The organism is Ensifer sp. EB106-05-01-XG146 (assembly GCF_058791875.1).
In genome coordinates, this window is record NZ_JBYTDX010000001.1 from 1,617,942 (window position 1) to 2,061,414 (window position 443,473).

General features: G+C 63.1%; 441 protein-coding genes, 2 tRNA genes, 4 pseudogenes and 3 riboswitches (2 of these 450 only partly in view). Of the genes and pseudogenes, 194 read left to right on the forward strand and 253 right to left on the reverse strand.

Features of this window, described 5'->3' with window-relative positions:
• The 4 genes from AC3WVQ_RS07975 to AC3WVQ_RS07990 all read left to right on the forward strand — a co-directional run.
• On the forward strand, positions 1-110 hold the final stretch of the coding sequence (locus AC3WVQ_RS07975; protein WP_090293847.1) for a DUF2259 domain-containing protein. The gene continues 634 nt to the left of window position 1, outside the view; only the last 110 of its 744 coding nucleotides appear in the window; its start codon lies off the left edge, out of view; its stop codon occupies positions 108-110.
• Entirely contained in the window at positions 107-667 is a 561-nt protein-coding gene (locus tag AC3WVQ_RS07980; RefSeq protein WP_110819181.1) for a hypothetical protein, read from the forward strand. The genes AC3WVQ_RS07975 and AC3WVQ_RS07980 overlap by 4 nt, the downstream gene beginning before the upstream one ends.
• 63 nt (positions 668-730) lie before the next feature.
• On the forward strand, positions 731-2,032 hold the full coding sequence (purB, locus tag AC3WVQ_RS07985; RefSeq protein ID WP_060585098.1) for an adenylosuccinate lyase: 1,302 nt from the start codon (positions 731-733) through the stop codon (positions 2,030-2,032).
• Positions 2,033-2,186: 154 nt separating this feature from the next.
• Entirely contained in the window at positions 2,187-2,492 is a 306-nt protein-coding gene (locus tag AC3WVQ_RS07990) for a PilZ domain-containing protein (protein ID WP_034794416.1), read from the forward strand.
• Positions 2,493-2,590: 98 nt separating this feature from the next.
• Here AC3WVQ_RS07990 and AC3WVQ_RS07995 read toward each other — a convergent pair whose 3' ends face one another.
• Positions 2,591-3,406, reverse strand: coding sequence for a DUF2189 domain-containing protein (locus AC3WVQ_RS07995; protein ID WP_034794419.1), 816 nt, complete (start codon positions 3,404-3,406; stop codon positions 2,591-2,593).
• 260 nt (positions 3,407-3,666) lie between these two features.
• On the opposite strand from AC3WVQ_RS07995, the gene AC3WVQ_RS08000 reads away from it, so the two are divergent.
• Positions 3,667-4,221, forward strand: a complete 555-nt coding sequence (locus AC3WVQ_RS08000; RefSeq protein WP_034794640.1) for an RBBP9/YdeN family alpha/beta hydrolase — start codon at positions 3,667-3,669, stop codon at positions 4,219-4,221.
• A gap of 178 nt (positions 4,222-4,399) precedes the next feature.
• Positions 4,400-6,922, forward strand: coding sequence for a sensor domain-containing protein (locus tag AC3WVQ_RS08005; protein WP_090293851.1), 2,523 nt, complete (start codon positions 4,400-4,402; stop codon positions 6,920-6,922).
• Between the two features lie 59 nt (positions 6,923-6,981).
• Here AC3WVQ_RS08005 and AC3WVQ_RS08010 read toward each other — a convergent pair whose 3' ends face one another.
• Positions 6,982-7,296 carry a DUF1476 domain-containing protein gene (locus AC3WVQ_RS08010; protein WP_034794424.1) on the reverse strand — a complete coding sequence of 105 codons (315 nt, stop codon included), beginning with the start codon at positions 7,294-7,296 and terminating at the stop codon, positions 6,982-6,984.
• 332 nt (positions 7,297-7,628) lie between these two features.
• Here AC3WVQ_RS08010 and purC point away from each other — a divergent pair, with 332 nt between their 5' ends.
• The 4 genes from purC (at position 7,629) to AC3WVQ_RS08030 (ending at position 9,955) form a co-directional block, all read left to right on the forward strand.
• On the forward strand, positions 7,629-8,393 hold the full coding sequence (gene purC, locus AC3WVQ_RS08015; RefSeq protein WP_034794646.1) for a phosphoribosylaminoimidazolesuccinocarboxamide synthase: 765 nt from the start codon (positions 7,629-7,631) through the stop codon (positions 8,391-8,393).
• A 17-nt stretch (positions 8,394-8,410) separates the two neighbouring features.
• The gene (purS, locus tag AC3WVQ_RS08020; protein WP_034794427.1) at positions 8,411-8,653 is read left to right on the forward strand and encodes a phosphoribosylformylglycinamidine synthase subunit PurS; all 243 of its coding nucleotides are present in this window, start codon (positions 8,411-8,413) and stop codon (positions 8,651-8,653) included.
• 168 nt (positions 8,654-8,821) lie between these two features.
• Positions 8,822-9,493 carry a phosphoribosylformylglycinamidine synthase subunit PurQ gene (gene purQ, locus AC3WVQ_RS08025; protein ID WP_060600734.1) on the forward strand — a complete coding sequence of 224 codons (672 nt, stop codon included), beginning with the start codon at positions 8,822-8,824 and terminating at the stop codon, positions 9,491-9,493.
• Positions 9,494-9,547: 54 nt separating this feature from the next.
• A complete protein-coding gene (locus AC3WVQ_RS08030; protein WP_090293853.1) occupies positions 9,548-9,955 on the forward strand; it encodes a hypothetical protein in 408 nt (135 codons plus the stop codon).
• Positions 9,956-10,049: 94 nt separating this feature from the next.
• Here the strand turns inward: AC3WVQ_RS08030 and AC3WVQ_RS08035 are convergent, their stop codons facing one another.
• On the reverse strand, positions 10,050-10,256 hold the full coding sequence (locus tag AC3WVQ_RS08035) for a DUF1127 domain-containing protein (RefSeq protein ID WP_034794438.1): 207 nt from the start codon (positions 10,254-10,256) through the stop codon (positions 10,050-10,052).
• Between the two features lie 130 nt (positions 10,257-10,386).
• Here AC3WVQ_RS08035 and AC3WVQ_RS08040 point away from each other — a divergent pair, with 130 nt between their 5' ends.
• Positions 10,387-11,805: an aminotransferase-like domain-containing protein gene (locus AC3WVQ_RS08040; RefSeq protein ID WP_060600737.1), complete on the forward strand. Its 1,419-nt coding sequence runs from the start codon at positions 10,387-10,389 to the stop codon at positions 11,803-11,805.
• A gap of 92 nt (positions 11,806-11,897) precedes the next feature.
• Positions 11,898-12,479 carry an acyloxyacyl hydrolase gene (locus AC3WVQ_RS08045; RefSeq protein WP_034794442.1) on the forward strand — a complete coding sequence of 194 codons (582 nt, stop codon included), beginning with the start codon at positions 11,898-11,900 and terminating at the stop codon, positions 12,477-12,479.
• A gap of 43 nt (positions 12,480-12,522) precedes the next feature.
• Here the strand turns inward: AC3WVQ_RS08045 and AC3WVQ_RS08050 are convergent, their stop codons facing one another.
• On the reverse strand, positions 12,523-12,690 hold the full coding sequence (locus AC3WVQ_RS08050) for a hypothetical protein (RefSeq protein ID WP_156400741.1): 168 nt from the start codon (positions 12,688-12,690) through the stop codon (positions 12,523-12,525).
• On the opposite strand from AC3WVQ_RS08050, the gene purL reads away from it, so the two are divergent.
• From purL to AC3WVQ_RS08080, 6 genes are all read left to right on the forward strand, one after another.
• Positions 12,677-14,908 carry a phosphoribosylformylglycinamidine synthase subunit PurL gene (gene purL / locus AC3WVQ_RS08055; RefSeq protein WP_090293854.1) on the forward strand — a complete coding sequence of 744 codons (2,232 nt, stop codon included), beginning with the start codon at positions 12,677-12,679 and terminating at the stop codon, positions 14,906-14,908. The two genes, AC3WVQ_RS08050 and purL, sit on opposite strands and share 14 nt — an antisense overlap.
• A 225-nt stretch (positions 14,909-15,133) precedes the next feature.
• Positions 15,134-15,367 carry a BolA family protein gene (locus tag AC3WVQ_RS08060; RefSeq protein ID WP_034794447.1) on the forward strand — a complete coding sequence of 78 codons (234 nt, stop codon included), beginning with the start codon at positions 15,134-15,136 and terminating at the stop codon, positions 15,365-15,367.
• 6 nt (positions 15,368-15,373) lie between these two features.
• Positions 15,374-15,619: a hypothetical protein gene (locus tag AC3WVQ_RS08065; RefSeq protein WP_060520740.1), complete on the forward strand. Its 246-nt coding sequence runs from the start codon at positions 15,374-15,376 to the stop codon at positions 15,617-15,619.
• 131 nt (positions 15,620-15,750) lie between these two features.
• Positions 15,751-16,089 carry a Grx4 family monothiol glutaredoxin gene (gene grxD / locus AC3WVQ_RS08070; RefSeq protein WP_034794485.1) on the forward strand — a complete coding sequence of 113 codons (339 nt, stop codon included), beginning with the start codon at positions 15,751-15,753 and terminating at the stop codon, positions 16,087-16,089.
• Positions 16,090-16,564: 475 nt separating this feature from the next.
• Positions 16,565-17,803, forward strand: a complete 1,239-nt coding sequence (locus AC3WVQ_RS08075; protein ID WP_090293856.1) for a multidrug effflux MFS transporter — start codon at positions 16,565-16,567, stop codon at positions 17,801-17,803.
• An 81-nt stretch (positions 17,804-17,884) separates the two neighbouring features.
• The gene (locus AC3WVQ_RS08080; RefSeq protein ID WP_034794494.1) at positions 17,885-19,177 is read left to right on the forward strand and encodes a multidrug effflux MFS transporter; all 1,293 of its coding nucleotides are present in this window, start codon (positions 17,885-17,887) and stop codon (positions 19,175-19,177) included.
• 78 nt (positions 19,178-19,255) lie between these two features.
• Here the strand turns inward: AC3WVQ_RS08080 and AC3WVQ_RS08085 are convergent, their stop codons facing one another.
• The 5 genes from AC3WVQ_RS08085 to AC3WVQ_RS08105 form a co-directional block, all read right to left on the reverse strand.
• Complete coding sequence (locus tag AC3WVQ_RS08085; protein ID WP_034794509.1) at positions 19,256-20,080, reverse strand: inositol monophosphatase family protein; 825 nt, start codon at positions 20,078-20,080, stop codon at positions 19,256-19,258.
• Complete coding sequence (ttcA, locus tag AC3WVQ_RS08090) at positions 20,077-20,958, reverse strand: tRNA 2-thiocytidine(32) synthetase TtcA (RefSeq protein WP_034794511.1); 882 nt, start codon at positions 20,956-20,958, stop codon at positions 20,077-20,079. The genes AC3WVQ_RS08085 and ttcA overlap by 4 nt, the downstream gene beginning before the upstream one ends.
• Positions 20,959-21,087: 129 nt before the next feature.
• Positions 21,088-22,035: a glutaminase gene (locus AC3WVQ_RS08095; RefSeq protein ID WP_034794526.1), complete on the reverse strand. Its 948-nt coding sequence runs from the start codon at positions 22,033-22,035 to the stop codon at positions 21,088-21,090.
• 153 nt (positions 22,036-22,188) lie between these two features.
• Complete coding sequence (rpsD, locus tag AC3WVQ_RS08100; RefSeq protein WP_034794529.1) at positions 22,189-22,806, reverse strand: 30S ribosomal protein S4; 618 nt, start codon at positions 22,804-22,806, stop codon at positions 22,189-22,191.
• 227 nt (positions 22,807-23,033) lie between these two features.
• Complete coding sequence (locus tag AC3WVQ_RS08105; protein ID WP_034794535.1) at positions 23,034-23,561, reverse strand: MarR family winged helix-turn-helix transcriptional regulator; 528 nt, start codon at positions 23,559-23,561, stop codon at positions 23,034-23,036.
• 117 nt (positions 23,562-23,678) lie between these two features.
• Here AC3WVQ_RS08105 and AC3WVQ_RS08110 point away from each other — a divergent pair, with 117 nt between their 5' ends.
• Positions 23,679-24,014, forward strand: coding sequence for a cupin domain-containing protein (locus AC3WVQ_RS08110; RefSeq protein ID WP_034794649.1), 336 nt, complete (start codon positions 23,679-23,681; stop codon positions 24,012-24,014).
• A 77-nt stretch (positions 24,015-24,091) separates the two neighbouring features.
• Here the strand turns inward: AC3WVQ_RS08110 and AC3WVQ_RS08115 are convergent, their stop codons facing one another.
• Positions 24,092-25,609, reverse strand: coding sequence for a helicase HerA domain-containing protein (locus AC3WVQ_RS08115; RefSeq protein ID WP_090293858.1), 1,518 nt, complete (start codon positions 25,607-25,609; stop codon positions 24,092-24,094).
• 276 nt (positions 25,610-25,885) lie between these two features.
• Between AC3WVQ_RS08115 and AC3WVQ_RS08120 the strand changes: the two genes are divergently transcribed.
• On the forward strand, positions 25,886-26,098 hold the full coding sequence (locus AC3WVQ_RS08120) for a hypothetical protein (RefSeq protein WP_090293861.1): 213 nt from the start codon (positions 25,886-25,888) through the stop codon (positions 26,096-26,098).
• A 36-nt stretch (positions 26,099-26,134) separates the two neighbouring features.
• Here the strand turns inward: AC3WVQ_RS08120 and murI are convergent, their stop codons facing one another.
• The 3 genes from murI to AC3WVQ_RS08135 all read right to left on the reverse strand — a co-directional run bounded on the left by murI (position 26,135) and on the right by AC3WVQ_RS08135 (position 29,838).
• Complete coding sequence (gene murI / locus AC3WVQ_RS08125) at positions 26,135-26,980, reverse strand: glutamate racemase (protein ID WP_034794546.1); 846 nt, start codon at positions 26,978-26,980, stop codon at positions 26,135-26,137.
• On the reverse strand, positions 26,967-27,797 hold the full coding sequence (locus tag AC3WVQ_RS08130; RefSeq protein ID WP_034794549.1) for an RNA methyltransferase: 831 nt from the start codon (positions 27,795-27,797) through the stop codon (positions 26,967-26,969). The genes murI and AC3WVQ_RS08130 overlap by 14 nt, the downstream gene beginning before the upstream one ends.
• A gap of 64 nt (positions 27,798-27,861) precedes the next feature.
• Positions 27,862-29,838 (reverse strand): FUSC family protein, encoded by a 1,977-nt coding sequence (locus tag AC3WVQ_RS08135; protein ID WP_492382689.1) that lies wholly within the window; start codon positions 29,836-29,838, stop codon positions 27,862-27,864.
• Positions 29,839-30,116: 278 nt separating this feature from the next.
• Between AC3WVQ_RS08135 and AC3WVQ_RS08140 the strand changes: the two genes are divergently transcribed.
• On the forward strand, positions 30,117-31,331 hold the full coding sequence (locus tag AC3WVQ_RS08140; protein WP_090293862.1) for an NADP-dependent isocitrate dehydrogenase: 1,215 nt from the start codon (positions 30,117-30,119) through the stop codon (positions 31,329-31,331).
• 151 nt (positions 31,332-31,482) lie between these two features.
• Here AC3WVQ_RS08140 and AC3WVQ_RS08145 read toward each other — a convergent pair whose 3' ends face one another.
• From AC3WVQ_RS08145 to recA, 4 genes are all read right to left on the reverse strand, one after another.
• Positions 31,483-32,478 (reverse strand): carbon-nitrogen hydrolase family protein, encoded by a 996-nt coding sequence (locus tag AC3WVQ_RS08145; protein WP_090293864.1) that lies wholly within the window; start codon positions 32,476-32,478, stop codon positions 31,483-31,485.
• A gap of 209 nt (positions 32,479-32,687) precedes the next feature.
• Complete coding sequence (locus AC3WVQ_RS08150; RefSeq protein WP_060585072.1) at positions 32,688-33,539, reverse strand: AraC family transcriptional regulator; 852 nt, start codon at positions 33,537-33,539, stop codon at positions 32,688-32,690.
• Between the two features lie 302 nt (positions 33,540-33,841).
• The gene (alaS, locus tag AC3WVQ_RS08155; RefSeq protein WP_034794561.1) at positions 33,842-36,505 is read right to left on the reverse strand and encodes an alanine--tRNA ligase; all 2,664 of its coding nucleotides are present in this window, start codon (positions 36,503-36,505) and stop codon (positions 33,842-33,844) included.
• 231 nt (positions 36,506-36,736) lie between these two features.
• Entirely contained in the window at positions 36,737-37,825 is a 1,089-nt protein-coding gene (gene recA, locus AC3WVQ_RS08160) for a recombinase RecA (RefSeq protein ID WP_043614579.1), read from the reverse strand.
• A gap of 319 nt (positions 37,826-38,144) precedes the next feature.
• On the opposite strand from recA, the gene AC3WVQ_RS08165 reads away from it, so the two are divergent.
• The 3 genes from AC3WVQ_RS08165 (at position 38,145) to AC3WVQ_RS08175 (ending at position 40,407) form a co-directional block, all read left to right on the forward strand.
• Entirely contained in the window at positions 38,145-39,092 is a 948-nt protein-coding gene (locus AC3WVQ_RS08165) for a carbohydrate kinase family protein (protein ID WP_090293867.1), read from the forward strand.
• Between the two features lie 31 nt (positions 39,093-39,123).
• Positions 39,124-40,053 (forward strand): pseudouridine-5'-phosphate glycosidase, encoded by a 930-nt coding sequence (locus AC3WVQ_RS08170; protein WP_034794581.1) that lies wholly within the window; start codon positions 39,124-39,126, stop codon positions 40,051-40,053.
• Between the two features lie 75 nt (positions 40,054-40,128).
• Positions 40,129-40,407 carry a hypothetical protein gene (locus tag AC3WVQ_RS08175; protein WP_090293868.1) on the forward strand — a complete coding sequence of 93 codons (279 nt, stop codon included), beginning with the start codon at positions 40,129-40,131 and terminating at the stop codon, positions 40,405-40,407.
• Positions 40,408-40,468: 61 nt separating this feature from the next.
• Here AC3WVQ_RS08175 and cckA read toward each other — a convergent pair whose 3' ends face one another.
• Complete coding sequence (gene cckA, locus AC3WVQ_RS08180) at positions 40,469-43,087, reverse strand: cell cycle histidine kinase CckA (protein ID WP_090293870.1); 2,619 nt, start codon at positions 43,085-43,087, stop codon at positions 40,469-40,471.
• 267 nt (positions 43,088-43,354) lie between these two features.
• Between cckA and AC3WVQ_RS08185 the strand changes: the two genes are divergently transcribed.
• Positions 43,355-44,344, forward strand: a complete 990-nt coding sequence (locus tag AC3WVQ_RS08185) for a flagellar biosynthetic protein FliO (RefSeq protein WP_090293872.1) — start codon at positions 43,355-43,357, stop codon at positions 44,342-44,344.
• Between the two features lie 174 nt (positions 44,345-44,518).
• Here AC3WVQ_RS08185 and dksA read toward each other — a convergent pair whose 3' ends face one another.
• On the reverse strand, positions 44,519-44,938 hold the full coding sequence (gene dksA / locus AC3WVQ_RS08190) for an RNA polymerase-binding protein DksA (protein ID WP_034794589.1): 420 nt from the start codon (positions 44,936-44,938) through the stop codon (positions 44,519-44,521).
• 403 nt (positions 44,939-45,341) lie between these two features.
• Between dksA and AC3WVQ_RS08195 the strand changes: the two genes are divergently transcribed.
• The 3 genes from AC3WVQ_RS08195 to AC3WVQ_RS08205 all read left to right on the forward strand — a co-directional run bounded on the left by AC3WVQ_RS08195 (position 45,342) and on the right by AC3WVQ_RS08205 (position 48,571).
• Entirely contained in the window at positions 45,342-45,845 is a 504-nt protein-coding gene (locus AC3WVQ_RS08195; protein ID WP_060520725.1) for a SixA phosphatase family protein, read from the forward strand.
• Between the two features lie 147 nt (positions 45,846-45,992).
• On the forward strand, positions 45,993-47,489 hold the full coding sequence (locus AC3WVQ_RS08200) for a YcjX family GTP-binding protein (RefSeq protein WP_090293873.1): 1,497 nt from the start codon (positions 45,993-45,995) through the stop codon (positions 47,487-47,489).
• The gene (locus tag AC3WVQ_RS08205) at positions 47,486-48,571 is read left to right on the forward strand and encodes a YcjF family protein (RefSeq protein ID WP_090293875.1); all 1,086 of its coding nucleotides are present in this window, start codon (positions 47,486-47,488) and stop codon (positions 48,569-48,571) included. Before AC3WVQ_RS08200 ends, AC3WVQ_RS08205 begins: the two co-directional genes overlap by 4 nt.
• A gap of 15 nt (positions 48,572-48,586) precedes the next feature.
• On the opposite strand, the gene AC3WVQ_RS08210 is transcribed toward AC3WVQ_RS08205, so the two are convergent.
• Positions 48,587-49,378 (reverse strand): molybdopterin-binding protein, encoded by a 792-nt coding sequence (locus AC3WVQ_RS08210; RefSeq protein WP_090293877.1) that lies wholly within the window; start codon positions 49,376-49,378, stop codon positions 48,587-48,589.
• Positions 49,375-50,239 (reverse strand): annotated as a pseudogene (locus AC3WVQ_RS08215) (cytochrome b/b6 domain-containing protein). The gene AC3WVQ_RS08210 and the pseudogene AC3WVQ_RS08215 overlap by 4 nt, the downstream one beginning before the upstream one ends.
• A 237-nt stretch (positions 50,240-50,476) precedes the next feature.
• On the opposite strand from AC3WVQ_RS08215, the gene AC3WVQ_RS08220 reads away from it, so the two are divergent.
• A complete protein-coding gene (locus AC3WVQ_RS08220; RefSeq protein WP_034794604.1) occupies positions 50,477-51,028 on the forward strand; it encodes a hypothetical protein in 552 nt (183 codons plus the stop codon).
• A 78-nt stretch (positions 51,029-51,106) separates the two neighbouring features.
• Here the strand turns inward: AC3WVQ_RS08220 and folK are convergent, their stop codons facing one another.
• The 3 genes from folK to folP form a co-directional block, all read right to left on the reverse strand.
• Positions 51,107-51,631 carry a 2-amino-4-hydroxy-6-hydroxymethyldihydropteridine diphosphokinase gene (folK, locus tag AC3WVQ_RS08225; protein ID WP_090293878.1) on the reverse strand — a complete coding sequence of 175 codons (525 nt, stop codon included), beginning with the start codon at positions 51,629-51,631 and terminating at the stop codon, positions 51,107-51,109.
• The gene (folB, locus tag AC3WVQ_RS08230; RefSeq protein ID WP_034794609.1) at positions 51,621-51,989 is read right to left on the reverse strand and encodes a dihydroneopterin aldolase; all 369 of its coding nucleotides are present in this window, start codon (positions 51,987-51,989) and stop codon (positions 51,621-51,623) included. Before folB ends, folK begins: the two co-directional genes overlap by 11 nt.
• 114 nt (positions 51,990-52,103) lie before the next feature.
• A complete protein-coding gene (gene folP, locus AC3WVQ_RS08235; RefSeq protein ID WP_090293879.1) occupies positions 52,104-52,955 on the reverse strand; it encodes a dihydropteroate synthase in 852 nt (283 codons plus the stop codon).
• Positions 52,956-53,062: 107 nt separating this feature from the next.
• On the opposite strand from folP, the gene AC3WVQ_RS08240 reads away from it, so the two are divergent.
• The gene (locus tag AC3WVQ_RS08240; RefSeq protein ID WP_034794616.1) at positions 53,063-53,692 is read left to right on the forward strand and encodes a DUF922 domain-containing Zn-dependent protease; all 630 of its coding nucleotides are present in this window, start codon (positions 53,063-53,065) and stop codon (positions 53,690-53,692) included.
• Between the two features lie 435 nt (positions 53,693-54,127).
• Here AC3WVQ_RS08240 and AC3WVQ_RS08245 read toward each other — a convergent pair whose 3' ends face one another.
• Complete coding sequence (locus tag AC3WVQ_RS08245) at positions 54,128-54,448, reverse strand: 2Fe-2S iron-sulfur cluster-binding protein (protein WP_034794619.1); 321 nt, start codon at positions 54,446-54,448, stop codon at positions 54,128-54,130.
• A gap of 247 nt (positions 54,449-54,695) precedes the next feature.
• On the reverse strand, positions 54,696-55,064 hold the full coding sequence (locus tag AC3WVQ_RS08250; protein ID WP_034794621.1) for an Hpt domain-containing protein: 369 nt from the start codon (positions 55,062-55,064) through the stop codon (positions 54,696-54,698).
• Positions 55,065-55,601: 537 nt separating this feature from the next.
• Between AC3WVQ_RS08250 and AC3WVQ_RS08255 the strand changes: the two genes are divergently transcribed.
• Positions 55,602-62,273: an apolipoprotein A-IV repeat region-like domain-containing protein gene (locus tag AC3WVQ_RS08255; protein ID WP_492382690.1), complete on the forward strand. Its 6,672-nt coding sequence runs from the start codon at positions 55,602-55,604 to the stop codon at positions 62,271-62,273.
• Positions 62,274-62,583: 310 nt separating this feature from the next.
• Here AC3WVQ_RS08255 and AC3WVQ_RS08260 read toward each other — a convergent pair whose 3' ends face one another.
• Positions 62,584-62,967: a hypothetical protein gene (locus AC3WVQ_RS08260; protein WP_090293882.1), complete on the reverse strand. Its 384-nt coding sequence runs from the start codon at positions 62,965-62,967 to the stop codon at positions 62,584-62,586.
• 182 nt (positions 62,968-63,149) lie between these two features.
• Between AC3WVQ_RS08260 and AC3WVQ_RS08265 the strand changes: the two genes are divergently transcribed.
• A complete protein-coding gene (locus tag AC3WVQ_RS08265) occupies positions 63,150-63,716 on the forward strand; it encodes a GrpB family protein (protein ID WP_110819183.1) in 567 nt (188 codons plus the stop codon).
• Positions 63,717-64,012: 296 nt separating this feature from the next.
• Here AC3WVQ_RS08265 and AC3WVQ_RS08270 read toward each other — a convergent pair whose 3' ends face one another.
• The 5 genes from AC3WVQ_RS08270 to AC3WVQ_RS08290 all read right to left on the reverse strand — a co-directional run bounded on the left by AC3WVQ_RS08270 (position 64,013) and on the right by AC3WVQ_RS08290 (position 70,995).
• Positions 64,013-64,882, reverse strand: coding sequence for a cytochrome c1 (locus AC3WVQ_RS08270; RefSeq protein WP_090293885.1), 870 nt, complete (start codon positions 64,880-64,882; stop codon positions 64,013-64,015).
• Positions 64,883-64,914: 32 nt separating this feature from the next.
• Positions 64,915-66,195, reverse strand: coding sequence for a cytochrome b (locus AC3WVQ_RS08275; RefSeq protein WP_034794990.1), 1,281 nt, complete (start codon positions 66,193-66,195; stop codon positions 64,915-64,917).
• Between the two features lie 14 nt (positions 66,196-66,209).
• The gene (gene petA / locus AC3WVQ_RS08280; protein ID WP_034794992.1) at positions 66,210-66,788 is read right to left on the reverse strand and encodes a ubiquinol-cytochrome c reductase iron-sulfur subunit; all 579 of its coding nucleotides are present in this window, start codon (positions 66,786-66,788) and stop codon (positions 66,210-66,212) included.
• 367 nt (positions 66,789-67,155) lie between these two features.
• Positions 67,156-69,021: an ABC transporter ATP-binding protein gene (locus tag AC3WVQ_RS08285; protein ID WP_090293887.1), complete on the reverse strand. Its 1,866-nt coding sequence runs from the start codon at positions 69,019-69,021 to the stop codon at positions 67,156-67,158.
• 120 nt (positions 69,022-69,141) lie between these two features.
• Entirely contained in the window at positions 69,142-70,995 is a 1,854-nt protein-coding gene (locus tag AC3WVQ_RS08290) for an ABC transporter ATP-binding protein (RefSeq protein WP_089044122.1), read from the reverse strand.
• Positions 70,996-71,407: 412 nt separating this feature from the next.
• Here AC3WVQ_RS08290 and AC3WVQ_RS08295 point away from each other — a divergent pair, with 412 nt between their 5' ends.
• Entirely contained in the window at positions 71,408-71,980 is a 573-nt protein-coding gene (locus AC3WVQ_RS08295; protein WP_090293889.1) for a GNAT family N-acetyltransferase, read from the forward strand.
• 6 nt (positions 71,981-71,986) lie between these two features.
• Positions 71,987-72,448 carry a tRNA (cytidine(34)-2'-O)-methyltransferase gene (locus tag AC3WVQ_RS08300; RefSeq protein ID WP_060600804.1) on the forward strand — a complete coding sequence of 154 codons (462 nt, stop codon included), beginning with the start codon at positions 71,987-71,989 and terminating at the stop codon, positions 72,446-72,448.
• Between the two features lie 75 nt (positions 72,449-72,523).
• Here the strand turns inward: AC3WVQ_RS08300 and AC3WVQ_RS08305 are convergent, their stop codons facing one another.
• Positions 72,524-73,099 carry an NADPH-dependent FMN reductase gene (locus AC3WVQ_RS08305; protein WP_034795007.1) on the reverse strand — a complete coding sequence of 192 codons (576 nt, stop codon included), beginning with the start codon at positions 73,097-73,099 and terminating at the stop codon, positions 72,524-72,526.
• 77 nt (positions 73,100-73,176) lie between these two features.
• Here AC3WVQ_RS08305 and soxR point away from each other — a divergent pair, with 77 nt between their 5' ends.
• Positions 73,177-73,647 carry a redox-sensitive transcriptional activator SoxR gene (gene soxR, locus AC3WVQ_RS08310; protein ID WP_034795010.1) on the forward strand — a complete coding sequence of 157 codons (471 nt, stop codon included), beginning with the start codon at positions 73,177-73,179 and terminating at the stop codon, positions 73,645-73,647.
• Between the two features lie 52 nt (positions 73,648-73,699).
• Positions 73,700-73,939 carry a hypothetical protein gene (locus AC3WVQ_RS08315; RefSeq protein WP_089044124.1) on the forward strand — a complete coding sequence of 80 codons (240 nt, stop codon included), beginning with the start codon at positions 73,700-73,702 and terminating at the stop codon, positions 73,937-73,939.
• 85 nt (positions 73,940-74,024) lie between these two features.
• Here the strand turns inward: AC3WVQ_RS08315 and AC3WVQ_RS08320 are convergent, their stop codons facing one another.
• Positions 74,025-74,285: a hypothetical protein gene (locus AC3WVQ_RS08320; RefSeq protein ID WP_089044125.1), complete on the reverse strand. Its 261-nt coding sequence runs from the start codon at positions 74,283-74,285 to the stop codon at positions 74,025-74,027.
• A 211-nt stretch (positions 74,286-74,496) separates the two neighbouring features.
• On the opposite strand from AC3WVQ_RS08320, the gene hemF reads away from it, so the two are divergent.
• Entirely contained in the window at positions 74,497-75,408 is a 912-nt protein-coding gene (gene hemF / locus AC3WVQ_RS08325; protein WP_060585032.1) for an oxygen-dependent coproporphyrinogen oxidase, read from the forward strand.
• A 143-nt stretch (positions 75,409-75,551) separates the two neighbouring features.
• Here hemF and AC3WVQ_RS08330 read toward each other — a convergent pair whose 3' ends face one another.
• Positions 75,552-75,728 carry a hypothetical protein gene (locus AC3WVQ_RS08330; RefSeq protein ID WP_156400740.1) on the reverse strand — a complete coding sequence of 59 codons (177 nt, stop codon included), beginning with the start codon at positions 75,726-75,728 and terminating at the stop codon, positions 75,552-75,554.
• A 153-nt stretch (positions 75,729-75,881) separates the two neighbouring features.
• Here AC3WVQ_RS08330 and AC3WVQ_RS08335 point away from each other — a divergent pair, with 153 nt between their 5' ends.
• A complete protein-coding gene (locus AC3WVQ_RS08335) occupies positions 75,882-76,154 on the forward strand; it encodes a BON domain-containing protein (RefSeq protein ID WP_060585030.1) in 273 nt (90 codons plus the stop codon).
• 16 nt (positions 76,155-76,170) lie between these two features.
• On the opposite strand, the gene AC3WVQ_RS08340 is transcribed toward AC3WVQ_RS08335, so the two are convergent.
• From AC3WVQ_RS08340 to AC3WVQ_RS08355, 4 genes are all read right to left on the reverse strand, one after another.
• On the reverse strand, positions 76,171-76,785 hold the full coding sequence (locus AC3WVQ_RS08340; protein ID WP_034795038.1) for an ABC-type transport auxiliary lipoprotein family protein: 615 nt from the start codon (positions 76,783-76,785) through the stop codon (positions 76,171-76,173).
• 86 nt (positions 76,786-76,871) lie between these two features.
• Positions 76,872-78,242, reverse strand: a complete 1,371-nt coding sequence (locus AC3WVQ_RS08345) for an MlaD family protein (protein WP_034795040.1) — start codon at positions 78,240-78,242, stop codon at positions 76,872-76,874.
• 82 nt (positions 78,243-78,324) lie between these two features.
• The gene (locus AC3WVQ_RS08350) at positions 78,325-79,134 is read right to left on the reverse strand and encodes an ABC transporter ATP-binding protein (RefSeq protein WP_060520788.1); all 810 of its coding nucleotides are present in this window, start codon (positions 79,132-79,134) and stop codon (positions 78,325-78,327) included.
• 22 nt (positions 79,135-79,156) lie between these two features.
• The gene (locus AC3WVQ_RS08355) at positions 79,157-80,284 is read right to left on the reverse strand and encodes an ABC transporter permease (protein ID WP_051659332.1); all 1,128 of its coding nucleotides are present in this window, start codon (positions 80,282-80,284) and stop codon (positions 79,157-79,159) included.
• A 260-nt stretch (positions 80,285-80,544) separates the two neighbouring features.
• Here AC3WVQ_RS08355 and dgcA point away from each other — a divergent pair, with 260 nt between their 5' ends.
• Positions 80,545-81,528: an N-acetyl-D-Glu racemase DgcA gene (gene dgcA, locus AC3WVQ_RS08360; RefSeq protein ID WP_034795044.1), complete on the forward strand. Its 984-nt coding sequence runs from the start codon at positions 80,545-80,547 to the stop codon at positions 81,526-81,528.
• On the opposite strand, the gene AC3WVQ_RS08365 is transcribed toward dgcA, so the two are convergent.
• Together AC3WVQ_RS08365 and AC3WVQ_RS08370 are read right to left on the reverse strand one after the other, a co-directional pair.
• Positions 81,480-82,700 carry an MFS transporter gene (locus AC3WVQ_RS08365; protein ID WP_090293891.1) on the reverse strand — a complete coding sequence of 407 codons (1,221 nt, stop codon included), beginning with the start codon at positions 82,698-82,700 and terminating at the stop codon, positions 81,480-81,482. The genes dgcA and AC3WVQ_RS08365 overlap by 49 nt on opposite strands.
• Before the next feature lie 97 nt (positions 82,701-82,797).
• A complete protein-coding gene (locus AC3WVQ_RS08370; protein ID WP_090293892.1) occupies positions 82,798-83,637 on the reverse strand; it encodes a UDP-2,3-diacylglucosamine diphosphatase in 840 nt (279 codons plus the stop codon).
• A gap of 173 nt (positions 83,638-83,810) precedes the next feature.
• Between AC3WVQ_RS08370 and AC3WVQ_RS08375 the strand changes: the two genes are divergently transcribed.
• From AC3WVQ_RS08375 to AC3WVQ_RS08390, 4 genes are all read left to right on the forward strand, one after another.
• On the forward strand, positions 83,811-86,123 hold the full coding sequence (locus AC3WVQ_RS08375) for an NADP-dependent malic enzyme (protein WP_034795048.1): 2,313 nt from the start codon (positions 83,811-83,813) through the stop codon (positions 86,121-86,123).
• A 270-nt stretch (positions 86,124-86,393) separates the two neighbouring features.
• Positions 86,394-87,131, forward strand: coding sequence for a helix-turn-helix transcriptional regulator (locus AC3WVQ_RS08380; protein ID WP_034795050.1), 738 nt, complete (start codon positions 86,394-86,396; stop codon positions 87,129-87,131).
• Positions 87,132-87,271: 140 nt separating this feature from the next.
• The gene (locus AC3WVQ_RS08385; RefSeq protein ID WP_034795052.1) at positions 87,272-87,916 is read left to right on the forward strand and encodes an acyl-homoserine-lactone synthase; all 645 of its coding nucleotides are present in this window, start codon (positions 87,272-87,274) and stop codon (positions 87,914-87,916) included.
• 164 nt (positions 87,917-88,080) lie between these two features.
• Positions 88,081-89,151: a DUF2865 domain-containing protein gene (locus tag AC3WVQ_RS08390; protein ID WP_492382923.1), complete on the forward strand. Its 1,071-nt coding sequence runs from the start codon at positions 88,081-88,083 to the stop codon at positions 89,149-89,151.
• A 12-nt stretch (positions 89,152-89,163) separates the two neighbouring features.
• On the opposite strand, the gene bluB is transcribed toward AC3WVQ_RS08390, so the two are convergent.
• The 3 genes from bluB to AC3WVQ_RS08405 all read right to left on the reverse strand — a co-directional run bounded on the left by bluB (position 89,164) and on the right by AC3WVQ_RS08405 (position 92,308).
• Entirely contained in the window at positions 89,164-89,859 is a 696-nt protein-coding gene (gene bluB, locus AC3WVQ_RS08395; RefSeq protein WP_060600813.1) for a 5,6-dimethylbenzimidazole synthase, read from the reverse strand.
• Between the two features lie 46 nt (positions 89,860-89,905).
• A riboswitch (cobalamin riboswitch) is annotated at positions 89,906-90,117 on the reverse strand.
• 96 nt (positions 90,118-90,213) lie between these two features.
• Positions 90,214-91,026 carry an SDR family oxidoreductase gene (locus tag AC3WVQ_RS08400; RefSeq protein ID WP_090293893.1) on the reverse strand — a complete coding sequence of 271 codons (813 nt, stop codon included), beginning with the start codon at positions 91,024-91,026 and terminating at the stop codon, positions 90,214-90,216.
• Between the two features lie 88 nt (positions 91,027-91,114).
• Positions 91,115-92,308, reverse strand: a complete 1,194-nt coding sequence (locus AC3WVQ_RS08405; protein WP_090293894.1) for a phytanoyl-CoA dioxygenase family protein — start codon at positions 92,306-92,308, stop codon at positions 91,115-91,117.
• A 103-nt stretch (positions 92,309-92,411) separates the two neighbouring features.
• Here AC3WVQ_RS08405 and AC3WVQ_RS08410 point away from each other — a divergent pair, with 103 nt between their 5' ends.
• Positions 92,412-93,431, forward strand: a complete 1,020-nt coding sequence (locus AC3WVQ_RS08410; protein ID WP_034795061.1) for a LacI family DNA-binding transcriptional regulator — start codon at positions 92,412-92,414, stop codon at positions 93,429-93,431.
• Between the two features lie 26 nt (positions 93,432-93,457).
• Here AC3WVQ_RS08410 and AC3WVQ_RS08415 read toward each other — a convergent pair whose 3' ends face one another.
• The 5 genes from AC3WVQ_RS08415 to AC3WVQ_RS08435 form a co-directional block, all read right to left on the reverse strand.
• On the reverse strand, positions 93,458-94,960 hold the full coding sequence (locus tag AC3WVQ_RS08415; RefSeq protein ID WP_113080104.1) for a diguanylate cyclase domain-containing protein: 1,503 nt from the start codon (positions 94,958-94,960) through the stop codon (positions 93,458-93,460).
• Between the two features lie 236 nt (positions 94,961-95,196).
• Positions 95,197-96,933: an ankyrin repeat domain-containing protein gene (locus AC3WVQ_RS08420; protein WP_090293898.1), complete on the reverse strand. Its 1,737-nt coding sequence runs from the start codon at positions 96,931-96,933 to the stop codon at positions 95,197-95,199.
• A gap of 165 nt (positions 96,934-97,098) precedes the next feature.
• A complete protein-coding gene (locus AC3WVQ_RS08425; protein WP_034795067.1) occupies positions 97,099-97,926 on the reverse strand; it encodes a TolB family protein in 828 nt (275 codons plus the stop codon).
• A gap of 24 nt (positions 97,927-97,950) precedes the next feature.
• Positions 97,951-98,286: a hypothetical protein gene (locus AC3WVQ_RS08430; RefSeq protein ID WP_090293900.1), complete on the reverse strand. Its 336-nt coding sequence runs from the start codon at positions 98,284-98,286 to the stop codon at positions 97,951-97,953.
• 3 nt (positions 98,287-98,289) lie between these two features.
• On the reverse strand, positions 98,290-99,972 hold the full coding sequence (locus AC3WVQ_RS08435) for an NAD+ synthase (RefSeq protein ID WP_110819187.1): 1,683 nt from the start codon (positions 99,970-99,972) through the stop codon (positions 98,290-98,292).
• A 268-nt stretch (positions 99,973-100,240) separates the two neighbouring features.
• Here AC3WVQ_RS08435 and AC3WVQ_RS08440 point away from each other — a divergent pair, with 268 nt between their 5' ends.
• The 5 genes from AC3WVQ_RS08440 to AC3WVQ_RS08460 all read left to right on the forward strand — a co-directional run bounded on the left by AC3WVQ_RS08440 (position 100,241) and on the right by AC3WVQ_RS08460 (position 106,373).
• Entirely contained in the window at positions 100,241-102,169 is a 1,929-nt protein-coding gene (locus AC3WVQ_RS08440; RefSeq protein WP_176960251.1) for an LTA synthase family protein, read from the forward strand.
• Positions 102,170-102,284: 115 nt separating this feature from the next.
• Positions 102,285-102,833, forward strand: a complete 549-nt coding sequence (locus AC3WVQ_RS08445; RefSeq protein WP_034795080.1) for a DUF1003 domain-containing protein — start codon at positions 102,285-102,287, stop codon at positions 102,831-102,833.
• A 281-nt stretch (positions 102,834-103,114) separates the two neighbouring features.
• The gene (locus AC3WVQ_RS08450; protein ID WP_034795083.1) at positions 103,115-103,537 is read left to right on the forward strand and encodes a TadE/TadG family type IV pilus assembly protein; all 423 of its coding nucleotides are present in this window, start codon (positions 103,115-103,117) and stop codon (positions 103,535-103,537) included.
• 1 nt (position 103,538) lies between these two features.
• Positions 103,539-105,272: a TadG family pilus assembly protein gene (locus AC3WVQ_RS08455; RefSeq protein WP_246812717.1), complete on the forward strand. Its 1,734-nt coding sequence runs from the start codon at positions 103,539-103,541 to the stop codon at positions 105,270-105,272.
• Between the two features lie 183 nt (positions 105,273-105,455).
• Positions 105,456-106,373, forward strand: a complete 918-nt coding sequence (locus tag AC3WVQ_RS08460) for a hypothetical protein (protein WP_060585014.1) — start codon at positions 105,456-105,458, stop codon at positions 106,371-106,373.
• 3 nt (positions 106,374-106,376) lie between these two features.
• On the opposite strand, the gene AC3WVQ_RS08465 is transcribed toward AC3WVQ_RS08460, so the two are convergent.
• The 3 genes from AC3WVQ_RS08465 to AC3WVQ_RS08475 form a co-directional block, all read right to left on the reverse strand.
• The gene (locus AC3WVQ_RS08465; protein ID WP_060520690.1) at positions 106,377-106,775 is read right to left on the reverse strand and encodes a GFA family protein; all 399 of its coding nucleotides are present in this window, start codon (positions 106,773-106,775) and stop codon (positions 106,377-106,379) included.
• Between the two features lie 185 nt (positions 106,776-106,960).
• Positions 106,961-108,334, reverse strand: coding sequence for a class II 3-deoxy-7-phosphoheptulonate synthase (locus tag AC3WVQ_RS08470; RefSeq protein WP_034795289.1), 1,374 nt, complete (start codon positions 108,332-108,334; stop codon positions 106,961-106,963).
• Positions 108,335-108,700: 366 nt separating this feature from the next.
• Entirely contained in the window at positions 108,701-108,964 is a 264-nt protein-coding gene (locus tag AC3WVQ_RS08475) for a hypothetical protein (RefSeq protein ID WP_060585013.1), read from the reverse strand.
• A gap of 153 nt (positions 108,965-109,117) precedes the next feature.
• On the opposite strand from AC3WVQ_RS08475, the gene AC3WVQ_RS08480 reads away from it, so the two are divergent.
• Positions 109,118-109,981 (forward strand): LysR family transcriptional regulator, encoded by an 864-nt coding sequence (locus tag AC3WVQ_RS08480; RefSeq protein ID WP_060600832.1) that lies wholly within the window; start codon positions 109,118-109,120, stop codon positions 109,979-109,981.
• Between the two features lie 6 nt (positions 109,982-109,987).
• Here the strand turns inward: AC3WVQ_RS08480 and gor are convergent, their stop codons facing one another.
• The 4 genes from gor to AC3WVQ_RS08500 form a co-directional block, all read right to left on the reverse strand.
• Positions 109,988-111,376, reverse strand: coding sequence for a glutathione-disulfide reductase (gene gor, locus AC3WVQ_RS08485; protein WP_090293905.1), 1,389 nt, complete (start codon positions 111,374-111,376; stop codon positions 109,988-109,990).
• A gap of 191 nt (positions 111,377-111,567) precedes the next feature.
• Positions 111,568-112,116, reverse strand: coding sequence for a DUF2059 domain-containing protein (locus tag AC3WVQ_RS08490; protein WP_034795099.1), 549 nt, complete (start codon positions 112,114-112,116; stop codon positions 111,568-111,570).
• Between the two features lie 119 nt (positions 112,117-112,235).
• Positions 112,236-112,931 carry a ribose-5-phosphate isomerase RpiA gene (rpiA, locus tag AC3WVQ_RS08495; protein WP_034795102.1) on the reverse strand — a complete coding sequence of 232 codons (696 nt, stop codon included), beginning with the start codon at positions 112,929-112,931 and terminating at the stop codon, positions 112,236-112,238.
• A 44-nt stretch (positions 112,932-112,975) separates the two neighbouring features.
• Entirely contained in the window at positions 112,976-113,143 is a 168-nt protein-coding gene (locus AC3WVQ_RS08500; RefSeq protein ID WP_162733015.1) for a hypothetical protein, read from the reverse strand.
• A gap of 12 nt (positions 113,144-113,155) precedes the next feature.
• Here AC3WVQ_RS08500 and AC3WVQ_RS08505 point away from each other — a divergent pair, with 12 nt between their 5' ends.
• Positions 113,156-113,830, forward strand: a complete 675-nt coding sequence (locus AC3WVQ_RS08505) for an HAD family hydrolase (protein ID WP_034795292.1) — start codon at positions 113,156-113,158, stop codon at positions 113,828-113,830.
• Between the two features lie 40 nt (positions 113,831-113,870).
• On the opposite strand, the gene AC3WVQ_RS08510 is transcribed toward AC3WVQ_RS08505, so the two are convergent.
• Positions 113,871-115,760, reverse strand: coding sequence for a L,D-transpeptidase family protein (locus AC3WVQ_RS08510; RefSeq protein WP_110819188.1), 1,890 nt, complete (start codon positions 115,758-115,760; stop codon positions 113,871-113,873).
• Between the two features lie 510 nt (positions 115,761-116,270).
• Here AC3WVQ_RS08510 and fumC point away from each other — a divergent pair.
• Together fumC and AC3WVQ_RS08520 are read left to right on the forward strand one after the other, a co-directional pair.
• Positions 116,271-117,662, forward strand: a complete 1,392-nt coding sequence (fumC, locus tag AC3WVQ_RS08515; RefSeq protein ID WP_034795294.1) for a class II fumarate hydratase — start codon at positions 116,271-116,273, stop codon at positions 117,660-117,662.
• Between the two features lie 192 nt (positions 117,663-117,854).
• Complete coding sequence (locus AC3WVQ_RS08520; protein ID WP_034795108.1) at positions 117,855-118,925, forward strand: GGDEF domain-containing protein; 1,071 nt, start codon at positions 117,855-117,857, stop codon at positions 118,923-118,925.
• Between the two features lie 97 nt (positions 118,926-119,022).
• Here the strand turns inward: AC3WVQ_RS08520 and AC3WVQ_RS08525 are convergent, their stop codons facing one another.
• The 3 genes from AC3WVQ_RS08525 to AC3WVQ_RS08535 all read right to left on the reverse strand — a co-directional run bounded on the left by AC3WVQ_RS08525 (position 119,023) and on the right by AC3WVQ_RS08535 (position 121,507).
• Positions 119,023-119,808: a M15 family metallopeptidase gene (locus AC3WVQ_RS08525; RefSeq protein ID WP_110819189.1), complete on the reverse strand. Its 786-nt coding sequence runs from the start codon at positions 119,806-119,808 to the stop codon at positions 119,023-119,025.
• A gap of 54 nt (positions 119,809-119,862) precedes the next feature.
• Positions 119,863-120,471: a pyridoxamine 5'-phosphate oxidase family protein gene (locus tag AC3WVQ_RS08530; protein WP_034795114.1), complete on the reverse strand. Its 609-nt coding sequence runs from the start codon at positions 120,469-120,471 to the stop codon at positions 119,863-119,865.
• Positions 120,472-120,598: 127 nt separating this feature from the next.
• Positions 120,599-121,507 carry an alpha/beta fold hydrolase gene (locus tag AC3WVQ_RS08535; RefSeq protein WP_060520681.1) on the reverse strand — a complete coding sequence of 303 codons (909 nt, stop codon included), beginning with the start codon at positions 121,505-121,507 and terminating at the stop codon, positions 120,599-120,601.
• 47 nt (positions 121,508-121,554) lie between these two features.
• On the opposite strand from AC3WVQ_RS08535, the gene AC3WVQ_RS08540 reads away from it, so the two are divergent.
• A complete protein-coding gene (locus tag AC3WVQ_RS08540) occupies positions 121,555-122,037 on the forward strand; it encodes a MarR family winged helix-turn-helix transcriptional regulator (RefSeq protein WP_034795119.1) in 483 nt (160 codons plus the stop codon).
• A gap of 57 nt (positions 122,038-122,094) precedes the next feature.
• On the opposite strand, the gene AC3WVQ_RS08545 is transcribed toward AC3WVQ_RS08540, so the two are convergent.
• Positions 122,095-122,469, reverse strand: coding sequence for a gamma-butyrobetaine hydroxylase family protein (locus AC3WVQ_RS08545; protein ID WP_090293915.1), 375 nt, complete (start codon positions 122,467-122,469; stop codon positions 122,095-122,097).
• A 215-nt stretch (positions 122,470-122,684) separates the two neighbouring features.
• Between AC3WVQ_RS08545 and moaA the strand changes: the two genes are divergently transcribed.
• On the forward strand, positions 122,685-123,734 hold the full coding sequence (gene moaA, locus AC3WVQ_RS08550; RefSeq protein ID WP_110819190.1) for a GTP 3',8-cyclase MoaA: 1,050 nt from the start codon (positions 122,685-122,687) through the stop codon (positions 123,732-123,734).
• Positions 123,735-123,973: 239 nt separating this feature from the next.
• Here moaA and AC3WVQ_RS08555 read toward each other — a convergent pair whose 3' ends face one another.
• On the reverse strand, positions 123,974-126,517 hold the full coding sequence (locus tag AC3WVQ_RS08555) for a methyl-accepting chemotaxis protein (protein ID WP_090293917.1): 2,544 nt from the start codon (positions 126,515-126,517) through the stop codon (positions 123,974-123,976).
• Positions 126,518-126,971: 454 nt separating this feature from the next.
• On the opposite strand from AC3WVQ_RS08555, the gene AC3WVQ_RS08560 reads away from it, so the two are divergent.
• The 3 genes from AC3WVQ_RS08560 to mobB are packed head-to-tail and all read left to right on the forward strand — an operon-like array spanning position 126,972 to position 129,073.
• The gene (locus tag AC3WVQ_RS08560; RefSeq protein ID WP_060528791.1) at positions 126,972-127,880 is read left to right on the forward strand and encodes a DMT family transporter; all 909 of its coding nucleotides are present in this window, start codon (positions 126,972-126,974) and stop codon (positions 127,878-127,880) included.
• Positions 127,881-127,889: 9 nt separating this feature from the next.
• Positions 127,890-128,555 carry a molybdenum cofactor guanylyltransferase MobA gene (mobA, locus tag AC3WVQ_RS08565; protein WP_090293918.1) on the forward strand — a complete coding sequence of 222 codons (666 nt, stop codon included), beginning with the start codon at positions 127,890-127,892 and terminating at the stop codon, positions 128,553-128,555.
• Positions 128,552-129,073: a molybdopterin-guanine dinucleotide biosynthesis protein B gene (gene mobB, locus AC3WVQ_RS08570; protein ID WP_090293920.1), complete on the forward strand. Its 522-nt coding sequence runs from the start codon at positions 128,552-128,554 to the stop codon at positions 129,071-129,073. The genes mobA and mobB overlap by 4 nt, the downstream gene beginning before the upstream one ends.
• A gap of 22 nt (positions 129,074-129,095) precedes the next feature.
• On the opposite strand, the gene AC3WVQ_RS08575 is transcribed toward mobB, so the two are convergent.
• From AC3WVQ_RS08575 to AC3WVQ_RS08585, 3 genes are all read right to left on the reverse strand, one after another.
• Complete coding sequence (locus tag AC3WVQ_RS08575) at positions 129,096-130,694, reverse strand: tetratricopeptide repeat protein (RefSeq protein ID WP_162731913.1); 1,599 nt, start codon at positions 130,692-130,694, stop codon at positions 129,096-129,098.
• 222 nt (positions 130,695-130,916) lie between these two features.
• On the reverse strand, positions 130,917-131,660 hold the full coding sequence (locus tag AC3WVQ_RS08580) for a polysaccharide deacetylase family protein (RefSeq protein ID WP_110819192.1): 744 nt from the start codon (positions 131,658-131,660) through the stop codon (positions 130,917-130,919).
• Between the two features lie 168 nt (positions 131,661-131,828).
• Positions 131,829-134,162, reverse strand: a complete 2,334-nt coding sequence (locus tag AC3WVQ_RS08585; protein ID WP_492382691.1) for an OmpA family protein — start codon at positions 134,160-134,162, stop codon at positions 131,829-131,831.
• 418 nt (positions 134,163-134,580) lie between these two features.
• On the opposite strand from AC3WVQ_RS08585, the gene AC3WVQ_RS08590 reads away from it, so the two are divergent.
• From AC3WVQ_RS08590 to AC3WVQ_RS08605, 4 genes are all read left to right on the forward strand, one after another.
• Positions 134,581-135,363, forward strand: a complete 783-nt coding sequence (locus AC3WVQ_RS08590; RefSeq protein ID WP_034795139.1) for an ABC transporter substrate-binding protein — start codon at positions 134,581-134,583, stop codon at positions 135,361-135,363.
• A gap of 169 nt (positions 135,364-135,532) precedes the next feature.
• The gene (locus tag AC3WVQ_RS08595; RefSeq protein WP_034795142.1) at positions 135,533-136,336 is read left to right on the forward strand and encodes an ABC transporter permease; all 804 of its coding nucleotides are present in this window, start codon (positions 135,533-135,535) and stop codon (positions 136,334-136,336) included.
• The gene (locus tag AC3WVQ_RS08600) at positions 136,333-137,163 is read left to right on the forward strand and encodes an ABC transporter permease (RefSeq protein ID WP_060520672.1); all 831 of its coding nucleotides are present in this window, start codon (positions 136,333-136,335) and stop codon (positions 137,161-137,163) included. The genes AC3WVQ_RS08595 and AC3WVQ_RS08600 overlap by 4 nt, the downstream gene beginning before the upstream one ends.
• A gap of 166 nt (positions 137,164-137,329) precedes the next feature.
• A complete protein-coding gene (locus tag AC3WVQ_RS08605) occupies positions 137,330-137,596 on the forward strand; it encodes an usg protein (RefSeq protein ID WP_034795148.1) in 267 nt (88 codons plus the stop codon).
• Between the two features lie 69 nt (positions 137,597-137,665).
• Here the strand turns inward: AC3WVQ_RS08605 and AC3WVQ_RS08610 are convergent, their stop codons facing one another.
• Positions 137,666-138,391 (reverse strand): DUF2270 domain-containing protein, encoded by a 726-nt coding sequence (locus AC3WVQ_RS08610; RefSeq protein ID WP_034795151.1) that lies wholly within the window; start codon positions 138,389-138,391, stop codon positions 137,666-137,668.
• 204 nt (positions 138,392-138,595) lie between these two features.
• Here AC3WVQ_RS08610 and AC3WVQ_RS08615 point away from each other — a divergent pair, with 204 nt between their 5' ends.
• The 3 genes from AC3WVQ_RS08615 (at position 138,596) to AC3WVQ_RS08625 (ending at position 141,097) form a co-directional block, all read left to right on the forward strand.
• A complete protein-coding gene (locus tag AC3WVQ_RS08615; RefSeq protein ID WP_034795154.1) occupies positions 138,596-139,423 on the forward strand; it encodes a class I SAM-dependent methyltransferase in 828 nt (275 codons plus the stop codon).
• A gap of 112 nt (positions 139,424-139,535) precedes the next feature.
• A complete protein-coding gene (locus AC3WVQ_RS08620) occupies positions 139,536-140,405 on the forward strand; it encodes an NAD(P)-dependent oxidoreductase (protein ID WP_110819194.1) in 870 nt (289 codons plus the stop codon).
• A complete protein-coding gene (locus AC3WVQ_RS08625; protein WP_181432607.1) occupies positions 140,402-141,097 on the forward strand; it encodes a DNA alkylation repair protein in 696 nt (231 codons plus the stop codon). The genes AC3WVQ_RS08620 and AC3WVQ_RS08625 overlap by 4 nt, the downstream gene beginning before the upstream one ends.
• Positions 141,098-141,112: 15 nt before the next feature.
• On the opposite strand, the gene AC3WVQ_RS08630 is transcribed toward AC3WVQ_RS08625, so the two are convergent.
• The 3 genes from AC3WVQ_RS08630 to AC3WVQ_RS08640 form a co-directional block, all read right to left on the reverse strand.
• Positions 141,113-141,601 carry an Lrp/AsnC family transcriptional regulator gene (locus tag AC3WVQ_RS08630; RefSeq protein WP_034795162.1) on the reverse strand — a complete coding sequence of 163 codons (489 nt, stop codon included), beginning with the start codon at positions 141,599-141,601 and terminating at the stop codon, positions 141,113-141,115.
• A 65-nt stretch (positions 141,602-141,666) separates the two neighbouring features.
• On the reverse strand, positions 141,667-142,302 hold the full coding sequence (locus AC3WVQ_RS08635; RefSeq protein WP_090293927.1) for a uracil-DNA glycosylase family protein: 636 nt from the start codon (positions 142,300-142,302) through the stop codon (positions 141,667-141,669).
• Entirely contained in the window at positions 142,295-142,882 is a 588-nt protein-coding gene (locus AC3WVQ_RS08640; RefSeq protein WP_492382692.1) for a thermonuclease family protein, read from the reverse strand. The genes AC3WVQ_RS08635 and AC3WVQ_RS08640 overlap by 8 nt, the downstream gene beginning before the upstream one ends.
• 305 nt (positions 142,883-143,187) lie before the next feature.
• On the opposite strand from AC3WVQ_RS08640, the gene AC3WVQ_RS08645 reads away from it, so the two are divergent.
• Positions 143,188-144,723, forward strand: coding sequence for a sensor histidine kinase (locus AC3WVQ_RS08645; RefSeq protein ID WP_090294420.1), 1,536 nt, complete (start codon positions 143,188-143,190; stop codon positions 144,721-144,723).
• Positions 144,724-144,726: 3 nt separating this feature from the next.
• The gene (locus AC3WVQ_RS08650; RefSeq protein ID WP_110819195.1) at positions 144,727-145,269 is read left to right on the forward strand and encodes a GNAT family N-acetyltransferase; all 543 of its coding nucleotides are present in this window, start codon (positions 144,727-144,729) and stop codon (positions 145,267-145,269) included.
• 4 nt (positions 145,270-145,273) lie between these two features.
• On the opposite strand, the gene AC3WVQ_RS08655 is transcribed toward AC3WVQ_RS08650, so the two are convergent.
• Positions 145,274-145,687 carry a diacylglycerol kinase gene (locus AC3WVQ_RS08655; protein WP_034795175.1) on the reverse strand — a complete coding sequence of 138 codons (414 nt, stop codon included), beginning with the start codon at positions 145,685-145,687 and terminating at the stop codon, positions 145,274-145,276.
• A 228-nt stretch (positions 145,688-145,915) separates the two neighbouring features.
• Positions 145,916-146,932: a nicotinate-nucleotide--dimethylbenzimidazole phosphoribosyltransferase gene (gene cobT / locus AC3WVQ_RS08660; RefSeq protein WP_034795180.1), complete on the reverse strand. Its 1,017-nt coding sequence runs from the start codon at positions 146,930-146,932 to the stop codon at positions 145,916-145,918.
• Positions 146,933-147,179: 247 nt separating this feature from the next.
• Here cobT and AC3WVQ_RS08665 point away from each other — a divergent pair, with 247 nt between their 5' ends.
• From AC3WVQ_RS08665 to AC3WVQ_RS08680, 4 genes are read left to right on the forward strand one after another with little or no spacing between them, the layout of a single operon-like run.
• On the forward strand, positions 147,180-147,968 hold the full coding sequence (locus tag AC3WVQ_RS08665) for an adenosylcobinamide-GDP ribazoletransferase (protein ID WP_060600886.1): 789 nt from the start codon (positions 147,180-147,182) through the stop codon (positions 147,966-147,968).
• A gap of 35 nt (positions 147,969-148,003) precedes the next feature.
• A complete protein-coding gene (locus AC3WVQ_RS08670) occupies positions 148,004-148,225 on the forward strand; it encodes a DUF1289 domain-containing protein (protein ID WP_089044154.1) in 222 nt (73 codons plus the stop codon).
• Positions 148,222-148,923: a retropepsin-like aspartic protease family protein gene (locus AC3WVQ_RS08675; protein ID WP_060520665.1), complete on the forward strand. Its 702-nt coding sequence runs from the start codon at positions 148,222-148,224 to the stop codon at positions 148,921-148,923. The genes AC3WVQ_RS08670 and AC3WVQ_RS08675 overlap by 4 nt, the downstream gene beginning before the upstream one ends.
• Positions 148,924-148,979: 56 nt before the next feature.
• Positions 148,980-149,669 (forward strand): hypothetical protein, encoded by a 690-nt coding sequence (locus tag AC3WVQ_RS08680; protein ID WP_060584982.1) that lies wholly within the window; start codon positions 148,980-148,982, stop codon positions 149,667-149,669.
• Positions 149,670-149,682: 13 nt separating this feature from the next.
• On the opposite strand, the gene AC3WVQ_RS08685 is transcribed toward AC3WVQ_RS08680, so the two are convergent.
• From AC3WVQ_RS08685 to AC3WVQ_RS08720, 8 genes are all read right to left on the reverse strand, one after another.
• Positions 149,683-150,444 carry an ABC transporter permease gene (locus AC3WVQ_RS08685; RefSeq protein WP_034795209.1) on the reverse strand — a complete coding sequence of 254 codons (762 nt, stop codon included), beginning with the start codon at positions 150,442-150,444 and terminating at the stop codon, positions 149,683-149,685.
• Positions 150,441-151,367 carry an ABC transporter ATP-binding protein gene (locus AC3WVQ_RS08690; protein ID WP_034795212.1) on the reverse strand — a complete coding sequence of 309 codons (927 nt, stop codon included), beginning with the start codon at positions 151,365-151,367 and terminating at the stop codon, positions 150,441-150,443. The genes AC3WVQ_RS08685 and AC3WVQ_RS08690 overlap by 4 nt, the downstream gene beginning before the upstream one ends.
• A gap of 106 nt (positions 151,368-151,473) precedes the next feature.
• Positions 151,474-151,959: a YeeE/YedE family protein gene (locus AC3WVQ_RS08695; protein WP_090293932.1), complete on the reverse strand. Its 486-nt coding sequence runs from the start codon at positions 151,957-151,959 to the stop codon at positions 151,474-151,476.
• Positions 151,956-152,363: a YeeE/YedE family protein gene (locus tag AC3WVQ_RS08700; protein ID WP_089044156.1), complete on the reverse strand. Its 408-nt coding sequence runs from the start codon at positions 152,361-152,363 to the stop codon at positions 151,956-151,958. The genes AC3WVQ_RS08695 and AC3WVQ_RS08700 overlap by 4 nt, the downstream gene beginning before the upstream one ends.
• Positions 152,360-152,692 carry an ArsR/SmtB family transcription factor gene (locus AC3WVQ_RS08705; RefSeq protein ID WP_034795232.1) on the reverse strand — a complete coding sequence of 111 codons (333 nt, stop codon included), beginning with the start codon at positions 152,690-152,692 and terminating at the stop codon, positions 152,360-152,362. The genes AC3WVQ_RS08700 and AC3WVQ_RS08705 overlap by 4 nt, the downstream gene beginning before the upstream one ends.
• 614 nt (positions 152,693-153,306) lie before the next feature.
• Positions 153,307-154,542 (reverse strand): extensin-like domain-containing protein, encoded by a 1,236-nt coding sequence (locus tag AC3WVQ_RS08710; protein WP_110819196.1) that lies wholly within the window; start codon positions 154,540-154,542, stop codon positions 153,307-153,309.
• Between the two features lie 326 nt (positions 154,543-154,868).
• The gene (locus AC3WVQ_RS08715) at positions 154,869-155,420 is read right to left on the reverse strand and encodes a Kazal-type serine protease inhibitor family protein (RefSeq protein ID WP_034795236.1); all 552 of its coding nucleotides are present in this window, start codon (positions 155,418-155,420) and stop codon (positions 154,869-154,871) included.
• Positions 155,421-155,658: 238 nt separating this feature from the next.
• The gene (locus AC3WVQ_RS08720; RefSeq protein WP_090293935.1) at positions 155,659-157,473 is read right to left on the reverse strand and encodes a methyl-accepting chemotaxis protein; all 1,815 of its coding nucleotides are present in this window, start codon (positions 157,471-157,473) and stop codon (positions 155,659-155,661) included.
• 273 nt (positions 157,474-157,746) lie between these two features.
• On the opposite strand from AC3WVQ_RS08720, the gene AC3WVQ_RS08725 reads away from it, so the two are divergent.
• From AC3WVQ_RS08725 to AC3WVQ_RS08735, 3 genes are all read left to right on the forward strand, one after another.
• The gene (locus AC3WVQ_RS08725; protein ID WP_043626011.1) at positions 157,747-158,136 is read left to right on the forward strand and encodes an acyl-CoA thioesterase; all 390 of its coding nucleotides are present in this window, start codon (positions 157,747-157,749) and stop codon (positions 158,134-158,136) included.
• Between the two features lie 11 nt (positions 158,137-158,147).
• Complete coding sequence (locus tag AC3WVQ_RS08730; RefSeq protein WP_162731911.1) at positions 158,148-158,738, forward strand: hypothetical protein; 591 nt, start codon at positions 158,148-158,150, stop codon at positions 158,736-158,738.
• A 120-nt stretch (positions 158,739-158,858) separates the two neighbouring features.
• Positions 158,859-159,494 carry a TerC family protein gene (locus AC3WVQ_RS08735; protein ID WP_034795244.1) on the forward strand — a complete coding sequence of 212 codons (636 nt, stop codon included), beginning with the start codon at positions 158,859-158,861 and terminating at the stop codon, positions 159,492-159,494.
• 86 nt (positions 159,495-159,580) lie between these two features.
• Here the strand turns inward: AC3WVQ_RS08735 and AC3WVQ_RS08740 are convergent, their stop codons facing one another.
• Positions 159,581-159,934, reverse strand: a complete 354-nt coding sequence (locus AC3WVQ_RS08740) for a DMT family protein (protein ID WP_034795307.1) — start codon at positions 159,932-159,934, stop codon at positions 159,581-159,583.
• A 483-nt stretch (positions 159,935-160,417) separates the two neighbouring features.
• Here AC3WVQ_RS08740 and AC3WVQ_RS08745 point away from each other — a divergent pair, with 483 nt between their 5' ends.
• Positions 160,418-160,861, forward strand: coding sequence for a TIGR02594 family protein (locus tag AC3WVQ_RS08745; RefSeq protein WP_034795245.1), 444 nt, complete (start codon positions 160,418-160,420; stop codon positions 160,859-160,861).
• A 67-nt stretch (positions 160,862-160,928) separates the two neighbouring features.
• Here AC3WVQ_RS08745 and AC3WVQ_RS08750 read toward each other — a convergent pair whose 3' ends face one another.
• Positions 160,929-161,444, reverse strand: a complete 516-nt coding sequence (locus tag AC3WVQ_RS08750) for a GNAT family N-acetyltransferase (protein ID WP_090293937.1) — start codon at positions 161,442-161,444, stop codon at positions 160,929-160,931.
• Positions 161,445-161,517: 73 nt separating this feature from the next.
• On the reverse strand, positions 161,518-162,042 hold the full coding sequence (locus AC3WVQ_RS08755) for a GNAT family N-acetyltransferase (RefSeq protein WP_090293938.1): 525 nt from the start codon (positions 162,040-162,042) through the stop codon (positions 161,518-161,520).
• A gap of 109 nt (positions 162,043-162,151) precedes the next feature.
• Here AC3WVQ_RS08755 and AC3WVQ_RS08760 point away from each other — a divergent pair, with 109 nt between their 5' ends.
• On the forward strand, positions 162,152-163,906 hold the full coding sequence (locus tag AC3WVQ_RS08760) for an adenylate/guanylate cyclase domain-containing protein (protein ID WP_090293940.1): 1,755 nt from the start codon (positions 162,152-162,154) through the stop codon (positions 163,904-163,906).
• Between the two features lie 6 nt (positions 163,907-163,912).
• Entirely contained in the window at positions 163,913-166,084 is a 2,172-nt protein-coding gene (locus tag AC3WVQ_RS08765) for a CHASE2 domain-containing protein (RefSeq protein ID WP_060584971.1), read from the forward strand.
• Positions 166,085-166,252: 168 nt separating this feature from the next.
• Here AC3WVQ_RS08765 and AC3WVQ_RS08770 read toward each other — a convergent pair whose 3' ends face one another.
• Entirely contained in the window at positions 166,253-167,257 is a 1,005-nt protein-coding gene (locus tag AC3WVQ_RS08770) for a FecR domain-containing protein (protein WP_090293942.1), read from the reverse strand.
• A gap of 251 nt (positions 167,258-167,508) precedes the next feature.
• Here AC3WVQ_RS08770 and uvrB point away from each other — a divergent pair, with 251 nt between their 5' ends.
• From uvrB to tyrS, 4 genes are all read left to right on the forward strand, one after another.
• Complete coding sequence (uvrB, locus tag AC3WVQ_RS08775; RefSeq protein WP_492382693.1) at positions 167,509-170,535, forward strand: excinuclease ABC subunit UvrB; 3,027 nt, start codon at positions 167,509-167,511, stop codon at positions 170,533-170,535.
• 103 nt (positions 170,536-170,638) lie between these two features.
• Positions 170,639-171,601 carry a P-loop ATPase, Sll1717 family gene (locus AC3WVQ_RS08780; RefSeq protein WP_492382694.1) on the forward strand — a complete coding sequence of 321 codons (963 nt, stop codon included), beginning with the start codon at positions 170,639-170,641 and terminating at the stop codon, positions 171,599-171,601.
• Positions 171,510-172,151 carry a P-loop ATPase, Sll1717 family gene (locus AC3WVQ_RS08785; protein WP_492382695.1) on the forward strand — a complete coding sequence of 214 codons (642 nt, stop codon included), beginning with the start codon at positions 171,510-171,512 and terminating at the stop codon, positions 172,149-172,151. Before AC3WVQ_RS08780 ends, AC3WVQ_RS08785 begins: the two co-directional genes overlap by 92 nt.
• Before the next feature lie 377 nt (positions 172,152-172,528).
• Positions 172,529-173,791: a tyrosine--tRNA ligase gene (tyrS, locus tag AC3WVQ_RS08790; protein ID WP_090293947.1), complete on the forward strand. Its 1,263-nt coding sequence runs from the start codon at positions 172,529-172,531 to the stop codon at positions 173,789-173,791.
• Positions 173,792-174,380: 589 nt separating this feature from the next.
• On the opposite strand, the gene AC3WVQ_RS08795 is transcribed toward tyrS, so the two are convergent.
• Positions 174,381-174,731, reverse strand: a complete 351-nt coding sequence (locus AC3WVQ_RS08795; RefSeq protein ID WP_226020687.1) for a winged helix-turn-helix transcriptional regulator — start codon at positions 174,729-174,731, stop codon at positions 174,381-174,383.
• Between the two features lie 166 nt (positions 174,732-174,897).
• On the opposite strand from AC3WVQ_RS08795, the gene AC3WVQ_RS08800 reads away from it, so the two are divergent.
• Complete coding sequence (locus tag AC3WVQ_RS08800) at positions 174,898-175,779, forward strand: NAD(P)-dependent oxidoreductase (protein WP_060600926.1); 882 nt, start codon at positions 174,898-174,900, stop codon at positions 175,777-175,779.
• A gap of 135 nt (positions 175,780-175,914) precedes the next feature.
• Here the strand turns inward: AC3WVQ_RS08800 and AC3WVQ_RS08805 are convergent, their stop codons facing one another.
• Both AC3WVQ_RS08805 and AC3WVQ_RS08810 read right to left on the reverse strand, forming a co-directional pair.
• Positions 175,915-176,646: an LssY C-terminal domain-containing protein gene (locus AC3WVQ_RS08805; protein ID WP_090293949.1), complete on the reverse strand. Its 732-nt coding sequence runs from the start codon at positions 176,644-176,646 to the stop codon at positions 175,915-175,917.
• Positions 176,647-176,864: 218 nt separating this feature from the next.
• Positions 176,865-177,452 (reverse strand): J domain-containing protein, encoded by a 588-nt coding sequence (locus AC3WVQ_RS08810; protein WP_034788490.1) that lies wholly within the window; start codon positions 177,450-177,452, stop codon positions 176,865-176,867.
• Between the two features lie 677 nt (positions 177,453-178,129).
• Here AC3WVQ_RS08810 and AC3WVQ_RS08815 point away from each other — a divergent pair.
• Positions 178,130-178,342: a cold-shock protein gene (locus AC3WVQ_RS08815; RefSeq protein WP_034788487.1), complete on the forward strand. Its 213-nt coding sequence runs from the start codon at positions 178,130-178,132 to the stop codon at positions 178,340-178,342.
• Between the two features lie 327 nt (positions 178,343-178,669).
• On the opposite strand, the gene dusA is transcribed toward AC3WVQ_RS08815, so the two are convergent.
• Together dusA and AC3WVQ_RS08825 are read right to left on the reverse strand one after the other, a co-directional pair.
• Positions 178,670-179,761, reverse strand: coding sequence for a tRNA dihydrouridine(20/20a) synthase DusA (gene dusA, locus AC3WVQ_RS08820; RefSeq protein WP_090293951.1), 1,092 nt, complete (start codon positions 179,759-179,761; stop codon positions 178,670-178,672).
• A 175-nt stretch (positions 179,762-179,936) separates the two neighbouring features.
• Positions 179,937-181,139, reverse strand: coding sequence for a glycosyltransferase family 25 protein (locus AC3WVQ_RS08825; protein WP_090293953.1), 1,203 nt, complete (start codon positions 181,137-181,139; stop codon positions 179,937-179,939).
• On the opposite strand from AC3WVQ_RS08825, the gene AC3WVQ_RS08830 reads away from it, so the two are divergent.
• The 7 genes from AC3WVQ_RS08830 (at position 181,138) to AC3WVQ_RS08860 (ending at position 184,698) form a co-directional block, all read left to right on the forward strand.
• Positions 181,138-181,260 (forward strand): hypothetical protein, encoded by a 123-nt coding sequence (locus AC3WVQ_RS08830; protein WP_255380892.1) that lies wholly within the window; start codon positions 181,138-181,140, stop codon positions 181,258-181,260. The genes AC3WVQ_RS08825 and AC3WVQ_RS08830 overlap by 2 nt on opposite strands.
• A 187-nt stretch (positions 181,261-181,447) precedes the next feature.
• Positions 181,448-181,840: a hypothetical protein gene (locus AC3WVQ_RS08835; RefSeq protein ID WP_060584956.1), complete on the forward strand. Its 393-nt coding sequence runs from the start codon at positions 181,448-181,450 to the stop codon at positions 181,838-181,840.
• Between the two features lie 110 nt (positions 181,841-181,950).
• Entirely contained in the window at positions 181,951-182,187 is a 237-nt protein-coding gene (locus AC3WVQ_RS08840) for a hypothetical protein (RefSeq protein ID WP_252160559.1), read from the forward strand.
• A gap of 193 nt (positions 182,188-182,380) precedes the next feature.
• Positions 182,381-182,617, forward strand: coding sequence for a DUF982 domain-containing protein (locus tag AC3WVQ_RS08845; protein ID WP_082566472.1), 237 nt, complete (start codon positions 182,381-182,383; stop codon positions 182,615-182,617).
• Positions 182,618-182,944: 327 nt separating this feature from the next.
• A complete protein-coding gene (locus AC3WVQ_RS08850; protein ID WP_034788476.1) occupies positions 182,945-183,151 on the forward strand; it encodes a hypothetical protein in 207 nt (68 codons plus the stop codon).
• A gap of 254 nt (positions 183,152-183,405) precedes the next feature.
• The gene (locus AC3WVQ_RS08855; RefSeq protein WP_060520644.1) at positions 183,406-184,092 is read left to right on the forward strand and encodes a fumarylacetoacetate hydrolase family protein; all 687 of its coding nucleotides are present in this window, start codon (positions 183,406-183,408) and stop codon (positions 184,090-184,092) included.
• A 75-nt stretch (positions 184,093-184,167) separates the two neighbouring features.
• Positions 184,168-184,698: a gamma carbonic anhydrase family protein gene (locus AC3WVQ_RS08860; RefSeq protein ID WP_060520643.1), complete on the forward strand. Its 531-nt coding sequence runs from the start codon at positions 184,168-184,170 to the stop codon at positions 184,696-184,698.
• A 50-nt stretch (positions 184,699-184,748) separates the two neighbouring features.
• Here the strand turns inward: AC3WVQ_RS08860 and AC3WVQ_RS08865 are convergent, their stop codons facing one another.
• From AC3WVQ_RS08865 to AC3WVQ_RS08875, 3 genes are read right to left on the reverse strand one after another with little or no spacing between them, the layout of a single operon-like run.
• Positions 184,749-185,144, reverse strand: a complete 396-nt coding sequence (locus AC3WVQ_RS08865; RefSeq protein WP_034788467.1) for a Fur family transcriptional regulator — start codon at positions 185,142-185,144, stop codon at positions 184,749-184,751.
• A complete protein-coding gene (gene znuB, locus AC3WVQ_RS08870) occupies positions 185,144-185,974 on the reverse strand; it encodes a zinc ABC transporter permease subunit ZnuB (protein ID WP_034788464.1) in 831 nt (276 codons plus the stop codon). The genes AC3WVQ_RS08865 and znuB overlap by 1 nt, the downstream gene beginning before the upstream one ends.
• Positions 185,967-186,872 (reverse strand): ATP-binding cassette domain-containing protein, encoded by a 906-nt coding sequence (locus AC3WVQ_RS08875; RefSeq protein ID WP_060584952.1) that lies wholly within the window; start codon positions 186,870-186,872, stop codon positions 185,967-185,969. The genes znuB and AC3WVQ_RS08875 overlap by 8 nt, the downstream gene beginning before the upstream one ends.
• A 183-nt stretch (positions 186,873-187,055) precedes the next feature.
• Between AC3WVQ_RS08875 and znuA the strand changes: the two genes are divergently transcribed.
• The 3 genes from znuA (at position 187,056) to AC3WVQ_RS08890 (ending at position 189,792) form a co-directional block, all read left to right on the forward strand.
• Positions 187,056-188,057 carry a zinc ABC transporter substrate-binding protein ZnuA gene (znuA, locus tag AC3WVQ_RS08880; protein ID WP_090293954.1) on the forward strand — a complete coding sequence of 334 codons (1,002 nt, stop codon included), beginning with the start codon at positions 187,056-187,058 and terminating at the stop codon, positions 188,055-188,057.
• 320 nt (positions 188,058-188,377) lie between these two features.
• Complete coding sequence (locus AC3WVQ_RS08885) at positions 188,378-189,580, forward strand: GTP-binding protein (RefSeq protein WP_492382696.1); 1,203 nt, start codon at positions 188,378-188,380, stop codon at positions 189,578-189,580.
• Positions 189,580-189,792, forward strand: a complete 213-nt coding sequence (locus tag AC3WVQ_RS08890) for a hypothetical protein (protein ID WP_060600944.1) — start codon at positions 189,580-189,582, stop codon at positions 189,790-189,792. The genes AC3WVQ_RS08885 and AC3WVQ_RS08890 overlap by 1 nt, the downstream gene beginning before the upstream one ends.
• Positions 189,793-189,827: 35 nt before the next feature.
• On the opposite strand, the gene AC3WVQ_RS08895 is transcribed toward AC3WVQ_RS08890, so the two are convergent.
• Together AC3WVQ_RS08895 and AC3WVQ_RS08900 are read right to left on the reverse strand one after the other, a co-directional pair.
• Positions 189,828-190,229 (reverse strand): RcnB family protein, encoded by a 402-nt coding sequence (locus AC3WVQ_RS08895; protein WP_089044173.1) that lies wholly within the window; start codon positions 190,227-190,229, stop codon positions 189,828-189,830.
• Positions 190,230-190,353: 124 nt separating this feature from the next.
• Entirely contained in the window at positions 190,354-191,973 is a 1,620-nt protein-coding gene (locus AC3WVQ_RS08900) for a glycoside hydrolase family 43 protein (protein ID WP_459070778.1), read from the reverse strand.
• Positions 191,974-192,327: 354 nt separating this feature from the next.
• Between AC3WVQ_RS08900 and AC3WVQ_RS08905 the strand changes: the two genes are divergently transcribed.
• Together AC3WVQ_RS08905 and AC3WVQ_RS08910 are read left to right on the forward strand one after the other, a co-directional pair.
• Positions 192,328-192,903, forward strand: coding sequence for a TRAP transporter small permease subunit (locus tag AC3WVQ_RS08905; protein ID WP_034788445.1), 576 nt, complete (start codon positions 192,328-192,330; stop codon positions 192,901-192,903).
• Positions 192,900-194,720 (forward strand): TRAP transporter large permease, encoded by a 1,821-nt coding sequence (locus AC3WVQ_RS08910; RefSeq protein WP_034788443.1) that lies wholly within the window; start codon positions 192,900-192,902, stop codon positions 194,718-194,720. Before AC3WVQ_RS08905 ends, AC3WVQ_RS08910 begins: the two co-directional genes overlap by 4 nt.
• A 149-nt stretch (positions 194,721-194,869) precedes the next feature.
• Here the strand turns inward: AC3WVQ_RS08910 and istB (AC3WVQ_RS08915) are convergent, their stop codons facing one another.
• From istB (AC3WVQ_RS08915) to AC3WVQ_RS08985, 15 genes are all read right to left on the reverse strand, one after another.
• Positions 194,870-195,661: an IS21-like element helper ATPase IstB gene (gene istB, locus AC3WVQ_RS08915; RefSeq protein WP_089046329.1), complete on the reverse strand. Its 792-nt coding sequence runs from the start codon at positions 195,659-195,661 to the stop codon at positions 194,870-194,872.
• Complete coding sequence (gene istA, locus AC3WVQ_RS08920) at positions 195,658-196,902, reverse strand: IS21 family transposase (protein ID WP_246807031.1); 1,245 nt, start codon at positions 196,900-196,902, stop codon at positions 195,658-195,660. The genes istB (AC3WVQ_RS08915) and istA (AC3WVQ_RS08920) overlap by 4 nt, the downstream gene beginning before the upstream one ends.
• 261 nt (positions 196,903-197,163) lie before the next feature.
• Positions 197,164-197,940: an IS21-like element helper ATPase IstB gene (gene istB, locus AC3WVQ_RS08925; RefSeq protein WP_060521043.1), complete on the reverse strand. Its 777-nt coding sequence runs from the start codon at positions 197,938-197,940 to the stop codon at positions 197,164-197,166.
• An 18-nt stretch (positions 197,941-197,958) separates the two neighbouring features.
• Positions 197,959-199,512 carry an IS21 family transposase gene (gene istA / locus AC3WVQ_RS08930; RefSeq protein WP_492382697.1) on the reverse strand — a complete coding sequence of 518 codons (1,554 nt, stop codon included), beginning with the start codon at positions 199,510-199,512 and terminating at the stop codon, positions 197,959-197,961.
• 158 nt (positions 199,513-199,670) lie between these two features.
• Entirely contained in the window at positions 199,671-200,102 is a 432-nt protein-coding gene (locus AC3WVQ_RS08935; protein ID WP_492382698.1) for a cupin domain-containing protein, read from the reverse strand.
• A gap of 149 nt (positions 200,103-200,251) precedes the next feature.
• Positions 200,252-201,358, reverse strand: a complete 1,107-nt coding sequence (locus tag AC3WVQ_RS08940) for a TRAP transporter substrate-binding protein (protein WP_034788435.1) — start codon at positions 201,356-201,358, stop codon at positions 200,252-200,254.
• A 275-nt stretch (positions 201,359-201,633) separates the two neighbouring features.
• Complete coding sequence (mgrA, locus tag AC3WVQ_RS08945; protein ID WP_034788432.1) at positions 201,634-202,662, reverse strand: L-glyceraldehyde 3-phosphate reductase; 1,029 nt, start codon at positions 202,660-202,662, stop codon at positions 201,634-201,636.
• Between the two features lie 129 nt (positions 202,663-202,791).
• Positions 202,792-203,970, reverse strand: coding sequence for a Gfo/Idh/MocA family protein (locus tag AC3WVQ_RS08950; protein ID WP_090293959.1), 1,179 nt, complete (start codon positions 203,968-203,970; stop codon positions 202,792-202,794).
• 15 nt (positions 203,971-203,985) lie between these two features.
• Positions 203,986-204,747, reverse strand: coding sequence for a sugar phosphate isomerase/epimerase family protein (locus tag AC3WVQ_RS08955; protein ID WP_090293960.1), 762 nt, complete (start codon positions 204,745-204,747; stop codon positions 203,986-203,988).
• Between the two features lie 69 nt (positions 204,748-204,816).
• Positions 204,817-205,506 carry a D-lyxose/D-mannose family sugar isomerase gene (locus AC3WVQ_RS08960; RefSeq protein WP_090293962.1) on the reverse strand — a complete coding sequence of 230 codons (690 nt, stop codon included), beginning with the start codon at positions 205,504-205,506 and terminating at the stop codon, positions 204,817-204,819.
• Positions 205,507-205,511: 5 nt separating this feature from the next.
• Positions 205,512-207,986, reverse strand: a complete 2,475-nt coding sequence (locus AC3WVQ_RS08965; RefSeq protein WP_090293964.1) for a beta-mannosidase — start codon at positions 207,984-207,986, stop codon at positions 205,512-205,514.
• Positions 207,987-208,075: 89 nt separating this feature from the next.
• The gene (locus AC3WVQ_RS08970; RefSeq protein ID WP_034788421.1) at positions 208,076-209,170 is read right to left on the reverse strand and encodes an ABC transporter ATP-binding protein; all 1,095 of its coding nucleotides are present in this window, start codon (positions 209,168-209,170) and stop codon (positions 208,076-208,078) included.
• A gap of 4 nt (positions 209,171-209,174) precedes the next feature.
• The gene (locus tag AC3WVQ_RS08975) at positions 209,175-210,002 is read right to left on the reverse strand and encodes a carbohydrate ABC transporter permease (protein ID WP_370689664.1); all 828 of its coding nucleotides are present in this window, start codon (positions 210,000-210,002) and stop codon (positions 209,175-209,177) included.
• Positions 210,003-210,117: 115 nt separating this feature from the next.
• The gene (locus AC3WVQ_RS08980) at positions 210,118-211,026 is read right to left on the reverse strand and encodes a carbohydrate ABC transporter permease (protein WP_034788417.1); all 909 of its coding nucleotides are present in this window, start codon (positions 211,024-211,026) and stop codon (positions 210,118-210,120) included.
• Positions 211,027-211,226: 200 nt separating this feature from the next.
• On the reverse strand, positions 211,227-212,462 hold the full coding sequence (locus AC3WVQ_RS08985; protein ID WP_492382699.1) for an ABC transporter substrate-binding protein: 1,236 nt from the start codon (positions 212,460-212,462) through the stop codon (positions 211,227-211,229).
• On the opposite strand from AC3WVQ_RS08985, the gene AC3WVQ_RS08990 reads away from it, so the two are divergent.
• The 5 genes from AC3WVQ_RS08990 to AC3WVQ_RS09010 all read left to right on the forward strand — a co-directional run bounded on the left by AC3WVQ_RS08990 (position 212,461) and on the right by AC3WVQ_RS09010 (position 216,830).
• A complete protein-coding gene (locus tag AC3WVQ_RS08990) occupies positions 212,461-212,847 on the forward strand; it encodes a hypothetical protein (RefSeq protein ID WP_492382700.1) in 387 nt (128 codons plus the stop codon). The genes AC3WVQ_RS08985 and AC3WVQ_RS08990 overlap by 2 nt on opposite strands.
• Before the next feature lie 134 nt (positions 212,848-212,981).
• Entirely contained in the window at positions 212,982-214,037 is a 1,056-nt protein-coding gene (locus AC3WVQ_RS08995) for a LacI family transcriptional regulator (protein ID WP_060520634.1), read from the forward strand.
• 112 nt (positions 214,038-214,149) lie between these two features.
• Positions 214,150-215,772, forward strand: coding sequence for an ABC-F family ATP-binding cassette domain-containing protein (locus tag AC3WVQ_RS09000; protein WP_090293970.1), 1,623 nt, complete (start codon positions 214,150-214,152; stop codon positions 215,770-215,772).
• A gap of 234 nt (positions 215,773-216,006) precedes the next feature.
• Positions 216,007-216,462, forward strand: coding sequence for a hypothetical protein (locus AC3WVQ_RS09005; protein ID WP_143034190.1), 456 nt, complete (start codon positions 216,007-216,009; stop codon positions 216,460-216,462).
• Between the two features lie 179 nt (positions 216,463-216,641).
• Positions 216,642-216,830, forward strand: a complete 189-nt coding sequence (locus AC3WVQ_RS09010; RefSeq protein ID WP_113079769.1) for a hypothetical protein — start codon at positions 216,642-216,644, stop codon at positions 216,828-216,830.
• Between the two features lie 82 nt (positions 216,831-216,912).
• Here AC3WVQ_RS09010 and gnd read toward each other — a convergent pair whose 3' ends face one another.
• From gnd to ccoG, 5 genes are all read right to left on the reverse strand, one after another.
• Positions 216,913-218,343 (reverse strand): NADP-dependent phosphogluconate dehydrogenase, encoded by a 1,431-nt coding sequence (gene gnd / locus AC3WVQ_RS09015; protein WP_090293976.1) that lies wholly within the window; start codon positions 218,341-218,343, stop codon positions 216,913-216,915.
• Between the two features lie 180 nt (positions 218,344-218,523).
• Positions 218,524-218,682 carry a cbb3-type cytochrome oxidase assembly protein CcoS gene (gene ccoS, locus AC3WVQ_RS09020; RefSeq protein WP_043615060.1) on the reverse strand — a complete coding sequence of 53 codons (159 nt, stop codon included), beginning with the start codon at positions 218,680-218,682 and terminating at the stop codon, positions 218,524-218,526.
• Complete coding sequence (locus AC3WVQ_RS09025; RefSeq protein WP_090293978.1) at positions 218,679-220,967, reverse strand: cation-translocating P-type ATPase; 2,289 nt, start codon at positions 220,965-220,967, stop codon at positions 218,679-218,681. The genes ccoS and AC3WVQ_RS09025 overlap by 4 nt, the downstream gene beginning before the upstream one ends.
• On the reverse strand, positions 220,964-221,476 hold the full coding sequence (locus tag AC3WVQ_RS09030; RefSeq protein WP_034788399.1) for a FixH family protein: 513 nt from the start codon (positions 221,474-221,476) through the stop codon (positions 220,964-220,966). The genes AC3WVQ_RS09025 and AC3WVQ_RS09030 overlap by 4 nt, the downstream gene beginning before the upstream one ends.
• Positions 221,473-223,047, reverse strand: a complete 1,575-nt coding sequence (gene ccoG / locus AC3WVQ_RS09035) for a cytochrome c oxidase accessory protein CcoG (protein ID WP_034788396.1) — start codon at positions 223,045-223,047, stop codon at positions 221,473-221,475. The genes AC3WVQ_RS09030 and ccoG overlap by 4 nt, the downstream gene beginning before the upstream one ends.
• Before the next feature lie 227 nt (positions 223,048-223,274).
• On the opposite strand from ccoG, the gene AC3WVQ_RS09040 reads away from it, so the two are divergent.
• The 6 genes and pseudogenes from AC3WVQ_RS09040 to AC3WVQ_RS09065 all read left to right on the forward strand — a co-directional run bounded on the left by AC3WVQ_RS09040 (position 223,275) and on the right by AC3WVQ_RS09065 (position 227,425).
• Entirely contained in the window at positions 223,275-224,753 is a 1,479-nt protein-coding gene (locus tag AC3WVQ_RS09040) for an alanine/glycine:cation symporter family protein (protein WP_089044184.1), read from the forward strand.
• Positions 224,729-225,559: a helix-turn-helix domain-containing protein gene (locus AC3WVQ_RS09045; RefSeq protein WP_244546687.1), complete on the forward strand. Its 831-nt coding sequence runs from the start codon at positions 224,729-224,731 to the stop codon at positions 225,557-225,559. Before AC3WVQ_RS09040 ends, AC3WVQ_RS09045 begins: the two co-directional genes overlap by 25 nt.
• A 64-nt stretch (positions 225,560-225,623) precedes the next feature.
• The gene (locus AC3WVQ_RS09050) at positions 225,624-226,034 is read left to right on the forward strand and encodes an SRPBCC family protein (protein ID WP_090293980.1); all 411 of its coding nucleotides are present in this window, start codon (positions 225,624-225,626) and stop codon (positions 226,032-226,034) included.
• A gap of 4 nt (positions 226,035-226,038) precedes the next feature.
• Positions 226,039-226,113 (forward strand): annotated as a pseudogene (locus AC3WVQ_RS09055) (VOC family protein); the annotation flags it as partial.
• Positions 226,085-226,390, forward strand: a complete 306-nt coding sequence (locus AC3WVQ_RS09060) for a VOC family protein (RefSeq protein WP_492382701.1) — start codon at positions 226,085-226,087, stop codon at positions 226,388-226,390. The pseudogene AC3WVQ_RS09055 and the gene AC3WVQ_RS09060, both read left to right, overlap by 29 nt.
• A gap of 138 nt (positions 226,391-226,528) precedes the next feature.
• The gene (locus AC3WVQ_RS09065) at positions 226,529-227,425 is read left to right on the forward strand and encodes a hypothetical protein (RefSeq protein ID WP_176960253.1); all 897 of its coding nucleotides are present in this window, start codon (positions 226,529-226,531) and stop codon (positions 227,423-227,425) included.
• A 34-nt stretch (positions 227,426-227,459) separates the two neighbouring features.
• Here the strand turns inward: AC3WVQ_RS09065 and AC3WVQ_RS09070 are convergent, their stop codons facing one another.
• Positions 227,460-228,263: a helix-turn-helix transcriptional regulator gene (locus tag AC3WVQ_RS09070; RefSeq protein WP_090293984.1), complete on the reverse strand. Its 804-nt coding sequence runs from the start codon at positions 228,261-228,263 to the stop codon at positions 227,460-227,462.
• 104 nt (positions 228,264-228,367) lie between these two features.
• Between AC3WVQ_RS09070 and AC3WVQ_RS09075 the strand changes: the two genes are divergently transcribed.
• Positions 228,368-229,921 (forward strand): MFS transporter, encoded by a 1,554-nt coding sequence (locus AC3WVQ_RS09075; protein ID WP_110818606.1) that lies wholly within the window; start codon positions 228,368-228,370, stop codon positions 229,919-229,921.
• Positions 229,922-230,300: 379 nt separating this feature from the next.
• On the opposite strand, the gene ccoP is transcribed toward AC3WVQ_RS09075, so the two are convergent.
• From ccoP to ccoN, 4 genes are read right to left on the reverse strand one after another with little or no spacing between them, the layout of a single operon-like run.
• Positions 230,301-231,164, reverse strand: coding sequence for a cytochrome-c oxidase, cbb3-type subunit III (gene ccoP / locus AC3WVQ_RS09080; RefSeq protein ID WP_034788383.1), 864 nt, complete (start codon positions 231,162-231,164; stop codon positions 230,301-230,303).
• A gap of 4 nt (positions 231,165-231,168) precedes the next feature.
• The gene (locus AC3WVQ_RS09085) at positions 231,169-231,321 is read right to left on the reverse strand and encodes a CcoQ/FixQ family Cbb3-type cytochrome c oxidase assembly chaperone (RefSeq protein WP_034788377.1); all 153 of its coding nucleotides are present in this window, start codon (positions 231,319-231,321) and stop codon (positions 231,169-231,171) included.
• A gap of 12 nt (positions 231,322-231,333) precedes the next feature.
• Positions 231,334-232,065 (reverse strand): cytochrome-c oxidase, cbb3-type subunit II, encoded by a 732-nt coding sequence (ccoO, locus tag AC3WVQ_RS09090; RefSeq protein ID WP_034788367.1) that lies wholly within the window; start codon positions 232,063-232,065, stop codon positions 231,334-231,336.
• Positions 232,066-232,078: 13 nt separating this feature from the next.
• Positions 232,079-233,707 carry a cytochrome-c oxidase, cbb3-type subunit I gene (ccoN, locus tag AC3WVQ_RS09095; protein WP_034788365.1) on the reverse strand — a complete coding sequence of 543 codons (1,629 nt, stop codon included), beginning with the start codon at positions 233,705-233,707 and terminating at the stop codon, positions 232,079-232,081.
• Positions 233,708-233,894: 187 nt separating this feature from the next.
• On the opposite strand from ccoN, the gene AC3WVQ_RS09100 reads away from it, so the two are divergent.
• Positions 233,895-234,395, forward strand: coding sequence for a hemerythrin domain-containing protein (locus tag AC3WVQ_RS09100; protein WP_051659130.1), 501 nt, complete (start codon positions 233,895-233,897; stop codon positions 234,393-234,395).
• Between the two features lie 106 nt (positions 234,396-234,501).
• Here AC3WVQ_RS09100 and AC3WVQ_RS09105 read toward each other — a convergent pair whose 3' ends face one another.
• The 8 genes from AC3WVQ_RS09105 to hemN all read right to left on the reverse strand — a co-directional run bounded on the left by AC3WVQ_RS09105 (position 234,502) and on the right by hemN (position 242,681).
• Complete coding sequence (locus AC3WVQ_RS09105) at positions 234,502-235,212, reverse strand: PAS domain-containing protein (RefSeq protein ID WP_034788334.1); 711 nt, start codon at positions 235,210-235,212, stop codon at positions 234,502-234,504.
• A gap of 371 nt (positions 235,213-235,583) precedes the next feature.
• Positions 235,584-236,513 (reverse strand): lipid A biosynthesis lauroyl acyltransferase, encoded by a 930-nt coding sequence (locus AC3WVQ_RS09110; protein WP_034788563.1) that lies wholly within the window; start codon positions 236,511-236,513, stop codon positions 235,584-235,586.
• Positions 236,514-236,524: 11 nt separating this feature from the next.
• Positions 236,525-237,553: a zinc-binding dehydrogenase gene (locus tag AC3WVQ_RS09115; protein ID WP_034788322.1), complete on the reverse strand. Its 1,029-nt coding sequence runs from the start codon at positions 237,551-237,553 to the stop codon at positions 236,525-236,527.
• A gap of 274 nt (positions 237,554-237,827) precedes the next feature.
• Positions 237,828-239,111, reverse strand: a complete 1,284-nt coding sequence (locus tag AC3WVQ_RS09120) for a beta-ketoacyl-ACP synthase (protein ID WP_060520623.1) — start codon at positions 239,109-239,111, stop codon at positions 237,828-237,830.
• Between the two features lie 12 nt (positions 239,112-239,123).
• Positions 239,124-240,326 carry a beta-ketoacyl-ACP synthase gene (locus AC3WVQ_RS09125; RefSeq protein WP_034788318.1) on the reverse strand — a complete coding sequence of 401 codons (1,203 nt, stop codon included), beginning with the start codon at positions 240,324-240,326 and terminating at the stop codon, positions 239,124-239,126.
• A gap of 1 nt (position 240,327) precedes the next feature.
• Entirely contained in the window at positions 240,328-240,813 is a 486-nt protein-coding gene (locus tag AC3WVQ_RS09130) for a 3-hydroxyacyl-ACP dehydratase FabZ family protein (RefSeq protein ID WP_034788315.1), read from the reverse strand.
• A gap of 115 nt (positions 240,814-240,928) precedes the next feature.
• On the reverse strand, positions 240,929-241,213 hold the full coding sequence (locus AC3WVQ_RS09135) for an acyl carrier protein (RefSeq protein WP_089044188.1): 285 nt from the start codon (positions 241,211-241,213) through the stop codon (positions 240,929-240,931).
• A 118-nt stretch (positions 241,214-241,331) separates the two neighbouring features.
• A complete protein-coding gene (gene hemN, locus AC3WVQ_RS09140) occupies positions 241,332-242,681 on the reverse strand; it encodes an oxygen-independent coproporphyrinogen III oxidase (RefSeq protein ID WP_492382702.1) in 1,350 nt (449 codons plus the stop codon).
• Positions 242,682-242,897: 216 nt separating this feature from the next.
• Here hemN and AC3WVQ_RS09145 point away from each other — a divergent pair, with 216 nt between their 5' ends.
• Positions 242,898-243,635, forward strand: coding sequence for a Crp/Fnr family transcriptional regulator (locus AC3WVQ_RS09145; RefSeq protein ID WP_051659129.1), 738 nt, complete (start codon positions 242,898-242,900; stop codon positions 243,633-243,635).
• A 232-nt stretch (positions 243,636-243,867) separates the two neighbouring features.
• Here the strand turns inward: AC3WVQ_RS09145 and AC3WVQ_RS09150 are convergent, their stop codons facing one another.
• The 6 genes from AC3WVQ_RS09150 to AC3WVQ_RS09175 form a co-directional block, all read right to left on the reverse strand.
• A complete protein-coding gene (locus AC3WVQ_RS09150) occupies positions 243,868-244,296 on the reverse strand; it encodes a L,D-transpeptidase (RefSeq protein WP_034788308.1) in 429 nt (142 codons plus the stop codon).
• 129 nt (positions 244,297-244,425) lie between these two features.
• Positions 244,426-245,397 carry an adenosylcobinamide-phosphate synthase CbiB gene (cbiB, locus tag AC3WVQ_RS09155; RefSeq protein WP_090293989.1) on the reverse strand — a complete coding sequence of 324 codons (972 nt, stop codon included), beginning with the start codon at positions 245,395-245,397 and terminating at the stop codon, positions 244,426-244,428.
• Position 245,398: 1 nt separating this feature from the next.
• Positions 245,399-246,400 carry a threonine-phosphate decarboxylase CobD gene (gene cobD / locus AC3WVQ_RS09160; protein ID WP_090293991.1) on the reverse strand — a complete coding sequence of 334 codons (1,002 nt, stop codon included), beginning with the start codon at positions 246,398-246,400 and terminating at the stop codon, positions 245,399-245,401.
• Positions 246,397-247,701, reverse strand: a complete 1,305-nt coding sequence (locus AC3WVQ_RS09165; protein WP_110818608.1) for a cobyrinic acid a,c-diamide synthase CobB — start codon at positions 247,699-247,701, stop codon at positions 246,397-246,399. Before AC3WVQ_RS09165 ends, cobD begins: the two co-directional genes overlap by 4 nt.
• Entirely contained in the window at positions 247,698-248,537 is an 840-nt protein-coding gene (gene cobA / locus AC3WVQ_RS09170) for a uroporphyrinogen-III C-methyltransferase (protein WP_176960267.1), read from the reverse strand. The genes AC3WVQ_RS09165 and cobA overlap by 4 nt, the downstream gene beginning before the upstream one ends.
• A gap of 130 nt (positions 248,538-248,667) precedes the next feature.
• A complete protein-coding gene (locus AC3WVQ_RS09175; RefSeq protein ID WP_090293995.1) occupies positions 248,668-249,132 on the reverse strand; it encodes a cobalamin biosynthesis protein in 465 nt (154 codons plus the stop codon).
• A gap of 454 nt (positions 249,133-249,586) precedes the next feature.
• Between AC3WVQ_RS09175 and AC3WVQ_RS09180 the strand changes: the two genes are divergently transcribed.
• The 3 genes from AC3WVQ_RS09180 (at position 249,587) to AC3WVQ_RS09190 (ending at position 251,505) form a co-directional block, all read left to right on the forward strand.
• Positions 249,587-250,372 carry a TSUP family transporter gene (locus AC3WVQ_RS09180; protein ID WP_110818609.1) on the forward strand — a complete coding sequence of 262 codons (786 nt, stop codon included), beginning with the start codon at positions 249,587-249,589 and terminating at the stop codon, positions 250,370-250,372.
• A gap of 225 nt (positions 250,373-250,597) precedes the next feature.
• Positions 250,598-250,822: a hypothetical protein gene (locus tag AC3WVQ_RS09185; RefSeq protein ID WP_110818610.1), complete on the forward strand. Its 225-nt coding sequence runs from the start codon at positions 250,598-250,600 to the stop codon at positions 250,820-250,822.
• A 329-nt stretch (positions 250,823-251,151) separates the two neighbouring features.
• On the forward strand, positions 251,152-251,505 hold the full coding sequence (locus AC3WVQ_RS09190; protein WP_090293998.1) for a hypothetical protein: 354 nt from the start codon (positions 251,152-251,154) through the stop codon (positions 251,503-251,505).
• An 800-nt stretch (positions 251,506-252,305) separates the two neighbouring features.
• Here the strand turns inward: AC3WVQ_RS09190 and AC3WVQ_RS09195 are convergent.
• Complete coding sequence (locus AC3WVQ_RS09195; RefSeq protein WP_090294000.1) at positions 252,306-253,778, reverse strand: hypothetical protein; 1,473 nt, start codon at positions 253,776-253,778, stop codon at positions 252,306-252,308.
• A gap of 413 nt (positions 253,779-254,191) precedes the next feature.
• Between AC3WVQ_RS09195 and AC3WVQ_RS09200 the strand changes: the two genes are divergently transcribed.
• A complete protein-coding gene (locus tag AC3WVQ_RS09200) occupies positions 254,192-254,785 on the forward strand; it encodes a methyltransferase family protein (protein ID WP_090294002.1) in 594 nt (197 codons plus the stop codon).
• Between the two features lie 198 nt (positions 254,786-254,983).
• On the opposite strand, the gene AC3WVQ_RS09205 is transcribed toward AC3WVQ_RS09200, so the two are convergent.
• From AC3WVQ_RS09205 to cobU, 5 genes are all read right to left on the reverse strand, one after another.
• Positions 254,984-255,409: an EamA family transporter gene (locus AC3WVQ_RS09205; protein WP_090294004.1), complete on the reverse strand. Its 426-nt coding sequence runs from the start codon at positions 255,407-255,409 to the stop codon at positions 254,984-254,986.
• Positions 255,409-256,053: a cob(I)yrinic acid a,c-diamide adenosyltransferase gene (cobO, locus tag AC3WVQ_RS09210; protein WP_043617391.1), complete on the reverse strand. Its 645-nt coding sequence runs from the start codon at positions 256,051-256,053 to the stop codon at positions 255,409-255,411. The genes AC3WVQ_RS09205 and cobO overlap by 1 nt, the downstream gene beginning before the upstream one ends.
• 146 nt (positions 256,054-256,199) lie before the next feature.
• The gene (gene cobN / locus AC3WVQ_RS09215; protein WP_090294005.1) at positions 256,200-260,030 is read right to left on the reverse strand and encodes a cobaltochelatase subunit CobN; all 3,831 of its coding nucleotides are present in this window, start codon (positions 260,028-260,030) and stop codon (positions 256,200-256,202) included.
• Positions 260,031-260,133: 103 nt separating this feature from the next.
• On the reverse strand, positions 260,134-261,198 hold the full coding sequence (gene cobW / locus AC3WVQ_RS09220) for a cobalamin biosynthesis protein CobW (RefSeq protein WP_034788267.1): 1,065 nt from the start codon (positions 261,196-261,198) through the stop codon (positions 260,134-260,136).
• Between the two features lie 3 nt (positions 261,199-261,201).
• On the reverse strand, positions 261,202-261,726 hold the full coding sequence (gene cobU, locus AC3WVQ_RS09225) for a bifunctional adenosylcobinamide kinase/adenosylcobinamide-phosphate guanylyltransferase (RefSeq protein WP_034788264.1): 525 nt from the start codon (positions 261,724-261,726) through the stop codon (positions 261,202-261,204).
• 369 nt (positions 261,727-262,095) lie between these two features.
• Positions 262,096-262,317: riboswitch (cobalamin riboswitch) on the reverse strand.
• 202 nt (positions 262,318-262,519) lie between these two features.
• Between cobU and AC3WVQ_RS09230 the strand changes: the two genes are divergently transcribed.
• Positions 262,520-263,101: a cation efflux transmembrane domain-containing protein gene (locus AC3WVQ_RS09230; protein ID WP_090294006.1), complete on the forward strand. Its 582-nt coding sequence runs from the start codon at positions 262,520-262,522 to the stop codon at positions 263,099-263,101.
• 38 nt (positions 263,102-263,139) lie between these two features.
• Here AC3WVQ_RS09230 and AC3WVQ_RS09235 read toward each other — a convergent pair whose 3' ends face one another.
• Complete coding sequence (locus tag AC3WVQ_RS09235; RefSeq protein ID WP_090294426.1) at positions 263,140-264,597, reverse strand: cobyric acid synthase; 1,458 nt, start codon at positions 264,595-264,597, stop codon at positions 263,140-263,142.
• Between the two features lie 250 nt (positions 264,598-264,847).
• On the opposite strand from AC3WVQ_RS09235, the gene AC3WVQ_RS09240 reads away from it, so the two are divergent.
• The 4 genes from AC3WVQ_RS09240 to AC3WVQ_RS09255 all read left to right on the forward strand — a co-directional run bounded on the left by AC3WVQ_RS09240 (position 264,848) and on the right by AC3WVQ_RS09255 (position 269,016).
• The gene (locus AC3WVQ_RS09240) at positions 264,848-264,991 is read left to right on the forward strand and encodes a hypothetical protein (RefSeq protein ID WP_089044242.1); all 144 of its coding nucleotides are present in this window, start codon (positions 264,848-264,850) and stop codon (positions 264,989-264,991) included.
• Between the two features lie 783 nt (positions 264,992-265,774).
• Positions 265,775-266,773, forward strand: a complete 999-nt coding sequence (locus AC3WVQ_RS09245) for an ABC transporter substrate-binding protein (RefSeq protein ID WP_034788254.1) — start codon at positions 265,775-265,777, stop codon at positions 266,771-266,773.
• Between the two features lie 292 nt (positions 266,774-267,065).
• Complete coding sequence (locus AC3WVQ_RS09250) at positions 267,066-267,977, forward strand: ABC transporter permease (protein WP_110818613.1); 912 nt, start codon at positions 267,066-267,068, stop codon at positions 267,975-267,977.
• Positions 267,970-269,016 (forward strand): quaternary amine ABC transporter ATP-binding protein, encoded by a 1,047-nt coding sequence (locus AC3WVQ_RS09255; protein WP_060520608.1) that lies wholly within the window; start codon positions 267,970-267,972, stop codon positions 269,014-269,016. Before AC3WVQ_RS09250 ends, AC3WVQ_RS09255 begins: the two co-directional genes overlap by 8 nt.
• 292 nt (positions 269,017-269,308) lie before the next feature.
• On the opposite strand, the gene AC3WVQ_RS09260 is transcribed toward AC3WVQ_RS09255, so the two are convergent.
• The gene (locus AC3WVQ_RS09260) at positions 269,309-270,175 is read right to left on the reverse strand and encodes a D-alanyl-D-alanine carboxypeptidase family protein (RefSeq protein WP_089044198.1); all 867 of its coding nucleotides are present in this window, start codon (positions 270,173-270,175) and stop codon (positions 269,309-269,311) included.
• A gap of 365 nt (positions 270,176-270,540) precedes the next feature.
• On the opposite strand from AC3WVQ_RS09260, the gene AC3WVQ_RS09265 reads away from it, so the two are divergent.
• Both AC3WVQ_RS09265 and bmt read left to right on the forward strand, forming a co-directional pair.
• Positions 270,541-271,899: an O-antigen ligase family protein gene (locus AC3WVQ_RS09265; RefSeq protein WP_110818614.1), complete on the forward strand. Its 1,359-nt coding sequence runs from the start codon at positions 270,541-270,543 to the stop codon at positions 271,897-271,899.
• 65 nt (positions 271,900-271,964) lie between these two features.
• Positions 271,965-272,981 carry a betaine--homocysteine S-methyltransferase gene (gene bmt, locus AC3WVQ_RS09270; protein WP_060520605.1) on the forward strand — a complete coding sequence of 339 codons (1,017 nt, stop codon included), beginning with the start codon at positions 271,965-271,967 and terminating at the stop codon, positions 272,979-272,981.
• Between the two features lie 88 nt (positions 272,982-273,069).
• Here bmt and AC3WVQ_RS09275 read toward each other — a convergent pair whose 3' ends face one another.
• From AC3WVQ_RS09275 to AC3WVQ_RS09285, 3 genes are all read right to left on the reverse strand, one after another.
• Positions 273,070-275,037 (reverse strand): acyltransferase family protein, encoded by a 1,968-nt coding sequence (locus tag AC3WVQ_RS09275; protein ID WP_090294011.1) that lies wholly within the window; start codon positions 275,035-275,037, stop codon positions 273,070-273,072.
• Between the two features lie 168 nt (positions 275,038-275,205).
• Positions 275,206-276,336 (reverse strand): aminotransferase class I/II-fold pyridoxal phosphate-dependent enzyme, encoded by a 1,131-nt coding sequence (locus tag AC3WVQ_RS09280; protein WP_090294014.1) that lies wholly within the window; start codon positions 276,334-276,336, stop codon positions 275,206-275,208.
• 104 nt (positions 276,337-276,440) lie between these two features.
• Positions 276,441-277,076, reverse strand: coding sequence for a helix-turn-helix transcriptional regulator (locus AC3WVQ_RS09285; RefSeq protein ID WP_090294015.1), 636 nt, complete (start codon positions 277,074-277,076; stop codon positions 276,441-276,443).
• Between the two features lie 205 nt (positions 277,077-277,281).
• Between AC3WVQ_RS09285 and AC3WVQ_RS09290 the strand changes: the two genes are divergently transcribed.
• Positions 277,282-277,629: a hypothetical protein gene (locus tag AC3WVQ_RS09290; protein WP_110818615.1), complete on the forward strand. Its 348-nt coding sequence runs from the start codon at positions 277,282-277,284 to the stop codon at positions 277,627-277,629.
• 257 nt (positions 277,630-277,886) lie between these two features.
• Here AC3WVQ_RS09290 and AC3WVQ_RS09295 read toward each other — a convergent pair whose 3' ends face one another.
• The 6 genes from AC3WVQ_RS09295 to AC3WVQ_RS09320 form a co-directional block, all read right to left on the reverse strand.
• On the reverse strand, positions 277,887-279,929 hold the full coding sequence (locus AC3WVQ_RS09295; RefSeq protein ID WP_420828988.1) for a vWA domain-containing protein: 2,043 nt from the start codon (positions 279,927-279,929) through the stop codon (positions 277,887-277,889).
• Positions 279,930-279,931: 2 nt separating this feature from the next.
• Positions 279,932-280,459 carry an RNA polymerase sigma factor gene (locus AC3WVQ_RS09300; RefSeq protein WP_090294020.1) on the reverse strand — a complete coding sequence of 176 codons (528 nt, stop codon included), beginning with the start codon at positions 280,457-280,459 and terminating at the stop codon, positions 279,932-279,934.
• A 134-nt stretch (positions 280,460-280,593) separates the two neighbouring features.
• Positions 280,594-281,343: a phosphodiester glycosidase family protein gene (locus AC3WVQ_RS09305; RefSeq protein ID WP_090294023.1), complete on the reverse strand. Its 750-nt coding sequence runs from the start codon at positions 281,341-281,343 to the stop codon at positions 280,594-280,596.
• 90 nt (positions 281,344-281,433) lie between these two features.
• Entirely contained in the window at positions 281,434-281,985 is a 552-nt protein-coding gene (locus AC3WVQ_RS09310) for a hypothetical protein (protein WP_134886575.1), read from the reverse strand.
• Positions 281,986-282,114: 129 nt separating this feature from the next.
• Positions 282,115-282,819, reverse strand: a complete 705-nt coding sequence (locus tag AC3WVQ_RS09315; protein WP_090294024.1) for a 4Fe-4S dicluster domain-containing protein — start codon at positions 282,817-282,819, stop codon at positions 282,115-282,117.
• A gap of 107 nt (positions 282,820-282,926) precedes the next feature.
• Positions 282,927-284,501, reverse strand: a complete 1,575-nt coding sequence (locus AC3WVQ_RS09320) for a trimethylamine methyltransferase family protein (protein WP_034788211.1) — start codon at positions 284,499-284,501, stop codon at positions 282,927-282,929.
• A gap of 334 nt (positions 284,502-284,835) precedes the next feature.
• Between AC3WVQ_RS09320 and AC3WVQ_RS09325 the strand changes: the two genes are divergently transcribed.
• Positions 284,836-285,531 carry a corrinoid protein gene (locus AC3WVQ_RS09325; RefSeq protein WP_034788208.1) on the forward strand — a complete coding sequence of 232 codons (696 nt, stop codon included), beginning with the start codon at positions 284,836-284,838 and terminating at the stop codon, positions 285,529-285,531.
• A gap of 96 nt (positions 285,532-285,627) precedes the next feature.
• Here the strand turns inward: AC3WVQ_RS09325 and AC3WVQ_RS09330 are convergent, their stop codons facing one another.
• Complete coding sequence (locus tag AC3WVQ_RS09330; protein WP_034788206.1) at positions 285,628-285,786, reverse strand: entericidin domain-containing protein; 159 nt, start codon at positions 285,784-285,786, stop codon at positions 285,628-285,630.
• Positions 285,787-285,825: 39 nt separating this feature from the next.
• Between AC3WVQ_RS09330 and AC3WVQ_RS09335 the strand changes: the two genes are divergently transcribed.
• The 5 genes from AC3WVQ_RS09335 to AC3WVQ_RS09355 all read left to right on the forward strand — a co-directional run bounded on the left by AC3WVQ_RS09335 (position 285,826) and on the right by AC3WVQ_RS09355 (position 288,875).
• Positions 285,826-286,446, forward strand: coding sequence for a DUF1638 domain-containing protein (locus AC3WVQ_RS09335; protein WP_090294026.1), 621 nt, complete (start codon positions 285,826-285,828; stop codon positions 286,444-286,446).
• 99 nt (positions 286,447-286,545) lie between these two features.
• On the forward strand, positions 286,546-287,535 hold the full coding sequence (dmeF, locus tag AC3WVQ_RS09340) for a CDF family Co(II)/Ni(II) efflux transporter DmeF (protein ID WP_110818617.1): 990 nt from the start codon (positions 286,546-286,548) through the stop codon (positions 287,533-287,535).
• Positions 287,536-287,562: 27 nt separating this feature from the next.
• On the forward strand, positions 287,563-287,838 hold the full coding sequence (locus tag AC3WVQ_RS09345) for a metal/formaldehyde-sensitive transcriptional repressor (RefSeq protein WP_034788200.1): 276 nt from the start codon (positions 287,563-287,565) through the stop codon (positions 287,836-287,838).
• 385 nt (positions 287,839-288,223) lie between these two features.
• Entirely contained in the window at positions 288,224-288,460 is a 237-nt protein-coding gene (locus tag AC3WVQ_RS09350; RefSeq protein WP_110818618.1) for a hypothetical protein, read from the forward strand.
• A 112-nt stretch (positions 288,461-288,572) separates the two neighbouring features.
• Complete coding sequence (locus tag AC3WVQ_RS09355; protein WP_089044209.1) at positions 288,573-288,875, forward strand: hypothetical protein; 303 nt, start codon at positions 288,573-288,575, stop codon at positions 288,873-288,875.
• A gap of 30 nt (positions 288,876-288,905) precedes the next feature.
• Here AC3WVQ_RS09355 and AC3WVQ_RS09360 read toward each other — a convergent pair whose 3' ends face one another.
• From AC3WVQ_RS09360 to AC3WVQ_RS09370, 3 genes are read right to left on the reverse strand one after another with little or no spacing between them, the layout of a single operon-like run.
• Positions 288,906-289,121 carry a hypothetical protein gene (locus tag AC3WVQ_RS09360; protein ID WP_034788194.1) on the reverse strand — a complete coding sequence of 72 codons (216 nt, stop codon included), beginning with the start codon at positions 289,119-289,121 and terminating at the stop codon, positions 288,906-288,908.
• Entirely contained in the window at positions 289,121-289,279 is a 159-nt protein-coding gene (locus AC3WVQ_RS09365) for a hypothetical protein (protein WP_156400735.1), read from the reverse strand. Before AC3WVQ_RS09365 ends, AC3WVQ_RS09360 begins: the two co-directional genes overlap by 1 nt.
• 44 nt (positions 289,280-289,323) lie before the next feature.
• Positions 289,324-289,497, reverse strand: a complete 174-nt coding sequence (locus AC3WVQ_RS09370; protein ID WP_089044211.1) for a hypothetical protein — start codon at positions 289,495-289,497, stop codon at positions 289,324-289,326.
• A 414-nt stretch (positions 289,498-289,911) separates the two neighbouring features.
• Between AC3WVQ_RS09370 and AC3WVQ_RS09375 the strand changes: the two genes are divergently transcribed.
• The 15 genes from AC3WVQ_RS09375 (at position 289,912) to AC3WVQ_RS09445 (ending at position 300,235) form a co-directional block, all read left to right on the forward strand.
• Positions 289,912-290,217, forward strand: a complete 306-nt coding sequence (locus AC3WVQ_RS09375; protein WP_492382703.1) for a hypothetical protein — start codon at positions 289,912-289,914, stop codon at positions 290,215-290,217.
• A gap of 42 nt (positions 290,218-290,259) precedes the next feature.
• Positions 290,260-290,382, forward strand: coding sequence for a hypothetical protein (locus tag AC3WVQ_RS09380; RefSeq protein WP_034788190.1), 123 nt, complete (start codon positions 290,260-290,262; stop codon positions 290,380-290,382).
• Between the two features lie 47 nt (positions 290,383-290,429).
• Positions 290,430-290,693, forward strand: a complete 264-nt coding sequence (locus AC3WVQ_RS09385) for a DUF1488 family protein (RefSeq protein ID WP_110818707.1) — start codon at positions 290,430-290,432, stop codon at positions 290,691-290,693.
• A gap of 274 nt (positions 290,694-290,967) precedes the next feature.
• Positions 290,968-291,741, forward strand: coding sequence for a pyrroline-5-carboxylate reductase (locus AC3WVQ_RS09390; protein WP_034788187.1), 774 nt, complete (start codon positions 290,968-290,970; stop codon positions 291,739-291,741).
• 378 nt (positions 291,742-292,119) lie between these two features.
• Positions 292,120-292,299 (forward strand): hypothetical protein, encoded by a 180-nt coding sequence (locus AC3WVQ_RS09395; protein WP_034788185.1) that lies wholly within the window; start codon positions 292,120-292,122, stop codon positions 292,297-292,299.
• 45 nt (positions 292,300-292,344) lie between these two features.
• The gene (locus AC3WVQ_RS09400) at positions 292,345-293,148 is read left to right on the forward strand and encodes a formyl transferase (RefSeq protein WP_089044214.1); all 804 of its coding nucleotides are present in this window, start codon (positions 292,345-292,347) and stop codon (positions 293,146-293,148) included.
• A 237-nt stretch (positions 293,149-293,385) separates the two neighbouring features.
• Positions 293,386-293,688 carry a virulence factor gene (locus AC3WVQ_RS09405; protein ID WP_060520592.1) on the forward strand — a complete coding sequence of 101 codons (303 nt, stop codon included), beginning with the start codon at positions 293,386-293,388 and terminating at the stop codon, positions 293,686-293,688.
• A complete protein-coding gene (locus AC3WVQ_RS09410; protein WP_110818619.1) occupies positions 293,681-294,283 on the forward strand; it encodes a methylenetetrahydrofolate reductase C-terminal domain-containing protein in 603 nt (200 codons plus the stop codon). The genes AC3WVQ_RS09405 and AC3WVQ_RS09410 overlap by 8 nt, the downstream gene beginning before the upstream one ends.
• Positions 294,280-295,371 (forward strand): methylenetetrahydrofolate reductase, encoded by a 1,092-nt coding sequence (locus AC3WVQ_RS09415; protein ID WP_034788174.1) that lies wholly within the window; start codon positions 294,280-294,282, stop codon positions 295,369-295,371. The genes AC3WVQ_RS09410 and AC3WVQ_RS09415 overlap by 4 nt, the downstream gene beginning before the upstream one ends.
• A gap of 89 nt (positions 295,372-295,460) precedes the next feature.
• Positions 295,461-296,426: a methyltetrahydrofolate cobalamin methyltransferase gene (locus AC3WVQ_RS09420; RefSeq protein WP_034788171.1), complete on the forward strand. Its 966-nt coding sequence runs from the start codon at positions 295,461-295,463 to the stop codon at positions 296,424-296,426.
• Positions 296,427-296,465: 39 nt separating this feature from the next.
• Complete coding sequence (locus tag AC3WVQ_RS09425; RefSeq protein WP_034788169.1) at positions 296,466-296,768, forward strand: hypothetical protein; 303 nt, start codon at positions 296,466-296,468, stop codon at positions 296,766-296,768.
• Positions 296,769-296,815: 47 nt separating this feature from the next.
• Complete coding sequence (locus AC3WVQ_RS09430) at positions 296,816-297,148, forward strand: hypothetical protein (protein ID WP_060520591.1); 333 nt, start codon at positions 296,816-296,818, stop codon at positions 297,146-297,148.
• A gap of 157 nt (positions 297,149-297,305) precedes the next feature.
• Entirely contained in the window at positions 297,306-299,378 is a 2,073-nt protein-coding gene (locus AC3WVQ_RS09435; RefSeq protein ID WP_051659127.1) for an ASKHA domain-containing protein, read from the forward strand.
• Positions 299,379-299,514: 136 nt separating this feature from the next.
• A complete protein-coding gene (locus AC3WVQ_RS09440; protein ID WP_060601072.1) occupies positions 299,515-299,718 on the forward strand; it encodes a hypothetical protein in 204 nt (67 codons plus the stop codon).
• Between the two features lie 199 nt (positions 299,719-299,917).
• Positions 299,918-300,235, forward strand: coding sequence for a hypothetical protein (locus AC3WVQ_RS09445; protein WP_034788160.1), 318 nt, complete (start codon positions 299,918-299,920; stop codon positions 300,233-300,235).
• A gap of 74 nt (positions 300,236-300,309) precedes the next feature.
• On the opposite strand, the gene AC3WVQ_RS09450 is transcribed toward AC3WVQ_RS09445, so the two are convergent.
• Both AC3WVQ_RS09450 and AC3WVQ_RS09455 read right to left on the reverse strand, forming a co-directional pair.
• The gene (locus AC3WVQ_RS09450) at positions 300,310-300,435 is read right to left on the reverse strand and encodes a hypothetical protein (RefSeq protein WP_255380900.1); all 126 of its coding nucleotides are present in this window, start codon (positions 300,433-300,435) and stop codon (positions 300,310-300,312) included.
• A gap of 36 nt (positions 300,436-300,471) precedes the next feature.
• Entirely contained in the window at positions 300,472-300,918 is a 447-nt protein-coding gene (locus AC3WVQ_RS09455) for a helix-turn-helix domain-containing protein (RefSeq protein WP_210187425.1), read from the reverse strand.
• A gap of 127 nt (positions 300,919-301,045) precedes the next feature.
• Between AC3WVQ_RS09455 and AC3WVQ_RS09460 the strand changes: the two genes are divergently transcribed.
• Positions 301,046-301,300 (forward strand): acyl carrier protein, encoded by a 255-nt coding sequence (locus tag AC3WVQ_RS09460; RefSeq protein WP_034788158.1) that lies wholly within the window; start codon positions 301,046-301,048, stop codon positions 301,298-301,300.
• Between the two features lie 336 nt (positions 301,301-301,636).
• Here AC3WVQ_RS09460 and AC3WVQ_RS09465 read toward each other — a convergent pair whose 3' ends face one another.
• From AC3WVQ_RS09465 to AC3WVQ_RS09485, 5 genes are all read right to left on the reverse strand, one after another.
• Positions 301,637-302,494 (reverse strand): transporter substrate-binding domain-containing protein, encoded by an 858-nt coding sequence (locus tag AC3WVQ_RS09465; protein ID WP_034788156.1) that lies wholly within the window; start codon positions 302,492-302,494, stop codon positions 301,637-301,639.
• Positions 302,495-302,558: 64 nt separating this feature from the next.
• Positions 302,559-303,335 carry an ABC transporter ATP-binding protein gene (locus AC3WVQ_RS09470; protein WP_090294039.1) on the reverse strand — a complete coding sequence of 259 codons (777 nt, stop codon included), beginning with the start codon at positions 303,333-303,335 and terminating at the stop codon, positions 302,559-302,561.
• Positions 303,336-303,337: 2 nt separating this feature from the next.
• On the reverse strand, positions 303,338-304,060 hold the full coding sequence (locus AC3WVQ_RS09475) for an ABC transporter permease (RefSeq protein WP_060528781.1): 723 nt from the start codon (positions 304,058-304,060) through the stop codon (positions 303,338-303,340).
• Positions 304,060-304,779, reverse strand: coding sequence for an ABC transporter permease (locus AC3WVQ_RS09480; protein ID WP_089044217.1), 720 nt, complete (start codon positions 304,777-304,779; stop codon positions 304,060-304,062). The genes AC3WVQ_RS09475 and AC3WVQ_RS09480 overlap by 1 nt, the downstream gene beginning before the upstream one ends.
• 33 nt (positions 304,780-304,812) lie before the next feature.
• Positions 304,813-306,237, reverse strand: coding sequence for a M20 family metallopeptidase (locus tag AC3WVQ_RS09485; protein WP_060601087.1), 1,425 nt, complete (start codon positions 306,235-306,237; stop codon positions 304,813-304,815).
• Positions 306,238-306,530: 293 nt separating this feature from the next.
• Between AC3WVQ_RS09485 and AC3WVQ_RS09490 the strand changes: the two genes are divergently transcribed.
• Entirely contained in the window at positions 306,531-307,187 is a 657-nt protein-coding gene (locus AC3WVQ_RS09490; RefSeq protein WP_034788143.1) for a GntR family transcriptional regulator, read from the forward strand.
• Between the two features lie 28 nt (positions 307,188-307,215).
• On the opposite strand, the gene AC3WVQ_RS09495 is transcribed toward AC3WVQ_RS09490, so the two are convergent.
• Complete coding sequence (locus tag AC3WVQ_RS09495) at positions 307,216-307,860, reverse strand: VIT1/CCC1 transporter family protein (RefSeq protein WP_060601091.1); 645 nt, start codon at positions 307,858-307,860, stop codon at positions 307,216-307,218.
• An 83-nt stretch (positions 307,861-307,943) separates the two neighbouring features.
• A complete protein-coding gene (locus tag AC3WVQ_RS09500) occupies positions 307,944-308,834 on the reverse strand; it encodes a LysR substrate-binding domain-containing protein (protein WP_110818620.1) in 891 nt (296 codons plus the stop codon).
• A gap of 112 nt (positions 308,835-308,946) precedes the next feature.
• Here AC3WVQ_RS09500 and AC3WVQ_RS09505 point away from each other — a divergent pair, with 112 nt between their 5' ends.
• The 4 genes from AC3WVQ_RS09505 to AC3WVQ_RS09520 all read left to right on the forward strand — a co-directional run bounded on the left by AC3WVQ_RS09505 (position 308,947) and on the right by AC3WVQ_RS09520 (position 312,076).
• Positions 308,947-309,225, forward strand: coding sequence for a hypothetical protein (locus tag AC3WVQ_RS09505; RefSeq protein ID WP_051659126.1), 279 nt, complete (start codon positions 308,947-308,949; stop codon positions 309,223-309,225).
• Between the two features lie 99 nt (positions 309,226-309,324).
• The gene (locus AC3WVQ_RS09510) at positions 309,325-309,528 is read left to right on the forward strand and encodes a DUF1127 domain-containing protein (RefSeq protein ID WP_034788135.1); all 204 of its coding nucleotides are present in this window, start codon (positions 309,325-309,327) and stop codon (positions 309,526-309,528) included.
• 793 nt (positions 309,529-310,321) lie between these two features.
• Positions 310,322-311,326: a GlxA family transcriptional regulator gene (locus AC3WVQ_RS09515; RefSeq protein WP_034788530.1), complete on the forward strand. Its 1,005-nt coding sequence runs from the start codon at positions 310,322-310,324 to the stop codon at positions 311,324-311,326.
• A gap of 150 nt (positions 311,327-311,476) precedes the next feature.
• On the forward strand, positions 311,477-312,076 hold the full coding sequence (locus AC3WVQ_RS09520) for a YdeI/OmpD-associated family protein (protein ID WP_090294043.1): 600 nt from the start codon (positions 311,477-311,479) through the stop codon (positions 312,074-312,076).
• A 275-nt stretch (positions 312,077-312,351) separates the two neighbouring features.
• On the opposite strand, the gene AC3WVQ_RS09525 is transcribed toward AC3WVQ_RS09520, so the two are convergent.
• From AC3WVQ_RS09525 to AC3WVQ_RS09550, 6 genes are all read right to left on the reverse strand, one after another.
• On the reverse strand, positions 312,352-312,798 hold the full coding sequence (locus AC3WVQ_RS09525; protein ID WP_143034191.1) for a DUF805 domain-containing protein: 447 nt from the start codon (positions 312,796-312,798) through the stop codon (positions 312,352-312,354).
• A 200-nt stretch (positions 312,799-312,998) separates the two neighbouring features.
• Positions 312,999-313,475, reverse strand: a complete 477-nt coding sequence (locus tag AC3WVQ_RS09530; RefSeq protein ID WP_492382704.1) for a VOC family protein — start codon at positions 313,473-313,475, stop codon at positions 312,999-313,001.
• Positions 313,476-313,598: 123 nt separating this feature from the next.
• Positions 313,599-314,891 (reverse strand): diguanylate cyclase, encoded by a 1,293-nt coding sequence (locus tag AC3WVQ_RS09535; protein ID WP_371813577.1) that lies wholly within the window; start codon positions 314,889-314,891, stop codon positions 313,599-313,601.
• 291 nt (positions 314,892-315,182) lie between these two features.
• Positions 315,183-316,016, reverse strand: coding sequence for a response regulator (locus AC3WVQ_RS09540; protein ID WP_034788121.1), 834 nt, complete (start codon positions 316,014-316,016; stop codon positions 315,183-315,185).
• Positions 316,017-316,201: 185 nt separating this feature from the next.
• Positions 316,202-317,275, reverse strand: coding sequence for a cyclic nucleotide-gated ion channel (locus AC3WVQ_RS09545; protein ID WP_492382705.1), 1,074 nt, complete (start codon positions 317,273-317,275; stop codon positions 316,202-316,204).
• Positions 317,276-317,405: 130 nt separating this feature from the next.
• Entirely contained in the window at positions 317,406-317,816 is a 411-nt protein-coding gene (locus AC3WVQ_RS09550; protein WP_110818623.1) for a GFA family protein, read from the reverse strand.
• A 181-nt stretch (positions 317,817-317,997) separates the two neighbouring features.
• Here AC3WVQ_RS09550 and AC3WVQ_RS09555 point away from each other — a divergent pair, with 181 nt between their 5' ends.
• Both AC3WVQ_RS09555 and AC3WVQ_RS09560 read left to right on the forward strand, forming a co-directional pair.
• Entirely contained in the window at positions 317,998-318,414 is a 417-nt protein-coding gene (locus AC3WVQ_RS09555; RefSeq protein ID WP_034788108.1) for a nuclear transport factor 2 family protein, read from the forward strand.
• A gap of 120 nt (positions 318,415-318,534) precedes the next feature.
• Positions 318,535-319,944, forward strand: coding sequence for an adenylate/guanylate cyclase domain-containing protein (locus tag AC3WVQ_RS09560; RefSeq protein ID WP_034788105.1), 1,410 nt, complete (start codon positions 318,535-318,537; stop codon positions 319,942-319,944).
• 41 nt (positions 319,945-319,985) lie between these two features.
• On the opposite strand, the gene AC3WVQ_RS09565 is transcribed toward AC3WVQ_RS09560, so the two are convergent.
• From AC3WVQ_RS09565 to AC3WVQ_RS09615, 11 genes are all read right to left on the reverse strand, one after another.
• Positions 319,986-321,743: an adenylate/guanylate cyclase domain-containing protein gene (locus AC3WVQ_RS09565; protein WP_110818624.1), complete on the reverse strand. Its 1,758-nt coding sequence runs from the start codon at positions 321,741-321,743 to the stop codon at positions 319,986-319,988.
• Positions 321,744-321,915: 172 nt separating this feature from the next.
• Complete coding sequence (locus AC3WVQ_RS09570) at positions 321,916-322,677, reverse strand: MBL fold metallo-hydrolase (RefSeq protein ID WP_034788518.1); 762 nt, start codon at positions 322,675-322,677, stop codon at positions 321,916-321,918.
• Between the two features lie 156 nt (positions 322,678-322,833).
• Entirely contained in the window at positions 322,834-324,390 is a 1,557-nt protein-coding gene (locus AC3WVQ_RS09575) for a caspase family protein (protein WP_090294049.1), read from the reverse strand.
• A gap of 314 nt (positions 324,391-324,704) precedes the next feature.
• On the reverse strand, positions 324,705-324,983 hold the full coding sequence (locus AC3WVQ_RS09580) for a hypothetical protein (protein WP_034788099.1): 279 nt from the start codon (positions 324,981-324,983) through the stop codon (positions 324,705-324,707).
• Positions 324,984-325,151: 168 nt separating this feature from the next.
• Positions 325,152-327,959 carry a mechanosensitive ion channel family protein gene (locus AC3WVQ_RS09585; protein ID WP_176960255.1) on the reverse strand — a complete coding sequence of 936 codons (2,808 nt, stop codon included), beginning with the start codon at positions 327,957-327,959 and terminating at the stop codon, positions 325,152-325,154.
• Between the two features lie 126 nt (positions 327,960-328,085).
• Positions 328,086-328,646, reverse strand: coding sequence for a DUF924 family protein (locus AC3WVQ_RS09590; protein ID WP_060601111.1), 561 nt, complete (start codon positions 328,644-328,646; stop codon positions 328,086-328,088).
• 93 nt (positions 328,647-328,739) lie between these two features.
• Positions 328,740-329,723, reverse strand: coding sequence for a FecCD family ABC transporter permease (locus tag AC3WVQ_RS09595; protein WP_060520775.1), 984 nt, complete (start codon positions 329,721-329,723; stop codon positions 328,740-328,742).
• 87 nt (positions 329,724-329,810) lie between these two features.
• A complete protein-coding gene (locus AC3WVQ_RS09600) occupies positions 329,811-330,764 on the reverse strand; it encodes an ABC transporter substrate-binding protein (protein ID WP_034788092.1) in 954 nt (317 codons plus the stop codon).
• On the reverse strand, positions 330,761-331,564 hold the full coding sequence (locus AC3WVQ_RS09605; protein WP_110818625.1) for an ABC transporter ATP-binding protein: 804 nt from the start codon (positions 331,562-331,564) through the stop codon (positions 330,761-330,763). Before AC3WVQ_RS09605 ends, AC3WVQ_RS09600 begins: the two co-directional genes overlap by 4 nt.
• A gap of 22 nt (positions 331,565-331,586) precedes the next feature.
• Positions 331,587-332,000, reverse strand: a complete 414-nt coding sequence (locus tag AC3WVQ_RS09610) for a DUF1636 family protein (protein WP_034788085.1) — start codon at positions 331,998-332,000, stop codon at positions 331,587-331,589.
• Positions 332,001-332,105: 105 nt separating this feature from the next.
• Positions 332,106-332,321, reverse strand: a riboswitch (cobalamin riboswitch).
• 177 nt (positions 332,322-332,498) lie between these two features.
• Entirely contained in the window at positions 332,499-332,975 is a 477-nt protein-coding gene (locus AC3WVQ_RS09615; protein ID WP_210207566.1) for a RidA family protein, read from the reverse strand.
• A 481-nt stretch (positions 332,976-333,456) separates the two neighbouring features.
• On the opposite strand from AC3WVQ_RS09615, the gene aspT reads away from it, so the two are divergent.
• The 3 genes from aspT (at position 333,457) to AC3WVQ_RS09630 (ending at position 338,715) form a co-directional block, all read left to right on the forward strand.
• Positions 333,457-335,145, forward strand: coding sequence for an aspartate-alanine antiporter (gene aspT / locus AC3WVQ_RS09620; RefSeq protein WP_226020693.1), 1,689 nt, complete (start codon positions 333,457-333,459; stop codon positions 335,143-335,145).
• Between the two features lie 58 nt (positions 335,146-335,203).
• Complete coding sequence (locus AC3WVQ_RS09625) at positions 335,204-336,856, forward strand: bifunctional aspartate transaminase/aspartate 4-decarboxylase (protein WP_051659121.1); 1,653 nt, start codon at positions 335,204-335,206, stop codon at positions 336,854-336,856.
• Between the two features lie 179 nt (positions 336,857-337,035).
• The gene (locus tag AC3WVQ_RS09630; protein WP_110818626.1) at positions 337,036-338,715 is read left to right on the forward strand and encodes an aspartate:alanine exchanger family transporter; all 1,680 of its coding nucleotides are present in this window, start codon (positions 337,036-337,038) and stop codon (positions 338,713-338,715) included.
• A 177-nt stretch (positions 338,716-338,892) separates the two neighbouring features.
• On the opposite strand, the gene AC3WVQ_RS09635 is transcribed toward AC3WVQ_RS09630, so the two are convergent.
• The 3 genes from AC3WVQ_RS09635 to AC3WVQ_RS09645 all read right to left on the reverse strand — a co-directional run bounded on the left by AC3WVQ_RS09635 (position 338,893) and on the right by AC3WVQ_RS09645 (position 341,632).
• A complete protein-coding gene (locus AC3WVQ_RS09635) occupies positions 338,893-339,372 on the reverse strand; it encodes an SRPBCC family protein (RefSeq protein ID WP_060584836.1) in 480 nt (159 codons plus the stop codon).
• Between the two features lie 120 nt (positions 339,373-339,492).
• On the reverse strand, positions 339,493-341,268 hold the full coding sequence (locus AC3WVQ_RS09640; RefSeq protein WP_090294054.1) for an SLC13 family permease: 1,776 nt from the start codon (positions 341,266-341,268) through the stop codon (positions 339,493-339,495).
• A gap of 208 nt (positions 341,269-341,476) precedes the next feature.
• Positions 341,477-341,632, reverse strand: a complete 156-nt coding sequence (locus tag AC3WVQ_RS09645; protein WP_156400733.1) for a hypothetical protein — start codon at positions 341,630-341,632, stop codon at positions 341,477-341,479.
• A gap of 858 nt (positions 341,633-342,490) precedes the next feature.
• Between AC3WVQ_RS09645 and AC3WVQ_RS09650 the strand changes: the two genes are divergently transcribed.
• Positions 342,491-342,790, forward strand: a complete 300-nt coding sequence (locus AC3WVQ_RS09650; protein WP_034788071.1) for a putative periplasmic lipoprotein — start codon at positions 342,491-342,493, stop codon at positions 342,788-342,790.
• An 18-nt stretch (positions 342,791-342,808) separates the two neighbouring features.
• Here AC3WVQ_RS09650 and AC3WVQ_RS09655 read toward each other — a convergent pair whose 3' ends face one another.
• Positions 342,809-343,702, reverse strand: coding sequence for a LysR substrate-binding domain-containing protein (locus AC3WVQ_RS09655; RefSeq protein WP_034788068.1), 894 nt, complete (start codon positions 343,700-343,702; stop codon positions 342,809-342,811).
• A 142-nt stretch (positions 343,703-343,844) separates the two neighbouring features.
• On the opposite strand from AC3WVQ_RS09655, the gene AC3WVQ_RS09660 reads away from it, so the two are divergent.
• Together AC3WVQ_RS09660 and AC3WVQ_RS09665 are read left to right on the forward strand one after the other, a co-directional pair.
• Positions 343,845-344,237: a RidA family protein gene (locus tag AC3WVQ_RS09660; RefSeq protein WP_060584830.1), complete on the forward strand. Its 393-nt coding sequence runs from the start codon at positions 343,845-343,847 to the stop codon at positions 344,235-344,237.
• 1 nt (position 344,238) lies between these two features.
• Positions 344,239-345,351 (forward strand): NADH:flavin oxidoreductase, encoded by a 1,113-nt coding sequence (locus tag AC3WVQ_RS09665; RefSeq protein ID WP_090294058.1) that lies wholly within the window; start codon positions 344,239-344,241, stop codon positions 345,349-345,351.
• Positions 345,352-345,423: 72 nt separating this feature from the next.
• Here AC3WVQ_RS09665 and AC3WVQ_RS09670 read toward each other — a convergent pair whose 3' ends face one another.
• Positions 345,424-346,389 carry an MBL fold metallo-hydrolase gene (locus AC3WVQ_RS09670; RefSeq protein ID WP_090294060.1) on the reverse strand — a complete coding sequence of 322 codons (966 nt, stop codon included), beginning with the start codon at positions 346,387-346,389 and terminating at the stop codon, positions 345,424-345,426.
• A gap of 74 nt (positions 346,390-346,463) precedes the next feature.
• Positions 346,464-347,480, reverse strand: a complete 1,017-nt coding sequence (locus AC3WVQ_RS09675) for an alpha/beta fold hydrolase (RefSeq protein ID WP_110818627.1) — start codon at positions 347,478-347,480, stop codon at positions 346,464-346,466.
• 119 nt (positions 347,481-347,599) lie between these two features.
• On the opposite strand from AC3WVQ_RS09675, the gene AC3WVQ_RS09680 reads away from it, so the two are divergent.
• Complete coding sequence (locus tag AC3WVQ_RS09680; protein WP_234824412.1) at positions 347,600-348,628, forward strand: GlxA family transcriptional regulator; 1,029 nt, start codon at positions 347,600-347,602, stop codon at positions 348,626-348,628.
• 20 nt (positions 348,629-348,648) lie between these two features.
• Here AC3WVQ_RS09680 and AC3WVQ_RS09685 read toward each other — a convergent pair whose 3' ends face one another.
• The 6 genes from AC3WVQ_RS09685 to AC3WVQ_RS09710 form a co-directional block, all read right to left on the reverse strand.
• The gene (locus AC3WVQ_RS09685) at positions 348,649-349,038 is read right to left on the reverse strand and encodes a phage adaptor protein (protein WP_090294065.1); all 390 of its coding nucleotides are present in this window, start codon (positions 349,036-349,038) and stop codon (positions 348,649-348,651) included.
• Positions 349,035-349,358: a hypothetical protein gene (locus tag AC3WVQ_RS09690; RefSeq protein WP_090294067.1), complete on the reverse strand. Its 324-nt coding sequence runs from the start codon at positions 349,356-349,358 to the stop codon at positions 349,035-349,037. Before AC3WVQ_RS09690 ends, AC3WVQ_RS09685 begins: the two co-directional genes overlap by 4 nt.
• A gap of 3 nt (positions 349,359-349,361) precedes the next feature.
• The gene (locus tag AC3WVQ_RS09695; RefSeq protein WP_176960256.1) at positions 349,362-349,529 is read right to left on the reverse strand and encodes a hypothetical protein; all 168 of its coding nucleotides are present in this window, start codon (positions 349,527-349,529) and stop codon (positions 349,362-349,364) included.
• 323 nt (positions 349,530-349,852) lie between these two features.
• On the reverse strand, positions 349,853-350,392 hold the full coding sequence (locus AC3WVQ_RS09700; RefSeq protein WP_244546690.1) for a hypothetical protein: 540 nt from the start codon (positions 350,390-350,392) through the stop codon (positions 349,853-349,855).
• Positions 350,393-350,431: 39 nt separating this feature from the next.
• Positions 350,432-350,557 (reverse strand): hypothetical protein, encoded by a 126-nt coding sequence (locus AC3WVQ_RS09705; protein ID WP_255380904.1) that lies wholly within the window; start codon positions 350,555-350,557, stop codon positions 350,432-350,434.
• A 643-nt stretch (positions 350,558-351,200) separates the two neighbouring features.
• Positions 351,201-352,256: a hypothetical protein gene (locus AC3WVQ_RS09710; RefSeq protein ID WP_492382706.1), complete on the reverse strand. Its 1,056-nt coding sequence runs from the start codon at positions 352,254-352,256 to the stop codon at positions 351,201-351,203.
• A gap of 341 nt (positions 352,257-352,597) precedes the next feature.
• Between AC3WVQ_RS09710 and AC3WVQ_RS09715 the strand changes: the two genes are divergently transcribed.
• From AC3WVQ_RS09715 to AC3WVQ_RS09730, 4 genes are all read left to right on the forward strand, one after another.
• Positions 352,598-352,966: a tetratricopeptide repeat protein gene (locus AC3WVQ_RS09715; protein WP_051659282.1), complete on the forward strand. Its 369-nt coding sequence runs from the start codon at positions 352,598-352,600 to the stop codon at positions 352,964-352,966.
• 617 nt (positions 352,967-353,583) lie between these two features.
• Positions 353,584-353,754 carry a hypothetical protein gene (locus AC3WVQ_RS09720; protein ID WP_156400691.1) on the forward strand — a complete coding sequence of 57 codons (171 nt, stop codon included), beginning with the start codon at positions 353,584-353,586 and terminating at the stop codon, positions 353,752-353,754.
• A gap of 233 nt (positions 353,755-353,987) precedes the next feature.
• Positions 353,988-354,119 carry a hypothetical protein gene (locus AC3WVQ_RS09725; protein WP_255380915.1) on the forward strand — a complete coding sequence of 44 codons (132 nt, stop codon included), beginning with the start codon at positions 353,988-353,990 and terminating at the stop codon, positions 354,117-354,119.
• Positions 354,120-354,495: 376 nt separating this feature from the next.
• Entirely contained in the window at positions 354,496-354,795 is a 300-nt protein-coding gene (locus AC3WVQ_RS09730) for a hypothetical protein (protein WP_090294073.1), read from the forward strand.
• A 113-nt stretch (positions 354,796-354,908) separates the two neighbouring features.
• Here AC3WVQ_RS09730 and AC3WVQ_RS09735 read toward each other — a convergent pair whose 3' ends face one another.
• Both AC3WVQ_RS09735 and AC3WVQ_RS09740 read right to left on the reverse strand, forming a co-directional pair.
• A complete protein-coding gene (locus AC3WVQ_RS09735; protein ID WP_090294075.1) occupies positions 354,909-355,457 on the reverse strand; it encodes a BA14K family protein in 549 nt (182 codons plus the stop codon).
• 191 nt (positions 355,458-355,648) lie between these two features.
• Positions 355,649-356,731, reverse strand: coding sequence for a D-alanine--D-alanine ligase family protein (locus AC3WVQ_RS09740; protein WP_034793469.1), 1,083 nt, complete (start codon positions 356,729-356,731; stop codon positions 355,649-355,651).
• Between the two features lie 186 nt (positions 356,732-356,917).
• Between AC3WVQ_RS09740 and AC3WVQ_RS09745 the strand changes: the two genes are divergently transcribed.
• A complete protein-coding gene (locus AC3WVQ_RS09745; protein WP_090294077.1) occupies positions 356,918-357,499 on the forward strand; it encodes a dienelactone hydrolase family protein in 582 nt (193 codons plus the stop codon).
• A gap of 71 nt (positions 357,500-357,570) precedes the next feature.
• Here the strand turns inward: AC3WVQ_RS09745 and AC3WVQ_RS09750 are convergent, their stop codons facing one another.
• Positions 357,571-359,223, reverse strand: coding sequence for an arylsulfatase (locus AC3WVQ_RS09750; protein ID WP_051659281.1), 1,653 nt, complete (start codon positions 359,221-359,223; stop codon positions 357,571-357,573).
• A 512-nt stretch (positions 359,224-359,735) separates the two neighbouring features.
• Between AC3WVQ_RS09750 and AC3WVQ_RS09755 the strand changes: the two genes are divergently transcribed.
• Positions 359,736-360,692: a hypothetical protein gene (locus tag AC3WVQ_RS09755; RefSeq protein ID WP_090294080.1), complete on the forward strand. Its 957-nt coding sequence runs from the start codon at positions 359,736-359,738 to the stop codon at positions 360,690-360,692.
• Between the two features lie 34 nt (positions 360,693-360,726).
• Here the strand turns inward: AC3WVQ_RS09755 and AC3WVQ_RS09760 are convergent, their stop codons facing one another.
• From AC3WVQ_RS09760 to AC3WVQ_RS09795, 8 genes are all read right to left on the reverse strand, one after another.
• Positions 360,727-360,933 (reverse strand): hypothetical protein, encoded by a 207-nt coding sequence (locus AC3WVQ_RS09760; protein WP_034793461.1) that lies wholly within the window; start codon positions 360,931-360,933, stop codon positions 360,727-360,729.
• Positions 360,934-361,432: 499 nt separating this feature from the next.
• Positions 361,433-361,651, reverse strand: coding sequence for a hypothetical protein (locus tag AC3WVQ_RS09765; RefSeq protein WP_090294081.1), 219 nt, complete (start codon positions 361,649-361,651; stop codon positions 361,433-361,435).
• A gap of 10 nt (positions 361,652-361,661) precedes the next feature.
• Positions 361,662-361,943: a hypothetical protein gene (locus AC3WVQ_RS09770; RefSeq protein WP_034793452.1), complete on the reverse strand. Its 282-nt coding sequence runs from the start codon at positions 361,941-361,943 to the stop codon at positions 361,662-361,664.
• 554 nt (positions 361,944-362,497) lie between these two features.
• Positions 362,498-362,671, reverse strand: coding sequence for a hypothetical protein (locus tag AC3WVQ_RS09775; protein WP_156400690.1), 174 nt, complete (start codon positions 362,669-362,671; stop codon positions 362,498-362,500).
• Positions 362,668-363,273 (reverse strand): hypothetical protein, encoded by a 606-nt coding sequence (locus AC3WVQ_RS09780; RefSeq protein ID WP_060583349.1) that lies wholly within the window; start codon positions 363,271-363,273, stop codon positions 362,668-362,670. The genes AC3WVQ_RS09775 and AC3WVQ_RS09780 overlap by 4 nt, the downstream gene beginning before the upstream one ends.
• Before the next feature lie 86 nt (positions 363,274-363,359).
• Positions 363,360-363,953 carry a helix-turn-helix domain-containing protein gene (locus AC3WVQ_RS09785; protein ID WP_176960258.1) on the reverse strand — a complete coding sequence of 198 codons (594 nt, stop codon included), beginning with the start codon at positions 363,951-363,953 and terminating at the stop codon, positions 363,360-363,362.
• A complete protein-coding gene (locus AC3WVQ_RS09790) occupies positions 363,943-364,455 on the reverse strand; it encodes a hypothetical protein (RefSeq protein ID WP_176960259.1) in 513 nt (170 codons plus the stop codon). Before AC3WVQ_RS09790 ends, AC3WVQ_RS09785 begins: the two co-directional genes overlap by 11 nt.
• Before the next feature lie 44 nt (positions 364,456-364,499).
• Positions 364,500-365,234, reverse strand: a complete 735-nt coding sequence (locus tag AC3WVQ_RS09795) for a hypothetical protein (RefSeq protein ID WP_090294083.1) — start codon at positions 365,232-365,234, stop codon at positions 364,500-364,502.
• A 777-nt stretch (positions 365,235-366,011) separates the two neighbouring features.
• On the opposite strand from AC3WVQ_RS09795, the gene AC3WVQ_RS09800 reads away from it, so the two are divergent.
• Positions 366,012-366,698 (forward strand): S24 family peptidase, encoded by a 687-nt coding sequence (locus tag AC3WVQ_RS09800; RefSeq protein ID WP_244546691.1) that lies wholly within the window; start codon positions 366,012-366,014, stop codon positions 366,696-366,698.
• A 706-nt stretch (positions 366,699-367,404) separates the two neighbouring features.
• Here the strand turns inward: AC3WVQ_RS09800 and AC3WVQ_RS09805 are convergent.
• Complete coding sequence (locus AC3WVQ_RS09805) at positions 367,405-367,653, reverse strand: hypothetical protein (RefSeq protein WP_034793442.1); 249 nt, start codon at positions 367,651-367,653, stop codon at positions 367,405-367,407.
• A 241-nt stretch (positions 367,654-367,894) separates the two neighbouring features.
• On the opposite strand from AC3WVQ_RS09805, the gene AC3WVQ_RS09810 reads away from it, so the two are divergent.
• From AC3WVQ_RS09810 to AC3WVQ_RS09820, 3 genes are all read left to right on the forward strand, one after another.
• Positions 367,895-368,326: a hypothetical protein gene (locus AC3WVQ_RS09810; RefSeq protein WP_060516136.1), complete on the forward strand. Its 432-nt coding sequence runs from the start codon at positions 367,895-367,897 to the stop codon at positions 368,324-368,326.
• Positions 368,323-368,514: a hypothetical protein gene (locus AC3WVQ_RS09815; RefSeq protein ID WP_060516135.1), complete on the forward strand. Its 192-nt coding sequence runs from the start codon at positions 368,323-368,325 to the stop codon at positions 368,512-368,514. Before AC3WVQ_RS09810 ends, AC3WVQ_RS09815 begins: the two co-directional genes overlap by 4 nt.
• A gap of 101 nt (positions 368,515-368,615) precedes the next feature.
• Positions 368,616-369,020, forward strand: a complete 405-nt coding sequence (locus AC3WVQ_RS09820; protein WP_060601179.1) for a heme-copper oxidase family protein — start codon at positions 368,616-368,618, stop codon at positions 369,018-369,020.
• 35 nt (positions 369,021-369,055) lie between these two features.
• On the opposite strand, the gene AC3WVQ_RS09825 is transcribed toward AC3WVQ_RS09820, so the two are convergent.
• The 3 genes from AC3WVQ_RS09825 to AC3WVQ_RS09835 all read right to left on the reverse strand — a co-directional run bounded on the left by AC3WVQ_RS09825 (position 369,056) and on the right by AC3WVQ_RS09835 (position 370,568).
• A complete protein-coding gene (locus AC3WVQ_RS09825) occupies positions 369,056-369,208 on the reverse strand; it encodes a hypothetical protein (protein WP_060601181.1) in 153 nt (50 codons plus the stop codon).
• Between the two features lie 323 nt (positions 369,209-369,531).
• Positions 369,532-369,945, reverse strand: coding sequence for a hypothetical protein (locus AC3WVQ_RS09830; RefSeq protein WP_090294087.1), 414 nt, complete (start codon positions 369,943-369,945; stop codon positions 369,532-369,534).
• 137 nt (positions 369,946-370,082) lie between these two features.
• Positions 370,083-370,568: a hypothetical protein gene (locus AC3WVQ_RS09835; protein ID WP_492382707.1), complete on the reverse strand. Its 486-nt coding sequence runs from the start codon at positions 370,566-370,568 to the stop codon at positions 370,083-370,085.
• A 241-nt stretch (positions 370,569-370,809) separates the two neighbouring features.
• Here AC3WVQ_RS09835 and AC3WVQ_RS09840 point away from each other — a divergent pair, with 241 nt between their 5' ends.
• The gene (locus tag AC3WVQ_RS09840; RefSeq protein ID WP_162731833.1) at positions 370,810-371,796 is read left to right on the forward strand and encodes a glycosyltransferase family 2 protein; all 987 of its coding nucleotides are present in this window, start codon (positions 370,810-370,812) and stop codon (positions 371,794-371,796) included.
• A gap of 223 nt (positions 371,797-372,019) precedes the next feature.
• Positions 372,020-372,262, forward strand: a complete 243-nt coding sequence (locus AC3WVQ_RS09845; RefSeq protein ID WP_090294089.1) for a hypothetical protein — start codon at positions 372,020-372,022, stop codon at positions 372,260-372,262.
• Between the two features lie 111 nt (positions 372,263-372,373).
• Here the strand turns inward: AC3WVQ_RS09845 and AC3WVQ_RS09850 are convergent, their stop codons facing one another.
• From AC3WVQ_RS09850 to AC3WVQ_RS09870, 5 genes are all read right to left on the reverse strand, one after another.
• Positions 372,374-373,177 (reverse strand): FkbM family methyltransferase, encoded by an 804-nt coding sequence (locus tag AC3WVQ_RS09850; protein WP_110818630.1) that lies wholly within the window; start codon positions 373,175-373,177, stop codon positions 372,374-372,376.
• Positions 373,178-373,182: 5 nt separating this feature from the next.
• Entirely contained in the window at positions 373,183-373,914 is a 732-nt protein-coding gene (locus AC3WVQ_RS09855) for a class I SAM-dependent methyltransferase (RefSeq protein ID WP_051659275.1), read from the reverse strand.
• On the reverse strand, positions 373,911-375,482 hold the full coding sequence (locus AC3WVQ_RS09860) for a GMC oxidoreductase (RefSeq protein WP_162731828.1): 1,572 nt from the start codon (positions 375,480-375,482) through the stop codon (positions 373,911-373,913). The genes AC3WVQ_RS09855 and AC3WVQ_RS09860 overlap by 4 nt, the downstream gene beginning before the upstream one ends.
• Before the next feature lie 174 nt (positions 375,483-375,656).
• Positions 375,657-376,025: an Imm8 family immunity protein gene (locus tag AC3WVQ_RS09865; protein WP_090294094.1), complete on the reverse strand. Its 369-nt coding sequence runs from the start codon at positions 376,023-376,025 to the stop codon at positions 375,657-375,659.
• A 6-nt stretch (positions 376,026-376,031) separates the two neighbouring features.
• Entirely contained in the window at positions 376,032-376,571 is a 540-nt protein-coding gene (locus AC3WVQ_RS09870) for a hypothetical protein (protein ID WP_143034192.1), read from the reverse strand.
• A 69-nt stretch (positions 376,572-376,640) separates the two neighbouring features.
• Between AC3WVQ_RS09870 and AC3WVQ_RS09875 the strand changes: the two genes are divergently transcribed.
• On the forward strand, positions 376,641-376,841 hold the full coding sequence (locus AC3WVQ_RS09875) for a hypothetical protein (protein ID WP_060516129.1): 201 nt from the start codon (positions 376,641-376,643) through the stop codon (positions 376,839-376,841).
• A 73-nt stretch (positions 376,842-376,914) separates the two neighbouring features.
• Here AC3WVQ_RS09875 and AC3WVQ_RS09880 read toward each other — a convergent pair whose 3' ends face one another.
• Positions 376,915-377,181, reverse strand: a complete 267-nt coding sequence (locus AC3WVQ_RS09880) for a DUF1127 domain-containing protein (protein ID WP_034793390.1) — start codon at positions 377,179-377,181, stop codon at positions 376,915-376,917.
• 614 nt (positions 377,182-377,795) lie between these two features.
• Here AC3WVQ_RS09880 and AC3WVQ_RS09885 point away from each other — a divergent pair.
• Positions 377,796-378,227 (forward strand): GFA family protein, encoded by a 432-nt coding sequence (locus AC3WVQ_RS09885; protein ID WP_060516128.1) that lies wholly within the window; start codon positions 377,796-377,798, stop codon positions 378,225-378,227.
• A 284-nt stretch (positions 378,228-378,511) separates the two neighbouring features.
• Here AC3WVQ_RS09885 and AC3WVQ_RS09890 read toward each other — a convergent pair.
• Positions 378,512-378,587, reverse strand: a tRNA-Lys gene (locus AC3WVQ_RS09890).
• A 296-nt stretch (positions 378,588-378,883) separates the two neighbouring features.
• Here AC3WVQ_RS09890 and AC3WVQ_RS09895 point away from each other — a divergent pair.
• Both AC3WVQ_RS09895 and AC3WVQ_RS09900 read left to right on the forward strand, forming a co-directional pair.
• On the forward strand, positions 378,884-379,453 hold the full coding sequence (locus AC3WVQ_RS09895; protein WP_210187426.1) for a hypothetical protein: 570 nt from the start codon (positions 378,884-378,886) through the stop codon (positions 379,451-379,453).
• 134 nt (positions 379,454-379,587) lie between these two features.
• Positions 379,588-379,663 (forward strand) — tRNA-Lys (locus AC3WVQ_RS09900).
• A gap of 55 nt (positions 379,664-379,718) precedes the next feature.
• Here the strand turns inward: AC3WVQ_RS09900 and AC3WVQ_RS09905 are convergent.
• The 3 genes from AC3WVQ_RS09905 to AC3WVQ_RS09915 form a co-directional block, all read right to left on the reverse strand.
• Positions 379,719-380,636 carry a PhzF family phenazine biosynthesis protein gene (locus AC3WVQ_RS09905; protein ID WP_110818631.1) on the reverse strand — a complete coding sequence of 306 codons (918 nt, stop codon included), beginning with the start codon at positions 380,634-380,636 and terminating at the stop codon, positions 379,719-379,721.
• Positions 380,637-380,887: 251 nt separating this feature from the next.
• Complete coding sequence (locus AC3WVQ_RS09910) at positions 380,888-381,628, reverse strand: NUDIX hydrolase (RefSeq protein ID WP_090294099.1); 741 nt, start codon at positions 381,626-381,628, stop codon at positions 380,888-380,890.
• A gap of 2 nt (positions 381,629-381,630) precedes the next feature.
• The gene (locus tag AC3WVQ_RS09915; protein ID WP_034793373.1) at positions 381,631-382,737 is read right to left on the reverse strand and encodes an endonuclease/exonuclease/phosphatase family protein; all 1,107 of its coding nucleotides are present in this window, start codon (positions 382,735-382,737) and stop codon (positions 381,631-381,633) included.
• On the opposite strand from AC3WVQ_RS09915, the gene AC3WVQ_RS09920 reads away from it, so the two are divergent.
• On the forward strand, positions 382,709-383,104 hold the full coding sequence (locus tag AC3WVQ_RS09920) for a hypothetical protein (RefSeq protein ID WP_176960260.1): 396 nt from the start codon (positions 382,709-382,711) through the stop codon (positions 383,102-383,104). The two genes, AC3WVQ_RS09915 and AC3WVQ_RS09920, sit on opposite strands and share 29 nt — an antisense overlap.
• A gap of 143 nt (positions 383,105-383,247) precedes the next feature.
• The gene (locus tag AC3WVQ_RS09925) at positions 383,248-384,705 is read left to right on the forward strand and encodes a CYTH and CHAD domain-containing protein (protein WP_244546693.1); all 1,458 of its coding nucleotides are present in this window, start codon (positions 383,248-383,250) and stop codon (positions 384,703-384,705) included.
• A 48-nt stretch (positions 384,706-384,753) separates the two neighbouring features.
• On the opposite strand, the gene AC3WVQ_RS09930 is transcribed toward AC3WVQ_RS09925, so the two are convergent.
• From AC3WVQ_RS09930 to AC3WVQ_RS09955, 6 genes are all read right to left on the reverse strand, one after another.
• Positions 384,754-386,301 carry a DUF1254 domain-containing protein gene (locus tag AC3WVQ_RS09930; protein WP_090294105.1) on the reverse strand — a complete coding sequence of 516 codons (1,548 nt, stop codon included), beginning with the start codon at positions 386,299-386,301 and terminating at the stop codon, positions 384,754-384,756.
• Positions 386,302-386,677: 376 nt separating this feature from the next.
• Positions 386,678-387,595: a 4-hydroxy-tetrahydrodipicolinate synthase gene (dapA, locus tag AC3WVQ_RS09935; protein WP_110818632.1), complete on the reverse strand. Its 918-nt coding sequence runs from the start codon at positions 387,593-387,595 to the stop codon at positions 386,678-386,680.
• Between the two features lie 463 nt (positions 387,596-388,058).
• Positions 388,059-388,700 carry a hypothetical protein gene (locus AC3WVQ_RS09940; protein WP_060583317.1) on the reverse strand — a complete coding sequence of 214 codons (642 nt, stop codon included), beginning with the start codon at positions 388,698-388,700 and terminating at the stop codon, positions 388,059-388,061.
• 2 nt (positions 388,701-388,702) lie between these two features.
• A complete protein-coding gene (locus AC3WVQ_RS09945) occupies positions 388,703-390,856 on the reverse strand; it encodes a xanthine dehydrogenase family protein molybdopterin-binding subunit (protein WP_090294108.1) in 2,154 nt (717 codons plus the stop codon).
• 4 nt (positions 390,857-390,860) lie between these two features.
• Positions 390,861-391,316 (reverse strand): (2Fe-2S)-binding protein, encoded by a 456-nt coding sequence (locus tag AC3WVQ_RS09950; protein WP_034793355.1) that lies wholly within the window; start codon positions 391,314-391,316, stop codon positions 390,861-390,863.
• Between the two features lie 240 nt (positions 391,317-391,556).
• Positions 391,557-391,952 (reverse strand): Ohr family peroxiredoxin, encoded by a 396-nt coding sequence (locus AC3WVQ_RS09955; RefSeq protein WP_034793353.1) that lies wholly within the window; start codon positions 391,950-391,952, stop codon positions 391,557-391,559.
• A gap of 150 nt (positions 391,953-392,102) precedes the next feature.
• Between AC3WVQ_RS09955 and AC3WVQ_RS09960 the strand changes: the two genes are divergently transcribed.
• The gene (locus AC3WVQ_RS09960; protein WP_090294111.1) at positions 392,103-392,588 is read left to right on the forward strand and encodes a MarR family winged helix-turn-helix transcriptional regulator; all 486 of its coding nucleotides are present in this window, start codon (positions 392,103-392,105) and stop codon (positions 392,586-392,588) included.
• A gap of 127 nt (positions 392,589-392,715) precedes the next feature.
• Here the strand turns inward: AC3WVQ_RS09960 and AC3WVQ_RS09965 are convergent, their stop codons facing one another.
• The 3 genes from AC3WVQ_RS09965 to AC3WVQ_RS09975 all read right to left on the reverse strand — a co-directional run bounded on the left by AC3WVQ_RS09965 (position 392,716) and on the right by AC3WVQ_RS09975 (position 395,972).
• Entirely contained in the window at positions 392,716-393,747 is a 1,032-nt protein-coding gene (locus AC3WVQ_RS09965) for a DUF3095 family protein (protein WP_090294113.1), read from the reverse strand.
• 198 nt (positions 393,748-393,945) lie between these two features.
• Complete coding sequence (greA, locus tag AC3WVQ_RS09970) at positions 393,946-394,428, reverse strand: transcription elongation factor GreA (RefSeq protein WP_090294115.1); 483 nt, start codon at positions 394,426-394,428, stop codon at positions 393,946-393,948.
• Between the two features lie 167 nt (positions 394,429-394,595).
• Positions 394,596-395,972: a phenylacetate--CoA ligase family protein gene (locus AC3WVQ_RS09975; RefSeq protein ID WP_252160571.1), complete on the reverse strand. Its 1,377-nt coding sequence runs from the start codon at positions 395,970-395,972 to the stop codon at positions 394,596-394,598.
• A 443-nt stretch (positions 395,973-396,415) separates the two neighbouring features.
• Between AC3WVQ_RS09975 and AC3WVQ_RS09980 the strand changes: the two are divergent.
• Positions 396,416-396,949, forward strand: a pseudogene (locus tag AC3WVQ_RS09980) (glutathione S-transferase family protein); the annotation flags it as partial.
• Between the two features lie 63 nt (positions 396,950-397,012).
• On the opposite strand, the gene AC3WVQ_RS09985 reads toward AC3WVQ_RS09980, so the two are convergent.
• Positions 397,013-398,170: a M20 aminoacylase family protein gene (locus AC3WVQ_RS09985; protein WP_110818633.1), complete on the reverse strand. Its 1,158-nt coding sequence runs from the start codon at positions 398,168-398,170 to the stop codon at positions 397,013-397,015.
• Between the two features lie 157 nt (positions 398,171-398,327).
• Between AC3WVQ_RS09985 and AC3WVQ_RS09990 the strand changes: the two genes are divergently transcribed.
• Positions 398,328-398,861, forward strand: a complete 534-nt coding sequence (locus AC3WVQ_RS09990) for a putative immunity protein (RefSeq protein ID WP_110818634.1) — start codon at positions 398,328-398,330, stop codon at positions 398,859-398,861.
• A gap of 7 nt (positions 398,862-398,868) precedes the next feature.
• Here the strand turns inward: AC3WVQ_RS09990 and gcvA are convergent, their stop codons facing one another.
• Entirely contained in the window at positions 398,869-399,813 is a 945-nt protein-coding gene (gene gcvA / locus AC3WVQ_RS09995; RefSeq protein WP_110818635.1) for a transcriptional regulator GcvA, read from the reverse strand.
• A 124-nt stretch (positions 399,814-399,937) separates the two neighbouring features.
• Between gcvA and AC3WVQ_RS10000 the strand changes: the two genes are divergently transcribed.
• Entirely contained in the window at positions 399,938-400,642 is a 705-nt protein-coding gene (locus AC3WVQ_RS10000) for an SDR family oxidoreductase (RefSeq protein WP_034793321.1), read from the forward strand.
• 70 nt (positions 400,643-400,712) lie between these two features.
• Here AC3WVQ_RS10000 and AC3WVQ_RS10005 read toward each other — a convergent pair whose 3' ends face one another.
• The gene (locus AC3WVQ_RS10005) at positions 400,713-401,915 is read right to left on the reverse strand and encodes a sensor histidine kinase (protein WP_110818636.1); all 1,203 of its coding nucleotides are present in this window, start codon (positions 401,913-401,915) and stop codon (positions 400,713-400,715) included.
• A gap of 249 nt (positions 401,916-402,164) precedes the next feature.
• Here AC3WVQ_RS10005 and AC3WVQ_RS10010 point away from each other — a divergent pair, with 249 nt between their 5' ends.
• The 3 genes from AC3WVQ_RS10010 (at position 402,165) to AC3WVQ_RS10020 (ending at position 403,763) form a co-directional block, all read left to right on the forward strand.
• Complete coding sequence (locus AC3WVQ_RS10010) at positions 402,165-402,308, forward strand: hypothetical protein (RefSeq protein ID WP_034793319.1); 144 nt, start codon at positions 402,165-402,167, stop codon at positions 402,306-402,308.
• Between the two features lie 294 nt (positions 402,309-402,602).
• Entirely contained in the window at positions 402,603-403,100 is a 498-nt protein-coding gene (locus tag AC3WVQ_RS10015; protein WP_110818711.1) for a GNAT family N-acetyltransferase, read from the forward strand.
• A 246-nt stretch (positions 403,101-403,346) separates the two neighbouring features.
• Positions 403,347-403,763, forward strand: a complete 417-nt coding sequence (locus tag AC3WVQ_RS10020) for a hypothetical protein (RefSeq protein WP_246812720.1) — start codon at positions 403,347-403,349, stop codon at positions 403,761-403,763.
• A gap of 38 nt (positions 403,764-403,801) precedes the next feature.
• Here AC3WVQ_RS10020 and AC3WVQ_RS10025 read toward each other — a convergent pair whose 3' ends face one another.
• The gene (locus AC3WVQ_RS10025; RefSeq protein WP_060601308.1) at positions 403,802-404,704 is read right to left on the reverse strand and encodes a LysR family transcriptional regulator; all 903 of its coding nucleotides are present in this window, start codon (positions 404,702-404,704) and stop codon (positions 403,802-403,804) included.
• Positions 404,705-405,002: 298 nt separating this feature from the next.
• Between AC3WVQ_RS10025 and AC3WVQ_RS10030 the strand changes: the two genes are divergently transcribed.
• The 5 genes from AC3WVQ_RS10030 (at position 405,003) to AC3WVQ_RS10050 (ending at position 410,087) form a co-directional block, all read left to right on the forward strand.
• A complete protein-coding gene (locus AC3WVQ_RS10030) occupies positions 405,003-405,776 on the forward strand; it encodes an SDR family oxidoreductase (protein WP_034793314.1) in 774 nt (257 codons plus the stop codon).
• A gap of 227 nt (positions 405,777-406,003) precedes the next feature.
• Complete coding sequence (locus AC3WVQ_RS10035) at positions 406,004-408,301, forward strand: mechanosensitive ion channel family protein (protein WP_143034193.1); 2,298 nt, start codon at positions 406,004-406,006, stop codon at positions 408,299-408,301.
• Positions 408,302-408,541: 240 nt separating this feature from the next.
• Positions 408,542-408,673 carry a hypothetical protein gene (locus tag AC3WVQ_RS10040; RefSeq protein ID WP_255380500.1) on the forward strand — a complete coding sequence of 44 codons (132 nt, stop codon included), beginning with the start codon at positions 408,542-408,544 and terminating at the stop codon, positions 408,671-408,673.
• 416 nt (positions 408,674-409,089) lie between these two features.
• Positions 409,090-409,212 carry a hypothetical protein gene (locus tag AC3WVQ_RS10045; RefSeq protein ID WP_255380501.1) on the forward strand — a complete coding sequence of 41 codons (123 nt, stop codon included), beginning with the start codon at positions 409,090-409,092 and terminating at the stop codon, positions 409,210-409,212.
• Positions 409,213-409,694: 482 nt separating this feature from the next.
• Positions 409,695-410,087 (forward strand): hypothetical protein, encoded by a 393-nt coding sequence (locus AC3WVQ_RS10050; protein ID WP_089043580.1) that lies wholly within the window; start codon positions 409,695-409,697, stop codon positions 410,085-410,087.
• 175 nt (positions 410,088-410,262) lie between these two features.
• Here AC3WVQ_RS10050 and AC3WVQ_RS10055 read toward each other — a convergent pair whose 3' ends face one another.
• From AC3WVQ_RS10055 to AC3WVQ_RS10070, 4 genes are all read right to left on the reverse strand, one after another.
• Positions 410,263-411,063: a nucleotidyltransferase domain-containing protein gene (locus AC3WVQ_RS10055; RefSeq protein WP_309139225.1), complete on the reverse strand. Its 801-nt coding sequence runs from the start codon at positions 411,061-411,063 to the stop codon at positions 410,263-410,265.
• Between the two features lie 82 nt (positions 411,064-411,145).
• Positions 411,146-412,186, reverse strand: a complete 1,041-nt coding sequence (gene ftsZ, locus AC3WVQ_RS10060; protein WP_034793296.1) for a cell division protein FtsZ — start codon at positions 412,184-412,186, stop codon at positions 411,146-411,148.
• Positions 412,187-412,646: 460 nt separating this feature from the next.
• A complete protein-coding gene (locus AC3WVQ_RS10065) occupies positions 412,647-413,255 on the reverse strand; it encodes a glutathione S-transferase family protein (RefSeq protein ID WP_034793282.1) in 609 nt (202 codons plus the stop codon).
• Positions 413,256-413,422: 167 nt separating this feature from the next.
• Positions 413,423-414,220 (reverse strand): aminoglycoside phosphotransferase family protein, encoded by a 798-nt coding sequence (locus AC3WVQ_RS10070; RefSeq protein ID WP_090294127.1) that lies wholly within the window; start codon positions 414,218-414,220, stop codon positions 413,423-413,425.
• A 151-nt stretch (positions 414,221-414,371) separates the two neighbouring features.
• Here AC3WVQ_RS10070 and AC3WVQ_RS10075 point away from each other — a divergent pair, with 151 nt between their 5' ends.
• The gene (locus AC3WVQ_RS10075) at positions 414,372-414,668 is read left to right on the forward strand and encodes a hypothetical protein (protein WP_063891143.1); all 297 of its coding nucleotides are present in this window, start codon (positions 414,372-414,374) and stop codon (positions 414,666-414,668) included.
• A gap of 12 nt (positions 414,669-414,680) precedes the next feature.
• Here the strand turns inward: AC3WVQ_RS10075 and AC3WVQ_RS10080 are convergent, their stop codons facing one another.
• From AC3WVQ_RS10080 to AC3WVQ_RS10095, 4 genes are all read right to left on the reverse strand, one after another.
• Positions 414,681-415,721 carry an ABC transporter ATP-binding protein gene (locus AC3WVQ_RS10080; RefSeq protein WP_110818637.1) on the reverse strand — a complete coding sequence of 347 codons (1,041 nt, stop codon included), beginning with the start codon at positions 415,719-415,721 and terminating at the stop codon, positions 414,681-414,683.
• Positions 415,709-417,415: an ABC transporter permease gene (locus AC3WVQ_RS10085; RefSeq protein ID WP_090294441.1), complete on the reverse strand. Its 1,707-nt coding sequence runs from the start codon at positions 417,413-417,415 to the stop codon at positions 415,709-415,711. The genes AC3WVQ_RS10080 and AC3WVQ_RS10085 overlap by 13 nt, the downstream gene beginning before the upstream one ends.
• A 74-nt stretch (positions 417,416-417,489) precedes the next feature.
• A complete protein-coding gene (locus AC3WVQ_RS10090; protein ID WP_110818638.1) occupies positions 417,490-418,470 on the reverse strand; it encodes an ABC transporter substrate-binding protein in 981 nt (326 codons plus the stop codon).
• Between the two features lie 157 nt (positions 418,471-418,627).
• The gene (locus tag AC3WVQ_RS10095; RefSeq protein ID WP_034793270.1) at positions 418,628-419,554 is read right to left on the reverse strand and encodes a peptidoglycan-binding domain-containing protein; all 927 of its coding nucleotides are present in this window, start codon (positions 419,552-419,554) and stop codon (positions 418,628-418,630) included.
• Positions 419,555-419,787: 233 nt separating this feature from the next.
• On the opposite strand from AC3WVQ_RS10095, the gene AC3WVQ_RS10100 reads away from it, so the two are divergent.
• Positions 419,788-420,258, forward strand: a complete 471-nt coding sequence (locus tag AC3WVQ_RS10100) for a carboxymuconolactone decarboxylase family protein (protein WP_034793267.1) — start codon at positions 419,788-419,790, stop codon at positions 420,256-420,258.
• The gene (locus tag AC3WVQ_RS10105; RefSeq protein WP_110818639.1) at positions 420,258-421,115 is read left to right on the forward strand and encodes a sigma-70 family RNA polymerase sigma factor; all 858 of its coding nucleotides are present in this window, start codon (positions 420,258-420,260) and stop codon (positions 421,113-421,115) included. Before AC3WVQ_RS10100 ends, AC3WVQ_RS10105 begins: the two co-directional genes overlap by 1 nt.
• 27 nt (positions 421,116-421,142) lie before the next feature.
• On the opposite strand, the gene AC3WVQ_RS10110 is transcribed toward AC3WVQ_RS10105, so the two are convergent.
• Positions 421,143-421,550 carry a RidA family protein gene (locus AC3WVQ_RS10110; protein WP_034793253.1) on the reverse strand — a complete coding sequence of 136 codons (408 nt, stop codon included), beginning with the start codon at positions 421,548-421,550 and terminating at the stop codon, positions 421,143-421,145.
• Positions 421,551-421,720: 170 nt separating this feature from the next.
• On the opposite strand from AC3WVQ_RS10110, the gene AC3WVQ_RS10115 reads away from it, so the two are divergent.
• Positions 421,721-422,317, forward strand: a complete 597-nt coding sequence (locus AC3WVQ_RS10115; protein WP_034793250.1) for a TetR/AcrR family transcriptional regulator — start codon at positions 421,721-421,723, stop codon at positions 422,315-422,317.
• A 35-nt stretch (positions 422,318-422,352) separates the two neighbouring features.
• On the opposite strand, the gene AC3WVQ_RS10120 is transcribed toward AC3WVQ_RS10115, so the two are convergent.
• The 7 genes from AC3WVQ_RS10120 to AC3WVQ_RS10150 all read right to left on the reverse strand — a co-directional run bounded on the left by AC3WVQ_RS10120 (position 422,353) and on the right by AC3WVQ_RS10150 (position 431,185).
• Positions 422,353-424,257, reverse strand: a complete 1,905-nt coding sequence (locus tag AC3WVQ_RS10120; RefSeq protein ID WP_110818640.1) for an adenylate/guanylate cyclase domain-containing protein — start codon at positions 424,255-424,257, stop codon at positions 422,353-422,355.
• Between the two features lie 146 nt (positions 424,258-424,403).
• The gene (locus AC3WVQ_RS10125; RefSeq protein WP_034793244.1) at positions 424,404-425,009 is read right to left on the reverse strand and encodes a deaminase; all 606 of its coding nucleotides are present in this window, start codon (positions 425,007-425,009) and stop codon (positions 424,404-424,406) included.
• Between the two features lie 191 nt (positions 425,010-425,200).
• Positions 425,201-426,700, reverse strand: coding sequence for a nucleobase:cation symporter-2 family protein (locus AC3WVQ_RS10130; protein ID WP_371273165.1), 1,500 nt, complete (start codon positions 426,698-426,700; stop codon positions 425,201-425,203).
• 387 nt (positions 426,701-427,087) lie between these two features.
• Complete coding sequence (locus AC3WVQ_RS10135; RefSeq protein ID WP_060516099.1) at positions 427,088-427,426, reverse strand: hypothetical protein; 339 nt, start codon at positions 427,424-427,426, stop codon at positions 427,088-427,090.
• A gap of 159 nt (positions 427,427-427,585) precedes the next feature.
• Positions 427,586-428,224, reverse strand: coding sequence for a glutathione S-transferase family protein (locus AC3WVQ_RS10140; RefSeq protein ID WP_110818641.1), 639 nt, complete (start codon positions 428,222-428,224; stop codon positions 427,586-427,588).
• An 85-nt stretch (positions 428,225-428,309) separates the two neighbouring features.
• Positions 428,310-428,657, reverse strand: a complete 348-nt coding sequence (locus tag AC3WVQ_RS10145) for a hypothetical protein (RefSeq protein ID WP_034793228.1) — start codon at positions 428,655-428,657, stop codon at positions 428,310-428,312.
• Positions 428,658-428,749: 92 nt separating this feature from the next.
• Entirely contained in the window at positions 428,750-431,185 is a 2,436-nt protein-coding gene (locus tag AC3WVQ_RS10150; RefSeq protein WP_090294138.1) for an arylsulfatase, read from the reverse strand.
• A gap of 309 nt (positions 431,186-431,494) precedes the next feature.
• Here AC3WVQ_RS10150 and AC3WVQ_RS10155 point away from each other — a divergent pair, with 309 nt between their 5' ends.
• Positions 431,495-432,508: an aldo/keto reductase gene (locus AC3WVQ_RS10155; RefSeq protein ID WP_090294139.1), complete on the forward strand. Its 1,014-nt coding sequence runs from the start codon at positions 431,495-431,497 to the stop codon at positions 432,506-432,508.
• A 285-nt stretch (positions 432,509-432,793) separates the two neighbouring features.
• Here AC3WVQ_RS10155 and AC3WVQ_RS10160 read toward each other — a convergent pair whose 3' ends face one another.
• The 4 genes and pseudogenes from AC3WVQ_RS10160 to AC3WVQ_RS10175 all read right to left on the reverse strand — a co-directional run bounded on the left by AC3WVQ_RS10160 (position 432,794) and on the right by AC3WVQ_RS10175 (position 436,739).
• Positions 432,794-433,735, reverse strand: a complete 942-nt coding sequence (locus AC3WVQ_RS10160) for an HlyD family secretion protein (protein WP_089043567.1) — start codon at positions 433,733-433,735, stop codon at positions 432,794-432,796.
• Positions 433,732-434,018, reverse strand: a pseudogene (locus AC3WVQ_RS10165) (DUF3302 domain-containing protein). Before AC3WVQ_RS10165 ends, AC3WVQ_RS10160 begins: the two are co-directional and overlap by 4 nt.
• Positions 434,019-434,156: 138 nt before the next feature.
• Positions 434,157-435,659, reverse strand: coding sequence for a M81 family metallopeptidase (locus AC3WVQ_RS10170; protein WP_492382708.1), 1,503 nt, complete (start codon positions 435,657-435,659; stop codon positions 434,157-434,159).
• Positions 435,660-435,950: 291 nt separating this feature from the next.
• Complete coding sequence (locus tag AC3WVQ_RS10175) at positions 435,951-436,739, reverse strand: transporter substrate-binding domain-containing protein (RefSeq protein ID WP_244546695.1); 789 nt, start codon at positions 436,737-436,739, stop codon at positions 435,951-435,953.
• Between the two features lie 243 nt (positions 436,740-436,982).
• Between AC3WVQ_RS10175 and AC3WVQ_RS10180 the strand changes: the two genes are divergently transcribed.
• Positions 436,983-437,894 (forward strand): LysR substrate-binding domain-containing protein, encoded by a 912-nt coding sequence (locus AC3WVQ_RS10180; protein ID WP_051659269.1) that lies wholly within the window; start codon positions 436,983-436,985, stop codon positions 437,892-437,894.
• Positions 437,895-437,979: 85 nt separating this feature from the next.
• Here AC3WVQ_RS10180 and AC3WVQ_RS10185 read toward each other — a convergent pair whose 3' ends face one another.
• Complete coding sequence (locus tag AC3WVQ_RS10185; protein WP_089043644.1) at positions 437,980-438,963, reverse strand: aldo/keto reductase; 984 nt, start codon at positions 438,961-438,963, stop codon at positions 437,980-437,982.
• A 71-nt stretch (positions 438,964-439,034) separates the two neighbouring features.
• Between AC3WVQ_RS10185 and AC3WVQ_RS10190 the strand changes: the two genes are divergently transcribed.
• Entirely contained in the window at positions 439,035-439,430 is a 396-nt protein-coding gene (locus tag AC3WVQ_RS10190; RefSeq protein ID WP_492382709.1) for a MerR family transcriptional regulator, read from the forward strand.
• Here AC3WVQ_RS10190 and AC3WVQ_RS10195 read toward each other — a convergent pair.
• The 3 genes from AC3WVQ_RS10195 to AC3WVQ_RS10205 all read right to left on the reverse strand — a co-directional run.
• On the reverse strand, positions 439,378-440,448 hold the full coding sequence (locus tag AC3WVQ_RS10195; RefSeq protein ID WP_090294145.1) for an NAD-dependent epimerase/dehydratase family protein: 1,071 nt from the start codon (positions 440,446-440,448) through the stop codon (positions 439,378-439,380). The genes AC3WVQ_RS10190 and AC3WVQ_RS10195 overlap by 53 nt on opposite strands.
• 27 nt (positions 440,449-440,475) lie before the next feature.
• A complete protein-coding gene (locus AC3WVQ_RS10200) occupies positions 440,476-441,054 on the reverse strand; it encodes a TetR/AcrR family transcriptional regulator (protein WP_034793213.1) in 579 nt (192 codons plus the stop codon).
• Positions 441,055-441,556: 502 nt separating this feature from the next.
• Positions 441,557-443,473, reverse strand: the 3' portion of a protein-coding gene (locus tag AC3WVQ_RS10205; RefSeq protein ID WP_060516089.1) for an elongation factor G. 42 nt of this gene lie beyond the right edge of the window; the window shows 1,917 of its 1,959 coding nt (coding positions 43-1,959); its start codon lies beyond the right edge, outside the window; its stop codon occupies positions 441,557-441,559.

Here is a 443,473-nt window from a genome sequence, read left to right on the forward strand (position 1 = left end):
ACGACGACGGTTCGGAAACCCATGTGATCATGGTGCTTGTGAAGTCGCTCGGCTTTGAAGGCACGACGGACGGGCGCTGGATCGCGGTCCCGACGCGGATCGCGAAATGAACGAAGCGGCCGCCAGCGTCGAAGCGAAAGCAGGGCCTGCGGCGGTCGGTGCCCGGAAGCGGACCCGCCTTGCCCGGTCCGTGCCGAGCGTTCCGTTGCTGCTCCTTGGCGCACCCTTGTGGAGCGCGTCGATGACGCTATCGGCGTGGTTTGCGCTGTGGCTGCGGGAACGGGACGTGACCTTTCATCTGGCCGAACTTCTTTGGGTCTTCGGGGCCGGCGCTTTGCTCGCCTGGCCGCCGGCGCTGTTTCTCGCCCGCTTCGCGGCGATCGGACGCGGAGTAGAAACGCGTTTCGCGGCCTATCTCTTCTTCCTTTCGCTCGGCACGATCGGGATGACGGCATTGCTCTTTGCCCTCGACTACCGCGAGTTCTATGCGCAGTGGCACGCCCCGATCGGAACCACGACCTGGCTCTTCCAGTTCGCCTTTACGACGCTGATCGCCTTTTACCAGTTTCTCGTCATGGGCCTTCGCCTCTATTTGCCGATCGGCGGTGTTATACTGCTCGCCGTCTGCCTGTGGCTGGCAAGCGATCGCCGTGCGCAACGGCGTTGAGCTTCGCGGCTATCTTTGCTAGAGGCACGACCATCCCTCCACTGACGACGAAAGCTTAAGCCCATGATCCCCCGTTACTCCCGACCGGAAATGGTGGCCATCTGGTCGCCGGAAACGAAATTCCGCATCTGGTTCGAGATCGAGGCCCACGCCTGCGATGCGCTTGCCGAAATCGGCGTGATCCCGAAGGATGCTGCGCGCACGATCTGGGAAAAAGGCGGCGCTGCCACTTTCGACGTCGCCCGCATCGACGAGATCGAGGCCGTCACCAAGCATGACGTCATTGCCTTCCTGACGCATCTCGCCGAATTCGTCGGCCCGGACAGCCGCTTCATCCACCAGGGCATGACCTCGTCCGACGTTCTGGATACCTGCTTCAACGTGCAGTTGGTCCGCGCGACCGACCTGCTGCTGGCCGACCTCGACAAGCTGCTCGAAGCGCTGAAACGCCGCGCTTTTGAACACAAGGATACTGTGACGATCGGCCGTTCGCATGGCATCCATGCCGAGCCGACCACCTTCGGCGTCAAGCTGGCGCTCGCCTATGCCGAGTTCGACCGCTGCAAGCAGCGCCTGCTGGCCGCACGCGAAGAAGTCGCCACCTGCGCGATCTCCGGCGCCGTCGGCACTTTCGCCAACATCGACCCGCGCGTTGAAGAACACGTAGCCGAGGCGCTCGGGCTGAAGCCGGAACCGGTTTCGACCCAGGTCATCCCGCGCGACCGCCATGCCATGTACTTCGCCACCCTCGGCGTCATTGCCTCGTCGATCGAGCGCCTGGCGACGGAAGTCCGTCACCTGCAGCGCACCGAAGTGCTCGAAGCGGAGGAGTATTTCTCGCCGGGCCAGAAGGGCTCGTCGGCGATGCCGCACAAGCGGAACCCGGTTCTGACCGAAAACCTCACGGGTCTCGCCCGTATGGTTCGCGCCTTCTCGATCCCGGCCATGGAAAACGTTGCGCTTTGGCATGAGCGCGACATTTCGCACTCCTCGGTCGAGCGCATGATCGGCCCGGATGCAACGGTGACGCTCGACTTCGCGCTCGCTCGTCTGACCAGCGTTATCGACAAGCTGCTCGTCTACCCCGAGAACATGATCAACAACATGAACAAGTTCCGTGGGCTCGTGCATTCGCAGCGCGTGCTGCTGGCGCTGACGCAGGCCGGCGTGTCGCGTGAGGACGCCTACCGCCTCGTGCAGCGCAACGCCATGAAGGTCTGGGAACAGGGCAAGGACTTCCTCGAAGAACTGCTCGCCGACGCGGAAGTCCGTGCGGCCCTTTCTGAAGAAGATATCCGCGAAAAGTTCGATCTCGGCTATCACACCAAGCACGTCGACACGATCTTCAAGCGCGTCTTCGGCTGAGGTTCTGCGCTGAGCGGACGGCCGTAGGCCTTTGGTTTTTGTTGCCATGCCCGCATTTGGAGCACATCGCTCAAATGCGGGCATTTGCGTTAGCAGGAAATTCACGCATTGCGTGCAAAGCTCAGGGCCTGTCAATCCAGGTTCTGAGGATCACATGGCCTACAAGGACAGTGTCGAGCGGGCGACGCAGCGCACGCAAACGAAAATTACAGGTACGGTGACCGTCAAGTCCGGCTCCAGCAGCGGCATCGTCAAGGACCTTTCTGCCGAGGGCATCTGCTTTCAGCTGCTCTTCGACATTGGCGCCAAGACGGGACAGGAAGTGACGATCAGAAGCGAGGAACTCGGCTTCCTGACCGGCATGGTGCGCTGGTATCGCGGCGACAAGATCGGCATCAAGCTCAACCTGTCGTCCAACACCGCGGCGCAGATCTCATCTTACTACAAGCATTTTCGCTAGGCCGAGATTTTCGGCAACACGCCACAAGCGCCGCAGGTCGATCGACGTGCGGCGCTTTTTTTATGAGCGGTTACATTCGCGCCTTCGGCTGTCGGCGATCAGTGTGAACGCGCGCGCGGACCGGGCTCCACCATTTTGCGATAAAGGTGCCAGGTGGCGTGTCCGAAGATCGGCATGATGACGGCGAGGCCGACGAAGACTGGGATCGAGCCGATGACCAGGCCGGCGGCGATAATGAAGCCCCAGACGGCGACGGGCACCGGGTTGACGAGCGTTGCGCGAATGGAAGTCTCGACCGCCGACACGGCGCCGACGTCCCGATCGATCAGCAACGGAAACGACACGACGGATGTCGCCAGAACGATGACGGCGAAGACGAAGCCGACAGCGTTGCCGACGAGGATCAGGTTCCAGCCCTGGTCAGTGCCGATGATACCGTTCCAGAAGGCTGCAATCGAATCCGGCGGTTCCGCCCCGAAGATCTGCACATAGAGCGCCTGGGCGACGAGCAGCCAGATGATGAAGACAACGAACAGCATGGCGGCGACGGCCATGATCGACGGCAGCGCCGGAGAGCGGTGCAGGCGAAGGGCGTGCGGCCAGGAGTAGTCCATGCCGAGTTCTCGCCGTCGGCTGATTTCATAAAGCCCGATCGCAGCGACTGGGCCGATCAGAGCGAAGCCGGAGACAAGAGGATAAAGCAGCGGCAGCATGTTGGCGCCAGCGCTCCAGGTGATCAGAACGACACCGGCGATCGGGTAGATCAGGCAAAGAAAGACGTAGTGCGATGGTTTCTCGCGAAAATCGTCAAAGCCCAAGCGTAAGGCGTCGAATACATCCGCGACGCCAATCTTTTTTATTCCGGGATGGGCGACACTCGCGTCCGCTCCCGACAGGACATGGAATGTTGTCATGGCTCACACTCCTCAACGAACCAGAGCGGCCACGGAACAAAGATGCGACGAACCAAGCCGCACCATCCGCGACCGTCCCTTCGATTATACAGAAAATGCGACCGCTGTCGCCTGCCGCCTCTCGCAACGTTAAGCGGCCTATTGGAACGCGAACATCGGGCTCGTCGGGCAGGCTCCCATGGGTGGCTTCGAGGCCCTGACGCACGGGTAATGCTGAAGGTCTTGACTTCCGCGCCTTTCAGCGCCACATCGCGGCCACCATGAAAGTATCCGACGCTCATATCCTCATCGTTCCAGGCTACACCAACTCCGGACCGGAGCACTGGCAGACCCGCTGGGAGCGCAAGATGTCGACCGCACGCCGCGTCGAGCAGGCGGAGTGGGCAAAGCCTGTCCGCGAGGATTGGGTGGCGCGCATGATCGAAGAGGTCAATGCGGCGGAAAAGCCTGTGGTCATCGTCGCCCATTCGCTTGGCGTCGCAACCGCCGTGCACGCGCTGCCCCATTTCACCAAGCCGATCGCCGGCGCCTTCCTGGTGGCACCTCCGGATGTTGCCAATCCGGCGATCCGTCCGAAGCATCTGATGACCTTCGGTCCCTACCCGCGCGATCCGCTTCCCTTCCCGTCGCTGATGGTCGCCAGCCGCAACGATCCGTTCGGTTCCTACGAGCATGCGGACGACATCGCCAACGCCTGGGGTTCGCTGCTCGTCGATGCCGGAGAGTCCGGCCACATCAACACCGAGTCCGGCCACGGGCCGTGGCCGGAGGGAACGATGGTGTTCGCCCAGTTCTTGAGCCGGCTTAAACCCTGACGCGCCCGATCAACCTGTCGACGCCTTATTAATCCGACGTTCATTGTCCGCGGTCATCATCGCCGGCACGACGCGACTCGTATCATGATGGTGACGAGCGCTGTCGAACCTTGATCTGCGCCGGCATTGACCGGATCGTTCCGCTTGGTTGCTCGGCCGCAGATACTGGACATGGGAAGTGGCCGTAAACGAACGTCTCACCAAAGGTGCGCAAGGCGCACCGGCGCATCCGGATGCTCTGACGCAGGCCAACCTGGAACGGTTGCCGGCAGGCGCCGTCATTGTCGATGCGCACGGACGGATCCTGGCCGCTAACGTCCTTGCCGGAGAAGTGTTCGGCCGCACGCTTGTACAATTGCGACACGCCTTTCTGAATGACTTCGTGGCGGAAGAGGACCGGTCGCGCGTGCCGCCGCGCGCCACATCGACGGTCGCCGAGACGATCCATTTCCTTGGTCCCGACAGCTCCGTGCCGATGCTCGTTGCCTGTTCGCCGGTACGGTTCGCGGATGAAGCCGCCTCGCTGCTTCTGATGTTGCCGGCCGATGACTTCGTCAACGAGATCGCCGGATTGCGCAACGACGAGACCCGCTGGAAATATGCCCTCGACGGCGCGCTTGAGGGTGTCTGGGATCACGACTTCGAAACCGGAGACCTGTTTTACTCGGCCACCTGGAGGCGGCTTCGTGGGTTGTCCGAAGACGCCCAGGTGGATGGTACCCTTGAAAACTGGATCCAGAACGTTCACCCCGACGATCATGCGCATGTGCGCGCCGCGATCGAGCGGCAGGATTCCGGCGAGGCGATCTTCAACACTTTCGAGTATCGAGAGCGTCACGCCGACGGTCACTGGATCTGGATCGAAAGCCGCGGCGCCTCGGTTGCCTACTGGCCGGATGGCAGGCCGAGCCGCATCATCGGGACGGATACCGACATCACCGCCCGCAAGGAGGCAGAGGCCCGGCTCGAGGAGGTCTCCCGCCGACTGAGGCTGGCGCTCGGCGTCTCGAAGATCGGCGTGTTTGACTTCAATCTCGATGCACTGCGCGACGACTGGGACGAGCGCATGTTCGAGATTTATGGTCTCGACCCCGCCGATGGCGCACCAAGCTCTGAGACCTGGGAAAACTCCCTTCACCCCGACGATCGCGATGCCGTGGTCCTCAGAACCAACGAAGGCATCGCCTCGGGTAAACCCTACAGCAATGCTTTCCGTATCGTGCGCCCGGACGGTTCCGTCCGCCACATCCGCTCCAATGCCGCGACCTATGTCGATCATCTCGGAACGCGCAAGCTCATCGGCGCCAACTGGGACGTTACCGAGGACATCGCGCTGCAGGAAGAACTGCGCCAGGCGAAAGCCTCGGCCGAAGCGCGCAACCGTGAACTCGAGCAGGCGCGGATCAGGATCGAGTACAACGCGCTGCACGATTACCTGACCGACTTGCCCAACCGTCGCTACCTGGATCAGATGCTGACGGAGAATGTCGCCGTCAACGCGATCTTGCATATCGATCTCGACCGCTTCAAGCAGATCAACGATACGCTCGGACACCAGGCCGGAGACGCGATGTTGACGCATGCGGCCGCGATCCTGCGTGCCCACGCCCGCCACGACGATTTTATCGCCCGCATCGGCGGCGACGAGTTCGTCATCCTCTGCCGCCGGGACCGCGACCTGCCGCAGCTGACCGAGCTTGCCGAGCGCATCGTCCATGCCTTCCGCCGCCCCATTCCCTATGACGGTCAGCTCTGCCGCCTGGGCGCAAGCATCGGCATCGCCTTCAAGGGGGGCGAAGACATCGACGCCAAACAGCTGCTGATGAATGCCGACATCGCCCTCTATCGGGCAAAGAGCGTCGGGCGCGATCGCGTCGAAGTGTTCTCCGAGCTCATTCAAACCCAGATCCTCAACGCCAAGCGCATCGGCGACGATATTCGCCAGGCGATCGAGGAAGGGCAGTTCACCGTCTATTACCAGCCGCAGTTCCATGCGCGCTCGCTGGAGATATCCGGCGTCGAGGCGTTGGTGCGGTGGAACCACCCGGAGCGTGGCATCCTCACCCCCTTCCATTTCCTGAAGGTGGCCGAAGAGATCAACGTCCTGCCGGCGATCGACAGGAAGGTGGTCGAGCTCGCCTATCGCGACTTTCAGTCCTGGCAAAACGAAGGGCTCGGCGTTCCCAAGATCTCGGTCAACATGTCGTCGCCGCGGCTGCGCGACCCAGGATTGATCGCCGATCTGCGCGACATGCGGATCCCGCCGGGCATCCTTTCCTTCGAGCTGCTCGAGTCCATCTTCCTCGATGACCCGGAAGACGAAATCGCCGGGACCATTTCAGCTCTCGGCGACCTCGGCATCGAAATCGAGATTGACGATTTCGGCACCGGGCATGCCTCGATCATCGGCCTGCTCAACCTCAATCCGGCCCGGCTCAAGATCGACCGGGCGCTCGTTGGACCGATGACCGAAGGTGCCAAGCAGGCAAAGCTGGTGCGGGCGATCGTCGACATCGGCCACTCGCTCAACATCGCTGTCGTCGGCGAAGGCGTGGAGACCTGGGAGCACGCGGCGATGCTGCGGGACCTCGGCTGCGACGTGCTGCAGGGCTATGCGCTTGCGCGGCCGATGGATCGGCTGGAGCTGGAGCAGCGTTTGCGTCGCGGCTGGAAGCCGGTGTTCGGCGGTCCGGACAAATAAAAACCGCCCGGCCAGATGGACGGGCGGCGCTTCAATGAATGCGGCAACAGCCTTTCGGCTTACTTGCTCTGGAGCTGCTGGACGGCTTCGCCGAGCAGTTCGAGCATCCGCACGCGGATCTGCTCTTCGGTCTGGGCAACGCCTGCCGCGTCGAAATCCGCCTTGATCTTGCGAACGACGTCTTCATGGCCGGCTTCTTCGAAATCGGCAGCCACCACTTCGCTGGCATAGGCGTCGGCGTCGGCCTTGCCGAGCAGGCCGGCGGCCCACAGACCGAGCAGCTTGTTGCGACGCGCTTCAGCCTTGAACCTAAGCTCTTCGTCCATCGCAAACTTTGCTTCGAAGGCCTTTTCGCGATCCTGCATCGACGTCATCAATCAATCTCCCTGAGAATTCCATGTCTGAAATCAGTTTATCGCCATAAATCAAAACGCGGGTCAAACTGCAATGTGAACTTTTCCGGTTTGATGACTTTCATGTTACCCTTTGTGCGGTTCCTCAGATCGCATTTGATCAAGGATCAGGACATCGCCGCTTCGTGAGGCGGCAGCAACTTTGGCGCACTTTGAGAAGGCGCGCGGCGCCCCATGCAAATCAGGGGAACGGGCAGATACGCCGATTGTGAAATCGGTTCTTTTCGGCTATGGACCCCGAGAGATGTTCCACGCGCGTCCCGAGAGCGCCAACAACTACAGAGACAAAATCCATGAATCGTCGCCGCCGTATCTACGAGGGCAAGGCCAAGATCCTCTATGAGGGTCCAGAGCCGGGCACGCTCATCCAGTTCTTCAAGGACGACGCGACCGCCTTCAACAAGAAAAAGCACGACGTCATTGACGGCAAGGGTGTGCTGAACAACCGGATTTCCGAGTACATATTCACGCACCTCAACAAGATCGGCATCCCCACGCACTTCATCCGCCGCCTCAACATGCGCGAGCAGTTGATCAAGGAAGTCGAGATCATCCCGCTTGAGATCGTCGTGCGCAACGTCGCCGCCGGCTCGCTGGCCAAGCGTCTCGGCATCGAGGAAGGCACGGTCCTTCCCCGCTCGATCATCGAGTTCTACTACAAGGCCGATGCGCTCGAAGACCCGATGGTCTCCGAAGAGCACATCACCGCGTTCGGCTGGGCAAGCCCGCAGGAACTCGACGACATCATGGCGCTCGCCATCCGCATCAACGACTTCCTCTCGGGCTTGTTCCTCGGCGTCGGCATCCAGCTCGTCGATTTCAAGATCGAGTGCGGCCGGCTGTTCGAAGGCGACATGATGCGCATCGTGCTTGCCGACGAGATCTCGCCGGACAGCTGCCGTCTCTGGGACATCGAGACGCGCGAGAAGCTCGACAAGGATCGTTTCCGCCGCGACCTCGGCGGCCTCGTCGAGGCCTACCAGGAAGTCGCCCGCCGTCTCGGCATCATGAATGAGAACGAACCCGTGCGCGGCACCGGTCCGGTTCTCGTGAAGTAACTTCGGGGAAAATCAAAGTGATCAAGGCACGTGTAACCGTGACGCTGAAGAACGGCGTTCTCGATCCGCAGGGCAAGGCAATCGAAGGTGCGCTCGGCGCACTCGGCTTCGACGGCATCGGCCAGGTTCGCCAGGGCAAGGTCTTCGACCTGCAGATCGAATCCGCAGACAAGGCCAAGGCCGAGGAAGACCTCAAGGCCATGTGCGAAAAGCTGCTCGCCAACACGGTGATCGAGAACTACAGCATCTCCTTCGCCTGATCCTGCAGGCGACGGAATCGTTCCGCGTCTTCGGGCGCGGAACCAGACGTTACGAAATGCCGGAGCAGCCGCTGGTTCCATCGGGAACGCCGCTGCCATAGTCGCAGCAGATGCCAGCTCTTCGGAGCGCGCCATCAAGATTGATCTCGCCGTATCGGAGACAGAGATATGAAGTCAGCCGTCGTCCAGCTTCCGGGCCTCAACCGCGACCGCGACATGATCGCGGCCCTCACCAAGATCTCCGGCAAGGCGCCTGTCACCGTCTGGCAGACCGAGACCGATATTCCGGATGTCGACCTGATCGTCATTCCCGGCGGTTTCTCCTATGGCGACTACCTTCGCTGCGGCGCGATCGCTGCGCGCATGCCGGTCATGCAGGCGATCAAGGCCAAGGCGGAAAAGGGCGTGAAGGTTCTCGGCGTCTGCAACGGCTTCCAGATCCTCGTCGAGGCCGGCCTCCTGCCCGGCGCGCTGATGCGCAATGCCTCGCTGAAATTCGTCTGCCGCGAGATCAAGCTCGAAGTTGTCAACGCCGACACCGACTTTACCCGCGCCTATTCCAAGGGCCAGGTCATCCGTTCGCCGGTCGCCCATCACGACGGCAACTACTTTGCCGATGCCGAGACGCTGAAGACGATCGAAGGCAATGGCCAGGTGGTCTTCCGTTACGCCGAAGGCACCAATCCGAACGGTTCGATGAATGATATCGCCGGCGTCATGAACGCTGCGGGCAACGTTCTCGGCATGATGCCGCATCCGGAAAACCTGATCGAAGCCGCCCATGGCGGTTCCGACGGCCGCGGCCTCTTCGCGTCTGCGCTCGAAGTAATCGCCGCTTAACCATCCGGCTGTAGAAGGCATCCGACCCATCCCCATTTGCGAACGAGACCGTCGATGCCTTCATTTGCCCCTGCACGCCTGACCGGCCTTGCCTGCACGGCCTTCGGCCTAACGCTTCTGGCCTCGTGCCAATCGCCGAAGCCGCCGGCCCCGAGCCCGAACACGGCGGCGCTGCCGACCATGGAGCGCGTGGCGCTCGGCGCCAACAGCTGCTGGTTCAAGTCGGGCGATGCGGAATTCAAGTCTTATCGCCTGGCGCCCGAGCTCAATTCCTTCTCCGGCCGTCCGCGCATCTTGATCGTGCCGCGCAAGTCGCCGGAGGCACGCCCCCTCGCCGTCGTTCAGGCCGAGGGCAATCCGGCCCGCCTGCAGGCCTTCGGGCCGCTGATGAGCGAGCCGACGGGAACGCGCATGGCCGCAGACATCAAGCGCTGGGCCGCTGGCGGACAGGGCTGCAAATAGCCCCAAGCTGAACTTGTCGAATTGATTAAAGGGCCGGTTGACCTCAAGGTTGCCGGCCCTTTTGCATTTCGGACAGTCGTTCCGATCCGATCCGTTAACGCCAGAACGGGACAGTCGATTCCTGACGCGCGTCCTTTTCCGAAACGCCGATATCCTTGAGCTGCCACTCGCTCATCTCCTCGAGCGCCAACCGGCCGCGTCGCTTCGCCGCCAGCTCGCAATAGCGGGTCCAAAGCCGCTTCAGCAGACCCTCGCGTTCGTCCGAATAGTCGCCGCCCAGTAATGTGCCGGTGCAGCCCACGGACGTCGCTTCCAAGCGGGACAAACAAATTGTATCCATTGTACTCATTGACAACCCCAATGCAGCGATTGCTATCGTTGTCTTGGTGATAATTGACATATTTTCCGCTGTAATCTAAAGAATTGTCACTATGACAAATTGGCTCCCCGACATTCAGCAGGGTCACGGTCCGCTCTACGCACGGATCGCCGATCAAATCGAACTGGCAATTGGCAACGGGGCCTTGCCCGTCGGCGCCAAATTGCCACCGCAACGCAACCTCGCCTACGATATCGGGGTGACAATCGGCACGATCGGGCGCGCCTACAATATTGTCCGCGAGCGCGGGCTTGTGAGCGGCGAAGTCGGGCGCGGCACCTATGTGCTCGACCATCCGGAAAGCCGGCCGCCGGAGCAGTCGGACCCGCTGACGACGTCCCTTGCCGGCACCCGGCCCCTGGTCGCGCCCGTTGGCAAGCTCAGGTTCGACAGCACCGCCGCGCCGGATATCGGCCAGGGAACGGTGTTGAGCGAAGTGTTGAGCGAAATCAGTCACGAGCATCACGCCGATATTGCCAGCTACGCGCGGAACTTCCCGGATCATTGGTTCGAGGCAGGCTGCCAATGGCTGGCGCGCGGAGGGTTTCGTCCTAAGCCCGAAAACATCGTGCCGACGCTCGGCGCGCATGCGGCCGTCGTGGCCGTGATCGCGGCGGTGACCGCCCCAGGCGACCGCATCGCCTTCGAGACGCTCACCTATTCGCAGGTCAGCCGCAGCGCCGGCCTGATTGGTCGCCGCACGACGCTGGTCGAATCCGACGCCTTCGGCATGATCCCCGACGACTTCGAGCGCGTCTGCGCGCAGCAGCATCCGAAGCTCGCCTTCCTGATGCCGAGCGCGCAGAACCCGACAGTGGCCGTCATGCCGCTCGCCCGCCGCCAGGCGATCGCCGATATCGCCCGCAAATACGGCGTCTGGCTGGTGGAGGATGATCTTTACGGCGCCATGACCGGCGATCAAACGCCGCTGCTCGCCGAGCTTGCGCCCGAACGCACCTTCCTCGTCGGCGGTCTTTCGAAGTCGGTTGCCGCAGGCGTTCGCGGTGGCTGGGTCGCCTGCCCTCCGCATTTCGGCCAGCGCATCCGCATCGCCCACAAGATGGTCAGCGGCGGCCTGCCGTTCATCCTGGCGGAACTCTGCGCCCGGCTGGTGCTCTCCGGCTCGGCTGCAGCCTTGCGCAGCCAGGGCATCGAGGAGGTTCGCGCCCGCGAAGCAATGGCGCGCGAGGTCTTTGAGGGTATCGAGTTCGCGTCCCATCCCTGCATTCCGTTCCTCTGGATGAAGTTGCCTGACCCCTGGCTGTCAGGAACCTTCAAGCAGGCGGCTCTTCAGGAAGGCGTGCTCGTCGACGACGAGGACGAGTTCAAGGCCGGCCGTACCGATCGCGTCTTCCATCGGATCCGCATCGGCTTTTCCTCGCCACCGCAGCGCGCCGAGGTGAGAGCCGGATTCCAGACGCTGAAGCGGCTGCTCGACAGCGGCCGAGCCGGCTACGACAGTTTCGAGTGACGATCGAAATCGACGGGGTGACTTTCGCGCAAGCTTCCGCATCATACTGTTTTAGCAGTCTTGCGTAGATGATTCGCCCTCAAGGATTTCGCATGCCGCTATCGCTTCGCCCGGTTCCGTCCCGCCTGATTGCATCCCTTCTTTTCGTCACGACCACCTCCGTCATCGCCGCGCCGGCGGCGGCTCAAGATGGTGTCTTTGACGAAATGCGCTTCGGCGTGACGACATCGATCGCCAGCGGCGGCAAGCAGGAAGACGGCGTGTTTCCGTCGTTCACGCTCTACTTCGATCCGTTCAATGCGGACGGCGCCGCGGATCTCGGCGAAAAGCTGCTGCGTCCACGCGTCTATACCGGTGCTGCCGTGGCCACGTCGTCGAACGGCGTCAACCAGGCCTATGCCGGCCTGAGCTGGACCTTCGACATGACGCAACGCCTCTTCGTGGAGTTCGGCGCGGGCGGCACGGTTCACGACGGCGATCTCGACGATCCCAACGGTTCCGGTCCGCAACTCGGCTGCCGCGTCCTCTTCCGCGAATACGCCGCCGCGGGCGTGCGCCTCGACGAACACTGGAACGTCTCGGCGACCGTTGAACATGCGTCGCATGCCAATCTCTGCGACGGTCCCAACAACGGCCTGACACGCGCAGGCCTCGCCCTCGGCTACAAGTTCTGACGCAGGCCTGCGCAGTCGCGCTCAACAAAGCTTCATACGGGCATCAACCGCTGTTGATCGCCCGTATTTTTCTGTCGCGCCGCGCCGCAGCATAGGTTAAAGAAGCCGCAAAGCGCCCCCTGTTTCTGTTGCGGTTCGCACGCGCCATATTCCTCATTAGTGGATTGCGCGCCGCCCGAAGGATTTGACGGTCGACGATGACGATTTCCAACACCCGCCCCATCACCCCGGACCTCATCGCATCGCACGGGCTGAAGCCTGACGAATACGAGCGCATCCTCGGCCTGATCGGGCGCGAGCCGACCTTCACCGAGCTCGGCATCTTCTCGGCCATGTGGAACGAGCACTGCTCCTACAAGTCTTCCAAGAAGTGGCTGCGCACGCTGCCGACCAAGGGGCCGCGCGTCATTCAGGGCCCGGGCGAAAACGCCGGCGTGGTCGATATCGATGACGGCGACTGCGTCGTCTTCAAGATGGAAAGCCACAACCACCCGTCCTATATCGAGCCCTACCAGGGCGCGGCAACGGGCGTCGGCGGCATCCTGCGCGACGTCTTCACCATGGGCGCCCGTCCCGTCGCAGCGATGAACGCGCTGCGCTTCGGTTCGCCCGACCACCCGAAGACCCGCCACCTCGTTTCCGGCGTCGTTGCCGGTGTCGGCGGCTACGGCAATTCCTTCGGCGTTCCGACCGTCGGCGGAGAAGTCGAGTTTGATTCCCGCTACAACGGCAACATCCTCGTCAACGCCTTTGCCGCCGGCCTCGCCAAGAGCGATGCCATCTTCTACTCCAAGGCCGAAGGCGTCGGCCTTCCCGTCGTTTATCTCGGTGCCAAGACCGGCCGCGACGGCGTCGGTGGCGCGACCATGGCGTCTGCCGAGTTCGACGAGTCGATCGAAGAAAAGCGCCCGACCGTTCAGGTCGGCGACCCCTTCACCGAAAAATGCCTGCTCGAAGCCTGCCTCGAGCTGATGACGACCGGCGCCGTCATCGCCATCCAGGACATGGGTGCAGCCGGCCTCACCTGCTCGGCCGTCGAAATGGGCGCCAAGGGCGACCTCGGTATCGAGCTCGACCTCGACACCGTTCCGGTGCGCGAAGAGCGCATGACCGCCTATGAAATGATGCTGTCGGAAAGCCAGGAGCGCATGCTCATGGTGCTCGAGCCCGCCAAGGAAGAGGTCGCCAAAGCGATCTTCGTCAAGTGGGGCCTCGATTTCGCAATCGTCGGCAAGACGACCGACGACCTGCGCTTCCGTATCCTGCACCAGGGCGAAGAGGTCGCGAACCTGCCGATCAAGGAACTGGGCGACGAAGCTCCGGAATATGATCGTCCCTGGACCCCGGCCAAGACCGCGGCACCGCTCGCAACCAACGACATTCCGGCAGCCGACGTCGCCGACTCGCTCGTCAAGCTCGTCGGTTCGGCCAACAATTCGTCGCGCCGCTGGGTCTACGAGCAGTACGACACGCTGATCCAGGGCAACTCGCTGCAGCTGCCGGGCGGCGACGCCGGTGTCGTGCGCGTCGAAGGTCATGCCTCCAAGGCGCTTGCCTTCTCCTCCGACGTGACGCCGCGCTACGTCGAAGCCGATCCTTACGAAGGCGGCAAGCAGGCGGTCGCCGAATGCTGGCGCAACCTGACGGCAACCGGATCGCTGCCGCTGGCAGCCACCGACAACCTCAACTTCGGCAACCCGGAACGCCCTGAGATCATGAGCCAGCTGGTTCATGCCATCAAGGGCATCGGAGAAGCCTGCACTGCACTCGACTTCCCGATCGTGTCGGGCAACGTCTCGCTCTACAACGAGACCAACGGCCAGGCGATCCTGCCGACCCCGACCATCGGCGGTGTCGGCCTGATCAAGGACTGGTCAAAGATGGCGCGCATCCGCTTTGCCGCTGAAGGCGAAACGATCCTCGTCGCCGGCGCGCCGGCCGGTCTCGGCTCGCACATCGCCCAGTCGGTCTATATGCGCGACGTTCACGGCCGCACCGATGGCCCGGCGCCCCATGTCGATCTGGCGCATGAGCGCAAGGTTGGCGACTTCGTCCGCGGCCTGATCGTCGATGGTCTTGTAACCGCCGTGCACGATTGCTCGTCGGGCGGCCTGGCACTTGCCGTTGCCGAAATGGCGATGGCTTCGGGCATCGGCGCCTCGGTCGACGCTGTTGCCGGCCATGATCCGATCGCTACCTTCTACGGCGAAGACCAGGGTCGCTACGTCGTGACGGTTGCCGCCGGCGCGCTCGACGCGGTTGCCGCTCGTGCCAAGGCTGCCGGCGTCTCGCTCCCCGTCATCGGCAAGACCGGCGGCGACGCCGTCAAGCTTGGCGACGCCAAGGCCGTCTCGGTTGCGGATCTCCGCGCCGCCCATGAAGGCTGGTTCCCGGATTTCATGCAGGGCGACCTCGCGCCTGAAAACTGAGAGATCGATGACGGGAGCCGCACTTTCTGCGGCTCCCGTCACCCCTATTGCGTGCCTGCTTGCAGGCGCTGCCGACGGCGATCATTTGATCGTGTCGGCGCTGGCAACTACCCTCCCTCACCCAATTCAGCAATTGCGTTCCGCCCCTGAATCGTGGTTCCCTTGTTTCATGGACAACGTCGGCAGGCTGCTGACGTTGCAGAATAAAAAGGGAGTTGGCGTATCATGCCCATGACACCAGGCGACATCGAAGACATGATCAAGGCGGGGATTCCCGGAGCCAAGGTCACGATCCGCGATCTGGCCGGTGACGGCGACCACTATGCCGCCGAAGTCGTGGCCGAGGCGTTTCGTGGCAAGAGCCGCGTGCAGCAGCACCAGATGGTCTACAACGCACTGAAGGGCAATATGGGCGGCGTGCTACATGCCCTGGCACTTCAGACGAGCGCGCCGGAGTAAGCTGGCGTGGCTGACCTGATCAAGGAACTCGTCAGCGGCGTCGTTGACAGCGCGCTCAAGGAAATTCTGAGGAAGACCGGCGTCAAGCGCACGACCACCAAGCGGACGAAGCGCCGGACGCGGCCGGCGGCCTCTGGCGGCGGCATCCTCGCGGATATCCTTGAAGCCGCCATCCGCAAGCCGGCGAAGAAACAGGTCAGCCGGCGGAAAACCTCGGCGGCGCGCAGCAAGACGCGGCGCCGCACGGCTTGAGTGGTATTAAAACCACATCTTGAGGCCCATCAATATTTGTTGCGATTGGGTGGTGAAAATCACCAATATGCATGCTATCTAAGACCCAATCGATATCCGGCCCTTGAAGCCGGCGCAGGAAGGAAGACAGGATGAGCGGAATTCACGAATTCATCGACAACGAAGTCAAGACGAACGATGTGGTGCTCTTCATGAAGGGTACGCCGCAGTTCCCGCAGTGTGGCTTCTCCGGTCAGGTGGTCCAGATTCTCGACTACATCGGCGTCGACTACAAGGGCATCAACGTGCTCGCCGACGCGGACCTGCGCCAGGGCATCAAGGACTATTCCAACTGGCCGACGATCCCGCAGCTCTACGTCAAGGGCGAATTCGTCGGCGGTTGCGACATCGTGCGTGAGATGTTCCAGGCCGGCGAACTTCAGTCCCACCTTTCGGAGCAGGGTATCGCCGTGAAGGGCGCTGTCGCCTAACTCAAGGACGCCTTGTCCCGATCCATCGGAGAAGGCGGGCAACCGCCTTTTTTGATTCGGACGTCTCGTCCGGATCTCGATTTTCGTTGTCTTCCCAAAGGCTTTGCGCGCTTGGTTCGCGCAATGACCGTTTGAATGTTTGTGAAAGCAGGCTTCCTTCCTGAAACGTTTCCGGCGTTCTGCAGCGAGGCCTGGGGCCGCATTTTCGGCCTGTCATGAAGCAGTCGCGATCGTTCGGCATAAGCAGCAGCGGTTCCCGCTCCGGCCTCCCGGCACGGAAATGACCCCGTCGCTGCCGATCGATGCTCCCGCCGCTTCCTGCAGGCCCGGTCCATGTGGTGCGGCTTCCCGGTCGCTCCCGCCTGACATCCCTGTGCCGACCGGCATTTAGCCAGCCGACATCCTTCTTTTTCCGGAGCGGTCCGGACCCAGACCTGTTTCGCTTGGCGCCCACCGCGCCGCTAGGACTTTTGAAATGACAAGCACGACCAACGACGATGCCCTGCCCGGCCTCACGAAATTCCAGTTCATCGCGCTGATGGCCACACTGATGGCGACGAACGCGATTTCGATCGACATCATGCTGCCGGGCCTCCAGGAAATCGGGGCCAGCCTGGGCGTGGCGTCGGAAAACGAGCGGCAATACATCATCACCGCCTACCTGCTCGGCATGGGCGTGGCGCAACTGTTCTTCGGCCCACTGTCGGACCGGTTCGGGCGCAAGCCGCCGCTTCTGGCGGGCCTTGCCCTTTATGCCGTCTGTGCGGTGGCAATTGCCATGGTGCCGACCTTCGGCCTCATGCTCGCCCTTCGCTTCATGCAGGGCGCGGGTGCGGCTGCCACGCGCGTCATCACCATCTCGATCGTCCGCGACGTCTATGGCGGCCGGCAGATGGCCGAGGTGATGTCGCTGGTCATGATGGTGTTCATGATCGTGCCTGTGATCGCCCCGTCGATCGGCCAGCTCATCATCAGCTTTGCCGAATGGCATATGATCTTTATCATCGTCGCGCTTTATGCGGTTATGAACATCGCGATCGTGCTGTCGAAGCTCGGCGAAACGCTTGATCCGGCCCACCGCCGCGCCTTCACGCCGTCGGTAATCCTCAGCGGTTTCCGCATCGTGCTGACCAACCGGTTGTCGCTGCTTTATACGCTCGCGACCTCGGTTATCCTTGGCGCGCTCTTCGGCTTCATCAACTCGGCGCAGCAGGTGCTGGTCGGCGTCTACGATCTGGGCGTGTGGTTTCCGCTTGTCTTTGCGGCTTTCGCGAGTATGATGGCGGTCGCTTCCTTTACCAACTCCCGCCTCGTCCGCCGCTTCGGCATGCGGCCGTTGTCCCATGCGGCCCTCTGCGGCTTTACGCTCGCAAGCTTCATCTGGATGTCGGCCTCGCTCTATGCGCCGCTGCCCTTCCCGGCCTTCGTGGTCCTCTATTGCGCCACGATGTTCCAGTTCGGGCTGATCGCGCCAAACTTCAACGCCATGGCCATGGAGCCGCTCGGCCATGTCGCCGGCACGGCGTCCTCGGTTCTCGGCTTCATGCAGACGATCGGCGGGAGCGTGATCGGAGCCTTCATCGGCCAGTCCTTCGACGGAACGGCCACCCCGCTTGCCACCGGCTACTTCACCGTCGCGGCCATCGGCCTCGTCTTCGTGCTCATCGCCGAACGCGGCAAGCTGTTCAAACCGCACCATCAGCCGGCCGGCTGATCTCTAAAGCGCCAACTGTCGCTGTCGCGTTCTAAACCGCCGGCCAGCCTTTTCCAAAGATTGAATTTACGGGTTTTCCCAATGTCCACCATCACCAATCAATCCGAACATGTCGACGGGGTCTCGGGGGCCGAGCGCCTCAACATGGGCATCGTCGAATTCATCATCACCATCGCCGTCATGACGGCGAGCGTCGCCATCGCCATCGACAGCATGCTGCCGGCTCTGCCGGCAATCGGCCAGTCGCTGAACGTCGCCAACACCAACGACAGCCAGCTGGTGATCGGCGTCTTCTTCCTCGGCTTCGGCATCTCGCAGATCTTCTTCGGCAGCCTGTCTGATGCCTTCGGCCGCCGCAAGGTGCTGCTCGGCGGCCTCGCCTTCTTCACCGTGTCGATGTTTGCCGCCGCCCTCACCCAGAGCTTCGAGACGCTGCTGATCCTGCGCTTCATCCAGGGCATCGGTGCTGCGGCCATCCGCATCACCACCATGGCGATCGTGCGCGACTGCTTCGGCGGCCGCGAAATGGCGCGCGTCATGTCCTATGTGATGATCGTCTTCATGATCGTGCCGATCGTCGCCCCCTCGATCGGCCAGCTCGTCATCCTCTATGCCAACTGGCACTGGATCTTCATCCTGATCGGCGTCATCGGCGCGATCCTCTTCGTCTGGGCCTTCTCCCGCATGAAGGAGTCCCTGCCGCGCGAAGAGCGCATGCCGCTCTCCGTCGGTGCCGTCGCGTCGGGTTTCAAGACCGTTCTCACCAACCGCATCACTTGCGGCTACATGATCGGCATGACGATGTTTACCGCCGTCATCTGCGCCTACATCGTCACGGTCCAGCAGATCTTCGGCGAGGTCTACGGCCTCGGTGACTGGCTGCCGATCGCCTTTGCAGGTACGGCCGGCGGGATTGCTGTCGCCAACTTCGCCAACGGCTTCTTCGTCCGCAGTTTCGGCATGCGCCGTATCTCGCACGTCTCGATGATCCTGTTTACGCTGATCTCGGTCGCGGGCTTCGTGATGTCGCTCTCCGGCACGCCGGCCTTCGTCGTCAGCTATCTGATGTTCTCGGTGCTCCTGATGTTCTTCGCCGTCATCGCGACGAACTTCACCGCGATCAGCCTGGAGCCGATGGGCCACCTTGCCGGCACCGCTACGGCGATCACCGGCTTCGTCTCGACGACCGGTGGCGCGCTCATCGGCGGCGCAGTCGGCCAGCTCTTCAACGGCACGCTGCAGCCGCTGTTCGGTGGCTTCGCCCTCTTCGGGGCCCTGACGATCCTGGCAACGCTCTGGGCCGAGAAGGGCAAGCTCTTCACCCATCCCGGCGACAAGGACGTCAGCATGGATCACGGTGGCGGCCATATGTAACCGGCCGCCGTAAGGCAAACAAAAAGCCCGCCCGGAGCAATCCGGGCGGGCTTTGTATTTTGGGCTGCTTCGAACGGCTCAGACCGTGAAGACCTCGCGGCGCAGCGTCTCCCAGCTCTCCTTGTCGGTGGCAAGCAGCAGGCCGCCATTGAGATGCGACGGCAGATAGGGCGAGCCGTCGAAGCGGGCGGCATAGGCGCCGGCTTCCTGCGAAATCAGCGTGCCGGCCAGGTGATCCCACGGCATCAGCTTCTGGTACATCAGGAAGTGGATGTGACCGCCGGCAAGCATGCGATATTCATGCGCGGCGCAGCGGTAGCTGGTGGCGATGCGAACCTTGGCCATGTTGGCCATGACTTCGCGGCGTGCTTCCTGCTTGTAAAAACCGGTCGAGGCACCGCCGACCATGGCCTCGAGCGGCACGCCTGCGGTGACCGACAGGCGCTCCTGCGATCCATTGGCGCGGCACATCCAGGCGCCGGAGCCCTTCTCGGCGATCACCCAGTCGTTGCCGAGCGGATCGTAGATGATGCCGGCAACCGTCTCGCCCTTGGCGACGACGCTTGCCATAACGCCGAAGAGCGGCACGCCGGCGGCGAAATTGAAGGTGCCGTCGATCGGGTCGACGACGACGGCGAGATCGGCATCGGCGAGCTTGTCGAGCAGCGCCGGGTCGGCCGCAACCGATTCTTCGCCGACGAAAAGTGCGCCCGGCGCGACGTCTTCGATGCGTGCCTTGATCAGCCGTTCGGCCGCCTCGTCGCCCTCGGTCACGAGGTCGATCGCTTCCGATTTCACCCTGACGTCGCCGGCTTCAAGATTGCGGAACCGCGGCAGGATCTCTTTGACCGCCGCTTCCTGCAGCAGATTGGCAAGGCCGGCAATGTCGACGGAATGGCTCATTCTTTGGGCTCCGGTGTGAGGGACTGGAAATCGAACAGCTTGGGATCGAGCAGGTGCGACGGGTTCACGTGGCCAAGCGCCCGCAGCATCGTGTCCTTGCGGCCCGGCATGCGTCGCTCAATATCGGCCAGCATCGCCTTCATCGCATTGCGCTCGAGGCCGTCCTGCGAGCCGCAGAGGTCGCACGGGATGATCGGAAACTCCATTGCCGCCGCGAACTTGGCGAGATCGTCCTCGGCCGCATAGGCGAGTGGCCGAAGCAGCATCAGGTCGCCCTCGTCGTTCAAGAGCTTTGCCGGCATCGAAGCCAGCCGGCCGCCGTGGAAGAAGTTCATGAAGAAGGTTTCGAGAATGTCCTCGCGGTGGTGGCCGAGCACCAGCGCGTCGCAGCCCTCTTCACGGGCGATGCGATAGAGGTTGCCGCGGCGCAGCCGCGAACAGAGCGAACAGTAGGTCGCCCCCGTCGGCACCTTCTCTTTCACGATCGAGTAGGTGTCGCGATACTCGATGCGATGCTTGACGCCGATCGATGCCAGGTATTCCGGCAGGATGTGCTTGGGGAAGTTCGGTTGGCCCTGGTCGAGGTTGCAGGCAATGAGCTCCACCGGCAGCAGCCCGCGCCATTGCAGGTCCATGAGCAGCGCCAGCAGGCTGTAGCTGTCCTTGCCGCCGGAAAGGCCGATCAGCCAGCGCTTGGCGCCCTTCAGCATGCCGAAGTCGTCGAGCGCCTGGCGGGTCTGGCGAAGAAGGCGCTTGCGCAGCTTGTTAAACGAGACGGAGGACGGCATGCGGCTGAACAGCGGATGCGCGCCGGCGTCGATTTCGGTCTCAAAAATGGTTTCGGCCTGGTCTTGCGACGCGTTGAGCGAAAGGTCCATGGCGGGGATCCTGTGCGGCAGGCAGGCGCAACCGGCGCCCGGCTAATCTTGGGCCAGCACTTGCCCGCTCCAGCCGTCAAGATCAAGGGAAATCGGCCGCACAGTGCAGATCGCCCTTGTCGGAGGAGTTCAGGGACCGAAGACCGACCAGCCAGTGCGCGCCGCGAGCATTTCGAGCGCCAGCGATCCGAGCAGCGAATTGCCGTTTTCGTTGAGGCCAGGCGACCAGACGGCAACCGACGCCTTGCCAGGCGCCACCGCCAGAATGCCGCCGCCGACGCCGCTCTTTCCCGGCAGGCCGACGCGATAGGCAAAATCGCCTGAGCCGTCATAGTGGCCGCAGGTCAGCATCAGTGCGTTGATGCGCCGCGCCCGCTGGCGCGAGACGACGTTATGGCCGGTCAGCGGATTGCTGCCGCCGGCGGCCAGAAACAGCCCGGCTTTCGCAAGCTGGCTGCAGGTCATGGAAAGCGCGCAGTGATGGAAATAGACGCCGAGCACGTGGTCGACGGGGTGGTCGAGCTTGCCGAAGGAGCGCATGAAATTGGCAAGCGCGAAGTTCCGGTAACCGGTGGCCGTCTCCGAACGCGCGACCTCATGGTCGATGACGATCTGGTCGTCGTCGGCGAGATAGCGGACGAACTGCACGATCTCGCCGATCAGTTCCCGCGGCGTATGGCCGGCAAGGATCAGGTCGCTGATGGTGATGGCGCCGGCATTGATGAAGGGGTTGCGCGGCTTTCCGCCCTCTTGCTCGAGCTGGACGATCGAGTTGAAGGCGGAGCCTGAGGGCTCGCGGCCGACACGGTGCCAGATGTTCTCGCCGTGTTTGCCGAGCGCCAGCGTCAGCGTGAAGACCTTGGAGACGCTCTGGATCGAGAACGGCACCTCGGCATCGCCGACGCGATAGATCTGGCCGCCTGTGGTCACGATCGCCATGCCGAAATGCTTGGCGTCCACGCGCGCGAGCTGTGGAATGTAGTCGGCGACCTTGCCCTGGCCGAACCGCGGGCTCAGCTCCCGATGAATGTCGTCGATGATCGCCTGCAGATCCTGCGGCTTCTGCTCTTCGGGCATCGGGCTTCCCTCTTGGTCATCGCCTTCGGATCGAGGCGACGATAAGGCGCTTATTCGCTGGGATCCGCGGTAGCGCGGATGCTGCTCGGCACTGACAAAAAAGCCGCCCGTTTCCGGGCGGCTTTCGAAACGTCACAAGGCGAGAGCCTCGGATTAACGCGAATAGAATTCGACGACCAGGTGCGGTTCCATGACGACGGCGTAAGGCACGTCGGAGAGAACCGGTACGCGGACGAAGGTCGCGACCATCTTGTTGTGATCGGCTTCGATGTAGTCCGGAACGTCGCGTTCAGCGAGCGAAACCGATTCGAGAACGGTTACGAGCTGCTTGGACTTTTCCTTGACTTCGATGACGTCGCCCGGCTTGCAACGGTAGGAACCGATGTTGACGCGGACGCCGTTGACCTTGACGTGGCCGTGGTTGACGAACTGACGGGCAGCAAAGACCGTCGGAACGAACTTGGCGCGGTAGACGATCGCGTCGAGGCGCGATTCGAGCAGGCCGATCAGGTTTTCCGGGGTGTCACCCTTGCGGCGGTCAGCTTCGGCGAAGATCGCGCGGAACTGCTTCTCGCGGATGTCGCCGTAGTAGCCCTTGAGCTTCTGCTTGGCGCGCAGCTGTACACCGAAGTCCGAGAGCTTGGACTTGCGGCGCTGGCCGTGCTGGCCCGGGCCGTATTCGCGGCGGTTTACCGGGGACTTCGGACGGCCCCAGATGTTTTCGCCCATACGGCGGTCAATTTTGTACTTGGACGATTCGCGCTTGCTCATCGCATTTCCTTTCAAACAGTTACACCGGCCTGTTTCCAAACCGGATCAAGGAAACACGCCCTCCTCTGAACCCATTTTCGGGGCTCTGACAGGTTTCTCACGATCACGCAGACGGAGAAGCCACGGGACATGTCAAATGAAACACCGGACATTTCTGCCCGGCGTTGGGGCGGCTTTAGTGGGTCCGGCTGCTGTTGTCAAACGAAATCGTGACAAACAGCCGTTGATCAGGCCGGATCACTCGGTGGCGCTTGCTCCAACGAAATCAGCAGTTTCCTGAGGAGCGCCGCCAGCGCCGTGCGGTCTTGCTTGCTCAGCACCTCGAGGTAGCGCGACTCGCTCGCCATGTCGGCGCGAAAGGCGGTTTCCGCAAGGGCTATTCCCTTTTCCGTCAGCCCGACGACGCTGCTGCGGCCGTCGGACGCCGAGCGTTCCCGCTGGATCAATCCTGCCTTCTGCAGCCGATCGAGGCGGTGCGTCAGTCCACCGGACGAAATCATCAGCAGCGTATAGAGATCCGTCGGCGTCAGCCGGTAAGGCGGGCCGGATCGCCGCAGCGTCGAGATCACGTCGAACTCGCCGCGGTCGATGCCGAAAGAGGCGAAGGTCTCCTCGATCGAGGGGCGCACCAGATTGGAAAGCCGGTAGGCGCGCCCGAGGATGGCCATAGGCTCGGTATTCAGGTCGGGCAGTTCGGCCGCCCACTGCGCTTGCAGACGGTCCACATGGTCCCTTCCCTCATTCTCATTCTGCATCGTTCACCTCGGCATCGGTCAATATATCTTGACGAGAAGATAGTTTCGAGTAATATCTTCTCGTGAAGATAAAACATTCCCATTGGGAAGCCAACCCGGACGACGATGGAGGCCAGCATGTTTCATGTCATTCCCCTTACAGAACAGAAGCAGAGCCCAAACCGCACGATCCTGTTTGAAGGTGGGCAATTCGGCACGCCGATCTCGCTGTTCCTGATGGATGCCGAGCCTGGCCAGGGGCCTGCCCTTCACGTTCATCCCTATCCGGAAACATGGATCGTGCACTCGGGCGAAGCGGAGTTCACCGTCGGAGAGCAGAAGATCATGGGTAAGGCCGGCGATATCATCGTCGTCGATCCGGAGACGCCGCACCGCTTCGTCAATACCGGCACCGGCCGCCTGCAGATGACCTGCATCCACGCGTCCGATCACGTCATCCAGGAATGGGTCTGACGCCACGATACCGTAACGCGCCAGCGCCGTCTGAGCGTGGTCGGAATAGCTGATGCCTTTACGCGAAAGGTCGAGGTTCACTCCGCCGCAGCGGCAGCCGCAGCCGTCACATCCGGCCCGTTGGCGTCGCCTGGAGCGGTCTCGCTGCCAAGGTCCGGGAACGCGACGATGCGCTTTCCGGCAAAATCCGCATGGATGACGATCAACCCATGCTCCTCGAAGTAGCCGAGCAGACGGCGGGCCCGCCTTGCGGAGTGCGTGCCATAGGCGCGCGCGATCATCGCGTCGGAAGGGCACGGCAGGCCGCGGACGGCCGCCTGCGCCATCATCAGGAACACGGCTTGCAAGTCCTCGGTAACGCGATCGGCAAGCTGCAAGGCCTGCGCCCAGGTTTCCGTTGCCGCCGTCTCCGCGTCGATGCCGGAGCGCGCGACGGCCATCTTGCGGCGGAAGGCGCTCAGCGACAGGGCTGCACCGGATGGCAGCCGGCGAATACGGCATCGCACCAGAAAATCCTGGAACAGTTCTGCATCGGGGCGGAAGGCTGCTTCCGGATTGCTGAGGATTTCGACAAAGACGCTGTCGAGCAGGCTCTCTTTTTCCTCGGCGGAAAGTTCCGGCTGTGCCTGCCTTGCCTCGACCGGCGCGGCAGGCTCGGGCCGCGGGCGGGAGAGCTCGGCCAGGATGTCGGTCGTCGGGCGCGGCGGCGCAACCGCGCGGCGCACGATCGGCCGCGTCAGCTCCTCCGGATCCGGCGTGAAGATCAGATCCTCGACGTCCTGCGGCGCCTCCGGCAGCGGCATCAGCTTCGGGCTCGTCGAGCGCGCCGATGTCTCGACCGCGCCGATCGTCACCTTGAGCGGCCGGCGCGACAGCGCCGGGCCAAGCGCGACGAAGGAACCGCGCTTGAGGTCGCGGAACATTTCCGCCGTGCGCCGGTCCATACCGAGCAGATCGGCTGCGCGCAGCATGTCGATGTCGAGGAAGGTGCGGCCCATCAGGAAGTTCGAGGCTTCCGCCGCCACGTTCTTGGCGAGCTTCGCCAGGCGCTGCGTGGCGATCACTCCGGCAAGGCCGCGTTTACGGCCGCGGCACATCAGGTTGGTCATGGCGCCGAGCGAAATCTTGCGCACCTCTTCGGTGACGTCGCCGGCAACCGACGGCGCAAACATCTGCGCCTCGTCGACGACGACCAGCACCGGATACCAGAACTCGCGATCCGCATCGAACATGGCGTTCAGGAACACGCCGGCATTGCGCATCTGCTGCTCGATATCGAGACCTTCAAGCGAGAGCACGCAGGAAACACGATGCTGGCGGATGCGGTTGGCAATGCCGATCAGCTCGGCGTCGGTGCGCTCACCCTCGACAACCACATGGCCGAACTTGTCGGCGAGCGTGACGAAATCGCCCTCGGGATCGATGATGCATTGCTGCACCCAGGGTGCGGATTGTTCCAGCAGCCGGCGCAACAGATGCGACTTGCCCGAACCGGAATTGCCCTGCACCAAGAGACGGGTGGCCAGAAGCTCCTCGATATCGAGCGAGGCCGATGTCCCTTCGGACGTCGCTCCCATGTCGATGCCGACCTTCATTTCCACCTCGTCATGTTAAATCTTACGCAGGTCCGGATGCGATACCGTTGCGCACTGTGCCTGAATACTCTTGATTGATTCGCGATCACGCGGAGACCGCCTATCGGGCGACACCTAGCACGGATTTCCCGGAAATCCTGCCGTCGGCGCACATAACCCACAGGGAATACGCTTAGGAAAGTCTCCTCGGAAAAGAACCGGATGTAGAATCTGGCGGTCACAATAAAAAGTTGAATATCGTACTTTTGCGAGAAGGCACGGACGCCCATATGCGATTTGGTCGAAGCGATTTGCCGGGGCAGAATGCAGCACCACGAAACAGCGCAGCAGATGGAACTGAACAATCTCGATCGCCGTATGCGCGATGCTTACAAGGACACGCAACGGGTCGCCTCGAAAGACGACGCCGAACGCGCCAGCCGCATGCGCTTTCGCGCCGCCTGCGTGCTAGCTGTTCTGATCGGCCTGTTGCTGGCGATCTTCTTTTAAAGTGCCGTGCCGGCCATAGGAACGCATGAACGGGCACTACCCGATCGCTTCGGCATGCCCTGCTCGCTTTTCCCCGATGGCATCAAGTGCCACCGTCAGGCCAAAGCCCTGCATCAGCCGCCGCGTGGCGAAATCCGGTTTGCCGGAGGTGAAGATCGCCGGGTCCTGGCCGTTGAGCGGTTCGAAGCCGTTCGGTTGCGGCACGAGCGAACGCGCCCGTCTGGCAATCGCTTCGGCCGGATCCAGCCAGTCGACCGGCCAGGGTGCCAGCCTGCGGAAGACGTTCGCCATGAAGGGATAGTGGGTGCAGGCAAGCACGACGATATCGGTCTTCCTGCCGTCCATCTCGACGAAACACGGTGCGATCTCGGCTAGTACCGTTTCGTCGTCCAGTTTCTCGCCGCGGATATAGGCCTCCGCCATCTTGGCGAGGTTTTCGGAGCCGACGAGCCGCACATGGCATTGGCTGGCGAAGGACTGGATGAGATCGCGCGTATAGGCCCGCTTGACGGTACCCGGGGTCGCCAGCACCGAAACGAGGCCGGAGCGTGTGCGCTCTGCCGCCGGCTTGATCGCGGGCACCGTGCCCACAAAGGTCATTTGAGGAAAGGCCGCGCGCAGATCGGCGCCCACCAGCGTGAAGGCGGTGTTGCAGGCGATCACGCAAATTTCCGGATCATGCTCGGAAAGCAGCCGGCCGAAGAGCGCGATCACGCGCTCTTTCAGCGCCGCCTCTTCCCAGCCGCCATAGGGAAAGCCGGCATCGTCGGCGACATAGATGAAATGCCGCTCGGGCATCAGCACCCTCGCCTCTCGCAGCACGGTCAAGCCACCAATGCCGCTGTCGAAGACGAGGATGGGTTTCAGTTCACTCGCTGTCACCTTTGTCTCGCGCTTTCCTGCTGTGTTCGCCCGGAGCGCCGGAGCCGCGCGGGTTTTCCCGCGTGAACCGGTCGAGCGAAGAAATGACGCCGCGCAGCACCTGGATTTCGGATTCGGTAAAGGACGGCCTGGTCAGAACCGCGCGCAGGTTCTCGACCAATTTCGGCTTTTTGTCGGCGGAACGGAAGTAGTTGCGCGCCTCAAGCGCTTCCTCGACATGCTCGAACAGACCCTGCAGGTGTTCCTTGGTCGCCGGCCGCTGCGAGATCGCCTGGAACGAGGTCTGGTCCTCAGACTCCATGCCGGTCTTCAGCCATTCATAGGACATCAGAAGCACGGCCTGGGCGAGATTGAGCGAGGCGAAAGCGGGATTGACCGGAAAGGTCACGATCTCGTCGGCCAGAGCCACCTCTTCGTTGGTGAGGCCCGTGCGCTCGCGTCCGAACAGGATGCCGGTTTTCTCTCCGGTCTGGAAGCGCTGGCGGAGTGTGCGCGCCGCGACGATCGGCGAACGCACCGGCTTGTAGCCATCGCGGTCGCGGGCGGTCGTCGCATAGACGAAGTTGAGATCGGCGATCGCCTCTTCGACCGAACCATAGAGCTTGGCAGCGTCGATCACGTGGTCGGCACGGCTTGCGGCTGATCGTGCCTTTTCGCTCGGCCAGCCGTCGCGCGGATTGACGAGCCGAAGCTCCGCCAGGCCGAAATTCGCCATCGCGCGGGCGACCATACCGATGTTTTCGCCGAGCTGCGGATAGGCGAGAATGATCGCCGGTCCTTCCGCCAGAAGTTCGCGCTCGCTGTTCGTTCCTGCCATTTCCTTAGCCTTCGCCTTTCGTTCGGCGTTTCCCTTGCACAAATGCGGGCGAAATTAAAGTCCACTACAAATGAAGCCGGTTGAGAGACACCCCGATCATTTCCAGACCAAGCTCCGCATCGTCCTTCGAAATCGGCAGGTGGCGATCGACCGGCGCACCGATCCGGCCGACCTGGTAGAAATAGGCCGAGGCCTTGTCGCGCACCGTCTGGACGAGCGCGAGATTGGCGTCGATGTCCGCCTTGAAATCGGTTCCTTCCAGCGCCGCATCCGTGCCGACACGCCGCGCGAAAACCCGTGCCCAGTAGGTGCAGGCCATGAAGATCGCCAGCGCCTGGCGCACATGACCGGGACGCGTCACCAACTGCCAGGGAAGCCCGAGCGGCTTTGCGGCGGCGGCCAGGTCACGATAGGCGCGGTCGAGCGCCTGCGAGCGGGTAATGAGCACCAGACCCGATGCCCCGTCCCGCGCCGCCTGCAGCAGGCCCTTGAGTTCGTCGCACCAGGTTGCGACGGCGGCATCGAGCGTCGTGCGGATGCGCGTCGGAAACACGACGAAGGCGACCGCCGCACCGGCGATCGAGCCGATCATGGTTTCCTCCAGGCGCAGTTGCAGCAGATGCGGGCTCAGCACGCCCATCAGGCTATAGACCAGCGACAGAACGACGGAGATGAAGAAGGTCATCGTCGCATAGGAGACGGCGAGGAAATAGAAGGCGAGAAAGACGCAAAGTGCGCTGAGCGGCAGCACCAGGTAGATATTGCCGGCTACCAGCGTGCCGACGATGATGCCGACCACAATGCCAAACAGTGTGCCGGCCGAGCGCTGCAGCGCCTTGACCGCCGTATCGCCACGCGAGCGCGTGTTGGTGAAGACGAGAAACGCAGCAAGCACCGCCCAGAACCAACGCTCCCGCGACAGCATCAACCCGAACACCATGGCGATGCCCGAAGCGAGCGTGATCTGGATCGCCGCCTTCAAGGCGGGATCGTTCAGCGACGGCCTCCAGCGGGCGGCAACGCCGCTCAAGTGCAGTGGCGGCTCTTCCAGATCGGCCGGCGTCAGCTTTGCAAGGCTTCGGGCGAGCCTTTGCCGGACGTTGCGCAGCCACAGCAGCGCCTTCACCGTTTCTTCGCGGCGCGGAGCGGCATCGCCGAGCCGCGCGATCTCCGCGTCGATCCGTCCGCCGTCGCGCGCCACCATCGCCTCCACCAGTGCCGGCGGCGGCATCGATTGGAAGCTGACGACCATCACGCTTTCGGCCGCAAGATGCAGGTCGAAGAGGTTGATGACGAGGTCGGAGGTCGTAAGGCCGGGCTGCGGTTCCGGCCGCCGGTTTTCCGTCGGAATGAAGCTTTCCGCCATCAGCACCGCTTCCTTCAGACGCTCTTCGGCCGCATGCAGCTGACGACGATCGGCCGGTGACAGAACGGGCTTGCGGGCGATCTCCGCCAGTTGCAGCAGCATCTGGTCTACGCGACGCTGCACGCTTGCGGTGGCGCGCAGGAGGTCGCGATAGCGATCATCCGGCAACAGCCGCGTGCGGACGAGATGCGCGACGGTGGCCGAGACGGCCGCTCCGAAGAACAGGGCTGGCAACTGGTCGAGCGTGGGCCTCAGATAGGCGCCGGTGAAATAGGACATGAAGGCGAACATGCCGACGGCAAAACCGCGGGGGCCGAAGGAGCGGCCATAGACCGCGAGAAAGATGATCAGCAGGAAGACGACGTCGGAAACGTAGCGGTGATTCTCGAGAACCGACGCAAGCCCCACCATCGAAACGCCGACGAGGACGGCGATGATGCGGGTGAGCCGCTGGCCGGCAATGGTGCGATCGCGCACCGCCAGTCCCCCTTCGATCGACAGCGACGCCGCAAGCCCGAAGGCGGCCGGCGGCAGCGGTGCGACGAGGTAATGAAACGCCATCAGCAGCAGGATGGAAACGACGATGGTCGCGGTGATGCGCGAGGCCTGCCGCAGGCGGGAGAAGGCCGGATCGTTGGCAAGAAGCCAATCGCGCATACGGGAACGAAGTGCCATCGGAAGCCTTTGCTTGTCCCGCGGCCGCCTGTGGACGCGCGCCGCCTTCGCCGGTTCTTCCTGCATAGCGGCAGATGCGATCTTTGCAAGGCCGGCGCGACGAAAGCAGGCGTCGAAAAGCGGTGGCGAAGAGCCGTCCGAGGTCCGTCTCCACCTCCATCCAAAGTTTCAGCCAAGCATGCTTTGCCTTGTCGGTTCTGAGTGCTATAGGGCACAGGATTTTTCAGAGAGGAAGGGACATCGCTCCCGCTGTCCCGCATAAGCTACGAGGCATATTCATGGCAAAGATCAAGGTCGCCAATCCGGTCGTCGAACTCGACGGCGATGAGATGACCCGCATCATCTGGCAGTTCATCAAGGACAAGCTGATCCATCCCTACCTCGACGTCGATCTGGAATATTACGACCTCAGCGTCGAAAACCGCGATGCTACTGAAGACCAGGTAACGATCGACGCTGCCAACGCGATCAAGAAGCACGGCGTCGGCGTCAAGTGCGCCACGATCACGCCGGATGAAGCCCGCGTCGAGGAGTTCAAGCTGAAGAAGATGTGGAAGTCGCCGAACGGCACGATCCGCAACATCCTCGGCGGCGTCATCTTCCGCGAGCCGATCATCTGCAAGAACGTTCCGCGCCTGGTTCCGGGCTGGACCAAGCCGATCATCGTCGGCCGTCACGCCTTCGGCGACCAGTACCGCGCCACCGACTTCAAGTTCCCGGGCAAGGGCAAGCTGACGATGAAGTTCGTCGGCGAAGACGGCAAGGAAATCGAATACGACGTCTTCGACGCACCGTCGGCCGGCGTTGCCATGGGTATGTACAACCTGGACGATTCGATCACCGAATTCGCGCGCGCTTCGTTCAACTACGGTATCCAGCGCAAGGTTCCGGTGTACCTGTCGACCAAGAACACCATCCTCAAGGTCTATGACGGTCGCTTCAAGGACATCTTCCAGCAGGTCTTCGACGCCGAATTCGCCGAGAAGTTCAAGGAACTGAAGATCTGGTACGAACACCGCCTGATCGACGACATGGTCGCCTCGGCCCTGAAGTGGTCCGGCGGCTACGTCTGGGCATGCAAGAACTACGACGGCGACGTGCAGTCGGACATCGTCGCCCAGGGCTTCGGCTCGCTCGGCCTGATGACCTCGGTCCTGATGACGCCGGATGGCAAGACGGTTGAAGCCGAAGCCGCGCACGGCACGGTTACCCGCCACTACCGCCAGCACCAGAAGGGCGAAGAAACCTCGACCAACTCGATCGCCTCGATCTTTGCCTGGACCCGTGGTCTCGCTCATCGCGCGAAGCTCGACGGCAATTCCGAACTCGCAAAGTTCTCCGAAACGCTTGAGAAGGTCTGCGTCGACACCGTCGAAGCCGGCTTCATGACCAAGGACCTGGCGCTCCTCATCGGTCCCGATCAGCCGTGGCTCTCGACCACCGGCTTCCTCGACAAGATCGACGAGAACCTGCAGAAGGCCATGGCTGCCTGATAGGCTCCAGTCCCAGAGACAACGAAACCCGGCCTCGCGCCGGGTTTCTTTTTTGGACCAATGAAAATTCCGGAACGCGGATTGGCGCCGGACTGCAGCCGGTACTCGCACGACTTCAAGGCGAGCGCGGCCATGCTACCGGCAGCGACTGCTAGAACATGTCGCGGCTGCTGCTGCGCGGATCGTCGCTGACGATATGCGGGTCGTAGATCCCGCCTCTCGCGCTCCGGCGCCATGGCCGGGCCGGATCGACGGGGTCCCTGCCGATATCCGCCACGACGATCGATGGTCCATCCCCGCTGCATCGGACCGCCCATTGCCCGTCGGGCGAAACAATCCCTGAAGGAGCCGTCAGGCCGGGCTGCGCGAGAACCGCAAAACTCGCCCAATAGCGATTGATTGAAGCATGCCCCTGCACCTCGGCGGCAAAGGCAATGTCGTTCGCCAGAGCGCCGCCGGAGGTCGAAAACAGCACGCAATCGACGTTCAGCTGTTCGTATTCGATGAAAAGCTCGGGAAAGTGGCACTCGATGCCGAGCGCGCAGCCGAAGCGGACGCCGTCGATCTCGAACGCCAAAGGGATCGTTCCGGGCGTGTACATGAACGAGACCTTGGTGTTCGACAGCATGCGCTCGTCGTAGCGTGTCGCGACCGCCCCCTTGTCCGAGATCACATAGAGGCTGTTGTGCGGGCGATGCGGTTCGGTGAGCTTGTGAACGGATCCAAGGACCGTCCATAGGCCGAGGTCCCGCGCCAACGTCCGTATGGTATCAAGCTCTTTGCGCAGAACCGTCCACTCGAAACGGCGCCAATCGGACTGGCCTATTTCGCGCGGACCGATCGTCGACATGATGCGCTTGTTCGGAAAGCACGTCGCGCCCTCGGGGAAATGCAGCACCCGCGCCCCGGCCCGATGCGCCTCCCGCATCAGGTGTCGGATCCCTTCGCCGGCATGGTGAAGGGCCGCCGCATCGCGGGGATCGTCGAAATAGCCGGATTGCGCCACGGCCAGGCGCAGCAATCTTGGTTGCGCCACCAAGTCTTCCGCCGACGCCTGGCGAAGATGCATGAGTGCAGTTGTATAGGATTCGCCGGTCTTGGCGGCACGGGCGCGAACGCGCCGTTTGAAATTTCGGTTTTCAGTCATCACAGGGCCTTTCGCGTCTCGGGCAAGTTCCCCAACAACCGGACCCGAAACGGTGGGACCTAGATTGCGACCCGAGACTGAAGTCCCTTTGCCTCCGTGAAAGGATCGTGCTGGGGACGATCTTTGGAGGTTCGGCGCAGGCCACGCCGAACCAAAAGGTGCCGCTCGGACACTGATTCGTCAATTGCGGGTGTGTGCTCGGGTGTCTGTCACTTCAAAGGCAGATAGATCTCGCTCAAGAGTTCGGTCGGCGCAACTTCGCGGGGATTGTTGAGATATTTCTCGAACATCAGGCTGTCGCGGATATCGCGGCCGGACTGCGGCAGCCATGTGCCGTAGAGCCATTGGTAGGCCTTCGGCATATCCGCGTAAGGGCCTTTGTGGCGAAGCACCGCATAGCGGCCGCCGTCGAGATGCTGCGGGGTCAACGGCGCCTCCGCCGGCATCGGTCCGCGCGCGCTGACGCAGGCAAAGGAGCGCAGTTTTTCCGCGGGCACCAGTTCCGGATCGTCGAGGTAGATGCCGATCATCTCCATGTCCGGCCGGAACAATTGCCGTGAAAAGAGGGTGCCATAAAGCGTCTCGAACGCCTTGCCGATCTCCATATAGGAGCCGGTGTGGGCGACGCCGACGAGGTCGAAGGCTTCGACGTCCTTCAGGGTGACTTCATACATGTCTGGAATTCCTTCCGTTGAAGCGGTTTCAAAGGCGACATGGCTCCCCTCCTTGCGGTATCGCGCCGGCGGCAGCCCATAGGCGGCCTTGAAGGTGCGGTTGAAGGATTGCAGATTGGGATAGCCAGAGCGCTGCGCGATCGTTTCGACAGGAAGATCGGTCTGGGCGAGATCGGCCGCTGCCCGCTGCAGCCGCAGCCGCTTCACCGTTCCTGCCAGCGTCTCGCGGTGAACGGCCCGGTAGATCCGGTGCCAATGGTGCGGCGACAGACAGGCAATCTCGGAAAGGCGATCAAGGTCGAGATCGCCGTCGAGATGACCGTAGATGTAGTCGCTGACCCGGTGCAGACGCCGTTCATAGGTCGCCCACGCTACCCGCTCTTCCATGTCCAACCTTTCGCGCTTTGCTCACGGATGGGTAGACCATAGATCAATTTGACAAATCCTGCGGAGTTGCGGGCGTGCTTCGACTGAGATTTGTACGAGCCTTCCGCGATATAGGACCCCGGTTTGACCGTCCGAGGCGCCGAGGCTCTGTTCGTGTGGGCTGGTGATCCGGCGGGGTATGACACGCACGACCGGAGGGGGCTCGCGGGACCGCGAGCGTGAAGCTACACAAGCCCTGCCCGATGCAAACAAAAAGGGCGCCGCAACGGACGCCCCTTTTCCTATTCTGCTGCGGGTACCAATCAGCCGGCGAGTGCGACGGCCACCGCTTCGATCGCTTCGGCCGCCTTGTCGCCATCCGGACCGCCGGCCTGGGCCATGTCGGGACGGCCGCCGCCGCCCTTTCCGCCGAGAGCGGCGGATGCGACGCGAACGAGGTCAACGGCGCTGAGCTTCGAGGTCAAGTCGTCGGTCACGGCAACGACCGCGCTTGCCTTGCCATCGCCGGAAACGCCGACGAAGGCAACGACGCCGGAGCCGAGGCTCTTCTTGCCGTCATCGGCCAGGCTCTTCAGATCCTTGGGCTCGACGCCCGAAACGACCTTGCCGAGGAAGCGAACGCCGGCGATTTCGCGGGCGGCATCGGCCGAACCCGCTTCGCCGCCACCACCGAGTGCCAGCTTCTTCTTGGCCTCAGTCAGCTCGCGTTCCAGCTTGCGGCGCTCGTCGAGCAGCGCCTCGACGCGGCCGAGCACGTCGCCCGGCTGAACCTTCAGCGTGTTGGCGAGCGTCTTCACGCGCTCGTCCTGCTCGTTCAGATAAGCGCGTGCCGCTTCACCGGTCAGCGCCTCGAGGCGACGAACGCCGGCGCCGACGGCGCTTTCCGAGACGACGCGCACCAGGCCGATGTCACCGGTGGCAGACACGTGCGTGCCGCCGCAGAGTTCGACGGAATAAGCGCGGTTGGCCTTGGAGCCGTGGATGCCGCGACCCATCGAGACGACGCGAACCTCATCGCCGTACTTCTCGCCGAAGAGCGCCATCGCACCTTCGGCAATCGCATCATCGACGCTCATCAGACGCGTGGTCACCGGCGTGTTCTGGACGATGATCTCGTTGGCCATCTCTTCAACGACCTTCAACTCCTCCGCCGTCATCGGCTTCGGATGAGAAACGTCGAAGCGCAGGCGTTCCGGCGCTACCAGCGAGCCCTTCTGGGCCACGTGGGTGCCAAGCACTTCGCGAAGCGCCTCATGCAGGAGGTGCGTGGCCGAATGGTTGGCGCGCAGGCGCGAGCGGCGGGCGTGATCGACGTCGAGCTGGGCGGCGTCGCCGGTCTTGACCGTGCCTTCGGCCACGGTCGCGAAGTGGACGAAGAGCCCCTCGCCGCGCTTCTGCGTGTCGGTGACGGTGAGCTTGCCGCTTTCCGTCGTGATCGTGCCGGTATCGCCCATCTGGCCGCCCGATTCGCCGTAGAACGGCGTCTGGTTGAGCACCACCTGGACCGTGTCGCCCTTGGCGGCGGTTGCTACGACAGCGCCATCGCGCACGATCGCCTGGATCACGCCCTCGGCGGTCTCGGTGTCATAGCCGAGGAAATCGGTCGCGCCGTGCTTTTCCTTGAGCTCGAACCAGATGGTCTCGGTCGCAGCTTCACCGGAACCGGCCCAGTTGGCGCGGGCTTCGGCCTTCTGGCGCTCCATGGCAACCGAGAAGGCGTCGGTGTCGACGGTGATGCCCTTGGCGCGCAGCGCGTCCTGGGTCAGGTCGAGCGGGAAGCCGTAGGTGTCGTAGAGCTTGAAGGCGGTTTCACCGTTGAACTGGTCGCCTTCAGACAGATCGGCAGATGCGTCGGACAGCAGATTGAGACCGCGCTCCAGCGTCTTGCGGAAACGGGTTTCCTCAAGCTTCAGCGTCTCGGAGATCAGCGCTTCGGCGCGCACCAGTTCCGGATAGGCGCGGCCCATCTGGCCGACGAGTGCCGGCAAGAGCTTCCACATCAACGGATCCTGGGCGCCCAGCAGCTGCGCGTGACGCATCGCACGACGCATGATGCGGCGAAGCACGTAGCCGCGGCCTTCGTTCGACGGCAGCACGCCGTCGGCGATCAGGAAGGCGGACGAACGCAGGTGGTCGGCAATGACGCGATGGCTGGCGCGACGGTCGCCCTCAGCCTTGACGCCGGTCGCTTCTTCCGAAGCCGCGATCAGCGCGCGGAAGAGGTCGATGTCGTAGTTGTCGTGTTCGCCCTGGAGAACGGCTGCGAGACGCTCGAGGCCCATGCCGGTATCGATCGACGGACGCGGCAGGTTGACCCGCTCTTCCTTGGTGATCTGCTCGTACTGCATGAAGACGAGGTTCCAGATCTCGATGAAGCGGTCACCGTCTTCGTCGGCCGAGCCCGGAGGTCCGCCCCAGATATGGTCGCCGTGGTCGTAGAAGATTTCCGAGCACGGGCCGCAGGGGCCGGTATCGCCCATGGCCCAGAAGTTGTCACTGGTCGGGATGCGGATGATGCGGTCGTCGGAGAAACCGGCGATCTTCTTCCAGAGATCGAAGGCCTCGTCGTCGGTGTGGTAGACCGTGACCAGCAGGCGCTTGGCGTCGAGGCCATACTCCTTGGTGATCAGGTTCCAGGCGAGCTCGATCGCGTTCTCCTTGAAGTAATCGCCGAAGGAGAAGTTGCCGAGCATTTCGAAGAAGGTGTGGTGACGCGCGGTGTAGCCGACATTGTCGAGGTCGTTGTGCTTGCCGCCGGCGCGAACGCACTTCTGTGCCGTAACGGCCGTCGAATAGGGACGCTGCTCCAGGCCGGTGAAGACGTTCTTGAACTGCACCATGCCGGCATTGGTGAACATCAATGTCGGGTCATTGCGCGGCACCAACGGGCTCGACGACACGACCTCGTGACCGTTCCTGCGGAAATAGTCGAGAAAGGTCGACCGGATTTCATTCACGCCGCTCATCTTGCGTCCTATTCTTAAGCACCGATTCCGGCCCGGGTCCGGCCCACGCCGCGCCACTAAGCCATTGTCCCTAAACCCTGCGGCCACCCGTGGTGACCGCACCCTCCAACGCGCTGGGTCGCCGGAACCAAAGGCTTTTATCGCTCACATATCCGACTGTCCAGACGCCAGCAAAAAACCGGCCGCCCACGGGACGACCGGTTTTCTGGTAACCTCAGTGGACCGAGCGGCTTATGCTTCCGGCGGCTCGTCACCGTCGTCCGCTTCCGGACCGCCATTCTCGAGGAACCGATCAGCGATCAGGCCGGCGTTCTGGCGCAGCGCCGTCTCGATTTCGCGCGCGAGATCCGGATTGTCGCGCAGGAACGTCTTGGCGTTCTCGCGGCCCTGGCCGAGACGCTGGCTGTTGTAGGAGAACCAGGCGCCAGACTTTTCGACGATGCCGGCCTTGACGCCGAGGTCGACCAGTTCGCCGGTCTTCGATACGCCCTCGCCATACATGATGTCGAATTCGACCTGCTTGAAGGGAGGGGCCATCTTGTTCTTGACGACCTTGACGCGGGTCTGGTTGCCGACGACCTCTTCGCGCTCCTTGACCGAGCCGATGCGGCGGATGTCGAGGCGAACCGAGGCGTAGAACTTCAGCGCGTTGCCGCCGGTGGTGGTTTCCGGCGAACCGAACATGACGCCGATCTTCATGCGGATCTGGTTGATGAAGATGACCATGCAGTTCGACTTGGAGATCGACGCCGTCAGCTTGCGCAGCGCCTGGCTCATCAGGCGGGCCTGCATGCCCGGCAGGCTGTCGCCCATTTCGCCCTCGATTTCGGCGCGCGGCACGAGCGCTGCAACCGAGTCAACGACGAGAACGTCGATCGCGCCGGAGCGCACCAGCGTGTCGGTGATCTCAAGCGCCTGTTCGCCGGTGTCGGGCTGCGAGATCAAGAGGTTTTCGAGATCGACGCCGAGCTTGCGGGCATAAACCGGGTCAAGCGCGTGTTCAGCATCGACGAAGGCGCAGATGCCGCCCTTCTTCTGTGCTTCGGCGACGGTCTGCAGCGCCAGCGTCGTCTTACCCGAGCTTTCCGGGCCGTAAATTTCAACGATGCGGCCCTTCGGCAGGCCGCCAATGCCGAGCGCGATGTCGAGGCTGAGAGAGCCGGTCGAAACCGTCTCGATCTCAATGATGCTGTCCTTCCCACCGAGCTTCATGATCGATCCCTTACCGAACGAACGTTCGATCTGGGAAAGTGCCGCTTCAAGCGCCTTGCTTTTATCCACCGATTTGTCCTCTACGAGCCGCAAAGAGTTTTGTGCCATTTGGTCCACCTTTAGGTTATTGAAGCTACCGAGGCAATGAAGCCGCCGCAGGAGTTTTTGTACATGTTTTGTTCCGTATTTGCAAGAGCGCGACAACACATTGAAAAACAATAGCTTTCAACGATACGTTCGATTCTTGTTCACGGAACGAAACCAGAGTTTTCGAATGTTGGCGCAAGCCCTTCGAACCTGCCCGGCAAGGCTCGGCCGATTCGCCTGCGCATGAGACTTTGAGCAGGTCGGGCGCGTGGCGCTTCGCGACGCGGCATTGCAGGATGCCAACAGATATTCGGCCGATCGGCCAAGCAGAGGAACATTCATGACGCAAGCTGACATCGCCGTTTTCGGTGGCGCGCATATCGACAGGCGCGGCCGTATATCGGGAACGACAGCGCCCGGGTCGAGCAATCCGGGAAGCTGGTTCGAAGAAGCGGGCGGCGGTGGTTTCAATGCCGCGCGCAACCTGGCGCGGCTTGGCCACAGCGTGCGCATGATCAGCACCCGCGGCGGTGATGCGGCCGGCGAGATGGTGACCGCAGCCGCGGCCGCCGCTGGCGTCATCGACAGTCCCCTCACCTTTCTTGACCGCCAGACGCCGAGCTATACGGCGATCCTCGAAAACGACGGCAATCTGGTGATTGCGCTCGCCGACATGGAACTCTACCGGCTGTTCTCGCCACGGCAGTTGCAGCGGCGGGCGCTCCGCGAGGTCATCGCCGCGAGCAAGCTGGTGCTGACCGACGCCAACCTGCCGGAAGAAACGATCGCCGCACTTGCCCAGTCGGCTGCCGGCAACGGCCGCCTCGTCGCCGGCATCGCTGTTTCGCCGGCCAAGGTCATCCGCTACCGGCCGTGCCTCTCGCATCTCTCGTTCCTGTTCATGAACGAATCCGAGGCGCGGGCGCTGACCGGCAAGGAGGCGGCCGAGGCGGAAGAATGGCCGGCCCTGTTGCGCGGTCTCGGCATCAACGGAGGCGTCGTGACCCGGGGCGGCCGTGCGGTCGTTGCCTTCGAGGGCGATAGCGCCTGTGTCGTCGTGCCGCCGGCCCTGCCCGCCCTTGCCGACGTCACCGGCGCCGGCGACGCGCTCGCCTCCGGCTTCCTTTCCGCCCGCCTTGCCGGCCGCGATATCGCCGATTGCCTGCGGCACGGCATCGCAGCCGCCGGTTTGACGTTGCGTTCTCCCTTGGCCGCATCCGAAGAGATGTCCGCGGCCAATCTCGAACAGGCGCTGGCCCTTGTGCCCACGCCCCAAATGCTGTCATGACATTTGCCAGCAGAACTCCCAAGGAAAGACCATGACCAAACCCGCTTCCCCCTTCCTGCCGATGGAATATTCCGACGAGGTCGCAGCCGCCAAGGCGCGTGGCGCGCCGATCGTGGCGCTGGAATCGACCATCATCACCCATGGCATGCCCTACCCGGGCAACCTGAACATGGCCCGCAGCGTTGAAGCGATCATCCGCGAACAGGGTGCCGTGCCGGCGACCATCGCCGTCATTCATGGCGTACTGCATATCGGCCTTGACGATGCCAAACTCGAAGAACTGGCCAAGACCCAGGGCGCGATGAAGGTCTCGCGCGCCGATCTCGCCTTCGCGATCGCCGAGCGCCGCACCGGCGCGACCACCGTCGCCGCGACGATGATCGCTGCTGCCCGCGCCGGCATCCGCGTCTTTGCGACCGGCGGCATCGGCGGCGTGCACCGTGGCGCCGAGCTCTCCTTTGACATCTCCGCCGACCTCGATGAACTCGCCCGCACCGGTGTCATCGTCGTCTGCGCCGGCGCGAAGGCGATCCTCGACATTCCGAAGACGCTCGAAGTGCTCGAGACCCGCGGCGTTCCGGTCGTCACCTATGACAGCGAAATCTTCCCGGCCTTCTGGTCACGCGACAGCGGCCTCAAGAGCCCGCTGATGCTGAACAGCCCGGCCGCGATCGCCAACTTCCAGACCATGCGCGAGCTGCTCGGCGTCGAAGGCGGCATGCTGGTTGCCAATCCGGTTCCGGAAGCTGCCGAGATCCCGCGCGAAGAGATGGAAATCTATATCGCCCGCGCGCTCGACAATGCCGAGAACGACGAGATCACCGGCAAGGCGGTCACGCCCTATCTGCTCAGCAACCTCTTTGAAATGACCGAGGGCCGCAGCCTCGAGACCAACATCGCGCTGGTCGAGAACAATGCCCGGCTTGCCGGCGAGATCGCCGTCGCGTTGAACGTGAAGTAATCCGGTAAGAAACGGCGAGAAATAGAGAAGCCCGGCCCGCAAGCGCCGGGCTTTTTACATTGGCGAAGGCTGACGATGCGTTGGAAGTTTGATCAAGCACCTGATGTTGCCTGCGTTACCTGCCGCTCGGTGCTCGCGGGGCACCCGGTTCTCGTCGCAACACATCATGAAGACGATCATTCATGGGCGTTTACAGATGGCGCACCGATCGACATGCCGAAAGTGCTCGTGGTCGCGATGGCGGAGGTCGTCGAGCGCCACACCGACCTTGACGAGATCGCCGATCTTCCTCCCGGCTGGTCGGCAACGCGCGGCTCGGCCAATGGGCCTTGGTCAAGGCAGCAGAACGACTAGGGGCGGAAGCCTAACGTACCCAGCGCCGACCCCGGTCGATATCCCCTGGCGTTCAACGGCTCTAGGAATCGAGCATTTCGCGCACGGATACCGCCAGCTGCTTCAGCGAGAACGGTTTCGGCAGGAAGCCGAACTTGGCATCCGCCGGCAGGTTGCGGGCAAAGGCGTCTTCGGCATAGCCCGAGACGAAGATGAACTTCAGGTCCGGGTACTTCTTGCGCAGTTCGGTCAGGAGCGTCGGTCCGTCCATTTCCGGCATCACCACGTCGGATACGACGATATCGACGGCGCCGTTGAGCTCGTCCATGATGTCGAGCGCCTCGACGCCGGAGCCCGCTTCGTAGACGGTGTAGCCGCGCGTTTCCAGCATGCGCTTGCCGCCGCGGCGAACAGCCTCCTCGTCCTCGACGAGCAGCACGACTGCCGAATCTCCGGTGAGATCGGTCGGCTCCTCGGTCTTGACCACGGGAGCCGCTATCGTCTGCACCACCGGCGCAGCAACGGTTCCGGTGCCTGCCTGCGCGGGCTCCTCGGGCGCAACCGGCACCTCGATATGGCGCGGCAAGAGGATGCGGAAGGTCGTGCCCTTGCCCACTTCCGATTCCGGATAGATGTAGCCGCCCGACTGCTTGACGATGCCATAGACCATCGACAGGCCGAGACCGGTGCCCTTGCCCACTTCCTTGGTCGTGAAAAACGGCTCGAAGATTTTGTCGAGGATTTCGGGCGCAATACCTGTTCCCTGGTCGGAAACTTCCACCATCACGAAGTCTTCGTCCGGCAGCTCACGGCGTCCGAAGGCCGAAACCTCCGCCGCCGGCAGATTGCGGGTGCGAAGTGTAATGATGCCGCCTTGGGGCATGGCGTCGCGGGCGTTGACCGCGAGGTTCAAAAGCACCTGTTCGAACTGGCCGAGATCGGTCCGGACCGGCCAGAGATCGCGACCATAGTCGACCTCGACCTTGACGTTCGTTCCGGTCATGCGGTCGACCAGCATGCGCAGGTCGCCGATCACGTCGGTCATGTTGAGCACCGTCGGCCGCATCGTCTGCTTGCGCGAGAAAGCAAGCAGCTGCCGCACGAGAACAGCGGCACGGTTGGCGTTGCGCTTGATCTCCATCAGGTCGGCGAAGCTCGGGTCGGCCGGCCGGGCAGACAGAAGCAGGTGGTCGGACGACAGCAGGATCGCCGTCAGCACGTTGTTGAAGTCGTGCGCGATGCCGCCGGCAAGCGTGCCCACGGCGTTCATCTTCTGCGTCTGCGCCATCTGGTTTTCGAGCGCTTTCTGCTCGGTAATCTCCAGCGCATAGATGATCGCCGCTTCCTCCGGCGCCTGATCGGTCTGGTCGATCACGGCATTGACGTAGAAGCGGAAATGGCGCTCGCCATCGGTCGGGTGCAGCGCGTCGATCGGCGCGATGTCGCCCTGCCGGTCCTTGGCGGCCGCCAGCGCGTCGTGCAGGCGAAGCTTCTCGGTTTCGTGCACCACTGCATCGATCAGCGCGCCGCGCTCGACGTCGTCCTGCGAGACGAGACCGGAAAACAGCTTCAGGAACGGCGCGTTGGTGCGCAGGATCCGGCCATTGCCATCGACCGAGGCGATCGCCATCGGCGTATTGTTGAAGAAGCGGGTAAAACGCATCGCTGCGCTCGACGCCGACTGGTCGCTGTCCTCGCCGCCCTCGCGCGACATGACGATGGTGCGGCTTTCGCCGGGCGCGCCGTCGCGGGTCGAGGAGACACGGTGGATCATGCGCACCGGCAGGCTCTGGCCGTTCAACTTGCGCAGGTCGAGGTCGAGCATCTTGGTCTTCTTCAGACCCGGTTCGGCCTGCACCGCCTGGACGAGCGTCAGCCCCTCGCCTGCCACCAGATCGCCAATACTTATCGAGCCCGGCTGGAACTTGGTGAGATCGATGCCGAGCCAGTCGGCAAGCGTGGCGTTGATATAGAAGATCTCGCCCTTGCGGCCGGCGGAGAAGAAGCCGGCGGGTGCGTGATCAAGATAATCAATCGCGTTCTGCAATTCCTTGAAGAAGCGCTCCTGGTCGTCGCGTTCGGCGGTGATGTCGGCGATCTGCCAGAGATAGAGCGGATTGCGCTCGCTGTCTTCGAGCGGCAGCACGCGTGCCTTCAGCCGGAACCAATGGGCGCCGGAGCCGGTGGCCGCACCGGTCGCAAGCGGCTTCAGCAGGCGGAATTCCTCATGCCCCTGCTTGCCCTCGTGCAGGCCGTTGGTCAGCCGGTAGATTGCTTCCGTCGCCTCGCGATTGCGCGACAGGATCGTTTCGAGCGATTGGATGCCGGCAGCGTTCCTCGCGCCCGTGAGCGCGCCATAGGCGGCGTTGGCGTAGATGATCCGGCCCTTCCGGTCCGTGACGATCGTGCCGTCCTCATGCGCATCGAGAAAGGCGCGCGCCAGCTCGTCCGGGCGCGATTGCGGCATCACCTCGATGAAGCCGATGACCGAGGACACGAGAAAGAAGATGCCGACCATGGCGAGAACGCCGAGGATGCCGAGCACGATCTCGTTTTCCATCTGGTTCCGGAAGATCACGAAGGCGATGGCCGAGACGGTGAGGACGATCGCGAGCAGCACGATCCGCAGCACGGTTCCGGGCCTGACGCCACGGTCAACAACCGGCATCTGGTAGTCGCCTGACTGCCGCAATTTCGTCATCGGGTCCTCTTACGCGGCCGGCGCCGCGCGCGGCGCGGCCCAGCCCTTCCGGCCGGCATCCGCTCAAACCGCCGGGCAAAATCGGCCATAGCCGACACGCCCTCGATCATTCGGACAAGAATCATCTTTAACAATCAGAGATAACAGCAAAAAGCACCTGTGCGGAAGCATTCGAGCCAATTCACAGGGAATGTCGGCGAAGTGCTTGTCCGAGCCCGAAAAAAGCCGTCAAATACTGCCACTCGAAAGGCAGAAGGAGTTCACCCTATGATGGAAACGATCATCGCCGACAACGGCAGCCGGTTCGTCGTCGCCGCTGCAGCGGTCGCGATTGGACTTTTGTGCCTCGTGGCTGTGCTCTGGATCATGCGCAACCGTCCTTCCTCGCCATTCATCCGTGGCGGCAAGAACCGCCAGCCGCGCCTGGCCGTGCTCGATGCTGCCGCTGTGGACACCCGGCGCCGTCTCGTGCTCGTGCGCCGCGACGATGTCGAGCACCTGATCATGATTGGCGGGCCGACGGATATCGTCATCGAAAGCCGGATCGTCGCCGGCGGCGACGAGCGCCCGGCCGTCAGCGAACGCTCAGCTGTCATCGAACGCAAGGTGGCTGAAAGCCGTCCGGCAGCCAGGGAACCCGTTCAGCAGCCCGCGCCGACGATGCAGGCCGAACCCGTCGTCGCGACGCCGGTTCGCCCCATCACCCGGACAGAGGAACAGCCGGTCGCTCGCGTCGAGCCGGTGGCGCCCATGCGCGTTACGGCCGAACAGCGCCCGGTGGCAGCACCTGCCCTTGCTGCAGAGCAGCGCCCTCTCGCTCGCCCTGTCGCCCAGCCCGCACCCGAGAGCCCGTCTATCACCTCCGTCGCAGCACCCGCGGTCAACGTCGATGCAGCCATGAACCGCCCTGTGGAAATGGCGCAGGCTGTACAGCCGCAACCCATTCAGATGCAGCCGGCCCAGCAGCTTCAGCGCCCCGCAGCGATCATCCAGTCGCAGCCTCAGCTACAGCCGCAGCCGGCTCCTGCGACCGCCCTTTCTGATTTCGAGCGCCTTCTCGACGCGGAGATCACCGGCGACCTGCAGCGCCTGGGTCCGGCAACATCGGTCACTCCGGAAAACCGTGCGCCGGCCCATTCCGGCCGTCAGGAGCCGACGCTTGGCGCGCCTGTCGCCGACGGCGGTCATAAAGAGCCGACAATCGAAGAAGAGATGAACCGCATGCTGGCCGACATCTCCGCCGGGCGGAAGCCCTGATTGCCGCATTGGCCTGACGGCGACGTCAGGCATCGCGACGGCAGCGAGATACTTGTCTGAGCCCAGGCATCGAAGCGAAGAGCCGCTTCGTTGCTTCGGAAGAAATTCGGGACAACGGAAAAAGGCGCGGTTTGACCCGCGCCTTTTTTCAGATTGTTACGAAAGCCCGAAAGCTTATTCGTCCCGGTAGACCTTTTCCCGCCGCTCGTGGCGCTCCTGCGCCTCGATCGAGAGGGTCGCGATCGGACGGGCGTCCAGTCGCTTCAGGCCGATCGGCTCGCCTGTTTCTTCGCAGTAGCCGTAGGTACCTTCGTCGAGACGCTGCAACGCCGCATCGATCTTGGAGATCAGCTTGCGCTGGCGGTCCCTGGCTCTGAGCTCGATTGCCCGATCAGTTTCGGAAGAAGCCCTGTCTGCGAGATCCGGATGATTGGCGCTCTCCTCTGCCAAGTGATCCAGTGTCTCGCGTGCCTCGCGAAGGATGTCGTTTTTCCAAGCGTTCAACTTGGCCCGGAAGTACGCCCGGTGGTTGGCATTCATGAATTCATCGTCCTCGGAAAGGACGAAGGTACTAAGATCGATCTTCTCACTCAACGCGATTCTCCTGAAGAACATCTCATTGCGGCGGTGTATAGACCTATGGAAGCTGTGATTCAAGCCTCGCAACAGACACTCAACCGTATTTTAATGTTGCTAGCGTTTCAGGCTAACTGACGAATATTTCATCAAAATTACACATCGGATCTTGATTTCCAACTTGCGCCCACCGAAGCCGCCGCCTCTGCTCGCTGAAAAGTGACAATGACGTGTTTGCGCCATTTTACCGTCCATTCACGACCGCGGCAAAGCGCAGCACCGGCAGTCCCCGAAAAAATCACGGCGGCCAGCTTGATCTTTATGGTGCGTGCGGGGAAAGGTGACGGTCTGCCGGCCGACATGAAAGCCGGCAAAATTCTACCCTGTCGCTGCAACCGGCAGGCAACGCCGGAACCGATCGATGCAAGACAGCGCCCCCAAGGCTCTCCGCCTCTACCTCCTGCGGCACGCCCGTTCCGGCTGGGCCCTGCCGGGCCAGCGCGATTTCGATCGGTCGCTGGACGAGGTCGGCTACATCGATGCGGAGCGGCTTGCCCAGACGGCCGCAGACCAGGGCATCCGCCCCGACCGCATCCTCTGTTCGACGGCGGTGCGCTGCCGCGAAACGGCCGAGCCGTTCTTCCGCACGGTCAGCGAAGAGCTGGATATCCGCTACATCGATGCGCTCTACTCCGGTCCGACGAGCATCTATCTCGACCTCATCGATGCGCACCGGCATGTAAACGCGCTGATGCTCGTCGGCCACAATCCGATGATCGAACAATTGCTCTGCAGCCTGGTGGGCGACGAGGCCGCCCGCGAAGCGCTTCCCGATGGATATCCGCCGGCTGGCCTGGCCATTCTGGATCTGCCGTCTGACGCTGCCTCCGCCCGCCTGATATCGCTGCTGTTGCCGACGCCATGAAGGCGCACCGTAAGAAGAATTGACACGTGCGCGTTGCGGCGCCGCAATTAGTGCCTATATCGCGGAGGCAGCCCGCAGCCGATCGTCGTTCGGCGGGCTTGACGATGCGAACGACCCCGGGAAACACGCCGCAAGAAAGACCAAGACTTGGCGCCTAACCTGACCAGCTTCAAAGACGACGCGCTGATCGCGCTCGACAACCTCACCGACCGCGCCTCCGGCCTCGTCAATCCCTCGATCCGGCTCGGCGTTACCGGCCTGTCCCGTTCGGGAAAGACCGTCTTCATCTCGTCTCTGGTGCACAATCTGCTGAACGGCGGGCGCCTGCCGGTGTTCGAGGCGGTGCGTTCGGGCCGGGTCTCGAAGGTCAGGCTCGAGCCGCAGCCCGACGATGCCGTGCCGCGTTTCCAGTATGAGGATCATATCGCAGCCCTGGTGCGCGATCGCATCTGGCCAGACTCCACGCGCGCCATCTCGCAGCTGCGCATAACCCTTGAATATGAGAGCGCCAGCGGCTGGAACCGGCTGTTCTCGCCGGGCCGGCTGTCGCTCGACATCGTCGACTATCCCGGCGAATGGCTGCTCGACCTGCCCCTGCTCGCGCAGGACTTCCGCGAGTTCAGCAACAATTCGGTGGCGCGCGCCCGTGCACCTGGCCGTGCGAAGTTGTCGGCCGAATGGCTGACGCTTGCGTCGTCGGCTGGCTCGACGGCGACAGCCGACGAAAGCAGCGCCCGCCGGCTCGCCGAGAGCTTCACCGGCTATCTCAGGGCCTGCAAGGCGGACGAACGCTCGCCCTCAACTCTGCCGCCTGGACGTTTCCTGATGCCGGGCGACCTCGAAGGTTCGCCGGCGCTCACCTTCTCGCCGCTTCCGGACCTACCCGAGGGCCGTGCACCAAAGGGTTCGCTCTGGGCGATGATGGAGCGGCGCTACGAAGCCTATAAGAAACATGTAGTCAGCCCGTTCTTTCGCGAGCATTTTGCGCGCCTGGACCGGCAGATCGTGCTCGTCGATGCCCTGCAGGCGATCAACAACGGCCCTGAGGCGCTGCTCGATCTCGAGCAGGCGCTGGCCGACGTGCTTGCCTGCTTCCGTCCGGGGACCAACAGCTGGCTTTCGTCCTTGCTGACGCGACGGATCGACAAGGTGCTGATCGCAGCAACCAAGGCGGATCACCTGCATCACGAAAGCCACGACCGGCTGGAGCGCATCGCCGCGCGCCTCGTCGATCGCGCCGCCGAAAGCATCGGATTGAGCGGCGCCGGCCTCGAGGTCACGGCGCTTGCATCGGTCCGGGCCACCCGCGAAGCGACCGTCAACCACGACGGCCATGCGCTGCCGGTCATCGTCGGCACCCCGATTGCCGGCGAGAAGATCAACGGCGAAATCTTCGACGGAGAAAGGAAAACAGCGATATTTCCCGGTGACTTGCCGGAAGATCCTGAAGTTCTTTTCAAGACGTTGGAGACCCGGTCCGGCGCGACGACCTATATCGAAAGCGCTCATCCGCTGCCGGAACTCAGCTTTGTTCGCTTCCGCCCGCCACATCTTGAGGAAACCGGCGGCGGCTTGAAACTGTCGGTGCCGCATATCCGCCTCGACCGGGCCATGCAATTCCTGTTCGGAGACCGGCTCGCATGAGTGACGACAGCAACGGTCGCAGCCGCCGTCCCGGCGCCTTTTCAGTTGGCGAAGACAAGCCCGCCGAGGCCCGTCCGCAGCTGCGCGCGCGGCGCGCGCCCGCAAGTTTCGACGACAATGTGGTGCTGACACCCGATGCGGAAGACCCTTTCCGTGAGACCACGCTTGCGGTGGAGGCCCTCGCCTTGCCCGAAGCAAGTCCTCGCAAGCGCCGCCTGTCAGTTGGCAAGATCGCGACCGGCGCACTCGGCATCATCCTGTCACTGGCTGCCGGCCTCTGGGTCGACCGCCTGCTTCGCGATCTCTTCGCGCGTGCCGATTGGCTCGGCTACGCCGCGCTTGTTGTCGTCGCGATCGGTCTGCTGGCGCTGCTGATCGTCGTCGGCCGCGAATTTTCGGGGCTAATGCAGCTCACGGCGATCCAGAAGCTGAAAGCGGAAACGGAAGCGGCGGCCGCTTCGGCCAGTGCGAAACCCGCGCGCGCGGCGCAGGCAAAGCTCGTCCACCTGCTGGCCAGCAATCCGCGGACGGCGCGCGGGCGCACACGGCTGAAGGAAAGCGAAGGCGAGATCATCGACGGTCCGCACGTGATCGAACTCACCGAGCGCGAGCTGCTCAGCCCACTCGACCGCGAGGCGCGGCGCCTCATTCTCGCGGCTTCCAAGCGCGTGTCGATCGTCACGGCGGTCAGCCCGCGGGCGCTCGTCGACCTCGGCTACGTCCTCTACGAATCTGCCCGCCTGATCCGCGCCATGGCCGAACTTTACGGCGGTCGCCCCGGCACGCTCGGCCTCTTGCGGCTGATGCGCGACGTGATCGCTCATCTGGCCGTCACCGGCTCGATCGCCGCCGGCGACAGCCTGATCCAGCAGGTGCTCGGCCACGGGCTGGCTTCGAAGCTCTCGGCGCGCCTGGGCGAAGGCGTCATCAATGGCCTGATGACCGCACGCATCGGCATCGCCGCGATGGACCTTTGCCGCCCGATGCCGTTTCGCGCGCTGAAGCGTCCCGGGATCGGTGATTTTCTCGCCGACCTCAGCCCCGGCGCCGGACGCGTGATTGGCGAAAGCGGCGAGAAATAGCGCGGTCACGCGAAACTAGATCCCCGCATACCAGTCGTAGCCGAGATCTTCCCAATAGCCGCCGCGCCCTCGACCGAAGGGCGCGAGATCGGCAACGACTTCGATCGCCTTGATGTACTTCGCCATCTTGTAACCCAGCTGGCGCTCGACCCGGACGCGCAGTGGAGCACCGTTGGCGACCGGCAAAGCCGCGCCGTTCAGGCCATAAGCGAGGATCGTTTGCGGGTGATGCGCATCGAGCATATCGATCGATTCGTAATAGGCGACCGAGCCGCCAAGGCCGAGCGGCATGCTGTCGAAGCAATGAAAGACCACGTAACGCGCCTCGGGCTTCACCCGGGCTTCATCGAGGACGCGAGTAAGGGCAACGCCGCTCCACTTGGCGATGCAGCTCCAGCCCTCGACACAGTCGTGTCGAGTGATCTGGGTGCGCGACGGCATGTTTCGCAGCTCTGCAAGCGTCAGGTGAAGCGGTCGCTCGACCAGGCCGGAAACGCGAAACTGGTATCCGGAAAAGCCGTCCTGCTTCAGCGCGAGATAGGTCGCATCACCCGGGTCGGTGGAGCCGTTCGGTCGTTGCCCCTGCCGGATCTCGCTCTCGGCAAATTCCGGCGCCAGCCGATCAGCCGGCACCAGCAGCCGCTGTGCTCGGTAAGTAAGGCTGTTGGCGGATGCGAGAAAGTCGCGCACGCGACTGCCACTGCCAACGAGGCCGTCGAGTGCGTCGCACCCGGCAAGCGGCAACGACGAGGCCGTCGCCCCTGCCGCCGCCAGGAAGCGCCGGCGACTGAGGAGGAACGCGCTCATGTCCTTCCTCCCCGGTCCACCGAACGCCTGATGCGATAACGCCCAGTAATCATCGACCGCATCTCGTTGATCGGACCGGCGGCAAAAACCATGGCGATGTGCACAGTGAAGAAGCCGACGAGCAGCAGCATCACGACGAAATGGATCGTGCGGGCCGTCTGCCTGCCGCCAAAGAGTTGAACCAGCCAGGGCCAGCCGGCGTCCATGCCCGGCGACATCGTCAGCCCTGTCGCGATCATGAGAGGAAAAAAGACCAGGAGAACAATGCCGTAGGAGAGTTTCTGCAAGCTGTTGTAACGCCCGTCATGTTCGAAGCGCAACCGCAGATGCGCGATGAAGGTCGCGGGCAAGGCGCGGATGTCGGCCAAAGCGGGAAGAATGTCCCGCCGCAGGTGACCGTTGATCGCGCTTGCGACCAGCCAGATGGAATAGACGACGGCAAACATCCAGGCGAAGAAGAAGTGCACGACGCGGCCGGTGGCGAGGTCCTGGTAGGACGGCACGGTCAACCAGGCCGGAAAAGCCCGGTAGGCCCTCTCCTGTTCCGGCCCGCTGACGCCCAGGACACCGGTGGTGTCAACGCTCAGCCCCAAGACTGTCGTCAGGCCGCGAACCTCGCCGCTTCGTTCATGCACAGGCCCAATCGACAGGATGCTGTTGTCGAAGGCAAAACCCGACTGCTGCCCGACATAGAGTGCCGGGTGCGCGTTGAAGATCTGCAGGCCGCTGAGAAACAGAAAAGAACAGCGCGCCGGCCCATCCCCAATGGGTAAGCCGGGTTGTCAGCCGGTGCAGCGATATCACCAGGCTCTGCTGTGCGTCTGACGCGGTCGATTCGGAATCATGTCCTGCTATAGCCATGGGAAATCTCCCGTTTCCCATGGTTATACGTAGCGCGATTGGGGCAAGTTTCATGTCCCCGCACAATGCTCGCCGAAATCCGCCAACCCACTGTATTTCCTAAGCCAAAAATGCTGTGGTCAATCCGCTTTTCGGCCACAAAGAAGCCGCGCCGCGCACCGCGCAGAAACCGTCCGTTAACCATTTGCGCGCAAATGTGGCTTTCAGTTTCGGACGTTGACCCATCAAGGATCGTTTATGTTCTCGCGCCCTTCTTTGATCGCTCGCGGCGCTGCCGCCTTCGCGCTTGCAGCCACCGTCGGCCTTGCGACACCGGCTTTTTCCGGCGCCAAGGACAAGGTCTTTTTCGAGAAGGTCGCGGGCCAGTGGAAGGGCCCGGGCGAGATCGTCGCGGGCAAGTACAAGGGCACCAAGTTCACCTGCGATCTCTCGGGCGAACCGGTTGCGGGCGATGACACCGGCATCAAGCTCGACGGCTTCTGCCGCGTCGGCGTGTTCAAGCAGCCGATGTCGGCGCTGATCACACAGAAGGGCAACACCTATACCGGCAAGTTTCTCGACGGCGCCGAGGGCAAGGGCCTGGATATCATTTCCGGCAACGTCGCCAAGGACAAGGTCGTCGTCGGCATCAATCGCAAGAAGCTGAATGGCGCCATGATCGCCCGTCTGCAGGACGACCAGACGATGAACATCACCATTTCGGTCAAGGTCGAAGAAACGATGGTGCCGGTCATCGGCGTCAGCCTCAACCGCCAGATCGACGCGATCGCTGTCGGTTCGATCAAGTAACGTTCAACACCCGAATAAACGACGAAGCCCCGGCATCGACCGGGGCTTTGTCGTTTGTGGATTATGTTGCGGTCCTGTTCAGGCGCCTGCGCGCCACCAGCTCATGTCACCATCCGCAACCTCGATGCCTGCGACGTCAGCCTGCTGCAGCCAGTCGCCGACCGGACGGCCGCCAACAGCCATGTCGGCGGCGAAATCGGCAAGCGGCATCAGTACGAAACCGCGCTCGGTCATCCTCGGATGCGGCAACTCCAGTCGCCCGCCCGCTTGCGCCATGCCCTCGAAGGTCAGCACATCGATGTCGAGCGTGCGCGGCCCCCAGCGCTCGTCGCGAACCCTCTTCATCGACCGTTCGATATCAAGGCAGGCGTCGAGCAGGGCTTCGGGCTCGAGCGTCGTGTCGACCTTGGCGCAGGCATTGTAGAACCAGGCCTGGTCCGTCTTGCCCCAGGGCGGCGTGCGATAAAGGCGCGAGACGGCCTTGACCACGCAGTCGTCGCGGGCATCGAGCAGGCGAAGCGCTTCGGCCATCGCCTTGCGGGGATCGCCGAGATTGCCGCCAAGCCCGAGTGTCGCTGCCCGCCAGTTCACCTCAGACGACATGCTCGACCGTCACTTCGACATAATCGAGCACACCCGGAACCGGCGCATTCGGCTTACGGATCGACACCTTGGCGCGCTTGATCTGCGGGAAGCGCACGCAGAGCGTCTTGGCCACTTCCAGCGCCAGCGCCTCGATCAGATAGCGACGGCGGCCGGTGACGATGCGCTCGATCTCCTGGAAGGCGATGCCGTAATGCACGGTGTCTTCGATCGAGTCGTCGACCAGCGCCGTTCCCTGTTCGACTTCGAGCTCGGCATCGACGAAGAAGCGCTGACCAAGAAGCTCCTCCTCGTCGAAGACGCCGTGGCGCGCGAAGAAGGCGCAGTTCTTGAGGGTGATGATATAGGTCGCGCTCATGCTTCTCAGTCCCATCGGCTTTCTTGGATCGCCATGATTGCGCGGTCGAGCCGCTCAGCAGTCATGCGCGTGATTGGTAGTCACAGGTTCAGGCGGAATGCGGACGAGAAAATCTCACCTCGCTCTGGCGTGCAGCATAGCATCCGCCATCACCAGTGCATCCTTGCTGTTTGCGACATCGTGTACGCGGAAAATTGAGGCGCCGGCAACGCGCAAAAGCGCCGTTGTCGCGGCCGTCGCCATGTCGCGATCGGCCGCCTCTCGGCCGCTGACCGCGCCGACGAAGCGCTTGCGCGACGTTCCGACCAGGAATGGCAGCTCGAAACGGTGCAACTCTGCGAAGCGCGCCATCAATTCCAGGTTCTCATCCGTGTCCTTGGCGAAGCCGAAGCCCGGATCGAGAATGATGCGATCCCGCTCCACGCCGGCAGCTGCCGCGATCTCGAGCGACCGGTCGAGAAAATGAAACTGATCGGCGATCACGTCTGCGAGTTTTTCACGGCCCCGGCCCGTATGCATGACGCAGATGCCAGCGCCGCTCTTGGCGGCGACAGTGGCAATGTCGGGTTCGCGCTGAAGGCCGTGCACATCGTTGACGATATGCGCGCCGGCGTCGACCGCAAGCTGGGCGGTCGAGGCTCTGTAAGTGTCGACGGAAATCAGCGCATCGGTATCACGGGCAAGCGCTGCGATGACAGGCAGGATCCGCGCCTGTTCTTCCTCGGCGCTGACGGGCGCCGCATCGGGGCGTGTGGATTCACCGCCGATATCGAGGATCAAGGCGCCCTCCTCCAGGCAGCGCATCCCTTGCGCCACCGCGGCAACGGCATCGATAAAACGGCCGCCATCGGAAAAAGAATCCGGGGTAACATTGACGATCGCCATCAAAACGCCACGCGGCCCCAGTTCGAGGCTGCGTCCATGCGCCAGCTTCCAGCTAAATTTCTGAAATGGATTGTAAGTCATTTTCCCTCACCATCCGCATACGGCCGGGAGCCATCGTTTTGCTGTTGCGCCGGCGCTGGCTATGCCCCAAGCTTGATTGAAGTTCAACCGAAGAGAACCACGCATTGATGTCCCGAGTACGCGTCCCGTTCAAAGTCGCCCTTCTTGCTCTCCTGGTTGCCGCCCCGCTTGGCACGGCCTCGGGCGAAACCGTGGTGAACAAGAGCTTCTCCTATTTTTCGATCGGCGGCCGGACTGCGGAAGAACTGGACAAGGCACTCTCGGCCAGCGGCCCGATGATGAAATCGACCGGCGCACGGCATCCGGGCGCGACCCGCATCAAGTTCGGCGGCTCGATCACCTATGTCAGCCGCAACGGACGCTGCGCCGTCGGCTCGGCCCGCGTCACGCTCAACACGCGCATCATTCTGCCCAAATGGAAGTATCGCCGCCAGGCCGGACGTGACCTCGCCCTCGTGTGGGACACGCTGTCAAGCGACATCAAACGCCACGAGGAGCGCCACGCGGAAATCGCCCGCAATCACGCGCGGCGGATGGAGAAGATGTTCCTGGCGTTGAAGCCGCAGGACACGTGCGAAGAGATGCAGGAAAGCGTTGCCCGCGTCAGCGCAACCGCGATAGAGGCGCATGACAAGGATCAGGCTCGCTTCGACCGCACCGAAGCCGCCAACTTCGACAAGCGCATGATCCGTCTTCTGCAATACAGGCTGGAGACGCTGAAGAAAGCGCAACAGTAGATAGCAAAGCCGGAACCCCGAAGAAGAGCCTGACTATAGTCACGGATAGGGCCATTTCAGCGGCAATACCCACAGTATTTTATTGGTGAAATATAACGATGGCTGCCGGCCGGCGACTCATCTATATTCAAACCAATGAGAGAGGGGCCGGGACAAAGACTAGCCCCACAAATAGAGTAGGTTATGCGCGACGCGATTGCGGCGCGAAAAGCTTAGATGTTGCCTTTACTTTGAATTGCGCAACGTTGTTCACTTGAAAAGAAAAAGAAGAATCGAACAGCGGAGCCGGAACGGGTTCTCCTGGCGTGTCTTGGTGCAGCAGATGTTCCCTCCCTCATCTGTATGCGATGCGCCCTCCTCGCCTCGCTTGTCCAACGACCGGCGAGGCGCTTTTTTTGTGCGGAGGTCTGAAAGAAGGGGCGTGGGACGCAGGCGTTAGGCCTGGCGCTCCGGCACGTGCACGACGAGACCGTCGAGCGCATCGCTCATCTTGATCTGACAGGAAAGCCGCGACGTCGGGCGGACGTCGTAGGCAAAGTCCAGCATGTCTTCTTCCATGGCTTCAGGAGCGCCGACGGTTTGAGCCCAGGCATCGTCGACATAGACATGACAGGTCGCACAGGCGCAGGCTCCGCCGCATTCCGCTTCGATGCCGGGAACCGAATTGCGAACGGCGTTTTCCATGACCGTCGAGCCGTTCTCGACATCAAGTTCGTGGCGCGCGCCATCAAAGGCAACGATCGTAAGTTTTGTCATGTCTCTTTCCGGAATGAACTGGTGGATTGGCCGGGCGCAAGGCCTGTTGAGAAAAGAACCCCGCGGGCGCAAATTCAGGGAAAGTTCTTCCAACAAATCGGCCGGCCAGTCAACAACGGCCGTCATTCTGTGCGTCGCCGCAGATCGTGCCGGTAGCAATGGCTGCCGGCACGGCGCCCTCTATGCGAGGCGCGGGCATCGTGCGACAGACAGGGGTCGGTTAGGCCCCCTGTCTGCTCGGTAGCCGCTAGCGGCAGAGCTTCAGAATGAAGAGCTCGGCTTCGAGCACGGCCGATGCGAGCTGGTCGCAGAGCGAAGCTTCGGCCGGATTGTGTTCGATCGCGCCGGCAACGCTTGCAACGTCGACGGCACCAACCGCAAGGGCTGCGCCCTTTAGCCGGTGGGCTGCCTGGGCACGGGGCGTGCCCTCGCCTTCGGCGATTTCCTTCAAGACCTGGCGCGCCTGGCGCGCAAAGAGTTGCAGCACTTCGATTTCGAGCGCCTTGTCACCCATCGTCTGGACGGCGAGGTGAGCAAAGTCGATCGGCTTTTTGCCTGACGCAGAAGAGTTTCCCGGACTATCCGGGGCTTCAAAGGCAATCCTGAGGGCCGCCATGAGCCAATTTCCCTATTGTTTGTTTGATGTTGGCCTGTTTCCGGCATCGCTTCATCGGGAGCGGTGCCGCCGCCCGCACTGTTCAGACTTCCATCTTCGGCGGGCTCCGGCACCTATTGGCTCAAATCCGGGCGCAATATAGGCAGTATTTTGGGAAAATGGTTAACGTCCGTTAAACTCTCTGATTTCCTTATCTTTTCCGGCTTTTAGACCTGCACCGCATTAAGATTTCATTAGGATTTTAATCAACCCCAAGCGCTCTTAATTGTAAGAACCCAGCTAATGTGTCACTACGATACGCTTAGGAACGGACCCGCGTACGAAAATGGCAACCGTTCCGGTGGATAAGCTCGACGCGTGGTCCCATTCGGCCACAAATGCGACTATCCGTCGAGGCAATGCAGTGGGTGATCAGTAGGGTATTGCGTAGATCCGATGCGCGTATCTTGCCGTCACCGCCCATGAGGAAGAGACCCTGCCCGCTAACGGGCCAGAGGCGCTTTCCGTTCTGGGCAAAAGGTAATGAGGCGTATCCCTATGGCGACGAAAAAGAGCAATGAGTCGATCGACGAAAAGGCGTTCCAGGCTCTGGAAGCTGCCCTGAAGATTGATTTCGACGAGCTTGCATCGAGCCCGAATGACAAGACTTCCTTGGATGATCCGGAGGAAAATGTGTCTCAGCCCACCAATCAGGCGGCGACGCCCGATCAGAATAAGAAAGCACGGCCTCAGCCGGAACAGTCCCGCGGGGCACGTGCTGCAGAAGCGGCCAAGACGCTCGCTCCGGAACCTGCGCCCAAGTCCCCGTCCCTTTCCGCCGCCAACGACGATGGTCGCCGTTCGCCGGCTGCGATGCTGCGTGCGCTCGACGTGCGCTCCAATCGCGCCGCGATCCGCGTTGCTGCGCTGGTGTCCGTCATCTGGGCGGTTGCCGGCCTCGGTGTCGCCAACCTTCTTTACGGGCCGCAGATCTGGCAGATCCGTTCGCTGAGCGACCTTGCCGCCACCCCTGGCGCCGTCGGCGTCGCGATCGGCATCGTGCTGCCGATCATGCTCTTCTTCTCCTTTGCCATCATGATCGCCCGCGCGCAGGAACTGCGCAACGCCGCGCGCTCGATGGCGGAAGTCGCCCTGCGCCTTGCCGAGCCGGAAACGGCTGCTGCCGATCGCGTCATGACGGTCGGCCAGGCCGTCCGTCGCGAAGTCTCGGCGATGAACGAAGGCATCGAACGCACGATTGCCCGCGCCACCGAACTCGAAACGCTGGTTCATTCCGAGGTCAACGCGCTCGAACGCAGCTACAGCGAAAACGAACTGCGCGTGCGCACGCTGGTGCAGGAACTCGGGCTTGAGCGCGAAGCCATCATCGGGCATTCGGAGCGTATCCGTTCGGCCATCTCCGGTGCGCATGGCAAGCTGAAGGACGACCTGGAACAAGCGAGCGAAGACATTGCTTCGCGCATTGCAATCTCGGGCGAAGCCTTTGCCTCGCTTATCGACACCCGCGCGGCTGCCCTTAGCGAGAAATCGGACGGCGCCTTGCAGTCGATCGGCAGCATGCTGACGACCCGCACCGATGCGCTGCTTTCGGGCCTGACCGCTGCCGGCCTCGGTCTCAGCACCGAATTTGACACCCGGCTTGACCAGCTCAGCGACACGCTGACGAAGCGCGGCGAAGACCTGCTCAGCCAGTTCGAAACGCGCGCCTCCTCGCTTGACGCCAGCACCGAGAAGCTGAATGCGGCGCTCAACGAACGCGCCCGCCAGCTCAACGAAACACTGATCGCCCGCACCCGCGACCTCAACGAAAGCCTGAGCGTCGGCCAGCACGCCATCACCGGTGGCCTCGACCACGTGCTCGCCTCGCTCAACGCCACGCTCGACGAAAAGGGCGCGAGCTTCCGCCAGAGCCTGCGCTCCAGCGCCGACGACGCGATCATGGACCTCGACCTTCGCGGCGGCTTCTTTGAAGAGAAGCTGCAGACGACCGTCGGCCAGCTCGCAACCGCCTTCGACGAGCGGTTCCACGAGTTTGCCTCCGCCTTCGACAAGCGTGCGAGCCTGCTCGACACCAAGCTCATGGAAAGCCTGCACCGCATCAACGAGACCGTCTCCGGCGGCTCGGAGGCGATCGGCGGCGCGCTCGACAGCAGCATCGAGAAGATCGGCTCGGCCCTTTCCGACCAGTCGCTGACGCTTGCGACCACGCTCGGCGCGACCCAGGACTTCATCGAAGAGACGATTGCGAGCCGTACCACCGAACTCGGCAACATGATCGGCGATGCGCACACCCGCATCGACAGCGTGCTCTCCGAAAAGACCAGCGGCCTCATGGGTGCCCTCACCCAGGCACAGGACCGCATCGAAAACGGCTTCGGCCAGCGTGCGGACGCACTTTCGAGCGCACTGACGACGAGCGAACAGCGCCTGACCGAAGGTCTCGACAGCCGTACCGCTGCCTTCGTCGACGGCCTGCAGGCCGCGCACGCCCGCATCGAGCAGACCCTGCACGGCTCGACCGACGAGATCACCAGCGCCATCGCTGCCAGCCAGCACCGCCTCGACAACACCCTGTCGGAACGCACGCTCGCGCTTTCGACGATCCTCTCCATGGGCGCGGACTCGATCGACACCGCCGTCAGCGGCACGGCCGACCGGCTGGAGCGCGTCCTTTCCGAACGCGGCGAAGCGATCTCCGACGCGCTCACCAACCAGACGACGGCGCTTGACGGCGTACTCGCCGAGCGCGCCGCCGCCATCACCTCGACGATGTCGTCGCGTGCCAACGAGATGGCCAATACGCTGAGCCGTCACGCCGAAGACGTGGCCGACAGCCTGACCTTCCGGGCAACCGCCGTCGCCGAAACCATGACCGATCGCGTCGGTGATATCGAGCAGAAGCTCTCCGAGAGCGTCAACACGATCGCCGAAAACCTGGGCGGCCGCGTCAGCCTGATCTCCGATACGCTCACCCAGACGAGTGCCCGCATCGCCGAAGATCTGAGCGGCCGTGTCAGCAAGATCTCCGATACGCTGACCGAGACCAGCGCGCACATCGCCGATGCGCTGACCGCGCGCACCACCGAAGCGACCGCGTCGCTTGCCGGCAAGGCAGCGGAAATCGAGGAGACGCTGAGCGGCCGCGCCGAGCACTTGCGCGATACGCTCTCGTCCACGCACGAACAGATCCGCGTCACGCTCGACGACCGCATCAACGCCATCAACCTTGCCGTCGGCCAGGGCCGCGAGCAGCTCGAAGGCATGCTTGCCGATCAGTCGACCGCGATCGCCACGACGCTCGCCACCAGCGCCGGCATGCTGGAAATGTCGCTCGAAGAGCGTCAGTCGGCACTCGCCAGCGCCATCGACCGCAGCGGCGAAGTGCTCGACAGCCGTATGCGCTCGACCACGGGCCATATTGCCGAGCGCCTGGCCGAAACCGCCAACCAGATCAGCCTGGCGGCCGACAGCCTCACCAACCGCGTTGACCTGTCGATCAACGGCCTCAACGATCGCCTTGACGATACCGGCATGCGCGTTGAAACCAGCCTCGGCGCACTCGAAGAGCGCATGCGCGAGAGCGCCGGCAACATCAGCTCGATCGTCGACGAAACCGGCATGCATCTCGAGAACCGCGTTGGCGTCCTCGAAGACCGTATTCGTGGCACCGTCGGCAATGTCGGCGCCGTGGTCGACGACACCGGCGCACGGATCGAGAGCAATCTCGGTGCCCTCGAAAACCGCATTCGCGGCAGCGTCACCAATGTCGGCTCCGTCGTTGATGATGCGGCGGCCCGTGTCGAAGGTGGCCTCAGCGCGCTCGAAGACCGTATCCGTGGCAGCGTCAGCGGCGTCAACGCGATCGTCGGCGAGACCGGTGCACTGATCGAAAACAGCCTCGGCGTCCTTCAGGACCGCATCCGCGGCAGCGTCAACGACGTCAACACCCTGGTCGACGATACCGGCCTGCGCCTGGAAGTCAGCCTCAGCTCGCTGGAAGATCGGGTCCGCGACAGCGTCGGCAGCGTCAACCAGATCGTCGACGGCGCCGGACAGCGGATCGCCGACAGCCTTGGTGACCGCGCTGGCGACATCGACCGCATGAGCGAAGTTGCGGCAACCCGGATCACCGGCGCCATCGAGTCCGGTGCGGAACGCATCGCCGAACGCCTCGGCACCATGGATCGTGCCCTCAACATCGGCCTAGATAACGTCAACCGCACGATCGAGGGCAAGGCGGCCGTTCTGGTCACCAGCCTGCGCGGCGCCGTTCACGAGGCAACGCAGGATATCGACGCTGAAGCCAATCGCCTGGAAGGCAAGACGTCCGACATCGTCGCCAATCTGCGCAGCGCAGTCGGCGGCGTGGCTGAGGACTTCGATGCCGAAGCCGTGCGCCTGGAAGACAAGGCAGCCGGTCTCGCAAACACGCTCCGCAGCGCCGTTGGCGATGTCGCGCAGGAACTCGACGCAGAAACGCTGCGCATGGAAGACAAGGCTGCCGGCCTCGTCAACACGCTTCGTAGCGCCGTTGGCGACGTCGCCCAGGAACTCGACGCAGAGGCACTGCGCATGGAAGACAAGGCCGCCGGCCTTGTGAACAGCCTGCGCGGCGCCATTAGCGGTGCAGCTCAGGAAATCGACGCGGAAGCTGTCCGCTCGGCCGGGCTGCTGTCGAAGGCAGGCGACGATTTCGCCTCCGCACTTGCTGCTCGCCAGGCAGACTTCGCCAACACGATCGACCAGACGGCAGCCGCCACCGCCGCGCGCCACGCCGAGCTTGCCAACTCGATCGAGCAGAAGGCGGCAGCGACCGCTGCACGTCATGCCGAGCTTGCCCGCTCGATCGCCGACGCGGCCGACACCGCAAGCGCACGGCTGGCCGCAACGCACAGCCAGATCGCCAACCACGCCGACAACATCCACCAGGGCCTCAGCAATACGGAGAAGGCGCTGGAAGCCCGTGGCGAAGCAATCCGCACCACGCTCGACGAGCGCACCCGCGAACTCAACTCGATGCTCGCCGGCCGCTCGATGGAGCTGTCGCGCCTGATCGACGAGCAGGCACGCCCTGTCATCGACCAGTATGCCGCCACCGGCCGCGAGGCAGCCGAGCGCATCGCTGCCGTGACACAGGAAAGCGCCGACCGCCTGCGTGCGGAAAACGCCGCCCTCGTCAACGCCATCGCCGAGCGCACGGGCGAGACGCTGAACGCGATCTCCTACCGCGCCGAAGAGACGGCAAAGGCGATGAAGATGGTCGAAAACCGTCTGCAGTCGACCGCCCTTGGCCTGATCGACCAGCTCGCCAACAACAATGCGGCCATTGCCACGGTCATCGACCAGGCGAGCAGCAACCTCGGCGAAATGGACCAGCGTCTGGAATCGACGATCGCCCGCGTGTCGGAATCGACCCGTCAGGCCTCCGACATGCTGTCGACCTCCACCCGCCTCATCGAAGGCAAGGTCGACAAGCTCTCCGATATCTCCGCCTCGACCCTGTCGCAGATCGGCGGCATTGTCGGCCGGTTCGAAGACCACTCGCGCGTTCTCGGCCAGGCCTCCGACCTGCTCGGCGCGGCCCAGTCGAACCTCGTCAGCACGCTCGAGGAACGCCAGGATGCGCTTCGCACCCTGTCGGTCGGCCTCGTCCAGCGCTCGGAAGAGATCGAACGCACGATGCGTGCGCTCGAAGGCTTCGTCGACGGCGCCTTCCAGCGGGCCGAAGAACGCTCGGGCCACGTTGCCGGAAACCTGCGCAGCGGCATCCAGCAGTCCTTCGCCGATGTCGGTCGCCTGCTGACGAGCGCCGAACAGCGCGCGGCGGAAGCTGCTGAATCGATGCGCAACACGCTCGCCCAGGCCGGTGACGAAGCCGGCGCCTCGGTCGAGCAGGTCTTCAGCCGTGCCGAAGAGCGTTCGCGCCAGATTGCCAACACGCTTCGCTCGGGCGTCGAGACCTCGTTTGCCGACGTCAACAAGACGCTCTCCTCCGTCGAGGGCCGTGCGCTCGGCGCATCGGAAGCCCTTCGCCAGGCGATCGCCAAGGTCGGTGAAGATGCCGGTGCCTCGATCGAGGGTGCCTTTGCCAATGCCGAGGAGCGCTCCAAGGAAGTCGCCTCGCGTCTGCGCGGCAGCGTTGCGGCCTCGGTGTCCGACATCGAGCGCATGCTTGCCGAAAGCGGCAAGAAGTCCGATGGCGTCGCAGACCAGCTGCGTGACGCCGTTCGCGTCGCAATCGACGAGGCGATCGGCCGCTTCAGCGGCGCGACTGACGAGATCCGTCGCTCGGCTGGCGAGATCCGCAAGGAACTCGACATGACCCGCGAAGAGCTGAAGCGCGGCGCCTTCGACCTGCCGGAAGAAGCCAAGGAAAATGCGGCCGTCATGCGCCGTGCCGTCGGCGAGCAGATCAAGGCGCTGCAGGAACTGTCCGACATCATCGGCAAGTCCTCGACGCAGCTCGAAGTGGCCCAGCCGCTGCGCCAGCAGCCGGCCTCCGCTCCGGTCGCCCGTCCCGTGCAGCAGCAGGCAGCCCCGCAGCCGCAACCGGTCGCACAGCCGCAGCCCCAGCCAGTGGCACAGCAGCCAGTGGCACAGCAGCCGGTAGCGCAGCAGCCCGTCATCGAGCAGCCGCGCCGTCAGGAACCGGCGCCGGCGCTGCGCGGCAGCCTCGGTATCGAGCAGCCCGCCGTTCGCCAGCCGGCGCCGACGCAGGCTGTGAGCAACGAGGTCGCCGAAGGTGGTGGCTGGATGCGTGACCTGCTCCGTGCGGCGTCGCGCGAAGAGGCACCCTCGTCCGCGCCGCAGCGTCCGGCCGAGGCTCAGCCAACGGCACGGGCCGGCGACAGCCGCAACCCGCGCCACGTGGTTGAATCGCTGAACTCGCTTTCGGTCGATATCGCCCGCGCCATCGATCATGATGCGTCGGTCGATCTGTGGCGCCGCTACCAGCGCGGCGAGCGCGACGTCTTTACGCGTCGCCTCTACACGCTGAAGGGCCAGCAGACCTTCGACGAGATCAAGCGCAAGTACGACCGCGAGCCGGAATTCCGCACCGCTGTCGACCGCTACATCGCAGATTTCGAAAAGCTGCTCGCCGATGTCGCCCGCAACGACCCGGACAAGCGCATCACCCAGACCTACCTGACGTCGGATACCGGCAAGGTCTATACGATGCTCGCCCACGCCGCCGGTCGCTTCAGCTAAGCGAGCCCGGATAGAAACAATCAAAACGGCCCCGTCTTGCGAAGGGGCCGTTTTCGTTTGCAGGGATATCAGAGAAGAAAAGCGACGGATCACTTCCGCTAAGATACTAGCGATCCCTTATGATGCAGTGCGCTCCTTAAGGCGCTCCCGGCACGCGTACGACCGGACTCTGCCCCTTCTCGCAAGTTCGGGCCACTACCCGCTAATCACGGCTGCGCGAACGGGATTTGGGTTCGTAGGCGGGTGTCGTGAACAACGGGCTGTCGACATGCTTTAGCCGCGCCTGGCGACGCGTGCTGACTGGACCGGCTCAACGCAGTGGCGAACAGCCGCCGACATTGGCGGGCTTGACCCGGCCCGCCTGCAGATCCTTCAGGTAAGGCTTGTTCGGGTCCGGTCCGCCGAGCGCGTCGTCGTAGGTCGCACGGTCGATCTTGAGCATGCGGCCGGTTGCGGTGAAGCTCACCATCTCCTTCTTGTTGACATAGGCAGAAGCGACGTTCAGCCGGCAAAAGAACGTCTTCTCGCCGTTGCCGACCACCCAGCCCCAGGCGCCGGACTTGCCCCTGGAGAGCTTGCCGGTGGCGTAGCCTTGCTTGGTGAGCGTCGCGTAACTCTCGGCCTGTGCAATGCCGGGAACAAAGGCAAGAGCTACCACGGCGACCGCCGCCAGGCGCTTGAAAGAAATAGACATCGAGATTCACCCCTCTGAAGAAACAATAACGCAGCCTTCTAGGCGGGCGCCAACGGTCGATGCAGCCATAACATGCAGTCGTCCTTAACGGCATCCGGACGGCCAGACACTCAGCCAGCCAGACAGGTGGAACGCAGGAATGAATGTTGACATCATCGCGCTCTGCATCTGAAGTTCGTCCGATGGATAGGGAGCTGCCTTGCACGACACAGCCGATTGAAATCTGCGATTGGTCCTCCGATTGGGCGGAGCGGTTTGCCACCAAGGCGAAGACGATCCGCCAGGTTTTGGGCGATCATGCCTTGCGTATCGACCATATCGGCTCCACCGCAATCCGTGGTCTGGCTGCCAAGCCGATCATCGATGTTCAGATTTCCGTTGCCGATCTGGAGCCCCTCGACGTCCTGGCGGAAAAAATGGCGGCGATCGGCTACCTGTGGCGGCCGCAGAATACCGATCTGACGAAACGCTACTTTCGTGAGCGCCCTGGCGACGAACGCACGCACATCCATGTGCGCCGAGCGGGAAGCTGGCAGGAACAATGGTCGCTGCTGTTTCGCGACTACATGCGTGCCCATGCCGCGGAACACGGCCCATACGTCGAGCTGAAGCGGGCATTGGCAAGCCGACATCGCCACGACCGGGCAGCCTATACCGAGGGCAAGTCGGAACACTTGTGGCAGGTCATTCGACGCGCGGATCGGTGGGCTGCGGCAAGCGGCTGGAGACCAGGTCCTTCCGATGCGTAGGCCGGTCTTCCGCTGCCCCGGCACAGCCTTAATCCGAGATCGGTGCGGTGGCCAATGATCGGCCGAATACGGTAGCTGCTGTCTGCATCGCAAGCCTGTCCTGCGAGCGACTGGTGTTTAGCCGCCTGCCCTTCGCCAAAGGAATGCGTGAAGCATCACGAACTTGCTGCATGTCGGCCAAATTCCTCGCCCAAGGTCAACGGTGTCGGGACGCACGGTGGTAAACGAAAAAGGCCCCGGACGAACCGGGGCCTTTTTCGTTGGGTCTTGGTCGTACCGGCCTGAGCCGGAGCCGATCAATGTTCCTTGTTGGCGTAGACCGACTTCTTGGTGAGGTACACCAGGCCGGTGAAGATCAGCAGGAACACCATGACCATGAAGCCGGTGCGCTTGCGCTCTTCGAGGTGCGGCTCGGCGGCCCACATCAGGAACGCCGAAACGTCCTTTGCGTACTGGTCGACCGTCTGCGGCGTGCCATCGTCATAGGTGACCTGGTCGGCGGAGATCGGCTGAGCCATCGCCAGCGCGGCAGCGTTGGCGAAGTACGGGTTGTAGTGCGTGCCTTCAGCCACTTCGACGCCCTGCGGCGGATCCTGGTAGCCGGTCAGCAGCGCGTGGATGTAGTCCGGGCCGCCTTCCTGGTAGGGCCAGAACATGTCGAAGATGAACTGCGGGAAGCCGCGCTCGATGCCGCGAGCCTTGGCGATCAGCGAGAAGTCCGGCGGAGCTGCACCGTTGTTCGATGCGGCAGCCGCTTCCTTGTTCGCGTAAGGCGACGGGAAGTGGTCGGAGGCGACAGCCTTGCGGGTGAACATCTCGCCGTCGGCGTTCGGGCCGTCCTGAACTTCGTAGTTCGCCGCAAAGGCCTTTACCTGGCCTTCCGAATAGCCCAGGCCTTCCAGCGTGCGGAAGGACACCAGGTTCATCGAGTGGCAGGCAGAACAGACTTCGGCGTAGACCTTCAGGCCGCGCTGAAGCTGACCCTTGTCGTAGTGACCGAAGGGACCGGCAAAGCTCCAGTCCTGCTGTTCCGGCTTGTGGATCGGATAGTGGGGCGTACCGCCGCCATGCTCCTCGCCGCCCTTCGCCTCTTCGGCAACAGCCGCACCGAGACCGAGACCAGCGACGACAGCGAGTGACAGAATGCCTGTAACAAGCTTTTTCATTGTTGTGGGTTCCTTATCAATCGCTGTTCTGATCAGGCGCGCGCGGCAGCCGGCTGCGCCTTGGCATTCTGCTTTTCCAGCACCGCTTCGGTGATGGAGTTCGGAATGCGCTTCGGCGTCTCGATCAGACCGAGGACCGGCAAGATGACGAGGAAGAAGCCGAAGTAGTACAGCGTGCCGATCTGCGACATCACGACGTACAGGCCTTCCGCCGGACGCGAGCCGAGCCAGCCGAGCAGGATGGCGTTGGCCACGAAGACCCAGAAGAACAGCTTGTACCACGGACGGTAGACGGCCGAGCGGACCTTGGACGTGTCGAGCCAGGGCAGGAAGAACAGGATGATGATCGAGCCGAACATCACCAGAACGCCACCGAGCTTGGAGTCGATCGGGCCGACATTGAAGGTGATCGCGCGCAGCATCGCGTAGAACGGCAGGTAGTACCATTCCGGAACGATGTGAGCGGGCGTCTTCAGCGCGTCAGCCGGAATGTAGTTGTCCGGGTGGCCGAGGAAGTTCGGCTGGTAGAAGACGAACCAGGCATAGATGATCAGGAAGACGGAAACGCCGAGTGCATCCTTCAGCGTCGCATAGGGCGTGAAGGGCACGGTGTCGGTCTTGGACTTGACTTCAACGCCGGTCGGGTTGGTCTGACCCGTTACGTGCAGGGCCCAGATGTGCAGGACGACGACGCCGGCGATCATGAAGGGCAGCAGGTAGTGCAGCGAGAAGAAGCGGTTCAGCGTCGGCTGATCAACGGCGAAGCCGCCGAGCAGGAACTGCTGGATCCACTCACCCACCAGCGGGAAGGCGGTGAAGAAGCCGGTGATAACGGTCGCGCCCCAGAAGGACATCTGACCCCAGGGCAGAACGTAGCCCATGAAGCCGGTCGCCATCATCAGCAGGTAGATGACCACGCCGAGGATCCAGAGGATTTCGCGCGGAGCCTTGTACGAGCCGTAGTAGAGACCACGGGCGATGTGCAGGTAGACGGCGATGAAGAAGAAGGATGCGCCGTTGGCGTGCATGTAGCGCAGCAGCCAGCCGTGATTGACGTCGCGCATGATCTTCTCGACCGAGTTGAAGGCGACGGTCGTTTCAGCGGCGTAGTGCATGGCCAGCACGATACCGGTCAGGATCTGGACGATCAGCATGACCGAGAGCATGGCACCGAAGGTGTAGGCGTAGTTCAGGTTCCGGGGAACCGGGTAGCTGATGAAGCTATCGTGAACGAGACGCGGCAACGGCAGACGGGAATCAACCCATTTCTCAATGCCAGTCGTCGGCGTGTAGGTTGAATGTTCAGCACTCATTATCAGTAGTCCCCTCAACCGATCTTGATAACTGTGTCGGATACGAACGAGAAGGTCGGCACGTGAAGGTTCTCCGGCGCCGGACCCTTACGGATGCGGCCGGCCGTATCGTAGTGCGAACCGTGGCAGGGACAGAACCAGCCACCGAAATCACCGGCCTGGCCAAGCGGCACGCAACCGAGATGGGTGCAGGAACCGATCATGACGATCCAGTTTTCCTTGCCTTCGCCGGCGGAACGATCGAGGTCGCTCGCGGAAGCGTCGGCCGGAAGGTTGGCGTTGCGCGCAACCTGGTCCTTAAGCTCGTCCAGCTTGACGGCCTTTGCCTCCTCGACTTCCTTCTCCGTACGGTTGCGGATGAAGATCGGCTTGCCGCGCCATTTCGCCGTCAGCGACATACCGGGCTGAAGGCTCGATACGTCGACCTCGATCGAGGCGAGCGCGAGCGTCGATGCGTCCGGACGCATCTGGTCGATGAACGGCCAGGCGACGGCACCAGCGCCGACGACGCCTGCCATACCGGTAGCCAGATAAAGGAAGTCGCGGCGAGTGGGCTCGCCCAAGGCCTCGCTTGAAGTGTCGTGTTCGCTCACGGCTAAACCATCCTCTCACGCAATATTGCGGAAACCGCATCCGCCCCCGGCGAAATTCCTGCCCCTTGCGGTTTGATCCAGGTCAAGGAACCACGCCCTATTCATAGTGCTGTCGCCCCATCGCCTTGCGGTTGCAAATGCGACATCGGCACAGAATCCGAAAAGAATCGGCGCGCGCACAGCACGCAGAATCCCCGTCAATCCGGCGCGTTCTATGCTTGATCGCAAATTATGTCCAGCCTTGACAAGGGCATGTGGGCAGATTGTCGCGGGGAAAAGCGCGGCCAATTGGCACAAGGACTTGACGGCCATCAGTTGGGCGGAATTTGCGCCCGCCGGATGTGCTTGAAGGCGTCCGTAAAGCGCCCTACTCCGCCGCCTCTTCCCGGGCGAGAAATCCGCCGGACTGTCGTGACCAGAGCCCGGCGTACAGTCCGCCGCGGGCAACAAGTTCGGCGTGCGTTCCCTGTTCGACGATCCGCCCCTTGTCCATCACCACCAGCCGGTCGAGCGCGGCGATCGTCGACAGCCGGTGCGCGATCGCGAGCACCGTCTTGCCCTGCATCAGGCGGTCGAGATTGGACTGGATCGCCGCTTCGACTTCGGAATCGAGCGCCGAGGTCGCCTCGTCGAGCACGAGGATCGGCGCATCCTTCAGCATCACCCGGGCGATCGCGATGCGCTGCCGCTGTCCGCCCGAAAGCTTGACGCCGCGCTCGCCCACATGGGCGTCGAGCCCCTTGTGGCCGCGCTGGTCCTGAAGGTCGGCGATGAAGTCGTAGGCTTCGGCTTTCCGAGCCGCAGCGATCAGTTGCTCCTCGTTCGCGTCGGGACGGCCGAAGAGGATGTTGTCGCGGATCGAGCGATGCAGAAGCGAAGTATCCTGGCTGACCATGCCGACCTGGGCGCGCAGCGACTCTTGCCTGACGGACGCGATATCCTGGCCGTCGATCAGGATGCGCCCGCTCTCAAGATCGTAGAAGCGCAACAGGAGATTGACGAGCGTCGACTTGCCGGCGCCCGAGCGACCGACGATGCCCACCTTCTCGCCCGGGCGCACCACGAGCGAGAAATCGTCGATGACGCGGTCGCCCTTGCCGTAGTGGAAGCGGACGTGCTCGAAGCGGATTTCCGGCTTGCTCACGGCCAGTTCCGTCGCGTCGGGCCGATCGACGAGACCGATCGGCAGAGAGACCAGTTCGGCCGAGTTCTGGATCGTGCCGATGTTGCGCATGATCGAGTTGAACTGCGTCATCATGCGGCCAAGCAGCATGTTTAGCCGGAGCACCAGTGCCAGCGTGAAGGCGACCGCGCCGGAACTGATCGAGCCTGCGAGCCAGAGATGGATGGCGTAGACCGCGATCGCCGTGATCATTAAGCCGGAAAGCAGTGCCAGTGAGGCGCGCACGGCCGTCAAGAGCCGCGTGAACGGGATGACCGCGCGCTGGAACCGGTCGAAGCCGCCGCGGATATAGCGGTCGTTCTCCTCGTCGCGCCCGAAGAGCTTCAATGTCTGGATGTTGGAATAGGCATCGACCATGCGACCGTTCAGCATCGACGCCATTTCGGCGGTATCGCGGGCGTGCTTGCGGATGCGTGGAACGAAAAAGCGCGCCAGCACCAGGAAGACGACGATCCAGAAGCCGACCATCGCGGCCAGACGCCAGTCGAGCTGCGCCACCAGCGCCATGGTGGACGCCGTGTAGATGACGATGAACCAGACGACCTGCAGCAGCGAGACGAGCAGGTCGCTCGTTGCCTGCGCGCCGGCCCAGACCTTGGTGACGATGCGGCCGGAAAAGTCATTCTGAAAGAAGGTCAGCGACTGCCTGGCGACGTGCACGTAGGATTGCCAACGCACCAGGTTCAAAAAGCCTGTCGTGATCGCCTGTTCTTCGACGAGCGCCGCCAACGACACCGCGATGAAACGGAAGACCATGACCGTCAGGAGCATGAACAGAAGCTCCGGGCCATTGGCGGCGATCAACCCGCTCCAGCCAGCTTCCGGCTTCACGGTGTCGAGCAGATCGACGAGCCGCCCGACGAAGTAGAAAAGACCCGCCTCCAGCATGGCGACGAGGCCACCCAAGACGGCCATAGCGATGAACGGTCCCTTGGCCTGTCTGGCGTAGAACCAGGCAAACCCCCAGAGCGATTTCGGCGGCTGCAGGCGCTCGCGCGGTGCGAAGGGCTTGATCCAGTTCTCGAAGAGGCTGACGATGGCGCTGAGCATGGTTCCGATATAGGCGGTTCGGCAGGAACAGCAATCGGTTTCGACACAATTGCAGATTACAAATGCGTAACGTCTAACAAAGAGGCCCGCCGCTCTTTCGAACGGCGGGCCTCAGGTTGCTTACTCTGCGGCCTCTTCCTTCTCGACGTCGTCGGCGATGAAGCCACCCGATTGGCGAGACCAGAGGTCGGCGTAGAGACCGCCATGGGCAACGAGCTCGGCATGCGAGCCGGTCTCGACGATGCGGCCGGCCTCGAGGATCACCAGCCGGTCCATCTCCGTCAGCGTCGACAGGCGGTGGGCGATCGCGATCACCGTCTTGCCGGCCATCAGCGCGAACAGGTTCTCCTGGATCGCCTGTTCGACTTCGGAATCGAGCGCCGAGGTCGCCTCGTCGAGGATCAGGATCGGCGCGTCCTTCAAGAACACGCGCGCGATCGCGATACGCTGGCGCTGGCCGCCGGAGAGCTTGACGCCGCGTTCGCCGACCTGGGCGTCCAGGCCCTTGCGGCCCTGGTTGTCCTCGAGCCCCTGGACGAAGTCCCAGGCGTTCGCCTTCTTGGCCGCCGCAATGATCGCCTCGTCGTCCGCTTCCGGATGGCCATAGGCGATGTTGTCGCGAATGGAGCGGTGCAAGAGCGAGGTGTCTTGCGTCACGACGCCGATCTGCGAGCGCAGGCTGTCCTGTGTGACGGTGGAAATATCCTTGCCGTCGATCCGGATCGCACCGTCCTCCAGGTCGTAGAAGCGCAACAGCAGGTTCATCAGCGTCGTCTTGCCCGCACCCGAGCGACCGACGAGGCCGATCTTCTCACCCGGCTTGATGTCGAGCGACAGGTGATCGATGACGCCCTTGGCCTTGCCGTAGTGGAAGCGGATGTTGTCGAAGGCAATCGCCCCCTTGTCCGCTGTCAGCGCCTTGGCGTCCGGCTCGTCGACGATGTCGTGCGCCTTGGTCATCATGCCGATGCCGTCATAGACCGTGCCGATATTCTCGAACAGCGCCGAGACTTCCCACATGATCCACTGCGACATGCCGTTGATGCGCATCGCAAGGCCGACGGCGATCGCGATCGCGCCGACGGAGATCGCACTCGTCAGCCACAGATGGATGCCAAGCGCTGCGATCGCAAAGAGCGCGATACTGTTGTTGGCATAGACCAGCACGTGGAACAGCGTCACCTTGCGCATCTGGCGATGCACGGTGTCGAGGAAGCCGTCCATGCCGTCGCGCGCATAGCCTTCCTCGCGGCCGGCATGCGAGAACAGCTTGACCGTACCGATATTGGTGTAGCTGTCGACGATCCGGCCGGTCATCATCGAGCGCGCGTCCGCCTGCTCCTTGGAGATCTTCTGCAGCCGCGGCACAAAATAGCTGACGATGCAGATGTAGATCGCCAGCCAGATGCCGAGCGGGATCACCAGCCGCCAGTCGGCGGTGGCGACGACGGCGAGCATCGTGACGAAGTAGCTGACGACATAGACGAAGACGTCGAGGATCTTCATCACGGTTTCGCGCACGGCTAGCGACGTCTGCATGACTTTCGTTGCCACGCGTCCGGCGAACTCGTTGGCAAAGAAGGTCATGCTCTGGCGCAGCAGGTAGCGGTGCATCTGCCAGCGGGCGATCATCGGATAGTTGCCGAGCAGCACCTGATGCATGATCAGCGAATCGATCGCCACGAGGCCCGGCAGGCCGATGAGGACGAGCGCACCCATCCAGAACAGCCGTCCGCCTTCGGCGGCGAGGAAGCTCTCGCGGTCGGCGCTCGACAGCCAGTCCACCATGTTGCCGAGGAACTGGAACAGCGCCACTTCGCCAATGGCGATCAGCGCCGTACAGACGGACATGATGATGAGCCACGGCGCAGCCGGCTTGGAGTAGTGCCAGCAGAAGCCGAACAGAGTCTTCGGCGGAACCGTCGGCTCCTCCGGCGGATAGGGATTGAGGCGGGATTCAAACCAGCCAAACATAACATTGCTCCTTCAGAGTATTTTGAAGGAAAGCGGGATTTCGCCCCGCATTCTTATGATGAAAAAGTCAGTCCGGAAATGCAGCCCGCAAAGGGCTTCGTCTTCCGGAGTCCCGGAAGCGCGTCGATCTCGGTTAAAAGATAGGTCGCGGAACCGGTCAGGCCAAACGGTGGCCCACTACTCCAGGAAGGCGTGTCAACATCAATACATTCATGTTTGCCTCCGTCGGTTCGCGTTGAAGAGGTCCGATCTCTACCCTTATTCGCGCTCGCATGCCAGATTGTCGCAGGCACTTTCTTGCCCAATTTTTCATCGCTCCGACCGCTGTTGCCGTTTCGGCACAGATTAGCGCAGGCAATATGAGCGACCTCAAAAGCAAGCAGCGCCGGACGTTTCGCGGCGGAGAACAAGGATGATCGCTTCATCGGACACGCCTCCTGACCTTCAAAGTGTCGGCTTTCTCCTGCGGCGCCCCCGCGAGGGTGACGCAGACGCGCGCCCGAGGCTCGGCCGCCATCCGGATATCTACCGGATGTTCGGTGCGGGCAGGTCGTTTCCCGGCCTCTTCGGCCACGGTGAAGCGGCCGCCTGGGTAACGCGCATCGCCGAACATCCGGCCGCCTGGATCATCGATCAGGACGGCCTCGTCGGCGAAGTGCGGCTCGACAACATCAACCGCGCCGATCGCCGCGCGAACTTCGCCATCGGCATTTTCGATCCGTGTCGCCTTGGCAAGGGTCTTGGCACGGCGGTCATCAAGCGGGTATTGGCCTATGCCTTCGACGAACTTGCCCTTCATCGGGTCTCGCTGAGGGTCCTCGCCTTCAACGAGCGGGCGATTACGGCCTATCTCAAGTCCGGTTTCTCGATCGAGGGCCGCGAACGCGAATCGGCGTTGATCGACGGTGAGTGGCACGACGACATCATGATGGGCATCCTGGCTGCGGATTTCGATACGCGGCGCAACGCCCCCGGAAACGAGTAACCTGACGTGAGCAATCTGCGCATCGCCCTCTACCAGCCCGATATTCCCGGCAATACCGGCACGATCCTGCGCATGGCCGCCTGTCTCGGGCTTTCGGTCGATGTGATCGAGCCGGCCGGCTTCGACCTCTCCGACCGAAACCTGAAGCGCGCCGGCATGGACTACATCGCGTCGGTGGCGCTCACTCGTCACGTCAACTGGGAGCGCTTCGAAGAGTGGCGCTCGGCGAGCGGACGTCGGCTGGTGCTCGCCTCCACCAAGGCTGCCCTGCCCTATACGCGCTATGATTTCCGCCCAGACGACATCCTGCTTTTCGGGCGGGAAAGCGCCGGCGTGCCCGATCACGTGCACGAGCGCGCCAATGGCCGCATCCTCATTCCGATGGCCGACGGCCAGCGCTCGCTGAACATCGCGATCTCCGCCGCGATGATTGCGGGCGAAGCGATCCGGCAGGTTTCGCCGATTTGATACCGTCTCCATAGCCGTCTCCTTGGCGGCAGGCCGAGCCTTTGAGGGCCCGGCCGAGAGCCCTCGTCTCCAACGTTACGCCGCGACTTCGTTGTAAGGTTTGCTCTTGCGCGCCTGCTTCAGCACCCGCGCCCACCAGGTCAGGCGATCCATCATCAAAAACAGCGGCGCGCGGAGCTCCTCCGGTTTATAGAGGTTGCCGGCAGCATCGAACTTCGACCACGCCTTCGGGAAGGCCACGCCGTCGCGCAGTGTCACCGTGTGCAACTCTCCAAACACCTGGCGCAATTGCTCGACCGCGCGAATGCCGCCCGAGGCGCCGCCGTAAGAGACGAAGGCGACCGGCTTTGCGTGCCAGGGCTCGTAGACAGAGTCGATCAGTTCCTTCAGCGCCGCCGGGTAGCCGTGGTTGTATTCGGGCGTAACGACGATGAAGGCATCCGCCTCGGCGATCTTGCGCTCCAGCCATTCGCCGGGATTGACCGCCGCGCCAAGGCCGCGCGACGTTCTGAGCCGCGCCGGGTCGATGATCGTCAGCGAGAAGGTGTCGGAAGCCGATAGTTCCCGGATCAGCCAATTGGCGACCGTGTCGCAGAAGCGACCCTGCCGCGCGCTGCCATAGATCACGGCGAGGGTCATTTTCTCAGTCATGGGGATCAAGCTCCTGTTGTCTCAGTCATGGAGCCAATGCTATAAAACCTCAAGATTAGTTGAGGTCAATAGCCGTTATGACGATTGTGAAACAAAGCGAATTGCGCCGCGAACTGACCGTGGGCGAAGTGGCGGAGCGCAGCGGCGTCGCCGTCTCCACCCTGCATTTCTACGAGGCCAAGGGCCTGATCCGCAGCAATCGCACCCGCGGCAACCAGCGCCGCTATCCGCGCGGCGTGCTCAGGCGCGTCGCCGTCATCAAGGTGGCGCAGCGCACCGGCATTCCATTGTCGGAGATCCAGGACGCTTTGTCGGTTTTGCCGGACGATCGTCCGCTGACGGTCGAGGATTGGGGCAGATTGTCCGAAAACTGGCGCGAACAGCTGAACGAACGCATCGCCAGCCTGATGGCGTTGCGCGACCATCTGACGAGCTGCATCGGCTGCGGCTGCCTGTCGCTGCGCGAATGTCCTCTGCGCAATCCGCACGACGTGCTGTCGATGGAAGGCGCCGGCCCAAGGCTCATGGATGAAGACAGCCACCCTTGAGCGGCCGCCACGACCAAAGGTGCCTACACATGGTCATTGTGCGGAAAAGAAGATGAAGTCAGAACTAAGAGGTCGAGTTGCGATAGTCCTTCCTCTTCTCGCTCTCATCCTGTTCTCATGGTTCTATTATCTTGACGATCGCGCATGCGCCGCAGGGGATCAGCAATGCGTCGTCAATACATTCCTGGCGCTTGCCCTGGGGACCGTGATACTCGGGCTTGTAGCCATCATTAATCTATTGATTCTTCTCGGAAAAACTCTGATTTATATTCAGGATCGAAATCGAGGTTGAGCGCTGTGCTACCTTGGCTCGCAGGGAATCTGGCGCGTTTGTTGACGTGACCGGTGATCTCTGAAAAAGCGGCAGGGGCGATGGATCAATCCGCGGTCGGCAGGCGGCGCATCGTAAACTCGATCTCGTCGCCCTCGAGCTGGCGCCAGCTTTCCACCTCGGTCCAGTAGGCGGCCTTCGGCCAGGTGTCGAACCATTCCCGCGCTTTTGCACGGGCAGCACTGCGATTGAGCCGAAAGGTTTCCCGCACGAAAAGGCCGTCGCCTCGTGTCGGATTTTCCCGGCGATGCCGGGCGATCTGCCGCCGCAATCCATCGAGCGGCGGGCCTGCAGGTATTCTTGCCATGGGCTATACCTCTGGATTGTAAGATAGTGAGGCAAGCCTGCCTTTGCCAGAGCTTTGTGTAGGCGGGTTTCGCCGGGGCCAAGGACACGCCGCGACCGAGTGGCCGAAGCGCTGGACCGCCGTTGCCATCAGCGCCAAAGTGTGAACTGTGGCGACTTCAATCGAATCGGCGGCATCTCATCGGGAAATCCCGCCAACAGGACGTAATTTCATGGAACGACCGCAGCTACCCCAGGGGCTCCCCGCAGACATCGAAGATAAGAAGGCGGAGGCGCGTGCATGGTTCGAAGGGCTGCGCGACACCATCTGCGCCGCCTTCGAGGCGGTGGAGGATGAGCTGACCGGGCCGCTATCTGACCGCGCCCCCGGCCGCTTCGTTGCCAAGGACTGGAGCCGTGAGGATGGCAAGGGCGGCGGTGGCCGCATGTCGATGATGGAAGGCCGCGTCTTCGAAAAGGTCGGCGTGCACACCTCGACCGTCTACGGCGAGTTCTCGCCCGAATTCCGCAGCCAGATCCCGGGTGCAGCCGAAGATCCCCGTTTCTGGGCTTCGGGCATTTCGCTGATCGCCCATCCGGTCAATCCCAACGTGCCGGCCGTTCACATGAACACCCGCATGGTGGTGACGACCAGCAACTGGTTCGGCGGCGGCGCCGACCTCACTCCGGTGCTCGATCGCCGTCGCGTCATGACGGATCCCGACACGCAGCTCTTCCACCGCGCGATGGAGATCACTTGCGGGCGCCATGCGGTCGCCGACCATGCCAAGTTCAAGAAGTGGTGTGACGACTACTTCTTCCTGCCCCATCGCAATGAGGCGCGCGGAACCGGTGGCATCTTCTACGACTGGCTGCATTCCTCGGAAGAGCAAGGCGGCTGGGACGCCGATTTCGCCTTCACCCGTGATGTCGGCAAGGCGTTCGCCATCGTCTATCCGAAGATCGTGCGCACCAATTTCAATGCGCCCTGGACCGAAAACGACCGCGACGAACAGCTGGTGCGCCGCGGCCGCTATGTCGAGTTCAACCTGCTCTACGATCGCGGCACCATCTTCGGCCTGAAGACCGGCGGCAATGTCGAGTCGATCCTGTCGTCCCTGCCCCCGGTGGTCCGCTGGCCGTAATCTCGCCGGCAGTCCACAAAATGAGAGAAGCGCTCCACCGCGCAGACGCGCTTCTCTCCGGACCATTCACAGCGTGTCCGAACCTATGAGTGGCTCACTGACCACGGTCGTTCCGAACGAAGATCTTTGGACCTTCCCTGACGTCACTTGCAGATCCGCACCTTCTTCCAGAAGACCTTACCGTCGGCGCCATAAGCCCGTTCGGTTTTGACGACGCAGCTCGGTTTGCAGCCGTAGCTATAGTTCGCGGCCTTCGCCGGCATGGCCAAGGCAAGTGCCATCGTCGTCGCCAGAGCCATGGCGAAGCAAGAACTGCGCATTTTGTATATCCCCGTGTAATCCGACCGCGACGGAGCCGCCCGTCGCCTGAAACGAGCCATCGCACGGATCAGTCCCACCCCGCTGTTTCGAATGAAACAGGCGAACAAAGCCCGCTATCAGGCGTTTCACCTTCGTCGAGCGAGGTGAAAACAATGATCTTCAAGAAACGGACATTTTACGGAGATGAACCGGAGCGGCAGGTGGCCGATCACCCGGCCGAACTGGAGCGCCGCGTCGCCCATCTCCTGGCGGTCACGCCCGGCCTCGATGCAGCCGATGTCACTGTTACCGCCAAAGGCAACACCATTGTGCTTGCCGGTTTCGTGGCGACCGAAGGCGAAGTTTTCCGCGCCGAAGAGGCGGCAAAACAGGTGCAAGGCGTCGCGGAAGTGATCAACCGGATCGAGACGGTCACCGCAAGATAGAAGCGTCCTCGGCTCCTCAGATGGAGCCGAGCGTCCAGCTGACGATTTCTGCCGAAACATTGGCGAAGGCCTGATCCATGGCCTTGATGAAGGCCGTGTTGCCCGTGCCCCTGACCGCGGCCGTGGCGCGAAACGCCTTTTGCGCCAGCACCGTGCCGTTGCGATCGTTGAGGATCTTGGCGAAGATTTCGACATTGGCCGTGTCGGCGCCCTCGGTCGAAATCTCGAAGGCGCGGATTTCGGTGATGACCTGGTAGTCGATCGCCAGGCCCTGGCCGGGTTTGCCGACGCCGCCGATCTTGCCCGTGTCCTCGAAGGCCTGCACGAGCTTCGCCTGTACCAGCTTCGGCAGGCGGTCGCTCCACTGAGCCTTGGCGAGATATTGCAGTTCCGCGCCGGAGAGGCGGATGACGACCTGATCGCTGTCGAGTGCCTTCAGAGCCGTCGGCTCCGGCACGAGGATCTGCTTGCCGGTCGATGCGCGACCTTCGACGGCCGGCCTTGCCGAAAGACTGTAGGTGTCGTTGACCGCTTTGGTACCGCAGCCAGCAAGTCCTGCTGCCAGCATGATCATCAGGGCGGAGCGCCACGCTCCCGCTACTCGCACGCCCACCAGCCCTGGAAAACTCATACTGCCGTTACCTTTGTCCCACACAACTTCGGTGCATTCCCGATCGAAACACACCACCCGGCCCCACGCCGGCTGTGCCCACCGACTCAGCGTCGGGTGCGGCCATCATATTGCTTTACCGTCTCGCCGCCAAAGAGAAGGCGTTGCGGATCCTTGTCGAACGTCGAGATCGTGTTCTCGAGGCTCTGCACCGTGCGGCGCGTATCTGTGACGAGCGCCTCGACGTCGCGCAGCCCCGAATTCGAGAAGCGCTTGAGGTTCTCCGCAATCGGGCCGATCTGGGCGTTCAGATTGTCCGCCATCTTGCGGAACGAGGCGAGCGTCGCGCGGGCGTCAGCCGAAAGCGACGGCGCGTCCGCATCGCCGAGGAAACCGTCGACCTTCACGAGAATGCTGTCGACCCGGTTGGCCGAAGCGTTCAACTTGCTTGCCAGCTGCGTGACGTCGGTGATCGTGCGGTCGATGTCCTGCTGGCGCGCCGTGATCTTGTCGGCGAACTGCGAGATGTTGGCCACCGTCTTGCGGGCGTCCGCCGTCGCCGCTGTGATGTCGTTGACGACGAGCTCCACCTTCTGCTTGTCGACCGAGGCGACCAGCGTATCGACCCGCTCCAGCGTCTTCTGGGCGTTCTTGCCGAATTGCTCGTAGGTTTCGACCGTGCGCCGGAAGGCAGCGATGGTTTCGGAAACGCCGCCCGAGGCAGCCTTCAGGTCGGTGCTGATCTGCTCGACGTTCGAGACGATCTGATCGATCTTCTTCGGATCCACCGATTTCACCAGAGTTTCGGCAGATTCCAGAGTCGAATCGAGCTTCTTGGACGCAGCACTCACCGAACCGGAGAGTTCCGTCACGCTCTTCAGGAAGTCATCGATCGCGCCGGAATTGTTCGCGAGCGCATTCGAAAACGTCTCGGCATTGCCGATCGTCTTGGTCAGCGGACCGCGCACGTCAGTGACGAAGCCCTGGATGTCGGTGATGGCGCTGTTGGCGCGGTCCATAATCTGGTCGGCCGTCGCGAGCAGGCTGGTGACGCTCGACTGGTCCGCAAGGATACGCGCCTGCGTACCCTTCTCGATCGCAGTCTTCAGGATGTTTTCGTCGCCCTTGTGGCCACCGCTGAGTTCGATATAGGCCGCACCGGTCAGGCCTTGCACTTCCAGCGTCGCCTTGGTCGACTTGAGCACCGGCGCGTCGACCGAAACCTCGGTCAGCGCGATCGAATAACGCGGATCGTTGGCATCGATCGCGAGGTTGCGAACCGTGCCGACGGGAATGCCGTTGAAGCGCACCGGAGAGCCGACCGAAAGGCCGTTGGCCGACCCCGGAATGTTGACCACCAGCTCGATCATCTCGCCGCTACGGCCATACTGCGACATCCAGTAGACGAAGCCGAATGCGGCTGCGACCACGAACACCGTGAAGAAACCGACAATGGCGTAGTTCGCTTTCGTTTCCATTCGTACCGACTACCTTCGTGGCCGCTTCACCGGCTCTACCTCCGATCTCGACGCCTGGGCATCAAAATCGGCTTCTCAAGATTCATTGATCGTTCCGCACGATCGATCGTGCCCGCTTGCCACGGAAATAGGACTGCACCCACGGATCGTCGCAGGCCAGCATGTCTTCCACCGTGCCTTCGACCAGGACCTTCTTCTTGCCGAGAACCGCGATGCGGTCGCAGACCGAAAAGAGGCTGTCGAGGTCGTGAGTCACCATATACACGGTCAATCCCAGCGTGTCGCGCAGCTTGGCGATCAACTCGTCGAACTCCGCCGCCCCGATCGGATCGAGCCCCGAGGTCGGCTCGTCGAGGAAGACCAGGTCCGGATCGAGCGCCAGCGCGCGCGCAAGTGCGGCGCGCTTGATCATGCCGCCCGAAAGCTCCGACGGGTACTTTTCCGCCGCCTCCGGCGCAAGGCCGACCAGCTCGATCTTCACCCGCGCCAGCTCGTCCATGAGGCTCTGCGGCAGGTCGAGATATTCGCGCATGGGCACCTGGATGTTCTCGCGCACCGTCAGCGCCGAAAACAGCGCTCCGTGCTGGAAGAGAACGCCAAGACGCATGTCGAGCGCGATGCGTTCGCCCTCGGTGATGTTATCGTAGTCCGCGCCGAGGATTTCGATCTTGCCGGACCGCTTCGCAAGCAACCTCAGAACCGTGCGCATCAGCACCGACTTGCCGGTGCCCGACGCTCCGACGAAGCCGAGGATTTCGCCGCGGTAGATCTCGAGGTTCAGCTTGTCGAGCACGATGTTGGAGCCGAAACCGACCGTCAGGTCGCGAACGGAAAGCACGGCCTCGCGCCCGTTCGCCTCGGTCGGTTGGTACCCCTCGTGACTCTTTTCGATTGGGTTCACGCTGTTCTCCGCATCAGAAATCAATGGCCGCGTAGAACATGGCGAAGAGCCCGTCGATCAGGATCACGACGAAGATCGACTTGACCACCGAAGACGTCACGTGGCGGCCGAGCGACTCCGCGCTACCGCCAACCTTCAAGCCCTCGACGGCTGCCACGACCCCGATGATGAGCGCCATGAACGGCGCCTTGATCATGCCGGCGGCGATCGACGAAAAATCGATGGCTTCCTGCAATCGGGCAAGGAAGGTTGGGATCGTGATGCCGGAATAGCCCCAGGCAACGAGCGCCGCACCGACGAGCGCCGCGAAGTTTGCGATGATCGTCAAGAGCGGCAGCGCGACGGTCAGCGCCACGAGGCGCGGAAATACGAGTACGCCGACCGGGCTCAGCCCCATCACCTTCAGCGCATCCACCTCTTCACGCATCTTCATCGAGCCGATTTCGGCGGTGATCGCGCTGCCGGAGCGGCCAGCGATCATGATCGCGGTCAGCAGCACCCCGATTTCACGGAGCTGCAGGATGCCGACGAGATCGACGACGAAGACCTCGGCGCCGAAATAGCGCAGCTGGAACGCGCCCTGCTGAGCGATGATGGCGCCGATCAGGAACGACATCAGCGTGATGATCGGCACAGCCTTCACGCCCATGCGGTCGATCTGGTGAACGATCGCCGCCGGCGAGACGCCGCTGTGCCGTCCAAGCTTAAGCTGGGCGCCGCGCACCGCGGACCCCAGGATGTACATCGCAGCGACGATATCTTCCCACGTCGCCGCCATGACCTCGCCGACCGGGGCGAAGATTCGCTGAAACAGCGGCAGCCGTTCGCCGTTCTTTTCCGGCGAACGCAGTTCAGCCGGCAGGGCGTCGATCAGCTCGACATAGCGCTGTCCGCCTTCGGCGAAATGAACGTTGTCGCGCGACGGGCCGACGACACGGGTCATGAAGCGGCGGATGATCCAGGCGCCTGCGGTATCCATCGCCGTCACGCCGGACAGATCGAACTGCGCGGCTCCGTCGCCCTTGCGCGCAAGGCCGTCGAGCTTTGCTGCCATCGCTTCGGCCGTCTCGTGCCGCCAGGTGCCGGTGAAGACATAGCTTCGCCCGCCGCCACTCTCGGACAGCGCGACATCGGCGGTCATCTTGCGGGCGGCTTGCGACACGTGTCTTCTGTTATCCCGATTTGCCTCTGCAAAACTCGTCCAATCTCGATAGATTTGAGGACAAGATTGTGCAGCAGACCTAAAGTGTTACCACGACTGTTGCGCGTCCGACCGGAGGCAACGACTGTGTAAAGATTCGTAAATCCTTCCACCGTCATAACGGCTCGCACCTTTGCTGTCACCCGAACGTTGCGGCGCTATGACGCCGGGCCAACAGATTACCTGCCGGAGACGCTTTCATGTCACTTTCCCTCGATGCCACCGTGGAACATTTCCCGATTGCGGGCACGTTTACGATCTCGCGCGGCTCCAAGACGACGGCAAGCGTCGTCACTTGCCGCATCGGAGACGGTGTCCATACGGGCTCCGGCGAATGCGTTCCCTACGGCCGCTACGGCGAGACGATCGACACGGTGCTCGCCGAAATCGCCGCCATCCGCCACCACATCGAGGCCGGGCTCAGCCGCGCCGATCTGCAGCGCGCGATGAAGCCGGGTGCTGCCCGCAACGCCGTCGATTGCGCGCTGTGGGATCTGGAAGCAAAGCAGAAAAACAAGTCGGCCCATGTTCTTGCCGGCATTTCTTCACCGGAAGCATTGACCACGGCCTATACGCTTTCGCTTGCCGAGCCCGACGCGATGCGCGAGCAGGCCGCCAAATATGCCCACCGCGCGCTCCTCAAGGTCAAGGTGGGCACGTCGGATGATGCTGCCCGCATCCGTGCGGTGCGCGCCGGCGCACCGGAAAGCCGCATCATCCTCGACGCCAACGAGGGCTGGACGCCCGAAACGCTTGCCTATCACTTTGCGATCTGCGCCGAGGAACGGATCGACCTGATCGAGCAGCCGCTTCCCGCCGGCCGCGACGAGGCGTTGGCAACGATCGCCCGTCCCGTTCCGATCTGCGCTGATGAAAGCGTGCACGCGACCGGCGACCTCGCTGCTCTCGTCGGGCGTTACGACGCCGTCAACATCAAGCTCGACAAGACCGGCGGCCTGACCGAGGCACTGCGCATGCGCGATGAGGCGGTCTCGCTCGGGCTCAAGGTCATGGTCGGCTGCATGGTCGGCAGTTCGCTCGCGATGGCGCCGGCGATCCTGGTGGCTCAAGGCGCGGATTTCGTCGATCTCGACGGGCCGCTGCTGCTGGCGCAGGATCGCGAGCCCGGCCTGCGCTACGAGGCCTCGCTTGTCTTCCCGCCGGAGCCGCGCCTCTGGGGTTGAAGATACCAGGCAGCGACGGCAAAGCAGCAGCCGGCAAAGGCGACGACCGACATCGAATAGAAGCCGTTCACCCCGTACCAGGCATAGAAATAGCCGGACAGGAACGTGAAGATCGCGGTGAAGATACCGGTATAGAAGAAGTAGAGCCCCTGCGCCGACGCTTCCTGTGATTCCACCACCCGCTCGACCAGCTTGTGCTGCATGCCGGTGTGCATGATCGCATAGGTGAAGGCGTGGAAGCACTGCAGGATGAAATAGCCGCTGAAGCCGAGATCCATCGGGAAGATGATCCAGCGCACCACGGCGAGAAAGCAGCCGGACAGGATCATCACCCAGACGCTGAAACGGCGGCTGATCGCCTTGGCGAAGATGAACATCGTCACTTCCGCCGCGACGCCCGCGCTCCAGAGCAGGCCGATCTCGGTACCGCTGTAGCCGATGTGCTGCCAATAGATCGCCGAGAAGGCAAAGAGCATCGCGTGGCTGGCGTTGACCAGCGTCACCCCGATCAGCAGCAGCTGCAGGTCGAGCTGCCGCAGCGACTTCGGCGGCGGCTCCGTCAATGCCGTGATCGGTGACGGCCGCCGCGGCTTGCCGACCCGTGGCGCGGCATAGGCCATGATGATCGTCAGGCCGAAGCCGATCGCCATCGCCGGCAGTACCATGTCGCTGCCGAAGATGCCCACCATCCAGCCGCCGAGCATCGTCGCGCCGATGAAGGCGACCGAGCCCCAGAGCCGCATATGGGCGTAGTCGAAGCCCCAGCGCCGCACGCCTGAAAGCGCGATCGCCTCGACGATCGGCACATAGGGAGAATAGACGGCCGACTGCAGCGTATAGATCAGCAGCACCGGCCAGAATTCGCGGAAATAGAACAGAACCACGGCCGTTGCGAGCGACAGGAAACCGGACCAGATCAGGACGATCGCCCGCTCGCCGAGCCTATCGGCAATGACGCCGGCGATCGGCGCCGTGATGACGCGCACGAACATCGGCAACGCCAGAACGACGCCGATCTCGAAGTCGCTCATCGACAGCGTGCTCAGCCACATCGGGAAATATGGCATCGCGAAGCCGTTGACGATCAGCGGCGCACAGAAGAGCAAAGCAATGCGAAGCGCAAAATGGCGCGGCGGAGGGCCCACATAGGCGGGCGCTTGGAAGGGAATCATCGTCTGACCTGATGGCTGTGCCCGATCTCTAGCACGAGCCGGGCGCCCCTCGCCATAACCTAGTTTTCGCGACAGGAATATCGCTGCGCCGCGAAGGTCAGGCCGCGCGCTGGGTCAGCAGTTGGGCGAGCAGTTTGTCCGCTTCGCCAGAGGCTTCGCCTTCGCTGGCGCCACCGCGCATCTGGTGCCAGGTGATCAGTTCCATCGTGCCGTCGTGGTGCTCGGCAATCGCCGTGCAGCTTTCCACCCAGTCGCCGGTGTTGATGTAGCGGATGTCGCCGATCTCCTCGATGACAGCATGGTGGATATGACCACAGATCACGCCCTGCGCATCGTGACGGCGCGCCTCCTCGGCGACCACCTTCTGGAACTCGCCGATGAAGTTGACGGCGTGCTTGACCTGGAGCTTCGCCCAGGACGAGAACGACCAATAGGGCATGCCGAGACGTCGGCGGACCGCAGCAAGCCCGATATTGATGGCGATCGCCGTGTCGTAGGCCCAATCGCCGAGATAGGCGAGCACGCGGGCGTTGCGCACGACGACGTCGAATTCGTCGCCGTGCAGCACGAGATATTTACGGCCGTCGGCCCCCTCGTGCATGTAGCGTTGCGCCACCTCGATGCCGCCGAAATGCACGCCCGGAAAGTCGCGCAGGAATTCATCGTGATTGCCGGGGATGTAAACGATGCGGGCGCCCTTGCGCGCCTTGCGCAGGAGCTTTTGCACCACGTCGTTGCAGTTCTGCGGCCAGTACCAGCTGCGCTTCAGCCGCCAGCCGTCGACGATGTCGCCGACCAGAACGATCGTCTCCGCTTCATGATGCCGCAGGAAGTCGAGCAGGTAGTCGGTCTTGGCGGCCTTCGAGCCGAGATGGATGTCCGAGATGAACAACGTCCTGAGCTTTCGTACGGAGTTGTCTTGCTGCGCCGCCATCATGCGAGCCTCGTCTTCAGGTTATGCTTTCTGCCTTCGTGAAACCAGACTCGTGTTTCAGGAAGATGACATCAACATTGCGTCACCGGTCCCCCCGCTGAAATCAGCACTGCAAAACTGTACCTCGCTTCGAATTCATGCCAAAAGGCACGACCACGAATGAGGAATGTGAGAGCATGAATACGGGCGACAAGACGAAATCCCATACCGGTCCGGCCAGCGGCGACATCGACCAGCAGGCCCTTTTCTTCCACCGTTACCCACGCCCGGGAAAGCTCGAAATCCAGCCCACCAAGCCGCTCGGCAACCAGCGCGACCTGGCGCTTGCCTATTCGCCAGGGGTTGCAGCCCCCTGCATCGCCATTCGTGACAATCCGGAAACAGCCGCCGATTACACAGCGCGCGCCAACCTGGTCGCGGTCATCTCCAACGGCACGGCCGTCCTCGGTCTCGGCAATATCGGTCCGCTGGCTTCCAAGCCCGTCATGGAGGGCAAGGCCGTCCTCTTCAAGAAATTTGCCGGCATCGACGTCTTCGACATCGAAATCGACGCGTCGAGCATCGAGCGCATGGTCGACGTAATCTCGGCGCTCGAGCCGACCTTCGGCGGCATCAACCTTGAAGACATCAAGGCGCCCGAATGTTTCGAGGTGGAGCGGCGCCTGCGTGAAAAGATGCAGATCCCGGTCTTCCACGACGACCAGCACGGAACTGCGATCATCGTCGCCGCCGCCATCCTCAACGGCCTCGAACTCGCCGGCAAGGACATCGCGACCGCCAAGATCGTCACCTCGGGCGCAGGTGCCGCCGCACTCGCCTGTCTCAACCTTCTCGTGACGCTCGGCGCCAAGCGCGAAAACATCTGGGTCCATGACCTCGAAGGCCTCGTCTACAAGGGCCGCGAGGTACTGATGGACGAATGGAAGTCCGTCTACGAGCAGGATAGCAGCAACCGCGTGCTTGCCGACAGCATCGGCGGCGCTGACGTCTTCCTCGGCCTTTCCGCCGCCGGCGTCCTGAAGCCGGAACTGCTGGCGCAGATGGCCGAAAAGCCGCTGATCATGGCGCTCGCCAATCCGACGCCGGAAATCATGCCGGAAGCCGCCCGCCAAGCCCGTCCGGACGCGATGATCTGCACCGGCCGCTCGGACTTCCCGAACCAGGTCAACAACGTTCTCTGCTTCCCGCATATCTTCCGCGGCGCGCTCGACTGCGGCGCAAGCACGATCAACGAAGAAATGAAGATGGCGGCCGTACGCGCCATCGCCGGTCTTGCCCGCGAAGAGCCTTCCGATGTTGCCGCCCGCGCCTATTCCGGCGAGACCCCGGTCTTCGGCCCGGACTACCTGATCCCCTCGCCGTTCGATCAGCGCCTTATCCTGCGTATCGCGCCGGCGGTTGCGAAGGCAGCCGAGGAAAGCGGCGTCGCCACCCGTCCGATCCAGGACTATGACGCCTATCTCGACAAGCTGAACCGCTTCGTCTTCCGCTCGGGCTTCATCATGAAGCCCGTCTTTGCCGCCGCCAAGAACGCCCAGAAGAACCGGGTTATCTTTGCCGAAGGCGAAGACGAACGCGTGCTGCGCGCCGCCCAGGTGTTGCTCGAAGAAGGCACGGCCCGACCGATCCTGATCGGCCGTCCGCAGATCATCGAGACGCGCCTGCGTCGCTATGGCCTGCGCATCCGTCCGGATGTCGATTTCGAGGTCGTCAACCCCGAAGGCGATCCGCGCTACCGCGACTATGTCGAGGACTATTTTGCCCTCGTCGGCCGTCTCGGCGTCATCCCGGAAGCCGCCCGCACGATCGTGCGCACCAACACGACCGTCATCGGCGCGCTCTCGGTCAAGCGCGGCGAAGCCGATGCGTTGATCTGCGGCGTCGAAGGGCGCTACAGCAAGCACCTGCGCGACGTATCGCAGATCATCGGCAAGCGCGACGGCGTGCTCGATTTCTCGGCCTTGAGCCTGCTGATCTCGCAGCGCGGCGCAACTTTCTTCACCGACACCTATGTGAGCTACTGCCCGAGCGCCGAAGAGATCGCCCAGACGACGGTCATGGCGGCACAGGAAATCCGCCGCTTCGGCATCACTCCACGCGCCGCCCTCGTCTCGCATTCGAACTTCGGTTCGCGCGATTCGGAGAGCGCCACCAAGATGCGCACGGCGCTGCAGCTCGTGCGGGAACTCGCGCCCGATCTCGAGGTCGACGGCGAAATGCACGGCGATGCGGCGATCTCGGAAGCGTTGCGCCAGCGCGTCATGCCGGACAGCAGCCTGTCGAGCGAAGCCAATCTGCTGGTTTTCCCCAATCTCGATGCCGCCAACATCACGCTCGGTGTCGTCAAGACCATGACCGACAGCCTGCATGTCGGCCCGATCCTGCTCGGCTCGGCGCTTCCGGCCCATATCCTGTCGCCGTCCGTCACCTCACGCGGCGTCGTCAACATGGCGGCTCTGGCGGTGGTCGAAGCCAGCCATCCGGGTTGAGATGGCAACGCGGAGATCGCCACCGGTCTTCGCTGCATTCGGGCGCCATGCCGGCGCCGGCAAAACCGTATCCGGATGTCGCGCCTGCTTCAGGCGCGGCATCGCTGGTTTTGCAGATCACCCGCGAATCAGCCCCTGTCACGCGGCCGATCGACGACCACAATCAAGGCGTGCGCAATTGGTCTTATACACCAATCGGGAAAGTTTGCGCTGGACAAAAGGTGAACCTCTAACCATGCTGGGGCCTCGGACGAGATTCGGTGTTGTGGCATGACTGAGCAGCAGGCTGTCCTCGACATGCTGGAAATCCTGGAATGTGGCGGCTGCGTCGAGCCCGCTCATTTCTTCACATTGATGCGTCGAACCTTCCGCATTGCCCATCTTCTCTATCTCGAAGCGGAGCCCTATGCGGACGAGCTCAAGGTTTGCCGGCTGCATCACACCTTCGGCGCCTACGCTGCCGAGATCTACCATGCCCGCAGCCTTCACCGGATCGATCCGATCCTGAAGCTGGCGCTTGGCGGCGTGCGGCCGGTGGAATGGACGATGGCGCGGCATCGCTTCCCGGAATGCGAACCGTTGTTCCAGGCAGCCCAGGAAATCGGCATATCCACTGAGGGCGTCGCCTTGCCATTGCCCTCGCCCGCCGGGCGCATGGCGTTGCTCGCAATCAACGTCAACATGACAGCCGGCGAATGGACGACCTATCGCCGCCATCACCTGCGCGATTTCCAGCTGGCCGCCAATCTCTTCCATGCCGCCATGCTGGAGCACGGCGCCATGGCCGGCAGCATTTCGACCCGAGAGATGCGGTTGACCGGCCGCGAGACCGAGGTCCTGACCTGGGCCGCCGCCGGCAAGAGCTATTGGGAAATCGCCACGATCCTCGGCATTTCCGAGCGCACCGTGCGCTTCTTCATGACCAATGCGCGACGCAAGCTGAATGTCGTTTCCAACACTCAGGCTGTGGCACAGGCCGTACGACACGCTCTGATACCCTCCGTTTGACACCCGACAATACGCCTCCACCGAAACCCCTCGAAATCTAGTGGCAAATATCGCGCATTTGAACTGTCGCTAGCGACAGTTACGCAACCGCCGCGAGCCTGACAGCATCGCCCCATCCCCAAACTCGGATGGAGAAAACGATGATCAGGATCCTGAACGGAAAGACCCGCGCACAACACCCGGCGGCCGTCGACGACATGTTCCGGTTGCGCAAGCGCGTCTTCCACGACTTCCTGAAATGGGACGTGCAGACCGAAGGCGACTGGGAAATCGACAACTACGACCAGGCAAACCCGCTCTACGTCCTGTCCTATGCGCCCGATACCGGCCGGCTGCGCGGCGCGCTTCGCCTCCTGCCGACACTCGGCCCAAACATGCTGGACGATACCTTCCCGATCCTGCTCGGCGATAATCCGGAAATCCGCAGCGCTTCGGTCTGGGAATCCAGCCGCTTCTGCATCGAGCCCGAGATCTCGCAGGACCGCGCCTCGAACCAGGTGACGGTCGCGGCCGCCGAACTGATGTGCGGCGTCGGCGAGCTGGGCCTTGCTTCCGGCATCAGCCACATCGTCACGGTGACGGATGTGTTCCTGGAGCGCATGTTCCGGCGCATGGGATGCCCGGGCGAGCGTATCGCCGAACCGCATCGCATCGGCTCCGTTTTCGCGGTTGCCGTCGCCTGGGAAGTAACGCCGGATCTGCTCACGCGGATGAAGGCGGTCGCTGCCATCGAAGGTACCGTGCTCGAACGTCCGATGTCGCTGGAAACCGCCCGCGCCGCCTAAGCGCATCAGTCGATCTGCGCTGTTAACGCAAACCGTCGCTTGTCGTTGCACGATCACCGACAAGCTCTATGATGGAGGCGAAACAGGAATGCCGCTGGCAGCCACCCGCAGAAGGTCGGCGCCGACCTGGCAACAGGAAGAGACTTTCGCCCGTGTTCACGCGCATGAAACACGTCGCTGCGGCCCTTGTGCCTCTGGTTGTGATCGGTGCCGGTCCGTCACTGGCATCGACGGCCTGCGACCGACTGAACGCGCGGCTCGTGCAACTGCCTGACTACGTCGCCAGCAATGCCGATGCGCGCGACTACGCAAGCGCGATCTCGCGGCAGAATATCGAGCTGCGGCGGGCAAAGAACGACCGCCGCCGCGCGGGTTGCAGTGGCGGCAACGCCATTGGCTTCGACGGCGGCGACCCCGACACTTGCTACGGCCTCAACAGCCTGATCGCCGAGATGGAAGACAATCTGCGCATGCTGAAGTCCGAGCGCGAGCAGATCGTCGCCGGCGGCAGCGACGACAGCCGGCGACGCATCCTCGCCGCGCTGGAGATCAACGGTTGCTATGGCGACCGCGAGGAGTTCGCAAGCGTGGAACCGGACGTGCCGGAAAGCCACCGCAACATCGTTGCCGACCTGCCGCCGGAAGACGCCTACGGCCCGATGCTCGGCCGAGGCGAAGACGGCTACGCGCCGCAGGAGCGCTACTATAGCGGCACGCTCAGAACCATGTGCGTGCGCACCTGCGACGGCGCCTTTTTCCCGGTTTCTTCGGATGCGACGCCGGCCGATTTCCCGCGCGACGAGCAGGCCTGTCGGGCGCGCTGCCCGGGGGCTGAGACCGAGCTCTATTTTCACGACCTCAACACGGAAGAGAGCGACAAGATGGTCTCGGCCGTGACCGGCCGTCCCTATACCGAAATGCCCAACGCCTTTGCCTATCGCACCCGCGCCGTCGGAAAACCCGGCCAGTGCGGCTGCCAGATACCCCAGACCGCCTCGACCACACCGAAGGCAAACGGAACGAAGATCGGTGACGACCAGTCGTCGATCATCGTCATCGAGACCAAGAAGCCGGAAGCGGCGAGCAATACCGCCAAGGCGCCGGCCGAAGAGCGGCCTTACGATCCGTCGAAGAACAAGGTTCGCGTCGTCGGCCCGACCTACCTGCCGCAGGAAGAAACCGCCATCGACCTCAAGCATCCGAAGGGACCGGCCTATCAGCCGGTCCAGAATTGATCGGACGAGGCCTTACGCCTTCTCCTTGCTGCGTCCCCATCCGTCTTCGAAAACCAGCTCGTCGAGCGGCAGGCGCTGGCGCCAGCCCTTCACGGCGAGTTCCGGCTGCTGATAGAGGCGATCGACATAGCCGAGGCAGAGCCAGGCAACGATCTCGATATGATCTGGGATGCCGAGAATCGCCTTGATCTCGGCCTCGTGGAAAATGCTCACCCAGCCGACGCCCACCCCTTCGGCCCGCGCCGCAAGCCAGAGGTTTTGCACGGCGCAGACGGTGGAATAGACGTCCATCTGCGGATTGTGGGTGCGCCCGAGTACGACGGCACCGCCGCGCGTGCGGTCGCAGGTGACACAGATGCTGAGCGGCGCCTTGCGGATGCCTTCCAGCTTCAGCGCACGGTACTTGGCCTGTTGTTCCGCCTCGAACATCAGCGCGGCCTCGTCATTGGCGCGGCGAAACGCCTGCCAGACGCGCTCACGCGTTTCTTCCGCCCGCACCAGCACGAAGTTCCACGGCTGCATGAAGCCCACGGACGGGGCGCTGTGCGCAGCGGCCAGCAGGCGCCCGATCAGATCATCCGGCAATGGCGCGGGCAGGAATTCATCGCGCACGTCGCGACGTGTCTCGATGGCACGGTAGACGGCCTCCCGCTCTGGCAGCGAAAAGGCGCCGGCAGCCGCAAGGCCGCCCTTCGGTTCAGTCAGCATCGTTCGATCCCCAACAATGCGAAAACCTCCCGCCGTCCACGCGGGGTTCGGTCTATCTCGCCAGGCCGGTCTTCTGACTTCGGTTCAACCGATCACCTCGCCTTCCCAGATCGATTGAAGATCCAGTGGCAAAACCTTGAATCAACTCAAGGCTCTCTTAGAGGCGATCGTCCCCGTCACAGCGTTGGGCACGTTCCGGAATGACACCGGATTCCCGATTCTCCCGCTTTCGCGGGCACCTGACGACGGCACTAAGTGCACAGCCGTTTGAGAAAGACAAGCGCGCCAACCCGGTCGAGACATGGCGCGCCACTTTCCGCCGGCTACTGTCGAGCTTAGTCGTTTGCCTCCGCCTCAAAGCGGAGCGACCGGATGCGGCGAGTCGTCATAGGCGCCCCAGACCGACTGATCGAAGCAAATCACCGATCCGGTTATCAGCCCGGACTCGGCCGACGACAGATAGGCGCAGGCCCGCGCCACTTCAGCCGGATCGACGAGCCGACCGAAAGGCTGGTCGGCCGCCACCTTTTCGAGCCAATCGGCAGCCGCGCCATGAAACTCGCGCTGGATGCGGTCTTCGCCTTCGGACGCCATCCAGCCGATATTCAGCCCGTTGACGCGAATGCGGTTGCGAAGAAGCGCATAGGCCGTGTTTTTGGTCAGCGTTTCGAGCGCGCCTTTCGACGAACAATAGGCGGCAATGAACGGCTGGCCGGCCATCGCCGACATCGAGCCGATGTTGACGATCGTGCCCTCGGTCTTCTCCCGCCGCATGATCTTCACCGCCTCCTGCATCAGGAAGAACGGCGCGCGCACATTGGTCGCGAACATGCGGTCGAAGAGTTCGGGCGTGGTGTCGAGGATCGTGCCACGGTCGGTGATAGCTGCGGCGTTGACCAGCGCATCGACCCGTCCGAATTCCGCGTCGCAAGCGGCGACCACCTTGCGGGCGTCCTCTACTTTTTCCAGATCGGCCTCGACATAGACGACTTTCGCGCCGCTTGCCTTGCCGATCTGCTCGGCCTTCGCCCGCCCCTTGGCGGCGTTGCGGCCGCAGATGACGATGCCTTCAGCGCCGCGCTCGGCGAAAAGGCCAGCAATCGTCGCGCCCAGTCCCTGCGTACCACCGGTGACGATGGCGATCTTGCCTTGCAATTGTCCACTCATCGAATTCCTCCCTCGGAAATGATCGTTTGAAACGGCTGCGGCTCCCGGCTGAAACACACCGGGAGCCTGTCAAATTGTAACTCGCTCGTCAGCTCAGCTTGCGCTTCGCCTGCGCCTCCAGCACCGAGAGAAACTCTTGTTCGCCCGTCCCCGCAGTGAGAGCCTCGCGCATCAACTGCGCCTGCGTCTTCGGCGCCAACCCGCCGAGTGGCGGATCCCGGTCGAGATTGGTGGGGAACGAATAGCCCTCGGCACAGGAGGAGATCGCGTTGGCCGCTTCCGCCTGCGTCAGCGTCCCGCCCGCCAGCAAGGCCCGCAAGGCCGGATAGAGCGTCGCGCTCATGGTCAGTCGGTCAACGGTTTCCATTGCGCGACCGAAGGCCGAAGACACCTGCAGCAGGTTGGCCACGCGGCGGATATCCCGGGAGTGGTTGGTGCCGGCGGCATGGAAGAGCGCCGGGTTGAAGAAGACAACGTCGCCCTTTTCAAGGGGAAGCTGCACGTGGTGTGCGTCGAAATAGGCGCGGAATTCCGGCCGGTTGAGCGCCAGATAGCCCGGCACATAGGTTTGGCTATAGGGCAAGAACAGCGTCGGTCCGCTTTCGAGCGGCATGTCGCAATGGGCAACCGCCCCCTGCAGCGTCAGCACCGGTGAAAGCTTGTGCACATGCGCCGGATACTGCTCGATCACGGCCGCGGTCTGGAAGCCGAGGTGATAATCCCGGTGCGCCGATTGCGCCGCACCGCCAGGATTGACGCGATTGACCTGCGCCGTCATCTGGTAGTTCGGCCCGAGCCAAGCCTCGCTGACGAGCGCTATGACGGCATTGCCGTAATAGGAGGCGAAATTCTCCGGCGCGTTCAGGCAGTGCTTTTCCAGCGAGTTCCAGATGCGGTCATTGGCGCCGGGTTTGGCGAAGTGATCGCCGCCGCCGCTGTTGCTGCGATGTTGCTCTTCGATGATAGCGTCAAAGACCCCGCTTGCGACGTCGATTGCTGTCGTATCGGCAAAGGCGCGCTTGAAAACCGCCACGCCAGGCCCGGTCGCCAGTACCTCGCAGATCTCCGCCAGAACAGAACGCCGCGCCTCGGCATCGCCGCACGCCGCAATCAGCGCGGCGCTGTCATAGATCAGGATATTCTTTTCGCAGCCGGAAGCATGGGGGTAGTCGGACAGGCTGGTTTGGCGTTCGACTTCCGCCCGGAACGATTCGAGATCGCAAGCCTCTTCGGTGAGCCAGACGCGGTCGATCCGCTGGCGCGCTTTGTTGTCGGTCTTCATCGCGTTTCCTCCTCTGGAACATCCTGATGAACACGACTATAGGCGGCGGCAAAACATGATATAGAGCAAGAATCCATCAAAAATCCATCAGGAGAGCAAGGCGATGGCCCATCCGTTTCTGGTCAAGGACATCGCCTTTCAGGCCGGGCTCAGCACCGCGACCGTCGATCGCGTGCTCAACGAGCGGCCGGGCGTGCGCCGCCAGACGGAGGCCCGGGTTCGCGCAGCCATCGAGGAATTGGAGAAGCAGCAGGCCGGCCTCGACATCCAGGGGCGCAAGTTTGCGATCGATATCGTCATGGAGTCGCCGCAACGCTTCACCGATGCGGTGCGTCGCGCCTTCGAGAGCGAGGCGATGACCTTCGCGCCCACCGTCTTTCGCTGCCGGTTCCACTTCGCCGAGACGATGCGCCCACAGGAGATCGTGCAACTGCTCGACCGAATCCGGCTGCGCGGGACCGACGGCCTGGTGTTGAAGGCGCCGGACGTGCCCGAGATCGTCGCCGCAGTCGCCCGTTTCGAGATGGGCGGCACGCCCGTCGTGACGCTGGTAACCGACCTGCCCCATTCCCAGCGGACGGCCTATGCCGGCGCCGACAACCGGGCGGCGGGCGAAACGGCCGCCTACCTCCTCGGGGAGCGCTTTTCCGGCGCGCCGGCAACTGTGCTGGTGACCCTTTCGAGCGGCCGCTTTCGTGGTGAGGAGGAACGCGAGATCGGCTTTCGCCGGGTGTTGCGCGAGCGCTATCCGGCAATCCGGATCGTCGAGATCAGCGAAGGCCACGGCCGCGACAGCGAAACCGGCCGCCTGGCTCACGCGGCGCTCTCGGCCAATCCCGATATCAACGCGGCCTATTCGATCGGTGGCGGCAACCGCTCCGTCCTTGCAGCCTTCGAGCGCCTCGAACGTCACTGCGCGCTCTACATCGCCCATGATCTCGACGAGGACAATCTGGCGCTGTTGCGGGAACGGCGCATTCACTTCGTGCTGCATCACGACCTCAGGACCGATGCGCGCACCGCCTTTCGCACGATGATGCTGCGGCCCGGCGCCCAGGCGCCGGCAATCGGCCCGCAGCTCTCCGCCGTGGTGGTGATCACGCCCTACAATGTCCCGGAGTAACGCTGCTGCCGATCCGCGGGTAACGTTCAGGCCGCCGACTGGCCGTCGTTCTTTTCGGCCGGTAACACCATGTCGTCCGCCGTTTCGAAGCGGTTGCGGCCGCGCCGCTTGGCCAGATAGAGCGCTTCGTCCGCAGCCAGCAGCAACTGGCGTGCCGTCAGGCCATGCCGCGGCGCAAAGGCGATGCCGGCGCTGCCGCCGACAACGAGCATTTGGCCCTCGAAAGCGACCGGCGTCTGCGCGTCGGCGATCAGGCCGGCCGTCAGGCTGCGGGCGTCGGCCTCGCTGCAATCGCCGAGAATGACCGCGAATTCGTCACCGCCAAGCCGCGCGACCGTGCCCTTCGGGCCAGCCCGGTTGCGAAAGCGTTCGGCCATGGCCACCAGCACGGCATCGCCGGCGGCGTGGCCGTGGCGGTCGTTGACCTCCTTGAATTCATCGAGGTCGGCATAGACGAGCGTGAACGGATGCGTCGATGCCCGCAACAGGGCTGCCGCCAGCATATCGTCGAAGCCGCTGCGGTTCATCAGCCCCGTCAGGCGATCGTGCTTGGCAAGGTGCCGGTTCAGCGCCTCGCTCTGCTGCAGGGCGGCAAAGAGCGTCGAGAACCGCAGCGCCACGAAGGCCATCAGCAGTGCTGCGACGATCGCCATGATAATGACGCTCGGCAACAGCTCCGCGCGGACGAACCCACCGGGCGATTTCGGCACCCAGGCGGCCACGAGACAGGACGAATCGGAGCAGCGCCCGACAGACGCATAGGCACTGCCTGCAGGCCGCTCGTTGAGCGGAACAAAGGCCAGCCCGCGAATACCCAGCCGTGCCGCGATCTCGCGCGTCATTTTCGGCGTGACCGGCCGAACGGCGACCATGAGCACCGGATCGCGCCGTTCCGCCGGAACCACCAATGTCTCGGGGATGACCGCCTGCACCACGGCAACACTCATGCGCCCACCGATCTCGCGCAGGTCCACCGCGTGGATGCCGGGCACGGCCGGCATCACGGACTGCGCATCTGGCGTCGTGACATCGAGATTGTAGGTGCCGTCGTTGTTCCTGAGCGCATTGTCGTAGCGGCGCTTGGCTTCGTCTACGAGATCATCGACCTCGTCGAGCGGCACGCGGGCCACCTCTGCCGGAACCGATGCGCCGTCCTTGAGCGCCGTCGAAACGGTGCGGGCCGGATCCGTGAAGATGATCCAGGAGAAGCCGTAGTCTTCCCAAAGCCAGCCCGAAAGCTCGTCGGCGACGAAACTCTCGCTGACATGCCCCGTCGCCAGCTCCTCGTAGGTCTTGTCCCAGAAGGACACCTGCGCCTGGAACTGAACGACCGCATCCATCTGGTGGCGCAGCTCGTTTGCGACAAGCCGACGCTCGGCCGAAAGGCCGAAGCGATCGGCCTCGGTGACGGACCGGTCGAGGACATAGATGAGGCTTGCAATGATCAGGACCGCGACCAAGGTACAGGCGGCATGGATCGCCCAGACCGTCTTGTCCCGCTTTGCCTGCCGCAACGCCTTTTCCACCACGCCAGTCCCCCTCGTCCGTACCGGCCCTGCCGGGCATACTAGCACTTGTGGAGGTGCGATGCGCAACGATGGCAGCCGATACTGCCGGCACCCTAGCGACCAAAATCGAAGTTTGGCTTAAATAAGCTGGTGATAAAATACTTAACGATTTCAACCGGCTGAATCGCCCGACAATCAGCGGTCGCAGCGGGGATCAGGAGAACGCGGGCGACTGCCCGCGCCTCCCTCTGCGCATCCTATTGCGGCGCGGCCGCCGAAGCGCGCAGCAAGGCGACGATCTCCGCATTGCCTTGCTCCAGGGCAAGATCGCGTATCGACGGGCCGGCGGCGCCATCGCGCACGCGTGCATTCGCGCCCCTTTCGAGAAGCAGCCGCACCGTTCCTGCCTGCCCGTTGATCACGGCAAAGGCAAGCGGCGTCATCCAGTCGTACTGTGGCTCCGGCCTGCCGCGCCCGCGGAACGTGCCGAACGGCGTTTCGATCAGATCCGGCTGCCGGTCGAGGATGTCGGCGAGGCGCGCGGCCACGCCAAAGGACGCAGCTGCGAAGATGTCGAGCGGCTGATCCTTCAGGAAAGTGACCATCGCGTCCTTGCCGTTGTATTTGGCCCAGCCGATCGGCGGTGCATGATGGTAGGGGTCGCGGGCTAAGGCATCGGCGCCGTGATCGAGCAGGCGCCTCGCCATCGCGACATGTCCATGCAACGCCGCCTCGTGCAACGGCGTGCGCGAGGTCATGCGGTTGACGTCGAAGCCGAGTGAGAGCATCAGCGCCACGGCGTCATGCCGGTCCTCACCCGCCGCCTCGTGCAGAATGGCGGGGTGTGCAGCCTGGGTTCGAGCGACAAGTGTCGGATCCCTATCGACAAGTTCCCTCGCCTCGTCGGCCTTCACTTCCCCAACGGCACGGGCCAGCCGGTCGACATCCTCCAGCGGCGCTTCGGTCGCGCCGCGCGACACGAGGTATTGTGCCAGTGCCGGATCGCCGCCGAGCTCCGCCCATTGATAGGGCGTGCGCCCCTTGATCGGGCGATTGACGTCGGCGCCGTGCGCAACAAGCAGCCGGACGCGATCGGAGATGCGTTTTTCCAGTGCCCAGGCAAGCTGATAGTCGAAGACGCGTTCGCCATTTTCGACCAGGCCGCCATCGTTGCGCACCAGCCAGTTGTTGCGGTCGTCGGCATTAAGGCCATGGTCGAGAAGCAGCTGGAGGCAGGAATTGTCCGGTTCGAACATCCGGTTGTAGAGCGCCTGGCTGTCATTGGCTCGGGCACCGGCATTAAGCAGGAGCCGCGCAAAGGCAAGGCAATCCGGGTGCGGTGGCTGCCGCTCCGGTCCCGCCTCGCCCTCGCCGAAGACGCCGGTCAAAGCCGTGAAACGATACTGGCCGTCGTCGAGCCAGTAGACGTTCGGATCGGCCCCGCGCGCAATCAGGCGGGCGCCCGCCGGCAGCGACGAGCTGCCGGGAACGCGGGCATATGCGGCGTAGAGCAACGGCTCCCAGTCGAACGGACCGCCGCGCTTCTCTGCGAGTTTCGGGTCGCGATCGAGAAAGCGGTCGATCGCCGCGGCGTCGCCGAGCGCAGCGGCCACGTGAATGTTGTCCCCGGCAATCTCAGGATGGTCCTTGAGAAGGTCGAGTGCCTGAGCGAACCGCTCGGGATCGGCAGCGACGTCGCCGAAATAGGAGACTGTCGCCAGAGCGAGAAAGCGGTTTGCGACCTGTTCGGTCGACGGCGTGCCGGTCTCGGCTTTCTCCAGATGCCGCTTCAGCCGTGTCCAGCTGGCAAAGCCGAATTCGCGGGCAAGCACCAGCTGGGCATCCTGAAGGCCCATTGCGGTCGGTTCGGAGAAATAGGGAAGCGCCCGCTGTCTTGCGCTGGCATCGCCAGCCTTGACGGCCTTCAAAAAGGCCTTGGCCTGCTTGCGGATCGTATCGAGGGTAATGTTCGCGGAAAGATCGCGCGTGATCATGAAAGACCTCCTTTCATTCACGTCCGGTATCCGCGCCCACAGACTGAAAAGAGGTGTGGCAACCAAGTTCAGTGAAACAGGTGGGCCTTGCCCTTCCCGCGGATCGGATGCGCCCTGCGAACGACCTCATCGCTAGCATGGCCTCGATATACTTGTCCAGCGCGGTCAGCTTTCCCGTTCGTAGCGGACGAAGGCGAAACGATCGCCCGTAGGCGCCCAGTTGGGAACGTTGATCGTTCCCTGCCCGCCGAAGAGCTCGAACAGGATGCGGGCATTGCCGCCGTCCAGGTCCATCAGCCTCAACCGGACATCGAGATCCCTCGGATGATCGAAGACGTCGCCGTCATAGGAAAGCACGAGCAGATGCTTACCGTCAGGCGACGGATGCGGAAACCAGTCGCCATAGGGGCTGTCGGTGATGCGCGTGACGTCGCTACCGTCCGGGCGGATCCGCCAGATCTGCATCTGGCCGGTACGGCTCGAGTTGAAATAGATCCATTCGCCGTCTGCCGACCAATCGGGCCCGTCGTTGCGGCCCTCCCCATGGGTGAGCCGCCGCTCCTCGCCGCCGTCGACGGAGATCGTATAGATGTCGAAGACCTGGTCGCGGATGCCGCAATAGGTCACCGTGTTCCCGTCGGGCGACCAGCCGTGCCAATAGGAAGGCAGGTTGCGGGTGACGAGCCGCGGCGTGCCGCCTTCGGCCGGCAGCAGGTAGATCGCCGATTTCCCGAACTCGGTCTTGTCGCTGATCGCGATCGTCGTGCCATCCGGGGAGAGGCCGTGGTCGTTGTTGCAGAGCGTCGCAAAACCGGTATCGATCTCCACCGGTTCGGAACCATCAAGGCCAAGCCGATAGAGCCTGCCGTCACCGTTGATGATCAGATGTGAGCCGTCCCGCGACCAGTTCGGTGCCTCGACCAGCCGGTCCGTCTGCCAGACAACCCGCGTTTCACCTGTTGCGATGTCATGGATTTCGACGGAACTGCGCATGCTCTTCTCTCCCGGACGAGGCCGCTATTTCTTGTCTTCACCCGCCGGCAGAGTCGCCAGAACCTTGGAACAGACCGATTGCATCAGAACGGAATCGCGTCGGTCCCGCCAGGTGGTGACCAGACCCCAGGCCAGCAGGAGCAGGATGCAGATGAAGGCAACGCCGACGACGGTGAGGCTTCCGGTCGCAAGGCCATAGACCCCAAAGACCGCAGGCGTCGCGAAATAGCCGATCTGCGCCGAAAGCTGCCGGCCGGCGGAAACGTCGCTTGCCGACCACAGTCGCAGGAGCCGGATTTCCTCGTCCGTAAAATCTGCACGGCCCTGTCGGCCGTCCGTCTCTTCGGAGAGGATATCCATCGCCTAGCCCCGGTCGCGGAAGCGGTTGGTGATCGGGTAGCGGCGGTCGCGTCCGAAGTTCTTCTTGGTGATCTTGACGCCCGGCGCCGATTGCCGGCGCTTGTATTCGGCGATGTAGAGCAGATGCTCGACCCGGTGAACGGTCACCTCGTCATGGCCGCGGGCGACGATCTCGTCCGTCCCCATTTCCTTTTCCACCAGGCATTCGAGAATGTCGTCGAGCACCGGATAGGGCGGCAGCGAATCCTGGTCCGTCTGGTTGGGACGAAGCTCGGCCGAAGGCGCCTTGTCGATAATGTTCTGCGGAATGACGATGCCGGAAGGACCAAGCGCGCCCGGAGGAACCGTGGTATTGCGCCAGCTCGAGATGGCATAGACCTGCATCTTGTAGAGGTCCTTGATCGGGTTGAAGCCGCCGTTCATGTCGCCATAGAGCGTGGCATAGCCGACCGACATCTCCGACTTGTTGCCCGTCGTCACCACCATCGAGCCGAACTTGTTGGAGATCGCCATCAGGATCGTGCCGCGGGTGCGGCTCTGCAGGTTCTCCTCGGTGATGCCGGATTCCGTGCCTTCGAACGTATCGGAGAGTGCGCTGAGGAACCCTTCGACCGGCTCGGAGATCGGCACGATGTCGTAACGGCAGCCGAGGGCCTCGGCGCATTCCTTGGCGTCCTTCAGCGATTCGTGCGAGGTGTAGCGGTAGGGCAGCATGACCGTGCGCACCCGCTCCTCGCCGAGCGCATCGACGGCGAGCGCTGCGCAAATGGCGGAATCGATACCGCCGGAGAGGCCAAGCACGACATTCTTGAAGCCGTTCTTGTTCACATAGTCGCGGAAGCCGAGCATGCATGCGCGGTAATCCGCCTCCTCCCGCTCCGGCAGGCGCGACTTCAGGCCGTGCTCGCAATGCCAGCCGCTCTCGCCCTTCTTCCACTCCACGATCGAGATCGCCTCTTCGAACTGGCTCATCTGGAAGGCGAGCGACTTGTCGGTGTTGAAGGCGAAGCTGGCGCCGTCGAAGACCAGTTCGTCCTGGCCGCCGAGCTGGTTGGCATAGATCATCGGTAGGCCCGTCTCGATCACCTGCTTCAGCACGACCTGATGGCGCACGTCGACCTTGCCGCGATAATAGGGCGAACCATTCGGCGACAGCAGGATTTCAGCACCGCTTTCGGCCAGCGTCTCGCAGACGCCGAGATCGCCCCAGATGTCCTCGCAGATCGGAATGCCGATGCGCACACCGCGGAAATTGACCGGTCCCGGCATCTCGCCCGGATCGAAGACGCGCTTCTCGTCGAACTCGCCGTAGTTCGGCAGATCGACCTTGTCGCGGATCGCGATCACCTTGCCATCGTCGAGTACTGCCACGGCGTTATGTCGGCCGGTCTTCGACAGGCGCGGGAAGCCGATGATGACGCCCGGGCCGCCATCGGCCGTCTCGGCGGCCAGCTTTTCGACGGCCTGGAGGCAGGCCTTGAGAAAGGCCGGCTTCAGAACAAGGTCTTCCGGCGGATAGCCCGAAATGAACAGCTCCGTCAAAAGCAGGAGATCGGCGCCCTGTCGCGCCGCATCGGCGCGCGCCTCACGCGCCTTGGCCAGGTTTCCGGCGATGTCGCCCACGGTCGGATTGAGCTGGGCAACGGCGATACGAAGGAGCGAGGGGGCGTTTTTATGGGCGGTCATGAGCGGGCCTGTCGGTCTGTCCTGAACGATTGCATCTGACTTTCGCAATGTTCTTTAGCGCAATCTGCGGAAAAATACCCACAGCCAATCGCAGCCACGCGAAAAAAACCCAAAACTTCTGTTTTTCCCGGTCCTTATACTGGGCCGTTCGTGCGGCTTCACGCCACGAAAAGCCACCCTCCATTCCCGTTAAGAAACCATTCATCCCCTGTTCAAAATGACGGGCGTATGACAGTTACACGACGCATTTATGAAATTGGAGAATATGTTGGCCAGTATCGATTCCGCTGTCGCGCGAGGCTCACGTGTCTATGCCGACCGACCCGGCTTCGCCGCACGGCACGCCAAGACGCTCGCTTCCACGCGCAGCGCCCTGTTCTCCCTGTTCGTTGCAACTGCCCTTGTCTTCGCCGTTGAACTGATCGTCCGTCAGTCGCTGACCGACACCCTTTCCTACGTCCTCGACCCGACGCGCCCGGCGCTGACGACCATCGGCATATTCTTTCTCATTCTGCTCGCTGTCGACGGTATTTTCGGCCGCGAGCACAAGTCCGCCGTGGTGATCGCGCCGCTGGCACTTCTGCCGGCCGTCATCTGCCAGCAGAAGCAGGTGTTCCTGTCCGATCCGCTCTATCCGACCGACTTCCTGTTCGGCCGCCAGATCATGGAGCTGATGCCCGTGCTGGTAAAGGACCGTCCGTGGACGGCGCTCGGCATCGCCGTCGGCCTGGTTGCCACCGTCGTCGCCATCGCCCTCCTGTTGCGCTTTGCCTGGCGGACCTTCCCGAAGCTGACGACCCGCGAGCGTGTCGCCCGCCTCGCCTTCGCGCTGCCGCTGCTCGTCGCCTTCTGGAACATCATGGATTACAACCAGTTTTCCTGGATCCGTGATCGCCTGAAGGTCATCCCGATCATGTGGGACCAGACCGAGAACTATAAGCACAACGGCTTTGCGCTCGCCTTTGCGATCAACCTGCCGATGGCCAATGTCAGCGCGCCCGCCGGCTACATGGCCGACGCGATCGACCGCATTCCGGTGAAGCCGCTTCCCGCCGGCACCTCGCACCGCGGCAAGCCCGACGTCATCGTGCTGATGAGCGAATCCTTCTGGGATCCGACCCGCCTGCCGAACGTCAAGCTGTCGCCCGACCCGATGCCGACGATCCGTGAAATGCAGTCGGGCAACGTCTTCTCGCCGGAGTTCGGCGGCATGACCGCCAACGTCGAGTTCGAGGCGCTGACCGGCTTCTCCAACGCGTTCCTGCCCTATGGCAGCATCCCGTACCAGCAGTACATCCGCAATCCGATCCCGTCGCTTGCCACTTTCTTCCGTGGCGAAGGCTACGTCTCGCGCGCCATCCATCCGTTCCAGAGCTGGTTCTGGAACCGCACCGCCGTCTACAAGGCCTTCGGTTTCGACATGTTCAAGTCGGAAGAGAACATGCCACCGATGCAGAAGCGCGGCATCTTCGCCTCGGACGACTCGCTGACCAACGAGATCATCCGCCAAGCCGACGCGATGGACGACCCGTTCTTCTTCTTCGCCGTCACACTCCAGGGCCATGGCCCCTATGAGGCCAACCGCTACGCCAACAACACCATCAAGGTCGAAGGCGATCTGCCCGAGGCCGACCGCCAGGTTCTTGCCACCTACGCGCAGGGCATCAAGGAGGCTGACGACAGCCTGAAGAAGCTGATGGACTGGGCCAAGAACCGCGATCGCGAAACGGTTATCGTGCTCTTTGGCGACCATCTGCCGCCGCTTAACACCGTCTATACCAGCACCGGTTTCATGAAGGGTGTGACGGCGGAGCGCAAAGGTTCGAAGGAGCAGATGAAGGCGCAGCATGAAACGCCGCTCGTCGTCTGGTCGAACAAGACTGGCCCGAAGAAGAACGTCGGCACCATCAGCCCGGCCTTCCTCTCCTACCAGATCCTCAAGCAGTCCGGTTACGAGCATCCCTACTACACCGGCTTCCTCGGCAAGGTGTATGACCAGTACCGCGTCGTCGACCGCTACATGCTGATCCGCAAGAATGGCAAGGAAGTCGCCGAGTGGTCGCGCCAGCCGAAGGTGCCGGCACTCCTGCGTGACTACCGCTTCCTGCAACACGACATGATGTTCGGCGACCGCTTCTCGACCGACCGGTTCTTCAAGTCACACGCTGATCTCTTCGCCAGCGTCGAAACCCACTGATCGAAGACCGGAGCGGCCAGCAACCGCTCCGGTCCTTGCGGCATTTTCGCGTACCGCGTGATTTCCTTGCGGCGCTGACGCGCTAGATTGTCTCCGGCCAACTCCGGAGATCGCCATGCCGCACTTCAATGACATATCGAAACAGCTTTTCGGCAAGCCGCTCAGCGAGCTCGGAGAGATCGAGCGCCGCATTCTTACCCATGCCCGGGACCGACGCACGCTCGCCACCGATTCACATGCCGCCTTCACGGCACGGCTCTCCTTCGGCGACAGGCTCGCAGACAACATCGCCCGCGTCGGCGGCTCCTGGAGCTTCATCATTGGCTTCTGCGGCTTTCTCGTCTTCTGGGTTTTGCTGAACACCATTCTGCTCGCCACCGGCGCCTTCGATCCCTACCCTTATATCTTCCTCAACCTGATGCTTTCGATGCTCGCCGCGCTGCAGGCTCCGGTCATCATGATGTCGCAGAACCGCCAGGCGGAGCGCGACCGCTTCGCTGCCTCGAAGGATTACGAAGTCAATCTCAAGTCGGAAGTCGAACTGATCGCACTGCATCACAAGGTCGACGACGTGTTGCTGCGCGAGATCTCCGAATTGCGCGCGGACCTGGCGACGCTCAACCGGCAGCTCGAACGCTATCGCACGCCCCCCGGACAGGAGTGACCGGCCCCCGGCCGAACCGGGACGATGCGCTGGCGATACGCAAGCCTGCCCTCGCGCGGATTCGGCGCCCGGACGCGGGCGCGCAGCCGCCGCGACAGGGCGAAAACTAGCTAATTTTCATAAATACTAATTCAACTGTGAATACACATTTTGCAACATTTGCGAAATGCATTGGGATTCAACAACTTATCGGAGTATGAAAAAATTAATATTTGAGGATCACGTTATGGGTGCAGGGACATTCGAGAAATACAGCAACGTGGGTACGCGGAGATGCTGCAATGTCCAACTTCAAGCGCCTGTTAGGCGGCCGGGACGGGGCCGCTGCGATCGAATTTGCAATAATAGCACCACTCTTCTTCATGTGCGTGCTGACCCTGATCGCCTATGGCGTCTATCTCAGTGCCGCCCATTCCATTCAGCAGATTGCTGCCGATGCCGCCCGCACAGCCATCGCCGGCCTCTCCCAAACCGAGCGTGAACGGCTCGCGACCGACTATATCCGTCGCACGACGATGGATCAGGCCTTCATCAAGTCGTCGCGCATGACCGTCACCGTCAGGGACGACGCCAACAACGCAAACCAGTTCACCGTCCGGATCAAATACGACGCCGGCGACCTGCCGATCTTCAACCTGTTCACATTCGCCATGCCGAGCGAACAGATCGAGCGCTTCGCAACCATCCGCATCGGAGGGGTCTGATATGCTGTGGAAACCCATGCGCTCCCTCGCCCGAGCCCGTAGCGGCAATATCGGTATCTCGGCCGCCCTGGCCATGCCGTTGGTGATCACGTCCATGGCCCTTGCGATCGACTACGGCTACCTGACCGTCCAGAAGCGTGAAATGCAGTCTTCGGTCGATCTCGCTGCGATCGCGGCAGCGGCCAACGTCTCCGCCGCCGAGAAGGCCGTGCTCAACCACTTCGCCAACAATGGCCTGAACTACGGCGTATCGACGCCGAACGGTTTGTTGACCATCGACGGCAAGACCCTGCCGCCCGGTGACATCAGCACCGCCAAGCTTGATGGCGTCGCGACCGTAGCGCGCGGGCGCTACGTCCCCGATCCGTCGGTCGATGCCGGCCAGCGCTTTATCAAGGACGCCACGCCCACGGACGCCGTGCAGGTGATGCTCGAAAGGAAGGGCGACATCTTCCTCGCCTCGATCTTCAGCGCCCCGCCGGACCTCAGCGTCTACGGCACGGCGGCGAGCTCGAAGATCGCGGCCTTCTCCGTAGGCTCCCGTCTTGCAAGCCTCAATGATGGGCTGCTCAACTCCATCCTCGGGCAGATGCTCGGAACGACGATCTCGCTCAAGGTCATGGATTACCAGGCGCTCATCGACGCCGATATCGATATCCAGCCCTTCCTGAAGGTCATTGCGACCAGGCTCAACCTGACGGCTGCGTCCTATGAAGACGTGCTCAAGGCAAACCTGACGATGCCGCAGTTGCTTGCCTCCATGCGGCTCGTCCAGGGCCTGTCCGGAACGGTCACGGCCGCACTCAAGAGCATCGAACTTTCGACCTCGAACGACAAGCGCACTTTCACCTTGGCGCAGATCCTCAACCTCGATCCGAAGAAGAGCCTGCAGGTCGACGCCGGCTCCGATTGGGCGATGCGCGTAAGCGCGCTGCAGATCGTGTCGGCGGCTGCAGCCATCGCCAATGGCGAAAACCAGATCGCCCTCAATGCCGTGGCCGGCCTTCCGGGCATCGCATCTGCCAAGGTCAAGCTTGCGATCGGCGAGCCGCCCGTCGAAACGCCAAGCCACCGCCTCGGCACGCCCGGCGCAGCAATACGCACCGCCCAGACCCGCCTTGCCGTCGAAGTCAACGTCGATGGCCTGGCCGCCCTTGCCGGCATTCGCATCCGCCTGCCGATCTATGTCGAACTCGCCTATGCGGAAGCCAAGCTCGCCGACATCAGGTGCTATGGCGGCACGCCCGAAAATGCTTCGGTCAGCGTCGATGCGGTGCCCGGCATTGCCGAAATCGCCATCGGCGACGTCGATCCGGCGGTCCTGTCCAACTTCTCGTCAGACGCGCGGGTACAAAGAGCCAAGCTCGTGGACGCCCTGGTGGTCAAGATCGATGCGCTAGCCCATGTCGAGGCGCAAAACCTCAAGCCGACGCGCCTGAGCTTCAGCCCGTCCGAGGTCGCGGCCCGGTCGATCAAGACGGTCTCGACCAAGGACATCCTGACCTCGACGACGCAAACGCTCCTCAACAATCTCGACCTGAACATACAGGTCCTGTTCCTGACGCTCGGCAGCCCGACCATCGTGCAGCAGGCATTGGCCCAAACGCTCGGAGCCGTTACCAAGCCGGTCGACGATCTGCTCTACAACCTTCTGCTGCTCGTCGGCGTACGGGTCGGCGAGGCCGATGTCCGCGTCACCGGCGTCAAGTGCCAGTCGCCGGTCCTCGTGCAGTAGACCCGTTCGAACGGGGCGTTCGACGGCCACCGTCAACGCCCCGTTGAACAAATTCGGTTGCTGACACGTTATGCACAAGGTAGCCCTAGTAAAAGGAATGCAGCTGAGCGCGGCTGGCCGGCGGGGCACCGAGTGTGCCCTTCACTTGGCGGGCCGCGCAAGCATTGGGGGTGTGCGCAGCAGATGCATGTGATGGCAGAGCAGGAAGGCGCAGCGCGGGATGGCTCGCTCGCCTTCACCGCGGAAGGTTTTCTTTGTCATCCGGAGTTACGCAACGTGCTCCAGGCGAGCGCGCGCGATCTGATGGCGGCCTACGACATGTTCCCCCGCATCGCTCGCCTTGTCGCCTCCCACCAGAAATGGACGCTCAGCCAGGCCGTCTACGCCCTGCACCTCGAGCGTGAGCCCGGCAATCCCGAAACGGGGGTTACGACCGCCCGCCTTCTCAAGTTCATCCATGAGACCGGCGGCGCCAGCCGCAATACCGCCGCTGCCTTCATCGCCGAACTGCTGACCTACAAGCTTTTGCGCGACGCGGAGGGCGGCCGGGGTCGCAAGAAGATCCGTCCGCTAGAGCCGACCGAAATCAGCGAAGGCGCCATGCTGCGCTGGTTCATGAGCCAGATGGGAACGCTCGATCGCTTCGACGGCCAAGGCCGTGTCGCACGCGTCGAAGCCGACCGCACCGTTTTCGAACGGGCTCAGCCAATCGCCGCCCGCCTGCTGCTTTCGGATCGCCGGTGGACCCAGCCGCCGGAAGGTGTCGCGGCTTTCGTCTGGACCGAGTGCGGTGGCCTCCTGCTCGACGATCTCATGGCGCGGCCGAAGAGCCTTGAGCCTGTGGACGGCAAAGTCTGGCTGGAGGCGAACCTCTCGGATCTCGCCACGCATTACATGATCTCGAACACCCATATCCGGCGCATCTTCACGCGGGCCCAGGACCTGGGCTTGCTTGGAAGAGCCGATGAGGGGCAGCGCGGCCTGTTCTGGTTGAGTGAGCGGCTGATCGAGGAATATTGCCAATGGCAGGCAGTTAAGCTTGCCGGCCTTGCCAATGGCTTCGAGCAGGCCGAGCGACAGGCGGCAAACCCGCCGGCCTGAACCTCAGACGCGGCCGGCTGCGAATTTCGGCAGGTCGTCCTTGATCTCGTAGAAATCGCCCTGATCTTCGCAGAAGATATGGTAGCCCGGCTTCAGCACCGTCGGCTTGTCAAAGGCGCCCGCGAGGATCGAGGTGTAATCCGAACCGTCCGCCTTCCAGAACAGCGCTGACCCGCATTGACGGCAAAAGCCCCGGCTGGCGCTGTCACTGGCCCTGTACCAGGTTACGTTTTCCGCGCCCTTCAGCTCGAAGTCCTGGTCCTGCACGTTGGTGGCGGCGTAATAGAGCCCGGTCTGCTTCCGGCATTGGCTGCAGTGGCAGAAGATCAGCTCGCGCAACTCGCCGCGCGCTTTGAAGCGAATGGTGCCACAAAGGCAGCCCCCGTGATGAATGTCCTGCATTGCCCCTCCCCAAGTTTATGACCCCTCGATCCTGCCATGGAGCGTGCCGACGCAAGCCACAGCCCGCGCCGCGCCCTGCTCCAGACACGAAAATGCCGGGCCAGCTTCCAGAGCCGGCCCGGCATTGTCAAATTCAAAGCATCCAAGCGACGTTCAGAAAACCTGAACAATGCCAGAGATTTAGATCAGCCGTTGACGACCATCTTCTTCTCGTCGCGGCCGCCCTTCATGCGTTCGGCGAGCAGGAAGGCGAGTTCCAGCGCCTGGTCCGCGTTGAGGCGCGGATCGCAATGGGTGTGGTAACGGTCGGCGAGATCGTCGCCCGAAAGCGCACGCGCACCGCCGGTGCATTCCGTCACGTCGTTGCCGGTCATCTCGATATGGATGCCGCCCGGGTGCGAACCCTCGGCGCGGTGGATCTGGAAGAAGCTCTCCACTTCCGACAGGATCCGCTCGAACGGACGGGTCTTGTAGTTGTTGAGCGTAATCGTGTTGCCGTGCATCGGGTCGCAGGACCAGACCACCTTCTTGCCTTCGCGCTCGACCGCACGGATGAGGCGCGGCAGATGCTCGGCCACCTTGTCATGGCCGAAACGGCAGATGAGCGTCAGGCGGCCGGCTTCGTTGGCCGGGTTCAGAAGGTCGATCAGCTCCAGCAGGCCATCGGCCGTCAGCGACGGGCCGCACTTGAGGCCGAGCGGGTTCTTGATGCCGCGGCAGTATTCGATATGCGCATGGTCGGGCTGGCGGGTACGGTCGCCGATCCAGATCATGTGGCCGGACGTGGCGTACCAGTCGCCCGAGGTCGAGTCGACGCGCGTCAACGCCTGCTCGTAGCCGAGCAGCAGCGCCTCATGGCTGGTGAAGAAATCGGTCTCGCGCAGGCTCGGGTGGTTTTCCGAGGTGATGCCGATCGCCTTCATGAAGTCCATGGTCTCGGAGATGCGGTCCGCAAGCTTGCGGTAGCGTTCCGCCTGCGGGCTGTCCTTGACGAAGCCGAGCATCCACTGGTGCACGTTGTCGAGGTTGGCATAGCCGCCCATCGCAAACGCGCGCAGAAGGTTCAGCGTCGCAGCCGACTGGCGGTAAGCCATGATCTGGCGTTCCGGGTTCGGAATGCGCGCTTCCTCGGTGAACTCGATGCCGTTGATGATGTCACCGCGGTAGGACGGAAGCGTCACGTCACCCTGCTTCTCGATACCCGAGGAACGGGGCTTGGCGAACTGGCCGGCGATACGGCCGACCTTGACCACCGGCTGCTGCGCGCCGAACGTCAGAACGACGGCCATCTGCAGGAAGGCGCGGAAAAAGTCGCGGATCGTGTCAGCGCCGTGCTCGGCAAAGCTCTCGGCGCAGTCGCCGCCCTGCAGCAGGAAGCCGCGGCCTTCGGCGACATTGGCGAGGGCACTCTTCAGACGACGGGCTTCGCCCGCAAACACCAGCGGCGGATACTTCGCGAGGCGCGCTTCGGTCGCCTCAAGCGCTGCCAGGTCCGGATATTCCGGCACCTGCTGGATGGGTTTCTGCCGCCAGCTGTTTGGAGTCCAAGTCTGTGCCATTTCGATCACCTGTTGTCTGCCGCGGATCCAACCGCGCGGGTCACGCCCTGACGGCCAATGGCGGCCGCCCGGTATTCTGAAATTTCACTCAACATCCGCTCGCCCTGCCCCGGTCACTTAGCCAAGCCTCGTGCCCGCCCAGCCGGAAACGCCGCGGAATGCGGGCTTATAGACGTTAAGGAAACGCTTGGAAAGCCATCCTACCAGAATTCATTGCTTTGCAGGGCGCCCGGGGCGCAACGATATTTCCGCGGAGCGCACGATCCCGAAAGTCTTACTCCCTATATCGAAAGAACGATACGCAGTTTCAATGGGATAGTGGCATCCCTGATGCTACAGCCGCCGCCAAGATAGGCGACAGATTGTTCAGCGATCGTGCCCGGCGGCTTGCGGCCGGCAATGGCTGGCCCTCACGTCCCAGCGCGCGCCTGTGCGTTCGGTGAGTGGCGCATCGGAACGCGTCAAGCGCGCGTCCGATCTGCGCCGGTTAAGCAGAAAAGAGAAGGCCGGCAGCACCCAGTGCAGGCCACGCCACTCCGGTCCGTCGAGCGGATCATCCAAGCCGTTGCGTGACCCGCGGCGACGTTCACGCTGCAGAACCGTCCACATGACCGCCCAATGTTCAAACATGGTCTCGCCTCCTTTGCCTTGAGACAATGGGAGACCTAATGTCTTCGCCGGCAGCGTTGTAGGCGCACCGTTGAAAGACGTCTTTCATCCGCGAACGGAAGTCAGGGCGGACGACCCGCGCTACTACGAGACAATGACCGCCATGGAGTGCTTATGGCCGAGGCAGCCTGGGACGATTTGAAACTGTTTTATCACGTTGCGACCGAGGGTGGCTTGAGCGGGGCTGCCACGCGAACGGGGTTGAGCGCGCCGACCATCGGCCGCCGCATGCTCGCGCTCGAGCGAGCGACCGGCAGGGCACTCTTCATCCGCAGTCAGCAAGGCTATCGCCTCGCCCACGATGGCCAGATCCTCCTCGAACATGTCCGTGCCATGCGGAATGCCGCCGCAAATATCTCCGACTGGCACCGCGACGCCTTCGCCCTGCCGATCGTGTCAGTCGCAAGCGACGCCTGGGTCGCAGGTTTCGTCGCCGATCATTCAACCGATATCCGCGCCGCTGGCGACAGTTTTCGCTTCTGCTGCAAGCATGCGCATCGCGGCCTCGACTTGACCTTCAGAGAGGCCGATGTGGCCGTCCTGTACGAACAGCCCCGCTCCGGCAACGTGGCCGTGCGCCGCTCGGTGAACATCGCCTATGCCGTCTATCGCGCCGGCAACATGCCGGAGCGCGAGGACTTTCCCTGGATATCGATTGGCACCGAAGTTGCCAGCTCGCCGGCTGAAAAATGGGTCTTTGAAAACCGCGAGCAGCAGATCCATACGTGGACCGACAGTGCCGCCCTTCTCGTGCGGCTGATCCGCAATGGCGCCGGCCGCGGCGTCCTGCCCGCCTTCGTCGGCGAAGGTGATCCATTCCTGAAGCGCGAAGGCGAATTGATTGAGGGCCTGACGCATCCGTTGTGGATCGCGGCAAACGACGACGACCGGCGCCGTCCGGAAGTCCGGACGGTCATCGATCGCCTCGCCGATCTTTTCAAACGCGAGGAGGCGCGGTTTGCAGGAGCTTCCGCCTGAGGCGGCTCAGACCCGCTCGCCCTTGCGGATGCGATAGGACGGCGAATACATCGTTACCAGCTCTTCCGCCGCCGTCGGGTGCACCGCCATCGTCCGGTCGAAATCGTCCTTGGTGCAGCCGGCCTTCAGCGAAATACCGAGCAGCTGCGCCATTTCGCCAGCGTCATGGCCAAGGATGTGAGCGCCGAGCACCTTGCGGTCGGCGGCATTGACGATCAGCTTCATGATCATCTTTTCCTTGCGGCCCGAAAGGGTCGCCTTCATCGGCCTGAACTCGGCGCGGTAGACTTCGAGTTCGTCGAACCGGCGCGCCGCTTCCTCTTCGGTCAGACCGACAGTACCGATTTCCGGCTGCGAGAAGACGGCAGTCGCGATCAGATCGTGGTCCGGCGACACCGGATTGTTCTTGTACTCGGTCTCGATGAAGCACATCGCCTCATGGATCGCGACCGGCGTCAGCTGAACGCGGTCCGTCACATCGCCAAGCGCATAGATGCCGGGCGCGCTGGTGCGCGAGAAGGCGTCGACGATGATGGCGCCGCGCTCGTCCGTCTTGACGCCGGCGGCCTCCAGGCCGAGACCTCTGGTGTTCGGCACACGCCCGAGCGCCAGCATGACCTGGTCGGCGACGATGTCGCCGTGCTTCATCGTGTGCGCGACGCGCTTGCCGTCGGCGTCGAGCGTGACGGACTGGATAATGTCCTCGCAAAGGATGCGGATGCCCTTCTCCTCCATAGCGACGTGCAGCCCGCGGCGCAGGTCATGGTCGAACCGCGAGAGAATTTCCTTGCCGCGATAGATCAGCGTCGTCTCGACGCCGAGGCCGTGGAAGACATTGGCGAACTCGACGGCGATGTAGCCGCCGCCGGCGATCAGGATCGACTTCGGCAGTTCCGCAAGGTCGAAGGCTTCGTTGGAGGAAATGCAGTGCTCGTGGCCGGGCAGCGCGTCATGCGGGGTCGGATGACCTCCGACGGCAATGACGATGCGTTCGGCCGTTACCGTCTTGCCGCTGTCGAGCAGGCGAACCGTGTTCGGGCCGACGAGCTCGGCGCGCGTATGCAGGATTTCGGCGCCCGCATTGTTGAGGCCCTTCTGGTAGAGCCCTTCGAGCCGGGTAATTTCCTGCTCCTTGGCGGCGACCAGCTTCTTCCAGTCGAACGTGCTTTCGCCGACCGTCCAGCCGAAGCCCGCTGCATCTTCGAAGTGCTCGGAAAACTGCGACGCGTAGACATAAAGCTTCTTCGGAACGCAGCCGCGGATAACGCAGGTGCCGCCATAGCGAAACTCTTCCGCGATCGCGACCTTCTTGCCGAGGCTTGCTGCAAGACGCCCGCTGCGCACGCCGCCCGAACCGCCGCCGATTACGAAAAGGTCATAGTCGAAAGCGGGCATGGGCAGTCTCCTGAAAGCAAGCGGGCCGAAATGGCGATCTGAAAAGCGCGCCGAACGATCCTGGGCCGACACGCAACCGGGCGCAGCCGATGGCCGCGTCGCAGGCACATATAGTGGAGCCTCCGGGCAAAAGAAAAGCCCGGATCGCTCCGGGCTCCTCGAAACGTGATGAAGGCGCTCGGCGCCGCGGCTTATTGTGCCGGCGCCTGAACTGCACCTTCGGCTGCTGCCGGCTGGGTGGAGCCGACCTTCTCGTCGAGCGACTTGGTGGCTTCCTGGGTCAGGTCGCGCGATACGCCCGATGCCCAGATGTCTGCGGCCTTCAGGAGTTCGCGGGATGCGATCGGGCCGTCGTTCAGGAGCTTCTTGCCGGCGGCCGAGTTGTAGAACTCGGTGATCGCGTTCAGCTCTTCGAGCGAAAAGGTCTTGGCGTAGATCGTCGCGGCTTCGTTCTCGAGATCGGCGCGGCGGGCGGCAAGGCTCAGCGCCTTGTCGTCGACGGTCGCAGTGATCAGTTCCTGATGGTTCGGCGATGCCTGGATCAGCGTGTTCTTCAGACGCTCGGCAAGGTTCGGCAGAATGTTGTCGAAGCTGTTGGTTACGCCGAGAGCAGCGATCGTCGCGCGCGCCGCCTTGATCTGGTCTTCGGAGACGTCCTGGGCCTTAACCGCCGGAACGGACGCGGACAGCAGAACCGCGGTGGCAGCGAAAGTGCGGACAAGACCTGCGAGTTTGTTCATTTTTACCCTTGCTCCTGTGTTTGTCGCATGCTGCCCGGGCGATTGCCGCCGCCAGGCCCGCATGTATGGAAACCTGTTGTCTTCACCGCTCCTGCCCCTGACGGGGCAGCGAAGCCGGCTCAGGACGCAGTCAGCGTGCGTGCCCCTTGCGGCCCGGCAATGATTGCCAGCGAAGCGATGCCGATGAAAAGCCCGTGCTCGACGACGCCGGGAATGGCATTCAGCTCCCCGGCGAGCGCATCTGCATCAGGAATACGGCCAAAAGATGCATCGAGAATGAGGTGCCCGCCGTCCGTCAGAAAGGCGCCGTCATGGGACTGGCGGACCGTGATGTCGCCGGAAAGTCCGAGGCGCGAGGCAACCTTTTCGATCGCGATCCGGGTTGCCACCTGACCGAAAGGATTGACCTCGATCGGAAGCTTGAAGGCGCCGAGAACGTCGACCACTTTCGTCTCGTCGGCAATCACGATCATGCGCTTGGACGCAGCCGCAACGATCTTCTCGCGCAGTAGCGCGCCGCCGCCGCCCTTAATCAGACGCAGCTGACCATCGACCTCGTCGGCGCCGTCGATCGTCAGGTCCAGTTCGGGCAGCTCGTCGAGCGACTTCAGCGAAACGCCGAGTTCGAGGCAGAGCCGCGCCGTGCGCTCCGAGGTGGGAACGCCTTCGATGCGAAAGCCCGCTGCAACCTTCTCGGCCAGGAGCCGCACAAACTCCTCGGCCGTGGAACCCGTGCCGATGCCGAGACGCATGCCGTCTTCGACATATTCCAGCGCCGCGGCCGCGGCTTTGATCTTCATTTCGCGGGCGTCCATGCGCCGGTCGCTCCCTTGTGATTCGCACGGGCAGCAGGCCGCAATCAGCGAACGGCCGCCCGTTTTTCCGCTGTGACACTTACACGCCCGACGACGCAAACAAAAGTCAAAATGAAATCGGCACTCAGGATTCCGTGTGCTTGCCGGCGCCGCTTGCCATTGCAATCGCCGATGAGTTCGCCTACCCGATCAACAACGGTTTTCAGCGCCAAGAGGTTTTCTCCTTGTCTTCTCCCATTGTCGTCTTCGATCTCGACGGAACGCTCGTCGACACGGCGCCAGACCTGGTCGCCAGCCTCAACCATGCGGTTACCCAGGCCGGCGTCGAGCCGGTCACCTACGGCGACCTCACCCATCTCGTCGGCCACGGTGCCCGCGCCATGATCGAGCGCACCTTTGCGATGCGGCAAAAGCCGCTGGCCGAAGACATGCTGGAATGGCAGCTGAAGGAATTCGTCGATTTCTACCACGGCTCGATGCCGGGCGATTCGCTGCCCTATCCGGGCCTGGTCGACGCGCTCGACCGCCTATCCGGCGCCGGCTTCAAGCTCGCGGTCTGCACCAACAAGCCGGAAAAGCTCGCCACGCGTCTGCTCGAACGGCTCGGCCTGATCGAGCGCTTCGCCGCGATATCGGGCGGCGATACCTTCGAAGTGCGCAAACCGGATGCTGCCCACCTGCTGCGCACGGTGTCCAATGCCGGGGGCCTGGCGACCCGCGCCGTGATGGTCGGCGACAGCCTCAACGACTTCCTCGTCGCCCGCAATGCTCAGGTACCCTCGATCGCCGTTCCCTTCGGCTATTCCGATGTTCCGGTCGAAAGCCTCGACCCCACCGTTGTCATCAGCCACTTCGACGAACTGACCCCGGATCTGGTCTCGGGCCTGTTTTCCAAATAGCAGACAGGAAAAAGGCCGCTCGAAGCGGCCTTTTTCTTGCTTATCCTTCTGCCCGGCGTGCGCCGCGCGTCGCCTCGAAGGCCCGGTTCATATACATGTCGCGCTCATAGACGTCGTTGAAGTACTCGACCACGCCGTCCTTGTTCGGCCAAGCCGTGAAGTAGGCGACGTAGACGGGAACCTTCACCGGAACCTGCAGCGCCTTGTTGCGGCCGCCGGCGATCTCCTTGCCGACATCGTCGACGCTGGTGCCGAGCACGGCCGCCGCCATCAGGCGCGGATCGGCAAGCCGCACGCAGCCATGGCTGAGCGCGCGATTGTCACGCTTGAAGAAGCTCTTCGACGGCGTGTCGTGCATGTAGATCGCGTGACTGTTGGGGAACAGGATCTTCAACTCGCCAAGCGCATTGTCGCTGCTCGGCGGCTGACGCACGGCAACCGATGCGGTCGAGCCGTTCCAGTTGACCGATGCGGACGGGACCGGGCGACCACCGACCTCGACCTGGTAGCCCATCCGGTCGAGATAGTTCGGGTCGCTCCTGAGCTTCGGCAGCATCTCGTTAACGATGATCGACTGCGGCACGCCCCAGTAGGGGTTGACCTCGACCGTCTGGATCTCGTCCTGGAAGAAGTAGGTCTGGTTCGCCTTGGACCCGACGACGACGCGCATGGAGAACTGCTCGGCGCCCTTGTCGGCGTAGGTGGCGGTAAAGGCCGGCTGGTTGATGAAGACGTAGCGGTCGCCGAGACCATCCGGCAGCCAGCGCGCCTGCTCCATGGCGATTTCGAGCTTGTTGATCTTGGAGGCGACCGTGTCGCCGCCCGTCAGGATGCGAAGCGACGCCTGGCCGACGACACCGTCGGCCTTGAGCCCGTGCTCCTGCTGGAAGGCCTCCACCACAGCAACCAGCTCCGGCGTGTATTCCGGCGTGCCCTGGTAGGCGGCAAGAACCGTGGCATGATCGGCCTTCAGCTTCTCCGAGCCCTTGAGGCGGATACCTGCGATGATGTTGGCCAGCTCGGGATTGCTCTGACCCGGCTTCAGCAGCGTGCCGGGCGCGATTTCGACGCGCTGCTCGACGCTCTGCTCGGAGCGCAGCTTCACCAGTTCGGCAGAGAGAGCGGCAAATTGCGCGCTCTTCGGGTTCTGCTCATTGAGAAGCGCGGTCATGTCGCTGCTTGCCGACATCTTGTCGAGAAGCGGTAGCAGATCCACCGTCTTGCGCTTGAAGTCGTGATAGCCGGAGATCTTGTTCGGGTCGATGCGACCGCGCACCGTGTCCTGCACGTAGCTGAGCGTCGCTGCCGAAAGCGCGATCTCGAACTGCACAAGCTCTTTCTCGCGGGCGATCATGTCGCCGCGATCGAACGTATCGGAGGGCACGCTGACGGCATAATCCTGCGGATCGAGGCCGACCTTGGCGGCGTCGGCAAGAACGGCAACCGCCGCCTTCGCCTTGGCGTTGACGCCTTCGGCGCCAATCCAGATGTAATCCATGCGGGCGCCGTAATGGGCTTCGACCGCCTTTGCCACGTCAGCCGAGGCGCGCACATTGATGCCGGGAAGGAATTGCCGCGCGTCAGCCAGCGGCATGCGCAGCACCGGCGGCAGCGCGTCGTTGCGCACGGAGCCGGTGACCAAGGGATCGAGCAGCTTGTCGGTTGCGATCCGACGCAGCGGCTCCGCCTTGTAGGTATAGTATTTCGGGCCGGTGATCTTCGGCAGCGGCTTGGCCGCCTGCTGCGGGTCAGCCATCGTGCCGACGCCGGGGAGCGGCTGGGTCGGTTGCACCTGCTGCGCCTCGGGCTTCTTTCTGCCTGCCCGAATGAAATCGCCGAACGTGAAGGCCGAAGCCGGCCGCGCGTCCATGGTCGCGATCGCACAGCCGCTCATGAGCGCCACGATCGCTGCCGTCTTAAGAACTCTCATATGAAACTACGTCCCCGTATCGCGTTGTCGCCGAATTCGGCTGAAGCCAGATTCTCGCCACGCCCTCGTGCGCTAAAAGTTATAGAAAAGGATGGTGAATGAAAAGGAAACGCGCCGATAACGATCGTCGTCGAACCTCCGTTTAGAATCTCCCCAACGCCTCATTTGCAGGACGTTCAGCGAGCGATAAAAATTTGATCCCACTGGATTTTATTTCGGTGCGCGCGTTGGCACGGGCGGCGGCCGGCGATCGGCGCTGGAAAAGAAGATGGCGTCTGTGACCGAAACATCACAACGCCGCCAAACGCCCGGCAAGGACCGAATCACGGTGACGCGGCATGCGCCCGCCACGCCCAAGGGGTTTCAAACGATTGTAGCATGGCCAGCCATGGACCGCCCCTTTACAAGCTCCAGCCGTCGGGGCAGAGAGAGGCCCGGCACCCTGGAGAGATCGGCCACACGGCCCCTCGCCCAGGCTTGATGAACCGCATGATCAAGGCAGGTATCACGATGACATCGACGCGCACGGAAACAGATACGTTCGGCCCCATCGAAGTGGCAAACGACCGCTATTGGGGCGCCCAGGCCCAGCGTTCGCTCGGCAACTTCAAGATCGGCTGGGAAAAACAGCCGGCCTCGATCGTCCGGGCGCTCGGCATCGTCAAGCAGGCGGCCGCCCGCACCAACCAGGCGCTCGGCCGGCTGGATTCGACCGTCGCCGATGCCATCGTCAAGGCTTCCCAGGAAGTGATCGACGGTAAGCTCAACGACCACTTCCCGCTCGTCGTCTGGCAGACCGGCTCCGGCACGCAGTCGAACATGAACGCCAACGAGGTTATATCGAACCGCGCCATCGAACTGCTCGGCGGCGTCATGGGCTCGAAGAAGCCGGTGCATCCGAACGACCACGTCAACATGAGCCAGTCGTCGAACGACACCTATCCGACGGCCATGCACATCGCCTGCGCCGAGCGCGTCATCCATGATCTGCTGCCGGCGCTGAAGCACCTGCACAAGGCGCTCGAAGCCAAGGTCAAGGCGTTCGACCACATCATCAAGATCGGCCGCACCCACACCCAGGACGCAACGCCGCTGACGCTCGGCCAGGAGTTCTCCGGCTACGCGGCGCAGGTCGCCTCCTCGATCAAGCGCATCGAAATGACGCTGCCGGGCCTTTGCGAACTCGCCCAGGGCGGCACGGCCGTCGGTACCGGCCTCAACGCGCCTGTCGGCTTTGCCGAAAAGGTCGCCGAAGAGATCGCCAAGATCACCGGGATCGCGTTCACCTCGGCGCCGAACAAGTTCGAAGCGCTCGCCGCGCACGATTCCATGGTCTTCAGCCATGGCGCGATCAATGCGACAGCCGCCGCCCTCTTCAAGATCGCCAATGACATCCGCTTCCTCGGCTCCGGCCCGCGCTCGGGTCTTGGCGAACTGTCGCTGCCCGAAAACGAACCTGGCTCGTCGATCATGCCCGGCAAGGTCAACCCGACCCAGTGCGAAGCCCTGACCCAGGTCTGCGTCCAGGTGTTCGGCAACCACGCCGCACTCACCTTCGCCGGCAGCCAGGGCCATTTCGAGCTCAACGTCTTCAACCCGCTGATGGCCTACAACTTCCTGCAGTCGGTGCAGCTGCTGGCCGATGCGGCCGTATCCTTCACCGACAATTGCGTCGTCGGCATCGAGGCACGCGAAGACAACATCAAGGCGGCACTCGACCGCTCGCTGATGCTGGTGACGGCGCTTGCTCCGAAGATCGGCTACGACAACGCCGCCAAGATCGCCAAGACCGCCCACAAGAACGGCACGACGCTGCGCGAAGAAGCAGTCGGCGGCGGCTATGTGACGAACGAAGAGTTCGACGCGGTCGTTCGTCCGGAAACAATGATCAGCCCGGCCTGATCCATTTTGATACACCACGGCGCCTCCAAGGCGCCGTGGCTTTGATGTCGCGAACGCACTGTCGATCGGCAAAATCTGCCGTGATCGGTCATGATGCGGCGGCGCGACGGCGGCAAATATTAAGACTTCGCAAATCATTTGCCCCTAAAAATAATGACCGGTAAGCAGCGTTTCATATTAGGGGGTTTGCAGATGCAAACGGCAAGCTCGGGCAAGGCTCAGACGCCCGATATCGCAGCGCAGGTAACCCATGCGATGCGCATGATGGGCGTGGCGCCCATCCCCCGCAACTACGAGCTCTATTACGAAGCCTATCTCGGCTCCAACCCGCAATTGTCGAAGGAGCTGGCAGCGCTCGGCAGCCGCGCGACCCAGGAAGAACTGGATGCAATCGGCGCGCAGTACTTCAGCCACATCCATCGCTCCACCGGCATCGAACGCGCCCACACCACGCTTGCGGCCAAGCTTGCCGAACTCGTCACCCTGTTGCGCGACGAGCAGTACGCGCTCGAGAACTACAACAAGGTTCTCGACGAAGCCTATGTCAACATCGTCAGCAAGAGCGCGTCGAGCGCCGATATCCTGCGCCACGCAATCGGCATCCTGACCGACGCCACGGCCGAGACGATGAGCCAGGGCAAGGAACGCGTCGAGACTGTCGTGCAGAAGTCCTTCGAGATGGAGGTCATTCGGCAGGAACTCGACGAGTACAAGCGTATCGCCAACACCGACTCGCTGACGCGGCTCGCCAACCGCCGTGCCTTCGACGACAATCTGGCGGCCGTCTACAACAACGAGCACCTGCGAAACTTCACCGGCCTGCTCGTTGCCGACATCGACCATTTCAAGAAGGTCAACGACACCTTCGGCCATCCGGTCGGCGACAAGATCCTTGCGACCGTCGGCGGCGTACTGCGTGCCAACCTGCGCCGCGAAGCCTTCGTCGCGCGCACCGGCGGCGAGGAGTTCGCCATCATCCTCGGCGACAGCAGCCAGGAAGAATGCCTCCAGATCGCCGACCGCATCCGCACCGTGCTGGCCGCAACGCCCTTCCGCAACTCCAAGACCGGCGTCAATTACGGCCCGATCACGCTGTCCGTCGGCGTCTGCATGGCGACGGCCGCCGAAGACCCGGTCGACCTCTACAACAAGGCCGACATCGCGCTCTACTCGGCCAAGAACGCCGGCCGCAACAAGACGGTTCTCTTCGAAGACGGCATGCGCAAGGAATCCGGCCGCAACTGGCTGATCTACCGCCGCTGAGACCGCAGTGCCTACCTGAAATGAAACCGACAACGGGCGCCTTCACGGGCGCCTTTTGCGTTTCATGGGCAACGAGCCCGCTTTCCGCTCAAATGCGTTACCGGCGGCAGGAATCGGCGCCTGCGGCGCGAGCGATTGCGATGATCTCCGGCCGGTACTCGAAGTGCATCGTGTCGAAGTGATACCAGCGGCCGCCCCAGATGAAGCCGTGTTTCTCGAAGGCTTGGACGATGTCCAGCGGATAGCGGTTGCGATAGCCGCCCCTGGCTTTTCCCGCCCAACGCCAATAGTCGGCAAAGCGCGTGTTGATATCGATGGCCGCACCGAAGCTGTGGACCGACAGCGTCGCAGCGCCGGCAATTGGCCGCCAGTTGAAGGTACCGGCACTCGGGCTGAGATAGCGCTTGAGTTCGGCTTGCCGCGAAAGGTCAGCAGCAACAGCCTTCAGCGCCGCCGCCATCCCGTGCTTCCTCGTCACTTGCAGCCGTTCGCCGAACCAGTCCACGCTCACGAGATCCCGCCGGACGGCTGCAGCGCTGCCGCCATAGAGCCGTTTCAGCAGCGCTTCGCTGCGGATGCGCCCCGGGTCGAAATCGACCGCCGGTGGCGTCGCACAGGCGCCGAGCGGATAGATCTGCGACAGGCTGTCCTCGACGTCTCCTGCCGCGAGTTTCTCGGCATGCCTTTTCGCTCGGCCGTCGTCGATGATGATCGGCGGTCCGCCATCCCTGAGGACCAGGGCATTATTCTCGATGCGCTCGATGGCATCAGGGTAGCGGGCTGCCAGCAGCCTGAGCTTCTCCGACAGCAACGGCTCGGTGGCAGACGCCTTGCCGATTAGGAGAGCGAGCAGGAGTGCACCTGTGATTGCTTGCCGCAGCACCCTCGCCTCCAGCCTCTGTGCTTGGCCAATCGTGCCGATCAGCCGGGACGCAGCCTACCACATGGTCTTGGCGGCGCGCTCCGGCCATTCGCGGTCATAGGTGTCACGGTCGAAATCCGCCTTGGCGGCCTTCAGAAGCGTGCCAGGCGTCGGCAGCGATGCCGGATCGAGGAAGCGGTCTGGGTTCCAGAGCTGGGCGCGCATGACGGCGCGGGCGCATTGGAAATAGACCTCACCGATCGTCACGACGATAACGCTGCGCGGATGTTTGCCGTCGACCTCGAAGCTTTCCGTCAAGCCAGGATCGACACTGAGGACCGCCGTGCCGTTGATTCGCATCGTCGTGTTCGAGCCGGGGATCAGGAACATCAGCGCCACGCGCGGATCGCGCACGATATTGGCGAGCGAATCGACGCGGTTGTTGCCGCGCCAGTCCGGAATCAGCACCGTCCTGTCATCGGCGATCCGCACGACGCAATCATCGTCCCCGCGCGGCGAGCAATCCAGGCCCTCCGGACCGACGGTCGCGAGCGCGCAGAAAGGCGATGCCTCGATCATCAGCCGGTATTCAGCCGTCAGCGTCTTGGTGACCTTGGCCACCGATGCTTCGCTGACGCCGCCGTAGAGCGCGTTGAGTTCCTCGACCGAGGCGATGATCGACATACCGTCCTCCAATGCTGCCAAATTTTCCCGGGGAACGATCAGGGCGCTGATCTGCGCGCCGAATCCCGGGCCAGTGACCCTTCGGCCGATAGCATGACAGACTGATGACGAGGTCAACGAAAAATAGTCAGGCGGCGGCTTTTTGATCTTCCGCGTGTATGAAGGCGTTGATCCGCGCAATCACGGGTGCGGCCGAAACAATGCGCCTGTGGCCAAAACCGTTTGCCCAGTGCATCTCGACATTCGGCCCGGCCGCCGCATAACGGCGCGCATGGTCGGCGGAGACTTCCTTGTCGTCTTCCGCATGGATGATGAGCGTCGGCACGGCACGCGCCTGGATCACCCGCGCGGCATCGAAATCATCAAGGCGCCGTCCGGACAGACGCTCGACCACGCCTTCGAAAGCCGCCTGCGCCTTTGGCGACAGGCGAAGGATTTTTCCGAACCCTTTGAAAAGCCAGGTCATCTCGCTCGGCGCGCCGATCAGCACCAGCTTTCTCGGCATATGGCTGTGCACGTCGCAGACGATGCCGCCGGCCGCACAGGCCAGGCTGCCGCCGCCGAAGGAATGGCCGACACAGACGTCGAAATTGCCGAAATGCCGCCAGGCCGCGTCGATCGCTCGAACCGCCGCCGGCATCGTCAGCGTGCGCCCCGGCGAAGCGCCGTGCCCTGGCCAATCGAGCGTCACCACCTCGGCGCCGCCCTTGACCAGGCCGTCGATCATCGCCGCCAGATAGTCGCTGCGCGATCCCCAGCCGTGCACGAGGAGAATGCGCTTGGTGTTGGCAGCCTCGCGCGGTGCGGCGAACTTGCGCGCCAGCACCCAGCCGCCGGCATAGGAGAGCGTCACCGGCTGCCCCCTGGCGATCACCGGGGCTGCAGCCGCAAGCGCCGCCCTTTCCTTGGCATTCTTCGGCCTTCTGCCGGGCGTGAGGGTGAACAGCCTGAAAGCGAGCCGCCCGGCCGCCTCGGGTGAAAACGCGTCGACGCCTTTCAGCGCGTTGCGGATGACCTTGATCGCAAAGGATGCCATAGTGAGAATCTCTAAAAATGTTCAATGCTGAACATAATTGTACAACGATGAACAAAAATCAAGTGACCACAGAACATCATTTTCCCTGGGACCACCCTCGCTTCCGCAGCTGGATCGCGGTTGCCCGTGCCTGCCAATTGATGCAGCAGACGGTAACCCGCGAGATCGCCCATCTCGATATCAAGCCCCCGCATCTCGACATCCTGATCAATCTCTACCGGTTCGACGGCATCTCGCAGCAGGAACTGGCGCGCAAGCTCCTGGTCGGCCGCTCCAACATGAGCATGCTGCTGCCGCATCTGGAAAAACGCGGCCTGATCCTGCGTCGCGGTGACGAGAAGGACAAACGGGTGCTCAGGCTATCGCTGACGCCCGAGGGCCGCACGCTGACGGAGGCCGCGATGGAGATCCACACGGCGCTGATCGAAAGATTGCTCGACGATGAGTCGATCGATGACTGCCTGGTGGTCACCCGCTCCATGGAGCGGCTGATCGGCCTGCTCTTGCGGGAGGAAGGCGAATTGGCCTGAGGTGGGCGCCACGCGGCCGTAGCGCCCCTGAAACCACACGCGGGCGCACGGTCGTCGTCAGCGAGGCTTCTCGGCCTTGTCCCGTGACATGCCCTTCTCCACGAGCTCCTGCTCGTAGCCGGCAAACAGTTCCGCACCCTTTTCGCCGAGTTCGCGCAGGTAGTTCCAGGTGAAGATGCCGGTGTCGTGGAAGTCGTCAAAACCGATGCGCACCGCATAGTTGCCGGTCGGCTGCACCGAAATGATCTGCACGTTGCGCTTGCCGGGCACGGTCACCCGCTGACCGGGACCATGGCCCTGCACTTCGGCCGACGGCGAAAGCACCCGCAGCATCTCGGCCGAGAGATCGAAGGAGGCTCCGTCGTTGAACGTCACCACAAGCCGGTGGCGATCCTTCGACACCCGCAATTCCGTCGGCCAGAATTCGCTCATTTTGCTGCTTCCTTTCGCGTACGACAAACCGGATGCCGGCCATTCGCCGTAATCTGCGTCCCCCGATGCGGCATTGCTCTGAAGGACAACAATGCACTAGCGCAGAAATCGGCGCGCGAGAATTACCCGTCTCTTCCGATCAACACTTTGCGACAGTATGCGCCTTGACGCGACGATCTTCGACGACGACATTGAAGGGGCTGGGAGAAAGACGCTTGAACACAGCAACGATAGACAGATCTGGCGCTCTGCCGCTGGAGCAGAAGACAGCCCCGATGATCGACCCATTCGGCCGGGCGATCACCTATCTGCGCGTGTCCGTTACCGACCGCTGCGATTTCCGCTGCACCTATTGCATGGCCGAGCACATGACCTTCCTGCCGAAGAAGGATCTGCTGACGCTTGAAGAATTGCAGCGTCTCTGTTCCGCCTTCATCGAGAAGGGTGTCCGCAAGCTCAGGCTCACCGGCGGCGAGCCGCTGGTGCGCAAGAACATCATGTTTTTGGTGCGCGAACTCGGTCGCGAGATCGAGGCCGGCCGGCTCGACGAACTGACGCTGACGACCAACGGCTCGCAGCTTGCGAAATATGCCGCCGAGCTTGCAGACTGCGGCGTCAAGCGCATCAACGTCTCGCTCGACACGCTCGACCCGGCAAAGTTTCATCAGATCACCCGCTGGGGCGATCTCTCCAAGGTCCTGGAAGGCATCGACGCAGCCCAGGCGGCCGGCCTGAAGATCAAGATCAATGCCGTTGCGTTGAAAGGCTTCAACGACGCAGAGATTCCCGATCTCATGCGCTGGGCCCATGGCCGCGGCATGGACCTGACCTTGATCGAGACCATGCCGATGGGCGAGATCGAAGAAGATCGGACCGACCACTACATGCCGCTGTCGGAAATGCGCCGGCAACTGGAAGAGCAGTTCACCTTCTCGGAGATTCCCTATCGCACCGGCGGCCCTGCCCGTTACCTCGAGGTGGCGGAAACCGGCGGAAGGCTCGGCCTGATCACGCCGATGACGCATAATTTCTGCGAGAGCTGCAACCGCGTCCGTCTCACCTGCACCGGCACGCTCTATATGTGCCTCGGCCAGAACGACGCGTCCGACCTGCGTACAGCGCTGCGCGCTTCCGAAGACGATGCCTATCTCAGCCAGGTGATCGACGAGGCGATCGGCCGCAAGCCGAAGGGCCACGACTTCATCATCGACCGCGAGCACAACCGCCCGGCGGTTGCCCGCCACATGAGCGTCACCGGCGGCTGATCTTTCATCAGGATACCAATTTGGAAGAACAACCGGCAGGCGGCCCCTCAACCGCCTGCCGGCACCTTCTCCGCGCAGGTGGGGAGAAGGGAATGTGGGGCACACCTTCGTGTCCCCACGTATTCCGCGTGTAAGTGGATAGCGCCTGTATGGGCGCACTTGCCCCTCCGGCACGTTCCCTCGCCCCGCCTGCGGGGAGAGGGTTGGTCAGCGGGTGCCCAAGCCGCCCGCCCGGACACTTAAGCCGCGTAGCTTCGATGCCCCTGTCCGCGGGCGCCGATACCGTCCGTCCCGGTACGGAAGCGTTCGATCTTGTCGTTGAGCGCTTCCACCTGCCGGCGCAGGCCATGGATCTCGGCGGTGTTTTCCTCGACCATCGCGGCGTTCTGCTGGGTGATCATCTCGACCTGATGCACCGCCGAGTTCACCTCGTTGAGACCGGTGTACTGGTCGGCGGCCGAAGCCTCGATGTTGCTGACGAGGTCGTGGATCGTGCCTATGTGGCTGTTGATCACTGTCAGCGCGTCGCCGGTTTCCTGGACGAGAGCGACGCCGCTTCTCACCTGTGCCGAGCTTTCGGAAATCAGCCCCTTGATCTCGCGGGCAGCCCCGGCACAGCGCTGGGCGAGTTCACGCACCTCCTGCGCGACGACGGCAAAACCCCGGCCCGCCTCGCCTGCCCGCGCCGCCTCGACGCCGGCGTTGAGCGCAAGCAGGTTCGTTTGGAAGGCGATCTCGTCGATGACGCCGATGATGGTGCTGATCTTCTCCGAGGAGCGGTTGATCTCGGCCATGGCATCGATCGCCTTGGCGACCACCTGGCCGGAATGCTTGGCGTAGGAGTTGGTCTCGCCGACCGAAACCGTCGTCTTGCGGGCGCTTTCGGCCGTCGCGCGGACGATATCGGTCAATTGACGCAGCGCCCGCGAGCTTTCCTCGAGGGCTGCCGCCTGCTGCTCGGTCCGGCGCGCCAGATCGTCAGCCGACGCGGCGAGATTGCCGGTGCCGCCGGTGATCTCGCCGGTGACAACGCGCACGTCGGCAAGCGTCGCCCGCAGCGCCTCGACCGCATTGTTGTAGGTGCGGGCCATGATCACGTAATCGGCGGGCAGATCCTCGGACATGCCCTCTTCGAGATCGCCATCGGCAAGTGCTGCGAGCACGTCGGAGAGCGCGTTCAGCGCCTGCATCTGCTCGGCCTCGATGCGGGCGCGCTCAGCAGCCCGGCGCGTTTCCTCTTCTGCAGAAAGCGCGCGCGCGGCCTCGGCCTCACGACCAAGCCGGACATTCTCGACCGCATTGTCGCGGAAGACGGCAACCGAGCGCACCATGTCGCCGATCTCGTCGCCGCGGTTGCGGCCTTCGATGGCAACGTCGAGGTCACCATTGGCAAGCCGCGTCATCGTTTCGGTCACGCGCTTCAGCGGACCGCGCAGCGTCTCGACCAGCATCAGGCCACCGATGATGGCGAGCAGCGTGCCGGCGATCATCGCCACGATCGAAACGTCGGCCGAACGCTGGCTGTCGACCTTGCCGGCCTCCTGGGCGCTGCTGACGAAGCTTTCGAGCGTCGTGCTGGCGGCTGCGACCATCGTCGCCGCTTCGCTCTTTGCCGTTTGCCAGCGGCCGCCGACGTCGATCAATGCAGCGGTGTCCTTGTCGATGTTGTCGAGCGACGGGCCGAGCTTACCCGGAAGGTCGCGAAGGGCAGCGTTCTTGCCGCCGAGTTCGCCGAGCTTGGCTGAGGTTTCGCGAACCGCCAGGATGTCGGCCATGACCGGCTCGCGGCCGGCGGCATCGAGCTTGCGATGCAGTTCGCTGATGTGCAGCCGCGTGCTGTCGAGGCCCTTGAAGGTGTCGCCCATCAGCGCGATCAGGGTCTTCAGCTGCGAGATCTCGGCATCCATGCCGACGAAGCGCTTGGCGGCCGTGTCGGAATTCTTCGCGGCCTCCTTGGCAAAGTCCGCTTCGTATTTCGAGAACTTGCTGAGGATCGGCACCAGCGCGTTCTTCTTCGCCTCGTTGTCATCGCCGCCGGCAAGGGTCGCCTGCACCTTCGTTGCCTGATCCTTCAGTTCGGCAATCGGCGCCTGCACCTTTTCCGAGGCGATCTTTTCCGCCTCTTCGATCTGCTTCATGAGATGCGGCAGAAGCTTGTTCGCCTGGTCGATCTTGGCGTCGGGGTTGACGGCCATGGTTACCGGCAGGCGGAATTTCTTGATGCGCTCCGCAAGGCCCTGATAGGCGGCGGCATCGAACAGCAACGCCTTGGCAAAGGCCTCCTTTTCACCCGATTCCTTGCGGATGATGTCGATCTGCTTGTAGGCGCCATTGCCCTGTTCGGTCATGTCGGCAAGAGCCTTGTCGAGCGACGCCGTCACCTGGTCGCGCTCGAGCTTGGTCGCCCAGAGCTTGTCCGTCTGGCTGCGCATGGCTTGACCAAGCGTAAGCACCGAAGCGATTTCCGCCTTGTCCTCGGCACGGGTCAACAGGCCGTCGAGCGTCTTCACGCCGCTTTCCTGTTCGTCGATCTGGGCCGACAGTGCCGTGCGCGTTTCCTCGCTCGGCGCATCGGCAAAAGCCTGCAGCGCGCCGCGCAGCGCCTGGAAATCCGAGAGATTGTTGATGGTTTCCCGCGTCACGGTCATATGGCCGTTGAGCGTGCGGGCAGTGAAGAAGCCGATGAGACCAATGCCGGCGATAAGCGCCACGAGCGGAACCACGAAAAGCAGCACCTTGGTGACGATACGCAGCCGTTGCAGCAAGCGATCGATGAAAGACATTGCGCACCCCTGATTATTCTTATGGGAAGCAGGCCCGCGCGGCGGTTTTTCTTGGCGGAAACACCGATGGGCCATCGGCCGGAGGCTCTCCCAAGCCTCAAGCAAACGTCCCTGGAATGGCCACCCTGCAAGGTTTATTGCGGCGCCACCCCGCCGATCGCGTCATGCGAATGGATGCGGAATTGTGGCGACGATAGGCAGCGAAACTTAAGATTCCGCGAATGAGCTTATGTTCGAACACACCGGCTTTACCGGCATGCGACAGTCTTTCCGGCAAAGGTTCTCCCTCGAAGGCATCTCTTCTACTTGCCGGACAAGAAAAGTCGGGGCGGCATGCGATCCCGTTTGCACAACCCGGCAGCCAATGCTTAAACATTAGGCGATCCATTCACGGATTCGCCTCCCCATCCGCCGGCAGCGCAGGCCGCTTGCCCGGCGTCGCAGGACAGCCAGCATGCAAGCCTCCACCAATTTCCGCGGCATTCTTTTCATGTGCCTGGCGATGGTCACGTTCTCGTGCAACGACGCGCTCGTCAAATCCGTCACCGGCGCAATGAATGTGGGGCAGATCATCTTCGTGCGCGGTTTGCTGACGACGCTGATGGTCGTGCTCGCGGCCTGGCATTTTCGCGCCTTCCGGCCGATCGGAACGCTGATGCGGCCGGTGATCCTCTTGCGCATCGCCATGGAGGCGTTGGCCTCGGTCACCTATATTTCGGCCCTCGGCCAGATCCCGCTCGCCAACGCCTCGGCAATCATGCAGGCGCTTCCCCTGGCCGTCACGCTCGGCGCCGCACTCTTCCTCGGCGAACCGGTCGGCTGGCGCCGCTGGACCGCGATCATCGCCGGCTTCATCGGCGTGCTCATCGTGCTCCGGCCGGGCCCCGAGGGCTTCACGCCGGCGGCGCTGACCGTGGTTGGGTGCGTCTTCGTCACCGCCACCCGCGACCTCTGTACCCGCCGCATCGGCCACGACGTGCCGGCGCTCTACATCACCGTGTCGACTTCGCTCGTCACCACCCTCGTCGGCGCCTTGCTCATCCAGCCGATGGGCGGCTGGCAGCCGATGTCGACGACGACCATCAGCCATATCGCTGCGGCAAGCGTTCTGCTGATGCTCGGCTACCAGACGATCGTGCTGGCGATGCGGGCCGGCGACATTTCGGTGATCGCCCCCTTCCGCTACACCAGCCTGATCTGGTCGATTGCGATCGGCATCTTCTTCTTTGCCGAGGTGCCGGATCACTGGATGCTGGTCGGCGTCGCGATCATCATCGGTTCGGGTCTCTACACCTTCTATCGCGAGACGCTGCGCGGTCGCAAAGCCGTCGCCCAGCGCTCGCTGACCGGCCCACTGGAATAGGAGTCGACAATGCCCGAAAGCCGTCCCTCGCCCCTGATCAGCGCATCCCTGCCCGCCGTCGTCCTTGGCGGCGGATTGTCGCGCCGTATGGGCAGCCCGAAGTTCGGCCTTCAGCTGGGCGGTCAGACGATGTTGACGCGCATCGTCGCCCGGCTCCGGCCTCAGGTGACGAGCGTCGCCGTCAACCTCAACGTCGATCCGGCTGGCGCCATCGACAGAGGCGTGCTCGTCATCGCCGACACAGTCCCCGGTTTTCTCGGCCCGCTTGCTGGCGTGCTGACAGCCATGCGCCATGTCGCGGCGACCAATCCGGCAGCAAGCCACGTCGTCGTTGTTCCGACCGATACGCCGTTCTTTCCGGATGATCTCGTCACCCGAATGGTTGCCGGCCTGACAGAGCACCAGCAGATTGCCGTTGCGGCATCCAACGCGCAGATGCATCCGTTGTTCGGGCTCTGGCCGGTCGCCCTTGCGGACGAGCTTGAGACCTTTCTGACAAGTGACCCGAAGCGCCGCGTCCGCGCCTTCATCGAACGCCACCCTTCGGTAACGGTCGATTTTCCGCTTATCGCGACGGCAGAAGGCGCATTCGATCCGTTCTTCAACGTCAACACGCCCGAGGATCTGACCGACGCGGAGCAATGGTTGCGTTTCTTCGAGGATGACAAAACATGAGCGCCATGAAGATCTTCGGCATCGCCGGCTGGAAGAATTCGGGCAAGACTGGCCTGATGGTACGGCTCGTCACCGAGCTAACGCGGCGCGGCTACATCGTCTCCACCGTCAAGCACGCCCACCACGACTTCGATATCGACAAGGTCGGGGCCGACAGCTACCGTCACCGCGAGGCCGGCGCCCATGAGGTGACGATCGTCTCCGGCACGCGATTTGCCATCATGCACGAATTGCGCGGCGCCCCGGAGCCAGGCTTCAAGGAGATCCTGGCGCGGCTCGCGCCTTGCGATCTCGTCCTCATCGAAGGCTACAAGCGCGAACCGATTCCGAAAGTCGAGGCTCGCCGTCTGGAGTCAGCGAACCGCGAGCCGCTGGCGCCCACCGACCCCCACATCTGCGCAATCGCTGCCGATCATCCGGTAGAAGGCTCCGATCTGCCGGTGTTCGAGCTCGACGACACGGCGGCAATTGCCGATTTCGTCGAGAAGGTCACAGGGTTACAGCGCAAAGGCGTCTGAAATGCGCGAAGGCGCTGCAGGCTCAACGCTGTGAGGCACGGCGATACTCTTCAGGCAGCTTCGCCAGCAACTCCTGCGCTTTCTGCATCCCTTGCGCGGCCGCCTTGGCATACCACTCGGCCGCGGCTGAAAGATCCTGCTCCACCCCATCGCCTCTCGCATAGGCGATACCGAGAAAGAATTGGGCGTCGGCATTTCCTTGCTCCGCCGCCTTGCGGAACCACCTGACGGCAGCCGGAGCGTCAATCTCCACGCCGATGCCATTGAGATAGGCGATGGCGAGATTGAACTGCGCCAAGGCATAACCCTGGTCAGCCGAAAGCTTGTAGAGCCGCGCCGCCTCCTTCGCGTTCTTCTCGATACCTTGGCCATTCGCATACATGACCGCCAGGTTGAATTGCCCTTTGGGATCTCCGCGATCGGCAAGCATCAGGAACCAGCGGTGCGCCTCGGCGTAGTTTTCATCGACGCCGGCACCCGTCAGGTACATGGCGCCGACATTCATCTGCGCTTGCGGGTTTCCCTGTTCTGCCGCCTTCAGGAACAGCTCGAATGCCTGAGCCTCGTCCTTCGCGACACCGCGACCCAGCATGTAGAAGATTGCCAGATCCACCTGCGCCGAGACCATGCCCCGGTCCGCCGCCATGCGGCACCACTTCACCGCCTCCCGATCGTCACGCCCGACGCCGAAGGCGCGCGCGTAGATCGTGCAGAGGAGATTCTGTGCCTGCCCGTTTCCGGCATTCGCAGCAAGCCGCAGCCAGCGATCGCCCTCCTTGGTATCGACCCGCCCGGCCTCGCTGTTGAAATAGAGCCTGCCGGCATTCACCTGCCCTTCGATGTTTCCCTGCTCGGCTGCTCGCACATACCAGTTGAGCGCCTCGGGAACGCTGCGTTCGACACCGGTGCCTCTCTCATACATAACGCCGAGATTGTACTGGGCGCGGGGTTCCCCGCCGACCGCGGCGCGCGACTCCCAGCGGTAGGCCTCCGCGTCATTCCTCAGCGTGCCGTTGCCCTGCAAGTAGGCGACGGCAAGATTGTGCATGGCCGCAACCAGCCCCTGGTCCGCAGCCTTCCGATACCATTCGAAGGCCGCGGCCGGATCGCGCGCCGTTCCGCGCCCCTCCTGAAGCATGTAGCCGAGATTGTATTGGGCCGCGGCATAGCCCTGCTCCGCCGCCAGCCGGTAGTAGGCAACGGCCTGCGCGTCATCCTTGGCGACACCCAATCCCTGTTCGTAGTGAACGCCGATATTGTACTGGGCGGCCGGCGTCTTCTGATCGGCTGAAAGCCGAAACCAGCGAAGCGCCTCGACATAGTTCTGCTTCACACCTTCGGCACCGTTGAAGTAGATCGAGCCGAGCAGGAACTGGGCTTTCGCGTTGCCCTTCGCTGCAGCCCTCCCGTACCAGCCGATGGCTTTCATGAGATCGTGGGCAACACCTTCGCCGGTCTGGTAGCGCATGCCGAGATCGACCTCGGCCTCAACGTCACCGGCCTCGGCGCGGTCCAGCACCTGCTCGAATGGTGGCAGAGCCGTGCCTGCGCCATAGGCACGCGTAGGCAAGGAAGCCTGCACGAGCAGTGCGATAACGAGCCCGAAGACGACACGTTTCATCCACCCCTCCAGAACCAGTCGCATAGGGAGAGAAGCCTAGGGGGACGAACCGGCAACGGAAAACGGATTTCGACGGGCCGCTACTTTGCGTCGAGCAGCGGCCTCGTGGCCGACGAGACATGAACCGCCGCGGAGGGCGCGCCGCATTCACGGCCCACACTTGCGGCTTACGCCAACGGCCTCGGCGTGCGGATATTTTCCGGTATCAGCCGTTGCTGGCGGTCAGTTCGTCGCGCCGACGGTCATTTCGTCCGGAGTGTCGTTCAGTCGCACGAAGCTGTAGCCCTTCGCCTTGAGGTCGAGGATGCCGCGGGCAACGCCGGCGCCGGCGGAATGGGTCGGTTGGTTGATATGGGCGATGATGACGTCGCCGTCCTTGGCGGCGCGAATGCGCTTCTCCGCCATCGCCGCACCCAGCAGCGAGCCACCATCACCGTTCACCGAGTAGCCGGCGATGCGGTAGCCCATGGCGCGGATCTGGCTCATCGACGAATGGGTGTATTTGGCCGTCGCGCCGCGAAACCACTTCGGCGCCGGCAGGCCATGCGCCTTGATTGCGACAGCACCGCCATCGACTTCGGCGGCGACTGCCGCCTCGGAGCCGGCTGCCGCGATGCCATAGACGGAAATCTTCACGTCGATCGGCGGCACGTGCATGGCGCCGTGGTCCTCGATCTCGAATAGATCCGGATGCGCCTTCATCACCTCGACGACGAGGCCGTTGCGCTTCAGCCAGCGCGCGGTGACGAAGATCGTGGCGGGGATGCGGTTTTCGATCAGTGTGCCGAGGATGCGCATGTCGGTGGCGCCGCTGCAGGCGTCAAGCGTCAGCGCCACCCGCGGCGCTCCGCCCTTTCCCTCGGGATTGGCGGGCAGACGCAGATCCGGCTCGACGAGCCCGGGCGCGGCGATGGCCGAATGGGCGAGCGTGGTGGCGGCAACAAGCGCGAGGGAAAAGGCTTTCATGGCAATCCGAGGAAGAAAAATCTGGGAAGGAATGTCAAACGACAGAAACCCGCCTTTTGCGAGGCGGGTTTCCTGCTCTTATCCGGGCAGTCCTGCCCGAAGCTTGATCCGCGCAGCGCCAATCATTTTGGCGCTGCGCGCGCCTTGTTAGCGCTGCGCGAAGCCCTGTTAGCGCTGTGCGACCGGGCGAACCAGCGGGGTCACACGGCGAATGGTGACGCGACGGTTCTGCTGTTCGGCGTCCTGGGTGCGAACCTTCAGGAAGCGCTCGCCATAGCCCTGGGTCGCCAGGTTTTCCGGCGGAATGCCGTAGACCTCGGTCAGCAGCGAGGCAACCGATTCGGCGCGCTTGTCGGAGAGCACCAGGTTTGAGCGGTCCGAGCCGACGGCATCGGTGTGGCCTTCGATGAAGAAGGTTTCACCCGGATCCTTGGCGAGGATCTTCTCCATCGCGGCTGCGACCTTGCGCATGGTCTTGGCCTGCGACATCGACACTTCGGCGCTGCCCGTCGGGAAGGTGATCGTGTCGAGGTCGACGCGGCGCACCTTGTCACGCAGGCGGGCGGAGTGGCGGACTTCGTCCATGGTGTAGACGCGCTCGACACGCTCGACCGGCGGCTCGGCCAGGAACTCGTAGTAGTCGCGATCCGGATCGTCGGAAACGTCGGCGATGTAGTCACGAACCGGGATGCGCAGGCGCATCGGCGGCAGTTCGTAGCCGACGTCGATGATCGCCGGACGCGGACCCTCGTCACGCTCGGGCGCATAGATCATCAGGTATTCGTTGCCGTCGCGGTCGACACGCGAGCGCTGCAGGATGTCGCCGTAACGGTTGTAGACGGTGACGATCCGGTAGCCGCCCGGACGCACGATGGTTTCGCGGGTACGACCGCGCGGAAGCTGATCGTAGTAAGTCTCTTCCGCATCGTAACGCAGGCGCGGACGGTCGTCGCCACGCACGAAGATCTGGTCGCCGACACCGAGGATCACCCGGTTGTCGACCTGCTCGACGATCTTTACCTCGGTGATGTTGTTGGTGATGTTGTTGACCGTCGTGTTGTTGTTGATCACCGTGTTGTTGATAACAGTGTTGTTGACGATGTTGGTCGTCTCCGGAACCACGAAGACCGGAGCCTCATCGACGCGCGTCCCCTTTTCGTTGAGGTTCGCTTCGATCTTCTGCGGTAGGTCGGCCGGCATCTCGGCAGCAATCGCAGCCTGCGCTGCGGCATCGTCGGCCGGCGGAGGGGCGTCCTCTTCCTTGGCGCGCAGTTCCTCACGCAGCTTCTGGCGCTCTTCGCGCGCCTGGTTGCCGCCGGCATTGTCGGCGTCCTTGTCGCTGTCGAGCACGGCAGCACCGTTTTCGACCGGCAGCACGACGGTTTCGTCGGTCGCGGCCGGATCATCGGCGATCTTCACCTTCTCTTCTTCCGTGCGGGTGTCGACCACTTCCGGAGCCGGCTGCTGCACCTGTGGCTGCTCGGCCGTTACCGGCTGCTCCGTGCCGGGCACGGGCTGACCTTCGCCGGTCTGCGGCTGCTCGGTACCCGGGACCGGCTGTCCCTCGCCCGTCTGTGGCTGTTCGGCACCAGGCACCGGCTGGCCCTCGCCAGTCTGCGGCTGCGGCTCGACGGCGGGAGCGGTTTCGCCACCAGCCTTCGGCTCTTCGGCAGCCTTCTGCTCGTCAGCAGCCTTCTGCTCGTCAGCGGCCTTCTGTTCGTCAGCAGCCTTCTGTTCGTCAGCGGCCTTCTGCTCTTCAGCGGCCTTCTGCTCTTCAGCGGCCTTCTGCTCGTCGGCGGCCTTCTGCTCTTCAGCGGCCTTCTGCTCGTCGGCGGCCTTCTGCTCTTCAGCGGCCTTCTGCTCTTCAGCGGCCTTCTGCTCTTCGGCGGCCTTCTGCTCTTCGGCAGCCTTCTGTTCGTCAGCGGCCTTCTGCTCGTCGGCGGCCTTCTGTTCCTCTGCAGCCTTCTGCTCTTCGGCCGCCTTCTGCTCTTCAGCAGCCTTGCGGGCAGCCTCTTCCTCAGCAGCCTTCTGCTGCTCGGCAGCCTGACGTGCGGCTTCTTCTTCAGCAGCCTTCTGCTGTTCGGCAGCTTGGCGTGCGGCTTCTTCTTCAGCAGCCTTCTGCTGCTCGGCAGCCTGGCGCGCAGCTTCTTCCTCAGCGGCCTTCTGCTGCTCGGCGGCCTGGCGCGCTGCCTCTTCTTCAGCGGCACGCTGCTGCTCGGCGGCCTGACGGGCAGCCTCTTCCTCAGCAGCACGCTGCTGCTCGGCAGCTTGGCGTGCAGCTTCTTCTTCAGCGGCGCGCTGCTGTTCGGCAGCCTGGCGCGCGGCTTCTTCTTCCGCCTGGCGCTGCTTCTGCAGCAGCAGTTCCTCGTCGGATTGGCCACCGCCCTCCTGTGCAACCTCGAATGGCTTCATCAGGCTGTCGGCCACCGCGGGCGGAACCGCCACGGACACCGACAGCACCGGCAGCGCGACGGTCGCGAACAGCTTGGATCGAATCGACATTTTGTCTTCCTTCCTCTTCCTGGGAGGTCCTGGCCCGCATCCTCTCGTCAACCTGTGACACGCTGAAGAAGAGAATGCGAACACGAATACTTACGGGGCCTTGACCCAAGGTTTCGGCTTTTTTGTGTTGGCCGCGAGACGCGCGGTCCAATGCAACGCCCAAACCGCGAACCGGTTCCTTGACAAGGGCTAGCGGAGGCAAGATTAACCGCCGCTGAACGCCCCGTTCATGTTTCTCCCGCGCGGAAAACCACAATCATCGGTCGAAACTTGATTCCCGTTGAGCGCCTTCGCTTTCCTGTTGATTTTTAGTGGAAAAGAGTACGAATATCGCCACAACCGGCGGCAGACGCCCCGGCTGAAATTGGCATCCGCGAAAAACAACAATGCCGGATGTCGACCAACAGAGAGGACTATCATGCGTATTTCCAAGCGGCTGGCAGCCGCCGCATCGGCTGCCGTTTTCGTGCTCATGGCAGGCTCGGCCATGGCCGACGGCGAAAAGGTCGTGATCGGCACGGAAGGCGCTTACCCGCCCTTCAACAACCTGGAAGCGGACGGCACGCTGACGGGCTTCGACATCGACATCGCCAAGGCGCTGTGCGTGGAAATGAAGGCCGAGTGCACTTTCGTGACGCAGGACTGGGACGGCATCATTCCGGCGCTCATCGCCAAGAAGTTCGACGCCATCATCGCGTCCATGTCGATCACCGCCGAGCGCAAGGAAAAGGTCGACTTCACCAACAAGTACTACAACACCCCGCCGGCAATCGTCGTGCCGAAGGATTCGCCGATCACCGAGGCAACCGCAGCCGCCCTTCAGGGCAAGGCGCTCGGCGCGCAAGGCTCGACCACCCATTCCAACTATGCCGAAGCGCATATGAAGGGTGCCGAAATCAAGCTCTATCCGACGGCTGATGAGTACAAGCTCGACATCGCCAACGGCCGTATCGACGCAGTCATCGACGACGTCGTCGTGCTCTCGGAATGGCTGAAGACCGCTGACGGCGCCTGCTGCAAGCTGCTCGGCACCCTGCCGATCGACCCCGTTATCAACGGCGACGGCGCCGGTATCGCGGTCCGCAAGGGCGACGATGCGCTGCGCGAGAAGTTCAACAAGGCGATCGAGGCGATCCGCGCCAACGGCAAGTACAAGGAAATCAACGAAAAGTACTTCCCATTCGACGTTTATGGCAGCTGATTGACGGTTTCCGGTGCGAATCCATAGTGAATCATGCCGGAAAAACGTCGGTTGATGCGAAAATTGCAACGGCGGATGGCTTGCCCTTCCGCCGTTTTTGTTTGACAAGTGCCTAAAACAAAGCGCGATCGATACGCATAAAAACAGCGCAAAAGGGGAAATCTCTGACATGAGCGGGTTGTTTGCCGGCTTCTATTCCATCCTCTCCTGGATCGGATCGATCGTCGATCCATTCTGCGGCCCGGTCGGGGTCTTTACCTGGCTCGCACCTGGCACGCTTCTCGCCTGCGGTGACACCGGATGGGGCGACGATATCGCCCACGGCTTCGTCATTACCGCGAGCCTTGCCATCGCAACGCTGCCCGTCGGCCTGTTGATCGGCTTCTTCATCGCGCTGGGCAAGCAGTCCGAAGAGCGCACGGTTCGGCTCGCGTCGAACATTTACACGACGATCTTCCGCGGCCTGCCCGAACTGCTGACGCTCTTCATCGTCTATTACGGCTTGCAGATCCTCGTTCAACAACTGCTGGCATCGCTCGGCTACGACGGTCCGGTCGAGATCAATGCCTTCTTCGCCGGCATGATCGCACTCGGCGTCGTCTTCTCCGCCTATTGCTCGGAGGTGCTGCTGTCGGCTTTCAAGGCCATCCCGCATGGACAATACGAAGCCGGTGACGCCCTTGGCTTGCATCGCGGCCGCACCATGCGCCTCATCATCCTGCCGCAGCTCGTGCGCATCGCCCTGCCCGGTCTCGGCAATCTCTGGATGGCGCTGCTCAAGGACACCGCCCTCGTCTCGGTCGTCGGCCTGACCGACATCCTGCGCCAGACCGGCATTGCCGCCCGCGTGACCAAGCAGGCCTTCGAATTCTACGGTGTTGCCTGCGTGCTCTTCCTGATCCTCGCGATGATTTCCTCGATCGTCTTCTCCTACATTGAACGGCGAACCAAACGTGCGGAGATGGGCCGATGAGTGTCGTTGCAACGATGATCCCGCCGCAGGCGCCGCCGCCGGTTCCGCCGAAGCCCTACACGCTCACCCGCTTCGTCGGCAGCGTTGCGCTCGGCATCTGGCTGGCACTCGGCGTCGGTATCTTCCTGACCGTGGTCGGCGGCTGGGATCCGGACAAGTTTGCCAAATACGGCCCGCGCTTCATCAACGGCCTCGGCGTCACGTTGATGCTGGTCGGCCTTTCGATCGTCATGGGCGCCATCCTTTCGCTGCCGATCGCCTTTGCCCGCATGTCGAAGAACAAGGTCCTGTCGTGGTTCGCCTACGGATACGTCTACTTCTTCCGCGGCACGCCGCTGCTGGCACAGCTCTTCCTCATCTACTACGGCCTCGGCAGCTTTCGCCCGCAGCTGGAAGCGGTCGGCCTGTGGTGGTTCTTCCGCGACGCGTGGAACTGCGCGATCTTCGCTTTCACGCTCAACACTGCGGCCTACCAGGCGGAAATCCTGCGCGGCGCGATCGAGAGCGTGCCGCGCGGCCAGCGCGAAGGCGCTGACGCGCTTGGCCTTCCCCAGCGCGTCGCCTTCTGGAAGATCATCCTGCCGCAGGCAATGATCGTGGCGCTGCGCCCCTACGGCAACGAGATCATCCTGATGATCAAGGGCTCGGCGATCGTCGCGATCGTCACCGTCTTCGATCTCATGGGCGAAACCCGCTATGCCTTCTCGCGTACCTTCGACTTCCAGATGTATATCTGGGCAGCCATTCTCTACCTCATCATGGTCGAGATCCTGCGCAACATCTGGAGCCTGCTGGAAGCGCGGCTGACCCGCCATCTGAAGCGATAGGCTTTCTACGTCGGTTTCGAACAAAGCTTGGCAGCACTCCCTAAGAGAGGCTGCCAAGCTTTTGTTATTTCACGAGAAAGTTTCACTTCGGGACAAATATTAGCCCTTGATTAACAAATCAGGCGTTTCATCATAGGGACCAACCTTTGCGAGAAGTGAGGTCCACATGACGAACGAGATGGAACTTCAGCTCAAGGGCTACGGACTGACGACGGCGCAGATCCTCTACCACCTGCCCGACCATCCGGCCTTCCTGCAAACCTATATCTGGCAGCACTACGACATTGCGCCGGACTTCCCCGAAATGCGCAGCTTCCTGAAATTCTGGGAAGAGAAACTGGACGGGCCGCTGCATTCGGTGCGCTACGTGCACCGCAAGCTGATCTCGGCCACCGAATGGCGCGCACTGAAGGGCGAGCTCATTCTGCACTGAGAGCCGCCGACGGCGACCGCTCTCTGTCACCAGGAACCCTGGATCGGCGAGGCGTGACGCCCGGCGCCCTCAGACATGCACCTCCCCATGCGCGAGTTCGCCTTCGCGCGGCTCCTTGTGCAGCGAGCCGTAGAGCACCAGCCCGTAAAACACGATGACACCAACAATCACCGGCCAGCCGGGCAAGGGACCGAGGGCCGCATTCTGGGCGACGTCCATCCAGGAGCGCACGTGGCCGAAGGGCTCGCCATTGGTGGAGATCTTCGGCGAGGAAATCTTCAGCGCCCACGCGAGCAGCAGGATCAGATACATCCAGCAATAATTGCGCTGCAGCCGGCGGCAAAGCGCCTCGCGGTAGCTCATCAGGAAAGCGGGCTTGCGCAGGCTCTTGGCGATCGACGCCGCCCAATTGAGGTTCGGCGTGCCATCGGGCGCCAGGATCTGGGCGAAGTAGCCGCGCTCCAATTGCCGTACCCGGGCGCGATAGACGTCGAAGAAGCGATAGCGCCGGGCTTCGATCAGGAGCAAGAGCGTAATCAGCAGCATGGCGAAGAGCAGCACGCCATGATGCGACGACGGTGTCGACAGCGAGACCGAGAGCAGCGCCGCAACGACGGTGATTGCCCAGTTGGAGGTCCGGTCGATGCGGTCGCGCCAGCCGGCCATGCGCCCCATTTCGCCGCGATAATAGTGTACCACCGCGTTGATCTGCTCCTGCGACGTCTGCGGCAAGGGCGGGCCTTTCGGCTCCTTCGTTTCGGCGCTCAAGATCAGCGGCCCAAGCTCGGCGGACATCGGCATTCCTCCCGTCTTTTCTTATGCTTGCGATGATGACTCCTTTCCTGTCGCCGATAAATCCCGATGGCGCCGCATGGCGACGTTTTTCGTCCGGAAGGCCAAGGAAATCCTGCCACTGACCGCCAAAACGCCAGATCCACGCCCGCAAACCTTTCGCCGACGGCGATTGCCAAAAACCGGCTGCGGACGTAAGAAGCGCCCATGACCCAGAAAAGCACGAAAATCGACGAGGAAGCGCTGGCCGAGGCCTATAACCGCGCCCTCTCCCTGGAAAAGTCCGGCAAGTTCGATGCCGCGGCGCAAGCCTATGCCGAAGTGCTGGCGCTCGATCCGGAAGACCACGGCGGCGCTGCCGTGCGACTGGCCTCGATGGGACGCGGCGAAACGCCGGTGAAGGCGCCCGATGCCTATGTCGCCACGCTCTTCGACCAGCATGCCGAAGTCTTCGACAACGTGCTCGTCGACCAGCTCGGCTACTGCGTGCCGCTCCTCGTCCGCCAGCGCCTGCAGGCGCTTGAACTCGGGCCCTTCGACCGGGTGCTGGATCTCGGCTGTGGCACGGGCCTGACCGGCGGCGCGCTCCGCGACATGGCCGAAGACATCACCGGCGTCGACCTCTCCGAAAACATGGTCGAGATCGCCCACGAAAAAGACCTCTACGAGACGCTTTACGTTGCAGAGGCGGTCGACTTTCTCGACGACAACGACGACGAGCCCTTCGACCTTATCGTCGCCACCGACGTGCTTCCCTATATGGGCGCGCTCGAAGCGCTGTTTTTCGGCGCGGTCGACAACCTCGTCCCGGGCGGCCTGCTGATCTTCTCCAGCGAAACCCTGCCCGCAGAGACCTTCGCCGGCCGCAATTTCATGGTCGGCCCGCACCAGCGCTTTGCCCATGCCGAGAGCTACCTGCGCGACCGTCTCGCCGCCACCGGCTTCGAGATCGTCGAAGTCGGCGACATCACGGTGCGCCTGGAAGAAGGTGAACCGATCGCCGGACATCTGGTGGTCGCGCGCTTCAAGCCCTGATCGGGCCATGACAGCATCATGAGAAGGGAGCATCGCACGATGCTCCCTTCTCTCTTTTCCGCACCCGCGCCATCGGCTACACCAAGGCGAAAGCAATGGGAGTATTCGGAAAATGGCAAAGGTTGCATTCATCGGTCTCGGCGTCATGGGCTACCCCATGGCCGGCCACCTCAAGGTCCGCGGCGGTCACGAGCTGACGGTCTATAACCGCACCTTCGCCAAGGCCGAAAAGTGGGCGGCCGAGTTCGGTGGTCGCGCGGCGCGTACCCCGGCAGAGGCCGCCGATGGCGCCGATTTCGTCTTCTGCTGCGTCGGCAACGACGACGACCTGCGCTCTGTAACGACGGCCAAGGACGGCGCCTTCGAAAAGCTGGAGGCCAACGCCGTCTTCATCGACAACACCACGGCCTCCGCTGAGGTCGCCCGCGAACTCTACGAAGCGGCCAAGGCCCGCAATGCCCACTTCGTCGATGCCCCGGTCTCCGGCGGCCAGGCAGGCGCCGAAAACGGCGTTCTGACGGTGATGTGCGGCGGCGACGAAGCCGCCTTCGATCGCGCCAAGCCGATCATCGAAGCCTTTGCCCGCATGGTCGGCCTGATGGGTCCGGCCGGTGCCGGCCAGATCACCAAGATGATCAACCAGATCTGCATCGCCGGCCTCATCCAGGGGCTCGCCGAAGGCATCCACTTCGGCAAGAAGGCGGGTCTCGACATCGAGAAGGTCGTCGACGTCATCTCCAAGGGGGCAGCCGGCTCCTGGCAGATGGAAAACCGTCACAAGACGATGAATGCCGGCAAGTACGACTTCGGCTTCGCCGTCGACTGGATGCGCAAGGACCTCGACATCGTGCTCGCCGAAGCCCGCCGCAACGGCGCCAAGCTGCCGGTGACCGCGCTGGTCGACCAGTTCTACGGCGATGTGCAGGAAATGGGCGGCAACCGTTGGGATACGTCCTCGCTCCTCGCCCGCCTCGAAAAGTGAGCCTTAGCCCGTCCTCGACCGCGGGCGAGATCATCGCTCACCTGCGGTCTCTCGGCTCCGAAGACAATCTCGCCGGCATGGCGCGTTTCGGTATCGTCACCGACGCCGCCATCGGGCTTTCCAACGTCGAGCTGCACAAGATCACCCGGCTGGTGAAGACCGATCACCGCCGGGCGCTGGCGCTCTGGCAAACCGGCATTCGCGAGGCGCGCATCCTGGCCGCCTTCACCGCCGATCCGAAAGTACTGACGCTCGACGACGCGCGCCGTTGGGCGGAAGATTGCAATTCCTGGGAAGTGGTCGATACCGTCGCCGACCTTTTTATTGCCGCGCGCTTCGAGCGCGAACTGATTCCGGAATTTTCAGCCGACGAACGGGAATTCGTCCGCCGCATCGCCTTTGCGATGATCGCGACGGCAGCGGTTCACCTGAAGAAAGAACCGGACGCAGCGCTTCTCGCCTGGCTGCCGTTGATCGAGCAGCATTCCGGCGACGAGCGCAACTTCGTGAAGAAAGCGGTCAACTGGGCGCTCCGGCAGATCGGCAAGCGCAACGCCGCCTGCCACGGCCCGGCCCTTGCACTTGCGAAGCGACTGGCGGAAAGCTCGAACCGCGCCGCCCGCTGGACGGGCAAGGACGCGGTTCGCGAACTGTCGAACGACAAGATTCTGGCAAGGCTTGGCCTCCCCTGAGTCTGCTAGCTGAGGTCAGTCCTCGCTGGACTTCGCCTGGTCGATCATCATGTAGTCGAGCGGCAGCTCGGTCGTATACTTGATCTGCTCCATGGCGAAGACGGAGGAAACGTCGCGGATCTCGATCTTGGCGATCATGCGCTTGTAGAAGGCGTCATAGGCTGCGATGTCAGGCACGACGACACGCAGCAGATAGTCCACGTCGCCACTCATGCGGTAGAACTCGACGACTTCCGGAAATTCGGACACGACCTCGGAGAAGCGGCGCAACCACTCCATCGAATGGGAGTTCGTACGGATCGACACGAAGACCGTGACCTTGGTGTTGATCTTCACCGGATCGAGCAGCGCGACGCGGCGGCGGATGACGCCGTCCTCTTCCATCTTCTGGATACGCCGCCAGCACGGCGTGGTCGAAAGCCCGACCTTCTTGGCGAGGTCGGCAACGGCCAGCGTGGAATCCTCCTGCAGCAGGCGCAGGATTTTGCGGTCTAGGCGATCCATAAAAGTCCCTCTCGAATTATTTTTCCCTCTATAGCGCGAAATTGATGAAGATAAAGAAAATTGTTTCAGTTCGTGAGAACGAAAACACGTTCGCGCAAGAAGGGCAGCACCGCTTCGAACCAGGGATTTCGCTTCAGCCAGCCGGTGTTGCGCCAGCTCGGATGCGGCAACGGCAGGATCGCCGGCACGGCGTTGCGCATCGCGTAGCGCCGCCAGTTCTTCACCGTCTCGGTCATCGATTTCGGACAGTCCGGGCCGATATGCCAGCGTTGCGCATAGTGGCCGATCGCCAGCACCAGCTCCACCTGCGGCATCTGCTCCATCACCCGGTGGCGCCAAAGCGGCGCGCATTCGCGCCGCGGAGGCAAGTCGCTGCCATGGGCGTCATAGCCCGGAAAGCAAAAACCCATCGGCACGATCGCGAATTTCTCCGGATCGTAGAAGCTCTCGCGATCGACAGCCAGCCATTGCCGCAGCCGATCGCCGGACGCATCGTTGAACGGCAGACCGCTGTCATGCACGCGCAGTCCGGGCGCCTGCCCGGCGATCAGGATGCGCGCCGCAGTGGAGATCACCGCCACCGGCCGCGGCTCGTGCGGCAGCCGGTCGGCCTCGCCGCGCAGCGGGCTGTCGCGACAGATGCGACAGGCCGAAATTTCCGCCCGCAACCGATCGAGTTGAGCAATGCGGTCGTCAGGCATCGGCGATACCGGAAAAAAGTGCGGTCAGGCGTTCGAGCAGCCAGCTGCGGATCGCCGCAAGCCAGCCATCGATGAGGTGCGGCCCCTCGTCGGGATGACCGTTCGTCCGGCGCCACTCCTGCGGTTTCACGAACTCGCCGGCCCAGAGCCCGCGCTGCTCCCGTTCTGCCCTTGCCTCCTCAGCCTCATAGCGCCCGTAGCTCACCGCATAGCCCGAAAGCACCATCTCGCGCCCGACATCGCGGTTGGCCGCATCGCAAACACCGAGCTCGCGGCCGTATTTGTCGCGGCCGTGAAACCGACAGCGCACATCACCCGCCGAGACGAGCGCCCGCAATCGGCCGCGCGCCTCGCGGCCGCAGTCCCAGGCGACGCCATCGCGCCTGCAGGTCTGGTCGAGCTCCGGCGCGTCGATGCCCTCGATGCGGACGCGTTTACCGTCGATCCGCAGGCTGCCGCCGTCGCTCGCGATCGCCGCGCCCCGTGCCGAACCGGTCGCAGATCGCTCTCCGACGGGCAGCCTGTCGGCGACAAAGGCGCCGATCGCCAAGAGGATGAGAATGATCCATCCGCCGGCCATGCCGCCACGTCCGCCGGACGGCGCATGACCGCGGGACCTGCCGCGGCCCTTGGGAAACCGATATGTCGTCCGTCCGAATTTCACGCCTGCCCTAACCTCGATTGCCGCGGGACTGCCTCGCAGACCAGCGCGTCATAAACATGGTCGATTCCAAAAGATTAGAGAAGGAACCTCACATGCAGCGCGATCCATCACGACCTGAGCACGGCTGCGCCACAATGGTTGTCGAATCCTTCACGCACCGCAGCAACTTCTTAAGGATTGCTCACTAGACTGCAACGCAATCGCAACCGTCGCATATGAGCATGAGTATCGCTGCCAGCACATCGACCGATAAGATTATCGTCGACAAATCGCGTAGCCATCGAAACAAGGCCGTTTCGAGGACGGTCCGCGCGACGCGTGAGCGGCTGCAGACAGGCTCGTCGGTGCCCTCGGGCTTCGAGCGCGAGATGCTCAATCTCTACATCGACAGTGCTCTGCATGGCGCGATCGCCATTCCGGTGCTCGTTACGCTGATTGCGGCGGTCGGCATCTATCTCTCCGGCAATCTCGGTTTCGTCCTCTGGGCGGTCATGACGCTCTCGGCCCATGCCGTCACGCTCTTCTTTGCGCGCAAGGCACGCCGGGAAGACATCAGCGCCGAGAAGGTTCCGGTCTGGCGCCGCCGCTTCCTGCTCGGCCAGGTGCTGATGGGCCTCTGCTGGGCGACCTTCGTCGCACAGGATTGCGCGAGCTGCGGCAACGTGCGCTTCGGCTTCTTCGAGGGCACGGTACTGCTGGTCGCGCTTGCTGCGACCGCTATGGGCACGTTCCTGCTGCGCAATGCGCTCCTTTACACTTTCGCCCCGGTCGTGGCAGCCCTCGCGTTTGCATCGCTCACGACCGGCGACGTGATCTATATGGGGCTCACCGGCGTCATCTCGCTGTCGCTGCTCTTTCTGGTGCTGATGACGGACCGCATGAACCGCGCAAGCGTGCACATCCTCTCCGTTCAATCGGAAAAGGACGACCTGATCGCGGAACTCGAAGTTGCAAAGTCGATGTCCGACGAAGCCCGCCGGCGTGCCGAAGAGGCAAACCTCGCCAAGTCGCGCTTCCTCGCATCCATGTCGCACGAGCTGCGCACGCCGCTGAACGCCATTCTCGGCTTCTCCGAGGTGATGTCGACAGAGGTTCTGGGCCCGCTCAGCAACCCGACCTACAAGGAATACACCAACGACATCCACCGCTCTGGCGAGCACCTGCTGAACCTCATCAACGAGATCCTCGACCTGTCGCGCATCGAGGCCGGCCGCTACGACCTCAACGAGGATTCGGTCAGCCTGGTCGATATCGCCGAGGATTGCATCGGCATGGTGCAACTGAAGGCCCGCGCCAAGAACATCACCATCCACCAGCAGTTCGAACACGGCATGCCCTCGGTCTGGATCGACGAAAAGTCGATGCGCCAGGTCATTCTCAATCTGCTGTCGAATGCCGTGAAGTTCACCAATACCGGCGGCGAAGTCACCTTCAAGGTCGGCTGGACCGCGGGCGGCGGCCAGTATCTCTCGATCAAGGACAACGGCCCCGGCATTCCCGAGGAAGAAATCCCGATCGTGCTCTCGGCCTTCGGCCAGGGCTCGATCGCCATCAAGAGTGCCGAACAGGGCACGGGTCTCGGCCTGCCGATCGTCCAGGCCATCCTCGCCAAGCACAATGGCGAATTCATCCTGCGCTCGAAGCTGCGCGAAGGTACAGAGGCGATCGCCATCCTGCCGGCGCGCCGCGTGCTCGAAAGCCTGCCGGCGATTGAGGATGTCGCAGCCCCGGTTCGCCGCCGCAAGAGCTTCGCCTGATCCATGCACATCGAAACGCAGCGCCTCAGGCTTCGGCCCTGGGAAGAACGCGATATCGCGCCTTTCGCGCTTGCCAATGCCGATCCCGAAGTCCGGCGCTACTACTATCCGGCCATTCTGACGCGCGACGAAACGGCAACGATGATTGCCGACTGCGTCCGCCATCTCGCCGACCGCGGCTTCGGCTTCCTCGCCGTTGAACGCAAATCCGATGGCGCGCTGATCGGCGGTCTCGGCCTTTCTGAGGCTGGAGACGAAATCCCCGACGGACCGCATGTCGAAATCGGCTGGATCCTTGCCCGCCCCTACTGGCGGCAAGGATACGCGCTGGAAGCGGCGAGCGCCTACCTGGACCATGCATGGCGCACACTCGGCCTTGCCGAGGTAATCGGCTATACCTCGCGCATCAACCAGCCTTCGCGGGCACTGATGGAAAGATTGGGCATGCGCTCGGATCCGGCCGATGATTTCGACGACGTCACGGTGCCCGGGGGCAACCCGCTGCGTCCGCATGTGCTTTATCGGGTGAAGGCGCCGGCCCGCTAGCCGGTCAGTTCATGAAGCCGTCGAAGATCACGACATAGGCGGCATAGACACCGTTGGCGACAATCAGGCAGAGGCAGGCGAAGGAGCCGAGATCCTTGGCGTTCTTACCCATTTCCGAGATTTCGGGAGAAACGCGATCGACAATTTCCTCGATTGCCGTGTTGATCGCCTCGAAGGCCATCATCAGTAGGAACAGGATCGCCATCGCCACATATTGGAAGAAGGTTGCGCCGACAATGATGAAAGCGATCATCGCGGCCGCAAAGGCGATCAACTCGTGGCGAAAGGCAGCCTCGCCGATCAGCCGCTTGGCGCCGCCGAGCGAATAGCTCGCAGCGGCAAAGAGATGCCGAATGCCGGTCTGCTTCTCGACAGGACCCGTCTGTCCAATGCGGTGCGTGGTGTTCTTGGCGTCCATTTCGTCTCGACAGGGCTTGAAACTGTGCTTGCTTCGACATCGTGATTGAGGCGAATGCAAGGCGGTCTCGGTTGCAGGCACCCAAGACTATAGCTAGGGCGCGCATTTGCGCTTTGGATAGGCGAGAAGGACGCATCCATCAAGGCCCGGCACGCGACAGCTTCGCGCCCGTGACAGGCCTTGGACAGAAACCGGCCGGCCTTCCTGCAAAGCCCGGCCGGAACTTCACTATTCCTTGTTGCTGACGCCGGCCTGGGCAAAGGTCGCCATGCCGCTGTGGCAAGCGGCCGCCGCCTTGACGATACCGGCGGCAAGGGCCGCGCCCGTGCCTTCGCCAAGCCGCATGCCGAGTGCCAGCAGCGGCGTCTTGCCGAGCTTCTCGATCGCGCGCAGATGCCCCGGTTCGCCCGAAACATGGCCGATCAGGCAATGGTCGAGGGCCGACGGGTTGGCCGCCTTCAGGATCGAAGCCGCAGCGGTCGCCACGTAGCCGTCAATGATGACAGGTACCTTCTGGACGCGGGCGGCCAGGATGGCGCCAGCCATGGCCGCGATCTCACGACCGCCGAGGCGACGCATCAGTTCGAGCGGATCGGACAGGTGATCGCGATGCAACGCCACGGCCTTTTCGACCGCGGCGATCTTGCGCTTCAGCACCTCGCCTTCGGAGCCGGTACCCGGACCGACCCATTCTTCGGCCGTGCCACCATAAAGGCCGAGATTGATCGCGGCCGCGATCGTGGTGTTGCCGATGCCCATTTCGCCGATGCACAGAAGATCCGTGCCGCCAGCAATCGCCTCCATGCCAAAGGCCATGGTCGCGGCGCAATCGCGCTCGGACAGCGCGGCTTCCTCGGTGATATCACCGGTCGGGTATTCGAGTGCGAGGTCGAAGACCTTCAGCCCGAGGTCGTGGCTGACGCAGATCTGGTTGATCGCAGCGCCACCGGCGGCAAAATTCTCGACCATCTGTGCGGTGACGGATGACGGGAACGGGGTCACGCCCTGGCGGGTGACGCCGTGGTTGCCGGCAAAGATCGCCACCAGCGGCCGGTTGACCACCGGCGCCTTGCCCGTCCAGGCGGCGAGCCAGAAGGCGATTTCCTCGAGGCGGCCGAGCGCGCCCGGCGGCTTCGTCAGCTGGGCGTCCCGCTCCCGCGCGGCAACAAGGGCTGCCGCATCCGGGCCCGGCAGGTTGCGCAACAATTCGCGAAAATCATCAAACGGCAGGCCGCTGGCACTCATGGGAGGAATCCTTGCATCATCGTGAAGCTCTAACTACGCCCCTCATAGAGGGCGCCGAAAATTCGGGCAACGACATTTGCGCCAATCGGCGTCGCCGTCTCGATCCGCGAGCGGTCGCAGACGGCCTATGAAAGGTCTGGGAAAAGTGTGCGCGGCCCTCGCGGGTGCGCCCGCCCGGCTTGCGAGACTCGCCGCAGTCGGCGAGTTTGGCAGCGGCCGGGTCAATGGCCGCAACCTTGGAGGAGCCATGGGCTTCGTTGGCGATTTCTGTGACGATGTGGCGCGGTCGATCGGCTTTCTCAGCCGCATCCCGATGCCTGCGCGCCATTTCGAAGGTTATGACGGGCGCTTGAGCCGTGCCGTGCGCGCCTTCCCGCTAGCCGGCCTGGCGATCGCACTGCCATCGGCGGCCGTCGCCATGGCCCTCATGGCGCTGCAGGTGAGCTCGCTCTTTGCCGCCTTTGTCGTCGTCGCCATCCAGGCGCTTGTCACCGGCGCACTGCACGAAGACGGGCTTGGCGACACGGCCGATGGCTTTGGCGGCGGTCGCGACCGCGAAGCGGCGCTTGCGATCATGAAGGACAGCCGCATCGGCACCTATGCGGCCGTCGCCCTCATCCTCTCCTTCGGCCTGCGCGTCTCGGCGCTCGCCTCGATCCTGCCGCTCTTTTCGCCGCTGGGCGCCGCCATGGCGATCCTTGGCGCAGCGTGCCTCAGCCGCGCCGCCATGGTTTGGCACTGGTCGTCGCTTCCGCCGGCGCGCAGCGGCGGCGTCGCGGCCTCGGCTGGCGAGCCGGAACCGGCGGCCACGCGCTTCGCGCTTGCCTTCGGACTTCTTGTCGCAATGCTGCTCTTCTATCTCGCGCAGGTCCCGGCGCTCGGCGTCATCGCGGCGCTCGTCGCATTCCTTGCCACGGTCAAGGGCTTCGCTCGGCTGGCGATGCGCAAGATCGGCGGACAAACGGGCGACACGATCGGGGCGACGCAGCAACTGACCGAAATCGCCGTGCTCGGTGCCCTTGCGCTGACGGTTTGAAACATCGATATATCAAGGGAAAACTGAGCACGCCCATGGAATCTCCCTGCATTCTCGTCTGTTCGATCGATGACAAGACCGGCTACTGTTTCGGCTGCGGCCGTACCCGCGACGAAGTCGGACGCTGGACGCTCTATACCGATGCCGAACGCCGCGCGATCATGAGCGTGTTGCCTGCGCGGCTTGAGACCGTCGAACGCAAGCCGCGGCGCGAAACCCGACGCACGCGCATGGCGAGGGAACGCGGCGAAGCATGACCCGTCTTGCCATCCTGCTCTCGATCCTGGCCATCGGCCTCATCCTGCTGATCATCAACCACGACACCGGCCGCACCATGGGGCTCGCCAATGACCAGTTCGGGCAACTGGTCTCGCTCGGGGCCATCGCCACGCTGATCGGCGCCGGCATCCTGCAGAGCCGCCACCGCTTCGGCGAAGGCCTGCGTCAGATCGCCATCTGGCTCTTCGTCGTTCTGGCGCTGGTCTCGGCCTATGTCTACCGTTTCGAGTTGGAGGGCTTCGGCAACCGCCTGCTCGCCGGCCTCATCCCCGGCCGCGCCACCATCATCACCGACAGCGAGGGACAGCAGGAAGTGGTGCTGCAGAAGATGTTGAACGGTCATTTCGAGACCACTGCGACGGTCGACGGCAAGGACATCAGCATGCTGGTCGATACCGGCGCCAGCAACATCGCGCTCACCTATGAAGATGCGGAAAAGATCGGCCTCGACCCGGCCAACCTCAACTATATCGTTACGGTCATGACAGCCAATGGCCGGGCCCAGGCAGCCCCCGTGATGCTTCAGGAGATCTCGATCGGCCCGATCACCCGCCGCAACATCGGCGCAACGGTCGCAGCCAAGGGCAAGCTCGATCAGAGCCTGCTCGGCATGAGCTTCCTGTCGACGCTGGAGATGCTGCAGATGCGTACCGACGAGCTGCGTCTGCGCGACTGACCGGCATCGGCCCCGGCGCGCGGTCGTGCCACGCATAGAAGCAAGGGGAGCACGGCATGGATTTCATGCGACTGCTGAAGTCGATCGAGGAACTGCTCTATGAGCTCGTCTGCTGGCTGCTGTTTTATCCGCTCACCCTGTGGCGCACGCTGCGCCACCCGCAGGCGATGATGCGCTATGCCGACGTCGAGCTCGGCGACGACCTGCCGGAGCAGTACTCGGATGCGCTGAGCCCGCCGCTTTTTCTGCTGATCACGCTGCTCTTGGCGCATGGGCTGGAGCTCGGCCTCGTCAGCCGCGCAGTTCCCTGGGCGCCGACGTCGCTGCTTGCCTCCGACTCCAACCTGCTGATGTTTCGGGCTGTCGCCTTCAGTATTCTGCCTCTGCTGATGGCCGTGAAGCTCCTGCGCAACAAGGGTGCCAAGCTGACACGCGAGACGCTGCGTCCGCCCTTCTTCAGCCAGTGCTACGTCACGGCACCCTTCGCTTTTGCCATCAGCCTCGGTGGCCAATTGCTCTTGGCCGGGCACAACGCCTTCACCACTGTCGGCGCCGCCTTCGTGGTCGCTTCGATCGTCTGGTACATCGTTGCCGAAACGCGCTGGTTCATGGCCGACCTCGGGCTCTCCGCCGTGCGGTCGCTCCTCCACGTCGTGGTCACGATTCTTCAGGCGCTGCTCGCGATGGCCGTCGCCAGCACGATCATCGCCTATGCCAGTGGAGCCGTGCCGGCGCTAGCACCCTGACGACCGATGGAAGTCAGTTACGCAGGCGGTAGCCGGTGCGGAAGATCCAGGCGAGCACCGACATGCAGACAGTCAGGAAGGCAATGATGATCACCGCGCTGAAGATCGGGTTGACGTCCGACACCTCGAAGAAGCTCCAGCGGAAACCGCTGATGAGGTACAGCACCGGGTTGAAATGGCTGACGGCCTGCCAGAAGGGCGGCAGCATCTTCACCGAATAGAAGCTGCCGCCGAGGAAGACGAGCGGCGGGATCACCAGCATGGGGATCAGGTTCAGTTGCTCGAAATCCTTGGCCCAGATGCCGATGATGAAGCCGAACAGGCTGAAGGAAATCGCCGTCAGCACGAAGAAGAAGACCATGACGAAGGGATGAGCGATCGTCAGGTCGACGAAGAGCGATGCCGTCAGGAGAATGATCGTGCCGATCATCATCCCCTTGGTCGCCGCGGCGCCGACATAGCCGAGCACGATCTCCACCATCGAGACCGGCGAGGAAAGCACCTCGTAGATCGTGCCGGTGAATTTCGGGAAATAGATGCCGAAGGACCCGTTACCGATGCACTGGGTCAGAAGCGTCAGCATCATCAGGCCGGGCGTGATGAAGGCGCCATAGGAAACGCCGTCGATCTCCTGGATGCGGCCGCCGATCGCCGCGCCGAAGACGATGAAATAGAGCGACGTGGAGATAACGGGCGACACCACGCTCTGCAGAAGTGTGCGGCGTGTGCGGGCCATCTCGAAGAAATAGATCGATTTGATCGCTTCGATGTTCATCGCCCTGCCCCCACGATTTCGACGAAAATGTCTTCCAGCGAGCTCTGTCGCGTGGAAATGTCCTTGAGCCTGATGCCGGCCTCCGCCAAGGCGGCGAGCAAGGTGGTGATCCCGGTCCGCTCGGCGCTAGTGTCATAATCGTAGATCAGACAATGGCCGTCGCCTTCGAGCGTCAGGTTGTAACCCGAGAGCACGTCAGGCACGCCATCCAGCGGATGGGCGAGATCGACGCGCAACTGCTTGCGCCCGAGCTTCGACATCAGCGCCGCCTTGTCCTCGACCAGCAGGATCTCGCCGCCGTTGATGACGCCGATGCGGTCGGCGATTTCTTCCGCCTCTTCGATGTAGTGTGTCGTCAGGATGATCGTCACGCCCGAGGCGCGCAGCCGCTCGACCACGTCCCACATGCTCTTGCGCAGGTTGACGTCGACGCCGGCCGTCGGCTCGTCGAGGAAGAGGACCCGCGGCTCATGCGACAGCGCCTTGGCGATCAGCACGCGCCGCTTCATGCCGCCCGAAAGCTCGCGCAGCATGTTGTCCTTCTTGTCCCAGAGCGACAGGTCCTTCAGCACCTTTTCGATATGGGCGGGGTTCGGTTTCTTGCCGTGCAGCCCGCGGGAGAAGGTGACCGTGTTCCAGACGGTTTCGAAAGCGTCGGTGGTCAGCTCCTGCGGCACGAGCCCGATCATCGCGCGGGTCTCGCGGAAATCGCGCACCACGTCGTGCCCCCCGACCATCACCGTTCCGCCGCTCGGATTGACGATACCGCAGATGATCGAGATCAGCGTCGTCTTGCCGGCGCCGTTCGGCCCGAGCAACGCCAGGATTTCGCCTTCCTCGATATCGAGGCTGACGCCCTTCAGCGCCTTGAAGCCGGAGGCATAAGTCTTCGACAGATTGGAAACGGAAACGATTGGCGCCATGAAAACTGATCCGGAAGGAGGGGCAGAGTCTTGAGGTCCCGCCCTATATGGGACAATTCATTCCGATTTGCAGCCGGCTGGAATGAAAAAACAAGATGACTGTGCGTCAACGCGGCTGAGACAGTCCCGTATCGGCGCCCGCTCCGGCCGATGTCTGCCTCGGGAGCTTGCGGTCAACCAGCCGGTCATGGACAAGCATCCCGGCCAGCATTGCCACCACGAAGAGGACCGTTGCCGGCAAGCCAAGCGACAGCGAGGCGAGCGCCGGGCCCGGGCAAAGCCCGACCAGCCCCCAGCCGACGCCGAAGATCGCCGAGCCGACGATCAGTCGCCGGTCGATGACCTGATTGTTGGGCAGATGAAAGGTCCCGTCGAACAGCGGATGTTTCAACCGGCGCGTCACCAGAACTCCGAGCGCCGAAACGAAGACAGCGCCGCCGAGCACGAAGGCAAGGCTTGGGTTCCAGTTGCCGGTTATGTCAAGAAAAGCCCGCACGCGGGCCGGATCGAGCATTCCCGACAGCGAAAGACCGAAACCGAATACGACGCCGGAGACGAGCGTCGCGGCAAGGCGGAGCAAGGCGCTGTTCATCCGAAGAAACCCGCAACGAAGACCGTGACGATCGCCGCTCCCATGAAGGTGGCGACCGCGGCGATCGAGCGGCGCGACAGCCTTGCAAGCCCGACAACGCCATGACCGCTGGTGCAGCCCGAGCCCATGCGCGAGCCGAAGCCCACCAGCAGGCCCCCAACCACGAGAAGCGGCCAGGAGGCCGTCACAGTCACCGACGGCCAGGCATCGAAAATGAGGCGGTACAACACCGGTCCGGCAATCAGCCCCAGTACGAACAATGCGCCCGACGAAGCCTGTACGCCCTGCAGCAGGCGCCCTGCGATGCCACTGATGCCGGCCACCCGGCCAGTGGCCACCATCAGGATCGCCGCCGACAGGCCAATCAACAGCCCGCCTACCAGCGCATTCCCGTATTCATTCATGCTTTTGAACCATCTCGACAGAAGATCTGATAGAGCGAGCCGACGAGGCGCGCCACCTTGTCGTGGCTGAGCCGATAGAAAACCTGCTTGGCCTGCCGACGGGTCGCGACAATGCCGGCATCCCGCAAGACCGTCAATTGCTGTGAAAGCGTGGGCTGGCGAATGCCCAGCATTTCCTCGAGCGCCGCGACAGAATGCTCGCCTTCGAGCAGCGCGCTCACGATCAGCAACCTGTTGCGGTTGGCAAGTGTCCTGAGGATTTTAGAAACTTCGGCGGCATGCACAGCCATATCGCTGCGCATCCCCGGAAATTGCATGACCGTTCCCATTTCGTCCTCCTGTGGCGTCAAGGAGTGAGTAGGGCCCCCAATGCTTGTAGCGGCCAACCAGACACTATCCAAGATTGTTATACGAAATAATATAATATCGTATTACTTATTACAAAACCAGACGAAACGGAGAGATCGGCACGGCCTCGCCAACCCAAGGTTTTCTCATACGCAGAAAAACATATAGAAAATTCAGTCTGTTACAATTGGATCCGAAAATGCCGGGAATCGCCATATTTGGGGCAACCGTTCGGAACGCGACCCGGACGAGTAAAACCTAAAGTATAATACTACTTATTTAGGGAATCAGGTCGATTCGCAGATCTTCGCCGACAGCCGGCCAGGAACGCACTCGAACGAAAGCCGGCGCAGGATTTGCTCGGCCGACCACAGCAATTACGCCCAGCTGTCACGAAACCGTGACGCTCTTCGATCAGTTTGCATCGCGCGGGCCGCAACATCGCCCTTTGATTTGCGCTCGTGATTTGCAGGCCGGAGCCTCCCCCTTTTGCTCCGGTCGTTGGGCCGGCCTCCCCGCCGGCCTCTTTTTTTTGCCGGCTCCCGAGCTTCGATAGCCGGCAGCTGGAAACCACTGGTGCCAACCGGCTGAACACCTAATCGCAGTGCCGATAACCGGTCTTGCGCGTCCTCAGGTCGAAGTGGAAATGGTCCTTGTGGAAGGGGTCGCTGCCCGGGCCGAGCACGGTGTTGAAGTACTTGCAGCTGTCGGAACGCACGGCCTTCAGCAACGCCTTCTCGCGGAAGGCGAAGAAGCCCTTCTTGCGCACGTCGATTTCCTTGCCGTTCTTCAGCACGAACTTGCCGACATCGATGGCGTTGCCGCGCGCGTGTTCCGACATCGGATTGCCGCGACGCGAATTCATCGTGCGGCAGGAGTAGCCGCCAAGCGGCTTGATCGTCTTGATGCCGGACCAGTAGCGGTAGCGTGACGACGGGGCGAGTTCGTACTTCACCCACTTCGCGAAAGCCTCGGTCACCTCGCAATTGAGCTTGACCGCCGGCTTCACACCGATGCCGCCGGACAGCCCGTTGAGTTCGATCGGATAGTCGATGCCGCAGGACGGACCGTTGCTGATGCGCGGAATGTCGCGGAAGGTGACGCCGAGCTTTTTCAGGCGCTGGCGGCAAGCAATCTCGGAACCGGGCATCGCGCCGGTATATTCGGGCGTCGACATCGGATTGTTGGCGCGCGGCAGGAAGGCGACCTGCTGCGGCTCCTGCGTGCGCTGAAGGCGCTGCTGTTCCATGGCGCGGGCGCGCTGCGCCTGTTCGGCGGCCATCTTGTCCGGCGACAGCGGCGGCAGATCCGGGTCATAGCCAAGGTTCGCTTCGGCCGGCGCGGCGCTGTTTGCGCCGCCGAGCTGGCGCACATTCTCGTCACCAATACCGCCGACCACCGGCTGGCTGGCATTGCCCTCGGCAATGTCGTTGCTCTGCTCCTCCGCAAGCCCCACCACCGGCTGCTCCACGCCGAGCATCGCATCCATGTTGACGCCCTCTTGGGGAATAGCGCTCGAGCCGGCGCTTGCCGGCTGCGCGCCCGTCGCCACCGCCTCGTCGCTATCGAGCATCGGAAGCGCGCGGCGCGTCTGCTGAGGCGCCGCGTGCTGCGGATTGGTCTGGAAGGTCGAGGGCTGCGTGGCGGCCGGATAGGCGGCCACCTCCTCTGCCGGCACGGCATCGACAGGAACCGGCCCGATCGACCCGACCCGCGCCCCGCCATCGATGCGGCCGGGCGGCGAAAGCGCGTCATCGGTGGAGCAGGTGACGAGCGAAAACGAAAGAACGAGCGCCGTCAGCGGGCGATGGAGACGAGTAACATAGGCCATACCGAACTGCGCCTTCCTCCAGGCGGTCCGAAAAAGACCACCGTCATCGCCCCGCTGCCCCTGCCGCCGCCACCGCGTTCAATTGGCACGCAATGGTTGCTACAGCACCTGCAATTGCTGCCTTTTGCCTGTGTCGCAAACCGGGCACAGCGGACAAAAAGCCTGATTTGCCTGGCATTTTATTCAAATACGGTAAACGAAGGCTTGCGCGCCAACCGCTGGAAATGGGGTGTCCGCGCTGCGAATGGTCCATCCATACCGACAAAAAAGAGCCCGCGTCCTCGTCGGACACGGGCTCGCATGCTAAAGGCTTGATCGCTTGGGCCCTAGCGGCACTCGCCGCGATGGACGATCTGGAAACCGGCACCACCCGCCTCGCAGGCGTTGGAGAAGGTTTCGATGCGGCTGCCACGCTGGCCGCAGACCGGGGCATATTCGCGGGTGCAGAACTGGCCCTCGGATGGACGGTCGTCCTCCCTGCGGCATTCGCCGCGGCCGATCACCTGGAAGCCCTCGGAACGCGCCTGGCAGGCGTTCGAGAAGGTCTGCGTGCGGCGGCCGCGCTGGCCACACACCGGATTGTATTCCATCGTGCAGGCCTGCGGCTCGCGATCCGGCGGGCGATAGTCCGGACGGCACTCGCCGCGGTGGATGACGTTGAAGCCGTCAGCGCGCGCCTGGCAGGAGTTCGGGAAGCTGCGCATACGATTGCCGCGCTCGCCACAAACCGGCGCATATTCCATCGTGCAGGCCTGCGGGCGCGTGGGCCTCGGCCCCGGCCGCGGCTCGTCGACGACGACGGTACAGGCGGAAAGAAACCCGAGCGCCAGCATCATGAGCGCGATCGGCCGGGTCAGAAGTAGTTTGAGAAGTGCCATGGTGTCCCCTCTGGTGCAGCGGCCGGCAACCGGAGCGACGCCCCGTCGAACACCTCCCGCTTCTCGCGTATCTATCCCCGGCGGTGCTGAGGTCAAGACAGAGAATGTCTCCGTGCACGACAACCGGTGTGACAACGGCGGCGCCTAAACGCGTATCCTTGCGACAGCATTGCGGCCGACCCCGAATGAAAAACCCGCGCGGCGTAGCGCGCGGGTCGCAATCGACAAACCTGTGGCGTCAGGCGGCGCGGCCGTAACCCGCGTGCGAGCCTGAAGGCTGCAGCCGGAACTTCGTCAGCAGCGACTTCAGCTCGCGGCTTTCGGCCGCCAGCGTCTGGCTCGCCGCCGTGGTTTCCTCCACCATCGCCGCGTTCTGCTGGGTCATCTGGTCCATGCTGTTGACGGCGACATTGACCTCCTGCAGCCCGGTCGCCTGCTCCCGCGCGGCCGTGGCGATCGACGCCACCTGCTCGTTGACCCGGTTGACCTGCGCCTCGATCTCCGAGAGCGCCTCGCCTGTGGAGCGAACCAGATCGACGCCGGCGCCGACCTCGCGCACCGAGGCGCCGATCAGTTCCTTGATCTCCTTGGCGGCTCCGGCCGAACGCTGCGCCAACTCGCGCACTTCCTGTGCGACGACGGCAAAGCCGCGGCCCGCCTCGCCGGCGCGCGCTGCCTCGACCCCGGCGTTGAGCGCCAGCAGATTCGTCTGGAAGGCGATCTCGTCGATGACGCCGATGATCTGGCCGATGCGGCCGGACGAGCTTTCGATCCGCCCCATGGCGTCGATGGCATTGCGCACGATGCCGCCGGACTTTGCGGCGCTGGTCCTGGTCCGGTCGACCATCTCACGCGCTTCGTTTGCCCGTTCGGAGGCATGGCGAACCGTCGAGGTGATTTCGTCCAGTGCCGCGGCCGTCTCTTCAAGGGCGGCTGCCTGCTGCTCCGTCCGGCGGGAGAGATTGTTTGCCGCTTCGGAAATATCGCCGGCGCTGGCGGTGACGATCTCGGTCGAATGCGAGATCGAGCCGATGACATCGCGAAGGGCTGCGACGGCGGTGTTGAAGTCGTCCCGCAGCTTGCCGTATTCCGGCGCGATATGGCCGATCTCGGCGGTGAGGTCGCCACTCGCCAGGAGTTCGAGCGCCGCACCAACGGTTTCCATCGTCTCGGCCTGCGCCTCAGCCGTCGCCCGCTGGCGCTGCTCGTTGCCGCGCCGCTCGGAACTCAGTCGCTCCTGCTGTTCTGCCTCACGCGAGCGCAACTCCAGCCGTTCGCGCACCGAGTCACGCAGGACAACGAGGACCTTGGCCATCTGGCCGATCTCGTCGCCACGGTCGGTTTCCGGCACCTCCGAAGACAGATCTTCGTCGGCGATCGCCCGCATCGAGGCCTTCAGCTTTTCGACCGGCTTGACGACGCTGCGCACGATCGCCAGTGCCGCCATCAGGATGGCAAGAGCGGCGGCGGCAAGAATGCCGGCAACCTGCCAGGCGCGGTCGCGGAACATCGCCGCCAGGTCGTCGGCATAGACGCCGGTCCCGACCACCCAGCCCCAGGGCTTGAAGCCGGCAACGTGCGAATACTTCAGCACCGGCGCGTCGGCACCGGGCTTCGGCCAGTAGTAGTCGACGAAACCCTGGCCGCTCTTTTCGACGGTCTTTACGAACTCGACGAAGAGCTGCTTGCCGTTGGGATCCTTGTTTTCGGTGAGGTCCTTGCCGTCGAGCTCCGGCTTGATCGGATGCATGATCATGGTCGGATGCATGTCGTTGACCCAGAAATAGCCGCTGCCCTGGTAGCGCATCGCCTTGATCGCTTCGAGCGCGCGCTTCTGCGCCTCCTCGCGCGGCAGCGTGCCGGCCACTTCCAGCTTGTGATAGCCGTCGAACACGGCGATCGCGTTCTCGTCCATCGCCGCAAGCATCGCCTTTCGTTCGCCGACGAGCTTTTCCTGCGCCTGGAACAGACCGAAGGTCAGCGCCGCCGCCATGGTCAAAAGCGCGAATGCCACCAGCGCGTAGAGACGCGCCGAAATCCTGAATTTCTTCATTGCCAATCCCTTGCCCCTCGGCGCTCCCCGCGCCGCCCCAAATCCTGGCGCCGCGGCATAGCCGGCAGGCACTCCCAGAGCCTGCAGGTTAGGATGAGGTCTTTGCAAAGCTCCTAACGAGGAACCCCTAAATTTGGCATTCCTCATTCACCCCCTGCGAAAGTATAACGAGCCGGCACCTCAAGGACGTTGCCGGCATTTGTGCGGCAGCGGGGTCTTCCCTCCACAAGTGCGCTCGGGTTACATCTTGTCTCCAACAGGGAGACAGGCTGCATGACCGAACAGACGAGACCGACCGGCGAACTCACCTTGCGCACGCTCGCCATGCCGGGCGATGCCAATGCGGCGGGCGACATCTTCGGCGGCTGGGTGATGGCGCAGATGGACCTGTCCTGCGGCATCCGCGCGGCAGAACGCGCCCGCGGCCGCGTCGTGACGGCGGCTGTCAAGGAAATGGCCTTCGCGCTGCCCGTCAAGATCGGCGACACGCTCTGCATCTATACGGACGTGGTCAAGGTTGGCCGCACCTCGATGACGCTCAAGGTCGAAGCCTGGGCGCAGCGTTATCTCTCGCATCTGATGGAAAAGGTGACGGACGCGATCTTCGTGATGGTCGCGCTCGACGAGAACGGCAAACCGAAGCCGGTGCCGGCGGAAGAATAGGAGCGCGGCGCATGGAGCCTGCCCATACCGACCCGGAGATCTTCTCGCATATCCGCGTCGTCATGGGCATGATCGTCAGCCTGAGCCTCGCTCGGCTCTTGAGCGGCATTGCACTCTTCGTCCAGCATCCCGGCAAGACGCGCGTCTACTGGATCCACCTCGGCTGGGTCCTGTTCATGTTCGTCTTCCTCGTGCACTTCTGGTGGTGGGAGTTCCACCTGCATTCGCTGGCGGTGATCGATGTCAGCGTCTACCTCTTCGTCGTCCTCTATTGCTGCGTCTTCTTCTTTCTCTGCGTCATGCTGTTTCCAACGACGCTCGACGACTACAGCGACTACGAACACTATTTCATGTCGCGCCGGGTCTGGTTCTTTGGTGCCCTGGCGCTTGCCTTTGCCGTCGATCTCGTCGACACCGCGTTGAAGGGAAAGGCCTATTTCGCGTCCTACGGCTTTGAGTACCCGGCGCGCAACGCCGCCTACATCCTGCTCTGCATTGCCGCCGCCTGGACCCCGAACCGCCGCTTTCACGCGGTCTTCGTCGTCGCAGCCGTCGCCTACCAGCTCGTCTGGATGTACCGGGCTTTCGATCTTCTCGATTGAGACGCGGCAGGGCCGTCGTTGAGGATTTCCGTCCAGTGGTCTTGATCCAGCGGCACGGCAGTGCTTTATCCGTTAGTCATATCTATATCTCGCATATGCAGGTCGGGGGACTGTTGCATCATGGAAATCTTTACCGCTGCCGGCCTGGCGGCGCTTCTTCAAGTCATCGTCATTGACCTCGTTCTCGCCGGCGACAACGCCGTCGTGATTGGTCTTGCCGCCGCTGGCCTGCCGACGGACCAACGCAAGAAGGTCATTCTCGTCGGCATCATCGCCGCCACGGTTCTGCGCATCGCGCTCGCCAGCGTCACGGTGCAACTGCTCGAAATCATCGGCCTGCTGCTCGCCGGCGGCATCCTGCTGCTTTGGGTCTGCTGGAAGATGTGGCGCGAAATTCGCGAACAGCAGGCAGCAAACGCTGCGGGCGAAAGCGGCCAAGGCTCCGAGGCGCCCAGGAAAACCTTCATGCAGGCGGCCATCCAGATCGTCGTCGCCGACGTCTCGATGTCGCTCGACAACGTGCTCGCTGTTGCCGGCGCTGCCCGCGAACATCCGACGATCCTGGTAATCGGCCTTGCGCTTTCGATCGCCATGATGGGCATCGCCGCCGGCTTTATCGCCCGGCTGCTCAACCGCTATCACTGGATCGCCTATATCGGTCTCGTGATCATCCTCTATGTCGCGCTCGACATGATCTATCGCGGCGCAGTCGAGGTCTGGCCGCATCTGGCCCCGGCCGTGGCGGCGGTGATGTAGTTACCGCAACGCCGACGACAAACCGCTTTTCGCTGAAAAGGCAGGGTTTACGCCCTGCCTTTTTCTTTGCGTCCGTTGGGGGTGCGTCAGCCCTTGAAGATGAAGGAAGCACCGGCCGCGATCAGCGCGAAGCCGACCAGATGGTTCCAGCCGATCGACTCCTTCAGCCAGAAGACGGAGAAGGCTGCAAAGACGATCAGCGTGATCACCTCCTGCATCGTCTTCAACTGGGCCGCCGAATAGACCTGGTGGCCGATGCGGTTTGCCGGCACCGCCAGGCAATATTCGAAGAAAGCAATGCCCCAGCTGGCGACGATCGCCATGTAAAGCGGCGACGACGTGTACTTCAGGTGCCCGTACCAGGCAAAGGTCATGAAGACGTTGGAGATCAGGAGCAGAAGAACGGGCCAGAGATAGGCCGGAGAAAGGGTGAACGACATGAAGAACCTCGGCGTGCGAATCACGCTGAGACGATGCGCCGCCGCCCCGTAGGCGCGCAAGTGCCGCCGCTTCTCCGGCGTAAAGACCTGCCTTGGAAGGCACCGACCCACTATTTTTTTGATGTCTGACGCGGCGAATCGCCGTTTCGCATCAGCTATTTCGGCGATTAGCAATCCCTGCCCTAATATTTTACGGGTTTTGCCACAATTTTGCACCGGCGCATGGTGAATGAAGCTTTGCTGCCCGACGGGGCAGACAGGGGAATACCACACTTCGAAACGGCAGTTGCCGTGAAGCTGGCTCCGCGTTTTGCCGCGGTTCGCCGACGTGCCCGATGCGGCGTTTTTCAACGCCTGCACGCGCGCGTCCGCTGATATCTCCCCGCCCAACATTGGAAACCGTTGAGCAACCGGGTGCCATGCCGGCGATTGCCAGGCCGCCCCGACCGTTCGCACCAAGCAACTTGTCAAGGAGACCTGACCATGAAGGTCCTGGCGTTTCTTGCGGCTGCCTATGTCGCGCTACTGACACCTGATTTCGCCAATGCGGGCATGCTTGCCCAGGCGCAGCAATACAAGGGCCTGCACGAGGTCAAGAACAACAAGACCCTTCGTGCAGCGCTCGGCATCAACCCGGCCCGCACCCCCTGGTGCGGCCATTTCATGGGCATGGTCGCCCGCAAGGCCGGGCGCAGTCCGCCGCAGAGCTTCGGCATCGCCCGTTCCTGGCTGCGTTTTGGCGCGCCCGTGAAGCTCTCCTATGCCCGTCCCGGCGACGTCGTCGTCGTGCGCACCGGCCGCGGCTATCACGTCGGCATCCTGTCCATGCTGTCGAAATCGACGGCCCAGCTGATCGGCGGCAACCAGTCCGGCGGCGTCAGGGTATCGCAGTTCGCACGCGGCCAGGTGGTCGCCATCAGACGGTAGCGCGGCCACAACCGCGCCCGAGCGAGCTTCTTTCAGCGCCGGCTTTCCGGAATGCTGGCTTGCGCCCTCAAGCGAGCTTCAGCCGCATGGCACAGCGCCGCTCTGCCGGCAGCCCGTGCGCAGCCTCGTTGGCAAGGATTTCGGCAAGACGCGGATCGAGTTCGCCCGCATCGAGCGTCACAAAGCCGAGCTTGCGATAGAAGTGCTCGTTCCAGGCAAGATCGCGGAACGTCGTCAGCGTGACGGCGGCGCATGACGTCACGCGCGCATGCGCGATTGCCGCCAGCATCAGCGTGCGCCCAAGCCCCTGCCCCTGACGTTCCGCCTCGACGGCAAGCTGCCAGATGTGCATGGCATCGTCAGCAACCGTAGCGCAAAGAAAAGCGATCGGCCGATCGGAGGCGTCGACCATTACCACCGATAGTCCGGTGCGCAGGAATTCGCGATGAGCTTCTGCCGATTGCACGTCGTCATCGGCAATCCAGGCAAGCTCGGGGACGGTGCGGAACACCTCGCCGGAGGAGCGCTCGATGGCGGGCAGAAGAGAAAGGTCGCTTTCGCGTGTGGGTCGAATCAGCGGCATGGTGGCGCCATCCTACCGCTGCACAGCGCCGCGTCGACCCCGCTGCGTGTTCCCTGGCTGACCGCCACGCCGCTTAAAGCGACAACGCCATCAACATCTCGTCGAAATAGGCATCGTCGACCCGCAGCGCGCGCTGTTCCAGGCCGTATTCGACAAATCCCGCCTTCCGGTAGAGGCTGAGGGCAGCGGCGTTCGACGAGACGACTGTCAGCAACAGCCGCTCCACCTTGCCCCGCGCTTCGGCGATAATCCCGCCGACGAGCAAACGCGATAGCCCGGTTCCTCGTGCCTCCGGCAAGACGTACATGCCCCAGAGGGTCCCCTTGTGCTTTGCCTTTGTCGCCGTCTGGATCGCGAGGCCAGCAACACCCATGAGCTTTTCATCGCTATCGAAGGCGCCGAGGACGAAGCCGCTATCAAGCCGTTCCGCTGTGACCTCGATCGGCCGGCTGGCCTCATCCTCGTAGGATGAACCGAAGGCTTCAGGATGCTTCAGCAGGCCGTCTAGCCGAATTGCCCGATAGGCCTCGGCATCACTCCGCGGAAGCACCGGCGAGTACAATCTCGCGTAGAAGCCGCGCGGAGCATTTTTACGCATTGTGCAGCGTCTTCAGGCCCGATCAGGGCGATTTACGCTTCTCGGACTTTCTAATTTAAGTTACGCTTAATTTCCTTCTGACCAGATGCCGCAGGAGGGGCCCGCCGCCTTGGAACGGAAGCTCGCCGTGATCCTTGCTGCCGATGTCGCTGGTTACAGTCGCCTTGTCGCGACCGACGAGGAAGGCACGCTTGCGACCCTGGCCACCTACTGCGAGACGATTTCCGGCCTTGCTGCGGAGCACGGGGGCCGCGTCTTCGGCGCGGCCGGCGACAGCCTGGTCGCGGAATTCCAGAGCGCCGTGCAGGCCGTGCGGGCGGCGGTCGCCATCCAGCGAACCCTTCAGCGCCGCAATGCCGACCTACCGCCAGAAAGGCGCATGGAGTTCCGCATCGGCCTCAATCTCGGCGACGTGGTTGTCGACGGCGGCAATTTGCTCGGCGACGGGGTCAATGTCGCCGCCCGGCTCCAGCAGGTGGCGCAGCCGAACGACATCTGCATTTCCGGCGCGCTCCACGACCAGATCGAAGGCAAGCTCGAGTTTCCGATGCAGCGCCTCGGCGAGCGCGCGCTGAAGAACATACCGCGTCCGGTCCTGGTCCACCGCGTCGAGTGGCGCGAGAACCCCGCGGGCGGCGACTTGCCCGGCATGCCGCTTTCCCTGCCCGACAAGCCATCGATTGCGGTGCTGCCCTTCGTCAACATGTCCGGCGATCCCGAGCAGGATTTCTTCGCCGACGGACTGACTGAGGACATCATCACCGCACTGTCGCTTTACCGCTGGTTCTTCGTCATCGCGCGCAACTCCTCCTTCGCCTACAAGGGCCGCGCCGTCGACGTCAAACAGATCGGCCGGGATCTCGGCGTGCGCTACATCGTCGAAGGCAGCGTGCGCCGGTCCGGCTCCCGCGTGCGCGTTACCGGCCAGCTGATCGAGGCCGAGACCGGCAACCACCTCTGGGCACAGCGCTACGAGCGTGAATTCGCCGACCTCTTCGCCATTCAGGACGAAATCACCCAGCATGTGGTCGCGGCAATCGAGCCGGAGATCCTGATCGGCGAAAACCGGCGCGCGCAATTGCGGGGAACCGACAATCTCGGCGCCTATGAATGCCACATGCGCGGCACCCTGCTGCACAATGCGCAGGATTCCGCCGCGCATTTCGACGAGGCGATCGAATGGCAGCGCCGCGCCATCGCCCTCGATCCGGAATTCGGCCGCGCGCACATGATGCTCGCCCGCTCGCTCTTTGCCCGCTGCTTCTTCGGCTTCAGCAAGGACATCGACCGCGACAGCGCCGAGCTGCAGGCGGAGGCCGCGCGCGCGGTGGTGATCGACGATCACGACCCCTATTGTCACTATGTCATGTGTCTCGCCAACTTCGCGGCCCAGCGGCCGCACGCCGCGGTCGAGGAAGCGCAACAGGCGATCGACATCAACTCCAACTTCGCGCTCGCCCACATGGCGCTCGGCTGGGCGCGCATCTATATCGGCCGCTTCGCCGAGGCGCTGGACCCGCTGCACAAGGCGCTGCGGCTGAGCCCGCACGATCCGCTTACCTATCTCTTCCTCAACCGCATGGCGCTCGCCCACTACCATCTCGGCAACTACGACGAAGCCCTGCGCTGCGCCGAACGGGCGCTGCTCTTGCGCCGCACCTATTTCAACCTGGTGATGCTGATCACCTGTCTCGGCCAGCTCGACCGCATCGATGAGGCGCGCAAGCTTCTTCCGGAAGCGATCGCCAACGCACCGAACGACGTGCCGCGCTACTGGCGCTTCTTTACCGCCTATGTCGATCCTGCCGACCACGCGCATTTCAACGACGGGCTCGTCAAGGCGGGCCTGCCCATGGTTCCGTAGGCCGCCATGACACGATCGCAACTGTTCGGGGTTCTGATCGGCATGACGGTGGTGGCGTTCTTCACCATTCTGCGCGCCCAGGATCCGCAGTTGCTGCGCCAGGCGCGCGACGTCACCTTCGACGAATACCAGCGCATTGCGCCGCGCCGCTTCGAGCCCATGCCGGTCAAGATTATCGACATCGACGAGGCGTCGCTGCGCGAGCTCGGCCAATGGCCCTGGCCGCGCGATCGGCTGGCGAAGCTGACCGACCGCTTGAGCGAGATGGGTGCGGCCGCGATCGCCTTCGACGTGCTCTTTGCCGAGCCGGACAGATTGTCGCCGCGCACGGTCGTGCGCGATGTCGGCGGCGTCGATCCCTCCTTCCTTGCCGCCCTGCCGGACAATGACGAGATCTTCGCCGAGGCGATCCGCGACAAGCCCGTGGTTCTCGGCTTCGGCCTGACCAACGAGGGCAGCTACCTGCCGCCGGTCAAGGCCGGCTTTGCCCTGACCGGCGAAAGCGCCAACGAAGCGCCGCCGCGCCTGCGGGCCGCGACGCCGCTCAGGCCGCAGCTCGAGGCCAATGCCGCCGGCCTCGGCCACATCAGCCTCAATCCCGGCTCGTCCTCGGCGGTGGTGCGCACCGCCCCGCTATTCCTGAGCGACGGCCAGCAGTTCTATCCGAGCCTGGCCATGGAGGCCCTGCGGGTGGCCCAGGGTGCTTCGACTTATGTCCTGGCGGCCGCACCAGACGTCGCCAACACGCTGACCGCCGTCAAGATCGGCGACTTCGTCGTACCGCTGATGTCGACCGGCGAGGTCTGGCTCTATGTCACACCGGACACGACGGAACGCTATATCTCGGCGCGCCGCATTCTCGCTGACGGCGAGCCTTCGCCGGATATCCGCGCCGGCATCGAAGGCAGCATCGTCTTTATCGGCACTTCGGCGGCCGGACTGCAGGATGTGCGCACCACCGCGCTCGGCCAGAACGTGCCCGGTGTTTCGATCCACGCGCAGATCGTCGAGCAGATCCTGTCGGGTCGCTATCTTTCGCGCCCGGATTGGGCGAACGGGCTCGAAATCCTCTCGATCGCGCTCGCCGGAACGCTGCTGGTGCTGCTCACCACCTTCGTCAGCCCCGTGGTCGCACTCGTCTGCGGCATGGCAGTGACGGCGCTGGCGCTCGTCGCCTCCTGGATCGCCTTCTACTATGGCGGACGGCTTTTCGATCCGCTGGCGCCGATCCTCGCGGCCTCGATCACCCATTTCGCGGCCACTGCCTACCGCTTCCTGGTGACCGATCGCGAACGCCGCGAGGTGCGGCAGGCCTTCGGCCGCTATCTCTCGCCGTCGCTGCTCTACCGCATCGAGCATACCCGCAATGCCCTCAGCCTCGGCGGCGACGATCGCGAGCTCACCGTGATGTTCGTCGACGTGCGCAGCTTCACCGAAATGAGCGAGCGCATGACGCCGACCGAGGTCGTCGCCTTTCTCAACACGCTGCTCGATGCGCTGAGCCGGCATGTGCTGGCCAACGAGGGCACGCTCGACAAGTTCATCGGCGATTCGATCATGGCCTTCTGGAATGCGCCGGTCGACGTCGCCAACCATCCGCAAAAGGCAGTGCGTGCAGCGCTTGGCATGCGCGAGACGCTAGCGCGGCTGAACGCCGACAATGCCTTCGGCTTCGGCGCCGATCAGGAAGTGCGCATCGGCATCGGCATCCATACCGGGCTTGCCTGCGTCGGCAACATGGGCGCCGAGACGCGGTTCAACTATTCCGCCGTCGGCGACACCGTGAACATCGCCGCGCGCATCGAAGCGGCCTGCAAGGACGTCAACATCGACATTCTGGTGTCCGAGGCGACCGCCCAGGCTCTGCCGGACCATGCCATGCTCGACGCCGGCTCCCTCGGGCTCAAGGGCAAGACGACGCGAACGCGGGTCTATGCCGTCGCCGGCGACGAAAACCTCGCTGCCTCGCCCGCCTTCGCGGATCTGCGCGGCCTGCACGATCGGCTGGTCGCCGCACTCGGCGCTCGGACGCAGACCAGCCGCAGCATCGTCAACGCCGCCAAGCTGAAGGCAGCGGCGCTGACGCCGGCACTCGCCGGTTTCTACGCCCGGATCGGCCGCCGCGCCGACCATTTCGCGCAGACCACCGACGAGAATACCAAGCGTCCTGCCGAATGATCTTGCCCACGGCAGCCGAAAGCCACCTCACAGAGCACATGCGGAAGCGACCGCAGCCTACTGATTCAGTGCAGTTTTCAAGAAACACAGCTCGCCAGAGGAAGGCGGCAAGGCGCACCGGCTCGGCTTTGAGATCAGGCGCGCGCCAGCAAAGCCTTCGCCGCCCCTTCAATCGTGGCTTGGGGCCTGATCCTGCGTCCCCTGATCCTGGCTCGGTTGATCGCCGCCACCGCCGTCTTGCGGCCCTGGGTCGCCGGGGTTGTTCGGCTGCGGCCCGGGATCACCCGGGTTTTGCGGCTGCGGCCCGGGATCACCCGGGTTTTGCGGCTGCGGGCCGGGATCGCCCGGGTTCTGGGGCTGCGGTCCGGGATCGCCGGGGTTCTCCGGCTGCGGGCCCGGATCCCGGGGCTTTTCTTCCGGCGGCGGCTTCTCTTCACGCGGCTTTTCTTCAACGCGAGCCGGTTGCTCTGGGATGGTACGGGTGGTGCCCTCGAACTGCGCCGCGCGCAGCCCGCAACCGCCGCCCACCCAGCCGATCGCTCCGGACAGGCGTTGACCTCCGGAGAGGAACGGCAGCGCCTGGGCATTGCCCAGGGATTTCAACGTCGTGCGGCTTACCCGTTTCGGTTCGGTGGCCCTCCGGCCAGGCTTGGCGACAACGCAATCGCAGCGCTGCGTCAGCTGCCGGCAGCCGCCTGGACCGCAGAAATCCGCCGCGCCGCTGAGCAGCACCACAGCGGTGGTGCCATCCGGGCCGACAAAGAAGTCGAAGGCGGTGCCGCGCACCCCGATGGTGCCGGCCGGCGTAACGATTTCATAGGCGGAATGGCCGGATTTGCCGCTGATCCAGCGGAACGTGCCCTTGGCGGCCATGATGGTCAGCTTCTTCACCGACTTCTTGTCGTCATAGACGAACTTGTCGATGACGACGGAAGACCCCCAGCCGACGGCAAGCTTGGTGCCGTCCTCAAAGACGAACTGCCCGAGCCCGGACTTCGATGTCGATATCCGTTCGTTCTTGTAGACAGGGTCTCTGACCGCAATCGCACCCCGCGCACCGTTGACCGCTGTCCGGATCTCCACTGCCTTGCCGACCGGTTCGGTGGCAAACAGGGACATCGGACCAAGGACCACGGCACAAAGCCCAAGTGCGGCACCACGCAAGCAGAACATGGCACCCTCCAAAGAACTATTGTTATCACGCGGCAGGCTTGGCTGTCTTCTCGCCCAATCGGGGTAACGCTGCGTCAGGCCCGCAACCGTAAGGGTTACAATGCGACAGCAATCCGACCCGTCTCGGTTGAAGCCCGCGATTCAAGGCGCAAACGGCGCCGGAATCGACTTCGGCAACCGGGGCGAAATGTTGCCCTTTTGTACTCCCTCGCCTCTTCACTTTCGGCCGGACTCTCTCCATATTCCCCGCCATGACCAAAGCTCCGAAGAATGCCCCGCCGAAGCCCTCCACCCCGTCCGGTTTCGAAGAAGCGCCGCAGGCGCCTTTGTCAGGCACGCCTCTATCCGGCAATGTTTCCGACTGGGTGAAGCAGCTTGAGGCGGACGCGGAAGCCTCGGCCTTCGAAACCCAGCGCCAGATCGCCTCCAAGGCCGGCAAGCACCGCAAGACGGTGGAGATCGCCGCCTCCAAGGCGGCGCGCAAGGCAGCGGGCGCCGATGATGAGGCGCAGCCGAAGAAGGCGGGCAAAAAGGGCAAGGTCGAGATCGTCGGCAGCAAGTCGGCGCGCGGCACCTCCATGGGCGGTTCGACCGACCCGAAGACCCGCGCCGCCGCCGGCCTCAATCCGGTGGCCGGCCTCGACGTCTCGCTGGAAGACGCCGCCAAGCTGACCTCCACCTCGGGCGTCACCGCCACCGTCGAGGCGCTTTCGGCGCTGATCGAGAGCGGCAACCCGCTGTTCAAGGACGGCAAGCTCTGGACGCCGCATCGCCCTGCCCGGCCGCCGAAATCCGAGGGCGGCGTCGAAATCCGCATGGCGTCGGACTACCAGCCGGCCGGCGACCAGCCAACGGCGATCGCCGATCTGGTCGAGGGCCTGAACTCCGGCGAGCGCAGCCAGGTGCTGCTCGGCGTCACCGGCTCGGGCAAGACCTTCACCATGGCCAAGGTGATCGAGGCGACGCAGCGCCCCGCCGTCATCCTCGCGCCGAACAAGACGCTCGCCGCCCAGCTCTATTCCGAGTTCAAGAACTTCTTCCCGGATAACGCGGTCGAGTACTTCGTCTCCTACTACGACTATTACCAGCCGGAAGCCTACGTGCCGCGCTCGGATACCTTCATCGAGAAGGAATCCTCGATCAACGAGCAGATCGACCGCATGCGCCACTCGGCCACCCGCTCGCTGCTGGAGCGCGACGACTGCATCATCGTCGCCTCGGTCTCCTGCATCTACGGTATCGGCTCGGTCGAGACCTATACCGCCATGACATTCCAGATGAGCGTCGGCGACCGGCTCGACCAGCGGCAGCTGCTCGCCGACCTGGTGGCGCAGCAGTACAAGCGCCGCGACATGGACTTCCAGCGCGGCTCTTTTCGCGTGCGCGGGGATACCATCGAGATCTTCCCGGCCCACTTGGAAGATGCGGCGTGGCGCATCTCCATGTTCGGCGACGAGATCGACGCCATCACCGAGTTCGACCCGCTCACCGGCCAGAAGACCGGCGACCTGAAATCGGTCAAGATCTACGCCAACTCGCACTATGTCACGCCGCGCCCGACGCTGAACGGCGCCATCAAGGCGATCAAGGAAGAGCTGGTGCATCGCCTCGCCGAACTGGAAAAGGGCGGCCGCCTGCTCGAAGCCCAGCGCCTGGAGCAGCGCACCCGCTACGACATCGAGATGCTGGAGGCGACCGGCTCCTGCGCCGGCATCGAGAACTATTCGCGCTACCTCACCGGCCGCAATCCCGGCGAGCCGCCGCCGACGCTGTTCGAATATATCCCCGACAACGCGCTGCTGTTCATCGACGAGAGCCACGTCTCCGTCAGCCAGATCGGCGGCATGTATCGCGGCGACTTCCGCCGCAAGGCGACGCTGGCCGAATACGGCTTCCGCCTGCCCTCCTGCATGGACAACCGCCCCTTGCGCTTCGAGGAATGGGACGCAATGCGCCCCGACACGATCGCCGTTTCGGCGACGCCCGGCAGCTGGGAGCTGGAGCAATCCGGCGGCGTCTTTGCCGAACAGGTCATCCGCCCGACCGGCTTGATCGACCCGCCGGTGGAAGTGCGCTCGGCGAAAACCCAGGTCGATGACGTGCTTGGCGAAATCCGCGAGACGGCCGCCGCCGGCTACCGCACGCTCGTCACCGTGCTCACCAAGCGCATGGCCGAAGACCTCACCGAATACCTGCACGAACAGGGCATTCGCGTGCGCTACATGCACTCCGACATCGACACGCTGGAGCGCATCGAGATCATCCGCGACCTGCGTCTGGGTGCTTTCGACGTGCTCGTCGGCATCAACCTTTTGCGTGAAGGCCTCGACATTCCCGAATGCGGCTTCGTCGCCATTCTCGACGCCGACAAGGAAGGCTTCCTGCGTTCCGAAACCTCGCTGGTCCAGACCATCGGCCGCGCGGCGCGTAACGTCGACGGCAAGGTCATCCTCTATGCCGACCAGATCACCGGCTCGATGCAGCGCGCCATGGACGAGACCAGCCGCCGCCGCGAAAAGCAGATGGCCTATAACGAGGCCAACGGCATCACGCCGGAATCGGTGAAGGCGAAGATCTCCGACATCCTCGACAGCGTCTACGAGAAGGACCACGTCCGCGCCGACATCTCCGGCGTCGCCGGCAAGGGTTTCGCCGACGGCGGCCACCTCGTCGGCAACAACCTGCAGGCGCACCTCAACGCGCTGGAAAAACAGATGCGCGACGCCGCCGCCGACCTCGACTTCGAAAAGGCCGCGCGCCTGCGCGACGAGATCAAACGCCTCAAGGCCGCCGAACTCGCCGCGATGGACGACCCGATGGCGCGGGAAGAGGCACGGTCGCGGGAGGGTGGACGCGGCACCCAGGGCGGCAAGCGCTCCGGCAAGGGCGAGCCCAGCGCAATCTCCCCCCCTGTGGGGGAGATGTCCGGCAGAACAGAGGGGGGTAAGCCCTCCTCATCCGAAACCTACTTCCAGAAACCCTCCCTCGACGACATGGGTCCGGGCACCGACACGGAAACCCCACTGTTCCGCAAACCCGACCTCGACGAAATGGGCCGCGACGTCGCCACTCCCGCCGGTGCGGACAAATCGCTGTTCCGCCGGAACACCCTCGACGAAATGACCGTCGGCCGCACCGAGAAGCCGGTCATCGGCCATGTGCCGGAAAAACCGATCCTGACGCGGGCGAAACCGGGTGTCGGGTCGTATGAGGACTCGGCAGACCAAAAGCGGCAGAAGGGTCGGACGAAGGGGAAGACCGGGCGCCCGGGGCGGTAGAGAACGGAACATTAAGGGCCAACATCGCAATCAGAAGGGGATTGCCAAATCTGAGATGCATCTTAAATTGCATCTCACGAAACAGAATTTGGTGGGGAATCAGTTGACTCTAAAAAGCATCCATTTTGGCGACGTAGACGCCAAGAACGAAATCCTTAAGAACTCCAGAACCGGAGACAGAACGTTCTCCGATTCATACTCAATTCCTGAAAGAATAGATATTGAAAAGTACTTAAATGGAGAGAGGTATTTTATACTTGGGCTGAAAGGCACAGGGAAGACTGCTCTTCTAAGGTATTTACATGACAAAGTAACCAGAGAAGGAGATCATTCCGAGCTAATACTGTTCAAGACACACGTAACCGAGGAAGACAGGCAAAAACTTTCTGCAAGCGCAGGGTATCAAATAGTAAGCGTGAATGATGTGTCTGCATTCATTCAAGACTTCAAGGAACCTTGGAAATGGTTCTTGTATCAAAAGATAGCAGCAAAATTAAGAGATACTGGTTATAATGACGCGCTTTCTATAAAATTATACAAATTAACCGGATTAACTGAGAACAAAATTGGTGGCGCAATCGGAGCAATGTTCTCCAAACTTTCGTCAGGAACGCTTAAATTCTCGGGAGACGCGCTTGGAATAGCACTTGAACTCGGCGTGGAGATAGTATCAAGTTCGGGAGACACAGGAAAGGCGTCACTTTCTGATATAAACAGGGCATGTTCTGAGATACTGAAGAACCTAGAACAACGCCAGAATTTATATGTATTCTTTGATGAACTTGAGCTATTTTATCAAACTCCAGAACAATTCAATCGAGACCGAAGAATCATTAGAGACTTAATATATGCAATCTCTCACATAAACGCCGAATCTGCAGAATATGGCAGGCGTATATTCCTCATTTCATCCCTCAGAACTGAGGTTCTTCATTCAGTTTTGGAGCTTGGGCATGAAATCGGTCGTGACGTTGATGACCGACGGCCCAGAGCATCCTCTTTTGAAGATTGTAGCTCGGAAGATAGCCGTTTCGTCAGAAACGGAGGTAGACGATGTCTGGAATAAATTCTTCCCAGAAAAAATCAACAACCAAGACTATTTTAAATTTATACTCAATTCATCCTACTACAGACCACGGGACATCGTTAGATTGCTCCGAGTTGCGCGGGACTACAACAATGAATCCGATTCATTTACAACAGCCCACTTTGACCAAACGTCCTTGGAGTATTCTAGGCAAACATGGCTTGAAATTACAGAGGAGCTGTTAGCCTCTTACCGGCCAGAACAAATTGCCGCCCTCCAAAGGTTCTTCCTGGGTTTCAGTACTCATTTTAGAAGAAACGACATTGAACAGAGAGCAACCATAAAGTACAAGAATGATATAGAGATAAATGAATTATTCAACAAGAGAGATATAAGTAGGACACTTTCCGATCTTTATCGTATCGGTGTTCTTGGAAATGACTTCGTCGTCAAGAACAATATGGGAAAAGTAAACCATAGAAATCGTTGGATATTTAGGGGAAACACGACGCTAAACGATGCGGAAAGAATGACAATACACAAGTCACTTTGGAAACATTTGTCGATGGTGCCTGGAAGTGCAACTTGAGGTCCCTGACTAGCTGCTGCCTAGCTTAGGTTGGCCGTATTCTCACCAATACGAGAGCACGCGAGCGAATATAGACATCCCGAGGCGAGGGGCGGCAGTTGGCGGTGCCGGCTGGCAAGCTTGGTTCGATCTGGAGTGATTGTACTTGCCCGAGTCGGGTTTGCCGCTGAAGAACTTCCAACGGCGACACGCCCTTGCCGCCTCCCCCATTCCCCGCTACAACCTCCCGCATGATCAAGACCGCGCTCATCGCTGCCAACTATTATGCGACGTCTCCATAGGGAGCGGCGCGTTTCGATCATGTCTTGAAACAAGCCGCCGTCAGGCGGCTTTGTTTTGTTCAGTGCTCCCTGGCGGCATAGCCATGGAGAGTACCGATGACCCATTCCGACATTCCCACCGATGCCTTTGAGCCACGCTCCGCGATCACACGGACGCTGGTCGAGCGCGGTTATATCAACCAGGTGACCGATCTTGCGGGCGTCGACGGCGCCTTTGCGGCCGGCGTCGTGCCGGTCTATGCCGGTTTCGATGCGACGGCGGACAGTTTGCATGTCGGCCATCTCATGCCGATCATGGCGCTGCGGCGGATGCAGCAGGCCGGTCACAAGCCGATCGTGCTGATCGGCGGCGGCACCACGCGCATCGGTGATCCGAGTTTTCGCTCGGCAGCAAGGCCGATGCTGTCGGAGGAGGAAATCGCGGCCAATGTCGCCGGCATAAGGAAAGTGTTCGAGCGGCTGCTGACCTTCGGCGACGGCCCGACCGATGCTGTCATGGTCAACAATGCCGACTGGCTGGACCGGATGGCCTGGATCGACATGCTCCGGGATGTCGGCAAGCATTTCTCCGTCAACCGCATGCTCTCCTTCGACAGCGTGAAAACGCGGCTGGAGCAGCAGGAGAACCTGAGCTTCCTTGAGTTCAACTACATGATCCTGCAGGCGGTCGATTTCCTCGAACTGTTCCGCCGCACCGGCTGCCGGCTGCAGCTCGGCGGGGGCGACCAGTGGGGCAATATCGTCGGCGGCGTCGATCTCTTGCGCCGGATCGAGGGCGCGGAAGTCTTCGGCATGACCACGCCGCTCCTGACCACCGCCTCGGGCGTCAAGATGGGCAAGACGGCGGCCGGCGCGGTCTGGGTCAACGAAGACCGCCTGTCGCCCTACGACTACTGGCAGTTCTGGCGCAACGCCGAGGATGCCGACGTGGTGCGCTTCCTCAAACTCTTCACCGAACTGCCGATCGACGAGATCGAAAGGCTCGGTCGCGCCGAGGGTGCGGAACTGAATGCGGTGAAGGAGCGGCTTGCCAACGAGGCGACGGCACTGGTGCATGGGCGGCAAGCGGCCGATCATGCACAGCAAACGGCGCGGCAGGCTTTCGGGCGAGGCGAAGCCGCCGCGGGCTTGCCGACCGTCGAACTCGACGACGCCGAGCGCACTGCCGGCGTGATGCTGATCGACCTGCTCGTCCGGGCCGGGCTGGCGGCATCGAAGAGCGAAGCGCGGCGGGCGATCTCAGGCCGCGGCGTCCGCATCGACGGTGAGGTCGCCGAGGATGGCGACGGACTGCTGACCGTCGACGGGCGCCCGCGGCGGCTCTCGCTCGGCAAGAAGCGCCATGTGGTGGTGAAGTAGCGGTTCTCCGCGACGACCACAGCCTCACCGCCCTCAACCCGGCGCTTGTTTTGGACCCTCCTCGCGCCACATCTGCGGCGCGGGGGATGCGTCGGCAAACCAAAGCGCCTGTGTGCGCTGGCTCGGCATCTCCTGCCGCGCCGACGCGCGGCGGCTGGGTCTCTGTGACAGGCACAGAGATGAGGGTGTAAGGGACGCAGCCGCAGAGATCGTGGCTGCATGGGCGTGACGACGGTAACCGGCGGCGCTCTCATGGAAGCGGGTCACGCGTCACCACCGTTGCCGAAGACGTGCCGGGATTACCCTACCGCCCTCATTCCTGTGCCTGTCACAGGAGTCCAGCAGCGCCGCATCTGCGGCGCGAAAGGCCTACTGCCAAAAAGTTTGCCGGAACGAGCCGCCGCAGTTTTCCGCCGTGCGGCCGCATTGGTACGGGATCCCTGTGACGAGCAGAGATGGACGGGGCTGCAGCCGCCAAGATCGCGGCTCCGACGGCCCGGACAACACATCGGGGCTGTGGCGGGCGACATCGTGGCACCAACGCCGCTCGAAAGTGAGCCCGCCCACGGCCACGCCGACGTCGCGGCGATCAGCCCACCGCAACCGCCCTCGCCTCGACCTGCCCTGCGTCGTCGCCAAACTCCTCGCCCCACTTGCAGAGCGCATCCGCCGCCACGTTCAGCGCGGCACCGCGTTTGGTCAGCGAATAGACCACCTTTGGCGGCGTTTCCGGATAGGTGGTGCGGCTGACGAGGCCATCGGCTTCCAGTTCGCGCAGTTGCTGCGCCAGCATCTTCTCGCTGATGGCGGGCATCGCCTGACGCAGGCGGCCGAAGCGGCGCGCGGCCTTGCCGAGTTCGCAGAGGATATCGACCTTCCACTTGCCCTCGATCGCCCGCAGCGCGGTCATGAAACCGCAGTTTTCCATGGCATCCGTCACGTCATCCTCCCTTACGCCGGGGTAACCACTTACCCGCGGGTGCGTATTGCGACCCGATTGTCCCGTCTTACGTCTCAGCCGCGACGACAAATGCGTCGCCTCGAACAATCGAAGCGGGATGCGCGTAGCGAGCGCCGATCCCGCACCAAGGATATGGAGACTGGATATGCAACCTGCAATCAGCGTTTTGGGAATGGGGCGGATGGGGTCGGCATTGGCGCATGCGCTGCTGAAGGCCGGGCACCCGACGACGGTGTGGAACCGTACGCCGGCAAAGGCCGCGCCGCTCGCCGCAGCCGGAGCCGAAGTGGCGGCCAGCGTACGCAACGCCGTCACAGCCTCCGACATCGTCATCGTCAATGTCAGCGACTACCAGGCGACGCAGAGCCTGCTGCGCGACCCTGACGTCACTGGCACCCTCAAGGGCAAGCTGATCATCGAGCTGACCTCCGGCACGCCCGACGGCGCCCGCGAGGTGCAGGCTTGGGCCGGGCGGCATGGCATCCGCTACCTCGACGGTGCAATCCTGGCGACTCCCGATTTCATCGGCACCGAAGCGGGTACGCTGCTCATCTCCGGCCCGGCCGCGGCGTTTGAGGAAAGCCGCGCAGTGCTCGGCGCGCTCGGCGGCAATGTGCAGCATATCGGCGCTGATCCGGGCCTTGCCAACGCGCTCGACAGCGCGGTGCTCGCCCTGATGTGGGGCGCGCTGTTCGGCGCGCTGCAATCGATCGCCGTCTGCCGCGCCGAGGCGATCGATCTCGAAACGCTTGGCAAACAATGGTCGGCGACGGCGCCTGTCATCGATGGCCTCGTCGCCGACCTGATCAAGCGTAGCGCCGCCGGGCGCTATACGGCCGACGACGAGACGCTTTCCTCGGTCTCGCCGCACTATGGCGCCTTCCACCATCTGGTCGAGCTGATGGCCGCCCGCGGCATCGACCGGACGATCACCGACGGCTACGAGGCGATCTTCCGCCGTGCCATCGACGCCGGCCACCTGCACGACGATTTTGCATCGTTGTCGCTGTTCATGGGGCGTCCGTAACGCGTAGGTGACGGGGCGCGCGCCGTCCGCTGTGCCGCCCCGCACCACGATCTTTCAGATTTGCGCTTTAAGCCTTTGATCCATCGCCGCGTGCTGCGCCTGCCGCGCCCTTGCGCCGAGTACAGCGGTGGGCACTCACTTCGCGGCCTCCGCACCGCCCCCTTCGCCTGCCGGCTTGAGTACTCCGACCAAGGTCTTGCCGTCGGTGAAGTAAGGATCGCCGCCGCCGTTGCGGCCCGATGTGGTAGCGCCGACGCCGGGGATCTCATAGGTCGATGCCACCTGCCCGGCCTTGTCGAGGTCGTCGATGACCAGATTGCGTTCGGCATCGAGATCGGGGCCGATGTGGTGGGTGATCTGGCCGGTATCGTGGCTGAGGCCGACGCCGCGGTCGAAGCTGGCCGAACCGAGCCAGAGCGGGCCGCTGCCCTCCACAGGCTTGGTCGTCTGCCAAAAGCGCACATGGTTGCGCTGGTCGGCGCTGTGGCCGACCGGCTTCTCGAAGGCCAGGTCCTGCTTGCGCCCCTCATAGAACAGCGGGCTGACGGGCGCGTCGAGATCCGGCCGGTCGAGCACGACGCTGAGGCCGATATCGACCGAGGACCTGAGCGTCACCTTGTCGGCGGCGTCCCATCCGGCCGCGGCGAAGGCGCGGATGATCTGCTCCTTGGAGCCGACCAGCCCGACATTGATCGGGTCGCCGGGAATGCCCTGCTCCGTGGACGTTACCATGGGATTGAGCGGAGCCCTGCGCCTGGAATCATGGAAGACCCAGAGTTCCGGGACGAGAAAATAGCTGACCGCGAGATAGGCGGCGAGCATGGTCGCCAGCAGGAAAACGGCTGCACGCATGTGTGAGCGGCTCATGCCACTCTCCTTCGCTCCAGACGATGGCAGAGGTCCCGGCTATCGGACACAGACGAAGACTATGGCACCGATGGAGGCGACTGCACAGCGGTGCCACAAAGGCGAACGCCGGTGATATCAACGCCGCCGATCGCGCCGGCCGAAAGCCAGGTGTCCGGATCGCGGGTGTCGTCGTCGTCCCGGCGTACTTACCACAGGCAAAGTCGAGACGGCGCCGCCTACTCCGCCGCGTGCGCCTTCACCTCCAGCGCCTCAAGCTCGTAGGAATACCCCTCCAGCATTTCATAGGCCTGCTCGATCGTCTTGATCTGCTCGTCGGTGCTCTTGATCGCCTCGGCGATCGAGCGCGAGCGGGCGCGCAGCATCGAGCCGAGCACGTCGGTCTCCGGCCGGCGGCCGAGGCGGTCGAGGTGCTTGCGCACGCGGGCCCGGTGGCGCTCGAGTTCGAGGATATGGAAGCGGCTCTTGACGATATCGTCCGAAAGCTTGCGGCGCATGGCGGCGACAGGATCGAAGCTGCCGGGCTCGCGCTCGTCGAGGATGAACTCGTTGACCAGCGTTTCCAGCATCATCAGGCCCTTGAGATCGCGCGCGTCGGCCAACTGCGGATCGTAACCGGTGTCGTCATAGACCTTGCGGCGCACCGGATCCTTGAGCAGCTCATAGGCCACCTGCAGTCGCGCGAACTGTTCGGGATCGCCGCCGGAATCCGGATGCGCGGATTTCGCCGCCTTGCGATAGGCGTTGCGGATCGCCTGATTGTCGGCGTCGCGTTCCAGTCCAAGCAGTTCGTAAGGGTCGATCACGCTGTCCCTCTCCGTATGTCACTCTCGCCACCAGCAAGACCTGGCCGGCGCACTCTCACCAATTCAGCCCCGGCGATACTTCGTCCGCACGGCGACACCTCGTCCGCACGGCGATACTTCGTCCGTCCTCGCGGCCGCCCGTCTGCGCCACTGGCTACGCCATCGGCGGCCAAGACGGAACCAACCTTCGGTAAAACCTGCGCGTTATCCCGGGGATGCGCAAGTGTTATGGAGAGGCGCAAGCCTTCCCCCCGGCAGTCCGCCCCCAAAACGCAAACGCCCGTTGGCGGCGCGCACGTTCGGTCGCGGTCGGGACGAAATTGTGTCCGGAAACCGGCCGTCCCCGATTTTTCTCCCTGCCCGGAAAGCGACGGTCGAGAACGGGCCAAAGCCCTGCAAAGACAGAGGCTGGACGGCTTCCCGCGGCGCACAAGGCGCTTGCCTTTTTCTGCAAATCCTGTCACTTCTTGCCCCGTTCGGGCGATTTCTATCCCGGAGACTGGACTTTCAACTGCGCCCGGCCTTGTGTCGGGACCGCCGGCAGCGGCACCGTAGACGTCTTTTCCCCGATATCGTGACCACTCGACGCCTTTCCGCTTGCAAGCGGAAGACGAGATGCCCACATCCCCCAGGGGGCGCGGGCAACGCAAATTGACTGAAGGAAAAGGACTTCTTCCATGGCCACCAAGGGCATCGTAAAATTCTTCAACCAGGACAAGGGCTTCGGCTTCATCACGCCGGATGGCGGCGCGAAGGACGTGTTCGTACACATCTCCGCCGTTCAGGCCGCTGGCCTCGCTACGCTCAAGGACGGCCAGCAGGTCACCTTCGACACCGAGCCGGATCGCATGGGCAAGGGCCCGAAGGCCGTCAACATCCAGGCTGCCTAAGCCGGATCGTCCAGTCGGACATTCATTTGGAAACGGCGCTCCGCAAGGGGCGCCGTTTTCGTTTGGGGGGCGCCTCAGCCCCCACGGATCCGTTCCTAAACCCGGCCTTATAGGCAGCGGGTCTCCAGAAGCAGCTCCAGCCCCTCCGCCATGCTTGCGCTCGACCCGAGCATCCAGAACCAGAGGCGCCATCTTCTCTCGACGCAGCAAAGCCTGCGCCGGACGCGCTGCCCAATGAGCGCTCGGGCGAACTCGAGGACGACAAACGGAGAGGTCTGCGGCACTTACCCTCGAACGCCCCGCGGCGCCCGCACACTCGGCGACCGCCTACTCCGCCGCCTGCTTGGCCGCCGTCGCCTCGAAGACCGCGTCGAAGGCCGCGTAGATAACGTCCGGCCCCGCGCCCTGGCGGGTCGCATCGGAGGACAGGATCTGGCGATAGCGTCGCGCACCCGCCCAGCCCTGGAACAGGCCGACCATGTGGCGGGTCACGTGGATCAGCCGGCCGCCATTGGCGATATGCGCAGCGGCGTAATCGGCCATGGCGTCGCGGACCTCCGCCCAGAAATCAAGATCGAGACGATGGCCGCGCTCTGAGAAGGTGGCGCCGTCTTCGACGATTGGCTTGGCGCCAGTCAGCGGATGCGGGAAATGGCGATCGGCCGCTGTCAGCATGGCGCTGTCGTGATAGGCAGCACGGCCGAGCATGACGCCGTCCAGATGCGGAAGCTGCTCAAGCGCCTGATTCAGGGTCTGAAGACCGCCGTTGATACCAATGAAAAGATTGGGATTTTCCTGCTTCAGCCGATACACAAGGCCATAGTCGAGCGGGGGGACCTCGCGGTTCTCCTTGGGGCTCAGGCCCTGTAGCCAGGCTTTGCGGGCATGCACCCAGACGGCGTCTGCGCCGGCATCGATCACCTGCGCGACGAGCGTGCGCAACGCCACTTCCGGATCCTGGTCGTCCACACCGATACGGCACTTGACCGTAACCGGGATTTTAACCGCCGCCTTCATCGCCGCCACGCAGGCGGCCACCGTTTGCGGCTCCTGCATCAGACAGGCGCCAAACGTTCCGGATTGCACCCGGTCCGACGGGCAGCCGACATTCATGTTGATCTCGTCATAACCGAAGCCTTCGGCGATCCGTGCCGCCTCCGCCATCTTCGCCGGATCGTTACCACCGAGCTGCAGCGCCACCGGATGCTCGGATACGTCAAAACCGAGCAGCCTCTGCCTGTCCCCCCGCAGGATCGCCTCGGCGACGATCATTTCCGTATAGAGCAGCGCATGCTTCGATAGCTGCCGCGCGAAAAACCGATAGTGCCTGTCCGTCCAGTCGATCATGGGCGCAACGGCGAAGACCGGTGCGTTGAAATACGCCTTTGTGCGCGCAGCTTTTCCTGCGGTCTCAGTCATCTTTCGTGCGTCTCTTGTTCAATGGCCGCGGCAAGGGCAGCGCCGAATATTCGCGCATGCCGCCAGCAGGCATTATCTAGTGTTGCCGGGCTTATATAACGCGACGCCGAAGAAAGCGAGCTTTAGACACCTACGGCAATGAGAGGCAACGAGGAGGCCTCAGCAACGCGACCCGTCAGCCAAAGGGAACGGTCGTCCAGCGGTAGCGAATGCTGCGCAAGAGGAACGGCGGCAACGCCGCCACCTGCAGTGACAGTCGCTTGCACTCGCGCCAGAGCTTCTGATGTATCTTGAGCCTCAACTTCACGCGAGCCGCTGCTCCGGCCGGCTTGCGGATCGTGCTTCCATGCGCCGGGTCGGCGCTGTCGAGAAGCATGCCCTGGATGCAGACGGCCGGATAGAGCTGATGAATGCGGCAGTCGTCCGGCCGCGGCACCTCATCGTCGAACATAAAATGATCGACAGGGCATGGAAACGCCCCTTCCGAAAGCTCAAGCAGTCTTTTTGCATAGTCCCGAGAGATGACATAGCCGCCCGTGCCGACATGGCATCCCCGCAATGCATGGATCGTGCGCCCGGCATCGGCGAGCACACGGGCACGGCTGAGAAACACCTTCTGCCGGAAAGTTTCGATCTTCAGCAGGCCCACCTCGGCCGGGATCCAATCCGATGACGACAGCGCCTGGGTTGCGCTCGGCGAAAAGAAGACATCGTCCTCGATCACCGCGCCATAGGCATCGCTCCCTTCCGCGATGATGGCCCAGCACTTCCGATGGCTCATGAAGCAGGCGATTTCAGCCTTGTTCATCCTCTTCCACTGCTTCGACACCGGCTGCATCGCGAACACGGCGTCATCGAGCTCTCGCCCGTCAACGGCAGCCACGCGCTCAAAATTCAGGCCGAAGGTGGAAAACTGGCTTCCGATGTGGATCAGTCGCTCAGGAGAACGGTCGAGATTGATCACCAGGCAGCGCATGGATACCCCCTGCTTCCTTCCATCTTGACGTGTGTGGGCCGAAGGCGCACGCCGCTTGGTCAGCCGATCGCGCCCGATCCTCGGAACTGCGAAAAAACGCTCCGAAATCAACGGCAGGGTAACCGAACCCATCGTCGGGATTCGTACAACTGCGCGACGAGCTACCACGGATCGCACGGCGTCACAACGATCAGCGCTGCAGCGACAAGCGCCTGCGTTGCGACAACTCCCCTGAGCTCCTCGCGATACGGCACTGACGGGGCCACCAGCAAGGTGCCGGCAACACGGCCGCCGCCGATAGCCTCCTGCCGACGGCGGCTCCGCGCCGGGCATGGTTTCCACTTTGTTAAGAAGAATCGCACATCTTGCCGCCTCGACTGGATCGTCATCGGAGCGAAACATGAGCTACGATTGGAGCGGCGCACGGCGCCGACGGACAATAGCGACCGTCATCGGCGCCGCATTTCTGCTGCTGGCGCTGGCGGCCACGGTCGCTGCCGCGGTTGGCACAAGCCTTTTTTGAGCGACAAGCGCTTTTTGCGCATTCGTTTCACAAAGGACGAAACTCGCAATTGCCAACGGAAAGAAGGCAGATGATCGGCTCGCCTCAGCCCCGCCGCTACGCACAGCACGGGGTTGACGGCGACCGCGGACAGGACTAGGGCAGCGTTCCTGTATCGTTACCGGTCACAGGAATAAGGACAGACGGCATGAAACGCGCGATCGCGGCACTTCTCACGCTTCTCTTGGCCGGGTGCCAATCGATGGAGTTGGAGGCGCCTGAGGTCGCAAAACCCCGGCCGACCGCCCCGTCCGTTCCGACGCTTTCGGGCGATGCGCTCCAGGCCTTCCTCGTCGGCAAGACGCTGCGGTATAATCTCAACGGCGTCAACTCCACCTTCTTCCCCGACGGCCGCTACGGTTATCGTGACTACGAGGTGCGCGATGGCGGCAGCTACACGATCACCGGCGACGAGGTCTGCATCACCTTCGAGGATGGCGGCCGGCGCTGCGACCAGTATGCGCAGATCGGCTCCGACTATTACCGGATCGAGGAAGGCGGTCGCCGAACCAAGGTGGACCGCGTCGTCCCGGCGGCCTGACAATTCCGACGGCAACGGGCGTGCCCGTATAACCCCTCATTCCCGAGGGGTTCAATTCGCCGGCCTTCTGCCATAGTGCGCGCGGGAATGCGGCCTTGTGGGAGGGACGGGTGGCCCCATTGCGAGCGACACAATGCCTGGCGCTGTCGAAGGCCGACATGGAGCGGTTGCAGCGCGTCTTTGACGCGCTTTGCATCGAACAGGGCTGGGCGCGAGACGGGGAGCCTGCGCGGCGGCATGCCAGGATGCTGATCGACGACTATCTCGCAGGCAATACCAGCGAAGGACGCCTGCTTATTGCCGGTCGCGCCTTCGCCGAAAGCTTTCAGCGTGGCATCCCCAGATAACGCCAATCGCGGCACTCGCGCCAGGCGGAGCGGCCGCCGGCGGCAGCCTGTCCTGCCATAACCGAAAAGCTGCTTACAAAACCGAACTCCTGCGCTACATTAGCAAGATCGACTGCCGACCTTCTCGAGAGGAGCCAGAGGCCGGCGGTCGCAAATGCCGATGTTCATTGAGATGATCTCGAGGAGGAGACGCATGCAATTAGTCTGGAAACAGCCGATCGAACTCGACTTCGTTAGCGGCGATTGCCGCACCGTCAAAGGCCCCTCAGACGCCCTCGCCTGCCTTGCAGACCACTGGCCTCGCCGCGGACCATTCTATGTGGCCGCCCGCAGTGCCTGCCGCGCCGCCATCGACGGCCGTCGCACCGCAGAAGAGGCCCGATCGCTGTTCATCTCGGCCGCCGAAGAAGCCGAGTTGCCTACGCACTAACGCGCCTACCGGCGCTGAACGAAAGGTGCCGCTGGAAGGCGGCGAGCGTTTGCCATCGGGCAAGCGACACGATGACTTTTTTGATTGAAACCTTCGGCCTTTGACGGCCGCGTACGATTATTCAGGCTCCGGGCATTCGCCCAGCAAACGCATCATTTCAGCACATTACTGCCCAATCTCGGGTGATTTTTCCAGAAATGGCCCGATTTCTGTCGTGAAGCATTCATTTCTTTCTACTATATTCTGAGGTGCCTCACAAAAACCAATTTCGGAGCGCCTTAGTCCCATTAAGGGAATTCAAGAAAAACGATATACGGGAGAGAACATATGAGCGAGAGCAATCTCTATCGCATCGTTGAAGTCACCGTGAAGCGTGAAGGTGGCCGTCGTGATCTCGGCATCATGACCGTGCGCCAGGCCCTTGAGCTTCCCCAGGTCCCCAGCCTCGAATACAGCCATCCTGAACTCAACTCGCGTTCGGACGGTCGGTTCCTGACCCGAGACCAGCTTCAGGCCTACGCTCATTGCGCCTGACTTTGCCGACGATGGCATCCTTTCGGATGCCGTGATCGCGCGCGCCCAGGCGGGCGCGCCTTAATCAAAATCTTCGTCCCCAATCCTTGTTCTTAATTTTTCTGCGGATCGATTCCGATTCGCGGATTTATGCAGTAACGTCCGGATTCTCTCTTGCCTCGCCTCAACCGAAATCGGCCAACGGCGAACGCCCAACAAACGCGCGGTGCTCTTCCTGTCGGTTGCGACAGGCGGACGCCCAAGACCGGACGATCATGGAAACAATCATCCCCCCACCGCTTCCCGTGCTGCTGCCGATTTCCGGCAGCCTCGTCGGCTTTCCGGTTCGCCGGGTCTATTGCGTCGGCCGCAACTATGCAGCCCACGCGATCGAAATGGGCCACGACCCGGACCGCGAGCCGCCGTTCTTCTTCCAGAAGAACCCGGACAACCTGCTTGCAGCCGGTAGCGCCTTCCCCTACCCGCCCTTGACCACCGACGTTCATCACGAGGTCGAACTGGTCGTCGCCCTGAAACGTGGCGGCAGCAACATCGCCGTCGAGGACGCGCTCGATTGCGTCTACGGCTATGCCGTCGGCATCGATTTCACCCGCCGCGACCTGCAGGCGGAGGCGAAGAAGGCTGGCAAGCCCTGGGCTGCAGCCAAGGCGTTCGAGCATTCCGCCCCGCTCTCGGCGATCGCATCGGCCGAAACGATCGGCCATCCGCTCAACGGCAATATCTGGCTGAAGGTCAACGGCGAACTCCGCCAGCAGGGCGATCTCGACCAGATGATCTGGAAAGTGCCGGAAATCATCGCCGAACTCTCCAAACTCTTCACGCTGGCCCCCGGCGACGTCATCATGACCGGCACGCCCTCGGGCGTCGGACCGGTCGCGCGCGGTGACGAGGTCACCTGCGGCGTCGATGGGGTTGCGGCGCTCGCCGTCAGCGTCGTCTAACCGGCTCACTTCCGGCAGGCGGCCCGCCGCCTGCCGGCCGGCCCCGATCGGGCATGTTGCGAAAGGACAGAATGGATGCCGCTTTACGCCCTTGGATCACTTCGCCCACAGACGCCGCCGAAGGGCAGCTATTGGGTGGCCCCGGACGCCAATGTCATCGGCCAGGTCGAGATCGGCGAAGAGGTCGGCATCTGGTTCGGCGTAACCCTGCGCGGCGACAACGAGCCCATCCGGCTCGGGGCGCGCACCAACATCCAGGAAAACGTCGTCATCCATGTCGATCCCGGTTTCCCGGTGACGATCGGCGAAGGCTGCACCATCGGGCACGGCGCCATCATCCATGGCTGCACCATCGGCGAAAACTCGCTGATCGGCATGGGCGCGACCGTGCTTAACGGCGCCAAGATCGGCCGCAACTGCCTGGTCGGCGCCAATGCGCTCGTCACCGAAGGCAAGGAATTTCCGGATAATTCGTTGATCGTCGGCGCGCCGGCCAAGGCGATCCGCACGCTGGATGATGCGGCGGTCGAAGGCTTGAAACGCTCGGCAGCGCATTACGTCAAGAACTGGCGGCGTTACGCCGCCGACCTCACCCGGCTGGACTGAGCGCCAAACACCTCAAGGTAGGCTTTCCACGGGCTCTGAAGGAGTTGCCCTTATGCGCAGCTCTGGCAATGGCCGCGGATCTCGATCGTCGTCTTCTCGGTCTTGAAGTTCTGCGCCCGCGTCAGCGTCGAAAGCCGCTGCTCGATCGCCTCGTCATGAAACTCGGTCACCTGGCCACAGCCTTCGCAGATGGTGAAGGCGGTGACGCCGTGATCGTGTTCGTGGTCATGCGGGCAGGAACAGGCGACGAAGGCATTCAGGCTTTCCAGCCGATGCACGAGGCCATATTCGAGCAGTTTGTCGAGTGCGCGGTAAACCTGCAGCGGGGCGCGGAAGCCGTGATCGCGCAGCTTGTCGAGAATGGTGTAGGCGCTCATCGGCCCTTCGGAGTGGCTGAGCGCATCCATCACCAACGTCTGGTTCTTGGTCAGTTGCGGCGTAGCCATTAGTGGTGCCCTCCAGGCGTGGAATGATGCGCCGCCTCGAGCGGGCGGCGGCCGATCGGTAGCAGACTCAGAACGAAAAGCCCAACCGCGGCAACAACGATAGACGGTCCCGACGGGGTATCCCAGTGAAGCGAGCCGAAAAGTCCGCCGGTGACGGCGAGCGCGCCGATGACCGATGCGAGTACCGCCATCACTTCCGGCGAGGTCGAGAAGCGCCGTGCCGTTGCCGCCGGGATGATCAGCAGCGAGGTGATGAGCAGAATGCCGACGATCTTCATGGCGATCGCAATCACCAGCGCCATCAAGAGCATGAAAAAGAGCCGCGTGCGTTCTGGCTTCAGACCCTCGGCTTCCGCCAGTTCCGGATTGACGGTGGAGGCCAGGAGCGGCCGCCAGAGATAGACAATCGCGAATATGACGAGGATGCCGCCGCCCCAGATGATGTCGATGTCGGACTCGGAGACCGCCAGAATGTCGCCGAAGAGGAAGCCGACGAGATCGATGCGCACCCAGGTCATGAAGGCAACGATGACGAGGCCGAAGGAAAGTGCTGAATGGGAGAGGATGCCGAGCAGCGCATCGGTCGACAGCGCCCCGCGCCGCTGCAGGAAGAGAAGCAGTACCGAGACCACGGCCGCGACGATGAAGACGCTGAGCATCAGGTTGAGCTCGAGCAGCAGCGATAGCGCCACGCCGAGCAGCGCCGAATGGGCCATGGTGTCGCCGAAATAGGCCATGCGCCGCCAGATGACGAAGCAGCCGAGCGGCCCGGCCATGACGGCAATGCCGATGCCGGCGATCAGCGCGCGCACGAAGAAATCGTCAAGCATCGCGCTTCTCCTTCACGTCATAGCCGTGCAGCCGCGAATGGTGGCCGCAGCCGCAATCCTCACCGTGGTCGTGCACGTTTTCCTCATCGTCGTGGTGATGGCCGTCACCGGGATAGCAATGTTCGGTGATCGAACCGTCCGCATGCAGCACCCGGCCGTCGGGCAAATGGGTGTGGTCGTGGTGGTGGCTGTAGACCGCAAGCGTATTGGCGGCACGCCTGCCGAAAAGCTTCTGATATTCCGGGCTCTGGCTGACCGCCTGCGGCGTGCCGCGGCAGCAGACATGGCCGTTGAGACAAACGACCGTATCGGTCTCGGCCATGACGATATGCAGGTCGTGCGAGATCAGGAGAATGCCGCAGCCTGTGCGGTTGCGGATCTGCTTGATCAGTTCGTAGAGCGCAATCTCGCCGCTGAAATCGACGCCCTGCACCGGCTCGTCGAGCACCAGCAGGTCCGGCTTGCGGGCAATCGCGCGGGCGAGCAGCGCGCGCTGGAACTCGCCGCCGGAGAGATGCTGCACCTCGGATTTCGCCAGATGCAGCACGCCGGTCGCCGACAGCGCCTCCTCGATCTCCCGCCCCTTCAAGGGGCCGGTCAGCGTCATCAGTCGTTCGACCGTCAAAGGCAGCGTCCAGTCGACGGCAAGCTTCTGCGGCACGTAGCCTACTTTCAGGCCCGGCTTGCGCTCGACATAGCCCTCATCCGGCTTCAAAACGCCGATCGCCGCCTTCGCGGTCGTCGATTTGCCCGAGCCGTTCGGGCCGATCAGCGTGACGATCTCGCCCGGGCTGATCGAGAATTCGACGCCACGCACCAGCCAGCGACCGTTGCGGCGCACGCCGGCATTGCTGAGATTGACCAGCGGCAGCGCTTCTGGGGAACGGAAATTCAGCATGAAAAAATTCCGGATTGCATGGTTGCCACTGGCTATCGCACACGTTATAGCATAACGCAATTGATGTAATAACATTACATGGCGACTTCAAGGCTGGCAACGGCCCGTTGGAGTAACAGTTTTGCATGCCCGAAGCGCGCCTGGCCGATGTGGCAGGCACGCCAATCAAGCCCGGAGAACCCGATGAAATCGACATCCGCCCTGCTTTTTGCCTCTACCATGCTTCTTGCGGCACCCGCCGCAGCGGACAGTCCCAATGTGGTGGTTTCGATCAAGCCGATCCACTCCCTTGTCGCCTCGATCATGCAGGGTGTGGGCGAGCCGTCGCTAATCGTCGAGGGCGCCGCCTCGCCGCACACCTACAACATGAAGCCTTCGAACGCCTCGGCCCTGCAGGCGGCAAAGGTGGTCTTCTGGGTCGGTCCCGGCCTCGAAGCCTTCCTCGACAAGCCGCTCGACGCCTTGAGCAGCGGCGCAAAGGTGGTGGAGCTCAGCGAAGCGCCCGGCATCGAGAAGCTGAAATTCCGCGAAGGCGGTGCATTCGAGGCGCATGACCACGGCGACGAAGGCCACAGTGAAGAAGGCCATAGCGAGGAAGGCCACAAGCATGCCGAGGGCGAAGCGGGGCACGATCACGGCCATGACCACGATCACGGCCACGGCGATGCCGATCTGCACATGTGGCTCGATCCCATGAATGCCAAGGCGATGGCCGCCGAGATCGAAAAGACGCTCACTGAGGCCGATCCTGCCAATGCGGGCGGCTACAAGGCCAATCTGGACGCCCTGAACAAGCGCCTGGATGCGCTCGACGCCAAGCTCACGGAAACCGTGGCACCGGTGAAGGACAAGCCCTTCGTCGTCTTCCACGACGCCTACCAGTATTTCGAGCACCGCTATAAGGTTCGCGTCGCCGGCTCGATCACCGTCAGCCCTGAGGTCCTGCCCGGCGCGGATCGGGTGTCGCAGATCCATGCCAAGATCAAGGAACTCGGTGCCACCTGCGTCTTTGCCGAGCCGCAGTTCGAGCCGAAGCTGATCAATGTGGTGATCGAGGGAACGCCGGCGAAATCCGGTACGCTCGACCCGGAAGCCGGCACGCTGGAGGCCGGCCCGGATCTCTATTTCCAGATGATGGAAGGGATCGGCACCTCGCTGAAGACCTGCCTCGCCTCGGCAAGCTGACCCGACCTCCCAAGGCGGTCTCGGTGGGCGCTCGCTTGGCTCGGCTATACGGGCGCCCGCCCCTCTCTCTATCATTCTCGGGATTGGCCATCCTCGGCGAGATGGGTGCAGAACCGGGCCGCCTGCTGGAACCTCGGGTCAAGGAGGATTGACGGAAAGACTAGCCACAGGCGACCGAGAGATTGGAACGGCGACCTGCCGGCAAGTTGGGTTCAGCCCAGAGGTCCGGTGCCAAACTTCGCACTCGTATCAGGCGAGCAAACGCGCTCGCCTTTTTAACCGACGGTATTCGTAACGATATAACATACAGGAACCAATCGATGGAAAAGCTCCCTGTCACCGTTCTCTCCGGCTTTCTTGGCGCCGGCAAGACGACACTGCTCAACCACGTGCTTTCCAACCGCGACGGGCTGCGCGTCGCCGTCATCGTCAACGACATGAGTGAGGTCAACATCGATGCGGCGCTGGTGCGTGATGGTGGTGCCGGTCTGTCGCGCACGGAAGAGCAACTGGTGGAAATGACCAATGGCTGCATCTGTTGCACGCTGCGCGACGATCTCCTGAAGGAAGTCCGCAACCTCGCCGAACAGAACCGCTTCGACTATCTGCTGATCGAATCGAGCGGCATTTCCGAGCCCCTGCCCGTCGCCACCACCTTCGATTTTCGCGACGAGGACGGTGAAAACCTGGCCGATGTCGCGCGGCTCGACACGATGGTGACGGTGGTCGATGCCGCGAACCTGCTGGCCGACTATTCCTCGCTCGATTTCCTCGCCGACCGTGGCGAAACGGCGGGCGAAGGCGATACACGCACCCTCGTAGACCTCCTGGTCGAGCAGATCGAGTTCGCCGATGTGGTGGTCTTGAACAAGGTCGGCACTGCGACGCCCGAGCAGGTGGATGCCGCGCGCAAGATCATCGTCGGGCTCAATCCCGATGCGCGGTTGATCGAAACCGATTTCGGCAAGGTGAACCTGCGCGAGGTGCTTGGAACCGGCCGCTTCGATCTCGCCAAGGCCGAAGAACATCCGCTCTGGTACAAGGAACTGCACGGCTTCAAGGATCATATCCCGGAGACCGAGGAATACGGCATCCGCTCCTTCGTCTATCGCGCTCGACGTCCGCTCGATCCCATGCGCTTCCAGGCCTTCCTCAACCGTTCCTGGCCGGGCACGCTTCGCGCCAAGGGCTTCTTCTGGCTCGCCACCCGACCGCATTATGTCGGCGAGATCAGCCAGGCCGGCCCGCTTGTGCGGACCGGCAAGATGGGGCTCTGGTGGTCGGCCGTGCCTCAGGAGCAATGGCCGCGCGAACCAGGTTTCCTGAAGGCGGTCGGTCCCTACCTGGACCCGGTCTGGGGTGATCGTCGCCAGGAGATCGTCTTCATCGGCGCCGACCCGATGGACGAGGCGGAGCTTCGTGCCGAACTCGATGCCTGCCTGATCGCCGACGAGCGCTTTCGTCCGGAACGTTGGCGCGATCTTGCCGACCCCTTCGCCAGCTGGTCGCCACGGGCCGCCTGATGGCAGACGCCGCGCGCGTACCGCGCCGACCGCGCTTCACCTGCATGGCGCTCAACGCCGCCGGGCGGCCGGTGCCGATGTTCGATCCGTTTCTGGGAGATGAACCCGCAGATGGGGACGCGCCGGAAGCGGCAGGCGCTATCGAACTCCTGCTTTTTGGCGACCGGCAAAACCCACGCGCCGGTTACCGAAAAGGCGAAGGGGCGGCGTGAAAACGCCGCCCCTTCGCTGAACCCAGAGTGCCTTATCAGCGTGCTGCCGCCAGGCCGACAATGACGCCGGTGGCAAGGCTGATCAGCAGGAAGTCGTTGCCGGACCGTACCCATTGCTGGCCGCGCGGCGGCTGGCGAAGCTTGTAGTAACGGTAGTCGCGCACCTGCGCCATGTGGCGGCGCTCGGCCGGCGACAGGCGATGGCCGCGCGCCCAGCGCTCCTTCTTCTTGACGATCACCCGCTTTTCGATCGTGACGTGCTTGTCGACGTGACGATCCACGCGGCGGTCCATGTGACGATCGTAATCGCGATCGACGGATCGACGCGAACGATCATAGTTCTGCGCCACCTCGAAGGATCCTGCCGGCTGGGCAAGGGCTGCGACCGGCGTAATCAGAACGGAGCTGGCGACGAGCGCGATCAGGAGACGTTTCATTCGGGTGTCCTTTCTTTGTCTGCACCCGAAAATTAGACCCCGCTTCCTGAACCGAATATGAAACTCTACATTACAAACGCGTAATGATATCCATCACTTATTCCATAATTCTAATGTTTACAGATCAACTTGCCGTAAGGCTGACGTAGCGGAAGCGGTCGAAATCGGCAGCCTTGCCCGCGCCTGAGGTATCGAAGGCGAACATGCCGGCGAAGGCCCCGGTGAAGGATCCATGCTCGCCGCGGCCGCCCTCGTCGGAGACCACGCCCGCATCGAGAACCGGGCCGATCGGCTGCCAATCCACAGCTGCGGTCGCCCGCCAGAAGAACTGCAGGTCATTGTCGCGAACGTCCATGGCGAGGTCGATCGGACCATCGGGAATGGCGATGCCGCTGCCGACGGGGAACTGCAGCCGGCCGTGCGGAAAATCGCCGGGGCATGAGAGGATCGTCAGCGCCCGGCCCAACGTTTCGTGCCAGGTGATGCCGAGCGCATGGAACTTGTGGCGATTGTAGTAATGCGTCAAACCTGCAACCTGTTGGTAGGTTACGGCCGTGAAATCGACCGTCGTCTCGGCGCGGAAGGAATGATGCTCCTGCCGCCGCGCGACCAGCGCCTGCTCGAACCAGCTGCCGATGCTCTCTCTGCCGAACAGCCTGAGGTGGCCCGGCCGCCATTCGAGCGAGAAGATCCGCTCCGGTTCCGGCGTACGCAGCCATTGGAACTCGACGGGCAATGCCTGGCCGTCGAAATGCGTTTCCGCGATCACCGGTGTCGGCACCTGCCCCGTCGGTCCCGGCGCCGGCACGAGCACCTCCGGCACCGGGCCGCCGTTTTCGAGATAGAGCCAGCCATCATCGCGCCAGACACATTTTTGCAGGGCCGTCTCGCGACCGAGCGTGCAGCGCCGTCCGGGAGGCAGCGGTCGGCCGGTCAGATGCGTATGATAGGCCTGCCCATCTGGCGTCTCGACATATTGGCCGTGGCCCGCGCGCTGCAACGGCGCTTCGGGGTGGTCCTTCGACGTGATCAGAAAGATATCCGGATGCATCTCATAGGGGCCGTCGATCGCGCGTGAGCGGGCCATGGTGACGGCGTGGTCGTAGCCGGTCCCGCCTTCCGCCGTCGTCAGATAATACCAGCCGTTTCGCTTGAACAGATGCGGCCCCTCGACGAGGCCGAGTGGTGAGCCGGCAAAGATGTTCTTCACGGGGCCGACGAGCCTGCGTGTCCGTTCGTCCCATTCCTGCAGCAGGATGCCGTCAAAGGCCGGATGTTTCGGCGAGCCACCGAAGCTTTCGGTGCGGTGGTTCCACTGCATGTTGAGGAACCACTTGCGGCCGTCGTCATCATGGAAGAGCGACGGGTCGAAGCCGGAGGAATTGACGTAGACCGGATCCGACCAGGTCGCCTCGATCGCCTCAGCCGTGACGATGTAGTTGTGCGCGTCCTTGAAGTTGCCGTCGAAGCGCTTGACGTCGGTGTAGACCAGCCAGAACAGGCCATCGTCATAGGAAAGACACGGCGCCCAGACGCCGCAGCTATCCGGGTTGCCGCGCATGTCGAGCTGGCTTGCCCGCTCCAGCGGCCGGCGGACGAGTCGCCAGTTCACCAGATCCCGCGAATGGTGGATCTGCACACCCGGGTACCATTCGAAGGTGGAGGTCGCGATGTAATAGTCGTCGCCGACACGGCAGATCGAAGGGTCCGGGTTGAAGCCCGGCAGAATGGGGTTTCGGATCATGGCAGTCATGGTTCAGGCGTCCTCCCTTGGCGGCGCCATCCGACCTCAAAAATCATACAAATTCAAGCCTGCAACGTTGCAGTAATTCGCGCGTCGTATCGCCTGTGACCGGCTTTCCACATCGATTCGCTCGGCGATGTGCACCTTAAGGCGGCTGACGATCGCCGTGCCTCGCCGTCTGCAACCGGATTGCACAAACAATGGGCAAAGCGCTGGATCACCCTATTCTACTTTAGTCGGAGGCGGCCGAACTACACGGGAAAATCGCACCTCAGACTTGAACGTGCGCTTGAAATCGGCACTCTGGCTATGCTTGGCACAAGAACCATAAAAGCCATCGCGGGGAGGAAATCGATGAGAGCTTTGCTCGGCTTTAGCCGACTTATAGACACGATCACGGAATTTATCGGAAAGAGCGTTTCATGGCTGATCCTGGCCGCTGTTCTCGTCAGCGCCGGCAACGCAGTGATCCGCAAGATCTTCAACATGTCGTCGAATGCCTGGCTCGAGGCGCAATGGTATCTGTTCGGCGCCGCCTTCATGTTTGCGGCCGCCTATACCCTGAGCCAGAACGAGCACATCCGCATCGACGTGGTCTACGGTCAGTTCTCGCGCCGCGTGCAGCATTGGATCGACCTTCTTGGGCACCTCCTCTTCCTGATGCCCTTCGTGCTGCTCGTGCTCTATTACCTCTTCCCCTATGTGAAGATGTCCTACGTCTCGGGCGAGGTCTCATCATCCGCCGGCGGCCTGATCATCTGGCCGGCCAAGGCCATCCTGCTCTTCGGCTTCCTGCTGCTGGCCTTCCAGGGCGTGTCGGAGATCATCAAGAAAATCGCGATCATGACCGGAAACATGGAAGACCCGACACCCTATGTGCCGACCCATGCGCCGCTTGACGATGTCGTGTCTCCGGAGACCCGTCCATGATCGAATTCATTGCTGAAAACCTGGCGCCGATCATGTTCGCGTCACTGATCGTGTTCCTGCTTTTGGGATACCCGGTCGCCTTCTCGCTCGCCGCCAACGGCCTGCTTTTCTTCATCATCGGCGTCGAACTCGCGCCGCTGTCGGATTCGATCAACCTCTCCTGGCCGCTGCTCAACGCGCTGCCTGACCGGTTCTGGGGGGTGATGTCGAACGACACATTGCTTGCCATCCCCTTCTTTACCTTCATGGGGATCGTGCTCGAGAAATCGGGCATGGCGGAAGACCTGCTCGACACGATCGGCCAGCTCTTCGGCCCGATCCGCGGCGGTCTTGCCTATGCGGTCATCTTCGTCGGCGCGCTGCTTGCAGCCACGACAGGCGTCGTTGCCGCCTCGGTCATCGCCATGGGCCTGATCTCGCTGCCGATCATGTTGCGCTACGGCTATGACCGGAAGGTCGCCTCGGGCGTTATCGCGGCTTCCGGCACGCTCGCCCAGATCATCCCGCCGTCACTCGTGCTCATCGTTCTTGCCGACCAGCTCGGCCGTTCGGTCGGCGACATGTATGCCGGCGCGCTGATCCCGGGCCTGGTGCTGACCGGACTGTACATGGTCTACATCCTGATCATGACGATCCTGAAGCGTGACTCCATGCCGGCCCTGCCGCTGGAAGCCCGCACGCTGGGCTCCGGCGTTACCTCGCTGTTCATCGCGCTCGCGGTCGCAGCCGGCATTGCCTATGCCGCCCACGTCTATCTCTACCCGACCCAGGGCGAGAACGCCGATATCCTCGGCGGCACAGTGGGCGTTGCCTTCATCTATATCGTCGCCCTGCTCGACCGCGGCCTGAAGATCAATGCGATGTCGAGGCTTGCCCAGCAGGTCATCATCGTGCTGATCCCGCCGCTGGCGCTGATCTTCCTCGTCCTCGGCACCATCTTCCTCGGCATCGCAACGCCGACCGAAGGCGGCGCCATGGGTGCAGTCGGCGCGCTGATCATGGCGGCCGCCAAGGGTCGTCTCAATCTGGACGTCGTGCGCGGCGCACTGACGGCAACGACAAGGCTTTCCGCCTTCGTGCTGTTCATCCTGATCGGTGCACGCGTCTTCTCGCTCACCTTCTATGGCGTCAACGGCCATATCTGGGTCGAGCACCTGCTGACGGCGATGCCGGGCGGCGAGACCGGCTTCCTGATTGCCGTCAACCTGCTCGTCTTCTTCCTGGCGTTCTTCCTCGATTTCTTCGAGCTCGCCTTCATCATCGTGCCGCTGCTTGCGCCCGCTGCCGACAAGCTTGGCATCGACCTCATCTGGTTCGGCGTGCTCCTCGGCATCAACATGCAGACGAGCTTCATGCACCCGCCCTTCGGCTTCGCGCTCTTTTACCTGCGCTCGGTCGCGGCCAAGGTGCCCTATCTCGACAAGATCACCGGCAAGTCGATCCAGCCCGTTACGACCGGCCAGATCTACTGGGGTGCCGTACCCTTCGTCGGTATCCAGATCGTGATGGTGGGCCTGACGATCATGTTCCCGCAGATGGTCATGCACTACAAGGGAACCGGAACGGGCGTCGATCCGAACACCATCAAGATCGAGGTGCCCGGCTTCGGCGCCGGCGGTGGCGGTCTCGGCCTGCCCGGCGGCCTGCAGCTTCCAGGCGGCAGCCCGCTCGACCAGAAGCCGGCCGATCAGGGTGGAGCCCAGCCGCAGACCGCTCCGTCGAACGACCTCAGCCAGCCTCCGTCGTTTGGCAGCCCGGGTGCCCAGCCACAGCCGGCCCCCTCAAACGACCTCAGCCAGCCGCCGTCGTTCAAGTAGGACCGCTGGCAGACAGAAAAGCAAAGGGCGGCCGATAAGCCGCCCTTTCCATTTCTACAATCGCTGAGACGACCGAACTCGTTCAATCTATCAAGCGTCATCGTGAACTGGTCCTTAGGCGACACGCAAATCTGGTCCGCCAAGGGTGTTTAGTTACTCTCCATACCGGCTGCCGTCGTGGACTTCTGTAGAAGCCCGCTACGGCGCTTTTCTCGTAGCCTGTAGCTGTCGCCACGGATTGTGATGACGTGGCTGTGATGCAGCAACCGATCAAGGATAGCAGTTGCCACGACGGGGTCGCCGAACACTGTTCCCCATTCTCCGACACTGCGGTTGGAGGTGACGAGCATTGCACCCCGCTCGTAGCGCCTCGATACGAGCTGGAAAAATAAGTGGGCTGCATTGGGCTCGAGTGGAAGATAGCCAAGCTCGTCGATGATGAGCAGCTTGGGCTTGGCGAGAAACCCAAGTCGTTCTTCCAGGCGTCCTTCGCCATGTGCTCTCACGAGCGTTGCGACCAATGCCTGCGCCGTTGTGAACAACACCGTGTAGTTTTGACGGATGACCTCTCTTCCAAGCGCAATCGCGAGATGGGACTTCCCAACGCCAGGTGGACCGAGCAGCAGCAAGGCATCACCATTTGCCACCCAACGGGCGGTGGCGAGTTCTCGTATCTGTTGCGGATCGACACTGGGCTGCGCCTCGAAATCAAATCCCTCGAGATCTCGTGCATGCGGGAAATGCGCGATCTTCATCGCCATGATGATGCGTCTCTCGTCCTTCCTTGCAATCTCGCGTTCGCACAGGAATGCGAGCGTCTCGCGAATGGTGAGATCCGCGCGCGAGGCTTCGTCAAGAAGGTTGTCGAGCTGGTCGCGGATGGCGGTGAGCTTCAGCCGGCTCAGCCAGCCGATCAGCGTGTCGTGATCAACTGCCATCACCATTGCCCTCCGATCAACCGCTCATATTCCGACAGTGGGCGAAGAAGTTCGGGCAGCTTGGGAGCGGGCGGATCGGCCTGCGCGGCTTGCTTGACAGGCATGCCGAAGCCGCTGACGCCGACAAAATGGGCGGGATCCGTCAGGCGACGATGACGCCCGTGTGACTCGGCGTGGCTCGCGACAAGCTGACCAGCATGGAATACGCGGACCTGGCCACCGCTGATCGTCACCTCGACAATCTCGCCGATGAGCCGCCACGGGACTGAGTAGGCGTTGGTGTCGACCTCAACGGCGCAATCGGCGTGGACCTTGCGCAGCAGTTCTCGGATCTGACGAAATGGCGGCCTGCCATTTAGTGGGTGTAGCGTCATAGCTTCGTCGCGGACAAAGCGCTCAAGTGGTGGTTCGCCTGTCGTGCCATGGCATCGAAGATCGGCAACCGTGCGCATCCACCACGCAAGGTGCAGGTGAAGGCCTTCCATGCTGTCAAAGCTGTGTCCGGCAAGTGCGTTGTGCTTCACATACCCGACGCCTCGCTCGTCCTTGCCTTTGGTACGAGCCCGGTATGGTGCACATGCGCGAGGACGGAAGTCCCAATAGCGGGAGAAGGCATGCAGCCGATCGTTGAACACGACCTCGCGGGTCACCGCGTCGTGCCGTGTTACCAATGCCGCAGCATTATCGAGAAGGACCTCGCTTGTGACACCGCCAAAATGCCTGAAGGCTGCCTCCATCCCATCGAACCAGGCAGACTGACGGTCGTGGAGAAACGCCGTCGCGTATGTGCGACGCGAATAGCCAAGCGTTGCCACGAAGATGTAGACGCGGACTTTCTCGCCTCCGATCTCCATTCGCTTCTCGCCAAAATCGATCTGTATCTGATGGCCTGGCGGTGTCTCGAAGCGCATCGTCGCTAAAGCCGATGCCGCCAACTGCTGCCGATACCCCGCGACCGCTCGCTCAACCGTGCGCAGACTGACCTCAATGCCGAGTTCTCGAGCCAGATCCTGCCGCACGACATCAGCATTGCCGCCATGGCGAAAGAACCGCTCACGGACCCACGCTTCATGCTTCGAGAGCTGCGTTTCCCGGCGGGCTCGCCGATACCCGCGCCAGCCACCCGTCTCGATGTATCGCTGTACCGTCGTGCGCGAGCATCCCAGCTCCGCCGCGATCCGCCGCGTGCCCCACCCCAGCTTCTTGAGCCGCAGCATCGCAGTCACCTCGTCCGGTTCGAGCATCGCTTCTCTCCGCGCCAATCTCGCGGAGATCTTCGTACCTGTCTCAACGTCCATTAGTCCCTCCTAAGGTCTGAAAGGGGGACCAGTTTTAGGTGTCGCTACCGGACCAGTTTTACATGTCGCCTGACACAATCCAGCCGCTTGGCCGGATTGTCTGCGGATTTCGGATTAACGGGACAGCGATTCCGGTAAATCCCGGACAGTCGTTTCACTAAATCGCGGACAGTCTCGCGGGATCGACTTTCGTTCGCCTGGTTGATGTCATTTGTTATTGATTTCGGCGTTTCGCGTTTCGGTCAAGAGCGAGGTTTGCTTTTGCTTCCTCATGCTATCGCCTTCGAGCGCAATTCGGTGAGAGTTGTGAACGATGCGATCGAGGATGGCGTCAGCGATGGTTGGTTCGCCGATCATCTCGTGCCACTGCGCCACGGGGAGTTGGGCGGTGATCAGAGTTGATTTCCTGCGGTAGCGCTCTTCGAAGATTTCCAGGAGATCCAGCCGCTGCTGATCGCTGAGCGCATGGGTTCCCCAGTCATCCAAGATGAGCAGTTGAACACGTGCGAGCTTGTCGACCAATCGAGGGAACCGACCGTCGAGGCGCGCCAGTGCCAAATCCTCGAAGAGACGAGGCATTCGGACATAGAGAACGGAATAATCGAGGCGGGCTGCTTGCCGTCCGATGGCACAGGCAAGCCAGGTTTTGCCGGTTCCCGTTTGTCCGGTCAGGATCAAGTGCTCATGGGCTTTGAGCCATTCGCCTTGTGCCAGGGAGAGAAGCTGTCTGCGGTCAAGGCCGCGATGGGCGGCGAAGTCGATGTTCTCGATGCAAGCGTCGGGGAAGCGCAATTTGGCGATTGCAAGCCGGTTGGTCAGGCGCTTGTCACCGCGCACGGCCATCTCCCGGTCGAGCATCAGACCCAGCCATTCGTCGCGGTTGAGATCGCTGCCCTCGGGCTGATTGGCCAGTTCACGATAAGCTGCTGCCATGCCGGATAGACCGAGTGCGTGCATCTGGTCGAGGGTTGGATGTGTGAGCATTCAAGTGTCTTCCTTTCTTCACTGGTAATAGGAACTGCCGCGGATGTTGCCATGCGGCGGGGCTGGCTTGACCGGCTCGGCGGCTGGTGGAGCTTGATCGAGGCCGGATTTGAGGATGGTGCTGACGGAGGAATAGCTGGTCGCATTGATCGTCAGCGCCCGATCGCACGCGGCTTCAAGACGCTCAGGTCCGTACCGGCGCGCGAGTGATAGAACGCCTTGAGCGGCGCGGTATCCCTGCTGGGGATGGGGCCTGTCGCGCATCAGCCGTTCGATCAGGATCGCAGCGTTGCGGCCAATCTTTGCGGCCTGCTTGATCAGGCTCGCCGGGGTGGTGTTGGCATAGTGCTGATGCGTCTTGGGCATGTGTTCGTTGACGGTGACGTGACCAGCCCGCTGCGACGTCCGGCGGTGACTGGCGACGCGTTGGTGATCATGGAAGACCTCGACGATCCGGCTTGTGAGCCGGACATCGACCTGGCGGCCAATCAGGCGGTGCGGCACGGAGTAGAAGGCCTTATCGACCTCGACATGATAGTCGGGATGAACCTTTGCCGATTTCCATTCGGAATATTCGAATGGCGTTGCTGGCAAGGGGGCGAGCGCGTCGCGTTCGATCGCTTCGAAGAGTTGATGTCGGGATTTGCCAACACGCCGCATCGGCCGGTTATTGAGATCGTCGAGGAGCTGGCTGATCCGCACATTGAGATCAACGAGGCTGAAGAAGCGCTCATTCCTCAGTCGCGCCAGGATCCAGCGCTCAACGATCAGAACGCTGCCTTCGACCTTGGCTTTGTCCTTCGGCCGTTTTGGGCGGGTCGGCAGGATCGTCGTGTCGTAATGTTCGGCGAATGCTGCAAAAGTGGCGTTGATGGTCGGCTCGAACCACAAGGGCTTGGCAACGCCGGCCTTGAGGTTGTCGCAGACGATCGCTTTTGTTACGCCACCGAAGAAGCTCAAAGCCCGTTGCTGACCCTCGATCCAGTCTGGCAGCCGTTGAGTGAAGCTCGCATAGGCGAAGGTGTACAAAGAGGCCGGCAGAACCGCGACGAAGATCTGCGCCGGCCGGATCTCGCCCGTCGCCGGATCAATGACGGGGACGGTGTGACCAGCATAGTCGGTCTGCATCGCCGCGCCGGCGGTGTGGCGATTGCGGAAAGTGGCGCTGGCGCGCTGTTCGAAAGCGGCGAAGCGCTCACAGAACCAAGTGTATCCATAACCGTTCGGGTGCCGCTCGCGATATTCCTGCCACAACAGCGTCAGCGTCACGCCCTTTCGCTTCAGTTCACTGGCGATCTGGCTCCAGTCAGGCGCGTGCATATCCTGGGGCGGGCGGCCGCGACGATGGAACAGGCGACGCTGCAACACAGCGTCCTCGTCAAGGCCAGGCGGCAACGGCCAGCCCGTCAGCCCGGCCTCACGCGCCCGCAGCAGGTAGGTCGAAATGGTCGTTTTGCTGATCTTCAGCCGTTCCGATATCGCACGAACCGAAAGCCCCTGTTCGTGCGTCAGTCGCAATATCGATCGAATGTCCTTCACGTCAGTAAGTCTCGCCTGCTTCCGTTTCGCCATTCCCCGCACCCCTCTCAAATCGGGGTCCAGAATGGCAAAACGGCGCGTGCGAAAGTCGATGTTTTAATCGCCGAAAGACTGTCCGGGATTTACCGGAATCGCTGTCCGGGAATTAGCGGAAATGCTGTCCCGGATTTAGTGAAATCGCTGTCCGGGATTTAATGGAAACCCTGTCCGCGAATTACCGAAACCCGCAGATTGTCGCGGTACCAGTCGACGATCATCGGCATCGCCTCCTCGAATGGACCGCCGACATAAACGTTGAGCAGCCCCATGCGCGCTTCGCTCTCGTTCTTGAAGTCATGCATCGTCCCGCGCGGGATGACGAACAGCGAGCCCTTCGGCTTCTGGTGCCAGATGTCGCCGACGAGCACGCTCGCCGTGCCCTCGATCACGTAGAAGATCTCGTCGTTGTCGTCGTGCTTGTGGGCGCCCGGTCCCTCGTGCCTGGCATCGAGCCACCATTCCGAGACCGAAAATCGACCAGCGGTTTCAGCGCCATCGGCTTTGAAGACCGCCTGGATGGCGCCCATGTCGTAGCGGCGACCCTCGTCGGGGCCGAGCACGACCGATTGGCCTTCGCTTGGCATGGCTCTTCCTCCGTCCTGTTGAGGCAGCAACCTTACCACGAAATGCGCTCAGTACGGCGCGCAGCAATACGCCGTGCGCGCGGCAACGAAAAAGCCGCCCGCAACGGATATCGCGAACGGCTCGTTTCAATCGGCAATGAGGGGAAAGCTTAGAGCTTGCCGCCGCGCTGCTGGATCATCATGAAGGTGTCGTAATTGTATTCGGCGATCTGGGCGTTGAGGTAGTACTCGCCGCGGAAGGCCTTGATCGAGTCCCAGATCTTCTTGAAGGTCGGGTTCGAGGCTTCCATCTCCGCATAGACCTCGTTGGCCTTGTCGAAGCAGGCTGACAGGATTTCGGCGCTGAACGGGCTGAGCTTGGCACCCGAAGCCACCAGGCGCTTGATCGCCGAGGGGTTCAGGTAATCGTACTTCTGCAGCATGTTCGCGTCAGTGGCGTGGCAGGCGGTGCGCAGCAGCGACTGGTAGTTCTTCGGCAAGCCTTCGAAGGCCGCCTTGTTGAACATGGCGTGAACCGTCGGACCACCTTCCCACCAGCCGGGATAGTAGTAGTAGGGCGCAACCTTGTAGAAGCCAAGCTTCTCGTCGTCATAGGGGCCGACCCATTCGGCAGCGTCGATGGTGCCCTTTTCCAGCGCCGGGTAGATGTCGCCGCCGGCGATCTGCTGCGGCACGACGCCGAGCTTCTCGACGACCTTGCCGGCGAAACCACCGATGCGCATCTTCAGGCCCTGCATGTCGGCAACCGTCTTGATTTCCTTGCGGAACCAGCCGCCCATCTGCACGCCGGTGTTGCCGCCGGGGAAGCCGACGAGGCCTTGGGTGCCGAGGAACTCGTTGAAGAGGTCGATACCGCCGCCATGGTAGTGCCAGGCGTTCATCCCGCGCGCGTTGAGCGCGAAGGGAACGGCTGCACCGAGCGCCCAGGTTGGGTCCTTGCCCCAGTAATAGTATGCGACCGTGTGGCAGGCTTCGACCGTACCGGCAGCAGCCGCGTCAGCGGCCTGCAGGCCTGGAACGATTTCGCCGGCAGCGAAGACCTGGATCTGGAAAGCACCGTCGGTTGCCTCCGAGACGTATTTCGACAGCACTTCGCCGCCGCCATAGATCGTGTCGAGCGACTTCGGGAACGACGACGCCAGGCGCCAGTTCACCTTCGGGTTTGCCTGCGCGATGGCCGGCGTCGCAAGCGCGGCTGCACCTGCGGCCGCCAAGCCGCCGAGGCTTGCGTTTTTAATGAATGAACGGCGATCCATGGTTCCTCCCCTAGTTCTCGCCAAAGGGCGGGCGCAGCGCGCCTCTACCCATCAATCCACCCTGCCCCTTCCCGGACAAACGGTGGCTCTCCTCCTCGTTACCCGCCGAAAGCGACTGAGATCAGCACCGCAACCGGCAGGCATTGTCGCACCTTACAGAAACACCGGACCATGTCCAGAAGCCGCCTTCCGGCGTTTATTCGACTTTTGTCTAATACGCCGGAAAGCGATGTGCTTTGCCTAAAATGCAGGCAAATCAATATTTTCGGTCGAAATCAGAGCTCGGCCGACTTGGCCCAGAGGTTGATGTCCGCCTCGCGCGCATAGAGATCGATCTCGGCCAGTTCGTCGGCCGTGAACGTGTCGTTTTCGAGCGCCTTGACGCAATCGACGATCTGCTCGGAGCGGCTGGCGCCGATCAGTGCCGAGGTGATCCGGCCGTTGCGCAGCACCCAGGCAAGCGCCATCTGCGCCAGCGTCTGGCCGCGCTTTTCGGCGATACCGTTCAGCTTGCGGATGTTGTCGATGATCTCGGGGCGGATGAAGTCCTTCTTCAGGAAGTGGTTCTGCGCCGCGCGGCTATCAGACGGGATGCCGCCAAGATACTTCGTCGTCAGCATGCCCTGGGCGAGCGGCGAGAAAACGATCGAGCCGATGCCGAGATCTTCGAGCGTATGGATCAGCCCATCGTCCTCGATCCAGCGGTTGAGCATGGAGTAGCTCGGCTGGTGGATGAGGCAAGGCGTGCCGAGATCCTTAAGGATCGCGGCGGCTTCGCGGGTGCGCTGCGAGTTGTAGGAGGAAATCCCCACATAGAGCGCCCGGCCCGAGCGCACGATATGGTCGAGCGCACCGCAGGTTTCTTCGAGCGGCGTCTCCGGGTCGAAACGGTGCGAATAGAAGATGTCGACATAGTCGAGGCCCATGCGCTTCAGGCTCTGGTCGCAGGATGCGATCATGTACTTGCGGCTGCCCCATTCGCCGTAGGGGCCGGCCCACATGTCGTAGCCGGCCTTGGACGAGATGATCAGTTCGTCGCGCAAGTGCGCGAAGTCCGTGCGCATGATTTCGCCGAAGGCAGTCTCGGCCGAGCCCGGAGGCGGGCCGTAATTGTTGGCGAGGTCGAAATGGGTGATGCCCAGATCGAACGCCGTGCGGCACATGTCGACCTTGCGGTCATGCGGTGTGTCGCCACCGAAATTGTGCCAAAGCCCCAGCGAGATCGCCGGCAGCTTCAGGCCGGAACGGCCGAGACGGTTATATTTCATGGTGTCGTAGCGGTTTTCCGCCGGTAGCCAGGTCATCGCACAATCCTCCGCGATCGATCTCCGGATGGCGAACTCGTCCGCCACCCTCAAAAATGAAACGGTTTCCGTAGCGGTTGGCCGCTACGGAAACCTCAGTTCACAAAGGTCTAAACCTCTCCGGTGTCGCTATGAAGCGGCAGCGACGCGATTTCCCGACATTTCTTCTTCGGTCTCGCGCAAGAGTGCCCGAGCTTCCTCGATGCCGAGGGCGGCCGGCTGGGTGCAAGTGGTGGAGAGTTCGACGAAACGTCCCTCCTCGCCAGATTTCAGGATCGACACCATGACGTCGACGCCGTGCAGCGCGCGGTCGAGCGAGCAGCGGGCATCGCGGCCCTCGAGGATGGCGAGCGCCATGTCGGCAAGGCCGGCGGTGCGGTAATTCGCCATCGGCCCCTGCGGATGCTCCTGGTTGGCAACACCGAAAGGATGATCCCAGGGCTCCAGCGGCTCGATTTTCTTGTCGCAGCCGCTTGCTTCCACCGTGCCGCCGAAGAAGTTCGGGTCGGGCACGTAGAGCGAGCCTTCGGTGCCGTAAAGCTCCATGTTGGCATGGCGGTGCGACCAGACATCCCAGCTGGCCGACAGCGTGATCGTCGCGCCGTTCTCAAATTCGAGCAGCGCGTGGATGTTGGTCGGCGTCTTGACCGGGATCACCTCGCCCTTGCGCGGTTCGCTGGTGATCGTGCGGGTCGGGTTGGCCATGGTGGCGAGCGCCGCCACGCGCTTCACCGGGCCGATCAGGTTGATCAGGTTGGCGATGTAGTAGGGACCGAGATCGAGGATCGGGCCGCCGCCGGGCAGGAAGAAGAAGTCCGGGTTCGGATGCCACATCTCCATGCCCGGGCTCATGACGTGGCAGGTGCCCGAGGTCACCCGGCCGATCTTGCCCGCGTCAACATAGCTACGGGCAAGCTGATGCGCGCCGCCGAGGAAGGTGTCCGGCGCGCAGCCGACGGAAAGGCCCTTCGCCTTGACGATCGCCCTCAACTCCTCGCCCTGCTCCAGGGAGAGCACCAGCGGCTTTTCCGAATAGACGTGTTTGCCGGCTTCGAGGATTGCCTTGGAGACCGGATAGTGCGCGTCCGGAATGGTCAGGTTGACGACGATGTCGACATCGGGATTGACGAGCAGCGCCTCGATGCTCTCAGCTTGAACGCCGTATTCGGCCGCCCGCGCCTCGGCTGCCGCCGGGTTGATGTCGGCGCAGGCGACAACCTTGATGCCCCGGAAAAGCGGGGCAAGCTTGAAGTAGGTGGTGGAGATGTTGCCGCATCCGATGATGCCGACGCCAAGTTCCTTGGTCATGGATAAACCTGCTTCTCAATAAGATTGGATGGAGGCGAGCGAACGCTTGGCGAAGCGCTTGAAATCGCTCGGGTTGTCGTGCTCGGCGATGAAGTAGCGGGCCTTCGTGCCGGAAAGTGCCGCAAACAGGCCTTTCCAGTCGACCGTGCCCTCGCCGACATCGGCCCAGCCGTCCTCGTCCTTCTTCTCGCCTGTCGGCGCGATGTCCTTCACATGCACGGCGGTGATGCGGTCGCCATACTTCTTGATCCAGGCGATCGGATCGGCGCCGCCGCGGATGATCCAGGCGATATCGGCCTCCCAGGAGAGATCCGGTCCGCCCGCAAAGATCAGGTCCTGCGGAATACTGCCATCCGGAAGGGCCGCGAACTCGAAGTCGTGGTTGTGCCAGCCGAAGATCAGGCCGGCATCACGATAGGGCTTGCCGGCCTTCTGCAGCCGCTCGCCGAAGGCGCGCCAGCCGGCGGCATCGGTCGGGCGCTGGTCGGGCATCAGGTAGGGGCAATAGATCGCCTTGATGCCGAGCGCCTTGGCGATTTCGAGCACGCGGGCTGGATCGCTTTCGAGCATGTCCAGGCCAAAGTGCGCGGTCGGCATGGCGAGACCATTGTCGTCGAGACCTTCCTTGAAGGCGGCGATCTCGGCGTCGCTGAGCGCTGCGTAAAGCGCGCCGTAACCTTCGACCTGGCTGTAGCCGGCGTCGCCGAGTGCTTTCAGCACATTGGCGAAAGGCGGGAAATTGCGAGCGCTATAAAGCTGGAAACTGACGTCCTTCATGAAATCCTCCTCGATTTCGTCCTGGGGGTCTTGGGATAGTGGGATCTTGGGGTTGTTGGGGTCTCGGTATCACCTGAGCCAGGTATCGTAGTCCGACACCAAGAGGTGGGCGGGGCCTGCGTCCTCCTCGATCGCCGAGAAGCGACCGACCGGCTCGCGGAAATAGTTGTCGGTGAGATCGTCGTTGACGGTCGATACTTCGCCCATCAGCACGTCGGCGCCCTCGGCCCAGAAGGCGTGCCAGTTGCCAGGGAGAAGTGTGACGCTTTCACCGGCCTTGAGCTTCAGCAGGTCGCCAGCTTTCAGCGTGCGCAGCCGTGCATCGGTCGCGACAACGACGTCGCTCTCCTCGTCAACCGAGCCGTCCGGTCTGGAATTGTACATCTGCAGCACCAGCGAACCGCCGCCACGGTTGATGATGTCCTCGGTCTTGACCGCGTGACGGTGCAGCGGGTTGACCTGGTCCTTGGCGGTGATCATCAGCTTCTCGGCGTAAACCATGCCCTGCCCGGTCTTCAGATTGGCGGCATTGCCGTTGCGCAGCGTGAAGAGCACCAGCCCGAACTCGTCGAAGCGGCCCTTGCCATAGTCGGTAATGTCCCAGCCGAGCCGGGCATCAAAGATCGTCGGACTGTCGGAAGCGACGCGCGCCTTCAGTTGCTCCGGCGACCAGTAGGCAAAGGGTGGCAGGGTGAAGCCGAAGCTCTTCATGAAGGCATCGCTCTCAGCGATGATGTCGTTGAGGTGGCTGCGTTTCATGGCGGTCAACCCTTTCCCTGGCAGGATTCGAGATCGAAGGCGGAAAAGCGCGGCAGCTCACCTGCGTCAAACAGCACCTTCGGGGTAAAACGGATGACCTTCGTCTCGCCGGCCAAGAGGTCGAAGGCGTTGTCGGAATAGCGCCCGGCGACATCCGCCTCGATCATCACATGCAGCGCCAAGCCGCTCGCCTTGACCGTGACGTCGAAGGCGCCTTCGCCTGCGGGCGCGACATCGAGTGTCAGGCCGGACGGCTTGAGGTCGAGCGCCTTGTAGGTGCCGTTGACGTGGTGCCCCTCACCGCGCATGCCGTTCGATGCCTCGAACGACCAGAACAGCAGGTCGCCTTCCGGAATGTCGAAGGCCGCGATCGTCGCCAGCGTTGCCGCCCGGTCCGGGCTGCAGGTACCGGCGACCGCCGCGAGCGGCGTGCGCTGGCCATCGAGCGAAACCAGGAAGGTCTGCAGCGCGACGGTCACCGGCTCTGCCGTATCGTTGACCATCGAGAACGCGATTTCCTTTCCATCTGCCGATGGGATCGCTGCGACCGAGACCGGCTGGAAGAAGCGACGGACCATGTAGTGCATCGCCTTCCAGCTGCCGCCATAGTCGAGGCTCGACCAGGAGGCGACCGGCCAGGTGTCGTTGAGCTGCCAGTAGAGCGTGCCCATGCAATGGGGCTTCAACGAGCGCCAGTAGTCAACGGCCGTGCGGATCGCCAGCCCCTGCTGCACCTGGCTGAGATAGACGAAAGCCGGAAAATCCTTGGGGAAACGGAAGTAGCGGAACATCGTGCCGGCGATGCGCTCGTTGCCGCCGACATTCTTCTGGTGGCTCTCGATCACGGGCGACGCGATATTGAGGTCCTTCTCGGCCGCAAACTGCCGGATGACCGGCATCGACGTATAGGACTGGAAGCCGAACTCCGAGCAGAAGCGCGGCCGCACGGTGCGGTAATTGTCGAAGGACTTGTTTTCGTGCCAGACCGACCAATAGTGCATGTCGCCGGAACCATCGGCATGCCAGGCGTCGCCGAAGTCGAGATATCCCGACGCCGGGCTCGACGGCCACCAGATCGCTTCGGGCAGCGCCGCCTTCAGCGCCACCTCGATGGTGCGGTTCAGCCGGTCATATGAGACGAGATAACGGTCGCGATCCTTGCGCGGCTCATCGAACCAGGTGAGCGCGCCGACGAGCTCGTTGTCGCCACACCAGACCGCGATCGACGGATGCGACGACAGGCGCTTGGCCTGGTAGTCCACCTCGGCTGCGACATTCTCCAGGAAATCCGGCGTCGAAGGATAGAGGTTGCAGGCGAACATGAAGTCCTGCCAGACCATGAGGCCCAGCCGGTCGCACAGATCGTAGAACCAGTCCGGCTCGTAGAAGCCGCCGCCCCAGACGCGGATCATGTTCATGTTGGCATCGACAGCCGAGGTCAAAAGGTCTTCGACGCCTTCGCGGGTCACCCGCGACGCCAGCGCATCGGCCGGGATCCAGTTGGCGCCCTTGCAGAAGATCTCGCGCCCGTTGACGCGGAAGGCGAAGCGGCTGCCGGCCTCGTCCTTGTCGGTCAGAAGCTCGGCGGTGCGGAAACCGATCTGACGCGTCACCTGCTCCTGCGGCACCTCGACGGTCAGCCGCGACAGGTCCTGCTCGCCGCTTCCAGCCGGCCACCAGCGCTTGGGCTCGCTCACGGTGAAGACATGGGTGATGCGGGTCTCGCCCTTGCCGACGGCGCAATCGAGCCGTTCGCGGTCCTCGTCGAGCGAGAAGTGCACCGGCACAATACCCGGCCCATCGGCAAAGAGCGTCAGCGTCACCACCAGATCGACGCTGCCATCCTCCAGCCAGACCTGCTTGCTCGTCACATGCTCGATGCGGGCGATCTCCAGCCGGCAAAGGGCGATCTCTCCGTAGACGCCGAGCGGCGCGATCGCGAGGTTCCAGTCCCAGCCGAAATGGCACTGGGGTTTGCGCAGCATATTGCCGTTGGCGATCGGTGAATTGCCAGGGTGATAGGGCACGTAGAAGGGCTGCTCCGCCTGCCGCCGCGCGCCTTCGGCAATCGAGGAATGCAACACGATGCGGATGCGGTTCTCGCCTCCAACCAGCGTCTTCGAGACATCCGGGCGATAGCGTCGGAAGCAATTCTCCGCTTCAAGCACCAGCTTGTCATTGACGAACACCGAGGCAACCGTGTCGAGGTATTCAAGGTCGAGATACCAGTAGCCGGCAATGTCGTCGGCACCGACCGTGACCGTGCGCTCGATCACCCAGTCCTTGTGCGCCGCCCACTGCACGTCGTTTTCGTTGCGCCCCACATACGGGTCGTCGATCACGCCGGCCTTCAGCAGCGCCGAATGCACATCGCCCGGCAACTCCATTGCCAGCGCATGGCTATTGTCGACGGAAGAAAGTTGCCAATCCCCTGCGAGATCGAGACGAATGGCGGTGCGGGTGAAATCCTCAGAGAGCATGCGCATGGTTCCATAGATCGACCGGCCACGCCGGCACAGTCATTGCTGGGAGGTGCCGGGCAGCGGTGGCCGCCCGGCATCTCCTTATTTCAGAGTCGGTTCTCGCTTGTCGCATCGAAGATCGAGGCGACGCCCATGTCGAAGGAAAGCGTGACCGCCGTGCCCGGCGCATAGCGCCGCTGGCCGGCGATACGAACCGACATCGACTGTCCGGCAAGCTTCAGCCACAGCAGATTGTCGGCGCCCATCGGCTCCTCGATATCGACGACCGCCCGGTGCGAGGCCGGCGCGCCACTTGCCGCTTCGTCGACGCGCACATGCTCGGGCCTCAAGCCCAGCACCACCTTCTGGCCATGCACGAAGGGCGCGCGCGACGGATAGGCCGACACGTCGAAATCGACGCCGTTGGCGTGGACGTAGGCGCGCTGGTCGCGCAGCTGCAGTTCGCCGCGAAAGAAGTTCATCGACGGCGAACCGATGAAGCCGGCGACGAACAGGTTTTCCGGCGCGTTGTAGATCGTCATCGGATCGGCAAGCTGCTGGATCACGCCGCTCTTCATGACCGCGATGCGGTCGGCAAGTGTCAAGGCCTCGATCTGGTCATGGGTGACGTAGATCATCGTGTTCTTCAGCGACTGGTGCAGCCGCTTGATCTCGACGCGCAGTTCCGAGCGCAGCTTGGCGTCGAGGTTGGAGAGCGGCTCGTCGAACAGGAACACGTCGACATCGCGCACCAGCGCCCGGCCGATCGCCACACGCTGGCGCTGGCCGCCCGAGAGTTCCGAAGGCTTGCGCTTCAAGAGCGGCTGGATCTGCAGGATCTCGGCGGCGCGGCTGACGCGCTTGTCGATCTCTTCCTTCGGCACCTTGGCGACCTGCAGGCCGAAGGAGAGGTTCTTCTCCACCGACATCTGCGGATAGAGCGCGTAGGACTGGAACACCATGCCGATGCCGCGGTCCTTGGGCTCCTCCCAGGTGACGTTCTTGTTCTTGATGAAGATCTGCCCGTCGCTGACATCGAGCAGCCCGGCGATGCAGTTCAGCAGGGTCGACTTGCCGCAGCCGGACGAGCCGAGCAGCACCAGGAACTCGCCGTCCTTGATGTCGAGGTTGAGCGTGTCGAGCACAGTGACGGCACCGAAGCTCAACGACAGGTCTTTGACCGATACGCTGACGTTTTGCATGTTGTTACCCTTTCACTGCGCCGGCGGCGATGCCGCGGACAAAAAGCCGTCCGGAGACGAAGTAGACGAAGAGCGGAACCGCCCCGGTCAGGATCGTCGCCGCCATGTTGACGTTGTATTCCTTCACGCCCTGGACCGAGTTGACGATGTTGTTGAGCTGAACCGTCATCGGGTAGTATTCCGGCCGGGTGAACACGACGCCGAACAGGAAGTCGTTCCAGATCCCGGTGACCTGCAGGATCATCGCTACCACGAAGATCGGCAGTGACATCGGCAGCATGATCTTGAAGTAGATCGTCCAGAAGCCGGCGCCATCGACGCGCGCGGCCTTGAACAGTTCCTCCGGCAGGCCGGCGAAATAGTTGCGGAAGAGCAGCGTCAGGATCGGCATGCCGAAGATGGTGTGCACGAGGATGAGGCCGGTGAGCGTGCCGTAGATGCCCATTTCCCGCAGTACGATGACGATCGGATAGATCATCACCTGATAGGGAATGAAGGCGCCGACGATGAGGATGGTGAAGAACAGCTCCGCCCCCTTGAAGCGCCAGTTGGCGAGCGCATAACCGTTGACCGAGGCGATCGCGATCGAGACGATCGTCGAAGGAACGGTGATGCGCACCGAGTTCCAGAAGCCGCGCGAAAGGCCGTCGCAGTTGAGCCCCGTGCAAGCGCTCGCCCAGGCCTTTGCCCAAGGCTCGAAGGTGATTTCAACCGGCGGGGCAAAGATGTTGCCGAGCCGGATTTCCGGCATGCCCTTGAGCGAAGTCATGACCATCACGTAGAGCGGCAGCAGGTAGTACAGCGCCACGACAATCAGCGTGCCGTAGATCATGATGTTGCGGCCAGACAACGCCCGGCGGGGCTTGGCGCCGCGGGGGCCAGCGACGACCCGGTTTGTCTGCGCCTGCAGTGCGGCCTCTTCAGTCACCGAATTGAAAGCAACGATATCAGACACGCTTGCGCCCTCCCCCGAATTCCAGATAGGCCCAAGGCACGATGATGATGGCGACGGTGATGAGCATCATCGTCGAGGCGGCAAAGCCCTGACCGAGGTTCTGCGCCTGGAACATGTAGTCGTAGACATATTTTGCAGGCACTTCCGACGCGATGCCGGGACCGCCGCTCGTCTGCGCCACCACCAGGTCGTAAACCTTGACGATGCCGCTGGCGATGATCACCAGCGTGGTGATGAAGACGCCGCGCATCATCGGAATGACGACGAAGATGTAGGTCTTCCACATGGGTATGCCGTCGACGCGCGCGGCCTTCCAGATGTCCTCGTCGATGCCGCGAAGACCTGCGAGCATCAGGCACATGACGAGCCCGGTGCCCTGCCAGAGGGCTGCGATCAGGATGCCGTAGATGACGATGTCGGCATTATAGAGCGGGTCGAAGGTGAAGCTTTCCCAGCCGAGCGAGCGCACCACCGACTGGATGCCGAATTCCGGATTGAGCAGCCATTGCCAGACCAGGCCCGTCACGATGAAGGACAGGGCGAAGGGATAGAGCATGATGGTGCGGAAGGTATTTTCGAAGCGGATCTTCTGGTCCATCAATGCGGCCAGCACGAAGCCGATCAGCAGGCTGAAGATCAGCGAGAAGATGCCGTAGATTGCCAGATTCTGCACCGAGATCAGCCAGCGCGGCGCCGCCCAGAGGCGCTCGTACTGATCGAGGCCGACGAATGAGAGCCGCGGCAACAGCTTGGAATTGGTGAAGGAATAGACGACCGTCCAGATCGTGCCGCCGAGGAAGATCACCACGGCCGTCAAGATCATCGGGACGGAGGCAATCTTCGCGTTCAGGTTCCGCAGCCACTGGTTCGGTCGGCCCGAACCTTGTGTGTAACCCGCCATGTTTCGTTCCTCCGGAACTGCATTGGGTTTCGGACGATGGGCAGCCCCGCGCACTCAGCGCGCAGCGCTCTGCCACATCAGGGCGACAACCACTCCCATGGGGCCCGCAAACGCATCACGCGCGGACGACCGGCACATCCTGCCGAATGGGAGGCTTTGACCGGCCTCGTTTTCAAAGAGGCCGGCCAAGGCAATTGCGGTTACTCCGCGTTCGCGATGATGTCGGCGAAGCGCTTCTGCGCGTCTTCCGGCGTGATCGACGGGTTGGCGAAGAATTCGGAGAACAGGTCTTCCTTCTGCTTCTGGCTGTCGGCCGAAAGCAGCTGGTCGGTACCCTGGATCACGTTGCCCTTGGCAAGAATGTCCAGCCCCTTCTTCATGCAGTCGTTGGCAGCCGCCAGATCGACGTCGCCGCGCACCGGCAGCGAACCCTTCTTGAGGTTGAAGGCGACCTGCGTCTTCGGATCGAGCAGCGTCGAGGCCAGCGCTTCCTGCGCCTTCGACTTTTCCTCGTCCTTCAGAAGCGGGAAGTAGAAGGCGTCGCCACCGGTCGAGATGATCTCGTTGACGCCGAGGCCCGGCAGGCAGGTGTAGTCGGTTCCGGCCTTCTGGCCGGCCAGCGCGAATTCACCCTGCGCCCAGTCGCCCATGATCTGGCCGCCGGCCTTGCCGGTGATGACCATGTTGGTCGCCTGGTTCCAGTCCTGGACGTTGGAGCCTTTCGACATGCGGCGGGCATCGTCGGCAGCCTTGAAGACCTTGGCGATCTCAGGACCCGCTGCCACTTCCTCGTCCTTGTCGCCGAAGACCTTCTGGAAGGTGTCCTTGCCGGCGATCGCCACCATCAGCACGTCGAAGGCGCCGGCTGCCTGCCACGGCTGACCGCCGACGGCGAGCGGCACGATGCCTGCCTTTTCGAGCGCGGGCGCCGCGGCCACGAATTCATCCCAGTTCTTCGGAACCTCGACGCCGGCCGTCTTGAAGGCCGTATTCGACAGCCACAGCCACTGCCAGGAGTGGATGTTGACCGGGGCGCAATAGATCTTGCCGTCGATCGTGCAGGAATCAAGCAGGCTCGCCGGCTTGATGATGTCCTTCCACTTCTCGCGGGTTGCGACATCGGTGAGATCACGCATCAGCCCGGCCTGAACCAGTTCCTCGGCCTGGCGACCATGGTTGAACTGCGTGGCGCCCATCGGGTCGCCACCGGTGATGCGGCTGATCATGATCGGACGGGCGGTGCCGCCAGAACCGGCGATCGCGCCGTCGACCCAGTGATTGCCCGTCGCATCGAAGGCCTTGGCGAGTTCCGCGACCGCGGCAGCTTCGCCGCCCGAGGTCCACCAATGGGTCACTTCAAGATCGACAGCGTTGGCTGTGCTGAGCGGCAGGGCCACGGCGGCTGAAAGCACGGCGGCGAAAGAACGTAAATTCATGAGTCTCCTCCCTCACTGTAACGTTACCGTAAAAAACTTAGTGCAATCGATTACAGGACGCAACACCCACCACAATCGATTTAAACAGAATTTTAAAAAACACCCATTGCGTGCATACGCAGCCGCGTTCCAAAGCGCTTTGCGCGCAATGGCGGCACCCACGCGGCCAGCAGGAATCCCTTACATCGCGCTGAAATACATATATTTTCCGCAAAAATGGCGTACCGGCATCGGAGGCGCCATCTCGCAAGTGCAAAAAGCATGCGCCAAAACTTCCGATTCAACCAGTCCGCTCCATCTTTCGCAGCGCAGCAACGAAAACGCTCGACATCGCAACTGTATCGTTACAGATTTGAAGCAATTTGATCCATCCAAAGCAGCATAGCCGCCACCGACTTTTCGTATATAACGCGATGACGTGACAGGGCGACGGCGCGGCGGATGGAACTGAACCGACGCGTTTCGCTGCCGGACGGGCAATCTGGCGGCGTGCGGCAAGAGAGTGGGCGGGTGACGGCAATGGACAACAAGACGAAAAACAGGCCGCAGACACTGCCGGATGGAGCCCGTCCGACACTGAAGACGATCGCCTTCATGACCGGGCTCGGCATCACTACGGTTTCGCGGGCGTTGAAGGATGCGCCCGATATCGGTGCGGAAACCAAGGAGCGTGTGCGGCTCGTCGCCAAACAGATCGGCTACCAGCCGAACCGCGCCGGCGTGCGCCTGAGAACCGGCAAGACCAATGTCATCAGTCTCGTATTGACGCTGGAAGAAGAGATCATGGGCATCACCAGCCCGATGGTCGTCGGCATCACCGAGATCCTTGCCGGCACGCCCTACCACCTGGTCGTCACCCCCTATAGCGCCGTCAAGGACGCGCTGGCGCCGATCCGCTATATCCTCGACACGGGTGCCGCAGACGGCGTGATCATCTCGCGAACCGAGCCGCACGATCCGCGTGTGGCGCTTTTGACCGAGCGCGGCCTGCCCTTCGTCACGCACGGCCGCACCGAAATGGGGATCGTTCACCCCTATCACGACTTCGACAACGAGCGTTTCGCCTACGAGGCGGTACGCAAACTGGTGGCGCGCGGCCGGCGGAAGCTGGTGCTGCTCGAGCCGCCGCCGCACCTCACCTTCTATTCACACATGCGCGCCGGTTTCGAGCGTGGGCTTCGCGATTTCCAGGCGGATGCAGTCGGCTTCCACCAGACCAACATTGACCATTCACTGGTCGAGATCCGCGACGCCTTCGAACCCCTGATGCGCTCGGCGGACGCGCCCGACGGCATCGTTTCGGGCAGCGGCTCCGGTGCGATCGCTTTGATTGCCGGCCTGGAAATGGCCAAGAAGAAGCTCGGCGAAGACTGCGACATGGTCTCGAAGTCACCGAGCGACTTCCTGCGCTGGCTGCGCCCGGAAGTCATGACCATGTACGAGGACATCCGCGTGGCCGGTCGGGAACTGGCCAAGGCAGTCATCGGCCACATCGACGGCCAGCCGCCAGAAACGCTGCAGAGCCTTAGCCAGCCCGAGTTCCAGCCGCCGATCACGCGTGGCTTGCGCGCCTAGGAAAGGCTGAAAACAGCCCTCAAGTCTTGCTTGTGACGCAGAAACCTGCGACAGGCCGGGGCAACAATTGGGCGCGACTGCGCCCCGCTCCTCCCTTCAGGCTACCGCAGACATGATCCGTATCGAAAACATCAGCAAGCAGCTCAGCCACCGCATTCTTTTCATCGAAGCCTCCGCCGCGCTCAACCGCGGCGAAAAGGTCGGCCTCGTCGGCCCGAACGGCGCCGGAAAGTCCTCGCTCTTCCGCATGATCACCGGCGAGGAAATCCCCGACGAAGGCCAGGTCGCCGTCGATAAGGGCGTCACCATCGGCTACTTCAACCAGGACGTCGGCGAGATGTCCGGCAACAGCGCCGTTGCCGAAGTGATGAACGGCGCTGGCCCTGTCAGCGAAGTTGCCGCCGAGCTGCGCGAGCTCGAGGCCGCCATGGTCGATCCGGATCGCCTCGATGAAATGGACGCGATTATCGAGCGCTACGGCGAGGTGCAGGCGCGCTACGAAGAACTCGACGGCTACGCGCTCGAGGGCCGCGCCCGCGAAGTGCTGGCGGGCCTCAGCTTCTCCCAGGAGATGATGGACGGCGACGTCGGCAAGCTCTCGGGCGGCTGGAAGATGCGCGTGGCGCTTGCCCGTATCCTGCTGATGCGGCCCGACGTGATGCTGCTCGACGAACCGAGCAACCATCTCGATCTCGAAAGCCTGATCTGGCTCGAAGACTTCCTCAAGAACTACGACGGCGCACTGATGATGACCTCGCACGACCGCGAGTTCATGAACCGCATCATCACCAAGATCATCGAGATCGACGCAGGCCAGCTCAACGCGTATTCGGGCGACTACGGCTTCTACGAGCAGCAGCGCGCCCAGAACGAGAAGCAGCAGCAGGCGCAGTTCGAGCGCCAGCAGGCGATGCTCGCAAAGGAGATCAAGTTCATCGAGCGCTTCAAGGCGCGCGCCTCGCACGCCTCGCAGGTCCAGAGCCGCGTAAAGAAGCTCGAGAAGATCGACCGGGTCGAGCCGCCGAAGCGCCGCCAGACGGTCAACTTCGAATTCCGTCCGGCGCCGCGCTCCGGCGAAGACGTCATCAACATCAAGGGCGTGCACAAGAAATATGGCAGCCGCAGCATCTATGAAGGGCTCGACTTCATGGTGCGCCGCCGGGAGCGCTGGTGCATCATGGGCATCAATGGTGCCGGCAAGTCGACGCTGTTGAAGCTCGTCGCCGGCTCGACCGAACCGGACGAAGGCAATGTCGCGCTCGGCGCCAGCGTCAAGATGGGCTACTTCGCCCAGCATGCGATGGACGTGCTCGATGGCGACCGCACGGTGCTGCAGCAGCTCGAAGACACCTTCCCGCAGGCCGGCCAGGCGCCGCTGCGCGCGCTTGCCGGCTGCTTCGGCTTTTCCGGGGACGATGTCGAGAAGAAGTGCCGGGTGCTTTCGGGCGGCGAGAAGGCGCGCCTGGTGATGGCGATCATGCTCTTTGACCCGCCGAATCTGCTTGTTCTCGACGAACCCACCAACCACCTCGACCTCGACACCAAGGAAATGCTGATCAAGGCGCTCGCGGACTACGAAGGCACCATGCTGTTCGTTTCGCACGACCGCCACTTCCTCGCAGCCCTTTCCAACCGTGTGCTGGAGCTGACGCCCGAGGGCATCCATCAGTATGGCGGCGGTTACACGGAATATGTCGAGCGGACCGGCCAGGAAGCGCCGGGTCTTCGCAGCTGAAGCAAAGCAAGCTGGGCGTCGCGCGCCGGCGCCCAGCATTTCGCAGTCACCGCCTTCCTCGGCGGGACCGAGGACCTGCAAGCAGAACCCAAACGCATAACGCGACCCTGCTCTAAATCGGTACTGAAAAAACTAGGTTCTTGTGGCGCTGCCGTGGCAACGCCCACCGATCCTAACTTATCGCGCCGTGAAATCGATGGGACTTTGGTCCGACTCTTGCTGCCAAAGGTCTGAGTGTCATTGCCGCGCCATGCACCGGTCACATATTGCACGGGCTGGGGCGCCATCGCAGCAAACAAAAAAGCTGCCAATCACTTCAGACAGGTGATGTTCGGCATGACATCGAGAATTGCATGGAAAGACAGGCTGACTGACCGCGCGTGGGCCTTCCTGTCCAATCCCTTGACCATCGGCATCTATCTGGCGCTCGCCATGCTTTGCGCTTTCGTCGGCAGCACAACGACCGGCATTCCGGCCTACCTGCTCATGGCCATCGGCTTTCTGCTGGTGATCTTTGTCGATCCGCCAAAGAGACTGGGTAGGCTGCGGCAACGGCGCCGCCGCTCGTCACCGCCAAACACGGTTACGCCATTTCCGCGTCGAACGGATGAGCGCGAAACGATGCGCGGCTCGCAGCACCCGGGCGAACGCAGCCGAACCCGCGACGATCGCCGCGCTTCTCGGCGTTAGCCGCGCCCGCCAGGGGTCTTTGGGACAACTGGCGTCACGCGGTGCACAAGCCCAGGCCGGCAACAATCGGCACTTTCGGCCGTTTCCCGTCTGACGTACATTCACAGGAACGGACGCATGACGTCCACGATGCACGAAGGCCCTCCCGGAAGGGATGGCGAAGAAAGCGCGTGGGCACGATGAAGACCAAACATTATGTCTTTCAGATTTTTCGCGCTGCCTTCACCGACAGGCTGCTGTTGATCATCGTTGTGCTGATGATTGCCTCGCTTTTCGCCGTCCTGCCGATCAAGTCCTGTTCCAATCCCAGCGCGTCAGGCGGCGGGGGAACCGCGGAACGATCGGCACCTGTCTCGATGACGGGCTAGCATCCAGTCCAGTCAGCACGATTCCCAACCGAAAACGGGGCGACCCGAAGGCCGCCCCGCATTCATCTGTTTACTCGAACGCTCAGGCGTTCAGGCCGCTGCCCCACGGGCCATGATGGCTGTCGGCACCGTCGACGCGGTCAAAGCCATGGGCGCCGAAGAAGTCGCGCTGCGCCTGGATGACGTTGGCCGTGCCGCGGCCGCGGCGGTAGCTGTCGAAGTAGCCGAGTGCGGAGGCGAGTGCCGGAACCGGCAGGCCGCCGAGAACGGCGGCCGAGACGACGCGGCGCAGCGCCCCGTCGGTGTCCTTGACCATGGCGGCAAAGGCCGGCGTGACGATCAGGTTGGCGGCATCCGGCGCCTTGGTGAAGGCGGTGGTGATCTCGTCCAGGAACTGCGAACGGATGATGCAGCCGGCGCGCCAGATCTTGGCGATCGTCGGCATCGGCAGGTTCCAGTTGAACTCCTTGGACGCCGCCGACATCACGGCGAAGCCTTGCGCATAGGCGCCGATCTTGGCGGCAAGCAGCGCGCTTTCGAGATCCTTGATGAAGGCTGCCCTGTCGGCGACCTTGAACTCGCCAACTTGGGGAAGCCCGAGGATCTTTTCGGCCGCTTCGCGCTCGTCCTTCATCGAGGAGATGCTGCGGGCTGCAACCGCCGCCTCTATGCCGGTTGCCGGCACGCCCATGTTCTGCGCCTCGATCACCGACCACTTGCCGGTGCCCTTCTGACCGGCCTTGTCGAGGATCAGGTCGACGATCGGCTTGCCGGTCAAAGGATCGGCGGCCTTCAGCACCTTCTCGGTGATCTCGATCAGGTAGGAATTGAGGCGGCCCTTGTTCCAGGTGCCGAAGACTTCGCCGATCTCGCTCGCCGACATCTTCAGGCCGTCGCGCAGGATGCCGTAGATTTCGGCGATCATCTGCATGTCGGCATATTCGATGCCGTTGTGGATGGTCTTGACGAAGTGGCCGGCGCCGTTTTCGCCGAGCCAGGCGACGCAAGGCACGTTGTCATACTTGGCGGCGATCGAGGTCAGCACGCTCTCGACGCGCTTCCAGGACTCTTCCTTGCCGCCGACCATGATCGACGGGCCGTGGCGCGCGCCTTCCTCACCGCCGGAAACGCCCATGCCGATGAAGGTAAGACCCGAATCCTTCAGCGTCTCGAAGCGGCGCATCGTGTCGCGGAAGTTGGCGTTGCCGGCATCGATCATGATGTCGCCCTTGGCGAGATACGGCTTCAGGATTTCCATCTGCTGGTCGACCGGCTCGCCGGCCTTGATCATGATGATGATCGGACGCGGCGGGCGGATGGCGGCGACAAACTCTTCAATGGTGTCGCAGGGCACGATCTGGCCCTGGAGGTCGCCGGCCTCCGCGTAGAATTTGTGCGTCGCTTCGACGGTGCGGTTGAACACCGCGATCTTGTTGCCTTTTTCAGCGATGTTGAGCGCCAGGTTCGAGCCCATGACGCCGAGACCGATTAGGCCGATTTCCGCCTGTGACACGTGATTGCCTCCATTGGACAGAAGTGCCGGGCGCGATCGGGATAAACGCGTCTGTGCCGGCCCTTCGAATTGAACTTCGCCCCCTCGCGCGGGGCTCTGTCGAAGGCCCAGGCGCGAGAAGCGACGGCGGAGGTTGTTTTGGCATTCAAATCGATTAAGGACAAGTGATTACTGACGAAATCACTTCTTTTCAGGCTTGCCATCGCCATCGTCGAGCACCCGCCAGGAGGCGCCTTCGAGGTCTTCGTATTGGCCGCTCTTCAGTGCCCAAAGGAAGGCGACGAGGCCAATCCCACCGAGAAACAGCGCGATGGGAATGAGATAGATCAGCGTGTTCATGAGGCGCTCCCGACCGGCCGCAGCGTGACAGGTGCCTTCTGTTCGGCAACCTCCGTGACATTGCCGGTCGCCGCGCGCAGGCGCAAGGCGTTGGCAACGACGATCACCGACGAGGTCGACATGGCGACGGCCGCGATCAGCGGTGTGGCATAGCCGAGGATCGCGATCGGGACGGCGATGACGTTGTAGCCGATCGCCAGGGCAAAGTTCTGGCGGATCAGCCGCCCGGCCCGGCGCGACGTATCGATCGCCATCGGCACGGCGTTCAGCCCCTGGTGCAGGAAGACGAAGTCTGCCGCCTGGCGGCCAACATCGGCGGCCGTTGCCGGCGCCATCGAGACGTGCGCGGCGCGCAGCGCCGGCGCGTCGTTGATGCCGTCGCCGACCATCAGCACCCGGTGACCGCCCTCAGCGGCGGCCGCACATTCATCGACCTTGCCGCGCGGCGTCAGTTCCGCCTTGAAGCGCTCGATGCCGGCCCGCTTGGCGAGGGCGGAGACGACCGGCGCGCGGTCGCCCGAAAGAATGCCCGTCGAAAGGCCGAGCCGTCCAAGCTCCTCGATGCTCTCGCGGGCGAACGGCCTGAGCCGGTCCTCGAAGCGGAAGCAGGCGAGTTCGCGGCCATCGAGCGACAGGATCACTTCCGACTGGCCGGTCGCCTCGCCGGCATCGCCGCAGGCAAAGGCGCGGCTGCCAAGCCGGTAGAGACCGGCTTGCGTCTGCGCTTCAATGCCGGCACCGGGGATTTCGCGGATGTCGCCATTGACGACGGGCGCGATCGCCGCCGCATCATGAATGGCCATCGCCAGCGGATGGCGCGAATGCACGGCGAGCCCCGCCGCCGTCGCGAGGATCGATGGCTGAATGTCCCCGCCATTGACGAGCCGCGGCTCGCCAACCGTGAGTGTTCCGGTCTTGTCGAGCAGCACCGTATCGATCTCGGCAAGCCGCTCCATCGCCGAGCCGTCCTTGACCATGACGCCGTTCTGGAAGAGCCGTCCGGCGGCAATCACCTGCACGACAGGTACCGCAAGCCCGAGTGCGCAGGGGCAGGTGATGATCAGCACGGCGACGGCGACCAGCATCGCATGATGGAAATCGCCGTTGACGAACATCCAGCCGATGAAGCTGAGCAGAGCCAGCAGATGCACCGCCGGCGAATAATACTGTGCCGCGCGGTCGGCGATGCGGCGGTAGCGCGCCCTGCCCCCTTCGGCGGCTTCCATCAGCCCCATGATCTCGGCAAGCAGCGAGTCGCGTGCCGCCGCCGTCGCCTCGATCGTCAGCGGTCCTGTGAGGTTCAGCGTACCCGCCTCGACGGCGTCGCCGACCTTGACCGGCGCCGGCGCGCTCTCGCCATTGACGATCGAGCGATCGAGATCGCTGGTGCCAATGAGGATGCGGCCATCAACGGGGATGCGCTCGCCGGCAGCGATCGCCAGTTTCTCGCCTGGCTTGATCTCGTCGACAGGGCGATACTCGCGTCCGCCGTCAGCATCCACCACCATGGCGCCGCGCGGCGAAAGCCTCGCCAGGCTGCTGATCGCCGAGCGGGCGCGCCCGCGCATCATGTGGTCGAGCGTGCGGCCGATCAGCAGGAAGAAGAGCAGCATCACCGTGCCGTCGAACCAGGCATGGGTGCCGTGAGTGATCGTCTCGTAGAGCGAGATCGAATAGGAGAGCGTTATCGCCAGCGCAATCGGCACGTCCATGTTGGTACGGCCGTGCTTCAGCGCGTTCCAGGCGGACGCATAGAAGAAGCGTCCGGCATAGATCAGCGTAGGGGCGGCAATCAGCGCCGAGATCCAGTGAAAGAGATCGCGGGTCGCCGCCTCCGCCCCCGACCACACCGAGACCGAAAGCAGCATGATGTTGGCCGAGGCAAAACCCGAGACGGCAACGGCGCGCACCAGCTTCTTCAGTGTCTGATCGCCGTCTTCCTCGCCCGGCGCGAAAAGATGGGTCTCGTAGCCGCGCGAACGGATGGCCCGCGCCAGTTCCCGCGGATCGGTACGGGCGCCATTTACCTCTTCCTTCCAGACGATCGACACGCGCCGGGACGAAAGGTTCACGCGCGCCCGGTCAACCTCCGGCCGTGTCTTCAAGGCGCCCTCGATCGTGCTGATGCAGGCGCCGCAATGCACGCCGGGCACGCTCAAATCCGTCTGGCGCAGACCGCCGCCGAGCGACCGGCTCATCAACCACAGCTCTTCCGTTGTCGGCAGTCCCTGCCCGGCCCTGTCGACCTCCAGAGCCATTTCGGTTCCGGGAGCACAGCAGCTCATTTCGCAGCTCCCGGCACCATGAAGCGGATGGCCTGGCGGTAGACGACGGTCTCGCCTGATGTCGCGGTGATGTCGGCGATCCACTGGCCGCGCTTCAGCGCGGTTGCGGCAACGAAGACGCCCTCGCCCTGATGCGCCATCTCGACCGTGACGTCCTCATGCTCCTCGACCGGGCGTTTCAGCACAGCCACCACCTTGTCGGCAGTCATCTCCGGGTTGCCCCGGCGCGTCAGCGTGTAGCGCAGCGCCTCGTTTTCGACGCTGAGCTTGCCGTCGAGGCCATCGGCGACAAAGGCCTTCGCTTCCTTCACCTTGCCGTTGAACTGCTGGCTCGCGACATAGGTGTTCTGCACCACCAATCCGCTCCAGCTATGGCTGGCGTTCCAGGCCATGATCAGATTGACGGTGATGATCGTGCCGAAGAACAGCACCATGACGCCGAGCATGTGCCAGCCGGTGAAGGGTCGCGGTGCCTTTGCCTGTTTCGCCCCTGCCTGGTTTATCGTCATTTTGCGGCTCCCGGGCTGTTGAAGTTGGCCTTGTAGACGTCGCGCTCATGGCTCGACGGATCCTCGACGATCAGGCTGAAACCGTCGTCCGCCTCGCCGAGCTTGTCCTTTGGCAGCGTCACGAACACCTTGACTGCCGTCACCTTGTCCGGATCGACACCGAGGGCGAAGGTCCGGCCGTCGCCCGCTGCCTGGCCGGCGATGCGCATGGTCGCAGAGGGCATCCCGTCGATTGCGAGCGTGATCGTGCGTTGTTCGGGGATCATGTTCAAGAGCTTGACCATGTAGCCGTTGCGCACCGAACCATCGGATTCGACGACGAACTGCGGGTTGCGGTCGTGCAGCACGTTGAGTTCCAGCCGGTCGCGCGACAGGAGCGCATAGAGCAGACCGATACCGACCAGCGTCCAGACGCCGAGATAGACGAGCACACGGGGCCGGAAGACGATCTTCCAGTTGAAGTGGCGAACCTTGTCCGAAAATGCGCCGTCGGCGTTGCGCACCCGACCCGGATCGATCGCCGCCGTACCGCCATTGGTGGCCAGCGCCATGTTGGCGGCATAGTCGTTGAGCGTCGCATAGGAAATCAGCCCGCGTTCACGGCCGAGCTTGTCCATGACACCGTCGCAGGCATCGATGCAGAGCGCGCAGGTGATGCATTCGAGTTGCTGGCCGTCGCGAATGTCGATGCCCATCGGACAGACGACGACGCAGGCGTTGCAATCGACGCAATCGCCGACGGCCTCCCCGGCAGCGACGGCCTTTTTCTGGTGGCGCGAGCGCGGCTCGCCGCGCCAGTCGTTATAGGTCACGACCAGCGAGTTTTCGTCGAGCATTGCCGCCTGGATGCGCGGCCACGGGCACATATAGGTGCAGACCTGCTCGCGCATCAGTCCACCGAAGACATAGGTCGTCGCCGTGAGAATCGCGACGGTCATGTAGGCGACCATGGGCGCTTCCAGCGAAACGAAGCTTTTCAAAAGCGTCGGCGCATCGGCGAAATAGAAGATCCAGGCGCCGCCCGTGGCGATGCCGATCATGATCCAGATCGAGTGCTTCGACACCCGCTTGACGATCTTGTCGAACGTCCAGGGACCGGCATCGAGCTTCATGCGGGCATTGCGGTCGCCTTCGATATAGCGTTCGACCACCAGGAAGAGATCGACCCATACCGTCTGCGGACAGGTATAGCCGCACCAGGCGCGGCCGACGGCAGACGTCACCAGGAACAGGCCGAAGCCGGCCATGACGAGCAGGCCTGCGACGAAGAAGAACTCCTGCGGCCAGATCTCGATGAAGAAGAAATAGAAGCGCCGGGCGGCGATATCGACGAGCACAGCCTGGTCCGGCGCATGCTCGCCACGATCCCAACGGATCCAGGGCGTCAGATAATAGATGCCGAGCGTCACCAGCATCACCAGCCACTTGAAGCGACGGAAGCTGCCTTCGGCACGCTTCGGGAAGATCTTCTTGCGCTTTTCGTAGAGCGGCTTGCGCACATGCGCCGCATTGACCGGTTCGGCCTCGTGACGTTCGACGGAGGCAGGATTTGCGGCGGATTGTGGGCTCATTTGTGGGAAATCCCCGGATATGTCATGTATTGCATCACGTTTTGCCTGATTTGGCGGCCGAAAACGTTGATCTGTGTCAAGTTTGCGGGCTAAAGCGCCAGCATGCGGCGAAAGGTCCAGGCGCTCGAAAGAGATGCCAGGCTCAAAAGTAGTAAACGGCCTTTCCCATTCGATCCGTACCGCGGTTCGCCACATCACCACACCTTGCAATACCAATGAGGAACCGCATGGACACGATCATCGGCTTTCTGAACACGATCTTTTGGGGCTACGTGCTGATCTACGGCCTGCTCGCCGTCGGCATCTACTTCACCCTGCGCCTCGGCTTTCCGCAGATCGTGCATTTCGGCGAGATGTTCCGGGTCTTAAGCAGCGGCGGCTCGAAGGATGCGGCCGGTATCAGCCCGTTCCAGGCGCTGACCGTCAGCCTCGCCTCGCGCGTCGGCACCGGCAACCTCGCCGGCGTTGCCGTTGCGCTCTATCTCGGTGGTCCCGGTGCCACCTTCTGGATGTGGATGGTGGCGCTCGTCGGCATGGCGACGGCCTATGCGGAAAGCGCGCTGGCGCAGCTCTACAAGGTGCGCAACGAAAACGGTCAATATCGCGGCGGTCCCGCCTTCTACATCGCCCGCGGCCTCAACGCGCCCTGGGCGGCGACGATCTTCTCCGTCTGCCTGATCCTCTCCTTCGGCCTCGTCTTCAACGCCGTGCAGGCCAATTCCATCGCGGACGCCGTCCAGGGTGCGTTCGGTGTGCCTAAGATCGCCGTCGGTATCGCGGTTGCGACCATCTCCGGCATCGTCATCTTCGGCGGCATCCGCCAGATCGCCCGCGTCGCCGAAATCGTCGTGCCCTTCATGGCGATCGCCTATCTCCTGACCGCGATCTACGTGCTCGTCGTCAACGCGTCGATCGTGCCGAGCGTGCTGTGGACGATCATCTCCAGCGCCTTTGGCCTGCAGGAAGCGGCAGGCGGTGTCGCCGGCGGCGTCACGGCTGCGATGATGAACGGCGTCAAGCGTGGCCTGTTTTCCAACGAAGCCGGGATGGGCTCGGCCCCGAATATCGCGGCCGTCGCCACGCCCGTGCCGCATCACCCGGCATCGCAGGGCTTTGTGCAGTCGCTCGGCGTCTTCATCGATACGATCCTGATCTGCACCGCGACCTCGGTCATGATCCTGCTGTCGGGCACTTTGGAACCCGGTTCCGGCGTCACCGGAACGCAACTGACGCAAGCGGCCATGAACGTGCATATCGGCTGGGCCGGCAGCTACTTCATTGCCATCGCGATCTTCTTCTTCGCCTTCACCTCGATCATCGGCAACTATTCCTATGCGGAGAATGCGCTCACCTATCTCGGCGGCGCCAATCGCGTCGGCGTTCTGGTCATGCGCTGCGCCGTGCTCGTCATGGTCGTCTGGGGTGCGTCCGAAAGCATCACCACCGTGTTCGACGCGGCAGACGCCTCGATGGGGCTGATGGCGACGATCAACCTCATTGCCATCGTGCTCCTCTCCGGTACCATTGCCAAACTGACGAAGGACTATTTCGCCCAGCGCCGGCAGGGTCTCGACCCGGTGTTCCATGCGGCCGACTATCCGGAGCTGCAGGGCCAGATCGACGGCGAGATCTGGTCGCGCCAAGAGGCGGCCGGCACGGTCCGAAGCGTGGAGGACAAGGCATGGACGGCGCCCACGGGCCGCTGAGTCAGACGGAGCCGGCTCCGACAGAGCCGACACTGGCCAAGCGGCGCGGTATCTATCGAGAGTATGCCGCGCCCGGCGCACTCGGCGGCCATGTCGAATGCCTCTGGCGCCACCAATTGCCGGAGGGGACGGCCGCACCCATCGCGGTCGTACCCGACGGCTGTGTCGATATCCTCTGGTCCAGGCACGGCCTGGCGGTTGCCGGGCCCGACCGGGTGGCCGCCTTCCCCGTCTTCGCGCCGGGCACCGACATCATCGGCCTGCGCTTCCGCCCGGGCATCGCGGCGTCCTTCCTGCACACATCGCTTTCGCAGATCATCGGCGCGGTCGTTCCGCTCGACGCCTTCTGGGGTCCAGCCGCGCGCAAACTCGAAACCAGGATTGAGGACGCGCCCGATGCGGTCCACCGCGCCGAGATGCTCACGGAAGCGGTGCTTGAGCGCCTGCCGGCCGTCTCGCCGCCATCAGGCGATATCGCCGCCACCCTCGCCCATCTGCGGCAGAGCCATGGCTCGTCCGACAACCCCATCCGCGCCCTCGCTGCCGTCACCGGCACCAGTGAAAGGACGCTGAGGCGCCGCTGCCACGAGCATTTCGGCTACGGCGCCAAGACGCTCGACCGCATCCTGAGACTGCAGCGCTTCCTCGGGGCTTGCCAAAGGGACCCCTCCGCCACGCTCGGCCTGCTTGCGCTCGATGCCGGCTATGCCGACCAGGCGCATCTGTCGCGCGAGGCCAGGCAGCTGACCTCGCTCTCACCCGCCGAAATCCGCCGCCAGCTCGTCGGTGACCGGCGGGCGGCCTGACTGGCCGTTTCGTTCAAGACCGGTCGGGCGACCCGTGCTACTCCGTCATGCAGGAGAACAAAGCATGGCAACACTTGAAGCAAAGATCGTTCACACCACCATCGACCGCGACTGGCGCGACGTCTATGCCTTCATGGCAAAGCCCGAGAACATGCCGCGCTGGGCGTCCGGCCTGTCGTCGGGCTTGACCCGCGAGGGTGATCACTGGCTGGCGCCGGGTCCGCTCGGTAATGCCCGCGTGCGCTTTGCGCCTGACAACGCCTTCGGCGTCACCGATCATCTCGTCACGCTGGAAGGCGGCACAGAGGTCCACAATGCGCTGCGCGTCGTGCCGAACGGCGACGGCGCGGAGGTGATGTTCACGCTGCTGCGGCAGCCGGGCATGAGCGCAGAACAATTTGCCGGCGATGCCGGCTGGGTGGCGAAGGATCTCGCCACTTTGAAATCGATCATGGAATCCGGAGAAGACAGGTAGAAAAATGGGTAACAAGGGCAACGACAGCCGCATCGACTATGTCGAGTTCAATGTCTCCGACATCGCCGCCACCAAGGCCTTCTACGGCAGCGCCTTCGGCTGGACCTTACGACTACGGCCCGGAATATTGCGAATTCCAGGACGGCCGACTGACCGGCGGCTTTACCACCACCGGCCCGGTCGGCAGCGGCGGACCGCTGATCATCCTCTATGCCGACAAGCTCGAGGATATGCTCGCCCGCGTCGAAAAGGCCGGAGGCAGGATCGTCAAGCCGATCTTCACCTTCCCTGGCGGAAGGCGCTTTCATTTCGCCGACCCGGATGGTTACGAACTGGCGGTCTGGTCTGCGCAGTAAATTGCCGGGAGGGTCAGGCCAAGAGGGCGGTGGCCCTACGACCGCACCGCTTCCCTGTGGACACGCCCTCCCGCTTTACGCCGGTTTAATCTCTACACGTCAGAATTGCGCGCGACGAACACGAGGGCGCGCAAGAGCATGGCCGACACGCATGATTTTCTGAAGAACTCCGTCATCATCGGCGCCCATCCCGATGACGAGTTGCTGTGGTTCACCTCGATCCTCCGAAAAGTCGACGAGGTGATCATCCTTTACCGCGATATCTGGTCGGAGCCGCAGATGGGCGACGCACGCGCCGCTGCGATCAAGGCCTACCCACGCGGCAAAGTGCGCTTTCTGGAAATGGAAGAAACCGGCTCCTTCGATTGCGCCGACTGGACGAACCCGAAGCCCGGTCCCTTCGGCATGGAGTTCGGCACCGAAGGCACACGCCGCGAAGCCAAGCGCATCGTCAAGAAATCGCTGTCGCAGATCATGCCCGGCAGCTTCCGCCACTCCACCCGGCCGATCGCCCAGGCTTACCGGGACAATTACGAAACGCTCTATCGTACGCTGCTGCCGCTCCTGAAGCCCGACATGAACGTCTTCACCCACAATCCCTGGGGCGAATACGGCCATGAGGATCACGTCCAGGTCTTCCGGGTGCTGGACCGGCTGCGCGACGAGATCGGCTTCAAGCTCTGGATGTCGAACTATTGCACCGAGCGCTCCATGCCGCTCGCCATGCAGTATTTCAGCCGCAGGCCGCAAGACTATATCCGTCTGCCCGCCGACAAGGGCTTCGCCGAGCAGGTGGCAAACATCTACCGCCAGCACGGCTGCTGGACCTGGCGCGACGACTGGATCTGGTTCGACGACGAGTGCTTCATGGAAGCGCCGTCGAGCAAGCCGGAAAGCGGCGGTTTTCACCTCCTGCCGATGAACCTTTTCAACTTCGGCACGGTCGTGAGAAAGCCGGTCAACACCTCGCTGCTGCTCGGCACTGCGCTATCGAGCGTCGTGGTCGGCGCTACCATAGCCGCAGCCCTCGAATAAGAAGGCCCGGCGCCTGCCGCTTCGGGCGTCGCCGTCAGGCAAGCGCCGGTTCGGCGAAGTAAACCACCATCCGCAGATGCCGGTGCTCGTCCACAACCAACGTCTCGTGCCGGAAACGCAGGCGCCCGCCCCCGGCATCGATCAGGGACCCGATCCCGCGACGGACCTCGTCAACGCCAGGCGCTGCCCACCAGCGCCTGAAATCGGCCGACAGGTCCTTCAGGCTTTCGACCAGGGCCAGCATCGACGGATCATCCGGCGCCACGGCAAAATCGTATCGGAACTGGGCAAGCAGCTTCGGCGCATCCTCGCGCCAGGCGGGCATGCGCCTTCGTATCTCGGGATCGGCAAACACCATTTGCAGGATATTGCCAAGCTCCGGCTGCCGGGCGCTAAAGCCGAACAGAGCGTCTGCCGCAGCGTTCCAGGCAACGACATCCCAGCGCAGGTTGATCACATGGGCCGGCCGGACCGTGAGCTCGTCCAGCAACGTCTGGATCAGCGGCGAAACGGTAACGCGATGATGTGCCTCCGGCGGTGGCGGCCGCTTGTGGGCAAGCAGGAACAGATGGCTGCATTCGGCGTCGTCGAGCTTCAGCGCTCGCGCCACATTCAGCAGGAACGCCTCCGACACTTTGATGTCGCGCCCTTGCTCGAACCACGTGTACCAGGTGAGCCCGACACCGGCGAGCGCTGCCACCTCCTCCCGCCTGAGGCCCGGGGTGCGCCGCCGCCCGGTGAAGGCAAGGCCGGCATCGGCCGGCGTCAGCTTCGCCCTGTGTCTCGTCAAAAACTCCGACAGCTCGTTCTTGCTTCGCTCAAGACTTCGTTCGTTCACGCTATTGCTCTCAGTAATAGGATAACTACTTAAATTGTGACAGGATGATTGTGCCCTGAAGATGTGGTCTCCGCAACCAGCCCAAGCGAAGACGGAGGCCACTTTTGACAATTCTCAGCGACCGACCATCCCACCTCACCGACCATGCCGATCCCGGTGAAACGCGTGCGGGCCTGCGAGAATGGGCCGGGCTCGCCCTGCTCGCGCTCCCCACCATCCTGCTCGGGGCCGACCTGACGCTGCTGCATCTCGCTTTGCCGGCGCTCGCGGCGGATCTGAAGCCCACCAGCACCCAGGCGCTCTGGATCGTCGATGCCTACGGCTTCATGATCGCGGGCTTTCTGATCACCATGGGAACGCTCGGCGACCGCATCGGTCGCCGCAAGCTCCTGATGCTGGGCGCGGCCGCCTTCGGCGTCGCCTCGGTGCTTTCGGCCTATTCCACCAGCGCCACCATGCTGATCACTGCACGCGCGGCACTCGGCGTTGCCGGCGCAACGCTGATGCCGCCGACCCTGGCGCTGATCAGCAACATGTTCCTGAACCCGCACCAGCGCGCGCTTGCGATCGGCGTCTGGGCGACCATGTTCGCGCTCGGCATGGCCGCGGGGCCGATCGTCGGCGGCATCCTGCTCGAACGTTACTGGTGGGGGGCTGCCTTCCTCGTCGCACTGCCGATCGTCGGGCTGCTGCTCATCGTCGCGCCGTTTCTGCTGCCGGAATATCGTGCCCCGCAATCGGACCGCCTGGACATGGCCAGTGTGGCGCTGTCGCTGGCGGGGCTGCTGCCCATCGTCTACGGCATCAAGCAGATCGCCAAGGATGGCCTTGGGCGCGGCGCCACGCTCGGCCTGACCGTCGGCCTCGTCGCCACGCTCCTCTTCATCCGGCGACAACGCCGGCTTCGAAGCCCGCTGATCGACCTCGAGCTCTTCTCCGACCGCGCCTTCCGCACCGCGCTGTTGATCCTCCTGATCGGCCTGACGGCTGTCGGCGGCACGATGCTGCTCGTCACCCAGTATCTGCAGCTCGTCGTCGGGCTTTCTCCGCTGTCGGCGGGCCTGAGAATGGGCCCCTCGGCGCTCGCCATGCTTTTGGCCGGCATCACCGCACCGCTCATCGCCAGGCGCTTCGGCCCCGGCCCCGTGATCGCAGCGGCGCTGGCGCTCTCGGTGGTCGGCTACCTCCTGCTCGCCCAGCTCGGCCATACGCCATACGGGGTCGGGCTGGTAACCGCCGCATTTGCGCTCGTCTATCTCGGCCTTGGAACCATTGCCGCGCTTGGCACCGATCTCGTCGTCAGTGCAGCGCCCGCCGAAAAGGCCGGTTCGGCCTCGGCCCTCTCCGAAGTGGTGCAGGAACTCGGCCTTGCCGTCGGCATCGCCACGCTCGGCAGCCTGACCACCGCCGTCTACCGCATCGAAATGGCCGGCCAGACGCTGATCCCCGGCGAGATCGGCGACAGGCTGTCGGACAGCCTCGCCGGCGCCGTATCCGTCGCGACCGAGCTACCGGCGGGCATGCTGGAGCAAGCCCAGGCCGCCTTCATGACCGGCTTCAACGCAGCCGCCGCCGTTTGCGCCGTCGCCATCGCGATCATGGCGACGCTGGCCGTGGTTTCGTTGCGAAGGCGTGTCGGCGAAAAGGCGAGATCTTGAGAGGACACGTCGGCCAATTCATTGACATTTCCCCTCAATGACGAAACGTCTCCAGATGAAAAAGGCCGCGCCCTTTGGCGCGGCCTTTTCGACTGGATGGATGAGAGCTGCCCCTCACTGTCCTGCCGGACATCTCTCCCCGCCTGGCGGGGAGAGGAACGCTGGGGTCACCCGCCCGGCATCAAGCCTGAAAAGTCTGAGCGGTAGCCCACTCAAGAACGTGATGGGCGGCTCCATCGCCAACCATACTTTTAACCTGGCGAGGCTAGCGCGGCTTGCGCCCTTCTCCCCGCCTGGCGGGGAGAAGGGCCAGCAGGCGAATGAGGGGCGCCACCATCACCTACGGATGCGTGGCAGGTCCGCAAGCCCCTCGTTCCTCTTATTCGCCGCCACCCAGCGAATGCACGAAGATGGCGAGCTGCTTGACGGTGGTGTCGCCGAGGCGCGGCAGCCAGGCGGGCATGACGCCGTGCTTGGGCGCCTTCATCTGGGCGACGATCGCCTGTTCGCTCGAGCCGTTGAGCCACAGCGCATCGGCAAGGTTGGGCGCGCCGAACTCGCGGTTGCCCTTGGCGTCGGCACCGTGGCAGGAGGCGCAGTTTGCCTCAAACAGCGCCTTGCCCGGCTCTACCATGGAGGCATCCGACGGCGTGCCGGTGAGGCTGACGACATAGGCCGCCGTCTGCTTGATCTCTTCCGGCTGCAGGATTTCCGCGAAGGACGGCATTTCCGAGACGCGGGTGTCGTCGTCGCCGTTATAGCGGATGCCGTGGGCGATCGTCTGGTAGATCTCTTCGGGCTTGCCGCCCCAGAGCCAGTCGTCGTCGTTCAGGTTCGGGAAGCCGGCAGAACCGGCCGCACCCGAGCCGTGGCACTGGGCGCAGTTGACCTTGAAGGCCGAGGCACCGCCGGAAACGGCGAAGTGCTGCAGCTGCGGATCGGCCATGATGTCGGCGAGCGAGCTCGACGCGATCTTCTCGATGTTGCCGGCCTGCGCCGCCTTGGCGCTGGCAAGCTCCGCACTCACCTCGGCGCGGCTCGAATAGCCGAGCACGCCCTTGGTGGCGTCGGTCAGAAGCGGCACCGCCGGATAGACGATCATGTAGCCGACCGCCCAGACGATGGTCGCGTAGAAGGTATAGACCCACCAGCGCGGCATCGGGTTGTTAAGCTCGCGGATACCGTCCCATTCGTGGCCGGTGGTCTCGACGCCGCTGATTTCGTCGACGTGTTTGTCCGCCATTCTATTAATCCTCCTTCAGGGGGATGGCTGCGGCATCATCGGCGGCCTTCTTGGCGCCGGGCCGGAAGATGAAGGCGACGACGCCCAGGAAGAAGAGCGTCATGGCAAGGAGCGCCCAGCTATCGGCGAACTGGCGCATGGCCGTATAGGTTTCCATGGTGCGGTCTCCTTAGCGATAGCCGGTGGTGTCGTCATAGGTGGAGAAGTCGACCAGCGTGCCGAGCATCTGCAGATAAGCGATGAGCGCGTCCATCTCCGTCAGCTTCTGCGGATCGCCGTCGAAGTCGCCGAGCTTGGCCTTCGGATAGCGGCCCTCGACGCCGGACGTGTCGGCGTTCGGATCTGCCTGCGCCTTGATGTCGGCAAGCGCGTTGTCGATCATCTCGTCCGTGTAGGGCACGCCGACCGCCTTGTTGGCCTTGAGGTTCGCGGCGATGTTGTTCACATCGAGCGGCGTCGCCTTGAGGAAGGCGTAGCTCGGCATCACCGATTCCGGCACCACCGAGCGCGGCTCGATCATGTGCTGCACGTGCCACTCGTTGGAGTAGCGGTCGCCGACGCGCGCCAGGTCCGGCCCAGTGCGCTTGGAGCCCCACTGGAACGGATGGTCGTACATGGATTCCGCCGCCAGCGAGTAGTGACCGTAGCGCTCCACTTCGTCGCGGAACGGGCGGATCATCTGGCTGTGACAGACATAGCAGCCTTCACGCACATAGATGTCGCGGCCGGCAAGCTCCAGCGGCGAATAGGGACGCATGCCCTCCACCTTCTCGATGGTGTTTTCGAGGTAGAAGAGCGGCGCGATTTCCACGATGCCGCCGACGGAGACGACGAGCAGCGAGCCGACGAGCAGCAGGGTCGCGTTGCGTTCGAGCGTCGCGTGTTTGTCGAGAATGGACATTCTCTATGCCCTCCTATTCCGCAGCCTTGAGCGCGGGCGTCGCACCGAAGATCGGGGCTTCATCGCGCACGCGGCCGAGGATGGTCATGGTTACGTTGAAGGCCATGAGCAGAGCTCCGGCGAGGAAGAGTGCGCCGCCAAGGGCACGCAGCACGTAGTAGGGAACCATGGCCGCGACCGATTCCGCGAAGGAATAGACGAGGAAGCCCTGGTCGTCGTACTCGCGCCACATCAACCCCTGCTGGATGCCGGCAACCCACATGACCGCCGCGTAGACGACGATGCCGAGCGTGGCGAGCCAGAAGTGCCAGTTGACCATGCGCACGCTGTAGAGGCGCTCGCGGTTCCACAGCTTCGGAACGAGATAGTAGATCGCGCCGAAGGTGATGAGGCCGTTCCAGCCGAGCGCGCCGGAATGCACGTGGCCGATGGTCCAGTCGGTGTAGTGGCTGAGCGAGTTGACCGTCTTGATCGACATCATCGGACCTTCGAAGGTCGCCATGCCGTAGAAGGCAACGGCCATGACCATCATGCGGATGATCGGGTCGGTACGGATCTTGTCCCAGGCGCCCGAGAGCGTCATCAGGCCGTTGATCATGCCGCCCCAGGAGGGCATCCAGAGCATGACCGAGAACACCATGCCGAGCGTCTGCGCCCAGTCGGGCAGCGCGGTGTAGTGGAGGTGGTGCGGACCCGCCCAGATGTACATGAAGATCAGCGACCAGAAGTGGATGATCGACAGGCGGTAGGAGTAAACAGGGCGATTGGCCTGCTTCGGAATGAAGTAATACATCATGCCCAGGAAGCCGGCCGTCAGGAAGAAGCCGACGGCATTATGCCCGTACCACCATTGCGTCAGCGCATCCTGCACCCCGGCAAAGGCCGAGTAGCTCTTGGAGCCGAGGAAGGAGACCGGAACCGCCAGGTTGTTGACGATGTGCAGCATCGCGATCGTGACGATGAAGGCGAGGTAGAACCAGTTGGCCACATAGATATGCGGCTCCTTGCGCGTCAGCAGCGTGCCGAGAAAGACGGCGAGATAGGCGACCCAGACGATCGTCAGCCACAGGTCCACATACCATTCCGGCTCCGCATATTCCTTCGACTGGGTGATGCCCAGCAGATAGCCGGTGGCGGCCATGATGATGAAGAGCTGGTAGCCCCAGAACACGAACCAGCCGAGATTGCCGCCGAAAAGGCGGGCACGGCTGGTGCGCTGGACGATGTAGAAGGACGTTGCGATCAGCGCGTTGCCGCCGAAGGCGAAGATGACCGCCGAGGTGTGCAACGGCCGCATGCGGCCGAAGTTGAACCAGGGCTCGATGTTGAGGTCCGGGAAGGCAAGCTGGAGTGCAACCACGACACCGACGAGAAAGCCGACGACGCCCCAAAAGACGGTGGCGATCACGCCGTACTTGACCACCTCGTCAAAATACTCCGACTGGGGTGGCGGCGGTGACGCCCTGCCCGCGGAAGCCGGGCTGAACTCGATGCGGCGCATCAGGAGGATGGTGCCGGCAAGAAGCGTGAAGAACAGCACCCACATATGGGCTTCGAAGTGCCGGTCCTGGGCAAACCCGGCGCCGACAAGCGCCAGGAATGCACCGACCCCGAGCAGGATCATCTCGAATGTGTATTTCATGGTTGGGTCCCCAACTTTATCCGAACGCACGCGACAACACCCCCAAACGAGGGGTGTCACCGCAGCTTGCCCGAAAGTGTCAGAATCGGGGCAGCCCGGCCTTGATTCAGATCAAGGCTTTGTCACCTCGTTTGGATCATCCTCGGCAAACAATAGGGAGCGCCGTGGGAGCTGGCGTCTGAAGCCGATGAAAAAGACTTTTGAAGACGGACGAATCCGCAGCCGGCTGGACCCGGCCCCCCGGCGGGAGTCCGTGGCCGAGCCGTTTGCCTGGCTTGCCCGCGCCCACGAGGAGCAGCTTGCGCTCTGCAATTGCCTGGAGGAAATCGCCGACAGCCTGCCTGCGGAAATCGACCGGCAGAAATGCCTCTATGCCGCAAAGGTGCTGGAGCCGCTGATCCGCGAGATGCACTCGGGCGAAGAAAACCTCGTCTTCTCCTGGATCGAACGCACCTACCGCGGCGATCCGACGCTCGGCGCGACGCTGGAGCGGCTGAAATACGAACACTGCGAGGACGAGTGCTTCGCCGAGGAGCTGACCGAAATGCTGGAGCGCCTCGGCGCTGCCGACCAGACGGTCAATGCCGAGACCGCCGGCTACATGCTGCGCGGCTTCTTCACGAGCCTCAGGCGGCACGTCGGCTTCGAGCAGGAATGTCTGCGCAGCATCACCGCGCCGGTCGGATAAACCGGCCTTTGGGGGCAGCGCGCCGCAAAACGGACACGTCAGGCGGCCGTTATCCGGCCGCGCATCCCCTCATGCATTTTCGATTGATACCGCCGGAACCGGCGCCTCAGGCCGCGATCGCGCGGCGGCGGTCGGCATGTTCCTGGATCACTAGAATAGCGCCGATGAGCTTGCCGGTGCTCGACATGCACGGCGTCAGCCGGCAGCGCACGACGACCGTGCGCGCGTCGACCGTCTTGGCGAAGGTGTAGTCCACCACCTCGCCGGCGAAACACCGGTCGAGATAGGATTTCACCCGAAGCTCGAACCGCTGGATGCCGATGAACTCGACGATATGCCGGCCGATCAGGTCCATCGGGCGGCTTTCCAGATGCTCGGCATTGCGCGGATTGGTGTAAAGATAGCGGTAGTCGGGCGTGATCACCGCAAGCCGGTCCGGGAAGCTGTCGAGGATCGCCTCGTTGAGCAATCCTTCGTCCGCCCTGCCCTTGTTCGGCTGCGCCGGCAGGCGCTCCAGTTGCAGGTCGGCGAGGTTCTCCGCACCGGTCGCCGCGAAGTAGCGATTGATCAGCGATTGCAACAACTGCGAATGGCGCAACACGCAGGAAATGTCGTCGGCTTCGACGCGCAGAATGTCGATCAGGAACTGGAACTGAAGCCGGGCATCTTCGACGCTCACCGCCTTCTCGTCGTAGACGGATCTCAAGATCGGATCCAATTCGCGATCCAGAATGCTGATCAAATGCTCGTCTGCCGTACGAACGGCATACTGCAGCTGCGAATATTTGAACCAGAACAGCTCAATCAGTGCGTTCAATTCGAAACCCCAATTCCCCCACGGCAAAACCGCTTCGATGCACTTACAAAACAGGCGTAGATGCTCAGGACACTGATCTGGTTCTTGACGTTTCCCCCACCACTTCCGCGTAAAACCGCACTGCTCGGGTCATCCAAAGCGCTTGCAGGCATTTTCTCACGCGACAGGCATAAGTTTACACTCATTGCGATAGCGTTCAACAGCAGAAAGAAAAACTTAACGTTTACGCACGTTTTCGAGGGAAGATCGGTGCCGATACTCCCGCGTACTTGGCAAAACGCAAAGCCCGGCACATGGGTTGCCGGGCTTGCAGGAAGATCAAGCCTGCTTGCGCAAGACGCAATCTGGCTGGGGTCGCGGGCGAAGGAGAATCAGTCTTTCAGGTAGCGCTTGATGTGCCAGCGGTCGTGATACCAGAGCCATTGGCCGGGATATTCCCTCACCCAGCTTTCCACCTTGTCGTTCAGAACCTGCGCCGTAGCGGTCACGTCGACGCTGCCGTCGGCCTTGCGTGGGATGGCGATCGCCGGTTCGATCTCCAGGCGGAAACGGCCACCCGGCAAGCGGATGCAGCGGGCTGGATAGACCTCGCAGTTGAACTGGCGGACGAGCTTGGCGAGCAGCGGGTTGGTCTGCACGTCCTGGCCGAAGAACTTGGTCTTTAGACCCTTGCGGAACTTCTGGTCGACGAGAACCCCGACGCCCTGGCCGCGCTCCAGCTGGCGGGCGAGCGCAAAGGACGAGCCCGCATGCGACGGCACGAGCTTGCCCATGCGTTCTGCGCGGAAGTTGAAGACCTTTTCGGCCACGTATGGGTTGTTCGGCGGCCGGAACAGCACCGTCACGTCGAGCCCGAAGGCTGAGCCGGCGACCGGCAGCATTTCGAAATTGCCGCTATGCGCGGTAAAGACGATGAAGGGGCGCGGATTGTCGCGAAGCTCGAGGAACAAGGGAATGCCCGAGACTTCGATGCGCCCGGGCGTCGTGCGCTCCGGGTCGAAATCGAAGAGACGGTCGAGGAACACGTATTCGGCCGCCATGCGGCCCATGTTGCCCCAACTTTCGAGCGCGATCTGCTCGATTTCCGCTTCGCTCTTTTCCGGGAATGCGTTGCGCAGGTTCGTCAGCGTCAGCTTCTGACGGCTGGTCTTCGGGCCGATGAACCGCAGGGCGCGATCCATGAAGTTGATCGCGCCGTCAGCGGGAAACATCTTCAGGATCGTCAGAAGCAGAAACACGAACTGCGCAATCAGCCACTGGCGGAAACGATCCGCCGCCAGCACCAGCCGTGTGATCAGCATGCGCACGTCGATCAATCCATCTTCAGGATGATCTTGCCGAAGATCTGGCGCGATTCCATGCGCTCCAGCGCGCGGTCGATCTCGTCGAGGCCGATTTCGGTGTCGATGACCGGATGTACGAGGCCGCGCGCCATCTTCTGCATGGCGTTCGCCATGTTTTCCATGCGGCAGCCGAAGGAGCCGAGCAGCTTCAGCTGCTGCTGGAACAGCATCATCAGGTTCATGTCGGTGGACACGCCCGAGGTGGAGCCGCAGGTAACGAGACGGCCGCCGCGCTTCATGCAGAGCATCGAGCCCGCCCAGGTGTCCTTGCCGACGTGTTCGAACACGACGTCGACGCCCTTCTTCTTGGTAAGCTTGCGCACCACGCCCTCGAAGCGGTCGGTGCGATAGTTGATGACGTGATCGGCGCCGAGCGCCTTGGCCTTCTCGATCTTGTCGTCGGAGCCGACGGTGGTGATCACGGTGCAGCCGATCTTCTTGGCAAGCTGGATTGCCGCCGAGCCGATGCCGGAACCGCCAGCATGCACGAGGATGGTTTCGCCGGGCTCAAGCTTGGCGTTATCGAACAGCATGTGCTCGACGGTACCGAAGGTGACCGGAGCAAGGGCTGCGGCAACCGCGTCGACGCCCGGAGGTGCCGGAACCAGCAGGCGCGCCGGCAGGTTGATCTTCTCCTGTGCGAAGCCGTCGAGGTGGAAGCCGTGAACGCCGCCGACATGTTCGCAGAGGTTGTCGCGGCCTTCCTTGCACGGACGGCAGAGGCCGCAGGTGCGCGCGCCGTAGATCGAGACGAGCTGGCCCGGAAGCACGCTTGAAACACCGGGACCGATGCTGTCGACGACGCCTGCTGCCTCGGCGCCGATGACGAGCGGCATCTTGCGCTTGGCGAATGCCATGCCGCGCCAGCCCCAGACGTCGATATGGTTGAGCGCAACCGCCTTGACGCGCAACGTCACCTCGCCCGGGCCGGGTGCTTCCGGTTCCGGAATGTCGGTGATTTCGAGCTTGCGGTCATCGAGCAGTTGCAGGGCGCGCATGGTTCTTCCTTTAAATGTTCAGATCGACAGGCGGCATATACACGTCTTGTGGGCATGTCGCCATTCTACAGAGAGCGGCGCGTGCCCCCCTCTGCCCTGTCGGGCATCTCCTCCACAAGGGGGGAGATTGGATGTGGCACCCCTTGCCCTTCACGAAAAGCACCGAAATCGGGCCTTGTTATTGGAGCGATCGGCCGGCCGCGCGTCGATCTCCCCCTTGTTGGGGGAGATGGCCGGCAGGCCAGAGGGGGTATTTCGTTTCACCAGGTCCGGCTCAAGCCGGCTCGGCCGTCATCACCAGGCTGGCGTTCTGGCCGCCGAAACCGAAGGAGTTCGACAGCACCGCAGACACCTGCTGGCTGCGTTTCACGTTCGGCACCACGTCGAGCACGATCGCCGGATCGGGGTTCTGGTAGTTGATCGTCGGCGGCAGCGTGCCCGTCAGCATCGTCTGGATCGAGAACACCGCCTCGACTGCACCGGCGGCCGTCAGGGTGTGGCCGATCATCGACTTGTTCGACGAGACCGGGATCGACGGCAGATGCTCACCGAAGACGGCAGACATCGACAGATATTCCATCTTGTCATTCTCGGGCGTCGAGGTGCCGTGCGCGTTGATGTAGCCGATGCCGCCTTCGTCGATGCCGGCGTCGGCAAGGGCCGCGCGGATCGTCGCAATCGCCGGGCCGCCGTCGGGCGACGAGCGCGTGCGATGGAAGAGATCGGCCTTCTCGCCGCAGCCCTTCAGGATGCCGTAGACGCGGGCGCCGCGGGCAACGGCAGCTTCCAGCGATTCGAGCACCAGGGTCGCAGCGCCTTCGGCGATGACGAAGCCGTCCCGATCCTTTGTGAAGGGCTTGGAGGCCTTCTCCGGCGGATCGTTCTGGGTGGAGAGCGCGGAAAGCAGCGCAAAGCGGATGAGTGCTTCGGCGCTGACCGAACCATCGGTCGCTACCGTCAGCGCACGATCGGTGCGGCCCTGGCGGATCGCCTCGACGCCGAGCTGGATCGCGGTCGCGCCCGAGGCACAGGCCGTCGAGAGCGTCACCGGCAGGCCGCGCGTGCCGAAGCGATCGGCAAGGCGCTCGGAGATCGAGCCGAAGAGCACGGCCTCATGGAACACCGGATCGGCCTTCTGGCGCATCGCGGCGAGGAAACGGTTGTACGCATCGCCCGGCTGTTCGGAAGGCGGCGAGCGGTCGGCAAGCTCGAAGCGCGCGCTCCATTCCGGCTCGATCGGCGGGGCGGCCAGAAACAGCGGACCGTTGAAGTCGCCGGAAAGCCCGGCCTGCGCCAGCGCTTCCAGCGTCGTCTCGCGCGCCATGGCGTAGGAGCGCTCGACGGAATTGGCCGCCGGCACCTCGATGAAATCGACCATGCCGGAGATGCGGGTGTTGAGACCCTCCGTCGGGAAACGGGTGATCTTGCGGATGCCGGAGACGCCGCCGGTCAGCGCTGACCAGTTGTCTTCCAGGCCCTGCCCGAGCGAGGTGATGACGCCCATGCCAGTGACGGCGACGATCGGACGACCGAGATGATCCTTGTAAGCGTTGCTCATCAATCGTTCCTCTTATTCGGCCGAAAGGACCGCGACGCCTTCGCCGCGTGAATGACCGACGGTGGTCACGACCGCCGACCGGGCAGCCGCCGTCATCGGCTTTTCGAAGCTGCCGTCGAAGGCCGGTACCTTGGCGCCGTGGCCGAGCGTGAGTGCAGCAAGCGCGAGGCCCGCCGGAAACTGCGCCTCGATGCTGTGCCCGACGATGCCGCCATAGGCACGCACCGGCGCGCCGGCCAGATTGGCCTGCAGGAACGCCTTTTCGCTGGCGACGAGATCATGAAAGCCTGACGTGCCGGAAAAGACCACGGTGCCTGCCGGGTCGAGCTTTTCGGCCGGTTTCGCCAGGTCCGCAAGGCGTGCTTCGAGCTTGCCGTCAGCGCGGCTGCCGCGGTCGCTGCCGATCGCGTCGATCGTCGCATAGATGCGGGCACCACGGGCTTCGGCGTACTCGCGTGATTCCAGCACCAGGAAGGCTCCGACCGACCCGGGGATCATGCCGCCGCCGTTGTCGCGGCTGCGCGACCAGATCGGGTGCCAGTCACCGGTCGCCTGGCCCTGGATCGCCTCGATCATCAGCATGATGTCCAGGCGCTCGGCCGAAAACGCGCCGCCGACGAGCGTATGGGTCGACTGGCCGGCCTTGATCCGGGCAAAGGCGGTTTCGATCGCCGAGATGCCGGCCGCTTCCTCGCCCATGAAGGTGCGCGACGAACCGGTGACCTTGTGCACGATCGAGATGTTGCCGGCGAGCAGGTTCGAAAGCTGGGCCAGGAACAGCGTCGGCCGCAGTTCGGTCGTCAGCTTTTCATTGAGGAGCTGTTCGCGGTCGTTGCGCTTCAGCGCCTCGTCGACGATCAGCGAATCGACGTTGATGTCACGCTCGCCGCCGCCGGCAGCGACGATCATGTCCATGCTGCCGCAGGCTTCGAGATTGTCCTTGAGACCGGCGTCATCGAGAGCCAGGCCCGCGGAAAAAACGCCGAGACGCTGCCAGTTTTCCATCTGCCGCTGGTCGCCACGCTTGGCGATCTGCTGCGACCAGTCGATCTCCGGCAGCGGGTGCACCGGATAGGGGCTGAACTTTTCGGTCTCGACGCGCACGGCCGGCGACGTGCCGGCGGTAAGCAGCGCCAGATGCGGCTCGACGCCGACGCCCTGACTGGTGACGATACCGACGCCGGTAATGACAACGTCGTTTGCAGATTTGCTCATCTTACTTCTCCGAACCGGCTGCCGCCGAAAGCGCCGCCATCAGACCCACTTCTCCAGCCCGCTTGCGCACGATATCGCCGAGCGGAACCTGATCGAACGGCATCGTTCTCAGTTTCAGCTGGGCATCGCAGACCTTCTTGCCGCCAGAGGTGATCTTCGCCTTGGTGACGGCGAAGCCCGAACCTTCATGCTCGAGGAAAGCCTCGATCTCGAGTTCGGCCGAGGGCTCGACGAAGGTCCGCATCTTGGCGCCGTCGACCGACATCAGGAAGGGCATGGCGGCGAAATTGGTGGCGGCGAGCACCAGGAAACCGGAGGCCTGCGCCATGGTCTCGATCAGAAGCACGCCGGGCACCAGCGGGTAGCCTGGGAAATGGCCTTCGAACACCGGGCTCTTCTCCGGCACGACGGACCGCGCCGTCAGCCGGCCAGCCGAAAGATCGACCGTTTCGACACGGTCGATCATCTGGAAGTATTCAAGGAGCATTGAGGCTCACCCTGTTGGTTTCGGGCTCAAGTAAAAACGCCAATGCCGCCTGTCAAGCGCGGGGCGCGACGGGCGGCATTGGAAATCGAGTGGCAAGGCTCGGGCGAAAGCCCGATCAGCCCTTGGCAGCCCGCAGTTCGTCGATCTTGGCGCAGAGGTTCTTCAGAACGAAGTATTCTTCGGTCGAAACCTTGCCTTCGTTGACTTCCTGCGTCCACTGCTCGAGCGGAATCTTGATGCCGAATTCCTTGTCGATCGCAAACACGATGTCGAGGAAGTCCAGGCTGTCGATGCCGAGATCGTCGATCGTGTGGCTTTCCGGCGTAATCGTCTCGCGATCGATCTCGCTCGTTTCCGCGATAATGTCGGCAACCTTGTCGAATGTAGCTGTCACGCGCATACCTCTAATATTTTAAGTCGAGTCTCGGCGATCCTATAGGTAAATGCGCCGCAAAAGCCAATGGCCTTGATGGCAAAGGCTTTCGAATTGGAAAACGGTGTTGCGACAGAGCATGGGGTCAGACGGCCACCGAATGCCGGCCCCGGCCGTTGCCGAGATAGGCGTCGAAGGTGGCTGCAACCGAGCGGGCAAAGGGCCTGCCGCGTTCAGTCAGGCGGAAAACCCCGTTTTCGATCGTCGTCAGCCCATCCACGTCGCGCGCCCGAAACAGCCGTGCCTCCTCGATCACAGCCCCTGCCAGCCCGGGAAACGCTTCCTCAACCTCAGCAAAGGAGAAGGCAAAACGGCACATGACGTCGGCAATCACTTTTGCTCTCAAAGTGTCGTCCGGTGTGAAGCGATAACCGCGGACCGCAGCGAGCCCCGTGTTTTCCACATGGCGCAGATACTCACCGGTCGCCAGCATGTTCTGGACATAACCTTGACGAAACTGGCCGATCGCGGAGGCGCCAAGCCCAACGAGCGTTTCGGCGGCATCGTCGGTATAGCCCTGGAAATTGCGACGGAGACGCCCTTCCCGGCTGGCCCGCGCCAGGCTGTCGTCGGGCTTCGCAAAATGATCGATACCGATGGCCCCGTAGCCGGCGGCAGCCAGCATTTCGGCCGCGCGGCTCATCTGCGCGAAGCGCTCGACGATGCCGGGCAGGCTTTCGTCCGGGATCATCTTCTGATGCGTCTTCATCCACGGCACATGGGCGTAGCCGAAGAGTGCGACGCGATCGGGGTCGAGCGAAAGCACTGCCTCCATGGTGCGCTCAAGCGACTGGAGGCTTTGATAGGGCAAACCATAGAGCACGTCGCAATTGACCGAATGCACGCCCCTTACCCGTGACGCCTCGATCGCGTCTCGCGTCTGCTCGAAGGTCTGGATGCGGTTGATCGCCTTCTGCACGACGGGGTCGAAATCCTGGATGCCGAAGCTCGCCCGCGTCATACCGATCTCGGCCAACGCATCATGGCGCGCTTCGTCGAGATCGTTCGGATCCATCTCGACGCTGATCTCGCAATCAGCCGCGAAGGTGAAGTGATCGGTAAAGGCGCGCTTCAGCGCGATCAGGTCGTCGGGCCTGACGAGCGTCGGCGAGCCGCCGCCGAAATGCAGGGCCGTTACCTTGGCTTCGCGGCTCACCCGCCCGCCAATCTCTGCAATCTCCCGATGCAGGCCCGTGAGGTAGGTTGCCACCGGATCATACCGCAGCGTCTGCTTGGTATGGCAAGCACAGAACCAACAGAGCCGGTCGCAATAGGGCACGTGAGCATAGAGCGAGATCGCCTCATCCGGACCGATCGCCCCGAGCCAGCTTTGATAGTCAACCGGCCCCACCGCTTCGGAAAAATGCGGCGCGGTCGGGTAGCTGGTGTAGCGTGGCACGGGGTTCGCATGCTTGAGGATTAGCGCGTCGTCCATCAGTCTCTCCGCTGTCGTGAAAACGGCTTAGGACGGATCGGCAATGAGGCCTTTGATTTTGATCAAGTCGGCGAATTAACACGTTAAAATTGACAATGCGCAAGCCAGCATGAGACATTGTTTCGCGCTTTCGGAATTAGCACCTGTCAACTCTTGATTTAACGACCCGCATCCTCTTTGGTCATCCAGGGAGCAATGGAATGCAGGTAGAAAGAATTGCAGATCGTGAACGAACATCGCCGCAAGGATATCCATAATTCGGACGTTCCAGCCGTCTGCTCCGCCTGCGAGGCGCGCCATGGCGGCGTTTGCGGTACGCTCTCTCCGGATCAGCTTCTCGACCTCAGCCGTCACTCCACCCGCCGCAGCATCGAGCCCGGCCGCGAGGTCATCGGCCAGGGAGAAACCACCGACAGCTACGCAAATATCATCTCCGGCGTCGTCAAGCTCAGCAAGGTGCTGGCCGATGGCCGCCAGCAGATCGTCGGCCTGCAGTTCGCCCCTGATTTCATGGGCCGGCCCTTCACCCGCGAAAGCGCGCTGACGGCGGAAGCGGCGGTCGACACCGACATCTGTTGTTTCCCGCGCAACGTCATCGAGCGGCTGGTCTCCGAGGCTCCCGGGCTGGAACACCGGCTGCACGAGCAGGCGCTGAAGGAACTGGACGAAGCGCGCGACTGGATGCTCACCCTTGGCCGCAAGACCGCGCAGGAGAAGGTCGCAAGCTTCCTCTACATCATCGCGACTCACATCGACCCGGAAAACGGCACCTCGAACGTGTTCGACCTGCCGCTGTCGCGCGCCGACATCGCCGACTATCTCGGCCTCACCATCGAGACCGTCAGCCGCCAGATCACCAAGCTCCGCAAGGAGAACGTCATCCGCATCGAAAACAGCCGCCACGTCACCGTGCCGAGCCTCGACCGGCTGATGCATGTGGCAGGCATCGACTGACGGTCGCCAGCGGCTCTTAGCGGCCTCATCAAGTGCCCGACAGAATTGCCCTCTCCTCGGGTTTACCCCGAGGAAAGCCAAGCAGTCACGTTAAAGATGGGGACGCGCATTCTACCGTTCACTTCTTACGAAACGGTCGAAGATGAAGCGGAAACGGTGCCTCGGATCCCTTCTCCTCTTCAAAACAGAGAGAAGGTCCCGGCAGGGGGATGAGGGGCTGGCTAGGCAGGCGTCACCGCGTAATTACGATCCGCGTGTTCTTCAGCCCATGTTCCCGCGTCAGCGCAAAAAACTCCGCCGCGTTGTTTGGATGCAGCCGCACGCAGCCGTGCGATGCCGGGCGGCCGAGGCGTTTGATGTCATAGGTGGCGTGGATGGCGTAGCCGCCGTTGAAGAACACGGCATATGGCATCGGCGCGTCGTCGTATTTGCGTGAACGGTGATTGCGAGAGAGCCATTTGGCGCTCCAGCTGCCGCGTGGCGTCACATAGCCCTTGCGCGCCGTCGACACCTTCCAGCGATACATGACGACGCCGTATTGTCGCACGGTCATCGTCTGCGACGACAGGCTGATATCGGCAATGAGATTGGCGGCGTTCGCGGGTTGAACGGCAAACTGCAGCAGAGCGGCAATCAGCGCAGTCAGAAAGCTTTTGCGCATGCTTCTCTCTCCGGGAAGACGAACACGTACCGGTGGAACCAAACGTTCCAGGAGAATAACTGATCGAATATGATACGATCTTAATACATATGGAAAGCAGAGTCTTAATGCGAAGGTCAACTTCCGCGATCAAATCATTGCGATTGCAAGAACAAACCCGGCCATGACCGTGCAGGCGCCATAAAATACAGCAATACCGGCGTCGATGTCTTCGCTTGTTGCAACCGCTCGGCCCGGACCGTTGATCATCGGTTCGCTGACCTTGACCCCGCCATAGATCCGCGGACCGGCAAGCTGCAGATCGAGCGCGCCGGCCATGGCCGCTTCCGGCCAGCCGGAGTTCGGCGAGCGGTGCAGGCCATGGTCGCGAAGGGCCACGGTCAGCGCATCCTTGGCGGCGCTTACGCCACGATGGATCAGCGCACCGGCTGAGATCAAAAGGATCGAGAGCCTCGCTGCCGGCAGGTTGGCGAGATCGTCGAGTCGGGCCGAGGCCCAGCCGAAGTGCAGATATTTCGGCGACTTGTGGCCGATCATCGAATCGGCGGTGTTCAGCATCTTGTAGGCAAGAAGCCCCGGCAGGCCGGCAACCGCGTACCAGAAGGCCGGCGCCACGACGCCGTCGGAGAAATTCTCGGCAAGGCTTTCGATCGCGGCACGGCAGACCGCCGGCTCGTCGAGCGTCTTTGGATCGCGACCAACGATCATCGACACGGCGGCACGTCCGCCTTCCAGCCCGTTCTGTCGCAAGCCCCCGGCCACGCGACGCACGTGATCGGCGAGGCTCTTCTGTGCCAGGAAGACCGCGACCACAACCGCCTCGAGCAGAAAGCCGAGCGGTCCGAAGACGGCGAACAGGCGATGCAGCAGATGGCCGAACCAGGCGCTGATGCCAAGCAACAGCAGGATCGCGACGACGCCACGAAACTTGCGGGCACCATCCTCGAGGTCCTCCCGGTTCAGCCGGGCGTCGAAGAAGCCGATGGCCTTGCCGAAAAACACGACCGGATGCGGCATGCGCGCCCAGAGCCAGTCCGGATCGCCGACAACGCGGTCGATCACCAGCGCCAGCGCGAGAATGAGCAGGATCGTCTCCGACACCTCAGAGCTCCATGCGGGCAAGCGCGTCCGCCAGCCGTCGGTCACCGGCCGCGTCAGGCGCAAGACCGATCCTGAGCCAGGTCGGGGCATAGTCGAACTTGCGCGTGAGAATATGGGCCTCGCAGAGCCGTTCCTGCAGCAGAGCCGCCCTGGGATGCTCGACCAGCACAAATAGCCCCGTGCCGCCGATACGGTTGAGCCCTGCCCCATCGAGAGCCGCGTCGAGGCCGGCGCGACGCTCGAGGATGCCCGCCGCGATCGCCTTCGTATCGCCCTGCATCAGCGCTTTCGAGATCGTCAACGCCGGGCCGGAGACAGCCCAGGGACCGAGCCAATCGGCAAAGGACGCAAGCACTGGCTCGGTCGCAACGACGAAGCCGAGGCGCAGGCCCGCAAGGCCGAAGAACTTGCCGAAGGAGCGGAAGACGATGAGGTTGCCCTGCCCTGGCACGTGACCAGCGACACTCAGTTGCGGCTCAAGATCGCCGAAGGCCTCATCGACCAGCAGCAGTCCGCCGCTCGCTTTCTGCCTTGCGGCGATCGCCAGAAGCTCCGCCGGCGCCAAGGCGCGGCCGGTCGGGTTGTTGGGGTTGACGACGATGACAAGCCCATGTTCGGCCGTGAGCGCGTCGGCATCCGCGACGCGATCGACAGCAAAGCCGGCCGCTTCAAGCACGCGGGCATACTCGCCATAGGTCGGCCCGAAGATCGCGACTTGCCTGTTGGCCGGAGCAAGACGTGGCAGGAGCTGGATCACCGACTGGGTGCCCGGCACCGGCAAAGGCAGCACGCCGTTGGTGCGGTAGTAGTCGGCAGCGGCGCTCCGCGCATCATCCACCGTCTGCCGATCCGGCAGCCGGTGCCAGGCGCGCTCAGGGACCGCGGGCAAGGCCACGGGGCATGGATTGATGCCGGTCGACAGATCGAGCCAGTCTTCGAGCCGGCCGCCATAGCGCGTTGCGGCCTCGGTGATGCCGCCACCATGAACGATCGGTGCGCTCATGCAGCACCTGCGACGTCGATCAGATGCATGAAGGAACCGGCGACAGGGCCGCGCCGGAGGCCCGCCTGGCCGAGATCCTCGCCGGCGGCGTCGCTGACCGCAAACAGCCGATCGGCCGCCCCTTCGGCGACGATAGTCGCATAGTGGAATTCGTGCGCCGTCATGGGTCCATCGAAGAAGGCGTTGTCGACAGGCACGACGCGGCGATAGCCGAGGTGCCGCCTGCGCTCGGCAAAACTGGTTACGAGCGGCAGCAGGCCGAGCATGTCGTAGCGTGCGCCATCGGCAGCGACAAGCCCTTCACCGAGCACCATATAGCCGCCGCATTCGCCGAAGATGCGGGCGCCGCGTTCCGCCGCGAAATGCATGCCGGAACGGAATCGGGCGGCGGCGCTCAGCTGCCCCGCATGCAGCTCCGGATAGCCCCCCGGAAGATAGACGGCATCCGCTGCCGCATCCGGCGCCTCGTCGGCGAGCGGCGAGAAGAAGGAAATCTCCGCGCCGCCTTGCCGCCAGCCGTAAAGCAGGTGCTCGTAGCAGAAGGCAAAGGCGATATCGCGCGCGACCGCGATGCGCTGACCGAGCGGCCGCAAACGCTCGGCATCGGCCGCCGCGGGCACCTGCGGGAAAATCGTCGCGATCAGGCGGATGGCGTCGAGATCGCAGGCAGCCTCGACCCGCGCGGCCGCCGCCCCGATGAAGCCCTCAAGCGCTGAGTGTTCGCCCGCCTGCACGAGCCCGAGATGGCGCTCCGGCAGTTGCAATGCGCTGTCCTGCCGGAGCACGCCGAAGACAGGCATGCGCACCTTGCCGAGCGCATCGCGCAACATCATTTCATGCCGGTCGCTGCCGACCTTGTTGAGGATGACGCCGACCACCCGGATATCGTCGCGATGATCCGCATAGCCGCGCACGAGGGCGGCAACCGACTGGGACATGCGGGCGCAATCGACCACCAGAATGACCGCAAGGTTCAGCGTCGCGGCGAGGTCCGCTGGCGTTCCCGAGCCGTCGGCAGCACCGTCATGCAGTCCCATCATCGCCTCGACGATCAATGTGCGCCCGCCGGAGGCGGCATGCGACGCATTGGCAAGCAGCAGTTCCGGGCGCATCGCCCAGGGGTCGTAGTTGAAGCAGGGCTCGCCGGTCGCTGCCGCGTGGAAAGCGGGATCGATATAGTCCGGCCCCGCCTTGCCGGGCGCGATCGCCACGCCGCGCCTCTTCAGGGCGCGCATCAGCCCGAGCGTCACCGTCGTCTTGCCGGAGCCGGACGCGGGTGCGGCAATCAGCAATCCGCTCATGCCGGGTTCCTGAGAATTCGATTGGCGAACGGGTCGGCGGCAAGCTTGCGCCCGTCCAGCGCGCCGATCCAGTCGAGCGCTGCGCGCAGCCTCACCACCTCGCCGACGACGACGATCGCCGGCGGCTCCAGCCCTGCCGCCGCAACATCGGCCTCTGCACGCGCAAGCGTCGTTTCCAGCACCGCCTGCTGCGGCGTCGCGGCGTTGCAGACGAAGGCGACCGGTTCGTCCGGCGAGCGGCCGCCGGCAATGAGGTTGGCGGTGATCGCGCCGATATGTTTCATCGCCATGTACATGACGATGACAGGCGAGCCGCTGGCGATGCCCTGCCAGTTGATGCGATCCGGCACCAGGCCGGAGGAATCATGGCCAGTCAGGAAAGTGACCGCGTGGTTGACCTCGCGATGGGTCACGGGAATGCCGGCATAGGCAAGCCCGCCGATACCGGCGGTGATGCCGGGCACGATTCGGAACGGCACCTGGTGCTCGACCAGCGTCAGCGCCTCCTCGCCACCGCGACCGAAGACGAAGGGATCGCCGCCTTTGAGGCGCAGCACCCGGTTGCCGGCGCGCGCGAGTTCGACGAGGCGAAGCGAGATGTCGCGCTGCTTCGGCGACGGCTTGCCGCCACGCTTGCCCGCAAACTCCAGCACGGCGCCCGGCCGCGCCAGCTTCAGGCAATCCTCGTTGACCAGCGCATCATGCACGATCACATCCGCCTGGCGCAGCGCATTGGCCGCATGCAGCGTCAACAGGCCGGGATCGCCGGGGCCGGCGCCGACCAGCCAGACCGAACCTTTTTCGAGCGCCGGCAATCCGGCAAAGAGGTCGTCGATCATGCGTGCTGTCCCACCTGTATTTCGGCGCCACCCAAAGGCACGCCTGACGCGCTCTCTAAAGAACCGGATTCCACTTGAGAGAAACCCCGGGCAAAAGATTGATTCAATTCAACAACACAAGAACGCATCAGACAGCCTCCGCCGCCTGGATGCGCTTTTCGGCGCGCAAGGTCGCCGGCCCGGCAAGTGCGGCCGTCGCATGGGCGGAGACGATCTTCTGCACAATCAGCACGGCTTCGCGACCGGCACCGACCAGCGCTGCGCCCTCGGCAACGCCATGACAACCCGTGTAGGCAAAGACGACCTCGGAGGGGTTGGCGAGCCGGGAAGCTTCGGCTTCGAGCGTGGCGGCATCGTAGAACGCGGCCGGAACCGAGAAATGCTGAGCGGCCGCCAGGATCGCCGGCTCCTCGGCGCGAGCATCGAGCGAGGCGACCAGCCGCAGATCGCCGGGCGCAGCACCGGCATCGGCAAGCGCACGCTCGGCAAGGGCGATCACCTCTTCGGCCGGCGTGCAACGCTCGCAGCCGAGCCCGAGCACCAGCCCGGCTCCTGCTTTCGTCGTCTGTGCAGAGTGTTGGCCCGATGGCATCGGCGGCCGGCTCCCTTCGTTGTTCTCCTTAACGAAGCGCCGGCTGGGACGATCCGTCCCGGCCGATCTGGACAGCACCGGCTGATGGCCCCCTGGCTGGGTCGGCCGCACCGGACGCTCTTTCAGTCCGCCGAAGCGGACGCCGTCGCATGTCTGTCAATTTTAGCCAAGCGGCGACAACCGGTCAAACCGGATTGCGTCATCCCGATGTCGCGATTGGGGAAGATTGTCGTCACCGCGAACGGTCGAGCAGGACGGCGACGGCGACCGTTTGCGCGAGGCGAGCCTCCCATCCGAAATTCCAGCGAGTCGGCGCAACCGACTGATCTTGCTTACGATTGCGGCCATGGCGCTGGTGGCGGTCGCCACGCCCTTACGGAAGGCTTTGCTTTTCGTCGCGGGCTCTGACACAAGGCGCAGAACTCCCTCAGGTCTCCCTCTCACGAGTCTCGTCTTGCAAGATCTTGCCTTCCACCTGCTCGCCTTTCTGTTCGTTGCCGCCTTCATCGCCGGCTTTATCGATTCGATCGCCGGCGGCGGCGGCATGATCACCATTCCGGCGATGCTGATTGCCGGTATCCCGCCGCTGCAGACGCTTGGCACCAACAAGCTGCAGGGGCTCTTCGGCTCCGGCTCGGCGACGCTTTCCTACGCCCGCAAGGGCCATGTGAACCTGAAAGAGCAATTGCCGATGGCGCTGATGTCGGCGGCCGGCGCCGTGCTCGGCGCGCTGCTCGCGACGATCGTGCCCGGTGACGTGCTGAAAGCGATCCTGCCGTTCCTGCTGATCGCGATCGCGCTCTATTTCGGCCTGAAGCCGAACATGGGCGATGTCGACCAGCACCGCCGTATCACGCCCTTCGTCTTCACACTGACGCTGGTGCCGCTGATCGGTTTTTACGACGGTGTCTTCGGCCCTGGCACCGGCTCCTTCTTCATGCTCGGCTTCGTGACGCTCGCCGGTTTCGGCGTCCTGAAGGCGACGGCGCACACCAAGTTCCTGAACTTCGGCTCCAACATCGGCGCCTTCGGCGTCTTCCTGTTCTTTGGCGCCATCTTGTGGAAGGTCGGCCTGCTGATGGGCGTCGGCCAGTTCCTCGGCGCCCAACTCGGCTCGCGCTACGCCATGGCCAAGGGCGCCAAGATCATCAAGCCACTGCTCGTCGTCGTCTCGATCGCCCTTGCCATCAAGCTCTTGGCGGATCCAACGCATCCGCTCCGGATTTGGCTCGAGCTTTGAAGCAAGGCGCGCCTTTAACCAGGTGATCGCACAGTAGCGACATCGTCCGCGCGGCGAGGAACGATGCCGGCTGGCGCGCCTTCCGGCGAGCGACGTCGGCGTACCCCCTTGCCGCCTATTCCTTTTTGACTGCTGCCGCTACCTCCGAAGAGCTATCGAAACTTGGCCGGGACCGCCCGATGTAGGTTTCAGAACCTCGCCATAGCTCTCTCCAAGCCCGGCCAAATGACCTCAGAAAACACAGCAGCCCACAGGAAATACGCCGTCCGCTATCCGAGCGGCCTGACTGCCGAAGAAGCGATTGCTCTGCTGGCGCAGACATGCGCGGACATTGCACCCCATCTCACGCTCCGCGATAAAGGAGACGGCGCCACGATCGAAGGCGAGCCATGGCACGTCCTGTCGGTCTGCCTCGCCCTCCCGCTCTTCGAGATGAACGAGGTCGGTTAGGGAGATCTGTCGACCTCCGGCTTGCGGCTCGCAGCATTGTCCGTTGCGCGGGTATCGATGACGCTGGCGCAAGCAGCGGCCGGTCGACTTGCCCCTCGATATCAAGCCCCACGGCCGGTTCGCTGTCCGGGCAAACGCACGTCACGTAGATCGAACAACATCCCCGAAGCGTTTTTATGCCGGCCGGGGCGTAGTATCATCGCCCAGGCGAAACACTGCGGTTCCCTGGTCCAGGGCACGGCCCGGTCATCGGGGAGTGACAACTGGTTTCGCCCGTTCGCAAGCAACCTGTCGGCGTTTCTCGAAGGCTGCCTCCAAGGAGGTGCGCAATGACGTTCGCCCTGTCAATCTTGCCCCTGATCACGCTTGCCTCCATCTCGCTCGGCGTGGTGGGGTCTGCCGCGCACCAGGCGACCACCGGCTGGACCTATCCTCCGGCGTGCTGCAAGGCGCGTCACGTCGGTGGAGATTGTGAAGCCATCCCCACTCCGGACGTAACCCGCGGGGGCCAAGGCTTTTCCGTCCGCTTGCGCGCGGGCGATCACCACCTCGCGACAAGACCACACCTGTTCTGGATCCCATATGGAGATGAGATCCCGTCGGGCGACGGGCAATATCATCTCTGCCTCCACCCGACGGAAGATCATGTGAACTGCTTCTTTGCCCCGCCCGACAGCAGTTGAAGCGGCGACGCGCACCCTCGCCCGCGGATGCCGCGAACATCGATGGCAGTCTCAGGGTTGTCGACGTTCAGATTCGGGGCCAGACGCGTTCCTCTGGCACCACAACGCAGTCAGGGTCTCGCAGTCAGGCCAGCATCAGGCGCACCGGACTTCGACCAGCACGAACACGGCTCCCCCACGGGGCCCGCGCCATAGCTGCACTGTGCGTTGCGGGTCTCGCAGATCCGCGGGCGGCGAGCCTCGGCGAGAGCCTTTGCCTTGGCTTCATCCGCCGCCTTCTGCTTCCGACTGGGCTTGGGCTTCGGCTTGGCCTTCGCCGTGGAAACGTGGGCCTTGGACACGGCCGTTTTCGTTGTCTGTGAAAAACCCACGTCACCGGACGCCGCAAACAGCAAAACCGACGCGGCAGCAACCGCAACTCTGAAAGCGATCTTCAAGGCTCACCCGCTATCTCGACCATGATGAAACGTTAAATGGAGGCTTTTACGACGTCCATCAAGGATGTTCGGTCAAGGTTCAAACAAGATTTGCCGAAGAACAAGGCAACGCTGCCGTCTTACCCCGCACGACGCGCCATCACCTCGCCGCTGAACGTCCGGTCACCACGACCTAAGTCGCGCGTTCGGCAGACCACCATCTGGACCGGCACGTGTCGCCCGATCATGTCGCGCGCTGGCGATCCGGCGCGCCGGTTGCAAACTGCAGCACCCGGCGGTCGCGGCCGATCGTTCCTGTCCGCTTGACGCCGGATTCCATCGCCAGTTCCGATTACACCAGATCCGATTTCGCCAGTTCCGATTTTACTGGGCAGCGAATGCGGTGGCAGCCGGGCCGCGCGATGAGCCGCGACGGCTCAGGTAGACGGCGGAAAGCCCGGCAAAAAGCCCCGGCAGGCCAAACTCGATGAAGGACGCGATCGAGATCGGCATCGGTCTCGACATGACGTAGTCGTCGAGACAATGGCCCATGCTGCCGGCAAACAGAAACGCAAACGCGGGAATGACAACGAAAGCAACGGCGCGCCGGACGCCGCTGGACGGCAGGAAATGGTCAAGTGCCAGCGTCTGCAGGGCGACGACCGCCCAGATCCGGTAGGCAATCGCCCACATCTCGGGATCGAAGCTTCGCAATCGGCCAATGAGGGTGTCATCCGCCGACGCCGCGGCTTCTTGCGCGACGGTGACGAAAAGAGCGTAGGCAAGGGCAGCGGTGAGCGGCGCGACGAGCCCGGCAATCGAGAAGGTGCGCACCATCCACCATCCGCTCAGCGTCGAAACGCTGCTGCCGTTTCCAAGGAGCGGTGCCGGCCGAGCTGGAAACCAGATCGCCGCGCATGCGGCTGCAGACAACGCGCCGAGGATGCCGCCAACAGCCAGCAGATCCTGCTGGCTTTCGGCGTGCCCCTCTGCCGGTGCAAACAGCAACAGGAAGATCGCGCCGGCATGAAGGCCGACGCAAAGAGCCACCGGCCATGCCGCCGCCCGGGACCGGCCGGACATCAGCACAAGCATCAAGGCTGCGGCGACGGCGGCCGCGAACGTGCCGCCAGAATAGAGCCTGAGCACGAACCACAGGAATTCAAGAGACCCTCTGCCATTGGAACCCGGAATAAAGGCACTGAGGATCACCGCCACCGTCGCCGCGACGATCACAGGACCGAACACGGTCGTAGACCAGAAGTAGCGCGCGTCGGCATTGGTATCTGCAGCCAGCGCGCTGGCGCCGGCCGGTACGGACGGAGAGGCAGAATGCGATTCTTCGAGGCTCGACGTCTCTCCGGCGCCGTGCTCCTGGTGTTCGCGATAAAGCCAGAGCGCCCCGCTGATGCCGGCCATCAATGCGCCACCTGCCGCAGGCAGCAGCACGTGGGTAGCCGCCTTGTGCAAAAGCGCGATGACGGCCGCACGCTCGTGGAGCGGCCAGGAAAAGGCAGGCTCGTAGGCGCTCGGATTCCAGTGCGCCACCGCCAGGGACAGCGCGTAAAGCATGGCAAACCCGGCGACCGTTACGAAACCACAGGCCGCCGAAAGCGGAAGAAGCTGCCACGCATTGCTGGCAAAGCGCCTGAAAGCGACCGTCAGCCGAGCGCTGATCATCGCTGGCAGGGCGCAGGCGAAAGGAACCAGGACCAGGAGAACCTGCAACGCGCCCGTTTCAGACATGGCAACGCTAAAAACAACGGTGCCTGCCGCGACCAGCGCCATCGAGACCCAGGTCGCAAAGGGAAAAAACGTGCTTTCAAGGCGACCGCGCCATTCGTCTTTTGCCTGCATGTCGCCCTCCGCCCACACACAACCACCTAGTGTATCCTGATTAAGGTTTCATTGAGACGAACATTTCAAGAACGTCAACGGGCAAAATATCGCAAACTCACTTTGGCGCGGCCTTCTGCTTGGGCGTACGCCTGCGGACCGATCGCGCGGCGGCGGCAACGACGCTGCAACCATGAACATCGCACGGGCTCACGGCGGTCACCGGACACAGCGATCGCCGGCACGGGCCCCGAGGCTTTGGGCACCGAGCTCAGGGCTCAGGGCATCGAAAAATATTCGGTCACCCCCTTGCACCTCTAGTAACTAGAGATTTCACATTTGCAGGCGTGCAACCAGAGGGGATTTACAGTCATATCCGCTGCCCCTTTTCGGTCGCTCGTATTCCGCTTTCCCGCTCGTTTCCAGAGGTTTAGATGTCCACCACCCTTCCCGCCATCCTGATGCTCGTCGTGGGATTGTCCACGCTCGCGCTGGCGATCCTCCGCCGTGTGCAATCCGGCCGCTCGCCGGTCGTGCTAACCTATGGCGACGACGCGGAGGGGTTTGCGGGCAGGCTTTTCCGCCTGATCGTCGCAGCGCTGGTGATCCACCTGCTGGCGGTCGCCATGCTCCCGGCCTCCGTCGATGCTGCCCTCGGCCGGATCCCGGCGCTCGACACGCCCATCCTTCACGCCGTCGGCCTGGCGCTGATGACGCTCGGCGGCGGGCTGACGATGCTGTCGCAATGGGCGATGCGTCATTCCTGGAAGATCGGCATCCCTGAAAAGCAGGACGCGCCGCTTGTGACCTCAGGCCTCTATGCCTTCTCGCGCAACCCGATCTATGTCGGCATGGTGACCGCGCTGATCGGCACGGTGCTGGCGGTGCCCAACGTCATCGCGGTGGCGCTGGCGCTCTCCGCCTGGATCTCGATTTCCTACCAGATCCGCATGGAGGAAACCCACCTCGCCAAGGTCTTCGGCGACGCCTACGGTGCCTATTGCAGGCGTGTCCGCCGGTGGGTCTGATGCAGGGCTCCCCCTCAGGCTGCGACGCTTCCAGCGTCTGCCGAACTGCGCGACTTGGCCCGACGGATCAGGAAGGCGCTCGCGCCAATTGCCGTCGACCTGCATGCCGTCCTCCCGCTCGTCACAACCACTGCATGTGTCGGGATTACGGATTGATTGAGGCGAGCATTCAGTGAACAGGCACCAGAGCAGGCGCGCTCAAAACACCGCCAGCAACAGCGCCCCGGCGGCAATGAAGCCGACGCCGAGCCAGTTCATCAGGTTGAGCTTTTCACCGAGGAAGAGCACGCCGAAGATTGCGACCATGATGATCGAAAGCTTGTCGATCGGCGCCACGCGGGCGGCGTCGCCGAGCTTGAGCGCGCGGAAATAGGCAAGCCAGGAGGCGCCGGTGGCAAGACCGGACAGCGCGAGAAACAGCCAGGTGCGTCCGGAGATTTCCGATGGCTTCTGCCACTGCCCTGTCGCCGCCACGATGGCGGCGATCACGCAGAGGATGACGACGGTGCGGATCAGCGTTGCGAAGTCGGAGTTGATCTGCGCAACCCCGACCTTGGCAAACACCGCCGTGAGCGCAGCGAAGGCGGCCGAAAGCAGCGCCCAGAACTGCCAGCTCTGGCTCATCAAAACTCCACGCCCTGCTGCGCCTTGATGCCGGAACGGAACGGATGCTTGATCAGCTCCATCTCAGTGACGAGATCGGCGATTTCGATCAGGTCTTCTTTCGCGTTGCGGCCGGTGAGCACCACATGCGTCATGTGCGGCTTTTCTTCCTTCAGGAAGCGCACCACTTCGGCGACGTCGATGTAGTCGTAGCGCAGAGCAATGTTGATCTCGTCGAGCAGCACCATCGAGTTGCGCTCGTCACGGATCAGTTCCTTCGCCTTCTCCCAGGCCTTTTCAGCCATCGCAACATCGCGGGCGCGATCCTGCGTTTCCCAGGTGAAGCCCTCGCCGAGCGTATAGAACTGGCAGACATCGCCGAAATGCTTCTCGATCAACTCGCGCTCGCCGGTTGCCATCGCACCCTTGATGAACTGCACGACGGCGCAGGGCATGCCGTGGGCGATATGGCGGAAGATCATGCCGAAGCCGGCGGTCGACTTGCCCTTGCCCTTGCCGGTGTTGACGATGATCAGACCCTTCTCGTCGGTCTTCGTCGCCATGATCTTTTCGCGCGCTGCCTTCTTCTTCGCCATCTTCATGGCGTGGCGGGCATCGTCCTTCTCGGCCGGGGCTTCGCCGCCTACTGTCGTCTCGTCGCTCATGATCACTCCCTCAGTTCTCAAGTTCGGGATGGGCAGACGCCCTCGTCCCGCTTCGGTTCCTTTTCGCACTTCACTGAGCAGCGAAACGGAACCAGGTCCTTGTTTGCAAGCAATTCCGGACGGATTACCGCCAGCCCGGAACCGCTCTATTCATTGCCGGCACGAAGCCGGGTTGCTGCCGTGCCGATGCCGGCAAGTTCAAACCGCGCCGAATTCGAGCGCGGCGTCCAGAGATTGCGGTCGATTGCTTCAAGCAGGCGTTCGGCAAGCTCGGCAAAGGCGGCCGGGTTCTTGTCGCGCATGAAGTCAGCCACGCGCTCGTCGACGATGAACGCCTGATAGGCGGCCTCGAAATGATGGTCGCGCACCGCACCCGTGGTCGCGGCAAAGGCGAACATGTAGTCGACCGTGGCAGCGATCTCGAAGGCGCCCTTGTATCCGTGGCGCATGACGCCATCGATCCACTTGGGATTGACGACGCGGGCCCGGACCACGCGGCCGATCTCTTCTTCGAGCGACCGGATCACAGGTTTTTCCGGACGGGAATGGTCGTTGTGGTAGATCGCCGGACGGTGACCGCCGAGCTGTTCGGCGGCAGCGCTCATGCCGCCTTCGAACTGGTAGTAGTCGTCGCTGTCGAGCAGATCGTGCTCGCGGTTGTCCTGGTTCTGCACCACCGCCTCTATCGTGCGCAGGCGCTCCTCGAAAAGATCGCGCTCGGCCTTGCCCTCCTCGCCGGCGCCATAGGCATAGGCGCCCCAGGTAAGATAGGCCTCGGCGAGATCGGCTTTGGTTTCCCAGCCCTTCTCGTCGATCAGCGCCTGCAGGCCGGCGCCATAGGCACCGGGCTTTGCGCCGAAGACGCGGTAGGAGGCGCGACGCGCGGCCTCGGCAGCCTCGACACCTTCCGCTTCCAACCGTCGGCTTTCCGCCCGCATGCGTGCGGCGATCATGTTGTCGGCATCGTCTTCCTCCAGCGCGCCGACGGCGCGGATCGCCTTGTCGAACAGCGCGATCTGGTCCGGGAAGGCATCGCGGAAGAAGCCGGAAATGCGCAAGGTCACGTCGACGCGTGGGCGGCCGAGGACTGCGAGCGGCACGATCTCGTAGCCCATCACCCGGCGAGAGACCATGTCCCAGGTGGGCTTGGCGCCGATCAGCGCCAGGGCCTGGGCGATGTCGTCGCCGCCGGTGCGCATGTTCGCCGTACCCCAGGCGGTCAGGCCAAAGGAGGACGGCCATTCGCCGTGGTCCTGCAGGTAGCGGCGGATCAGAAGCTCGGCCGATTTCTTGCCGAGCTCATAGGCAGCCGGCGTCGGCACCGCGCGGCTATCCACGGAGTAGAAATTGCGCCCCGTCGGCAACACATCCGGCCGGCCGCGCGTCGGCGCGCCCGATGGACCGGGGGCGACGAAGCGGCCGCTGAGACCGGTGAGGAAGCCGGTCATCTCGGCGGCACCCGAGTTTGAAATCGACGGCTTCAGGCGCGTTTCGATTTCGCCGAGCACGGCGCGGGTGTTGGCCCAGTGGTCCGGGCAAGCCAGTTCACCCGACACGAGATTTGCGGCAAGCAACTCGATGCGCTCGACCGTATCGCCGGCGGTGCGCCAGGGGGCGTCCGAGAGGTCAGCGAGGATGGACGGTTTCGGGCCTGTCCAGGTGTCGGACATGACGCAGTCGAGCGGGTCGAAGGGTTGGGCGTCGCGTGCGGGGCTACCCCCCGCGGAGGTGGGAATAGCGAACCCACGCAGCCCCGCATCCGCTGCGATCGCCCGCTGCAGGCTCTGGTCGCCGCCCTCGCCGAGACCGCGGGGCACGCGCGCCAGCGCTACGGTGAGGTCCGTCAACAACCGCCCTTCCGGCGCGACGCCGAAGATGTGCAGGCCGTCGCGGATCTGCATTTCCTTGAGGTCGCAGAGATAGGCGTCGAGCTTTTCCAGCGCCTTGTCGTCGCTGTCGCCCCTGTCGATGCCTGCGTCGCTGTCGAGGCCGATGTCGCGCACGAGATCGAGGATCTGGCGGCTGAGCAGCCTGAGGCGGCGCGGATCACCGCCGGCGGCGTCGTAATATTCGTCGACGAGCGCTTCCAGATCCTTGAGCGGGCCGTAGGATTCGGCGCGCGTCAAGGGCGGGGTCAGGTGGTCGATGATGACGGCGCTGGTGCGGCGCTTGGCCTGCGTACCTTCGCCCGGATCGTTGACGATGAAGGGATAGATGTGCGGCAGCGGCCCGAAGATCGCTTCGGGATAGCAGGTTTCCGACAGCGCCAGGGCCTTGCCCGGCAGCCATTCGAGGTTGCCATGCTTGCCCATGTGCACGATCGCCTGCGCGCCGAACTGCTGGCGCAGGAAGGCGTAGAAGGCGAGATAGCCATGCGGCGGCACGAGGTCCGGCGAATGGTAGCTTTCCTTCGGATCGATGTTGTAGCCGCGCGCCGGTTGGATGCCGACGATCACCTCGCCGAAGCGGGCGAGCGGCAGCGCGAAGGCGCCATCGAGGAAGAAGGGATCGGCCTCCGGCACGCCCCAGCGACCGGCAACTTCATCCTTTATCTGTTTCGGAAGCGAATCGAAGAACGTCTTGTAATCGTTCAGCGAAATACGCTCGCGAATTTCGCGGTCATGGCTCGCCGCATTGGTCGGCCCGGCCATCAGATAGCGGATCAGCGCGTCGCCATCGGCGGGAACCTCACCGACCACATAGCCTTTCCGCGCCATGGCGCTAAGCACCTCGACGGTACCGGCCGGCGTGTCGAGCCCAACACCGTTGCCGAGGCGACCGTCGCGGTTCGGATAGTTGGCCATGACGATGGCAATGCGGCGCTCGGCGGGCTCTGCCCAGCGCAGCTTCGCCCAGTTGACGGCAAGATCAGCGGCAAAGCGCACCCGGTCTTCGAGCGGCTCATGGCCGACGATATTGGCCTCCACCTTGGCGTCATAGATCGACGCCGCCTTGAAGGAGACGGCGCGCGCAAGGATGCGGCCATCGACTTCGGGTAGTGCCACGTTCATGGCGAGGTCGCGCGCCATCAGCCCCTGCGGCGACGTTTCCCATTGCGCCCGCGACGAGCCGGAGAAAATCACCTGCAGCACCGGCGCACCGGTCGATTCCAGCACCGTCGGCTGACGGTCGGCACCGGGCGACGAGACCGCAAAGCCAGTGGCGTTCATCACCACGTCGGGTGCGGCCTCGGAAAAAATCGCCTGCAGCGTGCCGACGGAAACGGCATCCTTGAGGCTTGAGACGAACACCGGCAGTGCCCGCACACCTTCAGCCTCCAGCGCATCGATCAGCGCCTCCACCGGCCGTGTCTCGCCACTCTGCACGAGCGCGCGGTAAAAGCAGATCCCAACCGTCGGGGGTTCGAATCCCTCCCTCGCTACCATCCGTCCCTGAACAAGGGACTGCCATTCGCTGACGCCGATCACGCCAGCACCCGGCCACCAGATGCCGGCCTTCAACAGGGGCTTTGCCGGCTGCGGCTTCTCCGCACCCGTGACCAGTGCGGCCGCATAGTCGAGAAACAGCCCGGCATTGTCCGAGCCGCCTTCGGTGAAGTAAGCCCAAAGGCGCTGGCGGTCGTCGGCTGCGACGGTGGAGAAAGGCTCCAGCCCCGGATCCGGCTTGTCGTCACCCGGCAGAACCGCGATCTCGAAACGATGGGTGACGGCAGCCGCATGCAGGGCTTCCAGCAGATAACGGAAATAGCTGGCGCCACCGAGCGGCCGGACGACGATCAGCTTGGCGTGACGCGCCGTGCGCTCGACGTAAGTGTCGACCGACATCGGGTGCATCAGGCTCATCAGGCTGGCGATGCGCAGGCTCAAGCCTCCGTCGCGTCGGCCGTGAGCCGCGGCGATCGAGGAGAGCTCGGTGTCGGCGGCCGATAGGAAAAGGATATCGGCCGGCGTTTGCCCAAGGTCGATCGCCTCGTTGCCGTCGGCGATCGTTCCTTTCTGGGCGAGAAGCAGATGCATTCGTCTTGTCCGTTGGGGCAATTCCGAACGAAAACGCTAAAAGCGTTCTCCATCCGGAACTGCATCATTTCAATGCGTTAGATCATTTCATTCAAAGAACGATCTACACGAGCGCGGTGATCGCAGCGCGCACCGCCGCCTCGTCCATGTCGTGCAGGCCGATGACGACGAGGCGCGTACCGCGCTTTTCGCCAGCGCCCCAGGCGCGGTCGTAATATTGGTCGATGCGGGCGCCGACCGCCTGGATCAGGAGGCGCATCGGCTTGCCGGGCACGTCTGCAAAACCCTTGAGGCGCAGAACGTCGTGCTCCGCGATTACGCCCTTCAGGCGATCGATGAAGGCGGCCGGATCGGCGATCGAACCGAGCTCGACGACGAAGCTGTCGAACTCGTCGTGATCGTGCTCCTCACCTGCCTCGTGCTCCATCTCGTGATGCGACTTGCGGTTGGCGATATCGCTTTCCGTGCCGACACCGAGGCCAAGCAGGATGGCAGCGGCGACTTCGCCGTTCTTCGCCTCGATCATCGTCGGCTTGCGGCTGGTGCGCGAAGACACCTCGTCGCGCACGGCCTTGAGGCCGGAGGCATCGATCAGATCGGTCTTGTTGAGAACGATGAGATCGGCAGCCGTCAGTTGATCCTCGAACAGCTCCTCGATCGGGCTTTCGTGATCGAGATTGTCGTCCTCGACGCGCAGCGCATCGACCTTGTCGTGGTCGTCGGCAAAGCGGCCAGCGGCAACGGCGGCGCTGTCGACCACGGTGACGACGCCATCGACGGTCACTTCGCTGCGGATATCCGGCCAGTTGAAAGCGGCGATCAGCGGCTGCGGCAGGGCAAGGCCCGAGGTTTCGATGATGATGTGGTCAGGGCGGTTTTCACGCTCGAGCAGCTTCGTCATGGTCGGGATGAAATCGTCAGCCACGGTGCAGCAGATGCAGCCATTGGTAAGCTCGATGATGTCGTCCTCGGTGCAGGCCTCGGCACCGCAGCCCTTCAAGACATCGCCGTCGACGCCGAGATCGCCGAACTCGTTGATGATCAGCGCGATGCGCTTGCCGTCGGCGTTCTGCAGCAGGTTGCGGATCATCGTCGTCTTGCCGGCGCCGAGGAAGCCGGTGATGACGGTCGCCGGGATCTTGCCCTGGTTGGCTCTCGCAGTGGTCATGGATCAACCCTTCATTTTCAGCGGCAAACCGGCCGCGACAAAGTAAACTTCAGCGGATTTCTCCGCAACGATCTGGTGAAGCCGGCCGGCATGGTCGCGAAACTCGCGGGCCATGCGGTTCTCGGGCACGATGCCGAGGCCGACCTCATTGGAAACAAAGACGAGGCGCGCCCGCGCCTCAGGCAGATACGCAACAAGGGCGGCGAACTCCGCCGTCATGTCGCGCTCTTCCAGCATGAGATTGGTTACCCATAGCGTCAGGCAGTCGATCAGGACCACATGGCTGGGATCATCGATGCGTCTGAGGATGCCGACGAGATCGAGCGGCTCCTCATGCGTCGTCCAGCCCTCGCCGCGGCGCGTCCGGTGATGGTCGATGCGCTCGCGCATTTCGTCGTCCCAGGCGCGGCCCGTGGCGACATAATGCATGGTGAAGCCGGACGCTTCGACGAGCCTCTCGGAAAAGCTGGACTTGCCGGAACGGGCGCCGCCAAGGACCAGCACGGGCCCGGCGCTGAGACTGCTCATCGTGGCTGCCTCAACATTCCCAAATCAGCCGTCGGTGGCAAAAGCCATCGGACGCGCCACGGGCGCGTTCTTGAAAACATCTGCGAGCCAAAACAACCTCCGTGATGGCGTTGGAGACAAAAGTCCCCTCGGGCGGAATGCCCATGCCGGATGGCAGGTCTCCTGGCTCACGGCGTCACGGGCCGAACATCGCCTCGCCCTTAAAGGGCAAGGTTCCGATGTCAGGGCCCGAGCGGCCCGCCTCACCTTCCCGGCGTCTTTCCGGTGCCACAGCGAACCTTTGCGCGTCGTCTCCGACGCATGGGTGCTGTGAGGGACATCGTGAAAGGCGGACGATTCGTAGAAGAAGAGGCGTCCAATCGGCTGATCACGATGCCACGCCAGTGGCTTTTCCGGCTTGATCCCCGACCTGCCCCGATTGCCCGTGCAACCGGCCGACAGCCCGGCACCAAACCCGATGGCGAACCCTGACCGTTCTACAGTCGCGGGGTCGGCTGCGATAAGGATGCCCGATTTGGGTCCATCCGTCACATTCCCAATTATTCCCCCAGATCGCCACGACAAGGGGGAACCATCCAACACCTGATGATTAGGAAGCGGGCAGCCCAAAGTCAATCGACGCATGCGACGCCTCCCCGGCCGAGTTGCGCCACGCGACGATTTGTCGGGCGTCAGGCACGACGGCGGTGTGAGCGGAACCGATGTCGAAACCTAATGCTATGGATAGCAACCTGCTGCTAACACGTGTGTCAAAGTGCCGGGGGCGAATCTCGCCAGAAAAGGAACTTTTCGAGTGGATACCGACCTGCGCCGCGTCGTCCTCATCGTCTCCCTGTTGAACCTCGGCTATTTCGGGGTCGAACTCCTTGTCGCGCTTTCCATCGGCTCGGCGTCCCTCATGGCCGACAGCGTCGACTTGCTCGAAGACGCCTCCGTCAACATGCTGATTTTCTTTGCTCTGGCCTGGACGACGCGAACCCGCGCGCGAGTCGGCCTGGCGATGGCGTTCATTCTGCTGGTACCGGCGCTGGCCTTCCTTTGGACGGCCTGGGCGAAGTTCATGGATCCGGTCCCGCCAGAGCCCTTTGCCCTGTCCCTGACCGGACTTGGGGCGCTGGTGGTCAACCTCTTCTGCGCCTATCTGCTCGTCGCCTACCGTCACACGAGCGGCAGCCTCACGCTGGCAGCATTTCTCTCGGCCCGCAACGATGCCTTCGCCAATGTGGCCATCATCGCCGCGGGTCTGGCGACAGCCTACCTGTGGCAGTCGGCCTGGCCGGACCTGATTGTCGGCTTGGGGATTGCCCTGATGAACCTGGATGCCGCGCGGGAAGTCTGGGAAGCCGCAAGCGAGGAGCACGATGTCGCAGCGTAGTTCCCCCGGGGACCTGCTGGCTGACCCTTGCCGCGTCCCTAGTGCCTGAGCAACTCGTCCAGCCAGCGACGATCGAGCACAGCCTCCAGCTCGTTCGCGACATCGTCGAGCGCCGCATCGACCGATTGGCGGTAGTTGTTGGCGCCGCCTTCGATGCCGAAACTCTTGAGCAGCGCGCCGCGATAGGCGTCGCTGGTGAAGAGCCCATGCAGGTAGGTGCCCATCACGCGGCCATCGGCCGAAAGGGCGCCGTCGGCGCGATTGTCGATGCGCACCGACGGCCGGCCACAGTCCGCACCTTGCGTCTTGCCAAGATGGATTTCGTAGCCTTCGAGCGCCACATCATGCTCCAGCGACCAGGCGCGGCTGTTGCGCACCGTCTTTTCCGGCGCCATCTCGGTCTCGACCTCGAGCAGCCCGAGACCCTCGACCGCACGTTCGCCGCCCTCGATGCCGAGCGGATCGGTGACGCGCCGGCCGAGCATCTGGTAGCCGCCGCAGATGCCGATGACCCGGCCGCCCCGGCGCACATGACGTTCGAGGTCACGGTCCCACCCTTGCGCACGGAAATCGATGAGGTCGCCGATGGTCGACTTCGACCCGGGAATGACGACGAGGCCAGCGTCTGCCGGAATGGGACTGCCAGGCCGCACGAAGACGAGATCAATCTCCGGTTCGGCGGCGAGCGGATCGAGGTCGTCGAAATTGGCGATGCGCGACAGCACCGGGACGGCAACCTTCAGCGCCCGCCCCTCGCCGCGCGTCAGCTTCTCCAGTACGACGGAATCTTCGGCAGGCAGGCGTGCCGCCGCCTTCAACCACGGCACGACGCCGAAGCAGGGCCAGCCGGTGTAGCCGCCGATGGCGGCAATGCCGTCGTCGAACAGCGTGACGTCGCCGCGGAACTTGTTGATGAGATAGCCGGTCACCATGCGCCGGTCTTCCTCGGGCAGGATCGCATGCGTGCCGACCAGCGAGGCGATCACCCCGCCGCGGTCGATGTCGCCGACCAGCACGACCGGCACGTCGGCCCGTGTCGCAAAGCCCATATTGGCGATGTCGCCGGGCCTGAGGTTGATTTCGGCCGGCGAGCCGGCGCCTTCGACCACCACGAGATCGGCACCGGCCGATATTTGTTCGAAACTCTCCATGACGGCGCCCAGCAGCTTGGGCTTGAGCGCCTGATATTCCCGCCCCCTAGCCTGCCCGGCGACCTTGCCCTGAACGACGATCTGGCTGCCCACGTCCGACTGCGGCTTCAGGAGCACCGGGTTCATGTGCACCGACGACGACACGCGCGCGGCCAGCGCCTGCAGCCATTGCGCGCGGCCGATCTCGCCGCCGTCGTCGGAAACGGCGGCGTTGTTCGACATGTTCTGCGGCTTGAACGGCCGGACCTTCAGGCCCTGATTGGCGGCAAGCCGGCAGAGCCCCGCCACCAATACCGATTTTCCGACATCCGAGCCGGTTCCCTGCAACATGATCCTGCGTGTCATGCGGCCATCGGTAACACTGAAACGGGCAGCGGCAAAGGTCTGTTTCGACACGATTTCGCCGCAATTGACAAAGCCCTTTCACGCATTGTTTCGCGCTTTCGCAAGGCTTGTCGAAAATGTCGCGGCCGATAGCCAGAATGCGACATGGCGTGGCGAGTTTGGCATTCAATTTTTTGCAGCGCACTCCTATATCAGCGGCATAGCAACACGCCCCGGAGGATAGGCCTCCGGCCTCTCAAGGTTCATGTCCATGCTGTATATTTTCAGCAAGCCCAATTTCGTTCAGATCGCCTGGAACTCGAAGGTTCCGTCCAGCCAGTCGCGCGTACGCAACCTCGTCGTCGACGCGCCCTTCGGCCCGCTCGGCGTCATCCGCACGTCGAACGTCGGCTAACGCCAGCGATCGGGGCGGAAGCCCCTTCGAGCTCTCCTCCCAGAGCCTCCTCCACCGCCCCTCCGGGGCGGTTTTTTTATGTCCGGCATTGGCCCTGAAATGCGAAGGCCGCATCAACCTCTTCAAGAGGGATGCGGCCGCCAAAAAACGCCTGGTCACTTCGGAAAAACACACCGAAGGTTCGCTCAAAGTCCGGGACGCACAAACCTGATCCGGACCGGCGGCAGTCCCCCGCCGCGAGAAGAACAATTAGCTGGACATCGTTACCGGATGGTTAGTGAGGATTTAACCAAAGATGAATTCCGGACTTTTTTGTAAATTTTTCGCGACATGCGCGCCATTTGGCGTGACGCAATCACGACAGGAAACGTCAGGATCTCGACAGGGTTCTGAGGTCCGTGGCGCCCAGCGCCATTTTTTGCGGCAAGAATTGTCGCTATTGCTTAAATTCGGGGTCTCTCACGCACAAAATACGCGCTTCGGCGATGTCGCAGACAGAACGCACGAGACCCCGTCCTTCCCGGTCAACCGATTGAAGAGGTTGATTTCTCAGCGAGAAACCTTAGGCTTGGTTTGCGGTATAAGAGGAGATTGGCTGGCGACAGGGTTCCGCGGCCAGGGCTGAATACGAACTCCCGCACCGTCCGCAGCAAGGGTGAACCTTGGCTTGTTTGATGCCGAACCCCCGGCTGCATCGTTGTTTCGGGTGACGGAGGATGTCGCGTCCGCCGTGGATTCCCGTTTGGATCTTGGCTGCAAAATAAGACTGGGAGGTCTTGCAACATGAAGAAACTCCTCGCTTCCACCATTCTCGCCGCTGGCCTCTATGCCATGGCGGGTTCCGCGCAGGCCGCGGAATGCGGTGAAGTCAGCATTGCCGAAATGAACTGGGCTTCTGCCGGCGTCGCCGCCCAGGTGGACAAGTTCATTCTGGAGAACGGCTACGGCTGCACGGTGACGCTGGTCACCGGCGACACCATGCCGACCTTCGCTTCCATGAACGAAAAGGCGCAGCCCGACATGGCGCCGGAACTCTGGGTCAACGCCGTGCGCACGCCGCTCGACGCTGCGATCAAGGAAGGCCGTCTCATCGAAGCCGCCAAGATCCTGAGCGAAGGCGGCGTCGAAGGATGGTGGATCCCGAAATTCCTCGCCGACGCGCACCCGGACATCAAGACGGTGCAGGACGCGCTGAAGCACCCGGAACTCTTCCCGGCACCGGAAGACTCGTCGAAGGCCGCCGTTCACAATTGCCCGTCCGGCTGGAACTGCCAGGTCTCGACCGCCAATCTCTATCGCGCGCTGAACGCGGAGAAGGACGGCTTCCTGCTGGTTGATACCGGCTCGGCTGCCGGCCTCGACGGCTCGATCGCCAACGCGTTCGAAAAGAAGACCGGCTGGCTCGGCTACTACTGGGCACCGACCGCCATCCTCGGCAAATACGAGATGACCCGCCTCTCCTTCGGCGTCGATCACGACAAGGCCGATTGGGACGCCTGCACCGCCGTGCCGGATTGCCCGAGCCCGAAAGTCAATTCCTACCCGGTTTCCGACGTTTACACCGTCGTGACCAAGTCCTTCGCCGACAAGGCGAGCGTCGCCATGGACTACGTCAAGGCGCGCAAGTGGGACAATGGCACCGTCAACAAGGTTCTCGCCTGGATGGACCAGAACCAGGGCACCAACGAGGACGGCGCCAAGCACTTCCTCGCCGAGTTCCCGGATATGTGGACACAGTGGGTGAGCCCGGAAGTGGCCGAAAAGGTCAAGGCAGCGCTCTGACCGAAAATGACGGCAGGCGGACCGTGGAATCGGCCGCCTGCCCGTTCCGGTTTTGATGCCGGGACAGGGAACGATGGGGCGTCCTTGCGGGTTTCGTTTGAACGTTCATCGTCTCAGAGGCGGCGAACCGGGAGCCTTCGCGTCGCTATCAGGTAAGCGGATGACACATTTCGCTGCCACAGTTTAAGTGCCGGGACCCAAAGAGGTCACCCAAGTGTGCGCCGTCATCGAGCCTTTCGATGCCGAGACGCGGCCGGCTTAAAAAAAACTTCCGGCCAAGAAGGGGAAACAAATGGCCTCCATCTGCAGTGTCTTGCCAGCGTTGCTCTGCAAGTTCCCTGCCATTGACGAGAGCACGATCCGGCTCGCCCGCAAGGCTGTCGATGATAGCTTCAAGGGCTTCGTGCGATCCTATGGTAACGCCATCGACACGGTGGTCCAGCCGCTTCAATGGTTCCTGAACTACCTCGAAAGCCTGTTCGTCGGCTCCCCCTGGATTGTGATCCTGGCGGCGATGACCGCGATCGTCTATTTCGGCAGCCGCAACATCAACGTCACCATCGGCACCGCGCTGTCGATGATCGCCATCGGTCTTGTCGGGCTTTGGAATGACACCATGGTCACGCTCGCCATGGTCACCGTCTGCACACTGATCTCCATCCTCATCGGCATTCCGATCGGTATCCTGATGGCGCGCTCGGACCGGGTGCAGTCCTTCGTCAATCCGATCCTCGACGTCATGCAGACGATGCCGAGCTTCGTCTACCTGATCCCGGTCGTCATGATCTTCGGCATCGGCAAGGTGCCGGGGCTGATCGCCGTCGTCATCTACGCGGTGCCGCCGATGATCAGGCTCACCAATCTCGGCATCCGCCTCGTCGACAAGGAAGTGCTGGAAGCGGCCGACGCCTTCGGCTCCTCGGCCTGGCAGAAGCTGAAAAACGTGCAGATGCCGCTGGCGTTGCCGACCATCATGGCCGGCATCAACCAGACGATCATGATGTCGCTGGCGATGGTCGTCGTCGCATCGATGATCGGCGTCGGCGGCCTCGGCAAGAACGTGCTGCAGGCGATCGCCAACCAGTTCTTCACCGTCGGCTTCCTCAACGGCTTTGCCCTTGTCGGTATCGCCATCATTTTCGACCGTACCAGCCAGGCCTTCGGCAAGCGGCTGCAAAAGCACTCGGAGGTTATCCATGGCTAGTCACGCGATCGAGGTGAAGAACCTCTACAAGATCTTCGGCCCCCGCGGCGTCGACTTCGTCGATGCCGTCAAGAAAGGCATGGGCAAGGCCGAGCTCAACGAGCAGCACGGCCACGTGCTCGGCCTGCAGGACATCAACATTTCCATGCCCGCCGGCAGCGTCATGGTGGTCATGGGTCTCTCGGGCTCCGGCAAGTCGACGCTGATCCGCCACATCAACCGGCTGATCGACCCGACCGCCGGCGAAGTGCTCTATGACGGCGTCGACGTCTGCAAGATGAACGACAACGATCTGCGCGAATTCCGCCGCCACAAGACGGCGATGGTGTTCCAGAAGTTCGCGCTGCTGCCGCACCGCACCGTGCTCGACAACACGGTCTACGGTCTCGAAATCCAGGGTGTGGAACGCAAGGAGAGCGAGAAGCGCGCCCGCGGCTGGATCGAGCGCGTCGGTCTCAAGGGCTTCGAGAACCATTACCCGAACCAGCTGTCGGGCGGCATGCAGCAGCGCGTCGGTCTCGCCCGCGCGCTGACCAACGATGCCGACATTCTCTTGATGGACGAAGCCTATTCGGCGCTCGACCCGCTGATCCGCGTCGACATGCAGACGGTGCTGCTCGACCTGCAGAAGGAACTGAAGAAGACCGTCGTCTTCATCACCCACGACCTCGACGAGGCGCTGCGCCTCGGCGACAAGATCGCGATCCTGCGCGATGGCCGCGTGGTGCAGCAGGGCACCGGCCAGGAAATCGTGCTGTCGCCGGCCGACGACTACATCACCGCCTTCGTCAAGGAAGTGAACCGCGGCCGGGTGATCAATGTCGAGACGATCATGCGGCCGATCTCCGGCAATGCCGAAGGCGTGCCGCTTGCAACCGGCACGGTACTGGAATCGGCGGCGCGCACGATGACCGCTGCCCGTGTGGGAACCGCCCACGTGGTCGATGAAAACGGCCGCCCGATCGGCGCCCTCGACCTTTCGACGGTCATCGCCGCGATGGTCACGCCGGTCAGCCACGAGGATCGCGCTGCGGCTTGAGACAAGCGATGATTGGGGCAGCGACCGACGCGGCCCCTCATCCGCCAGCCGGCACCTTCTCCCTCCCCGTCATGACGGAGAGAAGGGATTTGCGGCGATGCCGCGCTCCCAATCTCTGACAGGCTGCCCGGCGGTCAGTGCCCGACGACATCCTATCGTTTTCCCGACCTCATCATGGCCGCCTCTGGCGGCGGCCAAGCGACGGACGGCGAACGTCAGCCCTCGTCCCCTCGCCCCGCCTGCGGGGAGAGGGTTAGGGTGAGGGGCAAACCTCAGAAAGTGGTCGGAGAGATCAGTTCGTGGTGGTCGTCGCCGCTGCAGCAGCCGGTTCAGTGACGCTGGCAGCGCTTGCGTCTTCCTTCGGCGGCAGGAACTTGTCGAGCAGCGCGATCATGTCGTCGTCGCGCGACTGCGCCGTCTTGCCGCCCATGACGACGGCGACGAGGCGGGTGTCGCCGCGCTTGGCCGAGGTCACGAGATTGTAGCCGGAGGCGTCGGTGTAGCCGGTCTTGATGCCGTCGACGCCTTCGTAGCGCTTCATCACGCCGTTGTGACCGCGCAGCTTCATGCCACGAAACTCGATCGTCTTGTTGGCGAAGAGCTGGAATTCCTGCGGAAAGTCGCGCATCAGCGCGAGGCCGAGCGTCGCCATGTCGCGCGCCGTCGTCACCTGGGCCGGGTCCGGCAGGCCGTTGGCGTTCTTGAAGACGGTGCTGGTCATGCCGAGCGTCTTGGCCTTGCGGGTCATCATCTGGCCAAAGGCGGTCTCGTTGCCGGCGAGCGTCTCACCGATAACGACGGCTGCGTCATTGGCCGAAAGCACGACCATGCCCATGACCGCTTCGCGCACGGTGATCTGGCGACCGGCGCCGACGGCAAGCTTGAACGGCTCCAGGCTGTTTGCGTGCTCGGAAACCGTCAGCTTCTGGTCCCATTGCAGGGTGCCGCTGCGCAGCGCTTCGAAGGCGAGATAGATCGTCATCATCTTCGTCAGCGACGCCGGGAAGTTCAGCTCGTCGGCATTGTCGGCCTCAAGGATCGAGCCAGTGTCGGCGTTGACGACAAAATGGGCCTGCCCGGCGGCGGCAAAGGATGCGCTGCCAAGCAGCAGGCTTACGGAGACCGCCGCGGACGCGACCATACGGATAAGGGACTGCATATCGTGTTTTCTCGTTTCGACGCTATCGAACGACCTCGGAACGAAAATCGAGATCGAATTATGGAAGACGGACCGCGAAATACGGCAAGGGCCGCGTTTTCCACACGGCCAATATACCCTAGCCTTTTAAGGGCATGGCGACCGGGCGGCAAGCACCTGCGGCAATCGGCGCGCAAATATCGGGACCGGTAATGCCGCGCCTGCCGATCCCGCCCGGGCGGCTCGTCCACCGTTTCACCGAGGTTTAACCTGATTGCGCCAAGGTGCGGATCTCCCAAGGCCGGCCCTGTCCGAACGACAGGACCGCCCGGGGTCATGATCACCGATGCCGAACCGCGTCCCAGTCATTCGTTTTTTAAGCCGCCATGCACCCGAACACAGCCACGGCAGACACCTCCACCGCGCGCCAGCGCGTGCCGGAGGCGTTCGATGCCGGGCTGGCGGAACTCGTCAACGGCCTTGCCGCGCTGCTTTCGGGCCTTGGTCTGTTCCTCATCGTCTTCACGCTGATCCCGTTTCAGGGCGCGGTGACGACGGATCCGAACGCGGCGAACGAAGGCAACATCATCAACCAGGTCGGCTACCTGGTGCTCGGCGCGGTCTATCTCTTCGCCATGCTGCTCACCGTCGACCGCCGGGTGCTCGCCCGCCTCGTCTCTCCGGCCTGGATCGCGATCTTCGCCATCGCCTACCTCTCCTGCCTGCAGTCCTATGACCCGGCCGCCTCCGCCCGCGGCCTGACGCTGAGCCTCGTCGCCATGATCATGGTGGCGGGCGTGCTGGTGCTGCCGAAGAGCGAGCGCGATTTCGTCAACGCCGGCGCCAATGCGATCCTGCTTCTGATCCTGATCGACTACGCCGCTCTCTTCGTGGCACCCGACCGCGCCATCCATTCGGTCTTCGGCGACGAGCCCTGGCATGCCGGTTTCTGGCGCGGCCACCTCCTGCACAAGAACGTCTCGGCGCCGGTCTTTTCCATCCTCTGCATGTTCGGCATTTATTGCCTGCGCGCCGGCGCGCCGCTTCGCGGCTGGGCGATCACGCTGCTGGCGGCCAATTTCGTGCTGCACACCGGATCGAAGACGACGATCGGATTCCTGCCGATCGCGATCGGCCTCGTCTTTGCCGGCCGCGCGGTGCGCAGCCCCGGGCTGATGATCCTTGCCCATCTCGCCATGTCAGTGCTGGTCTTCGGCCTGACGCTCGGTACCATCTATTCCGACACGCTGCTTTCGATCACCAAGGGGCTGATCGACGATGCGACCTTCACCGGCCGCGACGACATCTGGAAATTCGCGAGCGCCAGCATCGCCGAGCGCCCCTGGCTCGGCCAGGGTTATGCGAGTTTCTGGCTGTCGCCCGTGATCATGGGCATGGAGGCGAATTTCGAGGCGAGCTGGGACGTGCGCGGCATCGTCACCGGCCACAACAGCTATCTCGACGCGGTGCTGATGTTCGGCCTGCCCGGCGGCATCCTCATGACCACCCTGCTTTTCGTCAAACCGCTCTTCGACTACGCACGGGCCTATCGCCGACCGCAGGGCCGCATCTTCGCCGATTTCTGCGTCATGGTGGTGATCTTCATGACCTACAACGCCATGCTCGAAAGCTTCTTCCTCAATCGCGCCGATCCGATGTGGCTGCTGACGGCACTTGCCGTCTTCGGCCTTGGGCTCGCCGGCCGCATGAGCATGCGCGCCGAACCGGAAGCCTCCCGTCGCTGAACGCTTGCCAAGACATAAAGATATCTTTATATCTTGTTGCAATCTATTCTAGCCGGGAAAAACCGATGACCGCAGCCTCCAATGCCCTCTCCGCTCTCATCGCCGAAAAAGGCGTTCTTCTCGCCGACGGCGCCACCGGCACATCGCTCTTTGCCATGGGCCTCGAAGCAGGCGAAGCGCCGGAACTCTGGAACGAAACGAAGCCGGAGAACATCACCAAGCTGCACCAGGATTTCGTCGACGCCGGCGCCGACATCATCCTCACCAACACCTTTGGCGGCACCCGTCACCGGCTGAAACTGCACCAGGCCGACGACCGCGTGCATGCGCTGAACAAGCGCGCCGCCGAGATCGCCCGTGCGGTTGCCGACAAGGCATCGCGCAAGGTCATCACCGCCGGCTCCGTCGGCCCGACCGGCGAACTCTTGATCCCGCTCGGCGCGCTTTCCTATGAAGATGCGGTTGCCGCCTTCGTCGAGCAGATCGAAGGCCTGAAGGCTGGCGGCGCCGAAGTCGCCTGGATCGAGACCATGTCCTCGCCGGACGAGATCCGTGCGGCCGCCGAAGCGGCCGCCAAGGTCGGCCTTCCCTACGTCTATACCGGCTCGTTCGATACCGCCGGCAAGACGATGATGGGGCTGCATCCGAAGGACATCCATGGCGTTGCCACCGAGTTCGGCGACGGCCCGGTCGCCGTTGGCGCCAATTGCGGCGTCGGTGCTTCCGACATTCTCTCCTCGCTGCTCGACATGACGGAGGCAGCACCCGAGGCGACCGTGATCGTCAAGGGCAATTGCGGCATTCCGGAATTCCGCGGCTCCGAGATCCACTATTCCGGCACGCCGCCGCTGATGGCCGAATATGTGCGCCTTGCGGCCGATGCCGGCGCCAAGATCATCGGCGGCTGCTGCGGCACCACCTGCGGCCACCTCGCCGCCATGCGCGTCGCACTCGACGAACACGTGCGCCGCGAACGCCCGACGCTCGACCTGATCATCGAAAAGATCGGCCCGCTGCGCAACAAGACCGCCAACGAAACGGCGGCCGCGCCTGCCCGCGAGCGCCGCAGCCGCCGCGCCTGATCAAGCCAGGCAAGGCAAATCGACAAGCAAACGCCCCGGCATCGATAGATCCGGGGCGTTTTGTTTATGCGTCGATGTGGCGGCTGTCTTAAAGCGCGGCGTTGTCGAAGGCCTTGGCGTCCGTTGCCCGCTCAGCCACGGGCCTGCCCTTCGCCGCCTCGATGAAAGCTCGGTAGAAATCGAAGGCGCGTCCCATCTGGCGGGACCCTTCCTTGGAGAAGTGCCCGAAGTCCTCGAAGAGCGCGACGCCCTTGTCCTCGATTTTGCAGCTGTCGTCGTCGCAGAGATAGTCCATGAAGCTGACGACGGGATACTCGTCGGCGATATCCGCAACCACGTTCAGGACATCGCGGTCATATTCGCGAACGGTCTTTAGCACCGGCTCGCAGTGCCGGTCCGACAGGCCGAGCAGACGCGCTCTTGCAACGCAGAGCCCGGTATCGCGGCCGTCATGCGGCGTCGGCGCGACGAAGACGGGTTCGAAGCCGTTCGAGCGCAGCCAGGCAAAGGTTGCCCGCAGGCCGTCGATGAGAAGCTTCGTCTCGGTCGTCACCTCGCTGCGGCCATCGACCAGCACCTTCTCCTCCTTCAGGTACTGGCTGAGCTGCGAGGACAGAACGACGTAGCGGATCGACCGGTTGGCAAGCAGGAAACGGCGGACCTCTTCGTTGTAGCGGGCGCAATCGTCGGACCAGTCGCGACCGAGCCGCGGCATGATCGGCGACAGGTTCAAAAACGGCCCGCAATTATTCTTGGCAAGCTGCACTAGTCGCACGTCCGGCTTCGACGCGATAATGCCGTCGACGAGGTGCCGGGCGAAGGAATCCCCCCAGACCGCGACCTCGGGTTTCGGGTTAGAGGCGCAGCGCAGGTCGGCGACGGCATCGCATTTCTTGCCGAGGCCGACGCTCGGCTCCGAAAGCTGCGCAAGTTCGCGGTTCCGGGCGGCGAGACCGTCCGAACCGTCGAGCGTGAAGCCGAAGGCGATCGCCGCCGATCCGGCCGCAAGCGTGGCGCCAAAAACCGCGCGACGGCTGAAGCGGCCCGGCTTGCGGAAGGGCTGCTCGACGAGACGCCAGCTGAGATAGGCAAGTACGAAGCAGAGCGCGATCAGGAGCGCGTAGCCTTCGGCCGGAATGTCCTCGATCGACCGCAAGCGCGCGAAGGCAAAGACCGGCTGATGCCAGAGATAGAGGCTGTAGCTGATGAGCCCGATCGCGACCAGCGGCTTCAGCGACAGCAGCCGGCCGACGACGGTATCGCTGCGGCCGAAGGCGAGAACCAGCGCGGTCCCCAGCACCACCGGCACGGTCGTCCAGCCGGGATAGAAGGCCGATTCCACCACGAACAAATAACTCGCGACGATCGCCAGCAGACCGAGGGCTGACAGAAGCTCGCGGCTGCCTTTCGAAAGATCGAGCTTTTCGACGCCGACGAGCGCAAGCAGCGCACCGACGCCGAGTTCCCAGAACCGGCTTGGCAGCAGGTAGAAATTCGCAGCCGGGTCCAGGTTCGCAAAGACCTGGGTCGCCGCAAAACTCAGGAGCACGAGTGCCGCCACCACCTTCAACAGCGTTGCCCGCGAGAAGCGGTGAAGCAGCAAAAGCAGAAGCGGGAAGACCAGATAGAACTGTTCTTCGACCGCCAGCGACCAGGTGTGCAGCAGCGGCAGCAGCGCCGTGCTCGGCGCGAAATAGCCGGTCTGGTCCCAGAAGAAGAAATTCGAGGCGAACAGGTTCACCGCATAGAGGCTCTTGCCGAAGCTGTTGAGTTCCTCCGGCAGCATCCACATCAGCGCGAAGGGAATAGAGACGGCGCAGACCAGGAGCAGCGCCGGTGCAAGGCGACGGGCACGCCGCTCGTAGAAGCGCGCGATGCTGAAGTTCCCGTCGCTGATCTCGCGGCGGATGATCGCGGTAATGAGATAGCCGCTGATGACGAAGAAGACATCGACGCCGGCAAAGCCGCCAGAGACAAGGCCGAAATCGGCATGGAACAGGAGGACCGGGACGACGGCAAGCGCGCGCAGTCCATCGATTTCGGGTCTGTATTGCATCAGCAGAGGAAACACTCGGTGGCGGGGGCCGCTCGTTAACACAATCTTGACAATGGAACCATTGTCGCGCGGTCCGTATCCACATGCGTGCGTTCCAAGGCTCCCGGGGCATACGCCCGGGAGCGGGACCTGCGGGTAACTAGCAGGCCGAAGATGGCGACACTGGGGCTATCGCCGAATATGCCGGCGCCAGGCATCGAGCCCGACCTCGATATCCTTGCGGCCGAAACCGACGCGGAAGCGATCGGCGGCGACCGGCAGCAGATCGGATACGAAGAGGCTCGACGGCAAGAGCAGCACGCCAGCCTCCTCCACCAGCCCCCGGCAATGGCTCTCGACGCCATCGGCGCCGAGATAGCGGGCAAAGCCGACGCAGCCCCCGTCAGGTGCCCGCCACTCATAGAGATGCGGGAATTCCGCAAAGAAGGCGCCGAGCCTCTCGAGATTGGCGGCAACGAGCGCCCGGTTGCGATCGAGGATAACGGCACGCCCCTTGAGCGCGATTGTCGCCAGCACTTCCGACGGCCGCGAATTGCAGATCGACAGATAGTGCTTCATCTTCTCCATGCGTTCGAGAAGCGCATGGTCGCGGCAGGCGATCCAGCCGATCCTCAGCCCCGGCAGGCCATAGGCCTTGGACATGACATTCAGCGAGATTCCACGGTCAAAAAGTTCGGCCGCCTGCGGCAGGCGCAGCGAGGCGTCACGCTCCAGCCCGCGATAGACCTCGTCGCTGAAGAGATGAATGCCGCGCTCCGCGCAGAGCTTGGCGAGCGCCGCGAAGGTTTCCTGGTCGGCAATGGCGCCGGTCGGATTGTTGGGGAAATTCACACAGATCAGCTTCGTGTTGGGTTTCAACGCCGCACGCACGTCGGCGATATCGAGCCGCCAATTGTTCTCTGGGCGAAGCGGCACGCCGGTCACCGCGCCGGCGATCGTCACCGGAAGGGTCTCCATCGACTGGTAGTTCGGCACCGTCACGATCGCGTGGTCGGCCGGCCCGAGCAGCGCCAGCATGGCGCAATAAAGCCCCTCCTCCGCGCCGGCAAAGCAGAGGATATCGGCAGCCGTCAGCCCTTCATAGGTCGCAGCGATCGCTGCCCTCAGCGCCGGTGCGCCATAGGTCTCGGTATAGCCGAGCGTGATGTTGTCCCAGGCGGCGCGGTCCTCCGCGTCGGCAAGCGCCAGAAGATCGCTCATGCTGGTCGTCTGGCTGTCGCTCGCGGTCATATGGTGGCGGGCGCTGAACTCCCAGCGGGAGAAATGGGTTTCGAGCCGGAAATCGGGCAAGGTCGTCATGGATATTTCCTCCTCTCGCGGCTGAGGAGCACGCGAACGGTTATGGGTCAGGCAAATCCGAAGAGCCGCGAAGCGGTCTCTGTCCGAAATATTGCGCGCAGCAATCAGGGCGCCTCGCCGCGGGCCGCAGCGAGATAGTTGTAGATCGACGCGCGCGAGGCGCCGATGAGGCTGGCAAGGTGATCGACCGCGTTGCGCGTCTGGAAGAGGCCGCGTTCGTCGAGCGCTGCCACCAGCGCCACGCGATCGCCGCGCTTGAGCGCCGAGAGCGCCAGCCCCCGCTCCTTCAGCCAGCCATGCAGGGTCGCGTTGATCTCCTCGCGCCAGTCGCGCGAAAACAGCGCCTGCGGCTTCGGCTGCTCGGCGCCGGCGAAAGCCGAGAGCAGCTTCACCGCCTGATCGATCATCGACATGTCGAGATTGATGCAAAGCAGGCCGACCGCGTCGCCCGTCCCGTCGCGCAGAACGGCTGAGATCGACTTGAAGCGCCGGCCATCCCCGCCGGTCTTCTCATAGGGACCAAGCACTGCGTCAGTGCTGCCGAGGGCTGAAAATTCCTCTTCGATCAGCGAGTCTTCGCCGACCGCGCGACCGGAGAAACAGTTCCAGATCCCCGCGATCGTACCGGTTCGGAGATCGTGCAGCACAACCTCCCCATGCGGATAAAGAAGCGCGCTGATCGCAGCCGCCGTCGGCGCGTGCGTTGCAAGGATCGAGTTGAAGGCGGGTGCTATGGTCATGGCTCGCATATGCCCACACTTGGACCATTTGTCAATATTAGACTATATGTTCAACACCTGCATATTCGCCACCGCTTGCGCACCCGTGACCGCTGGCCTATCCCCAATGAAAGAGAGATTCGCTGCTTGCAGCGGTTCAACGTGCCACACCGCGCCCTTGCGTCCCGCAGAACGCACCGCGCGGCCGCAGACGGGAGACAGTGACATGAACGCCGGCCCAGCCTCCATTCCCGACCGGGACACCGTCGCCGAAAAGTTCGGGAGTTTCAGCGAAGCCGACCAGTCCTTCCTGCGCCTGCTGATGGAAAACCCCGAGCAGGACGAGCGCCTAATGGACGGCCTCTACCGCCACCTCGACATCGCCTCGGAGGCGAAGTTCCTGAATTCGCTGAAACTCGAAAAGCTCGGCCAGTGGCTCGGCAGCCATGCACCGGCGCGGCTGCAGATGCGCCTGATGGAAGCCGGACGCTCCAGCCAGCATGCGGCCTACCAGGCGTTCAAGGCGGGCCTGTCGAAAGCCGGTGGGCTGGAACGCGCCTTTCCGAAGGCTTGAGGCGACAGGGGATCGACGCTCGCGCGTGACGGGTGCCCCTCACTGTCCTGCCGGACATCTCTCCCCGCAGGCGGGGAGAGAGCCGCTAGGCGCACCCTCCGGTGCCAGGCCTCAACGTCAGCGACAATCTCAGCCTTCACGATGGGCGAAACGGTTGCCACTTGTTCCCCTCTCCCCGTCATAACGGAGAGAAGGTGCCGGCAGGCGGATGAGGGGCAAACCCTGACCACGCGGTTGAGGGCTGCCCCCACCCGACATCACTTGCCGGAACCGCCGAGCCCCTTGGAGAGCCGCACCAGATTGACGAATTCGCTGCGATAGCCGAACGGATCGGCGCCCTTGGCGGCTGCGGCGAGATCGATGACTGCGTCATAGGAATAGTCAGCGAGCGCCGTCACGCCTGCAAGCTTCTGCCCGAAGGCCGCCACTGCCACCGAGAAGCGCACGTCATTGGACGCCTCGGCGAGCGACGGCACCGCATTCGCCTCGGTCACCGGCGTGGTGATCAGCTCGCTCTTGTCGCCGTCCGGCTTCTTGTAGCGGATTTTCAGGAAAGCAAGTTCGCCGCTGTTCGGGCTTACCTCTGCCACCGACTTTTCCGCCTCTGCATAGCGCAGGTCGTCGTTGAGCACCGCTGGGCTGCCCTTCGGCGTCACCTCGTAGATCGCCGTCACGCTGTGACCGGAACCGATGTCGCCGGCGTCCACCTTGTCGTTGTTGAAGTCCTCGCGCTTCAAGGCGCGTGTCTCGTAGCCGATCAGCCGGTATTCGGCGATCGCGGCCGGATTGAACTCCACCTGCAGCTTGACGTCCTTGGCGATCGGGAAGAGCGAGGACCCCGCCTCCTCCACCAGCATCTTCTGCGCCTCGGCCAGCGTATCGATATAGGCGGCCGTGCCGTTGCCGTTCTGGGCGATCGTCTGCATCAGCGCGTCGTTATAATTGCCGCGGCCGAAGCCGAGCACGGAGAGGAAGATGCCGCTTTTGCGCTTCTCCTCGATCAGCCGCTTCAGGTCCTCGTCGCTCGACGGGCCGACATTGAAGTCACCATCCGTCGCCAGCATGATGCGGTTGACCCCGCCCTTGACGAAGGCCTTCTCGGCAAGCCCGTAGGCCGCGTCGATGCCTTCCGCACCGGCGGTCGAGCCGCCGGGCTGCAAGGTATCGATCGCAGCGAGGATCTTTGCCTTGTCCTTGACCGCCGTCGGCTCCAGCACGGTTCCGGCGTTGCCTGCGTAGGTGACGATCGATACCGTATCCTCGGGCTTCAGCTTCTCGACCAGCAGCCGGAAAGCGCCTTTCAAGAGCGGCAGCTTGTCGGGCTCGTCCATCGAGCCCGATACGTCGATCAGGAAGACGAGGTTCGCCTTCGGCGCTTCCGCCGGCACGACGTCGTAACCCTTGATCGCCACATGCATCAGCCGCGTGCCGCCATTCCACGGCGTCGGCGTCAGCGTCACCGTCGCCTTGAAGGGTTCGGCAGCGCTTGCCGGCCTCGGCCAGTCATAGGGAAAGTAGTTGACCATCTCCTCGACCCGCACGGTGTCGCGCTCGGGCATCTGCCCTTCCATCAACGAACGGCGCACGAAAGCATAGGATGCCGTGTCGACGTCGACCGAGAAGGTCGAGACCGGATCGGTCGCAACGCTCTTCACCGGATTGGCGTCGGCCTTGCCGAAGCGCTCGCGGTTTTCCACGGGTGCCGGCTGCATCTCATCCTGAATCGTGGGCGCCGGCAGGTATGTCATCTGCGGCTGCGCACCGCCGACGGCCGAGAGCGGAGCAACGCTGTCGCGCGCAACACTGTTGGCCATCGCATCGGCCTGCGCAGCAGGGGCCGCAACCTCGCTCTCGGCCTCGACGGTCGCGAGCGCCTCCACGGTTTTCGCTTCCTGCTGGCGCGCGCGTTCGTCGGCGGCCGCCTTCCTGGCGGCGACCTGGGGCTCCGGCTTTTGCCGCGCCTCTTCCTTGGTGAGTTCACCCTTCAGCGCGATCTCCTGCGCAGGCTCGCCGAAGGGCGCACCGTCGCGCGTGAGTTCAAACGTCAGGAAAGCGGCGGCGGGCACGACGAGAAGGGTTGCCAGTGCCGATCCGGCGAGCAGTTTCCGGTTCATGATGGGACTCCATATCCGGTTGAAGATGGAGCTTTGACGAACCGGCCGAACCGATCCTTGGGTGGCATTCGAATTTTCTTGCTGCTCGTCGAAGGCCTGCATGGCCGAGGCGAGCGCACGGGCGCGCGCTTCCGCAGAAGCCTTCGGCGGGTTCATCCGGCCAAGCTTTTCGAAATCGTCGCTCATGGTCACACTGCCTCCTTGCCGAGCAATGTCTTCAGACGCTTGCGCGCTTCATGCACATGCCAGGATATGGTTGCCTCCGAACAGCCAAGCACGTCGGCGGCCGCCGCATGGCTCAAGCCTTCGGCATAAACGAGCAGCACCGCATCGCACTGCTTTTCCGGCAGTTCCCGGACCGCGGCCCAGAGCGCCTCGCGCTGCTCTTCGTCGGGATCCTGAGGGGGCGCTGCCGTCGCCTGTTCGCTGGCATAGGCCTGCATGCGGCTGATATCGCGCACCTGCCGCCGCCTATGGTCGCGCGCGGCGTTCAGCGTCAGCGTATAGAGCCAGGTGCGAAACCGGCTGGTGCCGCGAAAGCCGCGAATGGCGGCACCCAGCCGCAGGCAGACATCCTGGGCGATGTCCTCTGCGTCAGAGATGTTTCCGGACCATCGCCAGGCGACCGCATGGACAAAATCATAGTGTCGCTCGACCAGCTGGCCGAAAGCCTGTCGGTCTCCATCCACCGCCTTTTCGACGAGTTCAGCGTCCAAATCCGTGCCCGCCCTCACCTCATTTGAACCTTAGACGTTGCAGGCTGCCCGTTCCTTGGGTGGGCGGCACATTTTTTTTCGCGGGAGGAGGAAAAGTGTGTGGTTTTCTGCCCGCATCCCGCGCCCAAGGAAAGTCAGCGTGGAAATTTTCCGACGACGGCGATGATCGGCCCCATCGGAAACAGCCGATCGTGGCGGTTGATATCAGGCGCATAGACGCTCGAAATCGTGCCGTCGAGGAAGAGCGCATTGGGGCAATCCAATGTATCGCGAAACAGCGTCGCGAAATCGTGGAATCGCACCGGGCGCTTCGAGACGACGAAAACCACCTCGCCCTCGGCCGTCACGCCGACGCCGTTGCGGGTCTTGTAACTGGTGCTGTCGGGCAGAAAGCGCGGATGCAGCTTGCCGTCGATGACCAGCATCGGCCCGGATTGCGTCGCAAATCGCGGCGTGAGCCTGGCGTCGCGATAGGCGTCCGCCGCCATTACCCCCGCTTTGCCGTCGTCGACATAAAACACCCCGTTCGGCAAAAGGTGGAAATTGCCCCAGCCGGAATTGGTGTTGAGCGGCGCCTGCTCGCGCCCCTCCTCGATATGCAGGCCGACCGGCGACAGATCGTCGTGATACATGCCGCCGTTCATGGCGAAGCTCATATATTCTTCGCGATGGCGCAGTTCGAGCGACAGCGCCCGGAAGGAGCGGAAGGGCACGCCCGCCTGATCCTTGTTGTAGAGGCGGATATCGGTTGTCGCCGGATCGAAGCTGCAGGCGACATAGTCCTGGCCAAGATGGCTGACATCGCGGCAGGCGCCGAGCGCAGGCCCGGCAAGACCGGCCGAAAGAACGGCACCGACGAGAAACGGTTTTGGAAAAAGCGGCATGGCGAAAGGTCCAATCGAATCAGCCGCCAAGCATGCCTGAGATTGCGGCTTATTCTGGCGCGGGCACAGGCGAAATCATACGCTTGGCGACTAGCCGCCGACGATCGCCGCCATCGTGGTGACGAGACCGGCGATGCCGGCGAGACTTGCAAGGCCGAAGATCGCGCAAAGGCAGGCAAAGCCGCCGACGCCTGCAAGCAGATAGGATTTGGGATCGCGGTTCAGCACATCCTGCGACAGCGACAAAAGCAGCCGCTTCTCTCTGAGCGTCGTTGCCACCTTCACCGCATGGCGCCTCGCTTCTTTCTGGACCTCGCCGTAATTGTTGCCGATCGCCCAGAACGTGAGGAACAGGCCGAGCGCGCTGACGGTGAGCGCAAATTTCCTGAGGATATCGATGGCGTCAGGCAGAAGATCACCGGTGAGAACCGAGCGGTCCACCAGCGCATCGAAGCCGGCAATGCAGGCGGTGATGACGGCCGCATGGCCGGCGCCGATCGCCAGCAGGCGCTTGAAAGCGTCCCCCAAAACCTGGCTGTTGGCCGCGTGAATACTGTCAAGCCGAGATATCTGCGCTTGCACGTCCTCGCGCGACAGGTGCGGAGGATAGTTGCTCACGGATACGACTGGGCTACCTCTCATACGATGGACTCCAACGCCACGCCGTCCAGATCGTTATAAATTCGATAATATTACCTTTCCACGACACCTCCAATTTTAGTCATTTTGGAGATTTGCACCATCTTTGCGCGCCAGAGTGGAGACCGGCGCTCACACTTCAAGCGCAGACATATGGAAGCGCAACTGCTCGGGCGGGTAGCGATATTGGCTCCCGATGGGACAGGCAGCGCGCGACAGACAGCCATTCGGAAGGCAGCCGGCCCTGCCCGCGTCCGTGCGCAGATGGCCACGACAACGCCCGACATCGAAGCGTTCCCCTGCAAGCGCCGACGCCGGACAGCCTGAGATGCACGGCTTTTCGAGACAGTGGTCGCAAGGGTGGCTGGCGCTCGCTTCACCCGTCTCGCCAAGCGGGATACCGAAAGCAAGTGCGCCGCGGTAGCCGTGCCACAGGCCGAAACGCGAATGGATGAGAATGCCCAGCGGAGACGGTTTCAGGCCTTCGGCCCTCATCGCCCACTGCTGGAACGGCTGCCACGGGGGATCCGACGGAAAGAAGGGGGTCGCCCCCTGCTCGCCGGCGACCGGATTGATGACGGCCTTCGCCCAATTGTCGAGCGGATCGGCGCCGCCGCCATCCGACCGGGCTTGCCGCCACGCGCTGAACGGTTGCCACAGCGAACCGCCGATATTGCCAATCAGCACCACGCTTGCCGCCAGGCGGCCATCGACGAGCAGCGGTGCGGCCTCACCGGAGGCGAAATTCACGGTTCCGCGCAAAAAAAGACCGTGCGGCGCCAGCGCCGCACGGATCGTTTCGATTGTCTTGTCCGCTGTCGCGGAAGGCGCCGTCATTTCGGTTTCGGCCCCTGGTGTTCGTAATGCGGGCGCCAGACCTCCTTCTGGATCATGTCGGCCACCTGCGCCGCGCCGCCTTGCTCCCTGGCTCGCTCGGGACCCTTTCAGGTGAAAGCGTCCGGCATCGAGTCCTTGCGGCTGGCGATGAACGCCTTCAGCTTTTCGTCGATCTCGGGATCGAGGTAAGGCGCCTCGTAATGCTCCAGCCAACTGCGGCAAAGGGCATTGGCGCGTTGCTCGATGCGCTTTTCGCCTTCCACTTCCCACTGTTCGAAGGAATTGTTGTCGGCGAGCGGCGAACGGTAGAACGCCGTCTGGAAGTTGGCCTGGGTATGCGCGCAGCCGAGATAGTGGCTGCCCGGACCGACTTCGCGGATCGCGTCCAGCGCCTGGGCGTTTTCCGAGAGGTCCACGCCTTCGGCCATCTTCTGCATCATGCCGAGCTGGTCCTGGTCGATCATGAACTTCTCGTAGGACGAGATCAGACCGCCTTCGAGCCAGCCGGCAGCGTGCAGCACGAAGTTGGTGCCGGCAAGAAGCGTCATGTTCAGCGTGTTGGCCGATTCGTGCGCTGCCTGCGCGTCCGGAACCTTGGAGCCGCAGAGCGAACCACCGGTACGGAACGGAAGCTTCAGGCGACGCGCGAGCTGGGCTGCGCCATAGGAGACGAGCGACGGCTCCGGCGTGCCGAAGGTCGGCGCGCCCGACTGCATCGAGATCGAGGCGGCAAACGTGCCGAAGAGCACCGGCGCGCCCTTGCGGATGAGCTGGGTGAAGGAGGCGCCAGCGAGAACCTCTGCAAGGATCTGCGTCAGCGTGCCGGCAACCGTCACCGGACTCATGGCGCCCGACAGGATGAACGGCGACAGCACGCAGGCCTGGTTATGGCGGGCGTAAACCTTGAGCGCGCCCACCATGGTCTCGTCGAAGACCATCGGCGAGTTGGCGTTGATAAGGTTCAGCGTAACGCAGTTGTTTTCGACGAAGTCGTCGCCGAAGACGATCTTCGCCATGGCAATCGTGTCTTCCGCCCGCTCCGGCGCCGTCACCGAGCCCATGAAGGGTTTGTCGGAATATTTGATATGGCTGTAGACCATATCGAGGTGGCGCTTGTTGACGGGGATGTCGACCGGCTCGCAGACCGTGCCGCCGGACGAGTGCATCGACGGCGCCATATAGGCGAGCTTCACGAAGTTGCGGAAATCCTCGATCGTCGCATAGCGGCGATTGCCTTCCAGATCGCGCACGAAGGGCGGGCCGTAGACCGGCGCGAAGATCGTCGCCTTGCCGCCGACCTGGGCGCTGCGCTCCGGATTGCGGGCATGCCAGGTGAATTCGGACGGTGCCGTTTTCAGAAGCTCGCGGCAGAGACCCTTGGGGAAATGCACGCGCTGGCCGCGCACGTCGGCGCCGGCCTGCTTCCAGAGTTCGAGCGCCTCGGCGTCGTCACGGAACTCGATGCCGATTTCCTCGAGGATCGTATCGGCATTGCGCTCGATCAGCTGCAGGCCTTCCTCGTCGAGCACCTCGTATTCGCGAATCTTGCGCTGGATATAGGGCAAAGACGGCCCCGGGCCGCCGCCGGTGCGCGATGCGCGCCTTGCTGCTGCTCCCCGTCCCTCGCCGCGTGCGCGGCGACCGCCGCCTTCAACCGCGCCCTGATCTGTCACGTCGCTCATTCGCTTTTCCTCTCCCGCGCATCACTTTTTGCGCCTTCAAGCATCATTTGACCTTAATGCTACCAAGCATCGGGGGCCTTGCGGGTCTCAATGCGCCAAGGCATGGCGCAACTCGAACACTGCCGAGCGGCGACAAGGGGGCGCAAAAACCGCGTGGCGCGAATATATTGTTTTTGTTAAGAATATACAGGCGGCAAAAGAAGCCGCCCTCCCGTCGCTTTTTGTCATATGCGACGTCGCTTTCGAAAACAGATTTTTAGACATCGACCGCTATGGATTGATGGACGCGTCCGAAAATTTCGCGCGACCGTGCCAGGAACCGAGGAACCCCAATATGGCAGACGATGAAATCATTCTCGAGGACCTTTCCGACGAAGAACTCGTGCAGCAGATGCACGACGACCTCTATGACGGCCTGAAAGAGGAAATCGAGGACGGGACCAACATCCTGCTCAAGCGCGGCTGGACGCCTTACGACGTCCTGACCCAGGCGCTGGTCGAAGGCATGCGCATCGTCGGCATCGACTTCCGCGATGGCATCCTGTTCGTGCCGGAAGTGCTGCTCTCGGCCAACGCCATGAAGGCCGGCATGACCATCCTGCGCCCGCTTCTCGCCGAAACCGGCGCGCCGAAGCTCGGCAAGATGGTGATTGGCACCGTCAAGGGCGACATTCACGACATCGGCAAGAACCTCGTCGGCATGATGATGGAAGGTGCCGGCTTCGACGTCGTCGACCTCGGCATCAACAACCCGGTCGAAAACTATCTCGAAGCGATCGAGCGCGAGCAGCCGGATATTCTCGGCATGTCGGCGCTTCTGACCACCACCATGCCCTACATGAAGGTCGTCATCGACACGCTCAAGGAAAAGGGCCTGCGCGACGACTACGTCGTTCTCGTCGGCGGTGCGCCGCTGAACGAGGAATTCGGCAAGGCCGTCGGTGCCGATGCCTATTGCCGCGATGCGGCGATTGCGGTCGAAACCGCCAAGGACTTCATGAAGCGCAAGCACAACCGCCTGGCCGGCTGAGCTTCGGACAATCCGAAATGACAAAGCCGGCCGCGTGGGTGAAATCCGCGGCCGGCTTTCCTATGTCTGGCGAGCGTGCCTGGCAGGTTTGCCGGGTTAGTTGACGGAGTTTGCCACCTTCTTGCCGGCTGACTGTGTCGCGTTGACCGTGTTTGCGGTATCCTGTCCGATGCCGCGGATGGTGTTGCCGCAGGCGGTAAGCGTCGAAAGGGCGACGAGAACGGCGCCGACGGTTGCAAGGGTCTTTACTGTCATGGTCAGGGTCCTTCCCGCTGATAGCCACATGGAATCAAGATGGAAAAAGTATCGCCCGCAATAGAACGTGCACAACCGGAAAAAGTTCACGTGATCGGTTGCGGCGCCATCGCCCGCGAAATCCTGGCGATCTGCGAGGCGAACGGGCTTGGCCATATCGACCTCAACTGTCTGCCCGCCATCTGGCACAACACGCCCGACAAGATCACCCCGGGCATTCGCGACGCCATTGCCAAGGCCCGCGCCGAAGGCTTCGAGCGCATCTTCGTCGCCTATGCCGACTGCGGCACCGGCGGCCAGCTCGACCGACTTCTGGAGGAGGAAAAGGTCGAGCGTATCCCCGGTCCGCACTGTTACTCCTTCTTTGCCGGCAACGATGATTTCGCCCGCCGTTGGGACGACGACCTCACCGCCTTCTTCCTCACCGACTTTCTCGCCCGCCAGTTCGAGGCCTTCGTCATCGAACCGCTCGGCCTCAACCGGCACCCGGAGCTCCGGGACATGTATTTCGGCCACTACCGCAAGCTCGTCTATCTCTCGCAGCAGGAGGATGCAGGCTTGCAGGAGAAGGCGAGGAAGGCCGCCGAGCGGCTCGGGCTCGAATACGAATATCGGTTTACCGGTTACGGCGATCTAACGACGTCGCTGCTGACGGCGTGAATTAGCGACATCATCAAGCTGAAATCGCAGACCCGAAACAGAGACTTTACGTCGAATCCAATATAGGATACCCCCCTATATAATATTGGAGGCATCGACATGGGCAATCACGACCGCGACCATCATCACCACCACGGACACCACGGGCATTCGCATGACGACGCGCGCGTGCTCGCGGCCAGCCATGATCACGTCTTCCTCGGCGGCAATCACGAGCGCAACGAGCGGCGGACCTGGATTGTCATCGCGGTGACCGCAACGATGATGGTGATCGAGATCGCGGCAGGTCAGATCTTCGGCTCGATGGCGCTGGTTGCCGATGGCTGGCACATGTCGACCCATGCGGCCGCGATGCTGATCGCAGCGCTTGCCTATCTCTATGCACGCAAGCATTCGAACAATCGCCGCTTTACCTTCGGCACGGGAAAGCTCGGGGACCTCGCCGGTTTTTCGAGTGCCATCGTGCTGGCCCTGATCGCGCTTCTGATCGGCTGGGAGAGCCTGCGCCGCTTCAACGCTCCGGTGACGATCGATTTCAGCGAGGCGATCCTCGTCGCTGTTGCCGGCCTCATCGTCAATCTCGTCTGCGCTTGGCTCTTGAAGGACGATCACGACCATCATCACCACGATCATCACGGCCACCACCATGGGCACCATGGTGGGCAGGATCGCAACCTGCGCGCCGCCTATCTGCACGTCCTTGCCGACGCGCTGACCTCGGTGCTCGCCATCGTCGCCCTTGGTCTCGGCGCAATCTATGGCTGGCTGTGGCTCGATCCCGCCATGGGCATCGTCGGCGCACTTGTCATTGCGCGCTGGTCCTTCGGCCTCATTCGCGATACCGGCGCGACATTGCTCGACTATATCCCCGATGGCGAAGACCTGCCGGACGAGATCGGCGAGATCGTCGCCAGGGAAGACGCCGAGATCGTCGATCTGCACGTCTGGCAACTCGGGCCCGGCCACCACGGTGCAATCGTCTCGCTCGTCGCCGACAACCCGCGGGCACCGTCCTATTATCGCGAAAAGCTTGCCGCCATTCACGATTTATCGCATGTGACCGTGGAGGTGGAACCACGGGCCGCATAGCGGCGGCGCCCGAAACCGGAGTTTGCGATGACCCATACCATCCGCGAGAAGCAGAAGCTCATCAACAGGGTCCGGCGCCTGCGCGGCCAGATGGAGGCGGTCGAGCGGATGCTGGAGGAGGAGAAGGGCTGCGCCGAGGTCATGCAGGTGATCGCCGGCATCCGCGGCGCGGTCAACGGGCTGATGGCGGAAGTGGTCGAAGACCATATCCACATGCATGTCGCCGCAGCCGAGCTGTCGCAGAAGGACCGGGAGGAAGCGGCGGCCGAACTGGTGGATGTGGTGCGCGCCTACCTGAAATAGCGTCGCTGCCGCGCACTTTGCTTAAGGTCACCGTTGCCGCCGAGAACCGTGCTGTGCTCGGCGATGGCGACCGGTCATGCTGACTGCCAGCTCACAGATTAACCGCGAAGTCCTGCCGGCCGCACGCTTCCGGCCGCAACAGCACGTCGTCCGCCTGATCGCCGGTGATCGCGTTCCGTCAGAGGCCGACGATCCGGCTTCCGCCCGGGCCCCCTCATTGCCAGGCCCCTTGCCAGGTCCCCTCCTTCGCCGTCTGAACTCTTAATTTGAAACCATGTTCGCGCCAGCCCGTTTAGCTGGCGTAACTCATCCCTGACGCTTCCTCAGCCACCTGACAATTGGCCGTCTTTGCGCCAAGCACCGAGCCAGAACGCGGGAGCGTCCCATGACCAAGAATTTCACGAACGACAAGAAGAGACTGCTTCACGGCGGGGATGCGGTCTACGATCTCGAAGAGTTCATTCTAGCCTATCACTTGGCACCGCTGGCAGCGCGCGACATCTTCGCAAAAGTCGGCCCGCGCAGGCTCGATCTGGCGAATGCGATGGATGCGCGCAGCACAGCGACGGGCGACGAAGCGAAACGCGCGCTCGGCCAAAACAACCTCCCGGTGCTTGAGTGAAGTTCGTTGCGCTGGCGCGACAACGCGTGCAGGGTGCTTCATCGACGGCGATTGAAGCGGGCGCCGTCGCCTACGGGCCTTCGTGCCTGGGCCCCAACCAAAGGAGGACGCAATGTCTTCCAGCAATCCAGAACATTGTCTTCACTCTGACGACCTCAGCCTTCTGGTCGAGGTACTCGCCGCTGCCGGCTACTACGGAACGACCGCGACGGCAGACCCGGGCGGACGGCTTGCCGCCACGCGCTTCCTGATTGCGGCACTCGAAAGCGGCGTCGACAGCCACGCCACTCCGGAGGCGGCGCTGGCCGAGCCGGGCACTGCCGCGGAGTTTCCGAGGGCCCCTTCCCGTCCGGCGCCTTATGAGCAATTCAGACAGGCTGCAGTTGATCGAAAGACCGGCAGCGTGCCCCGCTGAGCCACCATCGTGGGTTTCCAGCCCACCCATCTAACCCCTATCTTCCGGCGGTCGGGGCGGAAGCTGGATCGTGCCCCTGCGTATGCGGTCTTTGAGATTGAGAATATCGAGAAGATCATCCGCTTCGTCGCGCGGCAAGTTGGACATCAGATAACCGTCAACAACAACCGGTTGCCCGGTGAAGACATCGACAACCGCCCAGACATTGTTGGCTTCGACCTTGAGACCGTACCTTAGTGTTGTCATCAGCCCAGTCCGTAATCGGGGTTTACCGCCTGCCCTTGCTCAGCCACATGCGGCATGGCGGGGCGATCGCTCGCATTGCCCTGAGGTGGCCTGAAGGCCCAGACAAGAAAAACCGACAGGGCGACCAGAAACAGTGAGAAGACCAAACGGGAGGACATCGCGCCTCTCCTTCATCGAATGAGGCCATCGCGGCTGGGGGGTGTCACGCGGTTGGAGAAAGAAAGCGCGCAATAACCTTCTGCAGGGTCTCGGCAGCCGCTCGGTTCAGGGCGACCTCGATCTGGCCGTCGTCGCATTCCAGGCAGAGAGTGCCGATCAGCGGCGCCTTGTGCAGGGTGATGATTTCGCTCTGGTAGAGTTTGTTCGGCTCGGACATGACAGTCTCCAGTTCCAAGCGACGAGCTTAACACATCCTCGATCGGCACGTGGCTTTTATCACGCGAGCAGCGAGAAACTCGGGAGAAACACCGGCGTCGCGCCAAAAACACTTTAAATCTGCGCCGGCCGACACATGCGCCTCAATTGAAACTCAATCGACGCGCAATAGTATATCCAAGTAAATTTGGCCGATGTGGCTTTCGCGGTATCAGAATTTCTAACCGCACCTATTCTCCTAAATTTTCGAACGACACGCAAGCTTCGGATCCAGTGCTTGGTCCATGCTTCGCCTCGAAGCACATCGCGCATTGTAACGTCTGTTCGTTCCCCGAACCTTGGTTGATCGGTCGATAACCGGCTCATCGCAGCCGACCGACCGTGCCTGCCCACACCTAAAAGGACTGAGACCACTATGAACGCTTTATCTTTTACGAAACGCATCATCCGCGGCCCCCGCGACCAGTCGCCGGTTCACCGCTTCCAGGTCGGCCAGCTTGTTCGCTCGAAGGGAGCGCTGACCAGAGGGTCGATCATCGGGGACACCTACCGCATAACCGCCACGCTCCCCATCCGCGACAATGCGCTCCAGTACCGCATACGCAGCAGCGACGAATGCCATGAGCGCGTGACCGATGAAGGCAATCTCGAACTGATTCGTCCCGCCGATGAGCGAATGGCCCTGGCCGAACGGGCCTTCAAGTCCAGACACGCCCTTTAGATCCAAACCACCGTCTTAACAGATCAGCTGCAGGAGGCGATCATGAAGTACCACATACCGGCTCAGATCTATCTGTTCGACTACCGCGGCCTGCTTGCCTGGATCGCCCTTTCGCTGGCGGTCGCCGTCGTCGTGACCACGATCCTTTTCGGGCGGATCTTGTGACGGCCCGTCTCTGGCCGGCCTGGCTTACCGCCAAAAGGATTACGACCATGCCGCTGACCTTTCCGAACCCATGCCGAAGCTTCGATGAAGCGCGCAAGGCCGTACGTTTCCTTGGCCACGATGGCATGTTCGAAGTGCCCTTCTACGTTGAGGCGACCGCCCTCTCCCGTGGCGCGCCCACCCGGACGACCGAAGCAGCCTGCTTGCTGGCCTTCGATGCCGCGCGCAACGCAATCCACGAGGCCGCGACGGCAGCCTATGCCAAGGGGCGCCGGACGATCTATGTCCTCACCGCCGATGACTTTCGCTAGGTCCCGGGCCAAAACGCAGCAGCCTTTCGACCAACACCCCTTGGCCTAGCAGGGGTCTCCGCCTTATGCGCAACGCCCCGCAGCGGCCGAAAGGGCGTGGCAATCTCAACTGCACTGTTGAAATGCGCCCTGCTCTCCTGTGGGCGACGCTGTCGCGAGCGCTTGTCGTCGGCGCCTTTGGTATTATTATTCCGAGAATTCCAAACCTGTACCCGTGCATGCCACACCCGGCAGTTTCACGGACCTTCTGAAATCACCAGGCGACAGAACTTTCATGAAACTTGGATTCATCGGCACCGGCGCACTCTCCTCGGCGATCGTCACCGGCCTCAAGACGCTTCCCGGCGAAATCACCACCGTCGTCCTTTCGCCCCGCAACGAAGAGATCGCTGCGGGCCTTGCCGCCCGCTTTCCTGACGTGACTGTCGCTGCCGACAATCAGGCGGTGCTCGACGCCTCAGACACGGTCATGCTCGGCGTCCGGCCGCAAATCGCCCGCGACGTGCTGCCGACCCTGCGCTTTCGCCCGGATCACCACGTCGTCAGCCTGATTGCGACCTTCTCCTGCGCCGAGATCGCCGCCATGGTCGGCCAAGTGAAGCGCGTGACCAAGGCCTTGCCGATGCCGATGATCGCGATCCGCCAGGGCCCGACGATCATCTTCCCGCCGGATCCGGATATGGCGGCGTTTTTCGGCCGGCTCGGCACGGCGATCGAAGTAACAAGCGAGAGCGAATTCGATGCGCTAAGTGTGGCGACCGCCACCTATGCCAGCTACTTCAAGTACCTGGAAACGATCCATAGCTGGCTAAAGGACAACGGCGTCGACGAAGCGAAGGGCCGCGCCTATATCGCCAGCCTGTTTGGCGCGCTCGGCCAGGCGCCGGAAACGACCCCGGACGCAAGCTTCGCGCATCTGGCGCAGGACTACGCGACACGCGGCGGCATCAATGAGCAGGTGCTGCGGGAGTTGACGGAGCACGGCACCTTCGAAAAATTCAGGGAAAGTCTCGGCGGCATCCACAGGCGGATTACCGCAGCGTCGTGAGCCACTGGCGCAACGGAAAAGCCCCTCATCCGGCCTGTCGGCCACCTTTCTCCCCGCAAGCGGGGCGGAGGAAATTCGCGGCACCCACTCCGCCAACAATAAACACCACGATTTCCGCCTCGCTGCGGCTCCGCTCGGCGAAACTAAGATCGGGCCACGTCCCCTCTCCCCGCCTGCGTGGAGAGGGTTAGGGTGAGGGGCAATCCGGTTTGCAAGGACTCCGGCTAGCCTCGTCCACCGACGCTGACCGAAGCGCAGCGGCTTACGTGAGCGCTCGCTCCTGCAACGAAAAAATAAGCTCTTCCTAATCCCTATATCTGCGCTACCCTGCGTTACATCTCAGTGCGCGACGGCTGCGTCTTGGGACGGGAGGCGCCAGTGAAAATCCTCGACTATCTGCCCTACGCCATCGGCTGCGCCGCCGGGCTGCTGCTGTCGCTGGTCGTCGGCGCGGTCTGCAGCCTCTCGGATGACGTGAAGATGGTCGAATCCGTCGCCCTCGTCGTGCTCGGTGGCGGTGTCGCCGAATGGTACTGGAACCAGTTAAGCCGGCGGTAACGGGCAAGCCTTCATAACTCGGCCCTGTTCATCCGCGGGGCCGCCATGACCGACATCGCCAGCCAAAATCAAGCCGCAGGCGGACGCCCCGGCCGCGTCGTCGTGGTGACCGCGGGCGGCGAGAACCCCTGGATCATGATCAACGCGTTCTCCGCGCATTTCGCCGACGTTGCAGTCGTCGAGGAGCAGCCGGAATCGAAGGGCCTGTTCCTGCGCCGCCGCGCACGCAAGCTCGGCTGGCTGACGGCGCTGGGGCAGCTTGCGACCATGATCGCCTCGCGCTTCGGCAAGCGTTTTACCCGCAAGCGCGCGGACGAGATCTTCGCGACCTACAAAGTCTCGGGAAAACCCGATCCGTCGATCCCGGTAAAGTCCATCGCCTCCATCAACGACACGGACGCCATCGCCCAAGTGCGCGCGCTCAAACCCGATGTCGTCTTCCTCATCAGCTGCCGCATGCTGAAGGCCGAAACGCTGGCCGCCATCCCCTGCCCGGCCCTCAACTTCCACGCCGGCATCAACCCGGCCTATCGCGGCCTGATGGGCGGTTACTGGGCGCGGGCCAACAACGACCTCGAAAACTTCGGAGCGACCGTGCATCTGGTCGATGCGGGCGTCGATACCGGCGGCGTGCTCTACCAGTCGCGCCAGAAGCCTGCCCCTCACGATACGATGCACACCTATCCGCTGCTGCAGACGGCGGCTTCCACGGATATTGCGATTGCCGCCGTCGGCGATGCGCTCGCCGGAAAGCTGCAGGTCATCGATGTCGCAGGCCCGTCACGGCAATGGTATCATCCGCCGATCTGGACCTGGATATGGAACGGCCTGAAGCGCGGCATCTGGTAGGCTGACAAGCCGCCCTTACCTCCTTCCGACATCGGCTAAAAGCCTGAAACTGCGGGTAATCCTTGCCGATGGTTCCTGGCTGCAAGAAGCGCCTCAACTGCGACTTGCGCATCACCGCCAAGACGTCTGATATGGCATCCGCGCCAGCGTCGTTTTTGGACATATCCGACGTCGTGGCGAGATGAGCCCGGACGCCGGTACATGCGCATTGTCGCAGAACGAGGAGAACAACACCCCATGGCAGATCGCATTATCGTCTACTGGCGCGACATTCCGGCCCAGGTCATCATCAAGAAGGGCCGCACGACGGCGAAGCGCGAGCTGTCGCTGCGCTTCACCGAAGCGATCGACATGTGCGCCATGCGCACCGGTGCGGCTGAAACCGACGACTACCTCGCCGAATGGCGCAAGGCCGATCCGGTGCCGGTCTCCGACGATCTGGAAACGGAAGCCGACCAGGCCGCCGCCGAGCTCGAAGCCGCCTATGACCGCGAACGCCTCGTCGCCCTCGTCAAAGCCGGAGGCCGCGACAATGGCTGACGCCAAACCGCCGAGCGAGCCGAAGGTCATGAAGGGCAACGCCGCCCCGGCCGCCAAGGCCGCAACCGGCGCGTTTACGCCGTCTGGCGTTTCGCCGAGCCGCCGCTCGCGCCACAAATATACGGTCCGCCTCTGGGCGGTCCGCAACTCCCGCTTCCTCGAATGGTTCTACCACCGCTTCGCCGATCTGTTCCTGCTGCTTCACCCGCTGTGGAACGCCCTCGGCTATGGCCGGGTGGAGCGGCCCATCACCTTCGTCGAACGCCACGTGAAAGGCTTCCTCTTCGACTGTCGCATGTGCGGCCAGTGCGCGCTGTCCTCGACCGGCATGTCCTGCCCGATGAACTGTCCGAAGCAGCTGCGCAACGGCCCCTGCGGCGGCGTGCGCGCCAACGGCAATTGCGAGGTCGAGCCGGACATGCCCTGCGTCTGGGTGCAGGCCTGGAAGGGCTCGCAGAACATGGAGAAGGGCAACGCCATCATGAACGTGCAGAAGCCGGTCAACCAGTCGCTGCGCGAAACCTCGTCCTGGCTGCGCGTGACGGCGGAAGCCGCAGCGCGCCGTGAAGCGGCATCCAAGGAAGGCCAGGCATGAGCCCCGACATCAATCCCTTCGATCCCGGCGCGCCGCTCGAGCCCCTGCCCGGCCATTCCTCCCGCGGCCGTCTTGAGCGGGTTTTGCGCCGCGGCGAGTTCGCCGTCACCGCCGAACTCAACCCGCCTGACAGTGCAAACCCGCAGGACGTCTACGAGCGCGCCGCGATCTTCGACGGCTGGGTCGACGGCATCAACGCGGTCGATGCCTCCGGCGCCAACTGCCACATGTCCTCGGTCGGCATCTGCGCGCTTTTGACCCGCATGGGCTACGCCCCGATTATGCAGATCGCCTGCCGCGACAAGAACCGCATCGCCATCCAGGGCGACGTGCTCGGCGCCTCTGCCATGGGCGTTCAGAACATCATGTGCCTGACCGGCGACGGCGTGCAGGCCGGCGACCAGCCAGGCGCCAAGCCCGTCTTCGACCTCGACTGCATGTCGCTGCTCGAAACCGTCCGCATCATGCGTGACAACTCGAAGTTCCTTTCCGGCCGCAAGCTGACGACGCCGCCGCAGGTGTTCCTCGGCGCCGCGATCAACCCCTTTGCCCCGCCTTACGATTTCCGCCCCTATCGTCTGGCCAAGAAGATCGAGGCCGGCGCCCAGTTCGTGCAGAGCCAGTACTGCTTCGACGTGCCGATGTTCCGCGAATACATGAAGAAGGTGCGCGACCTCGGTCTGCACGAGAAGTGCTATATCCTTGTCGGCGTCGGGCCGATGGCATCGGCCAAGACCGCCCGCTGGATCCGCTCCAACGTGCCGGGCATCCATATTCCGGACAGCGTGATTACCCGCCTTGAGGGCGCGCAGGACCAGAAGAAGGAAGGCAAGCAGCTCTGCATCGACATCATCAACGAGGTGAAGGAGATCGAAGGCGTCTCCGGCATTCACGTCATGGCCTACCGCCAGGAAGAATATGTCGCAGAAATCGTGCATGAATCGGGCGTCCTGAAGGGCCGCCGCCCCTGGAAGCACGAGACGCTGCCGGAGGATGCGATGGTTGCCGAGCGCCTGGAGCACATTCGCGAGGGCAAGGAAGAAAACCAGCAACAGATGGCCGAAGCCGCGGCCCATCACCCGCACTGACCGCAGACAAAACTGGCGCCGGCCACAAGGCGCCTATCATCGACTTCACGGGCGTGATTACATAGACGCCAAATGACAAAGGACCCTGCATGACCCGGACCATCGTCGCTTCCGCCACCCGCGAGATCATCATCGGCTTCGACCAGCCGTTCTGCGTCATCGGCGAACGCATCAACCCGACCGGCCGCAAGAAGCTGGCCGCCGAAATGATCGAGGGCAACTTCGATACCGTCATCAAGGACGCGCTGGAGCAGGTTGCCGCCGGGGCGACGATGCTCGACGTCAATGCCGGCGTGACCGCCGTCAACCCGAACGAGACCGAGCCGCCGCTCTTGGTCAAGACACTCGAAATCGTCCAGGGCCTCGTCGACGTGCCGCTGTCGATCGACAGTTCGGTGACGGCCGCGATCGAGGCGGCACTGCGCGTCGCCAAGGGCCGCCCGCTGGTCAACTCCGTGACCGGCGAAGAGGAAAAGCTCGAAGCGATCCTGCCGCTCTGCAAGAAGTATGACGTTCCGGTCGTTGCCATCTCCAACGACGAAACCGGCATTTCCGAAGATCCGGATGTGCGTTTTGCCGTCGCCAAGAAGATCGTCGAGCGCGCCGCCGACTTCGGCATCAAGCCGCACGACATCGTCGTCGACCCGCTGGTCATGCCGATCGGCGCCATGGGCACCGCCGGCCAGCAGGTCTTCGCACTTCTGCGGCGTCTGCGCGAAGAGTTGAAGGTCAACACCACCTGCGGCCTGTCCAACATCTCCTTCGGCCTGCCGCACCGCCACGGCATCAATGCCGGCTTCATTCCGATGGTCATCGGCGCCGGCATGACGTCGGCAATCATGAACCCCTGCCGCCCGCAGGAAATGGAAGCCGTGCGTGCGGCAAACGTGCTAAACGGCACCGACCCGAACTGCACCCACTGGATCAAGACCTACCGCGACCACAAGCCGGCCGAAGGTGGCCACGTGGTTGCGGCAGCACCAGTGGCAGCCGCCGGTGGCGGACGTCGCGGTGGCCGCGCGGCCCGCACGGGTGGTGCGGCTGCCAGCGAGTAGTTCCTGGATCGGCGCTGATGCGCTCGAGGGAGAAGGACGATGAGAAGCCAGTTGCGCCTCCTTGCCGTCGTTCTCCCTCTGGTCGTTATCGCCAGGTACACACTGTTTGACGATGCGGCCGAGTTTCAGCGGTTCTACGCCGCGCTCCGCACCTATGGTGCGCCCGTGATCATCGTGACGGCTGCCGTACTTGGAACAATAATGATCGCCACCGTCACCAGGAAGGTCTATCTCGGTCCGCAGGAGCAGGTGATCAAGGCTTGCCTCTGGGGCAGCTCGGCCGTGCTGGCCGCGACTCTTGCCTATACATTCGCAGTCGTAAAACTTGCCGGGGCGCCGTAGCAACGCACGTCGGTTCATCCATCCGCCAACGCAAAGTGGAGATCACCATGACACGCAGCCTACGCCTGGATGCCGCCACCCTCTGGTTCGAGGCCCCCTTCGTCATCGCCGTCCGACTGCAGGAGATGCAACTGGCGGCGCTCACCGGCAAGACCCAGGACGTGACCGAGCTTCATCGCATGGTCTCCGAGAAGATCGCCGCCACGGCCGAGAGCGTCATGGCCGTGAACATGGCCCTTTGGAAGGCCGCTTTCGACAACACCTTGCGCCTGATGACCGGCGGCACGGCGTCTGGCCACGGAACGGCGATTGCGTCCGCAGCCCTCAGGCCCTATGGCAAGCGCGTGCGCAGCAACGCCCGGCGGCTGTCGCGCAAGTAAGCCTGACGCGCCACCGTGCCCCACGCCTAACTGTTTGAAACAGAAGCTTCCATGTCGGGATTGGACAACTATCGGGCGCCGTTCCGGTGCAGTCTGAAACCGTTTACCCGTGCTTCGCCTGACCCATTGAAGCGGACCTGACGAAAGACCACAGAGCATGCGCATTGAAGGTACCTCCGAGATCGAGACCAACATGACCGAAGCCGCGCAAAAGGACCCTCTCGTGCTGTTCATGCCTTCGGGCAAGCGCGGCCGCTTCCCGGTCGGCACGCCGGTTCTCGATGCGGCGCGCAAGCTCGGCGTCTATGTCGAAAGCGTGTGCGGCGGGCGCGCCACCTGCGGACGCTGTCAGATCGTGGTGCAGGAAGGCAACTTCGCCAAGCACAAGATCGTCTCGTCCAACGACCACATTTCTGAAAAGGGCGCCAAGGAAGATCGCTACGAGAAGATCCGCGGCCTGCCCGACGGCCGCCGCCTCTCCTGTTCCGCCCAGATCCTCGGCGATCTCGTCATCGACGTGCCGCAGGATACCGTCATCAACGCCCAGGTCGTGCGCAAGGCCGCAACCGATCGGGTGATCGAGCGCAATGCCGCCGTTCAGCTCTGCTATGTCGAGGTGGACGAGCCCGACATGCACAAGCCGCTCGGCGATCTCGACCGGCTGAAGGTGATGCTGGAGAAGGACTGGGGCTGGAAGGATCTGCTGATTGCACCGCACCTGATCCCGCAGGTTCAAGGCATCCTGCGCAAGGGCAACTGGGCCGTCACCGCCGCCATCCACCGCGACATGGATAGTTCGCGCCCCTTCATCGTCGGCCTGTGGCCGGGCCTCAAGAACGAGGCATATGGCGTTGCCTGCGACATCGGCTCGACGACGATCGCCATGCATCTCGTGTCACTGCTCTCGGGTCGCATCGCCGCCTCGTCCGGCGCCTCCAACCCGCAGATCCGCTTCGGCGAAGACCTGATGAGCCGCGTCTCCTATGTGATGATGAATCCTGATGGCCGCGAGGCGATGACCAAGGCCGTGCGCGAGGCGGTCAATGGTCTCATCGGCAAGGTCTGCGCCGAGGGTGAAGTCGACCGCCACGACATTCTCGACATGGTCTTCGTCGCGAACCCGATCATGCACCACCTCTTCCTCGGCATCGACCCGACGGAACTCGGCCAGGCGCCGTTCGCGCTCGCCGTGTCAGGCGCGCTGCAATATTGGGCGCATGAGATCGATATCGACGTCAATCGCGGCGCGCGCCTCTACATGCTGCCCTGCATCGCCGGCCATGTGGGCGCCGATGCGGCGGGCGCAACCCTCGCCGAAGGGCCCTATCGCCAGGACAAGATGATGCTGCTCGTCGATGTCGGCACCAATGCCGAAATCGTGCTCGGCAACAAGGACCGCGTCGTCGCCGCTTCCTCGCCCACGGGCCCGGCCTTCGAAGGTGCGGAAATTTCGTCGGGCCAGCGCGCCGCCCCCGGCGCGATCGAGCGCGTGCGCATCGATCCCGTAACGCTGGAGCCGCGCTTCCGCGTCATCGGCGTCGAAAAGTGGTCGGACGAGGAAGGCTTTGCCGAGGCGGCCGCATCAGTCGGCGTCACCGGCATCTGCGGCTCGGCGATCATCGAGATCGTCGCCGAGATGTATCTTTCCGGCATCATCTCCGAGGACGGTGTCGTCGATGGTGCCATGGCGGCAAAAAGCCCGCGCATCATCCCGAACGGCCGCACCTTCTCCTACCTCCTGCACGAGGGTGAGCAGCGCATCACCGTGACGCAGAACGACATCCGCGCCATCCAGCTCGCCAAGGCAGCGCTCTATGCCGGCATCAAGCTGCTCATGGAAAAGCAGGGCGTCGACCACGTCGACACCATCCGCTTTGCCGGCGCCTTCGGCTCCTTCATCGATCCCAAATATGCGATGGTGCTGGGCCTCATCCCGGACTGCGATCTCGACGACGTAAAGGCCGTCGGCAACGCCGCCGGTACCGGCGCGCTGATGGCGCTCTTGAACCGCGGCCACCGCCGCGAGATCGAGCAAACTGTCAGCAAAATCGAGAAGATAGAGACGGCGCTTGAATCAAAATTTCAGGAGCATTTCGTCAACGCCATGGCGATGCCGAACAAGGTCGACAGCTTCCCGAAGCTTTCGACCGTGGTCACCTTGCCGGAGCGCAAGGTGAGTAGCGATGACGGTGAAGGCGGCGGAAGGCGGCGGAGGAGGAGCCGGGAGTAGTCCGGTAACCATTCCGAGTTTTCGCAAGTCTCTGCCGTGTCGAAATACGACAACCGCCGTATGTCTTCGTTCTCACAGCAGGTCTACGCCGAGGTTGGCGCGCTTTTGCGCGTGCTTTTGAACCAAGGAGAGACCAATGAAAATCATCATCGCAGTCGCGGCATCGCTTGCATTTGCCGGCTCCGCCTTCGCAGCGAGTTCGCTGGGGGCCTCTGAAAATCAGCCGGCTGCCAAAGCCATTGAAGCAATCGAGTTGGCGGGCGGTAGCGGGAAACCCAACACGACGCCGGGCACGGGCAGGTCCAACCTCACGCGCGGCAAAACATCGTACTTTGGTTGACGCAAACGAAGGGCGGCACCAGCCGCCCTCTCGCCATGAACGTGGCGGCCGACCGCACAAGCGAAAGTCCTCGTTTGGTCGCGCATCGGGCTATTATGCTGTTTGGTGAATGTGGACACTGGAGATTTCAGCTTGCCTTAATTCCGGCGGCGGGCGACGGTCTGATGAAACCTATTCCTTAAACTGGCATCCAGAACCCATGAACGACAAAATTCTCGATACCCTGACCGGCATGTACTTCACAGTCGACGATCCCGATGGCACCTATGGCACCGGTCAGATCATCCGGCTTGCCGCCGAGGGGATCTACTTCATTCGCTACGACGGCAACGAGGTGGAATTGCCGATGGAGCTCGTTTCGATCGGCGAAATGCTGCAGACCACCGAAGAAGACTACAAGCTCTGGCGGTTCTTCGACACGACCGAGGAACGGGACAAGTGGATCGAGTGGCTGGACGCCCCCTCGAAGCCGCGCGTCGTCTCGCTGGTGCGGCCGACGCCTGCTCCGACGAAATAGGGCATCGTTGGAAGGTGACCGGGGCGGCTTTGCCGCGCCGGATTGGGCTTGGCGCGGTGGCTGCCGCGCCTCCCTCAAGGCTGGATCGAGGAAGGCTTTTCCTTAAGCCGTTCCATGAACCGACCATAGTCCGGCCGGAACAGGGCATAGGCGGTGGCTGCGGCATCGAACCAGTTTCTGGTCCCGACTTCAGCGGCCACCGGAAGCCTCCTTCTCCTGACGATGGGGGGCGGCCTTCAGGCGGCTCGCGAACCCTTCCCGCTCCAGCGCCGCCCCGAGCGCCTGTAGCACCTCAAGAACCGGATATCCGATTCCAGCTCGAGGCACCGGATCGCCAGGAATGTCATCTGCCGGTGCGGCTCCAGAGTTGTCAGGAGGGCGACGCCCTTTTTCGTCAACCGCAGGCCGGTCTTTCTGCCGTCGTCGAGGCCGCGCCGGGCAAGGAGCCCGCCCTTCAGCATCAGGCTGACCGTCTGGCTGATCGCGCCCTGGGTGAGACTGCTGTTGCTGGTGATCTCGGTGACGGTCTCGGCGCCGGCGGCAAGCGCGCGCAACAGGGGCGTATAGCGCGGCCTGTAGTCGATCTTCAGGGTTTCATATCGCTCGGCGGCACCCTGATCGACGCGTTCGCCGATATATCGCAGGAGTTCGCCGAGGTGCCGAGGTCTGGCACTGGCAAACACCCAGGGGCTCTCCCTCACCGAAATGGCCTAACCCATTTGGATCATGACGAAATCAGCGAATGATCCTATAGGCCTAGACGGCCGTTCACCGCCCTTTGTGTTATGCTTTAAGGGAGGGAGTAGATCCATGGCACCCACACGATCCGATGTTTCCGAACGCGTAAAGGCGATCCTCGTCGAGCTGCTCGGCGTGAAGGCTTCCGAAGTGAAAGACGATGCCGAGATCGAAGAGGATCTGGGCGCCGACTCGCTCGAAGTGTCTCAATTGGCGATGTTGGTGGAGGAAGAGTTCGAGATCTATCTGACCGACGACTCTGTCGAAAAGCTCGTCACGGTCGGCGACCTGATCGACTTTGTGCTCGCGTCGAAAACGCTGAAGTGATCATCCGGCAATAAAAAAGGCCGGGGCGAAACCGCACCGACCTTCCTCATCATCGCTCTTACACCAGTGCCAGTACATCCGTGGTCAAAAGTCTAAAGCGACGCGACAGTTGCGAGCGGCGAACACATTCAGCGCTCATAAGCAAATGTCGACAGATGGGCTTATACGAAGCGATTGTGTTCGAAAGATGTCCACACGCGCTGCGCGTCGCTATTAAATAAACAGCCCTGGCGCCTTGCAAGCGCGCGAGGAAGCGCCGGGCATTCCAGTCACAGAAAACACCGCGCGTTCGACGGAACGCGCGGTGCTTTGGTTGAGAGGGCGAACCGACCCGGATTACTGCGGCGTCAGGTCGAAGCCGAACCACTTCTCCGACAGGCGCTTGATGGTACCATCGGCCTTGGCAGCGGCAATTGCGTCGTCGAACAGCGCCTTCAATTCGGGGTCGCTCTTGCGCAGGCCGACGGAGCTGCCGGCGCCGAGGAAGCCGCCCTGGAAGCGGGGGCCGGTGATGACCATGTCGCTGTTGGCGGGCTTTTCGACGGTCGTCTTCAGGTAGCCCATGGACGCCATGACGAAATCGACGCGGCCGGCGACGAGATCGAGATCGTGCTGCTCGGTCGTCTTGTATTCGCGCACCTCGACGACGTCCTTCAGATATTCGTCGATGAAGCGCGCCGCGATCGAGGCGGTCTGGACGCCGATGGTCTTGCCTTCGATCAGCGGCTTCAGCTCGTCGACCGCCTTGCGCGCGCCGGCCTCGTTGGAGGCAAGCGAGAAGAGCTCGCCCTTCATCGGCAGGGTTTCGAGATCACCGCCCTTCAGCGTCGCGAAGGCCTGGCCGGTGCTACCGTAGGACATCGAGAAGTCGATGACTTCCTTGCGCTTCTCGGTGGCCGACATGCCGGCCATGATCGCGTCGAACTTGCCGGCGTTGAGCGCTGGGATCATGCCATCGAAGGACTGCGCGATGACGGTGCATTCGACCTTCATGTGGTCGCAGAGGATCTTGCTGAGCTCGATCTCGTAGCCGTCGAGCGTGCCGTCCGCCTTGGTCAGGTTATAGGGCGGAAAGGCACCTTCGGTGGCGATCGTCACCTTCGTCCACTTCTTGTCTTCGGCCTGCGCCGGCATGGACATCAGCCCCGCGGCAACGGCAAGCGCCGATGCCATGATTGCGGTGGTCTTTTTCATTGCAGCATTCCCCTTTTGTGGATGTTGATTGCCTTGTTTTTCGGCCCGCCGATCACGACAGGCGTCAACTCTTGATGAACTGGCGGAAGCGTTCGGACTTCGAATGGGTGAAGACCTCGTGCGGCGGCCCCTCCTCCTCGATCGTGCCCTTGTGCACGAAGACGACGCGGCTCGAGACGTCGCGGGCAAAGCCCATCTCGTGGGTGACGACCAGCATGGTGCGCCCCTCCTCCGCCAGGCCGCGCATGACGCGCAGCACCTCGCCGACCAGTTCCGGGTCGAGCGCCGAGGTCGGTTCGTCGAAGAGCATCGCCTTCGGGCGCATGGCAAGCGCACGGGCGATCGCGGCGCGCTGCTGCTGGCCGCCGGAGAGATGCGAGGGATAATGGTTGCGCTTGTCGGCGATGCCGACCTTGGCAAGCAGGGCTTCGGCCTCCTCGATCGCCTCGACGCGCGGGCGCTTCAGCACATGCACCGGCGCCTCGATGACGTTTTCAAGCACGGTCTTGTGGGACCAGAGATTGAAGCTCTGAAACACCATGCCGAGTTCGGAGCGGATGCGGTCCACCTGTTTCGGGTCGGCCGGGCGGCTGCGCCCATCGTTCGATGTCTTCAGCCGGATCGCCTCGCCGGCGACCTCGATCGTGCCCGAATTCGGAACCTCCAGCATGTTGATGCAGCGAAGCAGCGTCGACTTGCCGGAGCCGGAGGATCCGAGGATGGAAATCACCTCACCCTCGCGCGCGTCGAGCGAGACGCCTTTCAGCACCTCGACCGGGCCGAAACTCTTGTGAAGGTCGTGCACGCGGATCGCGACCGGTGCGGTGACGGCGGCGGACATGTTCAATGGGCTTCTCCCTTGAGTTCGGCGGAGATCGGCAATGGCGCGCGCAGCTGCGGGTTAAACCGGTGTTCGGCAAACGCAACGAGCCGGGTCAGCGCGAAGTTTATGGCGAGATAGATGAGACCGGCGACGACGAAGACCTCGATCACCCGGTAGCTCTCCGAGATCAGCTTGGCGGCGACGCCGGTGATTTCCATCAGCGTGATGATCGAGGCGAGCGAGGTCGCCTTGACCATGGAGATCATCTCGTTGCCGTAACCGGGTAGCGCCTGGCGCAGCGCCTGCGGCATGACGATGCGGCGAAAGATCATGACGCGCCCCATGCCGCAGGCCCGCGCTGCCTCGACCTGGCCGTGCGGAACCGAAAGGAGGCCGCCGCGGATGATTTCGCTCGCATAGGCGGCCGTGTTCAGCATCAGCGCCAGCACGGCGCACCAGTAGGGTTCGCGCAGAAGCGGCCAGAAGATGCTGTGGCGGACGGCGGGAAACTGGCTGAGGCCGTAATAGATCAGGAAGATCTGCACGAGCAGCGGCGTTCCGCGAAACAGGAACACGTAAGTGCGGGCAAAGAGATCGAGCGCAAGAATGCCCGACAGACGGGAGAGCGCCAGCCCAAGAGCCAGCACCGAACCAAGCGCGATCGATGTCGCGGCAAGCTCCAGCGTCAGCGGCAGCGCCGTCGCCAAGCTCCAGAAGGTTTCGAGGGCAAATTTGATATCCATCAGCCCCTCCTGACGCCGCGCGAGAACCGGCGCTCGGTAACCTGAAGAACGAGGCCCGACACGGTCGAAATCGCGAGATAGATCATGGCTGCGATGAAGAAGAAGTCGAAGGGACGGCTGGTCGATCCGGCGCCGATCTGCGCCTGACGCAAGAGTTCGACTACACCCGTGACCGACACCAGTGCGGACTCCTTCAACACCACCTGCCAGACATTGCCGAGACCGGGCAGCGCATAACGCAGCGTCAAGGGTGCAATGATGCGGCGAAACTTGAGGAGCCGGCCCATGCCGCAGGCGGTTGCCGCCTCCAACTCGCCCGGATGCACGGCGCGGAAGGCGCCGCGATAGACCTCGGTCTGCTGGGCGCCTGAGGTGATGCCGACCGCAAGTGCACCGGCGATGAAACCGGGGAAGCTGACGAAACCCTCCGCACCGAACAATTGGCCGACGGCCGTCACCACGGCGCTGCCGCCGAAATAAAAGAGATAGATGACCAGGAGGTCGGGAATGCCGCGAAGGACCGTCGTGTAGGCCTCGGCGCATCCACGGACGACCGGGCCGCCGGAGATCTTCGCCCAGGCGCCGAAGGTGCCGATGAGGCCGCCGATCGCAAAACCGGCAATCGCGATCAGGATCGTCATCCAGGCGCCGGCGGCAAGCGCCGGCCCCCAGCCGTCCGGCCCGAAGCTGATGATGTCGAGGAAACCGGGCTCAGTCATCGCAGCGCCTCCCTTCGCTTGTCGATCGATGACTTAACCATGGCTCACCCCGGGGATCGGCGGGTCGACATCGTCAGGAATGGGATTGACGAAGGGCGTGCCCTCGAGCCGCGAGGCATGGTCGGCCTTGGCGGCGGCAATGAGCGCGGGATCGAGGATGAGCTCCACCGCCGTGCTCGCCATCACCTTGGCCGCGTGCTCCATGCCCTTGTGGGCAGCCGGCAGCTTGCCTTGCGCGACCAGCTGCCAGGAATGGCCGGGCGTGCCGATCGCGTAGGTCGCGCCGCGCATCTGCACAGTCGGCACCACCCAGCTCACCGTTCCGACATCGGTGGAGCCGACAAGCGTGCCGGCGCCGTTTTCCGGCGGAAAGATCGTGTCGCAGAGCGAAACGCCCCGTCGCAGCTTGAGCCCGAAACGCTCGAAGGCAGAGGCGATATCCTCGCCGGTAAAGGTCTCCTGGAACTTTGCCGCCGTCCGCCGATCATCCTCGTCGAACTGCGGCGGTCCCAGATGCTCAAGCTGGCGGTGCATCAGCGCTTCGAGCGGGGTGTTTCCGACGAGGTTGGCGTCGCCGCTGACGATCTCGTCCGTGACCGTGGTGCCCGTCATCAGCGCCGCGCCCTTGGCAACGCTGCGGACACGTTCCACGAGATCGAGCAGTTCCGGCAGGCTGCGGGCGCGCACGAGATAGCGCGCCTTGGCGCGGGCCTGCACCACGTTCGGCGCGTTGCCGCCGGTGTCCGTCACCGCATAGTGGATGCGCGCCGACGATGGCATGTGTTCGCGAAGATAGTTGACGCCGACATTCATCAGTTCGAGCGCATCGAGCGCGCTGCGGCCGAGATGGGGAGCAGCCGATGCATGGGATGCCCGGCCGCTGAAGCGGAAGTCGAGCTCGTTGCAGGCAAGCGAAATGGGGTTGTTGACGCCGGCAAAGGGTGCGGGGTGCCAGGAAATCGCGATATCGACATCGTCGAACACGCCAGCGCGCACCATGAAGCCCTTGGACGAGCCGCCCTCTTCCGCCGGGCACCCGTAATAGCGCACCCGCCCCTTGATGCCGCTGGCCGTGAGGTAATCCTTGACGGCGGTCGCCGCCATCATCGCGCCGGCGCCGAGCAGATTGTGGCCGCAGCCATGGCCATTGCCGCCGTCGACCAGAGGCCGCTCCTCGGCAATGCCGGCCTCCTGGCTGAGGCCCGGCAGCGCATCGAACTCGCCGAGAATGGCGATAACCGGTCCGCCCTCGCCCGCCTCGCCCATCACCGCCGTCGGCATGCCGGCGATACCGCGCGATACGCGAAAGCCCTCGGCCTCCAGCAGTGCGGCGTGTTCGGCCGACGAGGAAAACTCCTCGTAGTTGGTTTCCGGCGTATCCCAGACCCGGTCGCTGAGCACGAAGAACCGTTCGCGCTTGGCTTCGAGGAGTTCCCAGACGGCATCGGCATTTTTCATCGTTTCTTGACTTCCGCAACAATAGTAACCAGAATTGGCGCCAATTTATGATAACATTTTTGGATACACAAGAGGGTCCTGAAACATTTCGAGCGATGTGCACAACGGCGAGAGGCAGGCAGGCAACGCCGCTGTCCCGCATTGAATTGTTCAGGACGGCATCATAGTTTCTCCAAAAATGGAGCCAATTCCGCTGCGGCGGGCGACGCGAGGCACGCGCCGGGGACCTGGGACATGCACCAGCAACGTGCGTCAGAGGCCGGTGACAGGCGGAAAGAGAGTGTAAGGCAGGAATGAGCGACGATCTGACGGAAATGCTGGCGCCCGAGGAAAAGCCCGAGGACAAGAAGGACGTTACCGACCTCCTGCTGCACGACATCCTGACCGGGACCCTGCCGGCCGGCGCCTGGCTGAAGCAGATCGACCTGGAGCGCCGCTACGACTGCACGCGGCCGGAGGTGCGCCGGGCGCTCGACCGGCTGTCGCAGCGCAGGCTGGTGCAGCACAATCCCAACCGCGGCTACCAGGTCTATGAACTCGACGACCAGCGCACGCAGGAAATCAGCGATATCCGCGTGATTCTCGAAACCGGCGTCGCCGACCGCATGGTTGCCAATGCAACGCCCGCCACCATCGCCGAACTGAGGCAACTCGCCCGGCAGTTCGACGAGATGTCGTTTCGCGGCTCCATCATGGAGCACTATGACGCCAACCTCGCCTTCCACCGCGCCCTTCTCATGCTCTCGGGCAATTCCGAACTCGTCGACGTCGTTGCCGAAATCCGCCAGCGCACCGTATCGGCCCCGGTATCGCAATGGCGCACCCGCGCCCGCATCGAGCAATCGGCCCGCGAGCACCACCTGATGGTCGACGCGCTGGAAGCCCGGGATCTGCCCGAACTGAAACGGCTGATCGAAATCCACATCCGCCAGGCACCGATCAAGGTGTGAGCGAACCCTCGTCGCTCAAGGGCGAAAGTTATCCGCCAAAGAGGATCGTCACCGCCACCAGAACCGCGCCGATCGCAGCCATCGCAAGGGCCATCGGCCAGGGGCTTCGGCCCATGTAGCGGCCGAGGCGCGCGCCGATGACGAAGAGCATGACGAGCGCAATGGCGTTGGAGGCGCGCATGGCGAGCGCGACATTGTCCGTCAGCAGGAAGGGAATGCTTGGCGGCAACGTCGAGGCGACGACCAGCAGAAAGATCGCGACGGCTGCCTTAAGGTCGTGTGCGGTCACAACCCGGTGCCGGGGGTCGGCGGAGAGCGCCCTCACCCGGACAAGCAGCGCTTCCGTTTCCTTGGGCGAAGAGACGCGGCGCACATCGTCCGGCAGGCTTTCGAGAAACAGTTCGCGGGCGCGATCGAGCCGCTCAGACCTGAGCCTGTCGAGAAAACCGCGCCGTCGCACACGCTCCACCACCGTCGTCAGCACATACATGACGCCGTCGACGATGCCCCAGGCGATGTTGCAGCCGAGGGCGGCGACGAGCACGGCATTGACGCCGCCCTCGCCGGCCGTGACCGTGCTCATGGTTCCCGTGAAGGACAGCGCCATCAAGAGGCCGAAGATGATCTCCGACAGGCGGTCGATCGGATCGAGGACGCGCGACCGTTCACTCATGGCCGGGCACCCGACGAAAGTGGCCAGGACGACAGGAAGGCGGCGGGCAGCGACCGGGAAGAGCGCAACCGCGATATCTCCCCTTACTGGACCTGCAGATCGGCGAAGGCGTCGCGCACATGGTCGGCGACCGCCAGTACAGGCGCCGGCGCATCGCTGATCACCTGCAGGCCGATATTGTAGTGGCCGAGATCCGGCAGGCCGTCGCGCTCGCCGAGTTGCACCATTTCCCCCTGGACGAGGTAACGCGGCAGCGGCGCGATCGCGAGACCGGCACGCACGGCGGCGCGCTGCCCGGTGGTATAGGCGCTGAGGAACGCAATGCGGAACTTGCGGCCGGCGCGCGCGAGTTTTTCTACCGCATCCGCCCGCCAGACGCAGCCGTCCTCCCACATCGACACCGGCAGCGGATCCTTCAGATGCGCGCTGCCGCACTTTGCGCCGGCCCAGACCAGCTTTTCCTGCATCAGAATTTCGCCATTGCGGGGCGTTCCCTCGGTCAGGCTGTTGAAGATGGCGATATCGAGCCGGTGCTCGTCCACCTTCTTGCGCATGGCGTTGCTCATGCCGATCGACACATCGACCGTGACGTTCGGATAGGATTCGGCGAAACGCTTCAGCACCTCAGGCAGGATGCGCTCGCCAACGTCCTCAGGCGCGCCGACGCGCACTACGCCGTTCATATCCGGCAAGAGAAAGCGGGAAACCGTTTCGTTGTTGAGCGACAGCAGGCGGCGGGCAAAGCCGAGCAGCAACTCGCCCTTCGGCGTCAAGGTGACCGAGCGGGCGTCTCGCAGGAACAGCGTACAGCCGAGCATCTCCTCGAGCTTCTTGATCTGCATCGAGACAGCCGACGGCGTGCGGTACACGGTTTCGGCGGCGGTGGTGAAGTTGCCGGTCTCGGCAATCGCGATGAAAGTCTTCAGCACGTCCATTTCGAGAAGCGGAAGCGCATGGCGCATCAGCATGTTCATGGCGTCAACCTCATTCAAAAAAACTGAAAGATAGCTTCACTTCATTTCGTTTGATTGAACATCAGCAATGGCCGATAGTCAAGCTCAAGGACGACGAAGGAAGGAGAAACGCATGTCCACCGCAGCCCTTGTTATCGCCGCTTCGAAGAGTTCCCTCCGTAACAGCCGCCTGCCGCAGGCAGTGGTAAAAAAAGAGCATAGCAGGAGCAACGACATGGTCCTCAACGCCCTCAATCAAATGATTGCCGTCCTCGACGGTGTTGCAAGGCAACGACGCGAAAAACAGATCGCGCGGAATCGGGTGGAAGCCCGGCGCGAACTCGCCAAACTGCCACAGAGAGTCCGTGACGACGTGATGTTTGCGGACCCGCTAATCAATCACCATGTTTGATGAAAGGCATCAAACATATTCGTTGGAATGATAAGTCAGGTTAGGCCATAAATACCATCATGGTCGCGACCGGCTGAGACACTCAGAAGGAGCCATGAAATGTCCAACACTCAGTTTTCATCGGCCTCGGAACGGGCATCCTCCCACTCGTCCCTTCCGGGTCTCTTCAATCTGCAGGTTCGTGCCTGGGCAGTATGGAAACGTTATCGCCAGGAACGGGCCCTCGAGAACCTGTCCTATGACACGCTGAAGGACATCGGCTTCCCGTCGGTGGACGATGCGGTGCATAAGACCGAACAATGAATGACGGCGTGATCTGTCCCTTCTGAGGGCGTCACAATCCGGATCAATCGAAGGGCATCGCCGACAAGGCGGTGCCCTTTTCCTTTGCGTTCGAACGTGTCGTCGCGCAATCCGAAACGCAATGCGGCCTAGGTCAGCAATCTGCGAGAAGCGACGGCCGACTGAGGAAACAGCCGGCGACAAGCCCCACGAACCCGAGCGCCAACGACCCCACGATGCCGTGGCCCAACCATCCGGCGTGGGCACCGATGGCGGTTGTCGCGACGATGACCGAAACAGTCCAAAGGGCCTTCAGCAGCGAAACGGCGCGCCTCAGAGTTGTCGGCTGATTCCGCCCCACGCAACGTACCCTTCCAAAGAGACCGCCGCATCGCAGGTAGTGTCGAAAGCACGCGCCGCCAATGGCGTGTGATCATCGGCCGATTTGGCTCGTACCGCTACTCGCGGTGCCGTTAATCAGGCTAGCGAGCGATCGCACGAGGTCCACTTGTCTTTTACCGACACCCGCGCCAGCCGTGTGAAGCGTCGCAATCGGCAAACACAACCTTGGAGAGCGCTTTGCGAATGTTGCGTATCTCTAGCAGTTCTTGTCCGATAGCGTCAACAGCGCTGTAAAAACTGTCGCTTTCCTTACAAAAGCCTGAAAGCGGGGCCGAGCCGCCTTTCACCGCGCGATGTCGCAATGCGAAATCTCTTTGCGGTCGCTGCTATCCATGCGAATGTCGCAAACAGACAAGCCGAAGAGTATCTTCCAAGCGACGAATATACCGCATCGCCAAGCATGGGAAGCCTCATGAACAAGCCACTGACCAAAAAGCGTTCTCTCGTCTTCTTCCTGGTGCCGAACTTTTCCATGCTGCCCTTTTCGGCGGCGATCGAAACGCTCCGCATCGCCAACCGCATGCTCGGCTACGAGGCCTATTCCTGGCGCCTCGCATCGTCCGACGGCGAAAAGGTCCTGTCGTCGAGCGGTATCGCGCTCGAGGTCAACTCGTCGCTTGCAGACGAGCGCAAGTTTCTCGGCGGCGAAAACCGCCCCTCGATGGTGCTGGTCTGTTCCGGCATCTATGTCGAGGACTTCAACAACAAGTCGGTCAATGCCTGGCTGCGCGAGGTCTATAACCGCGGCGTCGCCGTCGGCAGCCTCTGTACCGGCGCCCATGTGCTGGCGTCGGCCGGTCTTCTGACCGGCAAGCGCTGCGCCATCCACTGGGAAAACCTGCCGGGCTTTTCCGAAAGCTTCCCGCAGGTCGACGTCTATGCCGACCTCTACGAAATCGACAGCAACATCTACACCTGCGCCGGCGGCACCGCCTCGCTCGACATGATGCTGAACCTGATCGACCAGGATTTCGGCGAGAGCCTCGTCAACCGCGTCTGCGAACAGGCGCTGACCGATCGCGTGCGCGGGCCCCATGACCGCCAGCGCCTGCCGCTGCGCGCCCGTCTCGGCGTGCAGAACGCCAAGGTGCTGTCCATCATCGAACTGATGGAGGCAAACCTCGCCGAGCCGCTTTCGCTGCTCGAAATCGCTGAGGGCGCCGATCTCTCCCGCCGCCAGATCGAGCGTCTCTTCCGCCAGGAAATGGGCCGCTCGCCTGCGCGCTACTATCTCGAAATCCGCCTCGATCGCGCAAGGCACCTCTTGATCCAGTCGTCGATGCCGGTGGTCGAAGTGGCCGTAGCCTGCGGCTTCGTCTCCGCCTCGCACTTCTCCAAGTGTTATCGCGAACTCTACAACCGCTCGCCGCAGCAGGAGCGCGCCGACCGCAAGCTGACGCTGCAGATGGCGCGATAAGCGGCAGATCAGACGGACCAGACAAGGGCGGAGCTTCTCCGCCCTTTTTCGTTGGTGACACTTTCCGCTTGTGCCGTCATGGCGCTTGCACGCGCCGCTTTTTTGGATTGAATGGTCGGCGTTTCAGGAGAGCGAGGAGCACAACGAACGATGGCCCCCGTGGAGATCGATCCCGCCAAGGTTCACGAATTCAAGGACTTCCAGAGCTTCTACGACTGGCTCGCCGCTCACCACCAGAGCGAAACCGAAGTGTGGATCAAGACCCACAAGGTCAGCTCCGGCCTCGCCTCGGTCACGCCCAAGGAGGCGATCGACGCCGTGCTCTGCTGGGGTTGGATCGACGGCGTGCGCAAGGGGCACGACGACAGGAGTTTCCTCCAGCGCTATTCGCCGCGCGGCAAGAAGAGCATCTGGAGCCAGATCAATGTCGACAATGTCGCGCGCCTGATTGCCGAGGGCCGTATGACCGAGCACGGGCTCAAACAGGTCGATGCCGCCAAGGCCGACGGCCGCTGGGACCGCGCCTATGCCAGCGGCAAGGACATGCAGATCCCCGACGACCTGCAGGCGGCGATCGACGCTGAGCCCGAAGCCCGCGAAATGCTTGGCAAGCTCAGCGCACAGAACCGCTTCGCGCTCGCCTTCCGCACCCACAACATGAAGACCGAAGCCGGGCGCAAAAAGAAGATCGAGACCTTCGTCGAGATGCTGAAGCGCGGCGAAACGATCTATCCGCAGAAGAGCAAGTAAAGCGATTGCGGGGCACGACCGAAAGGTCGGCCTTCGTCCTGGCGGACCGGCATAGCCCGAGACCGATCCGGCACCGGCAAGGCTCGACGCCCGACGGTCGGGGGCCCAAAGCTGTTTGCACGCTCAATCTTGGCAATATTCGGCTTGATCATGCCCGGCATCGCCACCGGCACGCGCTTGGCACGTGCAGGGGCGAAAAATGAACGCCGAAGGCGACACGCGTTCTGTCGGACGCACACAAACGTCGCCGTAGCCCTTTGACTTACAGCCCGGCGTCACTGACCGGCGCGGCCGAAGCACGCGGCACCGCCTCCGACGAAGCGTAGGACCGGCGGACCAAAGCGGTTGTCACCCTCCTCGCCCGCGAGGAAGCCCAACATGACGAGGCCCAAGAGCGGCCCGACGACCGGGACGAACAGCGCAAGGTTCCACCACCCGGAACGGCCATGGTCGTGCCAGCGCTTGGTGTTGACCGTGAAGCCGAAATAGAAACTCGCGGTGATGATGAAGATGACAAGCATATGCATAAGGCTGAAGCCCGCGGCATAATTTTCCACGCCCGAAAGCGCCAACAACGCCCCGCCGGCGAACATCGCGGCTATCGCCGCAATGCAAATAACGATCTGCGTCAACCACCAGGCCTGACGTCCGATACGGCCATCAACACTCGTAAACATCTGTAAATTCACGTCGTCTCCCCCCAACAGCCAGTGCGCTTCCAAGTGCCCCCGCGCCGGCCAGCCTTGTCATCCTATAAAAGGTTCCCTCATAAACGGGTAGATGTCTTCGCGCCAAAAAGCGCCCCATGGTTGCACAGGCAGGCGGCCTTGTGCCTGGCATCTCGAGCGTCGCTGGAGGCGGGGCATGGCCCGCCTGCCGCTTCCATAACTTGCGGGTCCTGCACCCACGAGACAACCGGCTTCTAGCCGTGAAACGCCCGCTCCAGTTCGGCGATATCGAGCTTGATCATACCGAGCATCGCCTCCATGACGCGCTTGGCGCGCGCACGGTCGGAATGGGCGACCATGTCGCCGAGCACCCTTGGCACGATCTGCCAGCACAACCCCCAGCGGTCGCGGATCCAGCCGCATTGTTCGATCTGTCCACCGTTTTCGCTGATCGCGTTCCAAATCCGGTCGATCTCCTCCTGGGTATCGCACTGGATCATGATCGAGAAGGAATGGTTGAACGGATCGAGGGGCCCGGCTTCGAGCGCCAGGAATTCCTGGTTGCCGAGCGTGAACTCGATGGTCGTCACGCTGCCGGGCGGTCCGCTCGGGCTTTCCGCCGGCAAGGTGGTGACGCGGATGATTGCCGAATTGGGAACGAGCGAAACATAGAAGTCGACGGCCTGGCGCGCCTCCTTCGCAAACCAGAGATTGGAAACGACATTGGTCATGATTTGGTCCTCCTCGTGCCGCCTGCTCATGTGCGGTAACCGAAGGACGATCGACTTCGTTCCAAGCCGACAGGTGACGGATCATTATTTCCGAGGGTGGGCCTGCCGGTCTGGCCCGGCAGTTTACGAGGCCAGCGCGTCGAGCAGCGCCAACTCGGAAATCACGCGGTTCCGGCCGGCATGCTTGGCCATGTAGAGAAACTGGTCGGCGGCGTGCAGGTAGTTCTCGAAGGCCTCCGAGGTCTCGATCGTGGCAAGCCCGATCGACACGGTAATCGTCAGCTCCTCGTCGTCGGCGACGATGCGGGATTTTGCGAGTTCCAGGCGCAGCGCGTCGCAAAAGGCGAAGGCGCGCCGCACGTCGCAGCCGTTGAAGAGGATGCCGAACTCCTCGCCGCCGAGGCGGGCGAGCAGATGGTCCTCGCCAACGAGCACGGAGAGGCGCTTGGCCACATGCTTCAGCACGATGTCGCCGATCTCGTGGCCATATGTGTCGTTGAGGCGCTTGAAATGATCGATATCAAGCACGGCGATCGCCGTCGGCTCGCCGCGCCTGAGGCACTGCTCGACCAGCCGCGGCCCCGCCACGAAGAAGTGACGGCGGTTGTAGAGGTCGGTGAGGTAGTCGCTGGCCGCCTGCCGCTGCAGCGTCTGCAGCCGCTTCTGCACACCGGCCGCCTGCGCAATGCGCCCATTGAACTCCGCTTCGAGGAAGGGCTTCTGAATGAAATCCGTACCGCCCGCTTCGAGGAAGCGGGCACCGGCACGCCGGTCGCCGCTGTCGGAGAGACCGATGACCGGCACCGCGCCGTCGCCCCGCCGCCGTTCCACCTCGGCAAGCAGCGCTGCGCCGGACATGTCGGAGAGATCAAGGTCGGTGACGACGAGATCGACGGCCTCGCCGCTGTCAAGCACCTGCAGCGCATCGGCGGCAGATGCGACCTCGCAGACGGAAATCCGCTTGCGCCTCAAGATGCCGGCCAGTTCGCTGCGCGAGGCGGCATCGGAATCAGCAAGCAACACTGTCGTCTTGCCGTTGGTCAGCGCCCGATCGACGGCGCCAATCAAGAGATTGATCGATTCCGGCTGGTGCTTGATGACACAATCGAGCGCGCCGCGCCTGAGGATCTCCTCGCGCGTATGGTCGTTGAAGGCCGCGGTGAAGACGACGGCCGGCACCTGGTTGTCGAGGATGAATTCGAGCGCCTCGCAATTGGGCGCATCCGGCAGGTTGAGATCGAGAACGGCGAGCGAGAAGCTCTCCGGCGACTGCTCCAGCGCTTCCTTCAGCGCCGCCAGCGAGTTGCAATGGGTAACGCGAATGCCGTGGACGGACTCAAGCCCGTACTTCAGCGCCGTCGCAAACATCCGGGAATCTTCGACAAGCAGCATGCGCTTGTCACTGTGCTTCTGCACAGAATTCACCCGGCCTGGCGTGCGGCGCAATCTCACGTCCCTGCAACCCCTCTCGAGCCACAGGCGTGCTTCCCTCAAGGGGTGACGCTGGCTCCCGAAATCTTCAACCCGGCCACTTGCCGCGCCTGACCTTTCGGCCGGCGTGATCCGTGTGACCGGGTTCCCCGCTCCTGCTGCGGCGGATTGAAGACCGTTCGGATTGCAATTTCGTTAATACGGCAACCTGTGCGCGGCGTTTTTGATGCACTCACCAATAATTCTTAGGGGTTTTTACCCATCCTGCTTTGATGGTTAAGCAGGAACCCTAACTTTTTCACTGAGTGTGCGGATCTTGGTCAGCGTATCCAGGTTCTGGTTGACGCGGCAGTAGAATTCCTCGTTGACGAAGGGACGAACGACGAAGTCGTTGCCGCCGGCCTTGAGGAAGCGCGCCGACAGAAGGCGGTTGGTCGACGACGAAACACCGATGATGCGCAGCTGGTGCGGCCCGTAGGAACTGCGAATGCGCCGCGTCAGCTCGAAGCCGTCGATATCAGGCATGTTGTAGTCGGTGATGACGAGGCCGATATCCGGATTGTTCTTGAGGAGCTCCAGCGCCATCGCGCCGTTTTCGGCCGAGCTGGTGCGGAAGTTGTAGCGCTTGAGCTGCGTCGTCAGCAGCGCGCGTGCGGTCGGGCTGTCGTCGACGATCAGCACATGGTGCTTGTGGTTGGTGAGGAACCGGCAGACCGATTCTGCCAGCATGTCGACAGCAAAGACGCTGTCCTTGATGACGTAGTCGACGATCTCCTTGGCCAGGATCTTCTCGCGCGTTGATTCCTGGAACGAGCCGGTGAAGACGACGGTCGGCACGCTCATCTCGATCAGGTAGTTGAGCGCCTCGCCGTTTTCCGCCCCCGGCAGGTTGATGTTGGAGATGGCGAGCGAGGCCGGGAATGTCGCGTTTTCGACGGCGAACTGCAGATCGTCATAGTCGCGGCAGACGATGACATCGATGTCGAACAGCTCTTTCAGCCGCTTCGAGACCATCGAGGAAAAGAGGTTGGAGTCCTCGGCAAGCACGATGCGGTGCTCGGCAAGGGATTCACCGGAATAATACATTCCGGAAACGCCAAAAAATGACATTGAACGCCTATGTGAAAGAGTGTCCCCCTACAGCTCCGCGCGTTCTTCATGCCCGCCTAGTCGCTGTAACTTGCAGGCGCCATGCTAGAGGAGAAAGGCTTTCTTCGGTGTTAATAAGCGGCCGGCGAATTAACGAGACCGGCGTGCCGGCTTGAGACGTCCGGCCGCCGTGCCGCCGGCTTTTCTCATGCCTCCGGGGGTCGGCCACGCCGCGTCTCGGCGGTCCGGCGGATGACCTCGGCGATCTCCGGATTGCTGCTCGACAGCATCTGGAAATCCTCCGAATAGAGCGACAGCAAAGAGACCTCTGTGGCAGCCGTGACGGTCGCAGAGCGCGGCTCACCCGATATCAGCGCCATCTCGCCGAAGAAACTGCCGGGGCCGAGCTCGACCGGCGTCGGTGACGGCGTTGCAATCGTCACGCGCCCCTCGACGATGAAGTACATCTGGTCGCCCGGCTCGCCCTTGCGGCAGATGATGCTACCTGCCGGCACCGCCCGCGGCCGCAATGCCCTGACGATCTCGACGAAGGCGGCCGAGCCGAGCTTTTCGAACAGCGGCACCGCCGCGACCAGCTGCCAGTTGCGCACGAAATCCTGGCGGCGCACTTCTTCGAAAAACCCGGTGGCGAGAATGCCCGCCCAGAGCGCAAAGATGCCGATACCGCTCATCATCACCAGACCGGCAAGCACCCGGCCGGCCAGTGTCTGCGGGATCTCGTCGCCATAGCCGGCGGTCGACAGCGTCACCACCGCCCACCACATGGCCTGCGGAATGCTGCCGAACTTGTCCGGCTGGATGTCGCGCTCGATCAGATAGGCGACCAGCGATGCGCCGAAGAGCACGATGCCGAAGAGCGAGGTGACGCCGACGAGATTGGGCGCGGCGCGCGCCACCACCCGGCCGAGCAGCCGGAAGAAGGTGGAATGGCGCAAGGGCTTCAAGAGCCAGACTCCGCAATAAAGGCTCTGGTCGCGCGGATCGGCGAACAGGAAGGCGGCCAGCGGAACGACGACGGCCACCATATCGATCACGAGATGCGGCATCAGCGCGCGACGATCCGCCGTGGGCCAGGCGGCGAGCGTATCGGCCAGCTGCAGCACATAGAAAAGCCAGAGGCCGCCAAGCACCACCTCCAGCGACAACCGCGCCGTCGCGCCGAAATTGCGCGTGGTCAGCGCCGCGACGGCGGCAAGGCCGAGCGCTGCCAGCAGTCCGTTGAGCGGCGTGGAAATTCGTAAGGAAGGCCGTGCCGACATTCACTCCCCCAGCGTCCGCTCGCCGACGACGCCTCGGCCGGACGGGGGCGGCAACGCTTTGATCTAAAGCACAATTCACTGCATGAATCGATGCTCATTTAAGGGGATTCGAATTTGTAGCGAAACGGGCCTAGTAGCGGGTGTCGGCCGGCCCCTCGTCGCCAGTGCGTTCGCGATCTTCCTGGTACTGCACGGCACCCTCCACTGGCCGCAGCCAAGGCTCCCGGCGCTTGACCCAGAGTTCGTAGCTCGGCTTCAGCGGCGTCGGCGCCTGGGACAGGATGCCGAGCTTGACCTCCGCCTCGCGCGCGTCGACCGAAAAGACGCGCGAGCCGCAATGCGAACAGAAGCACCGGCCCTGGAAATCCGAAATTTCGCCGGAATATTCAAACTGTTCCGCGGGCCAGATGCCATAGAAGGTGAAGGCGGATCCGCTCTCCTTGCGGCAGTCCATGCAATGGCAGATGCCGACCCGGATCGGTTCGCCGCGCACCGAGAGCGCGACCCGACCGCAAAGGCATTTTCCCGATAGCGCCGTCATGTTCCTACCCCCTGTCGCAACCACTGATGCCAGACCAGGGAAACGACGTGGTCGGTTGTTCGGTTCCCGCGCTTGTTGCCGGCATCAAGATGCGCTCTGAGATCGCCTGAACCCGACTGTCTTGGCGGAACCTTTCGCCGTTTGACGTCTTCTGCCGGTATGCCAAACGGAGGTACGAACCATGGCACATGCCGACGAACAGGAGATTATCGACCTCGAACAGGAATTCTGGCGAACCATTCTGGAGAAGGACACCGAGGCATCCGTGGCCATGCTGCCCGAACGCTCGATCGTCGTCGGCGCGCAAGGCGCAGCGGTGCTCACGCCGGACGACTATCGCAGAATGGCAGAACAGGCCGAGCGTTCCTGGAAGCTCAAATCGTTCCGCCTCGACGACGTCAGCGTGGTCTTTCCGCGCGAGGACGTCGCCGTCATCGCCTATACGGTAACGGAAGAGATGGATGTGGACGGGCAGCCTTTGACACTGAAAGCCGCCGACGCCACCACCTGGATACGCGAGAACAGCGGTTGGCAGGCCTGCCTGCACACGGAGTCAGTGCTTGGCGATCCCTTCGGTCGCGACCGCAAGGTAGCCTGAGGAGTGCTGGCGAGGTGGAGCGTAGCGAATGACGGGAAGGCGGTCGGCCGCTTTCCCCTCGACCAATCCTCACCGATAAACCGTCTGCCCCGGCGCCCGTTTTCGGTGTAGGATGCCGGCATGAGTGAAGCCCAGCCTCTGTTCGATATGCTGCGCCAGACCGTGCAGCCTGAAATCGCCGGCGTATTGGAGCGATTTGTCCGGGAAGCGCCGGACCGCAAACTCGGCCGCATCAACGCACTCGCCTTTGCCGCCGAGCACGGCCTCGACGAGGAGAAGGCGATCGCCGCCTTCCTGCATGCTTCCCGCCTCGGCCTTTTCGAGCTTTCCTGGAATGTGCTTTGCCCCGGCTGCGGCGGCGTACTCGATGCCAACACATCGCTGAAAACCGTGCAGAGCGACACCTATACCTGCTCGCTCTGTGCCGCCGGCTATGAGCCGACGCTGGACGAGATGGTGGAGGTGACCTTCACCGTGAACCCGCGCATACGCCACATCGAGGCCCACAGCCCGCACGAACTGACGCCGCTCGAATATTTCCGGCAGATCTACTGGGGCTCCGGCATCGAGCTGCCCGAGGAGGGCTACGAGGCCCAGGTCGACGATTTCATGATCGAGGCGCTGGAATTGCCGCCCGGCGAAAAGGCGGTGATCTCGCTGCAGATGCCGGCGGAATTCATCATCATCTTCGAGCCGGTGACCCATGCCGCGCAGTTCATCGACGTCAAGGGCGAGCCGACCAAGGAGCGGCGCACGCTGTCGCTCGTCTTCGACCGCGGCCATCGCCACGACGAAGCGCTGACCATGCAGCCCGGTCCCTTGCGCATCCAAGTGGAAAACCACACGGATGTCCGCACCCTGCCCTCGGTCTGCATCGCCAACGACGCGCTGCACGATATCCTCGGCCGCCGCCGGCCGTTCCTGACCGCCAAGCGGCTGCTCTCCAACCAGACCTTCCGCGACATCTACCGCACCGACACGATCGACGTAGACCAGCGGCTGAAGATCACCAGCCTCACCTTTCTCTTCTCCGACCTGCGCGGCTCGACCGAGCTTTACGAGCGGGTCGGCGACCTCGCCGCCTTCGATCTGGTGAAGACCCATTTCAGCGTCGTCAACGAGATCGTTGCGGCGGAAGCCGGCGCGGTGGTCAAGACGATCGGCGACGCCGTCATGGCCACCTTCCCGACGCCGGACCGGGCGGTTGCGGCCGCCATGCGCATGCGCGACGCCATGCGACAGCTGAACGAGGACCGCGGCTCGGAAGACCTGCTGCTGAAAATCGGCATTCACGAGGGACCGTGCATCGCCGTCAGCCTCAACGAGCGGCAGGACTATTTCGGCCAGACGGTCAACATCGCCTCTCGGGTCCAACACCTCGCCAGCTCGCGCGAAATCTTTGCGACCGGTTCGGTGCTCGACGATCCGCGCGCCTCGAGCCTGCTCAGCGATCGCGGCCTCAACCCGCAATCGCACAATGTCGCGCTCAGAGGCATCACGAACGAGATCAGCATTTTCTCGATCCCGTGAGGCTGGCCGGGAACGGAACGCCCATATCCCGCGAGCGGCGATCAGCGTTCGGGCAAGCCGGCTTGCCGTAGCGCCTCGGCCATCTGATGCTGCCACTGCGGTATCCTCTCAAACCAGGGCAGTGCCCGATAACGTTCGATCGTGAACCCCGGCTCTGCTGCCAGCAGCTTCTGCGCCGCCCATCGGGCGGTCTCCATGTCCCCGGTCATCGCCGACCAGGCCGCGAGGTGGCGATAGGACCAGGTCACGTCAGGATAGTTGTTGACGACGTCCTGGGCGATCGCGATGGCTTCGGAGAGAGCCCCTTGCATGGCCATGGAAAAAGCCATCCCCAGTTTCATGTTGAATGCGAGCGGGTCTCTCGGGCTCAGCGTCATCCCACGCCGGAACCGCTCCGTTGCGCGTGCGGGATCGTCCGTGAAGATCGCGATCCAGCCGAGCCGAGCCCATGCCCAGGCATTGTTCGGATCAAGCGCCAGCGCCTTTTCGATAAAGGTGGCGGCGCGATCCTGATCGCCGCAGATGCTCATTGCCGCGCCAGCCGCAGTCAAAGCGGTCGGATCGTCGCTGATCGAGCCTGCACCTTCGATCGCTGAACGCGCCTGATCCAGTTCCTGCTCCGGCCGGTCGGTCCAGAGGTAGGAGGCGCTCGAGGCATGGCACCACGCCAGAAGCGCATGCGCGCGGCCGTAGCCGGGATCGACCAGGATCGCCTGCCGAAGCAGTTCGATCGCCTGGTTGTTGCTATCCCTGCGGCGCCCCCAGAGTTTGGGGAAGGCGCGCATGACGAAATCATAGGCGCGCAGACTGGCCGGCGGCTTGCGCTTGGCAAGCTCGATCTCGGCATCGCGGATGGCCGGATGAATGGCGCCTGCCACCTGCGCGGCGATCCGATCCTGGAACTCGAAAATATCCTCGATTGCGCCCTCGTAGCGATCCGACCAGGATTGGGTCCGCGTCTCGGCGTCGACCAGTTGCACGGAAATGCGCAGCCGGTCGCCACCGCGGCGCACGGTGCCTTCAACCACATAGGTGACACGGAGCTCCCTGCCGACGTCACGCACGTCGACGAAGCGCCCCTTGTAGGTGAAGGCGGACTGGCGCGCGATGACGAAGAAATCCCGGACGCGCGAGAGCGCCGCAGTGATCTCCTCCACGACACCGTCGACGAAGTACTCGTCGCCTGGACCGCTCAGATTGTCGAAGGGCATGACGACGAGCGACGGCTGGTCCTTGCTGCGACCGGCCAGCGGCGCCCCGTCGAGGACGCCACCTCCGACAGCGATCTCGTCTTGCCAGTCGACCCGGAAAACCAGAATGGGCCGGGGGATGTTCTTCAAGGTCCGCTCGCCGAGGCTGGTCAGCGCGAAGGGCACCTTGCCGTCGAGATGTTCGCGCACCGCCCCGGAAATACAGATGCCCGACGGGACGGCGATCTCCTGCAGGCGCGCGGCGATATTGACTCCGTCGCCAAGCAGATCGTCTCCCGACACGACGATGTCGCCGAGATTGACACCGATGCGAAACTGCAGGTGGCGTTCGGGGGGCAGTTCCTGCGCATCGAGAAGACCGCGCTGGATTTCCACCGCGCAGCGGACGGCCTGAACAGCGCTTGGAAACTCGGCGACGAGACCATCGCCGGCACTGCCGAAGATGCGGCCGCCATGGTCATCCACCAATTCGGCAATCCGCCCCCGGCAAAGGTCGAGCGCGCGAAGCGTGTTCTCTTCGTCGAGCGCTGCGAGGCGACTGAAGCCGGCGACATCGGCCGCCAGGATGGCTGCGAGCTTTCGATCCACAACGGTGACCGCTCCTGCGGCGGAGGATTTCGTTGTGTTTAATATGCGCGAATTTTCGAATATTCACAGATACCTGTGGCAAGCGAGAGCGGATCAAGACCGCAGCCGGTCAAGAAGGCGCCCCCGGCAGCCGTGCCGCACAACAGCTTGCCTGCTGCGACCTGTCGGCCGCCTAGACCACGGGCGGTATCAGGGTCAACACGTCGCCATCATCCGGAATGAGCAGCCTGGGCAAGGCGATGCCGTGGGCGCTGGCAGCGGCGCGGAGATCACCTCGGCTGACCGTCGCATGGTCGAGCGCCTCCATGTGCGTTGCAACCACGATGCTCTTCTTGGAGGCCTCGCAGACCGCGATCGTCTGCGCCGCATCCATCACGATCAGGGCGCCGTCCCAGCGTGCGCCGCAGGAATGGGTGACGATCACATCCGGCTTCGTATCGTGGATGGTCTTTTCGATGGCCGGATAGAGCACCGTGTCGCCGGCCCAGTAAACCGTCGGCTCGCCCTTGGCCTCAAGGCTGAAACCCATGACCGGCCCCATGTCCTGAACGACAGGACCAAGGCCGTGGCTGCCGTCACGTCGGGTGAGCTTCAGGCCCTGCCACTGCGCCTTGCCGAGAAGGGGCGTGACGTCGCGAAAACCAGCGCCACGGATCGCCTCCTCGTCGCCCGGCTGGCAGAAGATCGGCAGCCCCTTCGGCAAGCGATGCTTGGCGGTGTCGTCGAAGTGGTCCTCGTGCAGATGCGAGATAATGACGAGTTCGACCCCGGCAAGAATGGTATCGGTGTCGAACGGCAGCCCGACCAGCGGATTGGGCGCCCGCCCCGCAAAGGACGGCAGGCTGTCCTTCGGCCCGAGAAAGGGATCGATCAGCACCGTGTGACCGGCATAGTCGAGCTTGAGTGTCGCATTGCGGATAAGCTGGAGCTTCATGGGGTGTCCTCCCTTGCCGGAACCGGCCTTGACCATCGCGGCGATCCTTGCGCATGCGGCAGCGAAATCAAGCCCTGAAATGACGCGCGAGGGTTGAGAAACGCCGCCGCCCTTCACGCCAACCCCGTTCGATGGCGCCAGCATGCGCTGTCCGCTTCACCGCCAGCCGCAATCCCACGGCTGGCCCCTTGCGGTGCGATGACAGGCAAAGGCCCGGCCGCAGGAATGGGTGGCGGAAATCGTCATGCGGCCCCGGCCCGAGCCGCGGGCAAACATCTGCCGGAACGCGACATCGGCATTTGCGGGGCAATTGGCAAAGCTCTTTTTCTGCAGTTCGGCCGGTGGGCTGATCGCACGGGTGCCGGTGTTTTTCTGCGGTGCCTTGATCGTGCCTTGCGTCTCGCCTGGTTGCGGCAGCTTCGCCTCGCGCCGGATTGTGACGCAGCGCCCATCCTTCGCCTCTTCGTTACGGCCGCAAGCAAGCGGGCAGATCCGCACCTTCTCCGACTTCAGGCGACCGAGCACGTCGCTGGAGGGTTCGAGCGTCGCAAGGTCGACCTTTGCGAACTTGCCGAAGGCTTCGAGCGCCTTGCGGCTGCCGGCACCCCAGACGCCATCCTCGCTGCCGGCGCGACAGCCCAGCCGGTTGAGCTCCACCTGTACGGAACGGGCCAATGTCGTGTCGTCGGCATTGGGCGCGGCCAGCGCCGGATCGATGGCCGCCACGGCCTGGCCACCCGATCCGCCGGGCACGCCTTCGGATGTAGGCACTGAAGCCCGCTCGATGATCTTGATCTTTGCCTTGGCGAGCGATGCGAACGCACCGTCGGGATATTGCTGCAGATAGGCGTCGAAGAGGTCGCGGTCGGTCGCATCCTTGATCGTTTCCCAATAGGCAAGCTCGGCGGCCTGACCCGTCGCAGGCGCCTCGGCCGGCGCCGGCTTGCCGTCAACGGCGGGCTTCAGCACCACTTCGCCGGTCAGCGAGGAATTGTCCCAGGGCACCTGCTTGCCGCCGGTTGCCGCCAGCACGTCGCGGCGCACGTCGATCAGTTCGCGGGTAATGTCGCGCCCCGGCCGGCCGAGATGTTTCAAGAGCGCCGATGTGAACGGCGAATTGCGCCCCGATCCGTCGAGGGCAACATTGCCGGGCTGGGTGGAGAAAGCGATCAGCGTGCCGATGCCGGTGCCGACCTTGGCAAGGCCGCGGCCGACCGAGGCGGAGCGCGTGCCCATCGAGCGGGCGAGATTGACCGCTAGCGGATTGTCGCGGCAGGCGTCGAGCAGGATGATATTGACCCGTGTACTGCGCTCCATCGCCGACAGGATCAGGTTCATCGGCACCGCCTCGAATTCGAGATCGACAGAGGAAGCGAGCGTGGCATCGACGGGGGCGAGATAGTTTTCGCCGTTCACCTGCAGGCCGTGGCCGGCATAGAAGAACAACGCGAGGTCGGCGCCGTCGAGCCGGCCGACGAAGTCCCGCACCGCACGGCGCACACCCGAAAGGTCGAGATCAGCGCCCGTCACCACCTCGAAGCCCAGCCCTTCGAGCTTTGCCGCCATGTCGTGCGCGTCATTGCCGGGATTGGGCAAGGTGGCCACATGCTGATAGGCGGAATTGCCGATGACCAGCGCCACCCGCTTTTCGGCCAGCGCCTCCGATGCGAAAAGCACCAGCAGAACGGACAAGGCGATGCGAAGGAATGGCATGGCTCCCCCCGGCAATGCGCGGATGATCGCGACCACGCGCGTCACCCCAACGCCCAAGCGTGCTACCGGCAATGCAGCCTGTCAATGCAAGGAGAGTGTCCGGCAGGCCCGACGCGGGCTTGCCCGCCCGAACGAATGAGAGCTTCGGCGCCCTCGCCCATCCCTTGGGATTAGGCTTCGAGCGAAGAGAGCACCGCGACCGCTACTAAAGGGGCTGCCGGCGCCATCAGCGACGGCACCTGCCGACCTATCGAGCGAATGGAGTGCCGCCCGACAGCGGCGCGCCTGCCGCACCGCTGTCGCGGAATGAAAGGTTACTTGACGACGACGTTGCCGTTGACGATCTCGACGTTCTCATCGCCCTGCAGGCCGATGCGGTCACCGCTCGGCGCGGTGACGAAACAGCCGCTGGGGCAGATCATTTCGGTCGCTCCGGATGCGATCGCCACTTCCACACGGCTTTCACCCTCGACGACGATCAGAACGGCGGTCTCGCTGTCCTTGTTCGTGACAGTCGCGGCACTGGCAGCACCGGCCATCGGCGCGCCGGCCATCAGCAAACCGGAAAGCAAAGCAATCACAAATTTCTTCATCGCCCATCGACGCCAGACGCGCCGCCCTCTTGCCGAGCCGGCCGCCCCGTCGGTTACGCGACGCTGCGCCGGCCACCTCTTCAGCCGATGACCAGCGTAGTCGGTCACCAGAAGAATTGCATGCTTTTTATGGCAGGCCGGCTGAATAGTGGCTGAACGGTCCGTTTATCAGCGGTTTGGGTTTGCCCGGCGGCTGGCGCTCCGGCGGCTGCTTGCCCCCTCCACTTCGCGCTCCTCGTCGAGCGGCGCCGCAGCGGCAGTTTTCTTGTCCGAAGCGGCAGACTTGGCTGCGGCCCTTTCCTCGGCGGAGGTGGCGCCCTTCGGCTCGCCGACCTCTTCCGGGTGGTGGCTTTCGATGCCGGTCTGGTCCTCGACCGGCACGTCCTCGATCTTGACCGGGAACGGCGCGCCGATGCCCTCGTCGCGGAAGCGTTCGTAGATCGAGACACGCAGGTCGTTGCGCACGCCGCCGCCGGTCAGGACGTCGGCCACGTAGATGCGCAATTCGAAGGTCATGCGGTCATCGCCAAAGGCGGTGAAGCCAACGCTCGGCGACGGGTTCTTCAAGACCATGGGATGGGCGGCCGCGATCTCGGCGAGCAGCTCCATGATCCGGCGCGGCTCGCTGGCATAGGTGACGGTGATGGCGATTTCGGAGCGGCCGAGCTTGTTGCGGTGCGTCCAGTTGCCGACCGAGGCGTTGATGAGCAGCGAGTTCGGCATCATGATCGACTGGTGCTGGAAGGTCTCGATCTCGGTCGCGCGGACAGAGATGCGCTTGACGAAACCTTCCGTCGTGCCGCTGACGATCCAGTCCCCCACCTTGAACGGGCGCTCGACGAGCAGGATGAGCCCCGAAACGAAGTTCGAGACAATGTTCTGCAGGCCGAAACCGACACCGAGCGAGAGAGCACCGGCAACGAGCGCGAGGTTGGAGAGGTCGATGCCGGCCGCCGACAGGCCGATCAGCCCCGCAAGCCCGACGCCGGTATAGCCGATGCCGGTGCGGATCGAATTGCGCACGCCCGCATCGACCCGGCTGCGTGCCATGATGTTGCCGTCGATCCAGCGCTGCACGAAACGGGTGACGGCGTAGCCGAGCGCGAAGAACAGGATGCCGGCGAGGATGCCAACCAGCGAAATCGTGATCGAGCCGATCTTGATCTCGGTCACCATCCGGTAGGCCCAGGACTCGATGTCGGCGACCTGGAAGCCCCACTGCAAGAGGATCAGCGGGATGAAGAACATCACGACCAGCGCGTAGATGCTGAGGCCCGCGGCAAGGCCGATCTGGTCGAGCGCCACCTGTTCGAGATTATAGCGCCGCTCGAGATAACGCCCGGCGGCGGTCTCGGCAAAGGCGCCCTGCTTGGCAACCGCCCGGCCGGTGAGGATGCCGATATACATCGTGACGAGGATCGCGCCCGTAATGATGATCTGCGTGGCGATGAAGCGGGCAAGACCGACATAGCCCGACACAGCGGCAATGATGAGCAAGGCGCCGGTCGCGAGCAGCGCGAAAGACACCACCCGCGGCCAGGCGCGGCCATGGGCGTCGAAGGATTCATCCTTCCTGAGCGTCGGCTTGATCCAGGCCGAAGCCATGATGATCAGGCCGATGACGATGGAGGCAATGTAGCTCTTGACGACGGTCAGGACGACAGGCGAACCGAGCGCCTCGCTGACGCCGCCGAAGAGGTAGTCGAGGCCGTTGACCAGCGCCATGGCGAAGATCGCGATCATCAGCATCCGCGCGCCGCGATCGGAAACCCGGACGAGCCGCCAGCGCGAATCGCGCGGCGACAACACGGCCTGAGCGAGCCTCGTCACGAAGAAGACGACGACGGCGACCCCGAGCGTGATTGCAATGATCGGTGCGATATCGGAACGCAGCACGTTGAAGCCGCGCAGGAACAGGAAGCTCGAGACCGCGAAGGCTGCCGACGCGATGGTCGGGATCAGTGTCGACCAGAATGCGACGGAGAGCCGCCGGAAGTAGCTCGGCTCCTCATCGGTAATGTCATGCTCGATCAGCGGGCGAAAGAGCCTGCGGCTGCCGGAAAGGAACACGAGCGCCGCCAGCAGCGACAGGAACAGCGCCGTCAGGAGCGGCACGCGCTTGTAGTTCCAGGCAAAGCTCAGCCAGCTCCCGACGCTGCGCGACAGCACCCGGGTCTCGTCCGCCGTCGCCGTCAGCGCGTCGTCGAACATTCCGGTCGACACTTCGGTGTTCTTCAGGAGCGTATTGGAAAACAGCGCGCGCCTTGTCGCGGTAATGGCGTTGGACAGCTTCGTCGCCTGCACCGACAGGCCTTCCGCCTCGCCGGTCAGCGCATTGATGGCACCACGTTCGGCCATCAGCCGCTTGCGCTCGGCCGTCACAATGTCGGCTTCGGGCGGTTGCCCCTCGGCCGGCGGATCGCCAAGTTCGGTCAGCCGCGCCTTGATTTCGTCGAGGCGCGGGCGGGTCGAAACCGAAACGCCGATGATCTGTTTGGCGAGCGCGTCGACCTGAACCTTGAGGTCGGCAAGCACGATGTCGTCGTCCTTGGCTTTCTCGACCCGTTCGGTCAGTCCCTTCAGTTCCTCGTCGGCCTTGGTCAGCTGCTCGGCCGCCTGGCTCTGGGCCGGCGGCGTCGCATCCGCCGGCAAGGCATCGGCCGCCGGCTGGGCATTCTGGGCAGGCTGTGTGGTTGTCGCCGCAGGTTCCGTGGCACCGGGGGTCGCCCCGTTCTCCGCTGGCTGCGCCTCCTGCGCCGGCTTGCCGGCAGCAGGCTGGGCGGCGGTCTGGGACGATTGTGCCCCTTGCGGCGATTGCGCCGGCTGTGTCGATTTCTGGCCCGCCTGCCCGTTTGCCTGTGCGGTTTGTTGCGCTGTCGGCTGCGCCGCCTTCTGGGCCATGACCGGGCCGCCCACGGCAAGCGCCAGCAGGCAGACGAGAATGGCGGGCAGTTTTCCGACAGAACGCAATTTCATGATCCTTGCAGATTGAGACCGTGGTCCGGAATCGCTCCGGCCGTCTTCACGTTTCGATGTGAATACGAAAGACGGCGGAAAGATGCAAAGAACGGCGATAAATCCCCGTCAGCGCCCGCTTTCCCGTTAAAAACCGGCGCCGGGCTGCGCCAGATAGGCAAGTTCGGCCTCCGTCGAGGGCCGCGCCAGGAAGGCGTTGCGATGCGGGAAACGACCGAACTGCTCGATCACCTCGCGGTGCCGGATGGCATAGTCGAGATAATCGGCATCGCCGAGCTCGGTAAAGAGCTTCACCGACATGGTCTGGTCGGTAAGGTTTTCCGAATGCTCGAAGGGCAGATAGACGAAGGCGCGCCATTCCGGCTTGATCGCCATGTCGGCACCGGCGCCAACGGCGAGCTTGGCCTCGTGCAGTGCCAGGCAATCGGTGGCAAAGGCGAGCGGCGTGCCGCGAAACATGTTGCGCGGCATCTGGTCCAAAAGCACGATCGCCGCCAGCCGGTTTTCCGGGCTCGCGCGCCAGATCTCGTCGACACCACGGGCCAGCGCCAGGTGCGACGCCTGGAAGCGGCTGATACAGGCCTGGTCGAGTTCGTGGCTCGTCCCGAACCAGTCGTCATAGGTGAGTTCGCCAAACCAGAAATTCAGAACGTCCTGCGGCGTGCAGATGTCAGCTTCGTTCGCCATATGCTCCTCACATGCGGGCCAATCGCCGATCCCTCGGCTGCGCTAACACATAGGCCGGAACCGGCCCTTGTCCATAACGTGTTCCTACCCGCCTTACGCGCGTCGCTTCAGGATGGCAATGAAGGCGATGCCGCCGACGAGCCCGGTGACGACGCCGATCGGCATGTCCTCCGGCGCCATGATGACGCGGGCCGCCAGATCCGCAAGGATGAGCGTCAGCGCCCCGAAGAAGGCCGAGAGCGGAATGACCCGCACGTTGTCGCTGCCGGCCAGAAGCCGCACGAAATGCGGCACCATCAGCCCGACGAAACCGATCGCGCCGGAAAAGGCGACCATCACCCCGGTCAGAAGTGCGGTGACGACGAACAGCGTCAGCCGGAAGCGGCGCACGGGAATGCCGAGCGTCATCGCGGTTTCGTCGCCCATGGCGAGCGCATTGATTTCGCGCGCCCGGATCATCAGCCAGCCGAGGGAGGCGAAAAGCACCACGCCGGGATAGACGAGCTGCGACCATTGCGCCAGGCCAAGACCGCCGAGCATCCAGAAGATGACCGTATGGGTCGCCCTCGGGTCCCCAAGGAAAATCATGAGGTTGCCGACGGATGTCAAGACGAAGGCGACCGCGACGCCGGCCAGCACGAGACGGTCGGCGCTGCTCCCGAGCACGCGGGAGACGAAGGCGACGAGCACGGTTGCGAGCAGCGCGCCGGCAAAGGCAAAGAGCGGCACCGTGGCAAGACCGAGGATCATGCCGGTGTGCAGCAGCGCCACGATCGCGCCGAGCGCGCCGCCGGAGGAAACGCCGAGCAGATGCGGATCGGCAAGTGGATTGCGCGTGACCGCCTGCAGCACGGCGCCAGTCAGCCCCAGCCCGGCGCCGACGAGGCCCGCCAGCATGACGCGCGGCAGGCGCACGTCCCAGACGATGCTCTCGCGCCCCGCCGACCAGAAAGCCTCGACGCTGCCCGGAGAAATCTTGCTGGCGATGATCGACCAGACGGTCGCAACCGGGATCGGCGCCGAGCCGAGCGATACGCCGGCCGTGACGGTCAAGGCCAGCAGCAAAAGCGCCGTCATGAGACCGGCACCCGCCTTCAGCGCCCGTGCCGGCGCTAGGCGTGAAACGGCGACGGGACCAGGCGACGCATCCTCAGCCAGCATCGCTTACAGGCCCTCGCCCTGAAAGGCCTTGGCAAGCCTGGCAATGGCGTCGATGTTGCGCGGGCCTGGCGTCGCTTCGACATAATCGAGCACGACGAAGCGATCGTTCTTGACGGCATCGACATTCTTGAAGGCTGCATTGTTCTTCATGAAGGCGATCTTGTCCTCGGCCTTCACCTCGCCGTAGTTGACGATGACCACCACTTCCGGGTTGCGCTCGATCACCGGTTCCCAGGAGATTTCCACCCAGCTCTTTTCCACGTCGTCCATGATGTTGGCGCCGCCGGCGGCCTCGATCATCGCCGTCGGAATGCCGAAGCGGCCGGAAGTAAACGGCTTCTCTTCGCCGGAATCATAGACGAAGACCCGCGTCGGGTTAGCCTTGCCGGCGTTCGCCTTGGTGATCTCGGCAAGCTGGCGGCGATAGCCGTCAACCAGCGTCTCGGCGCGATCCTCGACGCCGAAGATGCGGCCGAGATTGAGAAGATCGACGAACATGTCGTTCATATCAGGCTTCTGCTTGGCCATCACGTGGATGCAGGATTCGGTCAGCTCGTAGACGCCGATCTTGAAGGGCGCCAATGTCTCGGGCGTGACCTCGCCGCCGACCTTCATGCCGTAGTTCCAGCCGGCAAAGAGGAAATCGGCATCGGCGTTGAGCAGCACTTCCTTGGTCGGATATTTCTCCGAAAGCTCCGGCAGTTCCTTGACGCCTTCGCGCAGCTTCTCGTCCAGCGTCTTCCAGCCGGAAACGCCGGTATAGCCGACCATGCGGTCCTGGAGCCTCAGCGCCAGCATCATCTCCACCAGGTTGACGTCGTTGGCGATCGCCCGCTTCGGCGCCGCGTCGAAGGTCACCTCGCGGTTGCAGCTCTTGACGGTGACCGGATAGGCGAGCGCCGGCGTGGCGGCGGCAAGCACGAAAAGAAGGGAAAATGGGGCAATATTGATCTTCATGAAATCGATCCCTGTCGAGGAAGTGAAAAGGAAAAGCGGGCGCCGCCGGCAGCGGCATTGTGAACGGTGGCGGTGACGCCGAAGGCGGCCGAAAGCTCGCCGGGGCTGAGCACCTCTTCGGGCGGGCCGAAGGCCGTCAGCCGCCCGGCGGTCAAGATCGCGACATCTGTCGCAAACTCGGCGGCGAGATTGATGTCGTGCAGCGTCGAGACGATCGTCAGCTTCAGCGTCTGCAAGAGCTCGAGGATTTCGAGCTGGTGGCGGATGTCGAGATGGTTCGTCGGCTCGTCGAGGATGATGATGCGCGGTTCCTGTGCCAGCGCGCGGGCGATCAGCACCCGCTGCTTCTCACCGCCCGAAAGTGTGGCGAACTGGCGGCCGGCAAGATGGGCGAGATCGAGATGCGCGAGCGCATGCTGCACCCGCTCGCGGTCGAAATCGTTCCAGCCGCTCAAGCCCTCCCGCCGCGGAATGCGTCCCATCATCACGACGTCGCGCACGCTGAAGGGAAAATCGCCGGGCATCTCCTGCAAGACGACGGCGATTGTCCTTGCCGCCTCGCGCGCCGAGATCGACCAGAGATCGACGCCATCGACCGAAACACGGCCGGCATTCGGCTGCACCGCCCGGTAGAGGCAGCGCAGAAGCGAGGTCTTGCCGGCGCCATTCGGCCCGAGGATCGCAAGCCGGCTGCCGGCCGCGATCGCAAAGCCGATGTCGTTGACCAGCGTCAGGCCCGAACGCGGCCCCCAGCGAAGGCCCTCGACCGTGAGGGCTGCACCCGTTGCGTTGCAGCTCATGGGTTCGTTCCTCTGCGCGACCTCATTGGAAGTGCCCGCCGAGATCTTCGGAGACGAGCATCGCCGCGGGAATGCGGGCAAGCGTCTTGCCTTTCAGCCCGCGCGGCCGTTCCGCCGCCCGCGTCATGCCATCGCCACGCTCGGCATAGGTTGTGGCAAAGCGCACGAGATCGTCGATGTCCTCTTCCGGCGAGACGTCGCCGAAGAGATAGGTCGCCTTCCCCGTCGCCTGGAAGGCGATGGTGCAGGGCCGCGTGCAGGCCGCCATGCAGACCGTGCCGGCGATCGAGAAGTCGCGATCGAGCGGTGCGCCGAGCGCTGCGATGCTCAGGTTGAGCCGCTTGATCAGCTCGGCACCGGGCACGCATGGGCCGCCGGTGAAGCGGCAATCGGTGCAGACCGTTATCTTGTGCTGTCGGAAATTCGGCTCAGCCATTCCTGCCCTCCGCCGGACTGACGGCAAGAGATGGCGAAACGGCAAGAGGACGGAAAACCGTCGTATGAAAGCCAGTTCTTTTCCATCGGAACACCCCGTCCGTTGTGGTTGATCGGTTCGATGGCAGGTCTCCTGGCTCGCGGGTCGTGGCGCATCCACGTCTTCCCGGTCTTCGACCAGTGACATGGTGTGAATGCGCTTTCCGCTCACAGTTGCGGGGGCAGCCACGGTCTCGGCCCCATCAGGGTCGTCCGTTCCGTGTTCCCTTTTCAGCCGCTTCCGCATTGTCGCGGACGCAGCACCATCAACGCCTTCCTCGCATGAATCGGCGGATGAGACAACCGCACGACACAGGCGGGAGGGATCTATCAACATGCGGCGTTTCGTCATGCGAGGTTTGTTATAAAATAACATTACGTAGCGCAAGTCGAAAATTGGGCGCCGGACACAATCCGACGCCCGCGATAGCGACCACGCTAAAAGACGTGCCGTGCTGCCTCAGAACTCCGGCGGCAAGAGTTCGGCCGTCAGCGTCACCGCGACAGAGGCGTTGCCCGGCAGGTTGCGCACGCCGCAGACGGAGCGAACATGGCCGGCCCTTTCGCCAAAGGCGGCCGCCAGAAGCTCGGAAGCACCGTCGAGTACCTTCGGGTGCTCCAGGAAATCCTCAGTGCAGGCGACATATCCCTCCAGCCGGACGATCTGGCGAATACGCTCGAAACGGCCGAGATGCTCATGGATCTGCGCCAGCGCGTTGAGCACTGCCAACTCTGCGGCCTTGCGCCCCTCGTCGATGGTCACATCGCGCCCGAGCAGCCCCGTATGCACGAAGCGCCCGTCCAGCAATGGCCCCTGCATCGAAACATGAAGCATCTCACCCGCCTCGATCACCGCGCGGTAGGCGCCGAGCGGCCTCGGCGGCGTCGGGAGCTGAACGCCAAGTGCGCCGAGCCTTCGGATAACCTCGTCCATCATTGCTTCCCCTCCTCGTCACCTTACGAACCGGCCGCCTTGCGGAGACGACACCGCTTTTTTCTCAAGCCCTCGAAGTTCTGCCGCCCCTATCGCAAGCAGCAAGACGCGCCGTTCCGTGCCCAGCAACTTTTCCAAGCATAACCAAGAGAAAACGCCTCATGCCTCACGTTGGGAGATAACGTTACGAATTACAACACCAGAGTTGAAGTGCCATCGCGATCCGGGCCAGTGCCGCGGTCTTGCGATCGAATGCGACCGACACATCGCGGCGGCCTCGATCCCCAACCCCAAGTAAAAACGCTGAAATGTAACATACGTTACGCTCACGTAACCCTATGCCCGTTGAGAATTTCGACGACCGAAGCGACAATTGCCGGGATTAAGATTGGGCATCGACAAGCCTCGGAAACAAGCTCAACTTAGCCGCGCAGATCCCGAAATGAAGTGACGGCAACTCAACTTTCTGAAGGGAATAGCATCAGTGAATCCCATTGATTTCTTCGTCGACACGCTTCGGACCTATCCGCCTGTCGCCGTCTTCCTCGCCCTCGGCATCGGCTTCCTCATCGGTCCGATCAAGGTCGCGGGGTTCAACCTTGGAAATGTCACCGCCACGCTGCTTGCGGGCGTTCTCATCGGACAGCTGGGTATCCAGGTTTCCGGCGACCTGAAATCCACCCTGTTTTTGATTTTCCTCTTCGCCGTCGGCTACGGCGTCGGGCCGCAATTCGTGCGGGGCTTGAGCACCGATGGACCGAAACAGATCGCCTTTGCGCTCTCCGTGCTGGTGCTGTGCCTCGTCGTTCCCTATCTCTGCGCGCTGATTGCCGGGCTGCCGCTCGGCTATGGCGCCGGCATGTATGCCGGCTCGCAGACGATCTCGGCTGCAATCGGGGTTGCGACCGACCAGATCAATTCGCTCGGGCTGACGCCGGAGCAGGCCAAGACCTTTGCCGACCAGATCCCGATCGCCTATGCGGTGACCTATATCTGGGGCACGATCGGCTCGGCGATCATCCTCGCCCAGCTCGGTCCCAAGCTTCTCGGCATCGACCTTCCGGCGGCCTGCCGCGAATACGAGGCCAAGCTCGGCGGTGGCAGCGAAAGTAGCGAGCCCGGCATTACCCGCGCCTATCACGACTTCGGCCTCCGCGCCTATCGCGTCGACGCGGCAAGCGGGCTCACCGGAAAACCGGTCAAGGACATCCTTCCCGGGATCCGCGTCTTCGTCGAGCGCCTGCGGCGCGGCGACCAGATCATCGAGGCCGATGGCAACACCGTGCTGCAGCCGGGCGACGTCGTCGCCTTTTCGGGCCGGCGTTCGCTGCTCGTCGAAAACCTCGACAACAAGCTGCTCGAGGTCGAGGACAAGGAGCTGCTCAACGCGGAAGCCGAAGTCCTCGATGTCTACGTGACCAGCAAGGCGCTCGCCGGCAAGACGCTGGCGGAAGTCAGCACCATGGATTGGGCGCGCGGCGTCTATGCCCGCAAGATCATCCGCTCGCTGGTCGAGATCCCGGTGCTGCCCGGGACGACGGTCGAGCGCGGCGACATCGTCACCATCGGTGGCGCGAAACGCCATGTCGAAGCGGCGATCAAGGCGCTCGGCTTTGCCGACCGGCCTGTCGAGACGACCGACATCGCCTTTCTCGGCTGGGGGCTTTTCATCGGCGCGATGATCGGTGCGCTGACGATCACGATCGGCGGTATCCCGATCGGCCTTTCGACCTCCGGCGGCGCGCTTCTGGCCGGCCTCGTGCTCGGCTGGCTGCGCACCACCTACCCCGCCTTCGGCCGCATCCCGTCACCGGCGCTGTGGCTGATGAACACGCTCGGCCTCAACATCTTCATCGCCGTCGTCGGGATCGGCGCCGGCCCGGGCTTTGTCGCGGGCCTGCAGGAGGTCGGCATTTCGCTGTTCATCTGGGGCGTGGTCGCCACGTCGATCCCGATGATCGCCTCGGTGCTCCTCGGCCACTATGTCTTCAAGTTCCACCCGGCGATCCTGTTTGGCGCCTGCGCCGGTGTGCGAACGACGACGGCAGCGCTCGGCATGATCCAGGAGGCGGCCAAGAGCAAGGTGCCGGCGCTCGGCTACGGCATGCCCTACGCCATCGGAAACACGCTGCTGACCATCTTCGGCCTCGTCATCGTCATCATGCTCGCCTGAGGCGAACGGGCGAAGCCGACCATCGTTCAAAATGCATAGATCACAGGGAGTGTGGACCATGTTGGACAGAAATTTCTACGACAGCCTTTCCGATCTCAGCCCGTTCGAAATCAAGGACGAACTGATCAAGCTCGCCAAGTCGAGCTCACAGAAATCCGCCAAGGCTTTCCTCAATGCCGGCCGCGGCAACCCGAACTGGACGGCGACACGCGCTCGCGAGGCCTTCTTCCTGCTCGGCCAGTTTGCGCTGACGGAAGCCAAGCGCGCCTATTACGACCCGAAGGCCGGCGTGGCCGGCATGCCGCCGAAGGACGGCGCCCACGCGCGGTTCGAAAAGTGGACGAAGAAGCTGCTGCAAAACACGGCCGACTGGGACGAAGAGGATGAAGGCATCCCGCCGGCAAAGACGCTTTCCGACGCCGTCAACTACGCCATCACCACCTTCCGCTTCGATGCGGACGCCTTCGTGCACGAGCTCACGGACTCGATCATCGGCGACAACTATCCGGTTCCCGATCGGGCGCTGCACCACAACGAGATCATCACCCACGAATACCTGATGTGGGCAATGTGCGCCGGCCACCGACCGAAGGCAAAGTTCGACCTTTACCCGGTCGAAGGCGGCACCGCCGCCATGTGCTACATCTTCAAGGCACTGAAGAACGCCCGCCTGCTTAACGCCGGCGACACGATCGCGCTCGGAACGCCGATCTTCACGCCCTATCTCGAAATGCCGGAGCTGGAGGACTACGATCTCAAGACCATCAACGTCAGCGCCGAGCAGGAGGACCGGTTCCAGTTCACCGACGAAGACATCAAGGCGCTGGAGAACCCCAAGGTGAAGGCGTTGTTCCTGGTCAACCCCGGCAACCCGTCCGCCGTGGCGATGGATCCGGATTCGATCAAGCGCCTTGTCGATCTCGTCAACAAGAAGCGCCCCGACCTGATCGTGCTGACGGACGACGTCTACGGCACCTTCGTTCCGGGCTTCCAGTCGCTGCTTGGGCATCTGCCGCGCAACACGATCGGCGTCTACTCCTATTCGAAGTACTTCGGCTGCACCGGCTGGCGCCTCGGCGTCATTGCCGTCGCCGAGGACAACATCTTCGACGAGAAGATCAAGGCCCATGGCGAACCGATCCAGAAGCTCCTTGAAAAACGCTACAAGGCGATGACGCCGAAGCCGCGCGAGGTGAAGTTCATCGACCGCATCGTCGCCGACAGCCGCGACGTGGCCCTGAACCACACCGCCGGCCTGTCGCTGCCCCAGCAGGTGATGATGACGCTCTTCGGCCTGGTCGAGCTGATGGACGTCGAGAAGGCTTACCAGAAGGCCTGCATCGCCATCTGCACCAAGCGCTTCTGGAACCTGATCGAGGGCATGGGGGTCGAGTCCAATCCGGGCATCTATTTCGACCACTATTACGGTATCATCGACTTCGAGTTCTGGCTGCGCAAATATGTCGGCGAGGATGTCGTCACCTGGGTGAAGGACAACATCCACCCGCTCGACATTCCCTTCCGGCTTGCCGAGGACCACGGCATCGTGCTGCTCAACGGCTCGGGTTTCGATGCGCCGAGCTGGTCGGCACGCGTCTCCTTCGCCAACCTCAATGACGAAGCCTATTCGCAGATCGGCCGCGCCGTGCGCTCGGTGGCGCGCGGTTACGTCCAGACCTACCAGGCCGCCAAAGGCCTGAAGATCAGCTAGCCGATCGGGCGGCCGGCAGCCATGCCGGCCGCCCTTCCCCAACGCCTGGCCAGTGTTTCCCTCGGCCGACAAGCATCCCCGCATCTCCGGCTGGCGACTTTCTTTCCGCCGGCTCAGCGACCAGCGCATCATCCAGCTGAAGCGGCTTTCTTCGGCTTGGCACCGGGAGGAACCGCCGCGTGATCGACCACCTGTTCAGCATCCTGCGGGCGCATCCGGAGCTTGCCCTGTTCCTCGCGCTCGGCATCGGCTACGCGGTCGGCAAGATCACCATCTTCGGCGTCACCATCGGCGCCGTCACCGGCTGCCTGCTGGCGGGCGTGCTGATCGGCCAGACCGGTGCTGTGCTCTCCAACGACGTCAAGCAGGCGTTCTTCCTGCTCTTCCTCTTTGCCATCGGCTACCGCACCGGCCCGCAATTCTTCCAGAGCCTCAACGCCGACGCGCTGCCGCAGATCGCCGTCACCGTCACGCTCTGCGTCGTCGCGCTTGCCGTTGCGATCGTGCTGTCGATGCTCTTCGGCTTCGATCTTGGAACGGCAGCCGGGGTGCTCGCCGGCGGCGCGACGGAATCGGCGACCGTCGGCGTGGCGATCGACGCCTTCCGCAAGACGGCACCGACGCCGGAAGCGGCGAGCCAGTTCGAATCCGCCGTGGCGACCGGCTTTGCCGTCGCCTATCTCGTCGGTGTCGTGACCGCCATCCTCGTCCAGTCGCAACTGGCGCCGCGGATGTTTGGCCGCAGCCTCAAGGAGGCCTGCGCCGAGCTAGAAGCCGAACTGAAGATCGCGCCGCAGACGAGCGGCGACACCGCACGGCGCGAAATCGAGGCGCGCGCCTTCGTCATCGCCGACGCCCTCGTGGGGCTGACGGTCGCGGAAGCCGAAGCGCGCGTTCCCGAAAACCAGAAGGCCTATATCGAGCAGATCCGCCGGGGCGAGGAGATCATCACCCCAACGCCCAAGGAGCGCCTGCAGGCTGGAGACATCATCGCCGTTGCCGGTCTTCGCGGCTTCCTCGTCGAATATTCCAGTCGGATCGGCACCGAGATCGACGACCGCACGCTGCTCGATATCCCGGTTGAAGTGCTCGATATCGTGGTGACGAACAAGGAGGTTGCGGGAAAACGCCTGTGGCAGCTGAGGCAGCAGCCGGAAGCGCGCTCGGTGTTCCTGCGCGGCATCCTGCGCGCCGGCCAGCCGATCCCGATCTTTCCTGGCCTCACCGTCCGCCGTGGCGACGTGATGTCGATTGCCGGCGCCAGACGCCATGTCGAGGAGGTGGCGAAGCTGCTCGGCTATGCCGACCGTGAGACCACCGCAACCGACATGGTCTTTGTCGGCGTCTTCATCTTCCTCGGCGGCCTCATCGGCATCCCTGCCCTGAAACTCGGCGCGCTCGAAATCGGCCTCGGCGTCGCCGTCGGCGTGCTGATCGCGGGCCTTTGCGCCGGCTGGCTGCGCTCGGTCCGGCGCACCTTCGGTTTCGTGCCGGAGGCAACCCTCTGGTTCTTCGACAGCGTCGGGCTGTGCGCCTTCATCGCCTGCGTCGGAATCTCGGCCGGCCCGAGCTTTGTCGCCGGCCTCGTCCAGTCCGGCCCGGCGCTGGTCATCGCCAGCCTGCTGATCTGCCTGATCTCGCATCTGGCCGCACTTGCGCTCGGCCGCTGGGTCTTCGGCATGAACGAAGGCGTGCTCGCCGGCACCTGCTGTGGCGCCGGAACCTCAGCCCCGGCGCTTGCCGCCGTGCAGGAGGCGGCCGGAAGCAAGGTCCCGACACTCGGCTACGGTCTCGGCTACGCGATCGGCAACGTGCTGCTGGCGCTCTGGGGCGCGGTTCTCGTCACCGTTCTGGCGTAGCGCAGCGAGGCTCCGCTCGGTGTCGAACTGCGAGAAGGTGCGGTTGCGAGGGGGCCAGCCGACCGGACAACCCCGCCGCGGCGCGCCCTCTCGTTACGACACAAGAACGCGGGGCCCAAAGCTGCAGCGCCCGCAAATTGTGTCGAACGCGCCCGTCCGACTGCCGACCTCCAGGGGCTAGACGCCTTCCAGAAAGTGCGCTTTCTGCGCCGGATAATAGTCCGAAAATGACGGCAAAGCCTTGCCGGCGCGCGCGGCGACCAGCATATCGAGGTAATATTCCCAGCCCGGCCCGACGTCGCCTGCGAGTTTCGGGTCGCTCAAATGTTGAACCAGGCGCAGCTCCGTCGTGCCCCCCGTCTGCGTAAACGTCAACGCGATGCGCCACTCGCCGGCGTCATCCTTCATCACCACGACCAGGCGGTGCGGCGCGGCGCACTCCTCGATCAGGACATCCGTCCATGGCTGGCTTTTCTCATGGAGCAGTTGCAGCCGCACGGTCTTGCCGGGCCCCGCTTCGCCTTCCCAGCGGCCGAACCAGAGCGCGGTGCTCTCGGACTTTGTCACGCTCGTCCAAACGTCGGCGATGGGTGCATGAAACGTGCGCGTCAGGATCAGGTCATTGCCACTGACGTGGCCGGTGGGCTTGGGGCTCATGCCATCTTCTCCCTGCACGGATAGGCAAATCTGCGGCGGGCGCTACCGCGCGTCTACCTGTACACGGTAGCGGCTATTTATGCGAGCATCCCTGCCGGCGAGGCGCCAGTCGCACCACACCTAGCGCAGCGGCCACACCAGCATCAGTGTCGGGATGCTGACGATCACGATCACCACCGACAGCGGAAGGCCGAGGCGCGGATAGTCGCTGAACTTGTAGCCGCCCGGCCCCATGACCAGCGTGTTGCACTGGTGGCCGATGGGGGTGAGGAAATCGCAGCCGGCGCCGATGGCAACTGCCATCAGGAAGGCTTCCGGCTTGTAGCCGAGCGCGCCGGCGAAACTCGCGGCGATTGGCGCCATAACGAGCACGGTGGCGGCATTGTTGAGGAAAGGCGTCACCGCCATGGCGGCGAGCAGGATGATCGTCAGCGCGCCGGCCGGCGGCAGGCCTGCGGCAACCGTGCCGAGCCAGGCCGCAATGACATCGGTGCCCCCGGTCGTGCGCAAGGAATCGCTCACCGGGATCAGCGCCGCCAGCATCACCAGGATCGGCCCATCGACCGAGCGATAAAAATCGCGCAAGGGGATGATGCGGAAGACGACCATGGCGAGGGCTGCCGCGAAAAAGGCGATCGGCACCGGCACAAGTCCAACTGCCGTTGAGCCCATCGCGGCCGCCAGAACCAGAAGCGGCAGCGGTGCCTTTCGCGTCGTGCCAAGCAGGATCTCGCGCTGCGCCAGCGGCAGGCAGCCGAACTCCTGCAGGAAGAGCGTCAGTTCGCGCCGCGCGCCCTGCAGCACGATGATGTCGCCTGCCCTCAAGCGAATGCTGCCGAGTCGCTGCTTCAGCCTCTCGCCCTGGCGGCTGACGGCGAGCAGGTTGATGTTGTGGGTGTTGAACAGCGCCAGGCGCTGTGCCGACATGCCCTCGAGCGGCGAACCGCTGCCGACGACAGCTTCGATCGCCTCGATCTCGTCCCCGGCCTTTTCCCGCCCATGCGGCGCGCGGTCGCCGGCAATCTTCAGCTTGCCTTGCGAGACGATGCGATCGAGCGCTCCCGGACCGCCTTCAAAAATCAGGATGTCCTCGGCTTCGAGGGTAACGTCGGGAAGCGGCGCCAGATGCAGGCCGCGGCGAAAGATGGCGATGACGACAGCGCCGCCGTCGCCCAGTTTCACCAGATTGCTGAGCGCCTTGCCGATCGCCGGCGAACCGGCGGCAACAACCGCCTCGGACGTATAATCGGTGATCTCGATCGCCGAATGGACGGAGACATGGCTGCTGGAGCGCTGCGGCACCAGCTTGTAGGCAAAGAGCAGGAAGATGCAGCCGACCAGCGCCAGCGTCGCGCCGACGGGCGTGAAGTCGAACATCGTGAAGCTCTCGCCGGTCAGCTCCTGGCGCACGCGTGAGACGACGATGTTCGGCGACGTGCCGACCTGGGTCATCAGCCCACCGATCAGCGAGCCGAAGGCCATCGGCATCAGGAAAACCGAAGGCTGGACATTCGACCGCCGGGCAAACTGGAAGGCGACCGGCAGCATGATTGCCAGCGCCCCGATGTTCTTGATGAAGGCGGAAAGCACTGTCACCGTGATGACCAGCAGTGCGAGCTGGGCCCGGACCGATGAGATGTTCGGCAGGAACCGCTGGATGGCGGCGTCGACGATCCCCGAGCGCGCCACCCCGGCGCTGACGATCAGGGCGCTGCCGACGATGATGACGATGTCGTCGCTGAAACCATCGAAGGCATGATCGTAAGGCACGATGCCGACGGCGACCGCCAGCATCAGCGCCGAACAGGCGATCACGTCGTATCGAAACCGCCCCCAGATAAAGAAGACCATCATGGCGCCGATGACGAGAAACGCGAGAGACTGTTCGGCGGTCATGCAATATCCGGGTTCAGCGAAGAGACTGGGCGGGACGGAACGTGCGGCCGACACAAGCCGAAACGCGCAATCCGCGCAGAAGTTCACACAAGACGTAACCCATGTTTCGGCAAATCGGAATTCATCTCAGCGACAAATCTGGGCATGAGTGCGAAGCGCATGGACCGCCGGCCGCGCCCGGCGGCGAGGCGACAGCCCCTGCCGCCCGCTACTCGATGGTCCCGAATACGGCCGTCTCCAGCGTATCGATCGCCTCGTCCCGCTTCTTGCCCTTCATCAGAAATCTAACCATCCGCCAGGCGTCTCGCCCGCGCAGCGCAATGGTTATCTCGGCGGTGGCGTCCGGTTCCTTGAGCGACTTCATCGCCAGGCGCCCCTTGGCCGTTGATCATAACCGGCGTCCAGTCCGCGCTCGCCTCGTATCTCGCCCTCGCCTGCAGTTCGGCGAGCACCTCGGCATATGGCCGTTCGTTCATCGTTGCCGGGACCTGCTCGTGCCCGCCGCTTGCTTGGTCCGCGCTGATCGCGAAGAGCATGTTGTCGCGCCCGGGATCCTCGACGTGCCAGGCGGCCTCGAACGTCGTCTGCCAGCTTATCACCGGTTTGACGAAGGTCTGCATCGGGGGCGGCGGGCCACCAAGGCAGCCGGTATGTAAAGCAGCAGCATGTCGAAAATGCGCGCCAGAAAACGGGGCCATGGCCGGGCAAGCGGATATCCGGGCACTGGCGGCGGCACGTCGGCGGACGGTCCGGGTCCTGGCGTCGCGCGGCGGAGGCCGCTTTGATTTAGGCCATGTCGCAGGCCGGGATCCGCTCCCCGTGTCCCTGCCGCCAAACCAGCAGGTGAAAGCTCGTCCCGCGCGATCATCACCAGCAAAATGTTGTCGCTCACGGGCCCGTGTCGCTCGACCCGATCACATAGTGCCACGCTGCCATTTCGCCCCCAAAGGCGCGTCCAAAAAAGCTCGGAACGCACCCGAACGCTAGGTTGCGCGCAAGCCCGCCGCAGCTGTCGCGATCAGGCACTCCACAACTGGGACAAGCCGTGAACATTTGCAAGCATTGCTTGCTGGAATTCGCATGACAGAACTTGGAAATTTCCGTTTAAGCGCTACACTTTAGAAGAGAGTGCTGGACCGCACCGGCAACGATCGTCCAAGGCGTTTCCGCCTGACGCTTGACGCCGTGTGGGCCAGGCTCAGCCATTCTGAGGATCGCCGACATGAAACACGCTTTTGCCGCCCTCTCCGTCGTGCTGCTTCTCAGTGGCTGCACGGCGACCACCGGCCCCGACATCAGCTACGGTTACTCGCCGAACATGCAACCGATTCCTGGCAGCATCACCTATGGCGGGCAACCGCGTACCAAGCTGAAGAAGGCACCCGTCGGCAGCATCGTCCCGCACCAGTTCATCGATTCCTACGGCCGCAAGGTCTACGAGACCTATATCATCGAGCCCGACCGTTCGTTGCGCCTCACCAGTCGCCGTTGGGCGCCGGACTTCCTCGGCTTCGACGACTGAACGAGATCATCTCACGGATCAGGCATCGCCGCTGAACTGCGCGTGCACCCAATCGCGAAGCACGCGGGTCGCTGGCCGGTCCGCCATGCGCGGACTGTAGACCAAGTCGTATCGGTCGCTTTCCAGCGTCAGGTCGAACGGCTGGACGAGAATGCCGGAGGCAAGCTCCTCGGCGACCAGCGTGAGGCTCAAGAGGGCAATGCCCTGCCCGGCGATGGCCGACTGCACGGCATGGATCTCGTCGGTAAAGGAAAGCCCCGCGCCGGCCTCGACATCGGTGGCGCCAGCCCGTTCCAGCCATTGCCGCCAGACCGGCGCGCGCGCATCGTGGCGGCGCAGCGTGCCCCAATCGTAGTGGATGAGCGTCGCGTGCTTGAGGTCCGCGGCACTGGCCGGCGCCAGTCGCGGCACGCAAACCGGGGCGAAACGATCGGCGAACAGCGGTTCGGTGACGAGGCCCGGATAATCACCGCCGCCAAGGCGGATCGCTGCATCCGCATCCACCTCCAGATCGACCATCCGGTGGGAGGCGTCCAGCCTCAGCGTCCACTCGGGATAGGCTTCGCGGAAGGAACCGGCAAGCGGCGCCAGGCGCTTGGCGACGAAGGCGACGGTGGACGTCAACCGCGCCACCTTGCTCGCCTCCTGCCGGCGCATGTCGGCGATCGCCTGCTCGAAACGGTCGAGGCCATCACGCAGCACCGGAAAGAGCACCTGTCCCGCAGTGGTCAGCCGGACCTGCCGCGTCCCTCGTTCGAAGAGCTTGGTCTCCAGCATCTCCTCCAGCTGGCGGATCTGGTGGCTGACGGCAGTGGCCGAGACGTTCAGTTCCTCGGCCGCCAGCTTGAAGCTCATCCGCCGGGCGGCCGCTTCAAAGACCCTGAGTGCGCCGAGCGGCGGCAACTTCCTCATGATTTCCTCAATGGATGAACTCAGCTCATCTGTCGGCTGAGAAATCACTCTTTGTCAGCCGCCGAATGCCCCAGCATATTAGGATCAACAGCCAAGGCAACAGCGCCAAGATGAGAAAATCTCAAGCATGAAAGGACATCTTATGTCTCTCGAACAGGTCGTCACCCAGCCGGATCCCTACGCGCCCTTCCTGCTTTCCCAGGCGATCAAGGCCAATGGCTTCGTCTTCGTCTCCGGTCAGGCGGCAATCGGCGACGACGGCAAGCTCGTCGGCGTCGGCGACTTCGACCGCCAGGCCGAACAGGCGTTCCGCAATCTCGACCGGGCGCTCAAGGCGGCGGACTCTGGGTTAGACAAGATCGTCAAGGTCACGATCTTCCTGCGCTCCATGGAGAATTTCGCCAAGATCATCGAGCTGCGCCGCACGTGGTTTTCCGCCCCCTATCCCGCCGACAGCATCATCGAGGTCTCCTCGCTCTATTCACCGGACGCGCTGATCGAGATCGAAGCGATCGCGCTCGATGGAGGCAAGTGACATGAACGCACCGTTTGGCATCGCGTCCCCCGCCTTCACCGGCACCCGTCTCAAGCGGCTTGATTTCGCCAATCGCCTGTCCGTGGCGCCGATGACCCGCATCAGCGCCACGGCAGCCGGCGCGCCCAGCGAGCGCATGCAGCACTATTACCAGCGCTTCGCCCGCGGCGGCTTCAGCCTGATCACGACCGAGGGCATCTACACCGACAAGGCCTATTCCCAAACCTACAAGGACCAGCCAGGCCTGACCGACCGGGAACAGGCTCTCGCCTGGCGGCCGATCGTCGAGACGGTCCATGCGGAGGGCGGGCGAATCTTCGCACAACTGATGCACGGCGGCGCGCTGGCGCAGGGCAACCCGCACAGGCCCGAGACGGTAGGCCCCTCCGCCGTCCGGCCGAAGGGCAGCCAGTTGACCGGTTATCACGGCGACGGCCCCTATGCCCTGCCGCGCGAGATCAGCGATTCCGAAATCGCCGAGGCGATCGAAGGCTTCGCCAGTGCCGCCCGGTTTGCAATCGAGGTTGCCGGTTTCGACGGCATCGAGATCCACGGCGCCAACGGCTATCTGCTCGATCAGTTCTTCACCGACTTTTCGAACCGGCGGGCGGATCGTTGGGGTGGAGATATCGTTGAGCGGCTGGGCCTGTCGCTCGAAGTGCTGAAGGCAGTGCGCGTGGCGATCGGCCCCGACGTCCCGCTGGGGCTGCGGCTCTCCCAGGGTAAGGTCAACGACTTCAGGCACAAATGGGCAGAACGCGAACAAGGTGCAGCCCGCGTGTTCGAGGCGCTCGCCGAAAGCCCGGCAGACTTCGTGCACGTGACCGAGTTCGAAGCCTGGAAGCCGGCCTTCGAGGGCGGCGACGCCTCGCTCGTTTCCCTCGCCCGCCGCCACGCGCCGCGCCTGTTCATCATCGCCAACGGCAGCCTGCACGATCTCGCCCGCGCCGAGGAGGTGATGGAAGCCGGTGCCGACATGATCGCGCTTGGCCGCGGCGCGCTCGTCAATCCCGACTGGCCACAGCTCACCGCGAAACGCACCGCTCTGCGTCCGTTCGACCTGCCGTTCCTTGCGCCGATCAGCGATATCAAGGACAGCGAACTGGCTCTCTGAATGTAGAGAAACGGGCGCGCCCCGCAGGAGGCGCGCCCGTCAACTGTCCTAGTGATTGCCGGCTCCAGGCGGTCACCCCGCCGCCACGAAGCGATAGGCCGCCCCGTTGCGCTCCGCCCGCCCGATCCCCGGATAGGCCCAATGATAGCCAAGCAGCGCCAGCCGCTCCGACGCGGCCCGGTCGATCAGGGCCTTGCGATTCTTCAAGGCCAGCTCCGCATCTGTGTCGAAGCCGAAATGCCAGTCGGGGTGCTCAAAGAAGACGATGTTGCTGGTGACCGCATCGCCCGTGATCACCAAGCCCTCATGTCCGGCGCCGTCACCGCCGGAAAGCTGAAGCGAGATATGACCGGGTGTGTGGCCCCGCGTGTCGAGCACCTGCATGCCGCTGACGATTTCGTCGCCGGGCTTCACCAGGGTCAGCCGGTCCTTGACCGCAAAGAGATCGCGCTGCGCACCCTTGGCAAAGCCATGAAGCACCTGCGGCATGGTCTTTTCGAAGTTGGGATCGGTCCAGAACCGCCATTCCCCCTCCGAAACGAAGTACTGCGCATTCGGAAAGGCGAGCGTGCCGTCGGCGCCAACGGTGCCGCCCGCATGGTCAGGATGGGCATGCGTCAGCACCACCTTCGTCACCGCACTCGGGTCGATGCCGGCCGCAAGCAGATTGGCGTGAAGCTTGCCGGCGCTCTCCTGGAAACGTGTGCCCGAGCCGTCGTCGACCACGATCAGATCGTCGCCAGTGCGAATGACCGGAATATTGGTGTGAAACGGCGCCTTTTCGGGAGTGCCGCCAAGCCGGCGCATGATCTCCGGCCGCTCTTCCGCCGTTGCATCCGGCAGCACGATGCTGACCGGCAGCATGATGAAGCCGTCGCTGACGACGGAAATATCGAAGCCGCCATGCCGGAAACGTTTGATATCTGCGGCATGGGCACCTTTCAGCAGCAGGGCGGAGGCTGCAAGCGCACCGGTGCCTGCAAGGAATTCACGACGGCCGGGGCCGGAGACGTCGGTGGGATTGTGGGAAGAGGTCATGGCTCTGATCCTTGGCTGAAGCGTTTGACATAGGGTGCCGGCGCCACCTGCGAGGCGGCGCCGGCGAACAACCATCAGGCCTTGGCGAAGGCGAGCAGGTCGGCGTTGAGCTGGTCCTTGTGGGTGTCGGTGATGCCGTGCGGTGCGCCGACATAGACCTTGAGGTCCGCATGCGGCACCAGCGTCTTCGAGGCCCGTGCCGCCGCATCGATCGGCACGATCTGGTCGTCGTCGCCATGGATGATCAGCGTCGGCACGTCGAACTTCTTCAGGTCCTCGGTAAAGTCGGTCTGCGAGAAGGCGACGATCGAGTCATAGGTGTTCTTGTGTCCCCCCATCATGCCCTGCAGCCAGAAGCTGTCGATCATGCCCTGAGAGGCGACCGCGCCCGGGCGGTTGAAGCCGAAGAACGGACCGGACGCGATGTCGCGGTAGAGCTTCGAGCGATCCTTCAGGCTTGCCGCCTGCAGGCCGTCGAAGACTTCCTTCGGCAGGCCGCCGGGGTTCCTGTCGGTCTTGACCATCAGCGGCGGCACGGCCGAGATCAAACCGGCCCTGGCGATCCGGCTGGTGCCGTGGCGGCCGATATAGCGGCTGATTTCGCCGCCGCCGGTCGAAAACCCGGCAAGGAAGACACCCTTGAGATCGAGCGCGTTGATCAGATCCGCGAGGTCGTCGGCATAGTGGTCCATGTCGTTGCCGTCCCAGGGCTGCGACGAGCGGCCGTGGCCGCGGCGGTCATGGGTGACGACGCGGAAGCCGTTGGCGGCAAGGTGGAAGGCCTGCGCCTCCCAGCTGTCGGACGACAGCGGCCAGCCGTGGCTGAGCACGACGACCGGGCCATCCTTCGGACCCCAGTCCTTGTAATAGATCTCGACGCCATCGCGGGTGATGATGCGGCTGCCCATGGTGTTTGCTCCCTTAGTGCCGGACGCGCCGGCGGTTGTTGCGGTGGTGGATGCGGCCTTGGCCGACGTGTTCATGGCATTGACCGCGGCTGCCGTCGCGGCAGCGCCAAAGGCGGCCGAGAGAATGCTGCGGCGGGAGATGCCGTTGGAAACGCTTGCGGAAACTGCTTTTGCCTGTGTCATTGTCCTCACCTCTTTGATCTCTGTTGCTCGGGCTTCCATTCGGCGGAAGCGATGGTTGAATTGATAAATCGGTGGGCCTAACCTCTCGACCGGCAAAGCTGACAACGATGGGGGCAGAAGTGACAAAACGACCCGAAAACGAGCCGGCGGAGATCGGCATCGTCGTCTATCCCCGCGCCCTGATGTCGGCGATCCATGGGCTGACCGACATGTTCCAGGTGGCGAGCATGCAGTCGGTCGAGCAAAGCGGCAGAGACGCGCCGCAAATCCGCATCAGCCACTGGAAACTTCAGGAAGATGGCTCGGTATCGAAATCGCGCGACACCCACGAAGGCCCCTCCTCGGGCCTTGTGGCCCTGATCCTGCCGCCGACGCTCTCCGATCTGCCGGTCGGCGATCGCATCGGTGCCCTGCCCGCCTTCGTGCGCGAACAGCATCAACGCGGCGCGACGATCTGCTCCGTCTGCGGCGGCGCCTATCTGCTGGCAGAGTCCGGCCTCGCCGCCGGCCGCACCATCACCACCCACTGGTCGCATCAGGACCTGATCTCCAACCGCTACAGCGACATCCGCGTCGACACCGACAGGCTGCTGATCGACGAAGGCGACATCATCACCGCCGGCGGCATGATGGCCTGGATCGACCTCGGCCTGAAACTCGTCGACCGGTTCCTCGGAACCGACGTCATGCTGGCAACCGCACGCTACATGATCATCGACCCCGGCGCGCGCGAGCAGAGCTATTACAGCGTCTTCGCCCCGAAGCTCGATCACGGCGACACGATCATCCTGAAGATCCAGCACTGGCTGCACGGCGCCAACACCAAGGGCGTGACGCTGCAGATGATGGCCGACCGCGCCGGTCTCGGCGACCGCACCTTCCTGCGCCGTTTCCAGAAGGCGACCGGCTTCAATCCGACCGAATATTGCCAGCGGCTACGGATCGCCAAATCCCGCGATCTGCTGGAGCGCTCACATCTCTCGATCGAGCAGGTTGCCTGGCAAAGCGGCTATGACGACACCAACGCCTATCGCAAGATCTTCCGCAAGATCCTGGGTCTCTCACCGAAGGAGTATCGTCTTCGCTTCTCGGTTTCGGAGAGCGTCCGCACTTTGGGCGCTCCGGCAAATCCGATACCGGCCGTGTGATCATCGACGGGCGAAACCCTTTAGAGCACAATTCGGGTGTAATAGGTCAGCGTCAAGCCGTAGCTGCCGGGCGGAAACGCTCTGATCCGGTTGCCAACAACCGCGTAACCGAGCGGCGCGCTGGCGCCGGCGGGGACGCTCGCAGCGAGCTGCTGCAATGCCATGGCGCGGATCGGCCGGCCGCTTGCGGTCAAAACCTGCCGCGCCTCAAGGAAATCCGCAGGCAGCGGCGCATCGCCCTCGACGGCAGAGATCGCCGTCGTCGCCTCCATGTCGCTGACGCGCAGCATCCGGTTGAGCTTCAGTTCCGCAAGGCCGACAAACCGTGGAAACAGATGGGCGATATCGTTGCGCCCGCTGTACTCACCCGCGTCGATCAGCAATGCGGCGTAGTCGGCAATGCTGCTCATAGCCAGCCCTCCTTGGTGCGCCAGGCGCGGTTGTCGCCATCGTTGAGGAAGCGTTTGACGAAGCGGTCGTCGCCTTCCGAATGGGCCTTCACCAGGCCCGAGGCATGCGCGACGTTAAGCGGAACCGAGGCGACGCGATGCCAGTCGCCCCGCCAGGCCCTTTCGGCGCTGTTGCGCACATCCCGGTTCTCGCTCAAGAGATTGTCGACGGGATAATCGACGCGGTAGACGTCCTTCTCCCCGTCGAAATGGTGCCAGACCGAGCGACCCGTCATCCGGTCATGATCGTAGAGCGTCCAGGCGCCGTCGCGGATCACCATGGCTCACTCCCCCGGCAGCGGGTCGGCCCGCTCGGCCTTGCCAGCGGCGATCAACGCCTTGGCTTCCTCCAGGCTCACGCATACGATCGCACCGGCGGCCGTGCGTTCCCCTTCCTGGAACCAGACGTCGTAGACGAGACGGACCGGAACGGGTTTCTTTGCTTCGGACATAAAAATCTCCATGAAAAAAGGCGGCTCCGGAGAGCCGCCTTGGCAAGGGTTGTTCTTCAGGAAGAGGATCGGGCGCGGGTCAGGCGCCCGCATCGGGGGTCTGGTGTCATCCATCAATATTGGCAGCGCCCCCGCCGGGCCCTGACGTGCTCAGGTGCACGGGCAGCAACCAGATACCGCCGTTCAGCTGGGAGGTCCTGCTCCCAGTGCCGACGCAACATTGCCGCCGCCCCGCGCAGCAGGTCGCCAAAACTGATCTAAACAACTACGGCTAAGGTGACGACATGACCACGCATGCCTCGACGATCGTCGACAGGCGCCTTCTATCGCCCAAAATCCGAGACGGTCTTCATCGCAGACGCAACGAAGAGATCGAACTTGTCGGAGAGTGCCGTACTGATGTCTCGAGACAGGAACAGGTCGTAAATCGAAGGCAAGTCCTCAACGCCGGAAGCGCCTGCAACACGGCAACCAAGCCGTGTTCCGGGGAAATCGGGGCTGTCGGACGCCGTTATCGCGAACGCGCCGTCACGTGGGTTCGCTCCCAACGTGTCGCTGCGGGCCGTTTCCAGCGCGCGCCCGACTTCGTCAGGCTGTTCCGACGCATAAAACCCCCAAGCGTAGTCGCTCTTTCCCGGCACGGCCTGTTGCGCGTAACCGGTGAGGTGAAGTCCGTACGCCTCGACGGGCTCAGAGAACGGGACGACGGAAGTCCGCGGCTCGCCCGTATCGAGAAGGTTATATGGGTGCGCCACGATGTTCGCCCTCTTGAAAACAGCCTTCTCCTCGTCGAGGGTTTTGAAGAATTGGGCGTCGCAAGCGAACAACGCAGCCAGCACCTTCTCGGCGCTCTCCGGCGGCATTGCGCATTCCGGCGCTACATCACCGCTCCTCTCGCAGATTCAGCCGCGGCTCATGTCTTCAAACGAATATGGATCGATTGTCGCCAACACCAGCCCGACCAGCACGACGAACAGCCCGAAGAGAGTGACAACAGTGTAGACCATTACCTTTAGCCACTTCTTCATACCGCCTCCTCACTTGCAGAGATTACTTCGACGTCAGTCCAGTTAGAACATTTCATGAACACGCGCAAGGTTGAGATCGCACTCATTCTACAGCTTATGCGGAAGGTTATTCACTCCACGACCTCAACATTTGCTTGAGCGTACCGCGACCGGGAAACAGCCCGTTCCAGAACCCTTCTTCCTGTAGCGGGGGCTTCGACTGCCAGTTGTCTGCATTGGTCTGCATTCTTTGCAGGTCCCGCTTTTCGTGCAGTGCCTCCAAAGCTGGCAAGTCGCGCGGGGGTGGTCCGGACCAGGACGGACGCTCGGACGACTCCGAATAGCTCTGGAGACGTGGGGCAGGCACTTTGTCGCTGATCGAACGGATCAAGTCCCCGTTCCGCCGGGCATAATCCACCAGCCCCATAACATCCGCTTCGCCAAGATCGCGCTCCTTGGCGTAGCGTCCTATCTGCCGTCCGACGTCATTGTTCCACTCATCACGCAGGTGGTCCTTGCTTGGTGAAGGGGCGCTGTGTGCCGTCGGTCGGCGCCACGGTCAGGCCCGTCGTCGGATTGTAGCCGCCATTGGCGCTACCTGACCCGCGCGAGACGCGCAATGCGTTGGCCGAAGAGCCTATTGCCGTTCTTCGGCCCCCGTGTCTTATTTCAAAAAGAGGTCACCGGATTTCGGCGGTTCCACGCCTGATGCGAGCAGCGTCGTGCAGCCCAAGAATCCCTCATCAAACTCGAGATCCGGAGATGGTGTGTAGCCGGTTTCGTCGGTCTCCAAGTCGAGTAACCACCCTTTGCCGGACACACGAACGCTTCCTGTGCGCCCCTCGGCAGTGCTTTCGATCCTGCTCGCATTGACCGGTGTTTGAAAACCCCATCTCAGTTTGATGTCGCCTGCAACATTGACTCGCCGCTGAATGTATCCGGTCAGCGTGAAGCCCGAGGCATAGACCGGCTTTTCGAACGCCACACGCATTGGCGCGCGCTCTGCGTCTCCATCCTTGCGGTATGGGCCGGCGGACTCCCTGAACGCCACCTTGCCGAAGGCATTTTTTTCCTCGCCCAGGGCCTCGAAGAAATCCTGCCGGCATTGCAGCAAGGCATTGATCAACCGGTTGCCACGGCCCACCGGTGGCGGCCCAAGTTGGGCCCAGCCGAAAGTCTCGGCTCCTTCCGGCAGGCGAAAGTCCCTCGTCTCGGCTTCGTCGGGTGCGCAAGTCACCATCGCTTGCTCATCGGGGTCAAAGTAGGAACCGAGCGTAAGGTGCTGCGAAACCGGTGTGGCATCGACATCCTTCTCAACCAAACTCCAGTAATACGTAAATCGCACACCGTACTGGGCCGCGATAGCACGAGCGGCTCCATCGGGCGTCTCAGCGACCTGAAAGGCCCAGGCAAAGCGCGTCGGTTCACCAGACTGAACCGTCTTTCGTTGAAAGAACCGGACGATGCGGAGGCCACCAATCTCGACCGGCTGTTCGAATGTCACGGTTTCGTTGTAGGTGTTCTCCGCTTCGGGAATGTGAGGCGCGTTGTCCGGGCTCTCCCAAGGCTCAATCCGAACCCGCGGAAAGATGCGTCTTTCAGCCTTCAACACCTCGAAGAAAGAGGGTTTGCAGGCGACGAACGCGTCAAGAACGTGGTTGGTCTTGGCGGCTGTTCGCGAGGCCGGCTCCGGCCCTGGCCGAAGTCGACGAGCCGACATCTCCGAAGGTCTCGGCGCCCAAGCTGGGAACGCCAATGCCTGCGGGAGACACCATCGTGTCGCCGCGGCTGTTCAAGCTAGCAAGCGTGACAGCCGGTCACAGAAAAATGCGTGTGTCACGCCGGATGTCACGCTTGCAACCTTGACTTCAGGTTGCATTCGGTCATCAATACCGCTCACCGGGTTGCCCCACATCGGGTGCTTCTGGCGCAATGCATCGCAAGCGCTCCTGCTCTACCGGCAGTGGCCAGGGAAAAGTCAAATTAGTTCAAGATTTTAAGCAGTTTTTCAGCCTAGCAGTCCAGCCGCGGGAACCATGCAATGAATGCAACAGGTGCCAGATGATCCGCAACACGTTCAGCAAGTTGAAGACCATTTTCACCCCGCGGCCGTCCGCAACGAATATCTCGCCCAGGTTGCTTGAACTGGCGACGTCAGGAAATGTCGATGCCCAGGCGAAACTCGCCGAAATCTATTTCAACGATGGCGGCGCAGAACACTATGCCGCCTCGCTTCATTGGAACCGCCAGGCCGCCCGCCAGGGTCATCCGGCTGCCCAGGCCCGCCTCGTGACCATCTATCAGAGAGGCCTCGGCGTCGAGCGCGATCCGAAGGAAGCCTCGCGCTGGCTGCGCAGCATCGGGCAGCCCCGCCCGCGACATGAGACCGGCGCCTCTGTCACCGGCAAGATCGCCAAGCAGGAAGCCTAAGGCTTTTCGCGTAAAAGTGGGCAGCGGTATTGCCGCAACGACATGCATAAAAACAAGATCTTAAAGCCTGTCGCGTGAGCCCTTTCCACGCGACCAGCTTTAGGGCTTTCGCACCAGAACATGCAGCGATCTTGCGACAGCAGCATGCGGGCGCCGAGGACGTGAAGCCCAAGTGCGGATCCGAAAAATCGCGAAGCGCCGTGACGCCGTAGCGGCCGTCGTCACCCGCTTCTCAGCGGTCGCAGCCGGCGCCGGCGCGGATTTGAGTTTTTTGGATATCGGCATCAGCGCCCAGGCAAGGCCGCGCCAATCCGCCGGAATCAAAAAGGCCGCTTCAATGACGAAACGGCCAGCTTGTAATATCCTTAGCCCGCTTCCGGTCACTTGGCAAGCCCCTTTGCCAAAATTTGTTTCCGTTTTGTTCGTTTTTTTCCTTTACCCCCCGCCCCGCCTCTTTGCCAGCCCATTTGCGCGATCGGTGGTACAATCGCGTGCGTCATGCAAGGCCGCTGGCGCCATGTCTCCTTCCTCAACGGATCCGGGGCCGGCGGCGGCATGGTTGATCCGTTTCGATGCGGAAGCGGTTGATGCCGCTCCCACGACCACGGGAGGTACCCATGACACGACAATACCTGATCGCCGCTCTTTGCGCGGCGCTTCTTGCGGCTGCCGGCTGCACCACCGACCAGGCGAGCCGCACCAGCACTCCTGCTCCGAGCCCCAGTTACCAGGGCATGCAAGGCGTCCAGGGCATGAGTCAGGGCGGCGGCGGTGCTGGCGGTTATTGAGGTCGCTGATGCTTCGTAGACGGCGAAGCTGGCGGGGCTCGACGTTGGTCCAGATCGCCCGCCCGCAGTGTCGCTCCCGTGCAAAGCCTCGGCCGAACGCACCGCGCACCGAAGCCAATCGGATTGAACATCTTGGGCCGACATGCGTTGAGTAACCATGACGCGCATTCTCGCTGCCGCGCCATTTGTTTGCGCGCATTCTGTGTTAAGCTTCCCCTCGGGAGGAAAATGCCATGGAGAATTTCTTCGCACTCGCCGCCATCGTCGTCGGCTCCGCAATTCTGGGGCTCGCGCTCGCCTACGGGTTTCGTCGCAAGGACGCGCACCGCCCTCCCGAACATGACGACGCCCGGTTGAAGTTCTAGAAGACGTTGAAGTTCTAGAAGACCGGGCTTTTCCGACCTCGCCGGTCCGCGGCCGCTCCGCTTGTCTGCCTCTTCGCGGGGTTGCCGCAATGAGCGATTCCTAGCAGACGCCTCCCCTGCAAACGCGCGACGCGGCAGAGTTCGCCCCGATATCATCGACAGGATGTCTGGCTCGATAGCGCGTGCTTGGGATGCCGATTGCATCGCGGACCAAGACTTGGAAAACGACAAGAGCCGGATGCGATGTCCCCCAATCCGCACGGCCACGCCCCCTCATTGATCCACCTTCAATCTTGAGATCTTGAACGCCCAGACCAGAACCTTTTCCGCTCGCCTCGGCTTATTCCTGGCAAACCGCCAGCAAGGAGATGCGACGATGAACAAGGCAAACCCGAAATCCCGCGACCGAGAGACATCGGAAGACGTGCCCCCATCTGGCGAAACACGCGCAGTGCCGATCGGTAAGATCCCGCCGCTCCCCGTCGATCAACTTCCCGCGGGAGACGATCCGACGCCGGTCGACCAGGGTCGCGTGCCGCCCGTTCCGAGCCGCGACGAAGCCAATGTCGATCCGGACGATGCACTGCCTGACGACCGCGAAGAGAAGATCCTCGAGGATGATCCGGGGCGCGAGAAAATCCGCTTCGACGAGGAGATGCCGCGCAGCAGTCGATAGAGGCTGCGTTCCCACCCATGCCGGGCCGCTTTCCCTCAGCGCATGTGAATGCCAGAAAACAAAAAGAGGCCCGCCGGTCAGCGACCGGCGGGCCTCCTTAAAACACGCTCGCCTCAGAAGTAGGGCGAATAGCACTGCTGGCGCGGGCCACCATAGGGCTGGAACGAGTTGTCCCAGGCACGGTAGGAGCGATAGCGCGCATAGCACCAGTCGGCATGGCGCGGGTTGACGCCAGTCTCGTAGCGACGCGCCGGCGGAGCGGCAATCGCGCCGCCGATGATGACTCCGGTGCCGAAGGCCGCCAGCGGATACCACCAGCCGTCATTGTGGCGGCGATAGCCGTAGCGCTCGTAACGATAGCCGCGGTGGCCGTTATAGTAGCCATAGCGGTAGCCGCCGTCCCAACCCGGACGCGGACGATAGCCGCCATGCCAGCCTGGCCGCGGGCGGTAACCGCCATCCCAGCCGGGGCGCGGGCGATAGTCGCCGTGCCAGCCCGGCGGACGCCGGCGATGGTGACCGCCGTTCCATTCCCGGTGCTGCACCAGTTGAACGTCGCTCTTCTGCACCCGCTCGATGGCAACAGCCGGCAGGGCGTTTGCCGGCGTGATGCCCGAAAGAGCCGTTATCGCCGCAAGCACGACGATGCCAATCTTCTTCATTTCATCACCTGTCCGTTTGTAACAGGTGCGAGTTTTGGCCGGGGCGACGTGAACCCACAATGAATGCGACAATCCTAATATGGACCGCAACTCATAGGTAGCATCGCAATACTCCAGGGTGACACTGCCGCCCGGCAAGCCCGCCATCCCCGGCGATGGCCTGCCATACCCGGGTTGCCCCTGTCATCCCCTCAGGTGCGCGCGCCCGCCTTGCCGCGCAGCTTCAGCGCATGGGCGATCAGCGTCTCCACCACCTGGCCGTAGGCGATGCCGTCGGCTGCCAGCGCCTTGGCATACATGCTGATATTGGTGAAGCCGGGAATGGTGTTGATTTCGTTGATCATGAGGCTTCCATCGGCGCGCAGGAAGAAGTCCACCCGCGCCATCCCCGCGCAGTCAAGCGCCCGGAATGCCCGCGCGGCCATGTCCTTGGCCTCGGCGATCACCTCTTCGGAGAGTTTGGCGGGCGCCTCGACGACTGCGCCGCCGGCATCGACATATTTGGCGTCGTAGCTGTAGAAACCGTGGCTCGCAGCCGGAATGATTTCGCCCGGTCGCGAGACGGTGAGCTGTCCCTTCGCATCCTCCAGCACCGAGCACTCGATCTCGCGGGCCTGGACGAACTCCTCGATCAGCACCTTGTCGTCGTGCCGGAACGCCTCGTTAAGCGCCGCCTGAAGCGCGTCCAGACTGTCGACGCGGCTGACGCCGACGGAAGATCCCTGCCGCGCCGGCTTGACGAAAACCGGCAGTCCCAGGCTTTCGAGGATGGTCTCGCTTGAATAGGCGTCGCCCGCATGAAGGCCGATCGCCCGCGCAACGGCAATGCCTTCGGCCACCAGCAGGCGCTTGGCGAGCGCCTTGTCCATGGCGACTGCCGAAGCCGCGACACCGCAGCCGACATAGGCGACATCGGCAGTTTCCGCATAGCCTTGCACCGTCCCGTCTTCGCCGAAGGGACCATGCAAAACCGGAAAGATCAGGTCGATCGCCGGCAGCAACCCTTGGCGGCCGTCGGCCGCGATGGTGACCGCCCGCCCCCGTCCGCCGGGGATTAGCGCCACCTGCGTTCCCGACACGGGGATCGCCTTCGGCAGTTCCCCGTCTTCGAGATCGACCAGCATCCAGCGGCCATCCCTGGCGATCCCGATCGGCACGATCTCGTAGCGCGTCCGATCGAGCGCCGCGACGGCGTTGCGCGCCGACATCAGCGAAACCTCATGCTCCGCCGACCGGCCACCGAACAGCACGGCAATGCGCAACTTACCTGTCATGATCCTTTTCCCTCCAGAATCGTGGTGCATCGTGCGCAACCAAGCGAGCGAAGATGGCAAGAAAAGGTCGAGAGACGCGGCATCAGCGCGGGAGGAATATTTTCCTTAAGGGCAGCCTTGCCGCTTGAATTCCACCGAACGAAATACAATTGATGCGCGAACACTGGTTTGAAGGAGAAGCTGCCGATGGCCGAGGTCCTCGTATTCCACCATGCCCAGGGGCTGACACCCGGCATGCACGCCTTTGCCGACGACCTGCGCGCGGCCGGGCACGTCGTCCACCTGCCCGATCTCTTCGAAGGACGTACATTCGCGAGCATCGAGGAGGGCGTTGCCCATATCGAGGCGGTCGGCTTTGAAGAGATGCGCGAGCGCGGCGTGCGCCTCGCCGATGCCCTCCCCGAAAACCTCGTCTATGCCGGCTTCTCCTTCGGTGTCCTGCCGGCTCAGAAACTCGCCCAGACCCGCCCCGGCGCCCGCGGCGCCCTGCTCTTTTACTCCTGCATCCCGATCAGTGGCCAGTGGTCCTTCGGGCCCTGGCCGGCCGGCGTACCCGTTCAAATCCACGGCATGGACAACGACCCGATCTTCGTCGGCGAAGGCGATGTCGACGCCGCCCGCGAGATCGTCGAGAAGGCAGAGGACGCCGAACTGTTCCTCTATCCGGGCGACCAGCACTACTTCGCCGACAGCTCGCTGCCCTCCTATGACGCGGCGGCAACTGCGCTGGCGATGAAACGGGTACTTGCCTTCCTCGAGCGGATCTGACCGGCGCCTCGAAAGCCCGACGATCGAGCGGCGCTGCCATGATCAGACAGCGCCGCTTCTCATTTTCCGGTTCAGTTGCCGGTCGGCATCGGCAGACTGAAGCCTTCCTTGCCGAGCTCATCGCGCAGCCACTGGAACTGCTGATACTTCGAGATTTCGATCGGACCGGTATAGGTCCCGCTTTGAAGCTTGCGCGGTGGATATTTCACGTAGGTCATCATCAATTGCTTGATGGAGTCGCTGATGGTCACCATCGTCCAGGTGCGCTCGGTGTAGTTGTTCATGAAGATGTCGTAGCGCTCCTGCGGGTCCTGCCAGAGGTCGAAGATCTGCGGCACCGTCGCCACATATTTGTTCGGACCCTTCCAGCCCTGATTGCTGTCGACGGCAAGGCCGCCGGTCGCCTGTCCATTGTCGCCACGCAGGTTGAACACCGCCTTGTAGTTGCCGACGCGGGCAGCGCCGGGAGACAGTTCGTTCTCGGTGAAATAGAACCATGAGTTCCGTTCCGACTTGCCGGTTCCAAGCAGGACCGGCGACATGTCGAAGCTGTCGAAGATGATCGGCTGGCCCTCGCGGTCCTTGTCCGGCAGAGCGACACCGGCAACCGAAGCAAATGTCGCCATCAGGTCGAGGCCGCCGACGATGTCATGGTTCTTGGAGCCGGCCTTGATCTTGCCCGGCCAGACGGCGATGGCGGGAACGCGGTTGCCACCCTCGCGCACCGTGCCCTTGGTGCCACGAAACGGCGTATAGCCGGCGTCGGGATAGACATCCTGCCAGGCGCCATTGTCGGTCGTGTAGAAGACCAGCGTATTCTTGTCGAGGCCGGTCTCGCGCAGCTTGTCCATGATGCGGCCGATGCGGGTGTCCAGCTCGACGATGCTGTCGGCATATTTCGACTTCGACAGCGATTTATGCTCGAACTCGGGCGCCGGCATGTTCGGCTGGTGCACCTTCATGAAGTTGACGTCGATGAAGAACGGCTTGTCGGATTTCGCCGCGTCGTCGAGAAACTCGATGGCCGCCTTTTCGACGTAGCTGTCGAAATAGGGGATGCCGACGACCCCTGCCGCGCCATTGACCGTGGGCGTGTCGATATACTGGCCGTTGATCTTGAAGTCCTCGACCGCCGTTTCGCCGGCCTTACCGGAGAGCGCGCCCTTGGTGACCTTCTGGAACATGGCCCTGAGCTTGGGGTCCATATCCGGGAACCAGGTCGGGTCGGCGTAGGTGTAGGCGTTGAGGTGGTAAAGGCCGCAATACTTCATGACGTCGAAGCCATGGGCGTTCGGCAAGGCATAGTCCGCCTCGCCCAAATGCCATTTGCCGGTGAAATAGGTCTGGTACCCGCCGAGCTTCAACACGGAGGCGAGCGTCCATTCGGCCGCCGGAAGACCGCCGCCTTCCCCCTGGAATGCAACCGTCGTCATGCCGCTGCGGTTGGGAATACGCCCGGTGATCATGGCGGCGCGACCCGGCGTGCAGCTCGGCTGGGCATAGAAATCATAAAACAGCATGCCCTGTTCGGCCAGCTTGTCGATGTTGGGTGTCGGCATGCCTCGTCCTTCACCGCCGCCATAGGGGCCGAGGTCTCCGTAGCCGGTGTCATCGGAAACGATCAGAAGGATGTTGGGTTTTGGTGTTGCTTGCTGCGCACGCGCCGGGGTTGACAGGCCAGCGACAATGCTCAGCCCTGCCACGCACGACGCCAGAAGTTTCATCGGAAAAGTCCTCGACACGCAGCGGGACGAATTTGAATGATCAGATGCCTTTATCATTGTCAGGTTCCTTCCTGCGATGAGCCATCGCGCGAAAAACTGATCTGGGAAGAAGCACGTCTCCATTGAGGTTCGACGCGCAAAGCCATGCCTGAATTTTCAAACAAATTTCGGCTGCCAAAACGGCAACTCACGACCGATTGCGAAAGGCCGTTGCCGTCTGCGCGGGCATGCTGCTCCTTTCGCGCGGGCAATCAAGTACGTAACTGTAACGAACGCCATAAACGTGGGCGCTCAACCGGTGGCGCAGTGACCGCATCGGGCCGAAATCGACCGGAAACGAGCCTCCCTTGAGCCGCGAATGGACCTCATTCTTGGATTTGCCTTGCAGAAAGATCCAGGCACTGGAAATCTGATACAAATACGCAATACTGAAGAAATCCGAGGTGACCGCAAATCATTCTCGAACTTTCAAATAATATTGCTGCAAGAATTGAAATTGTTTTGGAGTAACCGTGCTGATCTACTCGGACGAAAATCTTGAAGTCATCCATCGACCGGGTTCATCCCCCTATCTGCTGGTGACCTTCAACGAGATGGAGATCCAGGCAAACGGCAGCCGCTACTGGGGCCAGCGCTTTTGCGAGAAGGCCGACATCTCAGCCCTCGGCTTCATCAGTAGGCGGCCCAACTGGTTTCCGGCGGCAAGCGTGGTCAAGGCGGTCGAAGCCGCAGCACCCATTCTGAATGCAGCTCCCGAGCGCATTCTGTACGGCCATTCGCAGGGTGGTTATGCGGCGCTTCGCTATCGCCGGCGCTTCAATGCCACCGCGGCCATCGCCTTTTGCCCGCAGGTCTCGATCGACCCGAAATCCGTCCCCTACGACAATCGCTTCCTCCGGCATTTTTCGCCCGATCTGCACGCCAATATGGGCATTTCGGCCGATCAGGCCGCCGGCCGCGCCTTCATTTTTTATGATCCCTTCCACGCGATAGATCGCCGCCACGCCGAGCGCATCGCAGCACTTCAGGCCGAAACGCATCTCGTGCGCGTTCACATGACCGGCCACGGCACCGTCCGTGTCTTTACCGGCACCGAGCGTGCCCTTTCGCTGATCGCCGCCTGCAGAACCCATGACGTTTCGCGCCTACGGGGTCTTGCCCGCGCCGCCCGGGTCGATGCGCCCATGCGTCCCTATCAGGTCGCCGTCGCCGCCATGGCCCGGCATCCCGCCTGGTCCGACGCGCTCGACGCCCGCTTCGGCGACCGTTTTGCGCCAACGGAGCGGGTCAACTTCCTTTATCACCGCGCCAATCGCCACATCGGCGACGGCGATCTCGTCACCGCACGCAATATGCTGGCGAAGGCTCTCGCCCTCCTGCCCGGCGATCCCGCCCTCACGCACCGGCTGAAGGAACTCGACGCTCGCATCCTGCGCGAACGGAAGGTTGCGAGGAGCCTCGTAGGGTAGGATAGGCGATGTTATTCGGCCGGCTGCGCGTTGCTTAGCTTTCCTCGTGGGGCGGAGCGCGTCGGAGATAGACCTCATCGACGGCTGCCAGGAGAGAGCTTTCGGTTGAGGTAGACAAATTGAACTCGAACATAAGAAACCGGGCAAGATGTTCGGCGCAGCTTCCCTCCCGCGGTATCTGGTGCTCCGCGCAGGTCGCCTCGAACACACACCGCAGCAGCTCGATTTCCGCGACGCTCATCAAGACATTTCCATTCGCGTCAGACACGGGCGTTTACCTCGTCTTCTTCAGGCCCGCTGTGGTGCGTTGAGAAGCACAGCGGAGGCCAAATTGCTGGTCGAGGCCGGCCATAGTCCAGGAGCCGATATACAACCGCGCTCCCGTCCAGGACCCGTCACGTTCCACACGCCTGCCATATTGATCGAGTTCGCCCGTGTTGCCGGTTGCCCCACCGTTTCGCAGCCAAAGCGTAAGGCCAATCTGATGTGTGCGATGGAGCGGTTTCATTGGCGTCTATCTCCTTGTCTTGACGCAGATCAGTTGCTCTACAAAAGCCGGTGGCGCTCCTGCGTATCCCGGCTGCGCTTCAATATGCCGGAGCTGTCATGACGCTCCTGTGGCCTGTCGCGTGCCTTTTGACTGGCCGGCTTTGCGACTGTCAGTACAAGACCACGGTGACGGATTTCAGGTTTAACCCGGAATAGTCGCTTCAATGTTTCGACATAGCGCATGGCATTCCTCAGTGGCTGCGGGTCATTCCCCAGTCGATCGGTTCCAGATTGCTTTCAGCGCTGACCCGCTCCTGTCCGAGTTCATCGTTGCGAATTCGATATTGAGGGGCGTTGTCGCGTGGCGGCATCTTTGCGGTGATGCGATAGGTTTCGGCGGTTCTCGGTGAGAGATGATGACGGTCTCGCAGGCGAACGGACAGTCCGACGGGATAGCGATGTTGGGACATGGTTTTATCCTCACTGTCCGGGCGCATCTGATATCTCGGCGCCGCTGAGCGCGACCAAACGCGCCAACTCGTCGGGTTCGATTTGTATCAACCGCATGCGGTAGTGGTTCTCGACTGTCGCGGGCAACTTGATGAAGGTGGCAACACGGCGGTAGGCGAGCCAGGAAAGCCCTTCGATCGGCACCTCGTCGTCATCGATTTCGTAGGCGCCGGCGACGATCGTCTCATCGACGCCCGGCAATCTGAACGGTCGGTCGAAATGGATTGTCCGGTGAATCGTTCGGTCGAACATGACATCTCCTCCCGATACCGGCAGCCGCCGGCACGCGATCTCGTTTGATACCGCTGCGTGCGGCAGCGCTACGACGCGGCGATCTAAGGGGGAAATGGCGGGTCGAGGTTCTGACGCCGCGAGAAGCCAAGCAGGCTTAAATCGATTTAATCAGGGTGCGCGTCAATTGAGGTCTATTCAAGGCCAAGATGAGGCAGACCCTTCGTGGCCTGGATACCCGGGCGCAGGCGGCTGGCGACCGCTGACAAAGCAATCGGCCGCATCAATGACGCGAAAGTCTCGCATGCGGTCAACAAAAAAGCCCGGGGCGAAATCGCACCGAGCTTCCTCATCATCGCTCTTACACCAGTGCCAGTACATTCGTGGTCAAAAGTGTAACGCGACACGGCAATTGCGAACGGCGAAACGTTCAGCGCTCACCTGCATGATGTTTTCCGACGAACCGGAGGTGGCCACCACGACCGAGGGAAGAGCCTTCCGGGGATAATCGTTACCGTGCCTGAGAGACCGGCGCGCGCCCCATCCACACGGTTCCGGTCGCGTCCGCCGCCCCCTCAGGCCGGTTCGAGCGTCGCGTGTTCAGCCGAACATGCGACGCTCGTCGCGGTGCGCAGCCGCGCTGACGCGAGGGCATTCGAACCCGCCATCGCGGCAAGCGGCGCGGCGAAGCGCGAGCCGGGCTTGAAACCGCGCCACTGGCAGCGGCCGATCCTCGCGCTCGCTTTCACGCCCCTTCCTTCTCCCGCGAAAGCCCCAGCTGCCAGTGCAGCTCCATCAGTCCGCGCTTCAGCCAGGCGAGCTGCGGTTCCGGCATGGTGCGCAGCATCTCGTAGTCCATGATGCAGACGTTGAAGACAGTGGTCTTCACCTGCGGCCCGTCCGGCAGTTTCAAGAGCACGCCTTCCAGCTCCATCATCCGGTTCGCCGCCTGGCGGGCGCCGCGGGCGCGCTCGGCGCTCGTCTCGCCGGCAAAACCCTTCACGTCGAACAGCGATTGGGCCCGCACGCTCGGGAAAGGAATGCCGGTGAGGCTGTAGTAGCGCGCCATCTGCCGGCTGTATTCGTCGCCCGCCTCGCGCTCATGCGCCGTCAGCTTGCCGTCGAGGAACATGCGACCGAGCGTGTAGCCGGCAAAGGGGCTGGCAACATCGGCATCGCGCCTGCCGGAAAAATGCATGCGCCGGCGCGCGTCCAGCGCCACGGAGCAGACCTCGCGCTCGCTTTCGCCATGCTTGATCTGCCCGCCCGGATAGCGCGCCACATTGGCCTTGCGCGGCCGGCCCGCCCGGCTGGCGCGCTTGATGCGGATGCGCTCTGCCTTGGATGTCATGGTCTCTTCTCCTTTTGCAATCTGCATGTGCCCTCGCCCGCTGCATGTGTCTGCGGCCGCGGGCGGGACTGAAATTCGTCGGAAAATCAAAATGCCGGCGCGCCGATCCCGTCGGCACCGGCATTCGCGGGCAAGCGGCCCGGCTGCTGGGTCCGTCCGCGCCGCCGCGCATTGCCGGGCTCGCGCTTGTTGACGGCGTGCAGCACCGAGGTGTGGTCGCGCCGAAAGATCCGCCCGAGCGCCGGCAGCGATAGATCCGGGCGCTCGTCGTAAACGGCGGTCATGCAGCGGTGCCGCGGCTCGACCAGCCGTCGCTCGCGGCCAACCCCGATGATGTCCTCGAAGCTGATCCCAGGATAGGCGCCAAGCGCCTCCTCGATGATCGCCCGCACCGGCCGGCGGTTGAACAAATCGCTGTTTGCCGCGGCCGTGGCACCGCAGATCAGCCGCGCCTGCGAGAGGATGCGCGCCTCGGCATCGGCGAGCGCCAGTTCCAACTCCTGGATCCGGCTCGCCTGCGCCCGCACCTGAACGGCGACGATGCCGACGAGATCGTCGAGCGTCGCCGGTTTTGCAGCGGCGCTCCCCGCTTCGTCCCCCGAGAGCATCCTTTCCGCCGACCCTGCCGCTGCGTGGCCCGGTGCCTGTCCTGTCGTCAATTCAGTGCCTTCAGACCGCATGGAAAGCCTCCCTCGAAACGGCTGGATTGAGATTTGCACGCTCGACGCCGGACACGAGCCAGTCGCGAAACGCATTCCGCGCCGCCGGATTTTGCGGGGCCGTATCATCCGGCTGCCTATCAGCTGCGCTTTCGGTCGGGACGTTCGCGCCTTGCGCCCGCCCGTCGGAGGAAACTGCATCCCGCCCGGCCTTCGCTGCCGCATGCGCCTGACGGAAGCTTTCGACCATCGCCCGCACCCGGCTGCGGCTTGCCGGCGATCGCCGATCGTCGGCCGGGCGCGGCGTCAGCGCCGCAACCATCTCGCGTTTGCGGGCAAGATCCGCCCTGAGACCCAGCGCCTCCGCCTTGGCGAGCGCTGCCAGCACCGGCGGCTTGGGTATCGTGCCGAGAAGCACGTTGGGATTGGCGGCATAGTCGCCGCGGATCAGTTTCTGCGTCGCCGCCGAAAGCCCCGAGGCCGGCACGCCCGAAAGCGCGTAGTCCGGCCGTCTGCATCGCATCGAGGCTGCGCAGCACCGCCGCCTCGTTGACGCAGGCCAGCCGCTCAGTGAGCGCGGTAATCTCCCGGCCCAAGGTCGAAAGCCGGGCCTCCGCCGGCGAAATCATCATCTCTGAATAGGTCATTGTTCTCGTTTCCGTTCAGTTGGTTTTCGATTGTCTGCCTGCATTCCCGCTGATGGCGGGCAAAGGCGGTCTCGTGTGGCGGCGCCTGGGGGTGATGGCCGCGACGGGCCTGTCCGCCACCGCGCAACCCGCGGCCGCCGGCATTGCGCATCCAGTTTCGCCAGGCGGCGGCCCAGTCGAGCTTGGTCGCATCGCGTCCGGATTTGGCGCGCCAGTAGTCGCGGAACTTGTCGAACTCGACGCCGGCCTCGGCCCGGCCGAAGCCGAGGCCGGCGGCGAAGCCCCAGTCGGGCTCGAAATCTTCAGGCAGCCGCATCGCCCGGCCGCTCCCGTTGCGCCGCGAGCCTGCCGCATCCGGAACGGCTGCAGCCGGAACCGGCCGGTCGGCGTCCCCACCCGGATTCGGGTCGGGAGAGTTAGTTTCTTTAGGGGGTGTGGGGGAGCTTTCTTTATCAGAGAGGGCACCGTCGGCCGTCACCGTGACATCGCGTGACGTCACGCGGGCCCGACGGCGCTGCTGCCTTTCGCGGTCGCCCGCCCGGCGGCGCTCGATCTCGGATACGTGCCCCGCCTCGGCAGCGCGCACGGCAGAAAGGATCATCTCGGGCGACGCGCCCGATTGAACCAGGGCTTCGACGATTGCGGTAATGCGCATGCGCTCAAGCCCTCGCCGGCCGGCGGAAAGGAGGGCGCACCACCTGGCGGGAGAAGACGCCCGCCACCCGGCTTGGACGACGAAGCCCGGCCTTGGAACCGACGTCCCCGGTCGCCAGCCGCCCCGGAGTTTCACACGTCGGCAAAACCCCGCGCCCTCCCGGCGCCTTCCCTGTCAAATCATTGTCAGCCATGCCGCTTCCCATGCTTTCCCCTTTGGCCGTGCCCATTGGCACGGCCATTCGTCGCGCCTGCCGCGCGCCCGCTTCCGATTGTTCTTCCCGTCACCGGCCGGTCGCCTTGCCGCCCACCGTCAGGCAAGCAGCCGATCGCCTTCGCTGTCCCCTCCCGGTGTCAGGGGGCCACGCCTCCGCCGAAGGAGGCACTGCAACGGCCGAAACCCGTGACCTTGGCGCCGCCGGCACGCACTGGCTGCGCGCCGGCTGCTCTCCACCGACGTGGCGCACGTCACCGACCACGGACCGTCATCGGCCCGCGTGGCAACCATGCGCCGGCGCGCCGGCATCGATTGGAAAAGCGAGAGGTCGCCGGGGAGGAAACGACGGCCTCTCACCTGGACCACCGCACAAGATGCGGCGATCGATGCTGAATGCGCCCCCTGGTCGGCATCGGCTGAAACGGATCGATCATCCGCATCCAGTCCGCTTGCTGGCCCACTGGGCGCCGTGACGGTTGCTGCAGCGGTTTCTGCCGCTCATTTCCGTTGACATCCTATTCATAGTAGGATTTCTTATTGCCATCAAGAGGAAAAATCCTATTGGACGACGGAAACGAAATCTGGGATGCCAGTGCCATGGACGAATTGCGCCACCTCATCCGGGAAGCAGTCGACGCGAAGAAGACGACCTACAAGGATCTGTCGATCGCGATCGGGAAGAACCATGCCTATATCCAGCAGTTCGTGGAGCGGGAGACGCCGCGGGAACTGCGCGAGCGCGACGCCCGCGCGATCGTCGAGCTGATCCAGGGCGCTGCCGCCGCCGGCGAAGCCGCGCCCAGACGCGCGCCGGGTTTTGCGCCGCAGATCGTGCCCGGCGAGCAACTCGTCGGCCATCGCGACCTGCCGATCTTTGCGGCCGCGCAAGGCGGCGACGGCCATGTGATCGTCACCTTCGATGCGGTCGAATATGTCAAGCGCCCGTCCGTGCTCGAGGGCGTCAAGGGCGCCTACGGCATCTACCTCACCGGCAGCTCGATGATCCCGGCCTATGAGCCGGGCGACATGGCGCTCGTCCACCCGCACCTGCCACCCACGCGCGACAAGGACGTGGTGCTCTACCACGTCCCCCCCGCCAACGATGCCGAGGCAATCATCAAGCGGCTCGTCTCGTTCAACGACCGCGAATGGACGCTGAGGCAATACAACCCCTCCCTGGAGTTCACCGAAAGCCGGGTCGAATGGTCCTTCTGCCACCGGGTCGTCGGCAAATACAGCGCGCGGTAAACGGGGCGAGCACCACAAACAATCACAGGATTTTAAAGAGATTGAGCGGCAATCCGGTCGGGATCGCCGAGCAGCCGCCGCTTAGGTACGCCGCAATTTTTCAGCCCGCTCGTCGCGCTTTAAGTCTTTGATTTCTCGCCCATCGCCGCCGCAAACAGCACAAATAAGCGAGTTGCCTTAGTCGGAACACCGATCGACCAAGGCCTGAAAAGCAGCGTCAACCGCTGTCCGAGGGCTGTTTGCGACCACCCAGATCGGATCGGCCGCAGCGACGACCCTATCACCGGAACCACCAAGGTCAGCCGCCCGAACCGCCTCGAAAATGGCGCAGGCGCGCTTGCTCCTGCGATTGTACGCAAGCTCGAACATGGCCTCTGGAGGCCCGGCAGGATCGGCAAACACCTGCACGACATAGGCCCGAAATCCGCGCCTGTCGTCGCAAAAATTGATCTGTCGCAGGAGAACGGGGCTCAACTCGGCCTCGTCAACCGGAATGGGCGAAGACCAATATTGACCGGTAGACGGCTCGCCGCTTGCACGACTGTCGACGGACATCATTTCACGCCTCCCAACATTGCGCGACGACATTACCACGGCGCGCCCGGCTCGTAACCAATGAACATTGAGTGGCTCCCAAGCGGTGAGCGCCTTCTTCGACCGCTCACGGATGTGACCGTTACGGGCCACCCCTGCCCGGCGACAGCCGTCACGCCGCCATCGCCTCCTCGATCTCCGTGGGCAGGTCGCCGATCGTAAAGAGCACCCTGGCATCCTCGAACTCACCGGTCGCCAGGTCGCCCGAGCGGCTGAAGGCGATCACCCCCACCTTGGTCGCCGCGAGCCTTTCGGCCAGCCGCTGGGCATGCTCGGGTCCGGTCGCCTGCACCGGATCGTCGGCGAGAAATGCGCCGCGGCTCCCCAGTGTGAAGCTCTGAACGACGAAGTAGGTGATCATCCCATGCTCCTTTTCCGCCACCTGGAATGGCGGCCCCACAGTGGCGCAATCACCCGAACAAAACAAGAACAAACAGTGCGTCATCGACAACTTGAACAAGGCAATTCCTGCCGGCAGTGTTTTTCCTATTGACTGAATGATAGGATTTTTCCTATATCTACATCAGAAACACAGCCGGAGGGGCCGACAGGAAACCCGCGAAGGGTGTTCCAGTGCGCACCTCGAACAGACGAGGTGAACGATGTCGGATGCGATCTCCGTGGGCGCCGCAACGGCGATGAGCGCAGCACCCTTTCTAAAGCGCCGAGAAATCATTCTCGCCATGATGACGCTCGGTGCCGGCACCTTCTGCGACGAGACCGACACGACGGGCACCACCTACCGAACCGCAGCCGACTGGCTCGATGTGCATGACGGCGAGCATGTGGAGCGGCTAATCCGCTTCGATCTCGACGCGCTTCACGGCGAAGATGTTACCGAGACCGTCGCCGATGCCTGGCTGAACGGTTTCGACCAGAGCCCCGAGCAGGAACACAGACTGCCCGCTTTCGTGCGAACGTCGCAGGCATGGGAACGCTGGTGCGCCGATTTCAGCGCGCAGTGCGCGCCTTTCGGCCAAACCGCCCACGGCACCCTCAACCACCGCCAGCAGTTCGGAACCAGCTTGCGATGACCGTCACGCTCGACAGATCCGCCCTCTTTGCAGCCATCGAAGCCTTCTGGGAAACCGAAGGCGGCAACGATCGCGGCATCGAGGCGGCGATTTCGGCTTACCTGCAGCACCAGGGGCTCACCACCTTCGACGGCATGGCGACGCGCAAACGCGCCGCGCTCGCCGCCGCCACCGCCCGGCCCGCCTGACCTTCGCCTGCCCGGACGCCCCCACACGCCCAATATTGGCAATCTCCAATCATTTGCGAACATGCTAATAGACAGCAAAGGCATCGCGGAGGAGACAGTCCATGCCAAGGCTTGCGCAACTCTATTTCAAGACCGCAATCATCTTCCTGATCATCGGCCTCTGCATGGGCCTGCACATGGCGATCAGCCAGGACCATGCAGCAACGCCGGCCCATGCCCATACGAACCTGCTCGGCTGGGTGACGATGGCGATCTTCGGCATCTATTACGCGCTCAACCCGGCCAAGGCCGAGCGGCGGCTCGCACTGATCCAGTATTATGTCTACACGTCAGGCGTCGCGGTGCTCGTGCCCTCGCTCTATCTGATGACGACAGGCAGGCCCGAGATCGAGCCCATCGTTGCCGCCGCGTCTATCGTCGCCTTCCTCGGCGTGCTGCTGTTTGCCGCGGTGATCTTCAGCAGCGCTGAAAGTCCCGCGCGCGCCAGCACCGCCCCATCGCGGTAGGTGGGCCGCTGCAGCCCGGGGCACCTCGTCTCGCGTCACTTCGATGTCGATTTCAGCACGCGATGGGTCGCATCGTCCAGCGCGTGGCCGGTTTCGACACCGTCCTGCCGAAAGCCGCGCGCCGTGTTGGCGCAAGCCGAAAGCATAAGCACCGCCAGGCACAGGAACGTCAGCATCGCCTTTGACATGATCGTCTCCGTCTTTTCCTCCAATCGGAAATGAAGCGCCGACCGACAAAGTCAATCGATAGCCTTGAAAAGCGACCAGTGAAGCGACCACAGGGGCGCGCCTGCCCGCCCGTGCGCGGGCCACTTTATTTTGGCAACCGTACCAGAATCAGCGAATCCGGCCTTTCCCGCTTCGGCGGATGCACGTTAGCTTCCGTACCGCGCAGTACGTTCTTTCTGGACTGCGCTTCCCCGCACCCCGAGCCATTTTGGGTGCCTGCTTGCCCCGCCCTCGTGCGGGGCTCTTTCTTTCTGGGGGCCTGCCGGGTCGTTACCAACCGGTCTCAATCAACCTTGAACACTGCGTCGCCGACGAAGACGATGACATATTGCCCGCCCTCACCCTCGCGCGCCCAGCCCTGCAGCACCGCTGCATAGGGTGCGCGCTTCCATGCGTCCGGATGGTCCGGATCGACGAGAACCGTGACCTGCGGTCCCTGGCGATAGATCATCATATGCGAACGCGCCGGATCCCACGCCTCGCCCAAGGTTTCGTCCGTACGCCAGAGACAGAGAAAGTCACGGCAAAGCTGCGGCCGGTCCTCATAGATCCGGCATCCCGCACCCGTGCAATGCCGACACCAGGCATTGGCCGGCTTCTCCAGCGCATCGATATCCGGCAGGCGGCAGCAGAGCGTACAGGTGCCGCAGGCGCGCTCGGCGAGCGGGGTGGCGCTGAAATCGGAAAGTGCGGTCATGCGGCGAGGTCTATCACCGTGCCCGGCCGCAAGGAAACCCGCAAAACTTCGACGTTACCTGACCGCCGACGCCGAACGATTGCCGGCGCCGGCCTATGTGAGAGAACGATCGCGATCGTCATGCGACCGCCCAGCCGTTATCCGATGCGCGGACAGCCGCTGCGGTTCGCCAGATAGATCCGGGCATATTGGCCGCGCCGGGTTTCGCCTTCAACGACGATCCGGTTGCGGCTCATGGCGGCAATTTCTGGATCGCGCAGCCCGGCGCGATAGGCCCGGCGCAACGCCTGACCGGTGCTGCAGCCGCGCGGGCGAACGTAATCTTCGTCGTCATAGCGCCGCTCGCGACGGAAGTCGTCGCCGTAATAATCCCGGTCCCGGCCGATATAGAGGTCGAGTGATTGCGCCGGCGAGACGGCCGGCATTGCGGTGACCGATCCCGCGGCCACCAGGGCCGCCATCAATAGCTTGCTCATCACGCTTGTCATGTCTGCCTCCTCCACTTCTTGGCGCATCAGCGCGAACGTGGATGAAGGAGAAACAGGATAGCGGCCAAAAAGTTTCGCAGAAAACGCTTTGACGTCAGGCTGCGCACCAGTGCCGGCCCGCTTGAATGCCGCCATTGAAGGATACCTGCAGAAACTGTAGCAGCCGGGCGCACTCCACGTGTGCGAGCCACTCGACACAGCGATTTTCGCTCCCCATATCCGTGCGATCGTATGGATTGCCACGCCTGTGCTTTTGATTTAGTCCGGGTTCATATTGTTTATGACAAATGTCGGAATGAGCATGACGGATATCGCGTATCCCTTCAAGAATCGATCCGATGCCGAGTCGATCACGGATCGAAGCTTGTTTGATCGCATCGCGACCTGGTACGAGACCACCAAGGTCGAGCGGCGCGAGCGCAGGATGAACCACGCGGTCGATCTGCGCTGCGTCAGCCCCCAGGGGCAGACGTCGCTCTATCCCGATGACCTGCCGCTGATCTTCCTGACCCGCAACGACGCCAAGCTCATGCCGGGCTTCCTCGCCCATTACCGGTCACTCGGGATCACCCGCTTCATCTGCGTCGACGATGCCTCGACCGACGGCACCCGCGAATATCTGCTCTGTCAGCCGGATGTCGACCTGTGGGCATCCTCGGTCCGCTACAAGGATGCGCGGCGCGGACGCGCCTGGAGAGAGTCGCTGTTCGCACTGTATGGTGGCGAACGCTGGTACGTGAACGTCGATTCCGACGAATTCCTGATCTATGACGATTGCGAAAACCGCACGCTCTGGTCGGTCATCCACGCGCTCGAGGGCCTGAAGATCTCGCGCCTCCCGGCACCGATGCTGGACATGTATCCGGTCGATCTCGGGGCCGCCGACATCGACCAGTTGCAGACAAGTGCCCCCTGGGAAGTCGCCGATCATTTCGACAGCCGCGGCTACACGCTGACGACGACGAAGCGGGCGATCACCATCAAGGGCGGCGCTCGCCACCGCGAGTTCGACTCGGACCTGGAAATGATCAAGTACCCGCTGATCTATTGGGACGAAGACTGTCGCTTCGGCCCTAGCATCCACCAGCCGCTCCCCTATCAGCGCAACTTCTCGTCTATTCTTGGCACGCTGCTGCACTTCAAGTTCTTTGCCGACTACCAGAAGGTCATCAACGACGCGGTGGCCGATGGGCAATATTTCGACGGCTCGGCGGCCTACGCGAAGATGACGGATGCACTCTCCAGCACTGGCGCCCTGCAGCTCTTTTCCGAGTCTTCGATGAAGTTCGACGGATCGAAGCAACTGCTGCGGCTCGGCTTCATTACCGCGGTCCCGAAGGCTGCCGACGAAGGCACCCGCTAAGGCGGGTTTGTCGGTTCGCGCTTTCGCTTAGCCGGCTGTCGATGGGGAAAACCACCCGGCTCATGTTTATACTTCAGGGACAGCCGCACACGTCGGGCGGTCGCAGCCGCCCCACGCCACGTTTGGCATGTGTTTTTCAACCGACCCGCGAACCGGCCCGTTGATAATTCGACCAACCGCTCCATTTACAGCTTCAAGGCACTTAACCTGAGGAGAAGCCTTGATGAATCGAAACACCATCATCGGTATCGTGGTTGTGGTCGTGCTCATTGTACTTGCTGTGATGTTCCTGAAACCGGGGGCGAACCAGCAGGCAACCGAGACAGCGCCGACAACGACGACGACACAGCCGGCAACGACCGAGCAGCCAGCGACGACCCAGCAGCCCGCAACGACAGACCAGTCGGCTACGCCGCCAGCAACAACCACGCAGCCGACCACCACGCAGCCCGCGACGACCCCGTAAAGCCCGCGAGCACCCGGCGCCAAAAACGCAATCACCCACGGGCGTCGCCCGTGGGTGATTGTTTTATAGCGCTTTTTGTCCTGCCGAACGTGTAACGGTCGCGGCAAGCGCTCAGGGTACTAGGAGGATATTGCGCCGGCGTGGGCTGTCGCTGAAATCATAGGGGACAAAGGACAGCTTGCGGTGAGTGAAGGGGCTCGTCTTTGTCGTCTCCGGCTCGAAGGCCTGGTAGCCGAGCGAGAAGAAGTAGTCCTTCATCTCCTTGCCAACGGCCGCGCCGTGGCGCTCGAAATCCAGCTCCAGAAGCACAAAGGGTCGGTGGCGCTCGACAGTCTTGCGGCCGCCGCGAAGCACATTCATTTCAAAGCCTTCGACGTCAATCTTCATGAAGTCGACCGAGCGCAGATTGCGATTTTCCACGTAGCTGTCGAGCAACGTGACCACGACCTCGACCTCATCGTAGTTTTCGGCGCCTAGCTGCTTGTAGGTGTCGTTCTGCAACAGCGAACTCACCCCGCCGCGGATGTGGCCCTGCTTAATCTGAAACATTGTCATATTGGTTTCGGCGTCACCGAGGGCGAAGTCGTTGACGTTGAGGCCCGAATGACCGTTGAGCTTGGCGTTGGCGAGCAACTTGTGGCGGATATGCCTGACCGGCTCGAACGCATGCACATTGCTTGCATCGCCGGAAAGATGCGCAAACACGTTCGAATAGACGCCAATATTGGCTCCGATGTCGAGACAGATATGGCCGAGCGCAACCAAGCGTTTAACGACGGCGAAATTGGTAAAGTCGTAGTGGTACTCGCCGAAGAAATTGCGTCCCTTCTTCAACTCGCGCTCGATCTTGTTGTTGTCCCCACAAAAGAAACGGCAGCCGTCAAACTCTTGTATTGAAAGCGAATCCAGAGACATCGGTGCTATTTCCTCACCACGGCTTGAATGTTGGAAGGCATCATCGAATCGATCTTGTGATCGTCGGTGTATTTCCACGTCGTATCGTACTGCTGGGTAATGAAGACGTCGAAGAACCGGGCCGAGCGCGCCATGAGTTCGATGAACGGGCGCGCCAGCGGAAACACGTCGCACTGCAGCAGAATGCGCTGCATCAGAATGCCGATCGTTTCGAACGGCATGCTCGAGCCGCGCAGGTCCTCGATCTCGCTCCAGTCCTTGAACAGCATCTTGAAGGAGAAGGGCGTGAAGTGGAAATAGTTCTCGGGCCCCTCGTGGAAGGAGAACACCGCCGAGGCGGAGATGATCAGCTTGCCGTTCGGCTTCAGGATGCGGCGCATGTCGTCGATCAGCCGCTGCGGATCGGGAACATGTTCGAGCAGGCCGGTGCAGAGCACGATGTCGTAGCTTTCGCTTTCGATGGCATCGAGATGGTAATGCGTGTCGACGACGAGATCGGCCTTCTTGCGATCGGACTTCGAGACCAGGAACGAGTTCGGGAAAAACTCAGTATAGTCAACGTCTTCGGTGTGAACGATGATCGTGCGCTTGTTGGAAGCATTTTCCTGGCATAGCCGGACCAGGTTCTTCGTCGAAAGCTTGCCCCCGAAGTAGTTCTTTCGCGAGAGCTTTTGCCAGCGCGTGCGTTTCGCTCGCTGTTCCTTGCCGCTAAGTTCCGGGGAAGTCATTTCCGTCATGGATTACCCGCCTTTGTTTTGTGGCGCTGGCATATCTTATCGGCGGTAAGCATTGCAAGCGCCATGACTGTCAGTACTGGATTGGCGTAGCCGTAGGAGGTGAAGACCGACGCGCCTGCCGCATAGAGATTGTCGACCCCGTGCACCCGGCCATCGCGATCGATGACGGACATGTCGGCCGAGCGGCCCATACGCGTCGTGCCCATGAAATGGGAATGGATGCCGGTGATGTCCCAGGGCTTGCCTGCCGGCGGCAGCGTCGAGATCAGCTTGCCGATATTGTGGCGCAGCAGCAGCCCGGAAAGCTCGTCCAGAAATTCGCGGATCGACGCCTGGTCATCTTCTGTCAGCGACCAGCGCACGACGCCCTTCGGCAGCCCATGGGGATCGCGCGCCTCGCTCAACTCGACCCTGTGCTCGGCATTGGGATGTTGGTCGAAGAAGCCGCGCACCACGAGGATCGAGCCGCCCGGCCCGAGCAACCCCATCTTGCCGATGACGTTGAAGGCGACCTGGCCGACAACCGCCAGAGCCGAGGTCAGGCGACGACGCAAGGTCGATTGCGGGCGATCGCCGCCCTCGCCGGCAGCCACCACGTGCTGCGCATGTTCGAGAAGCTTGAGCCCGATCGATTCAAAGCGCGGCGAAAACTGAACATAATGGTTCAGCTGGTCTCTCTTCTGACCCTTGCGCACGCCGACACCGAAGCGCAGCGAGCTGCTGCCGCTCTTGTGATCGCTGAACAGCGGCCCTGCCGTCTTCACCGTCTTGAACAGGTGAATGCGCCCGACATTCGCCTTCGGATGGGTGGAAAAGAAGCGGCCGATATTGTCGTTTGCCAAAAACCCGCCTTGGCGGCTGTTCAGCATGATGCGCGGGTTTTCGAGCCCGCCGGCGCAAAGCACGAATTCCGGGGCGGAAAGCTCCACGGTTCGCCCCTCGCCGATCGCCGCCCGCACCGCGCCGACGCGATCGCTGGCGGCGGTCGGGATCACCTGCAGCACGCGGCAATTATAGACGATGGTGAGATCAGGGTTCTTGCCCGCAAGCGCCTTCAGATAATCCTGACCGTTGAAGGCCGGACGGCTCCACTGGAACCGCTTGACCGAGACGGCCGGGTCGGAGACGAAATCCCGCCAAGGCGCCGAGCCGCCGTCATAGGCTGGCACCTGGTCGATAGCGCCGATCGGCTTCAGCTGCAGGAGTTCGATCGCCTGCTGGTAATATCCATCGAGTTCAGCGCGCTCCAGCGGCCAGTCGTTGCCGGACGTCAGGTCGACATCTTCCAGCGGCGCGACACGCCCGGACCAAAGATTGGTCGCGCCGCCGATCTGGAACGAAAGCCCGAACGGCTCCTGGTTGGCGATCTCGAAGAAGGGCGAGCTGTCGGAGTTGACGAGGTTGTCGCCGGTTTCAAGCAACGTGACCTTCAAGCCCTCCGCCAAGAGCCGCGTCGCCATGGCGCAGGCCGCAGCCCCCGACCCAACAATCAGCACATCGGAACCGATCGCCTGCAGGGCCTCGTCGCTGCACGCACGCGCGTCAATAATATTCCTGGTGTCCGTCATCGCTACTGCACTTCCACCCGCGGTTTCAAATGCCGGATGTCCCGACCTCGTCACCGTCATAGCTAATTGAGCAAACCGGGCAAGCGCGCTCGTCGATATAATCAGGGAAAACCGGCCCGTGCGGCCGGCGAGAGGCGGCGTTCACCAGTCGACCACCCAGAAGTCCGGGCGAGATCAGGTACTTTCCCACTCCCAGAAAAACCGCTTGCGCAGTTCCAAGAGGCTTTCTTCCCAACTGTCGCGCTGACTGGCGGCGAGCGCCTTGACCAAGTGCCCCTTGAGAACCGCGTGGCTGTAGCGTGGCAACGCCAGAAATCGCGTGTGCGGGGTCCGGCCGGGCCTGGTGTTGGGGGTGACCACCAGAACGGAAAAACTCTCCGCCCAGCTTTCCTCCTTCGTGCCGATCTCCAGCTCCAGCGTGAACTTCACGTCGTCTGGCGAAGTCGCCTCGGGTCCTTCATCGCAATCGAAGTCGAACTCCGTCCAGGCGCCCGGTAGCAGGCCGAAGGCGATGGCCGACTTCAGGTCGATCGCGCGAAACATCGGAAGTCAGCCCACCGAATCTGGCTGATCTTGCGCAGGCACGCGACCAGCAGTCGTCGGGCTTAGAAACAAAAACAACGCCAGCGCCACAGGGGCGACTGCTCCCCAGGCGCCAAGTGCCCTGCCAAGTCCGCCGGCTGCGACCGAATATGCATAGAGAAACAGGAAGGCGAGCCCTGAATTGGCAACGCCGAGATCGACCAGTCGTCGCAACGTCAGGAAAACCGCATAGCCGCAGCCGAAAATCAACGCCGATTTCGCTGGCCACCCTACTTCGTCAGCCGCCGCGAACGGAAACAGGGCTGCCACGAGCAAGGCGCACAGCGCGATGCCAAGCAGATAGTCCAATCGAGCAAGCGGGACCGTGGAGAGCAATATTCTTCTGACCCTTGCAAATCGCATCCGCCACGCCCGCACTAATTGAATGCCGGCGATATACACATCGCAGCCGCAAGGTTCTACTTCGATGTCCCACCGAGCTCGGAAACGCCGGGGGACGCGGCGCACCGATCGACAATTCCAAAGCCGCTCGACCTTTTCGGCCAAGCCATTGCCGTCTGTTCCCCTATCGCCCGCCAATGCTATCAATTCGGAACCCACCCACGGAGCCCCTGAATGCGCGTCGTCTTCCTCTCTTCGCTGCTGCTTCTGTCCTCCTGCATACCGCACATCCCGGAGGACGTTCTCGACGCCGGCTGGTGCAGGGAGATGGCGGCGGCAAGGGCGAAGGCGACCGGCAAGGGGCGGGAAAACCTTGCCGCGGCGATGATCAAGCATGACTGCGCGGCCAAGCTCGCCGCGCCAGTCCCCCAGTGAGCCGATTGCCCTCTGAGCCGTTGTTCATCGGCCACCGGTTGCTGCGGGAAAAGAGGCCCGCTTGACGCGGGCCTCAGTTGTGTCTCGTCACCGGATAGCCGACCGGCATCTGCCAGAGCGAGATGTCGGCGATCTCCGGCTTCTTCACGCCCTCTCCCGTCTCTGCGCCGATATCGCGCAGCATACGGTCGGAGAGGTGGCTGAGCTGGTTGAGCGTCCGCTGACGCCTCCAGGCAGCAAGCAGGAAAGCGCCGACCGTGCGGCGGAAGCCGAACGTTCGAAAAAGGTCGTCCATGATCGCCGGCAAGGCGCCAGCGGTGGTCAGTTGCAATTCGCGCATGATTTTTCCCGCCGCGCAAAGCGGTCGGGTCCTCTAGATTATGGATGCGCGCGGATACGGAACTACGTTCCGGAAGCCGGTCACATCAAGTCAAAATGGAAGATACGAAAAGGCGGAACTCAGGACGCAGTTATGCGCCGAAGTAATACACAGGATTACGGCACACTCGTCGTGACGGGTGAACCATTCCACCAGAGGCGCGCATCTGAACAAAATTGATATTCATCGTATGCCTCCTCTAGTTTGAGCTCCGATTTGGCGAAAATTACACAGGATTACTTTGTCGGCAAGAGGACAATCTGCAGACGCAGGATTGAAGATGCGCCTGTTGCATGACTGCAACACCAGCAATGCTGCGGGCTTTGTGAGCCTTTCGACCGCCCCTGGTTCGGGCGTGACCGTCATCAACGGAAACGATCCCAATTGCACCGCCAATTGAACGGAGCCTGCTGATCTCGAAAACATAGGGGCGACCGACGCCGAACGGTGCCGGCGGCACAACTGGCCGAGGGTCGGTCGCGCCGGCCGCGACGCCGGTGGCCCGCACTTGAGGATCCGTGATCCAGCCCTTATGGAACAGACATCAATTCGGCTCAGACCAGACGGATGTTTCCATGAATTTCGACGTTCAGGACCTAAACGGCGCCTGCCACTGCAAAACGGTTCGCTTCAATGTTCGGCTGAAGAATGGTCTTCATACGGCCCGCCGCTGCACCTGCTCATACTGCCAGCTGAAGGGCGCGGTTGCCGTCTCGGCGGCCAAAGACGGCGTGACTGTGCTTTCGGGCGGCGAGGCGCTGACCAAGTATCAGTTCAACACAAATGCAGCAGAGCACTTCTTTTGCTCGAAATGCGGCATCTACACCTTTCACAAGCCGCGCTCCAACCCCGATTTCTACGGCGTTAACGCAGCCTGCCTGGAGGGCGTGAGCCCCTTTGATTTTGAAGAATTGCCGGTCAACGACGGCATCAATCATCCGATGGACACCAAGGGCTCAACCGGCCCCCGGCTCGCCGGAACCCTGCGATATTTTCCGGCCAAGTGATTCACGAGCCCTGCAAGACACGGCGCGACGGCGGCCCGGCCGTCGCGCGTGCTTGGCGACTGATTGCCGGAAGACCAATTACGCTGGCCCAGCTCTGTCTTTGCGATCCTCATCCGCCGCCCGTCCCACGGGTCAGCGGAATGCGCGCCGCCCACTGGGGGCGCAACATCGAATCGGTATATTTTGCAACGGAAACGGGCCGTGACTTTTGCCCAGAAGCCCGGACACATGCGATCGGCCTAAGTATAGGAATTGTAATCTAATCAGCGCTTTAGAAGAAGTTTTGGTGGGTGATCACGGGCTCGAACCGTGGACCCGCTGATTAAGAGTCAGCTGCTCTACCAACTGAGCTAATCACCCATCCGCGACCGCTGCGGTGTGTCCCGCTGCTGTCGTGAGGGGGCGTATAAAGGCGTTCGGTTTGGTTGTCCAGCGCCTTTGTGAAAATCTTTTGAAAAATCTCGTGAGGCTAGAGCAACCCCTGTGGAGAACTCGCCCGCTATCAACCGGGCGCGTTCCGGCCACCCCTCGCGCATCCCTGCGGATACAGGCCACAGGGGAAACGCGACAAAAGACCCGTTTGACGCGAGGCGCATGGTCGGCATACTGCAGCGAGCCGGGCACACGAAACGAGCGATGATTGGAGAGGTATCCCCATGCGCAGCACGATCGCCGCAGGAATGCTCGTCGGTATCCTTGCCGGCTTCGCCACCGAGGCGAAGGCCGAAGTGCCGTTCTTCAACGCCACCTGCCCCGGCCGTATCGAGGTCCACGCCGATCAGGGCGGTCCCGTCTTCATCAATGGCAGCCAGGCCCGTCTGAAGCGGTTCAGCAGCGATTATTACGAGGCGAGCCAAGGACGAACCACGATCTCGATCAGCGTCAACCGCGATGGTTCGCCTTCAATCAGCTATACGCGCCGGGGCGTCGGCAACGGCGTCTGCCGTGTCACGTCTGCCGGCGGCAACACACGGCCACGCCCGGAACGCCCGCCGCAATACGACGACACGCAGCAGCCGGATCGTGTCGACGCAAGGATGATGCCGCGCTTCTGCCAGGGCGAAGCGTCTGCCGCCTTCGGCGTGCGTCCCAACCGGATCACCGTCAATATGGCCTTCCGAAGCGGCCGCTACTATTGGGTGCAGGGCAACTACGATGGCGGCCGCGGCGTCACCTTCTTCAACTGCCGCTTCGACCTCAGGGGCAACTTCATCGACGTGCGCTGACGACGGGGATGATTGAAGGCAAGAATCTAGCCGTCTCCGACCGCTCCGGCGGAAACGGCTGTGAGTTTATCATTGCGAGATGCAAATACCCTCTTGAGTGTGATGAGGTCGTGCGCTAAAGCGACGCCACGGATGGGTGATTAGCTCAGTTGGTAGAGCAGCTGACTCTTAATCAGCGGGTCCACGGTTCGAGCCCGTGATCACCCACCAAAACTTCTCTTAAGACGCTGATTAAGCTGAATTTTCCAAGTCTTATGCCGACGCCTCAGACGTAGAGTTCGCCGGCCGCAATCTTCACCGCATGGCCGCCGATGCGGGCGTTGCTGATCTCGCCGCCCGAGATGTCGAGATGCAGATGGATGAAGGACGGCCGTCCCATTTCCATGCCCTGCTCGACCAGCACCGGATGATGGCCGTCGACGAACTGGTCGAAATAGTGGATCGCGCCGGAAAGGGCGGCAACGGCCGAGCCGGTTGCCGGATCCTCCAGATTGCCGGCACCAGGGCCGAACTTGCGGGCGTGAAAGCGCGCCGTGTGGTTCACGCCGCCGCGACAATAGACGTAAGCCGCGGCCAGCCGTCCCTCGGCCATCGGCGTCAGTTGCTCCCAGCGCAGCGAATCGAACTCGATCGACGAAGCCGCCGCCACATCATGCACCGGCACCATGACGAAGGGTGCGCCCGCGCTCCAGAACGACGGAACGTGATTCTCGAAACCGATCTGCGAGAGTTTCAGGCTTAGCGCATCGGCGATCGCCTGCCGGTCGAAGCGTGCGTCGAGCCTGACCGATTTTCGCGGCAGGTCGAATTCGGCAAAGCTCGCCTGCCCGGGCTTGAGCCGCACGGCGCAGCGCACCGGCCCTACCTTCTCCTCCAGCACCTGCACGAGGTCGAAACCTTCCTCGATCGCGCCACGCTGGGCCTCGGCGATCGCAATTGCCGCACCGACGGTCGGATGGCCGGCAAAGGGCAGTTCCTGGGCAGGCGTGAAGATCCGGAGCTTTGCCGTGTGCGCCGCACCGCCGGGCCTGCGGATAAACACCGTCTCCGACAGGTTGAATTCCTGCGCGATCGCCTGCATCGCTTCATCGTCGAGCCAGTCGGCACCGAAGACCACGGCCAGCGGATTGCCTTCCAGTCGCCTGTCGGTGAAGACGTCGTAGATCGCGTAGCTGAGCGCCATTCATGTCCCCTTGCGAATATGCGCGAACTTTGCAGCGTCGGGACGCGGGCGGCAAGGCTTAAAAGCGCCGGTACACAGCTCGGCGCGGATCACGTTTTCTTTAGCTCCGGCTCCGGCAGCACGCTACGCCGCTCACGCGGCCAAAAACCCTCCCGGCCGCAACCGGCGCGCATCCGCCGCCGCGCGGCCGCGTGGCGACCCCCGCTAAAACGCACAAATACAAGGAGATGCGACGTCCCGTTGATTCGAAATCAGAGCGGCTTCTCGCGCCGAAACAGCCAGTCGAGGATCGGCGGTATGAAGGGCGGATAGTTGTGCGCCACGGGATCCGGGCCGAAAACCGCGATCGCCTCGTCAATCTCCGGCTCCGGGTCCGCGGCAATGTGCTCCGCCACGCGCGCAACCAGCGCTGCCGCCGTCTCCGGATAGCGATAGACGCGGATGAGCGTCACGGCGCGGCCCATATGCAGCAGGTGATAGCCGGGCTCCACGGTCGCGAGCGAAAGGTCGATGCCGGTTTCTTCCATCGCCTCGCGGCGGATATTGCCGTCGATGTCGCAGCCGCCATCGACGATATCCTCGGGCTCGAGCGAACCGGAGGGGCTGTAGACCCGGCCCGGATTGGCGGTGTGCCCGCCCATGCGCACGAGGATCAGCGCACCATCGGAAGAAAGGATCGCCGGCATGGCAAAGAGATGAAAGGCACTCTTTGCCCGCGTCTTCCGCCACCAGAGAAAGGTCGAATAGGGCACCACATGCCCCTCGCCTCGCAGCCGGCCGTCCGCGATGCGAAGCGCCCTGAGCAACACCATCCGCCCGTCGAAGAGGTGCGGGTTGGCGGCAATCTCCCGTTGCCAGTTTTCCTGCGCGCGCTCCACCTCCTCCTGGTGAAACGGATGCGCCGCGCCGGTAACGCGGACATCCACCGCATCGATCGGGATGATGACGCCTTCATCCGGCCAGGCGTCCGTGTTACTTTCAAGCGCGCTCATGCTCACACATCCAGGGTGATGGCCACGGGGCAATGGTCGGACGCCTTCGGCCGGTCCCAGCCGGTGCGCGGATAGCGCTCCACCTCCAGATCAGGCGGAAAGATCGTGCGGAACGGCTGGCCGCCGCGAATGACCTCGGGCACCTGGTGCGCGTTGCGCTTGGCAAGCGCCGGCGAAAGCCAGATATAGTCGAGCTGGCAGAGATGCCGCTCCTGCGGCCCGCGGCTGTGGAACAGCGTCCAGCGATCCATCACCGGACGGCGCAGCATCGGGTTCTCGACAAAGCCGTCGCGGGTAAAGACGTCGAGCGAACTCGTCTCCTCCTCATGCGGCACGAACTGGTAGCCGGTGCGCCGGTCGCCGAGGATGTTCACCTTCTCCTGGTAATCGTTCATGTCGCCGCAGATCGCGAACATCTTATCGGCCGTCTTCCCGCGGCCGAAGCGGCTTTCGATGATGTGGCGCACGGCCGAGGCTTCGGCCACGCGCAGCGGCATCGTCGCCTGCCGGCCGTCGAGCCCTTCGCGCGCCGGCCCCATCGACTTGAAATGCACCACGTAGAGCGTCAGCGGCCGCCCGCCGATCCTTAAGTCCAGCTCCAGGCAGTCGCGCTTGAAGATCCGGTCGGCCGGACGGTTGGTAAGCGCTATTCTGTCGTTGAAGAGGTCGAGGTCCTCATAGGTCAGCCCCGCATGGCTCTTCACGTCGAGGCATTCGATCGGCTGGCCGTCGCGCGTCTCCTCGCGCATCAGCACGGCGACGTCGATCCCGCGCGAATCATTGCCCTCTATCAGGTACTTCTGGCGATAGCCGTTGCCGACCATGCGAAAAAGGTAGTTGTATTCGAAGGCCTGCAGCGAGGCCATGTTGTCGGCTTCCTGCAGGCAGAGGATATCGGCATCGCAATCGGCAATCGCGAGCGCCGACATCTGCCGCGTATCGTCCGTATGCGCAATCGTGCGCGCCTCCTCCAGCCGCTGGTACTCGGCTTCCGTCTTCACGTCGAAGAGCCGGAGCACGCGGTCCTGTTTCAGCTGGTTGCGAAAGCCGGAAAAATCGAAGCGGCTCAAAAGGTTTTCGATGTTGAAGGTGGCAAGGCGAAGCGACATTTATCAATTCCGTGGCATGAAATGCGGGGAGCTTAAGCAATTCCAGGAAAAGTGTGAAACGGTTTTCCGTTCGGAATTGCGTCATCTCAAAAAGCAATTCCAGGAAAAGTGCGAAGCGGTTTTCCGTCCGGAATCGCGCCATCTCAAAAAGCAATTCCAGGAAAAGTGCGAAGCGGTTTTCCGTCCGGAATCGCGCCATCTCAAAAAGCAATTCCAGGAAAAGTGTGAAGCGCTTGTCCGTTCGGAATTGCGTCGCCTCAAAAGCAATTCCAGGAAAAGTGTGAAGCGCTTGTCCGTTCGGAATTGCGTCGCCTCAAAAGCAATTCGAGGAAAAGTGCGAAGCGGTTTTCCGTCCGGAATCCATTGAAAACCCGTACACCCCGGCGGCCTTCAGCTTCGAGCGCGACCTATCGCGTGGGACCGCCGCCGCAAATATGATCCATGTCATCCAGAACACGAACCAATGTGCTCATATGGCATTATCGCGTTGTCTCTTGCACTTGTTGGAGGATGGGGTTGAACACGGAAATCGAAATCAAGCTCGAGCTTCTCCCTGAAGATCTCGATCGCTTCGCCGCATCCGGGCTTCTGGGTGAGCCGGCGCGCGTCGAAAGCCAGCGGTCCGTCTATTTCGATACGCGCGCCCGCGACCTGTTCCAGTCGGGTTTCACGCTGCGCATCCGCACGGTCGGTTCTGCCCGCACCCAGACGATCAAGGCGACGGGAGCGAGCGCCTCGGTTTTCGCCCGGCCGGAATGGGAGCAGCCGCTGGACAGCGACGAGCCGGTGGTCGACCACACCACGCCGCTTGCCGCCCAGTTCGACCTCGAGCCAGGCGATCTGCAGGCGCATTTTGCCGTCGATGTCGAGCGCACCACCTGGAAAGTGAAACAGGATGGCGCCGACGTCGAGGTCGTGCTCGACCGCGGCCTGATCACCGCGGGCACCCGCCAGACCGCGATCGGCGAGATCGAACTTGAGCTCAAGGACGGCGCGCCCGAGGCGCTCTTCACGCTCGCCCGCCGTATCGAGGCGATCGTTCCCATCCGCTTCGGCGTCATGTCCAAGGCCGAGCGCGGCTTCCGTCTCATCGATGCCGAGCAGATGGTCTTCAAGGCCGAGCCGGTCGAACTCGACCGCGAGATGCGGGTGGCAAAGAGCTTCCGCACGGTCGCCCTTGCCTGTCTTCGCCACCACCGCCTGAACGAAGACGTGCTGCGCGTGCGCCAGAACCCGGAGGCCCTGCACCAGGCTCGCGTTGCCCTTCGGCGCCTGCGATCGGCCTTCTCGCTCTACAGGGATTTGCTTCAGGACGACGAAAGTACGCGCCTGAAAGGCGAGCTGAAGTGGCTGGCGGGCGTCTTCGGCAAGGCCCGCGACGTCGACGTTCTCCTGGCCCGCGCATCCCAGCCGGAACTTGTCGAGTGGCTGAAGACGGCCCGCGCCGCCCGCTATCGGGAGGTGTTCGCGGCGCTCGATGACGGTCGCGGCCGCGCCCTCATGCTCGATCTCCACCAGTGGCTGCACTGCGGCGCCTATCTTTCATCGCCGCCCGCCGAACTTCACGATCGGCCCGTGACCGATTTCGCCGAGGCCGTGCTCGACCGCGAGCGCCGGAAGCTGAAGAAGCACGGCCGCGCGCTCGCCAAGATCAACGACGAGGAGCGGCACGAGGCCCGCAAGGACGCCAAGAAACTGCGCTATGCCGCCGAATTCTTTGCGACACTGTTCGACGACAAGCGTGGCGCCAGGCGCCACAAGCGCTTCACGGCCGCAATGGCCGCACTGCAGGATGAACTCGGCACGCTCAACGATCTGGTTTCGGCGCCGCATGTGCTCGGCGAGATCGGCCTCGAAGATCACCCGGACGCCGGAACGCTCGTCGTTCAGGCCAACAAGAACAAGCTCATCGACCGCGCGCAGGCTGCGCTCGACGACGTGATCGACGTCAAGCGCTTCTGGCGTTGAGCACGCCGGGCAAACCGACGTCGGTTTATCCCGGCACCTTGGCCCCCCTCATGCCGCAACCGTGATCTTCGGCGGCTGCCAGGTGCCGTCGAGGATCGCGTCCTTGCCCCAATAGGCGCGAATGTAGAGCGAGAAGATTCCGTGCGGCGCCGGCAGCCAGTTGCTGTCCTTCTCCCCGCCGGGGCGCTCGGCGCTCACATAAAGCGTCAGCGAGCCGTCGGCATTGCGCTTCAGCCTGTCGCTCTTGGTGCCCAGCGAATAGCGCTTGAAGTCGTTGGTGTGGAAGAGGTGCTTGTCGTCATAAAGGGTCAGCGACCAGAAGCCGTTGACCGGCGGTTCCTGGCCGGGCGCAAAGGTGATCTCGTAGAGTTTCACGCCGGTCAGCTGGTCGCCGGCGCCGTCGAAGTCGGTATAGAAATACTGCGTCTCGCTCGGCCGGTTGTTGAACATGTTCGACTTGGCGGTGCCGGTCCGGTTGAAGTAGTCGATCCCCCATTGCGCATTGTTTACCGAGCGGTTCCAGCCATTGCCGGCCGGCAGCCCGTTGCGCTGCCATTCCAAGAAGGGGTGGATGACCTTGTTCTCGGTCTCGATCGCGGTGTCGACGAGCATGCCCCGAAGCTCGGGATCCCGCTCGGCCGCGTCGAGCAACAGGCGGAACTGGGCAAAAAGCGCCTCCTCCCCCGGCAGCGGATCGACCGAGGCGATGGCGTCGCCGAACTGGTCGAAGAACGTCTCCGGCGTCACCCATTTGGTTTCGGCGTCGGTCGCGCCGCCGTTTAAGGGCGGAGCCGGAATGTCGGTCAGCTTTGCCCATTCGATCGTCTTCGCCTCGCCGGTAAACTCTTTCAGCGGATAGAAAACCACCTGGTTGATCAGCGGCTGGACCGCCTGGTTGTCGTCGCTCACGTCGGTCTGGAAGATGCGGGGAATGGCGCTCGCAAGCGATGTCGGGGAGCGGATGATGTCGGTGATGCCGGCGGGCTTCAGCCGGTCCCAGTCGGGGCCGACAAGAAGATAGAAGCCGGGCCGCGTGCCATAGGGCTTGCCGAGCTGGCCGAACTGATCGGTGCGGGCATCGTAGAGCGAATAGAGCCAGAAGCGGTCGCCGAAGTCGGGCACCTGCGCGACGACCGGCTCATCGTCGAGCTCGAAGAAACCGAGGCCATAGACGACGTCCTGGTTGGGGCATGTGACGAAGGTTTCCGACGGCTCGATATAGTCGTGCAGCATGCCCACCTGGCCGCGCGGGGCCACCGGCGAAAGGCCACCGAGCAGACCCGCATAGGGCGCCTGGGTGACCTTGGCCCTGCGGTTCAGCATGTTGACGATCGGCCAGCCCCAGATATAGGCCATCTGCCCGATCGTACGGGCATAGCCTGGATGCATGGCAACGCCGGTCACCGGCAGCGTCGGCGCTCCCGGCCCGAGCGCTTGCTGCGCCTCGGCGGGCGTGGCCGAGGTAACGACCGAGGCGGCGGTCAAAGCCGCCGGAACGGCCGCGCCGGCACCGATCGCGGCAAGCGAGGCTGCTCCGATCCCGCCTTTCATCATGTCGCGTCGAGTGATTTCAAGATTGCTGCCGGATGTTTTCATCATCGTCTCCAGGCGTCCTGATCAATCAGCTTTCGAAAGGCACCCGCACAGGCGCCCCGTTTTTGGCACACCGTCCATCTCGCCCGGCTTCGTCATCGCGCCGGGAAACCGGCCTTTCGCCCTCACCCGTGACGGTTCAGGACACGGATCGCTCGCAAGAATGGTTCTCTGTTTTTTTTCCTCAACTGCGGCATTTCAATGCCCAGCAGCACGGGTCCGCACAGGGCCGTCGGACACCGCGCGTGAGGACCGCTATCCTGCCGAAACAAGCCGTTCGGCGAAAGTACGTAACTGTTAAAATACGATGCAAACGACCACGCAAAGCAGGGCGATCTTCCTTTCACCGATCGCCCCGCCTTGAGGAACCGTCGCAGGCTCAGCGGCGGCCGTCCTGCGCCGCTATCGCCCTTTCGATCCTCAGCGCCAGGTCATCACTCACCGGCACCATCGGTAGGCGCATCTCCGGGCTGTCGATCAGCCCCGCGCGCCACAGCCAGTGCTTGATCGGTCCGGGGCTCGGCTCGGCAAAGAGCAGCCGCGGCAGGTCGGCAAGGCGCTGCCATGCGGAAAGCGCCCCCGCCTGGTCGCCGGCAAGCAGCCTGTTGCGAACATCGGCGAAGGCTGCCGTCTGCACATGGGCGGACGCCGTGATCCCGCCTTCGGCCCCTTGCGTCAGCGCCGTGTAGAACAACGGGTCCTCGCCGGTCAGTACGGCGAAATCGCGCGGCTTGTGGCGCAGCAGATCGAAGGATTGCGTCGCATCCGCCGAACAATCCTTGACGCCGACGATGTTTCTCCGTTCCGCCAGTTGCAGCATCGTCTCGTTGCCGAGGTTGACGCCCGTCCGGTAGGGAATGTTGTAGATCAGGATCGGCCGGTCCGTGGCATCAGCAAGGGCCGAGAAATGCGCAAACAGCCCCCGCTGCGACGGCCGCGTGTAATAGGGGCAGGCAATCAGATAGCCATCGACGCCCCAAGCGGCCATCCGCTCCAGCGCCTTCACCGACTTCCGCGTATCGCTGCCGGAAAGCCCGAAATAGACCGGAATGCGCCGGCCGGATCCAGCCAGGGCCTGATTGGTGATCGCAACCACCCGCTCGCACTCCGCCTCGTCGAGCGCCATGCCCTCGCCCGTGGTCGCGCCGAGAATGAAGCCATCGATCGGCTCGGCCGCATAGTGGACGACCAGCCGGCGGAGTGAGCGCTCGTCCAGTTCACCATGGCGAAAGGGCGTGATCAGCGGCAGCCAGAGGCCGCCAAGGCCCGGCGATTGCGTTGAAGCTGTGCTTTCCATGAAATTCCATCTCCTTGAAAAAACCGGAGACGGAGAGCGCAAGCGAAAACCCCGTCCGAACCGGCGGGGTCGATCTGGTCCTTGTGCTTGCTATGCTCTGCGCGCAACGACCGACAGCCCCGGGTGCGGGGCTTTTTTCGCAGTCGTCAGTTTGGCGAGGCGGCAGGTCATGAGCGCGAAGGTCGAACAGTCCGGCTGCATTGTCAAGGAGGACCCGCTCCTAGCGACGACGTGCCTGCGCTCCCCGATCGTCGCAGCAACGCCTCGATCTTGCAATTTTCAGTTGTTTACAGTTACTTGGCCGCATCAAATCCAATCTTGCAGCAGGCCTGGCGAAGGCTGCTGAAGATTGCATGACGCCGTGCGCGGCACGCGCTTCGACAGGCTGATACAGCGCTCGCCGGCAATCCAATCCGCTTAGCCCAAACTTGAGCTTCCGCTCAGTCCGGACATGAGCTTCCGCTCAGTCCGGACATTCCGCGCCGGTATCCACCCAGGCCGTGATCAGCGCGGCGAACTCCGGTTGCGAACCGGGCGGCGCGCTGCGGCCCTCACCCGGATGCCAGGCCCAGCCGACCAGGTGATCCTCGCCCATGTGCTTGATGAGATCGGCATGGGAGCGGTTGCCGTTACGCTCGGTGTCCTTCACCTGTTCGCAGATCTCGCGAACGGTGAGGCCCTGCCAGGCCATGCTTTCGGGCGCCAGCTGCCAATGGGCGTTGCCGGGGATGGATTTCAGCCGGCTGCCGACGATCGCCCGGTTCTCCGCGCCGTGGCAGGTGCTGCAGGCAAGGCCGGCCGGCCCCATCGAACTGTCGGCGGCGATCATCAGTGGCACATGCGGGTGCATGTCCTCGCCCTGCGTCGGGCTGCGCGTTGCCGGGTGACAGTTGATGCAGCGCGGATGGGTGAGCACCCGGCTCGCCTCGGCAAAGATCGCCTTCGAGCGCTGGCGCGCGTCGGTGATCGAGGCAAAGTCGGCCGCGCCTTTCAAGGCGCCGCCGCTGGCGGTTTCGGCAAAACCGCTGACCGGCTCGAAAGTGGCGATGAGACCTGCGGCCACGAGCGCGGATGCAAGCGAGAGAGCAAGAGCGGGCCTGTTCATGGTCACACCCTCCTCAGGTCGCCCTGGTCGATCGGCAGGGTTCTGAGCCGCTTGCCGGTCGCCATGAAGATCGCGTTCAGAAGCGCCGGCGCCACGCCGGGCGTGCCCACCTCGCCGATGCCGCCGGGCGCCTCGGCGCTCGGCACGATATGCACCTCGATCGGCGGCGTCTCGTGAATGCGCAGGACAGGCGCATCGTCGAAATTACCTTCGACCACCGCGCCGTTTTCGACGGTGATGCGCCCGTAAAGTGCCGCACTCAGGCCGTAGACGACGCCGCTCTGGATCTGCGCTTCGACCGTGTCCGGGTTGATCACCTGGCCGCAATCGACCGCGCAGACGATACGCTCGGTCTTGAACCTGCCGCTCCCGTCGAGGCTGACTTCGGCGACCATCGCCGCGAAGCTGCCGAAATCCTCGGCAACCGCGATACCCCGCCCCCTGCCCTTGGCAAGCGGGGTCGACCAGCCGGCCTTCTCGGCTGCAAGGTCGAGCGCGCCGAGCAGCCGCGGCTTGTGCTGCAGCAGCCGCCGCCGGTATTCGAGCGGATCGATGCCCGCCAGTTCCGCCAGTTCGTCGATTCCGCATTCGACCGGGGGAATGTTGCGGGTGGCGCCGACACCACGCCAGTTACCGGTGAGCATGCCATCCGGCGCCTCCTGGCGGGCAAAATCGGTCTGCCTGTTTTCGATCGCATAGGGCGTTTCGGCCCCTGCCATCTGGTCGAGGTCGACACCGTCCTTGGTAAAGCCCGGGAACCAGCGCGCCATGACCGACGGGCCGATGACCCGGTGCCGCCAGGAGACCGGCATGCCGTCGGCCCCGAGCGTCGCCGTCACCTTGCTGTAGTTGAGGTAACGATAGCAGTCGTGACGGATGTCCTCCTCCCGGCTCCAGGTCACTTTCACCGGGCCCTTCACCTGCTTGGCGATCTTCGTCGCGAGGATCACGCCGTCGACATCGAGCCTGCGGCCAAAGCCGCCGCCGAGCAAGTGGTTGTGCACGACCACCTTTTCGACCGGCAGGCCGGTCACGTCGGCCGCCGCCTGCCGTGCCCGGCTCATGATCTGCGTCCCCACCCAGACCTCGCAGCCATCGGGGCGCACATGCACGGTGCAATTCATCGGCTCCATGGCGGAATGGGTCAGGATCGGCATGCGGTAGACGAATTCGTGCACCGGCCCATGCTCGGCCTCGGCCTTGGCGACATCGCCTTCGCTGACATGCGGCAGGGCCTTGCCGTCGATCGCCGCATCCATGAGGTGCTCGAGTTCGGCTTGCGAAACCGAGGCGCTCGGCCCCGGATCCCATTCGATCGAAAGGGCCGCGAGCCCCTTCCGCGCAGCGCCGGTATTGTTGGCGACGACCGCGACGGCCTCCTCGATGCGGACCACCTGGCTGACGCCCTTGATCGCCATGGCCGGGGCCTCGTCGACTGAGCGCAGCTTGCCGTTGAAGTGCGGACAGATCGCGATCGCCGCATAGGAGACGCCATCCGGGCGGGCATCGATGCCGAATTTCGCCGTGCCGTTCACCTTCTCCGGGCTGTCGAGACGATGCACCGGCTTGCCGATCACCCGGTAGCTGGACGCCGGCTTCAGCGGGACCTCCTGCGGCACGACTTCAGAGGCCGCAGCCGCAATCAGGCTGCCATAGGCGGCGCGCCGGCTGCCGGCGGTCTCGACCACATGTCCCGCCTCGGCCTTGCAGGCGTCCGGCGAAACGCCCCAGTCGCGCGCCGCAGCGCCGATGAGCATGATGCGGGCCGCAGCACCCGCCTTGCGCATCTGCTCGTAGACACCGCGGATCGCAAAGGAACCGCCGGTGATCTGGTCGCCCAGCAGCGGATTGGCATATTGCTTGGGGTCGGCCGGCGCATGTTCCAGCACCACCTGGTGGAGCCCGACCTCCAGCTCTTCGGCAAGCATCATCGCGACCGCCGTATAGATGCCCTGCCCCATTTCCACCGAGGGCATGACAAAGGTGATCTTGCCTTCCTGGGGAATGCGGATGAAGGCGTTCGGCGAAAAGGGCTCGCCCGCCGCGACGGCCGCCTGCGGCCTGAAGCCGATCACCAGCCCCGCGCCGGTCAGCGATGCGCCGATCAGAAGCTGGCGGCGCGATAAGGAAAGGTTCGTTCTGTCGAAGATGGACATGGCATCACCCCCGCGCCGCAAGCTTGATGGCTGCACGAATGCGCGGATAGGTGCCGCAACGACAGATGTTTCCGGCCATGACGGCATCGATGTCGTCGTCGGTCGGCGTGGGATTGGCGGCAATGAGCGCGGTCGCCGACATGATCTGCCCGGATTGACAGTAGCCGCACTGCACCACGTCGATGTCGAGCCAGGCCTGCTGCACCCGTTTGCCCTCGGGCGTGTCGCCGATCGCCTCGATCGTGGTGATCGGTTTCTCCGCCGCCTCTGACACCGGCATCACGCAGGAGCGCGCCGCCTGCCCGTCGACATGCACCGTGCAGGCGCCGCACATGGCGATGCCGCAGCCGAATTTGGTTCCGGTAAGCCCTATCGTGTCGCGCAGGACCCAGAGCAGAGGGATATCGCCGTCCACATCGACGGCATAGCTCTTTCCATTGACCGTGAGGTTGTAAGGCATGCGACCATCGGCCCCTCAGGGCCGCTCCCCTGTACATGCGAAGGCGCGAAAATACCAACAAGGGCGACGATCGGCCAAATTACATTCTTGTGAGGTCCCGTCGGGAAAATCCCTCCGCCGCCGCCGCCGGACGCCATGCGTAGAGGAACGAGCGCTGCTGAAACGAAATCGGGATGCGCCGCGGCTGGTGACCAGCTCAGGCACATCCCGATGATATCAATAGTTTTTTTTAAGCCGAAATCAGAGGAGATTGGTCTCGACGTCGATGTTGCCGCGCACTGCCTTGGAGTAAGGGCAGATATCATGGGCGGCGTGGATGATGTCGTGCGCAACGTCGCGGTCGAGACCATCCAGGCGAACGTTCAGGCGGGCACGCAGGAAATAGGAGCCGTCGTTGACGTTGAGATCGATCTCGGTATCGACCTGCGGCCCGGCCGGGAGCTTCACCTTGCGCTGCAGCGCTGCGAGCTCGATCGCTCCCAGGTAACAGGCCGACCAGGCGGCACCGAACAGGTTTTCCGCGGCCGGATGCGGCTGGGTGAGCTTGAGTTCCAAAGTGCCGTCTTGGCTGATGGTGCCGCCGTCGCGGCCGCTGGTGTTGTGGGTCTTGCCGGTGAAAAGAAGCTTCTCGGTCATGTCATTTCCTCTCTGTTTGATTTTTTATCGGATCCGCTTTAATCGGATGCGATGTTTATAGATGAAGCGTGAGACACCGTCAACACCATTGCGATTTAATCGGATGCGATTTATATTAAGTGCAGACAACGAAAAGGAAAAAAGATTCCCATGTCCACGTCCAAGACTGCCAAGGACCCTGGCACTGCATCGGCCAAGGGCGCCAGGAAGCTTTCGAACTTCCTGTGCTTTGCGATCTACTCGGCAAATCTTGCCTTCGGCCGCGCCTATAAGCCCCTGCTCGACAAGCTGGGCCTCACCTATACCCAATACGTGACCCTCGTGGCGCTGTCGGAAGAGGACGACCAGACGGTGAGCACGCTTGGTGAAAAGCTCTTTCTGGAATCGAACACGCTGACGCCGATCCTGAAGAAGCTCGAGGCTGACGGTTACCTTCAGCGGCGCCGCGATCCCGCAGACGAACGCCAGGTGCGGCTGACGCTGACGCCGGCCGGCCAGGCGGTGGTGGATGCCGAGCCGGGTGCGGCGCTGACCGACGTGATCGGCCTCGGTGACGACTTTGAGACGGTGCAGCAATCAGTGGCAAAGCTGCGCGACAACCTGCTAGGCGCTGGTCAGCCCGGAAACCGGAAATAGTGAAGGTCGCTGAAACGCCCGCCTGCCGCTGCCGCGATTATCGCTCGCGCAAAGGCCGGCACGGCGATTGGAGCGGCCAGCATCACGCGCAAGGGCGGCTCTCCGCCGTCCTTGCCGCTTGGCCGGATCAGGCACTCAAGCGCTCACGCGGCACCATCATTTCCGCCGCTTTGGCGTAACCGCCGTCCATGCCGTCAAGAAAATGTAAGTGCGCATCCGGTCGCGCCGACGGCACAAGGCAGGTCATCAGCGCGTGGCTCTGCCGATGCAGCCCGAAGATCACCTCGCCCCGCGCCTTGGCGGCCGCAAGGATCGCCTCGATGCGGTCGATCTGCTCCGTCGTGCAATCCACCGTCAGGCGCAGGCCGTCGTCATATTTGCGAAAATCGGAACTGGCGGCCACTCCCGCCCAGCGCTCGGGCGCAACCCGCACCCGCGCGTCCTTCGGCACACCCATTTCCTCCGGCAGAGGATGCGACTGCCGCGGCCCTTGATCGAAGACAGCGATCACCGCGCGCGCCACGGCGGCAAAGCGCTCGGGCGTCACGTCGTCGGCGGGTTCGGCCAGCAGCGACAGGATCTGCCCCTGCCGGCTTGGAAACGGCCGCCATTCGCAGGCAAGGCCGGTCAGATCCGGTTCGGCTCCATGGCTTTCCGGCGAAAGCAGGTAGCGCCCCTGCTTCAGCTGCCGCTCCGCCCATTTAAGCCCACCGCCGGCAAACATCGCATAGGTCGCGTTTTCCGATGCGGCATAGCGGGCGATGCGCACATCCTGGCCATGGTCCCTGATATCCCGGACCGTCAGCAGGCCGACGCGCAAATCGAGACCAAACCGGTCCCTTGCGAAGGCGGCGAGCTGCCGCAGCGCCGAAGCTGCCATTGTCGCCCCGCCGGGCGCCAGCGCAAAGGCCGCGCCATCGCCGCGAAACACGAAGGGAAAATCGAAATCGCCGCGCGCATTGCCGATGGCGGCAATCACCGAAGCGCCGACATAGTTGACGTCCTCGTAGCGCCCGGCCCGGATCGCGCCGGTGGAATTCACGACGTCGGTGATGCCGATCAGCCAGTCGTCCGGCAGCGGCTCGTAGACATCGGGATCGAGCACGCGGGAAAACTCGCGATAGGCGCGAACGGGCGTAGCGTCACCAGTGTTGTGCATGTCCATTCTCCGTACCGACGAACCGAGCAAACCTCTTGGCCGCCTGCTCCGGCAAGCGCCTCCGATCATCCGGCACCGCCAATTAGATCGGACGCGATATAAATACCGAGCAACAGCAGAATGTCAAGATGACGCTATTAAATCGGATACGATAATAATAGCTACTAATCCAAGCGATCAAGCCGATACGCTTAAAGGTCAGGAAATCGCCACGACCTCGAGTTCCTGGTCGCCGACCGTGACGAGGTCGCCCACTGCCTTGCCCATGAGGATGCGTGCCACCGGCGAGACATAGGAGATCGATCCCGTCTTGGGGTCTGCCTCGTCCTCGCCGACGATCCGGTATTTTTGTACCCGCCCGTCGTCCCGGCTGAAGGTCACCGTGCTGCCAAAGGCGACGATCTCGTTGGAGGCAGGTTCGGGCATCAGCTGTGCGGTGCGCAGCCGTTCGGAGAGATAGCGCACGTCCCGCAAGGGTCCCGCCTGCTGCCGCCGCTTTTCGTTCACGTCGTCGATCGTGGCTGCCGCTTCATAGGCGACTCGCGCCTCCTGCATCTGGGCCTCCAGCGCCGTCAGCCCCGCCTTTGTCACCAGGTTCGGATGCGGCGAAACCGCCCGGTCCGGCAGCAACGTTTCGGCGGCGGTTTCGGCACTTTCTTCCTTGGTGAAGGCAACGCTCAATCTTCAAAACTCCGTATCGCGGGCAAGAGGCCGGCTTCATATCGGCCCCGGACCGGCCTATCAACACTATAAGCCGCTTGCCCGCCCGCCAGCCACCGGAATGTCCATCTCCTGCCGCGTGGCCGAAGCCGGGCCGCGATTGCACCACGCGTGCATCCTGCCCTCTCCTAGTCGCCGCCGGAGACCACCAGCTTTTGCTTCGCGCCGCCGCCCGAACGCGCGATCGCATCCACCACCCGCACACGGAACTCCGCGGGTTCGGCTTCCACCGCCTCGAGTGCCGCACGCACGCCCAGTTCGACGGCAGCGTGGACGGCGGCCGCATCGGCGCCTTCAAACACGGCGATCGCGATTTCCAGACCATCCGGCAGTTGCACGAACTGGAATTGCCGCACCCCGGCCGCACCCGTCAGCGGCGAGCGAAGCCGGTGGGCGTGCACATTGACCGTTCCGCCACCGCGCCTGGGCAGCCGCAGCGTCTCTTCTCTTCGTCCGGCAATCGACCCGATCCGCCAGAACGGCAGGCCGCAGCGGCACGGCTCGGTCGCCATCGCCACGATGTCGGAGATCTCGTAGCGCACCAGCGGCAGCGCGCGATTGGCAAGGGTCGTCACCAGCAGCTTCGCGCCCTCCACGCCGTCGGGTACCGGGCGGTCGTCTCCGTCCACCACCTCGAAGACGAAGCTGTCTTCGGCGAGATGCAGCCCGTCGCCAAGCAAGCATTCGTGGCCCATGGGTCCCGCCTCGGTGCAGACATAGCTGTCGGCGATGGCCGCCTGCCAGGTCTCGGCCGCAAGCTCGCGCACCTCCTCCGTCAGCGTCTCGGCACTGGTTCGGAAAAGCCGCGGCCTGATCCTCAGCCGCCCCGCCTGCTGCTCGCCCACCAGGACGCGCACGAAGGACGGATAGGTCGAGATCACCTCGGGCTGGTTCAGGTTGAGGCCCTCCACGATCTCCTCGATCGGCATCAGCACGTTGAGCCGGGGCGCCGGCGGCCTCAACGCCCGAAGCTCCACGCCGATATGGTAGGAAATATGGACCGGCGACGAGGCGAATATGGCAACACTGCGCGTCGTCTCGTCGATGCCGACGATCGCCTGGAAACGTACCATGTTGGCGATGGCCGATAGCCAGGCTGCGGGATCGAAGACCGCGACCCCACGCTCGCCGGTCGTGCCGCCCGTGGCAACGGCTCTGTATTCACCAAGCAGAAGCGAGCCGGAAGACTGTCCACTGAGGTGCCCCTCGACCAGTTGCCGGCTCAGCCTCAGGTCGGTAACGATCCGGTCGAAATTCTCCATAAGCGCCCGCTTCGTCAGCACGGGCAGGTCCTTGAGTGCGGCCCCCTGCGCCAAGCGGTCGCCAATGGTTTCGCGATAGTAGGGTGACGCACTGACCGCATGCTTCAGGGCGGATTGCAGCGTGCCGCCTTGAAACGATCGCAACAACTCCCGCGACCATTCCGAGCGTAGCAGACGCTCCCGTGCCGTCTTCAGCAGAAGGTCGCGATCGAGCGTCGGAGACGCGGCGGTGACTGGAGACATCGGATCAATCCTCGTGTCCTGCTTCAGCCTGGAACCGCGCCAACTGCAACCGGGCACGGTCAAAACGTCGGCATGCGGACGAACCGTCGCTCCGGCAGATGGAATCGGAGCCCCTTGCCGCGGAAAGCGGAATCGGCCCGCCTGCCCGCTGCAACCGGGATTTGCGGCGAAACGTCCAATTGCACCTCAGGGCCTTGATTGTATCGCGAAAGCGGGGATCTATGCGGCTGCAACGCGAAAAAGCCGCCCCGCCCCAGTCTCGACGCAGGGCGACCAGGCTTCGGCCGGATTCGTCGCGGCGCGATCAGGAGGAGAAAAGCAGTTGGCCGAGCCGTTTGTCGTCTACGGAGCCTCAGGCTCAGGATCGGTTCCGATCGAGGCCGTTTTGAGCCTCATCGGCGTGCCCTACCGCGTCGAGGAACACGCCCCCTGGGAAGGAAAAGCAGGAGGCGGACAGGCTGGCGCGCATCAATCCCCTGTGCCAGGTTCCGGCCCTCGCACTCCCGACCGGCGAACTGATGACCGAAAGTGCCGCGATCCTGATCTGGCTCGCCGATGCCTATCCCGAGGCCCGGCTGGCACCGGCGGTGACCGACGCAAGACGACCGGCGTTTCTCCGATGGATGACCTTCGTATCCGCCGCCATCTACGCGCTCTATTGGATCACCGACGACCCGTCCCGCATCGCCGAACGGGAAGAAGACCACGCAACCGTCAAGGCCCGCGTGTTCGACCGCGTCGCCCATTGCTGGCAGCGAATGGGCGCGGAACTGCAACCGGGCAAATACCTTCTCGGCGATGAACTGTCGGTCCTCGACCTCTACGTCGCCACTGCCTCGCGCTGGTCACCCGGCCGCCGCCGCTTCTACGAGGTCGCCCCGACCCTTGCCGACATCGTCCGCCGCGTCGATACCGATCCGAAGCTCGCGACGCTCTGGGCGGAACGCTTTCCGTTTACCGAGGGCTGGGAGCGTTGAGGGCAGGAAACCTCGTTGATGTCGTCGCTGCAGCCGCAGCGCGATGGACATCCGGCCGACCGCTCAGAGCGGCATTCTGCCCTCCACGATGGCCCTGAAATAGGCCACGCCGAAAGGAATGGCATCGTCATTGAAATCGAACCGCGCATCATGCACCGACGCGCTGTCGCCATTGCCGATCAGCATGATGTTGCCTGGGCGCGCTTCGAGCATGAAGGCAAAGTCCTCCGAGCCCATCAGCGGCTCCAGAGCGTCGTTGACGTGCGCGTCTCCGACCAGGGATCGCGCCACGCTGACGGCAAAGGCGGTCTCGCTGCCATGGTTCACGGTCGGCGGAAACATGCGTTTGTAGGTGACCGTGGCGCTGGCTCCGTAGGCCTCGGCAATCCGTTGCGCGATGGAGGTAACGCGCGCCTCTATCAGGTCTCTCGTGCCGGGATCGTAGGTCCTGGCCGTCCCGCCCATCTCGGCCGATTGGGGGATGACGTTGCCGGCCTTGCCTCCTGCCATCCAGCCGACCGTGACCACGGCACACTGACGCGGATGGACGTTGCGGGAAACGATCGTCTGCAAGGCCAGAAGTATGTTGGCGCCGACCACCAGCGGATCGACGCTGACGTGCGGGGAAGCGCCATGTGCGCCCTTGCCGTCGATCCTGATCCTGAAGCCATCGGCCGAAGCGGCCAGAGGTCCACAAGCGGTGGCAAACTGCCCGATCGGCAAACCGGGCTCCGTGTGCATGGCATAGATCTCGTTGATTCCGAAACGCTCCATAAGGCCATCGTCGATCATGGCCTTGCCACCGCCGCCGCCCTCTTCGGCCGGCTGAAAGACGACCACGGCCGTGCCGTCAAATGCTCGCGCCTCGGCCAATTCCCGCGCGGCCCCCAGCAACATCGCCGTGTGGCCGTCATGACCGCAGGCGTGCATGACGCCCGTTGTCCTTGACGACCAGGCGGCCCCTGTCGCCTCCTCGATTGGCAAGGCATCCATATCCGCCCGCTGGCCAATCACCCTGCCGCTCGACCGCTTCTGGCCGTGGATAACGCCCACGACGCCCGTCCGACCGATGCCGGTCACGACCTCGTCGCATCCGAACGCGGCGAGTTTGGAACGCACGAGCTCCGCCGTCCTGTGGACGTCGAACTGCAACTCCGGATGGGCATGAATGTCGCGCCGCCAGGCAACGACATCGCCATAATCGGAACCGACGGCCGGCATGGAGCCTCCCTTTTCCTGAGCTTGCGGCTGCAAATGGCTCGGCGGTGAAAGATATGGCGTTTGTGAAGGGATGCAACCTGCGCCCTCCATACAACCGGTCGGCTTGTCACGTGGCGACCGCATGATATGCATTCGGCCTGTTCACCATGAGCACCCCATGACCGACGAAGCCCCACCACCGCTCCTGACCGAAGACGACCTGCGCCACATCACCCGCTGGGCGATCCTCTGCGCCGCCCGCGCCCTGCCGGTCTTCGAGGCGGCGGTACCGGGCGATACCCGGCCGCGCGAGGCGATCGCCGCGGCTGTCGCCTTTGCCGAGGGCGGTCCGCGCACGGCCGTCTTGCGCAAAGCCGCCTGGGGCGCCCAGGCAGCGGCGCGCGCGGTTGACGATCCCGCTGCCAAGGCTGCCGCCCGCGCGGCCATTGCTGCGGCCGGTGCGCCCTACACCCACCCGATCGAGACGCCGCACCAGATCAACCATGTGCTCGGCCCCGCCGCCTACGCCATCCAGGCGCTGTCGATCGGAACAGCCGACGAGGCAGCCGCCACCGAAACGGAACTCCGGCAGCTGATCGCGCTCGCATCGACGGAAATCCGAGGCATCGTCGGCAAGTTGCCGGGACGAAAGCCCAGCAAAGGCGCCTTTCACGCCCTGCTCTACCGGCTCGACACGGCGCTGCGTCGCTGATCGCGGATCAGGAACCCTCGCTCCGCCACCCATTTGCAGGATCCCGATCCGTCGGGCCTCCCCGCTCCTTTTTCGCCTCGTCACTGAGCCAGGCGATCACGGTTTGAAGGCTGGGCGACTTTCGGTAGCGCGGCCAGACCAGATAGAAGTCCGAGGGCCCGGTCATCGAGCCCTCGAACAGCCGGATGAGCCGCCCTTCGGCGAGATCGCGCGCGACGAAATCGCGGTTGGCAAGAACGATCCCCTGGCCTGCCGTCGCCGCCTCGATCGCGTGCGAGGTCTGGTTGAAGCTGATGCCCTTGAACGAGGCCTGCCGGCTGCCACCGAAATGCCGCTCGATGAACTCCGGCCAGAAATTATGGGCGTCGTGCAGCAGCGTGTAGCCGGCCAGTTCCTCGGCGGTTTTCGGCGCCGGCCGCCCGGCAAGCAGCATCGGGCTGCAGACCGCGACGATCTCCTGCTCGAAAAGCAGTTCCACCGCAAGCCCCGGCCCGAAGGGTGGCCGCCCATAGCGCACGGCGAGATCAACGCCATCGGCCTGGAAGCTCGACATGCGGTCGGTCGCCAGAATATGCAGGTCGAGATCCGGATGCCGCGCGGTGAAATCGGGCAGGCGCGGGATCAGCCATCGCGACGCGAAGGACGGGGTGGTGCTGATCGTCAGCCGCACCGGCTGGGGCTTCAGCCCGTCGGTCGCCCGCGCGATGATCTCCAGCGCCCGCCTGACATCGGCGATATAGGCGCGTCCCTCGCCGGTCAGCGCCAGCGCGCGCGGCAACCGCTCGAAGAGTTTGACCCCAAGCTCGGCCTCGAGCCCGCGGATCTGCTGGGCGACGGCCCCTTGCGTCACGCCCAGCTCCTCGGCTGCGAGGCGAAAGTTCAGGTGACGCGCGGCCACCTCGAACACTTTCACCCCATTCAGCGAAGGGAGCTTTCCCGGTGCATCACTCATCGGATAGTTTTTCTACTGCCATATGAAAGCGAAATTGCTTCGTCGTCGCATGGAGGAGATGGTATTTCAATGGCAGCACCCGCGAAAGCGGCATTCCACGAATATGGATGAGGAGATTGGTAAAATGGCAGTAGAAAAAGTGGCCGTAATCACCGCCGGCGGCTCAGGCATGGGTGCCGAGAGCGCCAGGCGTCTGGCAGCCGATGGCTACAAGGTTGCGATCCTCTCCTCCTCCGGCAAGGGCGAGGCGCTCGCCGCCGAGCTCGGCGGCATCGGTATCACCGGCTCCAACCAGTCGAACGACGACCTGAAGCGTCTTGTCGATGCGGCCATGGAAAAATGGGGCCGGATCGACGTGCTGGTCAACAGCGCCGGCCATGGCCCGCGCGCCCAGATCCTCGAAATCACCGACGAGCAGTGGCACACCGGCCTCGACGTCTACCTGATGAACGTCATCCGCCCGGTCCGCCTCGTCACGCCGATCATGCAGAAGCAGAAGGCGGGCGCGATCATCAACATCTCCACCGCCTGGGCCTTCGAGCCCTCGCCGATGTTCCCGACCTCCGCCGTCTTCCGCGCCGGTCTTGCCTCCTACACCAAGATCTTCGCCGACACCTATGCGGCCGACAATGTGCGCATGAACAACGTTTTGCCCGGCTGGATCGACAGCCTGCCGGCGACCGAAGAGCGCCGCGATGCAGTGCCGATGAAGCGCTACGGCACCAGCGCCGAGATCGCCGCCACCGTCGCCTTTCTCGCCTCTGATGGTGCCGCCTACATCACCGGCCAGAACCTGAAGGTGGATGGCGGCCTGACGCGTTCGGTCTGAACGCGAGCCACCCCTTTTACTCCCGTCGCGCGCCTCTCAGGGGCGCGCGCCAGCCATTGTCGTACCCCGCTCAGGCCGTCACGGCCGGCGCGGCGTTGATGGCAGCATCGGCAAGCCGATCGGCGGCGGGTGCCCTCAACGGCAACGTCAGGGTCACGCGGAAATGGGCCGGGGAGACCGGTCCGGCGATGAGCGAACCGCCCTCGGGGAAGCGCGCCTTGACACGCTCTTCGACATTCGCAAGCCCCACACCGAGCCCGGATCGCTTGACCATCGGCAGGACTTCGCCGGCATCGGACACGTTGTCGACCGAAAGCTGCAGCCGGTCCTCCTCCTGCGACGCGCTGATCGTGATCTTCAGATCGCCGGACGAGCGCCCGAGCCCATGCTTCACGGCATTCTCGACGAGCGGCTGCAGGATCAGGCTCGGCACCAGCGCCGTTCTCAGCTCCTGCGGAATGTCGAGCGTGACGCTGATGCGATCGGAGAACCGCTCTTTCTCGATCGCCAGATATTCCGATTGCAGCGCCAGTTCCTCCGAAAGCGCCAGATCCCGCAGAGGATCCATCTCCAGCGTCTTTCGCAGAAACGACGACAGCGAAAGCACCACGCGGCTCGCCTGAGAGGAGGCGCCCTCCTCGATCAGACCGACGATCGAGTTCAGCGTGTTGAACAGGAAGTGCGGATTGATCTGGTAGTAGAGCGCCTGCATCTTCGCGGTCAGCGCCTCTTCGCGCGAGATCGCCAGCCGGCGCTCCTGCGCCCGGACCTTCAGATTGTACATGTAGGCGATGAAGAAGCAGGACCAGCCGAAGAACAGCGAGACGCCGTAAAACAGCGTGTAGCAGAAGTTCTCGATCGTATAGTCGACACCGACTGCGGGCTTCACATAGGTGAACAGGTGATAGTCGATGGTGGTTGCAACCGTCGACGCCAGAATGGACAGGACGGCCGACACGAAAACCTGGGCTGCGATGTTCCGCGCGCGCATCATCGCCACGATGTGCGAAATCATCAGCGTGATCAGCACGCAAACCAGCGACACCACGAGCTTGATCGGCGCGTAGTCGACCGGATTGACGCCCAGCACCACCCAGAGCCCGCCGGTCATGAAGAACTCGGCCGCCCAGAAGGAGAGCACGAGCTTGATCACGCGTGAGAAGAACGCCGCGGCGCTCGTGTCCGAATGGTCCATGTCGAAGGTTTTTCGGTAGAAACTTCCAAGCACCATTGTTCCGGCCACCATCCGCATTCGGTCATTCGCGTCGTTCAATCTATTTGCCTCAATTAGCGAAAATCAACCAATGCAGGCAAATCAACCTTTGTACGCCACAGGAATAGAAGGCGCTGCGGGCGCGCTGAGGTTCCCCTGCGCGGCCACACAGACGCCAGCATAGTGGTCAAGTCGGCCCCCTCAGTCGCTTCGCCGGGCCACCCTCTGTGCGCATGTTCGTCGCTATCCCGTTGTCTTTCCTTGAGAAGCTCCTATTTCCCTGACGAAACCGCGAAAAAGGAGTTCCGCATGAACCGAAACGGCCTCTATCTCGTCATCGCCCTGCTTGCCGTCGCCGTCGTCGGCCTCGGCATCTATGTCTACCAGGAAGAGACGAAGCCGGGCGTCGAGATCAAGATCGGCCAGGACGGCGTTTCGGTTCAGGAAAACTAAGGACGCAGGCAACAGACGCGAACGACGAAGCGGGAACGGACCTCAACCGGCCGCCGCGTGAACGCGTTGCGCTGCCAGAGCCGCCTGTTGACCATGGCAAAGGCCTCGCCCTATACCGAACCTGCTCGCCTGAACTGAGCAGAGGAATTGTCGATGCTGGAGCTTGTTCTCACCCACTGAGCGTCTCGACCGGTCGAGACGCGAAACCGCGCCACCGGCGAACGATACCCGTCATTCGCGGTCGACAGCGCGCGACTGAAGGGTTTCAAGAACAGGTTTTTGACAATGACCACCATCGACATACGCTCCGAACGAGCGACTGACATCGCAACCATCCGGCAGATCACCAAGGCCGCTTTTGCGCCGATGGCCTATAGCAGCCAGACGGAGGCCGAAATCATCGACGCGCTGCGCAACGCCGGCGCCTTGACGATCTCGCTGGTCGCCCTCGACCAGGGCGAAATCATCGGTCACGTCGCCTTCTCCCCGGTCACGATCGACGGGGAGGACAAGGGCTGGTTCGGTCTCGGCCCCGTCTCCGTCAGGCCCGACCACCAGAAGAGCGGTACCGGCGGCAGGCTGATCCGCGAAGGCCTTGCGCGCCTTGCAAAGACCGGCGCCAAGGGCTGCGTCGTTCTCGGCGAGCCCGACTACTACAAACGCTTCGGCTTCGAGAACCACGCCGCCCTGCGCCTTGAAGGCGTACCGGCCGAATACTTCATGGCAAAGGCGTTCGAAGGTCCGGTACCGTCAGGGCGCGTCAGCTTCCACGCGGGCTTTGATGCAAGCTGATTGACCTGACGACATGCCTCGGAGCGCGATGTGGAAGCACATCGCGCTCCGATACTCGCCTGCTTCCTCGTCGCCGAGAAGGGACGCCTGTTCGGCGACGCCAGCGTCAGCACCGCGCCGGCGCTGGACGCATGAGCATCTTGATTTTGCATCCCGAATGACTGTCCATGGCGACAACCGTCGCGACTCGCTGCTGCCAGGCGATCACGAGAGACCGCGACATCCCGAAACGCCAAAGGTGCCGCGTTGACTGCAAGCCTTTCCTTCACCGCCGCGCTGCTGCTTGCGGCCGCATCCGCCTCTGCGGCGATGGCAGGCGAGACGAGCACCGCGCCCTCGGGCACCTATTGCGGCCAGCTTTCCTCCGCCGGCGTGCTCTCGGACGCCGAGACGCATTTCGAAACCGCTGCCGATGGCACGGTCGTCGGCAAATACGTGTTCTCCGATCAGGGCCAGTCCGTCGACGGTGAACTCGCCGAAACCGGCGACGATGGCGACGGCAGCGATCTCACCCGAAGCTTCATGTGGCGCGACAAATACGGCTACGGCCAGTTGATCGTCACCTTCACGCCGGATTTCTCCGAATTCGACGGCAGGTGGAATGCCGGCGGATCCGAGTTCCTGCCGTGGAACGGCCGGCGGTGTCATCAGACGATCAGCTAGAGCGCGCCAACAAAGCGAGCCCAAACCGCATCGCCGCCTCACGCCGCAATCACCGCCCGCATCAGCCCCTCCAGCCAGTCGGCAAACACCTTGAGCCGGCGCGACAGATGCTGGCGGTGCGGGTAGAGCAAAGCCATCGGCATCGGCGCGGCGACGTGATGCGGCATCACCTCGACCAGCTGGCCCGCTCTGATGTGATCGATCACGTCATAGGCCGGGATCTGGATAAGGCCGAGGCCGGCGAGGCAGCAGGCGATGCTGCCTTCGGCGCTGTTGACGCTGACCCGGCCGGCAACCGAAACCGTGCGCGCCTCGCCGTTCTCCATCCATTCCCAGTCCTCCACCCGGCCGCTCGAGGGTGAAGCGTAGTTGACCGCGACGTGGGCGCTGAGATCGTTGGGCGTCTCCGGCGTGCCGTGGCGCTCGAGATAGTCGGGGCTTGCGACATTGATCAGCCTGAGTGTGCCGAACGGCCGGGCAATCAGGCTCGAATCCTCGCGCGGTCCGACACGCAGCGCGCAGTCGACGCTTTCCTCGATCAGGTGCACCGCCCGGTCGGTCATGCCGAGATCGATGTCGATGCCGGGGTACCGCGCCAGGAACTCCGGCAGCGCCGGCGCCACGATCAGCCGGCCGATGCGGCTCGGCAGGTCGACCCGCAACCGTCCGGTCGGGCCGGAGGTGTCGCGGCGAAACAGGTTCTCCGCCTCGTCCATATCGGAAATCAGCCGCAGGCAGCGCTCGTAGAAGGCTGCCCCATCCTGCGTCGGCGCAACCTTGCGCGTGGTACGATGGAGAAGTCGCGTGCCGAGCCGTGTTTCGAGCGTCTGCACCGCCGCCGAAACCGAGGAGCGCGGCAGGCCCAGCGTGTCGGCCGCGCGGGTAAAACTCGCGCTTTCGACGACACGGGTGAAGATGCGGAAAAGCTCGATCCTGTCCATGCCGGCGCGCGACGCCTCACCCCCATTGTTCGTCATTCCTGACAAGTCATGTCACGTTCGGGGACTTTATGCCAGCAGCGCCGACGATATTCTCCTGGTCGCGATGCCGGTCGCATCACCGACCGCTCACGTCGGCGGCGATAAGGCCCGCACCCCATGAAGCAAGAGACACGACGTCCGCAACGAGCGGCGGTCGCACAGGCGGCCCGTACCGGAGAGCGGGGCGATTTCGGGCAAATGCGTAGCCCCGCCCGCCGAACGAAAGCATCCGCCATCAGGCGCACAACAGGAGAAACCCATGGCAGACCACAGCATCAACGGCAAAACCGCCCTCATCGCCGGCGGCGCGAAGAACCTCGGCGGCCTGCTCGCACGCGATCTTGCCGCACACGGCGCCCGTGGCGTCGCGATCCATTACAACAGCGCGGCGACGAAGGCGGCAGCCGATGAAACCGTGGCGGCGATCAAGGCGACCGGTGCCGCGGCCCACGCCTTCTCCGGCGATCTCACCAGCGCCGCCAATGTCGAAAAGCTCTTTGCCGACGCCAAGGCGGCGCTCGGCAGCATCGACATCGCCGTCAACACCGTCGGCAAGGTGCTGAAAAAGCCCTTCGTCGAGATCACCGAGGCCGAATACGACGAGATGAGCGCGGTCAATTCGAAGTCCGCATTCTTCTTCCTGCGCGAGGCCGGCAGGCACGTCAGCGACAACGGCAAGGTCTGCACGCTGGTCACCTCGCTGCTCGGCGCCTTCACGCCCTTCTATGCGGCCTATGCCGGCACCAAGGCGCCGGTGGAGCACTTCACCCGGGCAGCAGCCAAGGAGTTCGGCGCGCGCGGCATCTCCGTGACCGCGATTGGACCCGGCCCGATGGATACGCCCTTCTTCTACCCGGCCGAAGGCGCCGACGCCGTCGCCTATCACAAAACCGCATCGGCCCTTTCGGCCTTCTCCAGGACCGGCCTCACCGACATCGAGGACATCGTCCCCTACATCCGCTTCCTCGTCTCCGACGGCTGGTGGATGACCGGCCAGACGATCCTGGTGAATGGCGGCTACACGACGAAGTAGGCCGGAGGACCTGGCACCGGAGCGTCCGCCCAGCGTCTCTCTCCCCGCTTGGCGGGGAGAGATGTCCGGCAAGACAGTGAGGGGGCAGCTTCGGCGCAGGGCAACCCTTGGTGAGCGGCGGCCCTGTCCCCATCCCGCCCCACAAAATTCGATTGGAATTTTAGAACGTTATGTAATGTGATGGGCAAGGCCGCAGGGCGGACAACCGATTTTGATGGATGAATTTCATGCTGCGTTTCCACCTCCTCTGCCGCCATCTGCTGGCGGGCCTCGTTCTCGTCCTGACCCTCGCCCTGCCTGCACTCGCCGAGACGACGCCTCCGCCGGTCACCGTGATCCTCACACCCGGCCAGAGTGCTGCCGAGATCGAGGAGACCTTGCGCGCCGCCGCCAAGGCCGGCGGGTCGGTGACCGTCGAGTGGCGCGACGCTGCGGCGCAGGCCTCGGGCGAAACGCCGACGCCCGCTGGCGCTGGCGTCGCGGCACCGGCGCCCGCGTCGGGGGGTGCGGCCACGCATCAGGCTGCACCCGCAACCACGACGCCTGAACCAACGTCCTCGCCCGATCAGCCGGACACGCTCGACACGCTTTCCGCTCGTTTTGTCAATGGCTTGCAGATGGGCGTTGCCGGTATGTCCGGCATCGCCGGGGTGATGGCTGACGTTGCGGCAGGCATCCGCGCCGAGGGCTGGTCGGTGGTTTCGGTAACAGCCGTGGCCCTGCTCGCCGTCGCAGCCGGCCTTGCCGCCGCCTTTGCCAGCCGGCTCCTCATCCACCGGCTGTTCGGCGCCTCGTTCGAAGTGGTCGATCTGCTCCACCGCATGCGCGCCTCGCTGATCCGGCTTGGCTTCGACATCGCCTATCTGGCGATCTTCGCCGTGGCCGCTCATGCCGTTGCCCGCCTGTTCCTGACGCCGGCCACTGCCTCTGCCGAACTCGCCCACGCCCTCATCACCATCGCCCTCGCCTCCGTGGTGTATGCGGTCGGCGCCCGCTTCCTGTTTGCGCCGACGCGGCCCGAGATCCGCCTGCTCGATATCGCCCACCCGCGCTTCCACGCCAACATGCTGACCGCCTATGGGGCGATCGGCGCCATCCTCGGCGCCAGCCTGCGCTTTGCCCACCAGCGCGGACTGGAGAACGCTGCGACCGATGGCTGGCTGTTGATCGGCGTGACCCTGTTGACGCTGTTGAAACTCTATTGGTTCATCGCCGGCGCCGGCGATATCCGCACGGTGTTTGCCGGTGAAAACCCAGGCCCGGTGCGCCGCGCCATCGCCTTCGGCGTGCCCGAATTCTATGCGGCAAGCGCCATCGTGCTCTGGCTGATGAGCGTCATCGTTGCCGGCAGCCCGAACAGCGCCGCCTGGAGCTTTGCCGGCGGCACGACACAGATCATTCTGCTCGCGCTTCCGATCCTTGCCTTCGGCATCCATTCGCTGGCGGGGGCTGCCGCCGAGCGCCGGCGCACGCCGGCCTCCCACGCGCTGCACGCGGCGATTTCGGGCAGCGTCCAGACGGCGCTTGCCGGCGCCATCTGGCTGATCGGCCTGCATCTGATCATCACGCTCTGGCGCCCGGTGCTCGTCCAGCATGATACGGCCGGTGCCATCGGCTGGATCGTCATCCTCGAGCGCATCAGCCTTGCGGTGGTCGCGAGCTGGGTGATCTGCAGTTTCCTCTGGAAGAGCTTCGAGGCCTTCGCGCCCACCGCCCGCCTCGCTTTGCCCGGCGACAGCGAGGACGATACGGTGGTCCACCAGCAAAGCCGGATTTCGACCATCCTGCCGCTCGTCCGCAACCTCATCTTCGGCGGTATCTTCGCCGTCACCAGCCTTGTCATCCTTTCCGCACTCGGCATCAATATTGCGCCGCTGATCGCCGGCTTCGGCGTGCTGGGTCTCGCCCTTTCCTTCGGCTCGCAGACGCTGGTGAAGGACGTCGTCTCCGGCATCTTCTTCATCGCCGACGATGCCTTCCGCGTCGGCGAATATGTCGATACCGGCAAGCTCAAGGGCACGGTCGAGCGCATCTCGCTGCGCTCGCTCCGGCTGCGCCACCAGAACGGCCAGATCCACACGATCCCCTATGGCCAGCTTCAGGCGGTCACCAATTTCAGCCGCGACTGGAGCACGGTGAAGTTCGAGTTGAAATTCGAGCGCGATGCCGACCCCGAGAAAATCCGCAAGACCATCAAGAAGGTCGGCCTTGCCATGCTGGAGGATCCCGAGATCGGCGGCGAATTCCTGGTGCCCTTGAAGATGCAAGGCATCCAGGACGTCACCGAAAACTCGCTCGTCGTGCGCCTCAAGTTCACCGCCCGCCCCGGCAACCCCAGCATCCTGCAGCGCGAGTCGATGAAGCGCCTGCTGCCGGCGCTGCGCGAAGCCGGCCTCGACCTCGCCTCCAACGCCGTCACCGTGCGCTCCGGCGCTGCCGGTGCAGCCGAGGCGGAAGCGGCCGCCGCCAACCTGGCGCTGGCGAAAAAGCCGGCAGCGGCCGAAACGGCGGAGGCGGAGGGATAAGCAGGCAGTCGATGGCGACAGCGGCATGGACATGCCGTAGCTGCCGCGAGACGCAACCTGCCCCACCCTGTCCTTGAGCAACCGAGCTGGGACGTGACAACGTCCGCCAACGGCACGCGTCCTCCACCGATCTCGGTCCGGCGGCGAAGACACGCAATCATTCCACGCGCCGCGACGACCTTTGCGTGTATGGTGGGTCGCGCGGGCGCGGCAGCAGCGCCTTTCGATGGAGCGTCAGGAATGGATAACGATCACCTCTGGTACTGTCTCGTCGGCACGAAGGATACCAACACCGGCATGGCCCGCTTCCTGCTGGCCGTCGGCGCATTCATCGTGCTGTTCGGCGTCGTCTTCTGGATCCTCGGCCTGTAGAGCCGTTCGGCGGCCATCTCTTCAAATCGACATCGAAGGTCCAGAAGCCCGAGGAGATGCGAAGCGCTCCTCACGCGTCCGAATTCACACGGCTGCGCCGCTTCAGCCGCCCGTTGAACTTCTCGGTGGCCGGCCGCAACTCCGATCCGTCGTTCTCGCGCTACCGCTTCAACACGGCGTGTAGCTCCCCGGGGAAATCTCCGGCCCAGGACGGGCTGGAGCACACCGAAAAGCTGCATGCCTCCGCGATTTCCCGCTGTCCCCACGGGAACAATAGTCGGCCCCGCCCATTTGCTAGAACAGGTTCAACAAAAGGCCGGAAGGCCTTTGACCGGAAAGCACAGGGCTTCCGGATCGATCACCGCCCGGCGCAACGAAGGATCAAGGCCAGGCAAGAAGGAAGTCGGAGCAACGCCATGCGCATCATCCTGGTAGCCCTTGTCGCCTCAGTCATGAGCATCCTGGTGTTCAAATATGCCGATCATTCGCTTGGCAACACGCAGATCGTTGCAACAGCCGAACAGCTGGCCGCCCTTTAAGAACCTCCCGCTGATCGCGCTGCCGGTAGCAGAACGATGCTCCGGCCCGGCGCGACACCTCTCCATTCTCCCCATCTCTGGCTGAAGACGGCACTCGCGCTCGAAGCGCCACCACAGGGATTGCCTTTGTCCAGTCGGCGCGAAGGACATCGGTCGTGACCCGCCGACCGTTACCGTTTCCATCCCAGGCGTCTCTGGCAGCTGCCCCGCAGGCGCAGCGACATAGCCCCGCCACCGATCGTGCCCTGCCCGCCCGTCCCCGCTCCGGCCGAGGGCGCAATTGGGAGCGCCCAATTTCGCAACCTCTAATAGACACCGAACGATGGGAGAACGGTCCAAGCACGAAAGTGGTTTTCCCGTAGCCTCCTCCCCCAAATGGGGGAGGAACATTTCGTGAAACCACTCGACGCGTAAGCGCGCCTCTTGCTAACCGCTAAAGTTGTCTTACATAGGCATGGGCAACAATTTATACGATTGAATAGATGGACTTTCGTCTCGTCGCCGGCGGCATGTTTGTCGCTCTGCTGTGCGCAATCGCCATCGTCCTGTTCGCGCCGCGAACCGAGCAATATATGAGCTATTCCAAATATGAGTGGACGATCTCCGCGTTGCGCAAGCGCCCGGGCGCGCAGCGGCAATATGTAGAGGCATGCGTATCGGAGTACCTGCCCGACCTGAAGGACAATGCGCTTGAGGGAACGCCCTATTCCAGCCGGAAAGAAATGGCGGAGGACGTCTGCCGGCGCTACTTCAAAGTGTTCATCGATGGCAGGCTAACCTTCGCCGAATTCAACCGCTCGATGTACGAGGAGCTTCCATTCTCCGTGGTCGAGGAGGCTGAGCGCCGGGAGCCACGCCCTCCGCGCAGCAAGTGAAGGCCAAAGGCCTCGCCTCTGCACTCGCCGTAGCTGTTGGCTCACCCAGAACTTGGCCGTCAGCCCTGCGGGCGCCGGCGCTCGTGTTGAAGCGTCCCGGCGGTTCCTCGCAAACAGATCATGTCCCCATCCGCGCCCAAGGCATCGGAGGCGGCCATCCCACGAGCCGGCGCATTCACTGCGCGAGAAGACCCGAACGCCGGGCATCCGGCGGCGCGGTTCGGCGGTCGCCGGCAAACAACGGCCCGCCATGCGGCGCCAGTTCCAGTTCGGCAAGCCGGATCAGCTCTGCTGCCTGTCCTGCGCCCGCGTGGCGCAATGCCGTGTCGAAGCGTTCGGCAAGCGACGCGTCCGCCCGGACGAGCAACCGCGGCAGCCATTTGCCGCGCCCAGACCATCGCCCGCGGCCAAGCAGCATCAGATCGGCGAGCGGCTTCGTCAGTTCGGCGGCAATGGCGCGGATCTCGGCGGCCGGGCGTGCATCGCGCAGATCATCCACCAGATCGGTGATCTGGTAGCGTAGTCCGTCGCGTATCTCAGGCGTCAGCGGCGCCGGCCCTCGTTCCAGGCGCTGTTGCGCCCCGGCCTGAAGCGCTTCGGCACGCGCCCGCTCAGGCCCGATAGCAACGCCGCCCGCCACCATGTCCGCAAGCACCGGGCAACCGCCCGCCATATCCTGGTCGACAAACCAGTTGAGCGTCTCGAAGTCGTGCACGAAGGCCTCGATCGGAAAATCGTCGAAATGGAAGCTTTCCCGCCAGGCGGCCGGCAGGGCCTCGTGCAGCACCACCAGGTCGATATCCGAGGTCTGCGTACCCTCGCCGCGCAGGATCGAGCCCGCGACGATCGCAAAGATCGCCTGCGGAAAGCGTTCCGCGAGCACCGCCTCAGCCGCCATCACCGCTCTCGCCGCACGGCCTGGTGCCGCTGGCGCGTGCTTTGCCGCCTCATCGGCGGGCACACCCTCGTCGCTCATTCGAGCCTCCAAACGCAAGGACCCTCCCGATATGGCGTCATCACATCGGGAGGGTCCTTGAAGCAGGCGATGGATGCGTATGCTATTGCAGCGTGCGGGTCGGTGCAGGTTCTGCCGCCGGCTGGCCGACGGCGGCACCGGCCGGGTTGGCGGATGAGCGCGCGCCGTCGAGGCCGGTCGCAACGACGGACACGCGGAAGGTACCGTCGAGCGTACGGTCGAAGATCGAACCGACGACGATGTCGGCTTCGTCATAGACCTCTTCGCGGATGCGGGTCGCGGCTTCGTCCACCTCGAACAGCGTCATGTCCATGCCGCCGGAGATCGAGATCAGCACGCCGCGGGCGCCGCGCATCGACACTTCGTCGAGCAGCGGGTTGGCGATCGCAGCTTCGGCCGCCTTCAGCGCGCGGCCCTCGCCGGTCGCCTCGCCGGTGCCCATCATCGCCCGGCCCATGCCCTTCATGACAGATTTCACGTCGGCGAAGTCGAGGTTGATCAGGCCTTCCTTGACGATCAGGTCGGTGATGCAGCCAACGCCCGAATAGAGCACCCGGTCGGCGATCACGAAGGCATCGGCAAAGGTGGTCTTGGCGTCAGCGATGCGGAAGAGGTTCTGGTTGGGGATGACAATGACGGTATCGGCCGCCTCGCGCAGCCGCTCGATGCCCTGCTCGGCCGTTTCCATGCGGCGCTTGCCTTCGAAGCTGAAGGGCTTGGTGACGACGCCGACCGTAAGGATGCCGGCCTTGCGTGCCGCCGCCGCAATTACTGGGGCCGCGCCCGTGCCGGTACCGCCGCCCATGCCGGCGGTGACGAAGCACATATGCGTGCCGCCGAGGTGATCCATGATCTCGTCGATCGATTCTTCCGCCGCCGCCCGGCCGACATCCGGCAGGGAGCCCGCGCCGAGGCCTTCGGTCACGGCGGCGCCGAGCTGGATGATGCGCGACGACTTCGACATGGCGAGCGCCTGCGCGTCGGTGTTGGCGACCACGAAATCGACGCCCTGAAGCCCTTCGTTGATCATGTTGTTGATGGCGTTGCCGCCACCGCCGCCGACCCCGATCACGGTGATCTTCGGGCGCATTTCGGTGATCGTGGGCTTCTTGAAATCGGTCATGGCTTGTCTCCTAGAGCCAGCGCCTTGCAGGCGCCCGGCAGCGGCGAATCGGGCAGCTTGTATTTTAGGAATTGAAAAAAGCCATGGAGAAGGCAAGCAAAAAGGGCGACGCGCCTATCCACATATGAATTTTAGCGGGGGCGCAGAGGCGAGAATCCGGCCGTTGGGTTTCGTCGGCAGAATGGAGAAATCTACAAAATAATCAATGCTATAGCGCATGCCATCCCCTCACCCTGACCCTCTCCCCGCCTGCGGGGAGAGGGAACGCGGATGACGGCTGGCCCCCACGTCGAGACCTGCCGACGCTCAACGCGGCTGCCACATTGGCCGAAGGAACGAGCGGGCGCCACGTCCCACCTTCTCCCCGCGACAACGGGGAGAAGGTGGCCGGCAGGCCGCATGAGGGGCCGATCTCGCCACCCTAAGACTGCGCGAAACCGCCCCTGCCACAGGCTGTCCCTTAGGCCTCAAAACTCGGCCGCGAACGTACCCGCTCCAGCCAGCGCTGGACGTTTTTTGCGGAAGCCGGGATTTCCATGCCGAAGACCTCGCAGAGCCAGGCGGTGACCCCTGCGGTGATGTCGGCGATCGAGAATTCGTCGCCTGCCAGGAACGGCCTTCCATCCGAGAGCTCATCGTCGAGCCAGCCCCATTTCTGCGGCACCGCCGCCCGCTCGGTCTCGGCAAAGGCCGGAAACTGCGTCAGCCGCTCGGCAAAGAACGCGTCCGAATGCAGCGCCACATTGCCGACGGTGCCGAGGATCACCAGTTCGGCGCGCCGGTTCCACATCTCCACCTTGGCGCGGCTGACGGCGTCATGGCCGAAGAGCTGCGGCTCGCGCGTGGTCTCCTCGAGATAGCGGCAGATCGCGACGCTCTCGGTGATAACAGTGCCGTCGTCGAGTTCCAGCACCGGGATCTGACCGAGCGAATTGACCGCGAGAAACTCCGGCGCCTTGTGCTCGCCCTTGGCGAAATCGACATCCACCATCGGCAGCGAGATCCCCTTCTCCGCCATGAAGATGCGCACGCGATACGAATTCGGTCCCATGCCCTGATAAAGCTTCATCTTATCCTCCTGTCGATGAGGCGACCGCCCCGTTCCTCCTCAACCGCATAAAAGCGGAACACCGGTTGTTTATAACAACCAGTTTCATTTAACTCAATGGTTTATTTCGGTAGGCAAGAATTCTTTTTCGCGAGCGCTATCGGCTTGCCCTGCCGCTTCGCCGGTCGTCAGACAAGGTTTCGGGACAATAGTGTCCTATAGCGCTCGAAGGCGTCCCGCTCTCGCCGCCAGTGATCGAGATGCCCGTCCCGTTTCAGCCGCTCGGTCGCGGCCGCGCCGATCATTGCCAGCATCGCCGCCTCGTCGCCCATATGCCCGAGCACATCGGCGACCATCCCAAGCAACGCATCGTCCGAGGCAAGACCGTAGGTCGCGCACAGCCGTTTCAGCCGCCGGCTGCCATCATCGAGATCCGCCAGCGCCGCGGCCTTCAAGTCATCGGAATGGAAGGAAAGCGGCACGGTCCAATAGGCGAGATAGGCAAGGTCTCGCAGCCGCGGCCCGGGACCGGCGAGATCGAAGTCGATGATCCCCACCGGTTCGCCGGCCCGAAAAACGAGATTGTACGGCGCAAAATCATTGTGGCAAATGACCTCCCATCGACGCCGATCCGGATATCTAAAGGCCCAGCGATCCGCCGCGCCGAAGCCGAATTCGGCCGTCGCGTCATGATAGGCGCGAAGCAGCCGCCCTGCGGCAATCAGCGCATCCTCGCAAAGCCAGATGTCGGAAGAGACACCGGCATCGCCTTCAATAAAGCTCAGCATCTCTCGCCCCTGGCCGTCGAGGCCCAGGAACCGAGGCGATCCCGCAAAGCCCTTTGCCTCGAGACGGAGGAGCAGCCGGTGAACGGTCGCGCTCTCAGGGCGCGTGGCGCGGCGCACCGTATCGCCCACGCGCACGACGCCGGCATTGACGTTCCCGCCCGCAAGCGGCGTTTCCTGTATCGGCGTTTCGGATGTCATCGGACCGTTCGAGAGGCTGGAGGCGAAGCTGGCCGAGGATCGTCTTCGGATCACCCCCTGTCAACGAACCGTTCCCATCGACGGCCCGGCCGATCGCTGTCCTTGAATCTGCCGGGCGATCATGCTTGCCTCTTCCAAACAGGAGCTTGCCATGTTCGCCCGATCCGCCGTCGCCTGCCTCGTCCTCGTCCTTGCCACTGGTCAGGCCAATGCCGCCCTTGCGCCGAATTTTCAGCGTGCCCGCGAACTGAACGCGGTCATCAACGCGGTCGCCGTCGCCGTTCCCAAACACCCGATCGACAAGGTCATCAGCCAGGGCCGCGACCGTTATGCCGTCGTCGCCGGCAAATGCACGGTGATCGCAAGGATCGTCGGTCTGCCGGCAAAGCCTGGCGTTGTCGGCCCGCGCCAGTTCGAGGTCGAACTCGACAAACCCGATTGCGACTGACGCCAACCCGGCCTAGAGCCGCCACCCCTGGCTCATCACGAAGCGCGCCGTGTCTCCCGGCATGATCGCCCTGTCGCCATAGGCCTTCAATGACTGACCGTCCGGCAAAGCCAAGGTCAGGGCAAAACGCTCGCCTTCGAACACGCAGGAGACGACGCGGAGCGCCATGCCCTCGCCGTCGTGGCGCACATGTTCCGGGCGCACGAGGACGTCGCGCACGGCGCCATCGCCTGCGCCTTCCATGCCGACGCCGGCAAGCGCTGACCGCAGCGTTGGCCAATCCATCGCCCGCGGCATGCCCTCCGGCACGGCGAGCTTGAGCACCGAGCCACGGCCGATCAGGCCGCCGACGACGGCGCCTTCGGGTCTTGCGTAGATCTCGGCCGGCTGCGCCATCTGCATCAGCCGCCCCTCGTGCATGACGGCGACATCGGTTGCGAGCGCCATGGCTTCCGCCTGGTCGTGCGTCACATAGATCATCGTCGCGCCCGAGCGCTCGTGGAAGATGCGGAAGGTCTCCTCCATCGACTTGCGTAAGTGCTGGTCGAGATTGGCGAGCGGCTCGTCGAGCAGCACGACATCCGGTGAGGTCACCAGGCAGCGGGCGAGCGCCACGCGCTGGCGCTGGCCGCCGGAAAGGGCTGCCGGCCGGCGGTCGGCATAGTCGGTGAGCTTTACCAACGCCAGAGCATCGGCGACGCTCCTTTGCCACGCCGAGCCTGAAATGCCGCGGACCTTCAGCGGATAGCCGACATTTTCGGCCACCGTCATATGCGGCCAGAGCGCATAGGACTGGAACACCATCGCCATGTTGCGTCGCTCCGGCGGCAGCGCCCGTGCAGCATCCGAAAGCCGTCTTTCGCCAAAATCGATCGATCCATCGCTGGGCTGCTCGAAGCCGGCGATCATGCGCAGCACCGTCGTCTTGCCGCAGCCGGAAGGCCCGAGCAGCGCCAGGAAGCCGCCTTCCCGCACGGTCAGCGACACATCGGAAACCGCCGGCCGGCCGCCGCCGAAATGCTTGGTGACGTGATTGAGGATCAGTTGCGCCACGGCAGCACGCCTTCCGGGAGATAGTTTGCGAGAGCCTCGAGCGCGGCCATCAGCATGACGACCATGACGACCACGAGCACGGAAAGGGCTGCGGCCAGGTCCGACGAGCCGCTGTCGTCGAGATTGAAGATGGCGACACCGAGTGTCTGGGTGCCGGCCGACCAGAGCAGCGCCGAGACCGTCAGCTCATTGGCGGCAATCAGGAAGACGAGGATGATCGCCGCACCCGCGGCCGGCGCTACCAAGGGCAGGATCACGTCGGACATCCGCCTGAAGAAGCCAGCACCGGCGAGACGCGCCGCCTCTTCCAGCGATGGGTCCATCTGCAGGAAAGCACTCATCACCGGCTTGAGGCTGACGGCGAGGAACGAGGAGAAGTAGGCAACCAGGATGATCCAGATGGTGCCATAGAGCGAGACCTTGAGGATCGGCAGAGGTGCGGCAAAGGTAAGGATGAAGGCGACGGCCAACACGATGCCCGGCAGCGCATAGGGGATCTCGATGAGGATGCCGAGCGTATTGGCAAGCCACCCCTTGCGCCGCGTCATGAGATAGGCCGCGGGCACCGAGACGGCGAGCAGGCCGAATGCGGCCGTTGCTGCAAGGAACATCGAATTGCCAAGCGCCTTCAGCGTCATCGACTGGCGGAAGAGAATTTCTTCGTAAGCGCGCAGCGACACCGTCTGAAGGTTGAGCGGCACGCCATAGGCCGGCACCAGCGAGCTCGCGACAAGAGCGGCGAGCGGTGCGACCAGCACGAGAAGCAGGATCGCCACGAGGACCAGCTCGACGACCGGGCGGAAGCGGCCGAGCGAAAAGGCGGCATTCGACCCGGAAAGGCCGATGATGCGGTAATCCCTGCCGACAAGCGCCTTCTGCTGCAGGATCAGCCCGGCAGCCGCGATCATGGCGATGAGGCTGGAGAGCAGCGCGATCTCGCCGAAGGTGCCGGCGCCGAAGCTGGCGAGCCGCGTATAGATCAGGGTCGGCAGCACCTCGATGCCCGCGGGAATGCCGAGGATCGCCGGAATGCCAAAATTGCCGACGCCGGAGACGAAGGCGATCGCCGCACCGGCAATCAGTCCCGGCAGCGACAGCGGCGCGACGATGTCGCGAAAGACACGGAATGGCGTGGCCCCGGCAAGCCGTGCCGCCTCCACCCCGTCGCGCGGCGTGGCGGAAAGCCCGGCTTTCAGCGCCAGGAAAACCAGCGGCGCATGCTGGACGCCGAGAAGCAGCGAAATGCCTGCCAGCGAATAGAGCGGCTGCGGGCTGCCGAGCGGCGGCGCAATCCCGAGCGTCTTTAACAGCGGGCTCGCCGGCCCGGTCATCTCCACCCAGGCAAGCGCCGTCACCTGCGGCGGGATCATCATCGGCAGCATGAAGGCAAAGCTGAGCGCAAGCTTGCCGCGCACATCCGTCAGCGCCACCGAGAAGGCGAAGAGCGCGCCGATGACAACGGAGACGACCATGCCGCCGGTCGCGGTTATCAGCGTGTTGCGGATGGCGGCAAAGGTTGCAGGTTCCGTGAGCACGCCAATCGACCGGCCCGAAATAAGCCCGGCAAAGCCGGCCTTCGCCAGGCTGAAGAGCGGCAGCAGGCAGAGGAGAAACAGGCAGCCGAGAACGAAGGGCACCAGCCAGCGCGGCTCGGCGGCGGGGCTCGCCCCTGCCCGCACCTTGGGCGCGCCCATCGTCCGGCCGTGAAAGGAAAGGCGCAGCCAGCGGGGCCGGCTGCGCGCATCGTTGCGTTCAAGCATTCCCGGGATCAGTTCGTACCGAAGATGCCGGAGAAGGTTTTGAGATCCGCGTCGGAGTTCTTCACGGCCTCGGCCGCATTGACCGGCAGCACCTTGATCGTCTCGCGGGCCGGATAGCCCGCAGGCAGCGCCACGCCGTTGCGGGCCGGGATATAGCCCATCTTCACCGCCGTCTTCTGGCCTTCCTCGGACAGCAGGAAGTCGACGAACTTCTTCGCCGCCTCGACGTTCTTGGCGGTCTTCAGGATGCCGACGGGCTCGGTCACGGCAGACACGCCCTCGGCCGGGAAGACGAATTCCACCGGCGCGCCCTTGGCCTTCTCGCGGATCGCCATGAAATCGACGAGCATGCCATAGGCCTTCTCGCCGGTCGCAACCGCCTTCAAGACGCCGCCATTGCCGCCGGCAGCCGTAGCACCGTTCTCGGCGAGCGCCTTGTAATAGTCCCAGCCGAGGCCATCAATGCCGGTCAGGGTCTGAGCGTGAATGAGAGCCGCACCCGAGGTCAGCGGGCTCGGCATGGTGACGAGGCCCTTGGCCTCCGGCTTGCTGAGATCCTGCCAGCCTTCAGGCTTCATGGCGGCGGAGGTGTTATAGACGATGCCGGTCGTGATCATCTTGGTGGAGTAATAGGCGCCGTCCGCATCATAGAGTGCCGCGTCGTAGTTTGCCGCTTCAGGCGACTTGTAGTCGGCGAGATGGCCTGCTTCCTTCAGCCGCTGCATGGTCACGGTGTCGGCGATGAGCAGCACGTCGGCCACCGGATTGCCGGCCTCGATCTCTGCCATCAGCTTGGCCATGATCTTGGTCGTGCCCTCGCGCACCCATTCCACCTCGATGCCGGGATTGGCGGCCTGGAACGCGTCGACCGTCGCCTGCGCATCCTCGTTCGGCTGGCTGGTATAGAGCACCAGGCTCTCGGCATAGGCCGCGGTCGAAAGCAGGCCTGCGACAACAGCGCCGGCAAGGACGGAGACAAACGATTTCATGGATACACCCTCGTGTTGAAACTGGCGCCGAGGGATAGGGCCACCCTTTTACAGGGGTATGACAGAACCGGGGGACGCGCGATCTGTGGCCCCCGATGCAGGTCGCGCAAATGTGTGCAACGGTTTTGCGGCGACGACGTGCTTCACGCGATGAGCTTTAGCGCGCGCCCGTCGACATCTGGCTGCGGTGGAGCACATAGGCATTGGCCAGTGTGTAGAGGAACTCGCGGTCACTGTAGTGCGCATAGTGGTCCAGCCTGTAGACGCGCGCGAAATTTCGGGCAGCGACCTCGAACTCCGGTCCGAGCGCATTGTCGACATCGCCAAAATAGAAGCCGATGGCCTTCAGGTATTTCTGAATGAGGCGAAGGTCGCCCTCCGCCGACTGGATGGTCAGCTTGTTGAATTCGTTGGTGGTGAAGATCGACAGGTCGTCATTGGTGTTGCGGTGCTCGAAGGTCATGACATAGCCGAGGTTCTCCGCAGCGATGAAGGCGTGCATCGTCTTCAGGATGACGTTGTACTCGACCGGCCGGCCGCTCAAGGGCGCCATGCCACGGTTGAAGAGCAGCATCATCGAGGCGATCCTCGACGTCATGGAAAAGGGACTGCTCGGCGAATAGCCGAGCACCTCGAAGACGCAGCCGGCGGCCTGATAGTCCTCGGCCGGATCGAGCACCCGGCGCAGATACTCGTTGTCCACACCGATAATCCGGTTGTCCTTGCCATAGTGAAGCCGGCCCTTGATGGGAGCGCCCTCTTGGGTCGCGGCCTGGCCCGCCTCGACGGCCAGCTCGCGAATGGCCATGCCGAGTCGGCCCATCAGCATTGTCGCGATTACCGCCTCGACAGCGGCCTTTTCCATGCCGTTTCGGGGAATGACCGCGCTGCCGTGGCCGACATAGGCATCGAGCGCGCCGAAGCTTGCTGCGAATTCTCCCTGGAGCTGGCCATACCAGTTAGGCAAAAGCGCCTTCAGCGCAAAGCTTCGCCTCTCCAGCTTCCGCCACAGCGCCGCAAAGTCGTTAATGGTGATCTCGAAGACATACGGAATATCGAGTGCGGCATTGAATTCGTCTGCCATTGAGTACCTCCCGAAGCACTCGGCACCACCACCTGCAATAAAGGATCCCCCAGGCTACACTCACATATCGGCCGAATGCGGCATAGTCATCCAAACGGGTTAGTGCGGCGCGGCATGCGCCGGCTCCGCACAAAACAATCCACACTGGAGTTTTCAAAAAAAATTCGCGGCCATGTCACACCGGCCGTCGCTCGCTCGTCATGGTATCGGAACCAACGAAAGGAAACGGAACCATGACTGCCAAGATCGACCTTTTCGCCGCTGCCCCGCAACTGATGAAGAGCTGGACCAGTGTCTCGATGGCCGTTGCCGCGAGCCTTGACGCCACTATTATCGAACTCGTGAAAATCCGCGCCTCGCAGATCAACGGCTGCGCCAACTGCATCAACATGCACACCCAGGAAGCCCGCGAAAAGGGCGAGACGGAACAGCGCATCTACCTGCTTTCCGCCTGGCGCGAAGCGCCCTGCTATTCCGATCGCGAGCGCGCCGCGCTAGGCTGGACAGAATCGCTGACGCGGCTTTCGGAAGGCCACGGCCATGAAGCGGCCTATCAGGCGCTGAAGGACCATTTCACCGAGGAGGAACAGGTGAAGCTCACGCTGATGATCAACGTCATCAACGGCTGGAACCGTCTGGCCGTCGGCTTCGGCCTCTGGGTCGATCCGGCCGCCGCCAAGGCCGCCGCCCAGGCTGCCGCCTGATGGTGGACAGCGCCTATGAGGACGCAGCGGCGGTTTTCGACCCGCTGCGTCCGAAGCTCGTCCGGGTCGCCTACCGCATGCTCGGCTCGGTCGCCGATGCGGAGGACATGGTGCAGGAGGCCTTCATCCGCTGGATGGGGGCCGACCGCACATCCGTGCGCGAGCCGGAGGCGTTCCTGCGTCGCACCGTCACGCGGCTCTGCCTCGACCAATTGAAATCCGCGCGGCTGAAGCGCGAGACCTATGTCGGCCCCTGGCTTCCCGATCCGGTCGTCGAGGAGGAGCCGGAGGACGACGTCACCCTGCCCCTGATGCTGGCACTCGAACGGCTCTCGCCGCTTGAGCGCGCCGCCTTCCTGCTGCACGACGTCTTCGGCCAGAGCTTCGATGAGGTAGCGGCAACGATCGACCGCGACGCCGCCGCCTGCCGCCAGCTTGCGGCCCGGGCCCGCACCCATGTGCGCGAGGAACGCCCCCGCTTCCAGATCGAGCAGCAGCGCGGCCTGGAACTCGCCAACGCCTTCTTTGCCGCCTCCCGCCACGGCGATATGAAAACGCTCGGCTCCATGCTCGCAGCCGATGTCAGCGTACATTCCGACGGCGGCGGCAAGCGCCCGGCCGCCCTGCAGCCGATCCTCGGCTTCGACGCTGTGATGAAGGTGCACGCGCAACTGGCCGCCCTCTTTGCCAAGCACGGCTCGACGCTCGTGCGCGCCGGCTTCATCAACGGCCTGCCCGGCTTTGTCACCCGGGAGGCCGATGGCGAACTGCAGACGACTGCGCTGGAGATCGAGAACGGCAAGGTCGTGGCGATCTACGTCGTGCGCAACCCGGACAAGCTGGTGCATTTGCACTAGAACCCGGGTTGCCACGTTCCCAATGACCTACGCGGCCAGTTGGCCGGCCGGAATCCGCGCGATCACCTTGATCTCGAAATCGAAACCGGCGAGCCAGTTGACGCCGATGGCGGTCCAGTTGGGATAGGGCTTTTCGCTGAAGATCCGGTTCTTGACGGCCATGATCGTCTCGAACTGGTGTTCGGGGTCGGTGTGGAAGGTCGTCACATCGACGATGTCGTCGAAGCTGCAGCCGGCTGCCGCGAGCGTCGCTTCGAGATTGTCGAAGGCGCGTTCGACCTGGCGTTCGAAATCCGGCTCCGGGGTGCCATCCTCACGGCTCCCCACCTGCCCCGAGACGAACAGCAGGTCCTGCGACCGGATGGCCGCGGAGTAGCCGTGCGCCTCGTAGAGCGCATGACGATTTGCCGGAAAGATTGCGTTGCGTTTGGTCATCGGTCTGATCCTTCTCGTAAATTGAGGACGCGCAAACGGGCGCGCGCTGCCGTTTCAGGCAGAACTTCACAAAACCCGCTTCATTTGGTATACGGAACGTATCTGAAATAGCGAAATACGACGCGTATGTCAAATCCATATACGCGCCGTATCTGAATTTGAGGTCAATGATGGCCAGAAGCCGCCAGGAAACGATGGAGGAAAACCGCGCGAAGCTGATTTCGGCCGGCCGAAAGGCCTTTGCCGAAAAGGGCTATGCGGCGGCCTCGATGGATGAGTTGACCGCCGATGTCGGGCTGACGCGCGGCGCGCTCTATCACAATTTCGGCGACAAGCGCGGGCTCCTGGCCGCGGTCGTAACCCAGATCGACGGCGAGATGGCCGCCCGCGCCAAGGCGATCGGCGCAGATGCGGCAGCCGGTGACCACTGGCAGGCGATGCTTGCCGAAGGGGCGGCCTATATCGAGATGGCGCTCGATCCCGAAGTCCAGCGCATCGTTCTGCTCGATGGCCCGGCCGTGCTCGGCGATCCCTCGAAATGGCCGAGCCAGAACAGTTGCCTGCTGGCGACGAAGCGATCGGTAGAGCAACTGCTGGACAAGGGCGTGCTGAAGCCGGTCGATCCGGAAGCGGCCGCGCGGCTCTTGAGCGGTGCCGCCCTCAACGCTGCCCTCTGGGTCGCCGCCAGCGACGAGCCGAAAGCGGTCTTGCCGAAGGCGATCGACGCCTTCCGCGCCATGGCCACCGGCCTGCTGGCGGAGCGCTGATCCGCCCCGTTGGGCGGTCGTCGCGGCGGCAAGGACTAACGGGCGTTCGCGCCCACCAGCTCCCAGAGGTCGATGCCTCCCGAGCGCCCCTTCACGTGCACCATCCCCATCGCGCGGAAGTCGAAGAGGTCGGCAACCGCAGACTGCACCGCCCCGCTCACCAGGATCGACGTGTTGAACTCCTTGTTCAGCCCCTCGAGCCGCGAGGCGACGTTGATCGTGTCGCCCATGGCCGTGTATTGCTGCCGCGCGATCGCGCCGAAGCTGCCGACGACCGCCGGCCCCGTATGCACGCCAAAGCGCGTGAAAAGCTCCGGCCGGCCGCCTTTGCGGTTGGTCTCGTTCAGGCGATCGACCGCCGCCTTCATCGCCAGCGCGCAATGACAGCCATTCTCGATGTGCTGCGGATCGGCAACCGGCGCGTTCCAGATGACGAAGATGCTGTCGCCGAGATACTGGATCACGGTCCCGTGGTACTGCTCGGCCACCGTGTTCAGCATCTCGAAATAGGCCGAGAGGATATCGACGACTTCTTCCGGCGAATGCTGTTCGGAGATGGTGGTGAAGTCGCGCACGTCGGTGAAAAGCGCCGTCACCTCCTGCCGCCTGCCCCGGACCGCCGCCCCGCCTTCGGGGTCGATGATCCGGCGCACCACCTCGCGCGGAACATAGAGCGCAAACTGGACGATAGCGCGCCGGCTGGCGGAAAGCGCGCCGCCAAGCGTATTGATCTCGGTGATCCAGGAATGCGGGGCGTCCGTGCCGGCAAAGTTCAGGTCACCGATCCGCCGCGCCTCGTCGGCGAGGTGATAGAGCTTGCGGCTGATCACGCGGGACAGCATGAGCGAGCCGACCACGCCGGCCACCAGCACGGCTGCGGCAATCATGAGGTTGCGCACCAGGAGCCGGTTTGCCTGCACCACCAGATCCTGCAGCGGCACGACGATCGCGACCGAGCTGCCCTTGAAGAGGCCGGATACGCTGACGGGTGCCATCTGGACCAGATAGCGCTCGCCGGCAAAATCGGCTTCGGCAAGACCCCCGCCCGCATAGGCGGGATCCTTGCGCAGCCCGGCGACGACGTCGAGGCTGGGATCCAGGCTGCGCATGCCGGCGCCGCCACCACCCGGCCAGGCGCCGAGGATTGTGCTCATGACCGCGGGATCGGAATGGGCGACGAGGTTGTTGTCGCTGCCGATGACATAGGACCGGGCCCGCGGTGAGATCTCGCGCGCATCGAGAAGGCGGCTGATGGTCTGAAGGTGGATGTTGGTGCCGACCACGATCCCCTCCTTGCCCTTCAGCGGAACGGCGAGCGCCAGCGTCGGAACCTTCAGCGTTCCCGTGACATAGGGCCCGACGGAAACCGGACCGCCGGCTCGCAACGCCGTCTGATACCAGGGGCTCTGCCGCGGGTCGAAATTTGTGCGCTCGAACGGACGCTCCCCGATCGTCTGCGCCGCAGCGTCGAGGAACCGAAGGGTCGAGACGGTGCCCGCGTCCTTGGCATGCGCAAGCAACCGAACGGCAAAGGCGGTGCCTGCCGGTGCCGCCAGACTTTGGCGAACATAGTCCCGCCCCGTGTTGATCACCTGCAGGTAGGATCCATCAGGATAGCCGGCATAGACGCTCGTCGCGTTGGAAACGCTCCTGAGCACCTCCAGGAAGAACTGCTCCTTCGGCTGCAGGTCGCCCGGCGGCGCGACGGCCAGCTGCGGCACGGTGGACGCAAGCGCGACCGCCTCGTGGCCGCCCTCGAGCGCATTCCTGTAGCCCTCGATCAGCCTCAGGCTCATCTCGCGCATGTGCTTTTCGCCGGCAAGGATCGCCGCCTGCCGCCCCTGGCTGAACGCCATCCAGATGATCGGCGTCGCCGTTAAGATGAGCAGCGCCACGACGAGCACGCTGAGATGCACCCTGAGAGGCCTGGACCAGTTCACGCAATTCCCCCGAAACGCGACTGTATGGAGGCGACCCTAGCACCTGCCCTGGCGAGGAGGAATGCATATTCTTTCAAAGAAATAGGCCATTTCAATCTCTGATGAGAGAATGAAATGGCCCGGTACAGGTGACGGCTTTTCGAGCGTCAGTTCAGCGGAATGGCGTTGCCGTCCTTGCTGTCCTGATAGACGGAGGAGAGATCGTCGTATTTCGCCCGGATCGCCTCGGCGCGGGCCTTGAGTTCCTGGCGTTGCGGCTCGGGCAGAGCGTCGATCAGCGCGTGGATCGACTGGCCCTTCCAGAAGGCATTGGTGCGGTTGTAGCCGCCCGGCTCCAGCGTGAAGACCTCCTTCAGGATCTTCAGGTCATGCGGAATGGAGAAACTGTCGCGGGAATCCTCGTGGCTGAAGAAGTAGAAGAAATTGTCGAAACCCGCCCAGGTGATCGCCGAAAGGCACATCGAGCACGGCTCATGCGTCGAGAGGAAGATGAGGTCGCGGCTGTCCGGCCGCTTCTCGCCTTCGATCTCGTAGAACCGCTTCAGCGTGTGCACTTCGCCGTGCCAGAGCGGGTTTTCCGTCTCGTTGTTGGTTTCGACAAGCACGGTCGAAAGATCGGATTTGCGCATCAGCGCCGCGCCGAAGATCTTGTTGCCGGCGGCAACGCCCGCTTCCGTTGCCGGAATGATGCCCTTCTCCATCGTGTGAAGCAGCGCATCGAGCAGCGCGTAATTGTCGGTCTCACGTGTCATTCCCAATGTCCTTTTGTTGGGTTTTTCAATCAACGCCAGGAAAAACAGGAAGCGGTTTCCTGCCCGGAATGGCGGGTTTCACAAGCAACTCCAGAAAAAGTGCGAAGCGGTTTTTCGTCCGGAGTTGCGTAATTCAAAGCAACCCCAGGGAAAGCAGTCTGGAATTGCATCATTTCAGGGAGCTTGCCGGTTCAGTGCGCCTCCGCCGCAATCAGCGGCACCTCGGTGCCCTTGGCATCGTAGAGCTTGCCGTTGAGGAAGTAGTCGCCGTCGTGCAGCCTTGCGATGTCCTGGTAGCGGATCGTGCGTTCGGTTGCAGCCACGAAGACCGACTGCTGGTCGGAATTGCCTGCGGTGAAGTGATTGAACAGGAGGTTGAGCAGGATCGCCATGACGGCCGCCGACGAGATGCCCGAATGGAAGATCGTGGCGACCCAGGCCGGGAAATGCTCGTAGAAGCCGGGTGCCGCAATCGGGATCATGCCGAAGCCGATCGAGGTCGCGACGATCACCAGGTTCATGTTGTTGTTGTACTCGACCTTGGACAGCGTGCGGATGCCGCTTGCCGCAACCGTGCCGAAGAGCACGATGCCGGCGCCACCAAGCACCGAGGTCGGCACCGAGGCGACGACGCGACCCATGATCGGCAAGAGGCCGAGCGTTACCAGGAACAAGCCGCCCGTTGCCACCACGTAACGGCTCTTCACGCCCGTCACCGCCACGAGGCCGACATTCTGGGCAAAGGCGCTCTGGGTGAAGGAGCCGACGACCGGCGCGAGAATGCTCGACAGCATGTCGGCACGAAGGCCGTCACCAAGCCGGCGCGAATCCACCTTGGTTTCGACGATCTCACCGACGGCGAGAATGTCGGCCGAGGTCTCGACCAGCGTCACCATGATGACGATCAGCATCGAGATAACAGCCGCAAGTTCGAAGGTCGGATAGCCGAAATGGAAGATCCTCGGCAATGCGAAGACCGGGCCGTTTGCAACTTGCGAGAAATCGGTCATGCCGGCGACATAGGCAATGCCGGTACCGATAACGATCGACAGCAGGATCGAAAGCCTGGAGATCGAAGCGTTGCCGAGTTTGCTCAAGAGCAGCACGATGATGAGCGTGACCGCCGCAAGCTGGATATTGGCGGTACTGCCGAAGTCCGGCGCCGCCTTGTTGCCGCCCATCGCCCAGAATGCCGCAACCGGCATCAGCGTCAGGCCGATGGTGGTAATGACGATGCCGGTGACGAGCGGCGGGAAGAAGCGGGTGATGCGCGAAAACACCGGCGTGATCAGAAGGCCGATCAATGAGGCCGCGATGACCGCACCAAGGATCGCCGGAATGCCGCCATTGCCGGAAATGGCGATCATCGTGGCGACACCCGAGAACGAGACGCCCTGCACCAGCGGCAGGCGGCTGCCGAAGAACGGCACGCCGATCGTCTGCAAGATGGTGGCGAGGCCACCGGCGAAAAGCGAGGCGGTGACGAGCAGGCCGACATCGCCGGAATTCAAGCCCGCCGCCTGGCCAAGGATCAGCGGAACGGCGACGATGCCGCCATACATGGTCAAGACGTGCTGCAGGCCATAGGCGAGGTTCGCGCCGATGCTCAGCCGTTCGTCTTCCGGATTTTGCGCCGGATTCTGGGTATGCGTAGTGTCCTCTGAAATGCTTGCCAAGGGTATCTCCTCCATACCTTCGCGATATGTCCCGTCTCCAGCGGGACAACCAAAAGGGTACTGAAGGTAGGCAAATCTCGCTTTCCTAAAAAAGGCGAAACACCTTTCGGGTTTTGGGCGGGAATGGTTGGGGCGGGAATATCTGCCGCAATCGGTCTTTTTTTAGCGGTTTCCGACGCTTTCAACCGCAAAATCCGATCGCCAGGGGCAATCTGCTCCACCGATAGGCCATTCAAAGGAGAGCAGAGATCATCGCATTGCGCAATGGTCGCGGCGCTCTCGTACCGCTTTCCCCGCCGATCGAAGGGCACAATGAAGCCGAGGCGGCCGCCGGCACCGCCCGTGTCACCGTTGCCTTCACTGCGAAAGTTCCAGCCCAGCACCAGTTGGACGCGACTGCCCCTAGAGGCTGCAGCCCGGATGCTTGTAGAGATCGGCCTGCGACAGATCCGGCGGGCATGGCGTGCTCTTGCCGCTCCCTTGGCCGCAAGCCGAGGGCTTGATCTGCGAGATCGCCGAGTAGTGTCCCTGGGAGACATGCACCCGGACGCAGGTCTTGGTGCCGGCATTCCACCAGGTATTGTTGCCGCCGACGTCGACATAGCCCCTGGACTGCATCTCGCTCTCGGCGCCAGGCGCGCGTGCGCCGACGAGATCGGCGATATCGGCCGGCGATTTGGCAAGGGTTGCTGTCGGAAGGGACATCAATGCTGCTGCTGCGATTGCGACTGTGAAACGCATCGGACGAATTCCTTCTGAGCAAGAAGAGGCTGTTCGCATGCTAGCGCGACTGTATTAGCAGAGGAGAAAATGGATGGCGAGAACAATCACGCAACCTGCGAATGCGCGGCGACAACCACCGGCCGTCGCCGCCGCTCGACGGCAGGCAAAGGCCGCCGCTCAGCCTGATATCGGAGGCAACGCGGGCGCATCAAGCCCGCGGAACGGATCGCGCCAGGCGTCGATCGCCTCGAGCTGCCCGGCCCAGCGCGCAAGTGCCGGATAGTCCGCGAGCGGCAGCCTTGCCACATCATTGTAGGGCAGGAATGTTGCCATGCGAAAATCGGCGTAGGAGACGGCCTCGCCGACCAGCCAGGCGTGAGCGGAGAGTTCGGCATCGAGCAGCCGGGCCGCCTTGTGGAACGCCTTCATCCCCTCCTCCACCATGGCCTCGTCACAAGTGCCGATGCCGTAGCGCAGCTTGGTGCCGCGCTCCCAATGCACCATGTCACAGGCCTTCACGAAGTTCTCCTTGCCCCAGCTGATCCAGCGGACCATCTCCGGCTCGTCGTCATCCCTTCGCCAGAGGTTGGAGCCGACCTGGCGAGAGAGAAAGCAGGCGATCGCATCCGCCTCCCACAGCGCCCGGCCGGGACGCTCCAGGATCGGCAAAAGCAGGTTGGGATTGAGCGGCCGATAGCGGTCCGCCTGGCCCGGCGCCAGCGGCTCGGCATATTCGAACGCAACCTCTGCCTTCAGAAATCGGGCTGTGGCGACCGCCAGGCGCGGATTGGGGTTGCGGCTGAAATAGAGCTTCATGCGGCTTGGTCCTCCGTGTGCACATCCTGAAGACGCACGAATGCTGCGTTTGCCGACAGAGACCGAGACAAAATCGACCGGGACTCTAGCCGGCGCCAGGCGTGTGACGTCCGCGCCAGAGCAAGACCGACAGCACCGCATGAACTGCGATCGCAGGCCACAGAAGGACGCCGGTGGAGCCGTCCGTCAGTCCGAACCAGGCCAGATAGAGCGTGACGGCCGCACTGTAGATCAGCATGCCGATGAGGCTTGAGTTCTTCCAGCAGGCAACGCCGAGGGCGATCAGGGCAATTCCCGCCACCCGGGCCGTCGGGATCGCAGGCCCGGTGAGTAGCTCGCCAAGCAGCACCTGCCCCACGAGCGAAGGCGCCACCACCAGTGCGAGCCCTGTTGCCATCTCCCCGAAGGCGGCGAGATCAAGCACGCGTATCATCGGAACGCACCTCTGCCAGTCGTTTGTGTCCGGGCCTTGCGATGCAAGGTCGCCAGAGCGTCCCATGTGCGTTCACGTGAACGCACGGCGCTCTAGGGCGTTGCGTTTGGCTTCAATTCGAAAGTCAGTTTGTCGATCTTGCCCGTAAAGCGGAAGGGCGTGTCGTAGCGGTGTTCCAGAAGGGCGACGCCGGTGCGCGTGTCGAGACCGACGTCGAAGGTCTCATCCTCGGGGAAAGTGACCGGGATGCCATGATCGATGCTGTTCCTGGCGACCTCCTTGCCGTCCACCGACAGAACGCCGGTGCCCCCGGCGCCAAGTCCCTTTCCATCCGACTTGAAGTCGAAGACGATCCTGTGTTTGCCGGGTTCGAGTTCCGGTCCTTCCCACAGGGTGCGCTTGAGGTCGAGGAGATTGTAGAGGAACACGACCTTCCCACTGCCGACACCGAAGTCGCCCTGGCTGAGGAAGAGGCCGTAACCGCCAAAGCGGCCACCCTCGGTGACGATCATGCCTTGCGCACCGTCGTCGGGTATCTCGACATCGGCCGTAATCGTATAGGACTTGTTCAAGGTGCTCGGCGCAGCGCTGGCCGGCACACCACTCAGTTCGCCGCGGTAGGTGAATTCCGTACGGCCGGCCGTCAGGTTCGGCCGCGGGGCATTCCAGCGTGCGAGCGTCGAATTGTCGAGCGGCAGCACGTTGTACTTCTTCGCCTCGGCATAGAAGAGGTCCTGCAATTCCTTGAGTTTGTCAGGCATTTTGGCGGCAAGATCGGTGAATTGCGTCGGGTCTTCATCGACGTTGTAAAGTTCCCAGTTGTAGCCGGTGATCACGTCGGGCGGCGTCTTGGTGCTGAGTTCCCACGGCAATGTCGCGGGCGTCGTCGCGGCGACCCATCCGTCGTGGTAGATCGCGCGGTTTCCCAGCATCTCGAAGTACTGGGTCTTGTGTTCAGTCGGCGCAGCGGCATTCGCCTTGTCCCATGTGTAGGCCATGCTGACGCCTTCGATCGGCTCCTGTTTGATGCCGTTGATCGTCTCCGGTTGCGGGATGCCTGTCGCCTCCAGGATCGTCGGCACGATGTCGATGAAGTGGTGAAACTGCGCGCGGACACCGCCAGCGTCGTTGATATGGCCGGGCCACGACATGACCATGCCCTGCGCCGTCCCGCCAAAGTGCGATGGCACCTGCTTGACCCACTTGAACGGTGTCCCCATCGCCCAGGCCCAGCCGGCTGCGAAATGCGGGAATGTCCGCTCCGAACCCCAGAACGGATACCAGAGAAACTGGTCCTTCACCGGAACGTCGACGCCGTTGAATGTGGTGAACTCATTCGGCGTGCCGTTGAGCATGCCCTCGGCGCTCGCGCCGTTGTCGCCGCCGATGTAGATGATCAGGGTGTTGTCGAGCTCGCCGATATCTTCCACCGCCTGGATGACGCGCCCGATCTCGTTGTCGGCATAGGCAAGGTAGGCGGCGTACACATCGGCCTGCCTGATGAACAGTTTCTTCGCCTCCAAACTGAGGGAATCCCATTGCGGCAACCCCTCCGGCCACGGCGTGAGCTTCGCGTTCTCAGGCATGATGCCGAGCCGCTTCTGATTGGCGAAGATCGTCTCGCGCACCTTGTTCCAGCCCTCGTCGAAGAGGTGCATGTCGCTGATCTTCTTGATCCATTCGGGCGTCGGGTGGTGTGGTGCATGGGTGGCACCGGGCACGTAGTAGACGAGCCAGGGCTTGCCCGGGGCGATCTCGCTCAACTGCCTGATGTGCTGGATCGCCTCGTCGGCCATGGCCGTTTCCAGGTTCCACTTGGGATTGCCTTCAAACGGATAGATGGCCGTGGTGTTGCGGAACAGGTTCGGCTGCCACTGGCTCGCATCGCCGCCGACGAAGCCATAGAAATAATCGAAGCCCATGCCCGTCGGCCACTGGTTGAAGGGGCCCGCCTGGCTCGATTGATAGGACGGCGTGTTGTGGTTCTTGCCGAACCACGCGGTGGCGTAGCCATTTTCCTTGAGGATCGTGCCGATCGTTCCTTTCTCGATCGGGATGATCGAATCGTAGCCCGGATATCCGGTCGCGATCTCCCCGACGACCCCGTAGCCAACCGAATGGTGATTGCGCCCGGTGATCAGCGCCGCACGAGACGGCGAGCAGAGCGATGTCGAGTGGAAGTTCGTGAAGCGCAACCCCTCCTTGGCGATGCGGTCCATGGCCGGTGTCGGAATGACGCCGCCAAAGGTGCTGGGCGCACCGAAGCCTTGATCGTCCGTCATGATCAGCAGCACATTGGGCGCGCCTTTCGGCGGCACGACCCGCGGAGCCCACCAGGGCGTCGATTCCGAGGCCTTTTCCTTGATTACACCGCCAAAAGCCGGACTTGGTGACGGAAGCTGCTTACCCGTAATTGTTGTCGTCGCTCCCGGGGCGCCGAGCGTCCCTGAAACCTGCTGTGCCCATGCGGACGTAAAACCAAGCGCGAAGAAGGCTGCACCCGCAAGCATGCTCTGGCCAATGGTCATGGCGAACACCCCTATTGCAGATCGTTGAATCTCCACCGATTTAGGCTAGTCTAATATACGCAAACCAGACCCGAGACGCGAGAAGTTTACGACCGGTGTTCTCCATCCGATCCGTCGCAGACGGTCTGCCCGATGGCTTCCCCGGAACACTTCACCAGTTATCCGGCTCCGAACATCGCATCTGTGAATTCGTTTCCCATATCCTGCGAAGCGTACCCCGCTACCGGGACTCCGCTCCCTGACCTATTTTTCCAAACAACGGCGATGCACCGCATCACCTGCCCCATCGATCAGCAAAGGACAGGACACATGACACTCAAGGATATTCTGCCCGGCAAGCTCGGTTTCGGCGCGGCCCCGCTCGGCAACATGTTCCGCGAAATACCCGAAAAAGAAGCGCTTGCCACCGTCGAGGCCGCCTGGAACGACGGCATCCGCTATTTCGACAACGCCCCGTTCTACGGCGCCGGCCTTGCCGAGATCCGCATGGGCGAAGCGCTCGGCGGTCGCCCGCGTGACGAATACGTCATCAGCACCAAGGTCGGCCGGGTCATCCTCGACGAGATCGAGGACGTCAGCGCCCGCGACCTTGGGGAAAAGGGCGACGTCTTCCGCTATGGCCGCCCCAACAAGATCGTCAACGACTACTCCCATGACGCCACCCTGCGGTCGATCGAGGACAGCCTCAAGCGCCTGAAGACCGACCGGATCGAGATCGCCTTCGTTCACGACGTTGCCCAGGATTTCTACGGCGACGAATGGCTCGACGTTTTCGAGACGGCGCGCAAGGGCGCCTTCAGCGCGCTCGACCGGCTGCGCGACGAAGGCGTGATCAAGGCCTGGGGGCTCGGCGTCAACCGGGTGGAGCCGATCGAACTGCTGCTCGCGCTCGAGGGTCCGCGTCCCGATGGCTTCCTGCTTGCCGGCCGCTATACCCTGCTTGACCATGACCGCGCACTCCAGCGCGTCATGCCCGAGGTCACCAAGCGCGGCCTCGGCATTGTCGTCGGCGGCCCCTATAGCTCCGGCGCGCTCGTCGGTGGCCCGAACTTCGAGTATGCCCCGGCCACGCCGGCAATTCTCGACAAGGTCGCGCGTATCAAGGCGATCGCCGACCGTCACGGCATCTCGATGAAGGCGGCCGGCCTGCAGTTCTCGCTCGCCAACCCCGCGGTTGCCGCCGTCATCCCCGGCGCCAGCCAGCCGAGCCGCATCGCCGAAGACCGTGCCGCCCTGAACGAGGCCGTGCCGGCCGACTTCTGGCGGGACTTGAGGGCAGCCGGTCTCGTCAACCCGGAGGCGCCGCTACCGATTGCCGGCTAAGCAATTCCAGGAAAAGTGTGCGGCGGTTTTCCGTCCGGAATTGCGTCGTTTGGCCAAGCAATTCCAGGAAAAGTGCGCAGCGGTTTTTCGTCCGGAATTGCGTCGTTTGGCCAAGCAATCCCAGGAAAAGTGTGAAACGGTTTTCCGCTAGGACTTGCGACATTTGGCCAAGCAATTCCAGGACAAGTGCGCAGCGGTTTTCCGTCCGGAATTGCGAGAAACCGTCCTATCCTCGCCCGTCTTCCAGCGGGCGGGGCAGCCGGTGGCACCCCGCCGCGCAGCCGATCAGAACGGATTGACGTAGTTGGTGATCGCGATCTGGCGCAAAAGCACCCGGCGGATCACATGCGCCACCTTCACCCGGTCGGTGAAGATGGCCGCGTCCCCCGTGGCGCCGGCCGGCAGCCGTGCGGCGAAAGCCTGGTCGTCGAGTTTCACCCGCACGATGAAGGGCGCGGCGGAGACTGCCTCCGGGGTCACCGCCGTGCCGGACACCCGGGCTTGCCCGGAGGCGATCGCCTGCAGCACGCCCTCGACCTCACCGGTATAGGTCTCGCCGGGCGCAAACTTGAAGGTCGCCTCCACCATCTGGCCGGGCTCTATATAGCGCGCATCGATCTGGTTGATCTCGACCCCGATGATCGTCTCGGAGGTGTCGATAAAGGCCATGGCCGGCGACAGCGGCAGCGTCGTCACGCGCGCGCCCTTGCGCAGCGCAAGGTTGGTCACGTAGCCATCGGCCGGCGCCCGCACCGTCGTCTTGCCGAGTTCCCACTCGGCATTGCTGATCTGGGCTCTCAGATTGTCGACGTCCGCCTGGCGTTGCTGCACGTCGAATTCGGTTGCCGCATCGCGCGACTGCAGCTTCGTCATCTGCGCAAGCCGCAGCTCCTGCAGCGAAAGCTGCGCCTGCAGCGCGTCCACCTTCGCCTGGTAGGGCACGGGGTCGATGCGGAAGAGCACGTCGCCGGCTTTCAGCGGGCTGTTGGAGGCGACCGGCACCTCCGTGACCTCGCCGGCGACATCGGGCACGATCGCCACCGAATTGCGCACCACCAGCGCCTTGCCCTGCGGCGCGCCCCAGTTCATCGGGATGAACAGACCGACGAGAAGCAGCAGGAACACGATCGCCGGCGAAATCTTCCAGAACAGGTTGAAAGGCACGATCCTGAATTTCACCAGGCAGAAGAGGATCGCCAGATAGACATTGAAGAGAAAGACGATCATGGCTGGCCCGCCTCGCTCGGATGAACCTCGCCTGCAGGGGTCGCCGCCGGATGCGCGCCGCTCGGGCGCGGCACGTCGACATAGGCCCAGATGAGCGCGATCGGCCACAGCGCGAAGCCGAAGAACAGCGTCACCCAGCCCGCCACATTGACCGCCTCGCTCCAGGGATGATTGCGCCTTTTGCGATCGACCCCGGCAGCATGGCGAGAAAGATCAGCACGGCGACCGTGCTCACCACGAGCACGATCAGCACGATCCAGGCGAAGAGATCGATAAAACTCATGAAGTTGCGCTCCCCTTCACGACGGGGACGCTAGACCCAAAGCCGGGCACTGCGGAAGTACGTAACGGTTACCGCGCCATACGGCTGCCCCTTTAGAGGGCGCAGGCATGAACCTTGGCCCGCGAACGGCAGCCCGCCTCAGCCGAGTTCGCCGTGATCCAGCGGATAGACCGGCCGCCGCACCCGCTGGAACTTGCGCGCGCCGATATTGGCACTGCTGAGGCCCGTGCCGTCGATCTCGACGATCTCGGACGCGATCGGACCGAAGGCGGCGCGGAAGTGCTGCTGCGACTTGACGACGACGATCTGATAGTCGGACGGCTCGATGCCGACGGCGCGGAAGAGGTTGCGATCGAGCATCTGCTGGCGTTCGCTGCAAATGAGGATGTCGATGCCTTCGACATGAAAGCGCACGCTCGGCCCCATCGTCGCCGGCAGCCCTTGAAACATCGGCCCCTCGAAGACGATCCTGCCGTCCGAAATCGCCTCCACCCTGCCCTTGATCGTGATCGGCCCGCCGCCGACTTCAGGGTCGATCTTGCAGCCGAGCGTAACCTCGCGTGTCGCACCGATGCCGGCAGCGATCAACTCGGCCACGACTTCCGGATCGCAGAGCGCGCCGAAAGCCGCGTTTCGGACGCCGGTATCGAGCAGCCTGGCGAGCACGCAGGTGGAATCGCTATAGGCACCGCAGCCGGGATTGTCGGAGAAGTCGGCAATGACCAGCGGCCCGGCCCCATCTTTCGCAAGATGCGCCGCGACGATGCCGGGCAGCGCGTCGAGCGGCAGCTGCACATCCTGGTGCTCGCGCCGGTCCCAGATCTCGCGGCAGAGACGCTCGGCCTCGGCTTCCGCGTCTTCGGCCGCCACCCGGTTGCGGTCGTAGCAGATAACCGCCGATGGGCCGGTATTGAAGATATCGGCATCGTAGAAGCCGGCATTGATCGAGGTCGCCAGCATGCCGTCGCGCGCCGCGATCCCGTCGGCAATTTCGAGCAGCTCGGTCATGGCGCAGGCATGGGTCGTGCGCCCGTCGTTGCAGCCGTTCAGCATCGGCGGCTGGCGGATGGCGAGCGCCGGCCGGATTTCGCCGCGCATGGCGCGCTCGAGCGGCGCGCCCGCCTTGTGGGCGCATTCGGCCATGTCCACATGCGGATAGGTGCGGAACGAGACGGCAATATCGAGCAGGCCGGCCATTTCGGGCGCCGAATTGGCGTGCAGGTCGAAGGTCGCGGCGATGGGAAGTTCCGAACCGACGATGCCACGCACCACCTCCAGAAGCTGGATCTGCGCATCGTCAGCCGTTTCCGTGCACATAGCCCCATGGAAGACGATAAACACGCCGTCGAGCCTTTCGCCGTCGAGCGCGCTTTGGAGATCCGCGACGAAGCGCTGCCGCATCGCTTCCTCGATCCTGCCGCCGGGTTCGGCCCGCGCCGCCACGGTATAGACCGGCTGCCAGCCGTACGTGTCGCAACAATCGATGAAGCCGCCGATCTCCGAATTGGTGCCGCGGCAATGGGTTTCTATCTCGGCGCCAACGAAATAGTGGCAGGCCTCGAAGTCCCTGAACCCGGTCTTGAGCTTCGAAAACGTGTTGGTTTCCTGGTTGAATTCGAGAACGGCGACCCGGAAGCTCATCCTATGCACTTTCATTTTGCTGACTGGAAAAATCGAGAAGACGGGCGCCGGGGAAAACGCGAAACCCCGACGCCGCGCCTGTTCTCCTGCCGCGCGATGCGTTGAACGCAGGGCGCGACAGGCGAATTCTGGATGGTTGGAGTTGAACCTTGGATCCGCGGCGGCCCCTCTCGGCAGCTTAGAAGAGACGCCCTCGCGCATCTTCCGAGGAGTTGCCCCTCACCCTAACCTTCTCCCCGCAGGCGGGGAGAAGGTGGCCGGCGGGCCGGATGAGGGATAGAGCCACAAACCTCAGCGGAAATACTCGCTCGTGGTCTTCGGCTTTGCCATGATGTCGAAATCGAAATACTGCTTGCGGATCTTGTCGTAGGTGCCGTTTTCCATGATCGTCTTCAGGCCGGCATTGAGCTTGGAGAGCAGCGCCTCGTCGCCCTTGCGTACCGCCATGGCGTTGCCCTCGGCCGTGTCGAGCACGAAGCTCTCGCCGACAAAGGCGCAGCAGCCGCTTTCTTCCTTGGCCAGCCACTCCGTAAAGGCCATCTGCCCTTCGAGGATCAGGTCCAGCCGGCCGTTTTCCATGTCGAGAAACACTTCGCTCATCGTCGGATAGAGCTTCACTTCGCTATCGGGAAAAAACTCCTGCAGCGCCTCGACCGCGACTGAGCCGGACTGCGTGCCGATCACCTTGCCCTTCAGCGCCTCGGGCGAGATGTCCTTGAGGCCGAGATCCTTGCGGGCGACGAAGCGCATGGCGTTGAAATAGTAAGGGGTTGTGAAGTCGACCTGCGTCTTGCGATCCGGATTGATCGCCATCGAGGCGATCATCACGTCGAACTTCTTGGCCTGCAGGGCCGGGATGATGCCCGCCCACTCATTGGTGCTCCAGACACAGTCTACCTTGATTTCGGCGCAGACCGCCTGGCCGATATCGTAGTCGAAGCCTTTGATTTCGCCGGCTGCGGTCACATAGTTGAATGGCGCGTAATCGCCCTCGGTGCCGATCGCCAGCGTCTCGGCATTGGCGGTGCCGGCCGCAAACAGCGCGGCGATGACCGATGCGGTCATGAACTTCCTTTTCATCTCGTTCCCTCTGTCCTTCCTGTCGGCCACCCACGAAGTTCCGGTCGCAAGCGTGACCATTGGCCTGACCAAAGGAGCAACTTGCTTGAAACTATCTGGATTTTCGGCCGATTTCAGTTTTCGTTTTGCTTTATTATGCTTCGACAATGCGGGAGGTCTCCAGCCTTCGCAATGTGAAAGAAATCATTCCAGCTATCGAAAAAATTCATGTAGGCTGCAACCGATCCAGACCCGGAGCAACGGATGCGTGACCTGCCGAGCCTCAAATCCTTGCGCGCCTTCGAGGCGGCCGCGCGCAACGGCAGCCTGACGGCCGCCGCCGACGAGCTCTGCATCGGCCAGGGTGCGATCAGCCACCAGATCCGGAATCTGGAACTCAATCTCGGCCTTCGGGTCTTCGTCAGAAAACAGCACGGTGTCGAACTGACGCCGGAGGGCGGGCTGCTCTATGCCTCCTGCCAGCGCGCCTTCGACGATCTCGAAGGCGTGGTCCAGCACATCCGCCCACGCACGAGCGACAAGATCCTGCGCGTCCGGGTCGGCCCGTTCTTTTCGATGAAAGTGATCGCGCCGCGCATCTCCGAGTTTCTCGCCGCCAATCCCGGCGTGCAGATCCACCTCTCCCACCTCGAAACGATCACCGCCGGCACCGGCCCGGCCGACGTCACGATCGCCTATTGCCTGCAGCCGCCACCCGGACGCTTCACCCGCAAGCTCTTGCGCGAGCGCCTGGTGCCCGTCTGCGGCCGCGACCTCTGGCAGGGCGACAGGCAGGCACTGCTTTCCGGCAACCGGCTGCACTATCGCGGCCTTCAGGAGTGGCAAAGCTGGATCGCCTCCTCCGGCCTCGCCCTTCCGCGCAGCCGCCAGGACCTGATCTTCGACGACCAGCACATCATTCTCGAAGCGGTGAGAGAAGGCCAGGGCGTGGCGTTGATCGACCGCACCATGGTCGAACACGAACTCAAATCCGGTCAGATTCGCCTGGCCCACGACCATTTCTACGAGCCGCCCGAAACCTACCAGTTCGTCTGCCAGGAAGACCTCCTGCGCACCAAGCCGGTAACAAAGGCCTTTCTCAACTGGCTGATCGCCGAGATCGAGGAGCGCGAGCGGCAGAGCGCAGAGGCAGTGCAAACATCTGGCACAAGCTAGCCGTCGGCGGCCGGCGAGCGTCCCTCCTCCCCACCCAACACAAGAACCGGCCGCCGCACGCCCGTCGCGCACGGCGGTCGCACCCTTAGACGGCAGCTCCTTGCACAGCCCCGGCGAGCGGATCGAGCATGGCCGTTACATCATCGGGGAGGATGATGGACGCCGCCGCGACGTTCTCCTCAAGGCGGCTGCGCCTGCGTGTTCCGGGGATTGGCACCACCTTCGCATTCAACTTGCGGCCCTGCATGTGCAGCCAGGCTAGTGCCAGCTGGGCCGAGGTAATGCCGAGGCCACGCGCGGCTTCCTCGACCTTTGCCACCACCTGCATGTTCGCCTGGTGGTGCTGCGATGCAAAGCGCGGGAAATTCCTGCGTGCATCTCCCTCCGTCAGGGATTGGGCAAAGGCCTGGCCGGTCAGCATGCCACGTCCGAGCGGAGAGTAAGGCACGAGCGTCACGCCGAGTTCGAATGCAGCGGGAACGACATCTTCCTCGATCTCACGCGTGAAAACAGACCATTCCGACTGCAGCGCTGCAATCGGATGGATGGCATGCGCGGCCCGCAGCTCCGCCGCGGTCACCGCCGAGAGGCCGAGCCAACGGACCTTTCCGGCCGCGACCAGATCGGCCATCGCGCCAATGGATTCTTCGAGTGGTACGGCATCGGTGCGGCGATGCATGTAATAGAGGTCGATGACATCGACACCCAGGCGCTTCAGAGAGCGGTCAGCGGCAGCACGAATGAACTCGGGCCGGTTGTCTATGCTCCAGTCCTCTGGGCTTTGCGGCGTGCGCGCATAGCCGAACTTGGTGGCGATCAGGACCGCTTCACGATGCGTCCTGACGAAGGACGCAAGAAAGGCCTCGTTGGCGCCGATACCGTACATGTCCGCCGTGTCGAACAGGGTGACGCCGAGTTCGAGCGCCCGTTCCAGAGTGGCGCGAGATTCGGCCTCGTCCGTCGTGCCGTAGAACTCGCTCATGCCCATGCAGCCGAGGCCCTGGGCTCCGATCAGCGGGCCATCCGAGCCGAGTTGGACGCGGTGTAGAATCTTTTCCTTGCTTGTCATCATGGGTCTCCAATTCCAGACAAGCAGCTCTTATAAGTATTGACCATACTCTATGGTCAAGGGTTTGCTGCATGCTGATTTCGGAATTTGCGAAGGCCACGGAACTGCCGGTCGATACGATCCGCTTTTACATTTCCAAGGGGCTGCTGAAGCCGGAGCGCAGCGCCAAGGGCGGCTCTAATCCCTATCAGCTGTTCAGCCAGGAAGACGTTACCGCCGCGCGGATGATCCGGCGGCAACAGACGCTGGGTTACTCGCTGCGGGAGATTCAGGCCCTCAATGACGCCTATCGCGCCGGCGAAAGTTCGCCCGCACGAACGGTCGAGATCCTGCAAACGCAGATCGCGCGACTAGAAGAGCGGAAGGCCGCGCTGGACGCGGCTCTCTCGTTCCTGCGCGGCAAGGTGGACTGGATCAAGGCAGGCAAGCCGGACACGGCGCCGCAACTGGAGGACTACCGGTGCTGACGGTCCGAAGCTCGTCCAGCCCCTGCTCCCGCGAGATGACAGGAACATAGCCCAGCGCCCGCTTTGCCTTGCCGATATCAAGCGAGATCTCGACGGCCGACGTCGCATAGGCCTGTGATGTCAGCGGAACGCTGATCCTCCCCCTGGAGAGGGCAGCGAGCACATCGCCGCCCCAGGCAACGGCTCTGACGACGGCGCGGGGAACGGATTTTTCCGGCGGGACGATCCCTTGCGTTTCCAGAAGCTGCGAGACGAACGTCCTGAACGGCACGGCATCGCCATCGGTGATGAAATAGACCTCCCCGCCCCGCCCGTTTGCAAGCGCAAGCGCCACGGCCTGGCACAGGTTGGCGATATGCGTGGTCGAGGTCAGGTAGGTGCCTCCCGCGATCCAGGCGAGCTTGCCGGAGCGGGCAGCCTCGACCAGTGCCGGCAACGCCGTGGTATCGTCACGCCCCCAGACGAAGCGCGGCCGAAGGGCAACGACCGGGAAAGCCGGACTGCTGGCCGCAAGGGCTACACGCTCGGCCGCCGCCTTGCTGCGCGAATAGCTGCCGGCCGGGCGGCGCGGAAACGGCGCCGTCTCGTCCACCTGCACCAGCGGGTGCCCATCGGCAAGCACGGATTCGGTGCTGATATGGATCGCTTTGCGGATACCGGCGGCGCGGGCCGCCTCCATGACGATCCGTGTGCCATCCTCGTTCACCCGGCGCTGCTGCGGCGTGCCTGGTCCATGATCGGTATCGGCCGCCGCATGGACAAGCGCGTCGCAGCCCGCCATTCCCGCGGCGATGTCTGGACTGAGCAGGTCGCCCATAAAGGCCGTCGCACCGAGTTGGCGGACGCGGTCGGCCGCCTTCTGGCTGCGCGCCAGAGCGACAACAGAAACGCCCGTCGTGACGAAATGGCGGATGAGGTTGCGGCCGACATAGCCGCTGCCACCGGTGATGAAGATGCGCCGGAACGGGGCGCGTTCGCCCGTGGCCACGGCGGATGTGGCATCGCATGCTTGGTTCATTTCACTGCACCTATGAGGTTTGGACGCTTAGCGCTCGTCCGGAAGATCGGCTGCCTGCGGGGTTGCAGTCACGAGCCAGTTGATTTCGCGCAGCACCTCGTCGCGGTCCGCACGCGCAAAATGGTGAAAGTCGAGATATTCGAGGAACTTGAGACCCTCGAGCGCGAGATAGGCAAGCAACGCCCCGCGCGGCGACTGGGAGTTCTGAAGAATTCTCGCGATCGTCGTATCCTGGCTTGCCTGCATCTTCCGGCGCAAACCGGCATCGAGCGTAAGCGCCGCGCTCAGGTTCAGTGCCACCGCCCGGAATTCCTCGGGCGGCGGTTCGGCCGCAGCAACGATGCGCCCCCTGACCGCTCGATCCTGAATGTCTCCGATCTTCTGCTCGACCTGCGCATGGTGTGCGTTGTCGCGCTCAAACGCCCGGTCGACGACGGCCTCGATCAGCGCCTGCTTGGACTTATAGTCATAAAGCACACTCGCCTTGCTGACGCCGGCTTCCCTGGCGACGGCATCGACAGTCAGGTTGGCAGCGCCATCACGACCGACGACCCGTTCGGCGGCATCCAGCACCTGCTGTTGATCAATTGCGCGTTTCCGGCCCATGGCTCCATCCGATTTATTTCCGACCGGATGGTTATAAATAATCTATCGGCGCCTTTGTCAAGCGCGTCGGATCCCTTAGAAAGCTCTGGATCGCCTCCTCCGGCCCCGCCCTTGCGCGCAGCGCCAGGACCTGATCTTCGATGACCAGCACATCATTCTCGAAGCTGTGAAAACGCAGCCGAACCCCAGCCCGATCATTGGTTGCTCGCGGACTACCGCGCCGATCCGCCTCTACACGAAGTCGAGAGAGCGTGATGTCGGAGACTGTATCCGCAGAACGGCGATGCCGGGTTGGGGCCTTGAAAGCAACCTCACGGAAGGCGACCCGCGCACTTGACCTTGCCCGTCGGCGGTCCGGGGAATCGGCGAGACCTATCGCGACAACAAATACTCTCCGTGATTGCGCGGCAATGAATTCGCCACCGAAGAGACGTTGATGCGCGACTAAAATTGCTCGGCGCGGTCATGGTGTATCGCGCCAAGCCGCTGCTCTCATAGACGATCACCCCGCCTGCTGCGTCCCATGCGCGTGGATTACCGCATCCGCCTCCTTGCCGTAGAGCTCCTCGAAATGGTCGAAGCTCTTGGAGAAGTAACCGATGCCTTGCGTCGCGGCCCTTAGTGTCCGGGCGAGATCGTCGAGCGCCGATCCCGGCACCAGGGCGCGAAAGATGTCCCAGCCCTTGGCCGTCTCGTCACGGTCGAAGCCGAGCACCTGGCCCTTGTAGGTGGAGACGATCGGCACCAGGCTGCCGGAATAGATCGAGGGGATGTGGATCTCGACGCGGATGACCGGCTGCATCAGAACCGCCGAGGCCTGCGACAGCGCCTGGCGCACGCCCATCTTGGCGGCCGCGCGGAAGGCGAAGTCGTTGCTGTCGACCGCATGGTGCTGACCGTCCGTCAGGGTCACGCCGACATCGATCACCTGAAAGCCGAGCGGCCCCTTCTCCATCGCTTCGCGCGCGCCGGCCTCGATCGCCGGGATGAAGTTGCGCGGCACCGCCCCGCCCTTCACCGTCTCGGCGAAAGAGAAGCCGGCGCCGCGCTCGTTCGGGTGCACGCTGAGCTTGACGTCGGCGAACTGCCCGGCACCGCCCGTCTGCTTGCGGTGGCGGTAGTGCACGTCGGAGGGTTTCAGCACGGTCTCGCGATAGGTTGGGCTCGGCGGCCTGTCGGTGACGCCGACATGGAAGACGTCGGCCAGCGTCTTGCAGAGATCGCGCAGGTGCATCGGCCCCTGCACGCAGACGAGCTGCGCGCCGCTGCCTTCCTCCTGCATGACCGCGAGCGCGCGGTCGGTCTCGGCGAGCTTGGCAAGCGTGCCCGAGAGCTTGGTCTCGTCGCGCTCGCTGTCGGGCACCAATATGCGCACCAGCATCGGCGTCGGCGGCAGCGTCCAGTCCGGCGCCTCGGCGGTGCTGCTGGCGGCGAGCAGCGCCGGCACCGGTAGATGGTCGGCCTTGACAGCGGCAAAGATCGCGCCCGCCTCCGGCGTGGCGTTCGGCAGCGGCTTGCCGGTCGCCGGGTCCTGCAGCGAGCCGAGGCTGCCGCCACCGAGTGTCGCGCCCTGCTTGATACCGGATGTCAGCGCCCTGACCAGCACCGTCTTGCCGACATTCGCCTTGTGATAGGCGTGGAAGCTGACGGCCGAAAGCGCCGTCTCGGCGATCGGTCCGGCCTCAGCCAGTCTCTTTCGAAGCGCGTCGACCTGAGGCGCCTCGTGGCGCAGCGCCTTCATCAGCCGCAAAATGCCGTTGGCGTGGCTTGCAGCGCCCACCAGCACCGGGATGATGCGGTTTTCCTTCAAGAGCCGCGTGGAGATCGCATAGATCGTGTCGTTGGCCGGCGCCCGGTCCTCGATCAGCTCTTCGAGCAGCCAGTCGTCGAATTCCGAGAAATGCTCGAGCAGCTCGGCCCGCGCCTCCTTTTCCCGATCCATCACCGTGTCGGGGATTTCGATCAGCGCCGAGGTCTGTCCCTCGCGGTAGCGCCAGGCGCGCTCGGAGATCAGGTCGCAGGTGCCGACGATCTTGTCGCCTTCGCGGATCGGCACCTGGCGCAGGAGCAGCATGTGGCCGGAATAGTCCTGAAGCGCGGCGATCACGTCGCGCAGCCGCCCCTGCGGCTCGTCCATGCGGTTGATGAAGAGAATGCAGGGCGTGCCCGACGCCTCGATTGCCTTCAGATAGGGCGCGGCCAGCACTGCCTCCTCCGGCACCGGCGAAACGCAGAGCACGCAGGCGTCGCTGGCGATCAGCGCGTGCTGCGCGTGGCCCAGCGCCTCGGTGCCGCCGGGTGCGTCGAGCGCGCACCAGGCTTCGCCGCCAAATTCGAATTCCGTGAGGTTCAATCCGTAGGGTGAAGCAGCTTTTCTGGAGGCCCCCTCCAGACCGGCCAGCTTGTCTGCCAGCGTGGT

Coding starts and splice junctions, on each gene's coding strand:
- AC3WVQ_RS07980 (WP_110819181.1), top strand. CDS start 107: ATGAACGAAGCGGCCGCCAGCGTCGAAGCGAAAGCAGGGCCTGCGGCG.
- purB (WP_060585098.1), top strand. CDS start 731: ATGATCCCCCGTTACTCCCGACCGGAAATGGTGGCCATCTGGTCGCCG.
- AC3WVQ_RS07990 (WP_034794416.1), top strand. CDS start 2,187: ATGGCCTACAAGGACAGTGTCGAGCGGGCGACGCAGCGCACGCAAACG.
- AC3WVQ_RS07995 (WP_034794419.1), bottom strand. CDS start 3,406: ATGACAACATTCCATGTCCTGTCGGGAGCGGACGCGAGTGTCGCCCAT.
- AC3WVQ_RS08000 (WP_034794640.1), top strand. CDS start 3,667: ATGAAAGTATCCGACGCTCATATCCTCATCGTTCCAGGCTACACCAAC.
- AC3WVQ_RS08010 (WP_034794424.1), bottom strand. CDS start 7,296: ATGACGTCGATGCAGGATCGCGAAAAGGCCTTCGAAGCAAAGTTTGCG.
- purC (WP_034794646.1), top strand. CDS start 7,629: ATGAATCGTCGCCGCCGTATCTACGAGGGCAAGGCCAAGATCCTCTAT.
- purQ (WP_060600734.1), top strand. CDS start 8,822: ATGAAGTCAGCCGTCGTCCAGCTTCCGGGCCTCAACCGCGACCGCGAC.
- AC3WVQ_RS08030 (WP_090293853.1), top strand. CDS start 9,548: ATGCCTTCATTTGCCCCTGCACGCCTGACCGGCCTTGCCTGCACGGCC.
- AC3WVQ_RS08040 (WP_060600737.1), top strand. CDS start 10,387: ATGACAAATTGGCTCCCCGACATTCAGCAGGGTCACGGTCCGCTCTAC.
- AC3WVQ_RS08045 (WP_034794442.1), top strand. CDS start 11,898: ATGCCGCTATCGCTTCGCCCGGTTCCGTCCCGCCTGATTGCATCCCTT.
- purL (WP_090293854.1), top strand. CDS start 12,677: ATGACGATTTCCAACACCCGCCCCATCACCCCGGACCTCATCGCATCG.
- AC3WVQ_RS08060 (WP_034794447.1), top strand. CDS start 15,134: ATGCCCATGACACCAGGCGACATCGAAGACATGATCAAGGCGGGGATT.
- grxD (WP_034794485.1), top strand. CDS start 15,751: ATGAGCGGAATTCACGAATTCATCGACAACGAAGTCAAGACGAACGAT.
- AC3WVQ_RS08075 (WP_090293856.1), top strand. CDS start 16,565: ATGACAAGCACGACCAACGACGATGCCCTGCCCGGCCTCACGAAATTC.
- AC3WVQ_RS08080 (WP_034794494.1), top strand. CDS start 17,885: ATGTCCACCATCACCAATCAATCCGAACATGTCGACGGGGTCTCGGGG.
- AC3WVQ_RS08085 (WP_034794509.1), bottom strand. CDS start 20,080: ATGAGCCATTCCGTCGACATTGCCGGCCTTGCCAATCTGCTGCAGGAA.
- ttcA (WP_034794511.1), bottom strand. CDS start 20,958: ATGGACCTTTCGCTCAACGCGTCGCAAGACCAGGCCGAAACCATTTTT.
- AC3WVQ_RS08095 (WP_034794526.1), bottom strand. CDS start 22,035: ATGCCCGAAGAGCAGAAGCCGCAGGATCTGCAGGCGATCATCGACGAC.
- rpsD (WP_034794529.1), bottom strand. CDS start 22,806: ATGAGCAAGCGCGAATCGTCCAAGTACAAAATTGACCGCCGTATGGGC.
- AC3WVQ_RS08105 (WP_034794535.1), bottom strand. CDS start 23,561: ATGCAGAATGAGAATGAGGGAAGGGACCATGTGGACCGTCTGCAAGCG.
- AC3WVQ_RS08110 (WP_034794649.1), top strand. CDS start 23,679: ATGTTTCATGTCATTCCCCTTACAGAACAGAAGCAGAGCCCAAACCGC.
- AC3WVQ_RS08115 (WP_090293858.1), bottom strand. CDS start 25,609: ATGAAGGTCGGCATCGACATGGGAGCGACGTCCGAAGGGACATCGGCC.
- AC3WVQ_RS08130 (WP_034794549.1), bottom strand. CDS start 27,797: ATGGCAGGAACGAACAGCGAGCGCGAACTTCTGGCGGAAGGACCGGCG.
- AC3WVQ_RS08135 (WP_492382689.1), bottom strand. CDS start 29,838: ATGGCACTTCGTTCCCGTATGCGCGATTGGCTTCTTGCCAACGATCCG.
- AC3WVQ_RS08140 (WP_090293862.1), top strand. CDS start 30,117: ATGGCAAAGATCAAGGTCGCCAATCCGGTCGTCGAACTCGACGGCGAT.
- AC3WVQ_RS08145 (WP_090293864.1), bottom strand. CDS start 32,478: ATGACTGAAAACCGAAATTTCAAACGGCGCGTTCGCGCCCGTGCCGCC.
- AC3WVQ_RS08150 (WP_060585072.1), bottom strand. CDS start 33,539: ATGGAAGAGCGGGTAGCGTGGGCGACCTATGAACGGCGTCTGCACCGG.
- alaS (WP_034794561.1), bottom strand. CDS start 36,505: ATGAGCGGCGTGAATGAAATCCGGTCGACCTTTCTCGACTATTTCCGC.
- recA (WP_043614579.1), bottom strand. CDS start 37,825: ATGGCACAAAACTCTTTGCGGCTCGTAGAGGACAAATCGGTGGATAAA.
- AC3WVQ_RS08165 (WP_090293867.1), top strand. CDS start 38,145: ATGACGCAAGCTGACATCGCCGTTTTCGGTGGCGCGCATATCGACAGG.
- AC3WVQ_RS08170 (WP_034794581.1), top strand. CDS start 39,124: ATGACCAAACCCGCTTCCCCCTTCCTGCCGATGGAATATTCCGACGAG.
- AC3WVQ_RS08175 (WP_090293868.1), top strand. CDS start 40,129: ATGCGTTGGAAGTTTGATCAAGCACCTGATGTTGCCTGCGTTACCTGC.
- cckA (WP_090293870.1), bottom strand. CDS start 43,087: ATGACGAAATTGCGGCAGTCAGGCGACTACCAGATGCCGGTTGTTGAC.
- AC3WVQ_RS08185 (WP_090293872.1), top strand. CDS start 43,355: ATGATGGAAACGATCATCGCCGACAACGGCAGCCGGTTCGTCGTCGCC.
- AC3WVQ_RS08195 (WP_060520725.1), top strand. CDS start 45,342: ATGCAAGACAGCGCCCCCAAGGCTCTCCGCCTCTACCTCCTGCGGCAC.
- AC3WVQ_RS08205 (WP_090293875.1), top strand. CDS start 47,486: ATGAGTGACGACAGCAACGGTCGCAGCCGCCGTCCCGGCGCCTTTTCA.
- AC3WVQ_RS08210 (WP_090293877.1), bottom strand. CDS start 49,378: ATGAGCGCGTTCCTCCTCAGTCGCCGGCGCTTCCTGGCGGCGGCAGGG.
- AC3WVQ_RS08220 (WP_034794604.1), top strand. CDS start 50,477: ATGTTCTCGCGCCCTTCTTTGATCGCTCGCGGCGCTGCCGCCTTCGCG.
- folK (WP_090293878.1), bottom strand. CDS start 51,631: ATGTCGTCTGAGGTGAACTGGCGGGCAGCGACACTCGGGCTTGGCGGC.
- folB (WP_034794609.1), bottom strand. CDS start 51,989: ATGAGCGCGACCTATATCATCACCCTCAAGAACTGCGCCTTCTTCGCG.
- folP (WP_090293879.1), bottom strand. CDS start 52,955: ATGACTTACAATCCATTTCAGAAATTTAGCTGGAAGCTGGCGCATGGA.
- AC3WVQ_RS08240 (WP_034794616.1), top strand. CDS start 53,063: ATGTCCCGAGTACGCGTCCCGTTCAAAGTCGCCCTTCTTGCTCTCCTG.
- AC3WVQ_RS08245 (WP_034794619.1), bottom strand. CDS start 54,448: ATGACAAAACTTACGATCGTTGCCTTTGATGGCGCGCGCCACGAACTT.
- AC3WVQ_RS08250 (WP_034794621.1), bottom strand. CDS start 55,064: ATGGCGGCCCTCAGGATTGCCTTTGAAGCCCCGGATAGTCCGGGAAAC.
- AC3WVQ_RS08255 (WP_492382690.1), top strand. CDS start 55,602: ATGGCGACGAAAAAGAGCAATGAGTCGATCGACGAAAAGGCGTTCCAG.
- AC3WVQ_RS08260 (WP_090293882.1), bottom strand. CDS start 62,967: ATGTCTATTTCTTTCAAGCGCCTGGCGGCGGTCGCCGTGGTAGCTCTT.
- AC3WVQ_RS08265 (WP_110819183.1), top strand. CDS start 63,150: ATGGATAGGGAGCTGCCTTGCACGACACAGCCGATTGAAATCTGCGAT.
- AC3WVQ_RS08270 (WP_090293885.1), bottom strand. CDS start 64,882: ATGAAAAAGCTTGTTACAGGCATTCTGTCACTCGCTGTCGTCGCTGGT.
- AC3WVQ_RS08275 (WP_034794990.1), bottom strand. CDS start 66,195: ATGAGTGCTGAACATTCAACCTACACGCCGACGACTGGCATTGAGAAA.
- AC3WVQ_RS08285 (WP_090293887.1), bottom strand. CDS start 69,021: ATGCTCAGCGCCATCGTCAGCCTCTTCGAGAACTGGATCAAGCCCTTC.
- AC3WVQ_RS08290 (WP_089044122.1), bottom strand. CDS start 70,995: ATGTTTGGCTGGTTTGAATCCCGCCTCAATCCCTATCCGCCGGAGGAG.
- AC3WVQ_RS08295 (WP_090293889.1), top strand. CDS start 71,408: ATGATCGCTTCATCGGACACGCCTCCTGACCTTCAAAGTGTCGGCTTT.
- AC3WVQ_RS08305 (WP_034795007.1), bottom strand. CDS start 73,099: ATGACTGAGAAAATGACCCTCGCCGTGATCTATGGCAGCGCGCGGCAG.
- soxR (WP_034795010.1), top strand. CDS start 73,177: ATGACGATTGTGAAACAAAGCGAATTGCGCCGCGAACTGACCGTGGGC.
- AC3WVQ_RS08315 (WP_089044124.1), top strand. CDS start 73,700: ATGAAGTCAGAACTAAGAGGTCGAGTTGCGATAGTCCTTCCTCTTCTC.
- AC3WVQ_RS08320 (WP_089044125.1), bottom strand. CDS start 74,285: ATGGCAAGAATACCTGCAGGCCCGCCGCTCGATGGATTGCGGCGGCAG.
- hemF (WP_060585032.1), top strand. CDS start 74,497: ATGGAACGACCGCAGCTACCCCAGGGGCTCCCCGCAGACATCGAAGAT.
- AC3WVQ_RS08330 (WP_156400740.1), bottom strand. CDS start 75,728: ATGCGCAGTTCTTGCTTCGCCATGGCTCTGGCGACGACGATGGCACTT.
- AC3WVQ_RS08335 (WP_060585030.1), top strand. CDS start 75,882: ATGATCTTCAAGAAACGGACATTTTACGGAGATGAACCGGAGCGGCAG.
- AC3WVQ_RS08340 (WP_034795038.1), bottom strand. CDS start 76,785: ATGAGTTTTCCAGGGCTGGTGGGCGTGCGAGTAGCGGGAGCGTGGCGC.
- AC3WVQ_RS08345 (WP_034795040.1), bottom strand. CDS start 78,242: ATGGAAACGAAAGCGAACTACGCCATTGTCGGTTTCTTCACGGTGTTC.
- AC3WVQ_RS08355 (WP_051659332.1), bottom strand. CDS start 80,284: ATGACCGCCGATGTCGCGCTGTCCGAGAGTGGCGGCGGGCGAAGCTAT.
- dgcA (WP_034795044.1), top strand. CDS start 80,545: ATGTCACTTTCCCTCGATGCCACCGTGGAACATTTCCCGATTGCGGGC.
- AC3WVQ_RS08365 (WP_090293891.1), bottom strand. CDS start 82,700: ATGATTCCCTTCCAAGCGCCCGCCTATGTGGGCCCTCCGCCGCGCCAT.
- AC3WVQ_RS08370 (WP_090293892.1), bottom strand. CDS start 83,637: ATGATGGCGGCGCAGCAAGACAACTCCGTACGAAAGCTCAGGACGTTG.
- AC3WVQ_RS08375 (WP_034795048.1), top strand. CDS start 83,811: ATGAATACGGGCGACAAGACGAAATCCCATACCGGTCCGGCCAGCGGC.
- AC3WVQ_RS08380 (WP_034795050.1), top strand. CDS start 86,394: ATGACTGAGCAGCAGGCTGTCCTCGACATGCTGGAAATCCTGGAATGT.
- AC3WVQ_RS08385 (WP_034795052.1), top strand. CDS start 87,272: ATGATCAGGATCCTGAACGGAAAGACCCGCGCACAACACCCGGCGGCC.
- AC3WVQ_RS08390 (WP_492382923.1), top strand. CDS start 88,081: ATGAAACACGTCGCTGCGGCCCTTGTGCCTCTGGTTGTGATCGGTGCC.
- bluB (WP_060600813.1), bottom strand. CDS start 89,859: ATGCTGACTGAACCGAAGGGCGGCCTTGCGGCTGCCGGCGCCTTTTCG.
- AC3WVQ_RS08400 (WP_090293893.1), bottom strand. CDS start 91,026: ATGAGTGGACAATTGCAAGGCAAGATCGCCATCGTCACCGGTGGTACG.
- AC3WVQ_RS08405 (WP_090293894.1), bottom strand. CDS start 92,308: ATGAAGACCGACAACAAAGCGCGCCAGCGGATCGACCGCGTCTGGCTC.
- AC3WVQ_RS08410 (WP_034795061.1), top strand. CDS start 92,412: ATGGCCCATCCGTTTCTGGTCAAGGACATCGCCTTTCAGGCCGGGCTC.
- AC3WVQ_RS08420 (WP_090293898.1), bottom strand. CDS start 96,933: ATGATCACGCGCGATCTTTCCGCGAACATTACCCTCGATACGATCCGC.
- AC3WVQ_RS08425 (WP_034795067.1), bottom strand. CDS start 97,926: ATGCGCAGTTCCGTCGAAATCCATGACATCGCAACAGGTGAAACGCGG.
- AC3WVQ_RS08430 (WP_090293900.1), bottom strand. CDS start 98,286: ATGGATATCCTCTCCGAAGAGACGGACGGCCGACAGGGCCGTGCAGAT.
- AC3WVQ_RS08435 (WP_110819187.1), bottom strand. CDS start 99,972: ATGACCGCCCATAAAAACGCCCCCTCGCTCCTTCGTATCGCCGTTGCC.
- AC3WVQ_RS08445 (WP_034795080.1), top strand. CDS start 102,285: ATGCCGCACTTCAATGACATATCGAAACAGCTTTTCGGCAAGCCGCTC.
- AC3WVQ_RS08450 (WP_034795083.1), top strand. CDS start 103,115: ATGTCCAACTTCAAGCGCCTGTTAGGCGGCCGGGACGGGGCCGCTGCG.
- AC3WVQ_RS08455 (WP_246812717.1), top strand. CDS start 103,539: ATGCTGTGGAAACCCATGCGCTCCCTCGCCCGAGCCCGTAGCGGCAAT.
- AC3WVQ_RS08460 (WP_060585014.1), top strand. CDS start 105,456: ATGCATGTGATGGCAGAGCAGGAAGGCGCAGCGCGGGATGGCTCGCTC.
- AC3WVQ_RS08465 (WP_060520690.1), bottom strand. CDS start 106,775: ATGCAGGACATTCATCACGGGGGCTGCCTTTGTGGCACCATTCGCTTC.
- AC3WVQ_RS08470 (WP_034795289.1), bottom strand. CDS start 108,334: ATGGCACAGACTTGGACTCCAAACAGCTGGCGGCAGAAACCCATCCAG.
- AC3WVQ_RS08475 (WP_060585013.1), bottom strand. CDS start 108,964: ATGTTTGAACATTGGGCGGTCATGTGGACGGTTCTGCAGCGTGAACGT.
- AC3WVQ_RS08480 (WP_060600832.1), top strand. CDS start 109,118: ATGGCCGAGGCAGCCTGGGACGATTTGAAACTGTTTTATCACGTTGCG.
- gor (WP_090293905.1), bottom strand. CDS start 111,376: ATGCCCGCTTTCGACTATGACCTTTTCGTAATCGGCGGCGGTTCGGGC.
- AC3WVQ_RS08490 (WP_034795099.1), bottom strand. CDS start 112,116: ATGAACAAACTCGCAGGTCTTGTCCGCACTTTCGCTGCCACCGCGGTT.
- rpiA (WP_034795102.1), bottom strand. CDS start 112,931: ATGGACGCCCGCGAAATGAAGATCAAAGCCGCGGCCGCGGCGCTGGAA.
- AC3WVQ_RS08510 (WP_110819188.1), bottom strand. CDS start 115,760: ATGAGAGTTCTTAAGACGGCAGCGATCGTGGCGCTCATGAGCGGCTGT.
- fumC (WP_034795294.1), top strand. CDS start 116,271: ATGACATCGACGCGCACGGAAACAGATACGTTCGGCCCCATCGAAGTG.
- AC3WVQ_RS08520 (WP_034795108.1), top strand. CDS start 117,855: ATGCAAACGGCAAGCTCGGGCAAGGCTCAGACGCCCGATATCGCAGCG.
- AC3WVQ_RS08530 (WP_034795114.1), bottom strand. CDS start 120,471: ATGTCGATCATCGCCTCGGTCGAGGAACTCAACGCGCTCTACGGCGGC.
- AC3WVQ_RS08535 (WP_060520681.1), bottom strand. CDS start 121,507: ATGGCATCCTTTGCGATCAAGGTCATCCGCAACGCGCTGAAAGGCGTC.
- AC3WVQ_RS08540 (WP_034795119.1), top strand. CDS start 121,555: ATGAACAAAAATCAAGTGACCACAGAACATCATTTTCCCTGGGACCAC.
- AC3WVQ_RS08545 (WP_090293915.1), bottom strand. CDS start 122,469: ATGAGCGAATTCTGGCCGACGGAATTGCGGGTGTCGAAGGATCGCCAC.
- AC3WVQ_RS08555 (WP_090293917.1), bottom strand. CDS start 126,517: ATGTCTTTCATCGATCGCTTGCTGCAACGGCTGCGTATCGTCACCAAG.
- AC3WVQ_RS08560 (WP_060528791.1), top strand. CDS start 126,972: ATGCAAGCCTCCACCAATTTCCGCGGCATTCTTTTCATGTGCCTGGCG.
- mobA (WP_090293918.1), top strand. CDS start 127,890: ATGCCCGAAAGCCGTCCCTCGCCCCTGATCAGCGCATCCCTGCCCGCC.
- mobB (WP_090293920.1), top strand. CDS start 128,552: ATGAGCGCCATGAAGATCTTCGGCATCGCCGGCTGGAAGAATTCGGGC.
- AC3WVQ_RS08575 (WP_162731913.1), bottom strand. CDS start 130,694: ATGAAACGTGTCGTCTTCGGGCTCGTTATCGCACTGCTCGTGCAGGCT.
- AC3WVQ_RS08580 (WP_110819192.1), bottom strand. CDS start 131,660: ATGAAAGCCTTTTCCCTCGCGCTTGTTGCCGCCACCACGCTCGCCCAT.
- AC3WVQ_RS08585 (WP_492382691.1), bottom strand. CDS start 134,162: ATGTCGATTCGATCCAAGCTGTTCGCGACCGTCGCGCTGCCGGTGCTG.
- AC3WVQ_RS08590 (WP_034795139.1), top strand. CDS start 134,581: ATGCGTATTTCCAAGCGGCTGGCAGCCGCCGCATCGGCTGCCGTTTTC.
- AC3WVQ_RS08595 (WP_034795142.1), top strand. CDS start 135,533: ATGAGCGGGTTGTTTGCCGGCTTCTATTCCATCCTCTCCTGGATCGGA.
- AC3WVQ_RS08600 (WP_060520672.1), top strand. CDS start 136,333: ATGAGTGTCGTTGCAACGATGATCCCGCCGCAGGCGCCGCCGCCGGTT.
- AC3WVQ_RS08605 (WP_034795148.1), top strand. CDS start 137,330: ATGACGAACGAGATGGAACTTCAGCTCAAGGGCTACGGACTGACGACG.
- AC3WVQ_RS08610 (WP_034795151.1), bottom strand. CDS start 138,391: ATGTCCGCCGAGCTTGGGCCGCTGATCTTGAGCGCCGAAACGAAGGAG.
- AC3WVQ_RS08615 (WP_034795154.1), top strand. CDS start 138,596: ATGACCCAGAAAAGCACGAAAATCGACGAGGAAGCGCTGGCCGAGGCC.
- AC3WVQ_RS08620 (WP_110819194.1), top strand. CDS start 139,536: ATGGCAAAGGTTGCATTCATCGGTCTCGGCGTCATGGGCTACCCCATG.
- AC3WVQ_RS08630 (WP_034795162.1), bottom strand. CDS start 141,601: ATGGATCGCCTAGACCGCAAAATCCTGCGCCTGCTGCAGGAGGATTCC.
- AC3WVQ_RS08635 (WP_090293927.1), bottom strand. CDS start 142,302: ATGCCTGACGACCGCATTGCTCAACTCGATCGGTTGCGGGCGGAAATT.
- AC3WVQ_RS08640 (WP_492382692.1), bottom strand. CDS start 142,882: ATGGCCGGCGGATGGATCATTCTCATCCTCTTGGCGATCGGCGCCTTT.
- AC3WVQ_RS08645 (WP_090294420.1), top strand. CDS start 143,188: ATGAGTATCGCTGCCAGCACATCGACCGATAAGATTATCGTCGACAAA.
- AC3WVQ_RS08650 (WP_110819195.1), top strand. CDS start 144,727: ATGCACATCGAAACGCAGCGCCTCAGGCTTCGGCCCTGGGAAGAACGC.
- AC3WVQ_RS08655 (WP_034795175.1), bottom strand. CDS start 145,687: ATGGACGCCAAGAACACCACGCACCGCATTGGACAGACGGGTCCTGTC.
- cobT (WP_034795180.1), bottom strand. CDS start 146,932: ATGAGTGCCAGCGGCCTGCCGTTTGATGATTTTCGCGAATTGTTGCGC.
- AC3WVQ_RS08665 (WP_060600886.1), top strand. CDS start 147,180: ATGGGCTTCGTTGGCGATTTCTGTGACGATGTGGCGCGGTCGATCGGC.
- AC3WVQ_RS08670 (WP_089044154.1), top strand. CDS start 148,004: ATGGAATCTCCCTGCATTCTCGTCTGTTCGATCGATGACAAGACCGGC.
- AC3WVQ_RS08675 (WP_060520665.1), top strand. CDS start 148,222: ATGACCCGTCTTGCCATCCTGCTCTCGATCCTGGCCATCGGCCTCATC.
- AC3WVQ_RS08680 (WP_060584982.1), top strand. CDS start 148,980: ATGGATTTCATGCGACTGCTGAAGTCGATCGAGGAACTGCTCTATGAG.
- AC3WVQ_RS08685 (WP_034795209.1), bottom strand. CDS start 150,444: ATGAACATCGAAGCGATCAAATCGATCTATTTCTTCGAGATGGCCCGC.
- AC3WVQ_RS08690 (WP_034795212.1), bottom strand. CDS start 151,367: ATGGCGCCAATCGTTTCCGTTTCCAATCTGTCGAAGACTTATGCCTCC.
- AC3WVQ_RS08695 (WP_090293932.1), bottom strand. CDS start 151,959: ATGAACAGCGCCTTGCTCCGCCTTGCCGCGACGCTCGTCTCCGGCGTC.
- AC3WVQ_RS08700 (WP_089044156.1), bottom strand. CDS start 152,363: ATGAATGAATACGGGAATGCGCTGGTAGGCGGGCTGTTGATTGGCCTG.
- AC3WVQ_RS08705 (WP_034795232.1), bottom strand. CDS start 152,692: ATGGGAACGGTCATGCAATTTCCGGGGATGCGCAGCGATATGGCTGTG.
- AC3WVQ_RS08710 (WP_110819196.1), bottom strand. CDS start 154,542: ATGGCCTATGTTACTCGTCTCCATCGCCCGCTGACGGCGCTCGTTCTT.
- AC3WVQ_RS08715 (WP_034795236.1), bottom strand. CDS start 155,420: ATGGCACTTCTCAAACTACTTCTGACCCGGCCGATCGCGCTCATGATG.
- AC3WVQ_RS08720 (WP_090293935.1), bottom strand. CDS start 157,473: ATGAAGAAATTCAGGATTTCGGCGCGTCTCTACGCGCTGGTGGCATTC.
- AC3WVQ_RS08725 (WP_043626011.1), top strand. CDS start 157,747: ATGACCGAACAGACGAGACCGACCGGCGAACTCACCTTGCGCACGCTC.
- AC3WVQ_RS08730 (WP_162731911.1), top strand. CDS start 158,148: ATGGAGCCTGCCCATACCGACCCGGAGATCTTCTCGCATATCCGCGTC.
- AC3WVQ_RS08735 (WP_034795244.1), top strand. CDS start 158,859: ATGGAAATCTTTACCGCTGCCGGCCTGGCGGCGCTTCTTCAAGTCATC.
- AC3WVQ_RS08740 (WP_034795307.1), bottom strand. CDS start 159,934: ATGTCGTTCACCCTTTCTCCGGCCTATCTCTGGCCCGTTCTTCTGCTC.
- AC3WVQ_RS08745 (WP_034795245.1), top strand. CDS start 160,418: ATGAAGGTCCTGGCGTTTCTTGCGGCTGCCTATGTCGCGCTACTGACA.
- AC3WVQ_RS08750 (WP_090293937.1), bottom strand. CDS start 161,444: ATGCCGCTGATTCGACCCACACGCGAAAGCGACCTTTCTCTTCTGCCC.
- AC3WVQ_RS08755 (WP_090293938.1), bottom strand. CDS start 162,042: ATGCGTAAAAATGCTCCGCGCGGCTTCTACGCGAGATTGTACTCGCCG.
- AC3WVQ_RS08765 (WP_060584971.1), top strand. CDS start 163,913: ATGACACGATCGCAACTGTTCGGGGTTCTGATCGGCATGACGGTGGTG.
- AC3WVQ_RS08770 (WP_090293942.1), bottom strand. CDS start 167,257: ATGTTCTGCTTGCGTGGTGCCGCACTTGGGCTTTGTGCCGTGGTCCTT.
- uvrB (WP_492382693.1), top strand. CDS start 167,509: ATGACCAAAGCTCCGAAGAATGCCCCGCCGAAGCCCTCCACCCCGTCC.
- AC3WVQ_RS08785 (WP_492382695.1), top strand. CDS start 171,510: ATGACCGACGGCCCAGAGCATCCTCTTTTGAAGATTGTAGCTCGGAAG.
- tyrS (WP_090293947.1), top strand. CDS start 172,529: ATGACCCATTCCGACATTCCCACCGATGCCTTTGAGCCACGCTCCGCG.
- AC3WVQ_RS08800 (WP_060600926.1), top strand. CDS start 174,898: ATGCAACCTGCAATCAGCGTTTTGGGAATGGGGCGGATGGGGTCGGCA.
- AC3WVQ_RS08805 (WP_090293949.1), bottom strand. CDS start 176,646: ATGAGCCGCTCACACATGCGTGCAGCCGTTTTCCTGCTGGCGACCATG.
- AC3WVQ_RS08815 (WP_034788487.1), top strand. CDS start 178,130: ATGGCCACCAAGGGCATCGTAAAATTCTTCAACCAGGACAAGGGCTTC.
- dusA (WP_090293951.1), bottom strand. CDS start 179,761: ATGACTGAGACCGCAGGAAAAGCTGCGCGCACAAAGGCGTATTTCAAC.
- AC3WVQ_RS08830 (WP_255380892.1), top strand. CDS start 181,138: ATGAGCTACGATTGGAGCGGCGCACGGCGCCGACGGACAATAGCGACC.
- AC3WVQ_RS08825 (WP_090293953.1), bottom strand. CDS start 181,139: ATGTTTCGCTCCGATGACGATCCAGTCGAGGCGGCAAGATGTGCGATT.
- AC3WVQ_RS08835 (WP_060584956.1), top strand. CDS start 181,448: ATGAAACGCGCGATCGCGGCACTTCTCACGCTTCTCTTGGCCGGGTGC.
- AC3WVQ_RS08845 (WP_082566472.1), top strand. CDS start 182,381: ATGCAATTAGTCTGGAAACAGCCGATCGAACTCGACTTCGTTAGCGGC.
- AC3WVQ_RS08850 (WP_034788476.1), top strand. CDS start 182,945: ATGAGCGAGAGCAATCTCTATCGCATCGTTGAAGTCACCGTGAAGCGT.
- AC3WVQ_RS08855 (WP_060520644.1), top strand. CDS start 183,406: ATGGAAACAATCATCCCCCCACCGCTTCCCGTGCTGCTGCCGATTTCC.
- AC3WVQ_RS08860 (WP_060520643.1), top strand. CDS start 184,168: ATGCCGCTTTACGCCCTTGGATCACTTCGCCCACAGACGCCGCCGAAG.
- AC3WVQ_RS08865 (WP_034788467.1), bottom strand. CDS start 185,144: ATGGCTACGCCGCAACTGACCAAGAACCAGACGTTGGTGATGGATGCG.
- znuB (WP_034788464.1), bottom strand. CDS start 185,974: ATGCTTGACGATTTCTTCGTGCGCGCGCTGATCGCCGGCATCGGCATT.
- AC3WVQ_RS08875 (WP_060584952.1), bottom strand. CDS start 186,872: ATGCTGAATTTCCGTTCCCCAGAAGCGCTGCCGCTGGTCAATCTCAGC.
- znuA (WP_090293954.1), top strand. CDS start 187,056: ATGAAATCGACATCCGCCCTGCTTTTTGCCTCTACCATGCTTCTTGCG.
- AC3WVQ_RS08885 (WP_492382696.1), top strand. CDS start 188,378: ATGGAAAAGCTCCCTGTCACCGTTCTCTCCGGCTTTCTTGGCGCCGGC.
- AC3WVQ_RS08890 (WP_060600944.1), top strand. CDS start 189,580: ATGGCAGACGCCGCGCGCGTACCGCGCCGACCGCGCTTCACCTGCATG.
- AC3WVQ_RS08895 (WP_089044173.1), bottom strand. CDS start 190,229: ATGAAACGTCTCCTGATCGCGCTCGTCGCCAGCTCCGTTCTGATTACG.
- AC3WVQ_RS08900 (WP_459070778.1), bottom strand. CDS start 191,973: ATGATCCGAAACCCCATTCTGCCGGGCTTCAACCCGGACCCTTCGATC.
- AC3WVQ_RS08905 (WP_034788445.1), top strand. CDS start 192,328: ATGAGAGCTTTGCTCGGCTTTAGCCGACTTATAGACACGATCACGGAA.
- AC3WVQ_RS08910 (WP_034788443.1), top strand. CDS start 192,900: ATGATCGAATTCATTGCTGAAAACCTGGCGCCGATCATGTTCGCGTCA.
- istA (WP_246807031.1), bottom strand. CDS start 196,902: ATGCTCGAACCGGACGAGGTGACTGCGATGCTGCGGCTCAAGAAGCTG.
- istB (WP_060521043.1), bottom strand. CDS start 197,940: ATGCTCACACATCCAACCCTCGACCAGATGCACGCACTCGGTCTATCC.
- istA (WP_492382697.1), bottom strand. CDS start 199,512: ATGGCGAAACGGAAGCAGGCGAGACTTACTGACGTGAAGGACATTCGA.
- AC3WVQ_RS08935 (WP_492382698.1), bottom strand. CDS start 200,102: ATGCCAAGCGAAGGCCAATCGGTCGTGCTCGGCCCCGACGAGGGTCGC.
- AC3WVQ_RS08940 (WP_034788435.1), bottom strand. CDS start 201,358: ATGGATCGCCGTTCATTCATTAAAAACGCAAGCCTCGGCGGCTTGGCG.
- mgrA (WP_034788432.1), bottom strand. CDS start 202,662: ATGACCTGGCTACCGGCGGAAAACCGCTACGACACCATGAAATATAAC.
- AC3WVQ_RS08950 (WP_090293959.1), bottom strand. CDS start 203,970: ATGACCAAGGAACTTGGCGTCGGCATCATCGGATGCGGCAACATCTCC.
- AC3WVQ_RS08955 (WP_090293960.1), bottom strand. CDS start 204,747: ATGAAGGACGTCAGTTTCCAGCTTTATAGCGCTCGCAATTTCCCGCCT.
- AC3WVQ_RS08960 (WP_090293962.1), bottom strand. CDS start 205,506: ATGAAACGCAGCCACCTCAACGACATCATCGCTGAGAGCGATGCCTTC.
- AC3WVQ_RS08965 (WP_090293964.1), bottom strand. CDS start 207,986: ATGCTCTCTGAGGATTTCACCCGCACCGCCATTCGTCTCGATCTCGCA.
- AC3WVQ_RS08970 (WP_034788421.1), bottom strand. CDS start 209,170: ATGCAAAACGTCAGCGTATCGGTCAAAGACCTGTCGTTGAGCTTCGGT.
- AC3WVQ_RS08975 (WP_370689664.1), bottom strand. CDS start 210,002: ATGATCTACGGCACGCTGATTGTCGTGGCGCTGTACTACCTGCTGCCG.
- AC3WVQ_RS08980 (WP_034788417.1), bottom strand. CDS start 211,026: ATGGCGGGTTACACACAAGGTTCGGGCCGACCGAACCAGTGGCTGCGG.
- AC3WVQ_RS08990 (WP_492382700.1), top strand. CDS start 212,461: ATGAGTCTCCTCCCTCACTGTAACGTTACCGTAAAAAACTTAGTGCAA.
- AC3WVQ_RS08985 (WP_492382699.1), bottom strand. CDS start 212,462: ATGAATTTACGTTCTTTCGCCGCCGTGCTTTCAGCCGCCGTGGCCCTG.
- AC3WVQ_RS08995 (WP_060520634.1), top strand. CDS start 212,982: ATGGACAACAAGACGAAAAACAGGCCGCAGACACTGCCGGATGGAGCC.
- AC3WVQ_RS09000 (WP_090293970.1), top strand. CDS start 214,150: ATGATCCGTATCGAAAACATCAGCAAGCAGCTCAGCCACCGCATTCTT.
- AC3WVQ_RS09010 (WP_113079769.1), top strand. CDS start 216,642: ATGAAGACCAAACATTATGTCTTTCAGATTTTTCGCGCTGCCTTCACC.
- ccoS (WP_043615060.1), bottom strand. CDS start 218,682: ATGAACACGCTGATCTATCTCATTCCCATCGCGCTGTTTCTCGGTGGG.
- AC3WVQ_RS09025 (WP_090293978.1), bottom strand. CDS start 220,967: ATGAGCTGCTGTGCTCCCGGAACCGAAATGGCTCTGGAGGTCGACAGG.
- AC3WVQ_RS09030 (WP_034788399.1), bottom strand. CDS start 221,476: ATGACGATAAACCAGGCAGGGGCGAAACAGGCAAAGGCACCGCGACCC.
- ccoG (WP_034788396.1), bottom strand. CDS start 223,047: ATGAGCCCACAATCCGCCGCAAATCCTGCCTCCGTCGAACGTCACGAG.
- AC3WVQ_RS09040 (WP_089044184.1), top strand. CDS start 223,275: ATGGACACGATCATCGGCTTTCTGAACACGATCTTTTGGGGCTACGTG.
- AC3WVQ_RS09045 (WP_244546687.1), top strand. CDS start 224,729: ATGGACGGCGCCCACGGGCCGCTGAGTCAGACGGAGCCGGCTCCGACA.
- AC3WVQ_RS09050 (WP_090293980.1), top strand. CDS start 225,624: ATGGCAACACTTGAAGCAAAGATCGTTCACACCACCATCGACCGCGAC.
- AC3WVQ_RS09060 (WP_492382701.1), top strand. CDS start 226,085: ATGTCTCCGACATCGCCGCCACCAAGGCCTTCTACGGCAGCGCCTTCG.
- AC3WVQ_RS09065 (WP_176960253.1), top strand. CDS start 226,529: ATGGCCGACACGCATGATTTTCTGAAGAACTCCGTCATCATCGGCGCC.
- ccoP (WP_034788383.1), bottom strand. CDS start 231,164: ATGGCGGACAAACACGTCGACGAAATCAGCGGCGTCGAGACCACCGGC.
- AC3WVQ_RS09085 (WP_034788377.1), bottom strand. CDS start 231,321: ATGGAAACCTATACGGCCATGCGCCAGTTCGCCGATAGCTGGGCGCTC.
- ccoO (WP_034788367.1), bottom strand. CDS start 232,065: ATGTCCATTCTCGACAAACACGCGACGCTCGAACGCAACGCGACCCTG.
- ccoN (WP_034788365.1), bottom strand. CDS start 233,707: ATGAAATACACATTCGAGATGATCCTGCTCGGGGTCGGTGCATTCCTG.
- AC3WVQ_RS09100 (WP_051659130.1), top strand. CDS start 233,895: ATGAAAAAGACTTTTGAAGACGGACGAATCCGCAGCCGGCTGGACCCG.
- AC3WVQ_RS09110 (WP_034788563.1), bottom strand. CDS start 236,513: ATGCTGATCACACGGCTGGTGCTGGCGGCGGATCGTTTCCGCCAGTGG.
- AC3WVQ_RS09115 (WP_034788322.1), bottom strand. CDS start 237,553: ATGCGCGCCCTGCAACTGCTCGATGACCGCAAGCTCGAAATCACCGAC.
- AC3WVQ_RS09120 (WP_060520623.1), bottom strand. CDS start 239,111: ATGAGCAACGCTTACAAGGATCATCTCGGTCGTCCGATCGTCGCCGTC.
- AC3WVQ_RS09125 (WP_034788318.1), bottom strand. CDS start 240,326: ATGAGCAAATCTGCAAACGACGTTGTCATTACCGGCGTCGGTATCGTC.
- AC3WVQ_RS09130 (WP_034788315.1), bottom strand. CDS start 240,813: ATGCTCCTTGAATACTTCCAGATGATCGACCGTGTCGAAACGGTCGAT.
- AC3WVQ_RS09135 (WP_089044188.1), bottom strand. CDS start 241,213: ATGCGCGTGACAGCTACATTCGACAAGGTTGCCGACATTATCGCGGAA.
- hemN (WP_492382702.1), bottom strand. CDS start 242,681: ATGGACGACGCGCTAATCCTCAAGCATGCGAACCCCGTGCCACGCTAC.
- AC3WVQ_RS09150 (WP_034788308.1), bottom strand. CDS start 244,296: ATGCGCAAAAGCTTTCTGACTGCGCTGATTGCCGCTCTGCTGCAGTTT.
- cobD (WP_090293991.1), bottom strand. CDS start 246,400: ATGAGCGCACCGATCGTTCATGGTGGCGGCATCACCGAGGCCGCAACG.
- AC3WVQ_RS09165 (WP_110818608.1), bottom strand. CDS start 247,701: ATGAGCGGATTGCTGATTGCCGCACCCGCGTCCGGCTCCGGCAAGACG.
- AC3WVQ_RS09175 (WP_090293995.1), bottom strand. CDS start 249,132: ATGCCATCGGGCCAACACTCTGCACAGACGACGAAAGCAGGAGCCGGG.
- AC3WVQ_RS09185 (WP_110818610.1), top strand. CDS start 250,598: ATGACCTCAGAAAACACAGCAGCCCACAGGAAATACGCCGTCCGCTAT.
- AC3WVQ_RS09190 (WP_090293998.1), top strand. CDS start 251,152: ATGACGTTCGCCCTGTCAATCTTGCCCCTGATCACGCTTGCCTCCATC.
- AC3WVQ_RS09195 (WP_090294000.1), bottom strand. CDS start 253,778: ATGCAGGCAAAAGACGAATGGCGCGGTCGCCTTGAAAGCACGTTTTTT.
- AC3WVQ_RS09200 (WP_090294002.1), top strand. CDS start 254,192: ATGTCCACCACCCTTCCCGCCATCCTGATGCTCGTCGTGGGATTGTCC.
- AC3WVQ_RS09205 (WP_090294004.1), bottom strand. CDS start 255,409: ATGAGCCAGAGCTGGCAGTTCTGGGCGCTGCTTTCGGCCGCCTTCGCT.
- cobO (WP_043617391.1), bottom strand. CDS start 256,053: ATGAGCGACGAGACGACAGTAGGCGGCGAAGCCCCGGCCGAGAAGGAC.
- cobN (WP_090294005.1), bottom strand. CDS start 260,030: ATGCATCTGCTTCTCGCCCAGAAAGGAACGATCGCCGACGGCAACGAG.
- cobW (WP_034788267.1), bottom strand. CDS start 261,198: ATGACCACTGCGAGAGCCAACCAGGGCAAGATCCCGGCGACCGTCATC.
- cobU (WP_034788264.1), bottom strand. CDS start 261,726: ATGAGCAGTCTCAGCGCCGGGCCCGTGCTGGTCCTTGGCGGCGCCCGT.
- AC3WVQ_RS09235 (WP_090294426.1), bottom strand. CDS start 264,597: ATGACACGCAGGATCATGTTGCAGGGAACCGGCTCGGATGTCGGAAAA.
- AC3WVQ_RS09240 (WP_089044242.1), top strand. CDS start 264,848: ATGCTGTATATTTTCAGCAAGCCCAATTTCGTTCAGATCGCCTGGAAC.
- AC3WVQ_RS09245 (WP_034788254.1), top strand. CDS start 265,775: ATGAAGAAACTCCTCGCTTCCACCATTCTCGCCGCTGGCCTCTATGCC.
- AC3WVQ_RS09250 (WP_110818613.1), top strand. CDS start 267,066: ATGGCCTCCATCTGCAGTGTCTTGCCAGCGTTGCTCTGCAAGTTCCCT.
- AC3WVQ_RS09255 (WP_060520608.1), top strand. CDS start 267,970: ATGGCTAGTCACGCGATCGAGGTGAAGAACCTCTACAAGATCTTCGGC.
- AC3WVQ_RS09260 (WP_089044198.1), bottom strand. CDS start 270,175: ATGCAGTCCCTTATCCGTATGGTCGCGTCCGCGGCGGTCTCCGTAAGC.
- AC3WVQ_RS09265 (WP_110818614.1), top strand. CDS start 270,541: ATGCACCCGAACACAGCCACGGCAGACACCTCCACCGCGCGCCAGCGC.
- bmt (WP_060520605.1), top strand. CDS start 271,965: ATGACCGCAGCCTCCAATGCCCTCTCCGCTCTCATCGCCGAAAAAGGC.
- AC3WVQ_RS09275 (WP_090294011.1), bottom strand. CDS start 275,037: ATGCAATACAGACCCGAAATCGATGGACTGCGCGCGCTTGCCGTCGTC.
- AC3WVQ_RS09280 (WP_090294014.1), bottom strand. CDS start 276,336: ATGACGACCTTGCCCGATTTCCGGCTCGAAACCCATTTCTCCCGCTGG.
- AC3WVQ_RS09285 (WP_090294015.1), bottom strand. CDS start 277,076: ATGACCATAGCACCCGCCTTCAACTCGATCCTTGCAACGCACGCGCCG.
- AC3WVQ_RS09290 (WP_110818615.1), top strand. CDS start 277,282: ATGAACGCCGGCCCAGCCTCCATTCCCGACCGGGACACCGTCGCCGAA.
- AC3WVQ_RS09295 (WP_420828988.1), bottom strand. CDS start 279,929: ATGAGCGACGATTTCGAAAAGCTTGGCCGGATGAACCCGCCGAAGGCT.
- AC3WVQ_RS09305 (WP_090294023.1), bottom strand. CDS start 281,343: ATGCCGCTTTTTCCAAAACCGTTTCTCGTCGGTGCCGTTCTTTCGGCC.
- AC3WVQ_RS09310 (WP_134886575.1), bottom strand. CDS start 281,985: ATGAGAGGTAGCCCAGTCGTATCCGTGAGCAACTATCCTCCGCACCTG.
- AC3WVQ_RS09315 (WP_090294024.1), bottom strand. CDS start 282,819: ATGACGGCGCCTTCCGCGACAGCGGACAAGACAATCGAAACGATCCGT.
- AC3WVQ_RS09320 (WP_034788211.1), bottom strand. CDS start 284,501: ATGAGCGACGTGACAGATCAGGGCGCGGTTGAAGGCGGCGGTCGCCGC.
- AC3WVQ_RS09325 (WP_034788208.1), top strand. CDS start 284,836: ATGGCAGACGATGAAATCATTCTCGAGGACCTTTCCGACGAAGAACTC.
- AC3WVQ_RS09330 (WP_034788206.1), bottom strand. CDS start 285,786: ATGACAGTAAAGACCCTTGCAACCGTCGGCGCCGTTCTCGTCGCCCTT.
- AC3WVQ_RS09335 (WP_090294026.1), top strand. CDS start 285,826: ATGGAAAAAGTATCGCCCGCAATAGAACGTGCACAACCGGAAAAAGTT.
- dmeF (WP_110818617.1), top strand. CDS start 286,546: ATGGGCAATCACGACCGCGACCATCATCACCACCACGGACACCACGGG.
- AC3WVQ_RS09345 (WP_034788200.1), top strand. CDS start 287,563: ATGACCCATACCATCCGCGAGAAGCAGAAGCTCATCAACAGGGTCCGG.
- AC3WVQ_RS09350 (WP_110818618.1), top strand. CDS start 288,224: ATGACCAAGAATTTCACGAACGACAAGAAGAGACTGCTTCACGGCGGG.
- AC3WVQ_RS09355 (WP_089044209.1), top strand. CDS start 288,573: ATGTCTTCCAGCAATCCAGAACATTGTCTTCACTCTGACGACCTCAGC.
- AC3WVQ_RS09360 (WP_034788194.1), bottom strand. CDS start 289,121: ATGACAACACTAAGGTACGGTCTCAAGGTCGAAGCCAACAATGTCTGG.
- AC3WVQ_RS09365 (WP_156400735.1), bottom strand. CDS start 289,279: ATGTCCTCCCGTTTGGTCTTCTCACTGTTTCTGGTCGCCCTGTCGGTT.
- AC3WVQ_RS09370 (WP_089044211.1), bottom strand. CDS start 289,497: ATGTCCGAGCCGAACAAACTCTACCAGAGCGAAATCATCACCCTGCAC.
- AC3WVQ_RS09375 (WP_492382703.1), top strand. CDS start 289,912: ATGAACGCTTTATCTTTTACGAAACGCATCATCCGCGGCCCCCGCGAC.
- AC3WVQ_RS09380 (WP_034788190.1), top strand. CDS start 290,260: ATGAAGTACCACATACCGGCTCAGATCTATCTGTTCGACTACCGCGGC.
- AC3WVQ_RS09385 (WP_110818707.1), top strand. CDS start 290,430: ATGCCGCTGACCTTTCCGAACCCATGCCGAAGCTTCGATGAAGCGCGC.
- AC3WVQ_RS09390 (WP_034788187.1), top strand. CDS start 290,968: ATGAAACTTGGATTCATCGGCACCGGCGCACTCTCCTCGGCGATCGTC.
- AC3WVQ_RS09400 (WP_089044214.1), top strand. CDS start 292,345: ATGACCGACATCGCCAGCCAAAATCAAGCCGCAGGCGGACGCCCCGGC.
- AC3WVQ_RS09405 (WP_060520592.1), top strand. CDS start 293,386: ATGGCAGATCGCATTATCGTCTACTGGCGCGACATTCCGGCCCAGGTC.
- AC3WVQ_RS09410 (WP_110818619.1), top strand. CDS start 293,681: ATGGCTGACGCCAAACCGCCGAGCGAGCCGAAGGTCATGAAGGGCAAC.
- AC3WVQ_RS09415 (WP_034788174.1), top strand. CDS start 294,280: ATGAGCCCCGACATCAATCCCTTCGATCCCGGCGCGCCGCTCGAGCCC.
- AC3WVQ_RS09420 (WP_034788171.1), top strand. CDS start 295,461: ATGACCCGGACCATCGTCGCTTCCGCCACCCGCGAGATCATCATCGGC.
- AC3WVQ_RS09425 (WP_034788169.1), top strand. CDS start 296,466: ATGAGAAGCCAGTTGCGCCTCCTTGCCGTCGTTCTCCCTCTGGTCGTT.
- AC3WVQ_RS09430 (WP_060520591.1), top strand. CDS start 296,816: ATGACACGCAGCCTACGCCTGGATGCCGCCACCCTCTGGTTCGAGGCC.
- AC3WVQ_RS09435 (WP_051659127.1), top strand. CDS start 297,306: ATGCGCATTGAAGGTACCTCCGAGATCGAGACCAACATGACCGAAGCC.
- AC3WVQ_RS09440 (WP_060601072.1), top strand. CDS start 299,515: ATGAAAATCATCATCGCAGTCGCGGCATCGCTTGCATTTGCCGGCTCC.
- AC3WVQ_RS09445 (WP_034788160.1), top strand. CDS start 299,918: ATGAACGACAAAATTCTCGATACCCTGACCGGCATGTACTTCACAGTC.
- AC3WVQ_RS09460 (WP_034788158.1), top strand. CDS start 301,046: ATGGCACCCACACGATCCGATGTTTCCGAACGCGTAAAGGCGATCCTC.
- AC3WVQ_RS09465 (WP_034788156.1), bottom strand. CDS start 302,494: ATGAAAAAGACCACCGCAATCATGGCATCGGCGCTTGCCGTTGCCGCG.
- AC3WVQ_RS09470 (WP_090294039.1), bottom strand. CDS start 303,335: ATGTCCGCCGCCGTCACCGCACCGGTCGCGATCCGCGTGCACGACCTT.
- AC3WVQ_RS09475 (WP_060528781.1), bottom strand. CDS start 304,060: ATGGATATCAAATTTGCCCTCGAAACCTTCTGGAGCTTGGCGACGGCG.
- AC3WVQ_RS09480 (WP_089044217.1), bottom strand. CDS start 304,779: ATGACTGAGCCCGGTTTCCTCGACATCATCAGCTTCGGGCCGGACGGC.
- AC3WVQ_RS09485 (WP_060601087.1), bottom strand. CDS start 306,237: ATGAAAAATGCCGATGCCGTCTGGGAACTCCTCGAAGCCAAGCGCGAA.
- AC3WVQ_RS09490 (WP_034788143.1), top strand. CDS start 306,531: ATGAGCGACGATCTGACGGAAATGCTGGCGCCCGAGGAAAAGCCCGAG.
- AC3WVQ_RS09495 (WP_060601091.1), bottom strand. CDS start 307,860: ATGAGTGAACGGTCGCGCGTCCTCGATCCGATCGACCGCCTGTCGGAG.
- AC3WVQ_RS09500 (WP_110818620.1), bottom strand. CDS start 308,834: ATGAACATGCTGATGCGCCATGCGCTTCCGCTTCTCGAAATGGACGTG.
- AC3WVQ_RS09505 (WP_051659126.1), top strand. CDS start 308,947: ATGTCCACCGCAGCCCTTGTTATCGCCGCTTCGAAGAGTTCCCTCCGT.
- AC3WVQ_RS09510 (WP_034788135.1), top strand. CDS start 309,325: ATGTCCAACACTCAGTTTTCATCGGCCTCGGAACGGGCATCCTCCCAC.
- AC3WVQ_RS09515 (WP_034788530.1), top strand. CDS start 310,322: ATGAACAAGCCACTGACCAAAAAGCGTTCTCTCGTCTTCTTCCTGGTG.
- AC3WVQ_RS09520 (WP_090294043.1), top strand. CDS start 311,477: ATGGCCCCCGTGGAGATCGATCCCGCCAAGGTTCACGAATTCAAGGAC.
- AC3WVQ_RS09530 (WP_492382704.1), bottom strand. CDS start 313,475: ATGACCAATGTCGTTTCCAATCTCTGGTTTGCGAAGGAGGCGCGCCAG.
- AC3WVQ_RS09540 (WP_034788121.1), bottom strand. CDS start 316,016: ATGTCATTTTTTGGCGTTTCCGGAATGTATTATTCCGGTGAATCCCTT.
- AC3WVQ_RS09545 (WP_492382705.1), bottom strand. CDS start 317,275: ATGTCGGCACGGCCTTCCTTACGAATTTCCACGCCGCTCAACGGACTG.
- AC3WVQ_RS09550 (WP_110818623.1), bottom strand. CDS start 317,816: ATGACGGCGCTATCGGGAAAATGCCTTTGCGGTCGGGTCGCGCTCTCG.
- AC3WVQ_RS09555 (WP_034788108.1), top strand. CDS start 317,998: ATGGCACATGCCGACGAACAGGAGATTATCGACCTCGAACAGGAATTC.
- AC3WVQ_RS09560 (WP_034788105.1), top strand. CDS start 318,535: ATGAGTGAAGCCCAGCCTCTGTTCGATATGCTGCGCCAGACCGTGCAG.
- AC3WVQ_RS09570 (WP_034788518.1), bottom strand. CDS start 322,677: ATGAAGCTCCAGCTTATCCGCAATGCGACACTCAAGCTCGACTATGCC.
- AC3WVQ_RS09575 (WP_090294049.1), bottom strand. CDS start 324,390: ATGCCATTCCTTCGCATCGCCTTGTCCGTTCTGCTGGTGCTTTTCGCA.
- AC3WVQ_RS09580 (WP_034788099.1), bottom strand. CDS start 324,983: ATGAAGAAATTTGTGATTGCTTTGCTTTCCGGTTTGCTGATGGCCGGC.
- AC3WVQ_RS09585 (WP_176960255.1), bottom strand. CDS start 327,959: ATGAAATTGCGTTCTGTCGGAAAACTGCCCGCCATTCTCGTCTGCCTG.
- AC3WVQ_RS09590 (WP_060601111.1), bottom strand. CDS start 328,646: ATGGCGAACGAAGCTGACATCTGCACGCCGCAGGACGTTCTGAATTTC.
- AC3WVQ_RS09595 (WP_060520775.1), bottom strand. CDS start 329,723: ATGACGGCGCTTTTGCTGCTGGCCTTGACCGTCACGGCCGGCGTATCG.
- AC3WVQ_RS09600 (WP_034788092.1), bottom strand. CDS start 330,764: ATGAAGATCAATATTGCCCCATTTTCCCTTCTTTTCGTGCTTGCCGCC.
- AC3WVQ_RS09605 (WP_110818625.1), bottom strand. CDS start 331,564: ATGAGCTGCAACGCAACGGGTGCAGCCCTCACGGTCGAGGGCCTTCGC.
- AC3WVQ_RS09610 (WP_034788085.1), bottom strand. CDS start 332,000: ATGGCTGAGCCGAATTTCCGACAGCACAAGATAACGGTCTGCACCGAT.
- AC3WVQ_RS09615 (WP_210207566.1), bottom strand. CDS start 332,975: ATGATGGACGAGGTTATCCGAAGGCTCGGCGCACTTGGCGTTCAGCTC.
- AC3WVQ_RS09625 (WP_051659121.1), top strand. CDS start 335,204: ATGTTGGACAGAAATTTCTACGACAGCCTTTCCGATCTCAGCCCGTTC.
- AC3WVQ_RS09635 (WP_060584836.1), bottom strand. CDS start 339,372: ATGAGCCCCAAGCCCACCGGCCACGTCAGTGGCAATGACCTGATCCTG.
- AC3WVQ_RS09640 (WP_090294054.1), bottom strand. CDS start 341,268: ATGACCGCCGAACAGTCTCTCGCGTTTCTCGTCATCGGCGCCATGATG.
- AC3WVQ_RS09645 (WP_156400733.1), bottom strand. CDS start 341,632: ATGAAGTCGCTCAAGGAACCGGACGCCACCGCCGAGATAACCATTGCG.
- AC3WVQ_RS09650 (WP_034788071.1), top strand. CDS start 342,491: ATGAAACACGCTTTTGCCGCCCTCTCCGTCGTGCTGCTTCTCAGTGGC.
- AC3WVQ_RS09655 (WP_034788068.1), bottom strand. CDS start 343,702: ATGAGGAAGTTGCCGCCGCTCGGCGCACTCAGGGTCTTTGAAGCGGCC.
- AC3WVQ_RS09660 (WP_060584830.1), top strand. CDS start 343,845: ATGTCTCTCGAACAGGTCGTCACCCAGCCGGATCCCTACGCGCCCTTC.
- AC3WVQ_RS09665 (WP_090294058.1), top strand. CDS start 344,239: ATGAACGCACCGTTTGGCATCGCGTCCCCCGCCTTCACCGGCACCCGT.
- AC3WVQ_RS09670 (WP_090294060.1), bottom strand. CDS start 346,389: ATGACCTCTTCCCACAATCCCACCGACGTCTCCGGCCCCGGCCGTCGT.
- AC3WVQ_RS09675 (WP_110818627.1), bottom strand. CDS start 347,480: ATGACACAGGCAAAAGCAGTTTCCGCAAGCGTTTCCAACGGCATCTCC.
- AC3WVQ_RS09685 (WP_090294065.1), bottom strand. CDS start 349,038: ATGAGCAGCATTGCCGACTACGCCGCATTGCTGATCGACGCGGGTGAG.
- AC3WVQ_RS09690 (WP_090294067.1), bottom strand. CDS start 349,358: ATGGTGATCCGCGACGGCGCCTGGACGCTCTACGATCATGACCGGATG.
- AC3WVQ_RS09695 (WP_176960256.1), bottom strand. CDS start 349,529: ATGTCCGAAGCAAAGAAACCCGTTCCGGTCCGTCTCGTCTACGACGTC.
- AC3WVQ_RS09700 (WP_244546690.1), bottom strand. CDS start 350,392: ATGCCGCCGGAGAGCGCCGAGAAGGTGCTGGCTGCGTTGTTCGCTTGC.
- AC3WVQ_RS09705 (WP_255380904.1), bottom strand. CDS start 350,557: ATGAAGAAGTGGCTAAAGGTAATGGTCTACACTGTTGTCACTCTCTTC.
- AC3WVQ_RS09710 (WP_492382706.1), bottom strand. CDS start 352,256: ATGTCGGCTCGTCGACTTCGGCCAGGGCCGGAGCCGGCCTCGCGAACA.
- AC3WVQ_RS09715 (WP_051659282.1), top strand. CDS start 352,598: ATGATCCGCAACACGTTCAGCAAGTTGAAGACCATTTTCACCCCGCGG.
- AC3WVQ_RS09720 (WP_156400691.1), top strand. CDS start 353,584: ATGACACGACAATACCTGATCGCCGCTCTTTGCGCGGCGCTTCTTGCG.
- AC3WVQ_RS09725 (WP_255380915.1), top strand. CDS start 353,988: ATGGAGAATTTCTTCGCACTCGCCGCCATCGTCGTCGGCTCCGCAATT.
- AC3WVQ_RS09730 (WP_090294073.1), top strand. CDS start 354,496: ATGAACAAGGCAAACCCGAAATCCCGCGACCGAGAGACATCGGAAGAC.
- AC3WVQ_RS09735 (WP_090294075.1), bottom strand. CDS start 355,457: ATGAAGAAGATTGGCATCGTCGTGCTTGCGGCGATAACGGCTCTTTCG.
- AC3WVQ_RS09740 (WP_034793469.1), bottom strand. CDS start 356,731: ATGACAGGTAAGTTGCGCATTGCCGTGCTGTTCGGTGGCCGGTCGGCG.
- AC3WVQ_RS09745 (WP_090294077.1), top strand. CDS start 356,918: ATGGCCGAGGTCCTCGTATTCCACCATGCCCAGGGGCTGACACCCGGC.
- AC3WVQ_RS09750 (WP_051659281.1), bottom strand. CDS start 359,223: ATGAAACTTCTGGCGTCGTGCGTGGCAGGGCTGAGCATTGTCGCTGGC.
- AC3WVQ_RS09760 (WP_034793461.1), bottom strand. CDS start 360,933: ATGAGCGTCGCGGAAATCGAGCTGCTGCGGTGTGTGTTCGAGGCGACC.
- AC3WVQ_RS09765 (WP_090294081.1), bottom strand. CDS start 361,651: ATGTCCCAACATCGCTATCCCGTCGGACTGTCCGTTCGCCTGCGAGAC.
- AC3WVQ_RS09770 (WP_034793452.1), bottom strand. CDS start 361,943: ATGTTCGACCGAACGATTCACCGGACAATCCATTTCGACCGACCGTTC.
- AC3WVQ_RS09780 (WP_060583349.1), bottom strand. CDS start 363,273: ATGACATCCAAGGCAGAGCGCATCCGCATCAAGCGCGCCAGCCGGGCG.
- AC3WVQ_RS09785 (WP_176960258.1), bottom strand. CDS start 363,953: ATGCGGTCTGAAGGCACTGAATTGACGACAGGACAGGCACCGGGCCAC.
- AC3WVQ_RS09790 (WP_176960259.1), bottom strand. CDS start 364,455: ATGCGATGCAGACGGCCGGACTACGCGCTTTCGGGCGTGCCGGCCTCG.
- AC3WVQ_RS09795 (WP_090294083.1), bottom strand. CDS start 365,234: ATGCGCATTACCGCAATCGTCGAAGCCCTGGTTCAATCGGGCGCGTCG.
- AC3WVQ_RS09805 (WP_034793442.1), bottom strand. CDS start 367,653: ATGATCACCTACTTCGTCGTTCAGAGCTTCACACTGGGGAGCCGCGGC.
- AC3WVQ_RS09810 (WP_060516136.1), top strand. CDS start 367,895: ATGTCGGATGCGATCTCCGTGGGCGCCGCAACGGCGATGAGCGCAGCA.
- AC3WVQ_RS09815 (WP_060516135.1), top strand. CDS start 368,323: ATGACCGTCACGCTCGACAGATCCGCCCTCTTTGCAGCCATCGAAGCC.
- AC3WVQ_RS09820 (WP_060601179.1), top strand. CDS start 368,616: ATGCCAAGGCTTGCGCAACTCTATTTCAAGACCGCAATCATCTTCCTG.
- AC3WVQ_RS09825 (WP_060601181.1), bottom strand. CDS start 369,208: ATGTCAAAGGCGATGCTGACGTTCCTGTGCCTGGCGGTGCTTATGCTT.
- AC3WVQ_RS09830 (WP_090294087.1), bottom strand. CDS start 369,945: ATGACCGCACTTTCCGATTTCAGCGCCACCCCGCTCGCCGAGCGCGCC.
- AC3WVQ_RS09835 (WP_492382707.1), bottom strand. CDS start 370,568: ATGGCGGCATTCAAGCGGGCCGGCACTGGTGCGCAGCCTGACGTCAAA.
- AC3WVQ_RS09845 (WP_090294089.1), top strand. CDS start 372,020: ATGAATCGAAACACCATCATCGGTATCGTGGTTGTGGTCGTGCTCATT.
- AC3WVQ_RS09850 (WP_110818630.1), bottom strand. CDS start 373,177: ATGTCTCTGGATTCGCTTTCAATACAAGAGTTTGACGGCTGCCGTTTC.
- AC3WVQ_RS09855 (WP_051659275.1), bottom strand. CDS start 373,914: ATGACGGAAATGACTTCCCCGGAACTTAGCGGCAAGGAACAGCGAGCG.
- AC3WVQ_RS09860 (WP_162731828.1), bottom strand. CDS start 375,482: ATGACGGACACCAGGAATATTATTGACGCGCGTGCGTGCAGCGACGAG.
- AC3WVQ_RS09865 (WP_090294094.1), bottom strand. CDS start 376,025: ATGTTTCGCGCGATCGACCTGAAGTCGGCCATCGCCTTCGGCCTGCTA.
- AC3WVQ_RS09875 (WP_060516129.1), top strand. CDS start 376,641: ATGCGCGTCGTCTTCCTCTCTTCGCTGCTGCTTCTGTCCTCCTGCATA.
- AC3WVQ_RS09880 (WP_034793390.1), bottom strand. CDS start 377,181: ATGCGCGAATTGCAACTGACCACCGCTGGCGCCTTGCCGGCGATCATG.
- AC3WVQ_RS09885 (WP_060516128.1), top strand. CDS start 377,796: ATGAATTTCGACGTTCAGGACCTAAACGGCGCCTGCCACTGCAAAACG.
- AC3WVQ_RS09895 (WP_210187426.1), top strand. CDS start 378,884: ATGCGCAGCACGATCGCCGCAGGAATGCTCGTCGGTATCCTTGCCGGC.
- AC3WVQ_RS09905 (WP_110818631.1), bottom strand. CDS start 380,636: ATGGCGCTCAGCTACGCGATCTACGACGTCTTCACCGACAGGCGACTG.
- AC3WVQ_RS09910 (WP_090294099.1), bottom strand. CDS start 381,628: ATGAGCGCGCTTGAAAGTAACACGGACGCCTGGCCGGATGAAGGCGTC.
- AC3WVQ_RS09920 (WP_176960260.1), top strand. CDS start 382,709: ATGTTGAAGGTGGCAAGGCGAAGCGACATTTATCAATTCCGTGGCATG.
- AC3WVQ_RS09915 (WP_034793373.1), bottom strand. CDS start 382,737: ATGTCGCTTCGCCTTGCCACCTTCAACATCGAAAACCTTTTGAGCCGC.
- AC3WVQ_RS09925 (WP_244546693.1), top strand. CDS start 383,248: ATGGGGTTGAACACGGAAATCGAAATCAAGCTCGAGCTTCTCCCTGAA.
- AC3WVQ_RS09930 (WP_090294105.1), bottom strand. CDS start 386,301: ATGAAAACATCCGGCAGCAATCTTGAAATCACTCGACGCGACATGATG.
- dapA (WP_110818632.1), bottom strand. CDS start 387,595: ATGGAAAGCACAGCTTCAACGCAATCGCCGGGCCTTGGCGGCCTCTGG.
- AC3WVQ_RS09940 (WP_060583317.1), bottom strand. CDS start 388,700: ATGAACAGGCCCGCTCTTGCTCTCTCGCTTGCATCCGCGCTCGTGGCC.
- AC3WVQ_RS09945 (WP_090294108.1), bottom strand. CDS start 390,856: ATGTCCATCTTCGACAGAACGAACCTTTCCTTATCGCGCCGCCAGCTT.
- AC3WVQ_RS09950 (WP_034793355.1), bottom strand. CDS start 391,316: ATGCCTTACAACCTCACGGTCAATGGAAAGAGCTATGCCGTCGATGTG.
- AC3WVQ_RS09955 (WP_034793353.1), bottom strand. CDS start 391,952: ATGACCGAGAAGCTTCTTTTCACCGGCAAGACCCACAACACCAGCGGC.
- AC3WVQ_RS09960 (WP_090294111.1), top strand. CDS start 392,103: ATGTCCACGTCCAAGACTGCCAAGGACCCTGGCACTGCATCGGCCAAG.
- AC3WVQ_RS09965 (WP_090294113.1), bottom strand. CDS start 393,747: ATGCACAACACTGGTGACGCTACGCCCGTTCGCGCCTATCGCGAGTTT.
- AC3WVQ_RS09975 (WP_252160571.1), bottom strand. CDS start 395,972: ATGTCTCCAGTCACCGCCGCGTCTCCGACGCTCGATCGCGACCTTCTG.
- AC3WVQ_RS09985 (WP_110818633.1), bottom strand. CDS start 398,170: ATGCCGGCCGTCGGTTCCGATTATGGCGATGTCGTTGCCTGGCGGCGC.
- AC3WVQ_RS09990 (WP_110818634.1), top strand. CDS start 398,328: ATGACCGACGAAGCCCCACCACCGCTCCTGACCGAAGACGACCTGCGC.
- gcvA (WP_110818635.1), bottom strand. CDS start 399,813: ATGAGTGATGCACCGGGAAAGCTCCCTTCGCTGAATGGGGTGAAAGTG.
- AC3WVQ_RS10000 (WP_034793321.1), top strand. CDS start 399,938: ATGGCAGTAGAAAAAGTGGCCGTAATCACCGCCGGCGGCTCAGGCATG.
- AC3WVQ_RS10010 (WP_034793319.1), top strand. CDS start 402,165: ATGAACCGAAACGGCCTCTATCTCGTCATCGCCCTGCTTGCCGTCGCC.
- AC3WVQ_RS10025 (WP_060601308.1), bottom strand. CDS start 404,704: ATGGACAGGATCGAGCTTTTCCGCATCTTCACCCGTGTCGTCGAAAGC.
- AC3WVQ_RS10030 (WP_034793314.1), top strand. CDS start 405,003: ATGGCAGACCACAGCATCAACGGCAAAACCGCCCTCATCGCCGGCGGC.
- AC3WVQ_RS10035 (WP_143034193.1), top strand. CDS start 406,004: ATGCTGCGTTTCCACCTCCTCTGCCGCCATCTGCTGGCGGGCCTCGTT.
- AC3WVQ_RS10040 (WP_255380500.1), top strand. CDS start 408,542: ATGGATAACGATCACCTCTGGTACTGTCTCGTCGGCACGAAGGATACC.
- AC3WVQ_RS10045 (WP_255380501.1), top strand. CDS start 409,090: ATGCGCATCATCCTGGTAGCCCTTGTCGCCTCAGTCATGAGCATCCTG.
- AC3WVQ_RS10050 (WP_089043580.1), top strand. CDS start 409,695: ATGGACTTTCGTCTCGTCGCCGGCGGCATGTTTGTCGCTCTGCTGTGC.
- AC3WVQ_RS10055 (WP_309139225.1), bottom strand. CDS start 411,063: ATGAGCGACGAGGGTGTGCCCGCCGATGAGGCGGCAAAGCACGCGCCA.
- ftsZ (WP_034793296.1), bottom strand. CDS start 412,186: ATGACCGATTTCAAGAAGCCCACGATCACCGAAATGCGCCCGAAGATC.
- AC3WVQ_RS10065 (WP_034793282.1), bottom strand. CDS start 413,255: ATGAAGCTTTATCAGGGCATGGGACCGAATTCGTATCGCGTGCGCATC.
- AC3WVQ_RS10070 (WP_090294127.1), bottom strand. CDS start 414,220: ATGACATCCGAAACGCCGATACAGGAAACGCCGCTTGCGGGCGGGAAC.
- AC3WVQ_RS10075 (WP_063891143.1), top strand. CDS start 414,372: ATGTTCGCCCGATCCGCCGTCGCCTGCCTCGTCCTCGTCCTTGCCACT.
- AC3WVQ_RS10085 (WP_090294441.1), bottom strand. CDS start 417,415: ATGGGCGCGCCCAAGGTGCGGGCAGGGGCGAGCCCCGCCGCCGAGCCG.
- AC3WVQ_RS10090 (WP_110818638.1), bottom strand. CDS start 418,470: ATGAAATCGTTTGTCTCCGTCCTTGCCGGCGCTGTTGTCGCAGGCCTG.
- AC3WVQ_RS10095 (WP_034793270.1), bottom strand. CDS start 419,554: ATGGCAGACGAATTCAATGCCGCACTCGATATTCCGTATGTCTTCGAG.
- AC3WVQ_RS10100 (WP_034793267.1), top strand. CDS start 419,788: ATGACTGCCAAGATCGACCTTTTCGCCGCTGCCCCGCAACTGATGAAG.
- AC3WVQ_RS10105 (WP_110818639.1), top strand. CDS start 420,258: ATGGTGGACAGCGCCTATGAGGACGCAGCGGCGGTTTTCGACCCGCTG.
- AC3WVQ_RS10110 (WP_034793253.1), bottom strand. CDS start 421,550: ATGACCAAACGCAACGCAATCTTTCCGGCAAATCGTCATGCGCTCTAC.
- AC3WVQ_RS10115 (WP_034793250.1), top strand. CDS start 421,721: ATGGCCAGAAGCCGCCAGGAAACGATGGAGGAAAACCGCGCGAAGCTG.
- AC3WVQ_RS10125 (WP_034793244.1), bottom strand. CDS start 425,009: ATGACACGTGAGACCGACAATTACGCGCTGCTCGATGCGCTGCTTCAC.
- AC3WVQ_RS10130 (WP_371273165.1), bottom strand. CDS start 426,700: ATGGAGGAGATACCCTTGGCAAGCATTTCAGAGGACACTACGCATACC.
- AC3WVQ_RS10135 (WP_060516099.1), bottom strand. CDS start 427,426: ATGCGTTTCACAGTCGCAATCGCAGCAGCAGCATTGATGTCCCTTCCG.
- AC3WVQ_RS10140 (WP_110818641.1), bottom strand. CDS start 428,224: ATGAAGCTCTATTTCAGCCGCAACCCCAATCCGCGCCTGGCGGTCGCC.
- AC3WVQ_RS10145 (WP_034793228.1), bottom strand. CDS start 428,657: ATGATACGCGTGCTTGATCTCGCCGCCTTCGGGGAGATGGCAACAGGG.
- AC3WVQ_RS10150 (WP_090294138.1), bottom strand. CDS start 431,185: ATGACCATTGGCCAGAGCATGCTTGCGGGTGCAGCCTTCTTCGCGCTT.
- AC3WVQ_RS10155 (WP_090294139.1), top strand. CDS start 431,495: ATGACACTCAAGGATATTCTGCCCGGCAAGCTCGGTTTCGGCGCGGCC.
- AC3WVQ_RS10160 (WP_089043567.1), bottom strand. CDS start 433,735: ATGATCGTCTTTCTCTTCAATGTCTATCTGGCGATCCTCTTCTGCCTG.
- AC3WVQ_RS10170 (WP_492382708.1), bottom strand. CDS start 435,659: ATGAGCTTCCGGGTCGCCGTTCTCGAATTCAACCAGGAAACCAACACG.
- AC3WVQ_RS10175 (WP_244546695.1), bottom strand. CDS start 436,739: ATGAAAAGGAAGTTCATGACCGCATCGGTCATCGCCGCGCTGTTTGCG.
- AC3WVQ_RS10180 (WP_051659269.1), top strand. CDS start 436,983: ATGCGTGACCTGCCGAGCCTCAAATCCTTGCGCGCCTTCGAGGCGGCC.
- AC3WVQ_RS10185 (WP_089043644.1), bottom strand. CDS start 438,963: ATGACAAGCAAGGAAAAGATTCTACACCGCGTCCAACTCGGCTCGGAT.
- AC3WVQ_RS10190 (WP_492382709.1), top strand. CDS start 439,035: ATGCTGATTTCGGAATTTGCGAAGGCCACGGAACTGCCGGTCGATACG.
- AC3WVQ_RS10195 (WP_090294145.1), bottom strand. CDS start 440,448: ATGAACCAAGCATGCGATGCCACATCCGCCGTGGCCACGGGCGAACGC.
- AC3WVQ_RS10200 (WP_034793213.1), bottom strand. CDS start 441,054: ATGGGCCGGAAACGCGCAATTGATCAACAGCAGGTGCTGGATGCCGCC.